The sequence below is a fragment of the Prauserella shujinwangii genome, from assembly GCF_003001955.1.
Classification (GTDB): domain Bacteria; phylum Actinomycetota; class Actinomycetes; order Mycobacteriales; family Pseudonocardiaceae; genus Qaidamihabitans; species Qaidamihabitans shujinwangii.
On record NZ_PVNH01000005.1, the window covers coordinates 54769 to 507946 of the forward strand.

General features: G+C 71.1%; 445 protein-coding genes, 5 tRNA genes and 1 pseudogene (2 of these 451 running past the window's edge). 253 read left to right on the forward strand and 198 right to left on the reverse strand.

The features are described 5' to 3' along the window. Positions 1 to 772 carry the 3' portion of a glycerophosphodiester phosphodiesterase gene (locus B0I33_RS12945; RefSeq protein ID WP_245900644.1) on the forward strand. 377 nt of this gene lie to the left of the window's left edge, so only the last 772 of its 1149 coding nucleotides appear in the window; its start codon lies off the left edge, out of view; its stop codon occupies positions 770 to 772. A 34-nt stretch (positions 773 to 806) separates the two neighbouring features. Here B0I33_RS12945 and B0I33_RS12950 read toward each other — a convergent pair whose 3' ends face one another. Beyond that, positions 807 to 1181 carry a MerR family transcriptional regulator gene (locus B0I33_RS12950; protein WP_106178996.1) on the reverse strand — a complete coding sequence of 125 codons (375 nt, stop codon included), beginning with the start codon at positions 1179 to 1181 and terminating at the stop codon, positions 807 to 809. 33 nt (positions 1182 to 1214) lie between these two features. Continuing rightward, on the reverse strand, positions 1215 to 1418 hold the full coding sequence (locus B0I33_RS12955) for a hypothetical protein (protein WP_106178997.1): 204 nt from the start codon (positions 1416 to 1418) through the stop codon (positions 1215 to 1217). Between the two features lie 73 nt (positions 1419 to 1491). Here B0I33_RS12955 and B0I33_RS12960 point away from each other — a divergent pair, with 73 nt between their 5' ends. Further along, entirely contained in the window at positions 1492 to 2388 is an 897-nt protein-coding gene (locus B0I33_RS12960) for a LysR family transcriptional regulator (RefSeq protein ID WP_106178998.1), read from the forward strand. A gap of 573 nt (positions 2389 to 2961) precedes the next feature. Here B0I33_RS12960 and B0I33_RS12965 read toward each other — a convergent pair. Beyond that, positions 2962 to 4248: an adenylosuccinate synthase gene (locus B0I33_RS12965; protein WP_106178999.1), complete on the reverse strand. Its 1287-nt coding sequence runs from the start codon at positions 4246 to 4248 to the stop codon at positions 2962 to 2964. A gap of 86 nt (positions 4249 to 4334) precedes the next feature. Here B0I33_RS12965 and B0I33_RS12970 point away from each other — a divergent pair, with 86 nt between their 5' ends. Both B0I33_RS12970 and B0I33_RS12975 read left to right on the forward strand, forming a co-directional pair. Next, complete coding sequence (locus B0I33_RS12970) at positions 4335 to 4985, forward strand: hypothetical protein (RefSeq protein WP_106179000.1); 651 nt, start codon at positions 4335 to 4337, stop codon at positions 4983 to 4985. Positions 4986 to 5077: 92 nt separating this feature from the next. Continuing rightward, the gene (locus B0I33_RS12975) at positions 5078 to 5716 is read left to right on the forward strand and encodes an HNH endonuclease family protein (protein WP_425440480.1); all 639 of its coding nucleotides are present in this window, start codon (positions 5078 to 5080) and stop codon (positions 5714 to 5716) included. A 56-nt stretch (positions 5717 to 5772) separates the two neighbouring features. Here the strand turns inward: B0I33_RS12975 and B0I33_RS12980 are convergent, their stop codons facing one another. From B0I33_RS12980 to B0I33_RS12990, 3 genes are all read right to left on the reverse strand, one after another. Beyond that, positions 5773 to 6189, reverse strand: coding sequence for a DUF3151 domain-containing protein (locus B0I33_RS12980; protein WP_106179001.1), 417 nt, complete (start codon positions 6187 to 6189; stop codon positions 5773 to 5775). 205 nt (positions 6190 to 6394) lie between these two features. Beyond that, positions 6395 to 7423, reverse strand: a complete 1029-nt coding sequence (gene fbaA, locus B0I33_RS12985; RefSeq protein WP_106179002.1) for a class II fructose-bisphosphate aldolase — start codon at positions 7421 to 7423, stop codon at positions 6395 to 6397. 38 nt (positions 7424 to 7461) lie between these two features. Next, on the reverse strand, positions 7462 to 8301 hold the full coding sequence (locus tag B0I33_RS12990; protein WP_106179003.1) for an LLM class F420-dependent oxidoreductase: 840 nt from the start codon (positions 8299 to 8301) through the stop codon (positions 7462 to 7464). A 111-nt stretch (positions 8302 to 8412) separates the two neighbouring features. Between B0I33_RS12990 and B0I33_RS12995 the strand changes: the two genes are divergently transcribed. From B0I33_RS12995 to B0I33_RS13010, 4 genes are all read left to right on the forward strand, one after another. After that, positions 8413 to 9309: an SDR family oxidoreductase gene (locus B0I33_RS12995; RefSeq protein ID WP_181193276.1), complete on the forward strand. Its 897-nt coding sequence runs from the start codon at positions 8413 to 8415 to the stop codon at positions 9307 to 9309. Positions 9310 to 9754: 445 nt separating this feature from the next. Next, entirely contained in the window at positions 9755 to 11269 is a 1515-nt protein-coding gene (putP, locus tag B0I33_RS13000; protein ID WP_106179005.1) for a sodium/proline symporter PutP, read from the forward strand. Between the two features lie 139 nt (positions 11270 to 11408). Then, the gene (locus B0I33_RS13005; protein ID WP_106179006.1) at positions 11409 to 13055 is read left to right on the forward strand and encodes a sigma-54-dependent Fis family transcriptional regulator; all 1647 of its coding nucleotides are present in this window, start codon (positions 11409 to 11411) and stop codon (positions 13053 to 13055) included. Between the two features lie 88 nt (positions 13056 to 13143). Beyond that, a complete protein-coding gene (locus B0I33_RS13010; RefSeq protein ID WP_106179007.1) occupies positions 13144 to 14256 on the forward strand; it encodes an NDMA-dependent alcohol dehydrogenase in 1113 nt (370 codons plus the stop codon). A gap of 64 nt (positions 14257 to 14320) precedes the next feature. Here B0I33_RS13010 and B0I33_RS13015 read toward each other — a convergent pair whose 3' ends face one another. Then, complete coding sequence (locus tag B0I33_RS13015; protein WP_106179008.1) at positions 14321 to 14605, reverse strand: YciI family protein; 285 nt, start codon at positions 14603 to 14605, stop codon at positions 14321 to 14323. 178 nt (positions 14606 to 14783) lie between these two features. Here B0I33_RS13015 and B0I33_RS13020 point away from each other — a divergent pair, with 178 nt between their 5' ends. From B0I33_RS13020 to B0I33_RS13040, 5 genes are all read left to right on the forward strand, one after another. Beyond that, positions 14784 to 15407, forward strand: coding sequence for a SigE family RNA polymerase sigma factor (locus tag B0I33_RS13020; protein ID WP_106179009.1), 624 nt, complete (start codon positions 14784 to 14786; stop codon positions 15405 to 15407). A gap of 65 nt (positions 15408 to 15472) precedes the next feature. After that, positions 15473 to 16627: an N-acetylglucosamine-6-phosphate deacetylase gene (gene nagA / locus B0I33_RS13025; RefSeq protein WP_106179010.1), complete on the forward strand. Its 1155-nt coding sequence runs from the start codon at positions 15473 to 15475 to the stop codon at positions 16625 to 16627. A gap of 10 nt (positions 16628 to 16637) precedes the next feature. Continuing rightward, positions 16638 to 17402, forward strand: coding sequence for a MerR family transcriptional regulator (locus B0I33_RS13030; RefSeq protein ID WP_245900646.1), 765 nt, complete (start codon positions 16638 to 16640; stop codon positions 17400 to 17402). Next, positions 17399 to 17752 (forward strand): hypothetical protein, encoded by a 354-nt coding sequence (locus tag B0I33_RS13035; RefSeq protein WP_106179012.1) that lies wholly within the window; start codon positions 17399 to 17401, stop codon positions 17750 to 17752. Before B0I33_RS13030 ends, B0I33_RS13035 begins: the two co-directional genes overlap by 4 nt. Positions 17753 to 17821: 69 nt before the next feature. Then, positions 17822 to 18481: a DedA family protein gene (locus B0I33_RS13040; protein WP_106179417.1), complete on the forward strand. Its 660-nt coding sequence runs from the start codon at positions 17822 to 17824 to the stop codon at positions 18479 to 18481. A 10-nt stretch (positions 18482 to 18491) separates the two neighbouring features. Here the strand turns inward: B0I33_RS13040 and B0I33_RS13045 are convergent, their stop codons facing one another. Continuing rightward, a complete protein-coding gene (locus B0I33_RS13045; RefSeq protein WP_106179013.1) occupies positions 18492 to 19883 on the reverse strand; it encodes an FAD-binding oxidoreductase in 1392 nt (463 codons plus the stop codon). Positions 19884 to 19901: 18 nt separating this feature from the next. Continuing rightward, entirely contained in the window at positions 19902 to 20327 is a 426-nt protein-coding gene (locus B0I33_RS13050) for a PPOX class F420-dependent oxidoreductase (protein ID WP_106179014.1), read from the reverse strand. 155 nt (positions 20328 to 20482) lie between these two features. Here B0I33_RS13050 and B0I33_RS13055 point away from each other — a divergent pair, with 155 nt between their 5' ends. The 4 genes from B0I33_RS13055 (at position 20483) to B0I33_RS13070 (ending at position 25165) form a co-directional block, all read left to right on the forward strand. Continuing rightward, entirely contained in the window at positions 20483 to 20986 is a 504-nt protein-coding gene (locus B0I33_RS13055; RefSeq protein ID WP_106179015.1) for a MarR family winged helix-turn-helix transcriptional regulator, read from the forward strand. Then, the gene (locus B0I33_RS13060; protein ID WP_106179016.1) at positions 20983 to 23595 is read left to right on the forward strand and encodes an MFS transporter; all 2613 of its coding nucleotides are present in this window, start codon (positions 20983 to 20985) and stop codon (positions 23593 to 23595) included. The genes B0I33_RS13055 and B0I33_RS13060 overlap by 4 nt, the downstream gene beginning before the upstream one ends. Continuing rightward, positions 23595 to 24416 carry a YceI family protein gene (locus B0I33_RS13065; protein WP_106179418.1) on the forward strand — a complete coding sequence of 274 codons (822 nt, stop codon included), beginning with the start codon at positions 23595 to 23597 and terminating at the stop codon, positions 24414 to 24416. The genes B0I33_RS13060 and B0I33_RS13065 overlap by 1 nt, the downstream gene beginning before the upstream one ends. A 77-nt stretch (positions 24417 to 24493) precedes the next feature. Continuing rightward, on the forward strand, positions 24494 to 25165 hold the full coding sequence (locus tag B0I33_RS13070) for a DedA family protein (RefSeq protein ID WP_106179017.1): 672 nt from the start codon (positions 24494 to 24496) through the stop codon (positions 25163 to 25165). 5 nt (positions 25166 to 25170) lie between these two features. On the opposite strand, the gene B0I33_RS13075 is transcribed toward B0I33_RS13070, so the two are convergent. From B0I33_RS13075 to B0I33_RS13085, 3 genes are all read right to left on the reverse strand, one after another. Then, positions 25171 to 25581, reverse strand: coding sequence for a VOC family protein (locus B0I33_RS13075; RefSeq protein ID WP_106179018.1), 411 nt, complete (start codon positions 25579 to 25581; stop codon positions 25171 to 25173). Positions 25582 to 25799: 218 nt separating this feature from the next. Continuing rightward, positions 25800 to 26432, reverse strand: coding sequence for a nucleoside/nucleotide kinase family protein (locus B0I33_RS13080; protein WP_106179019.1), 633 nt, complete (start codon positions 26430 to 26432; stop codon positions 25800 to 25802). Between the two features lie 45 nt (positions 26433 to 26477). Beyond that, a complete protein-coding gene (locus B0I33_RS13085; protein ID WP_106179020.1) occupies positions 26478 to 27329 on the reverse strand; it encodes a PfkB family carbohydrate kinase in 852 nt (283 codons plus the stop codon). 164 nt (positions 27330 to 27493) lie between these two features. Here B0I33_RS13085 and B0I33_RS13090 point away from each other — a divergent pair, with 164 nt between their 5' ends. Next, positions 27494 to 28531, forward strand: coding sequence for a LacI family DNA-binding transcriptional regulator (locus tag B0I33_RS13090; RefSeq protein WP_106179021.1), 1038 nt, complete (start codon positions 27494 to 27496; stop codon positions 28529 to 28531). Positions 28532 to 28621: 90 nt separating this feature from the next. After that, positions 28622 to 29491: a LacI family DNA-binding transcriptional regulator gene (locus B0I33_RS13095; protein ID WP_106179022.1), complete on the forward strand. Its 870-nt coding sequence runs from the start codon at positions 28622 to 28624 to the stop codon at positions 29489 to 29491. Between the two features lie 3 nt (positions 29492 to 29494). On the opposite strand, the gene B0I33_RS13100 is transcribed toward B0I33_RS13095, so the two are convergent. The 4 genes from B0I33_RS13100 to B0I33_RS13115 all read right to left on the reverse strand — a co-directional run bounded on the left by B0I33_RS13100 (position 29495) and on the right by B0I33_RS13115 (position 32841). Continuing rightward, a complete protein-coding gene (locus tag B0I33_RS13100; protein ID WP_106179023.1) occupies positions 29495 to 30145 on the reverse strand; it encodes a TrmH family RNA methyltransferase in 651 nt (216 codons plus the stop codon). Positions 30146 to 30159: 14 nt separating this feature from the next. Next, entirely contained in the window at positions 30160 to 30558 is a 399-nt protein-coding gene (locus tag B0I33_RS13105; protein ID WP_106179024.1) for a DUF2784 domain-containing protein, read from the reverse strand. Positions 30559 to 30855: 297 nt separating this feature from the next. Beyond that, entirely contained in the window at positions 30856 to 31419 is a 564-nt protein-coding gene (gene pyrE, locus B0I33_RS13110; protein WP_106179025.1) for an orotate phosphoribosyltransferase, read from the reverse strand. 360 nt (positions 31420 to 31779) lie between these two features. Next, positions 31780 to 32841, reverse strand: coding sequence for a LysR family transcriptional regulator (locus B0I33_RS13115; RefSeq protein ID WP_106179026.1), 1062 nt, complete (start codon positions 32839 to 32841; stop codon positions 31780 to 31782). 233 nt (positions 32842 to 33074) lie between these two features. Between B0I33_RS13115 and B0I33_RS13120 the strand changes: the two genes are divergently transcribed. The 5 genes from B0I33_RS13120 to B0I33_RS13140 all read left to right on the forward strand — a co-directional run bounded on the left by B0I33_RS13120 (position 33075) and on the right by B0I33_RS13140 (position 36812). Continuing rightward, on the forward strand, positions 33075 to 34193 hold the full coding sequence (locus tag B0I33_RS13120; protein WP_106179027.1) for a radical SAM protein: 1119 nt from the start codon (positions 33075 to 33077) through the stop codon (positions 34191 to 34193). Continuing rightward, on the forward strand, positions 34190 to 34846 hold the full coding sequence (gene tmk / locus B0I33_RS13125; protein ID WP_106179028.1) for a dTMP kinase: 657 nt from the start codon (positions 34190 to 34192) through the stop codon (positions 34844 to 34846). The genes B0I33_RS13120 and tmk overlap by 4 nt, the downstream gene beginning before the upstream one ends. Beyond that, positions 34837 to 35676 (forward strand): endonuclease/exonuclease/phosphatase family protein, encoded by an 840-nt coding sequence (locus B0I33_RS13130; protein WP_106179029.1) that lies wholly within the window; start codon positions 34837 to 34839, stop codon positions 35674 to 35676. The genes tmk and B0I33_RS13130 overlap by 10 nt, the downstream gene beginning before the upstream one ends. Before the next feature lie 70 nt (positions 35677 to 35746). Beyond that, positions 35747 to 36244 carry an NUDIX hydrolase gene (locus B0I33_RS13135; RefSeq protein WP_106179030.1) on the forward strand — a complete coding sequence of 166 codons (498 nt, stop codon included), beginning with the start codon at positions 35747 to 35749 and terminating at the stop codon, positions 36242 to 36244. A 241-nt stretch (positions 36245 to 36485) separates the two neighbouring features. Further along, entirely contained in the window at positions 36486 to 36812 is a 327-nt protein-coding gene (locus B0I33_RS13140) for a methyltransferase domain-containing protein (protein WP_181193277.1), read from the forward strand. 60 nt (positions 36813 to 36872) lie between these two features. Here the strand turns inward: B0I33_RS13140 and B0I33_RS13145 are convergent, their stop codons facing one another. Continuing rightward, a complete protein-coding gene (locus B0I33_RS13145; RefSeq protein ID WP_106179031.1) occupies positions 36873 to 37640 on the reverse strand; it encodes an SDR family NAD(P)-dependent oxidoreductase in 768 nt (255 codons plus the stop codon). A gap of 101 nt (positions 37641 to 37741) precedes the next feature. Between B0I33_RS13145 and B0I33_RS13150 the strand changes: the two genes are divergently transcribed. Then, entirely contained in the window at positions 37742 to 38041 is a 300-nt protein-coding gene (locus tag B0I33_RS13150) for a hypothetical protein (RefSeq protein ID WP_106179032.1), read from the forward strand. Positions 38042 to 38083: 42 nt separating this feature from the next. On the opposite strand, the gene B0I33_RS13155 is transcribed toward B0I33_RS13150, so the two are convergent. The 3 genes from B0I33_RS13155 to B0I33_RS13165 form a co-directional block, all read right to left on the reverse strand. Further along, positions 38084 to 38794, reverse strand: a complete 711-nt coding sequence (locus B0I33_RS13155; RefSeq protein ID WP_106179033.1) for a type III secretion system chaperone family protein — start codon at positions 38792 to 38794, stop codon at positions 38084 to 38086. A 137-nt stretch (positions 38795 to 38931) separates the two neighbouring features. Beyond that, on the reverse strand, positions 38932 to 41535 hold the full coding sequence (gene clpB, locus B0I33_RS13160) for an ATP-dependent chaperone ClpB (protein WP_106179034.1): 2604 nt from the start codon (positions 41533 to 41535) through the stop codon (positions 38932 to 38934). Positions 41536 to 41655: 120 nt separating this feature from the next. Beyond that, positions 41656 to 42819 carry an MFS transporter gene (locus B0I33_RS13165; protein ID WP_106179035.1) on the reverse strand — a complete coding sequence of 388 codons (1164 nt, stop codon included), beginning with the start codon at positions 42817 to 42819 and terminating at the stop codon, positions 41656 to 41658. A 116-nt stretch (positions 42820 to 42935) separates the two neighbouring features. Between B0I33_RS13165 and B0I33_RS13170 the strand changes: the two genes are divergently transcribed. The 4 genes from B0I33_RS13170 (at position 42936) to B0I33_RS13185 (ending at position 50252) form a co-directional block, all read left to right on the forward strand. Continuing rightward, positions 42936 to 44516, forward strand: coding sequence for an alanine/glycine:cation symporter family protein (locus B0I33_RS13170; RefSeq protein ID WP_181193278.1), 1581 nt, complete (start codon positions 42936 to 42938; stop codon positions 44514 to 44516). A 386-nt stretch (positions 44517 to 44902) separates the two neighbouring features. Then, on the forward strand, positions 44903 to 46078 hold the full coding sequence (locus B0I33_RS13175; protein WP_181193279.1) for a globin domain-containing protein: 1176 nt from the start codon (positions 44903 to 44905) through the stop codon (positions 46076 to 46078). Positions 46079 to 46106: 28 nt separating this feature from the next. Continuing rightward, entirely contained in the window at positions 46107 to 46814 is a 708-nt protein-coding gene (locus B0I33_RS13180; RefSeq protein WP_106179038.1) for a dienelactone hydrolase family protein, read from the forward strand. A gap of 141 nt (positions 46815 to 46955) precedes the next feature. Next, positions 46956 to 50252 carry a S8 family peptidase gene (locus tag B0I33_RS13185; RefSeq protein ID WP_106179039.1) on the forward strand — a complete coding sequence of 1099 codons (3297 nt, stop codon included), beginning with the start codon at positions 46956 to 46958 and terminating at the stop codon, positions 50250 to 50252. Between the two features lie 43 nt (positions 50253 to 50295). On the opposite strand, the gene B0I33_RS13190 is transcribed toward B0I33_RS13185, so the two are convergent. The 5 genes from B0I33_RS13190 to B0I33_RS13210 form a co-directional block, all read right to left on the reverse strand. Next, complete coding sequence (locus B0I33_RS13190; protein WP_106179040.1) at positions 50296 to 50739, reverse strand: heat shock protein transcriptional repressor HspR; 444 nt, start codon at positions 50737 to 50739, stop codon at positions 50296 to 50298. Then, on the reverse strand, positions 50739 to 51914 hold the full coding sequence (gene dnaJ / locus B0I33_RS13195) for a molecular chaperone DnaJ (protein WP_106179041.1): 1176 nt from the start codon (positions 51912 to 51914) through the stop codon (positions 50739 to 50741). The genes B0I33_RS13190 and dnaJ overlap by 1 nt, the downstream gene beginning before the upstream one ends. A 27-nt stretch (positions 51915 to 51941) precedes the next feature. Beyond that, entirely contained in the window at positions 51942 to 52658 is a 717-nt protein-coding gene (gene grpE / locus B0I33_RS13200; protein ID WP_106179042.1) for a nucleotide exchange factor GrpE, read from the reverse strand. After that, the gene (gene dnaK / locus B0I33_RS13205; protein ID WP_106179043.1) at positions 52655 to 54520 is read right to left on the reverse strand and encodes a molecular chaperone DnaK; all 1866 of its coding nucleotides are present in this window, start codon (positions 54518 to 54520) and stop codon (positions 52655 to 52657) included. Before dnaK ends, grpE begins: the two co-directional genes overlap by 4 nt. 193 nt (positions 54521 to 54713) lie before the next feature. After that, a complete protein-coding gene (locus tag B0I33_RS13210; RefSeq protein WP_106179044.1) occupies positions 54714 to 55430 on the reverse strand; it encodes a DUF4097 family beta strand repeat-containing protein in 717 nt (238 codons plus the stop codon). Positions 55431 to 55603: 173 nt separating this feature from the next. On the opposite strand from B0I33_RS13210, the gene B0I33_RS13215 reads away from it, so the two are divergent. Beyond that, the gene (locus B0I33_RS13215) at positions 55604 to 56143 is read left to right on the forward strand and encodes a YbhB/YbcL family Raf kinase inhibitor-like protein (protein WP_106179045.1); all 540 of its coding nucleotides are present in this window, start codon (positions 55604 to 55606) and stop codon (positions 56141 to 56143) included. Between the two features lie 64 nt (positions 56144 to 56207). Here B0I33_RS13215 and B0I33_RS13220 read toward each other — a convergent pair whose 3' ends face one another. Both B0I33_RS13220 and B0I33_RS13225 read right to left on the reverse strand, forming a co-directional pair. After that, the gene (locus B0I33_RS13220; RefSeq protein WP_106179046.1) at positions 56208 to 56768 is read right to left on the reverse strand and encodes a TetR/AcrR family transcriptional regulator; all 561 of its coding nucleotides are present in this window, start codon (positions 56766 to 56768) and stop codon (positions 56208 to 56210) included. Further along, a complete protein-coding gene (locus B0I33_RS13225; RefSeq protein ID WP_106179047.1) occupies positions 56765 to 57091 on the reverse strand; it encodes a DMT family transporter in 327 nt (108 codons plus the stop codon). The genes B0I33_RS13220 and B0I33_RS13225 overlap by 4 nt, the downstream gene beginning before the upstream one ends. Positions 57092 to 57242: 151 nt before the next feature. Here B0I33_RS13225 and B0I33_RS13230 point away from each other — a divergent pair, with 151 nt between their 5' ends. Further along, complete coding sequence (locus tag B0I33_RS13230; protein WP_106179048.1) at positions 57243 to 59567, forward strand: (Fe-S)-binding protein; 2325 nt, start codon at positions 57243 to 57245, stop codon at positions 59565 to 59567. Between the two features lie 142 nt (positions 59568 to 59709). Beyond that, the gene (locus B0I33_RS13235) at positions 59710 to 60417 is read left to right on the forward strand and encodes a DUF742 domain-containing protein (protein WP_106179049.1); all 708 of its coding nucleotides are present in this window, start codon (positions 59710 to 59712) and stop codon (positions 60415 to 60417) included. On the opposite strand, the gene B0I33_RS13240 is transcribed toward B0I33_RS13235, so the two are convergent. From B0I33_RS13240 to B0I33_RS13270, 7 genes are read right to left on the reverse strand one after another with little or no spacing between them, the layout of a single operon-like run. Then, positions 60379 to 61410, reverse strand: a complete 1032-nt coding sequence (locus B0I33_RS13240) for an ABC transporter ATP-binding protein (protein WP_106179050.1) — start codon at positions 61408 to 61410, stop codon at positions 60379 to 60381. The two genes, B0I33_RS13235 and B0I33_RS13240, sit on opposite strands and share 39 nt — an antisense overlap. Next, entirely contained in the window at positions 61403 to 62380 is a 978-nt protein-coding gene (locus B0I33_RS13245) for an ABC transporter ATP-binding protein (protein ID WP_106179051.1), read from the reverse strand. The genes B0I33_RS13240 and B0I33_RS13245 overlap by 8 nt, the downstream gene beginning before the upstream one ends. Beyond that, a complete protein-coding gene (locus B0I33_RS13250; protein ID WP_106179052.1) occupies positions 62377 to 63267 on the reverse strand; it encodes an ABC transporter permease in 891 nt (296 codons plus the stop codon). Before B0I33_RS13250 ends, B0I33_RS13245 begins: the two co-directional genes overlap by 4 nt. Beyond that, positions 63264 to 64190, reverse strand: coding sequence for an ABC transporter permease (locus B0I33_RS13255; protein WP_106179053.1), 927 nt, complete (start codon positions 64188 to 64190; stop codon positions 63264 to 63266). Before B0I33_RS13255 ends, B0I33_RS13250 begins: the two co-directional genes overlap by 4 nt. Positions 64191 to 64197: 7 nt before the next feature. Next, a complete protein-coding gene (locus tag B0I33_RS13260; RefSeq protein WP_106179054.1) occupies positions 64198 to 65754 on the reverse strand; it encodes an ABC transporter substrate-binding protein in 1557 nt (518 codons plus the stop codon). A 17-nt stretch (positions 65755 to 65771) separates the two neighbouring features. After that, the gene (locus B0I33_RS13265) at positions 65772 to 67292 is read right to left on the reverse strand and encodes an aldehyde dehydrogenase family protein (protein WP_106179055.1); all 1521 of its coding nucleotides are present in this window, start codon (positions 67290 to 67292) and stop codon (positions 65772 to 65774) included. Further along, positions 67289 to 68242 carry a 5-dehydro-4-deoxyglucarate dehydratase gene (locus B0I33_RS13270; RefSeq protein ID WP_106179056.1) on the reverse strand — a complete coding sequence of 318 codons (954 nt, stop codon included), beginning with the start codon at positions 68240 to 68242 and terminating at the stop codon, positions 67289 to 67291. The genes B0I33_RS13265 and B0I33_RS13270 overlap by 4 nt, the downstream gene beginning before the upstream one ends. 145 nt (positions 68243 to 68387) lie before the next feature. Between B0I33_RS13270 and B0I33_RS13275 the strand changes: the two genes are divergently transcribed. The 5 genes from B0I33_RS13275 to B0I33_RS13295 are packed head-to-tail and all read left to right on the forward strand — an operon-like array spanning position 68388 to position 73005. Further along, positions 68388 to 69113 (forward strand): IclR family transcriptional regulator, encoded by a 726-nt coding sequence (locus tag B0I33_RS13275; protein ID WP_181193280.1) that lies wholly within the window; start codon positions 68388 to 68390, stop codon positions 69111 to 69113. A gap of 53 nt (positions 69114 to 69166) precedes the next feature. Continuing rightward, positions 69167 to 69772, forward strand: a complete 606-nt coding sequence (locus tag B0I33_RS13280) for a TetR/AcrR family transcriptional regulator (protein ID WP_106179058.1) — start codon at positions 69167 to 69169, stop codon at positions 69770 to 69772. Further along, on the forward strand, positions 69756 to 71381 hold the full coding sequence (locus B0I33_RS13285) for an acyl-CoA dehydrogenase family protein (protein ID WP_106179059.1): 1626 nt from the start codon (positions 69756 to 69758) through the stop codon (positions 71379 to 71381). Before B0I33_RS13280 ends, B0I33_RS13285 begins: the two co-directional genes overlap by 17 nt. Beyond that, a complete protein-coding gene (locus B0I33_RS13290) occupies positions 71378 to 72241 on the forward strand; it encodes a crotonase/enoyl-CoA hydratase family protein (RefSeq protein ID WP_106179060.1) in 864 nt (287 codons plus the stop codon). Before B0I33_RS13285 ends, B0I33_RS13290 begins: the two co-directional genes overlap by 4 nt. Next, positions 72241 to 73005, forward strand: a complete 765-nt coding sequence (locus B0I33_RS13295) for a crotonase/enoyl-CoA hydratase family protein (protein WP_106179061.1) — start codon at positions 72241 to 72243, stop codon at positions 73003 to 73005. Before B0I33_RS13290 ends, B0I33_RS13295 begins: the two co-directional genes overlap by 1 nt. Before the next feature lie 79 nt (positions 73006 to 73084). Here B0I33_RS13295 and B0I33_RS30700 read toward each other — a convergent pair whose 3' ends face one another. From B0I33_RS30700 to B0I33_RS13310, 3 genes are all read right to left on the reverse strand, one after another. Then, a complete protein-coding gene (locus B0I33_RS30700; protein WP_106179419.1) occupies positions 73085 to 73834 on the reverse strand; it encodes a CAP domain-containing protein in 750 nt (249 codons plus the stop codon). A 129-nt stretch (positions 73835 to 73963) separates the two neighbouring features. Next, a complete protein-coding gene (gene dcd / locus B0I33_RS13305; RefSeq protein WP_106179420.1) occupies positions 73964 to 74545 on the reverse strand; it encodes a dCTP deaminase in 582 nt (193 codons plus the stop codon). Positions 74546 to 74566: 21 nt separating this feature from the next. After that, positions 74567 to 75805 (reverse strand): oxygenase MpaB family protein, encoded by a 1239-nt coding sequence (locus B0I33_RS13310; RefSeq protein ID WP_106179062.1) that lies wholly within the window; start codon positions 75803 to 75805, stop codon positions 74567 to 74569. Between the two features lie 134 nt (positions 75806 to 75939). Between B0I33_RS13310 and B0I33_RS13315 the strand changes: the two genes are divergently transcribed. Next, positions 75940 to 76013, forward strand: a tRNA-Gly gene (locus tag B0I33_RS13315). Positions 76014 to 76106: 93 nt separating this feature from the next. Here the strand turns inward: B0I33_RS13315 and B0I33_RS13320 are convergent. From B0I33_RS13320 to B0I33_RS13355, 9 genes are all read right to left on the reverse strand, one after another. After that, positions 76107 to 77261, reverse strand: a complete 1155-nt coding sequence (locus B0I33_RS13320) for a tyrosine-type recombinase/integrase (protein WP_106179063.1) — start codon at positions 77259 to 77261, stop codon at positions 76107 to 76109. Beyond that, positions 77261 to 77479, reverse strand: coding sequence for an excisionase family DNA-binding protein (locus B0I33_RS13325; protein ID WP_106179064.1), 219 nt, complete (start codon positions 77477 to 77479; stop codon positions 77261 to 77263). Before B0I33_RS13325 ends, B0I33_RS13320 begins: the two co-directional genes overlap by 1 nt. 15 nt (positions 77480 to 77494) lie before the next feature. After that, positions 77495 to 79207 (reverse strand): replication initiator, encoded by a 1713-nt coding sequence (locus tag B0I33_RS13330; RefSeq protein ID WP_245900648.1) that lies wholly within the window; start codon positions 79205 to 79207, stop codon positions 77495 to 77497. Then, positions 79204 to 79434, reverse strand: a complete 231-nt coding sequence (locus B0I33_RS13335; RefSeq protein ID WP_106179065.1) for a hypothetical protein — start codon at positions 79432 to 79434, stop codon at positions 79204 to 79206. Before B0I33_RS13335 ends, B0I33_RS13330 begins: the two co-directional genes overlap by 4 nt. Continuing rightward, on the reverse strand, positions 79434 to 80966 hold the full coding sequence (locus B0I33_RS13340) for an FtsK/SpoIIIE domain-containing protein (protein ID WP_106179066.1): 1533 nt from the start codon (positions 80964 to 80966) through the stop codon (positions 79434 to 79436). Before B0I33_RS13340 ends, B0I33_RS13335 begins: the two co-directional genes overlap by 1 nt. Beyond that, positions 80963 to 81130: a hypothetical protein gene (locus tag B0I33_RS29940; RefSeq protein ID WP_181193281.1), complete on the reverse strand. Its 168-nt coding sequence runs from the start codon at positions 81128 to 81130 to the stop codon at positions 80963 to 80965. Before B0I33_RS29940 ends, B0I33_RS13340 begins: the two co-directional genes overlap by 4 nt. Then, positions 81127 to 81492 carry a hypothetical protein gene (locus B0I33_RS13345; RefSeq protein WP_146147489.1) on the reverse strand — a complete coding sequence of 122 codons (366 nt, stop codon included), beginning with the start codon at positions 81490 to 81492 and terminating at the stop codon, positions 81127 to 81129. Before B0I33_RS13345 ends, B0I33_RS29940 begins: the two co-directional genes overlap by 4 nt. Before the next feature lie 225 nt (positions 81493 to 81717). After that, on the reverse strand, positions 81718 to 82218 hold the full coding sequence (locus B0I33_RS13350; protein ID WP_106179068.1) for a hypothetical protein: 501 nt from the start codon (positions 82216 to 82218) through the stop codon (positions 81718 to 81720). A gap of 126 nt (positions 82219 to 82344) precedes the next feature. Further along, positions 82345 to 83124, reverse strand: a complete 780-nt coding sequence (locus tag B0I33_RS13355) for a GntR family transcriptional regulator (protein ID WP_106179069.1) — start codon at positions 83122 to 83124, stop codon at positions 82345 to 82347. Between the two features lie 97 nt (positions 83125 to 83221). On the opposite strand from B0I33_RS13355, the gene B0I33_RS13360 reads away from it, so the two are divergent. Continuing rightward, a complete protein-coding gene (locus B0I33_RS13360; protein ID WP_106179070.1) occupies positions 83222 to 83653 on the forward strand; it encodes an NUDIX hydrolase in 432 nt (143 codons plus the stop codon). Positions 83654 to 83999: 346 nt separating this feature from the next. Here the strand turns inward: B0I33_RS13360 and B0I33_RS13365 are convergent, their stop codons facing one another. After that, positions 84000 to 84545: a hypothetical protein gene (locus tag B0I33_RS13365; RefSeq protein ID WP_146147490.1), complete on the reverse strand. Its 546-nt coding sequence runs from the start codon at positions 84543 to 84545 to the stop codon at positions 84000 to 84002. Between the two features lie 190 nt (positions 84546 to 84735). After that, a complete protein-coding gene (locus B0I33_RS13370; RefSeq protein WP_245900649.1) occupies positions 84736 to 85284 on the reverse strand; it encodes a P-loop nucleotide/nucleoside kinase family protein in 549 nt (182 codons plus the stop codon). 191 nt (positions 85285 to 85475) lie between these two features. Between B0I33_RS13370 and B0I33_RS13375 the strand changes: the two genes are divergently transcribed. Further along, positions 85476 to 86351 (forward strand): aminoglycoside phosphotransferase family protein, encoded by an 876-nt coding sequence (locus B0I33_RS13375; protein WP_106179073.1) that lies wholly within the window; start codon positions 85476 to 85478, stop codon positions 86349 to 86351. Positions 86352 to 86471: 120 nt separating this feature from the next. On the opposite strand, the gene B0I33_RS13380 is transcribed toward B0I33_RS13375, so the two are convergent. Then, positions 86472 to 87608, reverse strand: a complete 1137-nt coding sequence (locus B0I33_RS13380) for an amidohydrolase family protein (RefSeq protein ID WP_181193282.1) — start codon at positions 87606 to 87608, stop codon at positions 86472 to 86474. Positions 87609 to 87735: 127 nt separating this feature from the next. On the opposite strand from B0I33_RS13380, the gene B0I33_RS13385 reads away from it, so the two are divergent. Further along, positions 87736 to 88209, forward strand: coding sequence for a carboxymuconolactone decarboxylase family protein (locus B0I33_RS13385; RefSeq protein ID WP_106179075.1), 474 nt, complete (start codon positions 87736 to 87738; stop codon positions 88207 to 88209). Between the two features lie 61 nt (positions 88210 to 88270). Here B0I33_RS13385 and B0I33_RS29945 read toward each other — a convergent pair whose 3' ends face one another. Continuing rightward, positions 88271 to 88525 carry an aminoglycoside adenylyltransferase domain-containing protein gene (locus tag B0I33_RS29945; protein ID WP_181193283.1) on the reverse strand — a complete coding sequence of 85 codons (255 nt, stop codon included), beginning with the start codon at positions 88523 to 88525 and terminating at the stop codon, positions 88271 to 88273. Positions 88526 to 88771: 246 nt separating this feature from the next. On the opposite strand from B0I33_RS29945, the gene B0I33_RS13395 reads away from it, so the two are divergent. Beyond that, on the forward strand, positions 88772 to 89566 hold the full coding sequence (locus B0I33_RS13395; RefSeq protein WP_106179076.1) for a hypothetical protein: 795 nt from the start codon (positions 88772 to 88774) through the stop codon (positions 89564 to 89566). Positions 89567 to 89579: 13 nt separating this feature from the next. Here the strand turns inward: B0I33_RS13395 and B0I33_RS13400 are convergent, their stop codons facing one another. The 3 genes from B0I33_RS13400 to B0I33_RS13410 all read right to left on the reverse strand — a co-directional run bounded on the left by B0I33_RS13400 (position 89580) and on the right by B0I33_RS13410 (position 91465). After that, positions 89580 to 90242 carry a class I SAM-dependent methyltransferase gene (locus tag B0I33_RS13400; RefSeq protein ID WP_106179077.1) on the reverse strand — a complete coding sequence of 221 codons (663 nt, stop codon included), beginning with the start codon at positions 90240 to 90242 and terminating at the stop codon, positions 89580 to 89582. Positions 90243 to 90363: 121 nt separating this feature from the next. Continuing rightward, positions 90364 to 90813, reverse strand: coding sequence for a hypothetical protein (locus B0I33_RS13405; RefSeq protein WP_146147491.1), 450 nt, complete (start codon positions 90811 to 90813; stop codon positions 90364 to 90366). A 94-nt stretch (positions 90814 to 90907) separates the two neighbouring features. After that, entirely contained in the window at positions 90908 to 91465 is a 558-nt protein-coding gene (locus tag B0I33_RS13410) for a GrpB family protein (protein WP_106179079.1), read from the reverse strand. An 84-nt stretch (positions 91466 to 91549) separates the two neighbouring features. On the opposite strand from B0I33_RS13410, the gene B0I33_RS13415 reads away from it, so the two are divergent. Continuing rightward, positions 91550 to 91945, forward strand: a complete 396-nt coding sequence (locus B0I33_RS13415) for a DUF6176 family protein (RefSeq protein ID WP_106179080.1) — start codon at positions 91550 to 91552, stop codon at positions 91943 to 91945. A 9-nt stretch (positions 91946 to 91954) separates the two neighbouring features. On the opposite strand, the gene B0I33_RS13420 is transcribed toward B0I33_RS13415, so the two are convergent. Together B0I33_RS13420 and B0I33_RS13425 are read right to left on the reverse strand one after the other, a co-directional pair. Beyond that, positions 91955 to 92317, reverse strand: coding sequence for an ArsR/SmtB family transcription factor (locus B0I33_RS13420; RefSeq protein WP_281259396.1), 363 nt, complete (start codon positions 92315 to 92317; stop codon positions 91955 to 91957). A 65-nt stretch (positions 92318 to 92382) separates the two neighbouring features. Then, positions 92383 to 92730, reverse strand: a complete 348-nt coding sequence (locus tag B0I33_RS13425) for an MmcQ/YjbR family DNA-binding protein (protein ID WP_106179081.1) — start codon at positions 92728 to 92730, stop codon at positions 92383 to 92385. 155 nt (positions 92731 to 92885) lie between these two features. Between B0I33_RS13425 and B0I33_RS13430 the strand changes: the two genes are divergently transcribed. Continuing rightward, the gene (locus B0I33_RS13430; protein WP_106179082.1) at positions 92886 to 93629 is read left to right on the forward strand and encodes a VanZ family protein; all 744 of its coding nucleotides are present in this window, start codon (positions 92886 to 92888) and stop codon (positions 93627 to 93629) included. Between the two features lie 126 nt (positions 93630 to 93755). On the opposite strand, the gene B0I33_RS13435 is transcribed toward B0I33_RS13430, so the two are convergent. After that, positions 93756 to 94109 carry a VOC family protein gene (locus B0I33_RS13435; protein WP_106179083.1) on the reverse strand — a complete coding sequence of 118 codons (354 nt, stop codon included), beginning with the start codon at positions 94107 to 94109 and terminating at the stop codon, positions 93756 to 93758. 43 nt (positions 94110 to 94152) lie between these two features. Between B0I33_RS13435 and mug the strand changes: the two genes are divergently transcribed. From mug to B0I33_RS13460, 5 genes are all read left to right on the forward strand, one after another. Beyond that, a complete protein-coding gene (gene mug / locus B0I33_RS13440) occupies positions 94153 to 94695 on the forward strand; it encodes a G/U mismatch-specific DNA glycosylase (protein WP_106179084.1) in 543 nt (180 codons plus the stop codon). A gap of 225 nt (positions 94696 to 94920) precedes the next feature. Then, the gene (locus B0I33_RS13445; protein ID WP_106179085.1) at positions 94921 to 95697 is read left to right on the forward strand and encodes a LuxR C-terminal-related transcriptional regulator; all 777 of its coding nucleotides are present in this window, start codon (positions 94921 to 94923) and stop codon (positions 95695 to 95697) included. Between the two features lie 120 nt (positions 95698 to 95817). Further along, a complete protein-coding gene (locus B0I33_RS13450) occupies positions 95818 to 97671 on the forward strand; it encodes an acyl-CoA dehydrogenase (protein ID WP_106179086.1) in 1854 nt (617 codons plus the stop codon). A gap of 140 nt (positions 97672 to 97811) precedes the next feature. Then, positions 97812 to 98087 (forward strand): GlsB/YeaQ/YmgE family stress response membrane protein, encoded by a 276-nt coding sequence (locus B0I33_RS13455; RefSeq protein WP_106179087.1) that lies wholly within the window; start codon positions 97812 to 97814, stop codon positions 98085 to 98087. Between the two features lie 66 nt (positions 98088 to 98153). Further along, positions 98154 to 98876 carry a leucine-rich repeat domain-containing protein gene (locus B0I33_RS13460; protein ID WP_106179088.1) on the forward strand — a complete coding sequence of 241 codons (723 nt, stop codon included), beginning with the start codon at positions 98154 to 98156 and terminating at the stop codon, positions 98874 to 98876. On the opposite strand, the gene B0I33_RS13465 is transcribed toward B0I33_RS13460, so the two are convergent. The 12 genes from B0I33_RS13465 to B0I33_RS13520 all read right to left on the reverse strand — a co-directional run bounded on the left by B0I33_RS13465 (position 98868) and on the right by B0I33_RS13520 (position 111080). Beyond that, positions 98868 to 100658: a VanW family protein gene (locus B0I33_RS13465; RefSeq protein ID WP_106179089.1), complete on the reverse strand. Its 1791-nt coding sequence runs from the start codon at positions 100656 to 100658 to the stop codon at positions 98868 to 98870. The genes B0I33_RS13460 and B0I33_RS13465 overlap by 9 nt on opposite strands. 50 nt (positions 100659 to 100708) lie before the next feature. Then, on the reverse strand, positions 100709 to 101062 hold the full coding sequence (locus B0I33_RS13470; RefSeq protein WP_106179090.1) for a GroES family chaperonin: 354 nt from the start codon (positions 101060 to 101062) through the stop codon (positions 100709 to 100711). A 1-nt stretch (position 101063) separates the two neighbouring features. Then, entirely contained in the window at positions 101064 to 102911 is a 1848-nt protein-coding gene (locus B0I33_RS13475) for an NHL domain-containing thioredoxin family protein (protein WP_106179423.1), read from the reverse strand. A gap of 120 nt (positions 102912 to 103031) precedes the next feature. Then, on the reverse strand, positions 103032 to 103421 hold the full coding sequence (locus tag B0I33_RS13480) for a VOC family protein (RefSeq protein WP_106179091.1): 390 nt from the start codon (positions 103419 to 103421) through the stop codon (positions 103032 to 103034). Then, a complete protein-coding gene (locus B0I33_RS13485; protein WP_106179092.1) occupies positions 103418 to 103714 on the reverse strand; it encodes an ArsR/SmtB family transcription factor in 297 nt (98 codons plus the stop codon). Before B0I33_RS13485 ends, B0I33_RS13480 begins: the two co-directional genes overlap by 4 nt. A gap of 90 nt (positions 103715 to 103804) precedes the next feature. Further along, positions 103805 to 103984 (reverse strand): hypothetical protein, encoded by a 180-nt coding sequence (locus B0I33_RS13490; protein ID WP_106179093.1) that lies wholly within the window; start codon positions 103982 to 103984, stop codon positions 103805 to 103807. A 66-nt stretch (positions 103985 to 104050) separates the two neighbouring features. Next, a complete protein-coding gene (locus tag B0I33_RS13495) occupies positions 104051 to 104509 on the reverse strand; it encodes an SRPBCC family protein (protein WP_106179094.1) in 459 nt (152 codons plus the stop codon). Positions 104510 to 104540: 31 nt separating this feature from the next. Continuing rightward, a complete protein-coding gene (locus B0I33_RS13500; protein WP_106179095.1) occupies positions 104541 to 106898 on the reverse strand; it encodes a translocation/assembly module TamB domain-containing protein in 2358 nt (785 codons plus the stop codon). A gap of 82 nt (positions 106899 to 106980) precedes the next feature. Next, positions 106981 to 107736 (reverse strand): amino acid ABC transporter ATP-binding protein, encoded by a 756-nt coding sequence (locus B0I33_RS13505; protein WP_106179096.1) that lies wholly within the window; start codon positions 107734 to 107736, stop codon positions 106981 to 106983. Then, positions 107733 to 108542: an amino acid ABC transporter permease gene (locus tag B0I33_RS13510; protein WP_106179097.1), complete on the reverse strand. Its 810-nt coding sequence runs from the start codon at positions 108540 to 108542 to the stop codon at positions 107733 to 107735. The genes B0I33_RS13505 and B0I33_RS13510 overlap by 4 nt, the downstream gene beginning before the upstream one ends. 89 nt (positions 108543 to 108631) lie before the next feature. Continuing rightward, positions 108632 to 109453, reverse strand: a complete 822-nt coding sequence (locus B0I33_RS13515) for a basic amino acid ABC transporter substrate-binding protein (RefSeq protein WP_106179098.1) — start codon at positions 109451 to 109453, stop codon at positions 108632 to 108634. A 199-nt stretch (positions 109454 to 109652) separates the two neighbouring features. Further along, a complete protein-coding gene (locus B0I33_RS13520) occupies positions 109653 to 111080 on the reverse strand; it encodes a M20/M25/M40 family metallo-hydrolase (RefSeq protein ID WP_106179099.1) in 1428 nt (475 codons plus the stop codon). A gap of 164 nt (positions 111081 to 111244) precedes the next feature. Here B0I33_RS13520 and B0I33_RS13525 point away from each other — a divergent pair, with 164 nt between their 5' ends. The 6 genes from B0I33_RS13525 to B0I33_RS13550 are packed head-to-tail and all read left to right on the forward strand — an operon-like array spanning position 111245 to position 117986. Further along, entirely contained in the window at positions 111245 to 112033 is a 789-nt protein-coding gene (locus B0I33_RS13525; protein ID WP_106179100.1) for an ABC transporter ATP-binding protein, read from the forward strand. Beyond that, the gene (locus tag B0I33_RS13530) at positions 112021 to 112815 is read left to right on the forward strand and encodes an ABC transporter ATP-binding protein (RefSeq protein ID WP_106179101.1); all 795 of its coding nucleotides are present in this window, start codon (positions 112021 to 112023) and stop codon (positions 112813 to 112815) included. Before B0I33_RS13525 ends, B0I33_RS13530 begins: the two co-directional genes overlap by 13 nt. After that, positions 112812 to 114704, forward strand: coding sequence for an AMP-dependent synthetase/ligase (locus B0I33_RS13535; RefSeq protein ID WP_106179102.1), 1893 nt, complete (start codon positions 112812 to 112814; stop codon positions 114702 to 114704). The genes B0I33_RS13530 and B0I33_RS13535 overlap by 4 nt, the downstream gene beginning before the upstream one ends. After that, positions 114701 to 115597 (forward strand): branched-chain amino acid ABC transporter permease, encoded by an 897-nt coding sequence (locus B0I33_RS13540; protein ID WP_106179103.1) that lies wholly within the window; start codon positions 114701 to 114703, stop codon positions 115595 to 115597. The genes B0I33_RS13535 and B0I33_RS13540 overlap by 4 nt, the downstream gene beginning before the upstream one ends. Next, the gene (locus B0I33_RS13545) at positions 115597 to 116694 is read left to right on the forward strand and encodes a branched-chain amino acid ABC transporter permease (protein ID WP_106179104.1); all 1098 of its coding nucleotides are present in this window, start codon (positions 115597 to 115599) and stop codon (positions 116692 to 116694) included. The genes B0I33_RS13540 and B0I33_RS13545 overlap by 1 nt, the downstream gene beginning before the upstream one ends. Positions 116695 to 116705: 11 nt before the next feature. Beyond that, positions 116706 to 117986, forward strand: coding sequence for an ABC transporter substrate-binding protein (locus B0I33_RS13550; protein ID WP_245900651.1), 1281 nt, complete (start codon positions 116706 to 116708; stop codon positions 117984 to 117986). 73 nt (positions 117987 to 118059) lie between these two features. Here the strand turns inward: B0I33_RS13550 and B0I33_RS13555 are convergent, their stop codons facing one another. Beyond that, on the reverse strand, positions 118060 to 119469 hold the full coding sequence (locus tag B0I33_RS13555) for a M20/M25/M40 family metallo-hydrolase (protein WP_181193284.1): 1410 nt from the start codon (positions 119467 to 119469) through the stop codon (positions 118060 to 118062). A gap of 364 nt (positions 119470 to 119833) precedes the next feature. On the opposite strand from B0I33_RS13555, the gene pdhA reads away from it, so the two are divergent. The 4 genes from pdhA to B0I33_RS13575 all read left to right on the forward strand — a co-directional run bounded on the left by pdhA (position 119834) and on the right by B0I33_RS13575 (position 124018). Next, on the forward strand, positions 119834 to 121042 hold the full coding sequence (gene pdhA, locus B0I33_RS13560; RefSeq protein ID WP_106179107.1) for a pyruvate dehydrogenase (acetyl-transferring) E1 component subunit alpha: 1209 nt from the start codon (positions 119834 to 119836) through the stop codon (positions 121040 to 121042). Further along, positions 121042 to 122070 carry an alpha-ketoacid dehydrogenase subunit beta gene (locus B0I33_RS13565; protein ID WP_106179108.1) on the forward strand — a complete coding sequence of 343 codons (1029 nt, stop codon included), beginning with the start codon at positions 121042 to 121044 and terminating at the stop codon, positions 122068 to 122070. Before pdhA ends, B0I33_RS13565 begins: the two co-directional genes overlap by 1 nt. Positions 122071 to 122085: 15 nt before the next feature. Further along, complete coding sequence (locus tag B0I33_RS13570) at positions 122086 to 123459, forward strand: dihydrolipoamide acetyltransferase family protein (protein WP_106179109.1); 1374 nt, start codon at positions 122086 to 122088, stop codon at positions 123457 to 123459. 97 nt (positions 123460 to 123556) lie between these two features. Then, positions 123557 to 124018, forward strand: a complete 462-nt coding sequence (locus B0I33_RS13575) for an FxsA family protein (protein WP_106179110.1) — start codon at positions 123557 to 123559, stop codon at positions 124016 to 124018. Positions 124019 to 124030: 12 nt separating this feature from the next. Here the strand turns inward: B0I33_RS13575 and B0I33_RS13580 are convergent, their stop codons facing one another. Beyond that, a complete protein-coding gene (locus B0I33_RS13580; protein WP_245900701.1) occupies positions 124031 to 124573 on the reverse strand; it encodes an SCP2 sterol-binding domain-containing protein in 543 nt (180 codons plus the stop codon). 181 nt (positions 124574 to 124754) lie between these two features. Here B0I33_RS13580 and B0I33_RS13585 point away from each other — a divergent pair, with 181 nt between their 5' ends. After that, positions 124755 to 125411 (forward strand): TetR/AcrR family transcriptional regulator, encoded by a 657-nt coding sequence (locus B0I33_RS13585; protein ID WP_106179111.1) that lies wholly within the window; start codon positions 124755 to 124757, stop codon positions 125409 to 125411. A 4-nt stretch (positions 125412 to 125415) separates the two neighbouring features. Here the strand turns inward: B0I33_RS13585 and B0I33_RS13590 are convergent, their stop codons facing one another. Beyond that, a complete protein-coding gene (locus B0I33_RS13590) occupies positions 125416 to 126291 on the reverse strand; it encodes a MaoC/PaaZ C-terminal domain-containing protein (RefSeq protein WP_106179112.1) in 876 nt (291 codons plus the stop codon). 1 nt (position 126292) lies between these two features. Next, the gene (locus B0I33_RS13595) at positions 126293 to 127639 is read right to left on the reverse strand and encodes a 3-oxoacyl-ACP reductase (RefSeq protein ID WP_106179113.1); all 1347 of its coding nucleotides are present in this window, start codon (positions 127637 to 127639) and stop codon (positions 126293 to 126295) included. A gap of 97 nt (positions 127640 to 127736) precedes the next feature. Between B0I33_RS13595 and B0I33_RS13600 the strand changes: the two genes are divergently transcribed. The 3 genes from B0I33_RS13600 (at position 127737) to B0I33_RS13610 (ending at position 130934) form a co-directional block, all read left to right on the forward strand. After that, a complete protein-coding gene (locus B0I33_RS13600) occupies positions 127737 to 129083 on the forward strand; it encodes an acetyl-CoA C-acetyltransferase (RefSeq protein ID WP_106179114.1) in 1347 nt (448 codons plus the stop codon). Between the two features lie 64 nt (positions 129084 to 129147). Further along, positions 129148 to 130125 carry an ATP-binding cassette domain-containing protein gene (locus B0I33_RS13605; protein ID WP_106179115.1) on the forward strand — a complete coding sequence of 326 codons (978 nt, stop codon included), beginning with the start codon at positions 129148 to 129150 and terminating at the stop codon, positions 130123 to 130125. Between the two features lie 11 nt (positions 130126 to 130136). Further along, the gene (locus B0I33_RS13610; protein ID WP_106179425.1) at positions 130137 to 130934 is read left to right on the forward strand and encodes an ABC transporter permease; all 798 of its coding nucleotides are present in this window, start codon (positions 130137 to 130139) and stop codon (positions 130932 to 130934) included. 12 nt (positions 130935 to 130946) lie between these two features. Here B0I33_RS13610 and B0I33_RS13615 read toward each other — a convergent pair whose 3' ends face one another. Both B0I33_RS13615 and B0I33_RS13620 read right to left on the reverse strand, forming a co-directional pair. Further along, positions 130947 to 131570, reverse strand: a complete 624-nt coding sequence (locus tag B0I33_RS13615; protein WP_245900656.1) for a DoxX family protein — start codon at positions 131568 to 131570, stop codon at positions 130947 to 130949. Between the two features lie 152 nt (positions 131571 to 131722). Beyond that, entirely contained in the window at positions 131723 to 132778 is a 1056-nt protein-coding gene (locus tag B0I33_RS13620; protein WP_106179117.1) for a glycerophosphodiester phosphodiesterase, read from the reverse strand. 189 nt (positions 132779 to 132967) lie between these two features. Here B0I33_RS13620 and B0I33_RS13625 point away from each other — a divergent pair, with 189 nt between their 5' ends. From B0I33_RS13625 to B0I33_RS13630, 3 genes are all read left to right on the forward strand, one after another. Then, entirely contained in the window at positions 132968 to 134164 is a 1197-nt protein-coding gene (locus B0I33_RS13625; RefSeq protein ID WP_106179118.1) for an ATP-binding protein, read from the forward strand. A 189-nt stretch (positions 134165 to 134353) separates the two neighbouring features. Beyond that, positions 134354 to 134518, forward strand: coding sequence for a hypothetical protein (locus B0I33_RS29950; RefSeq protein ID WP_181193285.1), 165 nt, complete (start codon positions 134354 to 134356; stop codon positions 134516 to 134518). Positions 134519 to 134693: 175 nt separating this feature from the next. Then, positions 134694 to 135635 carry a bifunctional helix-turn-helix transcriptional regulator/GNAT family N-acetyltransferase gene (locus B0I33_RS13630; protein ID WP_106179119.1) on the forward strand — a complete coding sequence of 314 codons (942 nt, stop codon included), beginning with the start codon at positions 134694 to 134696 and terminating at the stop codon, positions 135633 to 135635. A 13-nt stretch (positions 135636 to 135648) separates the two neighbouring features. Here the strand turns inward: B0I33_RS13630 and B0I33_RS13635 are convergent, their stop codons facing one another. Then, positions 135649 to 136221, reverse strand: a complete 573-nt coding sequence (locus B0I33_RS13635) for a peroxidase-related enzyme (protein WP_106179120.1) — start codon at positions 136219 to 136221, stop codon at positions 135649 to 135651. A 77-nt stretch (positions 136222 to 136298) separates the two neighbouring features. Between B0I33_RS13635 and B0I33_RS13640 the strand changes: the two genes are divergently transcribed. Both B0I33_RS13640 and B0I33_RS13645 read left to right on the forward strand, forming a co-directional pair. Next, positions 136299 to 136655, forward strand: a complete 357-nt coding sequence (locus B0I33_RS13640) for a YciI family protein (protein ID WP_106179121.1) — start codon at positions 136299 to 136301, stop codon at positions 136653 to 136655. A 2-nt stretch (positions 136656 to 136657) separates the two neighbouring features. Further along, a complete protein-coding gene (locus B0I33_RS13645) occupies positions 136658 to 137893 on the forward strand; it encodes an RNA polymerase sigma factor (protein ID WP_245900657.1) in 1236 nt (411 codons plus the stop codon). A gap of 9 nt (positions 137894 to 137902) precedes the next feature. Here B0I33_RS13645 and mctP read toward each other — a convergent pair whose 3' ends face one another. Both mctP and B0I33_RS13655 read right to left on the reverse strand, forming a co-directional pair. Further along, a complete protein-coding gene (gene mctP / locus B0I33_RS13650; protein ID WP_106179122.1) occupies positions 137903 to 139546 on the reverse strand; it encodes a monocarboxylate uptake permease MctP in 1644 nt (547 codons plus the stop codon). Next, positions 139543 to 139818 (reverse strand): DUF3311 domain-containing protein, encoded by a 276-nt coding sequence (locus B0I33_RS13655; protein ID WP_106179123.1) that lies wholly within the window; start codon positions 139816 to 139818, stop codon positions 139543 to 139545. Before B0I33_RS13655 ends, mctP begins: the two co-directional genes overlap by 4 nt. Positions 139819 to 139953: 135 nt before the next feature. On the opposite strand from B0I33_RS13655, the gene B0I33_RS13660 reads away from it, so the two are divergent. The 5 genes from B0I33_RS13660 (at position 139954) to B0I33_RS13680 (ending at position 144449) form a co-directional block, all read left to right on the forward strand. Continuing rightward, on the forward strand, positions 139954 to 140796 hold the full coding sequence (locus tag B0I33_RS13660) for a septum formation family protein (protein WP_245900659.1): 843 nt from the start codon (positions 139954 to 139956) through the stop codon (positions 140794 to 140796). Between the two features lie 95 nt (positions 140797 to 140891). Further along, the gene (locus B0I33_RS13665) at positions 140892 to 142511 is read left to right on the forward strand and encodes an alpha/beta hydrolase (protein ID WP_106179125.1); all 1620 of its coding nucleotides are present in this window, start codon (positions 140892 to 140894) and stop codon (positions 142509 to 142511) included. 80 nt (positions 142512 to 142591) lie between these two features. Then, positions 142592 to 142771 carry a hypothetical protein gene (locus tag B0I33_RS30405; RefSeq protein WP_245900661.1) on the forward strand — a complete coding sequence of 60 codons (180 nt, stop codon included), beginning with the start codon at positions 142592 to 142594 and terminating at the stop codon, positions 142769 to 142771. A gap of 9 nt (positions 142772 to 142780) precedes the next feature. After that, positions 142781 to 143053 carry a helix-turn-helix domain-containing protein gene (locus tag B0I33_RS13675; RefSeq protein WP_106179126.1) on the forward strand — a complete coding sequence of 91 codons (273 nt, stop codon included), beginning with the start codon at positions 142781 to 142783 and terminating at the stop codon, positions 143051 to 143053. Between the two features lie 109 nt (positions 143054 to 143162). After that, on the forward strand, positions 143163 to 144449 hold the full coding sequence (locus tag B0I33_RS13680) for an Nramp family divalent metal transporter (RefSeq protein WP_106179127.1): 1287 nt from the start codon (positions 143163 to 143165) through the stop codon (positions 144447 to 144449). Between the two features lie 54 nt (positions 144450 to 144503). Here B0I33_RS13680 and B0I33_RS13685 read toward each other — a convergent pair whose 3' ends face one another. The 7 genes from B0I33_RS13685 to B0I33_RS13715 form a co-directional block, all read right to left on the reverse strand. Next, positions 144504 to 145667, reverse strand: coding sequence for a DUF6297 family protein (locus B0I33_RS13685; protein WP_146147492.1), 1164 nt, complete (start codon positions 145665 to 145667; stop codon positions 144504 to 144506). Next, complete coding sequence (locus tag B0I33_RS13690) at positions 145664 to 146275, reverse strand: ABC transporter ATP-binding protein (RefSeq protein ID WP_106179129.1); 612 nt, start codon at positions 146273 to 146275, stop codon at positions 145664 to 145666. Before B0I33_RS13690 ends, B0I33_RS13685 begins: the two co-directional genes overlap by 4 nt. 89 nt (positions 146276 to 146364) lie before the next feature. Beyond that, positions 146365 to 148188: a phosphoenolpyruvate carboxykinase (GTP) gene (locus B0I33_RS13695; protein ID WP_106179130.1), complete on the reverse strand. Its 1824-nt coding sequence runs from the start codon at positions 148186 to 148188 to the stop codon at positions 146365 to 146367. Positions 148189 to 148507: 319 nt separating this feature from the next. After that, positions 148508 to 149224, reverse strand: a complete 717-nt coding sequence (locus tag B0I33_RS13700; protein ID WP_106179131.1) for a DUF6802 family protein — start codon at positions 149222 to 149224, stop codon at positions 148508 to 148510. Between the two features lie 88 nt (positions 149225 to 149312). Further along, positions 149313 to 151166 (reverse strand): dynamin family protein, encoded by a 1854-nt coding sequence (locus tag B0I33_RS13705; protein ID WP_106179132.1) that lies wholly within the window; start codon positions 151164 to 151166, stop codon positions 149313 to 149315. Between the two features lie 10 nt (positions 151167 to 151176). Continuing rightward, complete coding sequence (locus B0I33_RS13710) at positions 151177 to 151536, reverse strand: nucleotide exchange factor GrpE (RefSeq protein ID WP_425440473.1); 360 nt, start codon at positions 151534 to 151536, stop codon at positions 151177 to 151179. Positions 151537 to 151607: 71 nt separating this feature from the next. Next, positions 151608 to 153224 (reverse strand): dynamin family protein, encoded by a 1617-nt coding sequence (locus tag B0I33_RS13715; RefSeq protein WP_106179134.1) that lies wholly within the window; start codon positions 153222 to 153224, stop codon positions 151608 to 151610. Between the two features lie 100 nt (positions 153225 to 153324). Here B0I33_RS13715 and B0I33_RS13720 point away from each other — a divergent pair, with 100 nt between their 5' ends. Together B0I33_RS13720 and B0I33_RS13725 are read left to right on the forward strand one after the other, a co-directional pair. Continuing rightward, positions 153325 to 154512, forward strand: a complete 1188-nt coding sequence (locus B0I33_RS13720) for a sensor histidine kinase (RefSeq protein WP_425440481.1) — start codon at positions 153325 to 153327, stop codon at positions 154510 to 154512. Next, complete coding sequence (locus B0I33_RS13725; RefSeq protein ID WP_106179136.1) at positions 154509 to 155165, forward strand: response regulator; 657 nt, start codon at positions 154509 to 154511, stop codon at positions 155163 to 155165. The genes B0I33_RS13720 and B0I33_RS13725 overlap by 4 nt, the downstream gene beginning before the upstream one ends. Here B0I33_RS13725 and B0I33_RS13730 read toward each other — a convergent pair. Then, positions 155162 to 156304 carry a helix-turn-helix domain-containing protein gene (locus tag B0I33_RS13730; RefSeq protein ID WP_106179137.1) on the reverse strand — a complete coding sequence of 381 codons (1143 nt, stop codon included), beginning with the start codon at positions 156302 to 156304 and terminating at the stop codon, positions 155162 to 155164. The two genes, B0I33_RS13725 and B0I33_RS13730, sit on opposite strands and share 4 nt — an antisense overlap. Next, complete coding sequence (locus tag B0I33_RS13735) at positions 156301 to 157014, reverse strand: hypothetical protein (RefSeq protein ID WP_146147493.1); 714 nt, start codon at positions 157012 to 157014, stop codon at positions 156301 to 156303. The genes B0I33_RS13730 and B0I33_RS13735 overlap by 4 nt, the downstream gene beginning before the upstream one ends. Positions 157015 to 157287: 273 nt before the next feature. Here B0I33_RS13735 and B0I33_RS13740 point away from each other — a divergent pair, with 273 nt between their 5' ends. The 3 genes from B0I33_RS13740 to B0I33_RS13750 all read left to right on the forward strand — a co-directional run bounded on the left by B0I33_RS13740 (position 157288) and on the right by B0I33_RS13750 (position 160126). Beyond that, a complete protein-coding gene (locus B0I33_RS13740) occupies positions 157288 to 158229 on the forward strand; it encodes an ABC transporter ATP-binding protein (RefSeq protein WP_106179139.1) in 942 nt (313 codons plus the stop codon). Between the two features lie 37 nt (positions 158230 to 158266). Next, on the forward strand, positions 158267 to 159034 hold the full coding sequence (locus B0I33_RS13745) for an ABC transporter permease (RefSeq protein WP_106179140.1): 768 nt from the start codon (positions 158267 to 158269) through the stop codon (positions 159032 to 159034). A 165-nt stretch (positions 159035 to 159199) separates the two neighbouring features. Then, positions 159200 to 160126 (forward strand): ABC transporter ATP-binding protein, encoded by a 927-nt coding sequence (locus B0I33_RS13750; RefSeq protein ID WP_106179141.1) that lies wholly within the window; start codon positions 159200 to 159202, stop codon positions 160124 to 160126. A 21-nt stretch (positions 160127 to 160147) separates the two neighbouring features. On the opposite strand, the gene B0I33_RS13755 is transcribed toward B0I33_RS13750, so the two are convergent. Continuing rightward, entirely contained in the window at positions 160148 to 160390 is a 243-nt protein-coding gene (locus tag B0I33_RS13755; RefSeq protein WP_245900663.1) for a hypothetical protein, read from the reverse strand. A gap of 150 nt (positions 160391 to 160540) precedes the next feature. Here B0I33_RS13755 and B0I33_RS13760 point away from each other — a divergent pair, with 150 nt between their 5' ends. The 4 genes from B0I33_RS13760 (at position 160541) to B0I33_RS13775 (ending at position 163198) form a co-directional block, all read left to right on the forward strand. Then, positions 160541 to 161287, forward strand: a complete 747-nt coding sequence (locus B0I33_RS13760; RefSeq protein WP_106179142.1) for a hypothetical protein — start codon at positions 160541 to 160543, stop codon at positions 161285 to 161287. Between the two features lie 212 nt (positions 161288 to 161499). Next, positions 161500 to 161994, forward strand: a complete 495-nt coding sequence (locus B0I33_RS13765) for a hypothetical protein (RefSeq protein ID WP_219927192.1) — start codon at positions 161500 to 161502, stop codon at positions 161992 to 161994. Between the two features lie 62 nt (positions 161995 to 162056). Further along, complete coding sequence (gene trmB, locus B0I33_RS13770) at positions 162057 to 162752, forward strand: tRNA (guanosine(46)-N7)-methyltransferase TrmB (RefSeq protein WP_106179143.1); 696 nt, start codon at positions 162057 to 162059, stop codon at positions 162750 to 162752. Positions 162753 to 162766: 14 nt separating this feature from the next. After that, entirely contained in the window at positions 162767 to 163198 is a 432-nt protein-coding gene (locus B0I33_RS13775) for a MarR family winged helix-turn-helix transcriptional regulator (protein WP_106179144.1), read from the forward strand. A 14-nt stretch (positions 163199 to 163212) separates the two neighbouring features. Here B0I33_RS13775 and B0I33_RS13780 read toward each other — a convergent pair whose 3' ends face one another. Together B0I33_RS13780 and B0I33_RS13785 are read right to left on the reverse strand one after the other, a co-directional pair. After that, positions 163213 to 165453 carry an FtsX-like permease family protein gene (locus tag B0I33_RS13780; RefSeq protein ID WP_106179145.1) on the reverse strand — a complete coding sequence of 747 codons (2241 nt, stop codon included), beginning with the start codon at positions 165451 to 165453 and terminating at the stop codon, positions 163213 to 163215. After that, positions 165450 to 166169 carry an ABC transporter ATP-binding protein gene (locus tag B0I33_RS13785; RefSeq protein ID WP_245900665.1) on the reverse strand — a complete coding sequence of 240 codons (720 nt, stop codon included), beginning with the start codon at positions 166167 to 166169 and terminating at the stop codon, positions 165450 to 165452. Before B0I33_RS13785 ends, B0I33_RS13780 begins: the two co-directional genes overlap by 4 nt. A gap of 275 nt (positions 166170 to 166444) precedes the next feature. Between B0I33_RS13785 and B0I33_RS13790 the strand changes: the two genes are divergently transcribed. From B0I33_RS13790 to B0I33_RS13800, 3 genes are all read left to right on the forward strand, one after another. Beyond that, the gene (locus B0I33_RS13790; RefSeq protein WP_181193304.1) at positions 166445 to 168079 is read left to right on the forward strand and encodes a sensor histidine kinase; all 1635 of its coding nucleotides are present in this window, start codon (positions 166445 to 166447) and stop codon (positions 168077 to 168079) included. Position 168080: 1 nt separating this feature from the next. Then, entirely contained in the window at positions 168081 to 168746 is a 666-nt protein-coding gene (locus B0I33_RS13795; protein WP_106179147.1) for a response regulator, read from the forward strand. A gap of 178 nt (positions 168747 to 168924) precedes the next feature. Next, positions 168925 to 170235 carry an amidohydrolase family protein gene (locus B0I33_RS13800; protein WP_106179148.1) on the forward strand — a complete coding sequence of 437 codons (1311 nt, stop codon included), beginning with the start codon at positions 168925 to 168927 and terminating at the stop codon, positions 170233 to 170235. A gap of 7 nt (positions 170236 to 170242) precedes the next feature. On the opposite strand, the gene B0I33_RS13805 is transcribed toward B0I33_RS13800, so the two are convergent. The 4 genes from B0I33_RS13805 to B0I33_RS13820 all read right to left on the reverse strand — a co-directional run bounded on the left by B0I33_RS13805 (position 170243) and on the right by B0I33_RS13820 (position 175075). After that, entirely contained in the window at positions 170243 to 170944 is a 702-nt protein-coding gene (locus B0I33_RS13805; RefSeq protein WP_106179149.1) for an SDR family oxidoreductase, read from the reverse strand. A gap of 60 nt (positions 170945 to 171004) precedes the next feature. Then, a complete protein-coding gene (locus B0I33_RS13810; protein ID WP_106179150.1) occupies positions 171005 to 173101 on the reverse strand; it encodes a PhoX family protein in 2097 nt (698 codons plus the stop codon). 253 nt (positions 173102 to 173354) lie between these two features. Further along, positions 173355 to 174482: an inositol-3-phosphate synthase gene (locus tag B0I33_RS13815; RefSeq protein WP_106179151.1), complete on the reverse strand. Its 1128-nt coding sequence runs from the start codon at positions 174480 to 174482 to the stop codon at positions 173355 to 173357. A 50-nt stretch (positions 174483 to 174532) separates the two neighbouring features. Continuing rightward, a complete protein-coding gene (locus B0I33_RS13820; RefSeq protein ID WP_106179152.1) occupies positions 174533 to 175075 on the reverse strand; it encodes a PadR family transcriptional regulator in 543 nt (180 codons plus the stop codon). 251 nt (positions 175076 to 175326) lie between these two features. Here B0I33_RS13820 and B0I33_RS13825 point away from each other — a divergent pair, with 251 nt between their 5' ends. From B0I33_RS13825 to B0I33_RS13835, 3 genes are all read left to right on the forward strand, one after another. Further along, positions 175327 to 175725 carry a DUF5318 domain-containing protein gene (locus B0I33_RS13825; RefSeq protein ID WP_106179153.1) on the forward strand — a complete coding sequence of 133 codons (399 nt, stop codon included), beginning with the start codon at positions 175327 to 175329 and terminating at the stop codon, positions 175723 to 175725. An 88-nt stretch (positions 175726 to 175813) separates the two neighbouring features. Then, positions 175814 to 178729, forward strand: coding sequence for a transglycosylase domain-containing protein (locus B0I33_RS13830; protein WP_106179154.1), 2916 nt, complete (start codon positions 175814 to 175816; stop codon positions 178727 to 178729). Between the two features lie 78 nt (positions 178730 to 178807). Then, positions 178808 to 180355, forward strand: a complete 1548-nt coding sequence (locus B0I33_RS13835; RefSeq protein WP_106179155.1) for a glycosyltransferase family 87 protein — start codon at positions 178808 to 178810, stop codon at positions 180353 to 180355. Between the two features lie 278 nt (positions 180356 to 180633). On the opposite strand, the pseudogene B0I33_RS30410 reads toward B0I33_RS13835, so the two are convergent. Both B0I33_RS30410 and B0I33_RS13845 read right to left on the reverse strand, forming a co-directional pair. Then, positions 180634 to 181620 (reverse strand): annotated as a pseudogene (locus tag B0I33_RS30410) (glycosyltransferase 87 family protein); the annotation flags it as partial. A gap of 3 nt (positions 181621 to 181623) precedes the next feature. Next, positions 181624 to 182394, reverse strand: coding sequence for a deoxyribonuclease IV (locus tag B0I33_RS13845; protein ID WP_106179156.1), 771 nt, complete (start codon positions 182392 to 182394; stop codon positions 181624 to 181626). Between the two features lie 88 nt (positions 182395 to 182482). Here B0I33_RS13845 and B0I33_RS13850 point away from each other — a divergent pair, with 88 nt between their 5' ends. The 14 genes from B0I33_RS13850 to dnaB all read left to right on the forward strand — a co-directional run bounded on the left by B0I33_RS13850 (position 182483) and on the right by dnaB (position 193708). Further along, positions 182483 to 183304: a hypothetical protein gene (locus tag B0I33_RS13850; RefSeq protein ID WP_146147494.1), complete on the forward strand. Its 822-nt coding sequence runs from the start codon at positions 182483 to 182485 to the stop codon at positions 183302 to 183304. Positions 183305 to 183398: 94 nt separating this feature from the next. Then, the gene (locus B0I33_RS13855) at positions 183399 to 184316 is read left to right on the forward strand and encodes a hypothetical protein (protein ID WP_106179158.1); all 918 of its coding nucleotides are present in this window, start codon (positions 183399 to 183401) and stop codon (positions 184314 to 184316) included. An 85-nt stretch (positions 184317 to 184401) separates the two neighbouring features. Next, a complete protein-coding gene (locus B0I33_RS13860) occupies positions 184402 to 185346 on the forward strand; it encodes a hypothetical protein (RefSeq protein WP_106179159.1) in 945 nt (314 codons plus the stop codon). A gap of 80 nt (positions 185347 to 185426) precedes the next feature. Further along, positions 185427 to 185750, forward strand: coding sequence for a 30S ribosomal protein S6 (rpsF, locus tag B0I33_RS13865; protein ID WP_106179160.1), 324 nt, complete (start codon positions 185427 to 185429; stop codon positions 185748 to 185750). Positions 185751 to 185763: 13 nt separating this feature from the next. Beyond that, the gene (locus B0I33_RS13870; RefSeq protein WP_106179161.1) at positions 185764 to 186252 is read left to right on the forward strand and encodes a single-stranded DNA-binding protein; all 489 of its coding nucleotides are present in this window, start codon (positions 185764 to 185766) and stop codon (positions 186250 to 186252) included. Positions 186253 to 186287: 35 nt separating this feature from the next. After that, positions 186288 to 186536 carry a 30S ribosomal protein S18 gene (gene rpsR, locus B0I33_RS13875; protein WP_106179162.1) on the forward strand — a complete coding sequence of 83 codons (249 nt, stop codon included), beginning with the start codon at positions 186288 to 186290 and terminating at the stop codon, positions 186534 to 186536. Between the two features lie 12 nt (positions 186537 to 186548). Continuing rightward, positions 186549 to 187004, forward strand: a complete 456-nt coding sequence (gene rplI, locus B0I33_RS13880; RefSeq protein ID WP_106179163.1) for a 50S ribosomal protein L9 — start codon at positions 186549 to 186551, stop codon at positions 187002 to 187004. Positions 187005 to 187232: 228 nt separating this feature from the next. Then, entirely contained in the window at positions 187233 to 187700 is a 468-nt protein-coding gene (locus B0I33_RS13890) for a hypothetical protein (protein ID WP_245900667.1), read from the forward strand. Further along, a complete protein-coding gene (locus B0I33_RS13895) occupies positions 187697 to 188323 on the forward strand; it encodes a DUF3558 domain-containing protein (protein ID WP_106179164.1) in 627 nt (208 codons plus the stop codon). Before B0I33_RS13890 ends, B0I33_RS13895 begins: the two co-directional genes overlap by 4 nt. A 127-nt stretch (positions 188324 to 188450) precedes the next feature. Next, entirely contained in the window at positions 188451 to 188915 is a 465-nt protein-coding gene (locus tag B0I33_RS13900; protein WP_245900668.1) for a hypothetical protein, read from the forward strand. Next, positions 188912 to 189538: a DUF3558 domain-containing protein gene (locus B0I33_RS13905; protein WP_106179165.1), complete on the forward strand. Its 627-nt coding sequence runs from the start codon at positions 188912 to 188914 to the stop codon at positions 189536 to 189538. The genes B0I33_RS13900 and B0I33_RS13905 overlap by 4 nt, the downstream gene beginning before the upstream one ends. 68 nt (positions 189539 to 189606) lie before the next feature. Continuing rightward, the gene (locus tag B0I33_RS30705; RefSeq protein WP_106179166.1) at positions 189607 to 190986 is read left to right on the forward strand and encodes a PPE domain-containing protein; all 1380 of its coding nucleotides are present in this window, start codon (positions 189607 to 189609) and stop codon (positions 190984 to 190986) included. Between the two features lie 115 nt (positions 190987 to 191101). Continuing rightward, positions 191102 to 191890: an ESX secretion-associated protein EspG gene (locus B0I33_RS13915; RefSeq protein WP_106179167.1), complete on the forward strand. Its 789-nt coding sequence runs from the start codon at positions 191102 to 191104 to the stop codon at positions 191888 to 191890. A gap of 435 nt (positions 191891 to 192325) precedes the next feature. Then, positions 192326 to 193708, forward strand: coding sequence for a replicative DNA helicase (gene dnaB / locus B0I33_RS13920; protein ID WP_106179168.1), 1383 nt, complete (start codon positions 192326 to 192328; stop codon positions 193706 to 193708). Between the two features lie 143 nt (positions 193709 to 193851). On the opposite strand, the gene B0I33_RS13925 is transcribed toward dnaB, so the two are convergent. Then, on the reverse strand, positions 193852 to 194223 hold the full coding sequence (locus B0I33_RS13925) for a hypothetical protein (protein ID WP_106179169.1): 372 nt from the start codon (positions 194221 to 194223) through the stop codon (positions 193852 to 193854). Positions 194224 to 194325: 102 nt separating this feature from the next. Here B0I33_RS13925 and B0I33_RS13930 point away from each other — a divergent pair, with 102 nt between their 5' ends. Then, complete coding sequence (locus B0I33_RS13930) at positions 194326 to 195111, forward strand: dioxygenase family protein (protein WP_106179170.1); 786 nt, start codon at positions 194326 to 194328, stop codon at positions 195109 to 195111. A gap of 83 nt (positions 195112 to 195194) precedes the next feature. Here B0I33_RS13930 and B0I33_RS13935 read toward each other — a convergent pair whose 3' ends face one another. Next, positions 195195 to 198317, reverse strand: coding sequence for a ribosomal eL19 family protein (locus B0I33_RS13935; RefSeq protein WP_106179171.1), 3123 nt, complete (start codon positions 198315 to 198317; stop codon positions 195195 to 195197). Between the two features lie 196 nt (positions 198318 to 198513). After that, on the reverse strand, positions 198514 to 199578 hold the full coding sequence (locus B0I33_RS13940; RefSeq protein ID WP_106179172.1) for a hypothetical protein: 1065 nt from the start codon (positions 199576 to 199578) through the stop codon (positions 198514 to 198516). A gap of 263 nt (positions 199579 to 199841) precedes the next feature. Here B0I33_RS13940 and B0I33_RS13945 point away from each other — a divergent pair, with 263 nt between their 5' ends. The 4 genes from B0I33_RS13945 (at position 199842) to B0I33_RS13960 (ending at position 203547) form a co-directional block, all read left to right on the forward strand. Beyond that, positions 199842 to 201029 carry an AI-2E family transporter gene (locus B0I33_RS13945; RefSeq protein WP_106179173.1) on the forward strand — a complete coding sequence of 396 codons (1188 nt, stop codon included), beginning with the start codon at positions 199842 to 199844 and terminating at the stop codon, positions 201027 to 201029. Next, positions 201026 to 202168: a MacS family sensor histidine kinase gene (gene macS / locus B0I33_RS13950; RefSeq protein ID WP_106179174.1), complete on the forward strand. Its 1143-nt coding sequence runs from the start codon at positions 201026 to 201028 to the stop codon at positions 202166 to 202168. The genes B0I33_RS13945 and macS overlap by 4 nt, the downstream gene beginning before the upstream one ends. Beyond that, positions 202165 to 202827: a response regulator gene (locus tag B0I33_RS13955; protein ID WP_181193286.1), complete on the forward strand. Its 663-nt coding sequence runs from the start codon at positions 202165 to 202167 to the stop codon at positions 202825 to 202827. The genes macS and B0I33_RS13955 overlap by 4 nt, the downstream gene beginning before the upstream one ends. Before the next feature lie 120 nt (positions 202828 to 202947). After that, positions 202948 to 203547, forward strand: coding sequence for a DUF1707 SHOCT-like domain-containing protein (locus B0I33_RS13960; RefSeq protein WP_106179433.1), 600 nt, complete (start codon positions 202948 to 202950; stop codon positions 203545 to 203547). A gap of 3 nt (positions 203548 to 203550) precedes the next feature. Here B0I33_RS13960 and ptsP read toward each other — a convergent pair whose 3' ends face one another. Continuing rightward, the gene (gene ptsP / locus B0I33_RS13965; protein ID WP_106179175.1) at positions 203551 to 205185 is read right to left on the reverse strand and encodes a phosphoenolpyruvate--protein phosphotransferase; all 1635 of its coding nucleotides are present in this window, start codon (positions 205183 to 205185) and stop codon (positions 203551 to 203553) included. Between the two features lie 52 nt (positions 205186 to 205237). Beyond that, complete coding sequence (locus tag B0I33_RS13970; RefSeq protein WP_106179176.1) at positions 205238 to 206125, reverse strand: ribokinase; 888 nt, start codon at positions 206123 to 206125, stop codon at positions 205238 to 205240. A gap of 394 nt (positions 206126 to 206519) precedes the next feature. Here B0I33_RS13970 and B0I33_RS13975 point away from each other — a divergent pair, with 394 nt between their 5' ends. Next, entirely contained in the window at positions 206520 to 207257 is a 738-nt protein-coding gene (locus B0I33_RS13975) for a TetR/AcrR family transcriptional regulator (RefSeq protein ID WP_106179177.1), read from the forward strand. Here B0I33_RS13975 and leuS read toward each other — a convergent pair. Continuing rightward, positions 207241 to 210087, reverse strand: a complete 2847-nt coding sequence (gene leuS, locus B0I33_RS13980) for a leucine--tRNA ligase (protein WP_106179178.1) — start codon at positions 210085 to 210087, stop codon at positions 207241 to 207243. The two genes, B0I33_RS13975 and leuS, sit on opposite strands and share 17 nt — an antisense overlap. 188 nt (positions 210088 to 210275) lie before the next feature. Here leuS and B0I33_RS13985 point away from each other — a divergent pair, with 188 nt between their 5' ends. Next, positions 210276 to 210674, forward strand: coding sequence for an SdpI family protein (locus B0I33_RS13985; RefSeq protein ID WP_106179179.1), 399 nt, complete (start codon positions 210276 to 210278; stop codon positions 210672 to 210674). A gap of 16 nt (positions 210675 to 210690) precedes the next feature. On the opposite strand, the gene B0I33_RS13990 is transcribed toward B0I33_RS13985, so the two are convergent. Next, positions 210691 to 211314, reverse strand: a complete 624-nt coding sequence (locus B0I33_RS13990) for a YqgE/AlgH family protein (protein WP_281259400.1) — start codon at positions 211312 to 211314, stop codon at positions 210691 to 210693. Positions 211315 to 211500: 186 nt separating this feature from the next. On the opposite strand from B0I33_RS13990, the gene B0I33_RS13995 reads away from it, so the two are divergent. From B0I33_RS13995 to B0I33_RS14005, 3 genes are read left to right on the forward strand one after another with little or no spacing between them, the layout of a single operon-like run. Beyond that, complete coding sequence (locus B0I33_RS13995; RefSeq protein ID WP_106179181.1) at positions 211501 to 212784, forward strand: MFS transporter; 1284 nt, start codon at positions 211501 to 211503, stop codon at positions 212782 to 212784. A 17-nt stretch (positions 212785 to 212801) separates the two neighbouring features. Then, positions 212802 to 213062: a YbaB/EbfC family nucleoid-associated protein gene (locus B0I33_RS14000; protein WP_245900703.1), complete on the forward strand. Its 261-nt coding sequence runs from the start codon at positions 212802 to 212804 to the stop codon at positions 213060 to 213062. 45 nt (positions 213063 to 213107) lie between these two features. Then, on the forward strand, positions 213108 to 215051 hold the full coding sequence (locus tag B0I33_RS14005) for a TNT domain-containing protein (protein ID WP_106179183.1): 1944 nt from the start codon (positions 213108 to 213110) through the stop codon (positions 215049 to 215051). Between the two features lie 13 nt (positions 215052 to 215064). Here the strand turns inward: B0I33_RS14005 and B0I33_RS14010 are convergent, their stop codons facing one another. Together B0I33_RS14010 and B0I33_RS14015 are read right to left on the reverse strand one after the other, a co-directional pair. Next, positions 215065 to 216342 carry a sensor histidine kinase gene (locus tag B0I33_RS14010; protein WP_106179184.1) on the reverse strand — a complete coding sequence of 426 codons (1278 nt, stop codon included), beginning with the start codon at positions 216340 to 216342 and terminating at the stop codon, positions 215065 to 215067. Between the two features lie 58 nt (positions 216343 to 216400). Then, entirely contained in the window at positions 216401 to 217846 is a 1446-nt protein-coding gene (locus tag B0I33_RS14015; RefSeq protein WP_281259401.1) for a CCA tRNA nucleotidyltransferase, read from the reverse strand. 101 nt (positions 217847 to 217947) lie between these two features. Here B0I33_RS14015 and B0I33_RS14020 point away from each other — a divergent pair, with 101 nt between their 5' ends. The 5 genes from B0I33_RS14020 (at position 217948) to B0I33_RS14040 (ending at position 225723) form a co-directional block, all read left to right on the forward strand. Beyond that, complete coding sequence (locus tag B0I33_RS14020) at positions 217948 to 218451, forward strand: NUDIX hydrolase (RefSeq protein WP_106179185.1); 504 nt, start codon at positions 217948 to 217950, stop codon at positions 218449 to 218451. Next, positions 218448 to 220622 carry a DUF6049 family protein gene (locus tag B0I33_RS14025; RefSeq protein ID WP_106179186.1) on the forward strand — a complete coding sequence of 725 codons (2175 nt, stop codon included), beginning with the start codon at positions 218448 to 218450 and terminating at the stop codon, positions 220620 to 220622. The genes B0I33_RS14020 and B0I33_RS14025 overlap by 4 nt, the downstream gene beginning before the upstream one ends. A gap of 524 nt (positions 220623 to 221146) precedes the next feature. Further along, on the forward strand, positions 221147 to 222928 hold the full coding sequence (gene murJ, locus B0I33_RS14030; protein WP_106179187.1) for a murein biosynthesis integral membrane protein MurJ: 1782 nt from the start codon (positions 221147 to 221149) through the stop codon (positions 222926 to 222928). 96 nt (positions 222929 to 223024) lie between these two features. Next, positions 223025 to 224572: a protein kinase family protein gene (locus B0I33_RS14035; protein ID WP_106179188.1), complete on the forward strand. Its 1548-nt coding sequence runs from the start codon at positions 223025 to 223027 to the stop codon at positions 224570 to 224572. Next, positions 224569 to 225723, forward strand: a complete 1155-nt coding sequence (locus tag B0I33_RS14040; protein WP_106179189.1) for an epoxide hydrolase family protein — start codon at positions 224569 to 224571, stop codon at positions 225721 to 225723. Before B0I33_RS14035 ends, B0I33_RS14040 begins: the two co-directional genes overlap by 4 nt. Positions 225724 to 225745: 22 nt before the next feature. On the opposite strand, the gene B0I33_RS14045 is transcribed toward B0I33_RS14040, so the two are convergent. After that, on the reverse strand, positions 225746 to 226027 hold the full coding sequence (locus B0I33_RS14045; RefSeq protein ID WP_146147495.1) for a hypothetical protein: 282 nt from the start codon (positions 226025 to 226027) through the stop codon (positions 225746 to 225748). 118 nt (positions 226028 to 226145) lie between these two features. On the opposite strand from B0I33_RS14045, the gene sigM reads away from it, so the two are divergent. From sigM to B0I33_RS14070, 5 genes are all read left to right on the forward strand, one after another. Next, complete coding sequence (sigM, locus tag B0I33_RS14050) at positions 226146 to 226748, forward strand: RNA polymerase sigma factor SigM (protein WP_106179191.1); 603 nt, start codon at positions 226146 to 226148, stop codon at positions 226746 to 226748. Further along, on the forward strand, positions 226745 to 227503 hold the full coding sequence (locus B0I33_RS14055; RefSeq protein ID WP_106179192.1) for a hypothetical protein: 759 nt from the start codon (positions 226745 to 226747) through the stop codon (positions 227501 to 227503). Before sigM ends, B0I33_RS14055 begins: the two co-directional genes overlap by 4 nt. 105 nt (positions 227504 to 227608) lie before the next feature. Beyond that, positions 227609 to 228604, forward strand: a complete 996-nt coding sequence (gene trxB, locus B0I33_RS14060; protein WP_106179193.1) for a thioredoxin-disulfide reductase — start codon at positions 227609 to 227611, stop codon at positions 228602 to 228604. Positions 228605 to 228633: 29 nt separating this feature from the next. Next, positions 228634 to 228957 carry a thioredoxin gene (gene trxA / locus B0I33_RS14065; RefSeq protein WP_106179194.1) on the forward strand — a complete coding sequence of 108 codons (324 nt, stop codon included), beginning with the start codon at positions 228634 to 228636 and terminating at the stop codon, positions 228955 to 228957. Positions 228958 to 229173: 216 nt separating this feature from the next. Further along, the gene (locus B0I33_RS14070) at positions 229174 to 230319 is read left to right on the forward strand and encodes an N-acetylmuramoyl-L-alanine amidase (protein WP_106179195.1); all 1146 of its coding nucleotides are present in this window, start codon (positions 229174 to 229176) and stop codon (positions 230317 to 230319) included. A 76-nt stretch (positions 230320 to 230395) separates the two neighbouring features. On the opposite strand, the gene B0I33_RS14075 is transcribed toward B0I33_RS14070, so the two are convergent. Further along, positions 230396 to 231040, reverse strand: a complete 645-nt coding sequence (locus B0I33_RS14075) for a GNAT family N-acetyltransferase (RefSeq protein ID WP_106179196.1) — start codon at positions 231038 to 231040, stop codon at positions 230396 to 230398. A 206-nt stretch (positions 231041 to 231246) separates the two neighbouring features. Here B0I33_RS14075 and B0I33_RS14080 point away from each other — a divergent pair, with 206 nt between their 5' ends. Then, the gene (locus B0I33_RS14080; protein WP_106179197.1) at positions 231247 to 232578 is read left to right on the forward strand and encodes an aminotransferase-like domain-containing protein; all 1332 of its coding nucleotides are present in this window, start codon (positions 231247 to 231249) and stop codon (positions 232576 to 232578) included. A gap of 50 nt (positions 232579 to 232628) precedes the next feature. Next, positions 232629 to 233579 (forward strand): D-alanine--D-alanine ligase family protein, encoded by a 951-nt coding sequence (locus B0I33_RS14085; RefSeq protein ID WP_106179198.1) that lies wholly within the window; start codon positions 232629 to 232631, stop codon positions 233577 to 233579. A 74-nt stretch (positions 233580 to 233653) separates the two neighbouring features. Here B0I33_RS14085 and B0I33_RS14090 read toward each other — a convergent pair whose 3' ends face one another. From B0I33_RS14090 to rpmH, 8 genes are all read right to left on the reverse strand, one after another. Then, on the reverse strand, positions 233654 to 234655 hold the full coding sequence (locus B0I33_RS14090) for a ParB/RepB/Spo0J family partition protein (protein WP_106179199.1): 1002 nt from the start codon (positions 234653 to 234655) through the stop codon (positions 233654 to 233656). Further along, on the reverse strand, positions 234652 to 235566 hold the full coding sequence (locus B0I33_RS14095; RefSeq protein WP_106179200.1) for a ParA family protein: 915 nt from the start codon (positions 235564 to 235566) through the stop codon (positions 234652 to 234654). Before B0I33_RS14095 ends, B0I33_RS14090 begins: the two co-directional genes overlap by 4 nt. Before the next feature lie 99 nt (positions 235567 to 235665). Beyond that, positions 235666 to 236373 carry a 16S rRNA (guanine(527)-N(7))-methyltransferase RsmG gene (rsmG, locus tag B0I33_RS14100; RefSeq protein WP_245900671.1) on the reverse strand — a complete coding sequence of 236 codons (708 nt, stop codon included), beginning with the start codon at positions 236371 to 236373 and terminating at the stop codon, positions 235666 to 235668. Positions 236374 to 236589: 216 nt separating this feature from the next. Further along, complete coding sequence (locus tag B0I33_RS14105) at positions 236590 to 237147, reverse strand: Jag family protein (protein ID WP_106179202.1); 558 nt, start codon at positions 237145 to 237147, stop codon at positions 236590 to 236592. A gap of 29 nt (positions 237148 to 237176) precedes the next feature. Beyond that, the gene (gene yidC, locus B0I33_RS14110) at positions 237177 to 238322 is read right to left on the reverse strand and encodes a membrane protein insertase YidC (RefSeq protein ID WP_106179203.1); all 1146 of its coding nucleotides are present in this window, start codon (positions 238320 to 238322) and stop codon (positions 237177 to 237179) included. Positions 238323 to 238326: 4 nt separating this feature from the next. Continuing rightward, positions 238327 to 238641 (reverse strand): membrane protein insertion efficiency factor YidD, encoded by a 315-nt coding sequence (gene yidD / locus B0I33_RS14115; protein WP_106179204.1) that lies wholly within the window; start codon positions 238639 to 238641, stop codon positions 238327 to 238329. Between the two features lie 7 nt (positions 238642 to 238648). Further along, entirely contained in the window at positions 238649 to 239068 is a 420-nt protein-coding gene (gene rnpA, locus B0I33_RS14120; RefSeq protein WP_106179205.1) for a ribonuclease P protein component, read from the reverse strand. A gap of 25 nt (positions 239069 to 239093) precedes the next feature. After that, positions 239094 to 239237 (reverse strand): 50S ribosomal protein L34, encoded by a 144-nt coding sequence (gene rpmH, locus B0I33_RS14125; protein ID WP_083841012.1) that lies wholly within the window; start codon positions 239235 to 239237, stop codon positions 239094 to 239096. A 581-nt stretch (positions 239238 to 239818) separates the two neighbouring features. Between rpmH and dnaA the strand changes: the two genes are divergently transcribed. Next, complete coding sequence (gene dnaA / locus B0I33_RS14130; RefSeq protein ID WP_106179206.1) at positions 239819 to 241504, forward strand: chromosomal replication initiator protein DnaA; 1686 nt, start codon at positions 239819 to 239821, stop codon at positions 241502 to 241504. Here dnaA and B0I33_RS14135 read toward each other — a convergent pair. Continuing rightward, complete coding sequence (locus B0I33_RS14135; protein WP_106179207.1) at positions 241482 to 242399, reverse strand: LysR family transcriptional regulator; 918 nt, start codon at positions 242397 to 242399, stop codon at positions 241482 to 241484. The genes dnaA and B0I33_RS14135 overlap by 23 nt on opposite strands. A 74-nt stretch (positions 242400 to 242473) precedes the next feature. Here B0I33_RS14135 and B0I33_RS14140 point away from each other — a divergent pair, with 74 nt between their 5' ends. The 13 genes from B0I33_RS14140 to B0I33_RS14200 all read left to right on the forward strand — a co-directional run bounded on the left by B0I33_RS14140 (position 242474) and on the right by B0I33_RS14200 (position 256153). Beyond that, positions 242474 to 243310: an EamA family transporter gene (locus tag B0I33_RS14140; protein ID WP_106179208.1), complete on the forward strand. Its 837-nt coding sequence runs from the start codon at positions 242474 to 242476 to the stop codon at positions 243308 to 243310. Between the two features lie 580 nt (positions 243311 to 243890). After that, positions 243891 to 245024 (forward strand): DNA polymerase III subunit beta, encoded by a 1134-nt coding sequence (gene dnaN / locus B0I33_RS14145; protein ID WP_106179209.1) that lies wholly within the window; start codon positions 243891 to 243893, stop codon positions 245022 to 245024. Continuing rightward, positions 245021 to 245956 carry a phosphogluconate dehydrogenase (NAD(+)-dependent, decarboxylating) gene (gene gnd, locus B0I33_RS14150; RefSeq protein WP_281259412.1) on the forward strand — a complete coding sequence of 312 codons (936 nt, stop codon included), beginning with the start codon at positions 245021 to 245023 and terminating at the stop codon, positions 245954 to 245956. Before dnaN ends, gnd begins: the two co-directional genes overlap by 4 nt. A 13-nt stretch (positions 245957 to 245969) precedes the next feature. After that, positions 245970 to 247130, forward strand: coding sequence for a DNA replication/repair protein RecF (recF, locus tag B0I33_RS14155; RefSeq protein ID WP_106179211.1), 1161 nt, complete (start codon positions 245970 to 245972; stop codon positions 247128 to 247130). A gap of 169 nt (positions 247131 to 247299) precedes the next feature. Then, a complete protein-coding gene (locus tag B0I33_RS14160) occupies positions 247300 to 247944 on the forward strand; it encodes a DciA family protein (RefSeq protein WP_106179435.1) in 645 nt (214 codons plus the stop codon). 173 nt (positions 247945 to 248117) lie between these two features. Then, a complete protein-coding gene (gyrB, locus tag B0I33_RS14165) occupies positions 248118 to 250088 on the forward strand; it encodes a DNA topoisomerase (ATP-hydrolyzing) subunit B (RefSeq protein ID WP_106179212.1) in 1971 nt (656 codons plus the stop codon). Between the two features lie 61 nt (positions 250089 to 250149). Continuing rightward, positions 250150 to 252693 carry a DNA gyrase subunit A gene (gene gyrA / locus B0I33_RS14170; protein ID WP_106179213.1) on the forward strand — a complete coding sequence of 848 codons (2544 nt, stop codon included), beginning with the start codon at positions 250150 to 250152 and terminating at the stop codon, positions 252691 to 252693. Between the two features lie 6 nt (positions 252694 to 252699). Further along, the gene (locus B0I33_RS14175) at positions 252700 to 253434 is read left to right on the forward strand and encodes a DUF3566 domain-containing protein (protein ID WP_106179214.1); all 735 of its coding nucleotides are present in this window, start codon (positions 252700 to 252702) and stop codon (positions 253432 to 253434) included. Between the two features lie 49 nt (positions 253435 to 253483). Beyond that, a tRNA-Ile gene (locus B0I33_RS14180) sits at positions 253484 to 253557 on the forward strand. Positions 253558 to 253719: 162 nt separating this feature from the next. Next, positions 253720 to 254130, forward strand: coding sequence for a RidA family protein (locus B0I33_RS14185; RefSeq protein WP_106179215.1), 411 nt, complete (start codon positions 253720 to 253722; stop codon positions 254128 to 254130). Positions 254131 to 254233: 103 nt separating this feature from the next. Continuing rightward, positions 254234 to 255394, forward strand: a complete 1161-nt coding sequence (locus B0I33_RS14190; protein ID WP_106179216.1) for an AAA family ATPase — start codon at positions 254234 to 254236, stop codon at positions 255392 to 255394. Between the two features lie 64 nt (positions 255395 to 255458). After that, entirely contained in the window at positions 255459 to 255866 is a 408-nt protein-coding gene (locus B0I33_RS14195) for a hypothetical protein (protein ID WP_106179217.1), read from the forward strand. After that, the gene (locus B0I33_RS14200; RefSeq protein WP_106179218.1) at positions 255863 to 256153 is read left to right on the forward strand and encodes a YrhK family protein; all 291 of its coding nucleotides are present in this window, start codon (positions 255863 to 255865) and stop codon (positions 256151 to 256153) included. Before B0I33_RS14195 ends, B0I33_RS14200 begins: the two co-directional genes overlap by 4 nt. Before the next feature lie 85 nt (positions 256154 to 256238). Here the strand turns inward: B0I33_RS14200 and B0I33_RS14205 are convergent, their stop codons facing one another. Further along, entirely contained in the window at positions 256239 to 256472 is a 234-nt protein-coding gene (locus B0I33_RS14205) for a CsbD family protein (RefSeq protein ID WP_106179219.1), read from the reverse strand. Positions 256473 to 256601: 129 nt separating this feature from the next. Here B0I33_RS14205 and B0I33_RS14210 point away from each other — a divergent pair, with 129 nt between their 5' ends. From B0I33_RS14210 to B0I33_RS29650, 4 genes are all read left to right on the forward strand, one after another. Beyond that, entirely contained in the window at positions 256602 to 256784 is a 183-nt protein-coding gene (locus B0I33_RS14210; protein ID WP_106179220.1) for a DLW-39 family protein, read from the forward strand. A gap of 31 nt (positions 256785 to 256815) precedes the next feature. Continuing rightward, positions 256816 to 256888, forward strand: a tRNA-Ala gene (locus B0I33_RS14215). 87 nt (positions 256889 to 256975) lie between these two features. Continuing rightward, complete coding sequence (locus B0I33_RS14220; protein ID WP_106179221.1) at positions 256976 to 258313, forward strand: site-specific integrase; 1338 nt, start codon at positions 256976 to 256978, stop codon at positions 258311 to 258313. Between the two features lie 110 nt (positions 258314 to 258423). Further along, positions 258424 to 258969: a hypothetical protein gene (locus tag B0I33_RS29650; protein ID WP_146147496.1), complete on the forward strand. Its 546-nt coding sequence runs from the start codon at positions 258424 to 258426 to the stop codon at positions 258967 to 258969. Positions 258970 to 259233: 264 nt separating this feature from the next. Here the strand turns inward: B0I33_RS29650 and B0I33_RS14225 are convergent, their stop codons facing one another. After that, entirely contained in the window at positions 259234 to 259908 is a 675-nt protein-coding gene (locus tag B0I33_RS14225; protein ID WP_106179222.1) for an HAD family hydrolase, read from the reverse strand. After that, positions 259905 to 260744 carry a GntR family transcriptional regulator gene (locus B0I33_RS14230; RefSeq protein ID WP_106179223.1) on the reverse strand — a complete coding sequence of 280 codons (840 nt, stop codon included), beginning with the start codon at positions 260742 to 260744 and terminating at the stop codon, positions 259905 to 259907. Before B0I33_RS14230 ends, B0I33_RS14225 begins: the two co-directional genes overlap by 4 nt. Positions 260745 to 261017: 273 nt before the next feature. Here B0I33_RS14230 and B0I33_RS14235 point away from each other — a divergent pair, with 273 nt between their 5' ends. The 6 genes from B0I33_RS14235 (at position 261018) to mobF (ending at position 269801) form a co-directional block, all read left to right on the forward strand. Next, positions 261018 to 261299: a helix-turn-helix domain-containing protein gene (locus tag B0I33_RS14235; protein ID WP_181193287.1), complete on the forward strand. Its 282-nt coding sequence runs from the start codon at positions 261018 to 261020 to the stop codon at positions 261297 to 261299. 83 nt (positions 261300 to 261382) lie between these two features. Then, a complete protein-coding gene (locus B0I33_RS14240; protein WP_106179225.1) occupies positions 261383 to 263146 on the forward strand; it encodes a type IV secretory system conjugative DNA transfer family protein in 1764 nt (587 codons plus the stop codon). Next, positions 263146 to 263586 carry an SsgA family sporulation/cell division regulator gene (locus tag B0I33_RS14245; RefSeq protein ID WP_106179226.1) on the forward strand — a complete coding sequence of 147 codons (441 nt, stop codon included), beginning with the start codon at positions 263146 to 263148 and terminating at the stop codon, positions 263584 to 263586. Before B0I33_RS14240 ends, B0I33_RS14245 begins: the two co-directional genes overlap by 1 nt. Next, complete coding sequence (locus B0I33_RS14250; RefSeq protein ID WP_106179227.1) at positions 263583 to 264239, forward strand: hypothetical protein; 657 nt, start codon at positions 263583 to 263585, stop codon at positions 264237 to 264239. The genes B0I33_RS14245 and B0I33_RS14250 overlap by 4 nt, the downstream gene beginning before the upstream one ends. Further along, positions 264236 to 265192, forward strand: coding sequence for a hypothetical protein (locus tag B0I33_RS29955; protein ID WP_106179228.1), 957 nt, complete (start codon positions 264236 to 264238; stop codon positions 265190 to 265192). Before B0I33_RS14250 ends, B0I33_RS29955 begins: the two co-directional genes overlap by 4 nt. A 211-nt stretch (positions 265193 to 265403) precedes the next feature. Next, positions 265404 to 269801, forward strand: a complete 4398-nt coding sequence (gene mobF / locus B0I33_RS14260) for a MobF family relaxase (RefSeq protein WP_245900674.1) — start codon at positions 265404 to 265406, stop codon at positions 269799 to 269801. 23 nt (positions 269802 to 269824) lie between these two features. On the opposite strand, the gene B0I33_RS14265 is transcribed toward mobF, so the two are convergent. Continuing rightward, positions 269825 to 270232: a hypothetical protein gene (locus B0I33_RS14265; RefSeq protein ID WP_146147497.1), complete on the reverse strand. Its 408-nt coding sequence runs from the start codon at positions 270230 to 270232 to the stop codon at positions 269825 to 269827. A gap of 379 nt (positions 270233 to 270611) precedes the next feature. Here B0I33_RS14265 and B0I33_RS14270 point away from each other — a divergent pair, with 379 nt between their 5' ends. Together B0I33_RS14270 and B0I33_RS30710 are read left to right on the forward strand one after the other, a co-directional pair. Further along, a complete protein-coding gene (locus tag B0I33_RS14270; RefSeq protein WP_106179231.1) occupies positions 270612 to 271085 on the forward strand; it encodes a hypothetical protein in 474 nt (157 codons plus the stop codon). A gap of 5 nt (positions 271086 to 271090) precedes the next feature. After that, complete coding sequence (locus B0I33_RS30710; protein ID WP_281259405.1) at positions 271091 to 271225, forward strand: hypothetical protein; 135 nt, start codon at positions 271091 to 271093, stop codon at positions 271223 to 271225. Between the two features lie 247 nt (positions 271226 to 271472). On the opposite strand, the gene B0I33_RS14275 is transcribed toward B0I33_RS30710, so the two are convergent. Next, positions 271473 to 272348: a hypothetical protein gene (locus B0I33_RS14275; protein ID WP_106179232.1), complete on the reverse strand. Its 876-nt coding sequence runs from the start codon at positions 272346 to 272348 to the stop codon at positions 271473 to 271475. A gap of 150 nt (positions 272349 to 272498) precedes the next feature. Here B0I33_RS14275 and B0I33_RS14280 point away from each other — a divergent pair, with 150 nt between their 5' ends. Both B0I33_RS14280 and B0I33_RS14285 read left to right on the forward strand, forming a co-directional pair. Then, complete coding sequence (locus B0I33_RS14280) at positions 272499 to 273401, forward strand: SRA domain-containing endonuclease (protein ID WP_483878512.1); 903 nt, start codon at positions 272499 to 272501, stop codon at positions 273399 to 273401. Between the two features lie 456 nt (positions 273402 to 273857). After that, positions 273858 to 274526 carry a hypothetical protein gene (locus tag B0I33_RS14285; protein ID WP_106179234.1) on the forward strand — a complete coding sequence of 223 codons (669 nt, stop codon included), beginning with the start codon at positions 273858 to 273860 and terminating at the stop codon, positions 274524 to 274526. 16 nt (positions 274527 to 274542) lie between these two features. Here B0I33_RS14285 and B0I33_RS14290 read toward each other — a convergent pair whose 3' ends face one another. The 3 genes from B0I33_RS14290 to B0I33_RS14305 all read right to left on the reverse strand — a co-directional run bounded on the left by B0I33_RS14290 (position 274543) and on the right by B0I33_RS14305 (position 277674). Next, positions 274543 to 275631 (reverse strand): epoxide hydrolase family protein, encoded by a 1089-nt coding sequence (locus tag B0I33_RS14290; protein ID WP_106179235.1) that lies wholly within the window; start codon positions 275629 to 275631, stop codon positions 274543 to 274545. Between the two features lie 321 nt (positions 275632 to 275952). Further along, positions 275953 to 277239, reverse strand: coding sequence for an RNA polymerase sigma factor (locus tag B0I33_RS14300; protein ID WP_106179236.1), 1287 nt, complete (start codon positions 277237 to 277239; stop codon positions 275953 to 275955). 15 nt (positions 277240 to 277254) lie between these two features. Beyond that, entirely contained in the window at positions 277255 to 277674 is a 420-nt protein-coding gene (locus tag B0I33_RS14305) for a YciI family protein (protein ID WP_106179237.1), read from the reverse strand. 170 nt (positions 277675 to 277844) lie between these two features. Between B0I33_RS14305 and B0I33_RS14310 the strand changes: the two genes are divergently transcribed. From B0I33_RS14310 to B0I33_RS14345, 8 genes are all read left to right on the forward strand, one after another. Beyond that, entirely contained in the window at positions 277845 to 278156 is a 312-nt protein-coding gene (locus B0I33_RS14310; RefSeq protein WP_106179238.1) for a hypothetical protein, read from the forward strand. Further along, positions 278157 to 279869, forward strand: coding sequence for an alpha/beta hydrolase (locus tag B0I33_RS14315; protein WP_106179239.1), 1713 nt, complete (start codon positions 278157 to 278159; stop codon positions 279867 to 279869). Continuing rightward, the gene (locus B0I33_RS14320; protein ID WP_245900677.1) at positions 279869 to 280438 is read left to right on the forward strand and encodes an LppA family lipoprotein; all 570 of its coding nucleotides are present in this window, start codon (positions 279869 to 279871) and stop codon (positions 280436 to 280438) included. Before B0I33_RS14315 ends, B0I33_RS14320 begins: the two co-directional genes overlap by 1 nt. Positions 280439 to 280713: 275 nt before the next feature. Continuing rightward, on the forward strand, positions 280714 to 281043 hold the full coding sequence (locus B0I33_RS14325) for a YnfA family protein (protein ID WP_106179240.1): 330 nt from the start codon (positions 280714 to 280716) through the stop codon (positions 281041 to 281043). Positions 281044 to 281245: 202 nt separating this feature from the next. Beyond that, positions 281246 to 281590: an STAS domain-containing protein gene (locus B0I33_RS14330; RefSeq protein ID WP_181193288.1), complete on the forward strand. Its 345-nt coding sequence runs from the start codon at positions 281246 to 281248 to the stop codon at positions 281588 to 281590. Between the two features lie 75 nt (positions 281591 to 281665). Further along, a complete protein-coding gene (locus B0I33_RS14335; protein WP_146147499.1) occupies positions 281666 to 282457 on the forward strand; it encodes an STAS domain-containing protein in 792 nt (263 codons plus the stop codon). 57 nt (positions 282458 to 282514) lie between these two features. After that, on the forward strand, positions 282515 to 283804 hold the full coding sequence (locus B0I33_RS14340; protein ID WP_106179243.1) for a nucleotide sugar dehydrogenase: 1290 nt from the start codon (positions 282515 to 282517) through the stop codon (positions 283802 to 283804). A gap of 22 nt (positions 283805 to 283826) precedes the next feature. Further along, a complete protein-coding gene (locus B0I33_RS14345; RefSeq protein WP_106179244.1) occupies positions 283827 to 284420 on the forward strand; it encodes an acyltransferase in 594 nt (197 codons plus the stop codon). Here the strand turns inward: B0I33_RS14345 and B0I33_RS14350 are convergent. Next, entirely contained in the window at positions 284398 to 285552 is a 1155-nt protein-coding gene (locus tag B0I33_RS14350; RefSeq protein WP_106179245.1) for a glycosyltransferase, read from the reverse strand. The genes B0I33_RS14345 and B0I33_RS14350 overlap by 23 nt on opposite strands. Before the next feature lie 89 nt (positions 285553 to 285641). Between B0I33_RS14350 and B0I33_RS14355 the strand changes: the two genes are divergently transcribed. From B0I33_RS14355 to B0I33_RS14375, 5 genes are all read left to right on the forward strand, one after another. Next, positions 285642 to 286658: a glycosyltransferase family protein gene (locus tag B0I33_RS14355; protein WP_106179246.1), complete on the forward strand. Its 1017-nt coding sequence runs from the start codon at positions 285642 to 285644 to the stop codon at positions 286656 to 286658. Next, positions 286655 to 288139: a lipid II flippase MurJ gene (locus tag B0I33_RS14360; RefSeq protein WP_146147500.1), complete on the forward strand. Its 1485-nt coding sequence runs from the start codon at positions 286655 to 286657 to the stop codon at positions 288137 to 288139. Before B0I33_RS14355 ends, B0I33_RS14360 begins: the two co-directional genes overlap by 4 nt. Positions 288140 to 288297: 158 nt before the next feature. Continuing rightward, positions 288298 to 289389, forward strand: coding sequence for a DegT/DnrJ/EryC1/StrS family aminotransferase (locus tag B0I33_RS14365; protein ID WP_106179248.1), 1092 nt, complete (start codon positions 288298 to 288300; stop codon positions 289387 to 289389). Next, on the forward strand, positions 289386 to 290372 hold the full coding sequence (locus B0I33_RS14370) for a Gfo/Idh/MocA family protein (RefSeq protein ID WP_106179249.1): 987 nt from the start codon (positions 289386 to 289388) through the stop codon (positions 290370 to 290372). Before B0I33_RS14365 ends, B0I33_RS14370 begins: the two co-directional genes overlap by 4 nt. Then, entirely contained in the window at positions 290369 to 291511 is a 1143-nt protein-coding gene (locus tag B0I33_RS14375) for a glycosyltransferase family 4 protein (protein WP_106179250.1), read from the forward strand. The genes B0I33_RS14370 and B0I33_RS14375 overlap by 4 nt, the downstream gene beginning before the upstream one ends. Positions 291512 to 291521: 10 nt before the next feature. Here the strand turns inward: B0I33_RS14375 and wecB are convergent, their stop codons facing one another. The 7 genes from wecB to B0I33_RS14410 form a co-directional block, all read right to left on the reverse strand. Then, on the reverse strand, positions 291522 to 292580 hold the full coding sequence (wecB, locus tag B0I33_RS14380; RefSeq protein ID WP_106179251.1) for a non-hydrolyzing UDP-N-acetylglucosamine 2-epimerase: 1059 nt from the start codon (positions 292578 to 292580) through the stop codon (positions 291522 to 291524). Positions 292581 to 292590: 10 nt separating this feature from the next. Further along, on the reverse strand, positions 292591 to 294585 hold the full coding sequence (locus B0I33_RS14385) for a DUF6541 family protein (RefSeq protein ID WP_106179252.1): 1995 nt from the start codon (positions 294583 to 294585) through the stop codon (positions 292591 to 292593). A 181-nt stretch (positions 294586 to 294766) separates the two neighbouring features. Continuing rightward, positions 294767 to 296707: an arabinofuranosyltransferase gene (locus B0I33_RS14390; protein WP_106179253.1), complete on the reverse strand. Its 1941-nt coding sequence runs from the start codon at positions 296705 to 296707 to the stop codon at positions 294767 to 294769. Positions 296708 to 296795: 88 nt separating this feature from the next. Then, positions 296796 to 297032: a helix-turn-helix transcriptional regulator gene (locus tag B0I33_RS14395; RefSeq protein WP_106179254.1), complete on the reverse strand. Its 237-nt coding sequence runs from the start codon at positions 297030 to 297032 to the stop codon at positions 296796 to 296798. Next, the gene (locus B0I33_RS14400; RefSeq protein ID WP_106179255.1) at positions 297032 to 297883 is read right to left on the reverse strand and encodes an ABC transporter permease; all 852 of its coding nucleotides are present in this window, start codon (positions 297881 to 297883) and stop codon (positions 297032 to 297034) included. Before B0I33_RS14400 ends, B0I33_RS14395 begins: the two co-directional genes overlap by 1 nt. After that, positions 297880 to 298764 (reverse strand): ABC transporter ATP-binding protein, encoded by an 885-nt coding sequence (locus tag B0I33_RS14405; RefSeq protein ID WP_219927193.1) that lies wholly within the window; start codon positions 298762 to 298764, stop codon positions 297880 to 297882. The genes B0I33_RS14400 and B0I33_RS14405 overlap by 4 nt, the downstream gene beginning before the upstream one ends. 164 nt (positions 298765 to 298928) lie before the next feature. After that, the gene (locus B0I33_RS14410; RefSeq protein WP_106179257.1) at positions 298929 to 299567 is read right to left on the reverse strand and encodes a pyridoxine/pyridoxamine 5'-phosphate oxidase; all 639 of its coding nucleotides are present in this window, start codon (positions 299565 to 299567) and stop codon (positions 298929 to 298931) included. Between the two features lie 57 nt (positions 299568 to 299624). Here B0I33_RS14410 and B0I33_RS14415 point away from each other — a divergent pair, with 57 nt between their 5' ends. Then, positions 299625 to 300155, forward strand: a complete 531-nt coding sequence (locus B0I33_RS14415; RefSeq protein WP_106179258.1) for a DUF2020 domain-containing protein — start codon at positions 299625 to 299627, stop codon at positions 300153 to 300155. Positions 300156 to 300339: 184 nt separating this feature from the next. Continuing rightward, positions 300340 to 300792, forward strand: coding sequence for a DUF6918 family protein (locus B0I33_RS14420; RefSeq protein WP_106179259.1), 453 nt, complete (start codon positions 300340 to 300342; stop codon positions 300790 to 300792). Positions 300793 to 300879: 87 nt separating this feature from the next. On the opposite strand, the gene B0I33_RS14425 is transcribed toward B0I33_RS14420, so the two are convergent. Beyond that, complete coding sequence (locus B0I33_RS14425; RefSeq protein WP_106179260.1) at positions 300880 to 301635, reverse strand: hypothetical protein; 756 nt, start codon at positions 301633 to 301635, stop codon at positions 300880 to 300882. Positions 301636 to 301734: 99 nt separating this feature from the next. On the opposite strand from B0I33_RS14425, the gene B0I33_RS14430 reads away from it, so the two are divergent. Then, positions 301735 to 302292 carry a peptidylprolyl isomerase gene (locus B0I33_RS14430; RefSeq protein WP_106179261.1) on the forward strand — a complete coding sequence of 186 codons (558 nt, stop codon included), beginning with the start codon at positions 301735 to 301737 and terminating at the stop codon, positions 302290 to 302292. A gap of 34 nt (positions 302293 to 302326) precedes the next feature. Then, the gene (locus B0I33_RS14435; RefSeq protein WP_106179262.1) at positions 302327 to 303274 is read left to right on the forward strand and encodes a rhomboid family intramembrane serine protease; all 948 of its coding nucleotides are present in this window, start codon (positions 302327 to 302329) and stop codon (positions 303272 to 303274) included. Here B0I33_RS14435 and B0I33_RS14440 read toward each other — a convergent pair. Together B0I33_RS14440 and crgA are read right to left on the reverse strand one after the other, a co-directional pair. Next, complete coding sequence (locus tag B0I33_RS14440; RefSeq protein WP_181193289.1) at positions 303271 to 303636, reverse strand: PH domain-containing protein; 366 nt, start codon at positions 303634 to 303636, stop codon at positions 303271 to 303273. The two genes, B0I33_RS14435 and B0I33_RS14440, sit on opposite strands and share 4 nt — an antisense overlap. A gap of 122 nt (positions 303637 to 303758) precedes the next feature. Next, positions 303759 to 304025 (reverse strand): cell division protein CrgA, encoded by a 267-nt coding sequence (gene crgA / locus B0I33_RS14445; RefSeq protein ID WP_106179264.1) that lies wholly within the window; start codon positions 304023 to 304025, stop codon positions 303759 to 303761. 160 nt (positions 304026 to 304185) lie between these two features. Between crgA and B0I33_RS14450 the strand changes: the two genes are divergently transcribed. From B0I33_RS14450 to B0I33_RS14455, 3 genes are read left to right on the forward strand one after another with little or no spacing between them, the layout of a single operon-like run. Further along, positions 304186 to 305262 carry a class E sortase gene (locus B0I33_RS14450; protein ID WP_245900679.1) on the forward strand — a complete coding sequence of 359 codons (1077 nt, stop codon included), beginning with the start codon at positions 304186 to 304188 and terminating at the stop codon, positions 305260 to 305262. Beyond that, positions 305262 to 305423, forward strand: coding sequence for a hypothetical protein (locus B0I33_RS29960; RefSeq protein WP_181193290.1), 162 nt, complete (start codon positions 305262 to 305264; stop codon positions 305421 to 305423). Before B0I33_RS14450 ends, B0I33_RS29960 begins: the two co-directional genes overlap by 1 nt. A 20-nt stretch (positions 305424 to 305443) precedes the next feature. Next, positions 305444 to 306088 (forward strand): aminodeoxychorismate/anthranilate synthase component II, encoded by a 645-nt coding sequence (locus tag B0I33_RS14455; protein WP_106179266.1) that lies wholly within the window; start codon positions 305444 to 305446, stop codon positions 306086 to 306088. A 64-nt stretch (positions 306089 to 306152) separates the two neighbouring features. Here B0I33_RS14455 and pknB read toward each other — a convergent pair whose 3' ends face one another. The 7 genes from pknB to B0I33_RS14490 all read right to left on the reverse strand — a co-directional run bounded on the left by pknB (position 306153) and on the right by B0I33_RS14490 (position 315723). Next, positions 306153 to 308138 carry a Stk1 family PASTA domain-containing Ser/Thr kinase gene (gene pknB / locus B0I33_RS14460; protein WP_106179267.1) on the reverse strand — a complete coding sequence of 662 codons (1986 nt, stop codon included), beginning with the start codon at positions 308136 to 308138 and terminating at the stop codon, positions 306153 to 306155. Then, positions 308135 to 309379, reverse strand: a complete 1245-nt coding sequence (locus tag B0I33_RS14465) for a serine/threonine-protein kinase (RefSeq protein ID WP_106179268.1) — start codon at positions 309377 to 309379, stop codon at positions 308135 to 308137. Before B0I33_RS14465 ends, pknB begins: the two co-directional genes overlap by 4 nt. A 3-nt stretch (positions 309380 to 309382) precedes the next feature. Continuing rightward, positions 309383 to 310852 (reverse strand): peptidoglycan D,D-transpeptidase FtsI family protein, encoded by a 1470-nt coding sequence (locus tag B0I33_RS14470; protein ID WP_106179269.1) that lies wholly within the window; start codon positions 310850 to 310852, stop codon positions 309383 to 309385. Then, on the reverse strand, positions 310849 to 312363 hold the full coding sequence (locus B0I33_RS14475; RefSeq protein WP_106179270.1) for an FtsW/RodA/SpoVE family cell cycle protein: 1515 nt from the start codon (positions 312361 to 312363) through the stop codon (positions 310849 to 310851). The genes B0I33_RS14470 and B0I33_RS14475 overlap by 4 nt, the downstream gene beginning before the upstream one ends. Further along, positions 312363 to 313748, reverse strand: a complete 1386-nt coding sequence (locus B0I33_RS14480) for a PP2C family protein-serine/threonine phosphatase (RefSeq protein ID WP_106179271.1) — start codon at positions 313746 to 313748, stop codon at positions 312363 to 312365. Before B0I33_RS14480 ends, B0I33_RS14475 begins: the two co-directional genes overlap by 1 nt. Continuing rightward, complete coding sequence (locus tag B0I33_RS14485; RefSeq protein WP_106179272.1) at positions 313745 to 314206, reverse strand: FHA domain-containing protein FhaB/FipA; 462 nt, start codon at positions 314204 to 314206, stop codon at positions 313745 to 313747. The genes B0I33_RS14480 and B0I33_RS14485 overlap by 4 nt, the downstream gene beginning before the upstream one ends. Positions 314207 to 314463: 257 nt before the next feature. Continuing rightward, a complete protein-coding gene (locus B0I33_RS14490) occupies positions 314464 to 315723 on the reverse strand; it encodes an FhaA domain-containing protein (RefSeq protein ID WP_106179273.1) in 1260 nt (419 codons plus the stop codon). 129 nt (positions 315724 to 315852) lie between these two features. Between B0I33_RS14490 and B0I33_RS14495 the strand changes: the two genes are divergently transcribed. Continuing rightward, positions 315853 to 315938, forward strand: a tRNA-Leu gene (locus B0I33_RS14495). Between the two features lie 196 nt (positions 315939 to 316134). Here B0I33_RS14495 and B0I33_RS14500 read toward each other — a convergent pair. Beyond that, entirely contained in the window at positions 316135 to 316518 is a 384-nt protein-coding gene (locus B0I33_RS14500) for an FKBP-type peptidyl-prolyl cis-trans isomerase (RefSeq protein ID WP_106179274.1), read from the reverse strand. Positions 316519 to 316647: 129 nt separating this feature from the next. On the opposite strand from B0I33_RS14500, the gene B0I33_RS14505 reads away from it, so the two are divergent. The 3 genes from B0I33_RS14505 to B0I33_RS14515 all read left to right on the forward strand — a co-directional run bounded on the left by B0I33_RS14505 (position 316648) and on the right by B0I33_RS14515 (position 320379). Beyond that, positions 316648 to 319371, forward strand: a complete 2724-nt coding sequence (locus B0I33_RS14505; protein ID WP_245900680.1) for a penicillin acylase family protein — start codon at positions 316648 to 316650, stop codon at positions 319369 to 319371. A 16-nt stretch (positions 319372 to 319387) separates the two neighbouring features. Further along, positions 319388 to 319813, forward strand: a complete 426-nt coding sequence (locus B0I33_RS14510; RefSeq protein ID WP_106179275.1) for a putative immunity protein — start codon at positions 319388 to 319390, stop codon at positions 319811 to 319813. Between the two features lie 134 nt (positions 319814 to 319947). Next, positions 319948 to 320379 (forward strand): pyridoxamine 5'-phosphate oxidase family protein, encoded by a 432-nt coding sequence (locus B0I33_RS14515; RefSeq protein WP_106179276.1) that lies wholly within the window; start codon positions 319948 to 319950, stop codon positions 320377 to 320379. Between the two features lie 2 nt (positions 320380 to 320381). Here the strand turns inward: B0I33_RS14515 and B0I33_RS14520 are convergent, their stop codons facing one another. Further along, complete coding sequence (locus B0I33_RS14520) at positions 320382 to 320942, reverse strand: helix-turn-helix domain-containing protein (RefSeq protein ID WP_106179277.1); 561 nt, start codon at positions 320940 to 320942, stop codon at positions 320382 to 320384. Positions 320943 to 320971: 29 nt separating this feature from the next. On the opposite strand from B0I33_RS14520, the gene B0I33_RS14525 reads away from it, so the two are divergent. The 4 genes from B0I33_RS14525 (at position 320972) to B0I33_RS14540 (ending at position 325572) form a co-directional block, all read left to right on the forward strand. Next, positions 320972 to 321676, forward strand: coding sequence for a B3/B4 domain-containing protein (locus B0I33_RS14525; protein ID WP_106179278.1), 705 nt, complete (start codon positions 320972 to 320974; stop codon positions 321674 to 321676). Positions 321677 to 321741: 65 nt separating this feature from the next. Continuing rightward, positions 321742 to 322725 (forward strand): trans-sulfuration enzyme family protein, encoded by a 984-nt coding sequence (locus B0I33_RS14530; RefSeq protein WP_106179438.1) that lies wholly within the window; start codon positions 321742 to 321744, stop codon positions 322723 to 322725. Between the two features lie 160 nt (positions 322726 to 322885). Then, entirely contained in the window at positions 322886 to 324100 is a 1215-nt protein-coding gene (locus tag B0I33_RS14535; protein ID WP_106179279.1) for a thioester domain-containing protein, read from the forward strand. An 89-nt stretch (positions 324101 to 324189) separates the two neighbouring features. Next, positions 324190 to 325572 carry an amidase gene (locus tag B0I33_RS14540; RefSeq protein ID WP_106179280.1) on the forward strand — a complete coding sequence of 461 codons (1383 nt, stop codon included), beginning with the start codon at positions 324190 to 324192 and terminating at the stop codon, positions 325570 to 325572. Here the strand turns inward: B0I33_RS14540 and B0I33_RS14545 are convergent. From B0I33_RS14545 to B0I33_RS14560, 4 genes are read right to left on the reverse strand one after another with little or no spacing between them, the layout of a single operon-like run. Then, entirely contained in the window at positions 325569 to 326585 is a 1017-nt protein-coding gene (locus B0I33_RS14545) for an LLM class flavin-dependent oxidoreductase (protein ID WP_106179281.1), read from the reverse strand. The two genes, B0I33_RS14540 and B0I33_RS14545, sit on opposite strands and share 4 nt — an antisense overlap. Before the next feature lie 37 nt (positions 326586 to 326622). Beyond that, positions 326623 to 326808 carry a hypothetical protein gene (locus B0I33_RS14550; RefSeq protein ID WP_106179282.1) on the reverse strand — a complete coding sequence of 62 codons (186 nt, stop codon included), beginning with the start codon at positions 326806 to 326808 and terminating at the stop codon, positions 326623 to 326625. Between the two features lie 6 nt (positions 326809 to 326814). Then, positions 326815 to 327672 carry an HpcH/HpaI aldolase/citrate lyase family protein gene (locus B0I33_RS14555; RefSeq protein WP_106179283.1) on the reverse strand — a complete coding sequence of 286 codons (858 nt, stop codon included), beginning with the start codon at positions 327670 to 327672 and terminating at the stop codon, positions 326815 to 326817. Beyond that, a complete protein-coding gene (locus tag B0I33_RS14560) occupies positions 327669 to 328742 on the reverse strand; it encodes an HpcH/HpaI aldolase/citrate lyase family protein (RefSeq protein ID WP_106179284.1) in 1074 nt (357 codons plus the stop codon). Before B0I33_RS14560 ends, B0I33_RS14555 begins: the two co-directional genes overlap by 4 nt. Positions 328743 to 329084: 342 nt before the next feature. Here B0I33_RS14560 and B0I33_RS14565 point away from each other — a divergent pair, with 342 nt between their 5' ends. Continuing rightward, complete coding sequence (locus tag B0I33_RS14565; protein WP_106179285.1) at positions 329085 to 329726, forward strand: hypothetical protein; 642 nt, start codon at positions 329085 to 329087, stop codon at positions 329724 to 329726. Between the two features lie 19 nt (positions 329727 to 329745). After that, positions 329746 to 330399 carry an NAD(P)H-binding protein gene (locus B0I33_RS14570; RefSeq protein WP_106179286.1) on the forward strand — a complete coding sequence of 218 codons (654 nt, stop codon included), beginning with the start codon at positions 329746 to 329748 and terminating at the stop codon, positions 330397 to 330399. 7 nt (positions 330400 to 330406) lie between these two features. On the opposite strand, the gene B0I33_RS14575 is transcribed toward B0I33_RS14570, so the two are convergent. Further along, a complete protein-coding gene (locus B0I33_RS14575) occupies positions 330407 to 330877 on the reverse strand; it encodes a GNAT family N-acetyltransferase (protein WP_106179287.1) in 471 nt (156 codons plus the stop codon). Positions 330878 to 330930: 53 nt separating this feature from the next. On the opposite strand from B0I33_RS14575, the gene B0I33_RS14580 reads away from it, so the two are divergent. Then, entirely contained in the window at positions 330931 to 331518 is a 588-nt protein-coding gene (locus tag B0I33_RS14580) for a TetR/AcrR family transcriptional regulator (protein ID WP_106179288.1), read from the forward strand. A gap of 5 nt (positions 331519 to 331523) precedes the next feature. Here B0I33_RS14580 and B0I33_RS14585 read toward each other — a convergent pair whose 3' ends face one another. After that, positions 331524 to 332837 carry a D-arabinono-1,4-lactone oxidase gene (locus B0I33_RS14585; RefSeq protein WP_106179289.1) on the reverse strand — a complete coding sequence of 438 codons (1314 nt, stop codon included), beginning with the start codon at positions 332835 to 332837 and terminating at the stop codon, positions 331524 to 331526. A 114-nt stretch (positions 332838 to 332951) separates the two neighbouring features. Between B0I33_RS14585 and B0I33_RS14590 the strand changes: the two genes are divergently transcribed. Next, positions 332952 to 334121, forward strand: coding sequence for an amino acid deaminase/aldolase (locus B0I33_RS14590; protein WP_245900706.1), 1170 nt, complete (start codon positions 332952 to 332954; stop codon positions 334119 to 334121). A 15-nt stretch (positions 334122 to 334136) separates the two neighbouring features. Here the strand turns inward: B0I33_RS14590 and B0I33_RS14595 are convergent, their stop codons facing one another. Beyond that, complete coding sequence (locus B0I33_RS14595) at positions 334137 to 334760, reverse strand: TetR/AcrR family transcriptional regulator (RefSeq protein WP_245900684.1); 624 nt, start codon at positions 334758 to 334760, stop codon at positions 334137 to 334139. Between the two features lie 124 nt (positions 334761 to 334884). Here B0I33_RS14595 and B0I33_RS14600 point away from each other — a divergent pair, with 124 nt between their 5' ends. Beyond that, positions 334885 to 336204, forward strand: a complete 1320-nt coding sequence (locus B0I33_RS14600; protein ID WP_106179439.1) for a GH1 family beta-glucosidase — start codon at positions 334885 to 334887, stop codon at positions 336202 to 336204. Continuing rightward, a complete protein-coding gene (locus B0I33_RS14605) occupies positions 336191 to 337456 on the forward strand; it encodes an MFS transporter (protein ID WP_425440474.1) in 1266 nt (421 codons plus the stop codon). Before B0I33_RS14600 ends, B0I33_RS14605 begins: the two co-directional genes overlap by 14 nt. Positions 337457 to 337722: 266 nt before the next feature. Here B0I33_RS14605 and B0I33_RS14610 read toward each other — a convergent pair whose 3' ends face one another. Both B0I33_RS14610 and B0I33_RS14615 read right to left on the reverse strand, forming a co-directional pair. Beyond that, positions 337723 to 338151, reverse strand: coding sequence for a hypothetical protein (locus B0I33_RS14610; RefSeq protein ID WP_106179292.1), 429 nt, complete (start codon positions 338149 to 338151; stop codon positions 337723 to 337725). A 13-nt stretch (positions 338152 to 338164) separates the two neighbouring features. After that, complete coding sequence (locus B0I33_RS14615; protein ID WP_425440475.1) at positions 338165 to 338497, reverse strand: hypothetical protein; 333 nt, start codon at positions 338495 to 338497, stop codon at positions 338165 to 338167. Between the two features lie 318 nt (positions 338498 to 338815). Here B0I33_RS14615 and B0I33_RS14620 point away from each other — a divergent pair, with 318 nt between their 5' ends. Together B0I33_RS14620 and B0I33_RS14625 are read left to right on the forward strand one after the other, a co-directional pair. After that, positions 338816 to 340180 (forward strand): helix-turn-helix transcriptional regulator, encoded by a 1365-nt coding sequence (locus B0I33_RS14620; protein ID WP_106179294.1) that lies wholly within the window; start codon positions 338816 to 338818, stop codon positions 340178 to 340180. A gap of 10 nt (positions 340181 to 340190) precedes the next feature. Next, the gene (locus B0I33_RS14625) at positions 340191 to 341096 is read left to right on the forward strand and encodes a phosphotransferase family protein (RefSeq protein WP_245900686.1); all 906 of its coding nucleotides are present in this window, start codon (positions 340191 to 340193) and stop codon (positions 341094 to 341096) included. A gap of 192 nt (positions 341097 to 341288) precedes the next feature. On the opposite strand, the gene B0I33_RS14630 is transcribed toward B0I33_RS14625, so the two are convergent. The 4 genes from B0I33_RS14630 to B0I33_RS14645 are packed head-to-tail and all read right to left on the reverse strand — an operon-like array spanning position 341289 to position 344185. Beyond that, entirely contained in the window at positions 341289 to 342311 is a 1023-nt protein-coding gene (locus B0I33_RS14630; protein ID WP_106179295.1) for a copper resistance D family protein, read from the reverse strand. After that, positions 342308 to 342892 (reverse strand): copper resistance CopC family protein, encoded by a 585-nt coding sequence (locus B0I33_RS14635; RefSeq protein WP_106179442.1) that lies wholly within the window; start codon positions 342890 to 342892, stop codon positions 342308 to 342310. Before B0I33_RS14635 ends, B0I33_RS14630 begins: the two co-directional genes overlap by 4 nt. A 5-nt stretch (positions 342893 to 342897) precedes the next feature. Continuing rightward, positions 342898 to 343602 (reverse strand): YcnI family copper-binding membrane protein, encoded by a 705-nt coding sequence (locus B0I33_RS14640; protein WP_106179296.1) that lies wholly within the window; start codon positions 343600 to 343602, stop codon positions 342898 to 342900. 49 nt (positions 343603 to 343651) lie between these two features. Continuing rightward, positions 343652 to 344185, reverse strand: coding sequence for a hypothetical protein (locus tag B0I33_RS14645; RefSeq protein ID WP_106179297.1), 534 nt, complete (start codon positions 344183 to 344185; stop codon positions 343652 to 343654). 140 nt (positions 344186 to 344325) lie between these two features. Here B0I33_RS14645 and B0I33_RS14650 point away from each other — a divergent pair, with 140 nt between their 5' ends. From B0I33_RS14650 to B0I33_RS14665, 4 genes are read left to right on the forward strand one after another with little or no spacing between them, the layout of a single operon-like run. Next, on the forward strand, positions 344326 to 344973 hold the full coding sequence (locus tag B0I33_RS14650; protein WP_106179443.1) for an ABC transporter permease: 648 nt from the start codon (positions 344326 to 344328) through the stop codon (positions 344971 to 344973). After that, positions 344966 to 346147 (forward strand): ABC transporter ATP-binding protein, encoded by a 1182-nt coding sequence (locus B0I33_RS14655; protein ID WP_106179298.1) that lies wholly within the window; start codon positions 344966 to 344968, stop codon positions 346145 to 346147. The genes B0I33_RS14650 and B0I33_RS14655 overlap by 8 nt, the downstream gene beginning before the upstream one ends. Then, complete coding sequence (locus tag B0I33_RS14660; RefSeq protein ID WP_106179299.1) at positions 346144 to 346923, forward strand: ABC transporter permease; 780 nt, start codon at positions 346144 to 346146, stop codon at positions 346921 to 346923. Before B0I33_RS14655 ends, B0I33_RS14660 begins: the two co-directional genes overlap by 4 nt. Beyond that, positions 346920 to 347900, forward strand: a complete 981-nt coding sequence (locus B0I33_RS14665) for a glycine betaine ABC transporter substrate-binding protein (RefSeq protein ID WP_106179300.1) — start codon at positions 346920 to 346922, stop codon at positions 347898 to 347900. Before B0I33_RS14660 ends, B0I33_RS14665 begins: the two co-directional genes overlap by 4 nt. Here B0I33_RS14665 and B0I33_RS14670 read toward each other — a convergent pair. Both B0I33_RS14670 and B0I33_RS14675 read right to left on the reverse strand, forming a co-directional pair. Beyond that, positions 347875 to 348534: an MOSC domain-containing protein gene (locus B0I33_RS14670; protein WP_106179301.1), complete on the reverse strand. Its 660-nt coding sequence runs from the start codon at positions 348532 to 348534 to the stop codon at positions 347875 to 347877. The genes B0I33_RS14665 and B0I33_RS14670 overlap by 26 nt on opposite strands. A gap of 20 nt (positions 348535 to 348554) precedes the next feature. After that, the gene (locus B0I33_RS14675) at positions 348555 to 348746 is read right to left on the reverse strand and encodes a hypothetical protein (protein ID WP_106179302.1); all 192 of its coding nucleotides are present in this window, start codon (positions 348744 to 348746) and stop codon (positions 348555 to 348557) included. A 110-nt stretch (positions 348747 to 348856) separates the two neighbouring features. Here B0I33_RS14675 and B0I33_RS14680 point away from each other — a divergent pair, with 110 nt between their 5' ends. Both B0I33_RS14680 and B0I33_RS14685 read left to right on the forward strand, forming a co-directional pair. Continuing rightward, a complete protein-coding gene (locus tag B0I33_RS14680; RefSeq protein WP_106179303.1) occupies positions 348857 to 349441 on the forward strand; it encodes a CGNR zinc finger domain-containing protein in 585 nt (194 codons plus the stop codon). 195 nt (positions 349442 to 349636) lie between these two features. Further along, complete coding sequence (locus tag B0I33_RS14685) at positions 349637 to 350569, forward strand: TauD/TfdA dioxygenase family protein (protein ID WP_106179304.1); 933 nt, start codon at positions 349637 to 349639, stop codon at positions 350567 to 350569. Between the two features lie 10 nt (positions 350570 to 350579). On the opposite strand, the gene B0I33_RS14690 is transcribed toward B0I33_RS14685, so the two are convergent. After that, complete coding sequence (locus tag B0I33_RS14690) at positions 350580 to 351047, reverse strand: DUF6474 family protein (RefSeq protein ID WP_106179305.1); 468 nt, start codon at positions 351045 to 351047, stop codon at positions 350580 to 350582. A 127-nt stretch (positions 351048 to 351174) separates the two neighbouring features. On the opposite strand from B0I33_RS14690, the gene B0I33_RS14695 reads away from it, so the two are divergent. Next, positions 351175 to 352812, forward strand: a complete 1638-nt coding sequence (locus B0I33_RS14695) for a TM0106 family RecB-like putative nuclease (RefSeq protein ID WP_106179306.1) — start codon at positions 351175 to 351177, stop codon at positions 352810 to 352812. 84 nt (positions 352813 to 352896) lie between these two features. On the opposite strand, the gene B0I33_RS14700 is transcribed toward B0I33_RS14695, so the two are convergent. Continuing rightward, a complete protein-coding gene (locus B0I33_RS14700) occupies positions 352897 to 353658 on the reverse strand; it encodes an SDR family NAD(P)-dependent oxidoreductase (RefSeq protein WP_106179307.1) in 762 nt (253 codons plus the stop codon). Positions 353659 to 353793: 135 nt separating this feature from the next. Here B0I33_RS14700 and B0I33_RS14705 point away from each other — a divergent pair, with 135 nt between their 5' ends. Together B0I33_RS14705 and B0I33_RS14710 are read left to right on the forward strand one after the other, a co-directional pair. Beyond that, the gene (locus tag B0I33_RS14705; RefSeq protein ID WP_106179308.1) at positions 353794 to 355101 is read left to right on the forward strand and encodes a UDP-glucose dehydrogenase family protein; all 1308 of its coding nucleotides are present in this window, start codon (positions 353794 to 353796) and stop codon (positions 355099 to 355101) included. Between the two features lie 33 nt (positions 355102 to 355134). Further along, positions 355135 to 356910, forward strand: coding sequence for a gamma-glutamyltransferase family protein (locus tag B0I33_RS14710; RefSeq protein ID WP_106179309.1), 1776 nt, complete (start codon positions 355135 to 355137; stop codon positions 356908 to 356910). A 94-nt stretch (positions 356911 to 357004) separates the two neighbouring features. On the opposite strand, the gene B0I33_RS14715 is transcribed toward B0I33_RS14710, so the two are convergent. The 3 genes from B0I33_RS14715 to B0I33_RS14725 are packed head-to-tail and all read right to left on the reverse strand — an operon-like array spanning position 357005 to position 358801. Further along, a complete protein-coding gene (locus B0I33_RS14715) occupies positions 357005 to 357370 on the reverse strand; it encodes an ester cyclase (protein ID WP_181193291.1) in 366 nt (121 codons plus the stop codon). Positions 357371 to 357375: 5 nt separating this feature from the next. Further along, positions 357376 to 358284 carry a VOC family protein gene (locus tag B0I33_RS14720; RefSeq protein WP_106179444.1) on the reverse strand — a complete coding sequence of 303 codons (909 nt, stop codon included), beginning with the start codon at positions 358282 to 358284 and terminating at the stop codon, positions 357376 to 357378. Further along, positions 358268 to 358801: an RNA polymerase sigma factor gene (locus tag B0I33_RS14725; protein WP_106179311.1), complete on the reverse strand. Its 534-nt coding sequence runs from the start codon at positions 358799 to 358801 to the stop codon at positions 358268 to 358270. Before B0I33_RS14725 ends, B0I33_RS14720 begins: the two co-directional genes overlap by 17 nt. 84 nt (positions 358802 to 358885) lie before the next feature. Between B0I33_RS14725 and B0I33_RS14730 the strand changes: the two genes are divergently transcribed. Genes B0I33_RS14730 through B0I33_RS14745 form a run of 4 tightly spaced genes read left to right on the forward strand, consistent with a single transcriptional unit; the run spans position 358886 to position 363678 of the window. Then, positions 358886 to 360991 carry a molybdopterin oxidoreductase family protein gene (locus tag B0I33_RS14730; protein WP_106179312.1) on the forward strand — a complete coding sequence of 702 codons (2106 nt, stop codon included), beginning with the start codon at positions 358886 to 358888 and terminating at the stop codon, positions 360989 to 360991. 16 nt (positions 360992 to 361007) lie between these two features. Then, positions 361008 to 361877, forward strand: a complete 870-nt coding sequence (locus B0I33_RS14735) for a hypothetical protein (RefSeq protein ID WP_106179313.1) — start codon at positions 361008 to 361010, stop codon at positions 361875 to 361877. A 20-nt stretch (positions 361878 to 361897) separates the two neighbouring features. Further along, positions 361898 to 363007 carry a sensor histidine kinase gene (locus tag B0I33_RS14740; RefSeq protein ID WP_245900687.1) on the forward strand — a complete coding sequence of 370 codons (1110 nt, stop codon included), beginning with the start codon at positions 361898 to 361900 and terminating at the stop codon, positions 363005 to 363007. A 5-nt stretch (positions 363008 to 363012) separates the two neighbouring features. Continuing rightward, positions 363013 to 363678 (forward strand): response regulator, encoded by a 666-nt coding sequence (locus B0I33_RS14745; protein WP_181193292.1) that lies wholly within the window; start codon positions 363013 to 363015, stop codon positions 363676 to 363678. A gap of 206 nt (positions 363679 to 363884) precedes the next feature. Here the strand turns inward: B0I33_RS14745 and B0I33_RS14750 are convergent, their stop codons facing one another. Together B0I33_RS14750 and B0I33_RS14755 are read right to left on the reverse strand one after the other, a co-directional pair. Further along, positions 363885 to 365084 (reverse strand): flagellar basal body-associated protein FliL, encoded by a 1200-nt coding sequence (locus B0I33_RS14750; protein WP_106179314.1) that lies wholly within the window; start codon positions 365082 to 365084, stop codon positions 363885 to 363887. Positions 365085 to 365274: 190 nt separating this feature from the next. Next, complete coding sequence (locus tag B0I33_RS14755; RefSeq protein WP_106179315.1) at positions 365275 to 366522, reverse strand: alginate O-acetyltransferase AlgX-related protein; 1248 nt, start codon at positions 366520 to 366522, stop codon at positions 365275 to 365277. A 151-nt stretch (positions 366523 to 366673) separates the two neighbouring features. On the opposite strand from B0I33_RS14755, the gene B0I33_RS14760 reads away from it, so the two are divergent. The 3 genes from B0I33_RS14760 to B0I33_RS14770 are packed head-to-tail and all read left to right on the forward strand — an operon-like array spanning position 366674 to position 372521. Next, positions 366674 to 368095, forward strand: coding sequence for an SAM-dependent methyltransferase (locus B0I33_RS14760; RefSeq protein ID WP_106179316.1), 1422 nt, complete (start codon positions 366674 to 366676; stop codon positions 368093 to 368095). A gap of 43 nt (positions 368096 to 368138) precedes the next feature. Beyond that, the gene (locus B0I33_RS14765) at positions 368139 to 371333 is read left to right on the forward strand and encodes a glycosyltransferase (protein WP_106179317.1); all 3195 of its coding nucleotides are present in this window, start codon (positions 368139 to 368141) and stop codon (positions 371331 to 371333) included. A gap of 21 nt (positions 371334 to 371354) precedes the next feature. Then, on the forward strand, positions 371355 to 372521 hold the full coding sequence (locus B0I33_RS14770; protein WP_106179318.1) for an acyltransferase family protein: 1167 nt from the start codon (positions 371355 to 371357) through the stop codon (positions 372519 to 372521). On the opposite strand, the gene B0I33_RS14775 is transcribed toward B0I33_RS14770, so the two are convergent. Beyond that, positions 372463 to 373530, reverse strand: a complete 1068-nt coding sequence (locus B0I33_RS14775; protein WP_106179319.1) for a hypothetical protein — start codon at positions 373528 to 373530, stop codon at positions 372463 to 372465. The genes B0I33_RS14770 and B0I33_RS14775 overlap by 59 nt on opposite strands. A gap of 91 nt (positions 373531 to 373621) precedes the next feature. Here B0I33_RS14775 and msrA point away from each other — a divergent pair, with 91 nt between their 5' ends. Beyond that, entirely contained in the window at positions 373622 to 374284 is a 663-nt protein-coding gene (gene msrA / locus B0I33_RS14780; protein ID WP_106179320.1) for a peptide-methionine (S)-S-oxide reductase MsrA, read from the forward strand. A gap of 73 nt (positions 374285 to 374357) precedes the next feature. Then, a complete protein-coding gene (locus tag B0I33_RS14785; RefSeq protein ID WP_106179321.1) occupies positions 374358 to 374651 on the forward strand; it encodes a YiaA/YiaB family inner membrane protein in 294 nt (97 codons plus the stop codon). 52 nt (positions 374652 to 374703) lie between these two features. On the opposite strand, the gene B0I33_RS14790 is transcribed toward B0I33_RS14785, so the two are convergent. Both B0I33_RS14790 and B0I33_RS14795 read right to left on the reverse strand, forming a co-directional pair. Continuing rightward, positions 374704 to 375309, reverse strand: a complete 606-nt coding sequence (locus tag B0I33_RS14790; protein WP_106179322.1) for a lytic polysaccharide monooxygenase auxiliary activity family 9 protein — start codon at positions 375307 to 375309, stop codon at positions 374704 to 374706. Positions 375310 to 375494: 185 nt separating this feature from the next. Further along, positions 375495 to 375567 (reverse strand) — tRNA-Gly (locus B0I33_RS14795). Between the two features lie 196 nt (positions 375568 to 375763). On the opposite strand from B0I33_RS14795, the gene B0I33_RS14800 reads away from it, so the two are divergent. The 10 genes from B0I33_RS14800 to B0I33_RS14845 all read left to right on the forward strand — a co-directional run bounded on the left by B0I33_RS14800 (position 375764) and on the right by B0I33_RS14845 (position 385605). Beyond that, on the forward strand, positions 375764 to 377476 hold the full coding sequence (locus B0I33_RS14800) for a sigma-70 family RNA polymerase sigma factor (RefSeq protein ID WP_106179323.1): 1713 nt from the start codon (positions 375764 to 375766) through the stop codon (positions 377474 to 377476). A gap of 72 nt (positions 377477 to 377548) precedes the next feature. Further along, positions 377549 to 377989 (forward strand): DUF983 domain-containing protein, encoded by a 441-nt coding sequence (locus B0I33_RS14805; RefSeq protein ID WP_106179324.1) that lies wholly within the window; start codon positions 377549 to 377551, stop codon positions 377987 to 377989. A gap of 6 nt (positions 377990 to 377995) precedes the next feature. Then, positions 377996 to 378853: an Fpg/Nei family DNA glycosylase gene (locus B0I33_RS14810; RefSeq protein WP_106179325.1), complete on the forward strand. Its 858-nt coding sequence runs from the start codon at positions 377996 to 377998 to the stop codon at positions 378851 to 378853. Positions 378854 to 378923: 70 nt separating this feature from the next. After that, positions 378924 to 380210, forward strand: a complete 1287-nt coding sequence (locus tag B0I33_RS14815) for a histidine kinase (protein ID WP_106179447.1) — start codon at positions 378924 to 378926, stop codon at positions 380208 to 380210. 29 nt (positions 380211 to 380239) lie between these two features. After that, positions 380240 to 381079, forward strand: coding sequence for a S49 family peptidase (locus B0I33_RS14820; RefSeq protein ID WP_106179326.1), 840 nt, complete (start codon positions 380240 to 380242; stop codon positions 381077 to 381079). Positions 381080 to 381128: 49 nt separating this feature from the next. Further along, the gene (locus tag B0I33_RS14825; protein WP_106179448.1) at positions 381129 to 381959 is read left to right on the forward strand and encodes a LytR/AlgR family response regulator transcription factor; all 831 of its coding nucleotides are present in this window, start codon (positions 381129 to 381131) and stop codon (positions 381957 to 381959) included. A 6-nt stretch (positions 381960 to 381965) separates the two neighbouring features. Continuing rightward, on the forward strand, positions 381966 to 382463 hold the full coding sequence (locus B0I33_RS14830; protein WP_106179327.1) for a hypothetical protein: 498 nt from the start codon (positions 381966 to 381968) through the stop codon (positions 382461 to 382463). 19 nt (positions 382464 to 382482) lie between these two features. Then, a complete protein-coding gene (locus B0I33_RS14835) occupies positions 382483 to 384243 on the forward strand; it encodes a sodium/solute symporter (RefSeq protein WP_106179328.1) in 1761 nt (586 codons plus the stop codon). Positions 384244 to 384319: 76 nt separating this feature from the next. Beyond that, entirely contained in the window at positions 384320 to 384655 is a 336-nt protein-coding gene (locus B0I33_RS14840; protein WP_245900688.1) for a rhodanese-like domain-containing protein, read from the forward strand. Continuing rightward, positions 384655 to 385605: a DUF4328 domain-containing protein gene (locus B0I33_RS14845; protein ID WP_181193293.1), complete on the forward strand. Its 951-nt coding sequence runs from the start codon at positions 384655 to 384657 to the stop codon at positions 385603 to 385605. Before B0I33_RS14840 ends, B0I33_RS14845 begins: the two co-directional genes overlap by 1 nt. A 45-nt stretch (positions 385606 to 385650) precedes the next feature. Here B0I33_RS14845 and B0I33_RS14850 read toward each other — a convergent pair whose 3' ends face one another. Further along, on the reverse strand, positions 385651 to 386817 hold the full coding sequence (locus B0I33_RS14850) for a cytochrome P450 (protein WP_106179330.1): 1167 nt from the start codon (positions 386815 to 386817) through the stop codon (positions 385651 to 385653). Between the two features lie 65 nt (positions 386818 to 386882). Here B0I33_RS14850 and B0I33_RS14855 point away from each other — a divergent pair, with 65 nt between their 5' ends. The 4 genes from B0I33_RS14855 (at position 386883) to B0I33_RS14870 (ending at position 389627) form a co-directional block, all read left to right on the forward strand. Further along, entirely contained in the window at positions 386883 to 387758 is an 876-nt protein-coding gene (locus B0I33_RS14855; RefSeq protein WP_106179450.1) for a DUF5926 family protein, read from the forward strand. Next, positions 387755 to 388111, forward strand: a complete 357-nt coding sequence (locus B0I33_RS14860; protein ID WP_106179331.1) for a DUF952 domain-containing protein — start codon at positions 387755 to 387757, stop codon at positions 388109 to 388111. The genes B0I33_RS14855 and B0I33_RS14860 overlap by 4 nt, the downstream gene beginning before the upstream one ends. Positions 388112 to 388197: 86 nt before the next feature. Beyond that, positions 388198 to 388782, forward strand: coding sequence for a SigE family RNA polymerase sigma factor (locus tag B0I33_RS14865; protein WP_181193294.1), 585 nt, complete (start codon positions 388198 to 388200; stop codon positions 388780 to 388782). Next, the gene (locus B0I33_RS14870; RefSeq protein WP_106179333.1) at positions 388779 to 389627 is read left to right on the forward strand and encodes a hypothetical protein; all 849 of its coding nucleotides are present in this window, start codon (positions 388779 to 388781) and stop codon (positions 389625 to 389627) included. Before B0I33_RS14865 ends, B0I33_RS14870 begins: the two co-directional genes overlap by 4 nt. A gap of 96 nt (positions 389628 to 389723) precedes the next feature. Here B0I33_RS14870 and B0I33_RS14875 read toward each other — a convergent pair whose 3' ends face one another. Next, a complete protein-coding gene (locus B0I33_RS14875) occupies positions 389724 to 390269 on the reverse strand; it encodes a ferritin (RefSeq protein ID WP_106179334.1) in 546 nt (181 codons plus the stop codon). 165 nt (positions 390270 to 390434) lie between these two features. After that, positions 390435 to 391688: an arginine deiminase gene (locus B0I33_RS14880; RefSeq protein ID WP_181193295.1), complete on the reverse strand. Its 1254-nt coding sequence runs from the start codon at positions 391686 to 391688 to the stop codon at positions 390435 to 390437. 112 nt (positions 391689 to 391800) lie between these two features. Here B0I33_RS14880 and B0I33_RS14885 point away from each other — a divergent pair, with 112 nt between their 5' ends. Further along, positions 391801 to 392343: a DM13 domain-containing protein gene (locus B0I33_RS14885; protein WP_106179335.1), complete on the forward strand. Its 543-nt coding sequence runs from the start codon at positions 391801 to 391803 to the stop codon at positions 392341 to 392343. Here the strand turns inward: B0I33_RS14885 and B0I33_RS14890 are convergent. Together B0I33_RS14890 and B0I33_RS14895 are read right to left on the reverse strand one after the other, a co-directional pair. Beyond that, positions 392306 to 392488: a hypothetical protein gene (locus tag B0I33_RS14890; RefSeq protein WP_106179336.1), complete on the reverse strand. Its 183-nt coding sequence runs from the start codon at positions 392486 to 392488 to the stop codon at positions 392306 to 392308. The two genes, B0I33_RS14885 and B0I33_RS14890, sit on opposite strands and share 38 nt — an antisense overlap. A 103-nt stretch (positions 392489 to 392591) precedes the next feature. Further along, positions 392592 to 393404 (reverse strand): CPBP family intramembrane glutamic endopeptidase, encoded by an 813-nt coding sequence (locus B0I33_RS14895; protein ID WP_106179337.1) that lies wholly within the window; start codon positions 393402 to 393404, stop codon positions 392592 to 392594. A gap of 145 nt (positions 393405 to 393549) precedes the next feature. Here B0I33_RS14895 and B0I33_RS14900 point away from each other — a divergent pair, with 145 nt between their 5' ends. After that, complete coding sequence (locus B0I33_RS14900) at positions 393550 to 395262, forward strand: BCCT family transporter (protein WP_106179338.1); 1713 nt, start codon at positions 393550 to 393552, stop codon at positions 395260 to 395262. A gap of 63 nt (positions 395263 to 395325) precedes the next feature. On the opposite strand, the gene B0I33_RS14905 is transcribed toward B0I33_RS14900, so the two are convergent. Then, positions 395326 to 396123, reverse strand: a complete 798-nt coding sequence (locus B0I33_RS14905; RefSeq protein ID WP_425440476.1) for a DUF2470 domain-containing protein — start codon at positions 396121 to 396123, stop codon at positions 395326 to 395328. An 81-nt stretch (positions 396124 to 396204) separates the two neighbouring features. Between B0I33_RS14905 and B0I33_RS14910 the strand changes: the two genes are divergently transcribed. The 3 genes from B0I33_RS14910 (at position 396205) to B0I33_RS14920 (ending at position 398427) form a co-directional block, all read left to right on the forward strand. Then, positions 396205 to 396840: a LysE family translocator gene (locus B0I33_RS14910; RefSeq protein ID WP_106179340.1), complete on the forward strand. Its 636-nt coding sequence runs from the start codon at positions 396205 to 396207 to the stop codon at positions 396838 to 396840. A gap of 103 nt (positions 396841 to 396943) precedes the next feature. Then, the gene (locus B0I33_RS14915; RefSeq protein ID WP_281259414.1) at positions 396944 to 397798 is read left to right on the forward strand and encodes a hypothetical protein; all 855 of its coding nucleotides are present in this window, start codon (positions 396944 to 396946) and stop codon (positions 397796 to 397798) included. Next, on the forward strand, positions 397795 to 398427 hold the full coding sequence (locus tag B0I33_RS14920) for an IclR family transcriptional regulator (RefSeq protein ID WP_106179342.1): 633 nt from the start codon (positions 397795 to 397797) through the stop codon (positions 398425 to 398427). Before B0I33_RS14915 ends, B0I33_RS14920 begins: the two co-directional genes overlap by 4 nt. Positions 398428 to 398434: 7 nt before the next feature. Here the strand turns inward: B0I33_RS14920 and B0I33_RS14925 are convergent, their stop codons facing one another. Beyond that, a complete protein-coding gene (locus tag B0I33_RS14925) occupies positions 398435 to 399037 on the reverse strand; it encodes a TMEM165/GDT1 family protein (RefSeq protein WP_106179343.1) in 603 nt (200 codons plus the stop codon). Positions 399038 to 399295: 258 nt separating this feature from the next. On the opposite strand from B0I33_RS14925, the gene B0I33_RS14930 reads away from it, so the two are divergent. The 4 genes from B0I33_RS14930 (at position 399296) to B0I33_RS14945 (ending at position 406455) form a co-directional block, all read left to right on the forward strand. Next, positions 399296 to 400789 carry a cytochrome ubiquinol oxidase subunit I gene (locus B0I33_RS14930; protein WP_106179452.1) on the forward strand — a complete coding sequence of 498 codons (1494 nt, stop codon included), beginning with the start codon at positions 399296 to 399298 and terminating at the stop codon, positions 400787 to 400789. Between the two features lie 178 nt (positions 400790 to 400967). After that, complete coding sequence (gene cydB / locus B0I33_RS14935; protein ID WP_106179344.1) at positions 400968 to 401978, forward strand: cytochrome d ubiquinol oxidase subunit II; 1011 nt, start codon at positions 400968 to 400970, stop codon at positions 401976 to 401978. Beyond that, on the forward strand, positions 401975 to 405295 hold the full coding sequence (gene cydD, locus B0I33_RS14940; protein WP_106179345.1) for a thiol reductant ABC exporter subunit CydD: 3321 nt from the start codon (positions 401975 to 401977) through the stop codon (positions 405293 to 405295). Before cydB ends, cydD begins: the two co-directional genes overlap by 4 nt. Positions 405296 to 405309: 14 nt before the next feature. Beyond that, positions 405310 to 406455, forward strand: coding sequence for a GAF domain-containing sensor histidine kinase (locus B0I33_RS14945; protein ID WP_106179453.1), 1146 nt, complete (start codon positions 405310 to 405312; stop codon positions 406453 to 406455). Between the two features lies 1 nt (position 406456). On the opposite strand, the gene B0I33_RS14950 is transcribed toward B0I33_RS14945, so the two are convergent. Further along, positions 406457 to 407098 carry a response regulator gene (locus tag B0I33_RS14950; protein ID WP_106179346.1) on the reverse strand — a complete coding sequence of 214 codons (642 nt, stop codon included), beginning with the start codon at positions 407096 to 407098 and terminating at the stop codon, positions 406457 to 406459. Between the two features lie 208 nt (positions 407099 to 407306). Here B0I33_RS14950 and B0I33_RS14955 point away from each other — a divergent pair, with 208 nt between their 5' ends. Genes B0I33_RS14955 through B0I33_RS14965 form a run of 3 tightly spaced genes read left to right on the forward strand, consistent with a single transcriptional unit; the run spans position 407307 to position 409323 of the window. After that, positions 407307 to 407888, forward strand: coding sequence for an excalibur calcium-binding domain-containing protein (locus tag B0I33_RS14955; RefSeq protein ID WP_425440477.1), 582 nt, complete (start codon positions 407307 to 407309; stop codon positions 407886 to 407888). Then, the gene (locus B0I33_RS14960; RefSeq protein WP_245900689.1) at positions 407885 to 408535 is read left to right on the forward strand and encodes a class F sortase; all 651 of its coding nucleotides are present in this window, start codon (positions 407885 to 407887) and stop codon (positions 408533 to 408535) included. The genes B0I33_RS14955 and B0I33_RS14960 overlap by 4 nt, the downstream gene beginning before the upstream one ends. 35 nt (positions 408536 to 408570) lie before the next feature. Then, positions 408571 to 409323 carry a DUF427 domain-containing protein gene (locus B0I33_RS14965; protein WP_106179348.1) on the forward strand — a complete coding sequence of 251 codons (753 nt, stop codon included), beginning with the start codon at positions 408571 to 408573 and terminating at the stop codon, positions 409321 to 409323. Here the strand turns inward: B0I33_RS14965 and B0I33_RS14970 are convergent. The 3 genes from B0I33_RS14970 to B0I33_RS14980 form a co-directional block, all read right to left on the reverse strand. Beyond that, a complete protein-coding gene (locus B0I33_RS14970) occupies positions 409320 to 410786 on the reverse strand; it encodes a carboxylesterase/lipase family protein (protein ID WP_106179349.1) in 1467 nt (488 codons plus the stop codon). The genes B0I33_RS14965 and B0I33_RS14970 overlap by 4 nt on opposite strands. A gap of 84 nt (positions 410787 to 410870) precedes the next feature. Continuing rightward, positions 410871 to 412697, reverse strand: a complete 1827-nt coding sequence (locus tag B0I33_RS14975; RefSeq protein WP_342750065.1) for a DUF2075 domain-containing protein — start codon at positions 412695 to 412697, stop codon at positions 410871 to 410873. 175 nt (positions 412698 to 412872) lie between these two features. Beyond that, the gene (locus B0I33_RS14980; RefSeq protein WP_106179455.1) at positions 412873 to 413193 is read right to left on the reverse strand and encodes a nucleotide pyrophosphohydrolase; all 321 of its coding nucleotides are present in this window, start codon (positions 413191 to 413193) and stop codon (positions 412873 to 412875) included. Positions 413194 to 413294: 101 nt separating this feature from the next. Here B0I33_RS14980 and B0I33_RS14985 point away from each other — a divergent pair, with 101 nt between their 5' ends. The 3 genes from B0I33_RS14985 to B0I33_RS14995 are packed head-to-tail and all read left to right on the forward strand — an operon-like array spanning position 413295 to position 418267. Beyond that, the gene (locus B0I33_RS14985) at positions 413295 to 415553 is read left to right on the forward strand and encodes an AAA domain-containing protein (protein WP_106179351.1); all 2259 of its coding nucleotides are present in this window, start codon (positions 413295 to 413297) and stop codon (positions 415551 to 415553) included. Next, positions 415550 to 416698: a DUF6880 family protein gene (locus tag B0I33_RS14990; protein ID WP_106179352.1), complete on the forward strand. Its 1149-nt coding sequence runs from the start codon at positions 415550 to 415552 to the stop codon at positions 416696 to 416698. The genes B0I33_RS14985 and B0I33_RS14990 overlap by 4 nt, the downstream gene beginning before the upstream one ends. A 12-nt stretch (positions 416699 to 416710) precedes the next feature. Beyond that, positions 416711 to 418267 (forward strand): hypothetical protein, encoded by a 1557-nt coding sequence (locus B0I33_RS14995; protein ID WP_106179353.1) that lies wholly within the window; start codon positions 416711 to 416713, stop codon positions 418265 to 418267. 166 nt (positions 418268 to 418433) lie between these two features. On the opposite strand, the gene B0I33_RS29965 is transcribed toward B0I33_RS14995, so the two are convergent. From B0I33_RS29965 to coaA, 3 genes are all read right to left on the reverse strand, one after another. Next, entirely contained in the window at positions 418434 to 418592 is a 159-nt protein-coding gene (locus tag B0I33_RS29965) for a hypothetical protein (protein WP_181193296.1), read from the reverse strand. Between the two features lie 136 nt (positions 418593 to 418728). After that, positions 418729 to 419634, reverse strand: a complete 906-nt coding sequence (locus B0I33_RS15000) for an alpha/beta hydrolase (protein ID WP_106179354.1) — start codon at positions 419632 to 419634, stop codon at positions 418729 to 418731. 37 nt (positions 419635 to 419671) lie between these two features. Next, complete coding sequence (coaA, locus tag B0I33_RS15005; RefSeq protein WP_106179355.1) at positions 419672 to 420604, reverse strand: type I pantothenate kinase; 933 nt, start codon at positions 420602 to 420604, stop codon at positions 419672 to 419674. Between the two features lie 378 nt (positions 420605 to 420982). Between coaA and B0I33_RS15010 the strand changes: the two genes are divergently transcribed. Then, the gene (locus B0I33_RS15010) at positions 420983 to 421438 is read left to right on the forward strand and encodes a hypothetical protein (RefSeq protein ID WP_106179356.1); all 456 of its coding nucleotides are present in this window, start codon (positions 420983 to 420985) and stop codon (positions 421436 to 421438) included. Positions 421439 to 421479: 41 nt separating this feature from the next. On the opposite strand, the gene B0I33_RS15015 is transcribed toward B0I33_RS15010, so the two are convergent. Beyond that, on the reverse strand, positions 421480 to 422094 hold the full coding sequence (locus B0I33_RS15015) for a macro domain-containing protein (RefSeq protein WP_106179357.1): 615 nt from the start codon (positions 422092 to 422094) through the stop codon (positions 421480 to 421482). A gap of 89 nt (positions 422095 to 422183) precedes the next feature. Here B0I33_RS15015 and pheA point away from each other — a divergent pair, with 89 nt between their 5' ends. The 3 genes from pheA (at position 422184) to B0I33_RS15030 (ending at position 424476) form a co-directional block, all read left to right on the forward strand. After that, the gene (pheA, locus tag B0I33_RS15020; RefSeq protein WP_106179358.1) at positions 422184 to 423092 is read left to right on the forward strand and encodes a prephenate dehydratase; all 909 of its coding nucleotides are present in this window, start codon (positions 422184 to 422186) and stop codon (positions 423090 to 423092) included. After that, positions 423089 to 423703, forward strand: coding sequence for a histidine phosphatase family protein (locus B0I33_RS15025; protein WP_106179359.1), 615 nt, complete (start codon positions 423089 to 423091; stop codon positions 423701 to 423703). Before pheA ends, B0I33_RS15025 begins: the two co-directional genes overlap by 4 nt. A 104-nt stretch (positions 423704 to 423807) precedes the next feature. Continuing rightward, on the forward strand, positions 423808 to 424476 hold the full coding sequence (locus B0I33_RS15030) for a DUF4232 domain-containing protein (RefSeq protein WP_106179360.1): 669 nt from the start codon (positions 423808 to 423810) through the stop codon (positions 424474 to 424476). A 10-nt stretch (positions 424477 to 424486) separates the two neighbouring features. Here the strand turns inward: B0I33_RS15030 and B0I33_RS15035 are convergent, their stop codons facing one another. The 4 genes from B0I33_RS15035 to B0I33_RS15050 all read right to left on the reverse strand — a co-directional run bounded on the left by B0I33_RS15035 (position 424487) and on the right by B0I33_RS15050 (position 428322). Continuing rightward, complete coding sequence (locus B0I33_RS15035; RefSeq protein WP_106179361.1) at positions 424487 to 425734, reverse strand: MFS transporter; 1248 nt, start codon at positions 425732 to 425734, stop codon at positions 424487 to 424489. 116 nt (positions 425735 to 425850) lie between these two features. Beyond that, positions 425851 to 426816 (reverse strand): SDR family NAD(P)-dependent oxidoreductase, encoded by a 966-nt coding sequence (locus B0I33_RS15040; protein ID WP_106179362.1) that lies wholly within the window; start codon positions 426814 to 426816, stop codon positions 425851 to 425853. A 61-nt stretch (positions 426817 to 426877) separates the two neighbouring features. Beyond that, the gene (locus B0I33_RS15045) at positions 426878 to 427228 is read right to left on the reverse strand and encodes a metallopeptidase family protein (RefSeq protein ID WP_106179363.1); all 351 of its coding nucleotides are present in this window, start codon (positions 427226 to 427228) and stop codon (positions 426878 to 426880) included. A 2-nt stretch (positions 427229 to 427230) separates the two neighbouring features. After that, positions 427231 to 428322: a septum formation family protein gene (locus tag B0I33_RS15050; protein ID WP_106179364.1), complete on the reverse strand. Its 1092-nt coding sequence runs from the start codon at positions 428320 to 428322 to the stop codon at positions 427231 to 427233. An 83-nt stretch (positions 428323 to 428405) separates the two neighbouring features. Between B0I33_RS15050 and B0I33_RS15055 the strand changes: the two genes are divergently transcribed. The 4 genes from B0I33_RS15055 to B0I33_RS15070 are packed head-to-tail and all read left to right on the forward strand — an operon-like array spanning position 428406 to position 431626. Then, positions 428406 to 428993, forward strand: coding sequence for a hypothetical protein (locus B0I33_RS15055; protein WP_106179365.1), 588 nt, complete (start codon positions 428406 to 428408; stop codon positions 428991 to 428993). Positions 428994 to 428995: 2 nt separating this feature from the next. Beyond that, on the forward strand, positions 428996 to 430162 hold the full coding sequence (locus B0I33_RS15060) for a glutathionylspermidine synthase family protein (protein ID WP_106179366.1): 1167 nt from the start codon (positions 428996 to 428998) through the stop codon (positions 430160 to 430162). Between the two features lie 49 nt (positions 430163 to 430211). After that, the gene (locus B0I33_RS15065; protein WP_106179367.1) at positions 430212 to 430661 is read left to right on the forward strand and encodes a DUF350 domain-containing protein; all 450 of its coding nucleotides are present in this window, start codon (positions 430212 to 430214) and stop codon (positions 430659 to 430661) included. 53 nt (positions 430662 to 430714) lie between these two features. Then, entirely contained in the window at positions 430715 to 431626 is a 912-nt protein-coding gene (locus tag B0I33_RS15070; protein ID WP_106179456.1) for a haloalkane dehalogenase, read from the forward strand. Between the two features lie 22 nt (positions 431627 to 431648). Here the strand turns inward: B0I33_RS15070 and B0I33_RS15075 are convergent, their stop codons facing one another. Both B0I33_RS15075 and B0I33_RS15080 read right to left on the reverse strand, forming a co-directional pair. Continuing rightward, positions 431649 to 431975: an ArsR/SmtB family transcription factor gene (locus tag B0I33_RS15075; RefSeq protein ID WP_106179368.1), complete on the reverse strand. Its 327-nt coding sequence runs from the start codon at positions 431973 to 431975 to the stop codon at positions 431649 to 431651. Beyond that, positions 431972 to 432406 carry an SRPBCC domain-containing protein gene (locus tag B0I33_RS15080; protein ID WP_106179369.1) on the reverse strand — a complete coding sequence of 145 codons (435 nt, stop codon included), beginning with the start codon at positions 432404 to 432406 and terminating at the stop codon, positions 431972 to 431974. The genes B0I33_RS15075 and B0I33_RS15080 overlap by 4 nt, the downstream gene beginning before the upstream one ends. Positions 432407 to 432507: 101 nt before the next feature. Here B0I33_RS15080 and serS point away from each other — a divergent pair, with 101 nt between their 5' ends. Continuing rightward, on the forward strand, positions 432508 to 433770 hold the full coding sequence (serS, locus tag B0I33_RS15085) for a serine--tRNA ligase (protein WP_106179457.1): 1263 nt from the start codon (positions 432508 to 432510) through the stop codon (positions 433768 to 433770). On the opposite strand, the gene B0I33_RS15090 is transcribed toward serS, so the two are convergent. Continuing rightward, positions 433757 to 434521, reverse strand: coding sequence for a maleate cis-trans isomerase family protein (locus B0I33_RS15090; RefSeq protein ID WP_181193297.1), 765 nt, complete (start codon positions 434519 to 434521; stop codon positions 433757 to 433759). The two genes, serS and B0I33_RS15090, sit on opposite strands and share 14 nt — an antisense overlap. Before the next feature lie 168 nt (positions 434522 to 434689). Between B0I33_RS15090 and B0I33_RS15095 the strand changes: the two genes are divergently transcribed. Further along, on the forward strand, positions 434690 to 435217 hold the full coding sequence (locus tag B0I33_RS15095; protein WP_181193298.1) for a DUF3558 family protein: 528 nt from the start codon (positions 434690 to 434692) through the stop codon (positions 435215 to 435217). Positions 435218 to 435256: 39 nt separating this feature from the next. Here B0I33_RS15095 and lhgO read toward each other — a convergent pair whose 3' ends face one another. Then, complete coding sequence (gene lhgO, locus B0I33_RS15100) at positions 435257 to 436441, reverse strand: L-2-hydroxyglutarate oxidase (RefSeq protein WP_106179370.1); 1185 nt, start codon at positions 436439 to 436441, stop codon at positions 435257 to 435259. Positions 436442 to 436550: 109 nt separating this feature from the next. Between lhgO and B0I33_RS15105 the strand changes: the two genes are divergently transcribed. After that, positions 436551 to 438500: a DUF6541 family protein gene (locus B0I33_RS15105; protein ID WP_106179371.1), complete on the forward strand. Its 1950-nt coding sequence runs from the start codon at positions 436551 to 436553 to the stop codon at positions 438498 to 438500. 7 nt (positions 438501 to 438507) lie between these two features. Here the strand turns inward: B0I33_RS15105 and B0I33_RS15110 are convergent, their stop codons facing one another. The 3 genes from B0I33_RS15110 to B0I33_RS15120 are packed head-to-tail and all read right to left on the reverse strand — an operon-like array spanning position 438508 to position 440502. Then, entirely contained in the window at positions 438508 to 439404 is an 897-nt protein-coding gene (locus tag B0I33_RS15110; RefSeq protein ID WP_219927189.1) for a glycosyltransferase family 2 protein, read from the reverse strand. Further along, positions 439401 to 439817, reverse strand: coding sequence for a DUF2304 domain-containing protein (locus B0I33_RS15115; protein ID WP_106179460.1), 417 nt, complete (start codon positions 439815 to 439817; stop codon positions 439401 to 439403). The genes B0I33_RS15110 and B0I33_RS15115 overlap by 4 nt, the downstream gene beginning before the upstream one ends. 4 nt (positions 439818 to 439821) lie before the next feature. Beyond that, positions 439822 to 440502, reverse strand: a complete 681-nt coding sequence (locus tag B0I33_RS15120) for a glycosyltransferase family 2 protein (protein WP_106179372.1) — start codon at positions 440500 to 440502, stop codon at positions 439822 to 439824. 126 nt (positions 440503 to 440628) lie between these two features. Between B0I33_RS15120 and B0I33_RS15125 the strand changes: the two genes are divergently transcribed. Further along, positions 440629 to 441879, forward strand: coding sequence for a polysaccharide biosynthesis protein (locus B0I33_RS15125; RefSeq protein WP_106179373.1), 1251 nt, complete (start codon positions 440629 to 440631; stop codon positions 441877 to 441879). Here B0I33_RS15125 and B0I33_RS15130 read toward each other — a convergent pair. After that, the gene (locus tag B0I33_RS15130) at positions 441876 to 442814 is read right to left on the reverse strand and encodes an NAD-dependent epimerase/dehydratase family protein (protein ID WP_106179374.1); all 939 of its coding nucleotides are present in this window, start codon (positions 442812 to 442814) and stop codon (positions 441876 to 441878) included. The two genes, B0I33_RS15125 and B0I33_RS15130, sit on opposite strands and share 4 nt — an antisense overlap. Before the next feature lie 2 nt (positions 442815 to 442816). Then, positions 442817 to 444805, reverse strand: coding sequence for a glycosyltransferase (locus tag B0I33_RS15135; protein WP_245900690.1), 1989 nt, complete (start codon positions 444803 to 444805; stop codon positions 442817 to 442819). A gap of 251 nt (positions 444806 to 445056) precedes the next feature. Here B0I33_RS15135 and B0I33_RS15140 point away from each other — a divergent pair, with 251 nt between their 5' ends. Together B0I33_RS15140 and B0I33_RS15145 are read left to right on the forward strand one after the other, a co-directional pair. Beyond that, the gene (locus B0I33_RS15140) at positions 445057 to 446733 is read left to right on the forward strand and encodes a glycosyltransferase family 39 protein (RefSeq protein ID WP_245900692.1); all 1677 of its coding nucleotides are present in this window, start codon (positions 445057 to 445059) and stop codon (positions 446731 to 446733) included. A 34-nt stretch (positions 446734 to 446767) separates the two neighbouring features. Beyond that, entirely contained in the window at positions 446768 to 447493 is a 726-nt protein-coding gene (locus B0I33_RS15145; protein ID WP_106179376.1) for a lysophospholipid acyltransferase family protein, read from the forward strand. Between the two features lie 5 nt (positions 447494 to 447498). Here B0I33_RS15145 and B0I33_RS15150 read toward each other — a convergent pair whose 3' ends face one another. Then, complete coding sequence (locus B0I33_RS15150; RefSeq protein WP_106179377.1) at positions 447499 to 448314, reverse strand: HAD family hydrolase; 816 nt, start codon at positions 448312 to 448314, stop codon at positions 447499 to 447501. Positions 448315 to 448380: 66 nt separating this feature from the next. On the opposite strand from B0I33_RS15150, the gene B0I33_RS15155 reads away from it, so the two are divergent. The 4 genes from B0I33_RS15155 (at position 448381) to B0I33_RS15170 (ending at position 452232) form a co-directional block, all read left to right on the forward strand. Continuing rightward, positions 448381 to 449286 carry an LLM class flavin-dependent oxidoreductase gene (locus tag B0I33_RS15155; RefSeq protein WP_106179378.1) on the forward strand — a complete coding sequence of 302 codons (906 nt, stop codon included), beginning with the start codon at positions 448381 to 448383 and terminating at the stop codon, positions 449284 to 449286. Between the two features lie 219 nt (positions 449287 to 449505). Next, positions 449506 to 450738, forward strand: a complete 1233-nt coding sequence (gene glf / locus B0I33_RS15160; protein ID WP_106179379.1) for a UDP-galactopyranose mutase — start codon at positions 449506 to 449508, stop codon at positions 450736 to 450738. Next, entirely contained in the window at positions 450731 to 451309 is a 579-nt protein-coding gene (locus tag B0I33_RS15165) for a phosphatase PAP2 family protein (protein ID WP_106179462.1), read from the forward strand. The genes glf and B0I33_RS15165 overlap by 8 nt, the downstream gene beginning before the upstream one ends. Beyond that, entirely contained in the window at positions 451306 to 452232 is a 927-nt protein-coding gene (locus tag B0I33_RS15170; RefSeq protein ID WP_106179380.1) for a decaprenyl-phosphate phosphoribosyltransferase, read from the forward strand. Before B0I33_RS15165 ends, B0I33_RS15170 begins: the two co-directional genes overlap by 4 nt. On the opposite strand, the gene B0I33_RS15175 is transcribed toward B0I33_RS15170, so the two are convergent. Continuing rightward, positions 452223 to 453178, reverse strand: the end of a protein-coding gene (locus B0I33_RS15175; RefSeq protein WP_106179381.1) for an arabinosyltransferase domain-containing protein. It continues 1831 nt past the right edge of the window; the window shows 956 of its 2787 coding nt (coding positions 1832-2787); the start codon falls outside the window, past its right edge; the stop codon is at positions 452223 to 452225. The genes B0I33_RS15170 and B0I33_RS15175 overlap by 10 nt on opposite strands.

Here is a 453178-nt window from a genome sequence, read left to right on the forward strand (position 1 = left end):
CGACGGCGAGGAGGTCACCGGCTGGTTCGCCGAGGACTTCACGCTGGCCGAGCTGAAGACGCTGCGGGCGAAGGAGCGCATCCCGCAGTTGCGGCAGGAGAACACGATCCACGACGGCCGCTACGAGATCCCGACGCTGCAGGAGATCATCGACCTGGCTCGCCGGCTGTCGCGCGAGCTGCACCGGACGGTCGGGATCTACCCGGAGACGAAGCACCCGACGTACTTCCAGCGGCAGGGTCTGCCGCTGGAGCCCGCGCTGGTGCGCACGCTGCAGCGGAACGGCCTGAACCGGCCCGGCGCGAAGGTGTACGTCCAGTCGTTCGAGGTCGCCAACCTCAAGCAGCTGGACCGCCGGCTGCGGGTGCCGCTGGTGCAGCTCATCGGCGGGTCCGGTGCGCCGTACGACTTCGTGGCGAACGGCGACCCGCGTACCTACGACGATCTGGTGACACCGGAGGGGCTCGCGGAGATCGCGACGTACGCGGACGGCATCGGCCCGGACAAGAACCGGATCATCCCCCGGGACGCGGACGGCTTCCTCGGCGAGCCGACGTCACTGGTGGCCGACGCGCACGAGCAGCGGCTCGTGGTGCACCCCTACACGTTCCGCGCGGAGAACGCGTTCCTGCCCGCCGAGTTCCGCTCGTCGGCCGACCCGGCCGCGTACGGCGACATCTTCGCTGAGTACGAGGCGTTCCTGGCGACGGGCATCGACGGTGTGTTCGCCGATCATCCGGACCTCGCCGTGGCGGCCTTCGCGGAGCGGTGACCGATCGCCCCGGGCCTCGTGAGTGTCTTGCAGCTCACGAGCCCGGGGCGCACCCGGCTCGCTCGTAGACGTCGATCTTGTGCCGGATGAGCCGCTGGTGCTCGCGCAGCCGCGCGATCTGTTCCGAGACGCGGCGGTCGTGTTCGCGCAGCACGGCGAGCCGTTCCCGGCGCCGCTCCTCGCCCGCCCGCAGGAGCTGCACGAAGCGCAGCATGTCCGCGATCGGCATCCCGGTGTCCCGCAGGCAGCGCAGCAGCCGCAGCAGGTTGAGGTTGTCGTCGCTGAACCGCCGCCTGCCGCCCGCCGTGCGGCCGACGTCGGGCAGCAGGCCGATCTTCTCGTAGTAGCGCAGCGTGTCGATGCTGAAGCCGGTCTCTTCGCTGACCTGCGCGGGCGAGTAGAAGCTCACGAAGCCAGCGTCGCACCTGGAGTACGCTCCAGGTCAAGCTCCGGGTTCGCACCACGCGGGCCCGCGGCCAGGGCGGCCCCGGGTGGTGATCCGCATCCCGGCCACGCCGATCTCGCGCACCTGCAGTGAACCGCAGGCGCAGCGCGTCCAGACCGTCTCACCCACCACGGTGCGATGCCGGGAGAGGACGGCGAACGGATCGGCGTCGGGCCAGCCACAGAACGGGCACTCGGTCATGCCTCCAGCGTGGAACGCCCTACCGTGCAGGTCCAGGTTGGATATCTGCATGGAACAGTGAAGAATTGACTACATGATCGACCTGCGTCGGCTCGGCGTGCTGCGTGCCGTGGCGCACTACGGCACCGTCACCGCGGCCGCCCGCGCGCTGCACCTGACGCCGTCGGCCGCTTCGCAGCAGATCCGGCAGCTCGGCCGCGAACTCGACGTCACCCTCCTCGAACCACACGGCCGCAACGTCCGGCTCACCGCGGCCGCCCGCACCCTGCTCGGGCACGCGGACGAGATCGAGGCACGCTGGCAGCAGGCCGAGGCCGAACTCAGCGCGAGCGGCGACGAACCAGCGGGCGAGCTGCGCATGGTGGGGTTCCCCACCGCGATGTGCCGGTTCCTCGGACCGGTCGCCGCACGCCTCACCACCCGCCACCCCCGGCTCTCCGTCCGCGTGCGCGAGGCCACCACCGCCGAGTCGTTCGACCTGCTCTTCAGCGGCGACGCCGATCTGGCCGTGATCGAGGCCGTACCGGGCAACCCCGCGGCCGGTGATCCGCGGTTCGACCAGCGGCCATTGCTGGACGACCCGTTCGACCTGCTGGTCTCCGCAGGCCACCGGCTCGCCGGGCGGCGGACCATCGAGCTGCCCGAGGTCGCGGGCGACCCGTGGATCATCGGGGTGCCGTCGGACCCGGCCAGGGCGCACGTGCTCGCGGCGTGCTCGGCGGCCGGGTTCAGCCCCAACATCGCGCACGAGGCCGCCGACTCGAGCCTGGTGGCCACACTCGTCGACCTCGGCCTCGGCGTGGCCCTCTTCCCCCGGCTCGCGCAGCTGTTCCCGGATCTCGATGTCCGCCGGATCGCCATCAGCGACACCGCACCGTCGCGCAAGTTCCTCACCTGCACGCGCCGCGGCGCCCGTGCCGCGCCCGCAATCGCCGCCGCCGTGACGGCCCTGGACGCCCTCGTGCGCTAGGTCCGGTGGGATATGTGGTGATCCGGACCAGTGGCACGGCAGCGCGGCGGTCTGACGTGTTGCGCGTACGCGGGGTCGCTGTGGCCCCTGATCACGCATGGCCGCGTGGCGTAATGCGCTGAGCGATGCCTCCGCACCACGTTGGCATCGCAGGCAATTCGTCGAACCCGACGGGGCTGAGACACGGAGACGCTGTGACGTCGCTGGTCCGCGGTTCGCCGCGCGAGCGGGTGCGCTTCCTCGACAGGATCTCTGCCGGTGGCAGATACGAACTGTCCGGCGGCGACGCCGAGACGGCCGAGTTCTTCGCCAAGATCGCGGAGGCATTCGGGTACGCGCCGATGACCCGGACGCAAGGCAACACGTTCACGTTGGTTGACGGGGCCAGAAAGCCTCTCCGCACAGCGCTGGCGACAACGCGGCGTCCCGCCACGAACACGACGAGGGCGGTGCCGAAGTCGATCGGAGCCATTCCCCGAGCACGGCGATGTGGGGCCGAACTCCGGTGGGCGGCCACCAACCTCGGATTCCTCGCGCCCAGCCAGGACAAGCCCGCCGTTTTTGACCGGGACCCTAGAGGAAGTCGTGGCGGACGATCGTCTGCTCGCGGCCGGGACCCACGCCGACGGCGGAGACGCGCGCCCCGGCGAGCTCCTCGATCCGCTCGACGTACGCCTTCGCGTTGGCGGGCAGCTCCGCGAACGAGCGGCACTGGCTGATGTCCTCCCACCAGCCGGGCATCTCCTCGTAGATCGGCACGGCGTGGTGCACGTCGGTCTGGGTCATCGGCATGTCCTCGGTGCGGAAGCCGTCCACCTCGTACGCCACGCACACCGGCACCTTCTCCAGTCCGGACAGGACGTCGAGCTTGGTCAGGAAGTAGTCGGTGATGCCGTTGACGCGCACGGCGTAGCGGGCGATCACCGCGTCGAACCAGCCGGTGCGCCGGGACCGGCCGGTGGTGACCCCGAACTCGCCGCCGGACTTCCGCAGGTTCTCGCCCGCCTCGTCGGTGAGCTCGGTGGGGAACGGCCCCGAGCCCACCCGCGTCGTGTAGGCCTTGAGGATGCCCAGGACCGTCGTGATGCGGCCGGGCCCGATGCCGGACCCGGCGCTCGCGCCGCCGGAGGTGGGGTTCGACGACGTCACGAACGGGTAGGTGCCGTGGTCGACGTCGAGCAGGGTGCCCTGCGAGCCCTCCAGCAGCACGGTCTCGCCGCGCTCCAGGGCCTTGTTCAGCTCCAGCCGCGTGTCGGCGATCCGGTGGGCGAACTTCTCTCCCTGCTCCAGCACGGTGTCGGCGACCTCGCCCGGGTCGAGCGCCTTGCGGTTGTAGACCTTCACCAGCACCTGGTTCTTGAACTCCAGGGCGGCCTCGACCTTCTGCCGCAGGATCTTCTCGTCGAGCAGGTCCTGGACGCGCACCCCGACCCGGGCGATCTTGTCCTGGTAGCAGGGGCCGATCCCGCGTCCGGTGGTGCCGATCTTCTTCGCGCCGAGGTAACGCTCGGTGACCTTATCGATCGCCACGTGATAGGGCATGATCAGGTGCGCGTCGGCGGAGAGGAGCAGCCGGTTGGTGTCGATGCCCCGCGCCTCCAGGCCGGAGAGCTCGTCGAGCAGGACGGCGGGGTCGACGACGACACCGTTGCCGATCACGTTGGTCACACCGGGGGTGAGGATGCCGGACGGGATGAGGTGCAGGGCGAAGTCCTGGCCGTCGGGCAGCACGACGGTGTGTCCCGCGTTGTTGCCGCCCTGGTACCGGACCACCCACTGAACCCGGTCACCGAGCAGGTCGGTGGCCTTGCCCTTGCCTTCGTCCCCCCACTGGGCACCGATGAGCACGATGGCCGGCATGTGACACTCCTGTTGATCGGGTGAGGTGTATGGCGCTGGTGAATGCCGGTGCATGAGCGTACAGCGGCGAACGGGAGGGAACGCGGGTGCGTGGACCGGTGCTGGCCTGCGGGAGGATCGCGGGGGCGTTGCCCTTCGAGGGTGTCGAGGTGGAGCACCTGCCCGAGCGGCCGGGCAGGGCGGAGGTCGATCCGCTGCTCGGCCCCGAGTTGCTGGTGGTCGCGGGCACGGACGCCGACCTGGCGGCCGTCACGCTGCGGTTGCTGCGCAAGGAGCTGCTCGGCGCGACGGAGGTGGGGTTCGTGCCCACGGATCCCGGCTCGGCGGTCGCCCGGCGCTGGGCGCTGCCCACCGATCCGCGGACGGCACTCGACCTGGCGCTGAACGGTGCGGCGCGGCCGGTGCCGCTGGTGCGCGACGACGCGGGCGGGGTGCTGGTCGGCCGCGGCGAGCTGGCCCCGGTGCGGGGGGTCGTCTACTGCGACGAGCACCTCGCGCTGCGCGGAGAGGCCCGCTCGATCGTGGTGGAGCCGGACCGGGGCGACGGTCCGGGACTCGAGGTCACGGTGACGCGCGGTCGCCTGCTCAGGCGCAGGGAGCGGTTCCGGTGCCGCGCGGTGCAGTTCGGCTGCCGGCCGGTGACACCGGAGTCGGACGGCGTGCCCTACCCGAGGGCGATGGAGCGCTGGACGTGGTACCGGCACACCGAAGATGTGCTCCTGATCCGGCCAGCTTGAACACCGTCCGCATGCAGTTAACTCTTTAGTGTTGTCATGGCCACCTGCGTGGGTCAGAGTCGGAAAGTCCCCAACCTGCCCGCAGGGAGGCCATCGTGTCCGTCCTGTCCGTCCCCCGCTGCCTGACCGCACTCGGCGCCGTCGGCGTCCTGACCCTCACCCTGACCGGCACGGCCACCGCGGCGCCGCCCGGCATTCCCAGCGAGTCCACCGCTCGCGCGCAGCTCGCCGCCCTCACCGTGGCCGCCGACGGATCGATGGCCGGTTACGACCGCGACCTCTTCCCGCACTGGAGCAACCAGGGGAACAACTGCAACACCCGCGAGGTGGTGCTGAAGCGGGACGGCTCAGGGGTGACGAGTGGCTCCGACTGCTACCCCGACACCGGCAGCTGGTACAGCCCCTACGACGGCGCGACCTGGTACCAGGCCTCCGATGTGGACATCGATCACGTGGTCCCGCTCGCCGAGGCGTGGCGCACCGGAGCCGCCCGGTGGACCACCAGCAAGCGGCAGGCCTTCGCCAACGATCTCGACTCGCCGCAGCTGATCGCGGTGACGGACAACGTCAACCAGGAGAAGGGCGACGACGGCCCGGAGGAGTGGCAGCCGCCGCGGACGGCCTACCGGTGCACCTACGCGAAGATGTGGATCTCCGTGAAGCACGAGTACCGCCTCACCGCCACGGGTGCCGAGAAGTCGGCGCTGTCGGGCATGCTCGACCGCTGCTGACCGCTGGTGAGTGAAGAACGTGGTTTCGCACCACGTTCTTCACTCATCCGTGCGGCTCAGCCGGCCAGGCCGGTGGCCTCGGCGGCGGCCGGGTCGGAGTCGGCGATGAACTGCCTGCAGCGCTCGTACTCCTCGGTCTCGCCGACGCGCCCCGCGGCCTTGGCCAGCGCGGCTAGTGCCCGGAGGAAGCCCTGGTTCGGCCGGTGCTCCCAGGGCACCGGGCCGAACCCCTTCCAGCCGGCACGGCGGAGTTGGTCGAGTCCCCGGTGGTAGCCGGTGCGGGCGTAGGCGTAGGCCGCGACGACCTCGTCGGCGTCCAGCGCACGCTCGGCCAGCGCCGCCCATGCCTCGCTGAAGTCGGGATGCTCGGCGGCGACCTCCGCCGGGTCGGTGCCCGCGTCCATCGCGGCCTGGGCGTCCGGCCGGTCGGGCAGCCGCGTGGGGTCGGGGCCGAGCAGGTTCGCGTGCGTCATGGCCGCCTTTCTGCGGGTTGGCTCAGAGGAAGATGGTCACCACCATGCCCCCGCCCGCCAGCAACATGGCGACGACGAGGACGGCGGCGACGAGTCGTTTGGACATCATGGACAACCAGCTTGCCCTACTCCGTTCGGCTCACCCGACCGTGGCATCCGGTGCACGGCACCGCACCCGGATGCCACCGTCGGGAGCCGTGTGTCATCAGAGCTTCTGGCCTGCCGACTTCAGCGCCTCGGCCGCCTCGACGACGCGCGTGGCCATCGAGGCCTCGGCGGCCTTCATGTAGCTGCGCGGGTCGTAGACCTTCTTGTTCCCGACCTCGCCGTCGATCTTCAGCACGCCGTCGTAGTTCTTGAACATGTGGTCGGCGATCGGCCTGGTGAACGCGTACTGCGTGTCGGTGTCGACGTTCATCTTCACCACGCCGTACGACACGGCCTCGTGGATCTCCTCCAGCAGCGAGCCCGAGCCGCCGTGGAAGACGAGCTCGAAGGGCTTGGCGCCCTCGGCGAGACCCAGCTTCTCGGCCGCGACCCGCTGGCCCCGCTTGAGCACGTCCGGGCGGAGCTGGACGGCACCCGGCTTGTAGGAGCCGTGCACGTTGCCGAACGTGGCCGCGAGCAGGTAACGGCCCTTCTCGCCGGCACCCAGCGCGTCGACGGTCTTCAGGAAGTCGCCCTCGGCGGTGTACAGCTTCTCGTTGATCTCGTTGGAGACGCCGTCCTCCTCGCCGCCGACCACGCCGATCTCGACCTCGAGAATGATCTTCGCGGCGGCCGCGCGGTCCAGCAGGTCGGCCGCGATCTTGAGGTTCTCGTCGAGGTCGATCGCCGAGCCGTCCCACATGTGGGACTGGAACAGCGGGTTCTCGCCGCGCTGTACCCGCTCCCTGGACACCTCCAGCAGCGGGTTGACGAAGCCGTCGAGCTTGTCCTTCGGGCAGTGGTCGGTGTGCAGCGCGATGTTGACGGGGTACTTCGCCGCGACGACGTGCGCGAACTCGGCGAGCGCCGTGGCGCCCGTGACCATGTCCTTGACCTTCTGCCCCGAGGCGAACTCGGCGCCACCGGTGGAGAACTGGATGATCCCGTCGCTCTCCGCCTCGGCGAAGCCGCGCAGCGCCGCGTTCAGGGTCTCCGACGAGGTCACGTTGATGGCCGGGTACGCGAACTCGTTCGCCTTGGCCCGGTCCAGCATCTCCGCGTAGACCTCGGGTGTGGCGATGGGCATCGTTGTCCTCCTCGGCTGACGGTGCTTCCCACCCGATCCTACGAGGATCGGAAGAACGCGTCGGCCAACGCCCGGTAGACCGGTAGTGGCTCGTCGTCGGACGACAGTGCCTGGATGCAGACGTGGTCCGCTCCGGCCTCCAGGTGCGCGGCGACGCCGCGGGCGACGGTGGCCGCGTCTCCGTGCACGGCGAGCGCGTCGATCAGCCGGTCGCTGCCGCCGCCGTCGATGTCCTCCTCGGTCCAGCCGAGCCGCCGCAGGTTCTTCCGGTAGTTGCTGAGCTGCAGATACGGCGTGTGCACCGCGGGCCTGGCGATCTCGCGGGCCCGCTCGGGGTCGGTCTCCAGCACCACCTTCTGTTCGGGCGCGAGCAGCGGTCCGGTGCCGAGGATGCCCCTGGCCTGCCGGGTGTGCTCGGGCGTGGTCAGGTACGGATGCGCGCCCACCGTGCGGTCCCTGGCCAGCTCCAGCACCTTCGGGCCGAGCGCGGCGAGCATGCGGTCCTCCCGCGCGACGCCCCCGCGGTCGAGCTCGTCGAGGTAGGACACGAGCGTGTCGTACGGCTTGTGGTACTCCTGCGTGGCCTCCGGATGCCCGACGCCGACGCCGAGCAGGAACCGCCCGGGATACGTGGTCGCCAGTCGCTGGTACGAACGGGCGACCGTCTCCGCGTCGGCGGTCCAGACGTTGACGATCCCGGTGGCGACGACGATCCGGCTCGTCGCGTTGAGCAGGGTCTCCGCCAGTTCGAGGTCGGCGGGCGGGGAGCCGCCGATCCAGATCGCGCCGTAGCCGAGTTCCTCCACCTCGGCGGCCAGGTGGGGGTTGAGGCCGTCGGCCCGCCGCCAGATTCCGATCTTGCCCAGATTCACCGTCATGTCTGTGGCAACAGTCCTCGCGCGGCGTGGCATTCCCGTCACTACTTGTCAGTAGCCTACTGAAAGTAAGTTGAGGTACGGTTCCGGGGAGACACAGCGATGGAGGCACCAATGGCGTTCCTGACCGGCTCGGGAGTGAAGGGCAAGGTCGTGCTCATCACGGGCGCGGCCCGGGGCATCGGCGCGGGGCTCGCGGAACGGCTCGCGGCGGACGGCGCGAAGGTGGCGCTCGTCGGCCTCGAACCCGAGGAGCAGCGGAAGGTGGCGGACCGCATCGGCGCGGCCGCGCGGTCCTGGTCGGCCGACGTCACCAGCTGGACGGACCTGGAACGGGCCACCGCCGAGATCGTCGAGCACTTCGGCGGGATCGACATCGTCGTGGCGAACGCCGGGATAGCGACCACGGGCTTCGTCCGGTCGGTGGACCCCGCGGCGTTCGAGAAGGTGATCGAGGTCGACCTGCTCGGCGTGTGGCGCACCTTCCGCGTCACGTTGCCGCACGTCATCGAGCGCAGGGGCTACCTGCTGGCCATCTCCTCGCTGGCGGCCATCACCCACGCTCCTGGCATGGCCAACTACGCGGCCGCCAAGGCGGGTGTCGAGGCGTTCTGCAACAGCCTCCGCGCGGAGGTCGCCCACCTCGGCGTGCGGGTCGGGGTGGCGCACCCGACCTGGATCCGGACCGACCTGGTCTCCAGCGCCGACGCCCATCCCGTGTTCGGCAGGCTGCGCAGCGGGATGCCCGGCCTGATCGGCAAGACCTACCCGCTGGAGACCGCTCTCGACGACCTGGAGGCGGGCATCAGGAAGCGGGCCAGGACGATCCACGTCCCGCGCTGGGTCGGGGCGCTCAAGCTCATCCGTTCGTTCCTGCCACCGATCGTCGAGCTCGGCGCCCGGTCCCGGGTGCCGGCCGCCGACCGCGCGGCGCTGGAGGACATCGCCGCGCGCGGCGCGCGGGAGTCGTCGATCACCGGGCACGGCGGCCGCGCGGCGAACAAGCTCTAGCACCTCTCCGATCGGGCTGGGGCCACCGCCGGTCGGGACGGTGTGCGCACCGTCACATCGGCTCTATCGTCGGGGCCGTGCACCACTTCAGCGTCCGTTTCGCCCCCGCGGGGTCGGCGTACCGTTGCGCCGATCGGCGCGGGCGGGCGGCCGCCTGCCCGCCCCACGTCGCCAGGTGCCACGCGCCGGACATCGTCACCGGCCCCGGTTGCCTGGACGGCGCCGCCCGTATCCGAAGGACCAGCACGAGCGGCGTGCGCAGCCCTTGTCCGCACGGACAACACCGGGGGGCCAACGGTGTCGGATCGGACAAATGCACTGTGCATGACGGCACCTACGATCCTCGGAACCACCGAACCTGCCGGCGGTCGCGCCGCCGACGTCTCGACTGTCTCGACGACCGGTCACGTCGAGCGCAGGTGACCCCGCCCACCGAGGAGTCCCCGTGTTCGAGATCAGCACACCGATCCTGGCGACCTTCGCCCTGTACCTGATCGTCATGATCGTCATCGGGGTGTGGGTGTACCGGCGCACCAGCACCCTCGCCGACTTCGCACTCGGCGGCCGCAGCCTCAACGCCCCCACAGCGGCCCTCTCGGCGCAGGCCAGCGACATGTCCGGGTGGTTGCTGCTCGGCCTGCCCGGAGCCGTGTACGCGCAGGGTGTCGGAGCCACCTGGATCGCGATCGGGCTCGCCGCGGGCACCTACCTCAACTGGCTGTTCGTCGCTCCCCGGCTGCGCACCTACACCGAGCGGGCGAGCGACGCGGTGAGCCTGTCGGCCTATCTCGAAAGCCGGTTCGAGGACCGGACGCGGCTGCTGCGGCTGGTCTCCGCGGTGGTGATCGTCGTCTTCTTCACCACGTATGTCGCGAGTGGACTCGTCGCGGGCGGCGTGCTGTTCGAGGAGGTGTTCGGCGTCGACTCGACGCTGGCGATCACGGTGGCGGTCGCGGTGATCGTGGTGTACGCCTTCCTCGGCGGGTTCCTCGCGGTGAGCTTCACCGACGTGGTGCAGGGCACGATGATGTTCCTCGCCCTGCTCGCGCTCCCGCTGGTGGGAATCGGCCTGCTCGGTGGCTTCGCAGCGCTGCGGAACGCGCTCACCGGGGAGTCGCCCGCGTTGCTGGACATGGGCAGGGAGGCGAGCTTCTCCGGCGGCAGCTGGACCGGTGGTGAGGGGATCGGTTTCGTCGCGGTGGTCTCGCTGCTGGCCTGGGGGCTCGGCTACTTCGGCCAGCCGCACATCCTGGCGCGGTTCATGGGGATCCGCAGCGTGCGGCACATCCCGACCGCGCGCCGGATCAGCACGAGCTGGGTGGTCCTGACCCTGGCCGGTGCGTCGCTGGTCGGGCTGGTCGGCATCGGCCTGCTGGACCAGCCGCTGGACAACCCGGAGACGGTGTTCATCGCGCTGGCGCAGGAGCTGCTGAACCCGTGGGTAGCCGGGGTGCTGCTCGCCGCGGTGCTGGCCGCGATCATGTCCACCGCGGACAGCCAGCTCATCGTGGCTTCCACCGCGCTCACCGAGGACTTCTACCGCGCGTTCGTCAACCGGACCGCATCGGACCGCGTCCTGGTGTGGGTCGGCAGGGCGACCGTGATCGCGGTGGCGGTCGCCGCGTACGTCATCGCGCTCGGCGGCGGCGCGGTGCTGGACATCGTCGCGTACGCGTGGGCGGGCTTCGGCGCCGCGTTCGGTCCCGTCATCCTGCTCTCGCTGTTCTGGCCGGGGATGACGTGGGCGGGTGCGCTCGCCGGCATCGTCGGCGGCGCGGGCACCGTGGTGCTGTGGCAGCAGATCGACGTGTTCAGCGAGACGGGCGTCTACGAGATGATCCCTGGCTGGATCGTCGCCCTGGTCGCGATCGTCGCGTTCAACGGCCTCGGCAAGCGGCCGGAACGGGTCTGGTCGGGCGCGATGGACGGCGCGGGTGAGCAGGAGACCGTGACCGGCTGAGCCCGGGCTCGTGAGTGAGAAACGTTGTTCTAACCACGTTTCTCACTCACGAGGCGATGCGGCAGGGGTCATGCGCGGGGGTGCATGAAACGCCGTTCACCTGCCATGATGGCGGGATCCACTCGACGGGGAGTGCGCCGTGAACCTTCTCGATGAGCAGCGACTACGACCCGAGATCGCCCAGTCGTGGCGGCGGTCGGAGGCCAGCGGCCTCTCGCCTGCCAGCCCCACCGACCGGCTGGAGGTGCGGGACATCGACCGGCGCAGCAGGTTGCTGCGCGCGGCCGCCCCCGTGCTCGACGAGATGGCACTGCACCTGGACGGCACGGGACTGTGCCTCATCCTCGCCGACCGGGACTCACGGATCGTGTCGCGGCGGTTCGGCAGGCACTCCGTGGAGCGGGTGCTCGACGACATCAGCGCGGTCCCCGGCTGTCAGTTCACGGAGGAGACCAGCGGTACCAACTCGATCGCGACCCCCTTCGAGGTGCGGCGCGGCGTGGCGGTGCACGGCGACGAGCACTATCTGGAGGCGTTCAAGCGGTTCACCTGCTACGGGCACCCGATCGTGCACCCCGCGACCAGGCGGCTGGAAGGCGTACTGGACATCACCGGGCTCGTCGCGGACACCAACCCGCTGCTGGCGCCGTTCCTCGTGCGCGCGGTGACCGACATCGAGCAGCGCCTGCTCGACGGGTCGAAGCTGGCCGAGCAGCGGCTGCTCGCGGCGTTCCAGTCGGTGCAGCACCGCGCGTCCGCGGTGCTGGCGCTCGGCGAGGACGTGGTGCTGGCCAACTCCGCCGCCGTCGACCTCGTGGACCCGGCCGACCACGCCCTGCTGCGGGAGGTCGGCCGCACCCGCAGGGGCGTGCGCAGGCTGCGGCTGACGTCGGGCACCGACGTCGAGGTGCGCGTCGAAGCGGTGTCGGTGAACGCGGGCACGCTGTTCGAGCTGGCGCCCGTGCGGCCCGCGTACCGGGCGGCGGGCCGCCGGGGGCACGCGGGCGGGGTGCTGCCCGCCGACGCGGTCGAGCGGCTGCGGCACGCCGCGCGGACCCGCAGGCGGGTGCTGATCACCGGCGAACCGGGGACCGGTCGCTCGTCCGCCGCCGCGCTGCTGGCCGGGCGGGATCCGGTGGCCCGGATCGACGCCGCCGACGTGCCCGCGCTCGGTGAGCGGGCGTGGACCGTCCGGCTGGAGCAGCTGGTCGCCGGACATCGCGGGCTGGTCGTCGTGGAGGGCGTGCACCTGCTGCCGCCGGTGCTGGCGGCGCGGCTGTCGCACCTGCTCGACGAGTCCCGGTCGTGGCTGGCGCTGACCGCCGAACCGCTGGCGGACCTGCGTGGTGAGCACGCGGCGCTGGCCGCGCGGACTCACCGGCGGGTCGAGCTGCCCGCGCTACGGGAGCGCAGGGCCGACATCCCCGCGCTGGCGCGGACGATGCTCGGCGGGCTGGCCCCGGGCAGCTCGCTGCGACTCACCGCGGGCGCGCTGGAGCTGCTGGCGGCCCAGCCATGGCCGGGCAACCTGCGGGAGCTGGAAAGCGTGCTCGCCGAGGCCGTCGAGCGCCGCTCGGCGGGCGACATCACCGCCCGCGACCTGGCGCCGAGCTGCCAGGTCGGCGCGGCGAGCCACACCCTCACCGGCTGGGAACAGGCCGAGCACGACGCCATCACCAAGGCGCTCGCCGCGGAGGGCGGCAACAAGGTGCACGCGGCCAGGCGGCTCGGCATCAGCCGGTCCACGCTCTACAACCGGATGCGGGCCCTGCGCATCACCTCGTGAGGTGTCCGGGATTTGCACAGTTGCGGCTCCCGCCCCGGCAGCAGAATCGCTACCGAAACGCGGCAACGGCGCACGTGAGGAGCAAGCTGTGAAGACGAAGGCGGCAGTACTGTTCGACTCGGGCAAGCCCTTCGAGATCATGGAGCTCGACCTCGACGGACCTGGACCGGGCGAGGTCCTGATCAAGTACACGGCGGCCGGGCTGTGCCACTCCGACCTGCACCTCATCGACAACGACCTGGTGCCGAGGTTCCCGATCGTCGCGGGCCACGAGGGCGCGGGCGTGATCGAGGACGTCGGGCCGGGCGTGTCGAAGGTGAAGCCGGGCGACCACGTGGTGTGCAGCTTTATTCCCAACTGCGGGCACTGCCGCTACTGCGCGACGGGCCGCTCGAACCTGTGCGACATGGGCGCCACCATCCTCGACGGGCACATGCCGGACGGCACCTTCCGGTTCCACTCGGGTGGCACCGACTTCGGCGCGATGTGCATGCTCGGCACGTTCTCCGAGCGGGCCACCATCTCCGAGCACTCGGTGGTCAAGGTCGACGACTGGCTCCCGCTGGAGACGGCGGTGCTCGTCGGCTGCGGTGTGCCGACCGGCTGGGCGACGGCGAACTACTCGGGCGGTGTGCGCGCGGGTGACACCACGGTCGTCTACGGCATCGGCGGGATCGGCATCAACGCCGTGCAGGGCGCGGCACACGCGGGAGCGAAGTACGTGGTCGCGGTCGACCCGGTCGAGTTCAAGCGGGAGACCGCGCTCAAGCTGGGCGCCACCCACGCGTTCGCGACGGCGGCCGAGGCCGCCGAGAAGGTGGCCGAGCTGACCTGGGGTCAGATGGCCGAGCAGGCGCTGATCACGGTGGGCACGGTCGACGAGGACGTCGTGTCGGCCGCGTTCGACGTGGTCGGCAAGGGCGGCACGGTGGTGGTCACCGGCCTGGCGAACCCGGAGAAGCTCACCGTGCACGTCTCGGGCGGCGTGCTGACCCTCTTCGAGAAGACGATCAAGGGCACGCTGTTCGGGTCCGCCAACCCGCAGTACGACATCGTCAAGCTGCTGCGGCTCTACGACGCGGGCCAGCTGAAGCTCGACGAGCTGGTCACCACGAAGTACACGCTGGAGCAGGTCAACGAGGGCTACCAGGACCTGCGGGACGGCAAGAACATCCGCGGCGTGCTCGTGCACGCGGAGTAGCCCCGGAGCATGACCGCACGCCGGGCTCGTGAGTGGAAAACGTGGTTAGAACAACGTTTTCCACTCACGAGGCCGGTGGCACCCAGGCGCCGAGGACCGGCTTGAACTCGCGTACGGTCCGCTCGGCCAGCGCGCCCTCCAGGTGGTACGGGTCGGCGTCCAGGACCTCCTCCAGCGCCTGCCTGCTCTCCGCCCGCAGGACGATCAGCCCGCCGATGTCGTCCTCCAGCGGCCCGGCCACCGCGACCGTGCCCTGCTCGGCGAGCGCGAGCAGGTAGTCCCGGTGCCGCGGTCGCACCTCGGCGACCTTCTCCGGCACGTACCGGGTCTCCACCACGAACCAGGTCACGGCATCCTCCACGGGTCGATTGTGCTGTGTCCGAATGCGCACGGTATCGGTACCTGACGGTCACCTTCGTTTCCTGGGTATCGGGCGGGGGGACCCGATACCCTGTGTACGCGTGAGTCCTGACGCGGGAGGGGGCTCGTAGGGCCAGCAGGCACAGTCGAGGGATGGGCAGGTTTCGATGCAGGGCAGCGCCGAGCCCATGCGCGAGCGCGCGACCAAAGACACCGTGGGCACCGTGGAGAGCAGCGTCGAGCAGACGCTGGGGCATCTCCGGACGATCGACGCCCCGGTGCAGCGGCTGCAGCAGGGCCCGCTGACGCTCGAGGACCTGTACCGCACGCACCGCATGCGGCTCGTCCGGCTGGCGATCCTCCTGGTGGACGAGCCCGCGACGGCCGAGGACGTCGTCCAGGAGGCGTTCACCGGACTGCATCGCAACTGGGGCAGGCTCCGCGACGCCGCGGCCGCCGTCGGCTACCTCCGCACGGCGGTCGTGAACGGTTCCCGCAGTGTGCTCCGCCGCCGTAAGACGGCACGCGAGTACGTGCCGCCGCACGTCGCGAACGCGCGGTCGGCCGAGAGCCTGGCGATGCTGTCCACCGAGCACCAGGCGGTGGTGAACGCGCTGGCCAAGCTGCCGCCTCGGCAGCGGGAGGTGCTGGTGCTGCGGTACTACGGCGGGCTGTCGGAGGCCGAGATCTCCGAGGCCGCCGGCATCTCGAAGGGCACGGTGAAATCCACCGCCAGTCGCGCGCTGGAGGCACTGCAGAAGGCGATGAGCGACGGCACTGGTCGAAAATAGTTCACCGACTGCGCTCATCGAGTGACAGTTGCCAACGTTCTGGTCTGGACCAATATGATGTGCTTGTGACACCTGCCGAGGAATTCGTACTCACGGGCCGGATCGCCTGCCCGGACGGCGTACTGGACCAGGGCTGGCTCTCCGTGTCCGGGGGGCTGATCACCGGTGTCGGCTCCGGACCCCCGCCCTCGGGCCCGCGCGTCGACCTCGGCGAATCGCTCGTGGTTCCCGGGTTCGTCGACATCCACTGCCACGGGGGTGGCGGCGGCTCGTTCTCCGCAGCCGACCCGGCGGAGGCGGCGCGCGCGGTCGCCGCACACCGGGGGCACGGCACGACGACCCTGGTCGCGAGCCTCGTGTCCGACCCCGTTCCCGTGCTCACCGGCCAGCTCGCGGCACTGGCGGAGCTGGTGGAGGACGGCGAGCTGGCCGGGGTGCATCTGGAGGGCCCGTTCATCGCGCGGTCGCGTTGCGGCGCCCACGATCCCGGCGCACTGCGCGAACCGGACACCAGCACCGTGGACACGCTGCTCGACGCGGGCAGGGGACACGTCCGGATGGTGACGCTGGCCCCGGAGCTCGCGGGCGGGATCAAGGCCGTCCGCCAGTTCGCCGAGGCCGGGGTGATCGTGGCGGTCGGGCACACCGACGGCGTCGAGGAGCAGATCCGGCCTGCGGTCGAGGCCGGAGCGACCGTCGCGACCCACCTGTTCAACGGAATGCGCCCGCTGCACCACCGCGAACCGGGTCCGATCGGCGCGCTGCTGGACGACGACCGCGTCACCGTCGAGCTCATCTGCGACCTCGTCCACGTGCACCCGACGGTCCTGCGGCTGGCCGCGCGGCACGCGGGCCCCGGCCGGACCGTGCTGATCACCGACGCGATGTCGGCCACCGACGCCGCCGACGGCACGTACCGGCTCGGCAGGCTGGCGGTGGACGTCCGCGACGGCGTGGCGACCCTGGCGGACAACGGCGCGCTGGCGGGCAGCACACTCACCATGGACACCGCCTTCCGCAACCTCGTGCGGGGTGCCGGGCTGGACATCGGCGAGGCCGTTCGGGCGACGTCCGGCCGCCCTGCCGAGCTGCTCGGGCTCGCGGACGAGGTCGGTGCCCTCCGCACCGGCCTGCGCGCCGACCTGGTCGTTCTCGATGACGATCTTCGCCCGACCGGGGTATTGCGGCGCGGCGAATGGGTGCGCGCACCGGGCTCCTAAGATTCGCCGGGTGGCGGAGTACCGGGTCGACGATCTCGCTCGCGCGGCAGGCACGACGGTCGGCAACGTGCGCGTCTACCAGGACCGTGACCTGCTGCCGCCACCGATGCGGCGGGGCCGGGTCGCCGTCTATTCGGAGGCGCACCTCGCCCGGTTGCGCCTGATCCTCGGCCTGCTCGAACGGGGGTACACGTTCGCCCAGATCAGGGAGATGCTCACCGCCTGGGAGTCCGGCCGGGATCTCGGCGACCTGCTCGGGCTCGAACAGGTGCTCACCCAGCCGTGGACGGACGAGGCGCCGCAGCGCATTCCGCTCGCGGAACTGGCCGCCGAGTTCCGCGGGCACGGCGGGGCGGGCACGCTGGACCGGCTGGAACGGCTCGGCGTGCTGCAGCGGGACGGCGCGAACGTCATCGTGCACAGCCCCCGGCTGCTCAACACCGGCCGCGAACTGCTCGCCGCGGGCGTGCCGATGGCCGCGGTGCTGGAACTGGCCGGTCACGTGCGGCGGCACACCGACGAGCTCGCCGCGACGTTCCTGCACATGGTCGAGGACCACGTGCTGCCGTCCAGGGACAAGGACTGGACGCCCAACGCCGGGGAGGTGCCGGAACTGACCGACCGCGCCGCACGGCTCCGGCCGCTCGCGCAGGCCACGGTGGCGGCGTTCCTCGCGCACTCGATGAGCCGCGCGCTCAACGACTGGATCGCCGGCCGCTTCGGCCCGCTGCTCAGTCAGTCCGAACGGGACCGGAACTACTCTGGACGGCGATGAGCGAGGATCCCGAGCAACTGCTGGCTGAGGCGTTGCGCGCGCAGGCGAGGAACGCCCCGCCGCCGCGGACCGCGGAGCAGGCCGCCGCGGCCGAGCAGCGGGTGGCCGAGCCGCCGGTGGTCGAGCCCCCGCACGGCTACGGGCTGCTGTCCGGAGCGGGCGAGGGATCGCTGGAACGCGAGCGGGCGGCACTGGAGGCGGAGGACACCGGCCGCACGCCCGGATCCGGCGCCGCGGACACCACCGCGACCGCGGCGGAGGGACCGCTCGCGACCCGCTGGGTCCTGCTGCTCGCCGTGCTCCTCGGCCTCGCGTCAGGGGCGCTCATCGGACTGCTCACGCTCCTGTGACCGCGGTTCGGTGGACCTGTACCGTGATGCCCCGTGAATCTCGCGCTGACACCGGCTCCCACGTCGATCATGCCGGACTTCCTGAACCCGGAACACCTGCTGTCCGGCCTCGGACCGGCCGTGATCGCGGTGCTGTGCCTGATCCTCTTCGCCGAGAGCAGCGTCTTCCCCGTGCTGCCCGGCGACTCGCTGCTGTTCACAGCGGGCCTGTTCATCGCGAACGGCACCATCGAGGCTCCGCTGTGGCTGGTGTGCGTGCTCGCCACACTCGCCGCCATCATCGGCAACGTCGTCGGCTACGGGATCGGCTGGAAGGCGGGGCCGAAGCTGTTCAACCGGCCCGATTCGCGCTTCTTCAAGCGGGAGTACGCCGACAAGACGCACGAGTTCCTGGAGCGGCACGGACCCAAGGCCGTCGTGCTCGCCCGGTTCGTTCCGTTCGTCCGGACGTTCATCACCTGGCTCGCCGGCATCGGCCGCATGGACCCGCGCAAGTACTTCACCTACACGGTGCTCGGCGGCATCCTGTGGGCAGCCGGGATCATCGTGCTCGGTTCGATGCTCGGCAACATCTCGTTCATCAAGAACAACGTCGACGCGATCTTCATCCTGATCGTGCTGGTGTCCGTGGTCCCGATCGCGCTGGAGTACCTCAAGGGCCGCCGCGTCAAGAAGGCGGCCGCGGCGGCACAGGCCGAGGTGGACGCCGACCCGGTGCCCAAGGTCTGAGCCACCCGGGTCAGCCGGGCTGCGTGAACATCGACCCGGGGTTGAACAGGTTCCCCGGGTCGAGCGCCCGCTTCAGTTCCCGGTGCACGCGCAGGCCGACCGGGCCGATCTCCCTGGCGAGCCAGTCCTGTTTGAACTTGCCGACGCCGTGCTCGCCGGTCACCGTGCCGCCCAGGGACAGCCCGAGGTCCAGGATCGCGTCGAACGCCCGCCGCGCCCGGTCGAACTCGCCCGCCGCCCCGGCGTCGTAGACCACCGTGGGGTGCATGTTCCCGTCGCCCGCGTGCCCGACGACGGCGATCCGGAGCCCCACCTCGGCGGAGATCCGCTCGCACCCGGCGACGAGCTCGGCGATCCGCGTCCGCGGCACACACACGTCGTCGGTCATGCAGGAGCCGTACGCCTCCAGCGCGCCGTGCACCACCCGCCGGGCCTGCAGCAGCAGCTTGCCCTCCGCCACGTCGTCGGTCGCGTGGGTCAGCTCCGCGCCCGCCTCCCGGCAGACCCGTTCCACCGAGGCCAGCTCGCGCCGGGCCGCGTCCCCGCCCGCGTCCGACTGGCACAGCAGCAGCGCGCCGGAGCCCGATCCGGTGCCGAGGTCCGTGCCCAGATAGGCCTCGACCGCCGCGATCGTCGTGGCATCCATGATCTCCATGAGGGACGGCACGAGCCCTGCCCGCACGATCCGGCTCACCGCATCGCCCGCCTCCCGCGCCGAACCGAACGCCGCGACGAGGGTGCCCGGCGCCTCCGGCAGCGGCCGCAGCGCCAGCGTCGCCTCGGTGATGATCCCGAGCGTGCCCTCGCTGCCGACGAACAGGCTGGTCAGGTCGTACCCGGCGACGCCCTTCACCGTGCGCCGCCCGGTGCGCAACACCTCACCGTCGGCGAGCACCACCTCGAGCCCGAGCACCGAGTCGGCGGTGACCCCGTACTTCACGCAGCACAGGCCGCCCGCGTTCGTGGCGAGGTTGCCGCCGATCGTGCACCAGTCGTAGCTGGAAGGGTCCGGCGGGTAGAACAGCCCGTGCTTCTCCACAGCGGCACGCAGGTCGAGGTTCACCACGCCGGGCTGCACGACGGCGAGCCGGTTCGCGGGGTCCACCTCGACGATGCGGTCGAGCCGCGTGGTCACCAGCACGACCCCGCCCTCGATCGCGTTCGCGGCACCGGACAGCCCGCTGCCCGCGCCCCTCGGCACGATCGGCACACCGTGCGCCGCGCAAGCGGTGACCACGGCCCGCACCCCCGCCACGTCGGCGGGCAGTACGACCGCCAGTGGCGTCCCCGCGGGGGCGAGCGGCATCTGGTCGCGGGAGTACGCGGCGGTGACCTCGGGGTCGGTGAGCACGGCGTCGGCGCCGAGTCCGGCACGCAGCCGGTCGAGCAGGGCGGCGGTCATGCCGTCACGCTATCGGGATCAGCGCGCCATCCCGTAGACCCGCGCGACCCGCAGCCGCACCACCACGCGCCGGTCGGCGACCATCGCGTCGCGGTACTCGGCCCAGTCCGGGTGCTCACCCTGGATGCGGCGGTAGAGGTCGACGAGTTCCTCGACGGTGGCGTCGTGCGGATCGCGGGCCACCGCCGAGAGCTCGGCGGTGCCCTCGGCCACCGCGTACGACCAGCCGTCCTCGCTCGACACGTGGTAGCTGGCCCTCGGGTCCCGGCGCAGGTTCCTGGTCTTCGCCCGGTCGTCGGTCACCGAGACGAGGATCGTGTCGGCGGCGGGGTCGTACAGGTGGGTGACGTTCGACAGCTGCGGCCGCCCGTCCCGCTTGATGGTCGCGAGGACACCGAGGTGCCGACTGCCGAGAAGCTTCCGTAGCGCCTGGTCGTCTGCCATGTGGTCGGCAACGCGGCGGGGAAGCGGACCATTCCTGGGTGGCGTCGGACACACGCCAGTTATTTGGGTTGCGCAACTAACCATCCGGGTACATGCTTGGTGGAGGCAACTAGTTGTAGCAGCCAATCAAGACGTTCCCGACGAAGGCACCTTTCATGGCACACACCGAGGACGACCTCGCGGTCGCCGACGAGCTCGGCAGGCAGACGGTCCGGTTCATGCGGCTCATGGCGCGCGTCAAGTCGCAGGTCGCCAAGCACGGGCCCGACGGGATCGAACGGGCTGCCTACGCCATCCTCTTCACCCTCATCCACGAGGGCCCCCAGCGCACGAGCAAGCTGGCCGAGACGCTGCACTCCGACATCTCCACCATCAGCAGGCAGAGCAGCGCGCTGGTGCAGCACGGCCTGGTGGAGCGGCAGGCCGATCCCGAGGACGGCCGCGCGAACCTGCTCGCGCCGACGGCGGAGGGCCTGCGGGTGTTCGAGGAGAACCGGCGCCAGCGCAACCGGTGGCTGGCGACCGTGCTCGCCGAGTGGCCGGAGGAGGACCGGCGCCGGCTCACCGAGTACCTGGACCGGCTCAACAACAGCATCGAACGACACGACCCGCTCCGCGCCGAACAGGCAGCGAGCGAGACCGAGGGGGCAGGCGCATGACAGCCGCGGTCAACGAGCAGGACGCCGCGAAACCCGCCGACGACAGCGGGCCCGACCTCAGCCACCGGCAGATCGTGGTCATTTTGATCGGGCTGATGACGGGGATGTTCCTCGCCGCACTCGACCAGACCATCGTCGGCACGTCGATCCGCACGATCGCCGACGACCTCGACGGCCTCAGCCTGCAGGCCTGGATCACCACGGCCTACCTCATCACCGCCACGATCGCGACGCCCATCTACGGCAAGCTGTCCGACATCTACGGGCGCAAGCCGTTCTACCTGGCCGCGATCACGATCTTCGTGGCCGGCTCGGTCGCGGCCACGTTCGCGCAGTCGATGTACGAACTCGCCGCGTTCCGCGCGGTGCAGGGACTCGGCGCGGGCGGGTTGATGTCGCTGGCGCTGACGATCCTGGGCGACATCGTCCCGCCCCGGCAGCGGGCGCGCTACCAGGGCTTCTTCCTCGCCGTGTTCGGCACCTCGACCGTGCTCGGCCCCGTGCTCGGTGGCTTCTTCGCCGGGATGGACTCCTTCCTGGACATCGCGGGCTGGCGCTGGGTGTTCCTGGTCAACGTGCCGCTCGGCGTGCTCGCCCTGTTCGTCGTGGCGAAGGTGCTCAACGTCCCCCACCAGCGACAGAACCACCGCATCGACTGGTGGGGCGCCCTCGCGCTGGCCCTCTGCCTCGTGCCGTTGCTGCTCGTCGCCGAACAGGGCAGGGAGTGGGGCTGGGGGTCCACGGCCGCGGTCCTCTGCTACGGCATCGGCGCCGTCGGCCTGGTGCTGTTCCTGTTCATCGAGCACGTGATGGGCGACGCCGCGCTGATCCCGCTGCGGCTGTTCCGCAACGCCACCTTCAGCGTCGCCATCCTCGGCGGCTTCATCGTCGGCATCGCGATGTTCGGCGCGATCACGCTGATCCCGCAGTACCTGCAGATCGTGCAGGGCTACTCGCCCACCGAGTCGGGCCTGCAGATGTTGCCGCTGATGCTGGGCATCATGTCCGGCTCCGTGCTCGCGGGCCAGCTCACGTCCCGCACCGGCCGGTACAAGATCTTCCCGATCATCGGCACCGCGCTGATGTCGACCGGCATGCTGCTGTTCGCGCAGGTCGAGTGGAACACGCCGCTCTGGCAGCTGATGCTGTACATGCTGCTGATCGGCTTCGGCCTGGGCAACTGCATGCAGACCCTGATCATCGCCGTGCAGAACGCGGGGCCGAGGCGGGACATGGGCGTGTCCACGGCGTCGGCGACGTTCTTCCGGCAGATCGGCGGCACGGCGGGGGTCGCGGTGTTCCTCTCGGTGCTGTTCAGCACGCTCACCGACAACATCGCCGAGGCGTTCCGGAACTCCGGGCTGCCCGCGTCGGCGATGGCGTCGGTCGGCGGGAACATCATGGAGGACTCGTCGTTCCTCGCCACGCTGCCGCCCGAGCAGGCGACGCCGTTCTTCATCGGCTTCACCGAGTCGATCAACCTGGTGTTCTACATCGGCGCCGGCGTGGCGGCGATGGCCTTCCTCGTGCTGCTGTTCATGCGCGAGATCCCGCTGTCCGACAGCGCCCCGAAGGCCGCACCGGTGGAGGGCGCCGAGGCGCTGGTGGAGGACGAACGGCCCACCGCGGACGACCCGCGCACGGCGGCGCTCGCCGACGCCGACGAGGCGCTCGACGCCGACCCCGACCTGGTGGCCGCGGGCAGGCACGCGCGGGCCGAGCGGAACGGGCACGGCGAGCTGATGACCGCGGGCAGCCCGATCACGGCGGCCACGACCGGGTTCGGCGACGCCGTCGAGACGTCCGGGCCTCCGGTCACCGGACACGTGCGCAGGCACGACGGCTCGGCCGTGGCCGGGGCCGCGCTGACCCTGATCGACCAGCGGGGCCGTCAGGTCGGCCGCGGCTCGGGGAACGGCGACGGCACCTTCTCGGTGTCCACCCCCGGTAGCGGGACCTACGTGCTGATCGTGTCGGCGAACGGCCACCAGCCGCAGGCGTCCAGCGTCGTGGTCGGCGACCGGGCCGCGGAGGTCGACATCACCCTGGCCGGCTCCGGGGAGGTGACCGGTGTGGTGCGCGCGGCGGGCACCGGCACGCCCCTGCCCGGCGTGACCGTCACGCTGACCGACGGGCGCGGCGAGGTCACCGGTGCCCGCATCACCGGCGACGACGGCACGTACTCCTTCACCGGGGTCGGTGCGGGCGGGTACACGCTGGTCGCCAGCGGCGAGCGGTTGCGCCCCGCCGCCGTGCCGCTCACCGTGCCGGACAGCGGCGTGCTGCGGCAGGACCTGGAGCTGGCCGGGGCCGTGCTGCTCACCGGCGTCGCGCGCACCGAGGACGACCGGGCGGTGCCCGACGCGCGGATCACCGTGCTCGACGCCGAGGGCGACGTCGCCGCCGTCACCCGCACCGACGACGCGGGCCGGTACGTGGTCGGTGACCTGCCCGAGGGCGAGTACACCGTGGTGGCGAGCGGCTACCCGCCCGCGACGAGCCGGGTCGCCGTGGCCGCCGGGGACGTGACGCACGACGTGCGCCTCGGCTACGAGCAGGCCATCGACGAGCTGACCGGGACCAGGTGGACCAGGGAGGCACGGGCCTGATGTCGGGGCTTCGCGGCATCGTCCGCTCGGCGGGCGGCTGGGGTGTCGGGCACGCCGTGCTGACGGTCACCGACCTGGCGGGGCGGCAGCTGGCGCTGACCCACGCGGACGACGCGGGCGGCGTGGCGACCGAGCCGCTGCCACCCGGCGTGTGCACGGCCGTGGTGACGGCGAACGGCTTCCTGCCCGCCGCCCGCACCGTGCACGTGGCGGGCGACGGCTCGGCCTCGCTCGGCGAGGTCGCGCTCGAGGCGGAGGCCGAGTCGGTCGAGCTGCCGCCACCGGGACCGTGGGTGATCGACCCGGTGCACTCGTCGGTCGTCGTGACCGCCCGCCACCTCGGGATCGCGAGCGTCAAGGCACGGTTCCCGGACGTCGGTGGCCGGATCGTGGTCGAACGGCCGGTGGAGCGCTCGACCGTGCACGCGGCGATCGCCGCCGCGTCGGTGGACACCGGTGTCAAGCCCAGGGACGACCACCTGCGCTCGGCCGACTTCCTCGACGTGGAGCGCTACCCGGAGATCGGCTTCGCGGGCACGAGCCTGCGCAGGCGTGGCGCCGACTCGTGGGTGCTCGGCGGCGAGTTGAGCCTGCACGGCAGGTGCCGCGAGATCGAGCTCGACCTGAGCTACGGCGGGTACGGGCCCGATCCCTGGGGCGGGGTGCGCGCCGCGTTCCACGCCGAGACCCAGCTGCGCCGCGACGACTTCGCGATCGACTACAGCGCGGTGGTGCGGGCCGGGGTGGCCGCGATCGGCACGGCGGTCAAGGTGGAGTTGGACATCCAGGCGGTCCAGGGCGAAAAACTGCCGGAATTCTGACGGTCGCCGCCCCGGAATCGAGCGTTTGCACCCGTTCGGGTGGGAGTACTCCGAGCGCGCCACGTACTCTGCCGGACGTGGGTTTCGTACACGCGGGAGCCGAGAGCGTCGCGCCGCACTGGCTGGCGACGGCGGGGCCCCTGCTCGTCTGGATCATCGTGCTCAGCTTCGTGCTGATCGAATGCGCGCTGATCATCGGCCTGTTCCTGCCCGGCGACTCGCTGTTGTTCGGCGCCGGTGTGGTGCTGGCACAGCACGGCGCCGACGGCCACGCGTGGGCGCTCTCCGGCGCCGCGCTGGTCATCGCGATCGTGGGCAACCAGATCGGCTATCACATCGGCAAGCAAACGGGCACGCGCTTCATCGCCCGCCGCGGCGGCAAGGTGCTCAACAGACAGAACCTGGAACGGGCACGCGCCTTCCTCAACCGGAGAGGCTTCCTCGCGATCGTGGCCGCCAGGTGGATTCCGTGGGTGCGCACGCTGGCACCCCTGATCGCGGGCGCCGCCAGGATGGACCAGCGCCGGTTCATGGCCGCCACGGCGGCCGGCGCGGTGCTGTGGGTGCCCACGCTGGTGCTCCTCGGGTACTACGGGGCCGGGCTGCTCGACGTGCTGCCGTGGCTGAAGACCGCCCTCGTGTGGGCGAGCATCGCGTTCTTCGTGGTCGGTACCGGCTACGGCGTCTGGCGGTACCGGCAGGAGATGCGCAAGCCGATCGACGAGGACGCGGCTGCCGCCCGCGCCTGACTGACTCACTCGGGGTCGGCCCAGACCTCCAGCTGGATGCCGTCCGGGTCACGGAAGACGACGACCTCGGATCCGGGCATGGTCCGGGACGGCGCGGCCGGTGTGTAGATGACGCCGTACTCGGCGAGCCGCTCCTCCCACTGCCGCAGGTCGGCTCGCGAGGCGACGCGGAAGGCGACGTGGTCCAGGCCGGTGTGCCGCTCGTCGAACGGCGGCCGCTCGGCGTGCTCGTGCTGGACGAGCACCACCGCGAAGCCGTCGCCGGGGGCACGCAGGATCACCTTGCGCAGCCCGGTCTCGGGGTCCTCCCGACGTGCTATCTCCTCGAAGTCCAGCACCCGGACGTACCAGGGCACGCTGCGGTCGACGTCAGTCACCGTGAGCGCGAGATGGTGTACGCACGCGAGTTTCGACATGTGCGCGGCCGTCCTTCCGCCGGGTGCCGCTGTGAGCGCGACCTTGCTGAATTCTCGGCGGTGCTCCCGCTCGGCCGCAGAGCCGGTGGCTGGAATGGGACGTCGCCGTAACCGTGTCGTACTCCATCCGGCCCAACGCACCCCGCCGTCCCTGCCCCGTACACAGGACTGTGGACAACTCCGGGTTGTCCACACCGTGCCTGTGGACAACCCGGCCGTCACACCGCGAAGTGCGGCAGGGCGATCCCCTCGACCACCACGTCCGCCCTGGCCGCGGTCGGCGCGATCAGGTCGGCGTTGCGCTGGTCGGAACCGAGCGCACGCTGCTTGGCCTCCACCAGCGAGCGACCGAACTTCCGGTGCCGGGTGACCAGCCGCTCCAGCCGCTCGTCCTCGTCGGGGCGGAGGTACCACACCTCGTCGAGCAGCGACCGCAGCTCGTTCCACGGCTCGGTCTCGAGCAGCAGGTAGTTCCCCTCGGTGATGACGAGCCGGACGCTCGGATCGACCGGGACGGCGCACGCGATGGGCTCCTCGATCTCCCGCCGGAACTCCGGCGCGTACACCGGCTCGTCACCCTGCGCCAGCCTGCGGATGAGGTGCACGTAGCCGTAGGCGTCAAACGTGTCGGGCGCGCCTTTGCGGTCGGTGCGGCCGAGGCGGTGCAACTCCGACTGCGCCAGATGGAAGCCGTCCATGCCGACGACCGCTGCCCGGGTGCCGATGGCGTCGGCCACCCGCCACGCCATCGTGGTCTTGCCCGCCGCCGGGGCGCCCGCGATCCCGAGCACCCTCCGCTCTCCGCTGTCGACCAGAGCCTGTGCCCTGGCCAGTAGTTCCTCGAACGTCATGTCTCTCCCATCGTGTCCATCATGCCCGCATGCCCACCGGGTCGTTCAGCCCGACCGGCCCAGCACCGTCCTGACCGGGCCGAGCCACGATCGCGGTCCCACATGCCGCACGCGCTCGGCGGCGACGCGGTTCGCGAACCCGATCAGCTCGGGTAAGGCCAGCTCGCCCACCCGCAGCGTGAGCGCTCCGTGCCACACGTCTCCGGCTCCGAGTGTGTCGCGCGCGGCCACGTCCGGCACCGGCACCGCGCCGGAGACGGCGCCACGTCGCCAGCGGACCGGCTCCGCGCCCGCCGTCGTGATCACCGTCGGCACCCTGCGCAGCAGATCGCCGGGCGCGGAGAACCGCGCCGAACACGCCGCGATGTCCGCCAACGGCAGCAGTTCGGCGAACACCGGGCGCCAGCTCCCCGCGTCCAGCACGACCGGGATCCGGTGCCCGCGCGCCCACCTGGCGACCGTGACCGCGAGGCGCGGGTGGTGCCCGTCGAGCAGGACCGCGGTGAGGTCGCGGGGGTCCGGCAGCGCCGCCGGGTCCGGCGCCACGTCGGGTGCGGCCGCGGCGTTGTGCGAGACCACGGTGCGCTCGCCGTCGCGTTCGCGCACGGCCACCGCGCTCACCGCGGGTGGCGCGTCGTGCGCGGGCAGCGCGTCCAGCAAGGTCACCCCGCAACCGGTCAGGTCAGCTCTGGCCAGCCCGGCGAGCGGGTGGGTGCCGAGCACGGTGAGCAGCGCCGCCTCGCCGCCGAGCGCCGCGGCCGCCACGGCGGCGTTGGTCGCGGGCCCGCCTGCGGCCACGTCCACGGAACCGGACTGCACCTTCTGTCCCGGCTCGGGCAGCTCGCCGACCCGCTGCACCACGTCGACGGTGCACAGGCCGACGCACAGCACGCTCACCCCGGCACCTCGTTCCCGGTACCGCGCACGCTGTCCACCCCGACGTTCCCTCCGCTCGAGACACCGCGGACGCCTGGAACGTAGACAGCCGCTATGCTGACTCGCAAGCGTTTGCGCAAACGCTTGCCGCACCGGGAACCGAGCCGATCGCGAAGGACCGAGCAATGCCCCCGTCGAGGTCGTCCCGGCCGACTCAGCGCGACATCGCCGAACTCGCCGGCGTCTCCATCACCACGGTCTCGCACGTCGTCAACGGCACCAGGGCGGTGGCCCCGGAGACCCGCACCGCCGTGTTGCGGGCGATCGAGCAGACCGGCTACACCGGTGACGCGATCGCACGCTCCCTCGTCACCGGAGGCACCCGGACGATCGGCGTGGCCATCTCCCTGCTCGCCAACCCCTACTTCGCGGCACTCATGCAGGCCATCGAACGGGAGGCGGCGGCCGCAGGCTACACCGTGCTGCTCGCCGACACCCATGACACCGCGGAGACCGAACAGGCGACGGTGCGCGCCCTGCGGGCCCGCCGGGTGGAGGGCGTGCTCCTCACGCCGTCCCCCGGCGACGGACCCGTGATCAACGAGATGGTGTCGCTTGGCATGCCCGCGGTGCTCGTGGACCGCGTGTCGACCCGGACCGACATCGACCAGGTCGGCGCGGAGAACATCCAGGCGACCTCCGCGCTCACCGCGCACCTCGCCGCGCGCGGCCACCGGCGGATCGGGCTGGTGAGCGGCGCCCCGCGGCTGACGACCAGCGAGGAGCGCACGCTCGGTTACCGCCTCGGTCTCGGCAGGGCCGGCCTGCCGTGGAATCCCGATCTCGTGGCGTGCGGGCACTCCGAGGCCGAGCACGGCTCCCGCGCGCTCGGCTCGCTGCTGGACCTGCCCGACCCGCCCACGGCCGTCGTGGTCGGCAACGACGCGATGATGGTCGGCGTGCTGCACGAGGCCCGGCGCCGCGGTTTCCGGGTCGGCAGCGACCTCGCCGTGGCCGGGTACGACGACGTGGAGTGGGCGGACCTGGTGGATCCGCCGCTGACCACCATGGCCCAGCCCATCGCGGAGATCGGCAGGCAGGCCGTCCGGTTGCTGCTGGCCAGGATCAACGATCCCGAGCGGAAGCCCGAGACCATCCGGCTGCCACCGACGTTGTGTCACAGACAGTCCTGCGGTTGCCTCCCGGCCCACCCGTTCAGCTGATTCGAACGCGAAGTTTCACGTACCGCGTGTGTTCATCCAGGCGACGTACTACCGTCTGGCCCGCACGCGTCCCCACGGGAGGGTCTCGCGATGACCACACTGCCCGACGCACTGCCCAGGTGGGCGAAGCCCGCCGCACACCGGCTCGGGGTCGTTCTCGCGGCAGGCCCTGGCTCGGCCGAGCTCGCCGCCGCGATCGAAGCGGCCGCGGGCGAGGCCGACTGCGCGGTCGCGGGCGCGGACGTGTCCGAGGACGTGCGGGCGGAGCTCTCCTCCGTGCGCGCCCTGCGCGCACAGGGCGTCGACGGGGTCCTGCTTTCCCCCTCACCCGGCGCCGACACGGTCGTCACCGAACTCGTGCGGCTCGGCGTCCCCACGGTCCTCGTCGACCGGCTGGCCGTCCGCACCGACGTCGACCAGGTGGGGGCGGAGAACGTCCAGGCCACGTCGGCGCTGGCCGAGCACCTCGCCGCACTCGGGCACCGGCGGATCGGGCTGGTCGGCGGAGCGCCCGGCCTCGCCGCCAGCGAGGAGCGCGCGCTGGGTTACCGGCTCGGCCTCGGTCGCGCCGGGCTCACCTTCGACCAGGCGCTCGTGGCGTGCGGACGCTCCACTCCGGACGGTGCGGCGGTGGCGGCCCGCGGGCTCCTCGACGGCTCCGACCCGCCGAGTGCGCTGGTCGTCGGGGGCGAGAGCATGCTGGCGGGCGTGCTGCGCGAGGCACACCGGCGCGGACTGCGCGTCGGCACCGACCTGGCGCTCGCGTGCTACGGCGACGCCCCATGGGTCCGCGACGCCGACCCGCCGGTCACAGCGGCGGCACAGCCGGTGCGGGAGATCGGCCACACGGCCGTGCGGCTGCTGCTCGCCCGGCTGGCCGAACCCGACCGGCCACAGGAGACGGTGCGGCTGCCACCCGCCCTGCTGCACCGGGCGTCGTGCGGCTGCCGCGGAGCGTGACCCTCACCAGGCGAGGCCGGGGTCGGCGTGCTGGCGGATCCACGTGTGCATCACGATGCCCGCGGCGACCCCCGCGTTGATCGACCGGGTGGTGCCGAACTGCGCGATGGAGACGACCCGCTCCGCGACGTCCTTCGCCTCGCCGGAGAGTCCGGGCCCCTCCTGCCCGAACAGCAGCACGCACTCGCGTGGCAGCTCCGCCGTCTCGACCGGCTCGGCACCGGGCATGTTGTCCACGGCCACGACCGTGAGCCCGCGCTCCCCGGCGAACTCCGCCAGCCCGGCCACCGTCGCGTGGTGGTGCAGGTGCTGGTAGCGATCGGTGACCATCGCACCGCGCCGGTTCCACCTCCGCTTGCCGACGATGTGGACGGCGGCCGCGGCGAAGGCGTTGGCCGTGCGCACGACCGTGCCGATGTTGTGATCGTGCTGGAAGTTCTCAATGGCGACGTGGAACGGATGCCGCCGGGTGTCCATATCGGACACGATGGCCTCGCGGCGCCAGTACCGGTAGGCGTCGACGACGTTGCGCCGGTCCCCGTGTTCGAGCAGTTCCGGATCGTAGCGGTCGTCGTCCGGCCACGGCCCCGGCCAGGGCCCCACCCCGACCTCGCCGCGGGCGACCCACTCGGTGGGCCCGGGAACGTCGATCACCCGGCCATTCTCGCTCAGCCGAGGCGCACGGGCTGCGGCGGGACCTCGCCGCCGGGCGCCTGCTGCCGGTGCCGCCACACCAGATACGCACCGACGTAGGAGGTGAGCACGACCAGCACCGCGACGATCCCGGCCACCGGCAGCAGCTCCCTCGGGAACAGCGTGTCGTAGATGTAGTACTCGTTGAACCCGCCCGGCAGCGGGCCGAGGCCCTGCCGCGCACGCAGCAAGTCCTCGAGCTCGGTGAGCGGGCAGGGCAGCGGCAACACGTTCACCGCCACCCCCCACGCGGCGAACAGCACATGGACCACGAGCGTGCCCGGCCACCGCCAGCCCAGAAAGCCGCCCAGCCCGATGTAGAGCAGCGCGGCGAAGTGCACCCCCGTCGTGACAGCGGTGAAGAACCCCAGCATCGACCCCACCTACCCCTGTGAAATCCCCGTCAAGCGCCACGGTACTCCGAAAAGGAGTTCGCGTCGCCGACAAAACCGCAGGTGGCCGCTATCGGGACGGGGGCGGGGGCGGCTCGTCCTCCGGAAATTCCGACGGAGTCTCGGTGGGGTAACGGCGGGGTTTCTCGTGCGGGTACTGCTCGGCCTCACCGCGGCGCGGCCCTCGGTGCGGGAACGGCGGCCGCCGGTCACGCCGGTCCGGCGGCTCGGGGGGATCCCGTGGCTCGTCCATGCCCCCCACGGTAGTGCCGGGTCCGGTCAGGCCAGGCCGAGGTCGTCGAGGTCGAGCAGGTAGCGGTAGGGCAGGCCTTCCTTCTCGATCGCCTCCCGCGCGCCCGTGTCACGGTCCACGACCGTGGCGACGCCCACGACGGTCGCGCCCGCCTCGGCGAGCGCCTCCACCGCCGTCAGCACGCTGCCGCCGGTGGTGGACGTGTCCTCGACGGCGAGCACGCGCTGCCCGGCGACCTCCATGCCCTCGATCCGCCGCTGCAGTCCGTGCTGCTTGGCCGACTTGCGGACCACGAACGCGTCGAGCACGACACCGTCCGCGGCCGCCGAGTGCAGCATGGCCGTCGCCACCGGGTCGGCGCCAAGGGTGAGGCCGCCGACCGCGACGTAGTCCCAATCGTCCGTCAGCTGCCGCAGCAGCTTCCCGATCAGCGGGGCGGCCGCGTGGTGCAGCGTCGCCCTGCGCAGGTCGATGTAGTAGTCGGCCTCCTGACCGGACGCCAGGGTCACCTTGCCCGGCACGACGGACAACTCGGTGACCAGCCTGGCGAGCTCCAGCTTGGCCGGCTGGTCGAGGGACGGTTTCACCACGTGGCCGAGTCTTGCACACGGGCGTTGGCGGGGCGCTTCCCGTGTCTCTCCTCGCGACGGCTACGGGTGCGGGCGCCACTCCGGGTTGGCTGGTCGGCGAACCGCTCACCGGCCCCAAGCATTTCTTCCGCTCGTTCACCGTCGAGGAACTAGGCCGGCTCATGACCGCCCGCCCCACCGAAACCGTCGTCCACGCCCACGAGATGGGCATCTACAAGCGCTTCACTAGGCAAGTCGAGTGTCGGAACTGGAGTTGTCGGGATCGCAGGCGATCGTCGTTGCCTCGACCGCGAAGGGCGAGTTTTTCCCAGGCTGGCCGTCGGCGTGCATCCCGGCCAGGGCGCGACGCGCGGCGACGCATCAGCCCGGTAGGGCCGAGGGGATGGCTCGTCGGGTCGGCGCAGCTTCGTCAAAGGCATTCCACAGCAGGTTGAGCGGGTGGTCGTCGGCGTAACGGCCGCGTTCGCCCTTGCGAGCAAAGATGCCAGTGACGATCTCCAGGCGCGGCTTGTAGTCGTCGGCGAGGTCGATCTTGCGCAGGCCCTGGCCGGGCAGGCGGCCTTCGAGGGCGGCGTCGGCGACGCGTTCGGTGGTGAGCAGGCAGCCGTGCAGAAGTTGGCTGGTGAGCAGGTTGAGGCCGTAGTTGAGGGAGTCGATGTCGGCGATGACGTCGAGCACCCCGCGGTAGTCGGGGCCGTACCAGCGACTGAGGAACTGGGCGAGCAGGCCGGCGGTCGGGGCGAGCAGGGGCAGGCCGGGCAGCCGGTCGGCGGTGACCGGGGTGTCAGGCAGTTCGCGGGCGGTGAGATTGGTCAGCAGAGCGACGCGTTCGCGGTGCCATTCCAGGAAGTCGTAGTCCAGGGTGGGCGGTCGGCCGGGTTCAGCGGCGAAGCTGCCGCACACCAGGTCGACCTTCTTCGCGTCGAGCTTGCGCCACAGGTCGCGGGTGCGGACGTGCTCGATGTTGAGGTGCACGCCGCGGCGCTCGAAGTCCTCGCGCAGCGCAGGCCACACGGCGCCGAGGAACTGCACGGTGAACTCGGTGGTGCCGAAGGTGACGGTGGACCCGACCCGGCGACGGCTGCGGTGCAGGCTGTCGGTGACCGCTTGCAAGGTCTGCCTGGCCAGGGCGACGACCTCGTCGCCAGAAGGGGTGAACAGGAAGTCCTTGCCACGGCCTTGTTTGACCACGAGCGCCTCACCGACCAGGCGGGTCGCGGCCTTGTTGAGGTTGTCGAGCTGCTTCTGCACGCTGGACTGCTCCCGCCCCAATGCGCGGGCAGCGCGTTGCGCGGTACCGGTGGTGTGCACGACGGCGAGGGTGCGCAGTTGGTCGAGGCTCACGTCGAGCATCTCGGGCGGGCAGACCAGGAGTGTGGCCAGCACGTCCGCCGCGTCGGCGTCGTCGCTTATTTCCGGCACCGCTCCTCCTCGCTTCCGACCCTCGGCAGGACCCACTCTGACACGGGAATTGTTCGCTCGGACAGCTGGGTTGTCGTTAATCGCAGTTCCCGCGGAGATGTCCAAGAAATGTTCGTCCGAACACTTTAAGTCGCGATACTGTTCGTCCGAACATATCTTGGTGTGGCGGGTCCGGCCACACTCACGGCGGCACCCGGACGAACCGGTTGCCCGGAAGGTGTGGAGGTTCGCTGGTGACCGCTCGCAGCATCGCCACCGACGACGTGGCCTCGTCCTGCTACTTCCGCACCACGGTCGAGCAGCCGTTCCGCAAGGCGCTCGTCCAGATCAACGAGGACTGCAATCTCCGTTGTGCCCATTGCTTCGTGTCCGCGACGCGGGTCGGCAAGCAGATGCCGCTGGCCGAGGTCGTCGAGAAGGTGATCCCGCGCCTGGCGGACAGCCGCGTCCGCCGGGTGACCCTCACCGGCGGCGAACCCACGATCCACCCCGACTTCCTGGACATCGTGCGCGCGTTCCGCGCCGCCGGAACGGACGTCGGGATCTGCACCAACGCCACCACCCTGAACGCGGTCCAGATCGCGGCGCTGGTCGAGCTGGGCGTGCACTGCAACGTGTCCCTTGACGGGTTCGCCGCCGCCTCACACGGCAAGTTCCGTGGTGACCGGGCGAGCTTCGCCGTCACCGTGGCCACCGTGGAGAAGCTCGGCCGGGCCGGCATCCTGCAGGGGCTGCTGTGCACACCGAACACGTTGGCGCAGAACGAGGAGTACGCCCGGCTGTGCGCGTTTGCCCGCGCCAACGGGGCGCGCTACGTGCTGCTCAACCCGCTGGGCAGCATGGGCCGCGGCGTCAAGTCGAAGGCCAAACTGGCCAAGACGACGCTGCACATGCGGGACATCTTCGAGCTGACCGCGCCGTTCGACGGCCCGGAGCTGGACATCGCGCACATCCGCTTCCCCAACAGCGAAGGCAAGCCGCTGGCCGGGTGCGAGGCTGGGACGATCATCTACGTGTTCACCGCTGGCGAGGTCACGGTGTGCCCGTACCTGGTGTTCGCCGCCCGCACGCTGGCCTCGCGGCACGCCGACACCGAGTTCATCGTCGGCAACATCTTCACTGACCCCGACATCGCGCAGCGGCTGGACGACTACCGCTTCCACGAGCGTTACCGGGCCGGCGCGAACGCCACCTGCGGGGCGTGTTCGCTGAACTCCGGCTGCGGCAAGGGCTGCCCGGCCGCGGTGGTCGCCGCCGGTGGCCGCATCGGCGAGGTCGACGTCGAGCAGTGCCCGGTCGTCGATACCGACCACGCCGAGGGGCGACGGCTGCTGCCGCTGATGCCCGCATGACCGGCCTGGTGCTGGACGAGCCGCGTCGCCTGCCGGGCACGCTGATCACCGTGGACGGCCCCGGCGGGGTCGGGAAGTCCACCGCCGCCCGCCTGGTCGTCGAGACGCTGGCCGCGGCCGGGGTGCCGGTGCACGCGACCAGCCAGCCGTCCCGCGCGCCGCTGGGCGAGCTTGCCCGGCACGGCACCGACACCTACCAGGGCATGGCCCTGGCCTGCCTGTGCGCGGCCGACCGGCATCACCAGCTCGCCACCGAGATCGTGCCCGCGCTGCGCGAGGGCCAGGTAGTGGTGTGCGACCGGTACGTCGCGTCCTCGCTGGTGCTGCAAGGGCTCGACGGGCTGTCCGCCGAGGTAGTGTGGCAGCTCAATCACGGCGTCTACCGGCCGGATCTGTCGGTCATCCTCACCGGCGACGCGGGCGTGATCGACGCCCGGCTGCGGGCGCGCGGCGGGCACAGTCGCTTCGAGCGCGCCGAAGACAACAGCGAGAGGGAGACCGGCCTGTACGTCCACGCCGTGGTCGGCCTCCAGCGACGGGGCTGGCCGGTCGCCGCCCTGGACGCCACCACCGAACCGCCCGCCACGATCGCCGCGGCGATCGTGTCCCTCATCCAGCACGTCCAGACCGAGAAGAGCGCGGCATGTCTCTGAGCCTGATCACCGTCAACGTCGGCGCCCCGTCGCTGGACCGCGCTCACCGGCAGCTCCGCTGGCTGGCCGAACGCCCGGAGGACGTGCTGGTGCTGACCGAGACCAAGGCCACCGCGGGCAGCCAGTTCCTCGCAGGGGCGTTCACCGCCAGCGGTTACGTGGTCACCTTCCCCGAGCACGCGCCGGGGGAGCTCGGCGTGATGATCGTCAGCAAGCTTGCCACCGCGCCGGACCCGCTCGGCGCGGCCCTGGACTACCTGCCCGCCCGCGCGGCCGGGGTCGTGATCGACACCACCGAGGGTCCACTGCGCGTCATCGGTGCCTACGTGCCCTCCCGTGACGCCACCGTCGAGAAGACCGAGCGCAAGAAGACCTGGATCCAGCGCTTCGGCCGCGCCCTGGACGCCACCGCCGCCGAGGCACCGCTGCTACTGCTCGGCGACCTCAACGTGCTCGAGCCCAGCCACACGCCGGCGCACCGGGGCCAATTCGCACCGTTCGAGTACGCCTTCTACAGCGGCCTGACCGACCGGCACGGCCTGCTCGACCTGTTCCGGCACCTGCACCCCAGCCGGGTCGAACACAGCTGGGCCCGTCGTCCGGACCTGGGCTACCGCTACGACCACGCCCACGGCTCGGCCGCCCTGGCCGAACGGCTCACCGGCTGCGAGTACGTCCACGAGACCAGGGAATTCGCTGCGGACGGCTCCCGGCTCACCGACCATTCCGGACTCGCCGTGCGTCTTGCGCTGACCGCCACCGGTGCGCTGCTAACGTCGGACCCCGCCACGGCGGCCACGCCTGCCGAGCCGGAGCCCACCTTGTTCTGACCGACCGGTTCGCTTCTCGGCTGCCGGAGCGCACGCCCCGTCAGCCGAGACCGCGAGGACCAGTCGCAGGATGACCGCCTCGACCAGCACCGTCACGCCCCGCATCGGCGCCCGTGTCCTTCTGCTGGACCCCGCCGACCGCGTGCTGCTCATCCACGCCCTCGACCCCGCCGAGCCCGATCACCACTGGTGGGAACTGCCCGGCGGCGGCCTGGACGACGGCGAGGACCTCCGCGATGCGGCCCGCCGCGAAGTCGCCGAGGAGACCGGGATCATGCTCACCACCCTCGGCCGTGAACTGTGGGTGCGGGAATCCAGGTTCCGCTACAAGGGCCGCGACCACCACCGCATCGAGCACGTCTTCCTCGGACGCACCCCCAGCACCGCGCCGCAGGTCGCGCTCCAGCCCACCGAGAACGAGAAGGCCGGGCTGATCGAACGCCGCTGGTGGCCAGCGGACGACCTGCGGCAGTGCCGCGACAAGCTCCTGCCCGCCGACCTGCCCACCCTGCTCAACGACCTGCTCTCCGGCCGGTTCAGCCCCGCGCCCCTCACGCTCATCGACTGAGCGTCTCGCGGATCGCCGGGGCGCCATAGCGGTGCGATGCTGTGGATCAGGATGGTCGGGCAGGATGCTGGATGACGTTCGCGGGCGATCGTCGCCTTGGCGAGGTGGTCGCAGGCGCTCGCCCAGTCTTCGTGCCTGTCGATGAGTGTGTAGCCCAGTGGTGGCTGGAACCCGTCGAGCATCGTGATCGGCTCGTCTGCGGTGAAGCCGGGTATTCAGGGATCGTGCGGATCGGCACCGTGTGGGCCAGTTCGACGTCTTCGAGGTAGGCGTAAACCGAAACACCATTGCCGGGATCGGCCTGCTCGGCGATGTCGGCGAGCGATCGTGGGGAGGCGACCACGGCTCCTGGGTCGAGATCGCCCTCGCCACGCACAACGGCCGGCACGAGGTCGCCGAGGGCGGACCCCGCCGCCTCTGGCGACTCGTCGAGCACGCCCATCGCGTCTGGACCGACCTCGACCGGCCCGGCTGGGACCGCTTCGGGCTCACCGTCACACCTCAGGCGCAGACCGTCTGGTTCGACCGGCCTGACAGCGACCGCACCTGGCGACTCGCCGCTCGCTGACCAGGCAGCCGCCCGACCGGGGCACCGCCCCAGGCGGGCACGCCCTTCACACCCGGGCGCTCATGTGCGATCCTGCCCCGCGAAGCGCCCGCCGACCCGCCGCACGAGCCCGCGCGGCAGCAGCCGCCCGACCGCCACCACGACCTTGTACCGCTTGCTGGGCACGGAGATGACCTTGCCCCGGCGCAGGTCGGCCAGCCCCTCGGCCACGACCCGCTCCGGTTTCAGCCACAGTGGCCCGGGAGCGCTCTTCTCCAGCCCGGCGCGCTGGTGGAACTCGGTGTGCGTGAAGCCGGGGCACAGCGCCATCACGCGCACCCCGGTGCCGTGCAGTGCGGAGGCGACGCCGTCGGAGAACGCGGTGACCCAGGCCTTGCTCGCCGTGTAGGTGGAGCCGCGGCCGGAGAAGAAGCCCGCGACGCTCGACACGTTGATCACGTCGCCGCGGCCGCGGTCGAGCATGCCGGACAGCGCGGTGCCGGTCAGCCGCAGCACGGCGGTGACGTTGAGGTCGAGCTGGCGCTGCAGGTCGTCCATCGACGCCGTCCACAGCTCGCCCGAGAGCCCGATGCCCGCGTTGTTCACCAGCATGTCCACCGGCTGCTCGGCGAGGCGCCGCTCCACCACCGCACGCCCCTCGGCGGTGGCGAGGTCGGCGGGCAGGACGTCGGCCCTGCCGCCGTGCGCACTGGTCAGCTCGGCGGCCTGCCGGGCGAGCTTCGACTCGTCGCGGGCGACCAGCACCAGGTCGTACCCCTCGGTGGCGAGCCGCTCGGCGAACGCGGCGCCGATGCCCGCACTGGCTCCGGTGATCATGGCTACTGGCATGGCACGAACGTACCCGGCGCCGTGACCTTAACGACACACAGTAAGGTCCGGAAAGCCATTAGGGGTAATGAGAGCCTCACCCAGACGAGGATGCGCTCCAGATGGAGAACGGTGCCATCGAGTACCTGTCGTTCGTCCGCGGCTTCGTCGCGGCGTCCGACCACGACGAGGATCGCCGCGCGGAGGCCGCGCACCCGGACGCCTACGCGGCCGGCTACGCCGAGGGGGCCCGCCGCAACGGCTACCCCGTGACCTATCGCGAGCTGACCAGGCAGCATCGCGACAGTGACCGGGGGGCGTTCGCGGGCACCCTGGAGCTGCCCGCCGACGACCTGACCCCGCTCTCCGGAACGCTGGATCCGGTACCCGGCTGGTTCACGCCCCGCCCGGCCCTGGAGTGAGGACCGTGGTCGCGACCACGGAGGACGTTCGCGGGCGGACGGTCAGAAGCCCTGCTGGCGCGCGCGTTCCTCGGTGGACTGCTCCGGCTCCTGCCGCCACTGCGCGTCGTGGTCGGCGTCCTCGAACGGATCGACGATGTCGGCGATCTCGCCGAGATCGCGCAGCAACCGCTCCAGCCGGGACGGCCCGACGTTCGGCGCCACGCTCGCCAGCACCCACTCGTTCTCCAGCCACGCCACACCGACGTCCCCACCCAGCGCGTCGGCGGCGTCGACCAGCTCCTGCGTGATGAGGTTGCGGGCGCCGGTGACGTCGTCGGCGAAGGCGTACCGCTGCCCGACCGGGCCGAGCAGCTCCGGCATCTCGGCGCGCTGGAACGGCACGCTCGCCAGCCACAGCTCCAGCAGCACCGGGTGGATCCGGTTGCAGCGGACCGCGACGATCACCGCGGGGATCAGGCCATCGGACTCGACGTCGAACACGAACACCGGGCGGCGGCCGTCGGAGGTGAACGTCGACCCGGCGACCACGTTGACCGCGGCCTCGGCGCCGAAGTAGCCGATCGCACCACCCGACCACTGCTGCGGCAGCCGCTCGTCCTCCTCGACGTACTGCCATCCGCGCAGCTCGGCCCAGCGTGCGCGCTCGCGGTTGCGAGAGCCCTCCCTGGCCCGGTCGACGGCGAGCAGCGCCAGTCCGGCCACCAGGGCGACGGCGGCGATGACGAACCAGATCCACGCTGGAATACCCACGGCGACCAGGGTATCCCCCTCGCCCGGGTGGCCAAGATCAGCGGGCCGTGTCGGCGCCACCCTTTCCGGCGGATGTCAGGAGTGACCCGTTCCGGACGGAACGTGTCCGCAACGGGTCACTCCTGGCGGTCGCGCGCTCAGTCGGCGCGGGTGACCTTCAGCGCGCCGTCGCCCGCGTCCAGGTCGCCGACGTCGACCCGCACGGTGTCGCCGTCGCGGATCTCTCCGGCCAGCACCTTCTTCGCGAGCTGGTCGCCGATCGCGGACTGCACCAGCCTGCGCAGCGGGCGGGCGCCGTAGATCGGGTCGAACCCGTTGAGCGCGAGCCACTCGCGAGCCGCCGGCTCGACGTCCAGCGTGAGCCTGCGCTGCGCCAGCCGCTGCGCCAGCCTGGCCACCTGGATGTCCACAATGGAGGTCAGCTGCTCGGTGTCCAGCGCGTGGAACACCACGATGTCGTCGAGCCGGTTGAGGAATTCCGGCTTGAAGTGCCGCTGCACCACCGACAGCACGGCGTCCCTGCGTTGCCGCTCGTCCAGCGAGGCGTCCGCGATGGCCTGCGAACCGAGGTTCGACGTGAGCACCAGAATCGTGTTCCGGAAGTCGACCGTGCGGCCCTGGCCGTCGGTCAGCCGTCCGTCGTCGAGCACCTGCAGGAGCACGTCGAACACATCCGGGTGCGCCTTCTCCACCTCGTCGAGCAGCACCACCGAGTACGGCCGCCTGCGCACCGACTCGGTCAGCTGGCCACCCTGGTCGTAGCCGACGTAGCCGGGCGGGGCGCCGACGAGCCTGGCGACCGAGTGCTTCTCGGAGTACTCGCTCATGTCGATGCGGGTGATCGCCCGCTCGTCGTCGAACAGGAACTCCGCGAGCGCCTTGGCCAGCTCGGTCTTGCCGACGCCGGTCGGGCCCAGGAACAGGAACGACCCGGTCGGCCGGTCCGGGTCCGCGACACCGGCCCTGGCCCGCCGCACCGCGTCGGATACCGCCCGCACGGCCTCGGACTGGCCGACCACGCGCCTACCGAGTTCCTCCTCCATCCGCAGCAGCTTGCCGGTCTCGCCCTCCAGCAGCCTGCCCGCGGGGATGCCGGTCCACGAGCTCACGACGTCGGCGACGTCGTCCGGACCGACCTCCTCCTTGAGCATGACCTCGCCCTTGGTGGCCTCGCTGGCCGCCGTGGCTTCGGCGAGCTCCTTCTCCAGCGCCGGGATGCGGCCGTAGCGCAGCTCGGCGGCGCGGCCGAGGTCGCCGTCGCGCTCGGCGCGCTCCGACTCGCCACGCAGCTGCTCCAGCTGCTCCTTGAGCTCGCGGACCTTCTCGATCGAGCCCTTCTCGTTCTGCCAGCGCGTGGTGAGGGCCGCCAGCTCCTCCCGCCGCTCGGCGAGCTCGGCGCGCAGTGCGCCGAGCCGCTCGCGGGAGGCCTCGTCCTCCTCCTTCGCGAGCGCCATCTCCTCGATCTCCAGCCGCCGCACGGCGCGCTCCACCTCGTCGATCTCGACGGGCCGGGAGTCGATCTCCATCCGCAGCCGCGATGCCGCCTCGTCGACGAGGTCGATGGCCTTGTCGGGCAGGAAGCGCGCCGTGATGTACCGGTCGGACAGCGTCGCCGCCGACACCAGCGCGGAGTCCGTGATGCGGACACCGTGGTGCACCTCGTAGCGCTCCTTGAGCCCGCGCAGGATGCCGACGGTGTCCTCGACGGACGGCTCGCCCACCAGCACCTGCTGGAAGCGCCGCTCCAGCGCCGCGTCCTTCTCGATGTGCTTGCGGTACTCGTCGAGCGTGGTGGCGCCGACCATGCGCAGCTCGCCGCGGGCGAGCATCGGCTTGATCATGTTGCCCGCGTCCATCGCTCCACCCTCGCCGGTGGCCCCCGCGCCGACGATCGTGTGCAGCTCGTCGATGAAGGTCACGACCTGGCCCTCGGAGTCCTTGATCTCCTTGAGCACGGCCTTGAGCCGCTCCTCGAACTCACCGCGGTACTTCGCACCCGCGACCATCGAGCCGAGGTCGAGCGCCACGACCCGCTTGCCGCGCAGCGACTCGGGCACGTCGCCAGCGACGATCCGCTGGGCGAGCCCCTCCACGATGGCGGTCTTGCCGACGCCGGGCTCGCCGATCAGCACGGGGTTGTTCTTCGTGCGCCGGGACAGCACCTGCACGACGCGGCGGATCTCGGTGTCGCGGCCGATCACCGGATCGAGCTCACCGGCCCTCGCCCGGGCGGTGAGGTCCACGCCGTACTTCTCCAGCGCCTGGTAGGTGCCCTCCGGATCGGGGTTGGTCACGCGGGCGGAGCCGCGCACCTTGGTGAACGCCTCGCGTAGCGCGTCCGGCGTGGCACCGTTCCGCCTGAGCACGTCGGCGACCGGCCCGCCCTCCGCGGCCAGGCCGACGAGCACGTGCTCGGTGGAGACGTACTCGTCGCCGAGTTCGGTGGCCAGCTTCTGCGCGTGGGTCAGCGACTTGACGGCGTGCGTGTCGAACTGCGGCGCGGACACGGTGGCCCCCGTGGCCGACGGCAGGGCCGAGATGATCGGCTCCAGCTCCTTGTGCACCTGCTCCGGATCGGCTCCGACCGCGGTGAGCAGCGGCGCGGCGAGGCCGTCGCCCTGCGCGAGCAGCGCCCCGAGCAGATGCGCCGGGGAGATGTTCGGGTTGCCCGCCATGGTGGCAGCCTGCGCGGCGGACGAGATCGCCTGCTGCGTCTTCGTGGTCGGATTGAAAGCGTCCATCCCCTCACCTCTGGTCTTCCGGGATTCCGGTGCCCCCGGTGCTCCCTGTGCTCCCTCTGGCAAGCCTCTCGCGAGAGGCCGTCGCTCTGCACAACGTCAGAAAAGTTGAGTGTGTTCCACTCAAGTGTCAACGCGCCGGGCCAGCCAGCGCAGCGCCACCATGGACAGCAGCGAGCTGAGCGCGACGAGTGCCCACGGCAACCAGATGGTGACGGAGAACAGTGCCACCACCGCGGGCGCCACGACCTGTGCGGTGGTGAAGGCGTACTGGTAGGCCGCCAGGTAGCGACCGCGGGCGAGCGGCGGAGCCTCCGCGACGGCGAGCGCGCTGGCGCGGGGCCCGAAGACGAGGTTGGCCGCGGCCAGGACGAGCGTGACGAGCAGCAGGTAGGCCGGCCGCCACGGGGCCGGTACGGCGATGGTGGCCAGCCCGGCGAGGGCCCACCCGGTATAGAGCCCCGAACCGATGGTCATGGCGGTGGTGCGGCGCAGCCCCTCCGTGGCGCGGAGAGCGAGGGTGGCCCCGCCGCTGGTGACGGCGGTGAGCAGAGCGAGGACGGCACCGGGCAGCCACATCGGCGCCTCCAGCCGGTTGATGACGAACACCGGCAGCCCCACGAGGAAGAAGTCCAGCGGGAGCCCGAACAGCCCGCTGATGACGATGAGCGCGAGATACGGCCGGTTGCGCAGGACCCCGGCGGGCGGCGGAGGGCCTGGCGAGCGCGCGTGCGGCGCGGGCACGGTCAGCACGAGCACCACCGCGGCCAGGAGGAACGACAGCCCGTCGAGGATCAGCGCCAGCCGCATGCCCGAGGTGCCCGAACCGGCGAGCAGCCCGCCGGCCAGGAGGGCGCCCACCCCGAACGCGGCCGCCCGCACCTGGTTGACGACGGCGAACGCGTGGTCGTTCGGGCGCGCTCCGGACACGTCGGCGATGAGGGCGAACAGCGCGCAGTAGAACAACTGCTGCCCCGCCGCGAACAGCAGTGCGGCCACCGCGACGAGCGGGACCCCGCCCGCGACGAGGTAGGCAAGGACTCCGGCCGCCTGGACGAGCAACGCGGCCAGCACGACCACCCGGGGACCGGCCCGGTCGACGAGGCGCCCGGCCAGCGGCGGCACGAGCAACCCGCCGACGGTACCGGCGGTCACCACGGTGCCCGCGAGGGCGAGCGGCAGCCCGACGACCCTGGTGACGTAGACGAGGACGAGCGGAAGAAAGAGGCCGGTGCCGAGGTTGTCCGCCCCCAGCGCGAGCAGCAGCCCACCCCAGCCTCTGGTCACACACACGAAGGTATAGACCCTTCGATATGTGATGCAGCTCACATTGATGTAACAACGGGCAACAAATTCGGACGGCCTCTTGTCAACCGAATGGAGTTAGGGTCAACTACCGGACCATGTCAGTCATGAGCACCGGCTTGTCGGCCACGAGCGGGCCGCCGAACGTCCTCGCTGCCGAAGGCGGCACCCTCGCCTCCATCGAGGAATGGATCAACAGCATCTTCAACCCGATCTCGGACGCGCTCTCCAGCTTCGTCTTCGCCGAGATCTCGATCGGGAGCGTCTCGTTCCCCTGGATCGTGGGCTGGCTGGTACTCGCCGCCACGATCTTCACGCTCTACTTCGGATTTGTCCAGTTCCGGAAGTTCAAGCTCGCGACCCAGATCGTCCGCGGCAAGTACACGACCGACGACGAACCGGGCGAGATCAACCACTTCCAGGCGCTCAGCTCCGCCGTGTCCGGCACCGTGGGGCTCGGCAACATCGCCGGTGTCGGTGTCGCCGTGACGATCGGCGGCGCGGGCGCCACCTTCTGGATGATCCTCGCCGGCCTGCTGGGCATGTGCACCAAGTTCGTGGAGTGCACGCTCGGCGTGAAGTACCGCGAGACGCATGAGGACGGCACCGTCTCCGGCGGCCCGATGCACTACCTGCGCAAGGGCCTCAACGAGCGGATCGGCGGCGCCTTCGGCAAGGGCCTCGGCAACGTGCTCGCCGTGGGCGCGGCCATCATGCTGCTGTTCTTCGCCCTCGCCGGCGGCAACATGTTCCAGGCCAACCAGACGTTCGCCCAGCTGCAGGACGTCACCGGCGGCGACGACGGCTTCCTCGGCAGCGACGGTGCCGCCCTCGTCTTCGGCATCCTCCTCGCCGTGGTGGTCGGCGCCGTGATCATCGGCGGCATCAAGTCGATCGGCGCGGTCACGAGCCGCCTGGTGCCCTCGATGGCCATCATCTACATCGCGGCGTGCCTCATCGTCATCCTGGTGAACATCACCGACGTCCCCGCCGCGATCGTGGAGATCTTCGAAGGTGCGTTCACGCCGGAAGGCGTCACCGGCGGCGCGATCGGCGCCCTGATCGTCGGCTTCCAGCGGGCCGCGTTCTCCAACGAGGCGGGCCTCGGCTCGGCGCCCATCGCCCACTCGGCGGTGAAGACCAAGAACCCGGTCACCGAGGGCTACGTGGCGCTGCTCGAGCCGTTCATCGACACGGTCGTCGTCTGCACCATGACCGCGCTGACCATCGTCATCGCCAAGACCCAGTTCTGGGAGGACGCGAAGGCCACGGTGTTCGCCGGTGGCGACACGCCGGACGGCGTGACGGTGACCTCGGAATCGTTCGCCACCGTGCTGCCGTGGTTCCCGTACGTGCTGACGGTGGCCGTCGCGCTGTTCGCGCTCTCGACGATGATCACGTGGGCGTACTACGGGCAGAAGGCGTGGACGTTCCTGTTCGGCAAGTCCCGCACCAGCGAGCGCACCTACCAGCTCATCTTCTGCCTGTTCATCGTCGCGGGCTCGGTGCTGACCCTGGGCAGCGTGCTCAGCTTCGCCGACGCCGTGCTGTTCCTGCTGGCACTGTTCAACATCATCGGCCTCTACATCCTGGCGCCGGTGGTCAAGCGCGAGGTGCAGAGCTTCCGCGACAAGATGCGCTCCGGCGAGGTGAGCCGGACGGACAAAGTGAAGAACTGACCCGAGACCGAATCCGAGCGGCCCGTCACCGGCACCAGCCGGTGGCGGGCCGCTTTTTCGCGTGGGCGGTGACGGATAGTTACTTACCTCAGACAACTTCGCGTCCGCCGCGGGGGTCGCTCCCCACGGCGGACGTGACCTTGCGCACGAAATCGGTGCCAGATCCACCCTTACGGAGCAACCAAAGGCGGACAACCTTCGCAGCGCCTACCGTCCCGCCGCGCGGGAATCTAGTGTGGGCGCGAGCGCTTGGCCGGAAAGGTGGAATATTCATGAAGTCTTCGACCTCGGCGTGGGGCACTGACCTGCTGCGTCCGTCCGAGTTAACCCGGTCACCCGTTCGTGAATAATCGCGCACGTGCCCTTGTGACTGTGAGTAGCTGACCATGACAGCCGACGCGATCAGCCCGGTCCCCAAGGTGGCCCCGCCACGGGAGGCTCCTCCCGCGGTGGCCGCGATGGTGCGGCTGATCCGGGACACGTGGCAGCTCGCCGAGCCGTACACGCCGGAGATCTCGCAGTTCTTCTACGGCATGCTCTTCACCCTCGCGCCTGCCACCCGGGACTTCTTCCCGATCAACATGGAGGTGCAGCGCGGGCGGCTGGTCCGCGCGCTGGTGCACATCGTGCAGATGGTCGACCGGCCGGACGACCTCGTGCCGTTCCTGCGCCAACTCGGCCGCGACCACCGCAAGTTCGGCGTCCAGCCGCGGCACTACGAGGCCGTGGGGACCGCGCTGCTCGCCGCGCTCAAGCGGCATCTTGGTGACGCCTGGACACCGCGGGTCGAGCGGGCGTGGGCCGAGGCCTACACGATCATCGCCAGGGCGATGCAGGAGGCCGCCGCGGCCGACGACTGCCCGCCGTACTGGACGGCCACCGTCGCCGAGCACCGCAGGCTCAGCTGGGACCTGGCACTGATCCGTCTCGAACCCGACCAGCCGATCCCCTACCGGCCGGGGCAGTACATGAGCATCGAAGTCCCGCAGCGGCCGCGCCTGTGGCGCTACCTGTCGCCGGCCAACGCGCCGAGGCCCGACGGCTCGCTCGAGTTCCACGTGCGCGCGGTCGACGGCGGCTGGGTGTCGCGGGCGATCGTGAGCCACACGCAGAGTGGCGACAACTGGCGGATCGGGCCGCCGCTGGGCAGGCTCGCGGTCAACCGCGAGTCCGGCCGGGACGTGCTCATGGTGGCGGGCGGCACCGGCGTGGCGCCGCTGCGGGCGATCCTCGACCACCTCGCGCAGTGGGGCACCAACCCCAAGGTCACGCTGTTCTACGGCGGTCCCACCCGGGACGACCTCTACGACCTCGAGCAGCTGCGCGCGCTCGCCTCGGCCAATCCGTGGCTCACGGTCGTACCCGTGGTCGAGCGCGGGGAAGGGCTGCCCGGTTGCGAGCAGGGCACGCTCGCTGACGTCGTCACGCGGCGCGGCGCCTGGCCGGGGCACGACGTGCTGGTGTCCGGCTCGCCCGCGATGATCCGCGCGACGGTGTCCAGAATGCTGGTGGCGGGCACGGCGCTCGACCAGATCCGGTACGACCCCTTCACGATCGACTGACGGGCCGGCGCGCAGTACGGTGCCCGGCATGGAGACCACGATTCCCGTCGCGGACGGCGAGATCGACGGTTACCTGGCGGCGCCGCAACCGGAGATCGCGGGCCCGCCGCCGTGGCCGGGTGTGGTCGTGGTGCACGACGCGCTCGGCCTGAGCCGGGACATCCGGCGCATCGCCGAGCGGTTCGCCACCGCCGGTTTCCTCGCGCTCTGCCCCGACCTCTACTCCCGGGGCGGCAGGGCGAGGTGTGTGAGGACGGTCTTCCGCGAGGTGGGCGAGGGCCGGGGTCGCTCGTTCGACGACCTCGAGGCCGGGCGCCGCGCCCTCGCCGGCCGGGACGACTGCACGGGCAGGATCGGCGTGGCGGGATTCTGCCTTGGCGGCGGGTTCGCCCTCGTCGCGGCGGGCGGCGAGTTCGACGCCTCCGCACCGTACTACGGATTCCTGCCCCGTGACCGGTCCATTCTCGACGGTGCGTGCCCGATCGTGGCCAGCTACGGCAGGCGCGACCCGACCCTCAGGGGCGCTGCCGACAAGCTGGCGGCGGAGCTGTCCCGGCGCGGGATCCCGCATGACGTCAAGGAGTACCCGGACGCGGGGCACAGCTTCGCCAACGAACTACCGCTCGGCCCGCTCAACGTCCTCGCCAAGGTGCTCGGCTTCGGATACCACCACGAGTCGAGCGAGGACGCCTGGCGCCGGGTACTGGCGTTCTTCGCCGAGCACCTCGCGCGGTGACCGGCGCGGTACGGCTGTCGTTCGCACGGCGGATTGTCCGGCACCTCGATCCGAAACTAGGGTCCGGACCCGCACCGTTCCGCGATGTGGATGATTGTTGTGCTTGGCGAAATTCGGTTCTCATGGAGAAAACCCGCGGCGGTGCTCGCCGCGCTGGTCCTGGTCGCCGCCGGTTCCCCGGCCGCGACGGCACAGGGCGGTGACCAGCCACCCGCGCCCGGCACGGAGCGACGAGCCGAGCAGCACAGCGTCACGCTGCTCACCGGAGACCGCGTCGTCACCGGCGCCGAGGGCCGCCGGGTGGTGCGGATCGTGCCCGCGGAGGGCAGGTCGGACCTGACCTTCTCCACGTACCGGAAGGAGGGGCACCAGTACGTCGTCCCCTCGGACGCCGGTACCCGCATCGCGGCGGGCGTGCTGGACGAGAAGCTCTTCGACGTGACCGAACTGGTCCGGTCCGGCTTCGACGACGCGCACCGCGCGACCCTGCCGCTGCTGGTGACGTTCTCCGGGGAGACCGGCCCGGCCGCGCTCGAGAACGCACCGGGCGCCACCGTCGGCCGGAGTCTGGCCAGCATCGACGGCGTCGCGGTGGCCGCCGACAAGTCGTCGGTGAACCGGTTGTGGACCGGTATCACCACCGACGATGCCCGTGCGCTTGCCGGGGGCCTGGAGAAGGTGTGGCTGGACGCGCGGTACCACGCGGCGCTGGACCAGAGCGTGCCGCAGATCGGCGCCCCCGAGGTCTGGGACAGCGGCTACACCGGCGAGGGCACGACGATCGCGGTGCTCGACAGCGGCGTCGACGAGAGTCACCCGGACCTCGCCGGGCGGCAGCTCGCCCAGCGGAACTTCTCCCAGTCCCCGACGATCGACGACCGCCACGGCCACGGCACCCACGTCGCCTCGATCGCACTGGGCAGTGGCGCCGCGTCCGACGGGACGTACACCGGTGTCGCCCACGGGGCCGAGTACCTCGACGGGAAGGTTCTCAACGACGACGGTAACGGCCTCCTCTCCGGGATCATCGCCGGGATGGAGTGGGCCTCGGCCGAACGGGGCGCCGACATCGTGAACATGAGCATCACCAGCTACAACGCGCCGGGGGTGCAGCCCATGGAGGAGGCCGTCAACACGCTCTCCGCCGACCACGGCACCCTGTTCGTGGTCGCGGCCGGCAACGAAGGTCCCGGCCCGGCCTCGATCAGGTCCCCCGGCAGCGCCCGGGCTGCGCTCACCGTCGGCGCGGTGAACGACGACGACGAGCTGGCACGCTTCTCCAGCAGGGGCCCGCTGCCCAGCCGCCGCACGCTGAAACCGGACCTCACCGCCCCCGGCGTGGCCATCATGGCGGCGCTCAGCTCGGATGCCCCGGGTGGTGACCCCGGCGAGGAGAACTACAGCCTGCGCAGCGGCACCTCGATGGCCACGCCCCACGTCGCGGGGACCGCCGCGCTCGCCCTGCAACAGCACCCCGACTTCAGCCACGACCAGCTCAAACGCCTGCTGACCGGCTCCACGGTGCCCTCCGCGGGGCTGACGGTGTTCCAGCAGGGCTCCGGCCGGGTCGACGCGGCCCGCGCGGCCACCCAGCCGCTGCTGCCCGGGTCCGAGGAGATCGACTTCGGAGTCCAGCGCTGGCCGCACGCCGGTGAGGAGCCCGCCCGCCGGACCCTGAGCTACACCAACATGACCGACAGCGACGTCACCGTCGAGTTCCGCGCCGAAGCGAGGGGCCCGGACGGTGAGCCCGCGCCCGGTGGCCTGTTCACCACATCGGCGCCCCGGCTCACGGTGCCCGCGGGAGAGACGGCCGCCGTCACCGTGCTCGGTGACGTCACCGCCGTCGACGCCCCCGGCTACTACACCGGGACGATCGTCGCGGACACCGGGGAGTCCACGGTGCGCACGCCGGTGGCCGTGTACCGGGAGCAGGAGAGCTACGACCTGACGCTCCGCCACCTCGGCGCCGACGGCGAACCCACCACCCACCACCGGACCGAGATCGTCGACGTGGACAGCGGCGAGGTCTACTCGCCCGAGGGCGCGAACGGGACGGCGACCGTACGCCTGCCGGTCGGCGAGTACGTGCTGCACAGCAACATCACCGGCCGGACGGGCGAGCCGCCGAACGAGTACCTGCTCGCCTACCCGCACCTGACGTTCGACGGCGCCCAGACCGTGACGCTCGACGCGCGCCGCGCGGAACCGGTCCGGGTTTCCCCACCGAACCCGGAGGCCACCGCCGTGTTCGGCGAGGTCCAGTACGTACGCACGGACGTGGACATGGACATCCCGTTCGGTGTGGTGACCTATGGCGGGCCGCTCGACCGGATCCACACCGCCCACCTCGGGCCGCGACTGTCCCGCGACCAGCTCAGGTCGCTGGTCAACACCCAGTGGACGGCATCGTCGGGCGACGAGTTCTACGGGCTGGCCTGGTACCGGTACGGCCAGGTGCCCACCGGCTTCACCCGCGACGTCGGCAGGCGGGACGTCGCGAAGGTCCGGGTGCGCTACGGCGCCCCGGAGGAGGGAGTGGCGCACGCCGCGGGCGCCGCCCCGTCCCCGCACGGCACCGCGGGCAGGCAGGGTGGCTCCACCCTGGTCGACATCTCCGTCCCGGCCACGCGCACCGAGTTCTACAACTCCGGCGAGGGCACGGTGGACTGGAACCGGTACCTGCACATGGAAGAGGTGGGTTCACCGCTGCCGTTGCCCCTTGGCCACCTCTACGCGCCCCCGCGGCAGTACCAGCCGCCCCGGCAGTACCGGGAGTCGTTCAACCACGCGGTGTTCAGTCCCGTCCTGCCCCGCACGTCCCAACCGGACCGGTGGGTGGTCCGCGACGGGAACACGATCACGATCGACGCGCCGCTGTTCGGCGACGGGGCGGGCAACTGGGGCCGTTCGGCGACCGTGCCCTCGGCCTACACGCGGCTGTTCCAGGGCCGGGTCCTGATCGGCCAGGAAGACGATCCTGGCCGCGGGACGTTCACGGTTCCGCCCGACGAGGCCGACTACCGGCTGACCACCGAGGCCCGCCGGGTACCCGCCTTCGGGCTGAGCACGCGGGTGGCCGCGACGTGGACCTTCCGGTCGGCGCGGACCGACGAGCCCACCAGGCTGCCGCTGTCGACCGTCCGGTACTTCGCCCCGCTGGACGACCGCGGGACGGCACCGGCGGGTGTGCCGTTCCTCGTGCCCGTCGCCCTGCAGAAACAGGCCAGCCCGCGGCTGTCGCCGGCGCACCGGCTGAGCGCCGAGGTGTCCTACGACAGCGGCGAGTCCTGGTCCTCGGCCCGGGTGATCGGCAACTCGCTGCTGGTGCTGCGCCACCCGGAGGACGCGGACACGGTGTCGCTGCGGGTGTCCGCCGCCGACGCGGACGGCAACACGGTGGAGGAGACGATCATCGACGCCTACCGGTTGCGCTGAGCCCGTCGTGAGTGGGAAACGTGGTGAGAACGACGTTTCCCACTCACGAGGGGCGGCGGGGGCGCCAGACCACCAGGGCGTTGCGCCTGCGGACCGGCACCAGTTCCTTGCGGTAGGAGGCGTGCACGGCGGCGGCCGCCTGCTCGGCCGCCGCGTAGGCTGAGGCCAGCTCCTCGGTCAGCTCGGCCACCCGGTTCTGCAGGGCCTCGACCTGGTTCTCCAGCTCGATGATCCGCTTGATCCCGGCCAGGTTGACGCCCTCCTCCTGCGACAGCCGCTGCACCTCCTTCAGCAGCGCGATGTCGCGGACGGAGTACCGGCGACCGCCGCCGGGGGTCCGGCCGGGGGACACCAGTCCCAGCCGGTCGTAGGACCGCAGTGTCTGCGCGTGCAGCCCGGACAGCTGCGCGGCCACCGAGATCACGAAGACGGGCGTGTCCTCGTCCGCACCGTGCGGCAGTCCACCAGGTACTCCAGAACCGAGCATCATCCACTCCGTTCCCGCAGCAACGCCGTGATCTCCGGCCGCGGATCCTGCTTCGCGACCGCATCGGCGTAGTCCTCGAGGGCCTTCTTGGCCTTGCCGTCCACCTTGGACGGCACGACGACCTGAAGCGTGACCAGCAGGTCACCCTGCGAGCCGTCGCGCTTCGCGATGCCCTTGCCCCTGGCCCGGAGCACACGGCCGTTGGCCGTGCCCGCGGGCACCTTGAGCGACACCTTGCCGTCCAGCGTGGGCACCGTGATGGTGCCACCAAGGGCCAGCTCCGTGAACTCCACCGGAACGGTGATCGTGAGGTCATTGCCGGACCGGCCGAACACCCGGTGCGGGTTGACGTGCACCCGGACGTAGAGGTCGCCAGCGGGCGCACCGCCCCGGCCGGGCTCGCCCTGGCCGGCCAGCCGGATCCGCTGGCCGTCGTCCACGCCGGGCGGGATCCGCACGGTCAGCGTCCGCGTCCGGGTGCTCACCCCTTCGCCGAGGCACTCGGGGCACGGATCGTCGATGATCGAACCGCGGCCCCGGCACTCCCGGCAGGGCTCGGAGAACGCGAACGCGCCCTGGCTCCGGCTGATCAGCCCGGAACCGGCGCAGAGGGGGCAGACCCTCGGCTGGGTTCCCGGCCGCGCGCCGTTGCCCCCGCACGTGCCACAGGTCGCCGGGCTCGACAGCCGCAGCGGCAGCGTCGCACCGCGCACGGCCTCGGCGAAGTCGATCCGCACGTCGGTCTCGACGTCGGAACCACGCTGGGCCCGGCTCGCCGGGCCACCCGCGGCGCCGCGGCGGCCGAACAGGTTGCCCAGCATGTCACCGAGTCCGCCGAAACCGCCCGCGCCCTGCTGGCCGAAGATGTCGCCGAGGTCGAACCCGCCGGGGCCGCCCTGGCCACCGCCGGGGAAGCCGAAGCCACCGGGCCCGCCGGAGCCGAACAGCCTGCGCGCCTCGTCGTACTCCTTGCGCTTCTCCGGATCGGACAGCACCCCGTACGCCTCGGAGACGGCCTTGAACTTCTTCTCGGCCTCGGCGTTGCCCGGGTTCGCGTCGGGGTGGTTCTCCCTGGCCAGCTTGCGGTAGGCCTTCTTGATCTCGTCCTGGCTGGCGTCGGAGGAGACGCCCAACTCGCGGTAGAAGTCCTTACCGATCCATTCCCTCGCACTCATCGGGCGTCCCCTCCCTCCCTCGCTTCGTCAGCGTGCGTTCTCATCGTCGTCGAGCGGCAGCTCGCCACCGACCGGTGCGTCGAGCGGCTCCTCGGCCGGACCGGCCTCCGGCGCCTGCCCCGGCTCGTGGTCGGTGACCCCGACCAGTGCCGCCCGCAGCACGCGGTCGCCGAACCGGTAGCCGCGGCGCAGCACCGTGGTGACGGTCGGCCCCGCCACGTCGGGCGAGGTGGCGTGCTGCACGGCCTCGTGGACGTTCGGGTCGAAGGGCTCGCCCTCCTTGCCGAACGACTCGAGACCCGCCTTCTCCAGCGCGCCCACCAGCTTGTCCGCGACGGCCTTGAAGGCGCCGGTGAGGTCGCCGTGCTGCTCGGCACGCTCCAGGTCGTCAAGCAGCGGCAGCAGGTCGTTCACCACGGAAGCCTTGCCCGCGACGGAAGCGGCCTCGCGGTCGCGCTCCACCCGCCTGCGGTAGTTGGCGTACTCCGCCTGCAACCGCTGCAGGTCCGCGGTGCGCTCCTCGAGCTGCTTCTCCACGTCCGACGCGGGCGCCACGGCCTCGTCCACCGTCTCAGCACCGGCCGCGGGGCCGGGGGTGCCCGCCGCGGCGGGCACCTCCTGCGCCTCCTCGGTCACCGGCTGCCGCAGCTCGCCGGTCTCCGGGTCGATCTTCCGCCGATCACGCACGACCACTGGCTCCTGCGGTTCCGCTCGCTCGTCGTCGTACCGTTCCGGCCCGGTCACTTCTTGTCGTCCTCGTCGACAATCTCGGCGTCCACCACGTCATCGGCCTTCTGCGAGCCGGAGGTGTCGCCGGCCGCGCCACCCGCGGCGCCGGCGGCACCCTCGGCGCCCGCCTGCGCGCCGGTGTTGGCGTACAGGGCGGTGGCGAGCTCCTGGGAAGCCGAGTTCAGCTTCTCCATGGACTCCTTGATCTTTGCGGTGTCGGTGCCCTTGAGCGCCTCGTTGGCCTCGTCGATCGCGGTCTTGACCTTGCCCTTGAGGTCCTCGGGCAGCTTCTCGTCGTTGTCCGTGAGGAACTTCTCGGTCTGGTAGACCAGCGTCTCGGCCTGGTTGCGGGTCTCGGCCTCCTCGCGGCGCTTCCGGTCCTCCTCGGCGTGGGCCTCGGCGTCCTTGACCATCCGGTCGATCTCGTCCTGCGGCAGCGCGGAGCCGCCGGTGATCCGGATGGACTGCTCGTTGCCCGTGCCGAGGTCCTTCGCGGTGACGTGGACGATGCCGTTGGCGTCGATGTCGAAGGTGACCTCGATCTGCGGCACGCCGCGCGGGGCGGGCGGGATGCCGGTCAGCTCGAACATGCCGAGCTTCTTGTTCTGCGCCGCGATCTCGCGCTCACCCTGGAACACCTGGATCTGCACCGACGGCTGGTTGTCGTCCGCGGTGGAGAAGATCTCCGAGCGCTTGGTCGGGATCGTGGTGTTCCGCTCGATGAGCTTGGTGAACACACCGCCCTTGGTCTCGATGCCGAGCGACAGCGGCGTGACGTCCAGCAGCAGGACGTCCTTCACCTCACCCTTGAGCACACCGGCCTGCAGCGCGGCGCCGACGGCGACGACCTCGTCCGGGTTGACGCCCTTGTTCGGCTCCTTGCCGCCGGTCAGCTCCTTGACCAGGTCGGTGACCGCGGGCATCCGGGTGGAGCCGCCGACGAGCACCACGTGGTCGATGTCGCCCACGGCGATGCCCGCGTCCCGGATGACGTTGTGGAACGGGGACTTCGTCCGGTCGAGCAGGTCGGACGTGATCCGCTGGAACTCGGCGCGCGACAGCGTCTCGTCGAGGAACAGCGGGTTCTTGTCCGCGTCCACCGTGATGTACGGCAGGTTGATGTTCGCCGTGGTCGAGCTGGACAGCTCGATCTTCGCCTTCTCCGCGGCCTCCTTGATGCGCTGGAGCGCCATCTTGTCCTTGGTCAGGTCGATGCCGTGGGAGGCCTTGAACTTGTCGACGAGCCAGTTGACGATGCGCTCGTCCCAGTCGTCACCACCGAGGTGGTTGTCACCGCTGGTGGCCCTGACCTCGACCACGCCCTCGCCGATCTCGAGCAGCGAGACGTCGAACGTGCCGCCGCCGAGGTCGAAGACCAGGATGGTCTGCTCCTTCTCGCCCTTGTCCAGACCGTAGGCCAGGGCGGCCGCGGTGGGCTCGTTGACGATCCGCAGCACGTTGAGGCCGGCGATCTGGCCCGCCTCCTTGGTGGCCTGCCGCTGCGCGTCCTCGAAGTACGCGGGCACCGTGATGACGGCGTCCGTGACCTCCTCGCCGAGGTAGGACTCGGCGTCCCGCTTGAGCTTCATCAGCACGCGCGCGCTGATCTCCTGCGGGGTGTAGGCCTTGCCGTCGATCTCGGTCTTCCAGTCGGTGCCCATGTGCCGCTTGACCGACCGGATGGTCCGGTCGACGTTGGTCACGGCCTGGTTCTTCGCCGACTGCCCGGTCAGCACCTCGCCGTTCTTGGCGAAGGCGACGACGGACGGGGTGGTCCGGGAGCCTTCCGAGTTGGCGATGACCGTCGGCTCACCACCCTCGAGGACAGAGACGACCGAGTTGGTCGTGCCGAGGTCGATGCCGACCGCTCGCGCCATGTGTGTTCCCTCCTGCTTACGTGACCTGCGCTGGTCCGGTCTGTCCTGAACAGCGCCATCGCTTCCACATTGAGTGGGGTTCACTCAAGTTCTAGCCGGTGCTCCGGCCGCTCGTCAAACCGGACTTGAGTGGAGGCCACTCAACCTTCCTGCCAGTCCCAACGAGCGGGTCGCCACCGTTGTTCCCGGCGGCTCAGGCGGGCAGGACCGTGACGTCACCGCTGTTGGTGCTCAGCTCCAGCAGGTTCGGAGCCGCCGGGTCCTGCGGGATCTGGACCTCCCGGTCCCCGCTGTTGCTCTCCCCTTCGACCCGGTACTCGCCGTCTGGCACCGCCACCTCGATGTCCCCGCTGTTCGCGTGCGCGCGGACCGTGCCCTCCTCGGCGAGGCGCAGGTCGATCCGCCCGGAGTTCGCCTCCACCTGGACGTCCCCGCGCAGGCCCGCGCCGTGGACGTCACCCGAACTCACGTCGACCCGGACCGGCTCGGAGACGTCGACGACCCGCACGTCCCCGGAGCTGGCGTCGACGTCGACCGCACCGACGCCCTCCAGCGTGACGTCGCCGGAGGACACCTCGCCACGGACCGCCGTGCCGCGCGGGACCGTGACGTCGTAGCTCACCGAGCAGAACCAGTCACAGCCGTTCAGCACGAGCGTCTGGCCGTCGACCGCGAACGCCGCGTCGGGGCGATCCCAGCGGTAGGAGTACGTCTGCCGCACGACGGTGCGCTCGACGTCGCCAGCGCGGATCGTGACGTTCCCGGACTCGTTGTCGATCCGGACGTCGCGGATCGGGTCGTCCACCGTGTCCGTGGCCTCCGCCGTCGACGGCCACAGCCAACCGAACGCGATCGCCGCGCCCACGGCGATCAGCGCGACGCCCCCGATGGCCAGTCCAGCCCGCCCCATGGTGAGTCCTCCTGCCGCAACTTCCCTGCGGTCCTCACGCTAGGACCCGCCGGACGAACAGGGCATCAGGGCCTACCCCCTATTCGACCCTGAGGTCGTCCCCAGCTTCGGGATCGGGTGATCACCACTAGCCTCGGGGACGGACCCGATTTCCAGACCGCTGAGGAGGACTGATGCCCCAGGCACCCGACCCGTACGAGTCGCTCCCGCCCGTTCCCTCCTTCACCCTGCGCAGCAACGACGTGGCGGAGGGAGAGACGCTGCCGACGCCGCACCGCAGCGGGATCTTCGGCGCGGGCGGCGAGGACCGGTCCCCGCACCTGAGCTGGGAAGGCTTCCCCGCCGAGACGAAGAGCTTCGCCGTCACCTGCTTCGACCCCGACGCGCCCACCGGCAGCGGCTTCTGGCACTGGGCCGTGTTCAACATCCCGGCCTCGGTGACCGAACTGCCGTCCGGCGCGGGCGACGCGAGCGGGTCCGGGCTGCCGGACGGCGCGCGCACGCTCAGGACCGACGGCGGGGTCCGGCAGTACCTCGGCGCCGCTCCGCCTCCCGGCCACGGCCCGCACCGCTACATCTTCGCCGTGCACGCGCTCGACGTGGACTCGCTCGACGTCGGCGAGGACGCCACGCCCGCCTTCCTCGGCTTCAACATGTTCGGGCACACGCTGGCCAGGGCCACGCTCACCCCGGTCTACGAGAACAAGGGCTGACCTGCCCGGCTCGCCTCGTGAGTGAAAACCGTTGTTCTTACCACGTTTTTCACTCACGAGGTGCTCAGCGGGGTTTGAGCAGGTAGTCGACCACCGGCCGCAGTTCCTCGGCGGTGGGCGGCTCGTCGTCGATCAGGCCCTGGATGAGCAACCCGTCGATACCGGCCAGGAACACGCGGAACGCGACCTCGTCGTCGTGCCGGACCATCGACGTGAGCACGTCCAGCCAGCGCCGCGCGGCCGGGCGCAGCTCGGGCCTGCGGGCCGCGAGCAGATACAGCTCGTACTCGGCCATCGTGCGGCCCCGGCGCGGCCCGAGCGCCTCGGCCAGCAGATTCGCCACCTCCTCGGCACCGCGGCTCCCGCGCGAGCGGGCACGGTCGATCATCCAGTACACCTCGGTCGCCATGTCCCGTGCGCACGAGATGAGGGTGGCGATCAGCAGGTCGTCGAGGCTGGCGAAGTGGTACGTGGTGGAGGTGGTCGGCACCCCCGCCTCCCTGGCGACCGTCCGGTGCGTCACCCCGGCCACGCCGTCACGCTCGATCACCCGCAGCGTCGCCTCGATGATCTCGGTCCGCCGCCGCTCGCCGCGGACCTTGCGACCGTCGACCCGTTGCCTCAATGCGCACCACCCAGCTCCAACAGGGTCACCCCACCGATGATCAGCACCAGGCCGGCGATCATCGTGAGGTTCAGCTGCTCGTTCAGGAACATCGCCCCGATCAGGGCCACGAGCGCCACGCCCACGGCGGACCAGATGGCGTAGACGACCCCGACCGGCATGCCCATCTTGAGCACGCGCGCCATGAGAAAGAAGGCCAGTCCGTAACCGGCGGCCACGACGACCGACGGAACGGCTTTGGTGAAGCCGTCCGAAAGCTTCAGCGCGACCGTGCCGGTGACCTCGGCCACGATGGCGGCGGCCAGGAGCAAGTAGGCGACCATGGGGCCATGCTACCTGAACGATAGTCCCAAAATATCCGAGTCGTGCACCACATCCGTGGGACTTTGCCGCCGCCGATCGGTTACTCATCAGTAAGAAGAGATAGGCTCCCCGGAACCCACCGCGAAGTACCCCGAACCGAAAGGCCCGATCATGGGTGCACTGCAGATCACGCTCGGCGTGGTCGGCGTTGCCGTCAGCCTCGTCGCCTGGGTCGCCTTCATCATGGGCGTGGTGCGCCAGGTGCGCATCATCCGCCTCGGCCAGCCGGACGCGACCCGCAACGGTCCCTTCTGGCCGCGCATGAAGACGCTGATCAAGGAGTTCGCGGCCCACACCAGGATGAACAAGTTCCGCACCGTCGGCCCGTGGCACTGGCTGGTGATGTGGGGCTTCCTCATCGGGACCGCCGTGTGGTTCGAGGCGTACGGCGAGATGTTCGACGCCGAGTTCGCCTGGCCGATCATCGGGCACTGGGCACCGTGGCTGTTCCTCGTGGAGATCCTCGGCGTCGGGACCGTGCTCGGCGGCGTCGCGCTCGCCGTCATCCGGCAGCGCAACCACCCGCGCCGCGCCGACCGGCAGTCCCGCTTCGCGGGTTCCAACTTCGCCCAGGCCTACTTCGTCGAGGCCGTGGTGATCATCGAGGGCCTCGGCATCGTCGGGGTCAAGGCGTTCAAGATCTCCAGCGGGATCGAGGACCCGGCGCTGTGGACGAGCTTCGTCAGCAAGCCGCTCGGCGCGATCCTGCCCGCGAGCGCCGCCGCGGTGTCGATCACCGCCCTGATCAAGCTGCTCTCCGGCATCGTGTGGCTCTACGTCGTCGGCCGCACGCTGACGATGGGCATCGCCTGGCACCGGTTCAGCGCCTTCTTCAACATCTACTTCAAGCGCGAGGACGACGGCGGCGTCGCACTCGGCAGGCTCAAGCCGATGATGAGCGACGGGAAACCGCTCGACTTCGAGGAAGCCGATCCGGAGAAGGACGTGTTCGGCGCGGGTCAGGTCGAGGACTTCACCTGGAAGGGCTGGCTCGACTTCACGACGTGCACCGAGTGCGGCCGCTGCCAGTCGCAGTGCCCGGCGTGGAACACGGGCAAGCCGCTGTCGCCGAAGCTGGTCATCACCCAGCTCCGCGACCACGCCTACGCCAAGGCGCCGTACCTGCTCGCGGGCGGCAAGCGGGACATGACCGGTGAGGAGATCGGCCTGACCGGCGACAACCCGCACGCGGGCATCGACGTGCTGGCGCTCGCCGAGTCGGAGCGGCCGCTGGTGGGCGGCCCCGAGGAGAACGGCGTCATCGACCCTGAGGTGCTGTGGTCGTGCACCACCTGCGGCGCCTGTGTCGAGCAGTGCCCGGTGGACATCGAGCACGTCGACCACATCGTCGACATGCGCCGGTACCAGGTGATGATCGAGTCGAACTTCCCTACCGAGCTGAACGGGATGTTCAAGAACCTGGAGAACAAGGGCAACCCGTGGGGCCAGAACGCCAAGGACCGGCTGAACTGGGCCGACGACCTCGACTTCGAGGTGCCCGTGTTCGACGGCGAGTGGGGCGACACCGAGTACCTGTTCTGGGTCGGCTGCGCTGGCGCGTTCGAGGACCGCGCGAAGAAGACCACCCGCGCCGTGGCCGAGCTGCTGCACATCGCGGGCGTGCGGTACCAGGTGCTCGGCCCCGAGGAGACCTGCACGGGCGACCCGGCGCGCCGGGCGGGCAACGAGTTCGTGTTCCAGATGCTCGCCCAGCAGAACGTCGAGGTGCTGAACTCGGTGTTCTCCGAGACAGAGCCGTCGAGTCGAAAGATCGTCGTCACCTGTGCCCACTGCTTCAACACGCTCGCGAACGAGTACCCGGAGCTGGGCGGTCAGTACGAGGTCGTGCACCACACCCAGCTGCTCAACCGGCTCGTGCGCGAGAAGCGGCTGACCCCGGTGGCACCCATCGCCGAGGACGTCACCTACCACGACCCGTGCTACCTGGGCAGGCACAACAAGGTGTACGAGGCTCCGCGTGAGCTCGTCGGCGCCTCGGGTGCCGCGCTGCGGGAGATGCCGAGGCACGCCGAGCGCTCGATGTGCTGCGGCGCCGGTGGCGCGCGCATGTGGATGGAGGAGCGCATCGGCAAGCGCATCAACGTCGATCGCGTGGACGAGGCGCTGGGCACCGCGCCGTCGAAGATCGCCACCGGCTGCCCGTTCTGCCGCGTGATGCTCACCGACGGCGTCACGTCCCGGCAGAACGACGGCGACGCGGGGCAGAACGTCGAGGTCGTGGACGTCGCGCAGCTCCTGCTGTCCTCGGTGAAGCGGGGTGAGCAGCAGAAGGCCGCCCCCGCGCCCGCGGCGGTGTCCGCCGGGCCCGCGGCCGGGGCCGCCGAGAGCGGCGGCGAGGCCGAGGCCGACGGCAGGGCCGACGTGCCGACCGACGAGGTGCCCTCCGGCACGGCGCAGACCGAGGAGGACAAGTAACCGAACGCGGTGGCGGGGGTGCCGAGTGTCGCGGCACGGCGTTCGGCACCCCGGCCCCCTTGCCCGCCCGGGTAACATGGACCGACCTCGTCGTCAACGTCGCCAAGCGAGGTCGTGACCCCAGCATGCGAGGCGGACGAGCGTGGGCAAATCCGATCGACCCGAGCAGGCCGGTTCCCCGGCCACCGGGCGTTCGGGTGCCCGTTTCCCCTCGGCACGCCAGCGGCAGCGGTTCGAGAACGCCGAACCGGAACCGGCCCCGGCCGAACACCCGCCGCGCGGTGCGGAGCGCTCCCGCGTCGGTCGCTCCGGCGCCCGCTTCCCCTCGGTGAAGCTGCTCGAACAGTTCGAACAGGTCGAGTCCGCCGAACCGCCGCCGACGCGGGTGCCGGCCACCCCGCCACCGCCACGTCGGCCACCACCGGCTCCGTCCGCCCCGCCGCGGCAGCGCACCACGCTCACGTTCGCCGAGGGCGAGGGGCTGGCGGAGGCAGGTGATGCGGGCGACGAGCACCGCCTGCGGGTGCGGCCGTACGTACTCACCAAGGGCCGTACCCACGCTGCGCACCACCTCGCCGTCGAGACCCTCGTCTCCGTCGATCCGCGCGGGCCGTGGCGCCGCGGTCCGCTCAGCGGCGAGTACCAGGCCGTGCGCAGACTCTGCGTCCAGCCCAGGTCGGTCGCCGAGGTCGCGGCCACCCTGGCCGTGCCGCTCGGCGTCGCCCGCGTCCTGCTCAGCGACATGGCCGACGCGGGCCTGATCGTCGTCCACGGCAACCGGGCCACGGCGGAGGGCAGACCCGACCTCCCGCTACTGGAGCGCGTGCTCCGTGGCCTGCGCGCGGTCTGACAACGGCAGGTGGCACGCCACCCGGTGACCGGGACCGCCCGGCGCGGGTTCGAACGGCGGCACCACGTCGGCACAGCGCGGCTCGGCCTGCCAGCAGCGGGTGCGGAACCGGCAGCCCGAAGGCGGATCGAGCGGTGAGGGCACCTCGCCCTTCAGCACGATCCGCTCGCGGCTGCCCTCCCGCACCGCGTCGAGCGACGGCGCGGCCGACAGCAGCGCCGCCGTGTACGGGTGAGCCGGTGCGGCGAACACCTCGTCGACAGGGCCCGACTCGACCACTCGCCCCAGGTACATCACCGCCACGCGCTCGGCGACGTGCCGCACCACCGACAGGTCGTGGGAGATGAACAGGTAGGACACCCCGAGCTCGGCCTGCAGGTCGGCGAGCAGGTTCAGCACCTGCGCCTGCACCGACAGGTCGAGCGCGGACACCGGCTCGTCGCAGATCAGCACGTCGGGGCCGAGCGCGAGGGCCCGCGCGATCCCGATGCGCTGCCGCTGCCCGCCGGAGAACTCCTGCGGGTAGCGGTCGGCGTCGGACGCACGCAGCCCCACCAGCTCCAGCAGTTCCCTGACCCGGGCGGCCCGGCGTTCGGGCGGGACGATGTCGCGGTGGGTGAGCCACGGTTCGCCGATGAGCTGGGCGGCGGTGAGCCGGGGGTTGAGTGACGCGTACGGGTCCTGGAACACCATCTGGATCCGGCGTCGCCACGCGAGCAGCTCCTTGCCGCGCAGGGCGAACGGATCCACACCCGCCGTCCGCACGGTGCCGCCGTCCGGCCGTTCCAGGAGCATCAGTACCCGCGCGAGCGTGGACTTGCCGCAGCCGGACTCCCCGACGAGGCCGAGCGTCTCCCCCCGGCCGAGGGTCAGGTCGACGCCGTCGAGAGCCCGCAACCCACCCCGGCGGGACCGGCCGGGCACCCGGAAGGTCTTCGTCACGCCCTCCACCCGCAGCAGCGGCTCGGCCGGCGCGGTAACCGGATCAGCCATCGGCGAGCTCCTTCCAGTAGTGGCAGGCCGAGGCGCGGCCCGGCCCGGTCTCGGCCAGCGGCGGCCGCTCGGTGGCACACCGCTCGGTGGCCAGCGGGCAGCGCGCCCGGAACGCGCAGCCGGAGGGCAGGTCGGCCAGCTCGGGCGGGGCGCCGTCGATCGACCGCAGGCGGGTGCCCCGGTCCCCGGCGGCGGGCACCGAGTCCAGCAGCCCGCGCGTGTAGGGATGCCGGGGCGCGCGGAACACCTCGGCCACCGGTCCGGTCTCCACCACCGCGCCCGCGTACATCACGGCCACGTGGTCGGCCTGCTCGGCGGCCACCGCGAGGTCGTGCGTGATGAGCACGAGCGCCATCCGCTGTTCGGTGCGCAGTTCGGCCAGCAGCTCCATGATCTGCGCCTGCACCGTCACGTCGAGCGCCGTGGTCGGCTCGTCGGCGAGCAGCACGGCGGGCCGCAGGGCGACGGCCATCGCGATCAGCAGGCGCTGCCGCATGCCGCCGGAGAACTGGTGCGGGTAGGCGTTCAGCCGCGACCGCGGCTCCGGGATGCCGACCCGGTCCATCAACTCGACCGCCTTCTCCCTGGCGGCCCTGCGGGACAGCTTCTCGTGGATGCGGAACGGCTCCGCGAGCTGGGTGCCGACCGGGTAGACGGGGTTCAGTGCGGTCAGCGCGTCCTGGAACACGATCGCCAGCCCAGGCCCGGCGAGCTTGCGCCTGCTCGCGGGGTCGAGCCCCAGCACGTCGACGCCGTCCAGCCGCACCGCGCCGCCCGCGACCTCCGCGACCGGTCCGAGCAGCCCGGCAATGGCCTGCGCGGTCATGCTCTTGCCGCAGCCCGACTCGCCGAGCAGGGCCATCGCCTGTCCGGAGTGGACGGTGAAGCTGACGTCCCGCACCGCGCGCACCCGCCCCGCCGGGGTCCGGACGTCCACCGAAAGCCGTTCGACCTCCATCGCCACGGTCATGCGGAGATCCTTTCCTTGCGGGGCAACGTCAGCCGCCAGCGCTGTCCCGGGTCGCCCGCGACCCTGGCCCAGGCGGCGAGCATCGCCGCGGACACGGTGGTGAACACGATGGCCAGCCCCGGGAACACCGCGATCCACCAGGCGGTCTGCAGCTCCTGCCTGCCCTGCGCCACCATCAGCCCCCAGGACACGTCCGGCGGCTGGATGCCGATGCCGAGGAAGCTCAGCGACGACTCGGTCAGCATCACGAAGCAGAAGTCCACCGCGGCCACCGTGAGCAGGGTCGGCAGCACGGACGGCGCGATGTGCCTGCGGATGATCGCCCCGCTGCCCGTGCCGAACGTCCGCGCGGCGTCCACGAACAGCCTGCTCCGCAACTCCGCCGCCTCCGCACGGGCCGTACGCAGGTAGACCGGGATGCGCGCCACGGCGAGCACGGCGATGAGGTTCGCGACGCTCGGCGTGAAGACGTAGAGCACCACCACCGCGAGCAGCAGCGAGGGGAAGCTCAGGATCACGTCGCCGACCCGCATCGACACGTTCTCCCGCCAGCCGCCGGAGAACCCGGCCCACATGCCCCACGCCGAGCCGACCGTCAGGGACAGCAGCACGGCGGGGACGGCGACCGACATCGTCGTGCCCGCGGCGACGACGAGCCGGGCGGCGACGCTGCGCCCGAGCGAGTCGCTGCCGAGGACGAACTCCCAGCCGTGCCCGATGCTGAACGGCGGCAGGTTGACCGCCCGCAGGTTCTGCTCCACGGCGAGGTCGCCGAGCAGCACCGGGCCCACCGCGGCGCAGAGGGCGATGAAGCCCAGCACCACGACGGCCGCGCTGGCGAACCGGTCCTTCGCCAGCAGGGACAGCATCGACGCCTTGCCCGTCATGCCATCACTCCTTGCCGCACCCGCGCGTCGAGCAGCGCGTAGCAGATGTCGATGAGGATGTTGAGCGCGAAGATCGTCAGTGCCGTGATCAGCACCGCCGCCTGCAGCACCGCGAAGTCGCGCTGCAGGATCGAGTCGATCATCAGCTTGCCGATGCCCGGCCAGCCGAAGATCGTCTCGACGACGACCGCGCCGTTCAGCATGCCCACCGCGAGGTCGCCGGCCACGGTGAGGGCGGGCGCCCCGGCGTTGCGCAGCGCGTGCCCGAAGACGACCCGCGCCTCGCCCGCACCCTTGCTGCGGGCGACCTTGACGTAGGGCGCCGACAGCGCGGACACCATCGCGCCCCGCACCACCTGGACGAGCACGCCGAACGGGCGGATCAGCAGGGTCGCGACGGGCAGCACCCACGCCGCCGCGCCGACGGTGCCGGACGTCGGCAGCCAGCCGAGCGTCACGGAGAACAGCAGGACGCCCATGATCGCGAACCAGAAGTCCGGGATGCTGGCCGCCGTCGCCGAGAGGAAGCTCGCGCCGCGGTCGGCAGCCGAGTTGGGCCGGTAGGCCGCGAGGCTGCCGACCACGGCCGCTCCCACGACGGCCAGCAGCATCGTCACCCCGGCCAGCTGCAGTGTCGCGGGGAACGCCCGCAGCACGGCCTCCGCCGCGGGCTGCGCGGTGCGCAGCGACTCCCCGAAGTCCAGGTGCACCAGCTGGGCGAGGTAGTCGCCGAACTGGACGAGCACCGGCTGGTCGAACCCGTTGCGGGCGGCGAACTCCGCCCGCATCTCGGGGGTCGCGGACAGCGGCAGGTAGAGGTTCGCCGGGTCCCCGGTGAGGCGTGCCAGGAAGAACACGCCGAGGATCACGACGAGCAGCGGGAGGGCGCTGGAGATGATGCGGCGTCGCAGGAACGTGAGCATGGGCGCCTCAGTTCACCGGGCGCATCTCGGCCAGGCGCATCTCGTCGTTGGTCGCGGAGTTCGGCTCGTACTCCACGTTCGGCGACAACGCGATGATGCCGGTCATGTGCGCCAGCACGGCGTCCCGGACCACCTCGTCGTTCTGGTGGGCCAGCGCCCGCGCGAACTTCTCCTGACGCTCCGGCCCGGAAGCCTGCTCGGCCTGTTCGATCAGCGTGTCCAGCTCGGGAGTGCCGTAGCTGCTCTGCGCGCCCTCGGAGCCGTAGATCTGGCCCATCGTGAACGCCGCGTCACCCGCCTGGTTGCCGTGCTGTGCCTGCAGCAGCGTCGGACCGATGTCGGCGGGGAAGGGCCGCAGCAGGTACTCCAGCCAGGCGTTGACGTCGAGCATCTTGATCTCGACCCGCAGCCCGGCCTCGAGCAGCGAGTTCTGGGCGACCTCCATCGCCTCGGCGGCCTTCGGGTAGATGCCGTTGCGGCCGATGATCGTGATCGGCCGGTCCACCGGCACGCCGTCGGCCTTGGCCTCCTTGATGAGCGACTTGGCCTTCGCCATGTCGTACGGCCACGGCTCGATGTCGGGGTTGTGCCCGGTGACACCGTCCGGCACGACCTGGCCCGCCGGCTCGCCGAGCCCGGCGAACACGGACGCCACCAGGCCTTCCTTGTCGAGCGCGTAGTTGATGGCCCGGCGCACGCGGATGTCGTCCAGCGGGGCCTTCGTCGCGTCGATGCGCAGGTACGACGTCTCGTTGTTGGGATACTCGACCGCCGCGTCGCCCGCACCGTCGGCCGGCGCGAGCCCGACGGCGATGTCCGCCTCGCCGCTGTTGACCATCGCGGCCCGGATGCTGCCCTCGCCGCGCCAGACGTAGCGGGCGCTGGCGTAGGCGGGCGCGGTGCCCCAGTAGCCGTCGTAGCGGGCGAGGGTCAGGCTCACGCCCTGGTTCCACTGCTCGATCCGGTACGGGCCGGTGCCCACCGGCTCGCGCACCTTGCCCTCGGCGTCGGTCTCGGCGGGCACGATCTCCACGAAGGACAGCCGCAGCGGCAGGATCGGGTCCGGTTCCGCCGAGGTGACCTCCAGCGTGGTGTCGTCGACGACCTTCGTGGTCAGCTCGCTGTCGCCGAAGACGTAACCGTCGACGTTGCAGCCGATGTCGGAGGAGACCGTGCGGTCGATGGAGAAGGCGGCGTCCTCCGCGGTGAACGCCGAGCCGTCGTGGAACTTCACGCCGTCGCGCAGGGTGAACGTCCACGACGTCGGCGACGTCTGCTTCCACTCGGTCGCGAGCTTCGGCTGCACCTCCCCGGTGGCCGGTTCGCGCTCGGTGAGCGGTTCGGTGATGTTGGAGCGGGTGACCCGGCCCGTCGCGGTGAGGGAGGCGTCGCAGGGCTCCAGCGTGGGCGGCTCCTCGGGCAGCACGATGCGGACGGTGTCGCCCGCGTCCGAGGCCGAGCCGCCGCCGACCGAGCACGCCCCGGTCAGCGCTACGGCCCCGGTGGCCAGCAGCACGGCCGCTCTGGGCACCCGGGACGGGGTGGCCTGGCGTAACGGAAACATCGTTGTTCCTCCTTCTTCTACGGGCGGGGGGTCCGCAGGACCGGGGGCAGCAGCGGCTCGGGGAAGTCCTGGAAGGTCACCGGCCGCTGGAAGCGGCGGACCGCGGTCCAGCCGACGGACGTGTGCGCGCTGTCCGAGGTCGCGGGGAAGGGCCCGCCGTGGGTCTGCGCGCCGCTGACGCTGACCCCGGTGGGAAAGCCGTTGTGCACCAGCCTGCCCGCGAGCTCCGTCAGCTCGGCGACGAGCGGCCGGAGGGCCTCGGCGTCCTCGGGTTCGGAGTGGACGGTGGCGGTGAGCGAGCCGGGCAGCAGGCGTGCGGCGGTGAGCAGGTCGTCGTCGCCGTCGACGTCCACGACGACCGCGAACGGCCCGAAGTGCTCCTCCAGCAGCGCGGGCTCGCGGCGCAGGTCGTCGAGGGTGGCCAGGAGCAGCACGGGTGCCGCGGTGAAGCCGCTGCCCGACCTCGGCCGGTCCGCGGTGACGACCTCGACCCCCGGCACGTGCCGGCTCGCCTCGAAGGCCGCGAACGTGCCCTCGTTGAGCAGCGGTGCCGGGTCGACGCGGTCGAGCAGGGCGGCGGCCCTGGTGGCGAACTCCCGGCCCGCGCTGGTGAGGACGAGGCCCGGCTTGGTGCAGAGCTGGCCGCAGCCGAACGTCATCGACGCGGCGAATCCCTCGACGATCGCGTCGAGCCGCCTGCCGGAAGCCGCGGCCGTGACGAAGAGCGGGTTGAGGCTGCCCATCTCGGCGAACACGGGGATCGGCCGCGGCCGTGCCGCCGCGAGCGCGGTGAGCGCGCGGCCGCCCGCGAACGAGCCGGTGAACCCGACCGCCCGCACCTCGGGCGCCTGGACCAGCGCCGAACCGGCCTCGGTACCCGCGTCCTGGACGAGCGCGAACGTGCCGGGATGCGCACCACGGGCCTCGACGGCCTCCGCGACGCAGGCGCCTGCCAGCTCGCTGGTCGCCGGGTGCGCGGGGTGGGCCTTGGCCAGCACGGGGCAGCCCGCCGCGAGAGCGGACGCCGTGTCCCCGCCCGCGACGCTGAAGGCGAGCGGGAAGTTGGACGCGCCGAACACGGCCACCGGGCCGACCGGGACGAGCACCCGGCGCAGGTCCGGCCGCGGCGGGGTGCTCTCGGGGTCGGCGGCGTCGTGCAGGGGTTCGCCGAAGTCGGCCCGCTCGACCACGTCGGCGAAGCCGAGCAGCTGGTTGCGGGTCCGCAGCAACTCACCTTCGAGGCGGGCGGTGCCGATGCCGGTTTCCGCGCGGGCGGTCGCCACGATGTCGTCCCGCCGCGCGGCGAGCCGGTCCGCGATGTCCCGGAGGAGACCGGCCTGCCAGCGTTCCGGGAGCCCGCGGTTGGCCTCGAACGCGGCCCGCGCCGACCTGGCCGCCTCGGCGACCTCGGCCGGGGTCCACGAGGAGAACTCCGGCCCGATCCGGTCGCCGGTCGCCGGGTCCACCGCGCGGAACGACGCACCGCCGCCCGCGTGCGGCAGGCCGCCGAGGAATCCGGTGCCCTTCGCCGCGCTCATGCGACCGGCCTCGCGCCGGACGTGGCGGACGCGTCCGGCACGACGGCGTGCCCGCGTTCCAGCAGCCGCGCCAGCTCGGCCCTGTGCTCGGGGGAGGTGTCCACCAGCGGTGGCCGCACCGGCCCCGCCGAGCGGCCCTGGATGTCCAGCCCGGCCTTGACGAGCGAGACCGCGTAGCCGTTGGTGGTGTGCCGCAGCCGCGCGAGCGGCACGTAGAACTCGGTGAGCAAGGCGTCCTGCACGGCGTCGTCCCCCCGCTCGAAGGCGTCGTGGAAGGCACGGGCGATGGCGGGGGCGAACGCGAGCGTCGCCGACGAGTACGCCCGCACCCCGATCCCGGCGAAGGCTCGGGCGAACGTCTCGGCGGTCGGCATCCCGTTGAGCAGCAGCAGCCTGCCGCCGGTCTCCGTCCGGATGCGCTGCAGCAGCTCGACGTCGCCGTGGCCGTCCTTGAGGGCGATCACGCCGTCGATCTCGGCGAGCTCGCACACGGACTCGGGCGTGAAGATGGCCGTCGCCCGCTGGTAGGGGATCACGGCGAGGTCCGTGGCCGCGGCGATCCGGCGGTAGTGCTCGACCAGCCCTCTCGGGGGTCCGACCTGGAGGTACGGCGGGAGCACGAGCACGCCGTCCGCCCCGGCCCGCTCGGCCGAGCGGGTGAACTCGATCGCCACCTGCGTCCCGCCGCCCGCGCCGGCGAACACGGGCACGTCCCCGCCGACGTGGGCGATGGCCACCCGCAGCAGCTCGCGGTGCTCGGCCAGCGTCAGCGAGGCGAACTCACCCGTCCCGCACGCGACGAAGAGCGCGCCGGGCTTGGCTTCCAGCAGTTCCGAGAGGTGGGTCTCGAAGCGCGGAAGGTCCAGCTCACCGCTCGATCGGAACGGCGTGACGGGGAAGGCCAGCAGGCCGTCGAGCGAGTCGATCAGCCGCGAATGGTCGGGCGCCATGAACAACCTCTTGTCTACATATGGAGACGCTATCTATCCTTGTAGACGGCAGTAAAGACGGCGTGGATCGCGCAGTCAAGGGCCGACAGAGAGGCGAGGGGTGACCGACCCGGCGAATCCGCTGGACAGCGGAGGTGTACGAAACGTGAAATCCGCGGAGCGAACCATCGCACTGCTGGAGTACCTGTCGGCGGCGGACCGGCCCCGGACGTTGCGGGAGGTGACCAGCGACCTGCCGATCCCGCGGGCGAGCGCCTACGCGCTGCTCATGACGCTGGTGCGGACGGGGTGGGTCGAGATCGACGGCCCCGACACCGGCTTCCGCCCGGGGATCAGGGCACTGCGGGCGGGCGCGGCGTACGTGGAACACGACGACGTGGTGCGGCGCGCGCAGCCGGTGATGAACGACCTCTCCGAGCGGCTCGGCGAGACCATCCACCTGGCCCGCCTCGACGGGGCCGAGATCGTCTACCTGGCGACGTGCCTGTCCCGACACTCGCTGGCGGTGGTGTCCCGGCCGGGCAGGCGGCTGCCGTGCTGGGCCACCGGGCTCGGCAAGGCGATCCTCGCCGACCGCGACTGGACCGAGGTGGACGCGATCCTGCCCGGGACGATCGTGCCCCGCACCGAGCACACGATCACCGACCGGGCCGCGTTCCGCCGGGAACTGGAGGCGATCGCCGCCCGCGGCTACGCGATCGACGAGCAGGAGTCGACGATCGGCCTGCGCTGCTTCGCGGTGCCGCTCGACTTCGGCGGCACCGTGCACGAGGCGCTGAGCTGCTCCATCCCCACCGTGCGGCTCGATCCGGTCCGGGAGGAGGAGATCCTGGCCGAACTGTTCCGGGCCCGCGCCCGCATCCTCTCCTGAGCGATGAGCCTTGCGCCTTGCGTGAAGCAGTGAATCAGTGATTCACTTCTTAGGTGGTGTACCGACGCACCCCGAAGGTGCAGGCCCGGATGGACACGCAACGGGCCGCGATTCTCGACGCCGCCCTCGAGCTGCTCGCCGAGCACGGCTACGCGGGCTGCTCCATGGCCGCCGTCGCCGCCCGCGCGGGGGTCGCGACCGGCAGCGTCTACCGGCACTTCCCCGGCAAGGCCGAGCTGGTGGCCGAGCTGTTCCGGCTGGTCGTCAGCAGGGAGGTGGCGGCGGTGGAGCGGGCCTCGGACATCCCCGGTGACGTCGCCGCCCGGGTCGTCTCCGTGGTCGAGACGTTCGCGGGCCGGGCCCTGAAGTCGCCCCGGCTGGCGTACGCACTGCTCGCCGAGCCCGTCGACGCGCCGGTCGAGGCGGAGCGGCTGGTGTTCCGGCGCGCCTTCCGCGACATCGTCGCCCGTCACGTGCGCGCCGGCGTCGGCGCGGGCGTGCTGCCGCCACAGGACGCCGACCTCACCGCCGCCGCGCTCGTCGGCGCCATCGCCGAGGTCATGATCGGCCCGCTCACCTCGGGCAACGCCTCCGCGGTCACCGAGCTGTCCACCTTCACCCTTCGCGCGCTAGGAGCCTCCGATGCCAGCCACCCATGACGTGACCAACCAGGTGCCGTTGCTGAAGGGGCACGACGTCGCCGACGACCCCGCCCTCCTCGAAGGCCTGCGCCGGGAGGGCGCGGGCTGGGCCGAGGACGAGCTGCACGAGCTGGGCAGGCTCGCGGGCAGCGAGCGCGTGCAGGAGTGGGGCAGGCTCGTCAACGAGAACCGGCCCCGGCTGCGCACGCACGACGCCGTGGGGCACCGGATCGACGAGGTGGAGTTCCACCCGCACTGGCACGACCTGATGGAGGTCGCCGTCTCGCATGGACTGCATGCCGCTCCGTGGCGGGAGGACAGGCCGGGCACGCACGTGGCCCGCGCGGCCAAGTTCTACGTGTGGAGCCAGGCCGAGGCGGGCCACGGGTGCCCGATCTCGATGACCTACTCCGCCGTGCCCGCACTGCGGCACAACCCGGAGCTCGCCGAGCGCTACGAACCCCTGCTGGCCGCGCGGGAGTACGACTACGGCCTGCGGGAACCGGGCGGCAAGCGCGGGCTCATCGCGGGCATGTCGATGACCGAGAAGCAGGGCGGGTCCGACGTACGGGTCAACACCACCACCGCGCGCCCCGCTGGCGACGGCAGCCACGTGATCGTCGGGCACAAGTGGTTCACCTCGGCCCCGATGTCGGACATGTTCCTCACGCTCGCGCAGGCGCCGGGCGGGCTGTCCTGCTTCCTGCTGCCGCGTGTGCTGCCGGACGGCACCCGCAACCGGATCCTGCTGCAACGGCTCAAGGACAAGCTGGGCAACCACTCCAACGCCTCCGCCGAGATCGAGTACGACGAGGCGATCGGCTGGCTCGTCGGCGAGGAGGGCCGCGGCGTGCGGACCATCATCGAGATGGTCAACAACACCCGGCTCGACTGTGTGCTGGGGACGGCGTCCGGGATGCGCTACGGCACCGTTCGCGCCACGCACCACGCGCGGCACCGGCACGCCTTCGGCCGGGCGCTCGCCGAGCATCCGGCGATGGCCAACGTGCTCGCCGACCTGGCCCTGGAGGCCGAGGCCGCCACGACGGTCGCGCTGCGGCTGGCCGGGGCGGGCGACCGGGCCGCGGCCGGGGACACCGCGGAGGACGCGTTCCGCAGGCTCGGTCTCGCGGTCACCAAGTACTGGGTGTGCAAGCGCGGACCGGCGCACGCGGCGGAGGCGCTGGAGTGTCTCGGCGGCAACGGCTATGTCGAGGAGTCGGGCATGCCGAGGCTGTTCCGCGAGTCGCCGCTGATGTCCATCTGGGAGGGCTCCGGCAACGTCGCCGCGCTCGACACGCTGCGCGCGATGGCCAAGCGGCCCGACTCGGTCGAGGCGTTCTTCACCGAGGTGGACCGCGCGGCGGGGGCCGACGCCCGGCTGGACGAGGCGGTCGCGCACGTGCGCAAGGACCTGGCCGACCTCTCCGACGTCGAGTTCCGGGCGCGCCGCCTGGTCGAGCGGATGGCGCTCGTGCTGCAGGGTTCGCTGCTGGTCCGGCACGCCGAGCCCGCCGTGGCCGACGCGTTCTGCGCGTCCCGGCTCGGCGGCGACTGGGGTGTGGCGTTCGGGACGCTGCCCGCCGGCGTCGACACGGAGGCGATCGTCGCGCGGGTCCTGCCGTGACGGCGCCGCTGCGCACGGAGACCGAGGCCGGGGTCCGGTCGATCGTGCTGACGCGCGCGGAGGAGTACAACACGATCACCCCGCAGCTGCGCGACGCCCTGCGCGGCGCGATCGACGACGCCGACGCCGACCCGGACGTCCGCGTCATCCTGCTGCGCGCGGAGGGACCCGCGTTCTGCGCGGGCTACGGACTCGACTGGTCCACGGAGATGCAGGCGGCGGAGGCGGCCTCGGACCGCGTGTGGGACTCGGTGGCGGACCAGCGGATGCTGTCCACCTTCGTGGACGTGTACCTCAAGCTCTGGTATGCGGCGAAGCCGACGATCGCCGCGGTGCAGGGCTGGTGCATCGCGGGCGGCACGGACATGGTGTTGTGCGCCGACATCGTGGTGGCCGCGGAGAACGCGGTGTTCGGCTACCCGCCCGCCCGCGTGTGGGGCACGCCGACCACCGCCATGTGGGTGTACCGGCTGGGATTCGAACGGGCCAAGCGCTACCTGCTGACCGGCGACGAGATCCCCGCGCGCACGGCGGCGGACATCGGGCTGATCCTCGAGTGCGTCCCGGACGACGAGCTGCTCGGCCACGCCACCGCGCTCGCCAGGCGGATGGCCAGGCTGCCGGGGAACCAGCTGGAGATGCTCAAGCTGCTGTGCAACCAGACGGCGGAGAACATGGGGCTGGCTTCGTCGCGCACGCTGGGTACGTTCTTCGACGGGGTCGCGCGGCACACCCAGGAGGGCCGCGACTTCGTCCGGCGGGCGGGCGAGGTGGGCATCCGGCAGGCCGTACGGGAGCGTGACGACCCGTTCGGCGACTACGGGTCCCGGACCTCACCGACCGCACCGAGGAGGAGCTGATGCCGGTTCGAGTGGAGCGCGCAGGCCCGGTGACCACCGTGATCCTCGCCAACCCCGACAGGCGCAACGCCGTGGACGGGCCGACGGCGGCCGAGCTCGCCGGCGCGTTCCGGGAGTTCGACGCCGATCCCGAGGCCAGCGTGGCCGTGCTGTGGGGTGAGGGGGGCACGTTCTGCGCGGGCGCCGACCTGAAGTCGATCGGCACCGAGCAGGGCAACCGCGTCGCCGAGGACGGCGACGGCCCGATGGGGCCGACGCGGCTGCGCCTGGGCAAACCGGTGATCGCGGCCGTCTCCGGCTACGCCGTGGCCGGTGGTCTGGAGCTGGCGCTGTGGTGCGACCTGCGGGTCGCCGAGAAGAGTGCCGTGTTCGGGGTGTTCTGCCGCCGGTGGGGTGTGCCGCTCATCGACGGCGGCACGGTGCGGCTGCCCCGGCTCATCGGCGCGAGCCGGGCGATGGACCTCGTGCTCACCGGCAGGCCCGTCGACGCGGACGAGGCTCTGTCCATCGGGCTGGCCAACCGCGTGGTGTCCGATGGCACGGCGCGAGCGGAGGCCGAGCGGCTGGCCGCCGACATCGCCCGCTTCCCGCAGACCTGCCTGCGGCACGACCGGCTGTCCCTGCTGGAGCAGGAGGGCCTGCCCGAGCCGGACGCGCTCGCCGGGGAGCTGCGACACGGGGTGGCCTCGCTGGAGACCGACGCGCTGGCCGGTGCGCGGCGCTTCGCCGCAGGCGCCGGGCGGCACGGCGACTTCGGGCAGTGAGCCGTCAGTACAGAGCCTGGTCACCGCTCGTGAGTGCTTTCCGTTGTTCTAACCACGTTTCTCACTCACGAGCGGTGACTCAGTAGCCGAAGTCCTGCGTCCAGTACCAGCCCGAGGTGGTGACGCCGACGCCGATCGCGGACAGGTCGCAGTTGAGGATGTTGCGGCGGTGGCCGTCCGACCGCATCCACGCCTCCATCACGGCCCGGGCGCTGGTCTGGCCCATCGCGATGTTCTCGGCGCCGGGACGGGGGTAACCGGCGTCGCGGATGCGCTGGTCGAACGTCCTGCCCTCCGGGGTGGTGTGCGAGAAGTAGCCGCGGCGGGCCATGTCCTCGCTGTGCCGCTGCGCTGCCTCGGTGAGGTCGTCGTTCTTGCTCACCGGATCGCAGCCCACCTCCGTGCGCACGCGGTTCACCAACCGGACGACCTCGTTCGCCAGCGAGTTGTCGGCTGAGCGCGGGGTGCTCCGCGGCTCGGTGGTCGTCGGGTCGGGCCGCGGTGGCGGCGCGGGCCGCTGGTCGGTGGTGGAGCCGCCGGTCCTGGTGGTCGACCGCTCGCTCGTGGGTGAGGTCGAGGAGGTCCGGTCCGGCTCCCCGGTGCCCCGTTCGGAGGTCCGCGCGGAGCCTGCGGGCGCGGAGGCCGACGTCGACGACGGTGAGCCCTGGGTGGTGGAGGACGGGTCCGAGTCGTCGGCGGAGCCGGTGGAGTCGGCGGTGTGCTCGCGTGCGGGGTTGCCGAGCGGCCCCGGATCCGGCGGGGGAGGCATCGCCACGATCGAGAGGCGGTCGTCCTCCGGAGCCCACCACAGCCGTACTCCCGCTGCCATCGTCACTCCCAGCAGCACACTCACTGTTACTAGGAGTGACCTAATTCTCGAACTCGGGGCTGACACAGGTGGGCAAGTTACCACCGACGCGTGAGTAACTAAACCGTTATCTTCACGTTCCGCACTCGCCTAGCGGCGCGTGTCGATTCGGTCGAAGTTCTTGTACGCCCGGCTGGGTGTCGGCCCGCGCTGGCCCTGGTAACGGGAGCCTGCCTGGTCGGAGCCGTACGGGAACTCGGCGGAGCTGGTGAGCCGGAACAGGCAGAGCTGGCCGATCTTCATTCCTGGCCAGAGCGTGATCGGCAGGTTCGCGACGTTCGACAGTTCGAGCGTGATGTGCCCGGTGAAGCCGGGGTCGATGAACCCGGCGGTGGAGTGGGTGAGCAGACCGAGCCGGCCGAGGGAGGACTTGCCTTCCAGCCTGCCCGCCAGGTCGTCGGGCAGCGTGACCCGTTCGAACGTCGAGCCGAGCACGAACTCGCCCGGGTGAAGCACGAACGGGTCGTCGCCCTCCTTCTCGACCAGCGACGTGAGCTCGTCCTGCTGGAGCGCGGGGTCGATGTGGGTGTACTTCGTGTTGTCGAACACCCGGAAGAAGCGGTCAAGGCGGATGTCCAGGCTCGACGGCTGCAGCATCGCCGGGTTGAACGGATCGACCCCGAGCCGGCCGGATTCGAGCTCTTTGCGGAGGTCGCGGTCACTCAGTAGCACCCGCACACCCTAGCGTCCGGGTCAGGCGGCGGACGGGGCGTCGGTGCGCATGTGCCTGGCGTAGGTGCGGTCGGTGTCGAACACGCGGCCGAGGCGGGAGACGTACTGGCGCCTGCCCGCGCTGCCGAGGAGCTCCTGGACGGTGGTGGCGCCCGGAACGAGCCTGCGCACGGTCTCGGCCGCGTAGTTGGCGGCCGCGGCGGCGAGCACGGCACCCTGCGCGACCGGATCGTTCGGCAGCTCGAGGAAGTCGGCGTTGGACTTGCCCAGCACGAGCCTGCTGATCGACGAGTGCACGCGCACGGAGACGTGCGAGATGACCTTGCCGAGCGGACCCCGGCCGCGGCCGACGTCCTCGTGGGAGCGGAGCAGCGCCGCGGCGAGCCGCTTCGAGTCGGCGTCGGGGATGAACTCGGTGGTGGCCAGCAGCCACAGCAGGCGCCAGGCGTCCTCCTCCGTCGCGGGCAGGAGTTGCTCGTCGACGCCCATCAGCCAGCCGACGTAGCGCCAGAGGTGCAGGATGTCGGCGCGCTCGCGATCGGTGTAGCGGACGCCGAGCAGCTGCATGCCGAGCAGGTAGACGAGTGAGAAGAGGAGCAGCGTGCCCACCGTCTGCACCTGGTTGACCGGGCGGTCCCAGGCCGCGTAGTCCCAGTCGGGGCGGCGGTTCATCGCGGCGCGGACGTGCGCGTGGACCAGGCGGACCCGCAGCGCGGAGACGTAGCCGCGCTCGCCGTGGCGCAGCGCGCCGGGCGTGGTGACGTCGATCCACCAGGTGGCGGTCTCGACGAGCCGCCTGCCCGCGGTCCGCTCGATCGCACCGGTGCCGACCAGCGACTTCGTCGCGCGCGAGGCCAGGTAACCGCCCATGAGCGACATGTCGCCGAGCGGGAAGAGGCCGAGCAGGCCGGTGCGGATGATCGCGCGGGCGCCCCGGTCGAGCCGGTCGTGATCGACCCAGTACGGCGTGGCCTCCACGTCACGGAAGAAGTCGACCAGCTCGGGCGGCGGGTCCCGCAGCGCATCGACGCCGTGTTCCAGGGCCTGCTCGAACAGCGCGCGCCCCTCGCCGGGTGGCCGCTCACGGATCATGGCGACCACCGCGTCGGCGAGCGGATCCTCGGCCTGGGCGAACGCGCGCAGCCAGCGCACCTGCCGGTCCGATGCGCGCAGGTCACCGGGCCCGAAGAGCCTGGCCGCGAACCGGAAGCCACCCTGCCGGAAGAGTTCGGGATCCGGCAGCCGCTCGTCAGCGCTCATCGGTGTCACCTACCCGTGGAAGACTTCAGACAACAAGTGTTGTCACTTCACGCCCGGATCGTCAAGGCAGGTGGAGCGAAGGGAAACCCGGGATGAAGGAGGAGATCGGCACCGTGTATGCTGGGGACCACCTTGCGGATGTAGTTCAATGGTAGAACATCAGCTTCCCAAGCTGAGAACGCGGGTTCGATTCCCGTCATCCGCTCCAAACTTGTCACCGCAGCTCAGAAGGCCCGCCTCCCGATCTTGGGAAGCGGGCCTTCCGCTTGTGTTGATCACTTCCAACAACATGCCAGCAACATCATTCGGTCGTCTCCGACCCCTCGCCCTGCCCGGAACGGTGCTTGTCCACCAGGTCCGACAGCCGATCCGCGATCATGCGGTCCGCCTCGCTCGTGGCCCGCTGGTAGATCAGCGCGGCGCGCATGTCGTCATGACCCATCCGCGCCATGAGGTCCTTTGTGGACATGCCCGCCTTCGACGCCCAGATGTTGCCTGCGTGGCGCAGGTCATGGAAATGGAGACCGGCGAGCCCCATGTCGGCGACGACCTTGGTCCACCGGGACCGCTGGTTGAAGTTCGGCCGCCGCAGCGCACCACCGTTGTGCCCGGTGAACACGAGTGCGTCGTCTGCCGGACCCGTGTACTTGCCCAGGTGTGTGACGATCTCCGGCCGGATGGCGGCCGGAACGATGATCGTGCGCACTCCGGCGCGGGACTTCGGCGGCCCGGCGAGCAGACCCTGGCCAGGCACCTCCACGAACGCACGAGCCACCCGAACGGAACCCGCGTCCTCGCCGATGTCGCAGCGGCGTAGTGCGGTGACCTCGCCGAACCGCAGCGAGGCGAACGCGGTCAGCAGGATCATCGCCTTGAACCGGTCCGGCACCCGGTTGGCGAGGTCGAAGACCTGGGCGACCGTGAGCACCGGCCGCTCCCCCGGTGTCTCCTTGTCGGCACCAGGCACCCGGCACGGGTTGCGCGTGATGATCGCGTCCGGCTCCACGGCCGTGTTCAGCACCGACCGCAGGAACCGGTAGGACTTCGCCATCACCGACGAGGACACCCCGGCCGCGAGCCGGTCGGCACGCCATTGCCGAATCATCGCCGCGCTGAGTCGGCCGACCTCGACCTCGCCGAGGTACGGAGCGACATGCTTGGTCAGCAGCCAGCGGTACAGCGCCTCCGTCCTCGGGCGCAGGTTCGGCCGCTCCTTGATCCATCGTTCCGCGTAGTCGCCAAGAGGCACCTTGGCGCGTTCCGGGTCCGTCCAGTCGCCGGAGATGATCACCGTCTCCATCCCGGCGAGCCAGCGGTCCGCATCCCGTTCCCGCTTGAACCGGTGCGGCGCGAAATGCCGCTTGCCGTCCGGGCCGATGTAGCTGGCCTGGAACTCACCGAGTGGCGTCTTGCGGATGCTGCCGAAACGCCGCTTCCTTCCCTTCTTGTTCGGCATCAGGCAGCACCACCCAGGTCCCGCAGCACCGACGACCGCGTGATCGGTTCGACGCGTCCGGCCTGCATGAACGCGTCGAGGTCGGCCACGGCGAGGCGGACGTGGGAGCCTGCCTTGTGGAAGGCGATCCGACGTTCGGCGACCAGGCGCCGGATGAACCGCACCGAGGTGTTCAGGTACTCGGCGGCCTGCTGCACGTTGAGGTACTTGGCTTCCATCGACGTCACTCCCCCTCAGGCTGCGGTCTGGTCGGTTGCCGGAAGTTCGTCGGCGGCTTGTCTGGCCTGCTCGTACTGCTGTTTCCAGCGGCGTTGCTGGGCGATGGAGTGCAGCAGTAGTTGTGTGCGGTCGGGTTGTTTCGGGTCGTCGCGGGGGATGGGGACCCACTGGTAGCGGGTGCCGTCTGGGTCGTCGGCGGTGTCGAGTTCGGGGCGGGCGCCGACCGCGCCGAGGACGCGCATGACGTGGTCGCGGCGCTGTTGGCGGTGTTCGGTGAGGTTGCGGCCGGACCATTTGCGGGAGACGAGGCAGCGGCGGCCGCGGTAGCCGAGGGTGGCCGGCCGGTGGGCTTTGCCTTTGCAGGCTCCGGGGATGAGGCCTTGGGTGGCTTCGGCGGGTTGGATGCCGTAGAGCAGCCAGTTCGCGCACGACTCGGAGCAGGGTTCGAGGCGCAGGGCCTCGGCGAGCCGGTCGAGGTGCCGCCGCTCCGGGTCGCTGCCGGGCTGGTGGCAGGCGTCGAGGTCCTTGGTCAGGTACTTGACGAGGTAGCCCAGGCAGCGGTTGGCCTTGTCGGTTCCGGCGTTGACGCCCTGGATGTCGATCCCGCCGGTGCCGAACCGCACGACGTGGGCGGGTTCGGCGTCCGGGTCGAGGGTGTCTTCGAGCGCGTCGTCCCAGGTGCGCAGCCCCTCGCCGGTGCCGGGGTCCACGTAGGACTCGGTGTCCGGGTCCCATCGGGGCGGGTGCTCGGGCGAGTACACGGGCACGTCGTGCACCGGCCACCACACCTGGTGGTAGGTGGCGGCAGCGACTTGGCGGAGCAGCTTGCGGGGGATGGTGCCGCGTACGGCGGCGTGCAGGTGCATCGCCAGGCGTTTCTGGGGCTCGACGGTGGCGAAGTACTGCACGTTCCAGCCCACCGTGCGGCGCAGGTTCTGCCAGAACCGGTCCACGAGCTTGCCGAAGTGGATGGCATCCCGCGCCGCGCGCCGGTAGTCGTAGCGCGAGGGGTCGAGCGGGGTACCGACGATGCCGTCGTCTTTGTGATGGACCCGGCCGCAGCGGCACCGCTGCGGATGCTCGGGTTTCTTGCTCGCGGTGTGCACCGGCCCGTAGGAGTCCAGGGTGAGGGTGAGGAACGTCGAGGGCTGGTAGACGGTGCCGTCCGGTGCGGTGAACCGCCGTCCCGTGGTGGTGTCCTGCACGCGTTTCCGGGGCAGGTCAGGGGCGTCCTGACGGCGCCGGGTGGAGCGCACCGTGCGGGGTTTCTTGTCCTCGGTCGGTGTCTTCTCGCCGCGTAGCCCGTCGGCCTGCAGCAGGGCGTGCGCGGCCTCGATCTCCCCGTCGATTTCGGCCACGGCCCGTTCGTCGCCGAGCCCCACGGCGAGGGCGCGGGCCTCGGTGAGGTCGGCGAGCTGGGCGAGCGCGGCTCGCTGCTGCGCTGTGGGCTCCCGGGTCTCGATCGTGGGTTCGGCGGTGAGGTGCCAGCCCTCGCGGGCCTGGTGCACCCGCAGCCGCCGGGCCTTGTCGGCGCAGGCCGGGCACACCGCGCTCTGGGTGGCCCCGCACGGCACCGGCACGTGGATCACCTCGCCGGTGTGCCGGTCGATGCGTTTGAGCACCATCGGCCGCAGGCACGCGCCGAGCTGTTCGGCGGTGTCCTCGGCCATCTGCTCCAGGGTCGCGGGCAGGATCTTGCTGATCGGTTCGGGTTCGGTGCTGGTCATCGCCATCCCCCGTTGGTTTCCAGGTCGAACAGCAGCGCGTGCAGGGGCCGGGTCGCGGTCCCGAGTTCGGGCGCGTCGGCCAGCACCCGCAGCGCGAACACCAGCGCGTACTCGCCGTAGTCGCGGGCGGTCGGCCCGGCCGGGCATTCACGGACGGCGAGGTAGATGCCGTCCTCGGCCGCCCGCAGCGCCCGCACCCGCAGCACCGCTGGCTGGAAGTGGGCCATCAGGCGACACCTCCGTCGATGGCGTGCAGCACCGGTCCCGGCCGGTAGTCACGGGCGAGCTGGCGAATGTCATCGTCGGTGAGGTAGGCGGCCCGGACCCGGGTGACGGCCCGGCTGCCGTCCTCGACCACGTAGCCCACACCCGGGGCGGTCTCGGCGATCGCCTCACAGCGAGCGCCCCGGCTGCGGGCACCGTCGCCGAGCACCATGTCCACCTGGCTGTCTTCGACCAGGCGCAGGGCGATCCGGGTCGGGAACAGGTCGCGCCACTTGACGACCTCCTTGCGCGGGTCCTGCAACGCCCCGACGACGTGCATCCCCGGAGCCCGGCCCTTGGTCAGCAACCGGCCCAGCGCCGCCTCGGCCCGCTGCCGCCGCTTGGAGTCGGCGATGAACGCGGTCACTGAGGCCAGCTCGTCAATGACGATCAGCAGGAACGGCATGTCCACAGTGGGCGTCAGCGTCCGCGCGTGCCCGGCGAGCATCGAGGCGCGACGGTCGGCCTCGTCGGCCAGGTCCTCCAGAAACGCGACCGCTTGGTCTTCGGCGTCCCGGCCGTCCATCGTGACCAGGGCGCGGAACAGCTCCCGGCCGAAGCCGAGCTCCATCCCGCCCTTCGGGTCCAGGCCCACGACGTGCACCAGGCCGGAACGGATCGCCGGTCCCAGCGCGGCGATGAGCGACCACAGCACCGAGCCCTTGCCCGAGCCGGTCGCCCCGGCGAGCAGCGTGTGCGTGCCCAGCAGCGAGACCCGCCACGGTTGGCCGTCGTCGCGGCGCCCCACGGTCACCGCCGACAGGTCGATCTCCTCGGCCGGGGCCGGTTGCGTGACCACGTGCACCAGCGGGTCACCGAAGGCCAGCCGCAGGAACACCGTGCCGGGGCGGGTGTCGGCAGGGGCGAACTCGCGCGGCAACCGTGCCCGCAGCCACGCGGGCAGCCGCCAGCGGCGGGCGGGCAGCACCCGGGCTTCCCGGGCGCGCAGCGCCTCGGTGATCTCCGGTAACCGCTCGGTGAAGCGGGCGGCGGTGATCCCGTCCGGCAGCCGCACCCGCAGCACGTCGGCATAGCGGCCCTGCCGCACCCACACCAGGCGCGGCGCCAGGACCTGGTGACGGCGGGTCTTCACCGCCAATCCCGAGGAGGCCATGAGGTTGGACCACTTGCGCACGTAGCGGCGACGACGCCACCACTTCCGCAGCGGCGAGGTCACCCGCGCGTCGAACGCGTCGGCACGCAGCCAGAACCACGCACCGAACCCGGCGACGGTGACCAGCAACGCGGCCAGCGCCCACCACGGCCGGTCTGCCAGGTACAGCCACGCGGCCGGGAGCGCAGCGGCCGCCACCACGGGGTTCAGCACCACGAACCCGGCCACGAGCATGAGCAGCCACCGCACACCGGCGAGCAGGCGGCCGGTCAACCACAGCGCCCACGCTCCCGCGCCATCGGGTCTCGCCGAGGCGGTGGCCACGTGCACCTCCTGCCATCCAGCGTTGCGATCCAGGGTCAGCCCGTCCCGCCAGCTCATCGCCGACCACCACCCCGACGGCGGCCCCGGCAGGCCGACAGCGGGAACAACGGCGAGACGTCCACATGCGCGCGGCAGCGGCGTTTGCGCGGGTTCGCCCGCGTACCGATCACCCGGGCGCACACCTCGCAACGGTCCTTGTCCTTGGAGTCGGTGGTGTTCATGCCGCCACCCCCGACAGGCCAGTGTCGGAGGCCACGGCGAGCGAGCGCCGCCAGTAGTCGGCCTCCAGCTCCCGATACGTGCGCACCCTCGCCCGCGCGCTGGCCTCAGCGGCGATGGCCGCCCGCCCGTACACCAGCGGCAGCCCGCACGCGGCGGGGCTGTAGCTGTGCTCCACGAGCACGCGCCACCAGCGCGCCTCCCGCTCGTACAGCTCCGCGACCCGCGCCATCTTCCGCGCCCGCGCCGCCAGACTGCCCGCCTGCACGGAGCTGGCCTGCCGCCGCGCCCGCTCGGTACGGCCCAGACCCCGCCGCACCATCTCCGGCACCGACACGGCACCAGCTCCAGTTCCGGTGTCCATCTATGCTCAAGTCCTCTCAACGCCTGCTTGATTGCCTTGCCCGGCAAGAAAGAAAAAGGTCTGTTGGGAGCAGGAGGGGCCGAGTCCGGTACCAGCGGGCTCGGCCCCGCCCCCCGTTCACCGGGTCACTGCTGATGGCCGCACTTGCAGCACACCCAGCGCCCGTTCACGCGCACGAAGTAGTGCCCATCACCACGGGCCGGATCGCACATCACCGACCACCCCTCAGGCCGCCTCAGCCGCCGAGTCCGAAGACCGCCCGGAACGGCCCGCGCCCTTACCGCCCGCAGGCGACCCGCCCGCGCCACCGGAACCAGAACCGGTGCCAGGCATCGCCGCCGCCGGAGCGAAACCGGTGGCGAAGTACTGCCACCCCAGCTTCTTGAACCGGTCCTGCCCGGTCACCGTCGGCGTGACCTGCAACCCCTCCAGCACCACCGGACGCATCCCGCAGCCCGGCACGAACTCCTCCGTCGTCGGCACCGGCTGCACCTCCGACAGGAACGTCACCTTCACCGACGCCTCGGACTCCTTCACATGCGCCGGATCCGAAAACACCGCCTTCCACCGGCGCAAACCCGTCCGCTCATCCACCTTCTGACGCGGCGCCGCGTTCCGGTTCTCCTGAAACTCGTTATCCGGCTCCACCTCACCGTTGAGCACCAGCCCACGCGGAAACGCCGTCTCAAACGCCACCTCGAACCGGTGAAACCTGTCCATACCCATCGCTGTCGCAACTCCTTGTCGTCTCGGCGCCGGACCATCCGGCCAACTCCTCTAGACATCCCTACTGTCCTAGACGTCTAGAGGAGTGTCAAACCAAGCCGCGAGAACCGTTGCTTTCGCGAATGCTCAGCGGGCGGGGAAGTCGTATTCGAGCAGGTAGGCGGGGGCGGCCTTGACGGTGTCGCACACCTCGACGGCGGCGCCCTCGGTGTCGAAGGCGGTGCGCACGACGGTCAGTACGGGAACACCGGGGCCGATCTCCAGGGCGTTGCGCTCGTCCGGGGTGGGCATGCGGGCGCCGACTTCCTCGGTGAACCGCTCCAGGGTGTGCCCGGCGTCCTCCAGGCGGGCGTAGATACCGCCGGGGCCGGGGTCGACGTCTTCGACCGGGGTGCCGCCCGCGACCGGGACCGGGAGGTAGGACGTGGCGATCTCGACCGGACGGCCGTTGGCGAGGTAGCGGCGTTCCCGGACGATGACCTCGGTCTCGGCCTCCACCCGGAGACGTTCGGCGATGCCCTTGGGCGCACCCGCGCGAGCGACCCGGATGCGGTCCACTCCGGGCTGGTACCCGGCCTTGTCGGCTTCGGCGAGGAAGGCCGCCTTCCCCGCCGCGCGATGCGCCCGGGCGAACCGGTCGGAGGCGAGCCGCCGCACCGGGGGCATCGGCCGGACGAACACGCCCCGGCCGTGCTCGGCGATCACCAGGCCCTCGCCGCGCAGCTCCTGGATGGCCTGCCGCGCGGTCATCCGCGCCACGCCGAAGTGCTCCATCAGAGCCGCCTCGGACGGCAGCTTGGCGCCGGGCTCCAGCCCGCCGGACTCGATGGCCTCACGCAGCATGGCCGCGATCTGCCGGTACGGAGGCCGAGGATCGGCCCGGTCGATCTCGCCAAGCTGCAACATGGCGCTGCTCTCCTACAGACGTCTAGGTGTGTTCTAGTCTGGCATACCGGGAAACCAACCACGGACAGCGGCACGTGATGAGAAAGCAGGGCAAGCGATGAGCGGGACGCCGAAGCACTCGGTCAGCGTGGCCGGGATCGTGATCGACAACCAGGACCGGGTGCTCGTGATCCGCCGTCGCGACAACGGCCACTGGGAGATGCCCGGGGGAGTACTCGAACTCGGCGAATCGTTCGAAGACGGCGTGCGGCGGGAGGTCGCCGAGGAGACCGGCATGACCGTCGAGGTCGAGCGGCTGACCGGCGTCTACAAGAACATCACGCGCGGCATCGTCGCCCTGGTGTTCCGCTGCCGCCCGGGCGAGCAGCCCATTCACCCCACCGACGAGGCCCGCGAAGTCCGCTGGATGACCCGCGACGAGATCACCGACGCCATGGACCCCGCGTTCGCCATCCGCGCCCTCGACGCCTTCGACACCCAGCCGCACACCCGCACCCACGACGGCGTACAACTCCTCGCCGCGAAGTAGCGACGCCGAGGAATCCAGCGCAGCACTGCCGAATTCGCCTCTACCAGGTCAAGGGCGGCGCGCAAGCGCGCCGCCGCCGGGCCGCCAGCCTCCTGCTGACGCCCGGCTGGACGGCCCGGCCCACGCTGCGACACGCCGTTTCCTGCCCGAGCCATCCTGACATCTGCGCTCACCTGAAGTCCCCTTCTTGCCGTGATCGTCTAGCCCCGAGCCGCCCGCATCAAGGGCGCCTACGGCGTCGCTACGCGATGGGCAAGCCCACCCTTGACCCGACCAGCACGGGGCTACGGGATGGCAAGGGCGAAGGGGACGGGGGAGAACCGGCCGGTGAGAGCTACGTGTGCAGCTAGCCAACGCGCAATCGAATCTTGGCCAGCCACGGATGCCACAGGCGCAGACTTAACTCACTAACGGCAGCCAGTACAGCCTCTTCTTTGGCATCATCGAGCAGGATGGTTATGGGCTCACCGTCGGGCCCCTCGGGGAAGTGCTGGCTCTCTTGCCGAGCCTCTGTCGCAGCTTCAGCGAACCGTCGTGCAGCCGAACGAGGAACACGGGCGAGGATCGCTGCGGCCTCGAACGAAGCGATAGCGCGGCGGAACTCAAGATAGGGCTGGTCTTCCCAGCGCAGAGCGTCGACCTCATCGATCTTCTCGCGGACAGCCGCGCGGGCAGCCCGCCTGTCTTTTGTTTGCGTCACTTGGGGAGCAATCACACCGCCGATCAACGCGGCGGCAAGGCTTGCACCGATTTGCAACCAGACGGGCATGGATCTCATCTTGACTGACGGCACCACCTGTCGAAGACGCAGGGTAACCACCTCGCGCACCAGGCCCGCGCCGTAGCAACATGCCAACAACATGCCCCGGTCAAGCACGGTCAACAAGGGCATGCACGGCACATACTCGGCCGCAGGTCAGAGCCACTTTCCAGGCTCGTCGCCCTGGTTCCCAAGCTGAGAACGCGGGTTCGATTCCCGTCATCCGCTCCAGCGGGAAACCCCCAGGTCACACACCGTCGAATGTGGACCTGGGGGTTTCTTCGTCCGAGACCAACGCGGGTCGCGTGCAGGCTCACCGGTGTCACCGCCCGACGGCATCGCGGATGCGCCGCGCGGACTCTTCGATACTCAGGGTCGAGGTGTCGATGACAATCCTGTCCCTGTCCCAGGGGTCGTATTCGCGGTTGGTGATCTGCTCCCAGGTCGGCTTGACGAGACCGGCGATGTCGACGACTCGCTCCTCGACGCGGCGCCGGTGTTCCTCGACATCGGTGCAGACGATCTCCACCTCGAGTACCTGTGCGCCTGCCGTGTGCCCCGTTTCGCGCCACGCGTCTCGGCTCGCCCGCACCGGGTTGACCGAGTCCGCGACGACATCCAATCCGACGCGGAGTTGGTCGGCGGCGATGTCGTATCCGACCGCGTAGCCGGGCGGTAGCTCCCAGCCGTTGGTTCGTGCGAATCGACCTTCGGACCGGCCGATAGCGGTCTCAATACTGTCGATCCGGACATACGCTGCAGGTAGCTCAGTAGCCAGCAACCGGGCGACCGCACTCTTGCCGGTCGCGGGGAGACCGCCGACCGAGATCAGCACAGGCTGGCGACGTGGCTTATCCGTTGTTGGAGACACGCCGACGATTGTCGGAGCCGCGACATCCCGGCAACATGCCGCGGTCGACCACGGGCCGGCAGGGGCCACCCGCGCACACCCTGTCCTGCGGGGCAGGGCCGGCTTCCGGTGCCGCCGCGCTGGCCGCATCAGGGCGCTGACCGCGTCGCTACGGGCTGAGCCGCGTACACGTGTCCCGCATACTTCCCGACGTGCCACCACGATCACCCGAACCCGCTGCGCTGCGGGCAGCCGCCGAAAACGCCGGCGCACGCGCGTATGTCGAGGCCGCACGCCTCATTGCCGGAGGTTCGCACGCGCGCACCTGGTTGCTTCGCATCGCGAACCCCGCACGGGAGGTCGTGCTGCGTGAGTTCCCGCCAGGCGACCCCGCCGGCACGAACGAGGCGCGAGTACTCACCATCCTCGACGGCCTCGGGGGTCTCGCGCCGCGATTGATAGCGAACGCCGCTGACGAGAACGGATCGTGGGTGGTCATCACCCGTTTACCGGGGCAGGCAGACATCAGGCCGGCCGATCCGCACCGGTTCGCGACCGAGCTGGGCACGACGCTGGCCCGCCTGCACCGGACTCCCCTGCCCGCGCTCTCCGGTTTGGACAGTCTGCACGACAGGTGGGGCGGCAGCCGTCGCCGACCATCCGGTCCCGCGGCCGGTCTCGTCCTCGAGGCGTGGGATCAGATCCTCACGACACGGCGAGTGCTGACGCACTACGACTTTCAGTCTGGCAACGTTCTGTGGGAAGGCGACACGCTGTCCGGAGTCGTCGACTGGGAGGGAGCGGTGCTCGGCCCGCCCGGTTACGACATCGGGTGGGCCCGGTTCGATCTGTTCCTACTCTACGGCGAGCAGCTCGCCGACGTGTTCCTCAACGCCTACAACACCATCGCCGACATCCCCCTCGAGGATCCGGGCCTATGGGACCTCTGGACGATCGCCCGGTCGCACGTCGGAGTCGAGGACTGGGTACCCAACTACCACGACCTCGGCCGCCCCGATCTGACCGCCACGGAGCTACGGCGCAGGCACACCTGGTGGACCAATCGGACACTGGCCAAGCGACGCTAGCCGCGCGGCCGTACAACAATGGGCGGCCCACCACATGGCTGGACACATCCGTACGAGACCCGACGTAGCGCAGCGAGCCTTCGGCTGGCGGACAACGCACGGACCCGGACCGAGCGGTTCTCAGACCTCGACACGCTGCCCGTTCTGCCACACGGCGCGGATACGGTGGTCCACGTTCGCCAGTTCCGGCGTGGGTCCTTCCAGCAACACGAGATCCGCGCGCAAGCCCGGCTCGACGCGGCCGCGGTCGTGGTCGAGGCGCAGCAACCGGGCGGCTTCCGTGGTCGCGGATCTGATCGCCCCGACGTCACCCAGGCCCGCCTCGGACAGCAATCGCAGTTCGGTCAGCAGGTCGACGTGCGGGCGGTGCGCCAGGTCCGAACCCGCCGCGACCGGAATACCCGCGTCCACAGCCAGTGCGAGCGAACGCCGGTGAGCCGCGGCGGGCTCCTCGCCGCCGAGGTGCGACACCGGGCTCAGTGTCGGCACGTACCAGCAGCCCTGTTCACGCATCGCGGCGACGGCGGCCTCGTCGAGGTAGACCCCGTGCTCGATACTGCGGACACCCGCGTTGGCCGCATCGGCCACCGAACGCGCGGTGTGGGCGTGGGCCATGACGTCCCGGCCACACCGGCCGGCCTCCTCCACCACGGCGGCCAGCTCCGCCTCCGTCGGCGAGACGTCACGTCCCGCGTGTACCGCGTGCAGGGACCCGCTCGCGCCGAGCTTGATCCAGTCGGCACCGGCGCGGACCATTCGCCGCACCGCCGCCCGAGCGGCGTCCGGCCCGTCGAACACCGGATCCGGTAGCGCCGGATCGCCCAGCGAGTCCGTGCACCCGGCATCCGGGCTCCACGTGTCACCGAGCCCGCCCGTCGGAGACAGCTGCCGGAGGCTGGTCAGCAGGTCCGGGCCGCTGATCCAGCCCTCGCGCAGGGCGTGGGAGAAACCCGCGTCCGCGCCCCACGCGTCCCGGACGGTCGTCACGCCCCGGGCGAGCAGCCGGCGAAGCGTCGACACCGCTTCCAGGATCCGGGCGCTGCGCGGCAGGGGAGCCGGACCGGGGGCCGCGACATGAGCGTGGCAGTCGATGAGCCCGGGGATGAGCAGGCTGCCCCGGCAGTCCACCCGGTCACGACATTCCAGATCAGTCCCGACAGCCGCGATCCGCCCATCGCGCACGAGCACGTCGGCACGGTCGATCGAGCCGGTGTCGGGATCGAGGACCATCGCGCCGCTCAGCACTGTCGTCGCCATGCCCCAGATCCTGTCCACGATCCCGGCCCGCCGACCATGCCATCGACCGGATCGGCGCTCTCCGGTCACATTCTGCCGGGCCGCGTCGTCAATGTCGTGTAACGACCGACCTGGCAAGGAGATCTCCATGGACACCCGGTTCAACTACTACGGCAACTCCGTCGCGGCCAAGTTCGTGCGGCACCTCAGCGCGGCGGGCAAGGTCGTATCGGAGTCGGCCCTTCCCGCCGCGACACAGGAACTGGTGAAGATCCGCGCCAGCCAGATCAACGGCTGCGGCTTCTGCACCGACATGCACACCAAAGACGCCATGCACGCCGGGGAAACCCCGGTGCGGCTCAACCTGATCGCGACCTGGCGCGAGGCCACGGTCTTCACCGAAGCCGAGCGGGCCGCTCTCGAACTGACCGAACAGGGCACCCGCATCGCCGACGCCGCCGGTGGCGTCACCGACGAGGCCTGGGCCAATGCCGTCAAGCACTACGACGAGGATCAACTGGCCGCTCTGGTGTCCCTCATCGCCCTCATCAACACCTGGAACCGGATGAACGTCGTCATCCGGCAGCCCGCGGGCGACTACCAGCCCGGCCAGTGGGGGTGAGCCCCCACCGGCACTCCGCACACCCGGTCGGGCTCCCGGCCGGGTGTACGGACCGGGCCGGCTACGAGACTCGGTGACGCGACAACCGGCCGATCTCGGCGACCACCTCGTCGACGCAGGGGCGCACCATCGCCCGTAGCCCCTCGGTCCACGTCTCCTCGGAGTACCGGCTGGTCAGGTACAGCTCCCTGGCGTGTCGCAGCACGGGACGGTGCGGCGGCCGGAGGCGCGGGAGGGCCCAGCTGAGCCGGTGGCGGGCCGACGAGAGGCCGGTCCCGGCGAGCACCATCGTGATCAGCAGGGCCAGATCCGGCATCGGTTCCGGTCGCGGAACCTCACCGGCTCCGAACTCGGTGCGCAGCCACTCCCCGTAGCGGAAGTCGCCGGGCGGCGGGTACCGCCACGGACGAACCGTGCAGGTAGGCGCCGATGACCTGCGGACCGAGGACCTCTCCGAGCAGCCGCACGATCTCCTGTTCCTGGTCCACTGCCCACCCCCGGCATCGAGCACGAAACGGATCCGGACGCGATCGGACCCCCATTCCTTACGTAGGGTGGCGCGATGCGCGTAGCCGTCGCCCAGCTGCCCGCGATGCGGGACAGTACCGACAAGGTGTTCACCACCGACAACGCCGTGATCATGCTGGACGCCACCACTGCCGACGTCCCGGCGGCCGTGCCCGCCGACGCCTACGCCGACCGGCTCGGCCGGGCGCTGCGGGACGCGCTCAACGCCGCGCCCGACGACGACCTCCACGACATTCTCGCCGACGCGATCGGGCGCACCGCCACGGATCTGCGGCTCACCCCCGGCCAGTCGCCGTCGAGCGCGGTCAGCATCGTCCGCGAGACCGACGACCGGCTCGACGTCCTGGTGCTGGGCGGCAACACGGTGGTCCTGCCCGACGAGGTCATCACCGACGACCGCCTGACCGCGCTCGACCTCGCCGCGGACCGGACATACCGGGAACGGCTCGCCGCGGGCGCCGGTTACGACGACGAGCACCGCGCGCTCCTCGCGGAACTCCACACGCAGCAGGCCGAACGCCGCAACCGAGACGACGGTTTCTGGATCGCCGAGGCGGACCCCGGCGCCGCCGAGCACGCGGTCCACAGCAGCCGGTCCCTTGTGGACGCTCGCTGGGCGGTGCTCGCCACCACCGGCGCCTACGAGACCCTGTACCACCTCGGCCTCGACGACTGGCGCAACCTGCTCGAGGCGGACCCCACCGAGCTGAACACCCTGCTCCACGACTGCGAGACCTGGGAGGCACACGCCGATCCCGACGCGGCCGAACTACCCCGCGCCGAACGGCACGCGGACAAGAGCATCGCCGTGGTGTCCTTCGCCCGGTGACCGCGACCCGCGATCACGCCGAGCGTTTGCGGGCGAGCAGGAAGGCCTGCGGGGTCTTCTCCTCGAACTCGCCGTACGTCTCCCGCTCCCGCAGCAGGTGCGCCCGCAGCTCGAACCCGGCCTCGGTCAGCAGCGCGGCGACACGATCCGGCTGCCTGCGGTGGAAGTCGAGCGAGATGTCGAACCCGGCCGCCTCGTCCCGGTGCAGCGGCTCGTCACCGACCTGGAAGGCCAGCTGCAGGTAACCACCCGGGGCGAGCACCCGCTCGAACTCGGCGAAGACCCGCGGCAGCGCGTCGTCGGGCACGTGGATGATCGAGTACCACGCCACGATGCCGCCCAGCGAGCCGTCCGCCAGCTCGAGCGAGGTCATCGAACCCACGTCGAACCGCAGGTCCGGATACGTCCGGCGAGCCACCTCGATCATCGCCGGGGACAGGTCGACGCCGAAGACACGCACCCCGAGCCCGTGCAGGTGCGCCGAGATCCGGCCGGGCCCGCACCCGATGTCCGCGACCGGGCCGAGGTCGTCCCCGCGCACGAGTTCGGCGAACCAGGCGAGCACCGCCCGGTCGCCGGGCCTGCCCGCGAGCTCGCCCTCGATCCATTCCGCGTAGTAGTCGGCGATCGTGTCGTAGGAGGTCCGGGTGCGGGACAGGAAGTCGGTCTCGGTCACGACGGCGAACGTACTCCGGCGGTACGACAGCGGGGAGCGATGAGCCCGGCGGCCGGAGTCCGGCCCGCACTGACGCGACCGCGAATCCGCGGGAGCGCCGCGGGGCTCCCGTCGGCGGTCCTCACGCGCAGTCGCGGGACGCGGAGCCAGGCAGCAGCTGACGGGTCGTCGCGTACCAGAAGTACGAGAACAGGCTGTGGTCGCCGCCGTGGTGCAGCCGCTTGGCCACCTTGTTGTGCGGGTACGCGACGAGACCGTTCGGCAGCAGCACGGTGGCGGCGGAGCTTTCCTGGTCGTACGACCACCGGCCGCCTGCCTGGGCGACCAGCAGTTCGCCGAGATACGAGCCCATCGACATGACCATGTCGTGCTCGGCGGCGGAGTCCGGCTCCGCGCGCACGAACGCCTCGATCACGCCGTCGAGACGGCTCACCTCGGCCGGCTCCCACGTGAACGAGCGCCCGGCCGCTGCCTGCGCCGCCACGAACGACCCTGCCCGGTCGCGCATCGCGGAGGCCATGTCGCCCGCCGACATCCCGCCGCGCCCTCGGCGACGCCACCAGTTACCCATCGAATACCCCTTGCCGGTCAGCCGCCCACGATAGTGGGACGGTCAAGGGCTTCTGCTGACGAGGGGTGACCAAGGGCGCCGCCCTCGGACGCGGTCACTCCCGCCAGCCCGCCCGGGCGAGGATCTCGTCGATCACCGGGCGCTTGGCCTCGGCGTAGTAGTTGATGTCGCGCCACTCCCGCTCCGCCAGCTCCCGCTTGGTCGCCGCGTACAGCTCACGGTCCGTTTCGCTGGTGCGGAGCCGGTCACGAAACGCCAGGTAACGACGCACCTCGACGTGGTCAGGCGGGTAGCAGTGCAGGTTCACCGGCTCGTCAGGGTCGCCCGCGCGCAGTGCCCGGTGCTCCGGCTCGCGGACCCGCAACTCGTAGCCGGCCGCCTCGAGGTCGGGGAGGTAGGCGGGCTCGTCGTCCGGATCGTCGATGCCGACGACGATGTCGACGATCGGCTTCGCCACCAGCCCCGGCACGGACGTCGAGCCGATGTGCTCGACGAGCCGCGCGCGCTCGCCGAGGACGGTCCGCAGTTCGGCGGCGCGCACCTCGAACCGGGCCGCCCAGCCGGGGTCGTGGTCGGCGAGCACCACCCGGGTGCGGCGGAGCCCGCGGACGAGTTTCGCGGAGAGCGTGGCGTCGTCGAGCGCGTCGGCCATGGCCCGACCCTTCCGGCGGACGGCGCGACCGGTCAACCGGATAAATCGCTTCGGCCCGGCGAGTCGTCTCGCTAGCGTGCGGCCATGGACGATCGACCCGCCACGGTCCCGCCCGGCCTCCGCCTCGAACTCACCCGGCACCGGATCAAACCGGGCAGGAGCGCCGAGGTGGACGAGTGGATGCGCATGCTCAACGAACGGGCCGACGAGTGCCGCGCCACCCTGGGGCCCGAGCGCATGGCCGTCGAGGCGATCTTCCGGCTCCGGGACGAGCAGGGCGAGTGGCTCTACTGGTTCGAGCTCTCCGGCGAGGGTGGTTCGGGACTCGACGCCGCGCGTGCCATCGACCGCGACCACATCGCCTACTCGGAGCGGTGCAAGGTACCCGGGCACGTCGCCGCCACTCCGGAGCTGCTGTTGCTCCCGGAGCCGGTCGCCCGGGCCGTCCAGGAGTGGGCCGCATCCGACCGCGAGCAGTGAAGGCCACCTTCACTGCTTTGGCGATGATCTCTCCGCGGTGCCGGAACCGACGTCGCCTGACCGCTCCGCCTCCTCGGCGGCGAGCGCCGCGAAGTTGCCCAGCGTCGTCGACCAGAAGCGGTCGAGATAGTCGCGCAGGACATCCAGTCCGGAGGTGTTCACCCGGTACAGGTGCCGGGTCCCGGCGACCGTCTCCACCAGCAGGTCCGCCTCCTTCAGCACGCGCAGGTGCTGCGAGACGGCGGGACGGGAGATCGGCAGCCGCTCGGCGAGCACTCCGACGGGAAGCGCACCGTCGGCGAGCTCTTCGAGGATCGACCGGCGCATCGGGTGGCCCAGCGCGTCGAGCACGGTGTCAGCGGAAGCAGGCACATTGGTAAGTTTGCACGAACCGTTCGCCAAGAGCAACCGTTCGCCGCAACTTACCTTTGAGCCGCTTAGCCGGGGCCCGCGTCGAACGCCTTCCGCAGGCGAGCCGGCGCCTTGAGCCGCCACGCCTCCTCGACGAGCTCGGCCAGCTGATCGGGGTCCACCAGCTCCAGGTTCACCAGGATCGCGCCGTACCCGTCGTAGTGCGCGGTCGTGGAGAACGCCGGATCTCCGGATCCGAGCAGCGCCTGCTTCTCGTCCAGCTGGCACATCAGCACCAGAGCGCCCTCGGCCTCCGTGCGCAGGCGCGCGAACCCCCTACCCCCGACCTTCAGCGACGGCGTGCGGTACCAGGTCGACTCCTCGACCCCCGGCAGTCGTGCCGCGAGGGCCACGACGTCTTCCCACGTGGGCATGTCCCACCTCCTCGCGGCCATCCTCGCGCCGCCGCCCGCCCGGCGCTTGGCAGAACGGGAACCGACCGGCCATCGGCCGACCGGCCGATCCCGGACCCGGGTGGCGGCCCATCGACCGAGGTCAGCCGAGGTGTCCCGGCCCTAGCGTCGGGATCATGACGACGGCACAGGTCTCGGCACTGCGCGACGGGCTCCTCGCGGCCCTCGCGGTGTGGTCCACCCTGCTCATCCCGCAGCTGATCAGCCACCGCGCCCGGTTCGGCCGCATCCGGCCCGCGCGGCTGGCCCTCTCCGGCGCCGTGGTGGCCTACGCCTGCCTCGCACTGGCCGTGGTGCTCCTGCCGCTGCCCGACCCCGAAGGACCCCGGCTGGAACAGACCGTCCAGCTCGTGCCGTTCCAGTGGGTCGGCGACATCGGCACCGAACTGGCGAAGTACGGCAGGCCCGCCTCGGAGGCACTGCTGACGCAGACGTTCCAGCAGGCCTGCATGAACGTGCTGCTGTTCGTGCCGTTCGGACTGCTCGCCAGGTCGCTGTGGCGGCGTGGCCTCCTCCGCACCACGCTGCTCGGTCTCGGCATCTCACTGCTGATCGAGACCACGCAGCTGACCGCCAACTTCGGCACCGCGCCGTTCGTCTACCGCGTCTTCGACGTCGACGACCTCATGAACAACACGGCCGGAGCGGCGCTCGGCTGGATCGCGGCCAGCCTGTTCGTGGCGCTGCGGAACGCGACCCGCACGGTCAGGTCGGCGGGCGCCGCCCGGCCCGCTCCCGCAGCCGCATCGGGGCCAGCGGGTCGGCCTCACCAAGTCGCGCGAGCCGTGCCTGCCGTTGCTGCGCATGCCGCCGTTCGGCCCGCTGGTCCTCCAGCAGGACAGTGGCCGCCGCGGCGATGAGAACCAGTACGGCGAGGCCGATGACCAATGCGGGTTGCACGCCATCCCCCTTGATGCCGTCTTGTGCGCCAGGTCACACAGCGTACGCATTTCGCGACGGCTTCGCCACCCCCGACGTTGGCCCGGTCAGCGGGGCGGCAGCACGCAGAACTCGTTGCCCTCGGGATCGGCGAGCACGACCCACGGGTGCCGGTCCTCGTCGGCCAGCACCCGCGCCCCGAGCGCGACGAGCCGCTCGACCTCGGTGCGCTGGTCGCCCGCACCGGGTGCGACGTCGAGGTGCAGGCGGTTCTTGCCCGCCTTGCCCTCGGGCACGGGCTGGAACAACAGCGTCGGCTCGCCGTCGAGCTGGACGTACTCCAGCCCGTCGGCGTCACGCCAGCGGCGCGGTTCCGGGTAGCCGAGAGCCGAACGCCAGAACGCGGCGAGCGTCTCGGCGTCGGTGCAGTCCACGGCCACGGCGATCACTCGAGCGGTCATGGCTCCTGCGTACCGCGTTCGCAGCCGGGGCACACTCCGGGGCATGGCCCGACCGACGAAAGCCGAGCTCGCCGCGGCGCACGGACGCGGCATCCAGGACGTGATCGCGCCGGGGTTGCGCGTGCTGTTCTGCGGCATCAACCCCGGTCTCCACTCGGGCGCCACCGGCCACCACTTCGCCCACCCCGGAAACCGGTTCTGGCCCGCGTTGTACCGCAGCGGCTTCACTCCCCGCAGGCTCACGGCCGACGAACAGGAGGAACTCCTCGACTACGGCCTCGGCATCACCAACCTCGTCAACCGGACGACCGCACGCGCCGACGAGCTCAGCACCGAGGAACTGCGCGCGGGTGGCGAAGATCTCGTCCGCAAGGTGCTCGAGTATCGCCCGCGGTGGCTCGCCGTGGTGGGCATCACGGCATACCGGGCCGCGTTCGGCAGGCCCAAGGCCGCCGTGGGACCGCAGGAGGAGCAGGTCGGGGCCACGAACGTGTGGCTGCTGCCCAACCCGAGTGGGCTGAACGCGCACTGGACTCCCGCCACGCTCGCCGAGGAGTTCGCGCGCCTGCGGGCCGCCTCGTCGTAACCCACCGTGTCGCCGCGTACGCGGTGCATCAGCGCAGCTCAGCGCAGGCACACCCCCCGCTCGGGGGAATCTCCGTCACGGATTAAATGAATGGTCGTCCAAAGCGTCACGAGGTGATGGGTGCCGAGTCCCAGCAGGGGGGACTGGCCCGACCTCGCAGGGGGGCCGTGCGATGCGGCGAGCGAACGCGCCCTGTGACCGGGGCGTGAGGGAGACGGAGAGCGAATGGCGCACAACATGGACTCCAGCCGGGCAGCGTCCGGCCTTGGCGCGGCGGGCACGAGGGCGCTGACCGTCGCCGCGCTCGACCCGGTGCCGATCTTCCGGGAGGGCCTGAGTGCGCTCGTGCACCGCACGCCGGGCCTGCGCTGGCTCGGGCACGCGGCCACCCACCATGCCGCGCTGCAGCTGTGCGATCAGCTGCGGCCCAACATCGTGATCGTCGACTCGGGGCTCGACCCCAACTGCCACCTCATCCGGCTGCTGTGCGACGGCGACCCCGCGCTGGTCGTGATCGTGCTGGTCCGCGACTCCCAGCGCACGCCCGGGTTCCTGTCCACCGCCGTCGCCGCGGGCGCGCACGCGACCGTGCCGAGGTCGGCCGACCCGCGCCGGGTCACCGAGGCCATCCGGCGGGCACACACGGACCGGCGCTACGTCGACCCGGCCCTGGCTTCGCTGACCGCCCGGCCGAAGCGGCACACCACCGCCCCGAACGGGCAGCCCGCCGCGCAGGGAAACCGGCCGCAGATGCCGCTGTCCCGGCGGGAGTACCAGGTCCTGCAGCTCGTGGCGGAGGGACTCGAGAACTCCGCGATAGCCAAGGTGCTGTACCTGTCCGTCGAGACGGTGCGCACGCACGTGAAGAGCATCCTGCGCAAGCTCTCCGCCCGTGACCGGACACATGCCGTGACCACCGCCTTCCGCAGCGGCATCCTGATCGCGAGGCCGGACGACGCCGTGGACCCCACGACCGAGATCCGTACATCACAAACCAGGTGAACGCGCTTGCCGCCGGTTACCAGCAGGTAATACCCTCATGTTACCGGCCAGTAGGGCAGCGATGTCCACCGCAAAGGCAGTGCCCAGCCGGAGTGCCGAACAACCGTACGGAGTAACGACATGGGCCACTACAAGAGCAACGTCCGTGACCTCGAGTTCAACCTGTTCGAGGTGCTGGGCGTCCAGGAGCGCCTGGGCAAGGGCGTCCTCGCCGACTCGGACGAGGAGACCGCCCGCGGCGTCCTCGCCGAGCTGAACAACCTCGCCGTCGGCCCACTGGCCGAGTCCTTCGCCGACGCCGACCGCAACCCGCCGGTCTACGACCCCAAGACCTTCTCGGCCACGCTGCCGGAGTCGTTCAAGAAGAGCTACCAGGCGCTCTGGGACGGCGAGTGGTGGCGCATCGGCCTGACCAACGAGCTGGGCGGCTTCGGCCTGCCCCCGACGGTGCAGTGGGCCGCGTCCGAGCTGATCCTCGGCGCCAACCCCGCGCTGTTCATGTACATGGCGGGCCCGAACTTCGCGATGATCCTCGACCGCAACGGCACCGAGGAGCAGAAGCGCTGGGCCCGCCTCATGATCGAGCGCGCATGGGGCGCCACCATGGTGCTGACCGAGCCGGACGCCGGTTCCGACGTCGGCGCGGGCCGCACCAAGGCCGTGCTCCAGGAAGACGGCTCCTGGCACCTGGAGGGCGTCAAGCGCTTCATCACCTCGGGCGACCAGGACATGACCGAGAACATCATGCATCTGGTGCTGGCCCGGCCCGAGGGGCCGGGTATCGAGCCGAAGCCCGGCACCAAGGGCCTGTCGCTGTTCCTCGTGCCGAAGTACCACTTCGACACCGAGACCGGTGAGCCCGGCGAGCGCAACGGCGCCTTCGTCACCGGAGTCGAGCACAAGATGGGCCTCAAGGTCTCCACGACCTGCGAGCTCACGTTCGGCCAGCACGGCGTCCCGGCCAAGGGCTGGCTGCTCGGCGAGGTGCACGACGGCATCGCGCAGATGTTCCAGGTCATCGAGTACGCGCGGATGATGGTGGGCACCAAGGCCATCGCGACGCTGTCCACCGGCTACCTCAACGCGCTGGAGTACGCCAAGGAGCGCGTGCAGGGCGCCGACCTCACGCAGATGCTCGACAAGACCGCACCGCGCGTGACCATCACGCACCACCCGGACGTGCGGCGCTCGCTGATGCTGCAGAAGGCCTACGCCGAGGGCCTGCGGGCGGTGTACCTCTACACCGCGTCGTTCCAGGACCAGGTCTGGGTCGGGGAGGGCGACGGTGCCGACGCCGAGTCGCTCGACCTCGCCGAGCGGGTCAACGACCTGCTGCTGCCGATCGTCAAGGGCGTCGGGTCCGAACGAGCCACCGAGCAGCTCGTGCAGTCGCTGCAGACCCTGGGCGGCTCCGGCTTCCTGCAGGACTACCCGATCGAGCAGTACATCCGCGACGCGAAGATCGACTCGCTGTACGAGGGCACCACGGCCATCCAGTCGATGGACTTTTTCTTCCGCAAGATCGTCCGCGACAAGGGCAAGGCGCTCACCTACATCGCCGGTGAGATCACCAAGTTCATCGAGTCGGAGGCGGGCAACGGCAGGCTCAAGGCCGAGCGCGCGCTGCTGAAGCAGGCCCTGGACGACACGCAGGCCATGCTCGGCACGATGATCGGCTACCTGACCGCCTCGCAGGAGGACGCGAAGAGCGTCTACAAGGTCGGTCAGCACACCGTGCGCCTGCTCATGTCGGCCGGTGACCTGCTCGTCGGCTGGCAGCTGCTCCGTCAGGCCGAGGTGGCGCAGGCGAAGCTCGACGCGGGTGCGTCCACGAAGGACGCTCCGTTCTACCAGGGCAAGCTCGCCGTGGCCTCGTTCTTCGCCAAGACCGTGCTGCCGGAGCTGTCCGCCCGGCGGGCGATCGTGGAGGCCGCCGACAACGACCTGATGGAGATCGACGAAGCCGCCTTCTGATCCGGCGGCGCAATCCGTGACCGGAGGCCGCCCTCACCGCTTCGGCGGAAGAGGGCGGCCTCCACTGGCTCCAGGCGTGTTCCGGAGCGAGAATGGGTAACCCGGACGGGTAAACCGTTCATCGGCATAGGAGAAGCACCATGGCTGTCTCGGGAATCATCTCCGCGATCCTGGTCGGGCTGGTACTGGGTGTGCTGGGCAGGCTGGTCGCCCCGGGCAAGCAGAACATCCCCATCTGGCTGACCATTGTGGTCGGCATCGTCGCCGCCTTCATCGGCACCGCGATCGCCCGCGGTCTCGGCTACGCGGACACCGACGGCTGGGACTGGCTCGAGTTCATCACGCAGGTCGTCCTGGCAGGCGTGGGCGTCTCCCTGGTGGCAGGCATGTACTCCAAACGGCGCATCCGGCGCTGATCCGATACTCCGTTCCGGCGGGCCCGCGCACGGTGGTGCGCGGGCCCGCCGCTAGTTTCGGCCCCTGTGGACGAACGCGTGCTCGACGTCAGCGGCCAGGACCTCACCGAACTTCCCGAACCCGGCGGACGGTTCCCCGGCCTCGAAACGCTCAACGCCTGGCGCAACCGACTGCGCGCGCTGCCGGACTGGCTGTGGGAACAGCACGGGTTGCGCGTGCTCATCGTCGCCGAGAACGAGCTGACGGGGCTGTCGCCGCGCATCGCCGAGCTCACCGCCCTGCACACCCTCGATCTCGGGCACAACCGCCTGACGGCCGTACCGGACGAGCTCGGCACCCTGCCCGGCCTCACCGAGTACCTCTACCTCAGCGACAACCGGCTGACCGAGCTGCCGGACGCGCTCTGCGGGCTGCACCGGCTGCGCTACCTCGGCGTCACCGACAACCTGCTGACCGAGCTGCCCCGCGACCTTTCCGGGCTGGCCGCCCTGCGCGAGTTCCGCCTCTACCGCAACGCGCTCACGGCGTTGCCCGACTCGATCGGGGAGCTCACCGCGCTGCGCGAGCTGCACCTGCGCGGCAACCGGCTGCTCCGCCTTCCCGGATCCGTCGGCAGGCTCACCGATCTGCGCCTGCTCGACCTGCGCGACAACGGGCTGCGGGAGCTGCCGCGCGCGCTGCTCGGCCTGCCCCGGCTCGCGAAGCTGGACCTGCGCTGGAACCCCGACCTGCGATCGCCCACCTGGCTGGCGGAACTGGAGGCGGCCGACTGCGTCGTCCTACGTTGACCGCACGCACAGCACCACCGGTCGCGGCGCGTACCGCACCTGCCTGGTCTGCCTGCCGACCTCCCTGCCGGAGTCCAGCTCGTACCTGATCCGCGTGTCGGACACCCGGAAACCCGGCTCGCCACGTGAGGGCGTGCAGTCGCCGCCCCTTTCGCGGACGATCGGAGGCGGCTCGAAGCCGGACCGTCCACTCGTCACACTGTCGACGCGGTAGTGCCTGGTGCCCCACAACGTCACCGTCACCGACGAGCCGGAGGCTCGCGTCTGGATCGCGATGCCCTTCGGCGTGTCGTTGGTGAACGAGTAGTCCACACTGGATCCGTCAGGACGCAGCGAAATCGCGTCGCGGGCAAACGGGTAGCGGTCGAGGTGGTAGGGGTGTTCGGTGTGCCCGGCGTCCGCCAGGCCGGCGAGGTAGACGGCGTTGTGAAGCGTGCTGGTGAACTGCGAGACCCCGCCGCCGATCACCGGGCGGCCCGTGCCGTCCTCGTACACCGGCGCCCGGACGTAGCCCTGTGACCTCGTGCGCGGGCCGGTGTGCGCATCGAGGCTGAATGTCTCGCCCGGCCGCACGATCACCCCGTTCACCGCCCGCGCGATCGTCGCGACGTTCCGCGCGACGGCTCCCGCCATGCCGTCCGTGGTGAACTCGGCGACGACCTCCACGATGCCGAGCCGCTCGATCTCCGCGGTGGTGACGTCGGGCCGCCGGGTGTCGTAGACGACCCGCAGCTCACGTCCGTCCCGGCTGGTCGCCACGTCGACGAAGGGCGCGAACGTCCGTGCCCAGTCGATGCGCCTGCCCGGTGCGCCTGCCCGCACCTCCGGCCGGGAACCGGTGAACACGAGGTTCGCGTCCCGGGCAGGCTCCTCCGTCCGGCCGAGCTCGGCGCGGACCGCCTGCCGCAACCGGGAGCGGTCGACCTCGACCGCGAGCCCGCCGTCGGCGGGCCGGAAGCTCAGCGCACCGGCGATCTCCCTCGGCGCGAGCACCGCCTCCGCGCCGTCCCCGCGGAACCGCACCGGGCCGGACACCATCGGCTCGACGGTGTCCCGCAGGGTCGCGTGCACCCCCTCCGGGGTCGTCTCGGGCGGTTCCACCTCCACGGGCACCTCCACCGGACCGGCTGCCGGCCAGCCGTTCGCGACCAGCCGTGCGGCCCGGTCGACGTCGGCGAGCCGCTGGCCCGGCCTCGGCTCCACCACGAACGGGTGCACCGTGCCCCCACCCGAGTCGGTCCGGAACCCGATGTCGCCCTCGATCACGTCGCGGTCGATCCGGTCCCGCGCCAGCCCGGTGAGGGTGTCCCGCAGCCGCTGCGCGTCGACGGTGGTCACCAGGCCGACCTCCCGCGAGCCGAAGAACGACCGCAACCGGGTGAGGGGATCGAGCGGCTGCCTGCCCGCGCGTTCCACCGTCCCCGCCCAGTCGAGACCGAGCCCGGACTCGACCGGGTCGAGCCGCACCTCGACGTTCCCCGCGCGCACGGTGAGCGGTTCGGTGCGGAGGTGGTCCAGCTCGTGCCGCAGCGTCGACTCGGCGGCCGACCGGCTCAGCCCGCCGACCGGCACCCCGGACACGGTGACGCCACGGGGCACGTCACCCGCGCTGGCCATCAGGTCCGCGGCATAGAGCACCGCGAACAGCGCGAGCAGGCCCCCGGCGACCATGCACACCCGGCCCACCCAGCCGCGGATCCGCCTGCCCACCGTGGGCGGCGCCATGGCGGCCCGATCGCCGGCGAACAGCTCGTCGACGAGGTCCGGATCGGAGTCCGCCATGGTGCCGCTCCCGCTGCCGAGGGGTGACCTAGCAGGGGCCTACGAGTCGCCTACAAGTAGAGCCCCGTTCCGTGTTCGGTGCGCTCACTCGCCACAGCATGAATGTCCCGCTCGCGCATGACCAGGTACGACTCGCCCTGGATCTCCACCTCAAGCTGGTCCTCGGGGTTGAAGAGCACCCGATCGGCGACCTTCACGTTGCGTACGTTGTTACCTACTCCCAGTACATCACCCCAGGACAGCCTGCGTGCGACCTGGGCGGTCGCGGGGATCACGATGCCGCCGCCGCTGCGCCGCTCGCCGTCGTCGCGGGGGACGCGGACGAGGACACGGTCGTGCAGCATCTGGATCTCGAGCTTCGCGTCCGGTCCGACCGAGCTGTTGGGTTCTGCCACGAGTGTCATGCTACGACCTGGGCGCTCCCGCCATGACCAGGCGAAGGTTGCCGTCTCCCTCCGGATCGAGACGCACCGGAACGCCCCAGTCCTGCCGGGTGACGCGGCAGGCGGGGTGTTCGGCACCGGAAGTGTCGTCGTCGCAGCTGGCGGCCTGCGCGACCACCTGCAGCACACCCTCGCGGGGGCCGTCGGCGGCGGCACTGAGCCGGATGACACGGCTCAGCTCCGTGCCGGTGCCCGCGCCGTCCGCGAGCAGCTCCGGCGGCGAGGCACTCACCTCCAGCCGCGTCGAAGGGCCGAACCGGTCGTCCAGCTTCTCCCCGGGCGGCGGCACGAACTCCACGGAGAACTCCACCTCGCCCGGCGCGAGCACGGTCGGCGGCCTGCGCACCGCGTGCGGGTCTCCGGTCACGTCCTCGGCGGCACCCTCCTCCAGCGCCCGCAGCCGGTGGGCCGCCGACTCCACGACCAGCACCCTGCCCTCGGTCACCACCAGTCCGGACGGCTCCGCGACGCCCCTGGCGAGGGTCGAGACCTCGCCGGTGCCGGGGTCGTAGCGGCGCACCGCGCCGTTGTAGGTGTCGGCCACGCCGATGGCGCCGTCCGGCAGGACCGCGACGCCGAGCGGATGCTGCAGCAGCGCGTCGGCTGCGGGCCCGTCCCGGTGGCCGAAGGAGAACAGGTCCGTGCCGACGGCGGTGTGCACGGTGAACCCGTCCCCGTCCCGCTCGACCCGGCGCACCGCGGAGGTCTCGGCGTCGGCGAACCACAGCCGCTCACCGTCGGCGGCGAGCCCGGAGGGCTGGGCGAGGAACGCCTCCTCCGCCGCGCCGTCGCGCAGACCCTCCACGGTGGTGCCCGCGAGCCTGCGCACCGTGCCCGCGACGGGATCGAACACGCCGAGCGTGTGATTGCCCGCCATGGCGATCACGAGCCCGTCCACGGCGTCCCACCACTCGACGTCCCACGGGCTGGTCAGGTCCGTCCGGAGCGCGGGACCCTCGGCAGGCCCGTCCCGCCACTGCCGCCCGGTGCCCGCGACCGTGCGCACGCCGCCCGTGCGCAGGTCGACACCGCGGAGCAGGTGGTTGGCCGTGTCGGCCACAACGAGGTGGTAGCCCACCTGGTCGGCGACCCCGGCGGGCAGCAGCGCCAGCCCGGCGGGCTCGGCGAAGGTCGCCACGTCGAACGCGCCGTCCCGCGCGCCCCGCTCTCCGCTGCCGAAGCGGCGGATCACGGTCTCGGCGTCGGAGGCGAACTCGGCGACCGAGTGGTGCGCGCTGTCGGCGACGAGGACGCGCCCCTCGGCGGTGACCACCGCCTTGCCCGGGAAACGCAGCTCGGTGCCGTTCGTGGCATCCGGGTCGTCGGCCCCGGCCGCCACGTACGGGCTGTCCCCTCGGCGCAGCGTGCCCTTGCCGTCGTGCTCGCGCACGAGGTCGGCGAGCACCCTGCGCAGCGCCTCGCCGTGCCCCTCACCCGCGGCGACGTGCACGACGTAGCCCTCCGGGTCGACGACGACGAGCGTGGGCCAGGCCTTGACGGCGTACTGCTGCCACGTGGTGAGGTCCGGGTCGTTGAGCACCGGGTGGTGCACGCCGTACCGCTCGACGGCGGCCTCGATCGCGGCCGCCTCGCCCTCGTGCAGGAACTTGGGCGAGTGCACGCCGATCGTGACGAGCACGTCGGCGAACTCCTCCTCGATCGGGCGCAGCTCGTCCAGCACGTGCAGGCAGTTGATGCAGCCGGACGTCCAGAAGTCCAGCAACACGATCTTGCCGCGCAGTTCGGCGAGCCGCAGGGGGCTGCCGCCGGTGTTCAGCCAGACGTCACCGGCGAGTTCGGGGGCCCGCACACGCGCGGCCGGGTTCGTCGCACTCACACCCCCACTCAACGCGATGCCCGGCGGGCACCTTCCCACCGGGGTGGGCAGATGTGACCCGGCCGTCAGCGGCGGCGAGCACCGGGCGGACGGCTACTTCATGGTGGCCAGCTGGATCAGGTTGCCGCAGGTGTCGTCGAGGACGGCGGTGACCACCGGCCCCAGGTCGGTCGCCTCCTGGGTGAACTCGACGCCCAGCCCCTTGAGTCGCTCGACCTCGGCGTAGACGTCGTCCACGGCGAACTGGGTGAACGGGATGCCGTCGGCGACCAGGGCCTGCTTGAACGGGCCGACGGCCGGGTGACCGTCCGGCTCCAGCAGCAACTCGACGCCGTCCGGGTCGGCGGGGGAGACCACGGTGAGCCAGCGGGCGCCGCCCGCGGGCTCGTCGGTCTTCTTGATGAACCCGAGCTTCTCCGTGTAGAAGGCCAGCGCCTTGGCCTGGTCGTCGACGAGCACGCTGGTGATATTGATGCGGATCATGACTTCGGTTCCTCTCGGTCGATCGGCCACCGCTCGACGATCGAACGCAGCGGGCTCGGGTCGATGTGATGGAACTTGTACCGGCCCTGCCGGCGGGTACGCACCAGCCCCGCCTGTTCGAGCACCGCGAGGTGCTGCGAGATCGCCTGCCGGGAGGAGCCGAGGCCGTGCTTCATGGCCAGCCGGCCGCAGATCTCGAACAGCGTCTGACCGTCCCGTTCGGTCAGCTCGTCCAGGATGATGCGCCGCGTCGCGTCGCCGATCGCCTTGAACAGGTCGGGTTCCGCGTCCACGGACCCGTTATAGGCAAGTTACTACTTGCCTGTCAAGCGACGGCTCCGGTGGCGTGAGCGGGACGGTTTCCGGCCGTCGCGGTGCGGCCGTCAGCGGCCGCGCAGGTCCTTCAGCGGGCCGCCGGCGGGTTCGGTGAGGGTGACGGTCGGGGTACGGGTGCCGGTCTGCCACAGCTTCGGCGCGGACGAGGCCGGGTGCCTCTCCTCACCGCACGCGGCGGTGAGACCGGCCAGGGCGACGACGGCGACGATCGTGACGGCGAGTCGCATGTGATTGCCTGTGCTCTGCGTGAGGGAACGGACGACAACCGCACATCGCCGCCGGAGCACCGCGTGTTACGACTCAGCGCGTTCCTTCAGCCGACGGAGCGTGGCGGCGATGTTGGCCCGGTTCCGCTCGTCCCGGTCACGCACGCCGACGACCGGCCCGGACACGGCGCGGAACCAGCCAGGGCGCCGGTCCCACGTGCGTTCGGTCACCCTGCAGCCGCCTTCGGCCTGCTCGATGTCGTACTGCCAGCGCGAGACCCGGATCGGGCCGAACGTCACCTCGAACGCGAACCGCGCGCCCTCGTCCGCCTCGTCGATCGTGCAGAACGTGCTCCAGCGGCGGATGCCGTTGCGGTTGTCCCCCCGGAAACGGGCGCCCGGCCGCGCCCGCGTCGCCCCGCCCAGCCAGCGGTAACCCGTGTACTCGCCGGCCAGCTCCGCCAGCGTCCCCGGGTCGCTGATCAGCGCGTACACCCGCTCGGCAGGCGCGTCGATGTCGATCCGCCCCATCGCGTTCGGCTCCATGGCAAGCAACATACCGCCGGTATGCCGGAGGTCAACCACCGTTGCGCTTGAGCGTGCGCGTCACACCGGCCGCCACCGTCGTCGCCAGCACCCAGCCCATCGCCGTGAACCCGGTCGCGACCCACTTGTCCGCACCGTCCATGTACCAGCGGCCCTTGTTGCCGAAGTCGACAATCGGCACCAGCAGGTCGACCGTGTAGAGCACCGGATTCCAGTCGAGGCCCGTGTCGTCGGCGTTGACCGCGCACCGCTCGCCGAGGTCGGCGAGCCCCAGGCTGGCGCAGTCGTCGGAGCCGGAACCAAACCAGATGCTGCCCGCGACGAGCAGCATCGCGAGCCAGCCCAGCGCGCGGACGGGCCGGTAGCCGTAGCCGACCATCCACCGCTGCAGCCAGCTCCACAGCCGCACCCCGAAGCCGAGCACGCGGTAGCCGCTGGCCAGCGACTCGTACCGGAACTGCTGCTTGCGCATCAGCACCGTGTACGCGTGCTCCTCGTTGCCGCTCGCTCGCAGCATCGCGGCCAGCTGGTCGTAGGGGCCCGGCCGGTACCCACCCATCGCGTCGCGCAGCATCGCGATCCGGCGGTGGACCGCACGGTCGTCGCGCAGCTCGATCGGCGTCTCCAGCGCGCCGTAGCGAAAGTCCTCCAGCTCGACGCCGCCGGTGGCGTGCCACAGCGCCGGGTTGTCGTCGAGCGTGCCGCACTGCGCGCCGGTCAGGACGACCCTGCCCTCCGGCGGGTGCGCCGGCGCCAGCACGAAGTCGTCGGCGGTGGCGTCCCCGGCGTCGAGCGCGATCCCGTGCTTCGGCGTCGACCGCAGCTCGGCTCCGTTCAGGTCGATCCGCCTCGCGATCACGGCGCCGTCCAGTGCCACCCCGCCGTCGGCGTGGAACGGCCTGCCCCGGTTGGCCGACAGCAGCAGGTTCCGGGCCACCTTCACCGAGCGCAGGTCGACCGACCAGCTGCTGGACTCCGCGATCTCCGGCAGCACCAGGTCGGTGCCATAGAGCTCGATGCTCCCGCCGACCTCGACACCCTGCAGCCGCAGCGTGCCGGACACCGAGCTGTCGGTGATCGTGAGGTTGCCCGACACCCGGGTACGGCGGGCGGAGACCGCGTCGCGCTCGGGATGGAAGAACGTCGCGTCGGCCACGATGACGTTGCCCCGCACGCTCACGTCGGCGAACCGGACGTGCCCTGCGGCCCACAGCTTCGAGGCGTCGATGTCGCCGCCGATCTCGCTGCCGTCGAGGTGCAGTGCCCGGTCCCGGTACGGCGGGGTGTCGTCGCGGCTCACGTGCAGCCGGGCGCCCGCCAGCCGCAGCGACCCGCCGATCCGCGCGTTCACCATCCGCAGGGTGCCGGTCACGTCGAGCTGGTCGCTGAGCTCGACGTTGCCCTCCACCTGGAGCCGGTCGGCGATCAGCGCCGGCCGGGGATCGACGTACCAGTCGCCCGTCTTCCAAGCGTCGACGACGATCTCCCCGTTCTGGTCGACCACCAGCTCGGCACCGCGCAGCACGATGTCGCCGTCGACCTTCAGGCTGGGCAGGAACAGCAGCCCCCGCGCGGTGAACCGCGTCCGCTCCGTGGGGAGCCCGAAGTTGTCCACCTCGCACAGCAGGCTGCCGCCGATGTGGGTGCCGTTGCCGTTCAGCGCGAACCCGTCCGGATTGTCGAGCGTGGCGCCGGAGAGGTTGACGTTGCCACCGGTGCGCAGGCCGGGCAGCCGCACCTCGCCGGACGCCTCGAGCCGGTACGCCAGCAGCGCGCCCGTGATGACGAGGCGGTCGCCCTGCAGCGCCTTGCCGCGAGGGTGCCGGATCTTCGTCCGCGTCAGCACCATGGAGCCGTCGATCACCGCGTCGGTGAAGTTCACGGCGGCGTCCGGCACCCCGCGGTCGGCCTCGGTCGCCCTGCGGACCGTCGTCTCGTTGTCCGCACGGCCACCGGTCTCCACCTCGACCACGCAGCGGATGAGCCGGACGTCGTTGTGACTGCGCATGTTGCGGGCCTTCAGCCCCGGCAGCCAGCACCGGCGGAACACCAGCCCGAGCAGGTTCGCCTCGCGCACGTCCGGCGGCTGCTCGAACCGGCACCGCTCGAAGCGGAAGAGGTACCGCAGTTCGGCGGCGCGCAGGTCGAGCTTCCCGGTGATGTAGGCGTCCTCGACCTGCACGATCGGCGCGTTCGTCGCCTGCTTGCGCCAGCGGCGCAGCCCGCCGGAGCCCGGCTCGACGAACGGCCGGAGGAGGTCGGCCGCCTTGAGCTCGTACGCGCTGTCCGGCTCCGGGTCGAACGGGTCGAACGGCGGCCGCTCCGGCTCACCCCCGTCCGGCTCGTCCTCGGCGACCCCGTCCCGCCCGAAGGGCCTGAACCCCGGCATCGGCGGCTCCTCTGCTCGCGTCCACTGCACGTACTCGGACGCTCACCCGCCGCACCCGGTTCCCGATCGGGCGACCGACCGGCTACTCGCCCGCGTGCACCGGGTTGAGCACCCTGGCGAGGAACGACCGCGTGCGCTCGTGCCGCGGCTCGCCGATCACCTGGGCGGCCTGCCCCTCCTCGACCACCACACCGCCGTCCATGAACAGCACCTTGTCGGCGACCTCGCGGGCGAACTGCATCTCGTGCGTGACGACGAGCATGGTCATGCCCTCCTCGGCGAGCTGCCGCATGACCGTCAGCACGTCACCGACCAGTTCCGGGTCCAGCGCCGACGTCGGCTCGTCGAACAGCATCACCGCGGGATCCATCGCGAGCGCCCGCGCGATGGCCGCGCGCTGCTGCTGGCCACCCGAGAGCTGCGCGGGCATCGAGCCCGCCTTCTCGGCGAGGCCGACCTTCTCCAGGTTCCGCATCGCGATCCGCTCGGCCTCGTCCCTGTCGCGCTTGAGCACCTTGCGCTGGGCGACGGTGAGGTTCTCCAGCACCGAGAGGTGCCCGAACAGGTTGAACGCCTGGAACACCATCCCGATGCCCCGGCGCGCGCGGTCGATGTCGACGTCGGGGTCCGTCATCTCGAACCCGTTGACCACGACCGTGCCCGCGTTCGGCTCCTCCAGCAGGTTCACGCACCGCAGCAGGGTGGACTTGCCCGAGCCGGAGGGGCCGATGATGCAGACGACCTCACCGCGCCGCACGCTCATGTCGATGCCCTTGAGCACCTCCAGCGTGCCGAACGCCTTGCGCAGTCCGGAGACCTCGACGATCACGTCGCTCATGCGGTCACCTTCAGTCCTCGTTCCGATTTACGTCCGGTCCGGCCCTCGAGGTACCGCGAGAGGTGACCCAGCGGAACCGTGATGAGCAGGTAGCACAACCCGGCGAGCAGGATCGGCGTCATCGAGTTGGTCGCGTTCAGTCCCTCCCGGCCGAACTTCGCCAGCTCGAAGTCGTCCCGGAAGAGGCCGAGCAGGTAGATGAGCGAGGAATCCTTCGTGAGCAGGATCAGCTCGTTGGTCAGCGGCGGCAGGATGATCCGGAACGCCTGCGGGATGACGACGGTGACGTTGGTCCGCGCCGCGGACATGCCCAGCGAGCGGGCGGCCTCGATCTGTCCCTTCGGGACGGCCTGGATGCCCGCGCGCAGGGTCTCCGCGATGTAGGCCGAACCGACCAGGCCCAGCGCGATCGCGGCCGTCGAGTAGACGTCGAACTTCAGGTTGAATGCCAGCGGCACGCCGAACCCGAGCGCGATGAACACCAGCAGCGCCGGGATGCCCCGGAAGAACTCGATGTAGGCGGTGGCGATCCACCGGTAGGGACCCACCGACGAGAGCTTCATCAACGCGAAGACCAGCCCGAGGCCGAATCCGACCGCGAACCCGAGTGCGGTGTAGACGGCGGTGTTCACCAGTGCCGTGGTGATCACCTCGGGGATCTGCGTGCGGGCCGCTTCGAGGTTGAAGAACTGGCTGCCGATCGTCTGCCAGTCGGCGAGCAGGACCACCAGCAGGATCGCGAGCACGAGCACGGCGTACTGGACGCCGCGGATGACCTGGGCGCGCTTGCGCCGCGACATCGCCATGGAAGTGGACTCCTCGAGAAGGTGCCCGCTCGTGAGTGGGAAACGTGGTGAGAACCACGTTTCCCACTCACGAGGGGGTGGGCGTTCGGCTACTTGCTCTCCGGCTTGGTGCCAAACCACTTCTCGTAGATCTGGTCGTAGGTGCCGTCCTGCTTGGCCTTGTCCAGCACCTCGTTGACCTTGGCGAGCAGCGCGCCGTTGCCGGTGCGCACGGCGAAGCCGTACTCCTCGCCGGTCGGGAACTCCTCGGTGACCTCGGTGTCCGGGTTGGTCTTGGCGAAGTAGTAGAGCACCGAGTTGTCGTTGATGCCCGCGTCGATCTGCTTCGTCTTCACCGCCGTCTGGAGCAGCGCGAGGTCCTCGTACTGACGGATCTCGTAGCCGAACTTCTCCTTGTTCTTCTGGGCGTACTCCTCACCGGTGGTGCCGAGCTGGACGCCGAGCGTCTTGCCGCGCAGGTCCTCCAGCGTCTTGATGCCGGATCCCTTGGGGACGATCAGCGCCTGGTTCGCGTCGAAGTAGCCCTCCGAGAAGTCCATCACCTTCTCGCGATCCTCGGTGATGGTCATCGCGGCGGCGGCGATGTCGCAGCTGCCGTTCTCGAAGGAGGCACCGGACTCGATGCCCTCGAACGAGGTGTCGAAGATCTCCTGCTCCACCCCGAGGTCCTTGGCGACGAGGTCGACCAGGTCGACGTCGAAGCCGACCGTCTTGTCACCCTCGGAGAACTGGAACGGCGGGTAGGGCAGGTGCGTGCACGTGGTCAGCTTGCCCTCGTTGATCAGGGAGATCTCGTCTCCGGCCTGAGTGTCTCCGCCCGTGTTGACCTGTTCCGCACAGCCCGCCGCGGTTGCGGCCAGCGCCAGTGCGGGCAGCAGGATGAGCGCCCTGAGGTTGCTTCGACGCGCCACGTTGTCACTCCTAGTAGTTCATACTGGCTGAGTGCACGCATCCTGCCACTCTTGAAGGCCACTGCACAGCATCGGGGCGTTACGGACGGGTTGCATGAACACCCGGTAACCAAACGCTCACCCAGAACTGCCATGAGTGGCTCGTTACCGGCGTTTTCGTCCGTCACGAGCCACTCATGACGCCTCGGGCGGGGAGCGGTCAGGCGGTCGCGTGCGCGTGCAGCAGGTGGGCGACCGCCTCGGTCACGCGCTGGGCCTGCTCCAGGTGCAGCCACTCGTCCGGCACGTGGGCGTTGGAGTCGGGGCCGAGCGCACCGGTGACCAGGAACTGCGCCTCCGGGTACTTCGCGCCGAGCAGGCCCATGAACGGGATCGAGCCGCCGAGACCGATCGCGCGCCACGGGGCGCCGAACACCTGCTCGCTCACCCGCTCCAGGCCCGTGGCCAGCCACGGCGCCGCGTCCGGCGCGTTCCAGCCGTCCGCCGCCTCCGTGCCGGACACCTCGACGGTCGCCGAGTACGGCACGTCGGTGGTGAGGGCCTTCTCCACCGCGTTCAGCGCGGCCGCGGAGTCGGCGGTCGGCGGGAGCCGGAAGCTCAGCGCCAGCGTGGTGTGGTCGCGCAGCACGTTGCCCGCTTCGGCGGGTTCCGGCAGACCGGAGGCGCCGATCACCGACAGCGTGGGTCGCCAGCTGTTGTTCAGCAGCAGCTCGATCTCGTCCTCGCTGACCGGCCTCGTGGCGCCGTGCCGGGGGTAGGCGTCCCGCACCGCGCCGGGCGCGGCGGACACGGCCGCCCTCGCCTCCGCGAGGCGGTTCTCCGGGATCTCGACGTTGCACTCGGCGAGCCTGATCTCGCCGGTCGCCGAGTCCTCCAGCCGGTCGAGCAGCTGCCGCAGCACCCGGAACGAGCTCGGCACGACCCCGCTGGCCAGACCGGAGTGCTGGGCGGAGTCGAGGACGCGGGCGGTGACCCGCACCTGCGCCATACCGCGCAGGCTCGTGGTCAGCCACAGCCGCTCGTAGTCGTTCCCGCCGGAGTCGAGGCACACGACGAACGAGACCCGGCCGAGCCGGCCGGACAGGTGCTCGAGGTAGGCGGGCAGATCGGGACTGCCGGACTCCTCGCCGGTCTCCAGCAGCACGACGGCGCGGGCGTGGGCGCCTCCGGCCGCGCGGACGGCCTCCAGCGCCGCGGTCGCGGCGTAACCGGCGTAGCCGTCGTCGGCGGAGCCCCGGCCGTAGAGCCTGCCGTCCCGGACCACCGGCTGCCACGGGCCCAGCCCCTCCGACCAGCCGCCGACCGGAGGCTGCTTGTCGAGATGCCCGTACAGCAGGACGGTCCCGGCGTCCTCGGCGCCCTCGGTCGCGGGGACGTCGAGCAGCAGGACGGGGCTGCGGCCCTCCAGCCGCACGACCTCGACCCGGGCACCGGGGACGTCCCGTGCGGTGAGCCAGCCCCGGACGTGCTCCACGGCGGCGTCAAGGTGGCCGGACGCGGCCCACGCGGGGTCGAAGGCGGGCGAAAGGGCGGGGATCTCCACCAGACCGGACAGGCTGGGCAGGATGTCGTCCGCCCACAGCCCCCGGACTGTGTCTCGTACGGTTCGCGGTTCCACGGCCGCCATCCTGCCACCGCGCGAAAGGTCACAGTTCGCTTCACTTCGGCCTCCGGCTTCTTGCCGCTCGTCCAGCAAGCGCACTACCGTCCGTAGCATGTGATCCACATCACTGTGGGTTACTCACTCCGTTCAACGCTGATCGGAAAAGGGGTACCGCGGTGCCGCCACCGATGCTGTCCGTGAGCAACCTCGAAGTCGTCTACGACGATGTGGTGCTCGTCCTCCGCGGCGTCAGCCTGAGCGTGCCCTCCGGCGAGATCGTCGCCCTCCTCGGCGCCAACGGCGCGGGCAAGACGACGCTGCTGCGCGCCGTGACCGGCCTGCTCGTGCCGCACCGCGGGAAGATCACCAAGGGCACGGTGCACCTCGGCGAGGAGGACATCACCTCGGCCGATCCCGCGGAGGTGGTGCGCAAGGGCATCGCACAGGTGATGGAGGGCAGGCGGATCTTCGCCGAGATCACCGTCGACGAGAACCTGCGCGCGGGCGCGTACACCCGCCGGTCCCGCACCGAGATCAACGAGTCCTACGCGCGGGTGCTCGACCTGTTCCCGGTGCTCGCGCGGCGCAGGCGGTCGGTCGCGGGCTATCTCTCCGGCGGCGAGCAGCAGATGCTCGCCATCGGCAGGGCGCTGATGGCCCAGCCCCGCCTGCTGCTGCTCGACGAGCCGTCGCTCGGATTGGCGCCGAAACTCGTCGAGCAGGTCCGCGACATCGTCGTCCAGATCAACCAGCAGGGCACGAGCGTTCTGCTGGTGGAGCAGAACGCGGTGATGGCGCTGGAGATCGCGCATCGCGGCTACGTGCTGGAGACCGGCAAGGTCGTCAAGGACGGCCCCGCCGCGGAGCTGCTCGCCGACGAGGACATCCGCGAGTTCTACCTCGGTTCCGCGGGTGGCGAGCGGCGCTCCTTCGCCGAGGTCAAGAGCTACCGGAGGAAGAAGCGATGGAGCGCGTGACCGAACCGCCCGCGCCGAACCCGCTGCTCGAGGTACGCGACCTCACCCTGCGGTTCGGTGGCGTCACCGCGCTCGACGGAGTCGGCTTCGCGGTCCGGCACGGCGAGCTGTTCGCGGTCATCGGGCCGAACGGCGCGGGCAAGACCTCCATCTTCAACTGCCTCAACGGCGTCTACCGGCCGCAGCAGGGAACCATCACATTGGACGGCCGGTCGCTCGTCGGCAGGGCGCCCGCGGACATCGCGGCGATGGGCGTGGCGCGCACCTTCCAGAACCTCGGCCTGTTCGGCCACCTGACCCTCGTCGAGAACCTCATGCTCGGCAGGCACCACCTGATGCGCACCGGCTTCTTCGCCGGGATGTTCTGGTGGGGCAGGGCCAAGCGCGAGGAGATCACCCACCGCGCGGCGGTCGAGGAGATCATCGAACTGCTCGAGCTGGAGCCGTACCGCCGGATGCCCGCCGGGCTGCTGCCGTATGGCGTGGCCAAACGCGCCGAGCTGGGCCGTGCGCTCGCGATGGAACCGCGCCTGCTCCTGCTCGACGAACCGGTGGCGGGCATGAACCTCGAGGAGACCGAGGACACCGCCCGGTACCTGCTGGAGGTCCGTCGCGAGCTGGGGCTCGCGATGATCCTCGTCGAGCACGACATGAGCCTGGTGATGGACCTCGCCGACCGGGTGCTGGCACTCGACTTCGGCGTCGCGATCGCGACCGGCGAGCCGAGCGAGATCCAGCACGATCCGCAGGTGATCGAGGCCTACCTGGGAGGTGCCGCATGAGCACGCGGCCGGTGGTGAGCGACGATGGCGCAGCGGCGCGGAGCGCCTCCGCCAGGGGTGGCGGCCGGGCGACGGGTGGGCCTCACGACGTTTCTCACTCACGAGCCACGCTGGCGGGCAAGCTGCTCGAGAACGCAGGCACGCGGCCGGACGCCGTCGCCCTGCGCGAGAAGCACCGGGGCATCTGGCGGGAGTGGACGTGGGCCGAGTACGCGCGCCGGGTGGCCCACGTCGCCGCCGGGCTCCGGCAGCTCGGGATCGGGCCGGGCGACCGCGTTGCCGTGCACGCGGAGAACCGGCCCGAGTGGGTCGTCGCCGACCTGGCCGTGCAGGGGCTCGGCGCCCAGTGCGTCGGCGTGTATCCCACGTCGCCCGCGGCCGAGGTCGAGTACCTGCTCGCGCACTCCGGCTGCCGCGTGCTCGTCGCCGAGGACGAGGAACAGCTCGACAAGGCGCTCGCCGTGCGCGAGCGCCTGCCCGCCCTCGAGCACATCGTGCTGATCGACCCGCGCGGCGTCGACCTGGCGGAGGCCGGGCTGCTCACGTTCGCCGAGCTCGAACGGCGCGGCGCGGAGACCGAGGACCCGGCAGGCGCGTTCGCCGACGCGGTGGCCGACCTCGACGACACCGCGGCCGCGATCATCGTGTACACCTCCGGCACCACGGGGCCGCCGAAGGGCGCGATGATCTCCCACGCCAACCTGGTCGCCTCCGCCCGCACGTTCGTCGAGGCCCTCGGCGGCGGACCGGACGACGAGGTGCTCAGCTACCTCCCGCTCTGTCACATCGCGGAACGGCTCACCTCGGTGATCGACTCGGTGTGGGCGGGCTCCGTCGTGAACTTCGGCGAGGGCGGCCCCTCGTTCGCCCACGACCTGCGCGACGTCCAGCCCACGGTGTTCCTCGGGGTGCCCCGCGTGTGGGAGAAGATGCTCGCGGGCGTCGAGATCCGGATGAACGACGCGAGCAGGCTCAAGCGCGCGCTCTACCGGTTCTGCCTGCGCCAGGGCAGGCGGCTGGCCCCGTTCCGCATGCGGGGCGAGCTGCGGGTGCGCGACCGGGCGCTGCTCGCGCTGTGCGAGGTGCTGGTGTTCCGCGCGCTGCGCGAGCGGCTCGGCCTCGTCCGCGTGCGGGTGGCGCTCAGCGGGGCGGCACCGATCGCACCGCAGGTGCTGGAGTACCTGTGGGCGATCGGGGTGCCGGTGCTCGAGGGGTACGGGCAGACCGAGAACACCGCCATCTGCACGCTCACCCCGGCCGACGACGTGCGGCTCGGCCGGGTCGGCGTCGCCCTGCCCGGCGTGGAGCTGCGGATCGCCGAGGACGGCGAGATCCTCACCCGCTCGGCAGGCGTGTTCCTCGGCTACCTCGACAACCCGGAGGCGACCGCGGCCACCGTGGACTCCGAAGGCTGGCTGCACACCGGCGACGTCGGCGAGCTGGACGCCGACGGGTTCCTGCGCATCACCGACCGCAAGAAGGACATCCTCATCACCGCGGGCGGCAAGAACATCTCGCCCTCGGAGATCGAGAACCGGCTGAAGGTGTCGCCGTACGTCCGCGAGGCCGTGGTGATCGGCGACCGGCGCAAGTACCTGACCGCGCTGATCGGCATCGAGCAGGACACCGTCGGCGACTGGGCGCGGCGGCGCGGACTCGCCTACACCACCTACGCCGACCTCTCGGCGCGGCCGGAGGTGCGCGCGCTCGTCGAGAGCGTGGTCGCCGAGATCAACCGCGAGCTGGCCAGCGTGGAGCAGATCAAGCGCTTCACGCTGCTGACCAAGGAGCTCGACCATGAGGACGGGGAGCTGACGGCGACCCAGAAGGTCAAACGCCGGGCCATCGAGCGGGCCTTCACCGACGAGATCGAGGCGATGTACCGGTGACGACGTTCCTGCAGAACTGCTTCGCGGGCCTCTCGCTCGGCTCCACGTACGCCCTCGTGGCGCTGGGCTTCGTGGTGATCTACAAGTCGACCGGAGTGATCAACTTCGCCCAGGGCGGCCTGCTGGCGCTGGGTGCCTACCTCGGCTACACGTTCTCGAACAACCTCGCCGTGGCGTTCGCCGTTGCGGTGCTGCTGTGCTGCCTCTCGGCCGCGCTCGTCGGCGCGACGTTCGAGCGGATCGTGTTGCGCCGCATGGTCGGCCAGCCGCCGTTCGCCGTCATCATGATCACCATCGGACTGCTGTTCGTGCTGGAACCGCTCATCACCGCCGTGTGGGGGTTCGAGCACAAGCAGGTGGACAACCCGTGGAACATCCGCACGGTCGAGGCGTTCGGGCTCGTCTTCGGGGTGCGGGACCTGTGGACGATCGGGCTCACCGCCGCGGTCGTGCTCGCGTTCTTCCTGTTCTTCCGGTTCACCTCGCTCGGGTTGGCCATGCGCGTGACCGCCTTCGACCCCGAAGCGGCGCTCGCGCAGGGCATCAGCGCGCGCAAGGTGTACGCGACGTCGTGGGCCATCGCGGCCGCGCTCGCCGCCCTCGCCGGGATCCTCATGGCCGCGGGGCCGGGTGGGCTGACCCCGTCGATCGGATTCATCGCGCTGGCCGCGTTCCCCGCGATGATCCTCGGCGGCATGGACTCCCCGGCCGGCGCCGTGCTCGGCGGGCTGATCATCGGCCTCGCCGAGGCCATCACCCGCGGATACCAGGACCGGCTGTTCTCGTGGGCGGGCGACAACGTCTCCGTGATCGTGCCCTACCTGCTGATGATCGTGATCCTGCTGATCCGGCCGTACGGACTGCTGGGCACCAAGGAAGTGAGGCGGATCTGATGGCCGGTCCACACCGCAACCTCGTCCGCGGCTACGCCGACGAGCTCCGGCTGTTCGGCACGCCGCTGTCGCGGGCGGGGCTCGTCGCGCTCGTCGCCGTGTTCCTGCTGCTGCCCACGGTGCTGCACGACGACTTCTGGCTCTCGGTGCTCATTTACGTGGGGATCACCGCGATCGGCGCGATCGGGCTGAACCTGCTGACCGGCTACTGTGGACAGATCTCGCTCGGGCACGCGTTCTTCATCGGCGCCGGCGCCTACGTGGCGGCCCGCGTCGGCGGCGACACCGGGCTCCCGCTGCCGCTGTGGCTGCTCGCCGCGGCACTGATCGGCGCCGTGCTCGGCGGGCTGATCGGGCCGTTCGCCCTGCGCCTGCGCGGGCACTACCTCGCGATCGTCACCCTCGGCCTGATCTTCATCGGTGAGCATCTGTGGCGGAACCTGACCCCGGTCACCGGCGGAAACTCGGGCACGTCCGTGCGGGCGGAACCGGCGATCGGGCCGCTCGACTTCGGTGATCTGACCCTGTTCGGGGAGAGCTACTCGCGCAACCAGGGCTGGTTCTGGCTCGTCTGGGGGCTCGTCGCGCTGGTCGCGCTGCTGGCGAAGAACCTCGTGCGGACCCGGCCGGGCCGGGCGCTGCAGGCCGTCCGCGACCGCGACCAGGCCGCCGAGGTGATCGGCGTACGAGCAGGCAGGTACAAGATCGGCGCGTTCATGCTGTCCAGCGCGATCGCATCGGCGGCCGGTGCCCTGTTCGGGTCGTACCAGCAGTTCGTCAGCCCGGACGAGTGGAACCTGCTGCTGTCGATCCAGTACATCGCGATCGTCATCGTCGGCGGGCTGGGCACCGTCTTCGGCTCCGTGCTCGGCGCGATCTTCGTGGGCGCGCTGCCCGCGATCATCGACCGCTACAGCGAGGTCATCCCCGGCGTGCGCACGAGCGTCGGCGGTGAGGGGTTCATCAGCGTCTTCGCGCTCAACCAGGCGCTGTTCGGGGTGCTGATCGTGCTGTTCCTGGTGCTGGAGCCACGAGGGCTGGCCGGCATCTGGCTGCGGACCAAGGCCTACTTCAAGGCCTGGCCGTTTTCGTACTGAGGAGGCTCATGGTGCGTACGAAGAGATGGACGGCCGTATCGGCGCTCGCGGCGACCGCGCTGCTCGTGGCGGCGTGCGGTGGGGCCGGGGACGACGGCGGCTCGGGCGGCGGGCAGGCGGGCGAACCGGCCACCACGGCCGGCTTCGACGGTACGACGATCAAGCTGGGCGTGCTGAGCCCGCTCTCCGGTCCGGTGGCGGTGATCGGGCAGCCGCTGACCTCGGGCAACAAGGTGTGGTTCGACCACATCAACTCCCAGGGCGGCATCGCGGGGAAGTACCGGGTCGAGCTGGTCCAGGAGGACACGCAGTACAAGCCGGACGTGACCGTCCAGCAGTACAACAAGGTCAAGGGCGATGTCGTCGCCTTCACCCAGATCCTCGGCACCGCGCCGACCCTGGCCGTGCTGCCGCTGCTGCAGAGCGACGAGATGATCGCCGCCCCGGCCTCGCTCGACGCGTTCTGGGTGCGTGAGCCGAACCTGTTGCCGATCGGCGCGCCGTACCAGATCCAGTCGATCAACGCGATGGACCACTACCTCAGCGAGGGCGGCGGCACCACCGACTCGACGATCTGCACGATGATCCAGGACGACGTGTACGGCGAGGCCGGGCAGGAGGGCATCGACTTCGCGGCGAAGGAGTACGGGTTCGAGGTCGCCAACACCCAGCGGTTCAAGGTCGGCACGGAGAACTACGCGGGCCAGATCGGCGCGCTCGCCGGCGCGGGTTGCGAGATGGTGTTCCTGACCGCGACACCGACCGACGCGGGCAAGATCTGGGGCACCGCGGCGCAGGCGAAGTTCACGCCGAAGTGGTACGCCCAGTCGCCGAGCTTCGTCAGCGCGCTGGCGAAGTCGGCCGTCGCGCCGTACATGCGGCAGTACGTCACGATCGCGGCCGAGGGCACCGAGTGGGGCGACGAGTCCGTGCCCGGCATGAAGGACATGATCGACCGGGTCGAGCAGTACGCGCCGAACCAGGAGCCGGACTACTACTTCGCGTTCGGCTACAACCAGGCGAGGGCGATGACCGCGCTGCTGGAGAAGGCGGTCGAACTCGGTGACCTCTCGCACGCGGGCCTGCTGCGGGCGAGCGAGGAGCTGGGCACCGTGTCGTTCGACGGGCTGACCGGCGACTACACCTACGGTCCCGCCGACACGCGCAACCCGCCACGCTCGACCACGCTGTTCTCGGTCGACCCGAGCAAGCCGTTCGGCCTGGCCACGCTGAAGTACGACTTCACGTCCGAGGCGGCGAAGAAGTTCGAGTTCCAGAAGGCCGACGCCTGATCCCAGCCGGCAGTGAAGGCCACCTTCAGTGCGTTGAACGCAGTGAAGGTGGCCTTCACTGCTCACCGCCGGTTCAGGCGGTGGCGTGGGCGTGCAGGATGTGGGCGACCGCCTCGGTGACGCGCTCGGTCTGCTCGAGGTGCAGCCACTCGTCCGGCACGTGGGCATTGTTGCCGGGGCCGCGCGGGCCGGTGACGACGAACTGCGCATCGGGGTAGGCGCGGCCGAACAGCCCGAGGAACGGGATCGTCCCACCGAGCCCGAGCGCCCGCCACGGTTTCCCGAACACGTGCTCGCTCACCTGGTCCAGTGTGGACTCCAGCCAGGGCGCCCTCGGGGTCGCGTTCCAGCCGTCCGCGGCCTCCGCCCTGCCGATCTCCACCTGGGCGCCGAACGGCACGTCCGTGGTGAGCGCCTTCTCGATGGCCCGCAGCGCGGCGCCGGAATCGGCGGTCGGGGGCAGCCGGAAGCTCAGCTTCAGGCTCGTGAACGGCCGCAGCACGTTGCCCGCGTCGAGCAACGGGGGCAGCCCCGCCGCGCCGGTCACCGACAGCGTGGTGCGCCAGGTGTTGTTGAGCACCAGCTCGACGGGATCGTCGGAGACCATCCGCACGCCCTCGGCGAGCGGCAGGCTCGGCGAGTGGAACCCCTCCGCGACGGCGAGCCGCACCTCGGCCAGCCGGTCGGCCGGCACCTCGACGTTGCACTCGGCCAGCTTGATCTCGCCGGTCCTCGGGTCCTCAATGCGGTCGAGCAGTTCCCGGAGCACGCGGAACGAGCTGGGCACGATCCCGCTGCCGTGCCCGGAGTGCACGCCGGAGGTCAGCACGCGGACGGTGACGTCGAGGAACGCGATGCCGCGCAGCGAGGTGGCCAGCCACAGCCGCTCGTAGTCGGCACCCGCCGTGTCGAGGCAGACGACGAGGCCGACGTGGCCGAGCCGGCCGGCGAGGTGGTCGAGGTAGGCCGCCAGGTCGGGGCTGCCGGACTCCTCACCGGTCTCCAGCAGCACCACCGTCCGCGCGTGCCTGCCCCCCGCCGCGTGCAGCGCCTCCAGCGCGGCGGCCGCCGCGTACGCCGCGTAGCCGTCGTCGCCCGCGCCGCGGCCGTACAGCTTGCCGTCCTTGACCACCGGCTGCCACGGACCGAGGCCGGGGGACCACTCACCCGCCGCGGGCTGCTTGTCGAGGTGCCCGTAGACGACCGCGGTCGCGGGGTTGGTCGCGTCCCGGGCCGGCACGTCGAGCAGCAGCACGGGGGTTCGGCCGGGCAGCTCGACGACCTCGACGGTGGCCCCCTCGATCGGCCGCCGCGCGAGCCAGGCACGCACGTGCTCGACGGCGGCGCGGAGATGCCCGGTGCGTTCCCACGCGGAGTCGAACGCGGGCGAGAGCGCCGGGATCTCGACGAACCCCGACAGGCTCTCCAGCGCCGGGCGGGCCCACAGGTCCCGGACGGTCTCCCTCACCACTCGTTCATCCATGCCCCCGATCGTGGCACGGAGGCGATGTGTCGCAGGTCACAGGAGCGTGGTGGTCGTGCGTGCGAAGCGTGGCTAGAACCACGGTCGCCACTCACGAGCGCTGGTCGGGGCGGCTCGTACCACCGACCTTCGGCGGACCCACGATCGGTAATCCAAGCGTTTCCGCAGCTCAACTGCCAGTTCCGGGCAACAAATCGGAATCAGGGGGTCACCAGCCCCGGGCTGTTCGTGCCAGGATGTTCGGCGTGAACCGTCACCGCCGACGATCACCCGAGCGCAACGGATCCGATGCGCAGGTGGCCGCCGGCGCAGTCGCGGTGGCCGCCACAAGCGGCTGCGCGGCTCGACACCAAGGAGAAAGCGCATGTCGTCCCCCGAACAGTGGACGCGCCCGGAGCCTGGCGCCGGACCGGCCGCAACAGCGGCGGAACCGACTCCAGAGCAGGTGATAGCGGGTTTGCGGGCAACTACAGAAGGTGGCGCTGAGCTCACTCAGCTGCTCAACCCGGAAGGCGAACGACTCGCCTCCGCCCATTTCGATCCGTACGTCTCCGACATCGACGCCGAGGCCCTGCGTGGCCTGTACCGCGACATGGTGCTGGTGCGCCGCGCCGACCGTGAAGGCAACGCGATGCAGCGGCAGGGCCAGCTCGGCATCTGGGTGCCGCTGCTCGGCCAGGAGGCCGCGCAGATCGGCTCCGGCCGGGCGCTGCGGCCGACCGACATGGCCTTTCCCAGCTACCGCGAGCACGGCGTGGCGTACACCCGCGGCGTCGACTTCAAGGAGCTGCTCGGCATCTTCCGCGGGACCGACCACAGCGGCTGGGACTTCCAGGCCCACGGCTTCCACCCGTACACGATCGTCATCGGCAACCAGGTCCTCAACGCCACCGGCTACGCGATGGGGCAGAAGTTCGAGGGCAAGGTGGGCGACGACGACGGTGAGGCCACCATCGTCTACTTCGGCGACGGCGCCACCAGCCAGGGCGATGTGCACGAGGGCTTCGTGTGGTCGGCCGTCTACGACGCGCCCGTCGTGTTCTTCTGCCAGAACAACCAGTGGGCGATCTCGGAGCCGACCGAGCGCCAGTCCCGCCTTCCGCTCTACCAGCGCGCCCGTGGCTACGGCTTCCCCGGCATCCGCGTGGACGGCAACGACGTCCTCGCCTGCCTCGCCGTGACGCGGTGGGCGCTCGACGAGTGCAGGCACGGCAACGGGCCGGTGCTCATCGAGGCGTTCACCTACCGCATGGACGCGCACACGACCACCGACGACCCGACGCGCTACCGGCTGTCCGACGAGCTGGAAGTGTGGAAGCACAAGGACCCGATCGAGCGGGTGCGCGTCCATCTCGCCCGCACCGGCGGCGCCGACCAGGAGTTCTTCGACCAGGTGCAGGCCGACGCCGACGCCTTCGCCGCCGACCTGCGCGACTTCTGCTTCAACATGCCCGATCCGCCACCCGAGCGGATCTTCGCCAACGTCTACGCGGAGCCCTCCCCGGTGCTGGAGGCGCAGCAGCGGGAGCACCTCGCCTACCTCGCCGGGTTCGCAGAGGGAGGTGAGCGGTGATGGCCGCACCCGTCCGGTCCACGGCGGACCAGCCCACCAGCAGCGTGCAGAACCTGACCATCGGCAAGGCGCTCAACCTCGGCCTGCGCGCGGCCATGGAGGCCGACGACAAGGTGCTCGTCCTGGGCGAGGACGTGGGCAAGCTCGGCGGCGTCTTCCGGATCACCGACGGCCTGCAGAAGGACTTCGGCGAGCAGCGTGTGCTCGACACGCCGCTGGCCGAGTCCGGCATCATCGGCACGGCGGTGGGCCTCGCGGTGCGCGGCTTCCGCCCGGTGTGCGAGATCCAGTTCGAGGGGTTCATCTTCCCCGGCTTCGACCAGATCTCCAGCCAGCTCGCCAAGCTGCACTACCGGACGCAGGGCGGCATCAAGGTGCCGGTCGTGATCCGCGTGCCGTACGGCGGCGGGATCGGCGCGGTGGAGCACCACTCCGAGTCGCCGGAGTCGCTGTTCGCGCACATCGCCGGGCTCAAGGTGGTCTCGTGCGCCAACCCGGTCGACGCGTACTGGATGATCCAGCAGGCGATCCGGTGCGACGATCCGGTGCTCTTCTTCGAGCCGAAGCGGCTCTACCACTCGGGCGCGCTGAAGGCGCCCGTCGACACCGCGGCCGAGCCCGACCCGCTGTTCGCGTCGCGCACGGTACGGCAGGGCAGCACGGCCACGCTCGTCGCGTACGGCCCCTCGGTGAAGGTGTGCCTCGACGCCGCGACGGCCGCGGCCGAGGACGACCTCTCGCTGGAGGTCATCGACCTGCGCACGCTCTCGCCGCTCGACCTCGAGCCGGTGTTCGAGTCGGTGCGCCGCACCGGCAGGCTGATCACCGTCAGCGAGGCACCGTCCGAGTCGTCGATCACCTCGGAGATCGCGGCCAGGGTGCAGCAGGAGTGCTTCTACTCGCTGGAGTCTCCCGTCCTGCGGGTCACGGGGTTCGACACGCCGTACCCACCGTCGAAGCTGGAGGAGCACTACCTTCCCGACCTCGACCGGGTACTGCATGCCGTCGACCGTGCGCTGGCGTGGTGAGGGAGAGCAAGAGAGATGCCTGACTACAAGCAGTTCCCCCTCGCCGACACCGCCGAGGGGCTGACCGAGGCCGAGATCCTGAACTGGCGGGTGCAGCCGGGCGACCGGGTCGAGGTCAACCAGATCGTCGTGGAGGTCGAGACGGCGAAGGCCGCTGTCGAGCTGCCGATCCCGTGGGCCGGTGTGGTCACCGAGCTGCACGTGGAGCCGGGGCAGACGGTGGAGGTCGGCACGCCGATCCTCACCGTCGACACCGATCCGGACGGCGCCGGGGCGCCGCCGCAGGGCAGCAACGGCTCGGCCCCCGCCAAGGAGGCACCGGCCGAGCAGCAGGCCGCCGAGGAGGAGATGAAGCCGCTGGTCGGCTACGGGTCCAAGACCGTGGTCGCCAAGCGCCGCCCGCGCAAGGTGGCCCAGGCCGCCGACACGGCCGCGGTGGAGACTCCGCGAACTGCCGTGAGTGACCCCTTACTGACGGAAAACGTCAGTAACGAGCCACTCACGACACCCGGGAAGGAGTACGTGCCGCTGGCGAAGCCACCGGTACGCAAACTCGCCAAGGACCTCGGCGTCGATCTGCGCACGGTGACCGGCTCCGCCGAGGGCGGCGTCATCACCCGCGAGGACGTCGAGCGGGCGGCCGGCGGGGCGGCGGCCCCGGCACCGGCGGCCGCCCCCGCCGAGCCGGGAGCCCGTGAGCGGCGCGTGCCGATCAAGGGCGTGCGCAAGGCGACCGCGCAGGCGATGGTGAACAGCGCGTTCACCGCACCGCACGTCACCGAGTTCCTCACCATCGACGTGACGCCGATGATGGAGTTGCGGGAACGGCTCAAGCGCGACCGGGCGTTCGCCGGCGTCAAGCTCACCCCGCTGGCGTTCGCGGCGAAGGCGGTGTGCCTTGCCGTCCGGCGGACCCCCGACGTGAACGCGGTGTGGGACGACGAGGCGGGCGAGATCGTCTACAAGGACTACGTGCACCTCGGGATCGCCGCGGCCACGCCGCGCGGGCTCGTCGTGCCGAAGGTCCGGGACGCCGACCGGATGTCGCTGGTGGAACTCGCCGCCGCGCTCGACGAGCTGACAGCCACCGCGCGGGAGGGCAAGACCCCACCCGCCGACATGCTGAACGGCACGTTCACGATCACCAACGTCGGCGTGTTCGGCGTCGACACCGGCACGCCGATCATCAACCCCGGGGAGTCGGCGATCCTGGCCGTCGGCGCGATCCGGGACATGCCGTGGGTCGTGGACGGCGAGCTCGCGGTGCGCAAGGTGATGCAGCTGTCGCTGAGCTTCGACCACCGCGTGGTCGACGGCCAGCAGGGTTCGGAGTTCCTGGCCGACGTCGGTGCCATCCTCGCCGACCCGGCCGTGGCCATCACGTACTAGCCGGCCTGGTCGTGAGTGAGGAACGTTGTTCTAACCACGTTTCTCACTCACGACCGGTCCCGGGAGCAAATCGGGCACGTCACGCGTTGTTCTGGGTATGGCTGTCGTGTTCCTGCTCTATGTGGCCGCCGAGGTGGCCGCCGTCTGGGCGGTCGCGTCCGTCATCGGGTTCCTCCCCACGCTGGGGGTCCTGCTGGCCGGCGCGTTCCTCGGCTCGTGGCTCGCCCGGCGCGAGGGCGGGAAGGCGGCGCGCGCCTTCGCGGCCACGGCCCGGGCGGGGCGGCCCGCCCACGCCGAGATCACCGACGGCATGCTGGTGGGCCTCGGCGGCCTGTTCATCCTGGTGCCCGGCTTCGTCAGCGACGTCGTCGGCCTGCTCCTGCTGCTGCCCCCGACCAGGGGACTCTTCCGCAAGGCGTGGCTGCGCCGGATCGAGCGGCGCGCGCCGAGCGCGTTCCACCAGTCGCACGGCCGCGTGATCGTGGTCGACAGCGAGGTGGTCGACCGGCGGCGCGGTGACGACGACCCGCCGTCGCGCCCGGTGATCGACTCCTGGTGAGCGGCCCGGCGGTCACGCCTGGGGGATGTCGAAGTAGGTGCCGAACCGCACGGCCGGTGCGTACTCGCCCTTCACCTTGACCTTGCCGGTCAGGAACATCGTCGCGACGGCCGCGTTCCCGGTGGCCATCCGGATGAAGTCCTCCGCGGACAGCGTGATCGTGGTGTCCGGTGCGCGGCCGAGGTCCGGACCCGACACGCAGGCGCCGTCCTCGATCACCGTCTGGTACCGGTCGAACCCGCCCTCGCCGTCACCGTCGGTGAATCGCCAGCTGACGACAAGGTCCACGTGCCTCGCCTTTTCCGGCAGGAAATGTTCCGACATCCGCCGGAAAATCTCGTCGAGAAACACCGAGCGCAATTCCTGGTGTTCGGCGACAGCCCTGATCTGCTCCTTCGACGCGTTTTGGACGATGCTGGCGAGCACTTCGGTGGAAAGGGAACTCAACTCCACTCCCGCGCCCGCGGTGCCCAGCATGTGCAGCGTTTCCAGAAGCCGGATGAACTGTCCGGCATCGAGTGCCCGCACGTCGATCTCGCGCGCGAAGTCGTCGATGACGCCGCCGTTCGGCACACCGCTCTCCGGTCGCCGCGCCGACCGCGAAAAACGCAGTCGCCGCCACCAGCTCTCCGCGGACACGCCGTTAGGTTACTTGCGAGTAGGCACCCCGGCAAGCCGACCGAATTTAGGGTGGGAAGGAGCCGTTCGGTAGCGTTTCCCGCACAGGAGGTCAGGCGTGACGGAGGAAGCAAGACGCTCGCCCGAACGGGCTAAAAGGCTACCGAGGGCGGTCAGGGAGAAACAGATCCTGGATGCCGCGGTGCAGGTGTTCTCGCGCCACGGCTATCACTCCGCGTCGATGGACGAGGTGTCGGAGGTCGCCGGCGTCTCGAAGCCGATGATCTACAGCTACCTCGGCGCGAAGGAGGACCTGTTCATCCACTGCATCCGGCGGGAGGCCAACCGGCTGCTCGCCGCGGTGGAGGCGGGGATCAAGCCGGATCTGGCCCCCGACATGCAGCTGTGGCACGGCCTGCGGTCGTTCTACGCCTTCGTCGCCGAGTACCGCGAGTCCTGGACGGTGCTGCACCGGCAGGCGATGTCGGTCGGCGGGCCGTTCGCCGACGAGGTGAACGCCATGCGCGAGCGCGCGATCGAACTCGTCGCGGCGCTCGTCGTCTCGGCAGGTGCCCGGCGCGGCCTCGCCGAGCAGGCGGAGTCCTCCGGCGAGGGCATGGCCGCCGCGCTCGTGGGCGCGGCGGAATCCCTCGCCGACTGGTGGCTCGACCACTCCGACGTGCCCGACGGCGTGCTCGCGTCCTGGCTGATGAACCTGGTCTGGCTCGGCTTCAACGACCTCGTGGAAGGCGCGGTGTGGAAGCCGGCCGAATGACGCGCTAAGCGGCCGAGATGGTGCCCTCCAGGTGCGGCTTCGGCTTGCGCGCGTGCCACAGCTCGAACGCCCACCCGTCACCCTGGTCACCGTCCGGCTGCGCCCACGAGGTGAACGCCACCTTCGCGGGCAGCAGCACCGGCAGCTTGAACCGCACGTCGACCGTGAACGCACCGGGCAGCCTGCCCTCGAACGCCGCGAGGCAACGGGCCTTGGTCCACATGCCGTGCGCGATCGCCGCCGGGAAGCCGAACGCCCGTGCCGTGAGCGGGTGCAGGTGGATCGGGTTGCGGTCGCCGGACACCTCGCCGTAGCGGCGCCCGATGTCGCCGGGGACCCGCCAGATCGCGTTCGGCGACGGCGGCGCCAGCGTCCGGGAACCACCCTTCGCCTCCCTGGAGTCCGCCGAGCCGCCACCGCGGCGCAGGTACGTGCTGACGTCGGTCCACACCGGCGCACCGTCGGTGGCCAGCTCGCTGACCACGTCGAACTGGCGGCCCTTCTCGTGCGGGCGCAGGTTCTCCGCGCGCACGCTCAGGGTGAACTCCTCGCCGACCCGCACCGGCCTGTGCTGCGTGATCCGGTTGGCCACGTGCACCATGCCCAGCAGCGGGAACGGGAACGCGTCCTCGGTCATGAGCGCGACCTGCAGCGGGAAGGCCAGGATGTGCGGGTAGGTGGCCGGCAGCTCGTCGGCGAGGCGGAAGCCGCAGACCCGATCGTACGCGGCGAGATGGGCGGGATCGACCGTGACCCCGGAACGCACGTACCGCAGGTCCGGCAGGGTGTCGCCGCCGGAACCGCCGCGCAGGCCGCCCAGCGCCGCCCTCGGGTAGAGCTTCGCCAGGCTCGGTGTCGCCTCGAGTTCCCTGACCGTCATGTCACGCTCCCAGCAGTGCCTGGCCGCACACGCGGACCACGTTGCCGTTGACCGCGGACGAGGCCGGGTTGGCGTACCAGGCGATGGTCTCGGCGACGTCCACCGGCAGCCCGCCCTGCGCGAGGCTGGACAGCCTGCGCCCGGCCTCCCGGATGACGATCGGCACCGCCGCGGTCATCTTGGTCTCGATGAAACCGGGTGCCACCGCGTTGATCGTGCCGCCGTACTCGGCGAGCCGCTGGGCGCCGTCCTGGACCATCCCGATGACACCCGCCTTGCTCGTGGCGTAGTTGGTCTGGCCGACGTTGCCCGCGATGCCCGCGATCGACGCGACGCCGATGATCCGGCCGTTCGCGCGCAGCACCTTGTCGGCGAGCAGCTTGTCGTTGACGGCGAGCTGCGCGACCAGGTTCACCGAGAGCACGGCGTCCCACGCGGACTCGGCGAGGTTGCCGAGGGTCTTGTCCCGCGTGATGCCCGCGTTGTGCACCACGATGTCGACCCCGCCGTGCCGTTCGGTGAGGTAGGCGGCGAGCTTGGCGGGGGCGTCCTCGGCGGTGATGTCGAGCTGCAGGGCCGACCCGCCGACGCGGTTGGCGACCTCGGACAGGTCCGCGCCCTGCGCCGGGATGTCGAGGGCGACGACGTGGGCGCCGTCCCTGGCGAGCACGTCGGCGATGGACGCGCCGATACCCCGCGACGCGCCGGTGACGAGGGCGACCTTGCCGTCGAGCGGCTGCTCCCAGCTCGCGGGCGGCTGGGCGGCCTTGACGCCTGCGGCGCCGACGCGCACGACCTGCCCGTCGACGAAGGCGGACTTGGCGGAGAGCAGGAACCGCAGGGTGGACTCGGCGGCCTCCTCCGCGCCCTCGGCGACGTAGCAGAGCTGGGCGGTGGCACCGCGCTTGAGCTCCTTGCCGACCGAGCGCACGAAACCCTCCAGCGCGCGCTGGGCGACGCGCTCGCGGCCCTCGGCCAGTTCGGGTGGGGTGCCGAGCACGACGACGCGACCGCAGGCGCCGACCTTCCGGATCACCGGGTGGAAGAACGCGTACATCTCCCGCAGCCGCGCGGGGTCGGTGATGCCGGTGGCGTCGAACACGAGCGCGCCGTACCGGGTGTCGTCGGCCGCGGGTGAGCCGAGCACCTCGATCCCCGCGTCGGCCAGCTGGGCGCGCACGGATTTCTCCAGCCGCCCACCCGGCGCGGAGCCCACGAGTGCGGGACCATCGAGAGCGGGCTGCCCCGGCCGGTACCGCCGGAGCGTGGGCGGGTTCGGCAGGCCGAGCTTCGGCACCAGGAACTTGCCGACCGGTGTCTTGGTGAACTGCTGATACCTGTCCGCCATGGGGAGCCTCCACGTTCGATTGTGCCACTCGCAGTGTAACCTACTCGCCAGTAGGTTACACTTCCAGCGGGTGCGAGAACGCTGACCAGGAGGAGCCATGACCTCAGCGCAGAAGCCGGGAAGCGGCCGGAGCAGGGCGAGCAGGAGCAGGACCGCCAAGCCGGCCGGGCAGGGCATCCGCAGGGTGGCGATCGTCGGAGCCAACCGGATCCCGTTCGCCCGCTCGAACGGTCCCTACGCCGACGCGTCGAACCAGGACATGCTCACCGCGGCGCTCGACGGCCTGGTCAGCCGCTTCTCCCTGCAGGGCGAGCGGATCGGCGAGGTCGCCGCGGGCGCGGTGCTCAAGCACGCGCGGGACTTCAACCTCGCCCGCGAGTGCGTGCTGGGCAGCAGGCTGTCCCCGGCCACCCCTGCCTCCGACGTGCAGATGGCGTGCGGCACCGGCCTGCAGGCGATCATCAACGTCGCCAACAAGATCGCGCTCGGCCAGCTCGACTCGGCCATCGCGGGCGGCGTGGACACCACCAGCGACGCTCCACTCGCCGTCAACGACGACCTGCGCAGGCTGCTGGTGAAGCTCAACGCCGCCAAGTCGATGGGGCAGCGGCTCAAGCTGCTCGCGAAGCTGCGGCCGGGGCACATCGTGCCGGAGATCCCGCAGAACGCGGAGCCGCGCACCGGCCTTTCGATGGGCGAGCACGCGTCGCTCACCGCGAACGCCTGGGACATCTCCAGGCAGGACCAGGACGAGCTGGCCGCCACCAGCCACCAGCGGCTCGCCGCGGCCTACGACCGCGGGTTCTTCGACGACCTGCTCACCCCGTTCCTCACGCTCACCAGGGACCAGAACCTGCGTGCCGACTCCACCGCGGAGAAGCTCGGGAAGCTCAAGCCGGTCTTCGGCGGGCCGGAGGGCACGATGACGGCGGGCAACTCCACCCCGCTTTCCGACGGCGCCTCGACCGTGCTGCTGGCGACGGAGGAGTGGGCCAAGGAGCGCAACCTGCCGGTGCTCGCGTACCTGACGACCTTCTCCCAGACCGCGGCCGTCGACTACGTGCACGGCGACGAAGGCCTGCTCATGGCCCCCGCCTACGCGGTGCCCCGGATGCTGGCCAAGGCCGGGCTCTCGCTGCAGGACTTCGACTTCTACGAGATCCACGAGGCGTTCGCCTCGCAGGTGCTCGCGACGCTCAAGGCGTGGGAGGATCCGGCGTTCGCCAAGGAGAAGCTGGGCATGGACGCGCCGCTCGGCTCGATCGACCGCGCCAAACTGAACGTCAACGGCTCCTCGCTCGCCGCGGGCCACCCGTTCGCGGCGACCGGCGGCCGGATCGTCGGCACGCTCGCGAAGCTGCTGCACGAGAAGGGCTCGGGCCGCGGCCTGGTGTCGATCTGCGCCGCGGGCGGGCAGGGTGTCACGGCGATCCTGGAAAAGTAGACACGAACTCAGCCGAGGGCCAAATCGCGCGACTTTTGTCGGTACCGGCTCCTAGGGTGGCGCCATGTCCGGAATCAACGGACAGGCCGCGGTGAGCGCCCGCGGCCTGGCCAAGTCCTACGGCTCGACGCGCGCGCTCGACGGGGTGGACCTGGACGTCCAGCCCGGACGGGTGCTGGGCCTGCTCGGGCCGAACGGCGCGGGCAAGACCACCACGGTGCGGATCCTCACCACGCTGCTCAAGCCGGACGCGGGTACGGCGGTCGTGGCGGGGCACGACGTGGTGGCCGAGCCCGACGCCGTCCGGCGCTCGATCGGGTTGTCCGGCCAGTACGCGGCCGTCGACGAGAACCTGACCGGCTTCGAGAACCTGTACCTGGTGGGCAGGCTCTACGGGAAGAAGAAGGCGGCTGCCAGGACACGGGCCAGGGAGCTGCTCACCCGGTTCCAGCTGGAGGAGGCCGCCGACCGGCCGTCGAAGGGTTACTCCGGCGGCATGCGGCGGCGGCTCGACCTCGCGGGCGCGCTCGTGGCCGAACCCGCCGTGGTGATCCTCGACGAACCGACCACCGGGCTCGACCCGCGCGGGCGGATCGAGATGTGGGAGGTCATCAAGGAGCTGGTCGCCGACGGCACCACCGTGCTGCTGACCACGCAGTACCTCGAGGAGGCCGACCACCTCGCCGACTCGATCGTGGTGATCGACAAGGGCAAGGTCATCGCCAGGGGCACCGCCGACGAGCTGAAGAGCCAGATCGGCGGGGAGCGGCTCGAGCTGGTCGTCTCCGAGCCCGCCGAACTGGTGGCCGCGGCGGACGTGCTGGGGCAGGTGGGTGTCGGTGAACCGGCGGTCGACGAGCACACGCGGCGCGCCGACGTGCTGGTGGACACCGGCCCCAAGGCGCTGGTCGAGGCGCTCCGGCTGCTCGACGCGCGCGGCGTCGTGGTGCAGGACGTCGCACTGCACCGCCCGACGCTGGACGACGTGTTCCTCTCGCTCACCGGGCACGCGACCACCCAGGCCGAGGAGGTGAGCCGGTGAACGTCACCAAGATGTTCTCCGACGCCGGGGTCGTGACCTGGCGCAACGTGATGAACGTCCGGCGCAACCCCGAGTGGCTGCTCGGCGCGACCGCGTTCCCGATCATGTTCGTGCTGATGTTCGCCTACGTGTTCGGCGGCGCCATCGGCGGTCCGGGGGCGGACGGCGGCGAGTACCGGGAGTTCCTGATCGCCGGCATCTTCGCCCAGACGGTCGCGTTCAACTCGTCCTACACCGTCATCGGGTTCGCCAGTGACCTGCAGAAGGGCATCATCGACCGGTTCCGCGCGCTGCCGATGTCCCGGCTCGCGGTGATCCTCGGCCGCACGACCGCCGACCAGGTGCTCAGCGTCGTGGTGCTCGTCGTGATGAGCATCTGCGGCCTGCTCATCGGCTGGCGGATCCGTGGCAGCGTGGTCGACGCGGTCCTCGGTTACCTGATGATCCTGCTGTTCGCGTTCGCGCTGTCGTGGGTCGGGGCGTACATCGGCCTGATCTCCCGCAGCGTCGAGGTCGCCAACAGCGCGGGCCTGATCTGGATGTTCCCGCTGACGTTCATCTCGTCGGCGTTCGTCCCGCAGGAGAGCCTGCCTGGCGTGCTGGGCTCGATCGCCGACTGGAACCCGTTCACGGCAGCCGTCAACGCCACCCGGGACCTGTTCGGCAACAGCAGTCCGGCGGGCTGGCCGGAGCCGTCCGGGTGGCCCGCGGAGAACGCGGCCCTCTACGCGGTACTGAGCTGCGTGGTGATCATCGCGATCTTCGCTCCGCTCGCCACCGCCCAGTACCGCAAGGTCGCCAGCAAGTGACCCGCGGCGAGGTCATCGGGACAGCGCGAACGTCCGGTTCGCCTTCCCGGTGACCTTGCCTGCCCTGCCGGTGGCCTTCCCGGCCTTCCCGGCGGCCTTGCCTGCCTTGGCCCCTGCCCTGCCTGCCGACTTCTGCAGGTTCTTCTGGGACTTCTGCACGTTCTTCTGCACGGCGTCGGTCGTGCCCTGCACCTGCTTGCCCGCCTCACGCACCGCGTGCTTGGCACGCCAGCCGACCGACGGCTTGCCCTCCGTGTCGGCCGCGGCGAGCAGCAGCCCGCCCGCCAGGCTGGTGTTCTTCAGGAACTGGATGGTCTGCTGCTGGCGGTCGTCGCCGTCCATCTCCCAGAACCGGTGCGCCGCGGCGGTCGTGGGGACGAGGCTCGCGAGGAGCGCGCCCGCGGCCAGGCGGGGGAACTTGCCCAGGGCCAGCAGCGTGCCCGCGGCGAGCTTCACGGCCCCGTCGATGCGGACGAGCGTGACCGGGTCGGTGGGCACCGCCTCCGGAACGGAGTCGCCGGCCTGGTCGACGGTCTTGTCGATCACGGGCTTGACGGCCTGTGCGTGGCCCTCCGCGTCGCGCAGGGCATTGATGCCGCCGGTGATGAACATGGACGCGAGAAGCGGGCGCGCCACTCGACGGAGAATCATCGCGACCTTCCTGTCTGCCGGGTTAGCTTGCGCCCGGAAGCTACCCGCTCTCCGCCCACTTCACTCCTCGGCGCGCTAGCGACCTCTACCCCTGTCTAGCGTGTGGACTAGACAGGGGTAGAGAAGGCTAGGTGCCGCTAGCAGCGACCGCGCTCCGGGTAGGCCTTCGGCAGCTTGAACCCGCGCTCGGCGGCCACCTCACGCAACCGGTCCGGGTAGTCGGTGATGATCCCGTCGACGCCGTCGTCGATCAGCTTGTGCATGGTCGCCTTGTCGTTGACCGTCCACGGCACCACCTTGATCCCGGCCGCGTGCGCCTCCTCGACCAGTTCCCTGGTCGTGAAGGGGACGTAGCCCGGGTCGGTCACCGAGCCACCCTGCGGGTTGCCATGCACGGGGGAGAGGGCGCTGGCACCGAACGTGCGCACCGCCCGCACCGGGCTGCCGCCGAAGTCGTCGATGTCCAGCCCGCCGAGCCACGGCGACTTGCCTGGCTGCCCGACCTGCAGGAAGTTCGGCACGGTGAGCGCGACCAGCGGGAACTCCGGCGCGCGCTCGCGCATCAGCATCAAGGTGCCCCAGTCGAAGCTCTGGATCGTCACGTTGCGCGCGAAGCGGGACTGGCGGACCTCGCGCACGACACGGTCGACGAACTGCTCACGCGGCGCGGTCTCGTGCGGTGCCGCCGCCTCCACCTTGGTCTCGATGTTGAAGCGGAGGTGCCACGCCCGGTGCTCGCGCGCGAGCGCGAACAGCTCGGCGAGCGTCGGCATCTTCGCACCGGGCGAGAGCCGCTGGTCCGGATGGCCGGGCAACCGCTGCGAGCCGCAGTCGAGCGTCCGCACCTGGGCGAACGTGAGGTCCTTGATGTACTTGCCCGCGTAGGGGTACTCCGGGTCACCCGGGGTCACCGGAGCGGTGTCGGCGCACTTCGCCGGGTTGATCCTGCGGTCGTGGGTGATCACGTCGCGACCGTCCTCGGTGATCTGGATGTCCAGCTCCAGCGTGGTCACCCCGAGCTCCATCGCCCGCGCGAACGCGTCGAGGGTCCCCTCCACGGTGAGCCCGAGCCCGCCCCGGTGGGCCTGGATGTCGAGCTCCTTCGGATGCACGCGGGTGCCCGCCTGCGCGGTCGCGCCGCCGAGCAGCGCGGCCACGAGGACCGCCACGAGCGTCCCCGATACACGTCTCATCGCCTGTTACCTCCCAGTCGTCGGGTCGCCCGACCCTGACACGACCGAGTGACGTCCAAGCGAACCGCGAATGTCATGAGTGGCTCGTTGCTGACGTGTTTCGCCCGTAACGAGCCACTCATGACACGCGGGTAGCGGTTTCTGGCGGACTATCGCGCGAGAGCTAGAAAACCCAATAGTGTCCTAGCGATGGACCCCGTGCGGAATCCGTTCGCCCCCGGAGCCGGACAGCGCCCGCCGGAACTGGCCGGGCGCGAACGCGAGCTGAAGGCCTTCGAAGTCGTGCTCGAACGGGTCTCGCGAGGGCGGCCCGAACGGAGCCTGGTGCTCACCGGGCTGCGCGGGGTGGGCAAGACCGTGCTGCTCGGCGAGCTGCGTTCGATGGCGCTGCGCCGCGGCTGGGGTACCGGCAAGATCGAGGCCCGCCCCGACGCCGAGTTGCGCAGGCCGCTGTCGGCCGCGCTGCACCGGGCGGTCCGCGACCTCGCCGTACGCCACCGCGCGCCCGACCGGGTCGACGACGTCCTCGCGGTGCTGAAGGCGTTCGCGCTGAAGGCGAGCATGCCGGACACGAAGCTGCGCGACCGCTGGCAGCCCGGCATCGACGTGCCCGCGGCGCAGGGCAGGGCCGACTCCGGCGACATCGAGATCGACCTGGTGGAGCTGTTCACCGACGTGGCCGAGCTGGCGGCCGACGTGGGCACCGGGGTGGCGCTGCTCATCGACGAGATGCAGGACCTCGCCCCTGGCGACGTGTCGGCGCTGTGCGCGGCCTGCCACGAGCTGTCCCAGTCGGGGGCGCCGCTCGTGGTGGTCGGTGCGGGCCTGCCCCATGTGCCCGCCGTGCTGTCGGCCTCGAAGTCGTACTCCGAGCGGCTGTTCCGGTACGCCAGGATCGACCGGCTGCAGCGCGCGGACGCCGACACCGCGGTGGTGGCACCGATCGAGCGGGAGGACGCCTCGATCACGCCGGAGGCACTCGACGCGCTGTTCACGACCTCGGGCGGCTACCCGTACTTCATCCAGGCCTACGGCAAGGCGGCGTGGGACGCCGCGCCCGCCGACCCGATCACCGCCGAGGACGTGCGCGTCGCCGCTCCGGAGGCGGAGGCCGAGCTGGCGGTGGGCTTCTTCGGCTCACGGTACGAGCGCGCGACGCCGGCCGAGCGCGAGTACCTGCTGGCGATGGCGGAGCTGACCCAGGGCCGGGACGAGAGCGCGGGCACCTCCGACGTGGCGGTCTACCTGGGCCGCAAGCCCTCGTCGCTGTCTCCCGCGCGGGACAGCCTGATGAAGAAGGGGCTCGTGTACTCCGCGGAGCGGGGGCACATCGCGTTCACGGTGCCGCACTTCGGCAACTACCTGCTCGGCCGCTCCCAGGACTAAGGATGCCTAGGGCTATCTAGCGTTGAATCTAGACAGTCCAATAAGGAGAGATAGCGGGCGATACCGCGATTCGGCCGATGATCTTTCGGCGCGTAACGAGCATCACCGGACGATCAATGGCGACTTTGTGAAAAAAGGTGCATACTGGAGGACACAGCCGCCGAAGACCCCAAGGGGATGCAGACACCGATGAACAACATCGCCGCCAAGCTCCGTGCCCGCCGCGCCGAGGCGCGTACCCGCAGGGCGCTGAACCGGGCGATCGACAACGCCGCGACCGCGACCGTCCACCAGGAGCTCATCGCGATCGCGCAGACGCGGCCGCGTCGCGGCCAGGGTTCGCGTGTGATCTAGATTACAATCAGTCGAGGGTGTAACGCCCCGCGAGGTGGCGTCGATACCCCTGATGACCCCGTGATGCTGGCGGACCCCCGACCTGGCAGCATCACGGGGTTTCCAATTTCTGCGGGACTTCGACGCCCGGTTGCCCTATTCTTTGACCAAGTCAACGAATCTGTTGAGGTGGTCAATGAACGACCTGGCCGAGCGGACGGCACACCTCCGCGCGTTCAACCGCTTCTACACGCGCCTGATCGGCGTCCTCGACGAAGGGCTGGTGGGCACGCCGTACTCCCTCGGCGAGAGCCGCGTGCTGTACGAGCTGGCCAGGGGCCGCGTCCGCGAGGTGACCGAGCTGCGGCGCCGCCTCGGTCTGGACGCCGGGTACGCCAGCAGGTTGCTCGCCAGGCTGGAGAACCGGGGATTGCTCGTCCGCGAGCGCTCCGAGACCGACGCCCGCAGGCAGACGGTCGAGCTGACCGAGGCGGGCCGCGCCGCGCAGGCGGAACTCGAACAGCGCACCGACACCCAGATCGGTGACCTCCTGCGCACCCTCGACGACCACGACCAGCAGCGCCTGCTCCGCGCCATGGGCACGATCACCGGACTGCTCGGCGAACGGCCGAGGGACCGCACGCTCATGCTCCGGCCACCACGGCCGGGCGACTACGGCTGGGTCGTCCACCGGCACGGCGAGCTGTACGCACGGGAGTACGGGTTCGACGCCACCTTCGAGGCGCTCGTCGCGGGCATCGTCGCCGACTACGCCGCCGCGGTGGGCGGGGAGGGCACGGGAGGCGCTGCCCGGCAGGCGGCATGGATCGCCGAACTGGGCGGGGAACGCGTCGGCTCGGTGTTCTGCATGCCCGGTGCCGACGAGCACACGGCGAAACTACGGCTGCTGCTCGTCGAACCGGCGGGCCGCGGATCCGGTGTCGGCAGGCGCCTGGTGGCCGAATGCGTCGAGTTCGCCCGCTCCGCCGGCTACTCCGCCCTGGAACTGTGGACCCAGCGGAACCTCACCGCGGCGCGCCGGATCTACACGGCCGCCGGGTTCGTCCTGACCAGCAGCACCCCGCACCACAGCTGGGGCAAGGACCTGGTCGCCGAGACCTGGCGGCTGTCGCTGTGAACCACGCGAGCCGTCACCGGCCCATCGAGTAGAACTCCGGGTTCGGGCGCAGCGCGGTGAGGTGCGCCAGCCGGTTGGACATCGCGAACAGCGCCGTGATGGCGCCGACGTCCCAGATCTCGTCGTCGGTGAGACCCGCCTCCCTGGCCGCCGCGAGGTGCCGCTCACCGAACAGCGCCGAGTCCCGCGCCAGGGCCAGCGCCAGCGCCAGGTCGACGATCGCGCGCTGCCGCTCGTCCAGCTCCACCCGCCACGGGTTCGTCGCGACCCGGTCGGCCAGCTCGGGCTCCTTCGACCGGATCCGCAGGATCGCACCGTGCGCGACCACGCAGTACGTGCAGTGGTTGGCGCCGGACGTCGCCACGACCACCAACTCGCGCTCGGCCTTGCTCAGGCCGCTGGGCCGCTCCATGAGCGCGTCGTGGTAGTCGAGGAACGCCCGCAGCTCCGCGGGCCGGTGCCCCAGCGCACGGAAGATGTTGGGCACGAAGCCGGATTTCTCCGCGACCGCCTCGATCCGCTCCCGCAGGTCCTCCGGCAGCTCCTCCGGTTCGACCGTGCCGAACCTGCTCACATCCGTATCCATGTCTGTCACGCTAACCGTGTCGATTCCCGTTGGTCTCGTTCGTCTGTATCTCGTCCATCGAGAGAACGGAGGCGACCATGCCCAGCTACGTCGGATTCCTGCGCAACACCACCGACGCCCTCGCGCACCTGAGCCCGGACGAGGCCCAGCGGACGCTGGAGCGCTACCTCGCCTGGAGCGCCGACAGGGAACGGGCGGGGCAGCTCGTGGCCAGCGACGGCCTGTCCAGGAGCGGCCGGGTGCTCCGGCTCGCCGACGGCACGCTGTCGTCGACCGACGGCCCGCACACGGAGGCGACCGAGATCGTCGGCGGGTACATCGTGCTCACGGCCGACGACCTCGACCAGGCCGAGAAGATGTTCGGCACGCACCCGCACCTCGCGTTCGGCCCGATCGAGATCCGCAAGGTCGGCGAGAACGGCTGCGAGGACTGACCGTGCGGGCGGCCGGCGTGGTCGAGCACCTGTTCCGGCACAGCTCGGGGCAGATCGTGGCCACGCTGGTCCGCACGCTCGGCCCCGACCGCCTCGACCTCGCCGAGGAGTCGGTGGCCGACGCGCTGGAGCAGGCACTGCGGACGTGGCCGCACGCGGGGGTGCCGGCGAACCCACGGGGCTGGCTGTTCCGGGCCGCCCGCAACCGGGCGATCGACCTGCTCCGGCGCGAGCGGGCGCTGCGGGCCAGGCTGCCCGCGCTGGCGGAGCTGGGCTGCGCGGAGCAGCAGGGCGGCGACGCGGAACTCGCCCTGATGCTGCTCTGCTGCCATCCGGAACTGCCCCCTGCCTCGCAGGTCGCGCTGACCCTGAAAACGGTGGGCGGCCTCGGCGTCGACGAGATCGCCGCCGCATTGCTGACCAGGCCCGCGACCGTCGCGCAGCGGCTGACACGGGCCCGCCGGTGGCTGCGGGAGAGCGGCAACGCCATCGAGCTGCCGCCCTCAGCGGCGCTGGAACCGCGGGTGGACAGCGTGCTGGCGGTGTTGTACCTGCTGTTCAACGAGGGTTACGACGCCACGTCCGGCGAGGCGGCCGTGCGTGGCGAGCTGTGTGGCGAGTCGATCCGGCTGGGGCGGCTGCTGCTCGCCGACCGGCGCACCGACCTGCCCAGGGCCAGGGCGCTGGTGGCGTTGATGCTGCTCCAGGCCAGCCGGTTGCCCGCCCGGGTCGACGCAGGGGGCGACATCGTCCTGCTGGACGAGCAGGATCGCACGCGATGGGACCGGGCGATGATCGCCGAGGGCACCCGGTTGTTCGGTGCCTCCTGCACCGGGCCCGAGCTGTCGGCGTACCACGTGGAGGCGGCGATCGCGCTGTGTCACGCGGCGGCCGACGCCCCCGGCGACACCGACTGGCCCCGGGTGCTCGGTCTCTACGACCAGCTGGTGGCACTGCGCCCCGCACCGGTGACACGGCTCAACCGGGCGATCGCGCTCGGGATGGCGTACGGACCGGCCGAAGGCATCGCGGAGCTCGAGCGGCTGGAGGGCGACAAGCGGCTCGCGGCGTACGGCCCGCTGCCCGCCGCGCTCGGCGCGCTGTGGCTGCGCGCGGGGGAGCGCGAGCGGGCGGCCGCCTACTACCGCAGGGCCCTCGACCTGCCCGGCTCCGAGCCCCGGAAGCGGTTTCTGCGCCGCCGCCTCGCCGACTGCGCGGAGCGCGACCGCACCTCGTGAGCGGGCTCGTCACGACGCCGCCACCGGCCTGAGGTCCTTGTCGTCCTCGTCGACGTGGTAGTCGCCCGGCTCGGTCGAGTCGATGCCGTTGAACACGTGGAACCGCCGCGCGACCACGGTCACCACCGCCGCCACGGCGAGGTTCGCGACCAGCGCCACGATGCCCACGTAGATCTGCGTCTCGGAGCCGGGGAACGGCTGCCAGCCGAACAGGTTCAGCTCCGCCAGCGGCAGCGCGGAGCCACCGAAGTGCTCCTTGCCTGCCGCCGGGTTGGGGATGCCGTACAGCAGGAGCAGGCCCCACGTCATGCCCGCCAGCCAGCCCGCGACCAGTCCCCACACGTGGAACCACCGCGTGTACAGCGCGATCGCGACCGCCGGGAGCGTCTGCAGGATCATCACGCCGCCGATCAGCTGCAGGTCGATCGAGAACTGCGGGTCGATGAAGAGGATGAAGGCGACGGCGCCGAACTTCACCACCAGCGAGGCCAGCTTCGCCTGCCGCGCTTCCTGGGCCGGGGTCGCGTCGCGGTGCAGGAACTCCTTGTAGACGTTGCGGGTCCACAGGTTCGCGGCCGCGATGGACATGATCGCGGCGGGCACCAGCGCACCGATGCCGATCGCCGAGAACGCGATCCCCGCGAACCACGCCGGGAACATGTCGTCGAACAGCTTCGGGACGATCGTGTTGGTGTCGGGCTCGCCGGTGGCCGCGTTGGTCAGCGCCTCGGTGCCCGCGGCGATGGCCGCGAACCCGAGCAGCGCCAGCAGCCCGAGCAGCACCGAGTAGGCCGGCAGCGCCGACATGTTGCGCTTGAGCACGTTCCGCCCGCGCGAGGCCAGCACCCCGGTGGCCGCGTGCGGGTAGAGGAACAGCGCCAGCGCCGAACCCAGCGCGAGCGTGGCGTACTGCAGCTGGTTGTTCCCGCTGAGCAGCACGCCGTCCTTCGCCGACTCGGTCGAGGAGAACTTCTCCTCGGCCGCGGAGAAGATCGTGTCCCAGCCGCCGAGCTTCGCGGGCAGGTACAGCACCGCCACCAGGATCACCACGTAGATCAGCACGTCCTTGACGAACGCGATCAGCGCGGGCGCGCGCAGCCCCGACTGGTAGGTGTAGATCGCCAGGATCACGAACGCGATCAGCAACGGGAGGTGGCCGAGGAAGCCGCCGGCGTTGAACCCCATCGTGCGCAGCACCGACTCCAGCCCCACCAGCTGCAGCGCGATGTACGGCATCGTGGCGACGATGCCGGTGAGCGCGACGAGGGTGGCCAGCAGGCGGGAGCCGTACCGGCCGCGCACGAAGTCGGCGGGGGTGACGTAACCGCGCGAGCGCGACACCGACCACAGCCGCAGCAGCGGCAGGAACACCAGCGGGTAGGCGATCACCGTGTAGGGCATCGCGAAGAAGCCCATCGCACCGGCGCCGAACAGCAGCGCGGGGACCGCCACGAAGGTGTAGGCGGTGTAGAGGTCACCGCCGATCAGGAACCAGGTGATCCACGAGCCGAACCTGCGGCCGCCGAGGCCCCACTCGTCGAGGTGCTCCAGCGTGCGCCCGGCCCGCCACCGGGAGGCGGCGAAGCCAAGCACGGTCACCAGCAGGAACAGCGCTCCGAAGATGATCAGCTCGGGCCACTGCAGCTCGTTCACCTGCCGCTCCCCTCGTCGAGATCGTCGACGTCGAGCTCGCCGCGCGCGGGCGCCGTCGGCCTCTCCCTGGTCATGCGGTAGACGAGCGCGGTGCAGGCGACCCCGACCGCGATGCCCACGAACTGGAACCAGTAGAAGAACGGCATCCCGAACAGCGCGGGCTCCATCCGGTTGTAGAGGGGCGTGATCAGGATCCAGAGCGGAATGATCAGGAGCAGGTTCCACGGGCTGAACCGCAGCCCGGGAGCCTTCCTGCCCGGCCGTGCCGACATGGTGCCTCCCCGTTCCTTCGCGTGTGCGTGTGCTGACGCGGCGTAGACCCTAAGGGCCGGACACCTCGCTCGGTAGGGTCATGCGCGATGTCCAGACACGGGGTAGCGAGTGCGGCTGTCGCGGCGGTCCTCGCCATGGCTCTCTCGGCGTGCACGACGCAGGTTCCCGGCACGGCCGCGTCCGGGACGGGCCGGGCCCCGGCCTCGGTACCGGCCTCGGCCTCGCCTTCGGCCACGGGCGATCCGGGTGGCTCGGAGGAGCCGAGGCGGGAACTGCCCGAACCCGGCCAGTGTGTACTCGGCAACGACCTCACGCCGATCGACTGCGGCCGCGAGCACACCGTCGAGATCACGATGGGCGGCACGTTCGGCGGTGACCTGCCGGATCGCCCGCCCGACCGGGAGTCGGTATTCGCCGCGGTGTTCCCCAGCTGCCGTGAGGAGGCCGCCCGTTACCTCGGCAACGAGGCTTACGACGCCACCACGCTCGGCGCCTGGCTCATGTGGGCGAGCGAGGACGACTGGGCCAACGGTCAACGCTGGTACCGGTGCGGGGTGGCGCAGCTCAGCCCCGAGGGTGAGGCCGTGCCGCGCACGGGCTCGGCCGAGGGGGTGCTCGCCGGCGAGGGCCTCTACGACTACCAGGTGTGCTCGTCGGTGCGTCCCTCGAAGAAGCTGCCGAAGCGCACGTCGTGCGCGGGGCCGCATCTGGGTGAGGCCATCGGGGTGGTCCGGATGGGCCGGTCGACCGACCCGCTGCCGTCGGCCGACGAGTTCGACCGGACGGCCCGGGACCGGTGCCAGAGCGCACTGGTCGACTATCTCGGGGTGGCCAGGAACGACGTGCTGGCCTCCTGGCGCTGGCCGGACGAGTCCAACTGGCGGCGCGGTTTCACCAACCTCACCTGCTACGCGGAGACGGAGCAGCCGGTGCGCGGCACGCTGCGGGACATCCGGTCCGGACCACTGCCGCGCTGACGCGCAGACGAACGACGGTTGTCGGCGCGGGCTCCGCCGGTTTCAATGTCTCCGATCGCGGAGCCGACCGCGGACGACGAACAGGGGCTGACCAGATGAGAAGACTTCGCCTCGCCGTGGTGGTTCCGGCGACGGTGGGCGGGCTGTTGGCCGGGCTGGTGCCGGCACTGGCGCAACCGGCGCAGGCGGCACCACCGGCGGCCGCGGCCGGGTACGACATTCCCGCTCGCTACGCCGACCAGGTGCTGAACTGGCACCGGTGCACCGGCGACGAGCTGCCCGCGACACCGCCGGCGGGGGCGGAGAACATCGAGTGCGCGACGTACACGGCGCCGCGCGACTGGGACCGGCCCGAGGACCGGATCGACATCACGATCGCGGTGAGCAGGCTCGCCGCGACCGGGGGCGAGGCGAGCGCCAGCGTCCTGACCAACCCGGGCGGGCCCGGCGCGCCCGGCCGCATCTTCCCGGCTCGCCTGCGCAACCAGGACCGGCTGCGCGAGCACCAGGAGATCATCGGCTTCGACCCGCGCGGCACCGGCAAGAGCACCAACATCACGTGTGGCGGGGCGATCGGCACCGGCAGCTCGCTGGACCCGAGAGACCGCGACCGCCGCAACCTCAACCTCATCCTCGACGCGACGAAGTACGCGGCCAAGTCGTGCCAGAAGCACTCCGGTGAGCTCGGTCCGCTGATCAACACGTACCAGACGACCAGGGACATCGACCTGCTGCGCGTCCTGCTGGGCCGGGAGAAGATCAACTGGGTCGGCTACTCGGCGGGCACCTGGCTCGGCGCGCACTACGCCCAGCGGTTCCCCGAGCACACCGGCCGGTTCGTGCTCGACTCGGCGACCGAGTTCACGACCACATGGCAGCGCTCGTTCGACTGGCAGCCGCTCGGCTTCGAGCGCCGCTGGCGGGAGGACTTCCTGCCGTGGCTGGCGAAGTACGACTCGGTGTACCACTTCGGCACGAGCGGAGAGCGGGCGCGGCGGACGTACGAGCGGGTGCGGGCGGCGCTGGCGAAGAAGCCGGTGGAGCTCGACGGTGAGCAGGTCGGGCCGAACGAGCTGGACAACGCGATCGCCGGGATGCTCTACAACAAGCGTTCCTTCCCCGGACTCGCCGACTACCTCGTGAGCGTGCGGACGCTGACCGAGGGCCGCGCCGGCGCCGCCGAGCAGGCCTCGGCCGAACGGACCGTGAAGGCGCGCCTGCGCGAGGTGGCCGACTTCGGACCGCAGCCGTTGATGGTGCCGCTCGACTACGACGACGCCTACGACGCGAGCTTCTGGACCATCCCGTGCAACGAGGGACCGTGGTACGGCAACCGGCAGTCGGTCATCCGGCAGTCCGAGGTGCTCGGCAGGCACTACCCGCTGCTCGGCTGGGGCTGGCTGATCCAGCCGTGCATCTTCTGGCACAACCGGCCCATGCCGCTGCAGCCAGTGGACGGCGAGGGGGTGCCGCCGGTGCTGATCGTGCAGTCGGAGCACGACCCGGCGACGCCGATCGAGGGCGCGCGGCGCGCGCACCGGGCGTTCGAGGGCGCGCGCATGCTGACGATCACCGACGAGGGTGATCACGGCATCTACGCGGGCGGCAACGCCTGTGCCGACCGGGTTGTGGAGAACTTCCTCGTGGCTGGGGAGCTTCCTGAGGACGAGACCAGCTGCCCCGGCATGCCGCTGCCCGTCCCGGAAGGCGCGTGAGCCGGGGCGGCGACCGCCGTCCACCGCGATTCGGTCACTGCCCACAGCCTGTGCACAGAGTTGTCCACAGGCTGTGGGCAGTGGCGAACGTCCTCCGCGCACTCGACGCACCGCACCTCGCGTCGGCACTGCTGCTCGACGTGGACGTCCTGTTGACCGACGACGACCGGCTCGGCGCCGCGGCCGAGCTGAACGGCGTGCCCACCGGCGCCCCCGGCCGTTCGGGCGGAACGGGGGACGCGGGCGCGCGGCGGTATTAGTATCGGCTCGTGGTGCGAGTGCCTTTGACCGAAGCCGAGCGGGAACGCGGCGAGCGGCTCGGCGCCGTGCTCCGCAGGGCGAGGGGCGCGCGGAGCATGGTGGAGGTCGCCGCGGCGGCGGACATCTCCGTGGAGACCCTGCGCAAGATCGAGACCGGGCGGATCCCGACACCGGCGTTCTTCACGGTCGCGGCCGTGGCCGACGCCGTCGGGCTGCCCCTGGACGACCTGCGCCGGGAGATCGGCGACGTGTCGCACACCCGGCTGCCGAAGGTCGGCTGAGGGCTGTCCCACCGGCTCGGCGTGGTACGCGAGCGCCCGTCCTAAGACGAGGTAAAGGTCCGGTTCGCGACGTTCCGCCCGGGCTGTGACCGGCGCTACCTTGCCCGGCATGTCCAACGAAGTCGGTCACGAAGAGGTGACACGCGTCCCGACCGGAACCAGGCAGCGGCTGCGTCAGATCGGTCCGGGGATCATGGCCGCGGCCACGGGTGTCGGCGCGGGCGACCTGGTCGCCACGATGGTCGCCGGGTCCCGGTTCGGCTACGTCCTGCTGTGGGCGGTGATCGTGGGCACGATCTTCAAGATCGCGCTCGCGGAAGCCGTCGGCCGCTGGCATCTGACGTCCGGGCAGACGATGCTGTCCGGCTGGCGGACCCTCGGCAGGTGGGTGCTCGTCTACTTCGGCGCGTACGCCGTCGTGTGGGGTTTCGTGTACGGGGCCACCGCGATGTCCGCGTCGGGGCTGCCGCTCAACGCGCTCTTCCCCGGCCTTTCGGTGCGGTACTGGGCGATCATCTGCGGTGTTCTCGGGTTCCTGCTCGTGTGGTTCAGCCGCTACGCGCTGATCGAGAAGGTGATGACGGCGCTCGTCGGCGTCATGTTCGTGACGGTCGTGGGCACGGCGGTCATGGTGGCCCCGAACCTGCTCGAGGCGGGCAAGGGGCTGGTGCCGCGGCTGCCGGACGGCTCGCTGGTGTACGTGCTCGGTCTCATCGGCGGTGTCGGTGGCACGATCACGATGGCCGCCTACGGTTACTGGACGATGGCGAAGGGCTGGCGCTCGTCACGCTGGCTGTCGATGATGCGGCTGGACAACACGGTCGGCTACGTCACCACCGGGATCTTCGTCGTCGCGATGCTCATCGTCGGCTCCGAGCTGCTGTTCGGCCAGCCGGTCGTCGACGGCGACACGGGGCTGCTCATGCTGGGCGACACGCTCGCCGCCGACTACGGCCAGTGGGCGCGGATCCCGTTCCTGATCGGGTTCTTCGCGGTGTCGTTCAGCTCGCTGGTGGGCGTGTGGAACGGCGTGAGCCTGCTGTTCGCCGACTGGTGGCGGACCTGGCGGCTGCCCGCGGGGGCCGAGGAGTCCCTCGCGGACTACGACCGGTCCGCGGGCGTGCGCAGCACCCCGTACCGCGCGTACGTGCTGTGGCTGACGTTTCCGCCGATGGCGCTGCTGTTCCTGGACAAACCGTTCCAGCTGACCGTCACCTACGGCGTGCTGGGCGCCCTGTTCATGCCGTTCCTCGCCGGCACGCTGCTGATCCTGCTCAACTCGCGGCGCGTGTCTCCGGAGGGCCGTTCGCGGTGGCTGTCCAACGGGCTGCTGACGATCTGCCTGGTGCTGTTCGGCTACCTCGCCGTGGACCAGCTGATCGGCCTGTTCAGCTGAACCCTTCGGCAGTGAAGGCCACCTTCACTGCGTTCAACGCACTGAAGGTGGCCTTCACTGCCCGCTCACCGCCGCCGCGAGCAGCCATACGCCGGCGACGAGGAGGTCCGGCCCCCGCAAGGCTTGTACCAGCAACCCGACGGGCGCCCGGCCGAACGGGGTGTCAGCGGCACCGGTGGCGCCGTAGTCGACCGGTGGCCGGGTCATCGTGCGGACGACCGCCGCGGCGGAGAGCACGAGTGCGGGCCACGCCGCTCCGGCGAGTGGCAGGCCGAGCAGCAGGGTGCTCGCCAGCACGAAGAGCCCCCAGAGCAGTGCGAGGCCGACGAGCACGATGCCGTGGCACAGCCGCACCAGCCAGTCCGGCGCGTCCAGCCAGCGCCGCAGCCCCGGTGAACGCCACACCAGGCCGAGCCCACCACCGAACGGGAGCAGCGCCACGTACGCACCCGCGCCGACGAGCGCGGCGTCCGGTATCCCCGGCAACGCCGCGTGTGACCCCGTCACGGCCAGGCAGAGCAGGACGGCCGCGGTCGCGTACCGCCCTCGCGCCGCCACGCCCAGCACCGCCAGCCGCAGCAACGTCCGCCCGCGCAGGGAGAAGCCCGGCAGCGCCCGCCCGCCGGGCACGAGCAGCAACGCGTCGAGGAAGGTCAGCGACATCGCCCTGACCACGCGCTCGGACCAGCCATCGACCAACCGTCGCCGCCCGGCGCGGGCGGCGACGGGCAGGCGGAGCGGCGACCACCGGCGGACCCCGCCCACGTACATGAGGGCGGCGACCGCCCCGGCGGCCAGCAGGAGCCCACCGCTCACCCACACCCATCCCGGCACGGTGTGCAGCGAACCCAGGACGGCGCCGACGTATCCGAGGAGGAGCACGCGCCAGGCCCACGCGGCCCACAACCGGGCGCTGACGGTACGCACCCGGTCGGCGGTCCCGTAGTCGAGCCACGTCAGCGTCGCGGGCTCGGCCCACAGGAACCTGCCGCGCGCCAGCGAGTGCCATGCCGCCACGCAACAGACCGCGAACAGCGCGAGAACGACCGCATCTGGTGCGGGCCCTCCTGCGAGGAGCACCTCCCGCAACCACGCGAGCTCGCGGAAGAGGCCGCTCAGCAGTCCGATGGCGAACAGGGCGACGAAGGTCGCCGTGTCGCCGGACAGCACTCCGGCGAACCGGCGGCGCCCTGGTATCCGCCGACGTGTCCCGGTCATCCCCACCGCACCACGTGGTCCGCCACCGAGAGCAACGGCGGGTGATGCGTCGCGACGACCACGGCCGCGCCCGCCGCGGCCACGCGCCCGACCAGCTCGGTGAGCCATTCCTTGCCCGCCACGTCGAGCGCTCGCTCCGGCTCGTCGAGCAGGAGCACGTCGAACGGCCGCGCCGTCGCGCCGAGCAGCAGAAGTCTGCGCTGCTGCCCGGCGGACAGCAGCCCGGCCGGCACGGCCGCACGGTCCGCGAGCCCCACGTCAGCGAGTGCCTTCCCGATGTCCGCGTCCGCGCCGAAGGACCCGGCGAGCAGCTCCACGTGCTGTGCCGGCGTCAGCTCACCGAAGAACTCGGAGTCGTCCAGCAGAACCGACACCCTGCGCCGGAAATCCCGTTCGCGTTCGTCCGGGACCTGGCCGCAGACGCGCAGCTCGCCCTCGGCCGGTGCTTCCATGCCGTAGAGGCAACGGAGCAGCGTCGACTTCCCACTGCCGTTCGGCCCGGCCACCACGGCGGACTCACCCGCGGCCACGGTGAGATCGAGCCCGCGAAAGAGCCAGTGGTCACCCGCCCGGACACCGAGCCCCCGCGCGGCGACCGGCCCTTCCATGTCGCCAGGCTAGCTGAACCCTTCGGCAGTGAAGGCCACCTTCACTGCGTTGAACGCACTGAAGGTGGCCTTCACTGCGCCTCGGCTGGTCAGCCGAGGCGCTGCTGCAGGGCCGAGAGCTCGTCCCGCAGGCCGGAGGGCACCTTGTCGCCGATCTTGTCGAACCACTCCTCGATCATCGGGATCTCCTGGCGCCACTCCTCGGGGTTCACGTCGAGCGCGGCCTGGATGTCCGCCAGCGGCTCGGTGAGCCCCTCGGTGTCGAGGTCCTCAGCCGAGGGGACGTAGCCGATCGGGGTCTCCCTGGCCGGGGCCTTGCCCTCGATCCGCTCGACGATCCACTTCAGCACGCGCGAGTTCTCGCCGAAGCCCGGCCACAGGAACCGCTTGTCGTCACCCCGGCGGAACCAGTTGACGTAGTAGATCCTTGGCAGCTTGCTCGCCTCGGCGTTCTTGCCCACCTCGAGCCAGTGCGCGAAGTAGTCACCGGCGTGGTAGCCGAGGAACGGCAGCATCGCCATCGGGTCGCGCCGCACCTCGCCGACCTTGCCCGCGGCGGCCGCGGTCTTCTCCGACGACATCGTCGCGCCCATGAAGACGCCGTGCTGCCAGTCGCGGGCCTCGTTCACCAGCGGCACCGTGTTGGCGCGGCGGCCGCCGAACAGGATCGCCGAGATCGGCACCCCCTTCGGGTCGTCCCACTCCGGCGCCAGGATCGGGCACTGCGACATCGGCGTGCAGTACCGGGAGTTCGGGTGGGCGGCGGGCTCGTCCGAGTCGGGCGTCCAGTCCTGCTTCTTCCAGGACGTCGCGTGCCGCGGCTGGTTCTCCATGCCTTCCCACCACACGTCGCCGTCGTCGGTCAGCGCGACGTTGGTGAACACCGAGTTGCCCTGCTCGATGGTCCGCATGGCGGTGGGGTTGGTCTTCCAGTTGGTGCCCGGCGCCACGCCGAAGAACCCGGCCTCCGGGTTCACCGCGTAGAGCCTGCCGTCCTCGCCGAAGCGCATCCACGCGATGTCGTCACCGAGCGTCTCGACCCGCCAACCGGGGATGGTCGGCTGCAGCATCGCCAGGTTGGTCTTGCCACAGGCGCTCGGGAACGCGGCGGCGACGTAGTACGCCTTGTTCTCCGGCGAGATCAGCTTGAGCACCAGCATGTGCTCGGCGAGCCAGCCCTCGTCGCGCGCCATCACCGACGCGATGCGCAGCGAGTAGCACTTCTTGCCGAGCAGCGAGTTGCCGCCGTACCCGGAGCCGTAGCTCCAGATGGTGCGGGACTCGGGGAAGTGGCTGATGTACTTGGTGTCGTTGCACGGCCAGGGCACGTCCTCCTGGCCCGGCTCCAGCGGCGCGCCGACCGAGTGCAACGCGGGCACGAACTCCCGCTCGGTGCCGTCGGGCTTGACGAACTTGTCCAGCGCCGCCTTGCCCATCCTGGTCATCACCCGCATCGACGCGACCACGTACGCGAAGTCGGTGATCTCGATGCCGAGCTTGGGGTTGTCGTCGCCGAGGGGGCCCATGCAGAACGGGATGACGTACATCGTGCGACCACGCATGCAGCCCCGGTAGAGCTCGGTCATCGTGGCCTTCATCTCGTCGGGGTGCACCCAGTTGTTGGTGGGCCCCGCGTCCTCCTCGCGCTCGGAGCAGATGAAGGTGCGTTCCTCGACCCGGGCCACGTCACTGGGGTCCGAGGCGGCCCAGTAGGAGTTCGGCTTGGCCTTCAGGGGCACGAAGGTGCCTGCCTCGACGAGCTCCGCGTTGATGCGCTCGGCCTCCTCGTCGGAACCGTCCACCCAAACCACTCGGTCCGGGGTGGTGAGCTCGGCGACCTCCCGTACCCAGGACAGCACGCCGCTGTGGGTCGTAGGCGCCTTGTCCAGACCGGGGATGGCTACTGCAGTCATCTCTACTCCTGTCTTCGACGACAAAAGCCCACACCGGACCGAAGTCCGGATGCGGGCCTCGTTGCCGGCGACCGAATGGCTTGAACACACCGCCTCGCGGCGTGGACGTTTTGGGGATTCCCTGAGAGTAGCGGTCCGACACCACGCCAACCGAGTCCTGACCTGTCGGTTCTCTCACAAGAACGATAAGGGAATCGATTCAGTTCTTGCTGAATCGCGCCAGCGAGAAAGACTTTCCTGCGTTAGCACAAAGGCCCGGCACTCGTTCGTGCCGGGCCTTCGCTCAATTGTCCGATTTGCGATTGTGCCGTGGTGACTCTCAGTTCTGGCTGATCCACTGGCCCGTCGCGGAGTCGATCTTGGCGACCCCCTCGACGGGCTCGCGGCCGCCGCCCCACGCGCTGTCGTTGCCGCCTTCGGGCTGGTCGGCGGCGCCCGCCCCCTCGACCTCGGTCCACTCGCCGTCGCCCGCGTGCTCGTACACGACCGAGTCACCGTGCTCGTCGATGACCACGGCCACGTCCGCCGAGCCGTCCCCGTCGACGTCGGTGAACGCGATCGTGCTGCCGTCCCCGGCGTCCACCACCGCGGTGTCGTTGACGCCGTCGGAGTCGGTGTCGACGGTGGCGGGACCGACCTCCCGCTCACCGTTCGGCATGTCGGCGGTGATGGCGCCACCCGCACCCGTCTGCGTCCCGATGTCCCCCGAACCACCGGAGCCGCCCGGCTCGACCGAGATCCAGTCGCCGCTCGCCTCGTCGTACTCGGCGTGCGCCACCACGTTGCCCTCGGCGTCGAGCTGGATGTACTCGTCCGCCGAGCCGTCGCCGTCGTTGTCGACGAACGCCTGGCCGCTGCCGTCGGAGTGCTCGATGACCGCCGTGTCCTGGACCCCGTCGTCGTCGATGTCGAAGTTGACGTCGGCCGTGTAGTCCTCGCCCTCGACGGTGACGGTCATCTCCGGCAGGTTCGCGGCGTCGTCAGTGGCAGCGGTGGCGTCGGTGGGACCCGCTCCACCACTCTCGTCGACCCACACGGGAACTCCCCCTCTGGTCGGGCTCGGCATGTCTCGTCTCGCTGGTTAGGACTCACGTTATTCCTGTTCGGTTCCCCGATCCAGCGCGTCAGCCCTCCCGGGGACGATCTCGCAGGGTGCGGATGCGGCCGAGCAGCGACTCGGCCCGCTCCCGGCCCTCGGCGACGTCCTTGAGCCGCTTCGTCACCTGCGTGAGCTGCCTGGACCGTTCCTGCGCGTCCAGCTTGATCGACTTGTCGACATCCTTGAGTTCGGCCTCGATCGCCTCGATGCGCCTGCTCAGCGCGTCGTCGAGGGCGAGCGAAAGCTGCTGTTCGGCCTCGATCAGCTGTTCGGCGACGAGCTGGTCCAGCATCGAGCGGGCGTCGGCGATCGACTCCACGAGCCACTGCTTCGTGTGCTGCTTGTCCGCGGCGTGCCTGCGGGTACGCGCCAGCCACCAGCCCGCGCCGAGGCCGATGACGATCGTCGCGGGCAGCACCACCGGGTTGAACAGGACGAACCCGGCGAGCGGGGCCGCGGCCAGCTTCGCCGCACCGGCGCCCCCGGACACCCCCATGAACACGAGCAACTTGTCCTCGGCGGTGGGGGGCCGCTTGTCCGGCGGGCGCAGCACCACCGGTGGCCCGCCCGCCCGCGCGAACTGGGCGCGGATGATCGCCAGCTCCTCGGCGGAGAACAGCTCGGCCAGCGCGGCGTCCGTGACGTGGTTGAGCCGGTGCGCGAGCAGCGCCGAGACGCGCTGGGAGATCGACTGCAGTGCCACGTCCACCTGCTGCGGCAGCGCCGCCAGCTCGTCCCGGGACGCCGAGTCGATCCGCTGCCGGAAGTACGACTGGGCGTCGCGCATCTGGCGGCTGGCCTCGTGCCCGATCTCGACCCGGGTGCGCTGGATCTCGCCGCGCAACTTGAGCTGCCATCCCCTCGTCGACGACCGGCGCTCGGCGGCCAGCTCGTCGCGGCGCTCGCGCAGCCGCTCGGCCTCGGACTCGCCCGAGGTCAACGCCCTGCGCTCGGCGGTCAGCCTGGCGTGTTGCTCGCCGAGCGCGCTGGACAGCGCCCGCAGCGTGTTCGCCTCGCCGAGCATCACCGAGCGGCCGAGCAGCAGCTCCTGCAGCGCCTCCTGAAGCTCGGTCACTCCCGACTTCTCCCGCAGCATGGCCGCGGCCTGCTCGTTGGGCGCCCGGCCGGCCAGCTCGAACATGCGCGCCGACACCGGATGGAACGTGGCGTCGGCGAACCGGGGCGCGTGCTCGGCCAGCAGCTCACGGTCGGCGTCGAGGATCTCGCGCCACCCCCGGAACTGGTCGGTCTTCGCCAGTGCGAACACCACGGTCTCGACCCGGTCGGCCAGCCTGCTCAAGAACCCCAGCTCGCTGGCCGTGAACGGGGCGGACGCGTCGACCACGAACAACAGGGCGGTCGCGTTGGCCGCGGCCTCCATCGCCAGCTCGCCGTGCGCCGCGTCGAGCCCGCCGACACCCGGCGTGTCCACCACCGAGACGCGCTCCAGCAGCGGGACGGGACCGGAAACCTCGACGTGCCGGGGCGGCAGCTGACCCTCCGGCAGCTCGTGCGACGCCGAAACCCAGCGGGTGAGCTCCTCCAGCGGGAACCCCACCGGAGCCAGCTGTCCGGGGTAGCAGGCCTGCGCGAGCCACTCCGGCGAGTGGTCGAAGACCAGGTAGGTGGCGGTGGCCACCTCCGCGTCGACGGGAGACAGCCCCGGGGTGGCGAGCAGGGCGTTGACCAGTGAGCTCTTGCCGCGGTTGGTCTCGCCGACCACCACCACCGACGGCTTCTTGGTGCGGGTGCGGCGCTGCTCCTCGACCCACTTCGCGGCCTGCGGGTCGAGCTCGCGCAGCAACGTCAGCAGCGCCTCCCTCGCCTGCCGGACCTGCGCGGGCAGCGCGGGCTTGCCGAGCGAGGGCGCCGTTGTCATGGGCCGGACACTAGCGCCTGGTGTAGACCGTCACCACGGGGGCGCGCAGCAGCCGTTCGTGGTCGGCGAAACCCACCACCTCGGTCTCGGCGACCGTGCCCTCCAGCGCGGGGTCCTCCGTCGGAACGGCTCCGCCCGCCTCGTGCCGGGCCGGGTCGAACCGTTCGCCGTCCGGACGCAGGGCCCGCACGCCGATCGCGGCGAGACCCTGCTCGATGCGTTCGGCCACACCCCCGCTGCGCGCCCGGTCCAGCGCGTACAGGCAGAGCTGGATGAGCGCCTGCCGGTCGGCGAGCGCCTGCTCGTGGTCGATCCGGTCGCCTGCGGCAAGTCCTACGGGCTCCACATCCGGCTTCGACGCCGTACCCACCGGTTCGGTTCCGGGGCTTTCCGAACCGCCGCCATGGCCGCCGCCCTCGCGATCCCGGCGAAACCACGAGCTCACCGTCGTCCTCCCGCCGGGTCCCTGAGCTGCTGCCAGATGAGGAAGTACGCCCGGTGCACGACGTGCGCCACCCTGCTCTGCGCCGGCGTGGCGCCGAACGAGGCGAACGAACGCCACCAGCCCGCTCGCTCCAGCGCGTACACCGCCAGGTCGGCCCTCGAACTGCCCGGCTTGCCGAGCTGCGCGGCGACGTCGGCGTTACTGCCGACCCGCAGCACCTCCTCGGCGAGGTCGTCCGGCATCTGCACCGCGCCGGACGCCACCAGGGTGAGCGCCTCCAGCACCCGCAGCTGGTGGGCCTCCGGCTTGGCGAGCAGCACCTCGATCGCGTCGTGCACCCGCTGCCGCTCGGCCTGGTTGCCCGAGGCGTGGGCCAGTGCGGTGATCGACGCGAGCGCGGCGGCCGCCTTGATGCCGTCGGCGCGCGCGGCGAACACGGTCCCGAGCCGGGACCGCACGCCGGCGAGGCCGGAGGCGTCGAGCAACGTCCTGCGCAGCGCGCCCGCGGTGATCCCCGGCTCGGCGCGGACGGCCTCGGTCGCCCTGCGGATGCCGTAGAGGTCGAGCTTCTCCAGCAGGCGTACCCGCAGGCCGGCGGGCACGTCGCACTCCCAGCTCGTGAACATGTCCGCCGAGACCAGCATCAGCTCCAGCGTCTCGTCGTCCAGCTCGGCGAGCTGCCGCAGCGCGTCGGCGTCGGCCGAGGTGAACCGGCCCGTCTCCGCCGACTCGGCGAGCAGGCCGATCACCGGCAGCACGTCGGCGACGCGGGGCTTGAGCAGGTCGGCCTGCTTGTGCGCGAGCAACGTCGCGGCCCGCCACACGTCACCGTCCGCACCGTCCACCGACTCGGGAGCGATCGTGTCCGCCTTGTTGAGCACGGCGATGGCGTTGACCGGCCCCGCCTCCCTGCTCGCCGTGGCCGCCGTGAACGCGGCGAGCGCCTGCCGGTCGTCGGCCCGGACGCCCTGCGTGACGACGTAGAGCACGGCCTCCGCCCCGGCGACGGCGTTGCGGGACGTCTCGTCCAGTTCGTCCGGTTCCTCGGCGTCCTCGGCCGGGTCCGGGTCGGCGGACCCGGCTCCGAGCAGCCGCTCGGTGCGGGACACCGAGGCCGCGTCGAGTGAACCCAGCCCCGGCGTGTCGATCACCGTCATGCCCTGCAGCAGCGCGCTCGTGAGGTACGCCTCGAGGTGGGACACCGTGGCGACGTCGACGCCCAGCTCGGCCGGGATCATGCCGTCCGCGGCGAACGGGAGCACCTGCCTGCGGCCGTCCCGGAACACCACCTCGATCCGGTCGACGGTGCCGTACTGGAACCGGGTGACCAGGCGGGTGCACTCGCCGATGTCGGTCGGCGCTACCCGGCGTCCGATCAGGGCGTTGACCAGCGTGGATTTGCCCGACTTGATCCGGCCCGCCACCGCGACCTGCAGCGGGCCGCCCAGCCTGCGCAGCACCTCGCCGAACCCGGCGGCCGTGCGGGCGGAGACCTGCGGCCGCAGGCGGTGGCACAGGTCCGCCACCGAGGCCGAGAGCGGCCCAGCCGACCGCCCCTGCTCCACCGCTGTCGTCACCGTGCCCCCTCTGTGTTCCCGCCCGCATCGTGCCATGCACGTCCTCCCTCGATCGCACCCAACGTGCTACTCCAGGCGGACGCGCGGGGACCGGGCGCGGCCTACTGTGGGTTCCGTGCGGCGGCTGAGTCTGTGGATGCGGGCGCACCCCATGGTGGGCGACAGCGTCATCGCGGTGATGCTCCTGCTGATCGACGTCGCCTTCTTCCTGACGGTCGGAGCCGTGCCGGAGGAGGCGAACGCGGAACCGGCGCCGTCGGTGGGCTGGTACGTGGCGCTGCCGGTCGACCTGGCGATGGTGCTGCCGCTGGTGTTCCGCCGGAAGCACCCGCTCGCCGTCGCGTACGCCCTGCTCGTGCTCGGTGCCGTGCACGCGAACCTCCAACTCGGCCTGTCCAGCCTGGTCGCCAGCTGCATCGGCGTCTACAGCGTGGTCGTGTACGTGGGCCGCAAGCACGGCGCGGTCTACCTCGCCCTGATGATCGTCGGGTCGGTGGCGCAGCTGGTGGTCCAGGGGCGGCAGGACTGGCTGGTCAACTCGATCGTCGCCGTGCTGCTGGTGGCGTTCTCCTGGCTGCTCGGCGAGTTCGTCGGCGCCCGGCGCGCCTACCAGGCCGAGGTCGAGGCACGCCTGCACCTGCTGGAGACCGAGCGTGACCAGGCGACCCGGATCGCGGTCGGCGAGGAACGCAGCCGGATCGCCCGCGAGCTGCACGACGTGGTGGCCCACGCGGTGAGCGTGATCGTCGTGCAGGCGGACGGCGCGTCGTACGCGATCCGCTCGCAGCCCGACGTGGCCGAACGGGCGGTGCGGACCATCTCCGAGACCGGGCGGAGCGCGCTGGCCGAGCTGCGCAGGCTGCTCGACGTGCTCCGCGACGAGGACGGCGGCGGCGAGCCCAGGCTGCCGCAGCCCAACGCGGCCGAGCTCGCGGAGCTGACCGAACGGGTACGGGCCGCGGGCCTGCCGGTGCGGCTGGAGCTGGACGGGGACCTCGCCGACCTCCCGGCAGGGGTGTCGCTCGGGGTGTACCGCATCGTGCAGGAGTCGCTGACGAACACGCTCAAACACGCGGGCAAGGGAGCGCGGGCGGAGGTACGGATCCGGCGGTCGGACGACTCCGTGCACGTCGAGGTGAGCGACGACGGCGCGGGCAGGGCACGGGCACTCGTGTCCACGCCCGGTGCGGAGAGCCGCGGCGGCAACGGCCTGATCGGCATGCGCGAGCGGGCGAACGTCTTCGGCGGCACCATGGCCGCCGGTCCGAGCCCCGGCGGTGGCTGGGTGGTGCGGGCCACGTTGCCCGTTAGGTTGGCGACATGATCACAGTCGTGGTGGTCGACGACCAGGAGCTCATGCGCGTCGGCTTTCGCATGGTGCTCGGCGCGCAGGACGACATCGAAGTCGTCGGCGAGGCCGGGGACGGTGCGGCCGCGGTGCGGCTGGCGGAGGAGCTGCGCCCGGACGTCGTGCTGATGGACGTGCGGATGCCCGTGCTCGACGGGGTGGAGGCCACCAAGCGGATCGTCGAGGCAGGCACCTCCCGCGTACTGGTGATGACCACGTTCGACCTGGACGAGTACGTGTACTCGGCACTGCAGGGCGGGGCGAGCGGCTTCCTGCTCAAGGACACTCCGCCCGACCACCTGGTCTCCGCACTGCGCTCCGTGGCCGAGGGCGACGCGGTGGTCTCGCCGACCGTGACGCGCAGGCTCCTCGACCGGTTCCTCGGCGGTGGTGCCGCGCCCGCCCGCGACGCCTCGGTGCTCGACGCGCTGACCGAACGCGAGCGGGAGGTCCTCGAGCTCGTCGCGAAGGGACTGTCGAACACGGAGATCGCGAGCCGGCTCTTCCTCTCCGAGGCGACCGTGAAGACGCACGTCGGGCGCATCCTCGCCAAGCTCGACCTGCGGGACCGCGTGCAGGCGGTGGTGCTCGCGTACGAGACCGGGCTGGCCCGTCCGGGCGTCACCTAGAGCGTCGAACGCTCAGAAGGGGTAACAGCATGACTTCGCCGCCGCTGGGACAGGTACACCACGTTGTCCGCGTCCGTGGGTGCGGCGGACCGGCCTTGCCTTGCTTTGCGCGGCAATTGATCTGGTTGCGCGTAACCGTCGAGCACGTCGAATGCAAGCTCCTGTGACCAGCCCGCGTCGTGAGCCATTAGTTCGACATTCGGCCCGGCACCGTAGTTGATCTCAGCGAGCTTACGGAATGCGCGAGGCTTCTCCTCGGGAACGAAACCCGGCTCCCTCCGATTCCAACCACGTTTACTGATCTGCTTGTACAAGCTCAAGGCACGATCAGAATCAATAAGGCCCAACTCCTTGGCGCGCCTCACCAACGCCTTGATGGAGACACCCCATTGCGTCTTGACCATAGTCAGACTGTTCAAAGTCGGACTGCGCGGAATCGAACCGGAGATACTGTGTCGTGGCATCAAGAGCTCACTGGCGAATTCATCCGCTTCGGCTTCGACATCTCGTCCCACCTGCCCCGTTCGATGGAGGACAAGATGGCCAAGCTCGTGCGCGACCGTGAACCTGACGCGATCCGCTGGCACGCCGCGCATCAGGGCGATAACTGGGGTGCCCTGACACCAAGCACTAAATCCATCGAGAGCCGGAACCGCAATAGGAAGGCAAAGCACCCGAGCACCGAGTCGCTCCACAGCCAGGACAAGGTATGGCAAAGGTTCGTCTTGGTTGAACCCAAGAGATTCCCTTACCCGATGCGCGGCCTCAACCGGGCGCTCGTTTTCGACGCCGGTCAGCCGTGCGGGAATAGCTGTCGTCCCGACACTGAGGCGCTGATACTCTTCGTTGACAAAGTTTGCCCACTCCATGGCCGAGTATCGGACCCTCTGCGGGACGCGGCTGCGCGCACGAAATTGCGGTGATAATGCAATGAGAGACTGAGCCGGTCGACGTTTCAAATACTCACTTGTGACGCCTAGCTCAACCGCCAACATCTCCGCAAGCTCTGCCCCGCAGACAATCTCGTCATTCTCTATGCGCGAGATGCGGTCCTGAGTCGACAAGACACGTTCAGCGAGTTCACTCTGCGTCAGCTGGTGCATGACACGGAGTTGCCGAACCCGCTGCCCGTAGATCATCGTTCGTCCGCTTCTCCAAGCCTCAGGTGCTCTTCTGCTGGCCGCAGCTCATCCAGGTCAGCAGCACTGAATGTGGCCATCTCCCGCTGGAGCGGGCCCGCCCAGTCGATACGCAGACTATCCACTCTGTGATCACCGGCGAGCGGACGCACCAGCGTCATCGTGGGGTAAAGCACACCACGATCCTCCGACCACAGCAACAGGATGTTGTCTGCCGGAAGACCATCGAGTGGCAGCACTGGTTCCTGCCGCCAGTACTTCTGTTTGCGCACTGATCTACCCGGCAGTGGGATCTCGTGCGCGGCGCCACCTGCTTCCCGCCGACTCGCCTTGAACATCCACAGCGAGAGCCGGTCGTACGCCAGCAGTAGCGCTGACATGGGTAGCAGCGGTCGGTCACCATCCTCATGGAGGACCATCAACCCGGCCTTGTTCAGGCGTTCCATCACCTCCCGGCGCGCCGTCGCCGCGTAGTAGTGCGGGTCGTGTTGCCGTTTGTACCCCCGCTCGCCATGTTCCCGTGCTGCCAGAGCGACCCCTTCGGTCACGCTGTCGAACAGCACGGGGACAACGGGCTGGAGCACCCGGAGAACCTGACTGTAAGAAATCACGCTCCATATTATGGCAACGCTTTTCACCACTGCCGGGCTCTCGATCGGCGTGTCGTCCGGTCTACCCAGCTCAGCGATACGCTCGCCGTTTGGCCCCATCGGGTGAGTCTCTGGCCACGGCACCGGCCGACGTGAGGGCGTGTCGCTCCCCGTTCCGGACGGCGTTCCCCGACCCGCCCGCGCCGAATGTCAGGGTCCGCTCAGGGTCATCACGGATCGTGTGGCACCCCTGTCGTCAGCCAGGCTACGACCAGAGATTGGCGCGAAGTTCGGACCACAGGATGACGCGCGAGCGCGCCGGGGTCCGAAACCATGTCAACACCGAGGCAACCGGGGGACAGCAGCGGCGAGAGCCGCACCGAGGAGGGAACGATGATCGAGGCGCACGGCCTCACCAAGCGTTACGGCAAGACGCTTGCCGTCGACGACCTGACGTTCAGCGTCGAGCCGGGCAGAGTCACGGGCTTCCTCGGCCCGAACGGCGCGGGCAAGTCGACGACCATGCGGATGATGCTCGGTCTGGACAACCCAACGGCGGGCCGGGTCACGATCAAGGGCAAGCCGTACCACGAGCTGCACCATCCACTCCGGACCGTCGGCGCCCTGCTCGACGCCAAGTGGGTGCACCCGAACCGCTCGGCGCGCGCGCACCTGACCTGGATGGCGAAGTCCAACCGCATCCCGCAGCGCCGCGTCGACGAGGTGCTGGACATCGTCGGGCTGACCAGCGTCGCGGGCAAGCGAGCGGGTGGCTTCTCGCTCGGTATGTCGCAGCGGCTCGGGATCGCCGGCGCCCTGCTCGGTGACCCGGAGGTGTTGCTGTTCGACGAGCCGGTCAACGGCCTGGACCCCGAGGGCATCCTCTGGATCCGCAAGTTCATGCACCGGCTGGCGGACGAGGGCCGCACCGTGTTCGTCTCCAGCCACCTGCTCTCGGAGATGGCGCTCACGGCGAGCGACCTGGTGGTGATCGGCAAGGGCAAGCTGATCTCGCAGAGCACCACCGACGAGTTCATCGCCCGCGCCACCGAGAACACGGTGAAGGTGCGCAGCCCGCAACTCGACGTGCTGCGCGGCGCGCTGACGGACGCCAGCGCCGAGATCGCCAGTGTGGACGACGGCCTGCTGGTCTCCGGAATGGACAGCGCGAAGATCGGGGAGATCGCCGCGGCCAACCGCGTCGTGCTGCACGAGCTGAGCCCGCAGCAGGGTTCGCTGGAGCAGGCGTTCATGCAGATCACCGGCGACTCCGTCGAGTACCACACCGGGCTGGAGACCGAGGCCGAACAGGTCCTCTCCGCCACCGCCCGCTGACCGCAGACCTCATCCACAGCCGAACCAGAGGAAAGACATGACTCTGCTCGCAGTCGAACGCATCAAGCTGTTCAGCACGCGCTCGCCGTGGTGGTGCGCGGTCGCCGCGCTCGTCCTCACCACCGGCTTCACCGCGCTCGTCGTCGGCAACGCCGACGAGGAGTTCCCGGCCACCGTCGCCAGCACCCAGTTCGGGTACTCCTTCGGCCTCGCCGTGATCATGGTGCTCGCCGCGCTGGCGGTGACCACCGAGTACCGCTTCGGCACGATCCGCACCACGTTCCAGGCCATCCCCAACCGCACGGCGGCGCTGCTGGCCAAGACCACCGTGGTGGCGCTGCTCAGCCTCGTGATCGGCGAGATCGTGGCGTTCGCCAGCTGGGGCCTCTCCCTGCTGCTGCAGCCCCAGGCCGACCTCGCCCTCAACAGCACCGCCGACTGGATCAACGTGGCCGGGGTGGGCCCGGTGTACGCCTTCGCCGCGGTGATGGCCGTCGCGGTGGGCATCCTCGTCCGGCACAGTGCGGGCGCGATCTCCCTGCTGCTGATCTACAACCTGGCCGTCGAGAGCCTCGTGTCGCTGATCCCGAACATCGGGGACGACATCTACGAGTGGATGCCGTTCAACGTCGCCAACAAGTTCCTCACCGGTGCCGGCGCGTCGAACGCGGGCCGCGCGGCCGAGGCGGGCGCCCCGATGTCGACCTCGCCGCTGAGCCCCGGCTGGGCACTGGCGTACTTCGCCGGCGTCGCGCTGGTGCTGCTGGGGATCGCGATCGCGTCGGCCAGGCGCAGGGACGCGTAGCCGGATCCACGGTCCCACCACAGGAGCACCCGGCCGACTTTCTCGGGGATCGGCACCGGCCGGGTATCGGGGAAACGGAGGCCCGGGCCGCATTCGGGGGCGGCCCGGGCCTCCTCCGTGCCGTATCTGTGGCCACCTCCGGTGATCACTGGCACGATCGGGGGTGTGATCGAGGCGGCGGGACTGACCAAGCGCTACGGCAGCACGCTCGCGGTGGACGACCTGTCGTTCCACGTCGAGCCGGGCCGCGTGACCGGCTTCCTCGGCCCCAACGGCGCGGGCAAGTCCACGACGATGCGGATGATCCTGGGGCTGGACAACCCCACGGCGGGAGACGTCCGGATCAAGGGACAGCACTACCGCGACCTCAACCGTCCACTGCGCACGGTCGGTGCGCTGCTGGAGGCGGCGTGGCGGCATCCGGGCCGCTCGGCCCGCAACCACCTGCGCTGGATCGCCCGGTCGAACGAGATCCCCCAACGGCGCGTGGACGAGGTGCTCGAACTCGTCGGCCTCACCAGCGTGGCGAAGAAGAAGGCAGGCGGGTTCTCCCTCGGCATGCTGCAGCGGCTCGGCATCGCCTCGGCGCTGCTCGGCGACCCCGAGGTGCTGCTGTTCGACGAGCCGGTCAACGGGCTCGACCCCGAGGGCATCCACTGGATCCGGCAGCTCATGCAGGCACTCGCCGCGGAGGGCCGCACGGTGTTCGTGTCGAGCCACCTGCTCTCGGAGATGTCCCAGACGGCCCAGGACCTGGTGGTGATCGGCCGGGGGAAGCTGATCTACCAGGGCACCACCGAGGACTTCATCGACCGCGCCACCCACCAGTCGGTGCGCGTGCGCAGCCCGCAGCTGGCCGAGCTCCGGGAGGCGCTGACGCGGCAGGGGGCTCAGGTCGACGAGGACGACGGCACGCTGACCGTGTCCGGAATGGACAGTGACGCGATCGGCGAGCTGGCGTTCGCCACGGGGGCCACCCTGCACGAGCTGAGCCCGAGGCGCGGGTCGCTCGAGGAGGCGTTCATGCAGCTCACCGGCGAAGCCGTGGAGTACCACGCGGGCGACCACGGTGCCGCGCCTGAGACGACCTGACGCCCGGACCGGCGCGAGCCACTACTCCTCCATCGACCGCCGGATCTCGTCCAGGCGTTCGCGGGCGGCCCGGTTCCGCTCGGCCATCCGCTGGTCGAGCTGCTCGGCTTCCGGCGTGCCCTCGGCCAGCTCGGTCGCTCCGGTCGCGGTCGCGAACCGGTTCTCGATGCGGTCGCGCACGTAGTCGAAGTTCGGCACCCCGTCGCCGGTGTAGTCGCCCTCGGGCGCGTCCGGCACCGGGTCGCCGTTCGGATCGGTGTCCACTCCACCATTGTGGGGGATGGTGGCCGCGGTGCCGGTTCCGCGCTCGGCACGTTCGCCCAGAAACGATACGGTGGCCGGGCACAGCTCGTTCGAGGAGGCGTTGATGTGGCGCACCGGTACAGCCGTCGACCACCGCGCCGGGTGCCGCGCATGATCACGATGCTCGCCGTCGAGCGGATCAAACTGCTCACCACGCAGGCGGCCTGGTGGACCGTGGCGATCGCGGTGGTGGCCTCCCTCGGCTTCGCCGCGCTGTTCGTCGGCTTCGCCGGGGAGGAGATCGGCCTGACCGTCGGCTCGGTGCAGACCGGGGCCGCGTTCGGGCGCACCGTCATGCTCGTGCTCGGCGTGCTGGCCGTGACCACCGAGTACCACTGGGGGACCATCCGCACCACGTTCCAGGCGGTGCCGGCGCGGGTCCCCGCGCTGGTCGCGAAGGCGGTGGTGGTCGGCACGCTGTCCGCCGTCGTCGGGCTGGTGGTCGGTTTCGGCTCGTGGGGGCTCGCGCTGGTGCTCGCTCCGGGAGCGGAACTGGCGCTGGACGGCGGGGCGGACTGGCGCGCGGTGGCCGGGCAGGGAGCGGTGTACCTGTTCACGGCCGTGCTCGGCGTCGGCGTCGGGTTGCTGCTGCGGAGTACCGCGCTGGGCCTCGCGATCGCGCTCGTGTGGACCCAGCTCGTCGAGGGCCTGGTGGTGCTCATTCCCGGGGTCGGCGACGACATCTACGTGTGGCTGCCGTTCCACGCGGCGGGCCAGTTCCTCGGCAGCAATCTCGGCGGGCCGGAGTTCGGACTGCGGGAGCCGCTCGGGCCGCTCGGCTACGGCGCCTACTTCGCCGCGATCTGCCTCGCCGTGCTGGTGGCGGGGGTGTGGTCCGCGCGGCGGCGCGACGCATGAGCCGGATGGCCCTCCACCTGCGTAAATACTGCGTAAAACGGTTGTGAGGTCTCCCACGAGTAGCACCGGTGAGCCTCGGGGACCGGGACGATGGAGTGATCCCGTCACGGAAACCTTGGAGGTGACCCTTGACGGTGGCAGAAATCGACTTCGACGGTGCCGCGCAGGGCAGCCCGCACCGGCGATTCAACCAGGCGCCCCGGCTCGAACCCATGGTCGAGCTCGAATGGTCCCGCGCGATCGAGCTCCCCAGGTCCGCCATCTCCGCCACGGAACCCGCGGGGCTGCGGTACGCGTGGGTGCACCGCGCGCCGGAGCAGCGTGTGCTCGACCTCTACCACGCGGCGCTGGCGAGCGACGACCCCGTGCCCTCGCCCTGGTGGTTGCGGGCGCTGGCCAGGGGTGAGCTCGAGTCGCGGACCGACGCCTTCCGCGTCGAGGACCGCGTCCACCGGCTGCTCTCGTCCCGCCCCGGCTGGGAGTTCGTGCCGTGGGCCGCGGACGGCGAGTCCGGCTACTGGGAGTTCATGCCCTCGGAGGGCGGCCGCGCCGGCTACCGCATCCCCACCACGGTCCTGCACACCGACCGGCACCAGGGCTGGATCGACGTGCTGCCCGCACACCACAGCAGCGCCCCCCAGCCGATCGCGGTCGCCGGCCTCGCCGGGCTGCGCGCCAGGCTGGGCGAGTTCGAAGCCGTGCGCTGAGCGGCTGCCGTCGCGCGGGCCTCGGGGCGGACGGCGGCGCACCGCTGGTTAGGGTGCCGCTCGTGGAGAGCGAGCAGCAGCCGCGGATGCGCAGCGTGGTCAGCTACGTCAAGCGGGGCGGGCGAATGACCGCAGGCCAGCAGCGGGCGTGGGAACAGCTGTGGCCGTCGACGGGCCGAGCCGTGTCCGAGCTGGAGCCGGGACCGGTCGACTTCGACGCCTGGTTCGGCCGGGCCGCGCCGGTCATCCTCGAGATCGGTTCGGGGATGGGGGAGACCACCGCACAGCTCGCCGCGGCCGCGCCGGAAGTCAACTACGTCGCCGCCGAGGTCTACGAGGCCGGGATCGGCCAGCTCCTGCTGCGGGCCGAGAAGCTCGGGGTGGGCAACCTGCGGGTGCTGCACGGGGACGCCGTCGTGCTGCTCTCCCGGCACGTCGCACCCGCTGCACTCGCGGCCGTGCGGATCTTCTTCCCCGATCCGTGGCCGAAGAAGCGGCACCACAAGCGGCGGCTGATCCAACCGGGTTTCGTCTCGCTCGTCGCCTCGCGCCTGGCCGGGGGCGGCACCCTGCACCTGGCGACGGACTGGGCGGACTACGCCGAGCAGATGCTCGAGGTGTGCTCGGCCGAGCCGAAGCTGCGCAACCGGTTCGACCGCTGGGCGCCGCGGCCGGAATGGCGACCGGTGACGAAGTTCGAGCGGCGCGCCGAGGAGGAGGGCCGCACCAGCCACGACCTCATCTTCGTCCGCGAGTAGCCGGGAGCCGACCGATGACCACCCCCGGACACGTGCGCACCGCCTACCTCGTCAAACGGCTGGAGCTCGCCGTCCGCGCCCGGCTCGACGCGGCCGTGCGGCCACACGGGCTGACCACCGCCCAGTACACGGCGCTCACCGCGCTGCGCGGCGGGCCCGGCATGTCGTCGGCCCAGCTGGCCCGCCGCTCGTTCGTCAGCCCGCAGACGATGCAGGAGCTGGTCGTCAACCTCGAACGCCGCGGGCTGGTGACGCGGTCGCCCTCGCCGGACAACCGGCGGGTGCTCGGCATCAGCCTGACCGATGCGGGTGAGGCCGAACTGCGCAGGCTCGACGAGGACGTGGACGAGATCGAGCGGCAGATGCTCGCCGATCTGGACGACGAGCAGGTGGCGGCCCTGCGGGAGGCGCTGCGCCGGTGCACGCAGCGCCTCACCGGCAGGTAGGCCGTCCACGCGTCCTACTCGTCGGCCAGCGGCTCCGAGCGGACCCGGTTCAGCGCGGGTCTGCACACCGACGCGGCCAGCAGCGCCACGAGCGCGCCGAGGGCGACCGGTGCCAGGATCCACGGCGTCAGCACGACCGCGCCGGGCTGGATCAGGCTGTAGAGACCCATCGCGACGATCACCCCGACGGCCCCCGCCCCGACGGTGGCCACCAGCGCGGGCATCGCCGCCTCCGTCCGGATCGCCCTCGCCAGTACCCGCACCGGCGTGCCCGCGGCCAGCAGCGCCCCGAAGGTGCGGCGCCGGTCCATCACCGAGCCCGCCGTCGCGATCGCCGCACTGCACCCGGCCAGCAGGGACGCGGCCACCAGGCCGATCACCGTCACCCGGCGCAGGTCGGCCAGCTGGCCCTGCTGCCGGTCCAGCCGTGTCTCCCTGCTCTGGATCTCGATGCCGTGCGCGGACCCGGCGAGCGCGGTGCGGACCACCTCGCGGTTCTCCTCGGTCGTGGGCACGGCCACCAGCGCGTGCTGGAACTCGACGCCCTCGGGCAGCACCGCCGGGTCCACGATCGGCGTGGACGAGATCTCCGCGCCGTTCGACAGGATCGGCCGCATCGGCGTCCCCGGTGCGAACGGTTCCCCCGCCGTGCCCGCCTCCCAGCTGCCGGTGACGGTCAGCTGCTCGGGGTCGAGCGGGTAGTCGCTGTAGATCCCCGGCGTCGCGCTGCACGCGCCGTTCATGTCGAACCGCAGCAGCACGCTCGCCGTGGCACAGTCGGCCACGATCGCGGGCTGGATCGCGTCACTGCCGTTGCGCAGCGTCACCTGGCCCAGGGCCAGCGCGCGCTCGTCCTGCCCGTACCTGGCCAGCTCGTCGTTGGTCTGCCGGACCACGTCCGTGGCCGTGGCCCGGTCCGCTTCCAGGTACAGCACCGAATCGCGGAACGGCGACGAAGAACCGGCCATCGACTCCAGGCTCGGCATCAGCGTCAGCGCCATCGAGCCGGTGAAGACCGCCAGCACGACACCGGCGGAGGCACGGTAGGCGCCCTTCGGGTCGTCGCGCAGCCGCCGACCGGCCAGCAGCATCGCGGGCCGCCGCCAGATCCGCAGGAACACGCCGCCGATCGCGGAGGTCACCCACGGGCCCACGACCATCGCCGACGCGATCACCAGACCGAGGCCGGCCAGCACGGGCAGGACCCCGCCACCGCTGTCAGCCGAGGCCGAGACCATCGCGAAGAAGAACCCGCCGGCCGCGGGCAGGGCCAGCAGGCGCGCCCAGTGCGGCGGCTTGCGGCGGTGCGCCGCCGTCGCGCCGAGCGGCGTCCACATCACCCGGCGCAGCCCGAGCACGGCGGCGAGCAGCACCAGCGCGGGCACCGCCACCACGATCGGCAGCGAAACGGCGAGCGGCAGCTGGAAGTCCGTCGGCTGCCAGGTACCGCCACCCCACGGCACGTGGGACGCTGCCGCGTGCAGCAGCGGGCTCGCGGCGAACCCGAGCAGTGCGCCGCCCGCGGCGGCGATCGCGGTCTCGGCCGCGACCATCGAGATCACCTGCCGGGGAGTGGCACCGGCCAGGCGCAGTGCGGCGAGCCTGCGTTCCCGCCGGGCGGCGGTCAGCCGGGCCGCCGAGGCGACGAGCACGAGGCTCGGCACGAGCAGCACCACCACGCCCACACCGGCGAGGAACCGCAGCTGCAGGTCGTGCTCCGTACCGAGACCGGAGGTGAACCCGTGTTGCGGGTAACCGATCGGCAGCTGGTCGGCCCGTTGCCCGACGAGCGCGACAAGCTGCTCGGGGTACTCGAGCGCATCCTCGCCCAGTGTCCCGACGATCCGGTCGCCGAACCGGTCGGCCAGCTGCGAACCGGGCAGCCGGTCCACCAGCCGGGCGAGCTCCGGCGACACCAGCGCCTCCCCGGGGGCCGGGAACGCGGGTACCCCCTCGGGCAGCCGCACCGAGCCGGGATCGCCGAGGGCGGCGACGTCGACCCGGGTGATCTGCTCGCCGTCGGTGTAGTCCCGGCTCCAGGAAACCGAGATCGTGGCAGGGCCGTCCTCCCCCGAACCGTAGGACGGCTCCTGCCACGAGGCCCGATCGCCGCGCTCCTGCGTGGCGAACGGAAGTCCGATGAGCAACAGCACCAGCGCGGTCGCCACCGCGACGCCGGCCCCGGTGAGCACGGCGGACGTCCGCGTTCTCGAGTCGGCACGGAGCACACGCAGAGCGAGCCGGAAGCTGTTCACGCCGCGCTCACCCCGGTGTCGATCCGGCCGTCGCGGATGGCGACCCGGCGGGGCACCGAGTCCGCCAGCTCCCGGTCGTGGGTCACGATCACCACGGCCGCTCCGGTTTCGGCCGCGGCCCCCAGCAGCGCGTCCATCGTGTCCCGGCCGGTCCGCGTGTCCAGCGCGCCGGTCGGCTCGTCGGCGAAGATCACCTTCGGCTGGTGCGCGAGCGAGCGCGCGATCGCGGCCCGCTGCGCCTCACCCCCGGAGAGCTCACCGGGCCTGCGGCTCTCCTTGCCCGCGAGGCCGAGCTTGCCCAGCCATTCCCGCGCGGTCGCCAGCGCCGACCGCCGCGCCTGACCGCCGAGCAGCAACGGCAGCGCCACGTTCTCCTCGGCGGACAGCTCGGCGACGAGCATCCCCGACTGGAAGACGAAACCGAACTCGGTCCGCCGCAGCTCCGCCCGCCGCGTCTCGTTCAGCCGGTCGATCCGCTGCCCCGCCAGCTCGATCTCACCGGAGTCGGCGCGCAGGATTCCCGCGAGGACGTGCAGCAACGTCGTCTTCCCCGAACCGGAGGGGCCCACGATCGCCAGCGCCTCGCCCGCCTCGATCTCGATGTCCACGCCGGCGAGCGCGTATTGCTCTCCGTAGCGTTTCGTCAGGCCGCGCCCGCAGAGTGCCGGACGCGCCCCGGCCGTCCGCAGTGGATCTTCGGTGGTCTGTGGTCTCACCGCGTACTCCCTGTTTCTCGCCTGTGGTTCGCCGATCAGCCTGGCGTGCCGGGCGATCCCGCCACTTCGGACGGACGGCCACGTTCGGGGACCGCGGCATCGGCCGATCGGCCGATGTGGTGACGGCCTGTCGGCCAAGGTGCGTGCGGGGCGCGATCGTCTACGGTCACGTTGTGTCAGCAACGCCAACCCCCGCGGTACGTCAGGCCCGCGCGTTCCTGCAGTGGCTCGGCCTGCCGGGTGTCGTGCTGGCCGCCGCGCTGCTGTGCGACCTGATGATCATCGGTTCGGCCAGCCTCGACGACATCGGTCCGCGCGGCACGGACCTGCTCCTGCTGCCGGGAATCCTCGCGCTTTCCGCGTGCGCCCTGTGGGGCCGTTCGCAGCCGGTGGCCGCGGCGTGGGCGGGATCCGGCGTGCTCGTGGCGAGCACCGTGGTGATCAGGGCCTACTCGGCCACGCCGTACTCCACGTTGCTGCCGAACATCTCCTTCGCCGAGTTCGTCGCCGGGCTGGAGCTGGTGTTCTTCTGCGTGCAGGCGGCGCGCGGCGGCATCGTGTTCGTCACGACGCTCGCGCTCACCACCGCCGGCTTCCTCGCCGTGGCAGGCCGGGAACCGGTCCGGTCGACGTCGTCGCTGGTGCAGGCCCTCGTCACCGGGTTCGTCCTGCTGGCGATCACCGTGGCCGTCGCGACGCAGCTGCGGCAACCGGTGCCGGAACGGGCCAGGAGCGAGCTCGTCACCCTGGTGCGCCAGCAGTGGCTGCTCGTCGGAGCGCTGGCGCTCGTGCTGTTCCTCGACACCTACCTGGCCGCGGTGAGCGGAGTCATGGGCCTGTTCGTGCTGGCCACCGCCATCGGAGCCGCCACGGCCACCGTCTTCGCCACCCGGTACCCGGTCCAGTCCGGGGTGGCGCTGGCCGGAATCCTGTTCTTGGGCGCGCTGGCCGTGAACGCCGCCGACCGCACCTCCTACAGCCAGTTCGGCGGCTTCCCCGTCACGCAGGTGATCGCGGGCATGGCGGTGACCGTGTTGTTGGTGCGCTCCGCGTCCTCCCGGCGAGCGGCGCAAGTGATCGCATTGCTCACCGTCGTGGTGGCGTCGGGAGCCATCGCGAACACACCGGTGGGCGACATGAGTTCGCTGCGCGGTCTGTTCGTCGCCGCCCTGCTCCTGCTCGGCATCGCGGTGGCCACCGGGCTCTTCCTGCGGGCACGGGACTCCGAACGGACTCGCGTGGTGGAGTCCGCCGTCAGCGAGGCGCAGACCGCGGAGCGGATGGCGCTGGCGCGCGAGCTGCACGACGTGGTGGCCCACCACGTCACCGGCATCGTGGTGCAGGCGCAGGCGGCGCGGATGCTCGCCGAGCAGAACCCGAGAATCGTGGCGGACGCGCTCGACCAGATCGAGCGCGCGGGCACCGACGCGCTCTCGGCCATGCGCCGGCTGGTCCGTAGCATGCGCGGCGACCTGCCCTCGGGCGCGACCGAGTTCAGCGAGCAGGCCACCACCGACCTCGCCGCGGACCTGCGCAGGCTGATCGAGGCAGGCAACCACGGCGTTCCCACCGAGACAGACCTCGACCTGCCGGACTGGCTGCCCCAGGAGGTGGCGCGCTCGGCGCTGCGGCTGGTGCAGGAGGCGCTGACCAACGTCGGCAAGCACGCGGCCGGGGCCACCCGGGCGACCGTCTCCGCCCGGGTGGCCGGCGACGAACTGCACATCAGGGTGAGCGACGACGGCCGCCAGCAACGCGACAGGGCACCCGGTGGGTCGGCGGGCTACGGTCTGATCGGCATGCGTGAACGGGTCGAGCTGCTGCGCGGGCGGCTGTCGGCGGGGCAGGGCCCCGGCGGCGGCTGGGTGGTCGAGGCGTGGCTGCCGGTGGGCGAGGCGGAGAAGGAGTGACGTGATCAGGGTGCTGATCGCCGACGACCAGGACATGGTCCGGATCGGCTTCCGCATGATCCTCGACGCTCAGGACGACATCGAGGTGGTCGCCGACGTCGCGGACGGTGTCGAGGCGGTGCGCAAGGCCAGGGAGCTGCGCCCCGACGTGTGCCTGCTCGACATCCGCATGCCCGGCATGGACGGCCTCGCCGTCACCAAACAGCTCGCCGGTCCCGACGTCACCGACCCGCTGAAGGTGGTCGTGGTGACGACCTTCGACCTGGACGAGTACGTGCACACGGCACTGCGCAACGGCGCGTCGGGATTCCTGCTCAAGGACGCGGGCGCCGGCCTGCTGATCGAGGCGGTGCGGGCGGCCGTCCGCGGCGACGCGCTCGTCTCGCCGCAGATCACCGTGCGGCTGCTGCGGCACTTCGCGGGGGAGGCTCCCCGGCGGACGGCCGAGCCGCCCGCGGAGCCGCTGACCTCGCGCGAGCTGGACGTGGTGCGGGCCGCGGCCCGCGGGCTGACCAACACGGAGATCGGAACCGAGCTGTACCTCTCGCTTTCCACGGTGAAGACGCACCTGGCCTCGGTGCAGTCCAAGATCGGCGCCCGCAACCGGGTGGAAATCGCCGCGTGGGCCTGGCGCAACGGGGTCATGGACGAGCGGCCGGATCACTAGTGTTCCGTGTCCGAGGTTGTTTCACGCTTGCCGGGTGATCCGGATCGTTCCTGGCAAGGCGGAGCGGGGCCCTCGTACCGGGTGCCGTACTCGGGCCTTGCGACAACGCAGCCAGGGGCGGTCTGGGCCCCGGCAAGCGCAAACGTTCTTCGGACACGGAACACTAGGATCGAGTGGCATGAGCCAGCGCCTCCGAGCCCCCGTCGTGCTGCCCGCCGATCCCGCCTGCTCCGTCGTGCGCGACGGCGTGGTGGACGTCGACGACACCGGTCGCGTCTCCTACTGCGGTCCGGCCGCCACGGCGCCGCCCGCGGCCGGCGCCCGCGTCGCGGAGCTGCCAGGCATCCTGCTGCCCGGGCTGGTCAACGCGCACGCGCACAGCCCGATGGTGCTGCTCCGCGGGATGGGCGGGGACCTGCCGCTGCTGCGCTGGCTGCGCGAGGTCATCTGGCCCGCCGAGGCGCGGCTGCGGCCGGACGACGTGCACGCGGGCATGCTGCTCGGCGCCGTCGAGATGCTGCGGAACGGGGTCACCACCAGCGCCGAGATGTACTTCCACGCCGAACGGATGGCCGAGGCGGTGCTCGCGGCGGGCTCCCGGGTCGTGCTCGGCGGCCCGATCATCGACCTGCCCGGGCTGGACTGGCGCTCGATGATCGCCGAGACCGAGCGGTGGATCGACGTGGACGGGCTCGTGTTCGGGGCAGGCGACCGCGTCGAGCTGTCCTACGCCGCGCACTCGGCGTACATGCTGCCGGTGGACGCGCTGCGCGAGATCGCGAAGTCGGCGTCGGCGCGCGGGGCCCTCGTCCAGATCCACGTGGCGGAGGCACCGGACGAGGACGAGCGGCAGCGGGCGGAACACGGTTCGGTGCCGCGCCTGCTCGACCACGTCGGCCTGCTGGACGGCAGGCTGATCGCCGCCCACGCGGTGCACCTGTCCGATGAGGACATCGCGCTGCTCGCCGCGCGCGGGGCAGGGGTCGCGCACTGCCCCGGTTCCAACGCCAAACTCGCCTCCGGGATCGCCCGCCTCACCGATCTCAGGAACGCTTCCGTGCCGGTCGGCCTTGGCACCGACGGCCCGGCCAGCAACGACGATCTCGACCTCTGGGAGGAGGTCCAGCTGGCGCCCATGCTCGCCCGGTTGTCCACTCAGGACTCCACCGCGGTGACCGCTGCCGACGCGCTGCTGCTCGCGACCCGCGGCGGCGCGGAGGCGCTCGGCCGCTCCGACATCGGCTCGCTGGAGCCGGGGCGCTGGGCGGATCTGGTGCACGTCGACCTCGACGACCCCGCGTTCGCCACGGGCCTGGACGTGCCGGACGACCAGCTGGTCGCGAACCTGGTGTGGGCGGCGGGCTCGCGCCGGGTGCGGGACGTGTGGGTCGCGGGCGAACAGGTGGTGGCCGAAGGGGAGGCGACGCGCGTGGACCGCGCCGCCGCGCAGGCGGACGTGCGTACCGCCGCCGCCCGGCTCCGCGCCTGACGGGGCCTCAGCGGGTGGGGCGCGGGCGGACGGTCACCTCGGTGAGGTGCGCGTCCGGGGTCGCGGACACCGCCGCGAGCACGGCCCCCGCCACCGACTCCGGGCGCAGGTACCTCTCCGGCGTGTACTCGCCGCCCTCGCTCGCCACCACGTCCTGCTGCATCTCGGTGTCCGTGCGGCCGGGGTACACCGACGTCACGCGCACGCCGTGCGGTTCCTCCTCCTGACGGAGCACGTCGGCGAACGCACGCAGGGCGAACTTGCTCGCCGCGTAGGCGCCCCAGCCCGCCCGCGCGGACAGCCCCTGACCGGAGTTGAGCAGCACCACGTGCCCGTGGGCGGCACGCAGCGCGGGCAGCAGCAGCCGGGTCAGCTCGGCGACCGCCACCACGTTGACCTCGAGGTTGTGCCGCCACACCTCGGCGGGCGACTCCTCGACCGTGCCCAGCTCCGCGACGCCGGCCGAGTGCACGAGCACGTCGAGCCGCTCGATCCGGCCGGTCGCCTCCCGCAGCGCGGCCGGATCGGTGAGATCGGCGGGCCACGGCCGGGCCCCGGGCAGCTCGCGTGCCACCTCGGCCAGCGCCGCCTCGTCCCGGCCGCCGAGCAGCAGCCGGTGTGTCGGCGCGAGCGCCTTGGCGACCGCGGATCCGATTCCCCGGGAGGCTCCGGTCACCAGGGCGAGGGGCAGCGAAGATCGATCAGCCATGCCGACCACGGTAGCCGCGCCCCGGCACGGGCGCGGCTACCGGCCGTTCGCGCTGGTCGGCTAGTCGACGCCGATCCGGCCGCTGCGGCCCCAGCGGCCCTCCTTCCACACCGCGACGACCGAAGGCCGCGGCTGGGTGTCGCCACCGTCGGGCCAGTGCGACTCGGGGTCGGCGGGCGTGCCGCCCTCACCCGGGTGCTGCACGGCCACGAGCACCAGGTCGTCGGTGACGACCGGGCCGCAGGCCTCCGCGCCCACCGGCACGGTGAGGAACTGCTTCACGTGTCCCCGCTCCGGGCCCTGGACCGGCACCGAGAACAGGCCGTCGTTGGAGCCGAGGTTGTTGCCGTCGGTGGAGATCCACAGGTTCCCGTACCGGTCGAACGCGACGTTGTCCGGGCAGGAGATCGGGCTGACCTGGTCCTTCGGGAACCCGCCGAAGTAGGTGTCGGCCGTGGCGGGATCACCGCAGACCAGCAGGATCCGCCAGGAGAACCGCGTCGCCGCCGCGTCCCCGCGCTCCTCCTCCCACTCGATGACGTGACCGTTGCGGTTGCCGACCCTGGGGTTCGCCTCGTCGACGCCGGCCTTGCCCGCCGCCCCGCGGTCGCTGTTGTTGGTCAGCGCGGCGTAGATGCGGCCGTTGACGGGGTTCGCCTCGATGTCCTCGGGGCGGTCCATCTTCGTGGCGCCGACCTTGTCCGCGGCCAGACGCGTGAAGACGTAGACCTCCTCGGCGGTGAAGCCGGGGACGAACGACCTGTCGCCACTGGCGAGCGGGATCCACTCGCCCCTGCCGTCGAACTCGCCGTCGGCGGGCAGCGTGCCACTGCCGTCGATCTCGCCCGCCGGGCTGTCGCCGGTGAACCGGGCGACGTAGAGGGTGCCGTCGTCCAGCAGGCTCATGTTGTGCCTGCGGGCGTGCGCGCTGCGGCCCTTCTTGTACCTGCCCTTGGAGACGAACTTGTAGATGTAGTCGAACCGCTCGTCGTCGCCGGAGTAGACGACCACCCGGCCGTCCTTGGCGATCTTGACGTTGGCCGCCTCGTGCTTGAACCGGCCCAGCGCGGTGTGCTTGACCGGCTTCGAGTTCGGGTCGTTCGGGTCGATCTCGACGACCCAGCCGAACCGGTTCGGCTCGTTCGGCTCCTGCGCGACGTCCCAGCGCTTGTCGTACCGCTCCCACCTGCGCCTGCTGGCGGCGCCGGAGAGGCCGTACCGGCGCAGCCGCTCGGCCGCGACCGGGTCGGTCACCGTGCCCGCGTTGGCGAAGTACTGGTTGAAGTTCTCCTCACCGGAGAGCACCGTGCCCCACGGGGTGACGCCGCCCGCGCAGTTGTTCTGCGTGCCGAGGACGGTGCGGCCCGTCGGGTCGGCGGAGGTCTTCAGCAGGTCCGAACCAGCGGCAGGGCCACGCAGCTCGAACTCGGTCTCTAGGGTGATGCGGCGGTTGTACCGGCTCGGCACGACGCGCAGGCCGCCCCTCGGGTCCCGGATGGCCTGGACCACGGAGAGGCCGTGCGCCGCCCAGCCGATGCGGACCTGCTCCTCGGTCGGGTTGTCCGGGTCGTACGTTCCGGCCGGGAACATCATGGTCTCGCTGGTGTACTCGTGGTTGACGACCATGAGGTTGCGCCAGCCCAGCGGGTCCTGCGGGATCAGCCCGACGAAGTCGCAGTTGTAGCCGAACTGCTTGGCCTGCGCCGCGGCGCTCTGGTTGGCGAAGTCGAACCGCGGCGCGCCCCACTCCACCGGGTCGCCCCAGCGGATCACGACGTCCTGCTCGTAGCCGTCCGGGATCACGACGGCGTCGGCGGTGTTCGGCGCGACGGGCTCGTAGTCGGTGCCGGGAACGGTCCGCCTGCCCTTGTCCCGTCCCTTGCCCCGCCCGGCCAGCGCGGGCGGGACGGTGCCCGCGGACGCGGTGCCGGACAGGGCGGCGAAACCACCGGCCGTGGCGGCCATCACCGCGCTGGCCTTCAGCGCGCCCCGGCGCGAGAGCACGCCCTTGACGACGTCGCCGAAGTAGGCGTTGTCCGACTCGTTGGGCGCGGGGTGCGCGCACGCGTTGCCGCAGCGGTACTCGCAGGTGACCGCGGACCGGCCGGCACGGTGGGAGTTCAGCAACGGCAGGAACCGTCTCGGTGCGACGGACACGGGGCCTCCAAGTCACTCAGTCAGGGGAACGAGAGTGACCGTATGTGCCGAAAGCAAGCCCACAACGTACGTCAAGTTAACGCCGGACGAACCCCGGCCATCCGGCCACGTGAGCGACAAGTGTGGCAGTGGTCGCACCGTTCGGCCAGCGACGGAAGTCGCGAACCGGCCGAGTGGCCCGTTACGGACGAGACATGTCCGTAACGGGCCACTCAGGGCAGTGGAGTCAGTGGCCTCGGTGGCCTCGGTGGCCTCAGCGCTCGACCTCACCGCTGATGAACCGCTCGACGGAGTCGCGCGCGGTGGAGTCGTCGTACTGCACCGGCGGCGACTTCATGAAGTAGGAGGACGCCGAGAGCAGCGGGCCGCCGACACCGCGGTCCTTGCCGATCTTGGCGGCGCGGACGGCGTCGATGATGATGCCCGCCGAGTTCGGGGAGTCCCAGACCTCGAGCTTGTACTCCAGGTTGAGCGGCACATCACCGAAGGCCCGCCCCTCGAGCCGGACGTAGGCCCACTTGCGGTCGTCCAGCCACTGGACGTAGTCGGAGGGACCGACGTGCACGTTCGCCGTGCCGAGATCGCGGTCCACCTGCGACGTCACGGCCTGCGTCTTGGAGATCTTCTTCGACTCCAGCCGGTCGAGCTCCTTCATGTTCTTGAAGTCCATGTTGCCGCCGACGTTCAGCTGCATGGTGCGGTCGAGCTGGACCCCGCGGTCCTCGAACAGCCTCGCCAGCACCCGGTGCGTTATCGTCGCTCCGACCTGCGACTTGATGTCGTCACCGACGATCGGCACGCCCGCCTGCTCGAACTTCGCGGCCCATTCGGGGTCGGACGCGATGAACACGGGCATGGCGTTGACGAACGCGACACCGGCGTCGAGCGCGGCCTGCGCGTAGAAGCGGGCCGCCTCGGTGGAGCCGACCGGAAGGTAGGACACCAGCACGTCCACCTCGGCCGCCCGCAGCGCGGCGGCCACGTCCACCGGCTGCTCGTCCGACTCCTCGATGGTCTCCCGGTAGAACTTGCCGAGCCCGTCCAGCGTGTGCCCCCGCTGCACCGGCACGCCGAGCGGCGGCACGTCCGTGATCTTTATGGTGTTGTTCTCGCTCGCGACGATGGCCTCCGACAGGTCGCGACCCACCTTCTTGGCGTCCACGTCGAACGCGGCGGCGAACTCGATGTCGCTGATGTGGTAGTCGCCGAACTGAACGTGCATCAATCCGGGAACGCGCGTGGTGGGATCCGCGTCGCGGTAGTAGTGGACACCCTGAACAAGCGAAGCCGCACAGTTTCCGACGCCGACGATGGCCACCTTCACCGTGCTGTTGCCGGCCCCCTGACGGGGACCAGCCCCCGCCGCGCGGTTCTCGCCCATGCCGGTTTCTCCTTACTCGTGATCCTGTCGTAGGTCGTGCCGAGGCGCGGTCAGGTCTCCTGTCCGCGCTGCTCGGCCTGTTCGTGCGCGATCAACTCGTTGAGCCAGCGCACCTCCCGCTCGCTCGTCTCCAGGCCAAGCCGGTGCAGCTCACGGGTGTAGCGGTCGATCTTTTCCTCGGCCCTGGCCAACGCTGCCCGGAGCCCCTCCCTACGTTCCTCGACGCGGCGGCGCCTTCCCTCGAGAATTCGCATCCTGACGTCGGCAGGCGTCCTGGAGAAGAACGCCAGGTGCACACCGAAGCCTTCGTCGTCCCACGTCTGCGGACCGGCGTCGGCCAGCAGTTCGGCGAACCGCTCCTTGCCCTCCGCGGTCAGCTTGTAGACGCGCTTGCCCCGGCGTCCCCAGCCCGCTCCCGCCTCGGTGGACTCCTCGACGATGAGGCCCGCGCGCAGCAGCCTGCGCAGTGTCGGGTACAGCGAGCCGTACGAGAACGTGCGGAATGTGCCCAGCGTCTCGTGCAGCCGCTTGCGCAGCACATAGCCGTGCATCGGCGCCTCGTGCAGCAGTCCCAGCACCGCGAACTCCAGCACGACACACCCCCTCACGGGAACAAACGGCAACACCGGACGTTGGTCGGGTTACCCGCCCGATGTTGCACTCAACCTACCGACGAATTATATCGCACCGATACATCGAAGTGGCGGAGATAACCTCCGGTCCATCGACACGGGTGGGAGAGTTCATCGAATCGTTATCCAGTCTGCGCGTGTCAGGATCGTCACGCGAAACGATCTCGCGTATGGCCCGTCGCCGGTGGCGGCACAACACGTACTCTGTTGACGTGCGAAACCAGCGGCAGGTCGTCGACTACGCGCTGCAGCGCCGTGCGCTGCTCGCGGAGGTCCACTCGGGTCGCGTCAGCACCCTCGACGTGTGCGACGCCAACCCGTACCTGCTCAGGGCCGCCAAGTTCCACGGCCAGCCGAGCAAGACATCCTGCCCGGTCTGCCGCAAGGAGGCGCTCACGCTGGTGTCCTGGGTGTTCGGGGACGAGCTGCGCCACGTCGCCGGCTCCGCCAAAGCGCCGGAAGAACTCGAGCGGATGGCCAACCTGTTCACCGAGTTCACCGTCTACGTGGTGGAGGTCTGCCGTTCGTGCGCCTGGAACCACCTGGTCCAGTCGTACGTCCTGGGCACGGGGAAGCCACACCCGGGTTCGCGGAGGACCGCGGGTCAGTGACGGCAGGCACCCGCAGGGGAAGAGTTCCCCAGGGCTTAGGCTCCGATTGCGGAACGGCGGCGTGCGCGCCGATCTGGGAGGCTCTGAATTGAACGACCACGAGAATCGTCGCTGGCCGGAACAGGATCCGGGGGGTGGCCGCCACAGCCAGTGGCCTGGCGGCGACGACGCGGCACCGCAGTGGCCGACCGGTGACGAACCCCCCGCTCGGCCTCCGCTGCGCGGCCGTCCCCAGCAACAGCCGCAACCGCCGCAGCCACAGTGGCCCTCGGGTGAGGAGCCACCGGCTCCCCGCTGGCCGGGGCAGCCCGAAGCGGACCGACCCGCCCGCCACGCACAGGGCGGCCGTCCGCTGCCCCCGCCCGCACACCGGCAGGGCCCGCCGCCCCCCGGCGGGCGGCCGCCCGGCGGGCCGCAGCAGCCCGGTTACCGGCAGCCGCCCCCGCCCCGGCAGCCGCAGGGGGCGCAGCCACCCCAGCACCCCCACCATCCACAGCACCCGCAGCGGCCCCACCAGCAGCAACCGCAGCAACCGCAGCAGCAGCGGCAACCGCAGCGCCGGCCGCAGGCCGACCAGCCGACCGGCCTGGTGGCGCCACCACCACCGCAGGCCGAGCAGCGCGAGCCCGAGCTGCTGACCCACCACGTGCACAACGGCACCACGGGCGGTCCCGCGTACGGCGGTGCCGGTGGCGTGGATGGCCACGGCGGCTATGACGGCCACGGCGACCACGACGGGTACGACGAGTACGACGACCGCTGGTCCGACGAGCAGGAGCACCGCTTCCACGAGAGCGGCCTCGACGACGAGGACGGCGACGGCAAGCCCGTCCTGACGCCGGAGGAACGCAAGCGCAGGCGCTGGAAGCGGATCCGGCGCGCCGCCTACGCGTTCGTGGCGATCTTCTTCGTCCTGCCCGCGCTGGCGTTCACGATCACGTACTTCCTGGTCGACGTGCCGTCGCCGAAGGAGGTGGCCGCCGAGCAGAGCAAGGTGGTCACGTTCTTCTTCGCCAACGGCAAGGAGATGGGCAAGGAGATCCCGCCCGGCGGCGGCAACCGCATCCTGCTGGAGCAGGACGAGATCCCGGACGTCGTGAAGCACGCGGTGTACGCGGCCGAGGACGCCACGTTCGAGACCAACGCGGGCTTCGACGTCACCGGCATCATGCGCGCGGTCTGGAACCAGCTCACCGGCGGCGTCGGTGGCGGCTCCACGATCAGCCAGCAGTACATCAAGATCGCCACGCAGAACGACGAGTACAGCTACACCCGCAAGTTCACGGAGCTGGTCAAGTCGTTCAAGATGAACAACGAGCAGTCCAAGGCCCAGATCATCACCGCGTACCTGAACACGATCTACTTCGGGCGCGGGGCGTACGGGATCGAGACCGCCGCGAACGCGTACTTCGGCAAGTCGGCGAAGGACCTCACCGCGTCCGAGGCGGCGCTGCTCGCCGGCATGATCCAGCAGCCGGGCCGCTCGGAGAACGAGCAGGTCCGCCAGCAGCGCTGGTCCTACGTGATGGACCAGATGGTGCAGAACAAGTGGCTCCCGGCCGCGGAACGGGACGCCGCGCAGGTGCCGAAGCTGATCCCGCTCGAGAAGGCCAAGCCGCAGACCATCACCGGCCCGAACGCGTACATCCAGCGGCGCGTGATGGCCGAGCTCGCGGCCAAGGGCTACCCGGAGGAGAAGGTCCAGTCCGGCGGCTACCGCATCCACACCACGATCGACCCGAAGGCCCAGCGCGCGGCCGTCCAAGCGGTGAACGAGGTGATGAAGGACCAGCCGAAGAACCTCCGGAAGGCGCTCGTGGCGGTGGACCCGAACACCGGCGCGGTCCGCGCCTACTACGGCGGGCCGAACAAGCCCGGCGTCGACGAGGTCGACTGGGGCGCGATCCAGCGCAACCCCGGCTCGTCCTACAAGCCGTTCGACCTCGTCGCGTTCCTGCAGCGCGGCAAGGGCATCGGCGAGGTGTACAACGGCAGCTCGCCGCGGGAGTTCGGGGGCGCGGTCGTCCGCAACTCCGAGGGCGTGGACTGCGGCGAGTGCACCGTGGCCGAGGCCATGGAGAAGTCGATCAACACCGTGTTCTACGACATGGTGTTCAACGACCTGGGGGTGCAGGCCGTGGTCGACGCCGCACTCGACGCGGGCATCCCCGAGCAGGGCCCGCAGGGCGCGACCATGGCCAACGCCGACCCCAACATCTCCATCGGCGGTGGCACGGTCGAGGTGAGCCCCACCAGCATGGCCAACGCCTACGCGACCTTCGCGGCCGACGGCATCCGGCACGAGACCCACTTCGTCGCCAAGCTGGAGACCGCGGACGGCGAGGTCATCTTCGACGAGACCGGTGCCGCGGCCAACAAGGGCGAACCCGCCTTCTCGGACGACCCGGAGAAGAGCAAGCAGATCGCGGGCAACGTCACGGAGTCGCTCGAGCCGGTGCTCAGCTACTCCGACCTCGAGTGCACGGACGGCAGGGACTGCGCGGGCAAGACCGGCACCCACCAGTACGTGGATCCGGACGGCAAGGACGTCAACGAGAACGCGCAGGCCTGGATGGTCGGCTACTCGAAGCAGATCTCGGCCGCCGCCTGGGTGGGGACGGGGAAGAACGAACCCATCCGGGACGCGAGCGGCCGCCGCATCTACGGCAGCGGGCTGCCCGGAGCGATCTGGCAGAACTTCATGAACCGCTACCACGAGGGGCTGCCGAAGCTGGAGTTCCCCGAGGTCGAGCTCATCGGCAAGTCGCCGGTCACGCAGGATCCGACCCCGACGTACTCGCCGCCGCCGACCAGCTCGTCGGAACCGACCACCGAGTCGAAGCCGACCAAGACGAAGGAGAACAAGCCCACGCACACCCCGACGTGGACCCCGTCCGTGCCGACCGGGAGCGAGACGTCGACCGAGCCGACGGAGACCACCGACCGGCCCATCGTGCCCGGGTGGGGCAGAGACCCCGGCGAACCGACGGAAGAGGACCAGTAGCTCGTGAGTGTGCCCCGGACCGGGTCGGGTCCGGGGCACACTCACCAACAGGTCCGGCCCGCCCGTAACATTCGGCCCGTGTCCAGCGATATCCGTGCTTCGGCCAGCGAGACACCCGACACCCACGCGCTGGACGTGTCGCAGCGGGTGGTGCCGAGCTGGACCGAGCCGGTCGTGGCCGCCGCCAGCAAACCGGCGGGCGGTCCGCTCGGCGAGCACGCGGCCGTCGGCAGGCACTGGTTCTGGACACCGCTGCGGGTCTGCCTCCTGCTGGCGGTACTCACACTGACCCTCGGCTGGTTCGGCAAGGCGGCCTGCATCCAGCAGTACGTCAACGACCAGGGCCAGGCGGAGCTGGACTGGCGGTCCGGCAGGCCCTACGTCGCGATGTGCTACTCGGACATCGTCCCCCTCTACGGCGCCGAACGGCTCGACCGCGAGGACACCTTCCCGTACGCCACCAGCTGGGTCGAGAACGAGGGCACCCCCCGCGAACAGGTCCGGTACATGGAGTACCCGGTGCTCACCGGGCTCTTCCAGTGGGCCAACGCCAAGCTCGCGCACGCCTGGAGCGACGGCGCGGCCGCGGGCTGGCTGCCCGGTGCGCTCCCCGTGGCGATCTACTTCAACATCACCGCGTTCTTTCTCGCGCTGGCCTGGCTCGTCACCGTGTGGGCGGTCGCGCGGACGGCACGCAGACGGATCTGGGACGCCGCGCTGGTCGCGATCTCCCCGATCGTCGTAGTGCACGCCTTCACCAACTTCGACACGCTGTCCACGGCGTTCGCCGCCACCGGGCTGCTCGCGTGGGCCCGACGCAAACCCGCGCTGGCCGGACTGCTGTTCGGGCTCGGCGCCGCGGTGAAGCTGTACCCGCTGTTCCTGCTCGGCCCGCTGCTGGTGTTGTGCCTGCGCGCGGGCCGGATGCGGACGTGGGCCACCACCGCCCTCGTCGCGGCGGGCACGTGGACGGCGGTGAACCTGCCGTTCGCGCTGTTCCTGCGGCAGGGCTGGGCCGAGTTCTTCCGGCTCAACACCGAACGCGGGATGGACCCGGACTCGCTCTACAACGTGGTCTCCTACTTCACCGGCTGGGCGGGCTTCGACGGCAGGCTCATGCACGGCGAGACGCCGACCGTGCTGAACACCGTGAGCGGAGCGCTGTTCCTCGCCTGCTGTGCGGGCATCGCGTACCTCGCGCTGCGCGCACCCGTCCGGCCCCGGGTGGCCCAGCTGTGCTTCCTCGTCGTGGCCGCCTTCCTGCTCACCAACAAGGTGTGGAGCCCGCAGTACTCGCTGTGGCTGGTGCCGCTCGCCGTCCTCGCCATCCCGCGCTGGCGGCTGCTGCTCGGCTGGATGCTCGTCGACGCCCTGGTGTGGGCGCCGCGGATGTTCTACTACCTCGGCACCGACAACAAGGGGCTGCCCGAGGGCTGGTTCCTCGGGACGGTGGTCGTCAGGGACATCGCGGTGATCGTCATCTGCGCACTGGTGATCAGGGAGATCTACCGGCCTTCGACCGACCTGGTCCGGATGGCGGGCGACGACGACCCGGCCGGCGGGGTCCTGTCCGGGGCGGCCGACACCGTCGTGGTGCGGCGCCGCCCCGCGCCCGCCCGCGCCTGACCGACGGCGGGCTCCGCCGACAGGGCCGCCACGAACAGCCCGGCCAGCAGGGCCGCCCGTCCCCACACCCCGATCATGACGGCCTGCGCCGCGAACCCGTTGTAGATCGTGCCGCCGTCGCCGAGCGCGCCGTACCAGCGGAAGATGCCGATCCCGATCGCCACGTCCGCCACCAGGTACGCGAGGATCCAGCCCCACCGCAGCCGCACGAGCACGAACATCGGCAGCAGCCACAGCGCGTACTGCGGCGAGTGCACCTTGTGCAGCAGCAGGAAGGCGCACAGCATCGCGGTGGCCACCTGCGGCAGCGGGTAGCTGCCCTCCGTCAGGTACCGGCGCCAGCCCAGCCAGCACGCCACCGCGAAGGCCAGCAGGACCAGCAGGGGAGAGGCGACCCCGACGAACGCGTGGTACGCCTCGTCGTCGCCCTCGAACAGCGGCCGGACGCCCCAGTACCAGATCGAGTTGGTGGTCGCGTCGGCCTCACGCTGCGCCTGGAAGCGGAACGAGGCCAACCACCCCTCGAAACCGGCCAGCGCGAACGGCACGTTCACCGCGACCGCGGTGCCCGCGGCGACGCCCACCACCTGCAGTGCCCCGCGCGGGTCCCGGCCGTGCTCGCCGCGCGGGCCACCGGTCAGCACGTACAGCGCGAGCGGCAGCACGAACATCGCCGGGTACACCTTGAGCGCGAAACCGAGCCCGAACAGCAAGGCCGCCCAGCGCGCCCGCGACCGCAGCGGGCCGCGGCCGAGGTAGAGGACCGCGAAGCCGGCCACCGCGCACGCGACCACCGGCAGGTCCCAGTTGTGGAAGGCGTAGAGCACCAGGGGCGGGCCGATCGCCCACAGCAACGCCCGCCATCCGGCGAGCCTGCCGAGCAACCACGCGGTGAGCAGGCCGAACGGTGCCAGCAGCAGGGCCGACCCCAGCAGGAACCCGGCATCGGTGTCCGCGCCGAGCGCGCCGGCCCAGATCAGCACGCCGGTGAGGACCGGGTACTCGAGCGCACCGCCGACGAGGTGCCCGTCCTCCATCCCGCCGTGGACGTACGGAAAGGTGTGCCGGTCGATGTCCCGGCCGAGCCACAGGAACTGGATGTCGGAGTAACAGGCGTCGACGTAGTTGCGCTCGGCGTAGTTCGGCGTGCTCCGGCCCGACTCGTCGAACTCGGGACCGGTGCAGCGGTTCTTGTTCGCGAAGCCGAGCGCCAGCGTCACCCCGCACAGCAGCACCAGTACGGCGAGCCCGGCCCTGTGCATCATCCGTTACAGGACACCACGCAGGTAGTCGATGTCCGCGGCCTGCCCCTCGGCCGGCGTCTCGACCACCACCGGAGCCCCCGCCGCCCTGGCGACCTCGGCCAGCAGTTCCGGCTCGATCGTGCCCGCGCCACCGACGACGTTGGCGTGCCGGTCGCGGCCCGAGCCGAACTCGTCCCGCGAGTTGTTGAGGTGGACCAGGTCGATGCGGCCCGTGATGGCCCGCACCTTGTCGACGGCCTCGGCCAGGTCCCAGCCCGCGGCGTAGGCGTGGCAGGTGTCCAGGCAGAACCCGGCGCCGAACCCGGCGACCTCGTCCCACAGCCGGGCCAGCATGTCGAGGTCCTTGGCCATGGCGCCGTCCCCGCCCGCGGTGTTCTCGATCAGCAGCGGCACCGCGAAACCGCCCTGCTCGGCCTGCCGCTGGAAGAGCTTGCGCCAGTTGGCGAGGCCCTCGCCCACGTCCTCGCCCTTGCGGACGTGCCCGCCGTGCACGATCAGCCCTTTCGCGCCGACCTCCGCCGCCCCGGCCGCGTGCTGCTGCACGATCTTGCGTGAGGGAATGCGGATCCGGTTGTTCAGCGAGGCCACGTTGACGACGTACGGGGAGTGGATGAACACCGTGACCCCCGCGGGGGCGAACTCGTCGGCCTGCGGGTGCCGCTCGGGCTTCTTCCAGCCCTGCGGATCGGAGAGGAAGAACTGCACGGCGTCGGCGCCGCGTTCCCTGGCGGCACTCAGCGGGTCGTCGTCGCGGACGTGGGCACCGATCTGCATTGGCCGAGGGTAACGATTCGCACCGACAGTCATCGAGTACGGTGACGGCTGTTCTCAACCGTGGCCTGACGGCAAGAGGGTGGAACTCATGGGGATCGGGTTTCGGCGAAGCGTGGCGCGGGCCGGTGTGGCCGGAGCCTTCCTCGCTGCCGCCCTCGCCTGCGCGGGCACGGCCCACGCGAGCGATCCGGTGGTGGACGGCTCGTGCGAGGCCACCGTCGGCGGTGGGCAGGGTGACCCGCTGCGCGTCGACGCGGGCGCCGCCGTGAACGCGCCCCGCACGCTCTCCGTCGGACTCGGTGCGGACTCCGGCTCGACCGTGTCGCTGCCCGCGAAGGAAACGGTCGACACGCTCGGCCTCAGCGGGATCGACGCCGTGTCGGGGCCCGCGACGGGCGTGTGCGACACCGGGCAGAGTGCGGTGAACACGCTGGTCGGCCCCCTGCAGGCACTGCTCGCCGACGCCACGGACCCGGGCGAACCGACGGATCCCACCGACCCCACGGATCCCACCGACCCGGCCGAGCCCGGTACGCCGGCGGATCCAGACCGGCCGGTGCCGGGCGACGACGCGCCGGGACCGGGTGGTCCCACGCTGCCGGTTCCCGGCGACGGCTTCCCCGGCACGGTGCCCACCGGCACCGGCGGTTTCCTGCCGATCGGGGCCGGAGCGTTCTCGGCGCTCGACCCCGCCGTCGTGCCGCCCCAGCTGGGACCCCCGCCCCCGCACGCGCCCGACCTCGCGCAGCCGGAGGCAGGCACGCCGTCGAGGGACAACGAGTCCGGCACCGTGCGGGCGATCCCGGTGACGAACGCGCCCGACCGGCTGCCGTTGTTCCTCGCCGTGGTGGCCCTGGCACTGGTCACCGCGGGCCTCGCCCGCACGTGGCTGCGCCGAAGGCCCGCCTGACCACCGGGATCGCCCGACTGGCCGACGTCACGAATCGCTCGTACGGTCGTTGCACCGGTAAGAGCAGCCGGAGCGACGCGGTGGAGGACGAGCGATGCAAGGGCGCAAGCGCAGGACCGTGGCAGCGGGTGCGGCCGCGTTCGTCCTCGCCGGATCGGCGGCGTTCGCGACACCCGGCACCGCCGCCGCGGAGACCATCGAAGCGGGCTGCGGCGACACGGTCACGGCGCGGCCCGGCGACCGGATCCAGACGCCGTTCGGTCTCAAAACCGTCACCGACGGACTGACCTCCCTGGTCGGCGGCCTGCTCGGGGGCCTGTGCAAGATCACGGTCAACGTCGTCGACACCGTCGTCGAACCCGTCCCCGTCGTCGGTGAGCCACTCGCCAGCGCGGTGAACGGCGCCGTGCGGGACACCACGAAGTCGGTCACCGACACCGCCGAAGGGGTCACCGGCGCGATCACGGGGTCCGGCTCCGGCGCGCAGCCCGCTCCGGAGAGCGGCGGCGGCCGGCCCGCGCCGGAAAAGCCCGGGGCAGGCACCGGACCACGGCCCTCGGCCGGCGGCGACAAGAGCGACCAGCGGCCCCGGCGCGGTCCCGAGCCGAACAGTCCGCTGCTCCTCGGCGGCTCCGGTATGTCCGGGCTGCCCGGGCTGGCCTACCTGCCCACCGACTTCAGCACCGGCTACGCACCGATGCGCGACTACAGCGGCATCCCCATGGCCACGGCCGGGCTGTTCTCGCCGTCCCCCGGCATCCGCTACGGCGGGCAGATCCCCGGGTACTCGCCCGAGTTCGGCATCCTCGGCGGGGACTACGGGACCACCGGCGACGGCGGTGCGGACGACTCCGTGCGGAACGCGGGCCGGGCGGAGGCGCTGCCCGCGGGCCAGAGTGGCGACGGCGCCGCGGGGGCGACGCTGCCGATGCTGCTCGCCGTGCTCTCGTTGTCCGGGGTGGCGGCGGCGCTCGTGCGGACCTGGGTGCTGCGCAGGGCAACCGCGCAGTAGGTACGCGCGTATCCTCTACGTGCCTGGCTCGTTGCCCCCGTCGAGGCACTTCTTGACATGCTGTCAATCCCGGAGGACTGCCCCCGTGCGGATCACCCCCACCGCCCTGGCCGCGACCACGCGCAAGGTACTCGTGAGCACCGCGGCGGCCGCCGTGCTCACCGGCGTCTCGTTCTTCGGCGGGGGCACCGCGGCGGCGACCACCCTGCAGGACGAGTCCTGCACCTCGGCGATCAGCGGCCCTGTCGGTGACGACGTCGTGCTGGCGGGCGCGACCGTCAAGGGCGTGGTGAAGACCGCGGCCGAGGAGGCCCGCGGCTTCTGGACGCTGCTCACCGTGTGGCCCGACCATCTCGCCAACGAGATCGCCAAGGAGCAGCTCCCGGTCGGCACGGTGCCCAACGCACCGAGCGGCAAGATCGACGGCGCGACCGTCGGCGCCGCCGTGCGCGAAGCGCTGAAGGACGAGCACGGGCTGGGCGCCACCGCCGACACCAAGCGGCGGACCCTCGACCACATCACGAAGAAGGTGGCCGGCACCTGCGGCTTCGTCGTCCGGGCGGCGAACTACGTGGCCCCGACCACCAGCTCGCCGAAGCAGCAGCCGCGCTCGGGGTCGGGCGGCGGCCAGGCCGACACGCCGAGCTCGCCCGGCTCGACGAGCGCACCCGGATCCGCCTCCCTGCTGCCCCAGGGCTCCGGCACCGGCTACGCCGCGCCGCGCGACTACGGCGACATCCCCGCGGCGCAGGCACCGAGCGCCGGGATCGCCGTGCCCCCCGACCTGCGGTACGCGCCGTCGAGCGGCACGCCGGGGGAGACGCCGGAGTTCGGGATCCTCGGCGCCGACGGCAGGGACGGCTCGGACGGCGGCCGGAATGCCGACGTGCGCAACGCGGGCAACGCGGACGCGCTCGCGGCGGACCACTCGCCCGGCGACGTGCAGCTGCCGATGTTGCTGGCAGTGGTGGCACTCGCCGGAGTGACCGCCGCACTGGTCCGCACCTGGGTGCTGCGCAAGGTGTCGTAGCCGGTCTCTACACTGGTCAGCTGACAACCCTCCTGTCACGGACCGTCCGTGACCGCCAAGCCCACAGGAGGTGAGTGGTTGTGTCACGCCATTACGAGGTAATGGTCATCCTCGATCCCACGCTCGACGAGCGTCAGGTCGCCCCGACGCTGGAGAACTACCTCAAGGTCATCCGCAACTCCGGCGGCAGCGTCGAGAAGGTCGACGTCTGGGGCCGCCGCAGGCTGGCCTACGAGATCAAGAAGCACGCCGAGGGCATCTACGCCGTGCTGGACCTGAACTCCGACCCCGACGCGGTCAAGGAGCTCGACCGCCAGCTCTCGCTGCAGGAGACCGTGCTCCGCACCAAGGTCGTGCGGCGTCAGCTGCCGCGTGGTGCCAAGAAGACTGCCGCCAAGGTCTGAAAGGTAGGCAGCCATGGCTGGAGAGACCGTCATCACGGTCGTCGGCAACCTGACCGCGGACCCCGAGCTGCGGTTCACGCCGTCCGGCGCGGCGGTCGCGAACTTCACCGTCGCGTCCACGCCGCGCACCTTCGACCGCCAGACGGGCGAGTGGAAGGACGGCGAGGCGCTGTTCCTGCGCTGCAACATCTGGCGGCAGGCGGCCGAGAACGTCGCCGAGACGCTGACCCGGGGTGCCCGGGTGATCGTCCAGGGCAGGCTCAGGCAGCGCTCGTTCGAGACCAAGGAAGGCGAGAAGCGCACGGTCGTCGAGCTCGAGGTCGACGAGATCGGGCCGTCCCTGCGCTACGCCACCGCCAAGGTGAACAAGGTCAGCCGCGGTAGCGGTAGTGGCGGCGGTGGCGGCTTCGGAGGCGGCGGCGCGCCCGCCGACGACCCGTGGGGCTCCGCGCCGCCCGCAGGCGGCGGTGGCGGTGGCTTCTCCGACGAACCGCCCTTCTAGAGACAACCACCCGAAGATTTCCCCAGGAGTACATCGTGGCCAAGCCACCAATCCGTAAGCCGAAGAAGAAGGTCTGCGTGTTCTGCAAGGCGGAGAAGAAGGGCCGCCCGGAACTCATCGACTACAAGGACACCGCCCTGCTGCGGAAGTACATCTCCGACCGCGGCAAGATCCGTGCCCGCCGGGTCACCGGCAACTGCAGCCAGCACCAGCGCGACATCGCCATCGCGGTCAAGAACTCCCGCGAGATGGCGCTGCTGCCCTACACGTCGACGGCTCGGTAAGGAGGTCTCACCATGGCGAAGATCATCCTGACGACCGACGTGGCGAACCTGGGCGGACCGGGCGACATCGTGGAGGTCCGCGACGGCTACGCGCGGAACTACCTGCTGCCGCGGGGCTACGCGATCGCCGCGACCAAGGGCGCCGAGAAGAACGTCCGGACCATCCGCCGCGCCCAGGAGGCCCGCCGGATCCGTGACCTCGACCACGCCAAGGAGATCAAGGCGACCCTCGAGGGGCTCGGCACCATCGAGCTGTCGGCGAAGGCCGCGCAGGGCTCGAAGAAGCTGTTCGGCTCGGTCACCACGACCGACGTCGTCAACGCCATCAAGGGCGCGGGCGGCCCGCTGCTCGACAAGCGGACCATCCAGCTCAGCGAGCACATCAAGACGCTGGGTACGCACAAGGTGACCGCGCGGCTGCACCCCGAGGTCGCCGCCGACGTGCAGCTGGAAGTCACGCCGAAGTAGGAACCGTCCCGGGCCGGCGGCCCACTCGCGTCACGGCGGGGTCTCTCTTTCCGGGAGACCCCGCCGTTTCGCGTTCACGGGGAACCAGCACCACGTATGGTTCCGTCTGAGTGTCGAGTGTCGGGAACGTCCGCTTGACGCTCACTTGACGTGACCGGAAGACTCTGAGTCCGAGCAAGCGCCGTGGCCAGGGGTGGCCGCGACGGGGGTTACCAAAGGGGTTGGATTATGCTGCCTCCAGTCGACCGTCTGCCGACCGCGCCGCCGATCCCACCGATCGGCATCGCCGGCGCAGCCGCCGGTGCGGCCGCCCTGGGCGTCGCCGCCGCCAAACAAGTCAGCACCCTGTCCGGAGGCGGCGCAGGAGGAGCCGGAGGCGGGGGCTACACCTTCACCCCCGAAGAAATCGACGAAGTCATCCGCCAATGGGAAGACCTCTACGATGATCTGTTGAAGGACGAGACCGATGCGCGCGATGTTGCCAACGTGAAGGCCCCAGGCACCGAGTTCGCCAGCGGAGATTTCCAGCAGGCCGCTCAACCCTCCGGAAATGCGCTACTTGAGCAGACCAAACGGATGCGTGAGTACGTCTACCGCTACATCGAGGCCTTGAAACAAGCCAAGGGCGCCACCCAGGCACAGGACGAAAACGCGGCGGCCGACGCCAACTCCGCCGGTGGGATGCTGGGCTCATGATCCCCCGCTGTACATCCGCCCGACTCATAACCGCGTTCGCGATCGCCATCGCGCTTTCCGCCTGCTCTGGGACTGAGGGAGGTAGCGCCAGCGCTGGTGACCCAACGACCTCTACCCAGCAATCGGCCAGCGCCTCCAGCAGCGGGGATGGCGCGAACAGAGCACCCGGTGTCTCCAATCCCCTGGACGTCTCCGGCCTGGAGAACGATCCGTGCGCCGCGCTCTCCGATGCCGACCTGAGCACCCTGAGTCTGCAGCCAGGCACGCGCGACACCAGTAACTCGCGGCCGATGTGCGCGTACAAGTACGCGAGCGACGCAAGCAGTCAGATCCACGTGATCCTGGATACGAACCTTTCCAACGGCCTCAGCGACATCTACGCCCGCGAGAGCGGTCTCGCCTATTTCGAGCCGACGACAGTCAGCGATTACCCAGCTGTCTACGCCGGTTCCACAGATGACCGGGCGAACGGAGTCTGTGAATTGCACATCGGTGTCACCGACTCGGTCGCCGTAACGCTGATCGCCTATCTGAGCCCTGGCACCTCCGACTATCCGCGTGGGTGTGAGGTGGCGGAGCTGACGGCGAAGACCATGATCGAGAATCTCAAGGGCGGGTCCTGATGGTGACGGGAACCACATCGAGAGGCGGGACGTCGCAGGGACAGCGAGCCTCGATAAGCCAGGTAGCGATGTTCGTCATGGAGTGCGACCCAGAACGCCACGGCAACCTCGTCGAAGGGGGTAAGTGATGCTGCCTCCAGTCGACCGTCTGCCGACCGCGCCGCCGATCCCACCGATCGGCATCGCCGGCGCAGCCGCCGGTGCGGCCGCCCTGGGCGTCGCCGCCGCCAAACAAGTCAGCACCCTGTCCGGAGGCGGCGCAGGAGGAGCCGGAGGCGGGGGCTACACCTTCACCCCCGAAGAAATCGACGAAGTCATCCGCCAATGGGAAGACCTCCTCCGTGATCTCGACGACGATCTACGTGACGCCGATTTGGTGGCGGCAGTGCAGGGACCCGGCACCGAGTTCGCCAGCGGAGATTTCGAACGGGCTGCAGGTCCTTCAGGACGCGCCTTGTTGGAACAGACGATCAGGATGCGGGACTACGTCAGCCAGTACCTCGATGCACTGAAAAACGCGCGGAACGCCACACAGGCCCAGGATGAGAACGCTGCAGCAGACGCCGACAAGGCGGGGGGCATGCTGACATGAAGCTACCCCGTGTCTTCGTCGGACTGGTTGGCGCCCTTGCCATCACGGCGGTCAGTGCCTGCTCTGATGCAGAAGGAGGCAGCGCAGTTCCGAATGGTCCGACGACACCCACCGGTCAAGCCCCGAGCGCACCAGGTAGTACGCCGAGCGGCGGAAGCGACGCACCCACTGTTCCCAATCCCGTCGACGTTTCCGCACTTGAGTCCGACCCGTGCTCCGCACTCTCGTCAGCCCAGGTCGAACGACTCAACCTGCAATCCGGTAAGAAGGACTCGGTCGGCACGGGACCGTTGTGCGAGTACGAGTACGACGACGATTCTGCCAGCCGCGTCAGTATCATCCAAACACCGGATTTCACCAACGGACTTACGGATGTCTACGCCCGCAAGGATTCCCTGGCTTACTTCGAGCCGACTGAGATATCCGGATATCCGGCCGTCTACGCAAGCCGTTCCGATGGCCGTGCGAACGGAATTTGCCAGCTTCATGTTGGGCTTACCGACAGCTTCGTCGCCACGTTGTATGTGCAGCTGACCCACAGCACCCCCGACTATCCGCGGGGGTGTGAGGTGGCGGAGCTGACCGCACAGACCATGATCGAGAATCTCAAGGGGGGCTCCTGATGTCCACGGGAACCACATCGAGAGGCGGAACGTCGCAGAGACGGCGAGAACTGGGGAGCTGAGGAGCGATGGTTGTCTTTGTGCTTGGTGCGCTCGCCGGGGCGGGGGCCGTAGCGGCCTGGGCGTCGCAGGACGAGGCGCAGAACCAGACGGCGGCGCACGGGAACCGCTCGATCCAGGCGGATCAGATCTATCAGCAGATCATGAGCGGCCCGGGGAGCGGGCCGCTGCAGGAAGGTAAGTCGGCCAGCGACATGCTGCAGAGCCGCTACCAGATGCGGATCGCTCAGATCGAGCAGCTCAACCAGAAGATGGACGCCGCGTGGACCGGCGAGGGCGGTTCGTCGGCGCGTGCGGGGGCTCATCCGCTGAAGATCTGGATGGAGGACTCCCACACCAACCTTGGCCGGACCAGCACCGCGCTCGACAACCAGAGCTCCGCCTTCGACACGGTGTCCCGCAAGGTCGAGCCGATGCCGTCGAAGCCTCCGGAAAGCGGCTTCCTCAACGACATCAACCCGTTCGAGACCGACACCGACCGCGCGATCCAGGACTACAACCGCAAGGCGCAGGTCAACGTCGACGCGTTCAACGAGTACTACAACGCCAGCGCGAGCAACGCGAGCGTGATGCCCACGTACGGCTCCATGGAGGGGCAGTACGGCGACATCAAGATCGATCCGAACGCCGGTGACGGCGGCGGTCGCGACGGCTCCATCCGGGTCCCGGAAGTGGGAGGCGGCGGCGACCGATCCGGCGGCAGCGTGCCGGGTGTCGGCGGCGGTCCCGGTGGCTCCGGTGGCGGTTCCGGAGGCGGCTCTGGTGGCGGTTACGGCGGGAGCTACCAGCCGCCCGGTGGCGGCAACTACCAACCACCCGGCTACCAGCCGCCGCCGGGGGAGTACGGCACCGACGACCCCCGCGTGAATCCGCCAGGCTTCCGCGACCCGGGCAACCTGCGGCCCCCGATCGGGTACGACGTGCCCGGCGGTGAGGACGACGGCACCGACATCTCCGGCTACACCCCACCCTCGTCGAACCCGCCGGGTAGCGGCCCCTACACCCCGGGCGCTCCCGGCACGTTCGGTCCCGGTGGCCCCGGCGGTGGCGGTTCCGGTGGTGGCAGCGTCAGTGGAGTCGGCGGTGTGGGCGGTATCGGCGGTGGTGGCGCCGCGGCAGGTCCGCTCGGCGCGGGTGCCACCAGCGGCGTCGGCTCCGGCGCGGGCTCAGGTACCGGCGCCGGTGCGGCGGGTGCGGCCGGAGCCGCGGGCCGTGGTGCGGCGGGCATGGGCCGCGGCGGCATGATGCCGATGGGCGCGGCCGGTGGCGCAGGCCGTGGCCAGGGCGGCGAGGACGAGGAGCACGAGCGCAAGTACCTCCTCGCCGAGGACGGGGACTCCCTCTTCGGCACCGACGAGCTCACGGCCCCGCCGGTGATCGGCGAATAGCACCTTCGCCGAGGCACGACCACCACATCCAGCGACCCCGCACCGGCCCGCTCGGGAGTACGTTCTCCCGGGCGGGCCCGGCGCGGGTCCCGCCCGACACCGACGAGGAGCACCGGTGCTCGACCAGCAGGTGACCATGACGACCGCCACACTGGTCAACCTCATCCGCAGGCGTCAGGCCGAGCCGCACACCGTCCTCGGCGAGACGCCCGCGTGGTACAGCGAAGAGGCGCGGCGCGCCCACGACCAGCGTGCCCACGCGGAGCTCGCCGCGTTCGGCCTCGCCGACGGCAACGGCATCCATCCCGGGCTCCTCGCCACCGTGGACGCGATCGCCCGGCCCGCACTGGAGTACTACGGCTGGGTCAACGGCGGCCACGAGGGCAGGCCGATCAACTTCACCCTGCTCGCGGGCAGTGCCGCGGGCGAGGCGTTCGTCGTCGCCCGCGACGTGGACAAGGGTGTCGTCGTCATCGTCACCGTGCGCCCCGAGGAACTCCTCGACAACTTCCTCGCCCAGATCCCGCAGCTCCCACCGGGCAGGGGACAGCAGCTCTCCGTGCCGAAGAGCGCGGTCGTCGGGCGGCGTGACGCGGACCGCGAGGAGTTCGAGCTCATGCGCACCAACCGGCCCAGCAAGGAGGGCCGCGACGCCGCCGAGCTGAAGCGGATCCTGGGCCTGCACCGCATCGGCGGTGGCAGTCTCTACGTCGCCGCCCGCAACCGGACCGGCACCCGCCACCGGATCGACAAGCCCGTCACCTACATCGACACCGGCGAGGGCCGCTGGCTGACCGAGGAGGTCCCCGGCGCGGGCGAACCCCAGTACCTGTGCACCCCGGCGACCCCCCAACTACTCCAGGGGCGGCTACGCAACGCACAGAGCCGCCTTCCGGTGAACTGACCCGGCGCCACCCGTTCAGCCCAACGGGTACCCCGTCCACGCTGCGTAGTTTTCATCCACAGGACCCCGGCGACCTGGTGACAGCCGGCCCGCGCGACACGCCGAGGACGGCATCTACCCCGACACGCCGAAAGAGTTCCAACAAGTTTGTCCACAGCTTACCCACATGCCTTGACCTGCGGATTCACCGAGGATGCCAATACTTGCCCCCAGGTTGTACACAGGCTGACGAGCGCTTGTGACTCGTTGGGCCGCTCCATCCACAGGTAGTGCACAGGCCGGTCCCCAAGCGGAATTGCGCTGCTACTTCCGGGCGATCTAGCGTGCCCGCGGCGGCCGAAACGCCGGACCCCCGATGTGCCGGAACAAGGCCCCTGATCCGCTATAATTCGAACGGGTGTTCGAACACTCGACTCCGAGGAGGTGCCTGCACCGGTGGCGATCACCGACGACCGTGGTGCCGCGTTCGCGCCCGGCGACCAGGGCGGGTTCGACCGGCAGCCGCCACAGGACGTCGCCGCCGAACAGTCGGTGCTGGGTGGCATGCTCCTCTCGAAGGACGCCATCGCCGACGTGGTCGAAGTGCTCCGCCCCGGCGACTTCTACCGGCCCGCGCACCAGGCCGTCTACGACTGCGTTCTCGACCTCTACGGCCGGGGCGAACCGGCCGACCCGATCACGGTCTCGGCCGAGCTGGAGCGGCGCGGCGAGCTGAACCGGGTCGGCGGCGCACCGTACCTGCACACGCTGATCGCCACCGTGCCCACGGCCGCGAACGCCGGCTACTACGCGCAGATCGTCGCCGAGAAGGCGGTGCTGCGCAGGCTGGTCGAGGCGGGCACCCGGATCGTCCAGTACGGCTACGGCGCCGCGAGCGGCGAGAACAGCGACATCAACGAGGTCGTCGACCGGGCACAGGCGGCGATCTACGACGTCACCGAGCGGCGCACCAGCGAGGACTACATCGCGCTGGAAGAGCTGCTGCAGCCCACGATGGACGAGATCGACGCGATCGCGTCCCGCGGCGGCACGGCCCAGGGCGTGCCCACCGGTTTCGTCGACCTCGACGAGGTGACCAACGGACTGCACCCCGGCCAGATGGTCATCGTGGCCGCGCGGCCCGGTGTCGGCAAGTCGACACTGGGGCTCGACTTCGCCAGGTCCTGCTCGATCCGCCACGGCATGACCAGCGTCATCTTCTCGCTGGAGATGAGCCGTACCGAGATCGTCATGCGCATGCTCTCCGCCGAGGCGCGGATCCGGCTCGCCGACATGCGCGGTGGCCGGATGTCCGACGACGACTGGACCCGGCTCGCCCGCAGGATGAGCGAGATCAGCGAGGCTCCGCTGTTCATCGACGACTCGCCCAACCTCACGATGATGGAGATCCGCGCGAAGGCGCGCCGGCTCAAGCAGCGCAACGACCTCCGACTCGTCGTCGTCGACTACATGCAGCTCATGACGTCGGGCAAGCGCGTCGAATCCCGGCAGCAGGAGGTCTCGGAGTTCTCGCGTGCGCTGAAGCTGCTGGCCAAGGAGATCGAGGTGCCGGTGGTCGCGATCAGCCAGCTGAACCGCGGCCCCGAACAGCGGACCGACAAGCGCCCGATGCTGTCCGACCTGCGTGAGTCGGGTTCGCTGGAGCAGGACGCCGACATGGTGCTGCTGATCAACCGGCCGGACGCGTGGGAGCGCGACGATCCGCGAGCGGGCGAGGCCGACCTGATACTGGCCAAGCACCGCGCGGGGCCGACCAGCACCATCACCGTCGCCCACCAGCTGCACTACAGCCGGTTCGCCGACCTCGCCCAGGAGTAGCGGCTCCGCGGGTGGCACCCCGGCGGATCAGACGCCGACGCCCCCGGGCAGGAACGCGTCGCCGAGCATGCGCCAGTACGGGAGCGCGGAGCGTCCCGGTTCGATCCCGAGCACCTGGATCCCGACGTCGATCGGAGCGGCCGTCACGGGATCGCCAGGCCTGCGCCGCGCAGGGCCTCCTCGACCCGCAGCCGCTCCAGTTCACGGTCGATGCCCTCGGGTACGGCGTCGAGGCGGTGTGCGACGCCGACGGCGCGGCACGCCTGCGCCAGCAGGGCGTCGTAGGCCTCGCCGGTGGCGCGACGGCGCACCATCGGCGCGTTCGGCGGCAGGGTCGCCAGCGAGTGCCGCACCCGCCGGAGATCGGCGGCCAGGCGCTCGACCGGTGGACCCTGCGGTTCGGGCGCACGCCGCCGCCGCGCCGCGGCCACCAGCCGGGGCAGCATGAGGATCACCCAGCACGTCGCCGTCGGGGCGATGACCACAGCGAGGTAGATCAGGACGTTCCCGACCATGCCTCATGGTACGGCCGTGGACGGCCACGGCGGAGAAGCGGGAATAGCCAGAAGGGGCCAGGTGCCACTATCATGTAGTTGAACATTCAATATGGAGTGCACATGACCGCAGCCACCGAACGGGCGCCCGTGCTGTACCTGAGCCACGGCGCTCCGCCCCTCGCGGACGACCCCACGTGGACCCGCCAGCTCGCCGACTGGTCGGCCGGACTCGGCAGGCCGACCGCGATCCTCGTCGTGTCGGCGCACTGGGAGGAAGCGCCGCTCACCGTGGGCGCGACCACCACGGTGCCACTCGTCTACGACTTCTGGGGCTTCCCCGAGCGCTACTACCAGGTGCGCTATCCCGCACCGGGCGCTCCCGGACTGGCGGCCCGGGTGCGCCTGCTGCTGAACGGCGCGGGCACACCGGTGCACGACGCCCCCGAACGCGGCCTGGACCACGGCGCCTACGTGCCGCTGGTGGAGATGTTCCCGGGCGCCGACGTCCCGGTGCTGCAGATCTCGATGCCCAGCCTCGACCCGGAGGAGCTCTACGAACTCGGCCGCAGGCTGGCGCCGTTGCGCGACGAGGGGGTACTGATCATCGGCAGCGGCTTCTTCACGCACAACCTGAGCGCGATGAACGCGGTCAACGGCGTCGACGGCACCCCGCCCACGTGGTCCGCCGAGTTCGACCACTGGGGCGAGCAGGTGCTCGGCGAGGGCGACATCGACGCGCTGCTCGACTTCGAGCACAAGGCACCGGCCGCCCGGCTCGCGCATCCGCGCATCGAGCACTTCGCACCGCTGTTCGTCTCCCTCGGCGCGGCAGAGGGCGGCCTGCCGCGCACCGTCATCGACGGCTACTGGTACGGGCTGGCGAAGCGCTCCGTGCAACTCGACTGACCACAGAAAGGGGCCGGGCCCGGAAGCTGGCTGCTTCCGGGCCCGGCCCTCGTCCTGTTCGACGACCTCGAACGGTCAGGGCATCAGCCCAGGTTGAAGTCGTTCACGCTGACGCCGTCCAGCACACCCTGGAACGAGCCGAGCGGGCTCGAGTCCAGCTGGGGCAGCGCCGGAAGCTCACCGGCCGGGGCCAGCGAGCCGGCGTCCACCGCGGGGAGGACCTGGGTGTCACCGATCGGCAGCGCCGACGGCAGGTCGGTCGGCAGCAGCTCCACCGGCAGCGTGTTGACCTGCGGCAGGTCGGCACGCTCCGCGGCACGCGAGCCGAGCGGCAGGCCACCCGTGGTGGGCAGGCTCACCGGCAGGCTCGACACGTCGGGCAGGCCACCACCCAGACCGCTCAGGCCCTCGAGGGCGCCGAGGTGGCTCACCTCGAGCGGGGAGGCCGTCAGGGCGGTCAGCGGGAGGCCGCTCACCGGAAGGCTACCCAGCCCGGGCAGCCCGGTGGTGGGCAGCTGCGAGGCCTTCGCCATGCCGACCGGAAGGCCGGACGTGCTGGGCAGGCTCGGCAGCCCGGTCGCGGGCAGCTCGGCCCCGGTGATCGGCAGGTTGATCTGCGGCTCCTCGCCGGCCACCGAGATGTCGGTCATGTTCGACACCGTGGTCGACACCTCGGCCAGCAGCTCCAGCGGCAGGTCGTAGACCTGGACGAGCACACCGAGCGGGTGCTGCTCGTTCAGCCCGGACAGGGCGTCCGTCGACCCGGCCGTGGTGGTCTGCCCACCGACCGTGCCGACCGTGTCGTTGTCCGCGACGGCGTGCGCGACACCGCCGACCGACGCGGCGACACCGAAGACCTGGGCCACCGCGGCCACCGGCACGTCGAAGATGTCACCGGAGATCGCACCGCCCTCGCCGGAGGTGGTGATGTCGCCACCCGAGGCCACGTCGGTGGTGTTGTACCCGGTGCCGGTCGCCACCGCGGTCAGGCTGGCGGCGTCGCCGAAGACCTGTGCGATCGGCAGCGCCTGGGCGCTGAGCACGTTGCCCGCGATCGAACCGCCGTCGCCGTTGGTCTTGCTGTCGCCACCGGCGGCCGAGACCACGTCGTTGGTGGCGTCGCCGTGACCGGTGCCGATCCAGCTCGCCCCGACGCCGAACACGGTCGCCGCCGCGCCTGCCGGGACCTGGATGATGTTGCCCGCGACGGAGCCGCCCTTACCGGTGGTGCTGGCGTCGCCGACGGCGAGCGAGTCGGTCAGGTTCTCGCTGGTGCCGCTGCCGTTGCCGATCCAGGAGGCGCCGACGCCGTGCACCTGGGCGGGCAGCGAGACCGGGACGAACCCGATGTTGCCCGAGCCAGTGCCCTTCTTGCCGTTGGCCTTCACGTCGCCGCCGGCCTCGGAGATGGTGTCGGCGGTCGCCGCACCGTGGCCGTTGCCGATCCAGGTGCCACCCACGCCGAACACCTGCGCGGGCACGGAGAGCGGGGCCGAGACGAGGTTCGCGGCGAGGAAGCCGTTGTCGTCGTCGGTGCTGCCGCCGCCACCGGCCTTGACGCGCTTGGTCTCCTCGGCGGTGCCGTAGCCCTGGCCGATCCAGGAGCCGCCGACGCCGAAGATCTCGACCGGGCCCGCCACCGGCACCTGCACCAGGTTGCCGGAGCCCGCGGCGTCGTTGCCGCGCGTGCCGTTGTACTGGCCGGACTGGACGTTCTTCTCCTCGGTCGCGTTGCCCGAGGCGTTGCCGATCCAGGAACCGCCGATGCCGAAGGCCTCGACCGTCGACGCGACCTGGCCGGTCACGGTGTTGGCGGACAGCATCGAGCCGTCGCCGTTGGAGTAGGTGCCCTCACCGGCGGTCGCGCTGGTGGCGTTCTCGTGCCCCTTGGCGTGGGCGTTGCCGATCCAGGTGCCACCGACACCGAACACCTCGACGGGCAGTGCGACCGGCAGGTCGGCGATGTTGCCGGAGCCCGCGGCGTTCTGGCCGCTCGTGCTGGCGAACCCACCGGCCTGCATCTCGGCCTCGGAGCTGGTGTCCTCGGTGACCGAGTTGCCGATCCACGCGGCGGCGGTGCCGGTCACGGAGGCGAGCAGCGCACCCTGCGGGTCGACGATGTTCCCGGACAGGAACGACTCGTCCCCGTCGGTCTGGATGAACGCCGGGATGTTCTTCATGCCCGGCGTGGTGCCGCCGGCGATGGCCTCGGTCTCCGAGCCACCGGAGGCGTCGGCGTCACCGCCCCACGACACGGCGTCGTTCGCGACGCGGACCGGCAGCGCGATCGGCGCGCCGACCACGTTGCCCGCACCGGCGCCCTGGTCGCCGTGCGTGATGATGTAGCCGCCGGACTCGGCCTCGCTCTCCGAGTCGAAGTCCGTCTCGGCGTGCCCGAGGAACCAGCCGAGGGCGTTGCCCGAGACCTGCACCGGCGTGGCGAACTGCGGGCTCACGACGTTGCCCGCGAGGCCGCCGTTGGTGCCGTCGGTCTCGATGGTGCCGGTGGTCGCGGTGCTCTGCTCCGCGCTGCCCGACGTCTTGCCGCTACCGAAGAGGCCGCCGGCGTTGCCGGAGATCTGCACGGGCAGCGCCCAGTCGAGAGCCACCACGTTGCCCGCGAGCCCGCCACCGGCACCGCTGGTGGAGACGTCGGTGTTGTGCGCGTAGGACTGCGAGTGGTCGGAGTCGACCTCCGCGTGGCCCAGCACACCGATCGCGTTGCCGGTGATCTGGATCGGCACGGCGACGTTGCCGACGACCTTGTTCCCCTGGAACGGCTCGGAGCTCTGCTGCGTGGCGGGCGCCACGCGCTCCTGCGCGGGTGCCTTGCTCGCGGACTTCCCGAGGGTCGAGCCAGCCTGGCTCGCCATGCTCGCGGCCTTGTTCAGCGGAGCGGTGGCCGGCGCGGTCGCCTTCGACAGCGGGGCCGTGGCCTTGCCCAGGGGAGCGGCGGCCTTGTTGATCGGGTCGGTGACCGGCTTGGTGCTGATCTCACCCTGGTGGCCGGGCAGGTCGACCTGCTGGCCCGCCACCGCGACGGCGTTGTCGCCGATGTCGACGGGAATGCTGGCGGTCAGGTCGAGGGGACCGGCGGGGGTGTCCGGGTCCACCTTCTCGTTGGCAGAAGCGATGCCGGTGCCCAGCATCAGCAAACCACCGGTGACCAGCGCGGTCTGAATTCCGCGCTTCGCCCAGGTCTGCATGTGAGTGGTTCTCCTTTTCCTTGGTTCCCTTGCGGGGTCTTGGGGGGTGTGCGCGTCACGAGCGCACGGGTGCCCGACGGGCGGCCGGTACGCGAGCGCGTACCAGCGGGAGGAAAAGCGGGGAGAATTCAGCGGACGCGCGCCGACAGCGAGGACGCGGCGGCGGAGTGGCGCGTCGGCCTACCCCGCGGCGAAATCAGTCGGGCGTCACGCCGGGCTGCGAACCCGGCTGGATCGGCAGGTGCCGAACACCGCCGCGAACACAGTTGGTCACGGCGTCGTAGTCGGTCGAAAGGCTGCCGGCGGGAACGCCGAACAGCGGACCGTCGATGTGCAGGCCGCCGACCGAGCCGCCCGAGTGGGACGGCATGGTGATCGGAGCCAGCGGCGACCGCACCGGCGAGGCCGGTGCGGAGCCGTCACGGGGTGCACCGGAACGCTGCGCGTCGGCAGCGGCTTCGGTGTCCGCACCGAGGGACGAGGAAGCGGGGGCGACCGCGTCGCTCACCTTCACCGTGGCGATGGCGGGCTCGGGCGCGTCAGGCCGTTCGGCCGGACCGGCCGCCTTCTCCCGCGGGGCTGCCGGGATGGGCGCGGACTGCGCGGAATCGCCGCCGGCCAGCTCCGGCATCGTGGGCAGGCCGTTCACCAGGTCGGTGGTGCGCGGAGACAGCACGTCCCACACGGCCTCGCCGAACTCGCCGACCTGCCGCGGCGGGGTGAGACCCCGCTCGATGACCTGCCGTGCCTCGTGCGGGCTGCGGGCAACCTGCTCGGCCGCACCGAGCACGTCGTGCACCGGACGCAGCACCGCGGTGTCGCAGAACTGGTTGACCGAGGTGCTCACCTCGTCGGCGACGGCCTGGTCCACGAATCGCGGCGCGCGCCGCTCGGCCGAGCCCTCGGCCCGCTCCTCGCGCTCCACACCGGGCCGGGCCGCCTCGGCGGCGGCACCGCCAACACCGCCCGCGAGTTCGGCGGCACCGGAGACGACGCGTCCCGCGCCCTCGACGGCGGCGTCGGCGACGGGCGTGACATCGACCCCGGTCGACTCCTCGACCACATCGGCCTGGTCCGAGACGGACGCGACCGGCCCGAAGAACGACTCGCCCTCGGCGTGTGCGGCGGAGGCCGTCGCCGTGGACAGCGCCCACGCCGCCGCGGTGCCCGCGAGCGCACCGCCGACCACCAGCAGGGCGCGCATCAGCCAGCGGAGCGCGCGTCCCGCGCTGTCCCGCTGCGTCGCTGCCGTGGTGGCCACAGTTCTCCTGCCGGTACGTGAGTGTTCGATAGGTGAGGGTCGCGCTCGCGACTGCGGATCGTGCTCGGAGAAGCACGCACCGCTCCGGTGCCACAGAGATTGGCAAACCGAGCGGCCCCCGCGCATCTTGGACACGACTTGACTGCACGATCGTGTGAAGAACACTGTGTGTGGGCGAACATGACCCGTCGTGATCGCGGCAGTGCGCCCGTGGTTACCCGTGAGTCCGCGAGATCGTCGCCCCGGCCCGATACTGTGGGCAAGTGAGTCGGAACGAGCCGAAGCTACCGGCGATCTCCCAGGACGCGGACGTCACCAGGTCGGTACCCCTCGGACTGCGCGTCAGCGCCGCGCTGGCGTGGCGCTTCCTCGTGGTGGTCGCGGCCCTGTACGTCATCGGCAGGATGCTCGGCTACCTGTCGATGGTCGCGATCCCGCTGGCCATCGCGCTGCTGCTCGCGGCCCTGCTCGCGCCGGCCGTGCACCGGCTCACCGGCCGTCGGGTGCCGCGCGGCCTCGCCACGAGCCTCGTTCTCGTCGGCGGCCTCGGGGTGGTCGGCGGGCTCCTGACGTTCGTGATCATCCAGTTCACGAACGGCCTGCCCGCGTTGCAGCAGCAGCTGAACGAAAGCCTCAGCCAGATCGAGGACTGGCTGATCTACGGGCCGCTGCACCTCCGGCAGACGCAGATCCAGGACTTCATCAACCAGGCCATCGGCCTGATCCAGGAGAACCAGGCGTCGATCACCTCCAGCGCGCTGACCACCGCGGGCACGGTCGGCGAGATCCTCACCGGCTTCCTGCTGACGCTGTTCATCCTCATCTTCTTCCTGGTCGGCGGCGAGCAGATCTGGACGTTCCTGATGCGCGGTGTCCCCGGCGCCGTGCGCAGCCGGGTCGACACGGCGGGCAGGCGGGGTTTCGCCTCGCTGGTCAGCTACGTCCGCGCGACGGCGGCCGTGGCCGTGGTCGACGCCGTGGGCATCGGCGTGGGGCTGTGGATCGTCGGCGTGCCGCTGGTGATCCCGCTCGCGACGCTGGTGTTCCTCGGCGCCTTCGTGCCGATCATCGGTGCCGTGGTGGCCGGTGCGGTGGCGGTGCTGGTCGCGCTCGTCACCAACGGCTTCGTCACGGCCCTCGTGGTGCTGGCGATCGTGGTGGGCGTGATGCAACTGGAGAGCCACGTGCTGCAGCCGCTGCTGCTGGGCCGCGCGGTGAAGCTGCACCCGCTCGCCGTCATCCTCGCCATCACGGTGGGCCTGGTGGCGGCCGGGATCCCGGGTGCGCTGCTCGCCGTGCCACTGCTGGCCGTCCTCAACGCGGGGATCAAGTCGCTGGTCCACGAGCGTGATCCGGACCCGAAGGCGGTGGACGTCCTCGCCGAGGAGTCCGCCGATCCGACGGTCCCCGAGGAGCCGGAGTCCGAGGATCCGGCGCCAGACAAGGCATGACCGAGCGCGACCCGGCGACCCCGCTGTGGTGGGGGACGATCGTGCTGCGGGTGATCACGCTGCTGTTCGCGGCAGGCGCGGTCCTGGTGCACCGGGACGGCTACGAGCGGGAGTGGCTGGCGTGGACCGCGCTCGGCGTGATGGCGGCCTGGACCGTGGGCACGAGCGTCTGCTACTCGCGGCCCGCGCTGCGCCTCGCGGCGCTGGTGGCGGTGGACGTGCTCCTCACCTGCGGACTGATGCTCACCTCGCCGTTCGTGCTCTCGGCCGGGCAGTACGCCGAGGCCGCTCCGCTGGTCACCACCGTGTGGGCCGCGGTCCCGCCGCTGGCCGCCGGGGCGCGGTTCGGGGCGGTGGGCGGCGTGGTCGCCGGGCTCGTCGTGGCCGTGTCCACCGGCGTGGCCAGGCTCGAGGTCAACCTCGACGTGGCGCGCGACGGGGTGCTGCTCACCGCGAGCGGGCTGCTCATCGGCATCACGGCGACCACAGCGCGACGGTCTCAGGCCACGCTCGCGCGGGCCATGCGCGCGGAGGCGGCCAACGCCGAGCGGGAACGGCTCGCCCGCTCCATCCACGACAGCGTGCTGCAGGTCCTCGCCCGGGTGCGCCGCCGCGGTCACGACCTGGGCGGGGAAGCCGCTGAGCTGGCCCGGCTCGCCGGGGAGCAGGAGATCGCGCTGCGCTCGCTGGTGTCCACGAAGCCGTCGGTGCCGGTCGGCGGCCCGACCGGCACCGCCGACCTGCGTTCCGCGCTGCAGCTGCTCGCGACGTCCCGGGTCCAGGTCTCCGCACCGGCGGGCGATGTCGCGTTGCCGGAGGGAACCGTCGACGAGCTCGTCGCCGTCGCACGGGAGGCGTTGTCCAACGTGGAGCGCCACGCGGGCCCCTCGGCGAAGGCCTGGGTGCTGCTGGAGGATCTCGGGGAGGAGGTCGTGGTGACGATCAGGGACGACGGTCCGGGCATCCCGGCGGGCAGGCTGGCCGCCGCGGAACGGGAGGGGCACCTCGGGGTGGCCCAGTCGATCCGGGGCAGGGTCGCCGAGCTGGGCGGCACCGCGACGCTGGAGACCGCGCCGGGGGCGGGCACCGAGTGGGAGATCAGGGTGCCCCGCGAGAGCCGCTCGGGGAGGCGCCCGTGACGATTTCCGTGATGGTCGTCGACGACCACCCCATCTGGCGCGACGGCGTGGCCCGCGACCTGGGCGAGCACGGCTTCGACGTGCGGGCCACCGCCGCCGACGCGGACGCGGCGATCCGCATCGCCAGGGCCGTCCGCCCCGACGTCGTGCTCATGGACCTCAACCTGGACGGCAGCTCGGGAGTACGCGCCACCCAGTCGATCACCGGCGAGCTGCCGGAGACCCGGGTACTGGTGCTGTCGGCCAGCGGGGAGCACGACGACGTGCTGGAGGCCGTCAAGGCGGGCGCGTCGGGCTACCTGGTGAAGTCCGCCTCGGTCACCGAGCTGGTCGACGCCGTGCGCCGCACGGCAGCGGGCGACCCGGTGTTCACGGCCGGGCTCGCCGGGCTGGTGCTCGGCGAGTACCGGCGCATGGCGTCCGCGCCGGCCGACGACCAGGCTCCCCGGCTCACCGAACGCGAGACCGACGTGCTGCGGCTGGTCGCCAAGGGGCTCACGGCGAGGCAGATCGCCGACCGCCTCGTGATCTCGCACCGCACGGTGGAGAACCACGTGCAGTCCACGTTGCGCAAGCTCCAGCTGCACAACCGCGTGGAGCTGGCGCGCTACGCCATCGAGCATGGACTCGACGACGGGGAGGACCCGGACGGTGGGTGAGACCCGGGGATCGTTCGGGGTTTTTCCCGGATCCGCCGCGGTTCCACCGGCCCTAGCATCGTCGCCGTGGACGAGAAGGGCGAGCCGGACGGTCAGCCGGTAGCGGACGAGCGGCAGCGCATGCGCAACCTCCGGGTGTCGGACCAGGAGCGGGAGCACGTCGTCGAGTTGCTGCAGAAGGCCATCGGCCGGGGGATGATCGACCTCGACGAGTTCACCGAGCGAACGGACATCGCGCTCGCGGCCCGCACCAGAGGTGAGCTCAACGAGGTGTTGGTCGACCTGCCCGGCCTCGTACACCGCGACGCCGTGTACCCGGCCGCACCGGGCCCGCCCGGGCCGGGTGATCCCGTGCCGACCGGCAACCGGCTCGAGCTGAAGGCCCACGGCTCGCAGCTGGTGCGCAAGGGCCGCTGGTACGCGCCGCCGGAGATCGTCGTCCGCAACAAGTACGGCGAGACCCGGCTGGACTTCACCGAGGCCGAGCTCGCCGCTCCGGTCGTGCACGTCGAGCTCGACACCAAGTGGGGGTCGGTCACCGTGAAGATCCCGGAACACGCCGTGATCGACACGAACGGGATCACCGAGGTCAAGTGGGGCACCCTTGACGACAAGACGAACTCGAACGGCAGGCCGGGCACACCGAGGTTCGTGCTGACCGGCCGGGTGCACGGCGGTTCCCTGACGATCAAGTACCCGCGCCGGGGCCTGTTCGCCTGAGGCTCAGGCTTCCCGCGCGGCCACCCTGGCTTGCGCGGCGGTGGGTGCGGCCAGCGCCGCCCGCGCGGCACGCTCGCAGTCGGCCAGCGTCGCCGTCGCGAGGCTCGCCCCGACCGCGCGCACGGAGGCGGCGTTCATCGAGAGACTCGTGATGCCCAGACCGGCGAGCACCTTGGCCAGCAGGGGATCGGCCGCGGCCTCGCCGCACACGCCCGCGGGCTTGCCCGTCTCTCTCGCCGCGTCGCCGACCAGACCGATCAGCCGGAGCAACCCGGGTTGCCACGGGTCGTTGAGGGTGGCCACCGCGCCGAGCTGGCGGTCGGCGGCGAAGGTGTACTGGGCGAGGTCGTTGGTGCCGATGGAGACGAAGTCGACCGCATCGAGCACCTCCCGCGCCGTCAGTGCCGCCGCGGGCACCTCGATCATCACTCCGGCTCTGGCGATCCCGGCCGCGCGCACCCGCTCGGCGAACCAGCCGGCCTCCTCCGCGGTCGCGACCATGGGTGCCATCACCGAGACGTCCGCACCGGAGTCCGCCGCGGCTCCCGCGATGGCCTCCAGCTGGCGGTCCAGCAGGTCGGGCCGGTCGAAGGCCACCCGGACACCGCGGACGCCGAGCGCGGGGTTCGGTTCGGTCTCCTGCGCGAGGAAGGCGAGCGGCTTGTCGGCGCCCGCGTCGAGCGTGCGCACGATGACCGGCTTGCCGCGGAACGGCTCCAGCACCGCCGTGTACGCCTTGCGCTGCTCGGCGATGGTGGGCTCGTCGGCCGCGTCGAGATAGCAGAACTCCGTGCGGAACAGCCCGACGCCCTCGGCCCCGGTGTCCGCGGCGGCGTGTGCGTCGGCGGGCGCGCCGACGTTGCCGAGCACCTTCACGCGGTGCCCGTCGGATGTGCGCCCGGTGCCGTCCCACTCGATCGGCCCGCCACTGGCGGCGACCACGGGCGGAGCGCTCGGGTCGACAGCCTCGATGACCCCGGTGTCCCCGTCCACCGCGAGCGCCCGCGCGTCGTTGGCGAGCAGCCCGCGCACGGCCACGACCGCCGGGATGCCGAGCGAGCGGGCGAGGATGGCCGTGTGGCTGGTGGGCCCGCCCTCCTCGGTGGCGAGTGCGAGCACGAGCGCCGGATCGAGGCCCGCGGTGTCGGCGGGTGCGAGATCCCTGGCGACGAGCACGCTCGGCTGGTCCAGCTCGGGCACGCCGGGCGGTTCGATACCCAGTAGCTGGGCGATGATCCGGTCGCGGACGTCCTCGATGTCCCGGACCCGCTCGGCCATGTACCCGCCCGCGCTGGCGAGCGCGTGGGTGAAGTTGGCCGCGGCCTCGTAGACGGCCCGCGCGGCGGGGATGTTCTGCGCGGTCACGAGCTGCTCGGCCTGGCTGACCAGCGCCGGGTCACCGGCCATGGCGGCGGTGGTGGACAGGATCGTCGCCGCGTCCCCACTGGCCGCCGCGGCCTTCGCCTCCAGCCGGGCCACCACGGCCTGCGCGGCGGGCGCGATACGGGCGGCCTCCTCGTGCAGGTCGTCGGGCGGCGGGGTGCTGGCGGGCTCGCCGAGCGGTTCGGTGACGCGGACGACCGGGCCGCTCGCCCGGCCCGGGCTCACGGGCACTCCGGACAGCTGGACGTCAGACATGGTCTAGACCATAGCGGTTCATGATCCTCCAAGGGCAGCTCGCGCTGCCACCCTAACCAAGTTCGTCGGCGGTGGGGTAGGACGGCTGCGCCCCGGTCCGCGTCACCGAGACGGCGGCGACCTGGGCGGCCGTGCGGGCCGCCGCCGCGAGACCGGCTCCCCCGGCCAGGGCGTGGGCGAGCGCCCCGGCGAACGCGTCCCCGGCGCCCGTCGTGTCGACCACCTTGACCCGTGGCGACGGAACCTCGGTCGTCCCGTCCCGGGTCACCACGACGGCTCCGTGCGCGCCCCGCGTGACGACGGCCGAGCGGGGGCCGAGCTCGAGCAGCCGCGCGGGGTCGGCGGCGTCCTCGCCGAGCAGCCAGGCCGCCTCGTGCTCGTTGACCAGCAGCACGTCGAGCACGGCGAGGGCCTCGGCGGCGAGCTCCGCGACGGGGGACAGGTTCAGCACCGTCCGCACCCCTGCGGCGGCGGCCGAGACGAGCACGTGCTCCACGGTCGGCAGCGGGATCTCCATCGACGCGACGAGCACCCGGACGCCCGCGAACCCACCCGTGACACCAGCGACGTCGTCGATGTCGGCGGGTGCCAGCGCGTGGTTGGCTCCCGGCGAGACCAGGATCGAGTTCTCCCCGTCCGGCGTGACGGTGATGTAGGCGGCTCCGGTCGGCCGGTCGACCGTCCGCACCAGGTCCGTCCGCACGCCGGACTCGCGCAGCGATTCCAGCAGCAGCTTGCCGTGCCCGTCGGCACCGACCGCGCCCACCAACGCGACGTCCGCGCCGAGCCGCGCCGCCGCGACGGCGGTGTTGGCGCCCTTGCCGCCGGGCAGGATGCGGGTGTCGCCACCGAGGACGGTCTCCCCGCCACCGGGGCGCCGGTCCGCCGGGACGACGAGGTCGGCATTGGCCGAGCCGACCACGAGCACCTGTGCGGTCATGTGGCCGAGACTGCCAGAAACCACCCGGTCAGCGGTGCGCCGGGAACAGACATGAAGGATTTTGTAACTTTCCGCCCGCGCGATGCGACAATCAGGTGAGGTCCACCGAGACTCACCCTTTCGGGTGAGTTCCACATCGGGGCGTCATCGCCGCGATCTCGGCGGGCTCTCCTCAGCACCGCCGCGTTCGCGCGGGGGTGTTGTTCGGCCCCGGTCCCCAGGGCTGCTGGCCGGACATCGGGTCGCCGGCACCGGTCACGTAGCCCCCCGAGTGATCGGTGCCGGCGGCGCCCGGACGTTTCCCCGGCCGGGCTGCCGCGCGCCACCCCGGTCCGCGGAAGGGCTCATACACTTCCGGGATCGGAGATCATCGGCAGCTCGGGCGGGGTACGTCATGAACAAGGCCATACGGCGGGGCCGCGAGGCCACGGGACAGGACATCCGGCAGACGGCCCGCGCGCTTCTCGTGCGGCACGGCCCCGAGGCCGTCACCCTCCGCGCCATCGCCCGCGAGCTCGGGATCACCGCGCCCGCGCTGTACCGCTACTACGGCTCTCGCGACGACCTGATCGAGCAGCTGCGCCGCGACGTGGTGGCCGACCTCGGCACCGAACTGGCCGCCGAGCCCGCCGCGGAGGGCGCGCTGCGGCTGTTCGAGATCTGCAAGGGCTTCCGGCGCTGGGCGCTCACCCACACCCAGGAGTTCACGCTCGTGTTCGCCTCGCCCACCGGCGAGGTCGGCTCCGCCGAGGGCAGTGTGACCACGCTGAAGCAGGCCTCCGAACCGTTCGGCAGGCTGTTCCTCACCGCGGCCGGGCAGGTGCTCGCCACGCACGAGGTGGCCACGCCGCCGGACGAGGTCGTGCCGCCCGAGCTGCAGGACGACCTCGCGGCGTACCGCGACGCCCTCGTCGCCGCCGTCGCCGAATCCGGGCTCGACATGCCCACCGATCGGCTCACGCTCGGCACGACGTACCTCATGATCCAGTTCTGGGCCCGCATCTACGGGCACGTCACGCTCGAGGTGTTCGGCAACTACCCGATCACCGTGCAGAAGCCGGACGCGCTGTTCGACGCGCTGCTGGCCGACCTCGCCAGGGAGATCGGGCTCAGCCTCAGCGCACCACGTTGACCAGGCGGCCCGGCACGACGATGACCTTCCGCGGCTCCGCGCCGTCCAGCAGCGCGGCGATCTTGGCATCCGCCAGCGCCGCGGCCCGCACGTCGTCCTGCCCGGCGTCGGCCGCCACCGTCACCCGCGACCGGACCTTGCCGTTGACCTGGATCGGGTACTCGACCGTCTCGTCGACCAGCCACTTCTCGTCCGGCACCGGGAACGGACCGTGCACCAGGGAGTCCGGGTGGCCCAGCCGCTGCCACAGCTCCTCGGCGATGTGCGGGCACATCGGGGCGAGCATCAGCACCAGCGGCTCGGCCAGCTCCCTCGGTGTGGCCTCCGCCGAGCCGTAGGTTTTGGTGACGTAGTTGTTCAGCTCGATCAGCTTCGCGCCGGCGGTGTTGAACCGCAGCTCCGCGTAGTCCTCCCGCACCCCGGCGACGGTCTTGTGCAGCTGCCTGCGGTCGTCGTCGGTCAGCTCGATGTCGGCGACCCTTACCGCGCCGGTGGCCTCGTCCACGACGAGCCGCCACAGCCGCTGCAGGAACCGCTGCGACCCGACGACGTCCTTCGTGGCCCACGGGCGGGAGTCGTCCAGCGGGCCCATGGACATCTCGTAGAACCGGAAGGTGTCGGCACCGTAGTTCTCGGACATCTCGTCCGGGGTGACGACGTTCTTCAGGCTCTTGCCCATCTTCCCGTACTCCTGGGTGACCTCTTCGCCCTGGTAGAAGTACTTGCCGTCGCGCTCCTCCACGTCCTCGGCCGGCACGTAGACGCCGCGCGAGTCGGTGTAGGCGAACGCCTGGATGTAGCCCTGGTTGTAGAGCCTGCGGTACGGCTCCGCCGAGGAGACGTGCCCCAGGTCGTACAGGACCTTGTGCCAGAACCGCGAGTACAGCAGGTGCAGCACGGCGTGCTCGACGCCGCCGACATAGAGGTCCAGCCCACCGGGGTCGTTGACGCCGTGCTCGGCGGGGCGCGGCCCCATCCAGTACCGCTCGTTCTCCGGGTCGACGAAGCGCTCGGCGTTGTCCGGGTCGATGTAGCGCAGCTGGTACCAGCACGAACCGGCCCACTGCGGCATGACATTGGTGTCGCGCCGGTACTTCTTCGGCCCGTCGCCCAGGTCCAGTGTGACCTCGACCCAGTCGGTGGCCTTGGCCAGCGGCGGCTGCGGCTCCGAGTCGGCGTCGTCCGGGTCGAACGTCGTGGGCGCGTACTCGGGAACGTCGGGCAGCTCGACCGGCAGGTGCTCCTCGGGCAGCGCGATCGGCAGGTCGTTCTCGTCGTAGACGATCGGGAACGGCTCACCCCAGTAGCGCTGCCGGGCGAACAGCCAGTCGCGCAGCTTGTACTGCACGGTGCCCTCGCCGTGGCCCTTCTCCTCCAGCCACGCGATGATCGCCTTCTTGGCGTCCTCGACGCCCATGCCGTTCAGGCTGAGGTCCTCGTTGGACGAGTTGATCGCCGGCCCCTCGCCGGTGAACGCCGCACCCTCGAAGTCCTCACCCGGGTCGACGGTGCGGACGATGCGCAGGCCGAACTTGGTCGCGAAGTCCCAGTCCCGCTGGTCCTGCGCGGGCACCGCCATGATCGCGCCGGTGCCGTAGCCCATCAGCACGTAGTCGGCGATGAACACGGGAATCTGTTCGCCGTTGACCGGGTTGGTGGCGAACGCACCGGTGAAGACGCCGCTCTTGTCCCTGCTCTCCTGGCGGTCGAGCTCGGACTTGCGGGCCGCCTCCGCCCGGTAGCTCTTCACCGCCTCCGCGGGCGTCGCCGCGCCCCCGGTCCAACGCTCGTCGGTGCCCTCCGGCCACTCCGCCGCGGTGAGCCGGTCGACCAGCGGGTGCTCGGGCGCCAGCACCATGTAGGTGGCTCCGAACAGCGTGTCCGGCCGGGTGGTGAAGACCTCGATCGTCTCCCCGTCCGCACGGAAGCGCACGTTCGCGCCGCGCGAGCGACCGATCCAGTTGCGCTGCATCGTCTTGACCTTCTCGGGCCAGTCCAGCAGGTCCAGATCGTCCAGCAGGCGGTCGGCGTAGGCGGTGATCCGCATCATCCACTGGCGCAGGTTCTTGCGAAACACCGGGAAGTTGCCACGCTCGGTCAGTCCCTCGGCGGTGACCTCCTCGTTGGCGACCACGGTGCCGAGGCCGGGCGCCCAGTTCACCGGCGCCTCGGAGATGTAGACCAGCCGGTGGGAGTCGATGACGCGGCGCTGCTCGACCCCGGACAGCTCGGCCCACGGGCGGCCGTCCGGCGTCTCCCGCTCGCCTTCGGCGAACTCGCGCTCCAGTTCCGCGATGGGCCTCGCCCTGTCCTGCTTCTCGTCATAGAACGAGTTGAAGATCTGCAGGAAGATCCACTGCGTCCAGCGGTAGTACTCGACGTCCGTGGTGGCGATCCGCCGCCGCTCGTCGTGGCCGAGGCCCAGCCTGCGGATCTGGCTCAGGTACCGCTCGATGTTGGCCTCGGTCGTGGTGCGCGGGTGCGTTCCGGTCTGCGCGGCGTACTGCTCGGCGGGCAGGCCGAAGGCGTCGAAGCCCATCGTGTGCAGCACGTTGCGGCCGGTCATCCGGTGGTACCTGGCGAAGACGTCGGTGCCGATGAAGCCCAGTGGGTGCCCGACGTGCAGGCCCGATCCGGACGGGTACGGGAACATGTCCTGGACGAACAGCTTGTCCGAGGGAATCGGCGTGTCCTCGGCGAGCGGGCCCTTCGGGTTGGGCGCGTGGTAGGTCCCGTGGTCGGCCCAGTAGTCCTGCCACCGCCGCTCGATCCGGCCGGCCAGCTCCGCCGTGTAGCGGTGCGCCGGAGCCTGCTCGGTGCCGTCTGTCATCGCCGATCCTCCCGTGTACCTGCCTGCCCCAGAAAGAACGCAACCCCCCAGCCCGAAGGCGTGAGGGGTTCGCCGCGCTGCCGGACCTGGTCAGCGCGGCCGGATAAGGAGCAGGCTGGTCGTTCTCATCGCCCTCATGGTAGCCGCCCCGACCACGGCGTTTTCGGACAGCCCGTATTCTGGCTCTCGTGTTCGTGGTCGCGTTGCTTCCGATGGTGCTCGGTGTCCTGGTCGGCTGGGGTGGTTACCTCGGCCTGCGCGAGAAGCTCCCGCGCGACCGCGGCACGGGCCTGCGCACCCCGTCCACTCTCCGCAGCGACGAGGCGTTCCGCGTGGCCAACCGGGTCGCCGGACTGCCGACGGTCGTCGCGGGCACGATCGGCGTTCTCAGCGGCGCCGCGGCGCTGGCGATGCCGTCCACCCCGGGCATGGTCACCGCCGTGGTGATCGGCGTGGTCGCGATGTTCGGCCTCGTCGCGGGTGGCGGCGCACTCGGACACCGGGCCGCGAACGCGGTGCCCGCGCCGGCGCCCGCCGAACCCGCGGGCTGCTCCGGATGCGCGTGCGGTGGCTGCGGCGCGTCGTGAGCGCCGGTCAGTACCGCTAGTTCCGCTGCAGGTCGCCCGGGTGCGTGGCGAGCAGCGCGGTCGGCAGGCCCTGCCTGCGCAGTACCTGACCCCACAGATCCCGCGCCGGGGTGGCGAGCACGTCGCTCGGCAGCGCGGGCACGATCAGCCAGTCCCCCCGGTCGATCTCCCCGGCCAGCTGCCCGGAGTCCCAGCCCGCGTACCCGGCGAACACCCGAAGGCCACGCACCTTCGGCACCAGCGCGTCCGGATCGGCGTCCAGATCGACCAGCGCGACCGGACCGCGGACGGCGATCACCCCCGGCACGCTCGCCGCGGTCTCGCCGGTCCGCAGTGCCGCGAGGCACAGCGCCGTCTTCTTCTCCACCGGGCCACCGACGAACACGGCCTGCGGCTCGACGACGTGGTCGCCCCAGCTGGGCAGCACCTCGTCGACGGGCACCTCACTGGGCCGGTTGAGCACCACACCGAGCGTGCCCTCCTCGCGATGGTCGATCACGAAGACGACGGTCCGGCGAAAGTTCGGGTCGAACATCGTGGGGGCAGCGACCAGGAGTGTTCCCGGTTCAACCTCGGCGTCCGCTCGCACCCGTCCATGATCCCACTCGCGTTGACGCGGTAAGTCACCGTCCGGGAACAACTGGTCGCCCCCGGCCGTTGGACCGGGTGCCGGCGCACTCCGTGTCCCCCGGGCCCACTTGAGAAGAGCCCTTGTGGAATACCGTTCGGCAGGAGCCACACTGCGCCGTATCGCCGAGAGGCGACCGAGTGCGCCGGCCCTTTCACTTCTCGTGTTCGCCACCGAATCCCCGTAGGCTGACAGACCGTGGCAGCAGGCACGGAGACATCCTTCCGCCGGCGCGCCGCTCCCCGGGCCCTGCTGGCCCTTCCCGCCTACCGCAGGTTGCTCTACCAGCGGTTCTCGACCCAGTGGGGTGACGGTGCGTTCCAGGCCGGGCTCGCCGGTGCGGTCCTGTTCAATCCCGAGCGGGCCGCCGACGCGCTGACGATCGCCGCCGGGTTCGCCGCACTGCTGCTGCCGTACTCCCTCGTCGGGCCGTTCGCGGGCGCGCTGCTCGACCGCTGGGACCGCAGGCGGGTCCTCGTCGTCGCGAACCTGCTGAAGGCCGGTTGCGTCGGCGCCGCGGCGGTGGCCGTCGGGCTCGGTGTGGCAGGCCCGCCGCTGTTCGTGCTCGCGCTGCTGGTCATGGGTCTCGCCCGGTTCGCGGGCGCCGGTGTCTCGGCGGCGCTGCCGCACGTGGTGCCCCGGGAGCGGATCGTGACCGCCAACGCGCTGGCCACCACGGTCGGCGCCATGATCGCCGTGCTCGGCGGGGCCTGCGCCATCGGCCTGCGGGCGGTGTTCGGCAGGGGCGACACCGGATCCGCATGGACGACCTCGGTCGCGATGGTGGGGGCGCTGCTCGGCGCACTGTTCGCCGCCCGGTTCGCCAGGGGCGTCCTCGGCCCGGACCGGGTCGAGGAACCCACCCGTGCGGTGGTCGCCGTCGCGGCCGGTCTGGTCGCGGGTGCCCGCGCGGCCGCGCGGACGCCGAGCGTCCGTTCCGGGCTCGTCGCGCTGCTGGCCCACCGCGCCGCGTTCGGGATCTCCCTGCTGCTGTCCGTGCTGCTCATGCGGTACTCCTTCACGAACATGGGTCCGCTGCGGGCCGGGTTGCCCGGACTCGGCCAGCTCGCGCTCATGGGCGGCGCGGGCATCCTCCTCGCCGGCCTGCTCACGCCGCGCCTGGTCGCCCGGTTCGGGCGCAGGCGCGCGATGGCCGGCAGCCTGCTCGCCGCCGCCGTCGCGCAGGCGGGACTCGGGCTGCCCATGACGCTGCCGACGGTGCTGCTGGCCGCCTTCGCCGTCACCTCGGCGGGGCAGGTGCTGAAGCTGTCGGTGGACGCCTCGATCCAGCGGGATGTCGGCGACGAGTCGAGGGGCCGGGTGTTCGCGCTCTACGACACCCTGTTCAACGTCGTGCAGGTGGCGGCGGTGTCGTTCGCGGCGATCCTGGCCCCGCTCGACGGGCGCTCACCGACGCTGTTGCTGGTGGCGATCGCGCTCTACCTCGCCGGTATCGCCGGATATCTCGCCGCCACCCGTTAGGGTGAAACACCGTGACCATGGCAGGTAGCACGGCGACGGCGACCGTCACCTCCCCGGACGGGCTCGTCCACGCCACCGTCGACTCCACCGGAACCCTGACCGGGCTCGAGTTCGCGCCGACCGCCTTCGAGCGCACCGACCCGGCGACCCTCGCCAGGACCGTCCTCGACACCGTCCGCGAAGGTGGCAAGCAGGCCGCGCGCAGGCTCGAGGCCGCCGCTCCGCCGGTTCCGCCGAGGCCGACACCGAAGCGCGCCCGGCACGCCCGCCAGGTTTAATTGGCGTGAAATGACTGGGGAACACCGGACCGAGGGGGGAACGGCGTGCGCTACCGGGTCGAGGTGGCCGATCGCCCAGACGCGCTGTACGCGCTGTGGAACGGCCGGATCTTCCGTGCCCAGCGCTCGACAGCGGACGGAACCGTGCTGCTCAGCGCGTTGCCGGGGGAGGAGCCGCCGGAGGGTGCGGACACCGAGTGGAACGGGGCGCCCGCGCGGGTCGTGCCCGCGGCGGAGGCGGGGGCCACGTTCGCCGTCCACACGTACTGCGTCTACGACGACGAGATCTACCGCGTCGAACCGAGGACAGGCGCCCAAGGGCTGACCCTGCGCTGGGCGGGAACCGACGAGGGCGTCGCCGCGGAGCTGGGACTCTCCGGGCTCAGCACGACGACCGACGACCCGGAGACGCTGACGGCCCTGTGGCAGGAGCGGCACGACTTCGCCGAACCGGGGACCCCGCGCGGAGAGCCGGGCACGGGGGACACCCAGGCGCTGCTGCGAGCGATCGGGCGGACGCTGCTGCAGTTCCTGCCCTCCGGCTGGCAGCGCGTCGGCGCACAGTTCCGGCAGGTCGGCGACTACTCCGAGCTGGAGGTGCGGGCCGTCGCCGAGGACGTGGCGGTGTCGCTGTCCTCGCCGCCGCAGCTGGGCCAGCTGTTCGCCCAACTCCGTTCGGCGATGTACGACGCGGGCAGCGGCACCTGGTTCCAGGGCACCTACACCCTGGACTCCACGGGCGACTTCGACTTCGACTACGACCACGACGCCGAGCCGGACTGGCGGCTGCCCCCGGACGGGCGCACGACGGCGCGCAGCTATTCCGCCGAGCTGGAGTACCACCCCAGGAAGAAGGCGCCCGCGTGGCTCGCGGCGAAGGCCGGGCTGCCGCTCGACGTCGACTTCCGGCACGCGCGGGTCGTCGACAGCCATGCCGAGGGCGAGCCGCCGGTGGTCAACCGGCCCCCGCTGCCGCAGGAGGAGATCCGCGCGGTCCTCGGCTACCTGTACCGCGCACCGGTCGTGCTGGCCAGGCCGGGAACGTTGCCGGACATCTTCGCCGCCGGTGGGCAGGCGGACACGCCGGACGCCTTCCACACCGACGGCACCTGGATCTGGCCCGCCGCCGTACCGCACTACCTGCGCAAGTACGGCGTTCCACCGGAGGCGGGCCTGCTCGACCACATCCGCGAACGCGACTACCGGCCGCCCTACGTCGGCGCGCTGCTGCGGGCCACGGCGGAGGCCGACCTGCTCGGCAGGCCGTACCCGCCGCGGACCCCGGACGAGCTCGGCGAGCCGGACCAGGTGACGCGCGTGGACCGGGGCGGCGAGCCGACGCGGTCGCTGCGGGCCTCCGAGGTGCTCGCGGTGCTGCGGAAACGGCTCGCCGAGCACGGCGTCGCGCCGAGCGCCTACCGGATCGGCGAGGCCGGGGACGACCAGCACGGCGGCGATGCCGCGTGGAGCCTGCGCCGCACCGGCCGGGGCTGGGAGGTCGCCGGGCACGAGGGCGGCAGGCCCACCGAGCCGAGGTACTTCGACCGGGTCGCCGACGCCGCGCACGCGCTGCTCGGCGCGCTGCTGCTGTTCCCCGGCCGGGCCCGCGAAGGGGTGCCTGGGGACGCGGAGGCACCCGAGCCGGTGCAGCACGCGACCGACTGGCCGATCCTGCCGCTGCGCGGGGAGCCACCGCTCGGCTTCTACCGGGGCAAGCGGATGGTCGAGCTGCCTGCCGGGACGACCGTGCTCCGGTTCGGCACCGACGCGGGCAACCTGGTGCACCCGGAGGGCACCCGGTTCCCGGAGACATCGCTGACCTTCGACCGCGAGCACGACCGGCACACGTACGTGCTGCGGCGCCCGCTGCACGTGCTGACCGGCGTCACGATACCGTGGCGCGACCTGCCCGGCGGCGCGGTGGCGTACCTGTTGCCGAGGGCCGTGGGGCAGCACGTCGAGAGCGGGGCGCTCGAACGCGTCGGCTGACGCGCCGGCCCGGTCAGTCCTTGGGCACCCACAGCGTGACCCGGGTGCCGCCGCCGGGGGAGGAGTCCACCGTCGCGGTGCCGCCGACCTCGGTGAGGCGGGCCACGATGGACTCGCTGATGCCGAATCCCGGCGGCCGGTCCTCCGGGCTGAACCCGGCGCCGTGGTCGCGGATGGTGGTGGCGATGCCACCGTCGCGTTCCTCGGTGCGCACCAGCACCCTGTCGGTGCCCGCGTGCTTGAGGGTGTTCCGCATCGCCTCGCGCACGGCGTCGCGGACCGCGAGCTGCCGCACCTCCGGCAGGGTCTCGTCGTCGAGCTCGCCGAGCACCAGCTGGGCCCGCAGCCCGTCGCGGGCCATCTCGGCGGCGAGCGAACCCAGCTTCTCCGCCAGCGGCCCGCTCTCCCCGCCGGAGTCCGACTCGAGGTACCGGCGCAGCGCGGTGGCCTCCGCCCGTGCCATCCGCCGCAGCCGCTCGGCGTCGCCGCTGCCGGGCAGCGCCATCGCCTCCAGCGTCTGCAGGACGGTGTCGTGCAGCCGCCGGTGCTGCACAGCACGCTCGGCGAGCCTGCCGGTACGAATGCCGTAGGCCAGCGCGAGCCGCGTGCCCAGGCCGACCAGTACGAGCGCGCCGACGGCGGTGAGCAGGACACCGAGCAGCCTGCCGAGCCCGGCGAACGCCGCCTGCACGTCCACCCGGCCCGTGCCCAGCCAGTCCATGGCCAGGTGCAGCGGCACGGTGGCGAGGGCGAGGGCGGCGCCGTAGCCCACGCCGAGCGCGAGCGTCAGCAACGCGACCGTGCCGAGCAGGTACCTCACGGCCACCTCGCCGGCGGGGGCGAGGCCGCTCTCCGGCACACTCGCCGCGACCACGAGGTTCGCTCCGATCGCGAACGTGACGTCGAGCGTCAGCAGGCGGGTGGCGACGGTCGGGGAGAAGGGGGCGCCGCGCACCAGCCAGCCCAGCTCGAACAGGCTCAGCGCGACCGCGCAGGCCACCACCAGGCTCACCGGCAGCAGCCCGGGAGCACCGCTGCCCGCGAACACGGCGAACGCGGCGGGCACGGCGAGCAGCCGGTACACGATCGGGATCAGGGCGACGAACCGGGCGGCCCGCAGCAGCAACCCGTCCCTGGCCGCGGCGTCGACCGGGCCCGCGACCCGGCGCAGCGCGGGCAGCGCGGGCGCCCTCGGGTCGGCGACCTCGTCGGACAGCTCGCTTGTCGCGCTCGCCAGCACCGGTGCCCCGCCGCGCAGCAGCGCGGACAGGAAGCTCCGCCGCCGAGCCATCGCGCCTCCCGCGCCCGCCACGCCTGACACTGTCACCGTTCGCCGGTGCCAGTATGAGTCACGAGGGCGGCTCGATCCCCTGTTCGGCGGCCCATTTCCGGAGCTCGGCCACCGCCTCGTCGTACTCCAGCGGCCCGCGGTCGAGCCGCAGGTCCTTCAGGTGCTTCCACGCCTTGCCCACGAGCGGGCCCGGCGGGATGCCGAGCAGCCGCATGATCTCGTTGCCGTCGAGGTCGGGCCGCACCTTCGCCAGGTCCTCCTCGGCGGCGATGCGAGCGATCCGCTCCTCGAGGTCGTCGTAGCTGCGCTGCAGCGCGGCCGCCTTGCGCTTGTTCCGCGTCGTGCAGTCCGCCCGCACGAGCTTGTGCAGCCTCGGCAGCAGGTCGCCCGCGTCGGTGACATAGCGGCGCACGGCCGAGTCGGTCCACTCGCCTTTTCCGTAGCCGTGGAACCGCAGGTGCAGGAACACCAGTTGCGACACGTCCTGCACCACGTCCTTCGAGTACCGCAGCGCGCGCAAACGCTTGCGCGCCATCTTGGCCCCGACGACCTCGTGGTGGTGGAAGCTCACCCCGCCGCCCGGCTCGAACTTCCGCGTCGCGGGCTTGCCGATGTCGTGCAGCAACGCGGCCAGCCGGAGCACCAGATCGGGTCCGGACGTGGGCTCGTGCCGCGTCTCCAGCTCGATCGCCTGCTCCAGCACCTTCAGCGAGTGCTGGTAGACGTCCTTGTGCTGGTGGTGTTCGTCGATCGCCAGCCGCATGCCGGGCACCTCGGGCAGCACGTGATCGGCGAGCCCGGAGTCGACCATCAGCTCGATCCCGTGCCGCGGCTGCGCACCGGTGATGAGCTTCGACAGCTCGGCCTGCACGCGCTCGGCGGTGATCCTGGTGATCTCACCCGCCATCTCGGTCATCGCGGAGACCACGCGGGGCGCGGGCTCGAACCCGAGCTGGGAGACGAACCGAGCGGCGCGGAGCATGCGCAGCGGATCGTCGGCGAACGACTCCTGTGGCGGCGCGGGCGTGTCCAGCTCCCGGCGCGCCAGCGCTCCCATCCCATCGTGCGGGTCGACGAACGTCTTCGTCGACAACTCGATCGCCATCGCGTTGACCGTGAAGTCGCGGCGGTGCAGATCTCCCTCGATCGTGTCCCCGAACGAGACCTCGGGATTGCGGGTGACCCGGTCGTAGGTGTCCGCGCGGAACGTGGTGATCTCCAGCGTCATGCCGTTCTTGGCGGCGCCGACCGTGCCGAACGCGATCCCCGTGTCCCACACCGCGTCGGCCCAGCCGGTCAGGATGCGCTGCACCCGGTCCGGCCGGGCGTCGGTGGTGAAGTCGAGGTCGCCGGACAACCTGCCGAGCAGCGCGTCGCGCACGCTGCCGCCCACCAGGTAGAGCCGGTGCCCGGCCTGCTCGAACCGCTTGGCCAGCTCGTCGGCGACCGGCGAGACGCGCATGAGCTCGGCCACGGCGTTGCGCTTGGCGGTGAGTGGATTCACCGGAATCCCACCCCCGGAGCGGTGCACTTACTACACAGGTGGATCAACACGGACACGAGAAGCCAGCGTACCGGTCACGCCGTTTGCTCTAGCATCGCAGCATGCCTGGATCGGCCGGTCGCTCCGGTGGTGCCAAACCGGGACGGCGGTCCCGGCGCCGCCGCGGCAGGAGGCTGACCACGGTGGACGAGACGTCCGCCGGCGGCTTGGTCGTCGATGCCGCGCGTGCGCACGCGGTACTCATCGGCAGGCTCGACCGGCAGGGCAGACTGCTCTGGTCGCTGCCCAAGGGCCACATCGAGGACGGCGAGACGACGGAGCAGACCGCGGTGCGCGAGGTGAAGGAGGAGACCGGTATTTCCGCGCACGTGCTGCAGCCGCTCGGCACGATCGACTACTGGTTCGTCGCCGAGCGCCGACGGGTGCACAAGACCGTGCACCACTTCCTCCTCGAGGCCAACGGGGGCGAGCTGTCCGACGAGGACGTCGAGGTGACCGAGGTGGCCTGGGTGCCGCTCACCGAGCTGGAGAGCAGGCTGGCCTACGCCGACGAGCGCAAGCTCGTGCGCAAGGCGCGCGACCTGTTCGAGGGAGCCGAAGGGTGAAGACGCTCGGCGCGTTCGCGCTGGCACTGGTGTTCCTCGTGGCGCATGCCCTGTTCGGCGCGCCGGCGCGGGCCGGTGCGCAGCCGCTGGACGAGCAGATGCTCCGGCTGGACATCGACCGCATGACGCCGAGAGTGGTGACCGAGCACGACCAGACCCTGCGGGTCACCGGGTCGGTCAGCAACGTGAGCGACCGCCGGATCTCCGACGTCATCGTGCAGCTGCAGCTCGGCCAGCGGCAGAGCAGTGAGCGGGAACTGCGCGGCGCGATGGCCGAGGCGCCGCCCACCGACACCCCGATCACGGACTGGATCGACCTCGCCGCCGAGCTCGAACCAGGGCAGAGCGCGCGCATCGACATCGCGGTCCCGCTCGCGGACGGGACCTTCCCCGTCGGCGAGCCGGGTGTCCATCCGATGCTCGTCAACGTCAACGGCACGCCCGCCTACGGTGGTCCGGCCCGGCTCGCCGCACTGCACCTGCTCCTGCCGGTGGTCGGCGTACCGGGACAGGGCACCAGGGCGACCCCGCCCGCGCCGACACCGGTCTCGGTGCTGTGGCCGATCACGTCGTCGTCCCCCAAGGTCGTCGCGGCGCCGTACGACGAGCAGATCGTGCTGTCCGACGACCGGCTCGCCGCCGAGCTGCGCCCCGGTGGCCGCCTCGACGCGCTCGTCTCCTCGGCCCTGGCGCGGCGCGACGACCTGGTGTTCGGCTCGCTGTGCTTCGCGATCGACCCGGAGCTGGTCGACACGGTCGAGGCGATGACCTCCGGCTACCAGGTCCACACGCCGTCGGGGACCATCCCCGGCAAGGGCCGCAACGACGCCAAGCGCTGGCTGGCGTCGCTGCGGGACCTGGTCGCGGGACACTGCGTCGTCCAGATTCCCTACGCCGACGCCAGCCTCAGCACGCTGACCAGGCTCCCCGGCAGCGAGGAGCTGACCGACGACGCGCTGACCGGGGCCTCGGTGCTCAGCGTGCTCAAGGTCCAGCCGAGGCAGGGTGTGGTGTGGCCGAGCGGCTCGCTCACCCAGGACGCACTCGGCGCCGCGGCCCGGTCCGGTGCGACCACGATGATCACCGGCCCGCTCCAGGTGCGGACCTCCGCGAACGACGGGGCGAACACCGGCCTCGGTTCCGCTCCGTTCGACATCTCCGGCACCGGGCTGCGCGCGCTGCCGTACGACTCGCTCGTCGCCGCCGGCCTCGCCGGCGAGGGCAACGCCGCGTCGGCCAACCTCACCCCTGCCGACGAGCCCGACGTGGCCGCGCAGAACGGCATCGCCGCCGTGGCCTTCCGGGCCGGTCTCGACGACCAGGACACGGCGGCCCCGGTGCTGGTGGCGCCGCCCCGGCGGTGGGAGATCTCGGCGACGGAGCTCGACACGCTGCTGGACTCACTGACGGCCCTGCGGCTGTCCGGGCTGGTCCAGCCCACCTCGCTGGACGACCTGCTGGCCGGAGAAGCTGCCGGAACCGCCGCGCCGCGGGACATGACGGCGTCCTCGGCGTCCTCGGCGTCCCTGCGGGAACCGGACCAGTCGGTCCTGGACGAACTGGCCGACGTCCAGCGGACGGCCGCCGACCTGGAACAGGCGATGGCGGTCGATCCCACCCGTCAGGTCCAGCCCGCGGCCGTCGTGCAGCCCTTGCACAACGCGGTGCTGCGGGCCACGTCCGCGGCGTGGCGCACCGACGTCGGCACCGCGGCCGCGGTCGCCGCCCCCGCCAGGGAGCAGACCGACGCGCTGACCCACCGCGTCACCGTCGCCACCCCGGAGCAGGCGGTGTCGCTGGCCTCCGACTCGAGCCCGCTGCCGGTCACCCTCAGCAACTCACTTCCGGTGGCCATCACCGTGAAGATCAACCTGGAGAACATCGCCGGGTTGCGTCCAGCCGACATCCCGGACACCCCGCTCGCCGCGGGCAGCCGGGTGACCCGGTACATCCCCGCGGACGCGCTGCGGACGGGCCGGTTCAACATCAACGTGGCGTTGACCACGCCGGGTGGCACGCGGCTGGGGACACCCGCTCAGCTGGAGCTGACGTCGACCGAGTTCGGCCTGTTCACGGTCGTGCTCACGGCCACCGCGGGAGGGGCACTCGTGCTGCTGTCCGGCAGGCGCATCTACCGCAGGGTGCGCGGCGACAGAACCGACAGGTCCTGAGTTTCCGCCGGTCACGGATTACCCTGAATCGACCAAGCTGACCGTCGAGGATTGGGCGCGTGTTGGACAGAGAGCCGGGCCAGCCGCCCGAGCGTGCCGAGAGGCCGCGCCGCTCTGACCGTGTCCCACCGCGCCGTTCCGACCGGCAGCCGCCCCCGGAACGGGCGCCACGCCGGGACGGCCAGCCCAACCAGTACCGCGGCCAGGTCCCGCCCGCGGGCAGGCCGCAGCCGAGGCAGTACCCGCCGCGGCAGGCCGCACCGGGACCGCCCCGGCACCAGCAGCCACCACCACACCAGCCGCCACCACCCGCACAGCCGCCACCAGCATCGCCACCACCTCCGGCACCGCAGGCACAGCAGCAGCCACCTCCGCAGCAGCCGCCCCGGCCACCCGGGCCGGCACCACACCGGGGCAGGCAGCACGACCGCGGTCAGCGGCAGCAGCCCGTCCGCCCGTGGAGCCAGGAGGCGCGGGACGGCGGGAGGCGCAGGCCACCGGAACAGCAGCGGCCCGACGCGACGATGTACATCCCGAGGGAGCGCGGGGTGCCGCCCGGCGTGCGCTGGCCTGCCGCCGACCCGGATGTGCTGCGGCCCTACGACGAGCTCGCCACGCGGATGCTGCCGAGGATCCTCGATGGTCCCCGGCCCGCCGAACCGATCGGCGACCGCCTGCCCGCGGTCCAGCTCGAACCTGCTCCCAAGGAGCGGCCGAAGGCTCCTTCGGTGGCCAAGGCCAGCGGCCGCATGGCCATCGCCACGCTGACGAGCCGGATCACCGGGTTCGCCTGGAAGGTCATGCTGGCGTGGGTGGCGACGCTCGGCGTGCTGTACGACTCGTTCACGGTCGCGAACACGCTGCCGCTCATCATCAACGAGCTGCTGCTCGGCGGCGTGCTGACCAGTGTCGTCGTACCGCTGCTCGTGCGCTCACAGGACGACGAGGACGGTGGCGAGGCGTACACCCAGCGGCTGCTCACCATGGCCGCGACGATCCTCGGCGTGGGCACCGTGGTGTCGACCGCGCTCGCACCGTGGCTGATCGAGCTGCTGATGGAGGAGGGCGGCGGCGGCAACCCGCAGCTGGCGACCTGGTTCGCCTACCTGCTGCTGCCCGGCCTGCTGTTCTACGGCATGTTCGCCGTCCTGTCCGCGGTGCTCAACGCCAAGCAGATCTTCGGTCCCGCGCAGTGGGCGCCCGTGGTGAACAACCTCGTCATCTTCGCCACGATCGCCGCCTTCGCGGTGGCCCCCGGTGACCCGACGGTCATCCCGACGGAGATGAGCGAGCCGAAGGTCCTGGTGCTCGGCATCGGCGTGCTCACCGCGATGGTCGCGCAGGCGCTGTTCCTCATCCCCCCGCTGCGCCGCTCCGGTTTCCGGTTCAAGTGGCGGTGGGGCATCGACGACCGGCTCAAGGAGTTCGGCGGCCTCGCGCTGTGGATCCTCGGCTACGTCGCCGTCAGCCAGGTCGGCATGATCGTGAACACGCGCGTGCTCACCGGCGGCGCCGCGGGTGGTCCCTCGATCTACTCGAACGCGTGGCTGCTGTTTCAGCTGCCCTACGGCGTCATCGGCGTCTCCCTGCTCACCGCCCTCATGCCGAAGATGAGCCGGTCGGCCGCCGACGGCGACTACAAGCGGCTGATCGGTGACCTGTCCTACGGGTCGAGGCTCACCACGCTGATGCTGCTGCCGGTCTCCGCGGTCATGGCCGTGGCGGGCACGTCGATCGGCGTCGCGCTGTTCGCACTGGGCAAGGGCTCCGTCGCCGACGCCGAGCGGCTCGGCCAGTCGCTCGCGATCTCGGCGTTCGGCCTGCTCCCGTACGCGCTGGTGATGCTCCAGATGCGCGTGTTCTACGCGATGAAGGACTCCCGGACCCCCACGCTGATCATGGTCGTGATGACCGCGGTCAAGATCCCGCTGCTGTACCTCGCCGCCGCGGTGCTGCACCCCGTCAACGTCGTGCTCGGCGTGATGATGGTGAACTCGATGGTCTTCGTCGTCGGCGCGGTCCTCGGCCAGGTCTGGCTGTGGGTGAAGCTCGGCAACCTCCGCAGCAAGCGGGTGCTCGGGGTCATCCTGTTCACGGTCGTCGCGAGCGGCCTCGGCGCGCTGGCCGCCACCCTGGTCGGCATGCTCGTGCCCGACTCCATCGGCCCGATCACGCAGGCTTGGATCAAGCTCTTCCTCCAGGGCATCGTCGGCATCGGCGTATCCTTCGGCGTGCTCATCGCCCTCAAGGTCGATGAGCTGGCCCCCGTGACGCGGCGGATCACCCGGTTGCTGCGCAGAGGGTGAGTGGGCGCCGACCGCTTCCGCTCGCCAGGGGCCCGCGTTCACGTACCCTCGACGGGTAGGTGGGACAGGAGCGAGCAGGCAGGGGGTCCGACCCGAGTGGGCATTCGTACACGGGGTGGATCGCTGGCGCCCGGAAGCGTCGTCGGCGACGGCCGGTATCGGCTGCTCGCCCAGTTCGGCATCGACGAGCGCGCCGGGGCGCACCTGTGGCGTGCCCGCGACGGCCAGCTGCGCCGCGACGTGGCGCTGACGATGCTCGTCGGTGACCCCGCCGACGCCGAGGCGGCCCGGCTCGCCCGGCGCACCCTCGAACGCGCGGCGCACGCCGCCAAGTTCGGCCACCCCGGCATCGCCAGGGTGCTCGACGTACTCAGCCTCGGCAGCGGCATCAGCTCCAGCGAGGGACTGCTCGGCATCATCGTCGCCGAGTGGACGAAGGGCACCGACCTGGTCGACCTGGTCGCCGAGCGGCCGGTGGAGCCGGGTGCGGCGGCCCGGATGGTGCAGGCGCTGGCCGAGTCGGTGGAACGTGCGCACCAGTCCGGGCTCGTGCTCGGCCTGGACCACCCGCAGCGGATCCGGTTGACGCCGGACGGCAGGCTGCGGCTCGCGTTCCCCGGTCCGCTGCCGGACGCCACCCTGCGCGACGACGTGAAGGCGCTCGGTGCCGTGCTGTACCTGCTGCTCACCGGCCGCTGGGCGTTGCCGGGCGGGCCACCTGGCATCCGCACGGCGCCGAGGTCGCCGAACGGGAGAGTACTGCCCGCCAGCTCGCTGGAGCCGAACGTCCCCGAGGAGCTGTCCGCACTGGCCGTGCGCACCGTCGAGGATGGGGGCCACGGCGGGATCCGGACGAGTGCGGCGATCCTCAAGGTGCTGGAGGACATCGCCGAGGCCGCCGAGCGCACCCAGCTCATCAACCCGGTCGAGCCCGACCCCGACGGCGGGGTGTGGACCACGAAGAAGCCGGTGAAGGACGCCGCCCGCAGGCGCAAGCTCGCCCTGGGCGTGACCGTGCTGGTCGTCGCGGCGGTCGGCATCCTCGCCTGGCTCGGCATGATGGCGATCAGCTTCTTCCAGGACGACCCCTCGGCCAGCGGGCCCGCCGTCAACCTGGCCGACCCCACGCCCACGCAGCAGCAGCCTCCACCGGGGCAGAACCAGGATCAGCCGAGGTCCCCGGCCCCCGACCCCGCGGCCACCGGCGACCCGGTGCCACCCGCGGAGGTCACCGTCTACAACCCGGAAGGCGAGGGCGACGGGGTCGCGAACGCGGGCCGGGCCGTCGACGGCGACCCCGCCACGATCTGGCGCACGGACCAGTACCGCCAGCAGTTCCCCGCCTTCAAGTCGGGTGTCGGGCTCGTCGCCACGTTCGATCAGCCGATCGACCTGTCGAAGGTGAAGGTGACCGCCGACAGCCCCGGCACCACCGTCGAGATCCGCACCGCCGACTCGCCCGATCCGCAGCTGGACGACACGCGGGTGGTCGCCTCCGGCACGCTCGAGGACATCGAGACCGAGCTCTCCCTCCAGCAACCCGCCTCCACGCAGTACGTGATCGTCTGGATCACGCAGCTCTCCAGCGACGGCGACCAGTACGTGTCCGAGTTCGGCGAGCTGCAGTTCCTGCCGGCCGGATGAGCGGCGCACTGACGCCGTTCTGCGTCGACGTTCCCGAGCACGATCTCGCCGACCTGCGGTCCCGGCTCGCCCGCACCCGCTGGCCCGAACCGGAGACCGTGCCGGACTGGTCGCAGGGCGTGCCCAGGGAGTACCTGCGTGAGCTCTGCCGCTATTGGGCCGAGGAGTACGACTGGCGGGCCACCGAGCGCAGGCTCAACGCGTTTCCGCAGTTCCGCACCGAGATCGACGGGCTTGGTATCCACTTCCTGCACGTGCGCTCCCCGCACGTGGGTGCGATTCCGCTCGTGCTCACCAACGGCTGGCCCGGTTCGGTGGTGGAGTACCTGAAGGTGCTGGGCCCCCTCACCGATCCGCCCGCGTACGGGGGCGACGCCGCCGACGCGTTCGACGTCGTCGTGCCGTCGCTGCCGGGCTACGGGTTCAGCGACAAGCCCGACCGTGCCGGCTGGGGCGTCGAGCGCATCGCCGCCGCCTGGGTCCGGTTGATGAATCGGCTCGGCTACGACCGGTTCGGCGCGGCGGGCAGCGACTGGGGCACGACGATCACCACGTGCATCGGCAAACAGGCTCCGGACCGCGTGGTGGGAATCCACCTCGTGCCGCCACTGGCCGCTCCGGACCCGGCGACGTTCGACGACCTCACCGGCATCGAGCGGGCAGCGCTCGCGGATCTCGACCGGGCCGGCGCCGAGGAGTCGGGCTATGCCGAGCAGCAGCGAACCCGGCCCCAGACGGTCGGCTACGCGCTGACCGACTCCCCGGCCGGCCTCTGCGCGTGGATCGTGGAGAAGTTCCGGGCCTGGACCGACTGCGCAGGCCATCCGGAAAACGCGCTGACCCGCGACGAGATGCTCGACGACGTGACGCTGTACTGGCTCACCGGCACGGCCACGTCCTCGGCGCGGCTGTACTGGGAGAGCTTCCGCTCGGTGTCGGAGACGTTCCAGGGCACGAGCACGGACACGGTCGCCGTGCCCACCGGCTGCTCGATCTACCCGAAGGAGATCCCGCGGATCTCCCGCCGCTGGGCCGCCCGCCGGTTTCCCGACATCCGGAACGAACTGGACCGGGGCGGGCACTTCGCGGCAGCCGAGCAACCCGAGCAGTTCGTCGCGGAGCTCCGAGCGTTCTTCCGGCTGGTGCGCTGACCGACGCTCACCCGGCGTGCGGTCAGGGGTCCCTGCCGGAGGTGCCGCGGTGCTCAGCGCCCAGCGGTGCCCTGTCCCGCGCCTCGGCGACCACGCGCCGCGCCTGGCGCCGGTCGAGCAGCAGCAGGTCCATGACCAGTTCCACGGTGCCCGGGTAGCCCGCCTGCCTGGCGACGCCCTCCCGGTCGATCTCGGCTATCAGCGCGAGCCGCAGGTCCTCGAGGCGGCGAATCGCCAGGTGGTGCTCCAGGATCGAGGTGAGCAGCTCCGCATCACCCGATCCCTCGGTCATTCTCGGATTCATCCCGCCACGGTAGCACCATACTCGAACATGTGTTCGATTCGGCGCGAACGGGTGACTCGCCACAGCGGCTGCCGACACCGGGCGAAACGGAACGTGGCGACTTAGTAATGTCTGCCGGGTGACCGCCGCAGCGCCCACGGATGCCGATCTCATAGCAGCGCATGCAGCGGGCGACCCCCACGCGTTCAACGAGCTGGTCCGGCGCCACCGGGACCGCATGTGGGCCGTCGCCCTGCGCACGCTCCGCGACCCGGAAGAAGCCGCCGACGCCCTGCAGGACGCCTTCATCTCGGCGTTCCGCGCGGCCGCCAACTTCCGCGCGGAATCCCAGGTGACCACGTGGCTGCACCGGATCGTGGTGAACGCCTGCCTCGACCGGGTGCGCAGGCGGCAGGCGCGACCGACCGTGCCGCTGCCCGAGGCCGGGCACAACGAACCGGCCGTGCCACGCGACTCGATGGCCGAACGGGAGACGCGGCTGGTGGTCCAGGAGGCGCTCGACCAGCTGCCCGAGGACCAGCGGATGCCGATCGTGCTGGTGGACGTGGAGGGCTACTCGGTCGCCGAGACCGCCACCATGCTGGGCATCGCGGAGGGGACCGTGAAGAGCAGATGCGCGAGAGGCCGGGCGAAACTCGCCAAAGTTCTCGGACATCTGCGGAACCCGGGCAGCGACGCGGGCGTCCCAACTCACGAAAGCAAACACGGGGAGGGACGATGACGGACGAGAGCAGGGGGCACGGCGGGGTCGTCGGCCCCCCGTGGTCTGTCGACGTGCTCGCCGACCTCCACGCCGGTGTGCTGGACGAACACGAGGCCGCCCGGCTGTGGCCCCAGGTGAACGCCGACCCCGAGGCACGCGCGATCATCGAGGCGCTGGAGGCCACCACCGCGGACCTGTCCGCGTTGCCCAGCGAGCCGGTGCCGCCCATGCCCGCCGAGGTCGCGGCGCGCATCGACCAGGCGCTGGAGCAGGAACGGCAGGCGGGTGCGGGCGCTCCCGTCGTGAGCCTCGACGCCGCCCGCAGGCGGCGCACCCGGCGCCTTGGCTGGGGCGCGGGACTCCTCACCGCCGCCGCGGCCGTGGTGGCCGGTATCGTGCTCGCCCTGCCGGCCGGTGAGGAGGCGGGCACACCCAACGTCGCCGAGCCGACGTCGGCCCCGACCGACGCACCCGCCCTCGCACTGAGCGGGGACAACCTGGGCGCCGCGGTGGGCGAGGTCAGCGGGGTCCGTGACTTCGGCCCGCTGGGCACCCAGGAACGTCTGGACGCGTGCCTGTCCGCGAGCGGTGTCCAGGTGAGCGGGAGGCCCGTCGGAGTCCGCCCGGCCACGATCGACGGCAAGCGGGCCGTGCTGGCGCTCTACCCCACCGGACAGCTCGCGCAGTTCCGGCTCGTCGCCGTGGAACCCGGCTGCGGGCCAGGCGATCCCGGTGTCCTCCGGGACGAGGTGATCGGCCGCAAGAGCGGCTGACGTCTCACGACCTGGGACCGCGGCGGCGTCCGTCACGTCGGGAACACCCGCCCCTACGATCGTGTTGAGCCTGGTACGCAGGCGTTGACGAAGCGGAGGTCACGGGTGGCTGCAGAGGACGTTCGGAACCTGATCATCGTCGGATCGGGTCCCGCCGGGTACACCGCTGCCGTGTACGCGGCCCGCGCCCAGCTCGAACCGCTGGTGTTCGAGGGTTCACAGTTCGGTGGTGCGCTCATGACCACCACCGAGGTCGAGAACTACCCCGGGTTCCGGTCGGGGATCCAGGGACCGGACCTGATGGAGGAGATGCGCGAGCAGGCCAAAGTCTTCGGCGCCGACCTGCGCACCGAGGACGTGGAGCAGGTCGAGCTCGCCGGCCCCGTCAAGTACGTGACCGCCAACGGCAAGCGCTACGCCGCCCGGGCGGTCGTCCTCGCCATGGGCGCCGCGGCGAGGTACCTCAACGTGCCGGGTGAGCAGGAGCTCCTCGGCCGTGGTGTGTCCTCCTGCGCCACCTGCGACGGCTTCTTCTTCCGCGACCAGGACATCGCCGTGGTCGGCGGCGGCGACTCGGCGATGGAGGAGGCGACCTTCCTCACGAAGTTCGCCCGCACGGTGACGATCGTGCACCGCCGCGACGAGTTCCGCGCCTCGAAGATCATGCTGGAGCGCGCGCGAGCCAACGAGAAGATCCGCTGGAAGCTGAACTCCCAGGTCACCGAGGTGCTCGGGGAGGGGAAGGTGTCCGGGCTGAAGCTGCGGGACACCGTGACCGGTGAGGAGTCGACGCTGGACGTCACCGGCTTCTTCGTCGCCATCGGGCACGACCCGCGCAGCGAACTGGTTCGCGGGCAGGTCGAGCTCGACGACGAGGGTTACGTGGTGGCGAGGGGCCGCTCGTCGTACACGAACCTCGACGGTGTCTTCGCCGCGGGCGACCTGGTCGACCGCACCTACCGGCAGGCGATCACGGCCGCGGGCTCCGGCTGCGCCGCCGCGATCGACGCGGAGCGCTGGCTCGCGGAGCACGCCGAGGTCGCCGAGGCCCACGAGGCACCCGAACTGGTGGGCGGCGGCTACGCCCCCCGCGCCAACTGATCCCGTCCCGGAAACCGACAGGAGTAGAAATGTCCGACACCGTCAAGGTGACCGACGCGAGCTTCGCCGACGACGTGCTGACCAGCGACAAGCCGGTGCTCGTCGACTTCTGGGCGACCTGGTGCGGCCCGTGCAAGATGGTCGCCCCCGTGCTGGAGGAGATCGCCTCCGAGCACAAGGACAAGCTGAAGGTCGCGAAGCTCGACATCGACGAGAACCCGAACACGTCGCGTGACTACCAGGTCATGTCCGTGCCCACCCTCATCCTGTTCCAGGGCGGCAAGCCGGTGAAGCAGATCGTGGGCGCGAAGCCGAAGGCGGCCCTGCTGTCCGATCTGGCGGACGTGCTCTGACTCCAGCCGGGCGACCGGCAGGCCCGGAGGTGTGTGGGCGACCGCACCCTCCGGGCCTTTTCGTCGTAGCCCGTCTACCAGGCCGGTAACGCACCGTCCGGCCCTGCGCACCGACGGAAGGGCCACAGGGCACAATAGGGACCGCGGGCCCGGAAGGCCCGAGTTGTTCGGACAGCATCGAGCGCACTTCGGTGCCCGAGGAAGAGCGAGGAGTGCATGCGGGTACTCCGCCGCGGCGACGCCGGACCGGAGGTCGCCGAGATCAGGTCCATGCTGGCGGCGCTGGACCTGCTTCCGAACGGAGACGCCTCCGACGGTAACGGGTTTTTCGACGCGGCGGTGGAACACGCCGTACGCGCCTTCCAGCAACGTCGCGGCCTCATCACCGACGGCATCGTCGGTCCGGCGACCTACCGCGCGCTCCGCGGGTCGAGCTACCACCTCGGCAGCAGACCACTCGCCTACCTCGTGTCCTCGCCGGTGCACGGCGACGACGTCTTCGCCCTCCAGGAGCGGCTCACCGAACTCGGCTACGACGCGGGCCGCCCCGACGGCGGCTTCGGGCCGCAGACCGAAGGCGCGCTGCGCAACTTCCAGCGGGACTACGGACTGGTGGTCGACGGCATCTGCGGGCCGAGCACCGTCCGCGCGCTGCGCCAGCTGTCCCCGAGGGCCCGCGGTGGCCGGCCCGTCTTCCTCCGTGAGCAGGAGCAGGTCCGGCGGGCGGGGCCGAGGTTGCGCGGCAAGCGCATCGTCATCGACCCGGGCCACGGGGGCGCCGACAGCGGCGTGGTGGTCGCCGGCCTGCGGGAGGCCGACATCGCCTGGGACCTCGCCCGGCGGCTCGAAGGCCGGATGAAGGCCACCGGGATGGAGGCCCTGATCTCCCGCGGGCCCACGCACAGCCCCTCGGAGACCGACCGCGCCCGGTTCGCCAACGACGCGGGTGCCGACCTGTTCCTCTCCCTGCACAACGACGGCAACCGCTCGCCGTACGCGCAGGGTGTCGCGAGCTTCCACTTCGGAACCGGCAACGGCACCACCTCCACCGTGGGTGAGCTGCTGGCCGGCTACATCCAGCGGGAGCTGGCGGCCCGGACGGGGATGCTCGACTGCCGCACCCATCCGAAGACGTGGGAGATCTTCACCCGCACGCGCTGCCCCGCGGTCCGGGTCGAGATCGGCTACCTGACCAACCCCGACGACCGGCGCAGGCTGTCCGACCCCGCCTTCCGCGACGTTGTCGCCGAGGGCATCCTCGTCGCGGTCAAACGCCTGTACCTGCTGGGGGAGAACGACCAGCCGACCGGCACCTTCACCTTCGCCGACGTGCTCGCGCACGAGCTCGCCAAGGCCGAGTGACCTCCACAGGCCTGTGGACAACCACTGAGGTTGTGCACAGTTCTGTGGACAACTCATCCACGTCGGTGACGGAAGGCTACGCCCTGGTCACGCTCGGTTCGGCCGTGGTGACGCTGACCTCGCCGAGAAGCTTCTCCAGCGCGGCCTCCACGTCTTCCTTCCACGAGATACCCGACCGCAGCTCCAGTCGCAGGCGCGGCCACCGGGGATGCGGCCGTACGGTCTTGAAACCGACGCTCTGCAGGAAGGCCGCGGGCACCACACAGTGATGCTCCTCGTCGTTCTGCCGCTCCTCGGGCTGGGCGTCGCCGAACGCCTCCACCGCACGCACCCCGCGGCGGGTGAGGTCCTTCGCCACCGCCTGCACGAGGAGCCGTCCCAGACCGCCGCCACGGAACTCCGGCAGCAGGTGGAACGCGGTCAGCAGCACGGCGTCCGCGCTCGGCGGGGACGTGGGGAACGCGTTGGCCCTCGGTACCGCGTTCGGCGGCGCGTACAGCACGAACCCGACCGGCAGGTCGCCGCTGTGGATGATGCGGCCGCACGAGCCCCATTCGAGCAGCACGGCCGAGACCCACGCCTCCTTCTCGACCTCGGTCTCGCCGAAGCGCTCGGCCTCCTCCCGCAGATGCGGGGCGAGCTCCCAGTAGACACAACGTCGGCAGCGCAGTGGCAGCTGCTCCAGGTTGTCCAGCGTCACGCCCACGACGCGTCGCGACACGAAGCCCTCCCCGGAACGTGCGTGAAGTGAAATGCGATGGCTGACGCGCGCCACGCGGGCCAACGAGTCCGGTTAGAGCATAGGCCGATGTGACGAGCGCCGGAAACCCGGGAGGCCGCCTCCGGGCGCCCGTTACACTCGACGGGGTCTACCCGCAGGTAGCGCCCTTGCCCGCCGACGCGCCACGACGCAGACAGAAGTATGCGATGACTGCCTCCCAGCCGCCCGAGCACCGCCCGGGTTCCGAGCCCGGCCGCCACAACCTCGACCCGCATCTCGCCCGTTACGCCGCCCGTACGGAGGGCATGACGGCCTCGGAGATCCGAGCGTTGTTCGCGGTGGCGAGCAGGCCGGAGGTCGTCTCGCTGGCCGGCGGCATGCCGAACCTCGCCGCGCTGCCGCTGGACTCGCTGTCCTCGCAGATGGCGGAGCTGATCGCCGAGGACGGCCTGGTCGCGCTGCAGTACGGCTCCGCGCACGGCGTGCCCACGCTCCGCGAGCAGATCTGCGAGATCATGGCGATGGAGGGCATCTCCGCCCACCCGGACGACGTGGTGGTGACCGTCGGCTCGCAGATGGGCCTCGACATGGTCACGCGGCTGTTCTGCGACCCGGGCGATGTCGTGCTCGCCGAGGGGCCGTCCTACGTCGGCGCGCTCGGTTCCTTCGCCGCGTACCAGGCGAAGGTCGTGCACGTCGCCATGGACGACGACGGCCTGCAGCCCGAGGCGCTGCGGGAGGCGCTGACGCAGGCCGAGCGGCAGGGCAGGCGGGTGAAGTTCCTCTACACGATTCCGAACTTCCACAACCCCGCCGGGGTGACGCTCGCGGTCGAACGCCGCGCGGAGGTGCTGGAGATCTGCAGGCAGCACGGCGTGCTCGTGGTGGAGGACAACCCGTACGGCCTGCTCGGCTTCGACGGCCAGACCTACCCGGCGCTGCGGTCCACGGACCCGGACAACGTGGTGTACCTGGGCTCGTTCTCCAAGACGTTCGCCTCCGGCCTGCGCGTCGGCTGGGTGCTCGCACCGCATGCGGTGCGCGAGAAGCTGGTGCTCGCCGCCGAGTCCGCCACGCTGTGCCCGCCGACGTTGAACCAGCTGATGGTGTCGCGCTACCTCTCGACCCACGACTGGAAGGGCCAGATCAAGACCTTCCGGGAGAACTACCGGGAACGTCGCGACGCGATCATCTCGGCGCTGGAACAGCACATGCCGCCGGGCTGCAGCTGGACCCATCCCGACGGCGGCTTCTACGTGTGGGTGACCGTGCCCGAAGGCGTCGACACGAAGGCCATGCTGCCGCGTGCGGTCACCGCACGGGTCGCCTACGCGTCGGGCACCGGCTTCTACTCGGACGGCTTCGGCAGCAGGCAGATGCGGCTGTCGTACTGCTACCCGACCCCCGAGCGGATCCGCGAGGGCGTGCGCAGGCTCGCCGGCGTGCTGGAGTCCGAAATGGACCTCGTGCGCACGTTCGGTAGCGTCACCACGCGTGCCGTCTCGGGGCCGCAGTTCCCCGGCCCGGACACGGCCTAGGGATTCAGCCTGTCCTCATCGGACAAACATGGACATTGAGGAGTTCTCGCGTGGCCGATCGTACTGTCGCCGTGCTCGCCGGTGGCCTCTCGCACGAGCGTGACGTGTCGCTGCGGTCCGGCAGGCGACTGTCGGCCGCGCTCCGCGGCGAGGGGCTGACCGTGGCCGAGTGGGACACCGACGCCGGCCTGCTCACCCGGCTGCGCGACGAACGGCCCGACGCCGCCGTCGTGGCCCTGCACGGGGGAGAGGGCGAGAACGGCTCGGTGCAGACCGTTCTCGAGATGCTGGGCGTACCGTTCGTCGGCACCAGCTCGCAGGGCTGCCGCCGGGCCTGGGACAAGCCCACCGCCAAGGCACTCGTCGCCAAGGCCGACTTCGCGACCCCGGACTGGGTGGTGCTGCCGCACAGCACGTTCCGCGAGCTCGGCGCGCAGGCGGTGCTCGACGCGATGGTCGAACGCCTGGGGCTGCCGCTGATCCTCAAGCCCGATCAGGGTGGCTCGGCACTCGGCACCCAGGTGGTGCGGGATGCCGCCGAGCTGCCCACCGCGATGGTCGGTTGCTTCGCGTACGGCGACACCGTCCTCGCCGAGCAGTACGTCGACGGCGTGGAGGTGGCCGTGACGGTCGTGGAGCGGGACGGCGGGCCCCACGCCCTGCCCGCGGTGGAGATCGTGCCGGAGAACGGCGTCTACGACTACACGGCCCGGTACACGGCAGGCCTCACCGACTTCTTCGCACCGGCGCGGCTGAACGACACCACCGCCAAGGCGGTCGGCGAGCTGGCTGTCGGCGCGCACCGGCTGTTGGGCCTGCGCGACATCTCGCGTACCGACGCGGTCGTCGCGCGGGACGGCACCGTGCACTTCCTCGAGGTCAATCTCTCGCCCGGACTCACCGAGACCTCGACCGTCCCGATGGCGATGGAGGCGGCGGGCACGTCGCTCGGCGAGGTGTTCGCCGACCTGGTCGCCCGCGCGATCCGGCGCGGCAACTGATCCTCGCTTCCGGTGACCCAGCGTGACTTCGGGTCACCGGAAGGCAATCATCACCGTGACGAAACGTCCCGGTGTCATTCCTCATCGATCTGACGTGTCCGATTTGCCTGCTTCGGGTCCATGAGAGCGACGATCCGCTCAAGGTCGTCGACGGAACCGAACTCGACCACGATCCGGCCCTTGCGCCGGCCGAGATCGACCTTCACCCGAGTGTCGAAGGTGTCGGAGAGCCGGTTGGCGAGGTCCTGCAGCCCCGGCGCCTGCATCGGCTTGCGTGCCGGTGCCTTCTGCTTCGGCTTGCTCTCGCTCTTCGAGAGCGTCACTGCCTCCTCGGTCGCCCGTACGGAGAGTCCTTCGGCGACGATGCGCGCGGCCAGTTCCTCCTGCCGCTCCGCATCCTCAATGGAGAGCAGCGCCCGCGCGTGACCGGCGGACAGCACCCCGGCCGCCACCCGTCGCTGCACGGCGAGGGGGAGCCGGAGCAGGCGGATCGTGTTGGTGATCACCGGACGGCTGCGCCCGATACGGGACGCCAGTTCCTCGTGGGTGACGCCGAACTCGTCCAGCAGCTGCTGGTACGCCGCCGCCTCCTCCAGCGGGTTCAGCTGGACCCGGTGGATGTTCTCCAGCAGGGCGTCGCGGAGCATCGCCTCATCGGCGGTCTGCCGCACGATCGCCGGAATGAACTCGAGCTCCGCCTGCTGCGCGGCCCGGAGACGCCGCTCGCCCATGACGAGCTCGTACTCGTCCCCGGGTAGCACTCGGACGACGATGGGCTGCATGAGCCCGAACTCGCGGATCGAGTGTTCCAGCTCGGCGAGCGCCTCCTCGTCGAAGACCTGCCGAGGCTGTTTGGGGTTCGGCTTGACCGAGCTGACCGGTACCTCGCGGTAGACGGCACCGGCCACCTCGCCTGCGTGTTGCGGCATGGAGCTGTTCGCCGCGAACCAGCCCTTGTCGTCACCGTTGACGTGCTCCGTGCTCACCTGGGCGGTGGCGGTCCCTTCCTCGCTCACCGGCCCGGTGGGGATCAGGGCCGCAAGACCGCGGCCGAGGCCGCCCCTCCGCTCGCTCATTGTCGCTCCCTGCTCGCAGCTCCCCGCTCGGCCATCTCCCGCGCGGCGTCCAGATAACTCATCGCTCCCCGTGAACCGGGGTCGTAGGCGAGCACGGTCTGCCCGTAGCCCGGTGCCTCGGACACCTTCACGCTCCGGGGGATGACCGTCTTCAGCACGACGTCGCCGAAGTGGTTGCGGACCTCCTGCGTGACCTGATCGGCAAGCTTGGTGCGCCCGTCGTACATGGTGAGCAGGATGGTCGACACCGCCAGCGTGCGGTTCAGGTGCTTCTGCACGAGATCGATGTTGTTGAGCAGCTGGCCGAGGCCCTCCAGCGCGTAGTACTCGCACTGGATCGGGATCAGCACCTCGTGGGCGGCCACCATCGCGTTCACCGTGAGCAGACCCAGCGACGGCGGGCAGTCGATGAAGATGTAGTCGACGTCCAGCTCCTCGAGCGCCTCCCGCGACAACGCCTCCTTGAGCCTCGACTCACGCGACGCCATCGAGACGAGTTCGATCTCCGCGCCGGCGAGATCGATGGTCGCCGGTACGCAGAGCAGGTTGGGGGACTGCTCGCTCACCTGTGCCGCGTCGACGAGCGACACCTCACCGAGCAGGATCTCGTAGACGGAGGGCGTGCCCGAGCGGTGGTCCACGTTGAGCGCGGTGCTGGCATTGCCCTGCGGGTCGAGGTCGATGACGAGCGTGCGGAGCCCGTGAAGGGCCAGCCCCGCGGCGAGGTTGACCGCAGTCGTCGTCTTGCCGACGCCGCCCTTCTGGTTGGCGACCGTCATGATCCGGCGGTGCGAAGGCCGGGGCAGTTGATGGTCCTCGGGATGCAGCACCCGAGCCGCACGTTCGGCCTCCTCGGCGATCGGCGTCCAGCCGATGTCGTGGTGGGTGCCTGTGTCCTGGGGCGGGTTCACCGGTCGTCACACCTCCGGACCGCGGCACGCTCGCGGCTGCTCGGTTTCACGTGGAACATGGGCCACTCCGTACTGGTCGTCATTCACTCGCCAATCCTTTCACCTCGACCGCGTACGAGTACTCCGCGATCTCCGCGGCCGCGCACGCTCCGGCCTCCGCGGCTGCACACGCTCGATCACCACCACCGTGCTGGGCGTCTCCAGCACCCCGGCACCGCAGCTCTCGACCGACGGCTCACCACCGCCTGCCCGCAGTACCGCGTTCCGGTCCCGGTCCACCTCCTCCGCGGCGGTCGCCCCCTTCAGCGCCAGCACCACACCGGACGGACGGACGAGCGGAAGGCACCAGGAGGCGAGCCGGGCGAGGGGAGCGACGGCCCGGGCCGTGACCACATCCGCGGTACCAAGCTGTTCCCGGATCCGCTTCTCCTCGGCGCGGCCGCGCACGATGGTCAGAGACAACTCCAGCGTGTCGGCCACCTCGGTCAGCCAGTCCACCCGGCGCGCCATCGGCTCCAGGAGCACGATATCGAGGTCCGGTCGGGCGATCGCGAGGGGCACGCCGGGGAAGCCGGCGCCAGACCCCACATCGATGACCCGTGTTTCACGTGGAACACGCTCACCCAGCACCGCGGAGTTCAGCACGTGCCGCTCCCACAACCGGTCCAGCTCCCGCGGGCCGATCAGCCCGCGCTCGACCCCGTGCCTGCGGAGCAGATCGACGAACCGCTCGGCGCGGTCCACCCGCTCACCGAACACTCGCGCCGCCGCCTCCGGCGTGGTCGGCCTGAGCCCGTCAACACCCACTGCACACTCCTCGAGGGTCGCCGTTTCACGTGAAACCGGCTGCCTTCCCATTGTCTCCGACCGGCACGAGAAGCCGGTGCGACAGTCCGGAAGTGTGGACAAGTCCACTGCGTTCGGGCTCCACCCATCCCGCGTTTCACGTGAAACCGGGGCGCAGACAAGAAAGCGGCCCACCGGACGAGCCGGTGGGCCGCTGTCGACTTGTCGTCGCGTAGCTCAGGCCGGAAGCACCACCACGCGGCGCTTGGGCTCCTCGCCCTCGCTCTCACTGGTGGCACCCTGCACGGAGGCCACCGCATCGTGCACGACCTTGCGCTCGAACGGGCTCATCGGCTGCAGCCGTACTGGCTCACCCGACGACACCACGGACTCGGCCGTGCTCCGCCCCAGCTCGCTCAGCTCCTCACGACGCGCCGCACGCCATCCCGCGATGTCGAGCATCAGGCGGCTGCGTGTACCCGTCTCCTGCTGCACGGCCAGCCGGGTCAGCTCCTGCAGCGCCTCCAGGACATTTCCCCTCGGGCCGACGAGCTTCTCGAGGTCGTCGCCGCCGTCGATGCTCACCACCGCTCGCCCGGCCTCGACGTCCAGGTCGATGTCCCCGTCGTAGTCCAGGATGTCCAGCAGGCGCTCGAGGTAGTCACCCGCGATGTCGCCCTCCTGCACCAGCAGGTCGTCATCGGCCTCCGGCGCCTCCCGCTCGCTCTCGGACGTGGTGCCGTCCTGAGCCTTCTCGTCCTCGTCGGCGCCGATCACCTCGACCGTCTCCGCCATGTCGATTCTCCTCTCCAGCCCCGATCGCGTCAGCGTCGCTTGCGCCCTTGCGCCTTCTTGCCCTGGCTCGCGGGTCGCTGCTGGTTCCCGCCGTTCTTCGCCCAGGCACCGCCCCTGACGCTGCTACCGCCCTTCGGGGACTTGCCGTTCTTGGTGGACTGGCCGTTGCCGGTGGCAGCCTTGTCGGCGCTCGTGTCAGCACCCTTGTCGGCGCTCTTGTCGGCGCCCTGCTCGGTGCCACTCTTGCCGCTCTTGCCGCCGCCCTTCTGCCCGGAGGACTTCGGCTGCTGGGCCGGCTTCTGCCCCGGCTTCGGCTTCTGCCCGACCTGGGGCTTCTGCCCCGGCTTGGGAGCGAGGTTGCTGCGCTTCTCGACGACCTCGGCCTTCTTGGCCTCTTCTTCCTTGTCGATCTTCGTGTAGACGAGGCGCTGCTGCATGAGCGTCCACGCGTTGTTCGCGAGCCAGTAGAGCAGCAGACCGATCGGGAAGAAGGCACCGAACACGAGCACACCGGCGGGGAAGATCCAGAGGGTCAGCCGGTTCATGATCGCGGTCTGCTGCGTCGCCGAGGCCGGGTTCTGCCTCGCGACCGAGTGACGCGCGGTGAAGTGGGTCGCGACGCTCGCGACGACCATCAGCGGCAGGGCCACCGGGACGACGCTCCACTGCCAGCCCGTCTCCGCGATGTCCGGGCCGCCCATCATCGACACGTGGTTGATCGCGTCACCGAGGTTGACGCCGAAGATCTTCGCGTCGACGTACGAGCGGACGCCCTCGGCGTCGAAGAAGTAGTTGCTCTCCTTGCCCGGGTAGAAGTTCCGGAGCACCCAGTTCAGACCGATGAAGACGGGGATCTGCAGGAGCAGCGGCAGGCAGCTGCCGAGGGGATTGACGCCGTGCTCGCGCTGGAGCTTCTGCATCTCCTGCGCCTGGCGCTGCCGGTCGTTCGCGTACTTCTTCTGGATCTTCTTGATCTCCGGCGCGAAGTCCTGCATCTTCTTCATCGACCGGACCTGGTTCACGAACGGCTTGAACATGATGCCGCGGACCGTGAAGGTCAGGAAGACGATCGCGAGGATCCAGGAAATCGCGTTGTCGTCGCCGAAGACGAACCCGAATACCTTGTGCCAGCACCACAGGATGAACGACACAGGGTAGTAGATGAAGTCGAGCACTGAGCTACTCCTCGGTAGACATACCAGGACTGTGGTGCCGGAAGCTGAACTTCTCCGGCACGGGGTCGCGCCCCGGCGGGGTCCACGGACCGCACCGCAGCAGGCGGCGCACGGCCAGGTACGAGCCGCGGGCGGCGCCGTGGCGCGTCAGCGCCTCGGCCGCGTACGCGCTGCAGCTCGGATAGAACCGGCACATCGGGGGCAGGTACTGGGAGATACTGCGATAGAGGCGGATGGGGAGCAGCAGAACCCACGCCACCGGCGTAGGCCGGGTACGGCCCTCCGCCCGTCGGGTCTCGGCGGCCTCGTCGCCGGCCATTCGCGCTTCACTCACACCGCTGGTCCATCGTCGTGGCCGCGTCCCGGCGATGCCGGGGTCCGGCCGGTTCGCCCGCCCGGTCGGCGGGCAACAGGTTCAACCGCCGCAGCGCGGCATCGAGATCCGAGCCGAGCTCAGCACTCGTCGCGGTGGCGGCGGGGGGCAGGGCCCGTACGACCAACGCACTACCCTCCGGCAAGGTTCCGAGACGGTCCGCGACAAGGTGCCGCAGCCGTCTGGTGACCCGGTGGCGGACGACGGAGTTGCCGACCGCCTTGCTCACCACGAACCCCGCCCGGGTGCGCTCGCCCGGCCGGGGGCCAGGTAGTGCGTGCAGCACAAGGCGGCGGCGCCCGGCTCGGACGCCGCCGCGCAGGACGGCACGGAACTCCTCACTCCGCCGCAGGCGAGCGTTGGCCGGAAGCACGCAACGCCTCGCAGGTCGGCGGAGCTCAGGCGGACAGCCGCTGCCGGCCCTTGCGTCGACGGGCCGCCAGGATGGCGCGGCCTGCCCTCGTGCGCATCCGCAGCCGGAACCCGTGGGTCCGCGCGCGTCGGCGGTTGTTCGGCTGGAAGGTGCGCTTGCCCTTGCTCACGGCTCAGTTCTCCCGGTCTCGATCCCATGCACGACTTGCGCCTGCCTGGGCGTGTCGCGCTCACAACACGTCTGCATCTGGTGTCTCCTACCGACCTGGGCGCTCCGCCTCGGCACGCCGGGCGAGTGAACATGGGCACGCGAAACGGGCCCGCTGTCAGCGGCAGACCTTACGAGGGTACGCACCCGCCCCGGTGACACCGAAACCGGCCCCTTGCGTAGCGCTGCGCGATCAGCCGGGACGCCGCCGTGAGCAGCGCGCCGAGCATCGGATGGCACACGCTCCGCGACCGTGAAATGCTTGCCCCGAACGATGCCTTGTGACAACTCGCGGGGCTTGTTAGCGTGCCCCTTCTCGGCGTACCGGGTAGAGGGGCTCGGTACCGCCGCTGGAGATGTGGGAGGCTCCGGCCGGACGTACCTTTGAACCCGCGGGTGGAGTGCCGTGGGTCCGCCGTACATTAGTGCACAGTTGTGGACAACTATGTGGATACCTGCTGCGCGGGGCCACGGAACCTGCTATGACGGCTTCCCGGAGCCGCCGGACAGGTGCGGTCGACGAGGGGAGGGGAGCGGAGCAGGGTGTCTGAGCACCAGCTGAACCTGACAGTGGTCTGGGAGCAGGTCGTTCGAGAGCTCGCCGACGGAACCCTCTCCCCGCAGCAGCGCGCCTGGATGCGCGTCACGAGGCCGATCGGGCTGCTGGACGGCACCGCACTGCTCGCCGCGCCGAGCGACTTCGCGAAGGAGGCGATCGAGCGCGCGCTGCGCGAGCCGATAACAGAGGCTCTCTCCCGCAGGCTCGGCCGCGACGTCTCGCTCGCGGTCAAGGTGGACACCGCGGACAGCGCCCCCGCCCCCACACCACCCACCCGGTACCAGAGCTCACCCGGGCGTGCCGAGGGCGGCAACGGAGCGCGCACGGACGCGCCGCCCCTGCCGTCGGCCGAGGACACCATCGTCATTCCCGCCATCCGGCAGCCGAGAGCGGACTCCGCCGAGCTGCCGCCGCCCCAGCACGCGCAGCACCCGCCGCCCGCACAGCGTCCGCACCACGCGCAGCACCCCCAGCACCAGGCTCCGCCGAAGCCGCTCGAGCAGTCCGACGACGGGGAGGAGGAGGTCGACGAGGAGGGTGACGCCCTCGCGGCGGTCCACGAGATCTGGCCCACCTTCTCCGGCCAGCCGATCGCGGGCCAGCCGTACACCGCGCCGGCCCAGCCGCAGACCTCCAAGACGCGGCTGAACGAGAAGTACACGTTCGACACGTTCGTCATCGGCGCGTCCAACCGGTTCGCCCACGCGGCCGCCGTCGCGGTGGCCGAGGCACCGTCGCGCGCGTACAACCCGTTGTTCATCTGGGGTGAGTCCGGGCTGGGCAAGACCCACCTGCTGCACGCCGTCGGTCACTACGCCCAGCGGCTGTTCCCCGGCATGCGCGTGCGGTACGTGTCGACCGAGGAGTTCACCAACGACTTCATCAACTCGCTGCGCGACGACCGCAAGGTCGCGTTCCAGCGGCGGTACCGGGACATCGACATCCTGCTCGTCGACGACATCCAGTTCCTCGAAGGCAAGGAAGGAACCCAGGAGGAGTTCTTCCACACCTTCAACACGCTGCACAACGCCAACAAGCAGATCGTCGTGTCGTCCGACCGGCCACCGAAGCGGCTGGAGACGCTGGAGGACCGGCTGCGCACACGGTTCGAGTGGGGTCTGATCACCGACATCCAGCCGCCGGAGCTGGAGACCCGCATCGCGATCCTGCGGAAGAAGGCGGCCCAGGACCGGCTCGCCGTGCCCGGCGACGTACTGGAGTTCATCGCCGCGCGCATCGAGGCCAACATCCGGGAGCTGGAAGGCGCGCTGATCCGCGTCACCGCGTTCGCGTCGCTGAACCAGCAGCCGGTGGACGTCGGACTCGCCGAGATCGTGTTGCGGGACCTCATTCCCGACTCGCAGGCACCGGAGATCAGCGCCTCCACGATCATGGGCGTCACGGCGGAGTTCTTCGACGTCACGATGGACGATCTGTGCGGGCCGGGGAAGACGAAGGCGCTCGCCACCGCCCGGCAGATCGCGATGTACCTCTGCCGCGAGCTCACGGACATGTCGCTGCCGAGGATCGGGCAGACGTTCGGCGGCCGCGACCACACCACGGTGATGCACGCGGACAAGAAGATCCGCAAGGAGATGGCCGAGCGGCGCCGTATCTACGACCAGGTGCAGGAACTGACGTCGCGGATCAAGCAGCGCGCACGGCAGTAGCGGCCGCGTCCCGCAGCGCGGCCAGTCCCGCGGCGATCGCGGGAGCGGTGGCGCTTCCCGTGCGCACGCACGTGACGAACCGTCGCGACGGCCGTGGCTGCCCGTGCAACGGCACCCGAACGACCGCGTGCCGTTCCGGGAGCGGCACGAGTCTCGGCAGCAGGCACACCCCCGCTCCCTCCGCCACGAGCGCGGAGACGGCGAACCATTCCTTGACGTGGTGGGAGATTCGTGGCGTGAATCCCGCCGCCGCGCACGCGGTGAGCAGCAGCGGGTAGGTGTCGTTGTGCGGTGGTTTCACGATCCACCACTCACCCGCGGCGTCGGCAAGCCGGACCTCGGCGGCGCCGGCGAGCGGATGCCCTTCGGGGACAAGGAGATCCTGCGGATCGTCGAGCAGCGGGGCCCGATCGAACCGAGGGTCCCCCTCCGGAGGGGCCTCGGAAGTCGGGAGCACGACGGCGATGTCGCAGTCCTCGGACTGCAGCAGCCCGTAGCAGTCGCCGCTCTCCTCCTCCCTGATGTGCGCGTCCAGCCGCGGGTACGTCCGCCGCAACCGGGTCACGGCGGGGGCGATCAGGGCGGCGATCGCCGACGAGACCCCGCATATCCCGAGCCTGCCCGCGGGGGAGCCGCCGTGCTCGGCCAGCTCCGCCCGTGCGCGTTCCCATTGCTCGTACAGGTTTTCGGTGTGTTCCAGCAGGGCGAGTGCGGCCGGCGTGAGGCGGACCCGCCTGCCGTCCCGGCGCAGGAGCTCGACTCCGAGGTCCCGGCTCAGTGTCTTCAGCTGCTGGGAGACCGCGGACGGGGTCAGGTGCAGCACCTCGGCCGTCGCCGTGATCGTTTCCCGCTCGGCGAGCACCCGAAGCACCTGGAGCCTGCGTAGGTCGATCATTAAGCCGAGCCTAAAGGGATCCGTGCGAAAACGTGAGCTGGAACGCGAAGGTTTGTCTACCGAGACTCGAAAACGTGGCTCCCTGGGCACTCGTACTCGGCAGCGTCGTCAGCGTTCAGGTCGGACAGGCCGCCGGAAAGCAGCTCGCCGGACAGGCGGGCGCGTTCGGTGTCGCCGCGCTCCGGCTGGCCCTGGCCGCGATCGTGCTCACCGCCGTGCACCGGCCCCGGCTGCCCCGCCACCGGGCCGAGTGGCTGACGGTTGCCGGGCTGGGCGGTGCGATCGCGGGCATGAACCTGATCTATCCCGCACTGAGCCGGCTTCCGCTGGGAGTCGCGGCGACGTTGCAGTTGCTCGGTCCCGTCACGCTGTCTCTGCTCTCCGCACGCCGGATCCTCGACGTCGTGCCCGCCCTGCTCGCCGGAGTCGGGATCTGGTCCTTCCACGGCACCGCGGGAGCGGAGCCGCTCGGCACCGTGCTCGCACTGACGTCCGGTGCGGCGATGGCGATGTACCTCGTGCTGAGCAGGCGCGCGGGCAGCACCGATACCACCCCCGCGCCGCTCGCCCTCGCGGTCGCCGTCGCGGCCTCTGTCCACATGCCACTGGGGATCGCCACCGCGGGCACCGCGTTGTTACGTCCTGAAGTGCTCGCCCTCGCGGCGTTCGTCGCGGTGCTTTCCGCGATCGTTCCGTACTCATTGGACTTTGCCGCGCTGCGCCGGCTTCCCCCACGTGTCGTCGGCGTGCTGGAAAGTCTCGAACCGGCCGTCGCCGGGCTCGCGGGAGCGGCTCTGCTCGCCGAGTTCCTCCCGCCGCGGCAGTGGTTCGCGATCGGCTGTGTCTGTGCCGCGAGCGCGATCGCGGTCCGTTCAGGGGGCCAGGGAGGCCCGGAACCAGGCCGCCACTGAGGTGTCCCCATCACTCACCCGGGGCGATCCGGATCACTTTTTCGGCGGGTTTCGGCGGTGCAGAACCTGGGCACAGATCAGCCCACAACTGGGGACAGCGGTGTGGACAGCTGTGGACGTTTGTGGATGGGTTGCGGACGGCTCGAAACGGTCCACCGACGGCGTCAGCTGTCCACCGGAACACCACCACGGCTGTCCACACCGCGCCGCGCCGTCGGACCAGCATCGACGACGGCTGTCCACACAACCCACAGCCCTTACTACTGTTCCTGAACTACTTCTTCTTCTTAGGAGAACAAGAGAAAAACAACCGGGCCGCGAAGTTGGGGACACCTGGCCGCCTGTGGTCGATATATCGACAAATCAGGGTCCGGGCCGAGGTGACGGCGTGGCCGGTCACGCTCTAACGTGGGTGTCCACACCCGGTTCGTGCGGCCGAGGTGCGCATCCTCCGGAAGCGCCCCGAGGTCGGGCGGGCCCACACAGCCACGACTCCGATCGCCCCTGGTCACGGCCATGGGCCGGGGTGGTTTGTCGATCTTTCGAGCCGAATCGGCTCGGCTGTCGAAAGGATGGGCGCATGAAAATCCGCGTCGAGCGCGACGGGCTTGCGGACGCCGTCGCCTGGGTGGCTCGCAGCCTGCCGTCCCGACCGCCGGTCCCGGTGCTCGGCGGCGTCCTGCTCGACGCCGGCGGCGACGGGGGGTCCGATGCGCTGACCGTGTCCGGGTTCGACTACGAGGTCTCCGCGACCGTCGGCGTCCCCGCCACGATCGCCGACGGCGGCCGCACGCTCGTGTCCGGCAGGCTGCTCGCCGACATCACCAAGGCGCTGCCCGCACAGCCGGTGGAGATCGCCGTCGACGGCGCCCGCGCGTCCATCACGTGCGGAAACGCCCGGTTCAGCCTGCCGACCATGCCGGTCGAGGACTACCCGCAGCTCCCCGCCCAGCCGGAGCTCGCCGGTGAGGTGGCAGGCGACGCGTTCGCCCAGGCGGTTTCGCAGGTGGCGGTGGCCGCGGGCAAGGACGACACGCTGCCGATGCTCACCGGCATGCGACTCGAGATCACGGGCAGCACCCTGACCCTCGTCGCGACCGACCGGTTCCGTCTCGCCATGCGCGAGTTCAGCTGGCAGCCCGCCGAGGGGCTGACCGACGCCGCCGTGCTGGTGCCCGCACGGACGCTCGCCGACGCGGCCAAGTCGCTCGGCTCCGCGGGCACGACCGTGCAGGTCGGGCTGGCAGGCGGGGACGGCCTGCTCGGGCTCGCCGGGGCGGGCAAGTACACGACCACCCGGCTGCTGGACGCCGAGTTCCCGCCGTACCGCCAGTTGCTGCCCGCCCAGCACACCTCCCGTGCGGTGCTCGACGTGTCCGCGCTGGCCGACGCGATCAAGCGCGTGTCGCTGGTCGCCGAGCGGGGTACCCAGGTACGGCTCGAGTTCACCGAAGGCTCGCTGCGGCTCTCCGCCGGCGGCGACGACGAGGGCAGCGCCGAAGAGGAGCTGCCGGTGGACTACGAGGGTGAGCCGGTGACCATCGCCTTCAACCCGGGATACCTCGTCGACGGTCTCGGCGCGCTGCACGCCGACCGCGCCGAGCTGACGTTCACCACGCCCAACCGGCCCGCGCTGATCAAGCCCGCGGACGAGAACGGCGAGGTTGTGCCCGGCTATCTCTACCTGCTCATGCCGGTCCGGTTGCCCGGCTGACCGGACCGGCGCGGCGACACAAGCACTGGAGGGGACTTTCCATGGTTCAGCTCGGACTCGTCGGCCTCGGCCGGATGGGGTTCAACATGCGGGAGCGGCTGCGCGCGGCCGGGCACGAGGTGGTCGGATACGACCAGAACCCCGAGGTGAGCGACGTCGGGTCGGTTCGGGAGCTGGTGTCCGCGCTCGCCGCCCCGCGGATGATCTGGGTGATGGTGCCCGCGGGCGAGCCGACCAGGCAGACCATCGCCGAGCTCGCGGACCTGCTCACCGACGGTGACCTGGTCATCGACGGCGGTAACTCGAAGTTCACCGACGACAAGCGGCACGCGGAACTGCTGGCCGCCAAGGGCATCGGGTTCCTCGACGCCGGGGTCTCCGGCGGGGTGTGGGGCAAGGAGAACGGCTACGGGCTGATGGTCGGCGGCGCTCAGACCGACGTCGAGCGCGCGATGCCGATCTTCGACGCGCTGCGCCCCGAGGGTCCGCGCGCGGAGGGCTTCGCCCACGCGGGCTCGGTGGGCGCCGGTCACTACGCGAAGATGGTGCACAACGGCATCGAGTACGGCCTGATGCAGGCCTACGCCGAGGGCTTCGAGCTGCTGGAGGCGGCCAAGGTCGTCGAGGACGTGCCCGCCGTGATCAAGGCGTGGCAGCGGGGCACGGTCGTCCGTTCCTGGCTGCTCGAACTGCTGGTGCGTGCCCTGGACGAGGACCCTGAGCTGGACGACCTGGAGGGGTACGTCGAGGACTCCGGCGAGGGCAGGTGGACCCTGGAGGAGGCCATCAACAACGCGGTGCCCGCACCCGTGATCTCGGCGGCCCTGTTCGCGCGGTTCGCCTCGCGTCAGCAGGACTCGGCCGCCATGCGCGCGGTGGCGGCGCTGCGCAACCAGTTCGGCGGGCACGCCGTCAAGAAGGTAGCCGAGTAACCACGGGGGCCGCGTGTACGTGCGTCACCTCCAGGTGACCGACTTCCGTTCGTGGGAGCACGTCGACCTGCCCCTGGAGCCGGGCCCCACCGTGCTGGTCGGGCCGAACGGCCGCGGCAAGACGAACCTGCTGGAGGCCATCGGGTACGTCGCCACCCTCGGTTCGCATCGCGTGTCCACCGACGCGCCGCTGGTCCGGCACGGTCGCGGGCGGGCGCTGGTCCGCCTCGCCGTGGTCAACGAGGGGCGCGAGCTGACGGTCGAGCTGGAGATCACTCCGGGCAAGGCCAACCGCGCCCGAGTCAACCGGGGTGCCGTCGGCAGGCCGAGGGACGTGCTCGGGATCCTGCGCACCGTGCTGTTCTCGCCCGAGGACCTGGCGCTGGTGCGGGGTGATCCCGGCGAGCGCAGGCGGTTCCTGGACGACCTGCTGGTCCAGCGGGCGCCGAGGTTCGCGGGGGTGCGCGGCGACTACGAGAAGGTGTTGCGCCAGCGCAACGCGCTGCTCAAGACCGCGGGCAAGAAGCGGTCGGGCAGCCGGGACGACCCGTACGCGCTGTCCACGCTCGACGTGTGGGACAACCACCTGGCCACCGCCGGTGCGCAGCTGCTCGCGGCGCGGCTCAACCTGGTGGCGGACCTCGCCCCGCACGCCTCCGCCGCGTACGCGGGGGTCGCCCCGGACTCGCGGCCGACACGGGTCGAGTACCGGTCGAGCCTGGGCGGGGCCCTGCCCGAGGGATACGGGCGGCCCGGCGGGGAACGGGCCGAGCCGGAGAAACTCGCGCAGATCCTGCTCGACGCGCTCGGCGAGTCGCGCGCGACAGAGCTGGAGCGCGGGGTGAGCATGGTGGGACCACACCGCGACGATCTCGACCTGGTGCTCGGGGAGGCTCCGGCGAAGGGCTACGCCAGCCACGGTGAGTCGTGGTCGTTCGCGCTCGCGCTGCGGCTCGGATCGTATGAGCTGCTGCGGGCGGAGTCCGGTGGCGAACCGGTGCTGCTGCTCGACGACGTGTTCGCGGAGCTGGACCGGCGGCGCCGGGCGCGGCTGGCGGAGGTGGCGGCGAGTGCCGAACAGGTGCTCGTCACCGCTGCCGTGGACGAGGACGTCCCCGGTGAGCTGAAGGGGACCCGTTTCGCGGTCTCGGAGGGTGAGGTCCGACGTGCCTGATCAGAGCGGTGCCGACCGGACTCAGCAACGCCGGGTGACCGGCGCCACACCAGTTGCCCACCGATCTGGGGATAAGTCTGTGGATAGTGTGGATAACACCGTGAGCGCGTTATCGCCGCGGGTAACTGACCGGCCGAATGTGTCGGTCAATAGCCCTCAGGTGGGCGGTATTACGAGTAAGTCCCCCGAACGGGACACCGAGCGTAGCACCGCCGATGGGCCGAACGAGCAGGGGGGTACGGACGGCGATCACACCGATGCGGGCCGCGATCCACAGTCTCCACAGTCTGGGCAGCCCGCACAGGGGCGCGACCTCGCCAGGGCCGCCCTGCAGGCCGCGCGGGAGCGGGCGAACGCGCGGGGCACCGAACCCGGTGTCGTGCGCAGGAAGCGTGGCGGCCTCGGCATTCCCGGGCAGAACCCGCGCAGGCGGCAGTGGTCCGGTCCGGGCTTCGACGAGCGCGACCCGCAGCCGCTCGGCAGGCTCGCCTCCCGGCTGGCCGGGCAGCTCGGCTGGGCGGAGCGGCTGGCGACCGGCCAGGTGTTCGGCCAGTGGGCACGGCTGGTCGGGGACGAGGTGGCCGAACACGCTCAGCCGGTCACGCTGAAGGACGGCGAGCTGACGGTCCGGGCCAGCTCGACGGCCTGGGCCACCCAGCTGCGGTTGCTGCAGCGGCAGCTCCTGGCGAAGATCGCCAAGGGTGTGGGCCACGGTGTGGTGACCCGCATGCGGATCCAGGGACCGACCGCGCCCAGTTGGCGGAAGGGACCCCGCCATGTGTCGGGCCGGGGCCCGCGTGACACTTACGGGTAGAAATGGCGCGACATGCCCGTTCGTGACGCCGGATACGACAGGACCCGTCCGGCTTCGAGTTCGGCGCTCTGTGACCAAATCAGGGGTGTCCTTGGTGCATGTGAGCGCGACTGGCCAAGTAGACTTGTCAGCGGATAGCGTCCCCTTGGACGAGACGAGGAGAAACCAGGCCGGTGGCAGCGAACAAGAACGAATACGGCGCGTCGTCGATCACCGTGCTCGAGGGTCTCGAGGCGGTCCGCAAGCGCCCCGGCATGTACATCGGCTCCACCGGTGAGCGAGGTCTGCACCACCTCATCTGGGAGGTCGTGGACAACTCGGTCGACGAGGCGATGGCCGGCTACGCGAGCAAGGTCGAGGTGACCCTGCTCGCCGACGGTGGCGTCCGGGTCGTCGACGACGGCCGGGGCATCCCGGTCGAGATGCACCCGGTGCACAAGAAGCCGACGCTCGAGATCGTGCTGACCCAGCTGCACGCGGGCGGCAAGTTCGACAGCGAGTCCTACGCCGTCTCCGGCGGCCTGCACGGCGTCGGTGTGTCCGTCGTCAACGCGCTGTCCACCGCGCTCGAGGTCGAGATCCACGTCAACGGGAGGATCTGGACGCAGCGTTACGAGCACTCGGTGCCGCAGGAGCTGATCGATCGGGGCCCCACCGACCGCACGGGCACGTCGGTCACGTTCTGGGCCGACCCGGACATCTTCGAGACCACCCACTACAGCACCGAGACCGTGGCCAGGCGGCTGCAGGAGATGGCGTTCCTCAACAAGGGACTGACCATAGTGCTGCGCGACGAGCGGGTGGCCGACGAGAACGGCGAGAGCGAGGACGCCGCGGGCGAGCGGGCCCAGCTCACCGAGCGCACCTACCACTACCCCGGTGGGCTCGAGGACTTCGTCAAGCACATCAACGGCAGCAAGGACCCGATCCACCCAAGTGTGGTCTCGTTCGAGGCCAAGGGCGAAGGCCTCCAGATCGAGGTGGCGATGCAGTGGAACAACGGCTTCACGCCGTCGGTCTACACGTTCGCCAACACCATCAACACGCACGAGGGGGGTACCCACGAAGAAGGTTTCCGCGCCGCGCTGACCCGCGTGGTCAACAGCTACGCGCGCGACAAGAAACTGTTGAGGGAGAAGGACGCCAACCTCACCGGTGACGACGTGCGCGAGGGCCTTGCCGCCATCGTGTCGATCAAGCTGGCCGAGCCGCAGTTCGAGGGCCAGACCAAGACCAAGCTGGGCAACAGCGAGGCCAAGTCCTTCGTGCAGAGCACCTGCAACGAATGGCTCGCCGACTGGTTCGAGCGCAACCCCGGTGAGGCCAAGACGATCATCAACAAGGCCGTGTCCAGCGCGCAGGCGCGGCTGGCCGCACGCAAGGCGCGCGACCTGGTGCGCCGCAAGGGCGCGCTGGACATCGGCGGGCTGCCGGGCAAGCTGAAGGACTGCCGCTCCACCAATCCGGAGGAGTCGGAGCTCTACATCGTCGAGGGTGACTCGGCAGGTGGGTCGGCCAAGGAGGGAAGGGACTCGCTTTTCCAGGCGATCCTGCCGATCCGCGGCAAGATCATCAACGTCGAGAAGGCGCGGATCGACAGGGTCCTCAAGAACAACGAGGTGCAGTCGCTGATCACCGCGCTCGGTACCGGCATCCACGACGACTTCGACCTGAGCAAGCTGCGGTACCACAAGATCGTTCTCATGGCCGACGCCGATGTGGACGGTCAGCACATCCGGACGCTGCTGCTGACGCTGCTGTTCCGCTTCATGCGGCCGCTGATCGAGAACGGGCACGTCTACCTCGCGCAGCCGCCGCTCTACAAGATCAAGTGGCCGCGCTCGGAGCCCGAGTACGCCTACAACGAACGTGAGCGGGAGGGTCTGCTCAAGGCGGGGGCCGCGGCGGGCAAGAAGCTGCCGAAGGACGAGGGCATCCAGCGGTACAAGGGGCTCGGCGAGATGAACCCGCAGGAGCTGTGGGAGACCACGATGGACCCGGCAAACCGCGTGCTGCTGCAGGTGACCCTCGACGACGCCGCGACCGCGGACGAGCTGTTCACGGTACTGATGGGCGAGGATGTCGAAGCTCGGCGTTCGTTCATCACCCGCAACGCCAAGGGCGTCCGCTTCCTGGACGTGTGATGAGCCCTCTGGCTCAGGGCAAGGGCGCTGACGCCTGGCCGCCGGAAAGGAATTCTCAGACGTGACCGAAACCCTGCCGCCGGACAGCCACGGGCGGGTGCAGCCCGTCGACATCCAGCAGGAGATGCAGAACTCCTACATCGATTACGCGATGAGCGTCATCGTGTCGCGGGCGCTGCCGGATGTCCGCGACGGCCTCAAACCGGTACACCGCCGGGTTCTGTACTCGATGTTCGACTCGGGTTTCCGGCCCGACCGCGGCTACAACAAGTGCTCGCGCGTCGTCGGCGACGTGATGGGCAACTACCACCCGCACGGTGACTCCGCGATCTACGATGCGCTCGTGCGGCTGGCTCAGCCGTGGTCGATGCGGTACCCGCTGATCGACGGGCAGGGCAACTTCGGCTCGCCGGGCAACGACCCGGCCGCCGCGATGCGGTACACCGAGTCCCGCCTGGCTCCGCTGGCCATGGAGATGTTGCGGGACATCGAAGAGGAGACCGTCGACTTCTCCGACAACTACGACGGCCGGACGCAGGAGCCGGACGTCCTGCCGAGCCGCATCCCGAACCTGCTGGTCAACGGCGGCTCCGGCATCGCGGTGGGCATGGCGACCAACATCCCGCCGCACAACCTGCGCGAGGTCGCCGACGGTGTCGTGTGGGCGCTGGACAACCCGGAGGCGGACGACGACGAGCTGCTCGCCGCCCTGCTGCAGCGGATCAAGGGGCCGGACTTCCCGACGAAGGGCCTCATCCTCGGTACCCAGGGGATCGAGGAGGCCTACCGCACCGGCCGCGGTTCGGTGCGGATGCGTGCCGTCGTCGAGGTCGAGGAGGACGCGAAGGGCCGCACCATCCTCGTCGTCACGGAACTGCCCTACCAGGTCAACCCGGACAACCTGGTGGAGAACATCGCGACGCTGGTGCGCGACGGCAAGCTGACCGGCATCGCCGACATCGCGGACGAGTCGAACAGCCGCAGCGGCATGCGGATCGTCGTCACACTGAAGCGCGACGCCGTCGCCAAGGTGGTGCTGAACAACCTCTACAAGCACACCCAGCTGCAGTACAACTTCGGCGTCAACCTGCTCGCGCTGGTCGACGGCGTGCCCAGGACCCTGCGACTCGACCAGATGGTGCGGCACTACGTCAAGCACCAGGTCGAGGTCATCGTCCGGCGCACGCGGTACCGCCTGCGCAAGAAGGAGGAACGCGCCCACATCCTGCGCGGCCTGGTCAAGGCCCTCGACATGCTGGACGACGTGATCGCCCTGATCCGGCGGTCGCCGACGGTCGACGAGGCACGCACGGGCCTGATCGAGCTGCTCGACGTGGACGAGATCCAGGCCACCGCGATCCTCGACATGCAGCTGCGCAGGTTGGCCGCACTGGAGCGGCAGAAGATCGTCGACGAGCTGGCCGAGATCGAGCGGGAGATCGCCGACCTCAAGGACATCCTCGAACGGCCGGAGCGCCAGCGGGCGATCATCCGTGAGGAGCTCACCGAGATCGTCGACAAGCACGGCGACGACCGGCGCACCAGGATCATCCCGTTCGACGGAGACGTCTCCGTCGAGGATCTGATCGCGGTGGAGGACGTCGTCGTCACCATCACGCGCACGGGTTACGCCAAGCGGACGAAGACGGACCTGTACCGGACCCAGAAGCGGGGCGGCAAGGGGGTGCAGGGCGCGACGCTGAAGCAGGACGACATCGTCCAGCACTTCTTCGTGTGCTCGACGCATGACTGGATCCTGTTCTTCACGAACAAGGGCCGCGTGTACCGGGCGAAGGCGTACGACCTGCCCGAGGCCAACCGCAACGCGCGGGGCCAGCACGTGGCCAACCTGCTCGCGTTCCAGCCGGACGAGCAGATCGCGAGCGTCATCCAGATCCGGAACTACGAGGTGGCGCCGTACCTGGTGCTCGCCACCAAGAAGGGGCTGGTCAAGAAGTCCCGGCTGACCGACTTCGACTCGGCGCGCTCCGGTGGGCTGATCGGCATCAACCTGCGCGAGGGCGACGAGCTGGTCGGGGCCGTGCTCGCGGCCGCGGAGGACGACCTGCTGCTGGTGTCGTCCGACGGCCAGTCCATCCGGTTCCACGCCACCGACGAGACGCTGCGGCCGATGGGCCGGGCGACGTCCGGTGTGCTGGGCATGCGGTTCAACGAGGGTGACGAGCTGCTCGGCATCAGCGTGGTCAAGCCGGGCAAGTTCCTGCTGGTCGCGACCGGCGGCGGCTACGCGAAGCGGACGCCGATCGAGGACTACCCGGTGCAGGGTCGCGGCGGCAAGGGCGTGCTCACCATTCAGCACGACCAGAAACGTGGCAGGCTGGTGGGAGCGCTCATCGTCGACGCCGACGACGAGCTGTACGCGATCACCTCGAGCGGTGGGGTCATCCGTACCCCTGCCGACCAGGTCCGCAAGGCGGGCAGGCAGACCAAGGGCGTACGTTTGATGAACCTGGACGAGGGAACCACACTGCTCGCGGTGGCACGCAACGCAGACCGGCCGTCGGACGTCCCAGAAGGGAGCGCCGAGGCGAACGAGACGACAGCGCCCGGCAACGGGAGTGCGGAAGACGTGGATAAGGACTGACCGTTTGTGACTCCACCCGAAAACTCCGAACGGCGAGGCTCCGGCACCACCGAGCAGGGTGACGCCGCGCCGCCGCCCTGGCAGCGCGTGGCCAGGGATGCCGGCACCGACGACGGCAACACCCAGACCGAGGGCTTCGGCGACCGGTGGTCGGCCGGCCAGCTTCCGCACAGCGATGTGGAGCAGCAGCCCGCGAACGGGACCGCCGACACCCACGTGGTGTCCGGTTCGGCGGCCAACCGGCTGTTCGGGCAGGACGCGGAGACCGCGCAGGTCCGGCCGGTTTACGAGGCCGCCCAGCCCGCGCAGCCCGGCCAGCGGCAGGGTGGTGGCAAGAGTCGTCCGGTGAGCGCGCTGCGCCGCCCCGGCCGTGGCCCGCGGCGGGCGAGCCTGCAGGTCAAGCGGTTCGACCCGTGGTCGGTGCTGAAGCTGTCGCTCGTGCTCGGGGTGGCGCTGTTCTTCGTGTGGCTGGTCGCCGTCGGCGTGCTCTACACGGTGCTCGACGGCATGGGTGTGTGGGACAAGCTGAACGGCACCTACACGTCGCTGGTGCAGGGCGACAGCGCCGAGACAGCCTCGGAACCGCTGATCAGTGCGGGCCGGGTGTTCGGCGTCGCGGCCATCGTCGGCGCGATCAACATCGTGCTGATCTCGGCGCTGACCACGGTCGGAGCCTTCATCTACAACGTGTCGGCCGACCTGGCGGGCGGCCTGGAGGTGACCCTGTCGGAGCGGGAGTGACCCGGTTCGTCACGGCCGCGAGGCGTCCTGTAGTCTTTTGTGCGTTCCCGGGCCCATAGCTCAGGCGGTTAGAGCGCTTCGCTGATAACGAAGAGGTCGGAGGTTCAAGTCCTCCTGGGCCCACACCACATCAGGCCCCGTTTCCCTGGTCGGAAACGGGGCCTGACTGATGAGTGGCCTGACTAGGCCTCGCTACGCGGCCCAAACCCAGGGGACTCAGGGGTGTGCCGAGCGAATCTTTGTCAGGATGGCCGTGCTCCACGCCTGATTCGTGAAGGGACGACCATGGCCCGTGGCATCACGTTGATCCGCTCCTCCGCCCTGTCCGACGTCGCCGAGTACGCCTACGCGGCCACGGCACCTGCCCAATCACGACTGATCTTCCTCGCCGGTTCGTGTCCGTTGAACGCGGACGGATCCACGGCAGCGATCGGGGACTACGCGGGCCAGGCGGCGAAAGCCGTCGAGAACATGCGGGTCGTTCTGGCGGAGGCCGGTGCGTCACTCCACGACGTCATCAGCACGAGGGTTCTCGTCGCGTCCACCCGCCAGGAGGACCTGGTGACCGCGTGGGAGGTGGTCCGGGACTCGTTCGGTGACCACGACGTGCCCAGCACCTTGATGGGCGTCACTGTGCTCGGCTATGACGATCAGCTTGTGGAGATCGAAGCCGTCGCCGCCGTGCTCGATTCCTGAGGTGCTGGGCAACGGCACGTATCCCCGGCCCGATTCCGTCGACGGGGAGCCGGGGCCAGTTCCGTTTACGGGCGACTGTCGGTGCCGTCCGTAGCCTGGAGGCGTGATCTCCACGCTCGCTGTCGAGAACTACCGCTCCCTGCGCACGCTCGTCGTCGCTCTGGGCCGGTTGAACGTCGTGACGGGTGCCAACGGGGTGGGCAAGTCGAACCTCTATCGCGCGCTGCGCCTGCTCGCCGACGCGGCACGGGGCGGTGCGGTCGCCGCGCTGGCAAGGGAGGGCGGGCTGCCCTCCGCGCTGTGGGCAGGGCCCGAGAAGGCGGGCCGGGCGCAGCCCACGGTGCGGTCCGGCCCGGTCAGCCTGCGACTCGGTTTCGGCGGTGACGACTTCGGCTACGCGGTGGACTTCGGGTACCCGGTGGCCGACCAGAGCTCGATGTTCATGCTCGATCCCGAGATCAAGTGCGAGGCCGTGTGGAGCGGCCCCGTGCTGCGCCCGGCGGCCGTGCTGTCCGAGCGCACCGGGCCGGTCGTCCGCGTGCGGGACGCCGACGGCGGGTGGCACCAGGCGGCTCACGGCGAGCTGCGGCCCTACGACAGCATGCTGAGTGAACTGGCGGATCCGCAACGCGCACCCGATATTCTGGCGGTGCGTGAGCACATCCGATCGTGGCGGTTCTACGACCACGTGCGGACCGACGCCCAGGCGCCCGCCCGCTGGCCGCAGGTCGGCACCCGCACGCCGGTGCTGTCGTCGGACGGCTCCGACCTCGCCGCCGCGGTGCAGACGATCCGCGAGATCGGTGACCACGAGGCACTCGACCGGGCCGTGGAGTCCGCCTTCCCCGGAAGCAGGCTGGAGGTCGCGAACTACGAGGGCCGGTTCGAGGTGCGGCTGAGGCAGCACGGGTTGCTGCGGCCGCTCGGCGCCGCGGAGCTGTCGGACGGCACCCTGCGCTACCTGCTGTGGGCCGCCGCGCTACTCACCCCCCGGCCGCCGCGCCTGCTCGTGCTCAACGAACCGGAGACGAGCCTGCATCCCGACCTGCTGCCCGCGCTCGCCGAACTGGTCGTCACCGCGAGCACCAGGACCCAGGTCCTCGTGGTGACCCACGCCCGCCCGCTGGCCGACGCGATCACGAAGCAGGCCGAACACACCGGCACCGACCTGCGCACGATCGAGCTGGTCAAGGACGTCGGCGCGACCGAGGTGGAGGACCAGGGCATCCTCGACCGGCCGTCCTGGCACTGGCCGAAGCGCTAGTCCCCGGCGCGGGAGTGGTCGCTGTCGACAAGCCGACCGCACCTGATTGAACTACCGTTGGTTCATGGCTTCGGGTGAGATCGACTTCCTGCTCCAGTCGTTCGTGGAAGCGGTCAACCTGGCGGACGATTTCTCGATCGAGATGACGCTCAGCGTGCCCGGAGGGGTGGTCAGCGGGGAGCTCGTCACGGCACAACGGTGGATGCGCGAGGTCGCGGCCACGCTCGAAACGGGCACCTCGTCGCCGTCCGACCTGATCGCCGACGTCTACCGGGAGCAGGCGGCGATGTACGAGGCGCGGCGTGCCCAGCACAAGGGCTATCTCGAGGGCAAGAAGCCACGGTTCCTCCACCTGCGGGACGCGAGCTGGATGATCGCGCCCGCGCCGCGTGGCCAGGGCGTGTTCTGGCGCGGCCTGCTCGGCGACGTGGGTGGGTGGTCGCTCGGCCGGTTCGCGGCGGTCGCGGCATGAGCCAGGACAGTGAGTCGAAGCCCGTCCAGCTCAAGTTCGGGCACGAGGAACTGGTGATCCGCCAGCGCTACGAGGTCGCCAGCATCGTCAACGATCTGCTGATCGCGGTGTGGTTCGTGATCGGCAGCGTGTTGTTCTTCTCCGAGTCGACGGCCACCGCGGGCACGTGGCTGTTCCTGCTCGGCAGCGTGCAGCTGCTGATCCGCCCGGTCATCCGGCTGCGGCGGAGGGTTCACCTGCGCAGACTCGCCTCCGGTACCCCCACGGAGACGGCTCGCGACTTCTGAGTGATCGAACTTGGTTCCACGTGGAACCGCGAGGACACCGACGGGGACGGACCGAGGCCGCCGGCGTCCTCGCGGCGAAACGCGCCTATTGCTGGCCGCGCTCGCGGATCTCCGCGTTCGTGGCTTCTTGCTCGGCGCGCTTGGCTTCCTCTTCCTTCTCGGCGACACGCTGCTGGGCCTCGGCCTTCTCCTGCTGCGCCTCGCCTTCACGCTGTGTGGAGTCCTGGCCGAAGACGGTGCCCGCGGTCTCCTTGACCCGGCCCTTGATGTCCTCGACCGCTCCCTTGATGCCTTCCTGCTGTTCGTCCCGGTTGCCCACGGACACCCCTCCTTCAGTAGTCCGCTGTCTTCTTGCACTACCCCTGATCGCCACCGTGTAAACGCGGCCCCTGGACAGTGCAGTAGCATCGCGAGTGCAGGGCTCAGTTGTCGTCGAGGAGGGCTTCCCGTGAAGAAGCTGTTGGCGCTCGCGGTCATCGCGGGCGGCGTGTTCTTCGTGATCAAGCGGAACAAGGACGCCAAGGCGGAGGCGGACCTGTGGCGCGAAGCCACGGCTCCGGCCGAGCGTGTGACCTCCCCGAACGGCAGCACGCCTGCCAGGGCGGGCTCGGACGCGGCCCGCAACAACTGAGACCCCCGTGGGCGCCCGGCGCCCATGGCCCGGGGCTGTAGCTCAATTGGTAGAGCGCCGCTTTTGCAAGGCGGAGGTCAGGGGTTCGATTCCCCTCAGCTCCACCCAGCCTGACCAGGCTTTTTAGCCTGAATCTTCTCTTGTGTCTCGGTGTGATGGGACCCACGATGGGTGCGGGTACTCTGTAAGTCGTGGCCAGGCGTCCCCAGCGGCAGGGCCGCGCCAAGGGCACCATCGAGCGGCGCGGCAACTCGCTGCGCGTCAAGGTTTACGCAGGGCTTGACCCGCTGACCGGCAAGCGCATGTACCTGCGCGAGTCGACAACCGACGAGAAGGAAGCCGAGCGCATCCTTACCAAGCTCGTCGCGCAGGTCGACGCCGAGCGCCACGCCAAGACCAACGCGACGCTCAGCGTGGCCATCGACGAGTGGCTGAAGACGCTCGAGGTCGAGGACAGCACGCGCGAGACCTACGAGATGTACGCGCGTCGCTACATCAAACCAGTGCTCGGCGACAAGCCGATCGGAAAGATCACGGCACGAGTCCTTGAGCAGCTCTACGCGGAGCTCCGACGGTGCCGGGCGCGGTGCGACGGTACGCCGTTCGTCGAGCACCGGGTCGAAGGCGAGCACGAGTGTCGGCAGGTGCAGCACCGTCGGCCGCCCGGTAGGCCGCCAGCCGGTGGATACCCGCCGCACGACTGCGAGCAGACCGGCTGCAAGGTCGTCGAGTGCCAGCAGCATGAGTGCAGGCCGTTGGGAAACGCGACGATCTCGAAGCTGCACTTCATGCTCAGCGGCACCTTCTCGGCAGCCAAGCGCTGGGACTGGGTCGAGAGCAACCCCGCCGAGGTGGCACGGAAGCCGCGGCAGCCAGCCCCGCAGCCGACGCCGCCGACGGTCGAAGAAGCCACGAGGATCATCGACGAGGCGTGGAAGCAGGACGAGAGCTGGGGCACGCTCGTGTGGCTGGTCATGGTCACGGGCATGCGCCGCGCTGAGGTACTGGCTCTGCGCTGGACAGACGTCGACCTCGCGAGTGGCTATATCTCCATCCGCCGCAACTACGTTCGCGCCGCTGGTCGCTCTGTCGAGAAGGAGACGAAGACGCACCGGATGCGCCGAGTCTCACTCGACCCGGCAACAGTCGAGGTGCTGCAAGAGCACCGCGCCCGCTACGAGGCCGCGATGCGGCAGCTCGACGTCGAGCCGGTGAAGGACGCGTTCTTGTTCTCGTACGAGCCGATGTGCGACCGCCCGTACGACCCGAGCGGGGTCACGCACCGCTACGCGCGCATGTGCGCCAGCCTGGGTATCGATAGCCATCTGCACGCGCTACGGCACTACTCAGCGACGGAGCTGCTCACCGCCGGCGTCGACCTCCGTACGGTCGCCGGCCGCCTCGGCCATGCTGGCGGCGGCGCGACGACGCTGCGGGTTTATGCGGCGTGGGTCGGCGAGGCCGACCGCCGGGCTGCCGACATTCTCGGTCGCCGCATGCGGCGACCGCCGAGGGGCGGAGGTCAATGATCCAGAGTGGTATAGCTGCTTCTCGCCCGGCCTCGGACACGAATGCACGCTCGTTCAGCGGCGTTTCCCGAACGTGTAATGCACCCGGGGGCACGCGCGAAAGAAGTGGTGTGGAACTGGGCGATATGGCGAGTTGGTCGGCAGCAGGAGTGGCCACCATTGCCGCAGCCGCAGCCGGACTGCAGGCTCGAAGCGCTCGTCGGCAGGTGTCTGCGGCGGAAAGGCAGGCCGATGCCGCCGCCGAGCAGGTAGCGATCATGCGGGACGAGCTGAACGAGCGCGCCGGACCATCCTTCGTTGTTGATGAGGCCATGGACGCTCACCCCCGCGAGCTTGGCTTCTTCGGGTGCAGGGTCACGGTACGGATGACCACGGGGCCACGGCTGCGCTCGATCGTGGTCACTGCACACGGCAGCGAGATTGCCGGTCTCGCCAATCACCATGGCATGTCGGCCCCAAACCCGTACGTCGTGCCTGACGTCCGGCCTGGCGGCACGTTCACCTGCTATTTGGCCTGCGAAGACGGTTACGTGGGCACCGTCGGCAGCCTCGACCTCACGTGCACCGAAGAAGGTGGCGCCCAAGCTCGGACATGGGACCGTGCTGTCGGATTCACGATTGCTCGCGACGCATCACCCAGTCGAAAAGTGTGGTGAACATTGCCGCGGTTCAGTCGTCCAGGCACTGGGTCTCCCTCTGGCTCGAACTGCGCTACGTAGAGGCCCCAGTGCCTTCCAGTCATTAGCTGTGGCCGTCCGTCGGCGAGTAAGTCGAGGCACTCGTCAACGGTCCAGTCCTGACAGGACATCAGACGATGACTCTCGTACACGAGGTGAGGCTACGGGCCGGTAGGTGAAGCAGGAATCACGAGCCGCCGGTGCGCCTGTGTCAAGCTAGGTGCGGGGCCGTGCAGACCCGTGTTACTGCGGAGCGGGCCAGGCCAAAGCAAGTTCGCTCAGCTGATCAGTGACTGCGTCAGCTCCTCGACGCTGCAGGCGCTCACGTTTACCCGGTTTGTTCGCGTATCCAACGACGGAGGTACCGGCAGCGCGAGCGGCGTCGACGTCTGCCTCTGAGTCGCCGATCATCACGCACGTTGCCGACGGCGCGCACAGTGTCTCCATGGCCTGACGCAACAGGAACGGTGCGGGTTTGAGTAGCTCTACGTCGGCAGCTTCACGAGCGTTGACGTAATCGATAAGGCCCGAGAGACCGTGGATGTCGACGTAACGGCGTACAGCCGCCGCTGAGTTGTTGCTGACAATAGCGATGACGTGGCCAGCCGCAACGAGCGATTTGATGGCAGCTTTTGCACCTGCTGTTTCAGGTGCCGTGGTGACTGCATCGAGTTCAAGTTCGCGAAACCGAGACTCGACAGTTTGCGCGGTGGCGGTGTCGATCTTGTTCGCGTAGCGCAGCACGTCGAAGGGATCGTGTGCTGCGGCGACGTCGTCGGGCATGTCCGGGCCGACCAGTTTCTTCAGCTCATCGGCCGCGGCGCGGTCGCTGAGCTCGCCGCCGAACACCGCGCACACCGGGCCGTCGAAGTCGAGCAAGATGTGCTTGTGGCGCGCGACAAGCTCGGCTGGCGTCACGGTTTAAGCTCCCGTGCGACCGTCGTCCACAGGCTCTCGAACCACATGGCCGACTGGTCGACGAACTGTGCACTCATCGACTCGGGTTCGTCGTTGGCGTGGTGGAACAGCACCGCGTCCTTGCCCATGAGGTCCCACATGGGGACCCGCTCACCGTCGAGTTGGACGGCGTGATGCGTCACCGGGTAGTAGCCGAAGAAGGCCTCGGCACCGTTGATGACGTAGAGCTTGAACAGCGGCACGGCCGGGAAGGCGCGGACCTCGGCATGAGCGTCTTCGACGATTCGGAGCTCGCCGAGCTCGTTGATCGCATCAACTATCGCGAAGGTGTGGCGCTTGGAGATGCCGGCCGCACGTTCTCGAAAGGCCGGGCTGTCCCCTAGGTCGTCAACGCGTGCGGGGAGCGTCCACGGAGTCGAGGTGTCAGGAACGAGAAGGCGAACGCGGATCGAGGCTGGACGTAGTCGACCAGCACGGACCTTGTCGATCGGCTCTGTGATGGCGCCGTGCAGAGTCTCACCGGAGAAGCCCGCAAAGTCGACCGACACGTGCGGTTCCTCGAAGGCGCGCTCAAGGTGTGGGCGGAGCCCAACCGGACGCTCGGTGCGCTCCCGCACATAGACGCCGCTGCCCTGCCGGGAAACGACCAGCCCCTCATCACGCAGCAGGCGTATCGCCTGCTGGACAGTCATGCGGGCGACGCCGAACCGCTTTGCGAGGTCAGGCCCCGAAGGAAGCTTCTCACCCGGCTGAAACGACCTGGTCAGGATCGCGGCGCGTAGTGCGTTCGCGACCTGCTGATAGGGCGGCCGAGGGTCGTCGGGGTCGAGCTCCATGCACTCACCTTATATGTCAACCCACTCGCCACGCTAGGCAGCCTAGACAAGCTATTGACATGTCTAGCCATGCTGGGTAACTTCAAACATGGCTAGGCAACCTAGCAAGGCAGTGCAAGGTGGCTCAGCCGGTGGAACTGGCCAAGTGACGGCCCAGGTGGGGAGGCAGCCCCACCTGGGCCCCGCATCGGGAGATTCGGAGACCCAATGCAGTCCCAAAGTACGACAGCGACGAGCCCGACGGCTGTTGGCGGCAAGCAGACGCGTGAACTCATGCGCAGCGCCGCCCTCCGTAGCGCCATCGAGAAGCGCGCGTCAGGCGTGCCGACGTACACCGTGCCGGAGGCGGCAGCGCTTCTGAGCATTTCCCAGGAGTACCTGTACCGGCTGATCCAAGCCGACATGTTCCCAGCTGTTCACATGCGCATCGGACGCAACCAGGGCCGGTACATCGTGCCCGCCAAGGTAGTCGAGGACTTGCTCAACGATGCCGCACAGCGCGTCGACAGTCTTGACCTCGCCGCATGGAACGAGCGTCCTGGGGGTGCGGCGTGACTGTGGGTTCGAGGCGGAAGCGGTCGCGGTTGTTGCGGCGGGTGACGCTGACTGGTCTGGGCTTGTTCGGTCTGGGTTGGTTGATGGCCCGCATGCCCGTGGAGACGCCGGGGCGGGTGTATTGGCCGTGGTTGATGGTGGCCGGTGGCCTGTTGCTGGGTGGCGTGGTGTTGGCGGTGTCGCGTCGGCGGACGGGCACGGTGGGCACGGTCAACCGGTGGTCGCGGCGGTCGAAGCGGAATGACGGGGTGGCCTCGGCGTGGACGATTCTGCGGGTCGCGTCGGGGTGGGCGATTCGCACCAAGGCCGGGGTGTTGCGGCCCAGCCTGCGGAGTGTGTCGTGGTGGCGCCGGTGGACGGTGCCGCTGCGGGAGCTGGCCACGCCGCTGGCGCGGGTGGGGCTGTTTCGGGTGTGGTCGCCGGTCGAGGACGTGACGTTGCGCATCGGTGGCCCGCGCACCGGCAAAACCGGGGAGCTCGCCGGCCGGATCCTGGACGCTCCGGGTGCGGTGATCGCCACGTCGACCCGCACGGATCTGGTGGAGCTGACCGGCCCGTGCCGCGGGCGGCTGGGCCCGGTGGGGGTGTTCAACCCGTCCGGTTTGGGCGGGCTGGAGTCGTCGGTGACGTTCGACCCGCTGGCCGGGTGTGAGCAGCCCGCCACGGCCGCGGCCCGCGCTGCGGATCTGCTGGCCGGTGCGAGCGCGCCGGGCCGGGGTGGAGACATGGAGTTCTGGGCCAGCCAGGCCCGCCGGGTGCTGGCGTCGCTGCTGCACGCCGCCGCGCTGGGTGGCGGGGACATGCGGGACGTGCTGGCCTGGGTGGCTGACCCGGACCAGGCTGGTAGCGAGGTGCAGCGGTTTCTGCGGCGTTCGCCGGAACCGGCGTATGAGCAGGACGCGCTGCAGTTTCTGGGCACCAACGATCGCACCCGCTCCTCGATCTGCGCCACGATCATGCCCGCGCTGGGTTGGTTGACCGATTCCACCGCCGCGGCTGCGGCGGCCCCGGGGCAGGGCGCATTCGACGTGGCCGAGCTGCTCAGGCAGCGGGGGACGGTGTATCTGCTCGGCGCGGAGGACGCCCAGGTCGCGCCGCTGGTGACCGCGCTGACCGGGCACATCGCCCGGGAGGCGCGCCGGTTGGCGGCGTTCGAGCCGGGTGGGCGGTTGGACCCGCCGCTGACGCTGGCGCTGGACGAGGCGGCGCTGATCTGCCCGGTGCCGCTGGACAACTGGACCGCGGACATGGGCGGCCGCGGCGTCACGATTCACATTGCTGCGCAGTCGCGGGCGCAGCTCAAGCAGCGCTGGGGTGACCAGGGTGCGGCGGCGATCCTGAACAACGCCGCCACCCTGATGGTCTACGGCGCGACACGCGACCCGGACGATCTCGCCGCCTACTCGTCGCTGACGGGCGAGCGGTACGAGGAGGTCCCCACCTGGGACGAGACGGGTGAGCTGCACTCGATGTCCACCCACCGTGTCCCGGTGCTGACCCCGGCGCAGATCGCGCAGTTGCCCCCGCGGCGGGTGTTGATCATCCGGCGGAACATGCCCGCCGCCGTGGGGCGGGTGCAGATGGCGTGGAAACGCGGTGACGTGCGCGCCGTGGCCCGCGCCGAGCGGTGGGCGCTGCGGTTGCAGCGGTGGCAGACGCTGCGGCATCGGTGGACCGAGCGGGCCGCGGACCGGCTGGCCACGGTGCACCCGCGGTTCGATTCCCTGCCGCATCAGGTGCGCGCGGCGCACCGGCTCACGACGCAGGCCCAGGCCGTGCGGGCCCGCCGCGTGCGGGAGGCGACCACCTTCACCACCAGCACCAGCGCGGCCGGGGGTGAGCAGTGATGCTGACCCCCGAGCGGTTCTCGATGCAATACCTGGCGTGGGCCCGCCGGCACGTGTTGGGCGAGCCGGTGGAGGAGCTCGGCTCCCGCCGCATCCGGCTGTCCTACGACTCGGCCGACCCGTTCGCGGTGGTGCTGGAGATCGCGAACCGGGATGCGTGGGCGCGGTGGCAGTTCGCCCGCGACCTGCTCGCCGCCGGGCTGCACCACGGCACCGGCCTGGGCGAGGTGCACGTGTGCCCCGCACCCCACGAGGCCGGCGATCGGGTGGCGATCATCCTGCGCACCGAACCCGGCGTCGGATTCGAACTGCTGCTACGCCGCGCCGAAATCGAACACGCCCTCGCCGGCATGCACGCCCTCGTCCCATCCGGGCAGGAGTCCGCCCGGATCGACTGGGAACGCGAGCTGGCCGCCCTCGGCGGGGGTGAGCAGCCATGACCGCTCGCGATTCCGAACAGACCTACGCCACCACCGGCGCGCTGGCCGGGCTGGCCAGTGAGGTGGAGGGGTTGCGGCGGCGGGTGGAGCCGCTGCACCGGTTGCCGGGTCAGGTGGCGGAGGTGTCCGAGCAGGTGGCTCGGTTGGCGGAGCAGGTGGCCGAGATGGCCGCCGACCCCGGTCCCGGTGTGGTCCGGTCGTGGCTGGCGCTGGACGAGGACGACCCGGACCTGGCAGGGCGGCTGCTGGCCGAGCTGTCCGGGTGGTTGGAGACGGTGTTTCTGCGGTTCCCGGATGGGGCGGCGGTGCTGCCGGACTGCTGGGCCTGGCACCCCGACGTGGTCGAGGAACTGCTGTGGCTGATGCAGGCCTGGTCCGCCGCGTATTTCGACGACAAGGGCGGCGTGCTGCGGGTCGCTGACTGGCATGACCGCTACCGCCCCGGCGTGGTGCGTCGGCTGAAGGCGACCGCCGCGGCGTGCTCGCTGGAAAACCACAGCCCGCCCCCGGCGCGGCCCACGGTGCCGCTGCCCGAGGCGGTGGGGCCGATCGCCACCTGGTGGGGCCGCGACCGCGATGAGCCCGCGCCGGAACCGACCGAGGCCCAGTTCGCGGCCGTGTCGCCGCGCCGACGGGGAGGGACCCGCCGATGACCACCCACCACACCACCAACACCACCAGCAGCGCGACGGGGCGGCCGCGGCGGGCGGCGCGGGTGGCGCTGTGGCTGCCCGGCCTGCTCGTGGCGGTCGGTGCCGCGGTGGCCACCGCCCACGGTCTCTACGAGGTCGCCCGCGCGGCGGAGACTCCGCCGTTGATCGCGGGGCTGTACCCGTTGATCACCGACGGGCTCGCTCTGGTCGCCTACGCCGCCACCGCCCGCCTGACCGGGTCGGGCCGCCGCTACGCCTGGGCCGTGGTCGTGCTCGCCGCCGGGCTGTCGGGGCTGGCGCAGGCCAGCTACCTGGCCGAGGGCGTGCACACCGCTCCGGCGGCGCTGCGGTTCGGCATCGGGGCCTGGCCCGCCATCGCCGCCGCCATCGTGGCCCACCTGCTCTACCTCATCGCCCACGCCGAACGCACCACCCCGTCCGCCGCACCGTCCGCCGAGTCCGGGGTAGTGCCGGAGGGCAACCGGTCCCGTACGGCGGGGGAGCCCGAGGGGGACGCCGAGGGCGACCGTCCGACCGTCCACCTGCCCGCCGTCCACTCCGAGCCTGCCTCGGCACCATCCGTTCGGGCGTCCGGTGTTCAGCCGACGGCTGTTCAGACCACCGGACACACCCAGCGTGTTCAGCCGTCCGGTGTTCGCCGGTCGGAGTCGCGTCCGGCGGGTGCCGGGTCGGCGGGTGATGTTCAGTCCCCGGCTCCGGTGCCAGTGCGGTCGGTGCCGGTGCGGCAGGTGGCGTCTCCGGCGCGGGACCGCGCCGACCAGGCGGCCCAGCGCTACGCCGCCGCCCACGGCGAGCTGCCCACCGTCACGCACTTGATGGAGCTGGCCGAGGTCTCCCGCGGCACCGCAGGCGAGGCCCTGAAAGCCCTCCGCGCCCACACCAGCCCCCTGCACCTCGTCAGCGAGCACGACCAGCACCAGGCCCACTCATGACCCCACACCTCAGCCTCAGCACGACCATGACCAGCACGCACCACAGCACCGATCGCACCGTCCCAAGCACTCCAGCAACGAGCCCCGAGAGAAGGACACACCTAGGCATCACGATCTGTGGGGCTCGCGGCCTGGCGGCCGCGGGGCGTGCCTGCCCTCCCATTGTTGATCTTGAAAAGGGTCGTGGACTGGTTGTGGCGGGGTGGTCGCGGTGCTGACGATCTCCACCGGGCACGGGGCGGACTACCTGTTGGGCGCGGTCGCGACGGGGCGGGAGAACTACTACACCGGCGCGGTGGCCGAGGGCGAGCCGCCGGGGCGCTGGTACGGCCGCGGCGCCGAGGCGCTGGGCCTGCACGGGTTGGTGGATCACCAGGACATGACCGCGCTGTACGAGCGGTTTCTGGATCCGCGGGATCCGGCGTTCCGGACGCCCGAACAGTGGCATGAGGCGTCCACCCTCGGGCACACCGGACGGAACTACCGTACGGAGCAGCAGTGGTACGACGAGATGCTGGCGGCCGAACCGGACGCCAGCCCTGAACGCCGCGCGGAACTCTGGCTGGACGCGGGCAAGCGCGCGCAGCGAAATGTGGCCTTTTTGGACGCCACGTTCAGCGTTCAGAAGTCGGTGACGGTGCTGCATACGGCGTTCGAGGCGCAGGAGGTCCGGGCCCGGACGGCGGGGGACGAGACCACAGCCGCGGCGTGGGCCGAGCACCGCCGGGCGGTCGAGGACGCCATCTGGGCCGGGAACCGGGCGGCGCTGGACTACCTCGCGCAGCACGCGGGCTACTCGCGTGTCGGGCACCACGGCGGGGCCGCCGGGCGCTACATCGACGCCCACGACTGGACCATCGCCTCGTTTTTTCAGCACGACAACCGGGATCACGACCCGCAATTGCACATCCACAACGCGATCCTCAACCGCGTCCAGGGCGCCGACGGGAAGTGGCGCACGCTGGACTCGAAGGCGATGCACAAGTTCCGCGGTGCGGCCGCCGCGGTGGGTGAGCGCACGATGGAGGAACACCTCACCCGCGCCCTCGGCGTGGCGTTCGCGGCCCGCCCGGATGGCAAGGCCCGCGAGATCGTGGGCATTCCCGCGCCGGTGATGGAGCTGTTCTCCTCCCGGCGCCGCGCGATCACCGCCAAGACGCGGGAGTTGGTGGAGGCGTTCGAGGCCAAGTTCGGCCGCGCCCCCAACAGCTTGGAGCGGGACCGGCTGTCGCGGCAGGCGACCTTCGCCACCCGCCGCGCCAAGTCCCACGACGGCGAGACCGTCGAGCAGCGCCTCGAGCGGTGGGACCGGCAGTTGCGCGCCGAGATCGCCGGTGGGCTGGAGTCCGTCGCCCGCGACGTGCTCGCGCTCGGCGGGAAGCAGCCCGAGCCGCAGGAGTGGTCGCCGCGGGCGGTGCTGGAGACCGCGCTGGCCGACGTGCAGGCGCGCAAGGCCGCCTGGACGCGCGGCGACCTCACGCGGGCGATCAGCGACGCCCTGCCCGACCATCTCGGCACCACCGCCGGGGCCGACGTGGCCCGGTTGCTGGACACGCTGACCGAGGCGGGCCTGGAGCTGGCGGTGCCGTTGGATGCGGATCGGCCCGGTGATGCCGCCCTGCCCGCCGGGCTGCGCCTGGCCGATGGCCGCTCCGCGTATCAGGCACCCGGTGGGCAGCGCTACGCCACGCCGGAGCACGTGCACACCGAACGTGCGCTGACCGCGGCCACGGTCGAGGGCGGCGCGGCCGCGGTGACCACCACCGCCGCGCAGCGGTTCGTGGAGCAGCTCCGCGAGACCGGTATCGAGCTGGGCGCAGACCAGGCCGCCGCCGTCCGTGGCGTGCTCACCTCCGGTGCCCGGGTCGAATCGCTCATCGGCCCCGCGGGCACCGGCAAGTCCTTTGTGGTCGGCGCCCTGGCCCGGGCCTGGCAGGACCCCGCCAGCTGGGGTGATGAGCAGCCCCGCACGGTGGTCGGGTTGGCGTCCAGCCAGATCGCCACCGAGGTCCTGGCCGGTGAGGGGGTGGCCGCCCGCAACGTGGCCCGCTGGTTGGCCACCCAGGACCGGCTGAACTCCGGTCGCGCCGCCGCCGACGACGAGGCGTGGCGCCTGCACGCCGGGGACCTGGTCGTCGTGGACGAGTCGGCGATGACCGACACCCCCGACCTGGCCGCCATCCACCGCCACGCCGACGCGGCCGGGGCGAAGCTGCTGCTGGTCGGTGACCACCGGCAGCTCGCCGCGGTCGGCGCCGGCGGCGGCATGGACCTGCTCGCCCAGCACGGCGCGTCCTACGAACTGGCCGATGCCCGCCGTTTCACCGCCGAGTGGGAACGCGCCGCCTCCCTGCGACTGCGAGCCGGGGACGAGTCGGTGTTGGGCGAGTACCACCGGCACGGCCGGTTGCGCGACGGCGGCGCGCTGGAGCAGACCGAGCAGGCCGCGGTGCGGGCGTGGCTGGGTGACACCCTCGCCGGGCGCCGGTCCCTGCTGCTGGTCGACACCAACGAGCAAGCCGCCCGCCTCTCGGCCGACATCCGCGCCGAACTGGTCCGCCTCGGCCAGGTCGCCGAGCGGGGTGTGCCGCTGGGGTTGCAGGGCACCTACGCCGGGGTCGGCGACCTAATCCAGGCCCGCCGCAACGCCTGGGACCTGGCTGGCTACCAGGGCAACCGGCGGGGCCCGATCAACCGCGAGCACTACCGGGTGCTCGCCACCCGCGACGACGGCGGCCTCACCGTCGCCCCGATCCTCGGCCGCGGCCCCGACGGCGAACAACTGGGGGAGCGGATGGAGCTGCCCGCCGCGTACGTGGCCGAGCACGTCGCGCTGGGCTACGCCTCCACCGTGCACGCCGCCCAAGGGCTCACGGTGGACACCAGCCACACCATCGCCACCAGCCAGACCGGTGCCGAAGCCCTCTACGTCGGCCTGTCCCGCGGGCGGGAGAACAACACCGCCCACGTCGTCACCCTCGCCGTGCCCGCCGACGCCGAGCCCGGCACCGTCACCGAAGCCGTGCACCGCAACCCCGCCGCCGTGCTCGCCACCACCCTGGAGACCGCCGACCCCACCCGCTCCGCGCTCGCGACCGCCACCGAGTCGGCCGCCGACATGGGCTCGGTGCGCACCCCGGCCGAGCTGTTCGCCGACGCCGTCGAGCTGGCCACCGCCGGCCGCACCGCCACCTGGCTCGACCAGCTCACCACCGACGGCCTGCTCACCTCGGAACAACGCGCCCGGCTGGCCGCCGAGGACGGCGCCACCACCCTCACCCGCGTGCTGCGCCGCGCCGAACTCGCCGGCCACGACCCGCAGCAGGTGCTGCGGGCGGCCGTGACCGAGCAACCCCTCGAGGGCGCCCGGCAGCTCACCAGCGTGCTGCGGCACCGCATCACCAGCCTGCGCCGCCTGGATCCCACCACCGACAGCTACACCGACCGCGTGCCCCAGGTCGACGACCCCGAATGGCGCACCTACCTCCAATCCCTGGCCGATGCCGCCGACCAGCGCCAGCGCGAGCTCGGCCAGCAGCAGGCCGCGGCCCCCGAGCCGTGGGCGCTCGAAGCGTTCGGCCCGTGCCCGGACGATCCGGAACAGGCCGCCCAGTGGATCAGTAAGGTCGGGGCGGTCGCCGCGCACCGCGAGCTGACCGGCTACGACGACCCCACCGAAGCCCTCGGCAACCCGCCCAAGGCCGGACAGGTCGAGACCTACGCCTCCTGGCGCACCGCCTGGCGCGCCTTGGGCCGACCGGAGGCCGACCGCGACGAGCTGGAGATGAGTGACGGCCAGCTCCGCATGCGCGTCCGCGCGGCCGAACGCGAAAACACCTGGGCCCCGCGCTACGTCGCCAACGAGCTCGCCGGCACCCGCCAGACCGCCGAACAACACCGCCACACCGCCGCGTTGCGTGCCGCCGAGGCCGACGCCGCCACCGACCCGGAGCAGCGGGCCGAGCTGCGGCAGCAGGCCGACCACGCCGCCGCCCTGGCCGACACGCTCGAAGCCCGCGTCGCCGAGCTCGAACTCGCCGAGCAGGCCCGCGGCCAGTGGCTGGCGCACACCGCCGCCACCCGCGCGGCGGCCGACCGGGCCGCCACCGAGCTGGCCGCCCGGCACGCCGACGACCAGACCACCGAGGAAACCGTCACCGCCGAGGAATGGCTCGCCGCGCACCGCGAGGCCACCGCAGCCGAAGATCCCCACCGCGAGATCACCGCCGAGCACGAGCTCGCCGACATCGAGCAGCAACGCGAGGCCGACACCACCGCCGCCACCGAAACCGAAGCCGAAGCCGAGTACGGGCCGCAGGTGGAAACGGCCGTGCCCGACGTGCGGGACGTGGCAGTCGACGAGCCCGACCAGGTCGAGGAAGACGTCGTGCGTGTGCCCTCGGCCGACGAGACCGCGGACACGGTCGAGCGCGCACAGCGGGCGCTCGCCGAGGTCGCCGCGCGCCAGGCCGCCGAGCACGCCCGCGAAGCAGACGAAGCCCACGCCGCCCAACTCGCCCGCTGGCACGCCGAGGATCAGGCCGCCGAAGCCGCCACCGACATCGAGGCCGCGACCGAGCAGGACGCCCTGGGCATCGGGGGACTGTGATGGGCGCCCGCGGGATCAATGAGTCAGTGCGTCGCGGTGTCGGGCAGCGGCACGGGAGGCGGCCCGCTGCGACGCCACGCCCACCGCAGCGTCGCGCACACCGCCTCACACCAACCCGGCCGTGCCGCCAGCCACGCCGGCACCGGCCGCCGCAAGGCCAACTTCTCCGCCGCCAGCAGCTCCGCCTCGATCAGTTCCTCATACGCACGGGCGGAACGGTTGGTGACCGGGGCCCACACCGGCGTATGCCGACCGTTGAGCTCCACGGTGCCCCGCGCCATCCAGCGGCAGGTCATCGCCACACCCGCGGCATACCAGTCACCGCCTGCGCTGCGGCGGCCGGCCTCGACCCACACCTGGGCGAACTCCTCCACCGGAACCCGCAGATTGGTACGCGGGATCCGGGCGATATCCGCCGCGGTCACCTCCACGCCATCCAGGGTCACACGCACCACCGACAGTTCCCAGCCACCAATCACGCGGCCGCCGGCCCGCGGGTGGCGGAGTTCGCGCTCAAGGCCGCGCAGGCCAAGACCACAGGTGGAGCCGCCTGCGGCGGCCGGTTCTGCTGGCCCCTGAGCTTGGCACGGCCCTGCTCCCCGTCAAGGGGACGGCCGAGAACTTTTGGATCGTCCCTTCGGGCCGCTGCGCTCGATCCAAAACTTCCCGGCCTCAAAGCCCCTTGACGGCGAGCCTCGCGGGCCGCGCGGCGGCGCTCAAGCGGTGGCGGGGGAGCCCGCCACCCACAGACGGGGCCAGCAGAACCACCGACCCCTTCCCTTGTCCACTTCCGCAGGAAAGGACCCGGTCATGAACCAGCAGTTCCCGGACTTCACCCAGCCGCCGCAGGCGTTCCGGGCCAGCTTCGACGGCGACAGCAGCCACCCCGACGAGCTGGCCAACACGGTCACCGTCGAAGCGGTCACCAGCCACGACCCCGCTGGCGAGCGCGAGAGCGAGCACGTCGACAGCGACATCCACGCCGACACCTACGGCGACCGCGAACTGGTCGAGATCGACACCAACTACGAGTCGACCCGGCCCGGGCCGCACCCAGTGCGGCTCAGCCGCACCCATGCGGTCGCACTCGCCGCCGCGGTACTGGAAGCCACCGAAGACACCTTCCACTACACCCGCTGCGGACGCCTCCGCCCCGACGCCGCCGCCGAACTCCTCCGCGCCCTGGACCACGTCGAGCACGCCCTAAACCAGCTGCGGGACCACGCCCTCCACGACCTGCTCCTCGGCACCGGCCTGCGACCCCACAACACCGACAGGAGGTGACACCGATGGCCAACACCAGACCGTGCGAAAGCTGCGGCGGCAGCCTCGCCGACCTGCCCGACAGCGCGACCACCTGCTCGGCGCAATGCGCCGAAGCCGCCTACCAACAGCACCGCGCCACCGAACTCGACCAGCGCTGAGCACCCCAGCTCGCCCACCACCGCAGCGAGACGGGAGGTGAACCGCCATGTGCCCCGAAGGCTGCTACATGCACTACCGCAACGGCCACTGGATCTGCTGCAAGTGCGGAACCACCAAGTGACCACCACCGCCAAGGGGACGGGCCAGGGACTAGCTGGCCCGTCCCCGAGACGACAGGTCTGGTGCCGGCCCACTTGCGGAGCGGGCGCGCGTTACACGAGAGGCGGCTACCATGCGCCGCAACTCTCAGCTCTGCGTGTATCGCCCCAGTAGCCCAGCGGTCGCTGCCAAGATTGCTTCGGCGTCGATGCGGCGCCACGTGAAGCCGTCTGTGGTGGTGTCGTCGTGGTGGGCGGCGTTGGTCATGCCTTTGACACTGTGGTAGATCGCTGCCCAGCGCTGGTCCTGGGTGCGCTTGTCGACCGGAAGAGCGGAAATGCTCTTGGCAGAGGGCAGCGACACCAGCCGGGAAACGTTCTCCAGCACCCTCCGGCAGGTGGCCACGCAATGTTCCCACTGCTGGTCGTGGAACTCGGCCCGCGCCTGGCGCAGCCGAGCAGCAGCTTGCGCCAGCGAGGCTGCGTCTTCGTCGGAGGCGGCTGGTGGCGGCGTGAGCGCTGAGTCAGTCAGCGGGCCAGGTACCCGGATAAGCAGGCTGACTTCCGTGCCCGCCTGGTCCAGCAGTTCAAGCCAGCGGCCGCGGGAGATGCGGATCGACACCTCCTCGTTCGCCACGGGGTAGGCGTCGGCCAGTGGCGTCAGCAGCGTGCTTTGAAGCTTGAGGCGCAAGGCAACGTCGTCCAAGCCTCGGGCACGCTCCAGGGTGGTTAGCTGATCGTCGGTGAGCGAAAGGACCAGTTCCTCGCGCGTCGCGTAGCCGTGGAGGGTTATGACCTGAGGTTCTAGGCCTGTCAGCCAGCGGAAGGACGGCCGATCGGTCCAGACGCCCCCGGTGACAAGTGTCTGAGCGTTCCTCTCGGGATCTTGGGCGTCCAGCCAGGTACTGGTGACGTTGACCGGCAGGACCAGGCGGTGATTGGCCGTGCCGGGCGACAGGCGGGCCTCCTCGAAGGAGACATGGACCTGCCCCACGGGGCGGTAGTTGAAGGATGCCACGGTCACAGGAACAAGTGGTAGCACGGGCCCACGGCGGTCCGCACCGAAGCCCGATTGAACCCGAGTCGGGGATCGTCCGTCGCGGACACAACTCCGCGACGACCAGCTACGCCGCCCATTTTAGGGTAAATTGGACACCTAAACATGGGGGTACGAATGCTGGCTGGACTACAGGCGGGTGACCGGCTTCGGCGGCGTGAGGTGCACGAGCGCTTCGGAGGGCGGCAGCAGGGCGGTATCGGGCCCTCGACGAAGGCGCCGGTGGTGTTGTTCTTCACCGATCCGGCCAAGGGGCATCAGCACGGCTACTACGACGGCTGGGACAGTGAGGGCTACTTCCACTACGTCGGGGAAGGCCAGCGCGGCGACCAGCAGCTCACCCAAGGCAACAAGGCCATCCTCAACCACCAGGACGATGGTCGGTCACTGGAAGGCTTCGTTGCCGACGGGACGACCGTGACCTATCTCGGCGAGTTCGCCCTGGTTGAGCACTATTTCACCGATGCCCACGAGACCGGCGATCCAGACACGCTGCGTCAGGTCGTGGTGTTTAAGCTCCGTCCGGCTGCGGATGTGCCGGTGGAGCTGCCCAGTCTGCCGATCAGCCCGCAGTCGCAGCCCCGTGTGGACCGCGTGCCTGTCGAAGAACAGCACACCGAACGGTCCTTTGTCAGCCCTGACCGCGAGCCGTATGAACTCGAGCGACGGGAAGCCAGCCTGGTCCGCCGCTACCGCCTCTACCTTCACCGCCGCGGACACGACGTTGACCGGCTCCGTCTCGTACCGCCAGGGGAGTCCCGCCCGCTCTACACCGACCTCTGGGACGAGACTGACAAGGAGTTGATCGAAGCCAAAGGCACCGTCACCCGCGACAGCCTCCGGTTCGCGGTCGGACAACTGCTGGACTACCGCCGCTTCGCCGACGCCAACACCCTCGCAGTCCTCCTGCCGTCACGGCCCCGCCCCGACCTCCTCCGCTACCTGCACGAGCTCGGTATCAGCGTCATCTACCCGAACGGCGACGACTGGAGCCGCGCTGACCCGGCGACAAGTGGCTAGCCAACTACCGGAAATTGCCGGCGCGCGTGGAGCCGCGTCAAGGTCGCCGATCTAGGCAACAGCCGTGATGGACGCATGTCCCAGCCACACGGGATGGGACCCAACATGGGTGCGAAACACAGTCAGTCGAGTGCAAATCCGCCGGAGTAGACAACGGCACCACCGCTCCGGCCAGCACTATTCGGGCAGTTCGGGTGGCAGCGGCGCATTTGCAAGGCGGAGGTCAGGGGTTCGATTCCCCTCAGCTCCACCCAGGCTGAACTGGTGATCTCGCGGCAAGTCGCTTCGCCTTCGTGGAGTGACGGAAGCCAGTGGCGGTAGCCAGATCTTTCTCGACGGCAGAGCGGCTCTCGCTCGAATCGTCGACGCGTGCGGGCAGTTTCATGGAGTCGATCGGCCGAGCCGAGAGACGTCGACATCGCGTGTAGTGGCTGACCAGGCGGGTACCAGTGGGAGGTGGAGGTTTCCGCCGCCGCGGGCGCGGCACTGGGCGGCGTTTTCGGGACGGTCGCCCGGTTGAGGCATGGCAAGCCGCTGCACCCACGGGGCAGGGTGTACGACGCGGTGCTTCGCCGGACCGGCTCTTCCGAGCCGTGGGGTGCGGAGTGGCTGGACGCTCCGGGCGAGCACCATGCTCTCGTCCGCTTCTCGCGGGCTGCCGGCCTGCCCCGGCCGTTGCCTGACGTGCTCGGCCTCGCTCTCACGTTCAACGGGCCCGCCGGCGACCGCCACGATCTCCTGCTCGCCACCACGGGCCTGCGGCCGGGAGCTCGGTTCGTACTGCTGCCTCGCCGCCACCTGTTCGCGGTGCCGTACGGCTCCCTCCTGCCCTACCGGGCGCCGCGAGGGCTGGTGCTGCTCGCCGCCGTGCCGATGGCCGCGGTGGCTGGCGACACCACGTTCCGGTTACTCGCCGCCTCGCCGGTCGGCCGGTGGAGGGAGTTCGCGACGGTGGACATAGCCGGACACAGGTTCCCCGCGCCGGACCAGGCGATCCGCTTCGACCCGGTGCGTCATCCTCTCCCGGGGCTCACCTGGCCACCGGCGTTGTCGAGAGTTCGCGAGCCCGCGTACGCGGTCGCGCGCGCGGCGGCGCCGCGTCTCGGCCAGTCGCGCGGGCACTGATACGCCGTACTCCGGGTCAGTCGCTCGCCACGCGGGTGAGGAAGAAGTCGCGCACGTGCTCGGCGAGCAGGTCCGGCACCTCCATCGCGGCGAAGTGGCCGCCGCGTTCGAACTCCGACCAGTGCCTGACGTCGTACAGCCGCTCGGCCAGTGGTCTCACCGACTGCGTGATGTCGTGCGGGAGTACCGCCACGCCGATCGGTACCGGGCACGGTTCGATCCGCCGCGGAGCGTCGTGGTGCAGCCGTGCCGAGGAGGCCGCCGTGGCGGTCAGCCAGTACAGCGAGATGTCGGTGAGCATCCGCTCGTCGTCGATCGGCGTGCGGGGATCCGTCCACTGCGCGAAGCGCTCGGCGATCCACGCCAGCTGGCCGACCGGTGAGTCGGTCAGCGCGTAGCCGATGGTCTGCGGGGTGGCGGCCTGCAGAGCCTGGTACGGTGGGCGGTTCGCCATCAGCTGCCTGACCTTGTCCAGCCGCGCTTCGTCCGCTTCGGACAGTGCGATGTCGGCGTCCGGGACCGGCCGGGTCGGCAGGTAGTTGACGTGCACTCCGACGACCTGCTCGGGTGCCACCGCGCCGAGCGCCATCGAGATGCCCGAGCCGAAGTCGCCGCCCTGCGCGCCGTAGCGTTCGTACCCGAGGCGGCGCATCAGCTCGGCCCAGGCCCGTGCGATCCGGACGATGTCCCAGCCGCGCTCGTGGGTCGGCCCGGAGAAGCCGTAGCCCGGGATGGACGGGATGACCAGGTGGAAGTCGCGCGAAAGCGGCTCGATCACGTCGAGGAACTCCAGGAACGAACCGGGCCAGCCGTGGGTGAGGACCAGCGCGAGCGCGTCCGGTTTCGCGGACCGGACGTGGACGAAGTGGATGTTCTGGCCGTCGATCTCGGTGGTGAAGTGCGGCAGCTCGTTGAGCTCGGCCTCGTGCGCGCGCCAGTCGTAGCCGGTGCGCCAGTACTCGGCCAGCTCCTTGAGCCGCGCCAGTGGGAAGCCGTAGTCCCATCCGGCGTCGGCGACCTCGTTGGGCCAGCGGGTGCGGGTGAGCCGGTCGTTCAGGTCGTCGAGGTCGGCCTGGGGGATGTCGATGCGGAACGGCTTGATCATGGTCTCAACTCCACGGCGAAAAACGTTGGTGACACCAACATTACCACGCTCGTTGGTAAGTCCAACGATCCGTTTCCGCACGACCTGACGGCACGGCCCTGTTAACGTCCGCCGCCGTGCCCTGGTACGAGCGGTTCTTCGGCCGTCCGGCCTCGTTCCAGGCCACCGAGACGGAGCGGTGTGGGAACTGGCGGAGGGTCGGTGGGTGTACAACCGCACGAGCGGGAGGCCTACGACAACGGCGCGCGAAAGGCGATCTACCGCGATCCGGACGGCAACGCGACCGGGGCAAGCCTGGGCACCGCGGTCCGGTTGACCCGCTCAGCCGAGATCGGCGAGCTTGCGCTCCAGCACCGATCGCTCGCGCTCGTTGCGGCACAGCTCCGCGGCGCGTTCCAGCTCGCCGCGGGCCTCGTCGGTGCGGCCCAGCCGGACGAGCAGTTCCCCGCGAACGCTCGGCAGCAGATGCGACTGCGCCAGCGCGTCGCTCGTCACCAGCTCGTCCACGATCGGCAGCGCGGCAGCAGGTCCCTGGGCCATGGAGACCGCCACCGCGCGGTTGAGGTCGACCACCGGTGACGGCGCGAGCCTGCCGAGCGCCTCGTAGAGCAACACGATCCGGTCCCAGTTCGTCGCCTCGACGGACGGGGCGACGGCGTGACATTCGGCGATCGCCGCCTGCAGGCCGTACGCGCCGAGGCCCCGGCCCATCCGCTCGGCGTGGGCGAGGGCGGCCCGGCCCCGGCGGATCGCGGACCGGTCCCAGCGGCGGCGGTCCTGGTGCTCCAGCAGCACCGGCTCCCCGTCCGGCCCGATGCGGGCGGGGAAGCGCGCCGCGGTCAGCTCGAGCAGCGCGAGCAGGCCGTGGACCTCGGGCTCGTCCGGCACCAGCCGGGCCAGCACCCGCGCGAGCCGTTGCGCCTCGCCCGCGAGGTCGAACCGCAGCAGATCCTCACCCGAGCTGGCCGAGGACCCTTCGGTGAAGATCAGGTAGACCACGTTGAGCACCGAGCCGAGCCGGGCCTTCCGCTCCTCGGCCGTGGGTACCGCGAACGGCACCTTGGCCGCCCCGAGGGTCTTCTTCGCCCTGGTGATCCGGGCCTGCACGGTCGCGGTCGGGACGAGGAACGCCTTGGCGATCTCGTCGCTCGTCAGACCGCCGACCACGCGAAGGGTGAGTGCCACCCGTGCCTCCCGCGACAGCACCGGATGGCAGGAGACGAACATCAACGCGAGCACGTCGTCGTCGATCTGATCCGGGTCCCACAGCACGTCCTCGGTGTCCCCGGCCGGAGCGGCCGGCGCGCTCCCCGAGAGGACGCCGCCCTCGCCCAGGTCGCGGGCAAGGGCGGCGTACCTCTCGTCGAGGGCGGAGCGCCTGCGGAACGCGTCGATCGCGCGGCGCCTGCCGACCGTGAGCAACCACCCGGCCGGGTTGCGCGGCACACCTTCCCTCGGCCAGGTCACGAGGGCCTCCGCCAGTGCCTCCTGGGCCAGGTCCTCGGCCAGCGCGAAGTCACTGGTGTACCGCGCGAGCGCACCGACGATCCGCGCGGACTCGATCCGCCAGACCGCGGCGACGGCCTCCCGGCCGGTGGGGTCGGTCATCTCCGCATCACCCGATCAGAGCTGGCCGGTGGCTTCCCGCCACGCCCGCTCCTTCTGGATCCACTCGTTGTCCTGGGGAAACTCGTCGATCGTGGTGACCCGGCGGATCTCCGTCTTGAAGCCGGGGCCGGTGATCGGCGAACGCTTCGCCCACTCGACGGCCTCCTCCTTCGAGGAGACGTTGAGGATGTAGAAGCCGCCGAACAGCTCCTTGGTCTCGCCGTAGGGGCCGTCGGTGACCACCGGCGTCTCCGACGAGTGGTCGACGACCACGCCCTCGGACGCGTCGGCGAGCCCTTCCGCGGCGACCAGCACGCCGGCCCGGATCAGCTCCTGGTTGTACTTGCCGACGGTCTCGATCATCTCGTTGAAGTCGACGTTCCCCATGTTCGCGAAGGCCTCGTCGGTGGCGCGCATGATCAGCATGTACTTCATGGTGTGAGTCTCCCTCAGTGTTTCCGGGTCCTTCTCCGACCCTCTCGCCCCAAGGTCGAACGAGTGGAGGCGGGGATCGACACGGCGTCGGAATTTTTTTCCGAAGACGTGTGCGGCGGACGAACTGCCTGGTGGGGAACGGATGCGGCGCCCGGTGCGTCGACAGGGGCATGAACGGCTACACGGCACGGCTCGGTGAGTTGCGCTCCGCCGCGTCCGCTTCGCGATCCGCGGCCGAGCAGGTGACGGGCGTCGACCTCGCCGCCGCCCTGGCCGGTGCGGGTGAGGCGATGCCGGGAGCACGGAGCGTCCGCTCGTTCGAGACGCTGGGCGACGCCTGGCGAGCGGACCTGGACGACTGGGTTCGCCGAGCCCAGCGGTTCGCCGACGGGCTCGACGTGGCCGCCGACAGCTACCGCCGGGACGACGACCAGGTCGCCGAGGACCTGGGTGCGGGCACCGGGCGCGGGAGGGCGGAGTGAATGGTCGCGTTCGGTGACGTGCGCCGCTGGCGGCCGGAGCCGCTCGACGAGGCGGAGCAGCAGCTGAAGTCGCGGTGTGAGCGGCTCCTCGCCCTGGCGGACGAGTTCGCCGACATGGCGATCCCGGAGAGCTGGACCGGCCCCGCCGCGGACGCCGCAGGGGCCCGGCGCACGCGGCTCACCGACCGGATGGAACGACTTGTCGCGGGCACGTCGGCCGCACGCACCGCGTTGATGAACGCGGCCGATGCGGTGATCGGGCTGCGGCACGCCGTCACGGAGGCGGTCGAGCTGGCGAGCGCCAACGGCTTCGCCCTGGCCGAGGACGGCACCGTCCGCGACGCCGCGCCACCTCGTGCCGTTCCGGCCGGGCAGGTCGACGAGGTCCAGCGGGAACGGCAACGGCTGCGGGCCGAGCTCGTCGACCGGGTCGAGCAGATCATCCGCAGGGCCGACGACATCGACAGCGATCTGGCGACCGTGCTCGACAGGGTGGCGAACGGCGATGTCGGTGACGGCGGCGCCACGACCCTCTCAGCGGCGGCCGAAGCCGGTGCGACCCAGGTTTCGCTCTCGATTACCGAGCCACCCGCGGGAAAGGGCACACCCGGCGACAACGCCGGCTGGTGGGACAGCCTGTCCAAGACCGAGCAACGGTGGGTCATCCGGCAGCACCCAGAGTGGATCGGCAACCGCGACGGCGTCCCGTTCGCGGCGCGGGACGAAGCCAACCGGGCACGGCTGGTCACCGAGAAGGCGCGGCTGCAGGAGGAGGCCAGGCGGCTGCGGGCGGACCTGGACGACAACGTGTTCGGCGGGCTCTTCACGAACGCCGACGCCCGCCTCGACCAGGTCGAGGAGAAGCTGGAGGCGATCCGCGCCATCGAGCGGACACTGACCAGGCCGGGGGAGCGTCAGCTCGTGCTGTTCGACACCACGCCGGAACGGGCGGAGGCCGCCATCGCCACAGGCAACGTGGACACCGCGGACCACGTCGCCGTGTTCACCCCGGGCCTGACGTCGAACGTGCCCGACAGCATGGCGAAGTACGACTCCGCCATGGACCAGTTGCAGCACCGGGCGACCGACGAGCTCAAGCGATACGGCGACGGCGGTTCGGTCGCCACCGTCACCTGGATCGGGTACCAGGCGCCGCAGAACACCCTGGGCAGCTACCTCGGCGACGACTCCGTCCTCTTCGACGACGCCGCGCGGGCCGGTGCGGAGAAGCTCACCCCGTTCCTCCAGGGAATCGACACGGCACGGGACGCGGACGCGCACCTCACCGCGCTCGGCCATTCCTACGGGTCCACCACGACGGGATTCGCGTTGCAGCAGAACACCGGGGTGGACGACGCGGTGTTCTTCGGTTCGCCGGGAATCGGCACGGGGCGGATCGAGGACCTCGCCGTTCCGGACGGCCACGCGACCTATATCGAGGCCAAGAACGACGTCGTGGGCGACCTCGGAGCGTTCGGCATTGACCCCAGTCACCTCGACGGCATGCGGCACGCCGAGTCCGGCGAAGCCCGGCACCCCGAGGACGGGCGGGTGCTGGCCGGTGTGACCGGCCACTCGGCCTACCTGGACGATGGCAGCACCAGCCAGTACAACATGAGCGTGATCGTCGGCGGGATGCCGGACCGCGTGGTCCAGGGAGAAAACCGTGGCATCGGCGACATCGGCTCGTGGCCGATCCCGGGGACCTACTGATGACCATTCGCGCGGCCGTGACCGCCGTGACCTGCGCCGCGGCACTGCTGGTGTCCGGTTGTGGTCCTGACCAGTCGAAGGACGGAGACGTGAACGCTCACTTCGCCGAGTTGCTGCGGCGCCCCGACATCGAACGGGTACAGGCGGACTACCTCGCGATGGTCGAGCGGATCCAGTCCGGACTCGTCCGGGAGATCGGGATCGAGCCTTTCCCCGACGACGGCGACGAACCGGTCAGCGGCTCGGCCTGCCCTGGAGAGTTCTCGGCGGTACCGGAGGCGGAGGTCCGCCGCTACCGGTTCGGCGCCTCACCGACGCCGATCGACGACGACACCTGGCCCCGCGCGCTGCGACTGGTCGGCGACCTCGCCGCCGAGCGGGGTTTCGACCGGCAGGACGTCGTGGTCGACCGGCCCGGTGACCACGAGGTCGCCTTCCGCGATCGGTACGGAGCGGAGCTGATCTTCGGAACGGCCGAGAACACCGTCGTCAGCCTCAGCACCGGCTGCCACCTCACCCGGGAGGCGCACGAGCGCGGCACGCCGGCGCCCGAGGAACCGCTCTACTGATCCGGTGCCTCTCGCGTGTCCGGCGGCGGTGTGCGTGCGATGAGGCGAGCCCGTTCCGGCTTGCTCGGACGTTTCGGGATCGGTGCGGCCTGTCGACCACTGTGGACAGCGGTCGCCGGCCGGTCCCGTCGTCGGTCCCGGAGGCGGTAGCTCACGCGGTGTGCCCGGTTGACGACCGACGGGTTCGTCGCGTGACCGTCCACACGAGATCCGCCTGGCTCCGCGCGGGAGGTGGCGGCAGCGTGGCATCGGGTCGCCACTTACAGTGCGCGGTCATGACGGTCCTGCGTTCCGTGTCGTTGTTCGTGCTGGCCGCGCTCGCCGAGATCGGTGGGGCCTGGCTGGTCTGGCAGGGCGTGCGGGAGCACCGCGGCGTGCTGTGGATCGGCGCGGGCGTCCTCGCGCTCGGCGCGTACGGGTTCGTGGCGACCCTGCAGCCCGATCCGCACTTCGGGCGGATCCTCGCGGCGTACGGCGGGGTGTTCGTCGCGGGGTCACTGGCCTGGGGAATGGTCGTCGACGGGTTCCGGCCCGACCGATGGGACTACCTCGGAGCGGCGGTCTGCCTGGTCGGCGTCGCCATCATCATGTACGCGCCGCGCTGAGGCCCCGGCGGCACTGAGACACGATGGAGTGTCTTCGTTACGATGAGTGCGCGGTTCAGTCAGGCAGCCGCGACCTCGCGCCAGGGGCGGGGTGCACGGGTTGCCGTTCGCTGCCTCGTCTCCCTCGCCCAGTACAGGGAGGAGGCAGATCGTGTATCCGGCGAACGAGAACTCCGATCTTCTGAGCCCGGCCGTTCGTCGCGTGGATTCCGGCACCGCCGTACTCGAGGCGGCAGGCGAGATCGATCTGGGCTCGGCGCCGCTGCTGGCCGCCCGGCTCGACGAGGTGCTGGTCCGGCGGCCCGCGGTGCTGGTCGTCGACCTGGCCGGAGTCGAGTTCATGGGCGCCGCGGGACTGAACGTCCTGGTGCGTGGTCACCAGTCCGCCGCCCGCGGTGGCACGGCCTTGCACCTGATCGCCGGCAGGCACGTGCGCAGGGTGGTCACGCTGTGCGGACTCGCCGGCGTGCTGCGAGTCCACGATGCACTCCACGCTCGTTCGCCTGATCCGAACATGCGGTTGATTGGCTGGAACAGGACCGGGTAGCCGCAACCCGTGGCCGCGAAAGCAGGCCGGCGCGGCATGGGAACCGTCGACTTGGAGGCGCGCGCAGACAATGTCATGGCCCGATCTCCCATGACTGGGCAGGGCAAGGTGACGATCACCGTCGATACGGACCGCGACTGCCTCGTGGTGCGCCCGAGCGGGGTGCTCGACGAGCGTGGCTATCCTCTCCTGCGCGACACGCTGCGCAGGTGTGCGGCCGAGACACCCGTCGCCGTGATCGTCGACCTGCGGCACCTTGTCATCCCCTCGACCGCGTTCCTCACCGTCTTCACCAGCGTCTACGTCAGCACGGCGTGCTGGCCCGCGGTGCCGATCCTGCTCGTCGCCTGCGACGTCCGCACCCGGGAGTGGCTCAGGTCGTCCAGGATCACCCGGATCGTGCCCGTCCACCGCGCACTCGACGAGGCCGTGGCGGCGGCGGGCACCCAGCCGGAACGGCGCCGGTCCGCCAGGTGTTTCCCACGCGAGCACCCCGGCGGCGCCGTTCGCCGGTTCGTGACGGCCACGCTCGCGGAATGGGGAGTCGACCAGCTCGCCGAGGACGCGAGACTGATCGTCACCGAACTCGTCGAGAACGTCGGCCTGCACACCGGGTCCGAGCCGCGGGTGCGCCTCGAACTGCGCGGTGACGTGCTCACGGTCGCGGTGTCGGACGACGATCCCCGTCCGGCCGAGCTGCGCGAGGAGAGCCTCGGTGTGCGCTCCTTCTCCGGGCTGCGGCTGGTGTCCAAGCTGGCCTGTGCCTGGGGGAACTCGCCGACGAACGCGGGCGGCAAGATCGTCTGGGCGACGCTGCGCGTGCGGCGGGACCGGAGCGGTGACACCCGCGTTCGGCCGTCACGTTAGGCTGCCGAACCGTACCTCTCGCTCGCCTCACCACGCCAGGAGAACAGGACTGCCCCGGTGAAGATCGCTGTCATTGCCCTGGGGAAGATCGGCCTCCCGCTCGCCACGCAGTTCGCGTCGAAGGGCCACCAGGTGGTCGGCGTCGACGTCAACGCCGAGGTCGTCGACCAGGTCAACCGCGCCGTCGAGCCGTTCCCCGGTGAGGCGCATCTGCAGGAGAAGCTGAGCGAGCTGGTGCCCGCCGGCGCACTGCGGGCCACCACCGACTACGCGGAGGCGGTGCCGGGCGCGGACGCCGTGGTGCTCGTGGTGCCGCTGTTCGTCGACGACGACGCGCGGCCGGACTTCGCGTGGATGGACGCCGCGACCGAGGAGCTCGCGCGCCATCTCACGCCGGGAACGCTGGTGTCGTACGAGACGACGCTCCCGGTGGGCACCACGCGGAACCGGTGGAAGCCGATGCTCGAGAAGGGCTCCGGTCTCGCCGAGGGCACCGACTTCCACGTGGTGTTCTCCCCGGAACGAGTGCTCACCGGCCGGGTGTTCGAGGACCTGCGCAAGTATCCCAAGCTCGTCGGGGGCCTCTCCGAGGCCGGTGCGGCGCGCGCCGTGGAGTTCTACCGGGCCGTGCTCGACTTCGACGAGCGGCCCGACCTGGCGCGGCCGAACGGCGTGTGGGACCTCGGCTCCGCCGAGGCCAGCGAGCTGGCGAAGCTGGCGGAGACCACGTACCGGGACGTGAACATCGGGCTGGCCAACCAGTTCGCGCGCTTCGCCGCGACCGCCAACATCGACATCTACCAGGTCATCGAAGCGTCGAACTCGCAGCCGTACAGCCACATCCACCAGCCGGGCATCGCGGTCGGCGGGCACTGCATCCCGGTGTATCCGCGGCTGTACCTGTGGAACGACCCCGAGGCCACGGTGGTGCGGGCGGCCAGAGAGGCCAACGCCAGCATGCCCGACTACACCATCGGCCTGCTGGAGGGAGCACACGGCGACCTGACCGGCGCCCGCGTCGTGGTGCTCGGCGCCGCCTACCGGGGCGGGGTCAAGGAGACCGCCTTCTCGGGGGTGTTCGCGACGGTCGAGGCGCTGCGCGCCCGCGGCGCCACCCCGCTGGTGCACGACCCGCTGTACGCCGACGAGGAACTGCGTGCGCTCGGCTTCGAGCCGTACCACCTCGGGGAGAAGGCCGACGCGGCCGTCGTCCAGGCCGACCACCGGGAGTACGCCGACCTGCGGCCCGACGACCTGCCGGGCGTGAGCACCTTCGTCGACGGGCGGCGGGTCAGCTCGGCGGAGCTCTGGCCGGGCGTCACCTACCGGGTCATCGGCCGGGCCTGAGCCGGACCACGACGGGAGAGACATGTCGTTCGTCGCTGACAGCGCCGACGTGGCGCCGACCGCGAAGCTGGGCGAGGGCAGCAAGATCTGGCATCTCGCCCAGGTGCGGGAGGACGCCCGGCTCGGGGAGAACTGCATCGTCGGCCGGGGCGCCTACGTGGGCACCGGAGTGCGCATCGGGGACAACTGCAAGATCCAGAACAACGCGCTCGTCTACGAGCCGGCCGAGCTCGCCGACGGCGTGTTCATCGGGCCGGCCGTGGTGCTGACCAACGACACCTACCCGCGTGCGGTCAACCCGGACGGAACGCTCAAGAGCGCCTCCGACTGGGAGGCCGTCGGCGTGACCATCGCGGAGGGCGCCTCGATCGGCGCGCGTGCGGTCTGCGTCGCTCCCGTCCGCGTCGGCGCCTGGGCCACCGTGGCCGCGGGCGCCGTGGTGACCAGGGACGTTCCGGACTTCGGGCTCGTCGCGGGTGTACCGGCGCGGCGGGTCGGCTGGGTCGGCAAGGCGGGCGCCCCGCTGCGCCAGGAGGGCGAGCTCTGGGTCTGCCCGCTGACCGGTGAGACCTACACCGAGGCGGACGGCCTGCTCAGCCCCGCAGCAGGTCGCTGACGACCGAGCGGATCACCGCACAGTCCTCCGCCGAGTTCAGCACCGCCGCCGCCTCGTGGGTGTTCTGCTTGAACTTGCGCACCTGCTCCTCGTCCAGCCCGGCGAGCGTGTCGCGCATGGCCTGCGCCGAGGCGTCCGGGGCGATCGCGCCCAGCCCGTGCTCGGTGATCAGCCGGTCGGTCTCGGGAGCCGACCCGAACACCACCGCCAGCCTCGCCTGCACGAAGTCGAAGATCTTGTTCGGCAGCATGAACCGGTGGTTGGGGGTGAGCGGCGGCAGGCTGAAGACGCCGACGTCGTACTGGTTCAGCGTGGCCGCCAGCTCGTCCGGCCGCACGGGCGGATGCAGGGTGATCCGCGGTTCGTCGGCGATCAGCGCGCGGAGGCTGTCCAGGTAGCGGCCACCGTCCCGGCCCGGCACCAGGTAGAGGTCGAGGGTGAACTTCTCGTCGAGTCCGCGCACCGACTCGATGAGTGCTTCCAGGTTACGCCCGGGAATCGCGCCTCCACTGTGTACCAACCGGATACGACCGTCTCGTACCTCGCTCGGCTCCAGTTTCTGGTAGGCACTGGCGTTGCGTACCGTGCGAGGTCCTACGCCGAACCGTTCGCGGTACAACTCGCCGATCGAGTCGTTCACGACGGTGACGGCGGACATCTTCGGCAGGTACTTGGCGCACTGGTGCACCATGAACGGCTTCACCAGCAGCCGCCACGACAGCACGTGGGTCCGCTCCTCGGGAGCCCACTCGTGCATGTCGGCGACCACCGGGGCGCCCTTGGCGACGTGGTACCCGAGCGCCATGGCCCTGGCTTCGTTGGCCACGACGACATCGAACTCGCGGCCCTCGAGCAGCCGCCTCGCCGCCCGGACGGCGGGAGCCATGAACTCGGCCCGGTCGAACGTGTGCAGCGCCAGCGCGGCCACACCGGCGGGTGTCTGCGGGAGGGAGTAGAGGGCGTCGTCGAGTTCCAGGTGCTCGGCCGCGGCGGACGGCTTCGCGCCGTATCCGATGGTGGTCACGTCGCCGAGCTCGGCGAGGATGTCGAGCTGACGAAGCACCCGCGCGTCGCGGTTGATCTCCGAGAAGGAGATGCAGAGAATGCGCGCCGCGCGCTCACCATCGGCCATGGCGCGGGAGTCTAGCGATGGTGGCAGGTCAGTAGGATTGCGCCCGTGCTGCTCGCCGACCCACCCCAGGTGCGACCCGTAAGGACGCCGTGACCGAACCGCCCACCGCAGCGGCCGGTCCGGCGGAACCGACCGCGCTGCACGTCAATGATGCCGCGTTCACCGCGCAGCGGATGATCGCCGAAGCGCGTCGCCGCGGGCACGTCTGGCGTTTCTTTCCGAAGGCCGCGCCCGACCAGGAGTGGCGTGGGCCGGCCGGGCGCGCTCGCCGGGCCGCCATCGGCGCTGCCTGGGTCGCCCGGCTCGCCGTGCGGGCACGCCGGCACGACATCGTCCACGTGCACTCGGCGTCGACCCTGGCCCATTCCCGCCTCGGTGCTCCCCGGTTCGTCCTGCACTGCCACGGCAGCGATGTCCGCACCGCGCAGTACGACCCCGCCCGGCAGGACAGCATCCGGGCCGGGCTCAGGGAGGCGGAAGCCGTCTTCTACTCCACTCCCGATATCGCCGAGCACGTGCTGCCGCACCGCGCCGACGCCCTGTACCTCCCGGTGCCCATCGACGTCGACGAGGTGCCGAAGTGGACACCGGCGACGGGACGGCCGCGGGTTCTGTTCGCGTCCCGCTGGACTCCGGACAAGGGCATCGACACCCAGCTCGCGATGGCGCGCGAGCTGGTCGCCGCCGTCGGCGACCGGGCCGAGGTCGCCGGGCTGGACTGGGGGCCGCATGCGGTCGACGCGGCGGAGCTGGGGGTCCGGCTCCTGCCACGCGGCGACCACGCGGCGTACCTGGAACTGCTCGCCGGCGCCCACGTCGTGGTGGGTCAGTCGGCGGGAATTCTCGCGGCGAGCGAGCTGGAGGCCCTCGCCGCGGGTGCCCCGGTCGTCACCCCCGTCGCGCTGCCGCTCTACGCGGACGCCCGGCCGCCGGTACTCGGTGGCAGTGTCGAGGACGCGGTGGCCGCGGTGCGGGCGCTTCTCGACGGCGAGGAGCCGCACGACCCGGATTCCGGCCGCGGTTGGGTGCGTGCGGTCCACGGCGTGGAACGAGCCGTGGACACCGTGTGCTCGGTGTACCGGGACGTCGTGGCGGCACGCGCGTGAGCACGGAGCAGACGCGCGGCGCGTTCGCGCGGATGTTCGGCCCGGTCCGGCTCGACCAGCCGACCGGCACCTCGCTCGCCAGGGGCGGGGCCCTGAGCACCGTGGGTCTGCTGGCCCAGGGCGTGCTCCGCTTCCTCACCGCCTTTCTCGTCGGCCACCTCGCGGGCCAGTCGCAGCTCGGCATCGTCGCCTCGGCGATCGCCACGGCCACGACCCTCTCCCTGCTGTGGCCGACGACCACGGGCAGCGCGGCGTCGAAGTTCCTGGCCAGGGCCAGGGGCGCCGGGAATGCCGACGACATCAGGGCCACGGCGGCGCACCTCCGCTCGCGCATGCTGCAGAGCGGACTCGTTCTCGGCCTGGTCAGCGTGCCGGTCTGGATCCTCATCGACGAGGGCTCCTGGCAGGGCGCGCTGAGCGTGGCGGCGCTGACCCTCGCCTACTCCGGCTACTCGTTCACGCGGGGTGTCCAGTTCGGCGCGGGGCAGGTGCCCAGGGCCATCGCCTGGGACCTCGTCACGGTGGCGCTCGGGTTGGCCGGGCTCGCCGCGGCCCTGGTGGTGGGCGTGCGTGGTCCGGCGCTGGTGCTGCCGCTGGTGGTCACGTACGGCCTCTACGCGGTCGCCGGGTGGCCGTACGGCGGGTCCGGCAAGCCGGATCGTGAGCGACGGCGCGAGCTCGACGGGTTCGTCGCGCTCGGCGCGGCGGGCACCCTCGCGAGCACCGGCTTCCTGCAGCTGTCCCAGATCTCCGCCAAGCTGACCGCGGGCAACGCGGCCGCCGGGCAGTACGCGGCGGCGCTGAACCTGGCCACCCCCGCCTCGATGCTCGCGGCCTCGTTGAGCCTGGTGCTCCTGCCTTCGCTGAGCGAGGCGTGGGGCCGATCGGACCACGAGGGCTTCCGCGCGCAGACCGACCGGGCCACCCGGGCGCTCGCCGTGGTGATGGTCGCCATCTTCGGGTCGATCATCGTGTGCAGCAGGTTGCTCGTGGACATCGTCTGGGGTGACGGCTACCCGACGACCCGCGACGTGCTGCCCGTCCTGGTGCTCGCGGTGCTCGCGACGAACCTCGGGATCGGCAGTGTCAACGCCCTGACCACGAGGTCGCAGCGGGGCATGCTGGTGACGACGGGAGCCAGCCTGCTCGGGATGGCCGTCGGTGGTGCGTTCTGGCTCACCGTCGCGCCCGGCCTCGGCATCACGGGCGTCGCGGTCGGCTACCTGTGCGGCACGGTGGTGATCGCCGCCATACCCGTCACCGTGGTGTGGCGGGTGGACGGCCATCGCTGGGCGGCGCTGTTCGCGAAGGTCGCCGTGGGACTCGCCGTGGTCGGCGGGATCGTCGTCGCCCAGCGTCTGGCGGAGCTGCCGGTCCTGCTGGATCCCGCGCTCGCGCTGGCGTTCCTCGTCGGGTGGTGGCTGCTGAACCGGGCGGAGTTCGCGCGACTGCCGATTCCGCGTCCGCGGCGGCGGCGCTGAGTCGAGCAACCCGCGCAGAGGCGACCCGGACAGGGGAATAGGGTTGAGCCGACATTTCCCCGAACACATCGAGGACATCTCGTGAGCGAGCTTGCGAGCGGACCATCGGACACCGCGGCGTCGCGAACGTGTCCGGCGAGCGCCAGCGAGGAGGGCGCGTGAGCAAGGAGTTCATCCCGGCCGCCAGACCGATCGTCGGTGAGGCCGAACGTGCCGCGGTCGACGCGGTCCTCCGCTCCGGAATGCTGGCCCAGGGCGCCGAGGTGGCCGCCTTCGAGCAGGAGTTCAGCCGGGAGCTGCTCGACGGCAGGGCGACCGTGGCCGTCAACTCCGGCACGGCCGGCCTGCACCTCGGCCTTCTCGCCGCAGGCGTGGGACCTGGCGACGAGGTGATCGTGCCGTCGTTCACCTTCGCCGCCACGGCCAACGCGGTGGCGCTCACGGGAGCCACCCCGGTCTTCGCCGACATCGAGCTCACGCACTTCTGCCTCGACCCCGCGCACGTCGCCGAGCTGGTCACCGAGCGGACCAAGGGCATCATGCCGGTGCACCTCTACGGGCACCCGGCGAACATGCCCGCCTTCACCGAACTCGCCGAGCAGCGCGGGCTGGCACTGTACGAGGACGCCGCCCAGGCGCACGGTGCGAGCCTGCACGGCAGGCGGGTGGGCACGTTCGGCACGTTCGCGATGTTCAGCCTGTATCCCACCAAGAACATGACATCCGGCGAGGGCGGGATGGTCTCGACCTCCGACGCCGGGGTGGAGAGAACCCTGCGGCTGCTCCGCAACCAGGGCATGGAGCGCCAGTACGAGAACGAGCTCGTCGGCTTCAACGCGCGGATGACCAACCTGCACGCCGCCATCGGCCGGGTCCAGCTGACCAAGCTCGCCGAGTGGACCAGGACGCGGCAGGCGAACGCCCGGTTCTTCGACGAGCACCTGGCGGGGGTCGGGGTCCCCGCGGTGGCCGAGGGCGCCGAGCACGTCTACCACCAGTACACGATCACGGTGCCCGAGGATCGGGACGGCTTCGTCACCGCGCTGAAGGAGGAGCACCAGGTCGGCTGCGGGGTGTACTACCCGATCCCGAACCACCGGCTGCCGTCCTTCGCCCGGGACGTGGACCTGCCGAACACCGAGGCCGCCGCCCGCTCGGTGGTGTCGCTGCCGGTGCATCCGTCGCTGGACGACGAGGACAGGGACCGGATCGTGACCGCGGTGAACACAGTGGCGAAGGCGGGTGCGTGAACGTGGGGGATCTGCGGGTCGGCCTGATCGGGCTGGGGATGATGGGGCGCCACCACGCGCGCGTGGTCCGCGAGGTCGACGGACTGGAGCTGGTGGCGGTGGCCGACGCGACGGGTGACCCGCACGGCGTCGCCGGTGACCTGCCGTTGTTCGGCAGCGTGGCCGAGCTGATCGACGCGGGCATCGACGCGGCCGTGTGCGCGGTGCCCACCGGCATGCACGAGGAAGTGGGGCTCGCGCTCGCCGAAGCCGGCGTGCACACCCTGATCGAGAAGCCCATCGCGCACAGCGTCGAGGCGGGCAACCGGCTGGTGGAGGCCTTCGCCGCGGGTGGGGTGATCGGCGCCGTCGGCCACATCGAGCGGTACAACCCGGCGCTGCAGTCGCTGCGCGACCGGATGGCCGCGGGTGAGCTCGGCGAGATCTACCAGATCGCCACCCGCAGGCAGGGTCCGTTCCCGGCACGCATCGCGGACGTCGGCGTGGTCAAGGATCTGGCCACCCACGACATCGACCTCACCGCCTGGCTGGCGCAGTCCGAGTACGTCAGCGTGACCGCGCAGGTCACCACCCGGTCCGGTAGGCCGCACGAGGACATGGTGGCGGCCACCGGCAGGCTTGCGAACGGGATCATCACGAACCATCTCGTGAACTGGCTGTCCCCGATGAAGGAGCGGGTCACCGTGGTGACCGGCGAGCGGGGCGCCTTCGTCGCCGACACCCTGACCGCCGACCTCACCTTCTACGCCAACGGCGTGGTGAACACGGAGTGGGAGTCGGTCGCGAACTTCCGCGGGGTCGCCGAAGGGGACGTCACGCGGTTCGCGATCACGAAGCGGGAACCTCTGCGGGTGGAGCACGAGAAGTTCCGCGACGCGGTGCTGGGCGTCGACAAGGACATCGTGACGCTGGAGGAGGGTTTGCGCACGCTCCGCACCGCGGAGCACTTCCTCTCCTCGGCGGCTCCGGGGGAGAACGGATGAGGATCCTGATCGCGACCAGGCTGTTCGCGCCCGAAGTGGCGGCCGCGGCCTTTCGGCTGAAGGCGCTCGCCGATGGCCTCGTCGCGGAGGGACACCAGGTCACGGTGCTGACCACGAAGCCGCCCGCGACCGCGGGTAGCCAGGAGTTCCCCGACTACCGCGTCTCCCGGTGGCCCGTGCTGCGGGACGCGGGCGGCAATGTCCGTGGCTACGTGCAGTACGCCAGTTTCGACGGGCCGCTGCTGTTCCGGATGTTGGCGCGTTCCGCCGACGTGGTCATCTGTGAGCCTCCGCCGACCACCGGGGTGGTGACCGCCGTGGTGTGCGCACTGCGGCGCACGCCGTTCTACTACTACGCCGCGGACATCTGGTCCGACGCGCTCGCCGCCATCGACGCACCCGGGTTCGTCACCCGGCTGATGCGCGGACTGGAGCGGTTCGCGTTGCGGCGGGCGCGAGGTGTCGTCGCCGTCTCCGACGGTGTCGCCGGGCGCGTCCGTGAGCTCGGGGTACCCGACCACAAGGTCGTTGTCGTGCCGAACGGCGTGGACACCACGGTCTTCCACACCGCGCTGGATGTCCCGGAGCCCGAGGCGCCCTACTTCGTCTACACCGGCACGATGTCCGAGTGGCAGGGCGCCGATGTCTTCGTACGCGCCTTGCCCGCGGTACTGGAGCGGAATCCGAAGGTACGGCTGAAGTTCTTCGGCCAGGGTTCGGCGGAGCCACGGTTGCGCGAGCTCGCCGCCGAGCTCGCACCGGACAATGTGGACTTCGGTGGGGTGGTGCCGCCCGGAGAGGCGGCGCGCTGGATCAGGGGGGCCACCGGCGCGCTGGTGAGTATCGTGCCAGGACAGGGTTACGACTTCGCCAAGCCGACGAAGATCTACGCGGCCGCCGCGTGCGGCACACCCGTTCTCTTCGCCGGGACGGGAGCCAGCGAGGAACTGGTCCGGGACAACGAACTCGGTGTCGTGGCGGACTACACCCCGCAGGCCGTGGCGGACCGCATGATCGCGCTGCTCGACGACCACCGGCGCGACCCTGAGCACCTCGCGGGCTGGGTGCGGGACAACGCGTCGCTCACGAACACGGGACGGCTGGCCGCGCGGTGGATCACCGAGGACCTGCGGGGCTGACCGCCGCCGGTCAGCCCCGGTCCAGCAGGGCTCGCACGGCGGTCTCCGCGGCACGTCCGGTTCCGTAAGGCGCGGCGTCGGTTTCGGCGGGACGCGGCCGCTCCACCGTGGCGGGCAGTGTGGAGAAGTCCTTGTTCACCAGCACGTTCCAGCCGAGGTCGACGGTCTCGACCCACTCGGTCTCCGGCCGCAGCGTGGTGCACGGGACGCGTAGCAGGAACGCTTCCTTCTGCAGCCCGCCGGAGTCGGTGATGACGCCCGCGCTGTGCACCACCGCGTTGACGAGCTGCGGATACCCGACCGGCTCCGAGACGCTGATCGAGCCGGTGTTCAGCTCGATGCCGTGCCGCTCGGCGAGCGCGCGCAGGCGGGGGTGGGCCAGCAGCACGACCGGCTTGCCGACCTTCGCGATGCCGTCGACGATCGCCCGCAGCCGTTCCGGGTCGTCGGTGTTGTCCGGGCGGTGCAGCGTCGCCACGTAGTACCCGCCCGGTTCCACCGCGGCGTCCAGCCGCAGTGGAGAACCGGCGACCTGGTCGCGCACCTGGTAGAGCACGTCGGTCATCACGTCGCCCACGAGCACGCTGCGCTCGGCGAGCCCTTCGGCGGCGAGGTGGTCCATCGCCACCCGCGTCGGGGCGAGCAGCAGGTCGGCGGCATGGTCGGTGAGCACCCGGTTGTGTTCCTCGGGCATGCGCCGGTTGAACGAGCGCAGCCCGGCCTCCAGATGCGCGATCGGCACGTGCAGCTTCACCGCGGCGACCGCGGCCGCGAGCGTGGAGTTGGTGTCGCCGTACACGAGCACCCAGTCGGGCGCGGTGTCCTCGATGATCTTCTCCAGCCCGGCCAGCATCGCGCCGGTCTGCTCACCGTGCTTGCCCGAGCCGACGCCGAGGTTGAAGTCCGGATGCGGAATCCCGAGGTCGGTGAAGAACGCGTCGCTCATGTTGTGGTCGTAGTGCTGACCGGTGTGCGCGATCAGGTGCTCGGTGTCCGCCGGCATCGCCCGTGCGATGGGGGCGAGCTTGACGAACTGTGGCCGTGCGCCCACGACGCTCAGGATTCGCATGGCGGGGAGTCTATCGACGCGGTCCGCAGCCGGTGACCCGGTAGAGGGTGGCCGAACCCTCGTGGTCGATCTCGGTGAGCCCCGAGTTGTCCGAAAGCCACATGAGCCCGGGGTAGTGCCTGTTCTTGTCATGCACCTGCGGGCCGTCGAAGTCGAGCACGTAGTACGCGCGCATGTCGCGGACGAGCGCGCAGATCTCCGGGTTGTCGTCGATCCGGTGCAGCTTGTTCATCAGTTTCAGCACGTCCGGTGGGATCGTGCCGCCGACGTGCGGCGTCAGCGTTCGCCTGCCGCTGTAGGCGTAGGCGAGCGACGTGCCGGTCCACGGGTTGCCGATGATCCTCGCGTTGCGGGGCACCGAGTCGTCCAGGCGCCGTAGCAGCGCGCGTTCGTCGGGGGAGAGCACCTGCGACTCGGGCGTCATCGCGTACTTGAGGCTGCCCTGCCCGATGGCGGAGTTGACCGAGCTGAACTGCCCGGCGACCCCGAGCGCGATGGCCGCCACGAAGGCGACGGCGGCGACGGCGGGTGTCGCGACCGGTCCTGGCCGCAACCAGCCCAGTGCGCGGTACCGGGTGCTGAGGCCGCTCTGCACCCGCCCGAACCACCAGACCGCGGCGATGGTGCAGACCACGACGATGATCACGGGCAGCTGCCCGGCCAGCCGGAACGAGTCGTTGTACCAGACGCCGGTGATGAAGTCGCGGATCGGACCGTCCGGTGCCGAGGAGGAGATCACGAACAGCGCCGCGGCGATGAGGTAGACGCCCACGACCCACACGTTGAGCCTGCGCTGCACCACCAGTGCGACGGCGACCAGCGTCAGCACCAGCACCACCCACGACGGTCCTTCCCGCATCAGCCCCGCGGAGAGCACCTGCCCGATCGCCTGCGACATGCTCTGGATCGGCAGCCAGGTGGACGCCTCCTCGCTCGGGCGCACGCGGATCCACAGCACCGCGACGAGGGCGAGGTACCCGGCGAACAGCAGCGCGAGCACGCTGAACCGGGCGACCCCGGCCCAGCCACGGGTGAGCGCGCGGCGGTACCGCACGAGCGCCGTCGCGAGGATCGGCAGCACGAAGACCAGCAGCACCTGGAACGTGCTCGGATGCGCCAGCGCGATCCCGCCGACGGTGGCCACGAGGAGCAGCGCGGAGACCCACCGCGGTGTGTGCTCCCTCCCGCCGACGCCGATCGTCATCGCCAGCAGCGCCAGTGCGGCGGGCAGCAGCGCCAGCGAGAGGAACATCGGGTAGAGGACCCCGAAGTCGACCATCAGGTACGGGAACGAGCCGAACACGGCCGACAGCGCACCGGCGAACAGCACCGGCACCGGCCGGTTTCCGGTCACGCGGGTGGTCAGGAAGATGGCGGAGACCGGCCACACGAGCGCGCCGACGACGAGCGTCACCGCGTTGACGGCGGCCGGGATCGACACCCCGGACAGGGACACGACCAGGCTCACCAGGTCGTGCCAGGCCGCGGGGTAGGGCGAGGGGTCGGCGCCGTTCGAGTACATCCCGCCGAGCTGGAGCGACGAGGCCGTGCCGGTGTCGAGGATGTAGCGGATGGCGTTGAGGTGGAAGATGTTGTCCCACGTCTGCGAGATGTCCAGCGGGCGGCCGATCATGGCGATCAGCCCTCGCATGAGCAGGACGGCGGGGATGACGAGTGCGCCGAGGTGGACCAGCAGCGTCCATCTGGATCTCAGCCGTCTCCGCGGGCGGTCACGCAGGCCGAGGATGCCCGGCGCGACCACGCGCAGCACCAGCCCGAGCGCCGCCAGCACCGCGGCGGCGCCGAGTACGGGCCACACACCCCACGGCAGTCCCACGAGGGGCGCCAGCACGGCCACCGAGCCGATCAGTGCCACCGACACCGGAGCGGCCGTACCCGCGGCGACCAGCCCGGCGACTCCCCAGCTCCGCACGACCACGTATCCGGGTAGGAACGTGATGGCGGCGGTCCACAGGAGGGCAGGCGTCAGCTGCCACCAAGTCATATGTGCTCCTCGGCCCTACGCGGCATTCTTCGGCGCGTCCCCGTCCGCACCGGCGACAGGCGGCTCCGGTGCTGGTCAACGCACTGCAGAGGAGCCGACCGCAGAGTAGCAAACGGGTGACAGCGGGCAGCCGGTAGCACGGAACATCGACGCTCGGTGAGCCTCCGGAGCACCGCCGACCCTACGCGGTTTGCCTGCGGACGATCACCGTGAACGGCCCGATATCCCGCCGGATGAACTCGGGCGAGTCGAACAGGCGCTCAGGAAACGTGACGGTGTAGCGCTCGACGTTGTGTGCCCGGGGAAAGGCGTCGCGGTGCAGGCGGAGCTGGAGGTCGTCGTCGCCGCGGCGGAGGACGAAGACGGACGGTGCCCGCCACGGGCTCGTGTCGAGCTGCCGGAGCAGGTCGGCGGGCCGTGTCGCCCGCGTCCACCGTTCGATCTCCGCGCGCCGGGCGTCGAAGTCCGCGAGCGGGTTCGCGTAGTGCGGGGTCACCTGCTGGAAACCGTGGAACGGGGCGAAGCTGAGCAGGTTGTGATTCGTCGTGAGCACCACCAGGTCACTCGGCCTCTTCCCGCTCAGCTCCTGGATACCGCTGATGATCGCGCCATTCCAGGCGGCATCCTGCCCGGGGTCGCGCGTCCCGGTGGCCGTGTGGCCGTCCGGGTAGTACGACTCGTAGGCCACGTCGACGGACCGCTCCCAGGTCGTGGGCGTGTTCTGGACGACGTGCGCGGCGGCGAGGACGCCGACCGTGACCAGGACCGGGACACCGGCGCGCAGGCGGGTGGACACTCCGGCGCGGGCCAGGCGGCCCGCACCCTCGGCGACCGCCAGCACGCCCGCGCAGACGAGCACGACGCGCAGCGCGGGCTCGAACCGGAACGCCAGCAATGTCGTCCCGAACGCCAGTGCGGCGGTCGACAGCCCGTACCAGACGTACACCGCGATGGTGGCGATCGCGAGTGCCTGCGCGATCCGGCTGTGCCGGGCCCGCAGGACCAGCCAGCACGTGCCGATCAGCGACAGGACGCCGAGGACCGAGAACTCCACCATCGGGTACGGCAGCTTCGCCTGTGCGAAGTGGAGGTAGCGCGGCGCGGCCTGCGCGGGGAAGCCCTCCGCGGCCGCGGAGACGAGATAGGGCGCCCAGACCAGGAGCGCCGGCGGCAGCATCGCGAGGTTGACGATGGCCAGCCTGCCGACGGTCCGGCTGACGGCCGCCGCGATCGGCTCCCCCGTGTGCCTAGCGAGGAACACGGTCAGCAGTCCCATGCCGACCAGGACGAAGGCGACGAAGCCGAAGTACAGGGTGTACACGGCACCGCTGAGACCGAGGAACAACCCGACGCCGATCAGCCTGCCGTGGGGAACCCGTCCCCGTGCCCGCAGTGCCTGCCAGCCGTGGACCAGCACGGGCGGCATCATCGCGGCGAGCAGCCAGCAGTACGGTTCTCCCGCGCCGACGTCCGTGTCCGGCATGCGCAGCCCGGTCAGCGCCACGGCGAGCGCGATCAGGACGGCCAGCCGCGGCCGCACGATCGTGCCCCACAGGACCGCCACCACCGTCGCCGTGACCGCCATGGTGACGATGGAGTAGGGCTTGTAGGCCTGCCAAGCCGGGATGCCGAACAGGTCCGCGGCGCGGGCGCCGAACCAGAACCAGCCCGCCGGGTAGTACGGCGGCAGGTCGGCGTAGTTCATGTCCTCGGGCACCGGTGACGCCGCGAGCCGCGTCAGGTACTGCAGGCGGAACTGCTGGTCGACCTCGGCGCCGCCGAGGAAGAAGTGGGTCCCGTGCAGTGGCAGGGCGATCATGGCCGTGGTCAGCCCCGAGACGCCGGCCCAGGTCGCCGGATCCGCCCAGCGCGGCCACGGCCGGTGCGCGGTCCCGTACCGCAGCGCCACGGTGATCGTGCCGATCACGAGTACCGCGCCGCCGATGTTGACGAGCGCGGCCGGGACCGCGGTGGCGTGGGGGATCGGCAGTCGGGAGACGACCCACTGGGTGACCGCGCTGGTCAGCGCGGCGACGGTGACGGCAGCGGCGAGCCGCCCGACGAACCGCCAGGGGCGGTCGGCGCGGGTGTGGGGTTGCGCGGCAGCACTCGGCTGCGGCACGAGTTCGGTCGTGGCGGCGATACGTCCGGCACCTCCTCGCGGCCGTGCGGCGAGAGAGTCTACGTGACGGACCTCGTCAGCCCGGCTCTCACGCCGTGCGTTCGGCTCCGATCCGGGGGAACGGCCGGATCGAGAACAGCACCTCCACCGGCACCTCGAAGTACTCCGCCATGCGCAGCGCGAGGTGCAGGCTGGGGCTGTACTCGCCGCGCTCGAGGTACCCCACCGTCTGGTAGTGCACCCCGAGCGCCTCCGCGAGTTCCCGGCGGGAGATCCCCCGCTCCGCGCGCAGCACGGCGATCCGGTTGAAGATCGTTTCGCTCATCAGGCGACCCTCTGCAGTGCCTTCTCGCGGCGCGCGGCCACGCTGGATCCGGACTCCCTCCGCGCCATGCGACGCAGCACGATCGGGGCGACGGCCAGTCCTACCACGGCCCAGGCGCCCAGCGCGGCGAGCGTCTCGAGGTGCCGCCACGACTCGCCGATCTCGGCGGCGACGAGCGCCTCCGGCAGCAGTGCCGAGCGCATGCCGAGGCCGAGCCAGTAGATCGGGAACGCCTGCGCGATCCACTGGATCCACTCGGGATAGCTCGTGACCGGGTAGAAGATGCCCGAGATCGCGATCAGGCCGATGATCGGCAGAAACAGCAGCCCGATGCTGCGCGCGTTCGGGAAGAGCGAGCCGAGCGCCGCTCCGATCGGCATCGTGGCCACCAGCCCGAGAGCGACGACGCCGAGCAGGCCGAGCCACGTCCCCACTCCCGTGAGGGCAAGCCCGTCGAACAGGAACATGCCCGGAACGAGCACGAGCACGAGGCTCACGAGCACCGCTCCGGCGATCCCGACGATCTTGCCGACGAGGTAGCCCAGCATGCCGCCGGGCACCGCCTTCGCCCGCAGCAGCGTGCCGTCCTCGCGTTCCACCGCGAGGTGCTGCGCGATGTTGACGAGCCCGCCGTAGGCCACGTTCATGCCCAGCACACTCGGCAGCGCCATCGCGCCGAGCGAGAAGCCCGTGCCCGGCACCTCGCTGTCCCGCATGACCGTCATCACCACCAGCAGCACGACGGCGGGGAACAGGTAACCCCACAGGTCCTGTGCGGTGGTGAACGTCTGCCGCAGCTCGATCACCCCGCGCTCCAGGCCGGAGCGGATCGCGTTCCACGTCGGGTTCATCGGGCGGCCTCCTCGAAGGAACGGATCACGGCGTCGCCGTGGCCGGACTCGAACTCGTGCACCAGTGCGAGGTAGGTGTCCTCCAGCGACGCCCGCCGCACCTCCAGGTCGGCGACGGTGTCACCGTGCTCGGCGAACAGCCCGCGCACGAACGCGGTCGCGTCGGTGGTGGAGTGGACGAACCGCTCGCCGTCCCGGGTCCACCGCACCTCGGCGCCCGTCGACATGCGCCGTGCCAGCGCGTCGGGGGAGTCGTCGGCGATGATCGAGCCGCCCGCGAGGACCAGGATGCGGTCGGCCAGCTTGTCGGCCTCGTCCAGGTCGTGCGTGGTCAGCAGGATCGTGGTGTCGTCGAGGTCGGCCAGCCGGTGCACGAGGTCGTGGAAGTCCCTGCGCGAGTGCGGGTCGAAGCCCGCGGTGGGTTCGTCGAGGAACAGCACCTCCGGTTTGCCGACGATCCCGACCGCCACGTCCAGCCGCCGCCGCTGGCCCCCGGACAGCCTGCTGACCCGCTTGTCCGCGTGCTCGGTGAGCCCGACGGCCGCGATGAGCTCGTCGGTGTCCCACGGCCGCCCGCGCTCCGCCGTGGAGTACGGCGCGTAGAAGCTGCCGAGGTGACGCAGCAGTTCCCGCACCTGCCACTTGCCGTGGTCCCGCCAGGACTGCAGTACCACGCCGAGCCGGGCGCGCCAGGACTCGCCGCCGCGCGCCGGGTCCACCCCGAGCACCCGCACTTCGCCCGCCGACCGGATGCGGAAACCTTCGAGGATCTCGATGGTGGTCGTCTTGCCCGCCCCGTTCGGCCCGAGCAGCGCGACCACCTCACCGCGGTACGCCCGGAACTCGACCCCGTTCAGCACGTCCACCGGCCCGTACCGCATCCGGAGCCCGCGGACTTCGATCGTGACGTCCTGGTGCGGGCGCGAGCCCGTGCGGGGCGTCCCCAACTCACTCACGGACATGTACCACCCTCCGCTATCCGACGTCCCCAGCAGTTGATAGCAGAGATACTACATGTTACCGAAGATGTGTTGTGTTCGCCGGGTCAGGGGCGGAGTCGTTCCCGGTGCCAGCCGCCGTCCCGCGCGGTGTAGCGCAGGCGGACGTGCCTGCGGTCGTGCCTGCCCTGCCAGAACTCCACGGCCTCCGGGGTCAGCCGGTACCGCGTCCAGTCCCCGGGCACCAGGCCGGGGTCGGCGGCGAGTGCCCGCTCCGCGCGGTCGACGTCCTCGGCCAGCTCGTTGTCGCTCGCCAGTACCTCCGACTGGCCCCCGACGAAGGCCTCCACCCTGGACGCGAACGGCCGCTCGCGGAAGTCGGCCGCCGAGGCCGCGGCGTCGAGCGGGCCGACCGCACCCCGTACGCGGACCTGGCGGGCCCGGTGCGGCCAGAAGAACGTCAGCGCCGCCCGGGGCCGCCCGGCGAGCTGCCGCGCCTTCGGGCTCAGCGCGCTGGTCGCGAAGTACCAGCCCGCGGAGTCGACGTCCTTGAGGATCAGCACCCGCGCGTCCGGGTCCCCGTTCTCGTCCACTGTGGACAACGTCATCGCGTGCGGGGCGAAGCCTCCGGCGCCGGCGTCGTGCAGCCATTCCGCGAACAGCTCGTGCGGCAGCGCGGGTGCGTGGTCCGGGTCGAAATCCGGCAGTTCGGCGGGAAAGGACGGCCAGCCGCGAAGTGCGCTCATGCCAGCCGACCGTACCGGCGGCGAGCCGTCCGGCGGGTCTGGTTCACTCTGCGACTTATGCGACGACTCGTTCTCCTCGGTGCGGCCGCCTCCGTCCTGTTCGCGGGCTGCTCCGGAACCGAAGACCCCGCACCGGCCACGTCCTCCGCTCCGGCGGCCACCTCCGACGCGGCACCGAGCCTGCCGCCCGCACCGGAACCCGCGGCGGCGGAGCCGTGCCCGTACCTCGGCACCGACTTCGTCGCCGACGCCAACGGGCAGCGGGTCGGCGAAGTGCGGGTCTCGGCCGACCAGCCGCACCCGACGTGCTTCTTCTACCGGCCAGACGGCGACATCCAGCTCACCGTGCGTGTCTACACGGGGGAGCCGGAGGTGGCCACCGCGCTCGTCGACCAGGCGGCGCCGGTCGACACGTCCAACCCGACATCGCAGCCTCCTGGCTGGGAGGGCGGCTACGAGTCGACCGACAAGGGTGCCGTGTACGCGGTCGCCAAGGACGGCAACGCCGTCATCGTGACGACCAACCAGCAACAGAGCGTGAAGGCGCGGACGGTCGCCGAAGAGGCGATTTCGGCGCTCGGGATCTGAGCGTGACGGCAGGATGCCACTGCGTGCAGGCCAAGTTGATCTTGTATTACGCTGGCCCGCACGCGCAGGCACCGAGGAACCGGCGCGCTTCCGGTGTAACCCGATCAGTGGTGTGCCGGAGTAGCGAACGACCCCCTGCGAACCAGCACCGTTGATCTCGAAGTGACACGAAGGATTGGAACCCGTGGCTGACACCCTCAAGGAAATCCTGCTCGACTCCAGCCGGCGCCCGGCCGTCGTGACCGACCTGCAGACCCTGATCGACGAGGAAGTCGACGGGAAGAGCGGCGTCTCCGGCACCGTCATCAAGACCGGTTACTCCGCGGTCAAGAAGATCAAGCCGGGCATCATCGGCTCCGCCGTCGACAGCCTGCTCGACGACTTCGCCGCCGCGCTCGAGCCGATCTACGCCGACTTCAAGGCCAGCGGCTCGGCCGACTTCGGTTCCTACCTGCCCACCCGTGCCGACGAGGCCTCGGACGCGCTGCTGTCGGTGACCGACGCCCGCGCGGAGAAGAGCAGCCGCGACAGCATCAAGAAGGTCTACAGCAAGCTCCGCCCGAAGGGTAAGGAGAACGTCGAGGAGGCGCTGCCCCGGCTCGGCAAGCTGATCGACAAGCACGCCGCCTCCGCCTGATCGCGCACTCCCCTCAGCAGTGAAGGCCACCTTCAGTGCGTTGAACGCACTGAAGGTGGCCTTCACTGCCTCTGCGGCCGGCGGCTGTCAGCTCTTCTTCTGCTGCTGCTTGGCCGCCGACTGCTGTCCGTTCGTCTGTGCCGAGGAGCCCTGCTTGGCGGAACCCGGCTTGTCGGCCTTCTCCTCCGTCTGCTTCGCCGACGCCGAGCCCGAAGAGCCCGAAGAACCGGCGGAAGCCGTGGCGGCAGGCCTGCTCTGTGCCGAGCCCGTCGACTGGCCGTCGGTGCTCCGCGGCGGCGCGGGCGCGATCGGCGGCTCGGCCTTGGGCCTGCTCGCGTAGGCGATGCCCGCGAGCACCGCGCCGAGCCCGAGCAGCCACGGCCACTTGCGCCGCTTGGCCTTGTGCTCGCCCTTGGCGGCGATCCTCGCCTCCGCCATCGCGGCGCGGAACTCCTTCTTGGCGGCCTTGAACTCCTTCTTGGCCCGCCGCTTCGACTGCCCGGCCGACTTCGCGGCCTTGATGGCCGCCTTGCGCGCCTTCCGGGTCGGCTCCCGCAGCTCCTCGCGGCGCTCGTCGGCGACCTTGCGCGCCTGCTTGGCGTTCTTCGCGAGCTCCTTGCGGGCCACCTTCGCGCGCTGGGCCAGCTCCTTGCGCGCCTTGCGGGAGTTCTTCGCGAACTCCTTCCGCGCCTCCTCCGTGCCCTCGGCGAACCGGTGCTCGGCGACCTGCGCGGCGTGTGCGGCCGCCTCGGCTCCCGCCTTGCTCATCTCCAGAGCCCGTTGGCGCAGGGTGAGCGAGCCGGCGCGGTTCGACTCACCCGCCTTGTCCGCGGCCCGAGTCATGGCCTTCACCTCGTCAATCATGATCGATAACGGTCGGCTGCAACTTGTACGCCACCCCTATCCTGCCCCTTTCCGGGCGATCTCGCTGCGGATGGCACGATGAGCTGCGTGACTGAGAGCAGCGGATCCCCCATCAGTGGCACTGTGAAGGCCACCCTGCACACCAACCGTGGGGACATTCACCTCAATCTTTTCGCGGACCACGCACCGAAGACGGTCGCGAACTTCGTGGGCCTCGCCGAGGGCACCAAGGAGTACACGCAGCCGAACGCCAGGGGCGAGAAGTCGGGTCCGTTCTTCGACGGGTCGATCTTCCACCGCGTGATCGACGGCTTCATGATCCAGGGCGGCGACCCGACCGGCACCGGCCGCGGCGGGCCGGGTTACCGGTTCGGCGACGAGTTCCACCCGGAGCTGCAGTTCAACCGCCCCTACCTGCTGGCGATGGCGAACGCGGGGCCCGGCACCAACGGCTCGCAGTTCTTCATCACCGTCGCGCCGACCACGCACCTCAACTTCAAGCACACGATCTTCGGTGAGGTCGCCGACCAGGAGTCGCGCGAGGTCGTCGACACGATCGCGCGCACCGCGACCGGTCCGGCGGACAAGCCGCTCGAGGACGTCGTCATCGAGCGGGTCGAGATCGAGCGTTCCTGACCCGGTTCACGCGGGCGGGTACGTTGGAAGCATCGTGAACCAACCGCCTTATCCGCCGCAGTACGGGCAGCAGCCGCAGCAGGAGGCACTGCCCGGGTGCTGGTGGCACCCCGACCGGCAGACCGGCCTGCGCTGCACGCGTTGCGAGCGGCCGGCCTGCCCGGATTGCCTGCGCGAGGCTTCCGTCGGCCACCAGTGCATCGACTGCGTGCAGTCGGCGCGGCAGCAGCAGCGGGCACACGCCGCCCGGTACCGCAAGGCCGGGTACGGCTCGCGCACGGTGGCCGGCGCGCGGGTGTCGCAACGGCTCACCGTCGTACCCGCCCTCATCGCGCTGAACGTGCTCGTCTACGTGGTCACGGCCGTGCAGGCGATGGACCCGATGCAGAACCAGACCTCGGGTCTGTTCAACGACTGGGTGCTGTGGCCGGCGGGCATCGTGCTGCAGGACGAGTGGTGGCGGCTGTTCACCTCGGGGTTCCTGCACTACGGCCTGATCCATCTCGGTATGAACATGCTGGCGCTGTGGATCCTCGGCCGGGACCTCGAACTGTTGCTGGGCAAGGCGCGCTTCCTGGCGCTGTACCTCGTCTCGCTGTTCGGCGGGGCGGCGCTGGTGTTCGCGTTCGGCGACGTGCGGACGGGTACCGCGGGCGCGTCCGGTGCGATCTACGGGTTGCTCGCGGCGATCCTCATCGCGGTGCTGCGGCTGCGGCTCAACCCGACCGGCGCCATCGGCATCATCGTGCTGAACATCATCATCACGGTGACCATCCCCGGCATCTCGCTGCTGGGGCACCTCGGCGGGTTCGTCGCGGGTGTCCTCGTGATGGTCGCCATGGTGTACGCCCCGGAGAAGCGCCGCACCACCTACCAGGTGGGTGCCGCGGTGCTGGTCACGGTGGCGCTGGCCGGGCTCGTGCTCTACCGGGACGCCCAGTTGACCGCCGCGATCTGCGGTGCGGCCGGCATCAGCTGCTAGCCGGTGCGCAACCGCATCAGGTGGTCGTAGACGTCCCTGGGATCCGCGCCGAGCTCGAGCCTGCCGAGCACCACCAGGTCCGCTCCCTCCACCTCGAGCACGGTGACGTCCCGGCCGAAGCGCCGTGTGGTCGCCAGCTCCAGCCGGACCTCGGCCCAGCCGAGCCGGTGCGAGCGACCGAGCGTGCGGACGTGCAGGCCCTCCGCGTCGGCGGTGAGCCGGGGCCGGACCAGCGTGCCGTGGGCGGCCGCCGCGAGGGCGGCGACCGCACCGACCCCGAAGAGCAACGCGCCGGGCCGGTCGCCCACGAGGCCGGTGAACAACGCCCCGGCGAGGGCGGCGAGACCCAGCAGCCATGCCACCCCTACCACACCGGGGTGCGGAGCCCAGCGGGGGTTATCCACAGACGTTGTCCACAGTGGGGATTAGTGACACTGTTGTAATTCGGTACGCCATTCGGGTCAATCCGCAGTGCCGGCCATGGTCATCGCCAGCGCATGGTCATGAGCAGACCGGCGATCATCAACGCGAATCCGATCGCGAAGTTCCAGTTGCCGAGCTCCAGCATGAAGGGGATCTTGTCGCCGGCGAGGTAGTTCACCACGAGCCATACCAGGCCGAGCAGCATCAGCCCGAACATCACACCCTTGTAGATCGGGTGCGACGGGCCCGCCGCGCGTACCTTGACCGGAGTGCGGCGATCGGCCGGCGGGGTGTACGCCGTCTTCTTACGGACCTTGGACTTGGGCATCGGAGTCCTCGTGTGCTGTCGGGCAGATCCGCGGCGGTGCGCAACCGCCGCCTAGTGAACACGTTAACGTAACCGAGCGGGTGCTAGAACCGGGGAGCAGGCGCCGCACAGGCTTTGGATGGTGAGGGCGGGCACGCCACCGTGCCCGAGAGGAGCTCGCGTGTCGAGGTACGAGGAGCCGGAGACCCGGGAGATCCCTGTCCCCGGCTTGGCGCGCAGACCGGACGGCAGGCAGGGCAGACCCACGGGTCAGCCTCCCCGGAGGACAGAACGGCGGGAGGCCGCACCGCCGAGGCGTCCGGCCGGGCCGCCCCGGCACCACCCGCGGCAGGAGCCACGCCAGTCGCGCGAGGAGGAGACCCGTCCGATCCGGGTGCCGCCGCCCGAGCCTCCCGAGGACCCGCCCGCGGCGCCGCCGGAGAACCCGGAGAGCCCGCGTTCCGGCGGCGGCCGGGGCAGGATCGTGGTGCGCACGGTGGGTGAACTGCTGATCACCATGGGTCTGGTGGTGCTGCTCTTCGTGGTCTACGAGCTGTACGTGACCAACCTGATGTCCGCCCAGCTGCAGCGGGAGGCCAGCGCCGACCTGGACGAGCGCTGGTCGCAGGAGCGGGAGCTGCGTGCGGAGCCGCTCGAGGGCGAGGCCTTCGCCCGGATCTACATCCCGTCGTTCGGCGCCGACTGGGGCTTCACGATCCAGGAGGGCACCGACGGCCCGACCCTGGAGATCGGCCCGGGGCACTATGTCGACACGGCGATGCCCGGCGAGCCCGGCAACTTCGGCGTCGCGGGCCACCGGGTCGGCAAGGGTGCCCCGTTCAACGACCTGGACCTGCTGAACTCGTGCGACGCGATCGTCGTCGAGACGGCGCGGAGCTTCTTCGTCTACCGGGTGCTGCCGATGAAGGACGAGGTCGCGAACTGGGCCCAGCGGAAGGCGAGCGACCCGGCGTGTGCCAACGTCGCTCCGCTGCAGGACGAGCAGGGGGCCTACGACCAGACGTTCGGGCGGGTCATCGTGCTGCCGCAGCGTGGTGACGCCGTGGCGCCCGTGCCGTACCAGCCGTCGAACGTCCTGCCACCCGCCTCGCAGGCGTCGCTGATGACGCTCACGACGTGTCACCCGCAGTTCTCGGACCGGCAGCGGCTCATCATCCACTCCGTGCTGACGAACGAGTACCAGAAGCAGCCGGGTACCGGGTACGACGATCTGCTGCGCGAGATCGGGGAGGCGTGATGTACGGCTGGATCTGGCGGCACCTGCCCGGTCCGCTCGCGGTCCGGGTGGCCCTGGCCGCGCTGCTCGTCGCCGGGGCGGTCGCGCTGCTGATGTTCGTGGTCTTCCCCTGGGCGGAACCGCTGCTGCCGTTCAACGACGTGGCGGTCAACCCCAGCTGACCGCCGCTAGGCTGTCCGGTATGCGCGTACTCGTCGTCGACAACTACGACAGCTTCGTCTACAACCTGGTGCAGTACCTGGCGCAGCTGGGCGCCGACTGCACGGTGTGGCGCAACGACGTCGTGGCGCTCGACGACATCGCCTCGTTCGACGGCGTCCTCGTCTCGCCCGGCCCCGGCACGCCCGAGCGCGCCGGGCAGAGCATCGACGTCGTGCGCCGCTGTGCCGCCGACTCCGTGCCGATGCTCGGCGTCTGCCTCGGGCACCAGGCCATCGGCGTCGCGTGGGGCGCGACCGTGGACCGGGCACACGAGCTGCTGCACGGCAAGACCAGCCAGGTGCACCACGAGGGCGCCGGCGTGCTGGCGGGGCTGCCGAACCCGTTCACCGCCACGCGCTACCACTCGCTGACGGTGCTCGCGGACACGATCCCCGCGGAGTTCCAGGTGACCGCCCGCACCGAGTCCGGTGTGGTGATGGGCATGCGGCACCGGGAGCTGCCGATCGAGGGCGTCCAGTTCCACCCGGAGTCCGTGCTCACCGAGAGCGGCCACCGGATGCTGGCCAACTGGATGGCCTCGGCCGGCCACCCGGTGCCCGAGCGGACCGTGCGGGACCTGGAGCAGGCGACCCGGTCGCTCCAGCAGGCAGCCGCCGCCGTGTGACCAGCCGCGCGGGCTCGTGAGTGAAGAACGTCGTTCTCACCACGTTCTTCACTCACGAGCCTGGTTAGCCGTTGCCGATGCCCGGCAGGCCCGGCTCACTCGACGACGTCTCCGTCGAGCCCTCGTCGTCCGCCCCGATGAACAGCGTGATCTGCTGGGTCTTCGTGATCGTGCTGCCCGGAGCCGGGTCGGTGTTGGTCACCCGGCCGACGAGCTCCTCGTCGTTGACCTCCTCCGTTTGCCGGTTCACGGAGCCCTCCCAGCCCGCGTTCCGCAGTTCGGCGAGCGCCTGGTCCTCCGTCATGTTGCGCAGGTCGGGCAGCTGGATCTGCTGCTGCGAGCCGTTGGAGACGTCGAGGCGCACCTCCGTGCCCACCTCGACCTGGCCGCCGTTGGGTTCCTGGCCCACGACCTGACCCTCGGGCGCGTCGGAGTCGACGTCGTTGCGCACCACGGTCAGCCCGGCGTCCTCCAGGGCGGCCTTCGCCTCCTCGAACGACTTGCCGGTGAAGTTCTGCACCTCGACCAGGTCGGGCTGCGTGCCGATGGTGATCCGGACCGAGCTGCCCTCCTCGACCTCGGTCCTGGCCTTCGGATCCTGCTCGATGACCTTGCCGTACAGGTTCTCGTCGTTGACCTCGGCCTCCTCGACCGTCTGGTCGAGCACGAGATTCGCCTGCTGGAGCGCCGCCTCCGCGTCCTCGCGGGACATGCCCGACAGGTCAGGCACCTTGACCTTGGCCGGCGCCGTGCCCACCTGGAGCACGATCTGGCTGGTGGGTTCGATCCGCTGCCCCGCGCCGGGGTCGGTGCTGATCACCCTGCCGATCTGCTCGCTGGTGCAGGACGCGTCCTCGCCGCCGCCCTGCGGGCTGCACACGATGTCCTCCCGCCGGAAGTTGCTGAAGCCCTCCTGCCGCAGTGTTTGCTCGGCCTGCTGGTAGGTGACGTCGGTGACGTCGGGCACCGCGATGAGCTCCGGATCGCTGCGAAAGGCACCCGAGATCCACAGGACGAACAGCACCGCGCCAGCCAGCAGTGCCAGCAGCAGCGCCAGCAGGAGGGCACGCTTGCGCCGTCGCCGCCTGGCGTCCTCCTCGTCGTCGTAGCCGTACTCGTCGGGATCGGCCGCGTAGGCGGTGGTGGGCTGGCCGGCGCCGAGCACCTGCGTGCGTTCCTCGTCCGACATCACCATCGGCGCCGACGGCCGCTGGCCGGACAGCGTGCGCACGAGGTCCGACCGCATCTCGGCGGCGGACTGGTACCGGTTCGGCGCGCCCTTGGCGAGCGCCTTGAGCACCACCGCGTCCAGCTCGGGCGACACGGCCGGGTTCACCGCCGACGGCGGCCGCGGGTCCTCCCGGACGTGCTGGTAGGCCACCGCGACGGGTGAGTCACCCGTGAACGGCGGCTCCCCGGTGACCAGCTCGTAGAGCACGCAGCCGGCCGCGTAGACGTCACTGCGCGCGTCCACCTGCTCACCGCGCGCCTGCTCCGGCGACAGGTACTGCGCGGTGCCGATGACGGCGGCGGTCTGCGTCATGGCCGCCTGGCCGTCGTGCACGGCGCGGGCGATGCCGAAGTCCATCACCTTCACCGCGCCGTTGCGGGTGATCATGATGTTGGCCGGCTTCACGTCCCGGTGCACGATCCCGTGCCGGTGGGAGAAGTCGAGCGCGGCGCACACATCGGCCATGACCTCCATGGCGCGCTTCTGCGACATCGGACCCTCGGTCTTGACGATGTCCCGCAGCGTCCGGCCCTCGACGAACTCCATCACGATGTAGGGCAGCGGCCCGTACTCGGTGTTCGCCTCGCCCGTGTCGTACACCGCGACGATGGCCGGGTGGTTGAGCGCGGCCGCGTTCTGTGCCTCCCGCCGGAAGCGCTCCTGGAACTGGGGGTCGCGCGCGAGGTCGGCACGCAGGATCTTCACGGCGACCTCGCGGCCGAGCCGGACGTCGTGACCGTGGTGGACCTCGGACATACCGCCGTAGCCGAGCGTGTCGCCCAGCTCGTAGCGGTTCGAGAGCAGTCGGGGTGCGCTCATTGCCTGGTGCCGTTCCATTCCGTCTGTGTCATCTCCAACGCGCTGTCTCCCTCGGATGGACGTTCGGGGGTCGTCCACCAGTTGTCCGGAACCCCGCCGGATTCGTTCTCGTAACCATCCGACGGGCGCACGTCGATCGGGCCGGGCGCTCGCTCACCGGTCGCCCGCAGCAGCACCGGGACCAGCACCGCGGCCGCGACCAGCGCAACGAAGACCAGCGTGAGAAGTATCCACAACGCGGTGTTGCGCCGTCGTTGTACCGGCACCTGAGGTGCCATGGCCCCCGTGTGTGGACCCGGTACGGGAGCCATGGTGGGGTGGGAGGTGGGTCCGACCGGTGCCATGGGACCTGCCGGAACCCCGGGATTCGGCAGGTAACCCGCGCTGACCAGGCCCGCCGGTGCGGGCAGCGGGCGGCCTGCGCGCACCGCGGCCACGGCGGCCGCGAACTCCCCTCCGCCCGCGTAGCGCTGCCGGGGGTCCTTGACCAGGGTGGCCTCGATCACCGCCCGCGCACCCGGCGGCACGTCCGGCGGCAGCGGCGGTGGCACGTCCCTGATGTGCATCATCGCGACCGTGACGGCGTTCTCGGAGAGGAACGGCCTACGCCCCGCGAGGCACTCGTAACCGCACACGGCCAGCGAGTAGACGTCGCTCGCCGGCTCGGCGTCGTGGCCGAGAGCCTGCTCGGGGGCGATGTAGTGGGCGGTGCCCATCACCATCCCCGAGCGGGTCACCGGCGCGGCGTCGGCGGCCTTCGCGATCCCGAAGTCGGTGAGCTTCACCATGCCGGTGCCGCTCACCAGGATGTTGCCGGGTTTGACGTCCCGGTGCACCAGGCCGCGCTCGTGCGCGGCCTGCAGCGCCCGGCCCGCCTGCTCCAGGATGTCCAGCGTCCGCTCGGCGGAGATGCGGCCCTCCCGCGCGAGGATGGCGGCGAGTGGCTCGCCCTCGACCAGCTCCATGACCAGGAAGGCGATCGAGTCCTCGCCCGCGTCGGTCTCGCCGTAGTCGTGCACCGCCGCGATTCCCGGATGGTTGAGTGACGCGGTGGTCCGCGCCTCGGTGCGGAAGCGGTGCAGGAACTCGGCGGCACCGGACAGCTCGGCCTTGAGGATCTTCACGGCGACAGTCCGGTCGAGACGGGTGTCGTTCGCTTCCCACACCTCGCCCATCCCGCCGACCGCGATGCGGCGAGTCAGCCGGTATCGCTCGGCGACGAGTTGTCCGGACGCGGGCATCCGCTATCCACCCCCGAGGGCGGCGGCGATCGTGGCCCTGCCGATCTCCGCGGCGACGGTGCCGCCCGTGGCGGCGAGCCCGCGGTCACCACCGGACTCCACGATGACGGCGACGGCGACCTTGGGGTCGTCGTGCGGGGCGAACGCCGTGTACCACGCGTGCGGTGGCGTGGCCTTCGGGTCGACACCGTGCTCGGCGGTACCGGTCTTGGACGCGATCCGCAGCGCGGGGTCCTTCCCGCCACCGCTGGTGTTCGCCTCCGAGGCGATCATCATGTCGGTGAGCACGTCGGCGTTGGCCGCCGACAGCGCGGGCTCACCGGTCAGCTCCTCGGGGGAGAAGTCCTCGATCGTCGACAGGTCGGGCGCGAGCAGGGAGTCGATGAGCCGCGGCTTCATCGCGACGCCGTCGTTGGCGACGGTCGCCGACAGCAGGGCGTCCTGCATCGGCGTGAGCCGGACGTCGCGCTGGCCGATGCCGCTCTGGTACAGCTCCGCCTGGCTCGCCAGGTCGCCGAGCTCGGAGGGGACCACCCGCATGGGCACGAACAGGTCGGTCATGCCGATGCCGAAGTTCGCCGCCGTCTCCCGCAGCTTCTCCGCGCCCAGCTGCCCGGCCAGCTCCGCGAACGCGGTGTTGCACGAGTAGGCCAGCGCGTCCTTCAGCGTGTTGCCCGGACACGGCTGCCCCGCGAAGTTCTCCAGGTCGGCTGTGGTACCGGGCAGCGTGATGTTGGCCTGGCTGGTGACCCGCGTGTCGGCGTTCGCGCCGTTCTCCAGCGCGGCGGCCGTCGTGACGATCTTGAACGTGGAGCCCGGCGGGTAGGTCTCCTTGATCGCCCGGTTGAGCATCGGGTTCTGCGGGGCGTTGGTGAACTGCTCCCACGCCTGCTGCTGCTTGTCGCTGTTGTGCGAGGCGAGCCGGTTGGGGTCGTAGGACGGCGTGGAGACCATCGCGAGGATCTCCCCGGTCTTCGGGTCCAGCGCCACGACCGAGCCCGTGAACCCGCGCTCGGTCATCGCCCGGTACGCGGCCTGCTGCACCGAGGGCCGCACGGTCAGCCGGACGTTGCCGCCACGCGGGTCGCGGCCGGTGATCATGTCCGAGAGCCTGCGGACGAACAGCCGGGGATCGGAGCCGTTGAGGAACTCGTCCATCTCGCGTTCCAGCCCGCCCGCGCCGTAGCGGATCGAGTAGTACCCGGTCACGGGCGCGTACATCGGGCCGTTGGCGTACGTGCGGCGGAACGAGAACCGGTCGTCGGTGGGCTTGACGCCCGCCAGTACCTGACCCGCGGCCTCGGACACGATCTTGCCGCGTTCCCGGGAGTACTCGTCGAGCAGCACGCGGGTGTTGCGGCCGTCGGACCGGTAGTCGTCGGCCTTCACGAACTGGACGTAGGTGGCGTTCACCAGCAGCAGGGTCACCATGACGAGCATGGCGACGCCGACCTTGCGCAGCGGTGTGTTCACGGGTACCTCCCCCCTCCCGCGGCCTGGTCACCGGGACCGCCTGTCTGTTGTTGCGGAGGCCGCTGCACCATCACGGTGTGCGCCTCGGCCAGCGGCGCCTGCTGCACCGGCTGCCGCGGTTTCGCGGAGGCCTGCGGCCTGCGGGCCGCGTCGGAGATGCGCAGCAGGAGCGCGACCAGGATGTAGTTGGCGAGCAGCGACGACCCACCGTAGGACAGGAACGGCGTGGTGATGCCCGTCATCGGGATGAGCTTGGTGACCCCGCCCACGATGACGAACACCTGCATGATGATCGCGAACGAAAGGCCGCCGCCGAGCAGCTTGCCGAACGTGTCGCGCACGGCGAGCGCACCACGCATCCCCCGCATGGCCAGCAGCAGGTAGAGCATCAGCACCGCGCTGAGCCCGACGAAGCCGAGTTCCTCGCCGATCGCGGCGGTGATGAAGTCGGTGTTGGCCTCGGGCACCGTGTCCGGCCTGCCCGAGCCGAGCCCGGTGCCGAACATGCCGCCCGTGCCGAGGCCGAACAGGCCCTGGGCGATCTGGTAGCCGCCACCCGGCTCGTTGTACGTCGCCAGCGGGTCGATCCAGTTCGCCACCCGCTGCTGCACGTGCGTGAACAGCTGATAGGCGATCAACGCGCCGCCGAGGAACATCGTGAGGCCCACGACCACCCAGATGATCCGCTCGGTGGCCACGTAGAGCATCACGAGGACGATGCCGAAGAACAGCAGCGCGGTGCCGAGGTCCTTCTCGAACACCAGGATCCCGAGGCAGGCGACGGCCGCGATGAGGATCGGCCCGAGGTCGCGGGCTCGCGGCAGCTCGACGCCGAGCACGCGCTTGCCCGCGGCCATGAACAGGTCCCGCTTCGCGACGAGGAACGACGCGAAGAAGATCATCAGCAGGATCTTGGCGAACTCGCCGGGCTGGATGGAGAAGCCGGGCAGCTTCAGCCACACCTTCGCGCCGTTGACCTCGGACAGCGACCTCGGCAGCAGCGCGGGCAGCGCCAGCGCGACGATCCCCACCAGGCCGAACGTGTACGCGTAGCGGGTCAGCGTGCGGTGGTCCTTCACCACCGCGAGCACCCCGAGGAACAGCGCCAGCGCGACCACCGTGAACAGCACCTGACGCGGCGCCTCCGACGAGACCTCCTGCGACAGCGAGATGGCCCGCTCGGCTTCCGCCAGATCGATGCGGTAGATCATCACCAGCCCGAGGCCGTTGAGCAGGGCCACGCAGGGCAGGATGAGCGGATCCGCGTACGGCGCCCAGCGCCGCACGGCCAGGTGTGCCACGGCGAAGATGGCCAGGTAGGCCAGCCCGTACCAGACGACGGCCCAGGACAGCTCCTGCTCCTGGTTCGCCTGGACGAGGACGAACGCCGAGGTGACGATGAACGCGGCGAACGCGAGCAGCGCCAGCTCGGTGCCGCTGCGTTTCGGCAGCTCGCGGGGCGGGTTGGTCGCGTACTGGGCCGCCCGCGAGGCGGATCCCGGCTGACTCATCAGCCACCGCCCGGGTCGGGCGCCGGGCGGCAGTCCACCCCCGGCTGCCCACCCTGCTCTCGCCCTGTGGTCGGCGTCTCGGTCGGCTGTGCGGTGGCGGACTCGCCCTGTCCGATCCCGCCGACGACCCCGCCGCCCTGCGGCTGCTCCTCGTCGCAGATCTCCAGGACGTTGTTGCGCCGCAGGGTGTCGATGTAGTCGCGCGACTCGGCGAGGCTGTCCCGCTTCACGCCGCCCAGCACCGCGTCCCGCGCGTCCTGCTGCAGGTCGGAAAGGCGCAGCGGCTCGCACAGCGTCGCCTCGGGGGCACACGAGCCCTCCGCCTGCTGGTGCAGGTCGAAACCGAGGATGCTGCCCGGAACGCCCTGGTAGATCACCACCTCCTGGTCGGTGCCCACCCCGACGTAGTACTGGCGCAGGACGAAGTACCGCGTGGCGATCACCGCGGCCGCGAGCAGGATCACGGCGAGGCCGAACGCCATGAGCAGCCGCAAGCGTTTGCGGCGCTTGGCCTTCGGGTCCGGCGGGGGCTCCGCGGGCTCGACCCGCTGCGGCTGCGGGGTGGGCGCGGTGAGCGCCCTCGCCCTGGCCGCGGGGGAGTCGCCCTGGTGGCCCTCGTCGCTGCCGTCGCCCGCGGCGCCGCCCACGATGGGTGCGTCGTCGCCGAAGTCGACGTCGACGACGTCCGCCACGATCACGGTGACGTTGTCGGTGCCGCCGCCCTTCAGCGCGAGCTCGATCATTCGGTCCGCGCACTCCTGCGGGTCCGGGATCTGCATCGCCTCGGCGAGCGTCTCGTTGCTGACCATCCCGGACAGGCCGTCCGAGCAGAGCAGGTACCGGTCGCCGGCGCGGGCCTCGCGCACCGTGAAGCTCGGCTCCACCTCGTGCCCGGTGAGGGCCTTCAGCAGCAGCGAACGCTGCGGGTGGGTGGCGGCCTCGTCCTCGGTGATCCGGCCCTGCTCGAGAAGTTCGTTGACGAAGCTGTCGTCGCGGGTGATCTGGCTGAACTGTCCTCCGCGCAGGAGGTAGGCGCGCGAGTCGCCGACGTGCACCAGGCCGAGCCGCGAGCCCGAGAACAGCACCGCGGTCAGCGTGGTGCCCATGCCGTCGAGGTCGGGGTCGTTCGCCACCAGCTCGGAGATCGCGGCGTTGCCCTGCGCCACGGCTTCCCTGAGCTGGCTGAGCAGGTCGTCGCCGGGCTCGTCGTCGTCGAGCGGTGCCAGCGACGCGATGACGACCTTGCTGGCCACCTCGCCGGCGGCGTGGCCGCCCATGCCGTCGGCCAGGGCAAGCAGGCGCGGGCCGGCGTAGACCGAGTCCTGGTTGCTGGAACGGACCAGACCCCGGTCACTGCGGGCCGCGTAGCGAAGGACGAGTGTCATGGGCGAAGCTCGATCACCGTCTTGCCTATCCGGATGGGGACGCCGAGCGGGACTCGGAGGGGTGCAGTGACCTTAGCCCGGTCGAGGTACGTGCCGTTCGTCGAGCCCAGATCTTCGACATACCACTCGTCCCCCCGCAGCGAAAGGCGGGCGTGCCGCGTGGACGCGTAGTCGTCGTCGAGCACCAGGGTGGAGTCGTCCGCCCGCCCGATCAGGATCGGCTTGCCATCCAGCGCGATCCGGGTGCCGGCGAGCGCTCCATGAGTCACCACGAGCTGCCGTGGGGCCTTCCCGCCCCTCGGCTTCTTCTCCTTGCCGCGCCGGAAGCTCGGCACGTTGACGCGCAGACCCGACGCGGCGTACAGGTCCGAGCGCACGACCCGCAGCGCGGCGAGCACGAACAACCAGAGCAGGAGGAGAAACCCTGCTCTGGTGAGTTGAACGACCAGCTCTGGCACCTGTTGTGTCAGCTCCCGCCTCGTCGCGCCCTGCCCGTGGCGCCGTGTCCTTCCGATCCGCGATGCCCACCCGGCAGGGCCCCCGAACCCCGCCCTGGGCACACCACGGCTCCCCGCTCGGCCGCCATTATGCGCGACAGCCGCGTCAAGGCAGTGCGGGACGGCGGTTTTCGACACACGGCAGGGGCCGGCGCACCGCCATGCGGGTGCCGGTGCGCACGGATCATCCCGGCGTCCTGCCCGGTCGCCGGGTGCGGTCAGCCCTGCGTGCGGAACACCAGCGAGGAGTGACCCACCCTGATGACGTCACCGTCGGCGAGCTGCCAGGTCTGCACCGGCGTCCCGTTGACGGTCGTGCCGTTGGTCGAGCCGATGTCCGCGAGCGTCGCGCTCTGGCCGTCCCACGTGATCTCCAGGTGCCTGCGGGAGACCCCGGTGTCGGGCAGCCGGAAGTCGGCGTCCTGGCCGCGGCCGACCACGTTGCCACCCTGCTTCAACGTGTAGGACCGGTTCGAGCCGTCGTCGAGCTGGAGGGTCGCCTGCAGCTGCCTGCCCGCGCCGGGCGGCATCGGCGGGGCGCCGTACCCCTGCTGGGCGTACGGGTCCGGCGGCGGAGCCTGCGCCGGGTAGCCACCGGGAGGGCTCGGCGGAGCCGCGTAGCCCTGGTCGTAGCCGGGGGCCGGGGGCTGCCCGTAGGCGGGGTCGTAGCCGGGGGCGGGCGGCTGGCCGTAGCCCTGGTCGTAGCCCGGTGCCGGGGGCTGGCCATAGCCCTGGTCGTAGCCCGGTGCTGGGGGCTGCCCGTAGGCGGGGTCGTAGCCGGGGGCGGGCGGCTGGCCGTAGCCCTGGTCGTAGCCCGGTGCCGGGGGCTGGCCATAGCCCTGGTCGTAGCCGGGGGCAGGAGGCTGCCCGTAGGCGGGGTCGTAACCCGGGGCGGGCGGCTGCCCGTAACCCTGGTCGTAGCCGCCGGGCTGGCCATAGCCCTGGTCGTAACCGGGTTGGCCCTGTCCGTAGCCGTACTGGCCCTGCTGGCCGTACGGGTCACCCTGGTCGTATTGGCCGTAGCCGCCGGGCTGGCTCATTGGTCGGTCTCCTGCGTCGCTGGTTCTTGCTGACCGTGCCGCGCCCCGGGCGTCGCTTGCCCTGACATCCGGGTCGACGGTCGAGCGGGTCCTGAACTGTCCAGTATGCAGCGCCTCGTTGCGCTCGAGCGAGACTACGACGTCACCATAGGTGTCCCAACCGTGCTCGGCGAGATGTTCGGCCACCGCATTTGCGAGCAGCCGGGTGACGCGTTGCTCGTCGCCCGCCATCCGGTCGTGGTCCCCGGCCCCCAGCGACACGATGTAGTGATTGGGGGCGAGCAGCCGGCCACCGGCGAGCTCCCGAACGTTGTCCTCACTCTCCCGCTCCAGTGCCTGCGCCACTTCCTCCGTGACGACGTTGCCACCGAACATCCGCGCGAAGGTGTTGCCCACCAGGTTCTCGAGACGTCTGTCGAAGCGCTGGACACGGCCCACCTGGCAACCCCCTCCCTTCCACGCGTTGCTCCCGGATCCGATCGTATCTGGGTTCGGGGGTCAGAACACCGGGGCCGGTGAAAGCCGCTGGAGGCGCCTGCTACGCTGATCTCACTGTCGCGGTTACTCGGGCGAGTGGCGGAATGGCAGACGCGCACGGTTCAGGTCCGTGTGTCCGGAAGGACGTGAGGGTTCAACTCCCTCCTCGCCCACCAGCCTCAGCCGACGTGTGCTCGCGCGATGCGCTCGCCGCGTCGGCTGTTTGCATTTCCCGGGGGCGACCCCCCGGACCCCCACGGTGCGGGCTCCTCGTCTTGGCGGCGTGGTTGCGCTGGGCTTGGACCAGCGCGGGGCTCGTGAGTGGAAAACGTCGTTCTAACCACGTTCCTCACTCACGAGGGCGCTGGGTGGTCAGCTGAGGTCTACCAGGTCCACCACGAAGACCAGGGTCTCGTTCGGCTCGATGACGCCGCCCACGCCCTGTTCGCCATAAGCGAGATCCGGCGGAATCACCAGCCGCCGCCTGCCGCCGACCCGCATCCCCAGGACACCGCGGTCCCAGCCCGGGATCACGTGGCCCGCGCCCAGCGGGAAGCTCAGCGGCGCACCGCGGTTCCACGACGCGTCGAACTCCGCCCCCGTCGAGTACGCGACCCCGACGTAGTGGACGTGCACCGTCCGGCCCGGCTGGGCCTCCTGTCCCTCGCCGACCGTGATGTCGGACACCTGTAGTTCGACGGGCGGCGCACCCTCGGGCACGTCGACCCTCGGCCTCTGCGGTGGCTGTGCGGTCATGGTCGGTCACCGTACCGGGGCGTCACCCTCCGTCTTCAGTCGTGCTCCTACCGGGCGAGAAAACGCGAAAAGTCTTCAGAATGTGAAGTTCTGGTGAGTAGCGTGCTCTTCGTCACGTCGGAAGGGGTCATGACCATGCGCACACGGCAGGGCACGCTCGGCATCCTCACCGGGGTCACCGCCGTCACAGCAGCCTTCACGCTCGCCGCGAGCCTGCTCACGGTTCCGCAGGCGCGGGCGGAGGAACCCGTGATCGAGGACCACTGCGTCGGCCAGTGTTCCGACATCCTGCCGCCGGGGCAGAACGGCAACGCCACACTCGCCGACATCCTCGCCCACCGCGCGCTCGGCACCCGGCCCGCGCACTCGGCCGACCAGCTCGGCGAGTACGCCGCACTGGAGACCGGCTACCGCGGGCTGACCACCGACACGATCAACGAGTTCTTCAACGACGCCTCGTTCGGCGTGCCCGAGGACGAGGTGACCAGCCGCACCCGGCCCCGCGAAGACGTGACGATCCTCCGCGACCGGCTCGGCGTGCCGCACATCTACGGGACCACCCGCGAGGGCACCGAGTTCGGCGCCGGGTACGCCGCCGCGCAGGACCGGCTGTGGCTGATGGACGTGCTGCGGCACGTCGGGCGGGGGCAGCTCACCCCGTTCGCGGGCGGCGCGGAGGGCAACCGCTCGCTCGAACAGCAGTTCTTCAGCGCGGCGCCCTACACCGAGGAGGAGCTGCGGCAGCAGATCGACCGTGTCGCGAATTCGGGCCCGCGCGGTGCGCGGGGGTTCGCCGACGCGCAGGCCTACCTCGAGGGCATCAACGCCTACATCCGCGACGCGCACCGCGGCCGCTACTTCCCCGGCGAGTACGTCCTCACCGGGCACGTCGACGCGATCACCAACCGGGGCGAGATCGAGCCGTTCCGGCTGACCGACCTCGTGGTCATCGCCTCGGTGATCGGCGCCCAGTTCGGCGCGGGCGGCGGTGGCGAGGTCGAGGCCGCCATCGCGAAGCTGGCCATCCAGGAACGCTATGGCCTCGAGCGCGGTGAGGAGATCTGGCGCAGCATGCGGGAGGAGGACGACCCGGAAACCGTGCGCACCCTGCACGACGGGCAGAGCTTCCCGTACGGCAAGGCGCCTGCCGACCCGCAGGGGGTCGCGATGCCGGATCCCGGCTCGGTCACGCGGCAGCGGCTCGTCTTCGATCCGGAGGGGTCGGCGGAGAGCGCCGACGTTCCCGCGGCCACCGTGCGACACGGCATGTCCAACGCGCTCGTCGTGTCGGGCAGGCACACCGAGAGCGGCAACCCGGTCGCCGTGTTCGGCCCGCAGACCGGGTACTTCGCCCCGCAGCTGCTCATGCTGCAGGAGCTGCAGGGGCCCGGCATCAGCGCGCGCGGCGCCTCGTTCGCGGGCCTCAGCATGTACGTCCTGCTCGGCAGGGGCCAGGACTACGCGTGGAGCGCCACCACGTCGGCGCAGGACGTGATCGACACCTACGCCGTGGAACTCTGCGAGCCGAGCGGGGCGCCCGCGACGAAGGAGTCGAACGCGTACCGGTTCCGCGGCGAGTGCGTCCCGATGGAGGTCGTCGAGCGCCGCAACTCGTGGCGCCCGACGGTCGCGGACGGCACGCCTGCCGGCTCGTACACGCTCCGCAGCTACCGCACCGCGTACGGGCCGGTGACCCACCGGGCGACGATCGAAGGGAAGCCGGTGGCCTATGCCGCGCTGCGCTCCAGCTTCCTGCACGAGGTGGACTCGCTGATCGGCTTCCAGCTGTTCAACGACCCCGGAGCCATCCGCTCGGCGCGGGACTTCCAGCACGCGGCCCACGAGGTCAACTTCACCTTCAACTGGTTCTACGTGGACGCCGACGACGCCGCGTACTTCAACTCGGGGGACAACCCGGTGCGGCCGTCCACGATGGACCCGAGCCTGCCCGTACACGCGGGCCTCGACTGGCAGGGCTGGAACCCGGACGGCAACACGGCCGACTACACACCGTTCGAGCAGCACCCGAACTCGGTCAACCAGGACTACTACATCAGCTGGAACAACGCGCTGGCGGAGGACTACGCGGCGGCGGGCTACGAGAAGTCCGCGGTACACCGCGGTGACCTGCTCGACCGCAGAGTCCGCGAGTTCGTCGCCGACGGCACTCCGGTGACCAGGGGCAACCTGACCAGGGCGATGGCCGAGGCCGGCCTGGCCGACCTGCGGGCCGAGCGCGTGCTCCCGGTGCTGCTGCGGGTGCTGGACACCGCACCCGTCACCGACCCGGCCGCCGCGGCGGCGATCGAGAAGCTGCGGGCGTGGCTGGCCGACGGCGGCCTGCGCACCCAGACCCGGGCGGGGAGCCGGACGTACCGGCACGCCGACGCGATCCGGATCATGGACGCGTGGTGGCCGCTGCTCGTGCGCGCGCAGTTCGAGCCGGGCCTCGGCGGCGCGGCGTTCACCGCGATGACCCGCGTGCTGAAGGTGGACGAGGCACCGTCCGGAGTGGACCATCGCGGGTCGGCGTACCAGGCGGGCTGGTGGGGCTACGTGCACAAGGACCTGCGTGCCGTGCTCGGAGAGCCGGTGGCGGGCCCGCTCGGCGACACGTTCTGCGGTGGCGGCGACCTCGCGGCGTGCCGGCAGGTGCTCGTGGACACCGTGCGGCAGGCGGCCGCGCAACCGGCGAGCGAGGTCTACCCTGGCGACGAGCACTGCTCGGCCGGGGACCAGTGGTGCGCCGACTCGATCGTGCACCAGCCGCTCGGCGGCATCACGCACCGCAAGATCGGCACCCAGAACCGGCCGACGTATCAGCAGGTCGTGGAGTTCGCCTCGCGGCGATGACGGCGGAGGACGCTCGATGGAGCTCAGCGAGGAAGACCACCGGGCGGTGGCCTGCTGGGCGGCCGACTGCGCCGAGCACGTCCTGCCGTACTTCGTGGAGGAGCGGCCCGCCGATGACCGGCCGCGCCGGGCGGTCGAGGCCGGCCGGGCGTGGGCACGCGGGGAGCTGGCGATCACCGAGGCGCGGGCGGCGTCGTTCGCCGCGCACGCGGCCGCGCGGGACTGCGAGGTGGCCGCCGCCCGCGCCGCCGCCAGGTCGGCGGGTCACGCGGTGGCCACGGCACACGTGCCCACACATGCACCGCATGCGGCGGTCTACGCCGTCGCCGCGGCCACGCACGCCGCGGGGCCCACCGACACCGACGCGGCGGCCGAGGCCGAACGCGAGTGGCAGTACGCCCGCCTGCCCGAGCACCTGCGCCCGGTGGCCTTCCCGGGCTAGCGGCGGACAGCTGGCTCGGCCCAGCTCGGAGGTGGTGGCGCACCGTCCACGAAGCGCGGACCAGCCCACCACGGCGGGAGCGGACGGTTTCCCAGCCTGTGGACCGTCCTCCTCGGCCGTGTTCAATCGGCCTCATGAACACCGGCACGAACCCGCTGACCACCCAGGACCTCGAGTTCCTCCGCCGCCCCCCCCTGCACGGGTTCCTCTCGGTGGCCGCGGGGCCACTCCCGCCACAGCCGCGCCCGGTGTGGTTCGAGGTCACTGCCGAGGGCACGATCCAGCTGTTCACGGACCCGGACTCGCGCAAGGTGCGGCGCCTGCGCCGCGACCCCCGCGCCTCGCTGGTCGTCGCCGCGCCAGTGGGTGAACGCGAGCGCTGGCTGTCGGTCGCCGGTCACACCACGGTGGAACGTGACGGTGCGCAGGACCTGTGCGCCCGCCTCGCCGCTCGCTACTGGGACCTGGACGACCCGGCCCGCGCCGACGAGTTCGCCGCGATGCTGGCCGCGGACCTGGTCCGGCTCGTCATCCACCCGGAGACGGTCGGTCGCTACTCGAACTGACCTCAGCTCGACGGCGGTACCACGACGCCGACGAACTCGGCGGCCACCCGGCCGGCGTTGGCGTAGGCATGCGGCTCGTCCGCGGTCATCCGGGCCGACGCCCCCGAGGGCACGACCACTTCCTGGCCGCCGACGGTCAGCGTGAGTTCCCCGGTGTAGACGTGCAGGAGCTCGCGGGTGCCCGCGGCGTGCGGTTCGCTGTCGTGCCGCTCGCCCGGTTCGAGCCGCCAGTGCCACAGCTCGACGGGCGTGGGGGAGTCGGTGCCGTCGAGCAGCCGTCCGGTACCGCCCGAGGGGCCCTCCCACAACAGCGACGTCCGGTCCGTCACCCGGACCGCGGGCTCCTCGCCGCCTTCGAGCAGTGCGGTGAGGGACACCCCGAGTGCGTCGCTGATCCGGATGAGCGTCGCCAGATTGGGATTGCCACGGCCCTGCTCGACGGCGACCACGACGCCCTTGCTCAGCCCGGCGCGGGCGGCGAGCGCGTCCAGGGTCCACTGCCGCCGGGTCCGCTGGGCACGGATGTTGCGTGCGAGGCGGGCCAGGGTCTCCGTGTCCGACAACGGACCTCCTAGTCGTTACAATGAACCATATGGTGCATCCAAATGACTACGGCGCTACTCTCGACGGTATCCGGCTGGATCCGGCAGTGGCCGCCCTCAGGCCGGACTTCGCCGTTCTCGTGATCGTGGCGGACGGACTGCGTGGAGGGCCGAGCGACGCGCGGACGGAGCGGCTGCTCGCCGAAGCCGGGCGGACCGTCGAACACCAGGCGCCGGAGCCACACGTCGAGGCGTGGCGGGAGGCCTACCGCGCCTTCGGTGCCAAACCGAGCCGCACCAGGAACTCGCTGGAGGCGCTGTTGCGGCGGGGCGCCGGGCTGCCTTCGGTCAACCGGCTGGTCGACATCTACAACGCCGTGTCGGTCCGGTACCGGTTGCCCGTCGGAGGAGAGGACCTCGACTCCTACGTAGGCTCGCCGAGGCTGGTGCGTGCCGCCGGGGGCGAGCCGTTCGACACCGTCTCCGGCGGCACCCCGGTCACCGAGCACGCCGATCCGGGCGAGGTCGTGTGGCGGGACGACGCCGGAGTGACGTGCCGCCGGTGGAACCACCGGCAGTGCGTGCGGACGCGGCTGCACGAGGACAGCCGCCGAGGGCTGTTCCTGCTCGAACGGCTCGATCCGATGCCGCTCGCCGACCTGCGCGCGGCCGGTGACGAGCTGATCCGGCTGCTCGACCCGGCGACCGTGGCCACGCGGCTCATCGCCGCCGAGAAGACTGTGGAGGTGTCGTGAACGGCAACTGGTCCCCGCGCACGCTCGCGATCGTCGCGGGCAGGCCCACCGGCGAGGGTGAGCCGATGAACCCGCCGATCGTGCCGGCGAGCACCCTCGGACTCGACTACTCCCGGGAGGAGGGCACGCCCACCTGGGCGGCGCTGGAGACCGCCATCGGTGAGCTGGAGGGAGGCACCGCGACGGCGTTCGCCTCGGGAATCGGCGCGGTGTCCGCGGTGCTCGACCTGGTGCCGGTCGGCGGTGTGGTCGTCGTGCCGAGCGACAGCTACGCGGGCACGCGCGCGCTGTTCGACCACGCCGAGCGGGCGGGCCGGATCGGGTTGCGGCGGCTCGCGCCGGGTGACACCGCGGCGTGGCAGGCCGCAGCCGGTGCGGCGCGGCTGCTCTGGCTGGAGTCGCCGACCAACCCGAGCCTGGAGCCGATGGATGTCGCCGCCGTGACGCGGGCCGCCGCCGCGGCGCCGGAGCGACCGCTGGTGGCCGTGGACAACACGTTCGCGACACCGCTGGGAGCCCAGCCGCTCGCCCACGGCGCCGACATCGTCGTGCACAGCGCCACCAAGATGATCGGCGGGCACAGCGACCTCCTGCTCGGGCTCACGGTGACCGCCGACGAGCGGCTCGCGGGCTCGTTGCGCGACGCGCGGGCCCGGGGTGGCGCCACGCCGGGCGCGCTGGAGGCCTGGCTCGCCCTGCGGGGCCTGCGCACGCTGCCCGTCCGTTATGCCGAAGCCTCCCGCACGGCGGCCCTGCTCGCCGAGCGGCTCGCGGCGCACCCGGCGGTGACCCGGGTGCGGTATCCGGGCGCGGGGGCGATGGTCGCGTTCGAGCTCGCCGACGCGGCGGCCGCGGACCGGATGTGCGGGCTGCTGCGGCTGATCCGGCACGCCACGAGCCTCGGCGGGGTGGAGAGCTCGATCGAGCGGAGGGCGGCCCGGCCGGGGGACGCGCACGTCGCCGCTGGTCTGCTTCGGTTCAGTGTCGGGCTGGAAGATCCGGACGACCTGTGGGCCGACCTGGAGCGGGCGCTCGGTTCCGTTGTCTGATGTCACCAACAATTTGTGAAACCGTTGGCTCGAAGGGTGTAACAAATACCTGATTGGGTGGCTGGTGTAAGCCAATTATCTGCCGTGTGTATGCTCCGCCCTCACTGGAAAGTGTGATCTTCACTCGAATTGGGTCCGAAGAGCTGGGGTTAGGAGACTCATGCGTAAGAGATCGGTTCTCACCCGCGCCGGTGCTGCCGTGGTCGGTGCCTCGCTCGCCGTGCTGGGGGCCGCCCTACCGGCGTCCGCCGACGAGCCGAACGACGCCAAGGGCACGGTCCTGAAGTCGAAGCAGGACATCAAGGGCTACGCCGCGAACGTCAACGGCATGTCGGACACGCCGACCTCGCTGATCGGCCTGAAGCTGGACCAGGGCAACACGCTGCGCATGTACTGCGTGCAGATCGAGGTCAACATCCGCCGCGGCGGCACGATGATCGAGACGCCCTGGGACCAGTACCCGGACCAGGGTTCCCCGTTCCACAAGAACCGCGACAAGATCAACTGGGTGCTGCAGCACGGATATCCGGCCGTCGACACCGCGGCGCTCGCGGAGACGCTCGGCGCCGACTCTCTCCACGACGGACTGTCCAAGAAGGAAGCCATCACCGGCACGCAGGCCGCCATCTGGCACTTCAGTGACGGTAAGGACCTGAACCGGCCCAATGCGTCGTCCGGGAACGACGAAGCCGACAAGGACGTGCTCGCCCTCTACGACTACCTGACGGGCGAGGAGAACAAGGGTGTCGGCGAGCCCGCGCCGACGCTCGAACTGGCGCCGGAGAGCCTGACCGGTGAGGCCGGATCGCGGATCGGCCCGTTCACCGTCTCGACGACCGGCAAGGTCTCCGAGCTGAAGAAAAACCTGCCGGAGGGCACCACGCTCACCGACGCCGACGGCAACGAGCTGTCCACCGAGGACATCGCCGACGGCAGCGAGATCTACGTCGACGTTCCCGCCGAGGCGGCGAAGGGCGACGGCACCTTCGAGATCACCGCGACCGGTCACGTCAACACGGGCCGGCTGTTCGTTGGCGAGAACTACGCCGAAAAGGAGGCGCAGTCGCTGATCGTGGCGCAGTCCGAGAAGGTCACCCTGACCGCGCAGGCCGGTGCCGAGTGGGAGGCCGCCCCGGTCACCACGGCCCCGCCGGAGGAGACCACCAGCACGACGCCGCCCACGTCGTCCACGACGTCCTCGCAGCCCGCGCCCGCGCCCTCGACCACCGAGACGCCGGTCGCGCCGCAGTCCAATGAGGACGACCTCGCCCAGACGGGTTTCTCGGCCCTGACGCCGCTGCTCATCGGCGCCGGGCTCGTGGTGGCCGGTGCCGGGGCACTGCTGCTCCAGCGCCGCCGCAAGAACACCGCCTGATGACCGCCTGACCGCCGACGGCCCGGGTCGTGAGTGGCAACCGTTGTTCTCACCTCGGTTTTCACTCACGACCCGGGTACAACGGTTCCATGAGCGATCTGGCCGAACTCTCCGCCCTCGAACTGATCGACGAGTACCGGGCGGGCACGGTGTCCCCGGTCGAGGTGACCGAGGCCGTACTCGCCAGGATCGACGCCCGCGAACCGGTGTTGCGGGCGCTCTACGCTGCGGATCCGGACGCCGCCCGCGCGGCGGCACGCGCCGCGGAGCAGCGGTGGCGCGCGGGTGAACCGCTGGGCCCCGTCGACGGCGTGCCGCTGACGTTGAAGGAGAACATCGCGACACAGGGCACGCCCGTCCCGCTCGGCACGGCCGCGACGGAACTGGTGCCCGCCGCCGAGGACGCGCCCGCCGCCGCCCGGCTGCGGGAATCCGGCGGCGTGCTGCTCGCCAAGACGACCATGCCGGACTACGGCATGCTCACCTCGGGCCTGTCCAGCTTCCACCCGGCCACCCGCAACCCGTGGGACACCGCGCGCACGCCGGGCGGCTCCAGCGCGGGCGCCGCCGCGGCCGCGGCCGCCGGGTACGGGCCACTGCACGTGGGCACGGACATCGGCGGCTCGGTCCGGCTGCCCGCGGCGTGGTGCGGGCTCGTCGGACTGAAGCCGAGCTTCGGCCGGGTGCCGGTCTTCCCGCCGTACCCGGGCCGCGTCGCGGGTCCGCTCACGCGGACCGTCGCCGATGCCGCGCTGCTCATGGAGGTCATCTGCCGGGCGGACCCGCGGGACCACCTCTGCCTGCCGCCCGCCGAGTTGCCGTGGCGGGACCTCGACCGCGACCCCGCTGGCCTGCGGGTCGGTCTGCACCTCGACGCGGGTGTCGGCCTGCCGGTCGAGCCGGAGATCCGGGCCGCCGTCGAGGACGCCGCCCGCCGGTTCGAGTCGGCCGGGGCCACGGTGGAACCGGTCGAACCGTTCCTCACCCGGGAGATGCTCGACGGTCTCGACCGCTTCTGGCGGACCCGGTTCGTCGTCGAGGCCGGGAAGCTGCCCGCGCAGCGGCGGGACCGGATCCTGCCGTACATCGCCCGGTGGGTCGAGGGCGGCGCGGGACTGTCCGGGGAGGACGTCTACCGGGGATACGCGCAGATCGACGCCATGACCGTGGCCGCGCTCGCCGCCACCGGCGACCTCGACGTCGTGCTCTCGCCGGTGTGCCCGGTTTCCGCGTCGCCGTTTGACTGGGCCTCCCCGCTGAACGACCCGGAACGGCCGTTCGAGCACATCGCGTTCACCGTGCCGTACAACATGTCCGGCCAGCCCTCGGTGTCGGTCAACTGCGGCTACACCAGCGAGGGCCAGCCGATCGGGCTGCAGCTCACCGGCCGCCGGTTCGACGACGTCGGCGTGCTGCGGGCGGCGGCCGCCTTCGAGCGGATGCGGCCCGCCCAGCGGCCCTGGCCCGCCTAGAGCCGCGCCCCGCGCTCGCCGAGCGCCAGCCGGGCGAGCCGCGTGTACGAGTCGAGCATCTCCGCGCGGTCGTAGGTGCTCATCGTGATCAGCAGCTCGTCGGCGCCGGTGCTCGCCACGAGCCGGTCCAGCGCGGGCGCCACCTCGTCGGGTGTGCCGTACAGCTGGCCGCGCAGTGCCTGTTCGAGCAGCTCAGCCTCGCGGCCGGACGGTTCGGGCACCGCCGAGGGCGGGCGCAACGGCGGGAAGACGCCGCGCGTCCGGGACTCGACCATCGACCACGCCTCGGGCAGCAACAGCGCCCTGGCGCGTTCGGTGGTCTCGGCGACCGCGACGGCACTGGAGACGACTACGTACGGGCACGGCCACAACGGAGAGGGCCGGAACTCGCGCCGGTACCGCTCGACGCGTTCGGCTGTCGCCGCCGTCCCGCCGACCGGGGCCAGGACGAGCGCCAGCCCCAGCTCGGCGGCGAGCCGCGCGCCCGCACCGGTGGCCAGCACGAACGCGGGCACGCGCAGGCCCTCGGCGGGGAAGCCGTGTACGCCGGGATGGGCAGGTTGCTCCCCGGTGAAGTACCCGAGCAGCTCCCGCACCTGCTCGCCGAACCGCTCGGCGTCCGCCTTGCCGTGGCCCAGCGCCGCCCGCACGCCCCCGGTGAAACCCACCGAGCGCCCCAGCCCCATGTCGATCCGCCCGGGAAACAGCGCCTCCAGGGTGCCGAACTGCTCGGCGACCACCAGCGGTTGATGGTTGGGCAGCATCACCCCACCGGTGCCGACCCGGATCCGGTCCGTCGCCCCGGCGATCGCGGCGGCGAGCACGGTCGGCGCCGAACCCGCGACCCCGGGCACGCTGTGGTGTTCCGACACCCAGAAGCGGTGGTAACCGAGTTCCTCCGCCTGCCGCGCGAAGCGGACGGTGTCGCGGACGGCCTCGGCCGTGTCCTGCCCCCGCCGCGTGCTCGACCGGTCGAGGATCGACAGCGGCACACCGGGCCCGCCTGTGCTCATGCCCGGTACAACGCGAGCGCGGACCCGGCATTCCGGATCAGTCACCGGGATGAGCCAGCAGCCGCCTGCCGAAGGTGCGCCAGGCGAGTGCGGTCACGGCCGCCATCACCGCCCCGGCGGCCCAGAACGGGGCGGTGATGCCGAACGCGTCGGCGATCGGCCCGCTCACGAGGCTGCCGACCGCCGCACCGCCGATGCCGAACAACCCGTACGCGCTGTTCACCCGCCGCTAGCCCTTCCCGACGGCCTCCGCGAGCGACAGGATGCGCCGCGCGTTGTCCACGTGCAGGTTCTCGATCATCCGACCGTCCACGGTGACCACGCCACGGCCCTCGCTCCGTGCCTGCTCGAACGCCTCGATCACCGTGCGCGCCTGCGCGATCTCCTCGTCCGACGGCGCGAAAACGCGGTTGCACGGCTCGATCTGTCCCGGGTGGATGAGCGTCTTGCCGTCGAAGCCGTACTCGCGGCCCTGCCTGCACTCGGCCTCGAAGCCCTCGAGGTCCCGCACGTCGTTGTAGACGCCGTCCAGGATCACCTTGCCGGTCGCCCTGGCGGCGAGCAGGCACAGCGAGAGACCGCCGAGCAGCGGCCCCCTGCCGGGCACGAACTCGGCGTGCAGTTCCTTCGCGAGATCGTTGGTGCCCATGACGAGCACGGTGAGCCGGTCGCTCGCCGCGGCGATCTCCTCCGCGTGCAGCATCGCCACCGGCGTCTCGACCATCGCCCAGATCTTCGTGTGCTCCGGTGCGCCGCCGAGTTCCAGCGCGCGCTCGATGTTGTGCACCTGGCGCGCGGAGTTCACCTTCGGCACCACGACGGCGGCGGGACCGGCCTGTGCGGCGGCCCGCAGGTCAGCGTCGTGCCACTCGGTGTCGAGGCCGTTGACGCGGATCGTCACCTCACGCGACCCGTAGTCGCCCGCCGCCGCGGCGGCGCAGACCCGTTCGCGCGCGGCCGCCTTGGCGTCCGGGGCCACGGCGTCCTCGAGGTCGAGGATCAACGCGTCGGCGGGCAGCGTCTTGGCCTTCTCCAGGGCCCGCTCGCTCGAGCCGGGCAGGTACAGGACCGATCTGCGCGGCCTCATGAGCCCAGCGCCTCCTTCGTCGCCGCGTCGTACGCCTCGGCCAGCTCGGGATCGCGCGCGGCGAGCGCGTCCGCGAGCTCGGCCACCACGCGGCACTGCTTCACCGACGCGTCGTCCTGCATCTTCCCGTCGATCATCACCGCGCCCGTGCCGTCGCCCATCGCGTCGATCACCCTGCGCGCCCAGGCCACGTCGGCCGGGTCGGGCGAGAAGACCTTCTTCGCGATGTCGATCTGCACCGGGTGCAGGCTCCACGCCCCGACGCAGCCGAGCAGGAAGGCGTTGCGGAACTGGTCCTCGCAGCCCACGACGTCGCGGATGTCCCCAAACGGGCCGTAGTAGGGGAGGATGCCGTGCATCGCGCACGCGTCCACCATGCGCGCGACGGTGTAGTGCCAGAGGTCCTGCTGGTAGGTGGTGCGGCCCTCGGTGAGCTCCTCGCCGACCGGATCGGTCCGCACCAGGTAGCCGGGGTGGCCGCCGCCGACGCGGGTGGTCTTCATCCGGCGGCTCGCGGCGAGGTCCGCGGGGCCGAGCGAGATGCCCTGCATGCGCGGGCTCGCTCCGGCGATCTCCTCGACGTTGGCGACCCCGCTCGCCGTCTCCAGGATCGCGTGCACCAGCAGCGGCCTGGTGAGGCCGGCCCGCGCCTCCAGCTGGGCGAGCAGCCGGTCGACGTAGTGGATGTCCCGCGCGCCCTCGACCTTCGGAATCATGATCACGTCGAGCTTGTCGCCGATCTCGGTCACCAGCGTGATCAGGTCGTCGAGGACCCACGGCGAATCCAGGCTGTTGACCCGGGTCCACAGCTGGGTCCGGCCGAAGTCGGTGGCCTTGGCGATGCGCACCAGCCCCCCACGGGCGGCTTCCTTGCGGTCCGCCCTGACGGCGTCCTCCAGGTTGCCGAGGAGCACGTCGACCTTCTTCGCGAGCTCCGGTGCCTTCGCGACCATCTTCTCGTTGCTCGGATCGAAGAAATGGATCATCCTCGACGGCAACGTGGGGATCTGCCTGACCGGCTCCGGTGCCCCCACGGCGAGGGGCGCGAAGAAGTCCTTCGGCGAGCGCATCGGTCCTCCAACACTGGCGGTTACTCGGCCGTGACCTTAACGTGCGGGGGTACGGCACCGCTGCGGTGAACGTCACCCGGCGGATGCCCTGTTCGGCGGGGGTGCACGGACCGTTCGCCCCGACATCACCCGTCCGGCGGCACGGTCGGACCGAAGTCCGTTGACCGCCTACCGACCGGTCACCGACCGTTCGGCGCCGCCGATCGCAGCCGAGGTCACTACCCGCAGACCAGCGGTGTTCCGAGCTGGTACCCAGTTCATGTGCCGTTTTTCGCAAGCGGCGCCGCACAAGGACTGTGACTCGCATTCGATTCGCAGACACAGCAGAAGGAGGCGGACTTCGTGGCGGTAACACCTGGGCAGACCGCGGTGACGAGCGGTTCCAACGACACCCGGTCGCTCCCCAGTCGCGTCGTCCCGCCGATCGAGCTGCCGGCGAGCGAGGAACAGCTGGCGAGGGAGGCCGCGGCGCAGCTCGGCTGGGACGGCGTCGTGCTGCCGAGGATGACGTTGTTCGGCCGCCGGGTCTTCGTCGTCGCCCGCCTGCGTACCGAGGCGCACGCGGAGCGGATCGCGATGGGCGTGGCCCCGGTCACCGACCGGGCGACCGTGTCCACCTGGACGTGGCCCGAGCTGGCGGCCACCGCACCGGCCGCCGCCGCCGAGATCGTGGGGGTGCTGGCCGTGGCCCGCCACTGGCGCACCGGGATGGCGTCCACCGTCCCGTTCGCCCGCTACGGCGACGCGGCCATGGTCCTGCCCGCCTCCGCGACGATGAGCCACGACTACGTCGACAACTGCCTGCCGCGGGCCCGGATCTACGGGCTGGCCGTCGTGTCGGCCGACGAGGACGCCGTGGTGAACCTCGACCTGGCCGGACGGGGCGAGCGAATGACGGTCGGCGAGGACGCCGTGTCCCGCTGGGTCAACGAGATGGTCTACGAGCAGCTGCTGGCGGCGGAGGTGCCAGCCGGGGCCGAGTGACCTCGGTAGGGTTGGCCACATGCGTGTGGTGATTGCCGGTGGCCACGGAAAGATCGCGTCGCACCTGCAGCGGATGCTCGCCGCGAACGGCGATCAGGCGGTGGGCATCATCCGTGACGCCGGTCAGTCGGCGGGCCTGCGCGACCTGAGCGCCGAGCCGGTGGTCCTCGACCTCGAGCTGGCGGAGACCGACGAGGTGGCCGAGGTGCTCGCCGGCGCCGATGCCGCGGTCTTCGCCGCCGGGGCTGGCCCCGGCAGTGGCGTGGCCCGCAAGGACACAGTGGACCGAGGGGCGGCCGTGCTGTTCGCCGAGGCCGCCGAGCAGGCAGGTGTCCGGCGGTTCGTGCAGATCAGCTCGATGGGGGCCGGGCACGAGATCGACGAGGCGCGGGTCGGCGAGGTGTTCGCCGCCTACCTCCGGGCGAAGGCCGCCGCCGAGCAGGACCTGCGTGAACGGGACCTCGACTGGACGATCCTGCGTCCCGGGCGGCTGACCGACGAGCCCGGCACCGGACTGGTGCACCTCGCCGACAGCGTGCCGCGAGCCGACGTGCCCCGGGAGGACGTCGCCGCCGTGCTGGTGGAGCTGCTGGCCGACGCCGTGACGGCGGGGCGCACGCTGGAGCTGACCTCCGGCAACACGCCCATCGAGGAAGCCGTCTCCCGCCTGTAGTGTCCACTCACGACGGTTGCGGGGTGAGGTCACGGGCGAAACAGCGGGAGAGTGGCTCGCCCCGGTACGGGCCGAAGTTGTCGATCGCCCGGTAGCCCTCCCGCTCGTAGAACCGGATCGCGTCCGGCTGCGCGGGGCCGGTCTCCAGCTTCACCGTGCGGACACCGAGCCGCCACGCGTGCCGTTCCAGTTCGCGCAGCACCGCCACCGCCACCCCGGAGCCGCGCGCGTCCGGCACCACGTACATCCGCTTGATCTCGGCCGTCTCCGGTCCCAGCAGCCGGAGCGCGCCGCATCCGACGGCCCGGCCGGTGCCGTCCCTGGCGACGAGGAACACGGCGATGTCCCCCGCCGACGGCCGGGCGCCGGGCTCATGGTCGTCGCTGCCGTAGCGCGCGTCGAGTTCGGCCCGTTGCGCCGCGCGCAGCCGCTCGCCGTCGGCGGAGTCCCACTCCTCGGTTCGCACGTCGATGTCCATGCGCCTCCTTCGTAACAAATGTTACCGTAACAGATGTTACGAAAGGTGGTCGCATGGCACGCACAGCGGACCGGGTCGCCCAGGCCGAGCGGATCTCGCAGGCGGTGTGGCGGATCATGGCCTCCTCCGGACCGCAGGGCCTCACGCTGCGCGCGGTCGCCGCGGAGGCGGGGTGCACGACCGGGCTGGTGCTGCACCGCTTCCCGGACAAGCGGGCACTGCTCGTCCATGCCCGCGACCTGCTGCACGAGCGGACGGGCCGGACGATGGACCGGCTCGAAGCCGGGGCCGAGCCACCCGGCCGGGTGCTGCGGTCGGTGCTGGTGCTTGCCGCGTCGCTCGATCCGGACAAGCGGCAGGAGGCCCGCGTGTGGCTCGGCTACCTCGCCGCGGCCCTCGCCGACGAGGAGCTGGCGGCCAGGCACACCACGGCGAACCGGTCGTTCCTCGCGCGCGTCGCGCGGCTGGTGGCGCGAACGCGCCCGGACTGGTCCGCGGACGCGGTGTCCACCGTCGCGACGGCGCTGGTCGCGCTGGTGGAGGGCGTCAACACCCTCGCCGTCGCCGATCCCGAGACCTACTCCGCCGAGGTCCAGGAAGCCGTACTCGACCGCACGCTCGCGTCCTACGGACTGTCCTGAGCCACTCATGACATCCCGGCCGCGCCGAGTACGCGGTCGAGGTAGGCGTTGCGGAAGACGCTGTTCGGGTCCACCTCGGCGCGGACCCGGAGGAAGTCGTCGAACCTCGGGTACCGCTCGCGCAGCGCGGCGGCGTCGAGCGGGTGCAGTTTGCCCCAGTGCGGCCGCCCGCCGACCGACCCGGCGATGTCGGCGAACGCCGCGAAGTACTGCCGGTACGGCATGCCGACGTACTGGTGCACGGCGATGTAGGCCGAGTCGCGCCCGTACGCGGTCGACAGCCACACGTCATCGGCGGCGGCCACCCTGACCTCGACCGGGAACGCCACGGGGCACTCCAGCTTCGGCACCAGCGCCCGCAGCTCGGCCAGCACGCCGGGCAGTGCCTCCCTCGGCACGGCGAACTCCGACTCGACGAACCGCACGGACCTCCGCGTCGCGAACACCCGGTGCGAGGTGTCGGAGTACCGGCGCTCGGACAGCGCGCCGGAAGCGACCCGGCCGAGGGTGGGGACCAGTCGCGGCACGGTCCGGCCGAGGCGGCACAGCGCGCCGAACGCGACGTTCTCGGCGAGCGTGTAGTCGACGAACTCGCGCACGGCGGACAGCGGCCGCGCGGTCGTGCCCGCCGGCTGCCGGTTGTTCCGCTTGACGAGTGCGTTGCGGCCATAGGGGAACCAGTAGAACTCGAAGTGGTCGTTGGCCGCGGCCAGCTCGTCGAACCCGTCGAGCACCTCGGCCAGCGGGCGCGGGCCCTCCTCGGCCGCCAGCACGAACGCCGGTTCGCAGCGCAGCGTCACCGTGCTCAGCACGCCCAGCGCGCCCAGCCCGACCCTGGCCGCCGCGAACAGCTCCGGCCGCAGCTCCTCCGAGCAGGTGACCACGGTGCCGTCGGCGAGCACGATCTCCAGTGCGGCGACCTGCGTGGCCAGGCCGCCGAGGCGCGCGCCCGTGCCGTGCGTTCCGGTGGAGATCGCCCCCGCGATCGTCTGCGCGTCGATGTCTCCGAGGTTCGTCATGGCCAGCCCGAGCACGTCGAGTTCGGCGTTGAGGGCCCGCAGGGTGGTGCCCGACCGCACGGTGACGAGCCCGGTCACGGTGTCCGCGGCGACGATCCCGGTCCACTGCGAGAGGTCGATCGCGTCCGACTCCGCCACGCCGATCCCGGTGAACGAGTGCCCGCTGCCGAGTGCGCGGACCGTTCGCTCCTCGACCGCGGCGCCGGCCACCACCTGAGCGATCTCCGCGGTGCTGCGCGGCCGGTGCACGCGCAGCGGTGTCGCGGTCTCGGTACCGGACCAGTTGGTCCACGTTCCCACGGCTGCTCCCCCGCTCGTCCCTCGTGCGACCGAAAGTGAGCACACGATAAGTGAATGCTATTCGCGTTTCAATCGTCGTTGCCGTACCGTACTGCTGTGACCTCCCTGAACGCGATGACGTACGACGTGGCGACGAAGGATCTCGACCCGCCGCTCGCCATCGTCGACCTCGCTGCGTTCGACGCGAACGCCGCTGATCTCGTGCGCAGGGCGGGCGGCGTCCCGCTGCGCGTCGTGAGCAAGTCGGTGCGGTGCCGGGCCCTGCTGGAACGCGTGCTCGCGCGGCCCGGCTTCTCCGGAGTGCTCGCGTACTCGCTCGCCGAGGCGCTGTGGCTGTTCCACCACGGCACGAGCGACGACATCGTCATCGCCTACCCGACCGTCGACCATGAGGCCCTGCGCGCGCTCGCCGCCGACCCTGGCGCTCGTGCCGCGATCACGCTGATGGTGGACTCCACCGAGCACCTCGACGTGGTCGACGACGCGCTCGGTCCCGGCCACCCGGACGTCCGGGTGTGCCTGGAGCTCGACGCGAGCTGGCGGCCGCTGCCTGGCGTCCACATCGGGACCCGCAGGTCCCCGGTGTTCACCCCGCGCCAGGCCGGTGCGCTGGCCAGGACCATCGTCGCGCGACCGGGGTTCCGCCTGGTGGGAATGATGGCCTACGAGGGGCAGATCGCCGGTGTTCCCGACGCCGAGGGGGGCGTGCGGGACCGGCTCGTGCGGCTGGTGCAGCGTCGCTCCGCCGCCGAGCTGGCCCGGCGCAGGGCGGCGGCGGTCGCCGAGGTCAGGGCGGTGACCGAGCTGGAGTTCGTCAACGGGGGCGGCACCGGAAGCATCGAGTCCACCCGGGCGGACGGTGCCGTGACCGAGATCGCCGCCGGGTCCGGCCTGCTCGGACCGCGGCTGTTCGCCGGGTACTCGCGGTTCTCCCCGCGGCCTGCGGCGCTGTTCGCGTTGCCCGTGGTGCACCGGCCCGCCCGCGGCATCGTGACCCTGTTCTCGGGCGGGTTCGTCGCGTCGGGCCAGCCGGGACCGTCCCGGTTGCCGTGCCCGCACCTGCCCTCGGGCCTGCGGCTGCTGCGGGTCGAGGGCGCGGGCGAGGTGCAGACGCCGGTCGCGGGGCGGGCCGCCCGTTCCCTGCGTCTCGGCGACCGGGTGTGGTTCCGGCACGCCAAGGCGGGCGAGCTGGCGGAGCGGTTCACCGAGTACCACCTGGTCAGCGGTGATCGCATCGAGCGCACGGTGCCGACCTACCGCGGTGAGGGCCGGTCGTTCGGCTGATCCGCCGGAGCGGGGCTACTCGCCGAGCCTGCTGGCCAGGTAGCCCTTGATGAGGAACTTCGTCTCGGCGACGACCTCGGGGTCGCCCTGCGGGTCGCGGCGGAACGCGAGGTTCAGCAGCCCGTCGGCGGCCTGGACCGCGATCGAGATCGGCAGGGCGACCTGCTCGGCCGAGAGGTCGAGCCTGCTGGTGATGAGCTGGGTGAGCGAGTCGGCGATGACCCGGTTGTTGTCCCGCCGGTCGTCGAGCAGCCGCACGTCCACGACATCGCCGAAGTGCACCTTCGAGAACCCGGGCACCTCGCGGTGCATCCGCAGGTAGATGTCGAGCAGCGAGTCGACCACGTCCCACCAGTGCTGGTGGTCGACGCCGCCGAGCCGTTCGCCGACGGCGGCCATGAACCGTTCGAGGTTGCGCTGCGTCAGTGCCTGCACGACCGCCCGCTTGTCCGGGAAGAACTGGTACAGCGAGCCCACGGCGACGCCTGCGCGCTTGGCGATGAGGGTGGTGGTGACCGCCTCGTAGCCCATCTCCTGGATGAGCTCGGCGGTGGCGTCGAGCATCCGCTCGACCCGCTTCGCGCTGCGCTGCTGGACGGGCTGGCGCCGCAGCGGGGTCGCGGTCCGGTTCTCTGACAACGTCGTGCTCCTTGCTGTGCAGGTCAGCGACTTTATCGTGTCGATGACCTTCTCCTCGGTCGAGTGACCGCCTAACATGTGAGAACTATTCACATTAACTGCCCGGCGAGGGGAGAAAGTGCTGGTGGACAGCCTGCAGTTCCCGCCCGGCTTCCGCTGGGGAGTCGCGACATCCGCGTTTCAGATCGAGGGCGCCACCCGAGCGGGTGGTCGCGGGCCGTCCATCTGGGACACCTTCACCGCCACCCCGGGCCGGGTCGCGGGCGGCGCGCACGCCGATGTCGCCACCGACCACTTCCACCGCTACGCCGAGGACGTCCGGCTGATGGCCGACCTCGGCGTCGACGAGTACCGGTTCTCCTTCGCCTGGCCACGGATCCAGCCCACCGGCAAGGGCATCCCGAACGGCGACGGCCTCGCCTTCTACGACCGGTTGCTCGACGAGCTCCATGCCGCGGGGATCGAACCCGTGGGCACGCTGTACCACTGGGACCTGCCGCAACCGCTCGAGGACGCGGGCGGCTGGCTGGCCAGGGACACCGCGGCACGCTTCGCCGAGTACGCGGCGATCCTCGCCGAGCGCTTCGCCGACCGCGTCGCCAGGTGGATCCCGCTCAACGAACCCATGGTCACCACCGTCTACGGCTACGCGATCGGCGAGTACGCGCCGGGCAAGGCGCTCCTGCTCGGTGCGTTGCCCACCGCCCACTTCCAGCACCTCGCCCACGGGCTCGCGGTACGGGCCCTGCGCGCGGCGGGCGCGCGGTGCGTCGGCACGGCCAACCACCACAGCCCCGTCTGGCCCGCGACCGAGGCCGACCGGCCCGCCGCCGACCGGCTCGACGCGCTGGTCAACCGCCTCTATGCCGATCCCGTGCTGCTCGGCAGCTACCCCGACGAGTTCACCGAGCACCTGCCCGCGGGTTTCGCCGACGACCTGCCCACCATCGCCGAGCCGCTCGACTTCTACGGCGTCAACTACTACGAGCCGCAGGTGGCCGCCAGCCCAGGAGCGGGCAACCCGCTACCGTTCGAGCTCCGGCCGGTCGAGGGCCACCCGATGACCGGGAACGGTTCGCCGATCGTCCCGGACGGGCTGCGTGAACTGCTCGTCTCGCTCCGCGAGCGGTACGGCGCGGCGCTGCCACCCGTGTACATCACCGAGAACGGCTGCGGCTTCGCCGACGAGGTCGCGCCGGACGGCGGGGTGCACGACCACGCACGCATCGACTTCCTCGCCACCCACCTGCGCGCGCTGCGGGAGGCGCTGGACGCCGGGGCCGACGTGCGGGGCTACTACGTGTGGTCGCTGCTGGACAACTTCGAGTGGTCGAAGGGGTACGCGCCCCGCTTCGGTCTCGTGCACGTGGACTACGCGACGCTGCGCCGCACGCCCAAGGATTCCTACCACTGGTTCCGGGACGTGCTCCGTGCTCAGGCCTGAGGTGCTCGACGTGCCGGAGCTGCCCGCCGCGCTGGCCGAACCGGTGGTTCCCGTCCGTGCGGGCTGGACCGGCCTGCTCTTCGCCGCCAACCTCGGGCTCTGGCTGGCGATCTACGCCCCGATCCAGGTGCTGCTGCCGCGTCAGGCGGCCCTGCTCGACGCGGCGGACAAGGAGGCGGTGTTCGGCATCGTGACCGGGTTCGGCGCCCTCGCCGCCCTCGTCGCCAACCCGGTGATCGGGCTCCTCTCCGACCGCACGTGTTCCCGTTTCGGCCGCCGTCACCCGTGGACGGTCGCCGGCGCGCTCGCCGGTGCGAGCGGGCTCGCCGTGCTGGCGCGCGCGGAGAACGTCGTGGTCATGGGCGTGGGCTGGTGCCTGGTGCAGGCCGGGCTCGGCGGCATGCTGGCGGCGCTGACGGCCGCGTTGCCCGACCGCGTTCCCGTGCGACAGCGGGCGCGGGTGGGCGGGTTCGTCGGTATCAGTCAGATGCTGGGCACGGTGCTCGGGGCGGTCGTGGTGACCTTGCTGGTCACCAGCCTGCCCGGCGGTTACCTCGCCTGCGCGGTCGCCGTGCTGCTCGGGGCGGCGCTGTTCGTGGTCCGTACGCCGGACGAGCCGCTGCCGGTCGCGTTCCGCCCCTCGGCTCCGCTGCGGCGACTGGCCGCCGGCCTGTGGGTGTCACCCCGGCGGCATCCGGACTTCGCCTGGGCATGGGGCTGCCACTTCCTTGTCGGGCTGGGCAACGCCCTGGGCACGTTGTACCTGTTGTTCTTCCTCACCGACGCCGTGCGGCATCCGGATCCGGAGACCGCGCTGCTCGTGCTGATGGCGCTCTACGGCGTCGCGCTCACGGCAGGCGCGCTCGGCGCGGGCAGGCTGTCCGACTCCTCGGGCGTGCGCAGGCCGTACGTGCTCGTCTCCTGCGGGCTGATGGCCGCCGCCGCGCTGCTGCTGGTGGGCTGGCAGACCTGGCCCGCCGCGCTCGCGGCGGCGCCACTGCTCGGGCTGGGCTTCGGCATGTACTGGGCGGTCGCGCTGGCGATCCTCACGCAGGTGCTGCCCGCCGCGTCGAGCCGGGGCAAGGACCTCGGGCTGGTGAACATCGCGAACACGCTGCCGCAGGTGGTGGCTCCGTTGGTGGCCGCCGTGCTGCTGGCGAGCCTGGGCGGTTACCCCGGGCTGTTCGCGGCGTCGGCCGTGGCGACGCTGTCTGCCGGGCTGCTGATGAGCCGCGTGCGCGGGGTGCGGTGATGGGGACCGCGGACCGGTGCCGGTCGGGGGAGGGGGAGTGCAACGGCACCGGCCCGCGGGGTATCGGGGCCGCATCGTGGGCGGGGGTGTCCACGCTCGCTTCTGTAGTTGTGCGGCGCGCTAGCGGTGATCAACATAACGGCGGATTACTCCGCTCGCTAGGGGTTGAGTCACATTTTTTCGATTAATCGGGGTCGGGGTGGGGCCGACGACCGGCTCATCACGCTCGGGGGTACGCATGAGCCGGCCGCCGGCGATCGTGGCCACTACCGGACGGGGGCTCCGGCAATGGCACCCCGCGCAGCAGGCGGGGGGACCAGGGCATGCTTGCCTGCCTGCTGCTGGGGGACCGGTTGGGCCGGGGCCGCCTGGGCAGGGGCCGCACGGCGACGTCCCAGCCGCCTGGTGCTCTGCTGGGGCGCCAGACCTCCGGCGACCAGGTGCTCGTGCGCGACCTGCCACACCGAGCACGGGGCCTTGCACTTGTGCCACCGGGTGGAGCAGGTGGGGCAGTCACCACGTTCGTCGGGCTCGTGGGCCTTGAGCATGGCCCGCCAGCCCTCGGTCAGGCGGGGCAGCTCGGAGCGCGCCACGGAGACCACCGATGTGTCGTCCGCACGTTCCGCGAGGTCGGAAAGCATGTCGAGGCGTTCCCACACCGCGTTGCGGAGCACCTGTCCGAGGATCTGATCCACCTGGAACTCACCGTCACCTTTCCGCCATCTTGGCGGCTTCGTTCAGCGCGGCCCTGAGCTGGCCGAGCTGGCCGGCCGTCAGCCGTGCCGTTTCACCGGGTGGCCCGACGAGCACCACCTGGCCGTCGTCCACGAACACCGTCACGCAGCGCTCGCGGCTGATGAGGTCGCCGCACTGCACGCGCCACACGAGCTGACCACCCTCGGTCCGGCGGATTCCCGCCGCGCGGGTGTCGAGCGCCGAGGACGGCAGTGCGGAGCGAACCGCTCCGGAGACGGGGGACCGGCGGACGGGCTTCGCGGCGGTCGTGACGGTGGCCGAGGCCACCGAGCTCACCGAGGGCACAGCTCGCTCCGCTGTGCTCGAGGGCACGAACTCCACGTCCTTGCTCCGCTCTACTCGCCGGTCTTCCTTCGCTCTGGTCGCTCTCCGTGATCGCGGCTCGTGTTCGCCGGGTCACGGAGATCTGGAACTACATTGCGACGAAAAGAACGGGGAAAGAACCCTCGATGGCCGTCATAGCGGCGACCGGCAAGGGTTCCACGTTAAACGGTCGCGGGAGTTCGGTTGGGCCGATCAGGCGGCACAATCAGGGTTTCGCGCGGTTCAATAGTTCTTGCCTACGCTGCTGACCGACGCCCGATGGACTGTGGAGGGGCGCACATGGACACAGGCGATGCCAAGCAGGCTCGCATCCCGGCGAAGACCTGGGAAGACCGCGAGATGCGCGACGCGCTGGCCGCTCGCAACATCAGCGAGGTCTACCGCCAGCTGCGCAAGCACGGCGTCTCCCAGCGCCAGATCGCCGCGATGACCGGCCAGTCCCAGTCCGAGGTGTCGGAGATCCTCAAGGGTCGTCAGGTCATGGCCTACGACGTGCTCTCGCGGATCTCCGATGGCCTGGGGATTCCCCGCGGGTACATGGGCCTCGCCTACGACGAGGCGACGGAGATTCAGGTCGTCGGCGCCGCCGACGAGCAGCAGGCTGAGGAGGACGAGTCCGTGAAACGGCGGAAGTTCCTCGCACACGCCGCGCAGGTCACGATGGGGGCGGCGGTCTTCGGGCCGACGTCCGAGGCCTGGGCGGCGAGCCCCGCGAGGACCCCCGCACCTGGGCGGATCGGCATGACGGATGTCCGGCAGGTGGAAGCGGCGACGAGAGCCCTCCGGGCGCTCGACTACCAGTACGGCGGTGGCTTCTGCCGCGACGCCGTGGTCGCCCAGCTGTCCTGGGGGCAGCAGATGCTGCAGGCGAGCGGCACCGAGCCGGTCCGCACGCGGCTGTACGTGGCGCTGGCCGACCTGCACAGCCTCGCCGGCTGGACGTCCTTCGACATCGGGCTGATCGACTCGGCGCGCGGCCACTTCGCGCACGCGCTGGACCTGGCCAAACAGGGCGAGAACCACCCGCTCGTCGCCAACATCCTGTACCGCATGGGCCGTGTCTACCTGCACCAGGAGGCGCCGAACGACGCCCTCAAGCTGTTCCAGCTCGGGCAGATCGCCGCCCAGGAGTCCGGTTCGGAGCTCGCCGTCGCGGTGCTCTGCGCCAACGAGGCCTGGGCCTACGCGATGATGGGCAACGCCGAGCAGGCGGTGAAGCTGCTGGGCCGGACGCGGGACGAGTTCCAGCGCGCCGACCTGGCGAACGCCGAGTCCTGGGTGCGGTTCTTCACCGAGACCGACGTCTACGCGATGGTCGGCACCGTGCACACGGCGCTCGCCCAGCACGACGCGACGCACACCAAGTACGCGATCCCGGCGCTGAACAAGGCCGTGGACTCCTACGGCGACGACATGGCCCGCAGCAAGACGTTCAACCTCAGCGCGCTGGCGACGAACCACCTGCTCGAGGGCGACATCGACTACGGGGCCAAGATCGGCGGCAAGGCGCTCGACTGCGCCGAGGGGCTGAAGTCGGGCCGGATCAAGGACCGCATGCGCCCGCTCCGCGAGGAGGCCGAGCGCCGTGCCAACAACGCCGACGCGCGGGAGCTCGTCGAGCGGATGAATGCCTTCTTCACGTAGGAGCGGGCACATGGGGGGCACCATCTCGCTGGACGGCCGGTTCACCAGGGACAAGCTCGACCGGGTGCTCCACCAGACGTGTGCCCTGCTCGGCCTGCGGGCGGAGGGGGCCGAGCTGCTGCGCTTCACCAACAACGCGGTGTACTCGCTGGCCACCGACCCGGTGGTGGTGCGCATCGTCGGCTCGCGGAAGCTGCGGCACCGGGCTCACCGGGTTGTCCGGATCGCGCGGTACTTCGCCCGTGCCGGAGTGCCCGCGATCCGCCTGCTCGACGGGGTGCACCAGCCGATCGAGATCGGCGAGCACGTCGTCACGGTGTGGCAGCGGGTGCCGAAGCCGGGACGGCGGGCCACCCCGGCGGAGCTCGCGAGCCTGTTGCGGCAGGTCCACGCGCTGCCACCGCTGGCCGACATCGGCGAGTGGGCGCCGCTGGACGACGTCCGTGCCAGGGTGGCCGATGCCGAGGAGCTCTCCGCCGACGACCGCCGTTTCCTGCTGCGCCGCTGCGCCGAGGTCGAGGCCGCGCTCGACGAGCTCGACTTCCCGCTGGCCAGGGGCCTCGTGCACGGTGACGCCCACCCCGGCAACGTCATCGTGGGCCCGGACGGCCCGGTGCTGTGCGACTTCGACTCGTCGTGCGCGGGCCCGCCGGAGTGGGACCTGACGCCGCTCGCGGTGGGCCGGGAGCGCTTCGGCGACCCCCGGACCTGGTACGACTCGCTGGCCAGGGCCTATGGGTTCGACGTGACGACGTGGTCCGGTTTCGCGGTGCTCAGGGCGGCGAGGGAGCTCAAGCTGACGACGAGCGTCCTGCCGATCCTGCGCAGCCACCCCTCGGTGCGGCACGAACTGCACCGCAGGCTCGCCGACCTGCGCGCGGGCCGGACCGGTTCCCGGTGGGTCCGGTACCGCTGAAGGGCTGCATTTCGCCGGATCCACTGACATTTGGCGACGAGAAGTGACCGCTCGCCGTTTGCCCGAAATGCAGTGGCTGCCGGTAATGAATTCGGTCCGACTAATCACCCCAGACGAACCATTACTTAGCCCAAATGTGCAATTTGCAGCCACACAGAGTAATACGTTAGCCCGTCCGGCTGGCCCAGGACGTCAGTTCACCGGGGCCCGGGCGAGGACCGCGGCGAGGCCGAACGCGAGTCCCATCACGAGTAGTTCGGCGCTCACCCACGTGGCCAGCGCGGTGTGCTCGCGTCGCTCGATGCGCGGCAGCAGCCGCCACCGCACGTGCGCCCCGAGGGCGGCGATGGCACCGAGGCAGAGCACCTTGAGCAGCACCAGCCTGCCGTACGCGGTGGTGAACAGGCCGGGCAGCGGCTCGACGGCCGGGTTGAGCACGATCTCGGCGAGCCCGTTGAACAGCCCCGTCGCCGCCGAGACGAGCAGGCAGACGGTCGCCAGCCGGGAGAAGCGGGGCAGCGCGCCGGCCAGCAGCACGCGGTTGCCCAGCAGGAGCATGGCCATGGCGCCGAGCCCGCCGGTCCACGCGACGGCGCTGAGCACGTGCAGCTCCATCGAGATCATCGTCAGGTCGCCGAGCGCGGTGCCCGCGGCGTGCCCGGTCACCGGCAGCGGGAGCAGGGCGAGCAGGCCGAGCCCGATGGGGAACTCCGGGGGTACCCGCTCGCCGAGCCGGATCCTCAGCAGCCCCAGCCCGGCGAGGCCCAGGGTCAGCCCCGTGACGACCAGCAGGGCCTTCCCCGCGGCGAGCGAACCGGCGTAGTCGCGGATGTCGCCGAGGCCGATCGTGGCGGCGCCCGGCCGGAACTCGGCGGTCTGCAGCACGAGCAGGACGAGTGCGGTCGTGGTCCACACGAGCGCACCGGCGACCGTGCCGATCCGTGCGCGGGCGAGCACCGGTTCGGCGGTGCGGTGCTGGTCGGCGCCGACCAGCACCGGGAGCACCGCCAGCCCGACCGTCACCACGGCGGCCAGGTCGAACAGCGCTCGGGTGAGCGGGATGCCGACCGAGACCGCCCCGCTGACGTCCGCCACCCCCGTGACCGGACCGGTGGCGCTCAGTGCGACACCGGTGAGGACGCCCGCGATCGCCGCGGCGACCGTGCAGGCGAGGGCGGTGTACCGGACGCGCGGGGCGGTCCCGGCCGGGCTCATGACCGCTTGCCCGGCGAGGATCCCATCCGCAACGCGACGGTCAGTCCGATGGCGAGCAGGACGACGGCGCCGAGGATCCACACCCAGACGGGCACGCCGGTGGACGACTCCGCCGCTTCCTGGTCGGTGCCCTGGTTCGCCTGGTCGCCCTGGCCTGCCTGGTCACCTCCCTGGCCGCCCGCCGCCGGGCTGGTGCTCGCGGGAGTCCCCTGGCCCGCCTCGGTCAGCGTGAACCGGATCTCGTCGGACACCGAGTGCCCGTCGGCGGACAGAATGCGGAACCCGATGACGTACTCGCCCGCGGGTCCCAGCGGACGCAGCGGCGCGGTGACCACGTTGCGGTCCACCCGTACCGGTCCCTCGGCCCACCGGCCGCCTTCCGGCCCGGTCACGGCGACCTCGTTCGTCCCCGCGTCCTGCACCTCCTGGTCGAAGGTGAGGGTGACCTGCCTCGGGGCGGTGGCGAGCCGGTCGCCCTCGGCCGGGTCGGACGAGATCAGCACGTTGTGCGCCGACGCGGGCGCGGCCACGCCGAGCAGGGTCAGCGCGGCCAGCCCGGCGATGAGCGCCGCCCGCCGCAGCCGGGTCACGAGACTCCCTTCTTCCTGGACTTGAGCAGGGAACCGGCGCCGACGCCGAGGCCGAGCGCACCCACGACCAGTCCGGCTCCGCCGAGCCAGCGTGCGGTGTCGTCGCTCGCGCCGGCCTCCTCGGTACCACCGGCCGCGGTGTTCTCGGTGTCGGCCGTGGTCGAGTGCGCACCGTGGCCGCCGGACGCGGCGGCGAGCTCGACGACCGGGGCGGGGTGTTCCGGCTCCTCGCCGCCGTCCGTGGGTGGCTGGTCCCAGCGCACGACCTTCCCGCTGGAGTAGGTCTGCGCCGCGGGCAGCACCAGCGTGTCCACGTTCTCGGGGAGCTTGCCGAGGGTGAACGGGAACTCCTCGTACGAGGTGGAGCCCGCGGCGATCTCGTTGCCCGGCCGCGCGGTCCACGTGATCTTGGTGACCACGTCCTGTTTGGTCACCTCCGCGGTCCAGCCGGGGACCGGCTTGGTGCGGGCCGAGCTGATCTCGTACTGCGCGGGGATGGTCACCTCGAGCTTCGTGGTGCCCGCGTCCTGTTCCTCGTTCGGCACGCGCAGCACGATGGCGCCGTAGCCGCCCTGCTCCGGCGTCTCGCCGTACACGTTCGCTGTCACGTGCGCCGAGGCGGTGCCCGCGGCGAGCAGGCCGGTGAGCCCCGCGGCTCCCGTCAGGACGGCAGCGCGCAGCAAGTATCGATTTGTCGACATGAAAATGAGTCTCCTGAACTCTGGTTTCGGGGAAGGGGGTGTGCCGGGTTCAGGAGAGGAGCGGCGGCCCCCTGCGGCCGTTGACCCGCCGCAGCAGGACCTCGACGAAGTACGGGCCGCCCGTCGGGCGCACCACGGCGCGGACCGGTGTGCCCGCCGGGATCGGCGCCGGTTTCCACGACACCGGCAGCAGGAGGTACAGCGACGCGACCGCGGCGGCGAGCATCGACTCCGCGTGCACGAGCACCAGCGCGGTGAGCATCGTGGCCACCCCGTGGGTGACCGGCATCGCGAGGCCGTGGCCGACGCCACCGTCGTGTGCGGTGAGGCCCGCGAGGACCCAGTGCGTGGTGAGCTGCGCGCCGCCGAGGACGAGCAGCCTGCCCTGCACCCCGCGGGCGATGTCGGCCAGGGCGGCCGCGACCCACCCGATGACGATCGCGAGCGTCAGCGTGAGCGCCAGGTGCGGCATCGTGCCGTCGGCGAGCGCGTGGGCGGCGACCGCCAGTGTGGCCGAGCTGACAGCGAGCAGCGTGCCGCGTGCCGGGCGGGATGCCCCGCGCTGGTGCGAACGCCTGCTCACGCGCCCCACAGTAGGGGAAACCCGGAAGGCCGTTCGAGCGCCGGGGTGGGGACTCGGCGCGGACGTGAGGTTGCCGTTTGGCCGAAGATCGGCAACTGTATGTGCACCTTTGACGGGTGAACGACACCGAACGGGTGATCATGAGCTTGTTCGACTACGTGGTGGACCGGTGGGAGCGGCTGTCGCTCTCCGCCTGGTTGCACGTGAGCGAGGTGGTGCAGGCCACACTGCTCGCGGCGGTCGTCGGCGTCCTGATCGGAGTCGCCGTCTACCGCAGTCCCGCGGGTTCCGCGGTGGCGACCGCGCTGGCGAGCACGATCCTCACGATTCCCTCGTTCGCCCTGCTCGGCCTGCTGATCCCGGTGTTCGGGCTGGGCGCCACCCCGAGTGTCATCGCGCTCGTGTTGTACGCGCTGTTGCCGATCACCCGGAACACGATCGTCGGGCTGTCCGGGGTGGACCCGGCCGTCCGCGACGCGGCCCGCGGCATCGGGATGAGCAGGCTGTCGGTGCTGACCAGGGTGGAACTGCGGCTGGCCTGGCCCGCGATCCTCGCCGGGATGCGGGTGGCGACGCAGATGCTCATGGGCATCGCCGTCATCGCCGCGTACGCCAAGGGGCCCGGCCTCGGCGGGGAGGTCTTCTCCGGCCTGACCAGGGCGGGCAGCGCGAACGCGACCAACCAGGCGCTGGCGGGCACGCTCGGCGTCGTGATCCTGGCCCTGCTGCTGGAGGCGGGCTACTTCGTCCTCGCTCGGCTCACCGTCTCGAGGGGTATCCGTGGCTGATTCCGACAACGTCAGCGGTGTCGAGATCCAACTCGACCAGGTCACCAAGCGCTACCCGGGCAGCCGCGAACCGGCCGTGCGCGACGTCAGCATGACGATCCCCGCCGGCAAGATCGTGATCCTGGTCGGACCCTCCGGGTGCGGCAAGACCACGACGATGCGGATGATCAACCGGCTGATCGAGCCGACGTCCGGCACGATCACGATCGGCGGTGAGGACGCGCTCCGGCTCGACCCGGACACGCTGCGCCGCAAGATCGGCTACGCGATCCAGCAGGCCGGGCTCTTCCCGCACTTCACGGTGGCGCAGAACATCGCCGTGGTCCCCGGGCTGCTCGGCTGGAACCGGAGCCGGATCCGCGAGCGGGTGGACGAGATGATGGATCTCGTCGGCCTGGAGCCCGCCGACTACCGCGACCGTTACCCGCGCCAGCTCTCCGGCGGCCAGCAGCAGCGCGTCGGCGTGGCCCGCGCGCTCGCGGCCGACCCTCCGGTGCTGCTGATGGACGAGCCGTTCGGCGCCGTGGACCCGATCACGCGCGGCAACCTGCAGGACGAGCTGCTGCGGCTGCAGACGGAGCTGCGCAAGACGATCGTGTTCGTCACCCACGACTTCGACGAGGCCGTCAAGCTCGGCGACAAGATCGCGGTGCTCGGCGACCAGTCGGCGATCCTGCAGTACGACACCCCCGAGGCGATCCTGGCCAACCCGGCCGACGACACCGTGGCGGGCTTCGTCGGCGCGGGGGCGTCGCTGAAGCAGCTCACGTTGCTGCGCGTGCGCGACGTCGAGTACCCGGACATCGCGCTCACCGCCGTGGAGACCCGGGACTCGCCCGGCGCGCTGCGGCAGCGGATGACCGAGCAGGGCCGCACCTACGCGCTGCTGCTCGACGAGCGGGGGCGGCCGAAGCGCTGGGTGCACGTGCGGGACCTGTCCTCCGCGACCTCCCTGACGTCCGTGGGCAGGCCGGTCGGCGACGTGGTCAGCACGCAGTCGACCCTGCAGGACGCGCTGGAGGCGATCATCGCCGAGGGCGGCAACGCCGTTGTCACCGGCTCGCGCGGCGAGTACGTCGGCATGGTCGACATCCGTACGGTGACCGACGCCGTCCAGCAACTCCGCGAGGAGCACGGTGACGCCCCCGAGCCGACGGGGAGCGCCGCATCGTGAGCGCCGCGACGGACGTCCGGGCCTTCTCCACCGAGTCGGGTTCGCGCCGCGCCGAGCGCGTCCGGCTGCTGGCCCAGCCCGCCGCGGTGGTCGTGCTCGTCGGTTCGGTGCTGACCTGGGCCTTCGCCAGGGACAACGACGAGATCGAGGCGCAGTCGATCAACGCGGCGACGCTGCTGACGAAGACGTGGGAGCACGTGGTGATCACGTTCGTCGTCGCGGCCGTCGTCGCCGGGGTCGCGGTGCCGCTGGGCATCGTGCTGACCCGGCCGTGGGCCCGACCGGCCGCACCGCTGTTCATCGCCGTCGCCAACATCGGGCAGGCGGCGCCCGCGCTCGGCGTGCTCGTGCTGTTCTTCCTGTGGACGGAGTGGGAGGGGCTGTGGGCGGCGGCGCTGCCGATCGCGTTCTACTCCCTGCTGCCCGTGCTGCGGAACACGATCACCGGCATCCGGTCGGTCGATCCGGCGCTCGTCGACGCGGGCCGCGGCATCGGGATGTCGGCGTTCGGTGTGCTGCTCCGCGTCGAGCTGCCGCTCGCGGTCCCGATGGTGCTGGCCGGGCTGCGCACGTCGCTCGTGCTCGCCGTGGGCACCGCGACGCTGGCGTTCTTCGTCAACGGCGGCGGCCTCGGCGAGCTGGTGGACACGGGCTACAAGCTCAACCGCGTGCCGGTGCTGGTGGTCGGTGCCGTGCTGGCGGTGGGGCTGGCGCTGCTCGTCGACTGGATCGGTGCGGTGCTGGAGGAGTACCTCGGACCGAGGGGGCTGTCATGAGGCGCCGGATCGGCGCGGTGCTCGGGGTAGCGCTGGTGGCGATGTCCACCGCGGCGTGCGGGCTGAACGTCAACGCCGCACTCCCGTTCGACGTCCGGCCGGGGTCGATCCGGCACGTGCCCGAGCTGGAGGGCGTCGACGTGACGGTCGGCTCGAAGGACTTCACCGAGCAGATCATCCTCGGCTACATCGCGGAGCTGGCGCTGGAGGCGGCCGGGGCGAACGCGATCGACCTGACCAACATCAACGGGTCGAACAGTTCCCGGTACGCGCTGCTCGACGGGCAGATCGACCTGCAGTGGGAGTACACCGGGACCGGCTGGCTGTCCTACCTCGGCTACGACGAGCCGATCGCGAGCGAGCGGGCACAGTACGAGGCCGTGCGCGAGGCCGACCTGCGGCGCAACGGCGTGGTGTGGCTGCCGTACTCCGAGCTGAACAACACCTACGCCTTCGCCACCACCGAGGAGTACGCGGACGAACACGGCCTGGAGACCACGACGGACATGACGAACTTCCTGAAGAAGAACCCGCGGGAAGCCGTGTTCTGCGTGGAGACCGAGTTCGCGAGCCGCCCGGACGGCATGCCCGGCGTGCGCGCGACCTACGGCTTCCCGGTGACCACGACGAAGACGTTCGGCACGGGCGCGATCTACACCGCGATCGACACGGGCACCTGCAACTTCGGCGAGGTGTTCACCACCGACGGCCGGATCGCCGGGCTGGGCCTGCGGGTGCTGGAGGACGACAAGCGGTTCTTCCCGCAGTACAACGCCTGCGTCACGCTGCGCCAGGAGTTCCTGGAAGCTCACCCGGCCATCCGGGAGGTTCTGGCGCCGGTCTCCGCCGCGCTGGACAACGAGCAGATGATCGAGCTGAACAAGCAGGTCGACGTCGACGGGAGGGACCCGGCCAAGGTGGCCCGGGACTGGATGGTGGAGCGGGGGTTCATCACCGTGCCCGACGCCGCGAGCTGACCGGCCGCAGCTGGACCTCGTCGCCGAGCCGCACGACGCCGGGCCGGACGACCCAGCAGTTGAGCGCCAGTTCGTTGCCGAACCGGCGCCGGAGCCTGCGGAACACGTCGAGGTCCTGCTCACCGGTGTCCGGGTCGATCGTGGTGACGACGCAGCGCTGCCGGGGCGAGTCGACCCCGATCACCGCCTCGCCAATGACGAGCTCGTGCCCCGGCCACGACGCCTCCGCGTCGGCGGGCACGCCACCGATCAGCAGGTTGGGCCGCAGCCTGCGGATGTCGGACCCGAACTCGGCCACCGCGCCGTCGGTGGCGACGAGCAGGTTCAGCACGTCGAAGCGTTCCGGGCCCCGGTAGCCGACCAGCCGGGCGTCCGGGCCCGCGGCGGCGCGCACGATCTCGGTCGCTTCCGGGCTGTCCCACGGCTTGCCCGCGACCAGCGGCGTGCCGTCCGGGCCGGTGGCCGCGGGCACCGTGAGCAGGCCGTGCCTGGTGCGGCCGGTGAGCAGGCCGGTCGCACCGGCGACGTGGACGATCCGGTCGCCCTCGATGCCGTCGCCGGTCAGCCGAGCCGTGTCGAGCGGCTCACCGGCGAGTGATTTCACGGGGTAACGCCAGAGACCGGCGATGTGCATGGGTTCGCTCCCGAGTCGGTTCAGGCGGTGACGGCCGGGAAGTCGATGTCGACGTCCACCGCCTTGTTGACGTAGTTGGAGCACGTTGAACGCGACGTGGATCGCCGCCGTCTTCGGGTCGCCCGCGTCGGCCCTGCGCGCGGCGGCGATGTCGGCCTCGTCGAGGTGGGCGACGTGCCGGTGGCGGGGTCGACGAGCGGCAGGTGCGCCACGACGGCTTCCTCCAGCGTTGTCTAACGGAAGTCGGGACTTGTTTCCGTTAGGACACTAGCCGTCTTCTCTAACGGAAGCAACAAAGTGTTAGCGTTAGAAGGTGAGCACGATGCTGGTGCTGCCCGGCGAGCCGTTGCCGGTCCGGCTGATGAACACCCGCTGGGCCGACCGGCACGGTGTGCACGACGTGCTGGCCACCGAGGACGGCCTGCGGGACTGGCTCGTCGCCACGGGCCAGGCGGAGGGCGGCCCCACGCCCGGCGGCGAGGACCTCGACCGGTTCCGCGCGTTGCGGGACGCGCTGCGGAGCCTCGCCGCGCTGAGCACGGGAGACACCCGCCCCGCCGCCACCATGGCCGCTGCCGACATCGACGGGGCGGTCGCGGAGGTCAACGCCGCCGTGGCACGGGCGGTCACCTGGCCGCGGCTGATCCACCGCGCAGGCGCCCTCGACCGGTCGACCGGATGCAGCGGGGGTCCGGCGGAGCGGGCGCTGTCCGGCATCGCGCGGGAGGCCGTCGACCTCCTCACCGACCCGGAGCGACGGCTGCGCGCCTGCTATGCGCCCGGCTGCGTGCTGTACTTCGTCAAGGACCACCCACGCCGGGAGTGGTGCTCGACCGCGTGCGGCAACCGCGCCAGGGTCGCGCGTCACTACGAGCGGCACCGCAAGCGCTCCGCCGACGAGCAGTGAATGGCACATCGCCTGCGCTCGACGCCGGGAACGTGCCATTCCCTGCCGGCCCGGATGCTGCGATGATGAGTCCATGCCTGCTGTCTGGGACCGCTTCGGTGTCGTCGCCCTGCTGCTGCGTCGCGGCCGCCTCGGCTCCCCGCCGGGGCAGGGCGATTCGACGCCCTGAGTCCACGACAGCGAGGAAGTATTCACATGACCGTCGAAACGTCCGAGCGGTTCACCCTGCGCGCGGCACGAGTGCCCGCCGACGGGATCCTGGAGGGCACCCGCGTGCTGCGGAGGCTCCCCGAAGGCGTCGAACCCCGGCCCTACGAGCTGTTCGACCTGCGCCCGCTCGGCCGGGTGATCGGTGCCGAGATCCGCGGCGTCGACCTCGCCGAACCGCTGCGGCCGGAACTGCGGGCCGAGCTGAACCGCGCGCTGCTGGAGTGGAAGGTCCTCTTCTTCCGCGACCAGGACATCACGTCGGAGCAGCAGCGCGCGTTCGCCCGCAACTGGGGCGAGCTGGAGACCAACCCGTTCATCCCCGCCGGGGACACGGCGGAGGTCACCAGGTTCACGCGGGACGCCACCATGCCCGCCTTCGAGAACATCTGGCACACCGACGTGACCTTCCGGCCGAACCCGGCGCTCGGGTCGGTGCTGCGGCTGGTGTGCGTGCCGCCGGTCGGCGGCGACACGATGTGGGCCGACATGGCCGCCGCGTACGACAACCTGCCGGAGGAGATCAAGCGCCGCATCGAAGGGCTCCGTGCCGTGCACGACTTCGTGCCCGGCTTCGCGCGGTTCTCCGATCACGGCGAGCTCGCGCGCAGGCAGGCCGAGTTCCCGCCGGTGGAGCATCCGGTGGTGCGCACGCATCCGGAGACGGGCAGGCGCACGCTGTTCGTCAACCAGGCGTTCACGACGCACATCGTCGGGCTGGACCGGGCGGAGAGCGACCGGCTGCTGCACCTGCTGTTCACGCAGGCGCACGTGCCGGAGTACCAGGTGCGGTTCACGTGGACGGAGAACGCCGTGGCGTTCTGGGACAACCGCGCGACCCAGCACTACGCGGTGAACGACTACGCGCCGGAGATCAGGATCGCCGAACGCGTGGCGATCGCGGGCGACCGCCCGTACTGATCCACACAGGTCAGATGCCGAGGCGGTGCAGCAGCTGACCCTCGATGTGCTCGAGTTCGGCTGCCACCGCCCGGTGTGCTGCCTTGCGCCGAGCGGCGGGCATCCGCTCCGCGGCGCGCACCGAGGCGGCCAGCTGTTCCAGGGTGCCCTGACCGCGCTCCGCGAACCGCTGGTCGTCCTCGGTGGACTTCGGCGACGACCGCAGCTCACGCAATCCGCTCGCGGCACCCGCGATCCGGGCGAGGAGCGCACCGCCCCGGCCGGTGTACTCGCTGAGCTGCTCGACCGGGACTCCCATGCGGCGCGCCTGGTAGTGGTCGTAGGCCTCCCGCGCGGCACCCGCTGCCCGCAGGGCGAGTGGGGCCAGCGCCGGGACGGCCGCGGGCACGATGACCTTCGCCACCTTGACCGCGTTGCGGGCCTTCTTCGGGGTCAGCCCCTCGCTCGGCTCGTCGGCCTGCCTTTTCCTGCGCGCCATCGCCCCTCACCTCCGTGCCGTGTCGGTCGGCGTCGAACATACTTCCCGCCTTCCGGCCGGGCACGTCGGCGGTGTCACCGGGCGAGGTCGGGCCGTTTCGGTCGGTGGTCTCTCCTACAGTGAACGTATGACCAACGAGGTGTTGCTGGACGCGGCGGTGGTGACCCGCTGCCGCCGAAGGGTGCACCTCGAGCACGACCCCGCGATGCGAGACGCTCCGCTGCTCCCGCCGGACCCGGCCGCCGAGCAGCGGATCGCGGACGCCAGGGCCCACCGGGCCGAGATCGCGCGGCGGCTCGAGGCCGCGACCGCGCGACGGTGGGTGTCGGTGCCCGCGGATCTGCCCGTGCCGGAGCGGGTGCGGCGGACACTCGAGGCCCTCGCCGAGGGTGCCGCCTACATCTGGGGTGGCCTGCTGCCCGCCGACCGCGAGGCGGGCAGGCGGGGCGGTGCCGAACTGCTGGTGCGGACCTCAGCCGGGTATCTGCCGGTCATCGTGGTCCGGCACCGGATCACCGATCCGGGGGAAGGCGCGCGGACCACGCCGATGACCGACCTCGACCCGGGCAACGCGGTCGCCGACCCCGCCCGGAAGCTGCGTTCCCAGCCGAGGGACCAGCTCCGGCTCGCGCACGTGCGGCGGCTGCTGGAACGCGCGGGGCACGCCGAGCCGCGGCACGCGCTGGGCGGGGTGATCGGGCTCGACGCGGATGTGGTGGTGTGGCACGACCTGGCCGCGGAGACCTGGCCGGGCGGCCGCACGGCGCTCGCCGAGTACGACACCCGGTTCGCCGACCGGATCGCCGTCGCCCGCGCGGCCGCGGCGGGCTATCCGGCGCTCGCCGAGCCGTCCCGGGTGCTGGAGTGCAGGCGCTGCCCGTGGTGGTCGGTGTGCGAGGAGGAACTGTCCCGCGGCCGGGACGTGAGCCTCGTCGTGCGCGGCGAGGACGCGATGGAGCTGCGCCGGGCCGGCGTTTCCACGGTGGACGAGCTGGCCGCGCTCGATCCCGCCGACGAACCGCCGATCCAGTGGACCGGCACCACCTTCCCCGACGCGGTCGCGCTGGCGCGGGCCTGGCTCGCCGACCTCACCGTGGTGCGGCGGGTCGGCGAGGTGTCGGTGCCGCGCGCGGACGTCGAGGTGGACATCGACATGGAGAGCTTCGGCGACTCGGGCGCGTACCTGTGGGGTTGCCTGCTCAGCGGCGCGGACATCGGTGTCGAGCGCGGCTACCACGCGTTCGCCACGTGGGAGCCGCTGCCGACGGTGGACGAGGCCCGCTCGTTCGCCGAGTTCTGGACCTGGCTGTCGGACGTCCGGGCGCGCGCCGCTTCGGCCGGGCTGACCTTCCGCGCCTACTGCTACAACGCGCTGGCGGAGAACCGCTGGCTGTTCGGCTCCGCCGAGCGGTTCGCCGGCCTGCCCGGCATTCCCTCCCGGGGTGAGGTGCAGTCCTTCGTGGACTCCGCCGAGTGGATCGACCTCTTCCGCAGCGTTTCCGAGCAGTTCCTCTGCTCGCACGGCAAGGGGCTGAAGGTGGTGGCCCCGGTCGCCGGGTTCACGTGGCGCGACCCGGAGGCAGGCGGGGAGGCGTCGATGCGCTGGTACCGCGACGCCGTCGGGATGGACGGTGCGGCGCCCGACCCGGTCCAGCGGGCCCGCCTGCTGCGGTACAACGAGGACGACGTACTCGCCACGAGGGCCCTGCGGGAGTGGATGGCGGGCCCCGCCATCCACGACGTCCCCTACATGGGCGACCTCTGACCTGTCACGACCGGCAGTGAAGGCCACCTTCACTGCGTTCAACGCACTGAAGGTGGCCTTCACTGCTCGTTGGCTTGCGGGTGCTCAGCGCGGGCCCATGCGCAGGGAGCCGTCGAGGCGGATCACCTCACCGTTGAGGTAGTCGTGCTCCACGATGTCCAGCGCGAGCTGGGCGTACTCGCCCGGCCGCCCGAGCCGCTTCGGGAACGGCACGCCCGCGGCCAGGTTGGCGCGGAACTCCTCGCTGACGGTGGCCAGCATCGGGGTGTCCAGGATGCCCGGCGCGATCGTCATCACCCGGATGCCGTGTGAGGCGAGGTCGCGGGCGGCGGGCAGCGTCATGCCCACGACGCCGCCCTTCGACGACGAGTAGGCGACCTGCCCGATCTGCCCGTCGAAGGCGGCGACCGACGCCGTGTTGATCACCACGCCGCGCTGGCCCTCGTCGTCCACCGGCTCGGTCTTGGCCATGGCCTCGGTGGCGATCGTGAGCACGTTGAACGTGCCGATCAGGTTCACCTCGATGACCTTGCGGTACAGGTTGAGGTCGTGCGGGCCCTTCTTGGACAGGATGCGCGCCGAGGGACCGATGCCCGCGCAGTTCACGACGATGCGCAGCGGGGAGCCGGCCGCGGCCGCGTTGTCGACGGCGGCCTGGACCTGTTCGGGGTCGGTCACGTCGGTCTCGACGTAGGTCACACCGTCGACCCGAGGGGCCTTCTCGATCGAGCCGGCCAGGTCGAGGGCGAACACTCGCGCTCCCTTCGCGGCGAGCGCCTGCGCGGTGGCGCCGCCCAGCCCGGAAGCGCCTCCGGTCACGATGGCCGCGGTGTTGCTGATCTGCATGATCGTCCTTTCTCGGTCGGCGAAACCCCCGCACAGGTTAACGCTCGTTCGCGCGGCTGATTCGTCGACCAATGGCTGCCCGCTGGTTCCCCCGGCGTTCGCTCGCCGGTCAACTTCGGCTGCGACTTTTCGCACATGAGCGCAGCTCGGATCGTCGTAGTGGGGACCGGGTACGTGGGGCTCACCACCGGGGCCTGCCTGGCCAGCCTCGGTCACCGGGTCACGTGTGCCGACGTCGACGAGGGAAAGGTCGCCCGGCTTTCCGCGGGGCGGGTGGACATCCTGGAACCAGGGCTCGCCGAGCTCGTCGCCAAGGGGCTGACCAGCGGAGTCCTCTCGTTCGTGGGCCAGGCACGGGACGCGGTGGCCGACGCGGAGGCCGTGTTCCTGTGCGTGCCGACGCCGATGGGCGCGGGCGGTGCCGCCGACCTGAGCGCGGTCGAGGCGGTCGTCGCGGAGATCGGGGACGCGCTGCCTCCTGGCTGCGCGGTGGTGACGAAGTCGACGGTTCCGGTCGGCACCGCGCGCCGCATCCGCGAGCTGCTCGGCCGCTCCGACGTCGCCGTGGTGTCCAATCCGGAGTTCCTGCGCGAGGGCACGGCGGTGGCCGACTTCCTCGGCCCCGACCGCATCGTCGTCGGCTCCGACGACCGGGCCGCGGCCCGCCGGGTGGCCGGGCTGTACCGCGCGCTCGGCGCGCCGAGCGTGGTCACCGACGCCGCCAGCGCCGAGCTGGTGAAGTACGCGGCCAACTGCTTCCTCGCGATGAAGCTGTCCTACGTCAACTCCATCGCCGAGCTCTGCGAGCGGCTCGGGGCCGACATCGAGGCCGTGACCGAGGGCATGGGCCACGACCGCCGGATCGGCCGGTCGTTCCTCAAGCCGGGTCCCGGCTGGGGCGGTTCGTGCCTGCCGAAGGACACCAGCGCGCTGCTGCGGACGGCGGAGGCGGCGCGGTTCGACTTCGGTCTGCTCGCCGCGGCGATCGAGGAGAACATCGCACAGCGCGACCGGGTGCTCGCCAAGATCGCCGGCGCCGTCGGCGGCACGCTCGCCGGGGCGCGGATCGGCCTGCTCGGGCTCGCGTTCAAGGCCGGGACCGACGACCTGCGGGACTCGCCCGCGCTGTCGGTGGCTTCGATGCTCGCGGCACACGGAGCCGAGATCACCGCATACGACCCCGCGGTGACCCGGGAGCTTTCCGGCCTCACCGTGGTGGACAGCGCCTACCGGGCGGCGGACGGCGCCGACGCCGTGGTCGTGCTCACGGAATGGCCCGAGTTCCGGCAACTGGACTGGACGTTCCTGGCCGGGTTGATGCGGGGTGACTCGGTGGTCGACACGCGTAACCTGCTGGAACCCCGGGTGGTCCTCGACGCGGGGCTGAGCTGGCAGGGAATCGGCCGGTCGAGCGCGGGTGTGCTGGCGACTTCAGTTAGTTGAGCGAACGAACCGTTCACCCGTAGGGTCGGCATCGTGTTCACGACCCGACCCGAGCTCGCAGGCACGCACGGCATGGTGGCGTCCACCCACTGGCTCGCCTCGGCCACCGGCATGGCCGTCCTCGAGGACGGAGGCAACGCCTTCGACGCCGCCGTCGCGGCCGGTTTCGTCCTCCAGGTGGCCGAACCACACCTGAACGGTCCCGCCGGGCAGGTGCCCGGCATCTTCGTCACGGCGAGCGACCCGACCCCGCGCGTGCTGTGCGGGCAGGGCGTGTCTCCCGCGGCCGCGACCCCGGAACACTTCGCCGACCTCGGGTTGGACCTCATCCCCGGCAGCGGGCTGCTCGCCGCCACCGTGCCCGGTGCCTGGGACGCCTGGTTGCTGCTGCTCCGCGACCACGGCACGAAGAGCCTGCGGGACGTCCTCGGCTACGCCATCTCCTACGCGTGGAAGGGCGTCCCGGTCGTCTGCCGGATCACCGAGACGATCGACGCGGTGGCCGGGCTCTTCGCGAACCACTGGCCCACGTCCGCGCAGCTGTGGCTGCCCAACGGCGAGGCACCCACGCCCGGCTCGCTGCACCGCAACCCCACGCTCGCGCGCACCTGGCAGCGGCTGCTCGCCGAGGCCGAGACGGTGTCCGGCAGGGAGGAGCAGATCGAGGCCGCGCGCAGGGCGTGGTCGCAGGGGTTCGTCGCCGAGGCGATCGACACGTTCAGCCGCGGCGCGTTCCGCGACGACTCCGGGCGGGACCACGCCGGGCTGCTCACCGGAGACGATCTCGCCGGCTGGTCGGCGTCGTACGAGAACGCGCTGGTCACCGACTTCGGCGAGTGGGGACTGGCGAAGTGCGGGCCGTGGACCCAGGGTCCCGTGCTCGCGCAGCAGCTGCGGCTGCTGGAGGGTTTCGCCGACGAGCTGGAGTATGTCGACGGCAGGCCGACCGCCCGCACCGTCCACCTCGCCACCGAGTGCGCGAAGCTGGCCTTCGCCGACCGGGAGGCCTGGTACGGCGACACCGACGACGTGCCGGTCGAGTGGCTGCTGTCGAGGGCCTACGCCGAGCAGCGCCGAGCGCTGGTCGGCGCCGAGGCCAGCGGCGAGCTGCGACCGGGCGGCGAGGGGGCGCGGCTGCCGAAGGTGCTGGAGCGGACCCGTGGGGAGCGGGCCGGGGCCGGTGCGATCGGCGAGCCGACCGTCGGTCCCTCCGGCCAGACGCGCGGCGACACCGTGCACATCGACGTGGTCGACGCCGACGGCAACATGATCTCGGCGACGCCGTCCGGTGGCTGGCTGCAGTCGTCCCCGACGATCCCGGAGCTGGGCTTCTGCCTCGACTCGCGCGCCCAGATGTTCTGGCTGGAGCAGGGCCTGCCCAACTCGCTGGCGCCGGGCAAGCGGCCCAGGATCACGCTGTCGCCCTCGCTCGCGCTGCGGGGCGGCAGGCCGGTGCTCGCGTTCGGCACACCGGGCGGCGACCAGCAGGACCAGTGGCAGCTGTGCTTCTGGCTCGCCCACACCCGCGGCGGGCTGAACCTGCAGGAGTCGATCGACGCCCCCGCCTGGCACACCACGGCGTTCCCCAGCTCCTTCTACCCGCGCTGGTGGATGCCCCGCGAGCTGGTGGTGGAGTCGCGGATCGGCGAGGCCGCCATCGCGGAGCTGGCCGAGCGCGGGCACGACGTGGTCGACGCGGGCCGGTGGGCGCTCGGCAGGCTGTCCGCCGTGTCCCGGGACCCCGGTACCGGCCTGCTGCACGCCGCCGCCAACCCGCGCGGCATGCAGGGCTACGCCGTGGGCCGCTGACCGGCTCCCGACTGGGAAACGGGGCGAGAACCGCCCGCCCGTCGTCCGACCACCGCCCCTGGTGGCGGCGCTCCGCGCCGCTGCGCCTGTTCACTCACGACGGTGCGCCCGCGGTCGGGTCCTCGGCGATCACCCAGTACTCGGTGAACCGGTCGCCGTCGTGCCGCAGCAGGTCGTGCCCGCGGAACCGCGCCGGCTCGCCCTGGTACACGCCGTGCGCCACCCAGCGCGCCGCCACCAGGTCCCCCTGGACGACCGGGCCCACCTCGACGTCGAAGGTGAGCTCGTCGAACATCTCCCGGCCCTGGCGGACGACGGCGGCCAGCTGGTCCGGTCCGCGCACGAGCGCGGGCCTGCCCGGCCAGTTGCCGACGAAGTCCGCCGTCACCACGCCTGCCGCGATGGCCTCCAGCTTCGCGAGATCGCCGTTCCACAGCTCGTGCAGCCAACGGTCGTACATGTCGGTCACTCCTCCCACAACCAGAACTCGACACCCTGGTCGTCGACGCAGTCGGCGGTGCGGCCGTACGGCTCGTCCTTCAGCTCCCTGACCACGCCGCCGCTCGCCCGCACCCGGTCGGCGGCGGCCGCCAGGTCGTCCACGGCGTACATCAGCTTCCAGCCGGCGTAGGCCTGCCCGCCCCACAGCCCGGACTCCGGCAGCCCGCTGCCCTCGACCCGCCACGCCCTGGGCACGTTGCCCGGCGCGAACCGCCAGCCGAGCACCGAGCCGTAGAACGCCTTGGCCTTCTCGTCGTCGGGCACGGTGAACGTGAAGTAGCCGACCTCGCCGTGCCGGTACGTGGGCTCGGGGGTGGGCTCCCGCTCCGTCATGGCGACGAGCCAGCGCTGGCCGAACGGGTCGCGGATCCGGCCGGAACGGCCGTGGCCACGGTCCTCGACGGGCCCGATCCGCTCCGCCCCGAGCTCGACGGCGCGCTCCACCGCCGCGTCGGCGTCCGGCACCTCGACCCGCAGTGTCGCCCCGCCCGAGGGCGCCACCACGTGACCGATCTCGGGGAACTCCTCGGCGAGCATCAGCACGGAGTCGCCGATCGCGACCTCGGCGTGCCCGATCGTGCCATCCGCCATGACGAACGGCTCGCCGAGCGGCGTCGCGCCGAACACCGCCACGTAGAACTCGATCGCGCGCCGGGCGTCCGGCACCGGCAGGTACGGGGTCAGCGAGCCCATCCGGGCCGCCGAACCCACTGTCCGGCTATCGGTGGTGGTCATCTGGGTTCCTCCTGCGGCGAGTACCGCGGCGCGCAACGCGGCACGCAGCTCCGCGGCGAACTCGGGGTCGGGTTCGATCGGCTGGTGCGGGCGGCGCAGGGTGTCGAAGGCGTCCCGCGGTTCACTCGGCCCGGTCACGACCACCCTCCTCTCCCTCGTACTCCCGCCGGAACGCGGCGCGTGCCCGCACGATCAGTGCCTCGGTGGCGTGCACGGTCCGGCCGAGGTGCCCCGCCACCTCCGGCACGCCGAGCCCGTCGACGTACCGCAGGGTCAGCGCCGCACGGTGCGCGGGGCCGAGCCGTGCGAGCACCTGCCTGGCACGCAGCGCGTCGAGCCTGCCCTCCCACGGGTCCACGGTCTCCGGCTCACCGTGGTGCACGAGCCGCAGGCCACGGTCCTCCCTGGCCTGCCGCCGCCAGTGGTCGGCGAGCTTGTGCCGGGCGATGCCGATCAGCCAGCCGACGCTGACCGGCGGCGTGCCCTGCTTGCGGCACGCCCCGACCGCGCCGAGGAAGGTCTCCGAGGTCAGTTCCTCGGCCAGCGTGCGGTTGCCGCAGCGCGACAGCAGGTAGCCGTACACCTCCGGCAACGCCCGCTCGTACAGCTCGAGCAGGGCGAACGCCGGATCCGGGCGTATCCGAGGCTCCCTCACACCCCCATCGTCGTTCGGCGGGGCCGTTCTCCGACACCTCGCGCTGCCTTTCCGCCGACTTTTCACCCGCGTAGCTTGTGCGGCATGGCCACCAGGCATCACCACAGCTGCACCCTGTGTGAGGCGACCTGCGGGATCACGGTGACCGTGGAGGGCGATCGGGTCACCGACATCAGGGGCGATCGCGACGACCCGTTCTCCCGGGGCTACATCTGCCCGAAGGCGACGGCGCTCGCCGACGTGCACCACGACCCGGACCGGCTGCGTACCCCGCTCGTGCGGCACGGTGACGAGTGGCTGGAGGTGAGCTGGCCCGCCGCCTTCGAGTTGGTGGCCGGCGGCCTCCGGCAGGTCAGGGAGCGGCACGGCAAGCACGCGCTGGCCGTTTATCAGGGGAACCCGACCGCCCACAACCCGGGGCTCATCCTCTACGGCCAGCCGTTCTTCCGCGCCCTCGGCACCCGCAACCTGTTCTCGGCCACGTCGGTGGACCAGCTGCCGCACATGCTGGCCGCGTTGCAGCTGTTCGGCCACCAGCTGCTGATGCCGGTGCCCGACCTGGACCGCACCGACCTGTTCGTCTGCCTCGGTGGCAACCCGGCGGTGTCCAACGGCAGCATCATGACGGCGCCGAACGTGCGCGCGCGGTTGCGCCGGGTCCGCCGCGTGGTGGTCGTCGACCCGCGCCGGACGGAGACCGCCGACCTCGCGGACGAGCACCTGTTCATCCGGCCCGGCACCGACGCGCTGCTGCTGTGGTCGCTGGTCAGTGTGCTGTTCGAGGAGCACCTGGTGTGCACGGGCAGGCTCACGCCGCACCTGGTGGGCGTCGATCTGCTCGCGGAGGTGGCCAGGGGGTTCCCACCCGAGCGCACCGCGCCGGTCACCGGAGTCGCGGCCGAGCGGGTGCGCGCGCTGGCCAGGGAGCTGGCGCAGACCGAGCGGGCGGTCGTGTACGGCCGGGTCGGGGCCTGCACCCAGGAGTTCGGCGGGCTGACCGCGTGGCTCATCGTCGTGGTCAACGCGCTGACCGGGCACCTCGACGAGCCCGGTGGGTCCATGTTCACCACGCCCGCGATCGACGCCGTCCCACTGGCCACCGTGTCCGGCAACCGGGGCAGCTTCGGCAGCTACCGCAGCCGGGTGCGCGGCCTGCCCGAGTTCGGCGGCGAGCTGCCGGTCGCGGCGCTGGCGGAGGAGATCGAGACCCCCGGCACGGGGCAGATCCGCGCCCTGATCACGTCGGCGGGCAACCCGGTGCTGTCCACCCCGAACGGCGCGCGGCTGGAACGGGCCCTCGACGGCCTCGACTTCATGGTGTCGATCGACCCGTATCTCAACGAGACCACCCGGCACGCCGACGTGATCCTGCCGCCGACGACCCATCTGGAACGCGCCCACTACGAGCTGGCGCTGGCGAACTACTCCGTGCGCAACGTCGCGAAGTACACGCCGCCGGTGTTCGAGCGCGGACCCGGTCAGCGGCACGACTGGGAGATCATCCTGGAGCTGGCCACCCGCGTCCTGGGTGGTGGTGCGGCGGCCCGGCTGCTCGGCGGGTTCGGCCCCGAGCCGTTGCTGGAGCTGGGGCTGCGGGCGGGGCCGTTCGGGCTGCGGAAGCTGCACCGGGGACTCTCGCTCGGCAGGCTCAGGCGGGAGCCGCACGGCATCGATCTCGGGCCGCTCCGGCGGCGGCTGCCGGGCAGGCTCGCCACGCGCCGGAAGAAGATCAACCTGGCACCGCGGGTCTACCTCGACGACGTGCCCCGGCTGCGCCGCCTGCTCGACCGGCCGCCGCGCGAGGACCTCGTGCTGATCGGCAGGCGGCAGCTGCGCGGCAACAACTCGTGGATGCACAACTACGAGCGGCTGGTGAAGGGCCGGGACCGGTGTACGTTGCTGGTCAATCCCGCCGACGCACGGGAGCGCGGTCTCGCCGACGGTGACCTGGCCACGGTGTCGTCCGCCGCGGGCACGATCGAGGTCCCGGTCGAGGTGACCGACGCGATCATGCCCGGCGTGGTGAGCCTGCCGCACGGCTGGGGACACCGGCGGCCGGGCGTGCTGCTGCGGGTGGCCACCCGGCACGCGGGGGTCAGCGCGAACGACGTGACCGACGAGCACCACCTCGACGCGCTGACCGGCACGGCCGCCCTCTCCGGGGTGCCGGTGCGGGTGGCGAGCCGCTAGCCCCGGAGGGGACGACATGACCGACCGTTACCGGAAACCGCGCCGGATCGCCGCCTACGCGGCGGTCGCGGGTACCGTGCCGTATCTCGCGCTCAAGCTCAGCTGGCTCTCGGGTGGCAGCCTCGGCCTGCGCGACCCCGAGCTCGTGGACACCACGGCGATGTACGTCGCCAACGCCGTCACCGGCGGCATGGACCTCGTGGCGCTCCTGCTCGCGTTCGCGTTCGCCCAGGACTGGGGGCGGCGGCTGCCCGGGTGGCTGGTGCTGTTCCCGATGTGGGTGGGCACCGGCTTCCTGCTGCCGATCGCGCTCGGCATCCCGGTGATCGGCGTGGAGCTGGGCGGGGGTGCGGCTGAGGCGGCGCTGGCCGGGTGGGTGCGCCCGCTCGTGTACGGCGGGTTCGCCTGGCAGGGCTGCACGTTGCTCACCGCGTTCGTGCTGTACGCGCTGGACAGGTGGGAGCCGCTTTTCGCCCGGCGGACCGCGCCGGGTCCGGTCGGCGTCTCCGGCATCGCCGGGGCGGCCATGGCGGTGGGCACCGGCGGCACGCAGCTGGTGTGGGCGGTGACCGGGACCGGGAACCTCGCCACCCGCGTGCTGCCCGGGATCGACGCCGCGCTGGCCTTCGGTGCCGTCGTGGGGGTAGTGCTGCTGGCCGGCGGCCGGTTGCGGTTCGCGACACCGCTGGTGTGGGCCGGATCGGCGGACATGTTCGCGTGGGGGTTCTGGGCCGTGTTCTCCGGCGTGCTGATGGGCGAACCGGACGGGCAGGCCGCCGTCGGAGCCCTGCGGATGCTCGGCGGGGTCCTGCTGGCGGTCGCGCTCGCCGGTAAGGCAGCGGACGTAATGCGAAAGCCGCTTTTCACCCGACGCGCGCACGCATGATCCAGGGGTAGCTTCGGTGGGTGCTCACGACCAGGCAGTGGTGGGGCGACGTGGTGCTCACCGTCGTCCTGCTGGCGTTCGTCCTGGTCATCACCACGGTGGCCGCGGGGCAGCAGCCGGAGGCGCGTCCGCTGGACGCCCTCGGCTACGGCTGGCTCGTCGTCGCCGCGCTGCCGCTGGCGCTCCGCAGGCGGTGGCCGCTGCCGGTGTTCGTGGCCACGACGGCGCTGGCGTTGTCCTACTACGCGTCCGGGTACCCGGGCGGGCCCGCGATCGTGGTGCCCGCGGTCGCGCTGTTCACGCTCACCGTGGCGAGAGGGCTGCTGGTCGCGGGCGTGACGTCCGGGGCGGGACTGGTGGCCGCCTACTTCGCGCACGTCGCCGCGGGTTCCGGGTGGCTGCCGGGAGTGGGTGCGGCGGGGTTCGCGACCGGGGTGGTCGCCGTCCTGGGGATCGGCACGGCCGTGCGCAACCGGGGCGACGCCGTCCGGGCGGCGCGGGAACAGGAGGCGGAACACCAGTACCGGCTCGCCGAGCAGGAACGGCTGCGGATCGCCCGTGAGGTGCACGACGTGGTGGCCCACAGCCTCGCGATGATCAACGTGCAGGCGGGCGTGGCCGCGCACGTCGCCGACCGCAGGCCGGAGGAGGCCGTCCGGGCGCTGCGGGAGATCAAGGAGGCGAGCGCGACGGCGCTGGCCGACCTGCGGGCGACGCTGGCCGTGTTGCGGACCGGGCAGAGCCGGGCTCCCGCGCCGAGCCTGCGGCAGCTCGACGAACTGGTCGAGCACGCGCGGGCGGCGGGGCTCGAGGTGCGGCTGCGCGGGCGGCCCGGCGAACTGCCCGCGCCGGTCGACGCGGCGGCCTACCGGATCCTGCAGGAGGCGCTCACCAACGTCGTCCGGCACGCGACCAGGGCGGGCCAGGTCGAGGTGCGGTTCTGGCGAAGGGACGGCCGGCTGGAGATCGTCGTGCACGACGACGGCATGGGGGCCGTCGAACCGAAGGTGGGCAACGGGTTGCGGGGCATGCGCGAACGCGCCGAGGCACTCGGCGGTGAGCTGGACGCTGGGCCCGCGGAGCGGGGTTTCCGGGTGCGGGCGGTGCTCCCGGTGGCCGAGGCGGGGTGAGTGACATGGTGGTTCGCGTGGTGCTCGCCGACGACCAGGCGCTGGTGCGGGCAGGCTTCCGGGTGCTGCTGGAGACCGAGGACGGGTTCGATGTCGTGGCCGAGGCAGGCGACGGCGAGGAGGCGGTGGCGCTCGCGCGGCGGCACCGGCCGGACATCGTGGTGATGGACGTGCGGATGCCGGGTGTGGACGGGCTGGCGGCGACCCGGCGGATCACGGACGACCCGGAACTGACCGAGGTTCGCGTGCTCGTGCTCACCACGTTCGACCTGGACGAGTACGTCTACGAGGCGCTGCGGGCGGGCGCGAGCGGGTTCCTGCTGAAGGACACCGATCCGGTCGAGCTGCTGCGGGCGCTGCGGGTGGTGGCGGACGGCGAGGCGTTGCTGGCGCCATCGGTGACCCGCAGGCTCATCGCGGAGTTCGTGGCGCGGCCGGAGAACCGGCGCATCGACGCGAGCAGGCTCGGCGAGCTCACCGGCCGGGAACGCGAGGTGCTCGCGCTGGTGGCAGGCGGCCTGTCCAACGACGAGATCGCGGACGAGCTGGTGATCTCGACCGCGACGGCGCGCACGCACGTCAGCCGGATCATGACCAAGCTGGCCGCCCGCGACCGGGCGCAGCTCGTGGTGCTGGCCTACGAGTCGGGGCTGGTCAGGCCGGCCGGGTGACGCGGGTCAGCGCAGCCCGCGCCGGGCCCGCGTCAGGCTGCGGGTCACGCGCACGACGAACACGAGCGCGACCACCGCGACGAAGGCGATCTGGAGCCACATGCCGTCCTCCCTTCGGGAGCCGATGCTCCATTCGAGGGGCGCGGCAGTGGGGGACGAGGTTGCCCGACACGCCCGATTCACTCGTGCGTGTCGGGTGAGCGACCTCAGGACTCGCGGTACGTCGGTGGCGCGTGCTCGATCTGGTCACCCAGCAGCGACTCGAACGTCTGCTGCACGTCGTTCTTGTCCGGACCGTAGACCTCGACGATCACCACGCGCTTGTAGAGCACGTAGACGGCCCGGAAGACACTGTCCGACTCGTCACTGGCGGCACCGAAGACTTGCACCCCCTGCAGCGAGAGCTCCGGGGCCGCCGGAATACCACCCTCCTGCTGGACGACCGCGTACTGCTGCGCCACCTCGATGGCCGCGTTCTCGTCGGAGACCTCGAGCGAGTACAGGCCGATGGTGGAATCGCCATCCTTCGACGCCTTGAGCAGGCCCTCGTTCAGATCACCGTCTTCGAGCGCCGCGATCACCGGTTCGGCGAGGAGCTTGTTCTCCCGCAGGGTGGCGAGGTCGAAGGCGCCACCACCGTCCCGGGTCTGGCCAGGAGGGTCGATGAGTGCCGCGTCGTTGTCGCTGGGCACCGCCTTGGTGGGAGGAGGCTCCGGCAGAGCGCTGCTGGACGGGCTGGGTGCGGCCTGTGATTGCTGGCTGGGTTGCGGTCCGGGGCCTGCCTGGTTCTCACCGTCGCCCTTGATGAACAGGAACCAGACCAGCACGCTCAACCCGGCCACGATTACCACGCCGAGGACGGAGAAGAGCACTTTCCGGCCGCTGCCTGAGGTCGACGTGGTCTCGAAGGTCTCGGGACCCTGGCTCACCCAGTCGGTGTGCGTCTGCGGGGCGATCGGAGGAAAGTCGGTACCGCCCCAGGGGGGACTTGGGTCGTCCTGCGGTGCGTTCCACGGCTGTTGACCCGGCTGCGCGAATCCGGCAGGAGGGGAGCCTGCGTAGGACGAATGCGGCTGGGGGAAGCCGCCCGCGGGCGACGAATGCGGCGCTTGGGTCTGCCAGTTGGGCACGACCTGGGTGCGCTCACCGCCCGCGTCACCCGGAGGCACGGCCTGCGTGGCCTCGTTCTGCTGGTACTGACCTTGCTGCTGGGATGCGCCGGGCTGCCCGGATACCGGCTCGATCACCTGTGTCGACTCCGCGTTGCCGGTGCCTTGCGGTTGCTGCTCCGCTGGTGCCACGGCAGAAGACAGGACCTGGTCTCGGCGAGTCCGGTACTCGTCGGCAGACAGGCGGCCGGACGCGAGTTCCTCGTCCAGCTTGCGCAATTCTTCCTGCCAGGTCACCCCCGGCCCCCCTTCGGGACAGTTTCATGCATTCTCGAGCGGCCTCCCGCACCCCGGCCACTGCGAAACCCAGCACATTGTGCACCGCGTCGACCGGGGTGCCGTCGTCGACCACCCGATGGGAACTTACTGGGTCTCCATCGGGTGCCGAGCGCTCTGTGTCCTTCGAGCGACTGTTGACACCCTGTTGTTACCTTGGGTTGCGCGCCAGGACGTCCGCGATCCGACCGATGACGTCGTCTCGCAGCAGTGCGCTCCCGCCGCCGGCCACGATCCGTTCCACGAACTCGACCACGACGACGTCCCGATCCACGAGCATGTCGGCGAGCCGGTCCGGCGACGCTTCGGCGACCGTGTCGACGTGCGCGATCATGAGATCGGGCACGGCCGCCGCCAGGAAGGGCGTCGCGAACTGCGTGAACGAGTCCGCGATCACCCCGACGCTGTCCTCCGTGGTTCCGGTCGTCCCCTGCAGGCTGGGCTGGCGCACGCGGAGGGGTGTGCGGAAGTCGCTCGCGATGTAGCGGGTGCGGTCGGCACTGCCGTCAGGGGCAAGTGCATAGGTGTGCAGCCGTCGCTCGCCGGACTGGCCGAGCAGGACGAGCAGGTCGGCTGGCCATGGGCGGAATCCGCTGGCCGACACTTTCCAGCTGGACGTACTGCCGGGCTCGATTCGTTCCAGGACGGCCTTGGTCATCGTCAACCCGCCCGCGAACGTCCAGTGGGAGTCGCGAGGGTCGTAGAGCGGTCGGCCCAGCCTGGCGGCGCTTTCGGCCAGCGCGGGCCGGAGGTCGATGGCACCGGCTTCCGTGGGGATCCGCTGCCAGAACGCGCGTGCCCGCCGTTGGGAGCAGTCCTTGCCGACGTAGTCGTCGGGCAGGTGCTCGGGTACGACCGTCGACTTGTCCGGGGCCACCACCAGCTCGAACCGGCGCCCCGAGGACTCGACCGCGCGCCTCAGTTCGTTGAGGGCGGCGACGACCTGATCGACATCCATGGCCGCCAGGCACTTGCCGGTGATGTCTTCGCCCAGGTAGAGCCAGCCGTTCTTGCCGGTGATCACCTTGGGGAACAACTCGGCGGGCGGTATGTCACTCGGTTGGTCCTGGTGTGGACTCACGCCGACAGTGCCGCCGCGGCTTTGGGTTCCCGCAGCCGGCGGATCGCCGAAGACACCTGTGCTGATGCCGCTCGCCGCGCGGATGCCTGCCTCCCGCAGCGGCAGGTGGTCGGTCGCCCACTTCGAGAGCCCGGTGAAGAATGACCAGCCGGACCCCGGGTCGGGGAACTCGTGCAGGGCCCGGTTCTCGAAAGGTTCGGGCCGGGCGCCGAGAACGAACGCGATCGCGGGGGCAAGGAAGAAAGCGAGAGCGCAGGTCAACGCGGTCCGCTGGCGTGGACTGTGCCGCGGCCGGTAGAGATTGTGCTCGTTCGGCAACCACGACTCGGGAGTCGGCGGAAGCGCGTTCTCGGCCGGTGGCCGAGGGCCGACAGGGGGAGGCACGTGCGTATCGTAGCGGCCGCGATACGGGCCTATGGCCAGTTCGGGCAATCGTCCGGCCGAAGCGTGTTCCCGGGAGGCGCGAGGAATGGAACTGGGGTGGCGTGTGGACTACGCGGAGCGGATCGCCGCGGAGCATGCGACGTTCGGCGACCAGGAGGACCTGCACGGGGACCTGCCCGAGTCGGCGCATTTCTGGTCCGAGCGGTTCATGTTGCCGAAGTTGAACGCGCTCGGAGTGACGAGCGTCGAGCAGCTCATCGTCGACGAGATCGGGCGTCGTGCGGTCGGGTCGCCCGGTGACGTCGTCGTGCTGTCCCTGGGAAGCGGGAACGGCGACCTCGAACTCGGCTGGTTGCGCTCGCTGGCCGACCGTGGTGTGACCAATGTGCGGATGCGTCTTCTCGAGTTCAATCCCCGGATGCAGGAGCGCGCCGCGCAGGCCGCCGACCGGCTGGGTCTTTCGGACCGAGTGGAACTCGTGGTGGCCGACTTCAACACCTGGCGGGCGGATGCCCGGCACGATGTCGTCGTCGCGTTCGAGGCGCTGCACCACGTCGTCGACCTGGAACACCTGTACGGCCAGATCCGCGACAGCCTGACGGTCGACGGCGTTGTCGTGGTCCACGACATGATTGGACGAAACGGGCATCGGCGTTGGCCGGAGGCGCTCGAAGTCATCGAACGGATCTGGGCGACCCTGCCTCCGGAACTCCGGCGGAACTCGATCACCGGGGAGGTCGACGACCACTACGACGATCTCGACTGCGCTGTCGACGGTTTCGAGGGGATCAGGGCGCAGGATGTCCTGCCCGTCCTGCTCGACCACCTGCACCCGAGCCTTTTCCTGGCGTGCGGCAACGTGATTGATCCGTTCGTCGAGCGGATCTACGGCCACAACTTCGACATGGAGAGCGCGGCGCACCGGGATCTGATCGAGCGGATCGGAACGCTCGACGACGCGCTGATCGACCTCGGTGTCGTGACCCCGACCCGGCTGACGGCGCTCTTCCACCGGGAGCCACATCGGTTGCGCGTACACGGCATGAGGACGCCCGAGCGCTGCATTCGGCGCACCTCAGTGATCGACCCCGCCGGTCGCGTGTCGTTCGACCCGCACGTGGCCGACAGGTCGCGGATCGTTCAGGGCGCCGGTGTCGCAGTGGGGAGGACCAACGGCATCTTCGACGATCAGTGGGTGGGCCGCAGCGCGGAGATCGTCGTGTTCCCGACCGCGGATGTCGGCCGCCTCGAGCTGACGACCTACCTTCCGGACTGGATGCCGAGGACGGGAAACCTCACCATTGAGGTCGATGGCGAGTCCGTCGGCACGGTCGAGCCGAAGTACGGCCTGTGCACGAACAACGTTCCGGTCGATCTGCCCGCCCGCCGTGTCCGGCGGCTCGCTCTCCTCGCCGACTGGAGCGTCAACCAGGACTCGGCCGGCCTCGGGCAGGACCGGCGGACGCTGTCCTATGTTCTGACCTGCGTCGCGTTCCGGGAAAAATGAACCGCGGCAGCCCATGCCGCGGTGAGCCGCTACTGTGCCCGGCATGAGTACGGGTGCCTCGCACGAGCGGCTGATCGAGTGGACGGGCGAGCGGTGTGTGCCGTGGGCGGACGACCTGCAAGTGATCTACGAGCACTACCATCGGTACGCGTTCGCACTGCGCTATACCGCCGGTAAGCGGGTACTCGACCTGGCGAGTGGTGAGGGTTTCGGTGCTGCTCTCCTCGCCACCGGAGCCGCCGAGGTGGTCGGTATCGACATCGATCCGGTGACGGTGGAGCACGCCCGCCGTCGCTATCCGCTTCCGAACCTCCGGTTCGACGCCGGTTCGATCGTGGATCCGGACGCACTCGGTGCGGACGAGCCGTTCGACGTCATCACCTGTTTCGAGGCGATCGAACATGTCGAGGAACACGACAGCTTCATGCGGCTCGTGCGGAACCGGCTCGCACCCGGTGGGGTGCTGCTGTGCAGCACGCCGGACACCGACGTCTACACCCATGACCACGGCAACGAGAACCCGTACCATGTCCGCGAGTTGTCGGAGGAGGCGTTCCGGCAGCTCCTCGCCAGCGACTTCGCGCACGTCGCGATACTCCGGCAGAACGTCGCGGTCGGCTCCGTGATCCACGATGGTTCAGCCGGCACGGAGACGCATACGCTGCGACGAGCTGACGAGGACACCTGGGCGGTCGAGCCGGGGGCCCCGCACACCTACCTGCTGGGAATCGCGTCTGCGGAGCCGTTCGAGGTCCCGGCGATGTCCGCACTGCTCGACCCGCAGCTCTCCCTTGTCGCGCGGGCGGTGGAAGCCGGTCGCCGCGCCGAGGCCGCCGACCAGTGGGAAGCCGCCGCCGAGCTGGCGGAACGCCTCCGCCGTGCTTCGGAAGGCGAGCACCGCGCGACAACAGAGCTCCGGGAGGTGCGGGACCGGGAGCGGCAAGCTGTCGAGGAGCGGGATTCGGCCGTCGATGCCGTGCGCGGGATGCGCGCGGAGCTGGACAACGCGGTCAGCGAGGTCGACCGGCTGCGAACGAGGGCCGACCACGACACCGCCCGGTTGAACTGGCTTTCGGAGAAGAACACCGCGCTGCGGCAAGCTGTACACGAGTTCGCGACCGAGAATTCACGACTGCGTGCCGAGCATTCGGCACTGGCGCAGCGCCTCGTCGGTCGTTACCGCACCACGGTGGAACGGCTGGCGCCCAGAGGCACCAGACGACGTGACCTCTATGAGACGGCGATGGGCCGGTCCGAGGTGCAGCCGGCCCCGGAAATTCCGGGCCCGGTCGCGGTCACGACGAGCGAACACCCGCTCGTCACGGTCGTGATACCCACCTACGGCAACTGGCCGTTCACCCGGCGGTGCCTCGAGTCGATCGAGATCCACCAGCCCGTGACGCCGTTCGAGGTAATCGTGGTCGACGACTCGTCGGCCGACGGCTCCGCCGAAATCGTCGCGCAGTGTGCTGGGGTGCGGTTGGTGCGCACCCCGAGAAACCTGGGATTCGTCGGTGCCTGCAACCACGGTGCCTCGTACGCGCGCGGCGACCTGCTCTTCTTTCTGAACAACGACACCGAGGTCCAGCCAGGCTGGCTGGACACTCTGGTCCGGGTCAGCGAGGACAGGCCCGATGTCGGCCTCGTCGGTTCGAAACTGGTCTATCCGGACGGCCGTCTGCAGGAATGCGGTGGGATCGTGTGGTCCGACGGTACCGGCTGGAACTACGGCCGTGGCCAGTCACCGGACGACCCGCGCTACAGGTCCCTGCGCGATGTGGACTACTGCTCGGGGGCGGCGTTGCTGGTCCGGCGCAGCCTCTTCGAACAGATCGGCGGATTCGACGAACGTTACGCGCCCGCGTACTACGAGGACACCGATCTCGCCTTCGCGGTACGAGCACGCGGATATCGCACGGTCGTGCAACCCGAGTCGGTGGTCGTGCATCACGAGGGTGTATCCAACGGCACCGACGTCGCGTCTGGGATCAAACGGCACCAAGAGCTCAACCGCGGTGTCTTCGCCGACAAGTGGGCTGATGCCCTGTCGGAACACCTTCCGGAAGCGAGCCCGCTCAACGTCTGGCTGACAGGCACCGGCACGGCGAACGGCCACCGCGGTGGCTTTGTGCTCGTCGCGGATCACCAGGTGCCCCGGCCAGACCACGACTCCGGTTCGGTGCGCATGACGCGGATTCTCCGCCTGCTCGCCGAAGGAAAGCAGCGGGTGGTGTTCTTCCCCATGAACGGGGCGGTACCGGAACCGTACTCGTCGGAGCTGTACCGTGCGGGGATCACGGTGGTGCCGGGGCAGGAGCAGCAAGCCGAGTTCCTCCGCGACGCCGGTGAGGAAGTCCGTCTTGCCTTGCTCTCCCGCCCCCAGGTGGCCTGGCAGTTGCTCGAGCAGATCCGCGAGTTTGCGCCACGGTGCCTCGTCGCGTACGACACCGTCGATCTGCACTTCCTGCGACTGGAACGGCAGGCCGGCGTGGCGGCGGAGCTGGGAGTGGAAGACGAACAGCAGCGGCTGCTCAAGCGTGCCCACGCCCTGCGCCAGTTGGAGCTCGGACTGGTCAGGACTGCCGACGTCACGTTGACCGTCTCGGATGTCGAGCAGCGGCTGTTGAACGAGCTGGTCCCGGCCGCGGACGTCCGGGTGCTGTCGAACATCCACGACACCGAGTTGTCCTCATCTGACGTCGGGGGGCGGTCCGGGATCCTGTTCGTCGGCGGGTTCGACCACATTCCCAATCGGGACGCGGCCGACTGGCTCGCCGGGGAGATCATGCCGCTGATCAGGGAGGTGTTTCCGGAGGAAACCGCGCACATCGTCGGCAGCAATCCGCCGCCGGAGACGCTCGCGCTGGCCGAAGAGAACGTCGTCGTGCACGGCTGGGTGGAGGATCTGACAGCTCTGTACCGCGACGTCCGCGTCGTGGTGGCGCCGTTGCGGTTCGGTGCCGGTGTCAAGGGCAAGGTCGGCGAAGCCCTCGCCCGCGGCGTTCCGGTGGTCGCCACGTCCGTCGCCGTCGAGGGCATGTGCCTGACCGACGGCAAGGACGTGCTGGTGGCCGACACGAATGCCGACTTCGCCAAGCAAGTCGTCACGCTACTCCAGGATGACGACCTCTGGCGAAAGCTGTCCGAAGCCGGCAAAGCCGCGGTCAGCAGGCGGTTTGGTCCCGAAGTCGCCGGCAGGACTCTTGCCGAGCTACTGGAACGGACGCACCGGCACTAGGCGGAACAGTCGGGGGGAAAGGTGGGAGGAGCCCACAGCAAGCGATCGACAACGCTCAAGAGTCATGCCGATCCGAACACCGGATTCGCATGGCTGCGGCTCGTTGGCGCCACGATCGTCGTCATCGACCACAGCGCTCCTCTGGTGCACCCGGAACGACTGACCGTGTTTCCGGAGAGCTGGCGGATGTCGCCCGGCTATCTCGCCCTCATGGCCTTCTTCGCCATGAGCGGTTACCAGATCAGCGACAGCTGGGAGCGGGACCCCTCATGGTGGCGGTTCTCCGCCCGGAGGCTGCTGCGGATCCTTCCGCCACTGTTGGTTGTCGTTCTCTGCACGGTGTTCGTCATCGGACCGCTGTGTACCATGCTGACGGTTCCCGGGTACTTCTCCCATCCGCAGACCTGGGACTACCTCGTCGGCACGTCGTCGCTGTTCTTCCTGCAGCATGCCCTGCCCGGGGTCTTCGCGGGCAATCCCTACCCGTGGTCGGTCAACGGGTCTCTGTGGACGTTGCCGATGGAGTTCGTGGGCTATGTGGTGGTCCTGCTGGTGGGTGTGCTCGTCGCGGCCGGTTCGAGCCGGCTGATCCTGTTCGTCCTGCTGGCGGGCCTCGTGCTGCTGGACAGCCACTCGCGGGCCACGTTCGGGTATCACGGCGACGCCGGGTCCCTGTTCGAGATTCCGGTGGGATCGCTCGTCGCGTTTCTCGTTCCCTTCGTGCTGGGAATGGTGATGCACACTTTCCGCCGGAACATCCCGCTGCGGCCCTGGCTGGCCTGCACGCTGCTCGGTGTATGGCTTGCGGCGCATTGGACGCCACTCGACCGCTATCTGCTCGCCGTGATGGCAAGCTATGGAGCGATTGTGCTGGCGCACCACTGGCCACGGCGGTGGGAAGTGGACGGTCGGCTCGTCTACGGCAGCTACGGGATGTACATCTGGGCCTTCCCGGTGCAGCAATTGATCATCCTGGCCGGTGTGGACAACCAATGGTGGCTCATGGCTATGGCGGTGCCTGCGGCATACCTTTGCGGTGTCGTCTCGTGGTGCCTCGTGGAGGAGCCCACGCAGCGGCTACGCCGCCACCTGAAGGGGCGTTCGGTCTTCGACCAGCCCACGGTCCGGTTCACGCCGGTGGCAGCGCCACGTGCAGAGCGGCGATCGTTTCGGCCGACAGCCGGTTGAGCACGGCGATGTCGCCGCCGGGCGGTTGGGACACCCAGACGTTGACGACGGCGTTGTCCGCGGCGTACCAGGTGCCGCTGAGCCTGCGACCCGCCAGTTCGCCGGTCAGTGTCTGACTCTGCCTGTGCAGGGTGAAGCCCGACTGCCGGGACACCGTTCTCATGCGTTCGGCCAGCCGTTTCGCCTCGCTACCGTCTTCCATCGGGAGGACCAGGACGAAGTAGGCGTCCTCGCCGTCGGTCGACGCCCGGTGCACGACCTCGTGGACATCGAAGTCGTGGAAGATCTTCGCGAACTCGCGCGGGTACAGCCCCAGGTCGACCCCGGTGTCGACGGACATCGTGGAGTCGTCCGGGCTCGGCGTGCCGGGGAGCGCGGGCAGGCGGTCCTCGAGGGCGGTCTCGGACGCGGCCGACGGGGTGGCCGCCGTGGTGGTGGCCGGGCCGGAAGGGGTCCCTCCGCTCTGGCCGAGCCACCAGGCGCCGCCGACGATCATGCCGAGCACCAGCAGGACGCCGAGCGCGAGGAACAGCCACGTCGGCCTGCGGCCGCGGTCGGACGACGGTGGCCGCGGTGGGGTGGGTGGCGGGGGAGGTCCGCCACCGGGCGGCGGGACCGGGCGCATCGGCATGGTGAGCTCCGCCCGCGGCGTCCGGGTCACGTCCGGGTACGGCAGGGACTCGGTGGGCCGCTCGTCCGCGGGGCTCGGGGCGGTGGTCGGCTTGCCGTTGGCGAGCAGCCTGGCGGAGATCGACTGCTGGGGCTGAACGGGTGGTTCCGGCTGCCGGGGCTGGGCGGGCGGCTGCTCGCTGGTGCCGGTCGCGGGGTTCTCGGACTGCCACGACGACCCGCGGGGCCGTTCGTCCTGCCGGGTGGCGCGGCGGCTGGGCACGGGAAAGCCGGACTCGATGGCGAGGATCTCCTCACGCTGCCGCCGGTGCTGGTCGTGAGTGATGCGCCCCGCGGCCAGTTCGGCGTCCAGGCGGCGCAACTCGTCCTGCCACGTCATGACGACCCCCTGACCACATGGTGCCCCGGTAGGGCTCGTACACAGTATTGCGTCACCCGGCGGAGTGGTTCCGAGTCGGTAGAGTTGGAGTATGTCGTTGTTCGGTCGAGACAAGACGCGCCTGGTGTCCGCCGATGAGGCCCTGCCGGGACGTGCCGAACCGCTCGTGGTCCCCGAGCGGCACGCCGTCCACCCGGACCGGCGGATCAAGCCGCCGTTCCCGGAGGGGACGCGCACGGCCGTGTTCGGGCTCGGCTGCTTCTGGGGCGCGGAGCGGCTGTTCTGGCAGACGCCCGGCGTCCACTCGACGGCCGTCGGCTACGCGGGCGGGCACACCCCGAACCCGACGTACGAGGAGGTGTGCACCGGGCGCACCGGGCACACCGAGGCGGTGCTGGTCGTGTACGACCCCGCCCAGGTGTCCTACGAGACGCTGCTGAAGGTGTTCTGGGAGGGCCACGACCCCACGCAGGGCATGCGGCAGGGCAACGACGTCGGCACCCAGTACCGCTCCGCGGTCTACTACGCCGACGACGAGCAGCGTGCCCAGGCCGAGGCGTCGCGCGAGGCCTTCCAGCGGGCGCTGCGCGCGGCCGGGCACGGTGCGATCACCACGGAGCTCGCACCGCTCGGCGAGTTCTACTACGCCGAGGACTACCACCAGCAGTACCTGTACAAGGTGCCGAACGGCTACTGCGGCCTCGGCGGGACCGGTGTCTCCTGCCCGGTCGGGCTGAACGTGCGCGAGTCCTGAGACTTCGAACCGTTATCCAGGATTGAGTAGCGGTACTCACGACAGTGCCGCCGCCGTGCGGAACCGTGGGGACATGACCACGAAACCCACGTCCCCCGCCACGACCTCGGCGTTCTTCGTGCAGGCCGCCATCTCGTTCGGGATCGCGCTGGTGACCGTCACCGTCGGCATCGTCTACCTGCCGGTGGACGGCTGGGTGCGCGGTTTCCTCGCCCTCGGCCTGCTGTACACGGTGACGTCGGCGTTCACGCTCGCCAAGTGCGTCCGCGACCGGCAGGAGAACACCTACCTGCTGAGCCGTGTCGACCAGGCCAGACTCGACAAGCTGCTCGCCGAGCACGACCCGTTCCGCTCCGCGGCGACGTGAGCGGCCGGTGGCCCGCCCTCGCGGGGCCACCGGCCGTCGACTCCCCGCCGGGTCAGCGGAAGTTCACGTCGGCGCACGAGTAGAAGGCGTTGCCGGTGTCGGCGATGTCCCACACGGCGAAGATCAGGTGCCGCCCGCTCTTGCCGGACGGGAGCCTGCCGGAGTGGCTGACGGTGAACGGTGGGCGCTGACCACCCATGTTGACGGTCAGGAACGGGGTGAGCTCCAGCTGCGACCGGGTCAGCGGCTGGTTCGGGTTCCACCCGTTCTTGGTGACGAAGTAGCGGAACGACGTGGTCGCGTGCGCGGCCGTGAGCTTCCAGGTGAACGTGAAGTTCTGCCCGCTGTTCATCGGCGTCAGCGGCCACGGCTTGGTCGGGTCATCCAGCTGCGCGAACCGGCTGTTGCCACCCGCGCACAGCGTCCCGTCCGCGGGGCCGGCCGACGGGAAGCCCTTCGGTCCCTCGACGCTCTGCGGCTCCCACTGGATCCCGCCGCAGTCGCTGACGTTGCCCTGGGCGCAGTGCGACGAGCGGCTGGGCGGGTTCTGGGTGTACCCGTGCGCGGACGCCGAACCCTGGAGTACCAGGGGTGCCGCCAGCGGCAGCAGACCCACGGCGGCGACACCGAGTGCGCGGCGGATGCGTTGACGAAGCATCGTTACTCCTCTCGCAGACAGTGTCACCGAGTGTGAGCGATCCCTCGCAGTGGTGTAGACCACTGACCGGACCAATGAGAAGCACCCGATCTTCGTCGCATTGGTCCATACCAGTGGCAAATGGAGTAATACGTTGCGCCATTCGCAACAAAAACGGCGCCCCCGATGAGGGCGCCGTGCGGAAGAGCGGACGACGGGACTCGAACCCGCGACCCTCACCTTGGCAAGGTGATGCGCTACCAACTGCGCTACGTCCGCATGCGCTGCCCTTCCGGGCCGCGCATGGCACAGTCTATACACACGGCTCCCGGACTCCGCGAGCCACCCGGAAGATGGGCTTTTGGTTACGTCGGCCTCGCAAGGGGTGACGCCACCTGGCCTACCTCCGTATGGTGTTCAACGTTCAACCGAAAGGGCTGCAGCTGACCTCGGCCCGGAGGGGGTGCCTGGCTGGATGGACCAAGGGGTCTCGGGATCCGACGAGCCGGCACTGCTGGAACGCCTGCGTGTCGGCGAGGACGCCGCCTTCGGCGAGCTGTTCGAACTCCACGCGGGAGCGGTGCGGCGGCTCGCTCGTGGGCTCGCGTCCGACAGTTCGGAAGCGGACGACATCACCGCGGAGACGTTCTTCCGGGTCTTGCAGGCGCTGCGGCGGGGCAACGGTCCCCGCGACAACGTCCGCGCCTACCTGCTGACCGTCGCGCGCCGGGTGTCGTGGGAGTGGCACGGCTCGCGGCGCGACGTGCCCGTCACCGACGACGAGCTGACCACACGGGCCGGCGCGGGCGGTGACTCCCAGGCGAGCACGGCCGAGGCGACGCTGATCACCCGCGCGTTCTCCAGCCTGCCCGAACGCTGGCGCACCGTGCTCTGGCAGACGGAGGTCGAGGGCGAGCAGCCCGCCGTCGTCGCGCCCCACTTCGGGCTCAGCGCCAACGCCACGGCCGCACTCGCCAGGCGGGCCCGGCTCGGCCTGCGCGCCGCCTACCTGCAGGCCCACCTGGCGGTGAACCGCAGCTCCGACGGCTGCCGCACGGTGATGGAGAAGCTGGGCGGCTACACGGCGGGCAGCGTCACCGGCGCGGAGGCCCGCAAGATCCAGGCCCACCTCGGCACGTGCTCCACCTGCCAGTCCACCCACGACGAGCTGCGCCAGGTCTGCTCCTCGCTGCGCGCCCACGCGGACGTCGTGGTGCTGTTCGTGCCCGCCGCGGCGCTCGCGATCGGCGCCACCACCTCAGGCACCCTCGGTGGCGTCGGCGCGGGTACGGCCGGCTCGTCCACGCTGGTGACCGCGGGCACCGGCGGTGCGGGCGGGCTCGCCGTGTCGAGCGGCGCGAGCGGCGTCGCTCTGGCCGTCGGGACCAAGATCAAGGTCGGCTTCGCGATCGCCTCGACGGCTGCCGTGGGTGCGGTCGGCGTCGCCGGACCGGCCTACCAGGGCACCGACCGGACGATCGGGCTGCCCTCGGACGGCAGCGCTGAGCTGCGCATCGCCGCGCCCGCATCCGAGACCGGCACGACCACCGTGCGGTCGCGGGTGGCGGAGATCGTGCACGGCAGCGCGGCTCCCGGCGAGCCAGGGCCGGGGAACGCGAGCGCGCCGCCCGAGCTGCCTCCGCAGGTTGACACGCAGCAGCCCGCGCACCGGTACACCACCCCGCCCGGGATCGAGATCGCGGGCGAGGCCAAGCCCGCGAGGTCGCCGGACGGCACGCAGCTCCCCGGCGTGCACCAGCCACCCGGCCAGAACCGCGACGACAGCGGCAACGGCAACGGCAATGGCAACGGGAACGGCAACGGGAACGGTGGCGGCAACGGGAACGGTGGCGGCAACGGGAACGGCAACGGCGGTGGCAAGCCCCGCATGGACCCGACCACGACCACCGGCAACCCGATGAGCTCCAGCGGCTCGCCGGGCTCGTCCGGGTCCGCCCCGCCCTCGGACACGCCGGGCCGGGGACACGGCAAGCCCACCGGCAAACCGGGGGGCACGGGCAAGCCCACCCCCGAGTCCTCCCCGAAGGTGACGTCGTCGGGCACCGGCCCCGAGCACTCAACCCGCCGGTCCGCGGACGACACCAGCACGTCGCAGGGCGACTGCGGGCACGGCCCGCCGAGCTGGTCACCAGGATGGCGCGGGGACACCGCGGTGTGCGGTGGCTGACCCGTATCGCGGCGGAGGGCCGCACGGTACCGTGGTCGCAGGACGTGCTCGGGTGGTGTGCGGAGGGAAGCGATGAACCGGCTGGTCCGGGCTTCTGACGGCCGGGAATGGGTCGTTCGCGCTCAGATGGAGTGGCGCAGGCCCGCCACGGCGGACGACTTCGAGCACGATGTCGCCGCCAGTTACGGGCCGGGCATCGCCATGGGGATCGTGGCCGCCGTGCTGGCGATCGTCCTGATCGTCTGGATGCCGGACGACGTCCTGATCCCCGCATGGGTACCGTTGGCGGTGCTGCTGGTCGCCCTGTTCTTCCCGCTGCGCTGGGTCCTGCGCAGGCCGTGGACCGTCGTCGCCGAGACCGAGGGCGACGTCACCGGCGAGCGCCCCTCCGAGCGCTGGGTCGGGACCGTGCGGGGTGTCTTCTCCGTCCGCGGCGAGGTCAACAAGATCGCCAAGTCGATCCAGAAGTACGACCTGCCGGACTTCGAGGGTCCGCTGCACCCGGTCGAGTAGCGCGTCATGCCCGAGTTGCCGGAAGTCGAAGCCCTCGCCCACCACCTGCGCGAGCACGCGGTCGGCCGGACGGTGACGAGGGTCGACGTGGCGTCGCTGAGCGTGCTCAAGACCGTGCGCCCGCAGTGGACCGAACTGCACGGCCGCGAGGTGACCGGTGCGGGCAGGCACGGCAAGCATCTCGACCTCGAGTGCGGCGACCTGCACCTGATCGTGCACCTGGCCAGGGCGGGCTGGCTGCGCTGGTCGGACAACCTCTCCGCCGCGCCGCCGAAGCCGGGCCGGGGGCCGCTGGCCCTGCGCGTGCACCTCGGGCAGGGCGGGCCCGGGTTCGACCTCACCGAGGCGGGCACCAAGAAGGGCCTCGCCGTGTGGATCGTGCGAGACCCCGCCGAGGTGTCCAGCATCGCGCGGCTCGGCCCCGACGCGCTGTCCCTGGATCGCACCGCGCTGGGGGAGTTGCTCGCCGGGCGCACGGCACGGCTCAAGACCGTGCTCACGGACCAGTCGGTGCTCGCCGGGATCGGCAACGCGTACTCCGACGAGATCCTGCACACTGCCCGCCTCTCGCCCTACGCCACGCCGGCGAAGCTGCCCGACGAGGCGGTCGACCGGCTCGCCGAGGCGATGCGCGACGTGCTCACCTCCGCCGTGGAGCGGTCGGTCGGGCAGGACGCCGCCCGGCTGAAGGGCGAGAAGCGCTCGGGTCTCCGGGTGCACGGGCGGACCGGCCTGCCCTGCCCCGTGTGCGGCGACACCGTGCGGGAGATCTCGTTCGCCGACAAGTCCTTCCAGTACTGCCCGACCTGCCAGACCGGCGGCAAGCCGCTCGCCGACCGCCGGATGTCCCGCCTGCTCAAATGACGCGTACCGTCGTGGACCGGGTACAGAAAGTGCGGGGCAGACCTTGCGTGGGAGCCCCCGAGCGCCGAGCATTGACGCCGTGTCCGGGCTCCTGACCATGCCAGTCGTCCCGTGGAGCGTCGCGGGAGCGCTGCTGGTCGTGCTGATCGCGGTGCTGCTCCGCGGGCGCAAGCCGAGCGGCGCGGTGGACGACGCCGTGCTCGAAGCGGTCTACGTGATGGCCAAGGCCCCACTCGAACTGCGGGAAGGTCTCGACCAGGCGGCCGCCGACAAGGTGGCCGCGCGGCTGCTGCAGCTGCTCAAGTGCCTCGCCATCGGCATCACCGACGGTGCGGGCACGCTGCTGTCGTGGGACGGTGAGGCCAACGAGCACTATGCCGACCTGGTCGACCCGATCGGCACGTCGATCCGCAAGCACCGGCGCGAGGTCGTCTCCCACGACAAGATGCCGTGCAACCACCGCGGCACCTGCCGCATGCGCACGGCGGTCATCGTCCCGCTGATCGTCGAGGGGCAGACCGAGGCCACGCTGATCGTGGTCGGGCGCACCCGCGGCAAGCGGATCGTGCACATGGCCGACGCGGTCGCCCGGTTCGTCGGCACCCAGCTCGAGGCCGCCCGGCTGGAGGAGACCAAGCACCAGCTGAACCAGGCCGAGATCAAGGCGCTGCGTGCGCAGATCTCCCCGCACTTCGTCTACAACGCGCTGAACACGATCTCCTCGCTCATCCGGACCGACCCGGAGGAGGCGCGGGAGCTGCTGCAGGACTTCGCCGACTTCACGCGCTACTGCTTCCGCACGGAGGGCACGTTCACGACGCTGTCCGACGAGATGCGCAACGTCGACCGCTACCTGACGATCGAGAGCGCGCGCTACGGCTCCCGGCTCAACGTCCGCCTGCGAATCGCGCCCGAGGTGCAGTCGGTGGTGCTGCCGTTCCTGCTCATCCAGCCGCTCGTGGAGAACGCGGTCAAGCACGGCATCGCCAACAAGCCCGGCGGCGGCACCATCACCGTGACCGCGCAGGACTTCGGCACGGAGGCGGAGATCAGCGTCGAGGACGACGGGGTCGGCATGGACCCGGCGCTGCTGGACGGCATGCGCGACTCCCGCAGCAGTGCGCACATCGGTCTTACCGGCATCAACCGGCGGATGAGCCAGGTCTACAAGAACCGCTACTCGCTCATGGTGGAGACCGCGCCGGGCGCGGGCATGAAGGTCACCATGCGGGTGCCGAAGTTCGTCCGCGGTGTCCGCCCGGACATGCTGAACTTCGCCGCCGAGGTACCCGCGCAGAGCCCTCGGCGCGGGACCGCGAGGGCGGGCCTGCCGGACGTCACCCCGAACGCCAGCTGAGCACCGCCGCGCGTCAGTAGGCTGGTCGCATGAACGTGACCGACAAGCTGACCTCCCGGATTCCGAAGATCGGCGACCGTGGCGACCGGAGCGACGTCGTCGCGGTGGTGAAGCTGCACGGCGTGATCAGCCCGCAGCCGTCGCCGCTGGCCAGGAACACCATCAACATCGCCACGATGGAGTCCGCGCTGACCAGGGCCTTCGGTCACGACCGGCTCAGGGCGGTCGCCCTGCTCGTCAACTCGCCCGGCGGCGCCCCGACCCAGTCCGGTCTGGTCGCCGAGCGCATCCGGCAGCTCGCCGACGCCAAGAACGTGCCGGTGCTCGCCTTCGCCGAGGACGTCGCCGCGTCCGGCGGTTACTGGCTCGCCTGCGCGGCCGACGAGATCTACGCGCACCGCACGTCCGTCGTCGGCTCGATCGGCGTGATCAGCGGCGGCTTCGGCTTCCCCGGTCTGCTCGAACGCTTCGGCATCGAGCGCAGGCTGCACACCGCGGGGGAGAACAAGGCACGGCTCGACCCGTTCAGCCCCGAGAAGCCCGAGGACGTCGAGTGGCTGCGCACGCTGCACTCCCAGCTGCACGAGCAGTTCTGCGAGTGGGTTCGGGAGCGCAGGGGTGACCGGCTCGCCGACGGCGAGGAGCTGTTCAACGGTGACGTGTGGCTGGGCAGCAGGGCTGCCGAACTCGGGCTCGTCGACGGCCTCGGCAACCTGCGCGAGGTGATCGGCCGGCGCTACCCGGACGCCGAGATCGTGTTCGCGGAGCCGAAGAAGCCGTTGCTGGCCAGGCTCGGCATCGGGGCACCCGCGGCCGCGTTGCTGGACGCCGTCGAACAACGTGCGCGCTGGGCTCGTTTCGGCGTGTGAGGGCGATTTCCCCGCGGTGGTGTGGACAGACACGCGCGTGGACGGCAAGATGCAGGTCACTGTGAGTGCTCACGAAGACACCAGAAGGCTCCTCGTCCTGGCGGTTGACGATGAGTTACCCGGGCTTGACCAGCTCAAGCACTGCCTGGAGGCGAACCCGGTCGTCGGCAGGGTGGTGCCCGCCGTTGACGCCTCGGAGGCACTGCGCCTGCTCGGGTCCGAGGACGACGAGATCCGGATCCGCAAGGAGCGCGGACTGCCGCCCGTCGACGCGGTGTTCGCCGACATCAACATGCCCGGGCTGTCCGGCATGGAGATGTCGCGGGTGTTCGCCTCGCTGAACCCGGCACCGGTCCTGGTCTTCGTGACCGGGCACGCCACGGAGGCGGTCAACGCGTTCGACCTCGGTGCGGTCGACTACGTCCTCAAGCCGGCCAGGCAGGAACGCATCGACAAGGCCATCGCCAGGGTCATGGAGAAGCTCCAGTCCGCGCCGTTCCGGGAGGTCGCGCCCGTCGAGGACGGCGCCAAGGCCGACGACGAGGTCATCCCCGTCGAGCTCGCGGGCACCACCAAGCTGATCCCGCGCTCGTCGGTGCGCTGGGTGGAGGCGCAGGGCGACTACGCCCGGCTCTACACCAACGAGGGCAGCCACCTCGTCCGCATCCCGCTGGCGCAGCTGGAGGAACGCTGGGAGAAGGCGGGCTTCGTCCGCATCCACCGCTCCTTCCTCGTCTCGCTGCACCTGATCACCGAGCTGCGGATGGGGCAGGGTGGCTACCAGGTCGTCATCGGCAACGAGGAGAAGGTCCTCCCCGTCAGCAGGCGGCACACCCGAGAGCTGAAGGACAGGCTGGTCGGCTCGTCCCGCGCCGGGTAGCCCACGATGACCGACGACTACTACCGCCGTGTCGGTGGCATTCGCCAGCCGGACCCGACGCTCGGTAAGCGAGTCCCGGTCACCCCGAGGCCCGAACCAGCCCCCGAGCCGCCCGCGCCGCAGCCGAGCCAGCCGGAACCGCAGCCGAAGGTCCGCCGCCAGAAGGTCGTGCTCGCCGAGCCGACCCGCTCGTCGCACTCCCTGCGCGCCCGCGTCGAGCTGGAGGAACAGACCAGCTGGGGCGAGATGCTGATCAAGGACCTGATGAAGGCGCAGCTGCGCTCCGGCCTGCTGCTCGCCGCGTTCGTCCTCGTCCTGCTCGGTGCGCTGCCCATCGCCTTCTACCTGTCCCCGACGTTCGCCACGATGCGGTTCGTCGGGGTGCCCCTGCCCTGGTTGTTGCTGGGTGTGGCCCCCTTCCCGCTGCTGTTCGGAGTGGGCCTGTGGTACAACCGGCTGGCTGAAAGCCACGAACGTGACTTCGTGAACATGATCGAGAACTGACCGCGGGAGGGCGCGGCCGATGAACCCGTGGGCCCTTTCCGGCGTCGTGCTGGTCGCGGCGGTGACCTTCTATCTGGGAAAACGGTCGTCCCGGTACGCGAACACCACGCACGACTTCCTGGTGGCCCGGCGTACCGTGCGCTCGCGGCGCAACGCGGCCGCGATCTCGGGGGAGTACCTCTCCGCCGCGTCGTTCCTCGGCGTGGCCGGTGTCGTGCTCAAGGAGGGTGCCGACGCGCTCTGGTACCCCATCGGCTTCACCGCGGGCTACCTCGCGCTCATGCTGTTCGTCGCGGCCCCGCTGCGCCGCTCCGGCGCGTACACGTTGCCCGACTTCATGGAGGCGCGGCTGGCGTCCGAACCGCTGCGCAAGCTCTGCACGGTGGCCGTCGTCGCCATCGGGGTGCTCTACATGCTCCCGCAGCTGCAGGGGGCCGGGCTGGCGCTGGAGGCGGTCATGCCCGCGCCCGCGTGGCTCGGCGCCGTCGGCGTCACGGTGCTGGTCACCGTCAACGTGATGGCGGGCGGCATGCGGGCGATCACCGTCGTGCAGGCGTTCCAGTACTGGCTCAAGCTGTTCGCGCTGGCCGCCCCCACCTTCGTGTTGTGCGTGGTGTTCTTCGGCACGGGCGGTGCGGGCTCCGCGGGCTCGCTCGGGGACCCGGCTCCGCCCGTGTTCCGCGAGGACACCACCGTCACGGTGGAGACCGGCGCCTCGTTCGAGGTCAGCGAGGAGACACCGGTGTGGCTGCCCGCCGAGGAAGGCGGGCAGCGCGTGTGGCTGCCGGGCGTGCGCTACGAGGTCGACGAGGGCACCACGCTGCGCTTCCCCGAGGGGGCGCCGGTGCCCGCGGTCAGCGGCGGGGAGATGGACAACGCGAGCTGGCTGCGGCCCGCCGAGGACGCGGGCGCCCTGCTCGGCACGTACTCGCTGATCTTCGCGACGTTCCTCGGGACGATGGGACTGCCGCACGTGCTCGTGCGTTTCTACACCAACCCCGACGGCAAGGCCGCGCGCCGCACCACCGTCCAGGTGCTCGTGCTGCTCGGCCTGTTCTACATGTTCCCCGTGCTGATCGGCGCGCTGTCCCGGATGTACGTCCCGGAGCTGCTGGTCACCGGACGGACCGACGCCGCCGTGCTGCTCGTGCCCTCGGCGATGCTGCCGGGCGTGCCCGGCCAGATCCTGGGCGCGGTGACGGCGGCGGGCGCGTTCGCGGCGTTCCTGTCCACGTCGTCGGGCCTGCTGGTGAGCGTCGCGGGGGTGGTGGCCACCGACGTGCTCGCCGGGAAGGTCCGCGACTTCCGGATCGCCACGGTCACCATGGCCGCGCTCCCCGCCGCACTCGCCGTGTCCCTGCCGGTGGAGGACCTTTCGTTGAGCGTCGGCCTGTCGTTCGCGCTCGCGGCCTCCACGTTCTGCCCGCTGCTCGTGCTCGGCATCTGGTGGCGCAGGCTGACCTGGCCCGGCGCGATGGTCGGTATGTGCGTCGGCGGCGGCCTGGTCCTGCTCGCTCTGGTGCTCAACGTGCTCAGCGAGTACAGCGGTGGGTGGGCCCCGTGGTTCATCGAGCAGCCCGCGCTGCTGACCGTGACCGCGGCGTTCCTCGCCACGATCGTCGTCAGCCTCGGCACGGCGCGCCGCATCCCGGACGACGTCAACGCGGTCATGCTCCGCCTGCACGCCCCGGACCCGCTCGGCTTCATGCGCGATCGCGCGGAGGCCCGGTTCGGCCGGATCGAGGACCGCTCGCGCAAGCGGGGCAAACACCGCAAGTAGGCCCGGCATCCGCGGGCACTCACCGGCGCCGAACAGGCCGACATGCGACGATGGGGCCGTGGTACACCCTGTCGAAGTGCCCACGGCCTCGGTCTCCGACCTGCCGTCGGACGGTCTCGTGCTGCTCGATGTGCGGGAGCCCGACGAATGGGCCGCCGGGCACGCACCGGAAGCACTGCACATCCCGCTCGGGGACCTCCCCGCCCGGATCGACGAGCTCTCCGAGCTGCCCGACGACCGGCCGGTCTACGTCGTGTGCCGCACCGGCGGCCGCTCGGCCAGGGCCGCGGCCTGGCTCAACCAGGCCGGTGTCGTGGAGGCGATCAACGTCGCGGGCGGGATGAAGTCCTGGCACACGGAAGGACGCGCGCTGGTCAGCGAGCACGAGGGCGCCGAGCCCGAGGTCCTCTGATGCAACCCGGCCGGCCGTACCCGCTGCCCCAGCCCGCTCCGCAGCGGCCGGGGCAGCCGCGTGCCCGGCCGAGGGTGCGCTGGGTGGCGACCGTCCCGCCCGGTGCCGGGCAGCGCCGCAGGGTCGCCCCCGAGCGCTACACGGGACCGCCGTCGTACCCGGTGATGCCGCGCTGGGGCTTCCCGCACGTGGTGTGGCGGTGGCCGACGGCCGTTCCGGGTACCCCGTCCGACGGCCCCGTGCCGTTGTTGCGGCTGCGCATGATCGCGCGCAACACCGTGACCCTGCTGTGGACGCTGGCCGCGCTGACGGCCGTCGCCGCGGGCGGCGAGGTCTGGCGGTACGTCCTGCTGCTGCGGAGCCGGGACACCGCACTCAGCCCCGGTGTCGTCGGCGCTTCCGACGCGGTGGTGCTCGCGTTCTCCCTGCTGGCGTTCGTGCTCGCGTTGTTCGCCGGGGCGGCCGCCGTCTGGTGGCTGTTCGTGGCCCGCGCGGCCGCCGCCGAGGAGGCGGGGCAGGAGCCGCCGCGGCCCGGATGGCAGGTGGCCGTCGGCACGCTGGTGCCCGTGGCGAACCTGGTGCTCGCCGGGCCGATCGTCGCCGAACTGGAGCACGCGGTGCTGCGCCGTCCCGCCGGCGAGCGGCCCCGGCCCTCCCGGCTCGTCCTGGCGTGGTGGTCGGCCTGGGTGGCCAACGGCGTGCTGCTCGCGCTGACCGTCGCCTGGCGGACGCGTGCGGGCGTGCAGGCCGACGCCGACGGCGTGGTGCTGAGCGCGCTGACCGACCTCGCCGCCACGGCGCTGGCGGCGCTCACCGCGGTGGTCGTCCAGCGCTTCACCCGCCTGCTCGCGCCGATCGACCACGAGCTGCGGCGCCCACCGCGCGTGGTGCGGGTCGACGGCGCTCCCGCGCCCGCGCGCCGCCCCCGCCCGGCCCACTCCGCCCGCTGACCGCGAGTCCCCCGCTCAGGCTCGCGAGTGCCGCGTTCGCGTGCGTCAGGCGGTGACCGGCAGCGTGCGCAGCCCCCGGATCACGAACTCCGGCCGCCGCTCGGGTGGGCCCGCGAGCCGCAGCCGGGGCAGCAGCCGGGTGAGCGCGCCGAGCGCGGCCGCGATCTCGATCCGCGCGAGCGGGGCGCCGACGCAGTAGTGGATGCCGCCACCGAAGCCGAGATGCGGGTTGGGCGTCCGGCCGACATCGAGCACGTCGGGCTCCGCGAACACCTCGGGGTCCCGTGCGGCGGCGCCGAGCAGCGCCGCGATCTTCTCGCCCTCCCGCACGGTGTGCCCGGCGATCTCGACGTCCCGGGTGGCCGTGCGCTCGAACAGCTGCAGCGGTGAGTCGAACCGGATCAGCTCCTCGGCCGCCGGTTCCCGCAACGCCGGGTCCGCCACCAGCCGCTCCCACTGCTCCCGGTGGGTGAGCAGGGCGAGCACCCCGTTGCCGATCACGTTGACCGTCGCCTCGTGCCCGGCCATCAACAGCAGCACCGCCGTCGCCACCACCTCGTCACCGGTCAGCTCGCTGGCCACCAGGTGGCTCACCAGGTCGTCACCGGGCCGGGCCGCCCGCTCCTCGGCCACCTCGCGCAGGTAGCCGGCGAACGCGGCGGCAGCGTCCTCCGCCTCCCGCCGCCGCTCCTCGGGCAGGCCGTACTCGTACATCTTCACGATCGCGTTGCTCCATGCCACCAGCCGCGGCCCGGCCTCCTCCGGCACGCCGAGCAGTTCGGCGATCACCGCGACCGGCAGCGGCTGCGCGAGGTGTTCGAGCAGGTCGGCCGCGCCGTCGGTGGCGATCCGTTCCGCCAGCGTCGTGGTCATCCGGGTGGCGAGCGCGTCGACCGCGGGCCGGAGCCGCTCGACGTGTCCCCTGGCGAACGCCGCCGACACCAGCCTGCGCAGCCGGGTGTGCGCGGGTGGCTCGTTCTCCAGCAGCGAGTTGCGGTGCAGCATGTTGAACGAGGCGAACCGTTCGGCGGGGGTGGCGTCGATCCAGATCCGGCCGAGTGAGCGGTGCCGCAGCACAGCGGAGGCCGCGCCGTGCGACACCGCGATCGCGAGCCCCAGGCCGTCGTGCCGGTGCACCGGCGCCTCGGCGCGCAACGCGGCGAACGTGGGGTACGGATCGGCGAGGAACGCGGGGTCGTGCGGATCGAACACCCACCGACCGTAGCCTGGAACGGAGCCGGGTAGCGTCGGCCGTGACGAAAACGGGAGGCGAGAACGTGGGCAAGGCCGCACGGAAGAAGGGACCGAAGAAGGACCGGAAGCCGAAGGTTCGCGACGTCTTCGTGGCGCGGCCGTTCGAAGGGCTCGCCGCGGAGCCGGAGCTCATCGCGCTGCGCGAGTTCGTGCCCTCCGCCACGGCGAAGCTGACCCTCGCGGCCGACGCCGACCGCGCGGTCACACTCGGCACGGTGCTGCCGATGGCCGCCGCCGCGTTCGTGCGCACCGACGGCGAGGTGTTCCTCGGCATGCAGGTGCAGACGCGGTCCTCCGACATCAGCCGCGACCTCGGCCGTTCGCTGCGCTGGGCGCTGGAGGCCGGGCCGGGCGACGTGCTCTCGGTGCCCGACACCACCAGCGAGCCCGCCGAGGGTGAGCGGTTGCAGGATCTGCTGGAGCCCGGCGCCGAGCTGGACGTCCAGCTGCACGAGGACTTCTCCTGGTGGCTGCCGGAGGACACGGAGGCCAGCGGTGAGGTGGCGATGTCGCTGGAGCGCGCGAACGCCGCGATCATGCCCACCGAGCGGCTCGGTCCCGGCGCCTACTGGGTGCTCGCCGGGGAGAAGGCGCACCTGCGCTGGGTGTGGCCCGCGGATGAGAACCGGTTGCTGATGGCGCTCGCCAGGCTGTCCGCGGCCGGGGAGATCGGCCTCGGCGAAGGCTCCCGGTACGCGGGCTCGTTCCGCGCGCACGGCCTGCTCGTGCCGGTGTGGGACCTCGACCCGGAGGCGCACGCCCGGGAGTGGCTCGAGCCGTCCCAGCAGCTCGGTTCCCGGCTGGAGGCCGCGCTGAAGTCGCTGGACGACGAACCGCTGAACGCGGCCGAGCGCAGGGCCCGCGACGGCCTCGTCGGCAGGCAGCTCACCCTGCGTTGATCCTGCACATCTGCCCGGAGGCGGACTGGGCCGCGCTGGCCGAAGGCGAGCCGTACCGCGCGGCGTCCCTCGCCGACGTGGGCTTCGTCCACTGTTCCGACCCCGGCACCGTGCACCTGCCCGCGGGCAGGCTCTTCGCGGGCCGCACGGACCTGCTCCTGCTGCGCATCGATCCCGCCCGGCTGGACGTGCCGCTGCGCTGGGAGCCCGCGGTGCCGCCCGAGCCGGGCGCGCCGTGGTTCCCGCACGTCTACGGCCCGATCCCGCGGGACGCGATCGTCTCCGTGCACCCGTTCCCCCCGGAGCCGGACGGCTCCTTCCGCCTGCCCGCCGAGCTCGCCACGCCCCGCTGACCGGGCCGGGCCGGGAGGCAACCTCGGCGCCCGCGGGAGCGTGGACTTCTCGGCCAGGTACGACGAGGCAGGCGGGAGGCGTTACGGTGACCGCATTCGTGCCTGCCGTCCGGTGCGGGGATGGCGGGACGGCCGTCGTGCGCCACGAGAGGGGATCGGCCGTGCCTGGCGACCTCACGGACTTCGCCGAGTTCGTCGAGGCCAGCCTGCCCGGACTGCTCCGCTACGGGCACGCGCTCACTGGCAACCCGCACGACGCGGCCGACCTCGTGCAGACGGTACTGGAGAAGATCGGTTCCCGCTGGTCGCACGTCCAGCGCAAGACCGGTGACCCGCTCGCCTACGTCCGCCGGTCGATGGCCAACGCGCACATCAGCCGGTGGCGCCGCCTGCGCAGGGAGAACCTGGTCGCCGACATCCCCGAGTCGAACCCCCTCGTCCACGCCGACCCGTTCGAGCACGAGCCGCTGTGGCAGGCGCTGCGGGCGCTGCCGCCGAGGCAACGAGCGGTCATCGTGCTGCGTTACTACGAGGGACTGTCCGAAGCGGAGATCGCCGAGTCGCTGGGCGTCAGCCCGGGCACGGTGAAGAGCCAGGCCAGCAAGGCGATGGCGAACCTGCGCGCGAGGCTGGGCAGGCCGGAGGGCACCGGAGGGAGGGAAGCGGTATGAATCCCGACGACGAGCTCGACGCCGAGCTGCGCAGGCTGTTCGCCGACGAGCGGCTCGACGTGCCGCCCCGGCCGGGTGCCGCCGAGACCGTCGTGGCCGGTGCCCGGCGCGTCCGGCGCAGCCGCACGGCGCTCGTCAGCGGCGCCGGAGCGCTCACCGTGGCCGCGGTCGTGGCGGGCGGGGTGCTGCTCACCGGCGTCGCCCGCGATCCCGGCCCTGGCCAGGAGCACATCGTGGCCGCACCGGCGGGCAGCACGACCGCGACCACGACGCTCGACGCGCCCAGCACGGAGTCGCCGGAGCAGCCGACGATACGGTCGCGGCCCGAACCGGAGCAGCCGGCCTCGCCGGACAGGTCGGTGGATACCGCCACCACCTCGTCGTCGGCGGAGCGGACGTCGAGCACCGAGCCGAGCACGGCGAACGCGGAGATCATGGCGCTGCCCGTGCTCGGGCCCGACGGCTATCAGGCGCTGACGCTGAACATGTCGTACGACGAGGCGGCGGCCACGGGCATGCTGGCCGGTGCGAACGGTCAGGCGGCCGCCCGGCCCGCCGAGGGGTCGTGCACCGACTACCGGCTGGCCGAGGGCGGGGAGGCGATCGAGTCGGTGACGATCTCGGACGCCAGGGGCATCGTGCGGTTCACGGCCGCTCGGGTGCGCACCACCCAGGGCGTCGGTGTCGGGTCGCCGGTGAGCGAACTCCGCTCCGCCTACCCGGATCTCGTCACTGAACCGGGTGGGTACTCGGCGCCGGCCGGTGCGGGTGCGCGGTATTTCTTCGGCGTGACGGACGGAGTCGTGACGATGTTGCGGTTGAGCGTCACCGATTCGGGTTGCTGAATCGCCCCACAAGCGAAAACCCGGGCTGCTCCACAGGGGGAGAGCCCGGGTTTTCTTCTGTGTCTTCTGCGCCTTTCGCGGCCGGTGAGGTCGCGCTCAGAGCTTTCCGCCGGCGACCGGCGGCATGCCCGAATCGTCCCCGCCGTCCGTCGAGTCCCGGTACAGGAACTGCTCGATCTCGAACAGGTTGCCTTCGGCGCGGTCGACGATGTTGAGCAGCGTCGACATCTTCGAGATCTCCTCGACCTGCTCCTTGAGGAACCACTGGATGAACTGCTCGCTGGTGTAGTCGTCCTCGTCGCGGGCGGCCTTGGCGAGCGCCTTGATGTCCGCCGCGACCTCCTTCTCCTGCTCCAGCGCCAGCTCGACGAGCTCCCGCACGTCGGAGAAGTCGTTGCGCACCGAACCCGTGCCCGGGATCTCGACGTGGTGGTCGGTGTCCATCATGTACTGGACCATCGCGAGGGCGTGGTTGCGCTCCTCGAGCGACTGCTCGTAGAAGTACTTCGCGAGCTGCGGCAGGTCGGAGTTGTCGAACCACACGGCCAGCGCGACGTACTGCTGGGACGCGGTGAACTCGTTGTGAATCTGCGCCTGCAGCAGCTCGTAGAACTTGGATCGCGGGTGCTTCTTCGTGGCCATGTTTTCAGAATACGCGGTACCGCGGTTCCTTTTCCAGTCGGGACTGGTGATATGAACCGCATTCGACTACAATTATTAGCCAAGGTTCAGCTAATTTTGTTTAGGCTTTCCTAAGGCCACGTGACCCTATTAGGTTAGCCTTTCTTTCCTATTGTCGATCGTGCATCAGCGGTGCGTGGGGATGGGCTCGCGGACGATCGGGCACGACATGCAGCGGGGGCCGCCCCGCCCGGAGCCCAGCTCGGACCCCGCGATGCGGAGCACCTCGATGCCCGCCTCCTCCAACCTGGCGTTGGTCTCGACGTTGCGCTCGTAGCCGACCACGACCCCGGGTGCGAGCGCGAGCGTGTTGTTCCCGTCGTCCCACTGCTCGCGCTCGGCGGTGACCGGATCGAGTCCGGTGTCGATCACCCGGAGCCGGTCGATGTCCATGGCCTCGGCGGCGGCCGCGAGGAACGGCGCGGGTCCTTCGACCCGCAGGCCACCGTCGTCACCCGGCCGCAGCGTGTACGCGACGAGCGAGTCACGAGCCAGCGGGTACATCACGACGGCGTCCCTGCCCACCATCGTGCACACGGTGTCGAGGTGCATGGTCGCCCGGTTCTGCTCGATCGGCACGGCCAGCACGGTGTGGGCGATGTGGTCGGCGAACGCCGAGCGGGCGAGCGACTCCACACCCGCGGCGGTGGTGCGCTCGCCCACACCGACCGCGAGCACGCCGGGTGCCAGCAGGAGGACGTCGCCGCCCTCGATGGGCGCGGAGTGTGCCCCGTACGCGCGGACGGCGCCGTGGAAGCGCGGGTGGTAGGCGTACACGATGTCGAGCAGGGCGGTCTCCCTGCGCCGGGCGGGCATGGCGAGCGAGGAGATCGCCACCCGGTCCCCGATCCACACCGACGAGTCCCGGGTGAACAGCAGGTTCGGCAGCGGGTCGACGGCGAAGTCGTGCGGGTGGTGCATCTTCCGCACCAGCGACGCTCCCTCCGCCGCGGGAAGCTCCTCGAAGGTCATGCCGGACATCAGCACCTCGGCCAGCGTCGCCGGATCGGTGCCGGACAGGTGCGACCGCAGCGAGTCGGCCAGGTCGCCGCCGAGCCTGCGGTCGTCGACGGCCGCGTGCACCCCGGCCGTGTGCGCCCTGGGGTCGGTGAGGGTCTCGGCGAGGACCTCGGCGAGCAGCAGCACCTCGACCCCGCGGCCCCGCAGCACCTCGGCGAAGGCGTCGTGCTCGTCCTGGGCCCGGTCGACCCACGGGATCGAGTCGAACAGCAGCTGGTCGTTGTTGCGCGGGGTGAGCCGCTTCAGCTCGTTGCCGGGCCGGTGCAGCAGCACGGAGCGGAGCGGCCCCACCTCGGTGTCGACGTGGGCGGCGAGCTGGTCGGCCTTGGCGATCCGGAGGGCGTTCGGCGAGGTGTTCACGCCCGCGAGCGTAATGAGTCGGTAAGGCCGCCGCGGGCCACGAAACGACGCGGCGCGGCGTCGTAACGGATGAGCCGCCAGGGCCCCTCCCGGCGGAGGAACGGAGTGTGCGATGAACGGTTCGTTGCGGACCGCTCGGCGGTCCTGGCGGCGTGGACGGGTGCTCTGGCCGGTCGCGGCGTTCGCGATCGTGCTCGCGGTGGCGGCGCTGTGGGCGTTCGAACCGTGGCGGGCCTTCACCCGCAGCACGGTGGACGAGCCGGTGCCCGCCGCACCGGTGGCGGGAGAGACCGGCGCCGGGTCCCGGGCCGACCCGGTCGAGCTCGCGGCGGGCCGGTTCGTGAGCGAGGAGCACGAGACCACGGGCACCGCCCGGGTGCTGGAGCTCCCGGACGGCTCCCGCATCCTGCGACTCGCCGGCTTCTCCACCTCGGACGGGCCCGACGTGCACGTCTGGCTGAGTTCCGCGGAGGCGGGAGCCGACCAGGGCGGCTACGACGACGGCCGGTACGTGGCCCTCGGCGAGCTGAAGGCCACGGACGGCAACCAGAACTACGCGATCCCGCGCGGAGTGCGGCTCACCGGGCTGCGCAGCGCCGTGATCTGGTGTGACCGGTTCAACGTGTCGTTCGGCTCGGCTCCGCTCGCCTGGTGACATGGGCGGGCTCGGCACTGGGCACCATGTCGAACACCCAGTTGTCCACGCCGCCACCCATGATCTCCGCGTAGCGCTCGGCGGCCTCGCGGTTGGCGAAGCGAAGCTGCTGGTCGTTGACCCGGTGCGTGATCTTGCACGCCATGGTTCCCCTCCTCGTCTGGCGAAGACCGGCCTCTGCGATCCCCTCCGGTGGTCCCCTGCCGACCGGTCTCCCTATTAGAACACATGTTCGATCGCGCTGCCATTCAGGGCAGCCACGAAACATGATCACGGAGGAGCGCGTAGCCGACAAACGCGACCACGTCGAGCAGTGTGTGCGCGACCACCAGCGGCCACAGCCGGTTGGTGCGCTGCCACACCCGGCCGAACACCAGACCCATGACCAGGTTGCCGACGAAACCCCCGACCCCCTGGTACAGGTGGTAGGAGCCGCGCAGCACCGCGGCCAGCAGCAGCGAGCGGTTCTCGCCCCAGCCGAGCTGGCGGAGCCGGGTGAGCACGTAGGCGACGACCAGCACCTCCTCGGCGAAGGAGTTGCCGAACGCGGCGAGCGTCAGCGTGAGCGGCCGCCACCACGTCTCGCCGAGCGTGGACGGCTGGACGGTGAGGTTGAATCCCAGCTGCCATCCGACGAAGTACAGGGCGAGCCCCGGGATGCCGATCAGTGCCGCGAGCCCCGCTCCCCAGGCGAGGTCGCGCCGTGGCCGGGAGCGGTCGAGGCCGACCTCGGCGAGCCGCATCCCGGCCCGCCACAGCAGGTAGACGCCGAGCGCGCCCCATCCGGCCAGCTGCAGCACGCTGAGCAGCTGCTTGAACAGGTCGATGGTCTCGGACGTGGCCTGCGGGACGTTGATCGCGACCCGTTGCTCGTTGAGCGGCTCCGGTCGCAGCAGGGCATCGACCAGCGACAGCAGGCTGCGTGCGCCCGCGAGACCCAGCGTGATCGAGAAGACGATGACGAGTTCGAGCGTCAGCGCCCGCCGTTCGGCCGGGTCGGTTACTGTCCGTGGCTCAGCCGGCTTCGCTGGGTTGAGCCATTCGTGTGCGGCTGGGGACACTGTGGCACGTTACATGAACCGCGAACGGTCCTGGTCAGATGCTGTTCCTGGGCTCGATTGGGGTCCGGGTCGGTAACTTTCCGACATGATCGTCCCACTTCGGCACTAGGGTGCTATGGACGCAATCGAAAGGGAGGAGAGCCTCGTGACGGAAACGTCAGGTACTGAGGCCGCGACACCGACGGGTTCGCGACAACCCTGGATGAAGTCGGTGGCGCCGAAGGTGTTCTGGCCCTCGGCCGTCGTCATCGTGGGCTTCGTGCTCATCACGATGGTCTTCCCCGGTGCCGTGGGTGATGTGATCAGCGCCATCCAGGAAGCGGTGATCGGTACCTTCAGCTGGTACTACATGCTCATCGTCTCCGTGTTCGTGGTGTTCGCGATCTGGGTCGGCCTCAGCCACTTCGGTGACATCAAGCTGGGCCCGGACGAGGAGGAGCCGGAGTTCGGCCTCCGCTCCTGGTTCGCGATGCTGTTCGCGGCCGGGATGGGTATCGGGCTCGTCTTCTGGGGTGTCGCCGAGCCGCTCAACCACTTCGCCGGCATCCCGAACCGGGCCTCCGGCATCGCGGCCGCCGACGAGGCGGGCGCCCAGGACTCGATGGTGCAGACGTTCCTGCACTGGGGCCTGCACCCGTGGGCGATCTACGTGGTGGTCGGTCTCGCGATCGCCTACGCGATCCACCGCAAGAAGCGGCCCGTGTCGATCCGCTACGCACTCGAGCCGCTGCTGGGCAGGCGGGTCAACGGCTGGATCGGCGACACGATCGACATCGTCGCGATCGTCGGCACCCTGTTCGGTGTTGCGACGTCGCTCGGTCTCGGCGTGATGCAGGTCGGTGCCGGTCTCGACTTCCTCGGCATCGTCAGCGACCCGGGCAACCTGACCTACGTCGTGCTGATCGGCGCGATCACGCTGATGGCGGTCGTCTCGGTGGTGACGGGCCTGAAGCGGGGCATCAAGTACCTGTCCAACATCAACATGGGCCTGGCCGGGCTCCTGCTGTTGTTCGTGCTCATCGCGGGCCCGACGCTGTTCATCTTCCGCGAGCTGGTGCAGTCCATCGGCGACTACTTCCAGAACCTGCTGCGGATGAGCTTCAACACCACGGCCTACCAGGGTGAGGAAGGCACGGCCTGGCAGGGCTGGTGGACCACGTTCTACTGGGCCTGGTGGATCTCCTGGGCGCCCTTCGTCGGTGTGTTCATCGCCCGCATCTCGCGGGGCCGCACGGTGCGCCAGTTCGTCGCCGGTGTGCTGCTGGTGCCGACCGCGGTCACCTTCCTGTGGTTCAGCGTGTTCGGCGGCAGCGCCCTCTACCGGCAGCTGTTCGGCCAGGGCGGGCTGATCGGCACCGACGACACCGGGGCGCCGACCGTGGACACCAACGGGTCGCTGTTCGGCCTGCTCGACGGACTGCCCGGCGGCACCATCGCGGTGGTCGGCGCGGTCATCCTGATCGTGCTGTTCTTCGTGACCTCGTCCGACTCCGGCTCGCTCGTGGTGGACATGCTCTCCTCGGGTGGTGACCCGGATCCGCCGACCTGGAGCCGCGTGTTCTGGGGTGTCATGGAGGGCGGCGTCGCGGCCGCGCTGCTGCTCGCGGGCGGGCTCAGCGCGTTGCAGACGATGGCGATCCTCATCGCGCTGCCGTTCAGTGTGGTGATGATCTTCATGTGCGTCGCGATCTGGAAGGACTTCCATTCCGAGCGGAAGACGATGCTCCGCATCCAGCGGCGCATGCAGCGGGACGAGCTCACCGAGCACGTCTCGCAGAGCCTGATCGAGGAAGGGCTCGTCGAGCCGAACGGCTCCACCGACGGTCAGGCGAAGGAGGGCACCGGCGCCCGGCGCTGAGCGACTCCGGACCGACCACGGCACGGTGCCCCCGGGGGAGCGTCCCCGGGGGCACCGTCGTGTTCAGGTCCGGTCGCGGAACGGGCAGCCGACGAGCCTGCGCATCTCCAGCGCGAGCTGGTGCGGGTGGTCGACCGGGCGGGAGAACGCGAGCCGGACGTCGTGATCGCCCCTTCCCTCCGCGCCGTCGCACTCGACGCGCAGCCGCAGGCCGTACCGGTCGAGGCCGAGCGGGCGGATCCGGCCGCTCCGCAGGTCGTCGGGAAGGTGGCGGGCGAGGTCGGTGATCACGTCGCCGTGGGTCCGTTCGAGGTGGCGCAGCCACTGGGCCTCGTGCTCGCAGAACGGGTCGGCCGAGGCGGCGCCGAACATGTGCGGCCGCAGTGAGTGGGTGCCCTCGGCGTCGGCGAGCACGAGCGAGGCCGGCGTCAGCCGCAGCACGCTGAGCCCGTGCCCGACATCGAGGAGCCGGGGGTCCGGGCGGGCGTCCGCGATCGACACGGCGCGGGCGCGGCCGGACTTGTCGTCCAGCAGGCGCAGCCAGCCGGTGATCCAGAGCAGGCCCCGGATCGGCTCGCGCAGATCGACCGGCGCCCGGTCGGTGAGCTCGAACATCACGGCGACCTGCCCGCCGTCGGCGGTCGCCGTGGCTCTCGTCAGCGGCGCGTCGTCGGGCAGGAGCACGCTGACGCTGGCGCTGCCGTGGACGTGGTGGAGCACGGGTTCGATCCGGGCCTCGGCGGGTGTGGTCCGCTCGGCGGACGGCAGGAGCACCGCCTGGCCACCCCGGGTCGCGATCGTCTTGGCGCGCTCGGCCGGGCTGGGCACCGGCGGGCGGCGGGTCTCGAGATCCTTCACCACTCACCTCCAACTTAGGTGAGGCTAACCTAGTTTGAGAAAAGGTGGAAGCCCTCGCGGTGCTGGTCGGCCTAGGCTTTCGGCATGGCGTCGTGGTCGCAGCTGCTGACATTCGCCGGTGTGGTCCTGGTCGGGGCCATGTCGCCGGGGCCGGACTTCGCCGTGGTGCTGCGGCACGCCGCGACCTCCGGCAGGCGGGCGGGCACGGCGACCGCGCTCGGTATCACCGCCGGTGTGGCCGTGTGGTCCCTCGGCACGGCCATCGGGGTGGCCGCGCTGCTGGCGGCGTCCGCGGTGGCGTTCACCGTGGTGAAGCTGGTCGGCGCGGCCTACCTCGGCTTTCTCGGGGTGAAGGCGCTGCTCGCCGCCTGCCGCGCGGGGCCACCCGTGGAGGTGGCCGCGGGCGCAGGGACGAGCGTGCCGCGTGCCTTCCGGGAGGGCCTGCTGTGCAACGTCCTCAACCCGAAGTGCGCGGTGTTCTTCGTGGCCCTGCTGCCGCAGTTCCTGCCCGCCGATCCGACGCCTGCCGACACCGCCCTGGTCTCGGCCGTGCCCGTCGTGCTCACCGCACTGTGGTTCGTCGTCGTGGCCAACGTCGTGGGTGCCCTGCGGCGGTTGCTGGCGGCGCGGCGCGTCCGGCAGGCGCTCGACGCGGCCACCGGGACGTTGCTGATCGCGGTCGGCCTCCGGTTGGCCGTGCAGGGCCGGTCGGCGGCCTGAAGAGGAGGTCGCGGATGATATGCGCACCCACGGATGCGTTCGTTAGGTGGGCAGTTTCGTCCTGATTTCGGACGCTACTAGCGTGTGAGGCGTGTCAAGCGCTGTGGAACTCACGCCCCCCGGCCCTCGCGGAATTCCTCCCCTGCTCGCGCGGCTCGTCGACGACTCGGCGCTCTTCCCGCCCACCGAAGTGCCCATGGCCGAGGCGCTGCAGGCGCACCTCACGCACCGCGCGGGCGAGCACGCCGGGATGCTCGGCGTCTTCCTGTGCCAGGCCTCCCGGCTCCCGGAGCTGATCACCGAGCTGATCAAGATCAGGCCGAAGTCGCCGCTGCCCCTTTCACTGATCATCGACACCGGGCTGGGCGGTGTGCCCAAGGCGATCTCGATCGTCGAGTCGCGCAACGAGCTGCTCGCGCTGCGCATGGTCGAGATGCCCGCGCCGTCGGACGTCGACGAGGTGTGGCTCGAGCGCGTGTCCGAGTTCGTTCCCGAGGACGTGGTCCGGGTCGTCGAGCCGCGGCGGGGCGTCGGCTGGCTCGACGGCGTCCGCAAGGTGATCGAGCACGGCAGCTGGCCGAAGATCCGGTGCGGGGGCGTGTCCAGCGAGAACTTCCCGAGCGTCGACGAGGTGGCGGACTTCCTCGCGGTGGTGAGCGGGTCCTCCGGCGCTCAGTTCAAGGCGACGAACAGCCTGCACCGCGCCGTGCGGCACACCGACGCCGAGACCGGCTTCGTCCACCACGGCTTCTTGAACCTGCTCGTCGCGTCGGCCCGCTGCCTCTCCGGCGGGAACGTGCGCGAGGCGCTGACGTCGACCGACGGCGAGGCGCTCGCGGCGGAGGCGAGCGCGTTGTCCGAACCGGCCGCGAAGGCCGTGCGTTCGCTGTTCGCGTCGTACGCCTCGGGCAGCTTCGCCGAGCCGGTCACCGACCTCAAGGGCCTGGGTCTGCTGTGAGCCGGGAGAGCTCGCTGACCTTGGATCGCGGGCTCGCCCTCCTGCAGGCGGTGGCCGATGCGGGCGGTGACGCCGCCACCGTCTCCGAACTCGCCGCCACGGTCGGTGTCAGCAGGGCCGCCGTGTACCGGTTGCTCGTGCCGCTCGCCGAGCGGGGGCTGGTGTGGCGGGACGGCAGCCGCGTGCGGCTCGGGGCCGGTGTGCTGCGGCTGGCCGAGCAGATGTTGCCGCAGCTGCGGGAGGCGGCACGCCCGGTGCTGCGGGAGCTCGCCGACTCGCTCGGGGTGACCGCGCACCTGTCCGTCGCCGACGGCGACCAGCTGCACGCCATCGCCGTGGTGGAGCCGTCGTGGACGGCCTATCACGTCGCCTACCGGGTGGGCAGCAGGCATCCCGCCGGGCGCGGGGCGGCGGGCAGAGCGCTGACGCTGCGGCCGCGCGGCCGCGGCTGGGCCGCGGCGTCGGGTGAGCCGCAGCCCGGCACGTACGGCGTGGCCGCGCCGGTGCGCGGGGTGGCGGGGCTGCGGGCGAGTGTCGGGGTCCTGTCGCTGGAGCCGCTGGACACCGGGATGGTCGGGCCCCGCACGGTGGAGTCGGCCACGGCGCTGACCGAGGTGCTGCGCGGCTGAGCGGCGGTCAGGCGAGCAGCGCGTGGCCCAGGGCGAAGACGGCGAACCCGGCGAACACGAAGCCCGCCACACGCTGCAGCAACCGGGGCCGGATCCGGCCGCGGATCTTGCGCCCGATGAGGGTCGCGAGCCCGGCCACGCAGACCAGTGCGGCGAACGAGCCGAGGCCCACCGCGAACGGCTGGGCGTAGCGGGCGGCGAGTCCCGCGGTGGCCAGCTGCGAGGCGTCGCCCCACTCGGCCGCGAAGAGCACGCCGAACGAGGTCATCGCGGACCGGGCGTAGGTGGCGGGCGCCGCGCCCATGCGTACGGCGTCGTGGGAGCCGTCCTCACCCCGCCGGAAGCCCTCCCGGAGCAGCAGCACCGCGCCGGTACCGAACAACGCGGCCACGACGAGCGAAACGATCGGGTCCGGCAGGAATGTCAGTGCACTGCCGAATGCGACCGCCACCACAGATTGCACCGCGAATGCCGCGGTGACTCCGGCGAATACCGCGGCAGCGCGGAACCGCGTGGTCAGCACGAGCGTCGCCACGAACGTCTTGTCCGGCAGTTCGACGGCTATGACCAGCGCGAACGTGGTGACGAGAGCCAGCAGTGCGGCGGACATCGATGCGGTACACCCCCTTACCTCTTCAACGGTAAAGGTGAAATCGGAGAATGCCCAGCACATAGGAATTGCGAATCGCCGGTTGAGGCGTGGTGGCGCCCATTTCAGGGGTGGACCGGAATGCTTTTTTCGCCGCGCCGAATCCTGATTTTCGGGCGGGGGACCGGATTGCGGTTCCGGTCACCGGGACCTAGGTCCCGGGCACTTCGGGACCACGGGACCTGACGATCGGCCCTGGTGGCGAGCAGGGTGGAGGTCGTGGACATCCTGGAGCTCGCGCGGTGGCAGTTCGGAATCACGACCGTCTACCACTTCCTGATGGTTCCGCTGACGATCGGGCTCTCCGTCCTCGTCGCGGGAATGCAGTCCGCGTGGGTGCGCACGGGTGATGTGCGCTACCTGAAGATGACGAAGTTCTGGGGGAAGCTGCTGCTGGTCAACTTCGCGATGGGCGTGGTGACCGGCATCGTCCAGGAGTTCCAGTTCGGCATGACGTGGAACGCCTACTCCCGGTTCGTCGGCGACGTGTTCGGTGCGCCGCTGGCGATGGAGGGCCTGGTCGCGTTCTTCGTCGAGTCGACGTTCCTCGGTCTGTGGATCTTCGGCTGGGACCGGCTGCCGAAACGCGTGCACCTCGCCTGCGCGTGGGCGTTCTCGCTGGCCACGATCGCGTCGGCGTACTTCATCCTGGCCGCGAACTCGTGGATGCAGCACCCGGTCGGTGTGGAGTTCACCGACGGCAGGCCGACGATGAACTCGATCTGGGCGGTGCTGACCAACAACACCGTGCTGGCCGCGTTCCCGCACACGATCGCGGGCGCGTTCTCGGTGGCGGCCGCGTTCCTCGTCGGGATCGCCGCGTGGCACCTGTGGCGCCGCCGCGCCGCGGCCGACGAGCACCGCGCGGTGTGGCGCTCCTCGCTCCGGCTCGGTGCGTGGGTGGGCGTGGTCGCGTTCGGCGCGCTCGTGGTCTCTGGTGACGTGCAGGGCAAGCTGATGTTCGAGCAGCAGCCGATGAAGATGGCGTCGGCGGAGGCGCTGTGCCACACGGAGGAACCGGCGAGCTTCTCGATCCTGGCGGTCGGGGACGTGACGGACGAGAACTGCGAGAGCGTCAAGACGTTCACGGTGCCCGCGCTGCTGTCGTTCCTCGCCCACGGTGATCTGACCACCGAGGTGAAGGGCGTGCAGGACCTGGTGGGCGAGTACCAGGAGCGGTACGGCACGCACTACCCGGACGACCCGGTGCTCGGCGAGCTGGCCGGCAAGCCGATCGACTACGTGCCAAACCTCCCGGTCACGTACTGGGGTTTCCGCGCCATGATCGGTTTCGGCGCCCTGTCCGCGGGCATCGGCGTGCTCGCCCTGTGGCTCACGCGGCGCGGGCGGATCCCGGAGTCCCGGTGGTTCCCCCGGCTGTCGCTGCTCGGCATCGCGCTGCCGTTCGCCGCGAACAGTGCGGGCTGGATCTTCACGGAGATGGGCAGGCAGCCGTTCGTCGTGGTGCCCAACCCGACGGGGCTGGACGGCGTGTGGATGTTCACCGCGCAGGCGGTGTCCCGGCTGTCGACCGGCGAGGTGTGGGCGTCGCTGCTCTCCCTGACCACCGTGTACCTCGCGCTCGGGGTCGTGGAGGTCTTCCTGCTGCGCAAGTACGTCCGCGGCGGCGTGGACGGCGTGCTGCCACCGAAGCGCTCCGCCACCGACGACGACTCCGACTCCACCGACGACGCGCTCGCGTTCGCCTACTGAGGAGGCCTGCGATGCCGAGCCGAATCCGCCCCAACCCAGCCCCCACCCTCACCGGGGGGCGACCCCGCTGCCAGGCTACCGGGGGCGCGGGGTTCGTGGCGTTCTTACCAGCCAGTTGTGGACAACTCGTGGACTTGTGCACAATATGGGGACAACCCGGCGCGGCGGGGGTGCGGTGATGGATCTCGCCACCGTCTGGTTCTGCGTCATCGCGGCCTTCTGGCTTGGCTACCTCTTCCTCGAGGGCTTCGACTTCGGTGTCGGCATGCTGCTGCCGGTGCTCGGCCGGGACGACACCGAACGCCGCGTCATGATCAACACGATCGGGCCGGTCTGGGACGGCAACGAGGTCTGGCTCATCGTCGCGGGCGGCGCCATGTTCGCCGCCTTCCCCGCCTGGTACGCGGGCCTGTTCTCGGGCGCCTACCTGCCGTTGCTCCTCGTGCTCCTCGCCCTCATCGGCCGCGGGGTCGCGTTCGAGTACCGAGGGAAGGTCGACTCCGAACGCTGGCGCCGCAACTGGGACCGCGTCATCGTGCTCGGCTCGTGGATCCCGTCGCTCGGCGTGGGGCTCCTCCTCGCCACCACCGTGCTCGGCCTGCCCCTCGACGCCGAGGGCAACCGCGCCGGTCCCGCGCTCGCGGCCGTCCGCTGGGACACGCTGCTCGGCGCGCTCGCCGTCGCCGGGTTCTCGCTCGTGCACGGCGCCGCGTTCCTCGCCCTGAAGACCGACGGCGACCTCCGCACGCGGGCCAGGGCGTTCGCGCTCCGCGGCCTGCCGCTCGCCCTGCTGCCCCTGCTGGTGCTGCTGCTCGTCGTCCAGTGGCGCGATGGTTCACTGTGGACGGTCGTGCCGCTGCTGCTGACCCCGGTCGCGGCGCTCGTCGCGTGGTGGCGGCTCGCCGAGGGCAGGGAGGGGCAGGCGTTCGCCGCGCTCGGTGTGGTCATCGGCGCCGCCGCACTGACCCTCTTCGGCGCCCTCTACCCCGACGTACTCCCGTCCACGGGGGACCCGGCGAACTCGCTGACCGTCGCGGAGGCCGCCTCCGGTCCGTACACCCTGACCGTCATCACCTGGGTGGCCGCGTTCGGCGCTCCGGCCGTGCTCGTGTACCAGGGCTGGACCTACTGGGTCTTCCGCAAGCGCATCAGCGTGCGCCACATCCCGGCGGTGCACGTTCCACGATGAGATTTCCCGCCCGCCTTCCCCTTTCCGCCAAGACGTCCACAGTGGACGTCGAGCGGGCGGGAAAGGGTCCGCTCGGCGCGCTGCCCGTACTCTCGCCGGTGGCGCGCCGGGCGCTGACCCACACCGGTGTGCTCGCGCTGCTCGGCGCCGCGGCCCTGGTCGCGCAGGCGTTCCTGCTCGGGTCCGTGCTCGCCGACATCGTCGCGGGGCGCACCGGCGACCTCGGCGGCCGCCTCGCCGCCCTCGCCGCGGTCGTGCTCGCCCGCGCGCTGCTCGGCTGGGCGACCCGCGTGGTGTCCGCCCGTGCCGCCGCCGGTGCCAAGGAGGAGCTGCGCGCCCGGGTCGTCGACCACGCCCTGCGGCTCGGCCCCGAGTGGATCGCCCGGCGCGGCCCCGGCCCGCTGACCGCGCTCACCACCAGGGGACTCGACGCGCTCGACGGCTACTTCACCGTCTACCTGCCCGCCCTCGTCACGGCGGCGGTCGTGCCGGTCGGTGCGGGTGCGGCCGTGCTGCTCGCGGACTGGCCGTCGGCGGTGATCGTCGCGCTCACCGTGCCGCTGCTGCCCCTGTTCGCGATCCTCGTCGGCAAGTACACGGCCGACCGCGTCGCCGGGGCCACCGACGCGGTGCACCGGCTGTCCGGCCACCTGCTCGAGCTCGTCCGTGCGCTGCCCGTGCTCACCGCCTTCCGCAGGGCCGGGGCGCAGGCCGAAGCCGTGCGTCGCGTGTCCGACCGGCACCGCCGTGCCACGCTGTCCACCCTGCGCGTCGCCTTCTCCTCGGCCTTCGTGCTCGAACTCGCCGCGACGCTGTCGGTCGCCCTGGTCGCGGTGGTGATCGGCGTCCGCCTCGTCTCCGGCGACCTCGGCCTCGCCGTCGGGCTCGGTGTGCTGATCCTCGCCCCCGAGTGCTACCAGCCGCTGCGCGCCGCGGGAGCCGCGTTCCACGCGAGTGAGGACGGGCTCGAAGCGGTACGGCGGGTGACGGACGTGCTGGCCGAGCCCGCGCCGGGCACCGGCACCACACCGCCCCGGGGGCGGGTCCTGCGCGTGGCAGGGTTGCGGGTGCGCAGGCGCGACCGGTTCGCCCCGGACGGCGAGTCCTTCACCGCCCGGCCCGGCACCACGGTCCGGCTCGACTCCCCCAGCGGGGCGGGGAAGTCGACGACGCTGGCGGTGCTCCTGGGCTTCGTCCGCCCGCACTCCGGCACCGTCACCGTCGGCGGCACCCCGCTCGGGGACCTCGACCTGGCGGCCTGGCGCCGGCAGATCGCCTGGGTCCCGCAGTCTCCCGCGTTCGCGGGCGGCACCGTCCGCGCCGAACTCGAACTGGCCGCCCCCGGCAACCCGGACCTCGCCGACGTCCTCGCCGAGGTCGGGCTCGCCGGGCTGGCCGACGAGGACGTCGCTCGCCTCTCCACCGGGCAGCGGCAGCGGCTCGCCGTCGCGCGCGCACTGCTGCGGGTCCGGGCCGGGGCCTGGCTGCTGCTCCTCGACGAACCGACCGCGCATCTCGACGCGGATGGTGCCGAGCGCGTCCTCGCCGCCGTCCGCCGCGCCGAACGAGCGGGCGCCGCCGTGGTCCTCGCCGCCCATGAACGATCCCAGGCCGCGAGTCACGAACCCGCCGCCCCGCGGACGAAGGCCGACGGTGCCGACGGCGACCACGAACCGGAGCGGGCCCGCACTGCCCTGCCGCTGCGGGAACTGCTCGGCCGCAGGTTCCTCGCGGGAGCCGCGCTCGGTGCGGCCGCCCTGCTCGCGGGTGTCGCGCTCACGGCGACCTCCGGCTGGCTCATCGCGAAGGCCGCACAGCAGCCGCCGATCCTCACCCTGACCGTGGCCGTCGTCGGGGTGCGGGCGTTCGGGCTCGCCCGCGCCGGGCTCCGCTACGCCGAGCGGCTCGTCACCCACGACGCCGCCTTCCGGATCGCCGGAGAGCTGCGGGTCCGGCTGTGGCGGGCACTCGTCCGGCTCGGTCCCGCGCACACGCTCGGCCTGCGCCGGGGCGAAGGACAGCGCCGCCTCGTCGAGGACGTCGACACCGTGCGCGACCTGCTGCCCAGGGTGCTCACCCCGCCCCTCGTGGTCGCCGCCGTCGGCGCCGGGGCCGTCGCCGTGCAGGCGATGGTCCTGCCCTCCGCCGGTCTCGCCCTCGCCGCCGCGCTCGTCCTCGGACTGTTCCTGGCGCCCTGGCTCGGCCTGCGGACCGAACGGCGGGCCACCGCCGCGCTCGCCGAGGGGAGGCGAGCGGTCTCGGCACGGGTGCTCGCGCTGTTCGACGCCGCGGCCGAACTCGTCGCGTTCGGGGCGCACGACCGCAGCCGGGCCGAGCTCGCCCAGGCCGACACCCGGCTCGCCGCGACCGCCCGCAGGCAGGCGTTCGGCGAGGGCGCCGGCGACGGGATCGCCACGCTCGTGACCGGGCTCGCGGCCGTCGGCGGCGCATGGCTCGCCGCGCGGGCGGTCGCCGACGGGACGCTCGACCCGGTGTTCGCCCCGGTGCTGGCCCTGGTGCCGCTCGCCCTCGGCGAGGTGCTCGCCCTGCTGCCCCCCGCCGTGCGGCACTGGGACACCCTCCGGCAGGCGCGCGCCCGCCTCGCCACCCCGCTGACTTCCGGGGAGCGTGCCCACCGCGCCGGTCCGTCCCCGACCGCGCACCGGCCCGGGCACCTCCGGCTGCGCGGGGTGGACGTGCGCTGGCCCGGTGCCGCCGCCCCCGTGCTCACGGGCGTCGATCTGGACGTGCCCGCCGGCAGCCACGTCGCCGTCGTCGGTGCCTCGGGAGCGGGCAAGTCGACCCTGCTGGCCCTGCTCCTCGGATTCCTGGAACCGGAACGCGGGCACGCGGACCTGCCCGGCACCGTCGCCTGGGCCCCGCAGGAGCCGCAGCTCGTCTCCACCACCGTCGCCGAGAACCTCCGCCTCGCCGACCCGCACGCCACCGACCGCCAGCTCGCCGACGCCCTCGCGCTCGCCGGGCTGCCCGACCTCGACCCGCACACACGCCTCGGCAGCGCGGGAGCGGGGCTCTCCGGCGGGCAGGCACAACGCGTCGCCCTGGCAAGAGCACTGCTCGCAGCAGAGAGCACTGCTCTCGTCCTGCTGGACGAGCCCACCGCGCACCTCGACGAGAGCACTGCTCACGCCGTGCTGGGGAACCTCCGGCGGGAGCTGGCGGGCCGGACGGTGGTCCACGTGACCCACCGTCCGGAGGAGGCCGCCGACGCCGACCTCGTCGTCCGCGTCGACGAGGGGCGGCTCATCGCGCAGGTCACAGCCGGATCGGCGGTGCGGACGGGCGGAGCGGCCTAGCCTTGGTGTTGCTCATGGAACCCACGCTCGCGGCCAGGGCCCTCTCCGCCGCCACCGAGATCACGACCATCGCGCTGTCCGGCGACGACCCGGACGCGGTGCTGGGTCTCGTCGTGCGGCACGCCGCCGAACTGGCCGCCGCCGAGCTGGGCCTGATCATGGTCCGTGCCGAGGACGGCAGGGTGTCGGTCGAGGCGGCGCACGGCGACTCCACGGCCGGGCTGCTCGGCCTGACCCTGCCCGCCGAGTCCGCCGCGGGCCAGGTCGCCGCGGGCGGGGAGCCCGTCGTCACCGCCGACGTCACCAGCGATCCGCGCACCTCCCGCTTCGTCCCGGCGGAACTGCGGAGCTTCGGCCCGTTCGCCGCGGCGCCGTTCGGCACCGGCGGGCGGCCGCTCGGCGTGCTGACCGTGTACCGGCCACGGGATGCCGAGCCGTTCTCCCAGGTCACCGTCGACCTGCTGACCGCCTTCGCCGGCCAGGCCGGGGTGGTCCTCGCCCTCGCCGAGGGCGCGAACGCCCGCCACCGGGTCACGCTGTACCAGGAGCGTGAACGCATCGCCCGCGAGCTGCACGACGTGATCGTGCAGCGCCTGTACGCGGCCGGGATGCAGCTGGACCGCGTGCGGCGCCGGATGCGCAAGCGGTTCGCGCAGGCCGACGCCGAGCGCCTCGGCGAGGCCGTCGACCAGCTCGACCAGACCATCGAGGAGATCCGGGGCACCGTCCGCGCCCTGCGGTCCCCCGACCCGGAGCCGGACACACGCGACGACGTGGCGACCGATCTCGCCGAGTCCGCCCGCTCCGAGGTGCGCATCGCCGGGGAGCTGCTCGGCTACCCGCCGACCCTCGAGCTCTCCGGCGAGCTGGCCGACATCCCCGCCGAACGAGCCGACCACGTGCGCGCCGCACTCCGCGAAGCACTATCCAATGTAGTCAGACACTCCGGGGCGAGCGAGACCAGGGTGACGCTGCAGCGGGACGCCGGTGAAGTCCGGCTCCGCGTGCGCGACAACGGCTGCGGAGTACCCCGGGACGTGGCCAAACGCGGCCTGCGGCACCTTTCCGAACGGGCCGAGGCCGCCGGTGGCACGTTCGTCGTCAACTCCTCGCCGAGCCTCGGCACCCTGGTCGCGTTCGACCTTCCGCTGGACCGCTGAGTCAGCCGGACCCGCCGCGCCGGGCCACCCATGCGGCGGCCTGCGTGCGCCGCTGCATGCCCAGCTTGCCCAGTAGCGAGGTGACGTGGTTCTTCACCGTCTTCTCGGCGAGGAAGAGCCGCTCGGCGATCTCCCGGTTGGACATGCCCTGCCCGATCAGGTCGAGGACATCACGCTCGCGTTCGCTGAGCTGTGCGAGCGCGTCGGGTTCCGCCGGGTGACGCATCTTGTTCAGCAGGCGGGCCGTCGTGACCGGATCCAGCAGCGAATGTCCCGCGGCGACCTCGCGGACGGCATGCACGACGTCCTGGCCGCGCACCTGTTTCAGCAGGTAACCCGACGCACCGGCCATGATCGCGCCCACCATGGCCTCCTCGTCGTCGAAGGCCGTCAGCACCAGGCACCGCGGCGGGTTGGGCCGCGACCGCAGTTCCCGGCACAGCGCCACGCCGTCGGCCTCGCTGTCGCCCAGCCGGACGTCCACCACGGCCACATCCGGCTCGACGTGCATCGCCACCGCGAGTGCCTCGGCGGCGCTGCTCGCCTCCGCGACCACCTCGATGTCGCTCTCGTCGCCGAGAAGTTCCCGCAGGCCCCGCCGAACCACCTCGTGGTCGTCGACGAGCAGCACCTGGATCGCCATACCCCGAGGTTACGCGCTCGCCGACGGGAAGGCGGAAACGCACCAACCCGTATCCGGCATTTCCCGTGCATTAATTTCTCGTGGTGTGAAATGCAAATTGCGTAACACCCGGCGGAGGGGTCAACGATATGGGAGGACATCCGCCGCGTGCCGACGGCGCGCGGTGCAGTTTTCCCCTGTCCTCGAAAGGTAATTCATCGTGTCTTTGTTGCGCCGCACGCTCGTGCTCGCGGCTACCTTCGCCATCGCCGGATTCACTTACGTCGGCACGGCCAGTGCCCAGGATGACTATGACTGCGGTGATTTCACGTATCAGGAAGAAGCGCAGCAGGTGTTCGACTCGGTGCCTGGCGACCCCTACCGACTGGACGCCAACGGCGATGGAGTCGCCTGCGAGGACCTGCCGTCCAAGCCGAAGCCGAAGCCGGAGCCGAAACCGCAGCCCGAGCCCGCACCGTCCACTCAGGACAACCCTGCTCCCGCGGCCACGGACACCGACAAGGACTGCCGTGACTTCGCGAGCCAGGACGAGGCTCAGGCGGTGCTCGACGCGGACCCGAGCGATCCCCACCGCATCGACGGCGACAACGACGGTATCGCGTGCGAGGCACTGCTCGATGGCGGCGAATCCGACCAGCAGGTGACCGTCTACCCGTCCGGCGGGGTGGACACGGGTGGTCGCGGGGACGGCGGCCAGGACGGCGCCGCGCTCGTCACGGTCGGCGGGATCGCGCTGGCCGGTGCCGCGCTGGTGGTCCGGCGGCGCGTGCGGGCCGGGGGCCGCGCGTGACCGGAGTTTCTGGACGGCGGCTCCGGCGGTCCCGTGCCGCCGGAGCCGCCGTCGCCGTTCTCGCCCTGCTCGCGGGCGGCTGCGCCGACCAGGTGACGCCGCCCGGCGCGGGACCGGAGCAGCCGGCGGGCACGTCCGCTCCCGCGGCCCCGGCCACGACGGAGGCCGGACCGGGGCCCGCGGCACTGCCCCGGTCGAGACCGGTCACGCTCGAGATCCCCGCGATCGGCGTGCGCACCGGCGAGATCATCGAACTGGGACTGGAACCCGACGGCGCGCTGGAAGTGCCGGAGGACGCGGTGACCACGGGCTGGTACGACCAGAGCCCCACCCCCGGCGAGGTGGGACCGTCGATCATCGCGGGGCATGTCGACTACGACCACGTGCCCGGCGTGTTCCACCGGCTGCACGAACTCCCGGTGGGCGCGGAGGTCGTCGTCCACCGCGCCGACGGCACGACCGTCCACTTCGAAGTCGACCGGGTGGAGCGGTTCCCGAAGGCGGAGTTCCCGACCGAACTCGTCTACGGCAACACCGAGGCCCCGGAACTGCGGCTGATCACCTGTGGTGGCGCGTTCGACGACTCGTCCGGCAACTACGTGGACAACGTCATCGCGTTCGCCACGATGACGGAAGCCGGGCGGTAGGGAATACCGCCCTCGGTTCCGGTGTTCGGGCGGGCATGAGCAGCGATGGCCGAGGCCGGGTCCGGGTCGAGCGGGGTGCCAAGCGGGTGCGGGTGGTGTTCGCCGGGAAGGTCGTCGCCGACACCACACGGCCGTTGCTGGTGTGGGAGGTGCCGTACTACCCGGCGTACTACGTTCCACGCGCCGACGTGGACACGAGCCTGCTCGTGCCGACCGGCGAGACGAAGCGGTCGCCGAGCCGAGGTGACGGGGTGCTGTCGACGCTGAAGGTCGGCGATCGCGAAGCCCCCGCGGCGGCGACCGAGTACCCCGACTCGCCGCTGGCCGAGCTGCGGGACCACGTCCGGTTCGACTGGGCGGCGATGGACGCCTGGTTCGAGGAGGACGAGGAGGTCTACACGCATCCGCGCAGCCCGTACACCCGGGTCGACATCCTGCCCAGCTCGCGACACGTGCGGATCGAGGTCGGCGGCGTCACCGTCGCCGAGTCGGCGCGGCCGTGGCTGCTGTTCGAGACCGGGCTGCCCACGCGCTACTACCTGCCCAAGACCGACGTGCGACTCGACCTGCTCGAACCCAGCGACACGGTGACCCACTGCCCCTACAAGGGCCGGGCCGAGTACTGGTCCGTGCGTGTCGGCGACGAGGTCCTGCCGGACCTGGTGTGGTCCTACCGCACGCCGCTGCCGGAGAGCGCCCGGATCGCCGGGCTCGTCGCGTTCGCCGACGAACGGGTGGACACCTACGTGGACGGTGTGCGGCAGGAGCGGCCGAACACCCGCTTCTAGCGCGACGGGTGTGCCTGCCAGATCCGCTGGGAGGCCGCCTCCGGATCGGCCGCCACGTCGAGCGGCACGTCCCAGATCCGGGCCAGCGCCGTGTCGGTGCGGTAGGCGGGCCAGCCGGGGTCGCCGGTGGTGGCGAACGACGTCCACGCCGTGCGCATCTCCGCCGAGAGGTACTCCGCGCCGGAAGGCGGGCTCTCGCCAAGCAACAGCAGCCCCAACGGGCTGTCGAAGATCCCGAACGTCAGCGGTAGGTCCAGCCCGTGGCAGGCGCCGAGCATCCCGCCGTACACGGGGGTCGGCCAGGTCAGCTCGGACAGGTAGGTCGTGCCGCCGGCCTCCGCGTGCGCCCGCGCGCACCACGTCGTCGGCATGCGGAAGATCGAGTCGCTGAACACCGTCGTGTAGAGCTCGGTGTCGGACGCGCCGGGGTAGGCCGCGCGGTACTCCGCCACGGCGGAGTCGGGCAGTCCCACCATGCGGACCGCCTCGGCCGGGCCGCGCCCGGACAGGTCCACGCCCATCGTGAACAGCCGGTACTCGTCGCGGTTGAACCCGCAGGCGAACTCGATGTCGCGCCCCGCTCCCTGGCGCATGGCGTGCCACGGCAGTTCCGGCAGCAGGTCGCCGTCGAGCACGGGTGAGTACGGGGTGATGCCCTCCGGGATCGACGACCCCGGTTCGGTGGCCGCCTTGCCGAGCGGCGCGTTCTGCACGCGGTGGATGGCCTCCGGCGGGATCCGGGCCAGCGCTTCGGCGGTCGCGGGCACACCGAGTTCGCCGGTGATCCGCTCGCCGATCCGGCGGGCCTCGTCCTCGGCGAAGAACCGCCCGGGAACGCTGTGCGCGATCGCGCGCCGGAACAGGCCCCGGGCCGCTCGTGCGGTGGTCAGCGTCAGCACGCCGCCCGCGCCGGCCGACTCGCCGAAGACCGTGACGTTGCCCGGATCACCGCCGAACCGCGCGATGTTCTCGTGCACCCAGCGCAGGGCGGCGAGCTGGTCGAGGAACCCCCGGTTCGCCGGGGCGTCCGAAAGCCAGCCGAAGCCCTCGTAGCCAACGCGGTAGTTGAAGGTGACCACGACGACCCCGGCCGCGGCGAGCGTGGCGCCGTCGTACATCGGTTCGGCGGCGCTGCCGAGCACGTAGGCGCCGCCGTAGATCCACACCACCACCGGCAGGCCGGAGCCACCCGGGTCGGGAGTCCACACGTTGACGCTCAGGCAGTCGGTGCTGTCACCCGGCTTCCACGCCGAGGGCATCCCCGGCATCAGCGTCGACTGCGGCGGCGGGGCGGTGAACGAGGTGGCGTCGCGCACCCCGTCCCAGCGCTCCGGCGGCGCGGGCTCCCGGAACCGGCGCTCACCGTCCAGCGGTGCGGCGTAGGGGATGCCCTTGAACACGCTGACGTCGTCGCCCGGCGTTCCGCGCACCGCGCCGTACCGGGTCTGTGCGATCAACTCCACGCGTCCATCTCATATCAGGAAAGCTGTCATCGGAGAAGGCCCGTGCTGTCACGTGAACAGGATCAGCGCACGGCAGCGGATCGCTCAGCTGACCATCCGTTCGAGAAAGTCCTGGGTCTCAGGGTCGGTGGAATACACACAGGCTCCACGCATTCCCCTTGTCAGCAGCACCTTGTATGTGTTGCGCGTCAACGCCTGGAACTCGGGTTCACTAGCGCGCCGGAGATTCGGGTCCTTGCTGAACTCCCTACGGGCAACCCATTGCTCGCCGCGGCGAACGAAGTCGGGACCGAGTATCACGCCCGCCCAGTCGTACTCGAAGCCCTGCGCGGTGTAGATGCAGCCGACCTGACCGAAGCCTCGATCGTCGGATGCCCAGTAATAGGACTCGGGAGCGTCCGGCACTCTCTTTCCCGGCTTCGCGTTCCAGGGGCGTCGCCAATCACCGATCTCCACGTCGGGGACCAGTGTCTTGCCGGTCGACGTGGCCACCGGGTCGCTCCATGGCCAGCAGTACCCGGCTGCCATCCGTGCCGTGCCACCAAGCTCTTCGGACTTGTGGAGAAGCCAGGACTCCAGCGCGGCTGGGGAACCAGCACTCGTTAGAACGAACTCGTCGTCGAGCGGGGTGGCGACATTGCTCCATCGAACAGGCGGAAGCTGGGTGAGGCCGAGCAATCGGGTCACCCACGTGTCAAAGGCGATCGATCCGCCGCAGCGGTACTGCCCTTCCAGGTGAACGACATCGACTCGGCAACCGAGCGCGCGTGCTGCTCCGGTGATCTCCGCCACGGATCCCATCTCGCCCGGCCGCACGGTCTGATTCTCATCGAGCAAGAAGACCGGAACCCAGGCCACGTCGATGAGTTCGTCGATCTGACGCCCGGCGCGTGCCCGTGCCTCTCTCGACGTGTAGCGATTCACGCTTTGCTCGCGAATACGGTGCGCTTCGTCGCAGATCAGTACCTCGATCTCCCGCTTGCCGGAGTCCATGTAGCTGTTGAAGAACTTGAAGAGGGACTTCACGCGGTTGTCTCGGTGACCGGCGATCCTGCGCATGGTGTTGGTGAACGCGCTCGAGCCAGTCGCATGGTGGACGGTTCGACCTTGCCGAGCGAGTTCTCCGAGCAGACTGAGTGCGATGACGCTCTTCCCGGAACCGGGGCCGCCGATGACGACTACGGCCGTCTGCGTTCTGGCCGCCCGTGCGCGCTCTACGGCCTGCTGCACCAGTTCGTATGCGACTTTCTGCTCATCGAGCAGAACGAACTGTTCGCGATCACGTATCTCGTTCGCCGCCAAGTTGAGCAGCGGTTTCGTTGGAGCGTGTGTGAAGTTCAGGAACTCGTCCGCTGCCCGCTGAGCGTCCGGACGGCCGGAGTCCACGTCGAGCAGGGACCGCAGGTATGTGGTCAGCTCTGCCTTGGTGTCGAGGGTGTAAAGGCGGCCGAACTGGCTCGGCCGGTATTGACGCAATGACGACACCGCATTCGACAGGGCGTTGTGCAGATAAGCGACGCCGTGCACGGTGTCCGGTCGCTCCGCGAGCGCGGGCGTCGAGTCGACAAGGTACTCACAGTACGAACGCACCTGCTCGACCGGATGAAGTACGGGCTCGGCATAGGTCGAGATGGTGACCAGTTCGGCGGCCAGTAACTCTGCTCGCGACCACTGTTTGAGTTCCACGAGGACATAGCTGGCACGCCCAGTGCGGGGGTGGATGCCGCAGAGCACGACGTCCACCCGTTTCGGGCTGTGTGGCAACTTGTGCTCGAGGAGCACTTCGACATGCCCGAGGCCGCTGTCCACCAGGTCGGCGAGCAAAACGGGGATGCTTCGGCGCCACGATTCGACCTCACTACTGCCCGTTCGGGATTCCCATTGGAACTTCGCCTGCTTCGCCAGAAGCACGTGTAGCCGGTCCGCTCTCGCCTCGGTGAGCAATTCGGCCGCACTTTGCCGGACAAGAGCCACTTGGTTCCCCCACTGGGCACACGTGTTCCACGTGCGGGTGGGGGCAGCGACGAAGTGGCTACTTCGGTGCCCGTCGGGCCGCGACCAACAAGGCTAGTGGATCAAGCCACGATCAAGGTCGCGGTACCGGAAACCGGTGTTCGTTGCGGTCGATCTTCGCGTCGGCGGCCGCCAGCAGGTCCACGCCGAGCACGTCCGCGAGCCGTAGCAGGTACAGCGTGACGTCGGCGATCTCGTCGAGCACCTCGGCCCGCAGCCCTGGCTCGTCCATCGCGGCCGCCGCCTCCTCCGGCGTGAGCCACTGGAACAGCGCGGTCAGCTCGCCCACCTCCCCGGACAACGCCATGACCAGGTTCTTCGGGGTGTGGTACGGGTTCCAGTCGCGGGCGTCGGCGAAGTCGCGCAGACGCTGGATCAGCTCGTCGAGGGTCACGGCCACTCCCTACCACGTCCCGCCGCCACTACCCGTTCGGATTACTTTCTGTACCCGCGCCGCCACGCTTGGTTTACTCGATCGCGACTGGAAGGGGTGGTATGGCCGAGTGGCGGCAGCAGGCTGCCCGGGCGGTCGAGTCCGAGCTCGGACACGTCCGGCAGACCGGGGAATGGTGTGATCTCGGCACGCTGGGGGATGCGGGCGACGGCATTCCCGCCGTCGACCTCCGCGGGCAGCGGATCGATCCGATCGATGACGTCTTCCTCGCCGGACCGGACGGTCCGCGAGCGGGGGCCTCGGTGCCCGTGCGGGCGGAGCTGGCCGACGGGGTACTGCACATCCGCGCCACCGGTCCGTGGCCGCCTGGTTGCGAGCACGTCTGGGTCCGCCGGGTGCCCGCCCGCGAGCGGCTCGACCGGTTCGCGCGCGAGCTGCGGGCGCTCGGCCCCGCCCCGCTGGCCGACCGGCTCGCCGAGGGAGCGCTCGATCCCGCGCCGGCGTGCGACGATCCCCACGAGGCCGCCTACCGTGCCTGCTTCGAGCCCGGCGTCCGCCTGGTGTGGGGGCCGCCCGGCACCGGCAAGTCCCGGCTGGTCGCCGAGGCCGCAGCCGAGCTCACCCGCGCGGGGAAGCGGGTGCTCGTCGTCCGCGCCGACCAGCGCGAGGTCGGCTGGACCGACGAGGACCCGGAGCGCGCGGCCATCCAGCGCAACCTCGTCGAGCTGGCCGAGGCGGAAGCCGAGCTCGCCGACCTGACCGAGAAGCTCAGAGGTTACGACCACACGGCCTTTCTCGCCGCGGGCCGCCGCATCGAGGGCACCGACCGGGCCGAGGAACTGGCGACCGAGTTCACCGAGGTGCGAAGACGGCACGAGGTGGCTGCCGCACTGCTCACCGAGGCACAGGGTCGCCTGCGTGCGGCGCGGGACGCCTGGGACGACTCCGAATCCGCGCGGCGCGACCTCGCCGAGGCGACGGTCCTCTCCGAACGGCTCGCCGTCCTGGAGACCCGCGTCGCCGAACTCGTCGACCGGCTCGACGGCAGGCGTCGTTACCGCGGCAGGCGGGCCGACCGCAAGGCCCTCCGCTCGGCGCAGACCGAGCGCGCCGACCTGCTGTCGGCCGTCACGGAACTCCGGGAACGCGCCCACCCGTGCACCGACGAGGACCTCCAGCGCCTCGCCACCGATCTCTCGGCCGCCCACGAGGCGCTGGACGCCGCCGCGAGCCAGGAGGCCGATGCCCACCTCGAGCTCGAACGCCTGCGCGGCACGATCGCCCGCCTCCGCTCCGCCGGCGTCGCCACCGACCAGGACCGGCGGTTCCACGCCGAATGCGTGCGGCGCGATCTGCCCGGTCTGCACGCCCTCCGCGAGCGGCTGCGCAACGAGGGGCCCGACCGGGCCGCGCTGCGGGGCAGGCTCACCGAACGCCTGTGGTGGCTCAGTGAGCGGGCATGCCGGAGCAGGAACGAGGCCGAGGCCGCCGCGTGGGACACCGCGGACCTCGTCACCACCACCCTCGCCAGGCCCATCCCGGCGACCCGCTCGTTCGACGTGGTGCTCGTCGACGACGCTGGTTCGGCCCGCCTCGCCGATGTCCTGCTCGCCGTCGCGCGGGCCCGCGAGACGGCCGTCGTCTTCGGCGACTTCCGCAGGCCAGGACCCCGAGTGCGGCCCGCCGCGCTGAAGACCGTCCCCGAGGTGCGCGACTGGCTGCTCACCACCCCGTTCGGTCGCTGCGGCATCCGCGGACCCGCCGAAGCCGAACAGCACCCCGGCTGCGTGGTGCTGACCCGCCAGTACCGGTTCGGCCCGACGGTCACCGCGCTCGCCAACAGCACCGGCTACCACGTGCTCGAGGACGGGGAGGCCCGCGACACCGAGGTCGTGCTGCTGGACACGGCGGGCGCCACGCCCGACCGGGCCTGCCTCGCCCGTTTCGCCGAGCGGGAGGCCCACCTCGCCGTCGTTGCCCCGCACCAGGCGGGCGCGAGAGCGTGGCTCGGCGTTCTGCGCGACCGGCTCACCGTCGCCGTCGGCACCGCGCGCACCCTGCCCGGCCACGAGTACGACACCGTCCTGCTCGACCTCACCGAGGACGACTGGCGGGACCGGGTGCGGTCGTTCGCCTCCGCGGTCACGCGGGCCCGGCGCAGGCTGTTCCTGCTCGCCGACCTGGAGTCGGTGCGCACCGCGCCGATCGGCACCCCGCTCGGCGCCGTCAACGCCCTCCGGTTGCAGGGCTCGATCGCCGTGCGCCGGCTCGACAGCCTGCCCATTCCGGCTCCCCGTCGGCCACAGTCCGCTACCGATCGGCCCGTTCCGGTGACCCCCAATGGCACTATGAGCGGGTGACCCGCCAATCGGACCTGCGCGCGTTCCTCCGTTCGCTCGACGTGGACACGCTGGCCGACCTGCTGTGCGAGCAGGCCGAGCGTGACCCGGAGCTGCGTAAACGCCTCCTGGCGCAGGCGGACGGCGCCGAAGGCGGTGAGCTGGCGCAGGTCAGCGACCTGCTCGACTCCGCCGTGCGGACGGCGGAGTCCGTGCAGATCGCGTCGGTGCTCGACACCCTGCAGCGGCTCCTCGACGCCGGGACCCGGGCCGACGTGGCACCGCTGGCGCGGCGCGCGGTCGACAAGATCACCAAGGCGCTGGAGGACCTGGACGACCCGTCGGGCGTGGTCGGCGACCAGCTCGACCGCGCGGTGTCGCTGTACGCGCGCGCCTGTGCCGCGCATCCACCGGATCCGGAGGAGCTGGCGGGCTGGATCCTCCGCGTCGAGTTCGAGGGCAGCGGCCGTCCGCAGCTCTCCCTCGCCGAGTTCGCCACCCCGCTCGGGGAGCGCGGGCTCGCCAAAATCAAGTCCACTGTGGAACGTGTACTGGCCGAGCGCGGGGCCGGGGCGGAGCCGCGCAGGCAGCTCGCCCGGCGGCTGAACCAGGAACTGGCCGAGGTCACCGGAGATGTCGACGCCGTCGTGCGGATGCTCTCCGAGCAGCTGCCCCGGCTCGACGTGAGCCTCAAGATCGTGCGCGTGCTGCGTGCGGCGGGCAGGCACGCGGAGGCGATCGCGCACGCGGCGAAGGCCCTCGGCAACGACAACGGTGCGCGGCGGGGACCGGTGGTCGACGCCCTCGAACGGGCGCGCTCGCCGGAACCCGCCGAGGCCGTCCGCCTGCTGCTGGAGCAGGACCGCCCCGGCGAGGCCTGGGAGGCCGCCGCCGGACATCCGCCCTCGGCCGTCATCGGCATCTACCGGCAGCACATCGAGCGGCTGATCGAGACGAGGGACGCCGAGCGCTACGCCCAGGCCGCGAAACAGCTGCGCCGCCTGCGCACGCTGCACCGGAAGGCGGGCACCCCCGACGAGTTCACCGCCTACGTCGCGGAGCTCGTGGAGACCCACAAACGCAAGACCAGGCTGCTCGCGGAGCTTCGCAACGCGCGCATCGCGCTGCCGAGGACCGCCCGTTCGGCGGCGGCGACCCGGCGATGAAAACATGAGCGCATGAGCCCGCAGAGCCGTTCCCGCAAGAAGAAGACCGCGACCGGTGCCGCCGAACCCCAGGGCCCGAGCGGATTCTGCAAGGAGATCCTGCGGGACATCGCCGCGCTCGGTTCCGAACCCGACCCGCTGGAGGTCGAGGTGCTCGTCTCCGGCGTGCTCGGCGAACTGTGGGATCTGTCCGAAGGGGACGAGATCACCGAGGACCTGCTGGCCTACGCCGGGAAGAAGGTGGGCCCCGCATCCGGACTGTTCCTCGCCGCGGTCGCCGAGCTGGCCTCGTCGTTCGCGCTGCGCGACAAGGCCGCGGCCGCACTGCGCGGGCTCGTCGCGCGTGGCCTTCCCGACCCGGGACAGGCGACCGCTCTTGGCGCCGTGACGCCGGGCGAGTGCTGGTCGGCGGGCGACGTCTACGGGGACCGCAGCACGGTCCTGTGCACGTTCGGGTACGGCGACCAGCAGCATGGTGTGCTGGCGATGGTCGACCACACGCTGCCCGGTGGTGTGGTGCCGGACGTCTCCGTCGTGCTGAACCCCGGTGAGCTCGCCGACGAGATGCGCCGCCAGGCGGCCGAGTATCCCGGCTCGGTGGTCTTCGAGCCGGTCGAACCGGCGACCGCCCGCGGGCTCGTGGAGAACGGCATCCTGACCCAGGACTCGCTCACCGAGCCCGAGGTCACCGACGACTTCGTGCGGTTCCGCGCCGTCGCGCTGGCCCGTTGCCGCACGCTCCCCGAACCGGCGGCGGAACCCGAGCGGGCCGAGGTCCTGCCCGACGGGGAGGCCGTGGCGGACGAGTTCCTACGGGCGGCCGACGACGTGCCGGACACCCCGGAGACCCGGCAGTACGTGCGGCAGCTCGTCGACTTCGGCGTGCGGTGCGAGCCGCACCGGCCGTTGCGGGTCAGCCCGGAGAAGCTGGCCACCTTCGTCGAGGACTGGCTGGTCGGCGAGGGCGAACCGGAGGAGACCACACCCGAGGGCGATCGGGAGCTGTGCTCGGTGCTGCTCGCCTGGGCGCGCTGGCGCGGCGCGGCGCAGGGTCTGCCGGACGTGGCCGTCACCGAACTCGTGGAGACGGTCGAGGACTGTTTCGACGGCTCGCCCGCGCTCTACAGCTACCTCGAGGACGTTCCGGAGGACCTCGGCGAGGAGGAGGTCCAGGAGATCCTGGACCGGCGCATGTTCGCCGTGCCCACGACGTTCACCGAGGTCGGCGACGAGGACGTGGCGCTCGACCCGCACGATCCAGAGCAGCTGCGGCTCCTCGTCGTCGGGGAACATCCCGAGTATCACGATGTGCTCGACGACGAGGGGCCGGACGGCGCCGAGATCCGGGAGTTCCTCGGGCTGAAGGCCACGGTCGTCGAGCAGCTGTGGCAGGGCGAACCCGCGAGTGTGTGGGATGCGGCCCGGAGGCTGCGCGACCGCGGCGTCGACCGCGACGAGGTGCTCGCCGAACTGACGAGGACGCTCGCCGCCCAGCTGCGGCCCACGCCGGACGACGAGCTGAGCTACGATCCGGGCGACTACGAGAAGGCCCTCGCCGCGCTGCGCTGAACCCGTTTGAAGCCGGGTTCCGCCGCCGATGGACCCGCCAGGTGTCCGATACGTTCCGGCCGGGTAGTCGCTCCTCAGGTCGCCGCTGTGCCCGGGCGGCGCGGTGGTGGCTCAGGTCCCCAGGTTTGAGCACACGAGACCTGGGGGCCGCCGCTGTTCGGGGCGGTCACGCGAGAGGTGTGGGCCGCTCCGGGACGTCGGCGGTCTTCTTCGACCGGCGGCCACGGGTGTCGTCGAAGTCGAGGACGAAAGCGCCGAACGCCATCGCGAGCAGTACCGCGATACCGAGCATGGCCCCGATCCACGTCAGGATTGCCGAGAGCATCGGTGGGCCTCCCCCCAGGTCAGGGCGTGATTCCTACTGACAAGGGTCACGGTGCGGGGCCACTTCTGGTATCGGCCATCCGGTTACTGCTGCGGGCGCTGGATCGGCCGTTCGGCTGAGGACCGGCCTCGAAGGGTCAACGCCAGTCGTCCGTGTGGGCCACCACAGCGTTCACCACGGCGGGACCGTCGAGCAACACCGGGTCGTTGTGCCCGGCACCCGGTACCTCGACGATTCGTGCCCCCGCCGCCCGCGCGACCGCCCGGCTCTGCTCCGGCGGGACGATCGAGTCGGCCGCACCGTAGACGACCGTGACCGGTGCGCGGACCTCGGACACCCGCTCCCGCACTGGGAACGTGTCGAGCAGAAGCAGCCGCACCGGCAGGAACGGGTAGTGCTCACGGCCGACGGCGGCCAGGTCGGTGAACGGCGACCGCAGCACCAGCGCCGCGGGCGGATGCTCGACCGCGAGCTCCGTCACCACCGCGGCGCCCAGGCTCTCGCCGAAGTACAGCAGCCGCTCCGCGGGCACCCCGGCCTGCCGCACCAGGTAGTCACGGGCCGCCCGGACGTCCAGCGCGAGCCCTTCCTCGGTCGGCTTGCCCGGGTTGCCGCCGTAGCCGCGGTAGTCGAGCAGCAGCACCGCCAGGCCGCGAGCGGTGATCTCCTTCGCGAGCGGCGCTCGCATCGAGCGGTCGCCACCATTGCCGGGCGCGACGAGCACCGCGCCCCTGGCGGGACCGGTGCCGCCGGTGCCGCCTGCGGAGGCGGCGGGGAAGTACCAGGCGCCGAGCCGCAGCCCGTCGGTGGTGGTCAGGGTGACGTCCCGGCCTCCGGGCAGCACCTCGGCCGCGCTCGGGAGCGGGTCGTTGGTCGGCAGGTAGATGAGCTTGCGCTGGAAGGCGAAGGCGGCCGCGAACACCACGGCCACGATCGTGACCGCCACCGCGGCCCACAGCAACAGTCGCCGCCACCGCCGCTCCGGCCGCGAGTCCCTCGCTGAGGCTCGCGAGTCCCCCGCTCCGAACCGCGAGGTCTGCATCCGGGCACGATAGCGCCCGCGTGCGGGAGTCCAGTACCTACAGCTTGCGCAGGCGGACCCGGTTGATGGCGTGGTCGGCGTCCTTGCGCAGCACCAGGGTCGCCCTGGGGCGCGTGGGCCGGATGTTCTGGATGAGGTTCGGCTCGTTGATCGTCCGCCACAGGTGGCGGGCCTCCTCGCGAGCCTCGTCGTCGGGCAGGCCCGCGAAGTGGTGGAAGTGCGAGGCCGGGTCCGCGAACGCGGTGTGCCGGAGTTTGAGGAACCGCTCGATGTACCAGTCCTCGATGTCGGCGGTGTGGGCGTCGACGTAGATCGAGAAGTCGAACAGGTCGGACACCGTCAGCCGGGGGCCGGGCTGCAGGACGTTGAGGCCCTCGACGATCAGGATGTCCGGCCGCCGCACCACCTGCTCCTCGCCGGGGAGGATGTCGTAGGCGAGGTGCGAGTAGACCGGCGCGCTGACCTCTTCGGCGCCGGACTTCACCTCGGTGACGAACCGCAACAGAGCCCTCCGGTCGTAGCTCTCCGGGAAGCCCTTGCGGTGCATGATGCCCCGGCGGATGAGCTCCGCGCGCGGGTACAGGAAGCCATCCGTGGTCACCAGGTCCACCCGTGGGTGGTCAGGCCAGCGGGCGAGCAGGGTGCGCAGGATGCGGGCCGTGGTCGACTTGCCGACCGCGACGCTGCCCGCGATCCCGATCACGAACGGGACCTTCGTGCCGCGGGTGTCCTCGCCGAGGAACGTGGTGGTCGCCTCGTACAGCCGCTGCCTGGCCGCCACCTGCAGGTTGATCAGCCGGGACAGCGGCAGGTAGACCTCGGCGACCTCGGTCAGGTCGATCTGCTCGCCGAGCCCTCTCAGCCGGGACAGCTCCTCGGCCGTCAATGGCAGCGGTGTCGAGCGACGCAGCTCACGCCACTGGTCGCGCTGCAACTCGACGTAGGGGCTCAGCTCACGGACCCGTGGCATTCGCTCACTCCTCGCCCGTCGATGGGCCGGTGCCGGACACCTGCGCAACGCCCGTACTCCCGCGTAACGCGGACTCAACGGTAGGCCTTACCCACGGCGAACGCGCTGTGACGTTCTACACCCCTGACGTCGCCGTGCTGGCTTTCCCCGAATCCGACATCGCTTCGCTGAGGACCCGACGACATGGGCTCAGGGTCTGGAACGCAAGGCCGCGCGTTACGGAGAGCTGCAGGACAAGCTGGCCCGCACCTCGGCGACCGCCCAGTCACCTGATGGTGCGGTGCGGGTCACGGTCGACTCGACCGGTGTACCCACCGAGTAGCGGGTGGCCGAGGAGCTGAACCGGGCGGCGACGATCCCGGCGATCGGAGGCCGGTGATGTCGCTGATCGGGGACGACCCCTCGACGGACAATGTGCTGGTCGACGACAAGACCGACGCCACAAGCCTGTATGACTCGCTCAGCAGTGGCACCAGCGCCGCCGCCGGGCTCGCGCTCGTGGCGAGCGGTCTCAATCCGGCGATGCTCGCGGTGACCGTGCCGCTCGGCGCCGCAACCGGGCAGTTCGACAACATGGGCGGCGCAACCGAGCTCGCCCAAGGCACAACCGTCTCCACGGTGATCGATGCGACCAACCAGATCAAGGACGGTGACTGGGCGTCGGCGGTGACCAGCGGGAGCGCCGTCGCGGCGGACGTGGTCGGCGCGGTCGCCGATCCCATCGCGGCCGTCGCGGGGCCACCCCCTGCGCCAGCACGAACGCGCCGGACAGCAGCGGCCGGGCGTGCGCCCACCGGCGCTGGAACTCCGCCCGCCACGACGGATGGGTGGTGAAGGGAAGAAGGCGAGAACGCACGGTGCGGCACGTTATCGCCTCACCGGCCGGCGAAGACCTCGTCCCACGCGGCCGCGACCTGGCGGGCGCAGGTCTCGGGGGCGACCCCGCCCACCCCGGTGCCGAGGCCGGGCATCGCGATCGTGTCGACCGCCGCCCGCACGTCGCCGCCGCTTTCCAGCCTGCCGTCGCGCCACAGCAGGAACACCGCTCGCGCGGCGAGGTAAGGGTGCACGGTGTCGGCGGGCAGCTGCTCCCCGGGCTCGCGCACGGTCGGCGCGCTGATCAGCCACTCCGGCTTGGGCTCCCCGGTCGGCACGACGACCGCCTCTCCGATGGGCACCTCGCCCCCGTGGTAGGCGAGCACCGCGCTGCGGACCTGCTGCTCGACCCCGGGAAACGCCCTGGCGTACACGGCGTCGATCCCGCCGCGCATCCAGCCGAACGAGTTCGCGGGGCTCACCACGGCGTCCGCGGCGATGTCGAGCACGGAACCGCGGTGCACACGGACCCGTCCCGAAACGGCTTCCGGCACGGCCAGCCAGGCTTCGGCGAGCGGCTCGTCGAGGGCGCACAACACCAGTTCGGGCGTTTCCGCCCAGCCCGGTTCCGTCGAGTCATGGCGCCTGAGGTGTGTGCCTGATTCGGCCGTCACGTCTACAGCATCGCAAAAAATGCGGGCGGGGGTAACCGGGCCGCCTACCGGCTATGCGGGTGACACTGCTCTCACCGTAGCCTGGCACCGTGCCACGGATCGCGTATTTCGGGCCGCAGGGAACCTTCACCGAGCAGGCGGCCCGCCGCCTGGCTCCCGGCCACGAGCTGACGCCGGCGGAGACGATCTCCGCGGCGCTCGCGGCCGTCCGCAAGGGGGAGGCCGACGCCGCCTGCGTGCCGGTCGAGAACTCGGTGGAAGGCGCCGTCGCCGCCACCCTCGACGGGCTCGCCGAGGAGGACCCGCTGGTGGCGGTCGCCGAGGAGCTGCTTCCGGTGCACTTCACCGTGCTCGTCCGGGAGGAGAACGCGCCGGTGCGGACCGTCGCGAGTCACCCGCACGCGCTCGCGCAGGTGCGGCACTGGATCGAGCGGAACCTACCGGGGGCGCAGACCGTGGCCGCGTCGTCGACGGCCGCGGCGGCGGTGGCCGTCCAGCGCGGCGAGTACGACGCCGCCGTCACCGCGCCGGTCGCCGTCGAGCACTACCCGCTGCCCGTGCTGGCCACCGGCGTGGCCGACGTACCCGACGCGCGCACGCGCTTCCTCCTGGTCCAGCCCCCCGGACCGCTGCCGGCACCCACCGGCGCCGACCGCACGTCGATCGTGGCCGCCGCCGAGAACCGCACCGGCGCGCTCGCCGAACTGCTCACCGAGCTGGCCTTCCGCGGCATCAACCTGACGCGGCTCGACGCGCGGCCCATCAAGGGCAACTTCGGGCTGTACCGCTTCTTCATCGACTTCGAGGGGCATCTCACCGAACCCCGGATCGGGGACGCCGTCGCCGCGCTGCGCCGCCGCTGCAACAACGTGCGCTTCCTCGGTTCCCACCCGCGGGCGGACGGCGTCGCCCCGACAATCGCGCCTTCCGCGGCCAACGAGGACTTCACGGGGGCCGCCGACTGGGTGGCCGCCGTGCGGCGCGGGGAGACGGCATGAGGCTCTACCTGGTGCGGCACGCGCAGAGCACCGCGAACGTGCGGAAGATCCTCAACACCGCGCTGCCCGGCCCGCCGCTCACGGACCTCGGGCACGAGCAGGCGCGAGCGCTGGCCGACCAGCTCTCCGCGGAGCCGGTCGCCGCCGTCTACGCGTCCCGTGCCGTCCGCGCGCAGCAGACCGCCGCGCCGCTGGCCGAGGCCTTCGCCCACGAGGTCCAGGTGATCGACGGCATCCACGAGGTGCACGTCGGCGACCTCGAGGACCGTGGCGACCGCGAGGCCATCGACACCTACCTGGAGACCGTCCGGCCGTGGACGCGCGGCGAGCTGCACGTGTCGATGCCGGGCGGGGAGAGCGGTCACCAGGTCCGTGACCGGTACCTCACCGCGATCAACGACCTGCGCGCCAAGCACGCCGACGTCGATCCCGACGGTGTGGTCGTGGTGGTCAGCCACGGCGGCGTCATCCGGCTCGGCGCCGAATGGCTCTCCGTCAACATCCGCCCCGAGGTCGCCGACAAGGGACTGCTGCCCAACACCGGCGTCGTGCGGCTCGAGACGCACGGCGAGGCGTGGCGGTGCGTCGACTGGGCCGGGCTCGCGATGTGAGGTCGGCGTTCGCTCTCTGGTGATTCACTCACGGGTGAAGGGGGCAACCGGGTGTGTGTTTGACCCGTCCTTCTGGGTAGTCACCAGGACAGGGAGGGCGAGTGATGACCGTGACGACCACCGTGCGCGGAAGAACCCCCTACGCGGCGCTGGCCGCGGCCGGGGCGGTGCTGACCCTGGCGCTCGCCGGCTGCGGCCAGGGCACGCAGAACCAGCAGGCGGACGAGGCAGCGGCGACCTCGGCACCCACCACGACATCCACCTCGGCGGCCGCGCCGGCCACGACCACGGCCGACAGGGCCACCGGCAGCACGCCCGTGGGCGGCGGGCAGCCGGCGCTGTGCCAGACCACGCAACTGGACATCACGCTCGGTCAGGGCGACGGCGGTGGCGCCGCGGGTACCTACTACAAGCCGCTGCGCTTCACCAATTCGGGCGAAGGGCCGTGCCGGATCCAGGGCTACCCCGGCGTGTCCTACGTCGCGGGCGATGACGGTCACCAGGTCGGCCCCGCCGCGCGCCGCGTGGGGGAGGACGGGCCGACGCTGACCCTGCGGCCCGGCCAGACCGCGCACGCGGTGGTCGGGTTCGTGCAGGTCCGCAACTACGATCCGGCCGAGTGCCGGCCGACCCAGGTCCGTGGCCTGCGGGTGTACCCGCCGCAGGAGACCGAGGCCGCGTTCGTCGAGGCGCCGGGGACCGGGTGCGCCAGTGCGGACATCCCCGGTGACCAGCTGACGGTCCGGACGGTCCGGTCGGGCGCGGGAGGCTGACCCGCTCCGGTCACCGGCCGGGTTCGGCCGGTGAGTCCTCCGTGCCCGCGGTCTCCAGCTCCGTGCGGAAGCCCCACAGCAGCACCAGCGCCACGACGGCCAGCAGCACCTGCGCCGCACCGGACACCACGAACGTCGCGCTCGGGCTGCCGAGCACATCGGTGAGCACACCGCCGAGCAGCGCGCCGACCGGGATCGCCCCCCACACCACCGTGCGCCACACCCCCAGCACCCGGCCGAGCAGCTCGCCGGGGACGAGGGTGTGGCGCGCGGTGGCGAGGATGACATTGATGGTCACCACGGCCGCCGCGAACACGCCGAACGCCACGGCGGCCAGCACCGGCTGCCGGACGAGGCCCATCACGGCGAACGCCAGCCCGGCGACGGCGAGCCCGCCGGTGAGCACCGCGTACTTGCGGAGCCGCCGCAGCAGGCGCGACGCCGTGGCCGCCCCGGCGAGCCCGCCGATCCCGCCGACGAACGCGAACACGCCGAACGCGGCGGGGTCGAGCCCGAGGTCCTCGAGCGCGTAGAGCACCAGCTGGGCCTGGGCGAGCTCGCTGGTGAGGCCGACGAGACCGGCGATGACGACCAGGCGCGGCAGCAGCGAGCTGCGCCGCAGGAAGCGCAGGCCGTCGGCCAGTTCCGTGCGCAGCGTCGTCTGCCGCTGCTCGTCCCGGCGCGGGCGGTAGCTGCCCGCGAGCCCCACGAGCAGCGCCGCCGACAGCGCGAACGCCGCCGAGTTCAGCAGGAAGGGGAACGCGGCGAACACCGCGAACGTCAGGCTGCCGACCGGGCCGCCGAGGAACGTCTGCCCGACGATCTCCGTGGCCTGGAGCTTGCTGTTGGCCCCCGCGAGGCCCTCCCGGGGCACGACCGAGGGGATCAGCACGTTGGCGGCGCTGTCCGCCATCGTCTCAGCGGCGCCGATCAGCAGCGCGGCCGCGTAGATCAGCCAGATGTTCGGGGTGCCGAACAGCACCAGCACGCCCAGCCCCCCGACGACGGCCGCCCGGACCAGGTTGGCCACGAGGATGGCGGTCCTGCGGTCGATCCGGTCCAGCAGCGCGCCCGCCACCAGCGCGAACAGCAGCCACGGCAGGAACTGCGCGGCGGACAGGCCCGCGATCAGCACGGGGTCGCGCGTGACCTGCGCGGCCAGCAGCGGGAACGCGACCTTGCCGATGCCGTCGCCGAGGTTCGACAGGGTGCTCGAGGAGAGCAGCCAGTTCAGACGGTGGTCGGCGGTGCGATGCATCTCGTTCAACGTACGGTGCCGGAGATCGCCGGGCTCGCACTACCGGGAAAGGCGCTACCTTCGTCGTCACCGTGGTGGCGCAGTCGCGGTACCCGAGGTACTCCGCGGCGGCCCGATCAGGGCCGGAAACCCGTCGCCGTCTCGCAGAAGGTCCACAGCCGGTCGCGTTGCGCGGGCGTCTCCCGGGTCGTGGGCAGGTAGTGTTCCGGCCGCGGCGTCCGGTCGTGCCAGAACTGGCCACCCGTCCGGCCGCCCTGCCGGGACGCGGCGAGCCACACCGCGGTGTCCGCGCCCTGCTCCGGCGTCCGCAGCAGCGGCCCCATGGCCCGGTCGAACCCCGGCAGCGACGAGGCCAGCCCCGGCGTCGCCGCCCAGCCGGGGTGCGTGCTGTGCACGACGATGCCCTCGTCGCGGAGCCTGCGCGCCCACATCCGGGCCAGCACCACCTGCATCCGCTTGGTCCGCGCGTAGGCGGCCGGTCCGCGGTACTCGCCCGAGCGGTACTCCGGGTCGTCGTCGTACAGCCGCTGGGCGTACATCCCGCCGGACGACAGGAAGATCACCCGGCCGGTGTCCTTGGCCTCCCGCAGCGCGGGGACGAGCAGCCCGGTCAGCAGGAACGGCCCCAGCACGTGCGTGGCGAGGGTGATCTCGTGCCCCTCGGGGCTCTCCGTGCGCCGCTCCGGCAGCACACCCGCGTTGTGGACGAGGACGTCGAGCGTGCCGTGCCGGTCGAGGAACTCGTCGCTGAACCGCCGCACGTCGGCGAGCGAGGCCACGTCGAGCTCGTTGACCTGGAAGTCGGCGCCGGGCACCCGCGCCTCCAGCTCCTCCCTGGCCGTGTTGCCGCGCGCGAGGTCGCGGACCGCGAGGTGCACCGTGGCGCCGAGGTCGGCGAGGCCGTGCGAGATCGCCTTGCCGATGCCGGAGTTCGCGCCCGTGACGATCGCGCGCCGCCCGGTCAGCGAGCCGGGCGGGAGGGGTTGCCACCGCCGTTCCCTGAGCCGGAAACCCAGCTTGCTGTACCCGGGGAGGACGGTCCGATCGGCCACGGTGTCCAGTGCCTGCCACAAGCGGTTCACGCCTCAACCGTGCCATGTGACCGGCGACTTCGCAGGTCACGACCGTGCCGCCGGAGCCGCGTCAGGCCCAGCCGAGCTCGTGCAGGCGGGCGTCGTCGATGCCGAAGTGGTGGGCGATCTCGTGCACCACGGTGATCAGCACCTCCTCCACCACGTCGTCCTCCGTGTCGCAGATCGCCAGGATCGGCTCGCGGTAGATGGAGATCCGGTCGGGCAGCACCCCGCCGTAGTCGTGGCTGCGTTCGGTGAGCGCGATGCCGTGGTAGAGCCCGAGGATGTCCGGCTCCTCCTCGTTGCGGTCCTCCACCAGGACCACGACGTTGTCCATCGCCTCGGCGAACTCGGGTGGGACCTGGTCGAGGGCGTCGGACACCAGTTCCTCGAAGCGTTGCCGCGTCATCTCCACCGGCATGATCAGCCGTCGTCTCCCTGGTCGCTCTCGCCCGCCGTTTCCGGGCCGGCGGGTTGCCCGCTCCGGGCGGGCTGCTCACCGTCCGCGGGCTGCCCGCCCTCGGCTGGTCTGTCCCCCTCCGGGGGCTTCGCGGTCGTCGTGGATTCCGTCGTGGGTTTCGGCTTGGGCTTGGGCTTGGCGACGCTGCCGGTGACCGGCGCCAGCCCGCTGTTGTCCTTCAGCTTGGCCGCCACCTTGCAGTTGACCAGCGTCGAACCCGCGTTCCAGCTCGGTTTCTCGCGAACGTCCCAGCTCAGGATCAGCCCCTGCTTCGCGAGGTTCTTGCCGCCGGTGTACTTGTCCGCCACGGCGGAGCACTGCTTGTCGAGCCAGGCGTGCTGGTCGTCCGGGGAGGGGAACTTCGGGAACTTCTTCTTGAGGTCGAGCAGCCCGATGATCTCGTAGGAGTGTTCCTGCGCACAGTCCACCGGGTCGCCCACCGTCTTGCCGTCGAGGCCGAGGCAGGTGCCGACCTCCCACACGTTGGACTGGTTGATCTCCGCCGCGGGCGCGGTCAGCGGCTGCAGCGCACCACCGGGCGCGGCCCACTGCAGGCCGCAGCGCATCTTCCGGTCGCCGTCGGCCCACTGCTCGTCGTCCGGGTGCAGCACGCCGACCGTCAGCTTGCCGAGCGGGTCGAGCGGCTTGTCCAGGTATGACTCGGCGACCTCGACGCAGCGTTCCTCCGTCAGCTCGCGCCACTGGTCGACGGTCGGCCTCGGCGCGCCGGGCGGGAACCGGTCCGAGAGATCGACGATGCCGGTCACCTCGAAAAAGTGTTCCTTCTCGCACGAGACCTTGCGAGCGTCCTCGGCGCCGGCCTGCGTCCAGGTGACGCAGCTGCCCGGAGGCGACTGGAAGGCCTCCTCCCTGGCCGCGAGCCGCTCCTGCTGCTCGGGCGGGATACCGCCGCCGAAGACCGTGCCGCGGACGTCGGCCGAGAACACCCAGTTGACCGAGAGGGCGATCAGGGCGCCAACGAACACACCGACCATCAGCACGCGCGTACGCAGCGTCTGTCTGGCCGGTGGGAACCGGGAGGCGCGATCGGGCATCGATTCCATGATGCCTGCCCTCTTCCACTGCTGCCGCAGCTAGTGTGGTGCGCAGCGCAGGCCTGGCATACGGAGTTGCTCGAATGACCGAAGAGAACCCCCCGGCGGGGGACCAGCCACGCACGCCGGGGTCCATGCGGTACCAGGATCCGGCGAACACGACTCCCCGGGAGCCGAGTCTGGCCGAACAGCGGGCCAGGCGCCAGGCCATCGCCGACGAGCAGCGCCGCCGCGCCGAAGAGGAGGAGGCCGCCCGGGTCGCCGAGCGCAAGGCCGAGACCCGGCGCAAGGTGCTGATCGGCAGCGGGGTGACCGTCGGTCTCGTCGGGCTCGTCGCGGGCTGGTACGTCGTCGCGCAGCCGGAGGACGTGACGGCGGTCTGCACCGACGACGACGGCGTCGTGCGGGAGGACCAGTACTGCGACGAGGACTACGTGACCACCCACGGCGGCTACGTCGGTGGCGGTTTCCTGTTCATGCCGTTGCCGGGTGGCGGCTACCAGCAGTACCGGTACAACTACGGCGGCACCGGCACCGTCGGCCAGCCCGTGTCCGGTGGCAGCTACACCAAGCCGGCGAACGCGAAGATCACCACCAGGTCCGGGTCGGTCGTGCAGCGCGGCGGCCTCGGCATCAGCGGCGGCAGCTTCGGCAAGGGCGGCGGTTCCTGACGGTGCACCGGGAGACCAGGACCCCGCGGCCGGACTGGCGGCGGATCGTCGAGGAACAGGGCCTCGTGTTCGGCACCCCCGCCCGCTACGGCTCCGGTGCGCACCGCCCGTACTGGGACGAGTCGGTGCACTACGTGCTGTCGATGGACGAGGTGCTCTCGCTGGAGGCCGACGTCGAACTGCTGCACTCGATGTGCCTGGAGGCGGTCGACCACGTCGTCGTCGCCGACCGGTACGCCGAGTTCGGGCTGCCCGAGTGGGTGTGGCCGCACGTCGCGGAGTCGTGGAAGCGCAGGGACCCGCACGTCTACGGGCGGTTCGACCTGCGCTACGACGGCCGGGGTCCGGCGAAGCTGCTGGAGTACAACGCCGACACCCCGACCTCGCTGCTGGAGGCGGCGATCATCCAGTGGTACTGGAAGACCGACGTCTTCCCCGGCGACGACCAGTGGAACTCGCTGCACGAGCGGCTGGTGGAGCGCTGGCGCGAGGTCGCGGGGGCGCTCCCGTCCGGTGAGGTGCACTTCACGTGGTCCAGCGCCGACCCGACCGGCGAGGACCACCTGACCACCACCTACCTGCAGGAGACCGCGGCGGAGGCCGGGCTGGACACGGTGGCGCTCGCGATCGAGGAGATCGGCTGGGACCCGCTGCTCAAGCGGTTCGTCGACCTCGAAGAGGCCCCGATGAACACGGTGCTCAAGCTCTACCCGTGGGAGTGGGTGGTCGACGAGGAGTTCGGCCGGAACGTCGCCGAGTCGCTCCCCGCCACCCTGTGGGTCGAGCCGCTGTGGAAGATGCTGCTGTCCAACAAGGCGATCCTGGGCCTGCTCTGGGAGAACTACCCCGGCCACCCGAACCTGCTGCCCGCGTTCAACGACCAGCCCGGCATCCTCACCGAGTACGTGCGCAAGCCGAAGCTCGGCCGGGAGGGTGCCAACGTGCGGATCGTCGCACCCGGCTACGAGACGGAGACCGGCGGCGTCTACGGGGCGGAGGGCTTCGTCTACCAGGCGTTCGACCCGCTGCCCGAGTTCGACGGGTACCGGCCCGCGCTCGGCGCGTGGATCGTCGGCGACAGCGCGGCCGGGCTGGGCATCCGGGAGACGCCGGGCCTGGTCACGGACGACGGTGCGGCATTCGTCCCCCACCGCATCCCCGAGTCGTGATAGACCTCGCGCGTCCGTTTTCCACCTTTCACACTTTCCGGGAGACCCTGTGACGACCCTTGCGTTGTCCGAGACGTTCGGCACCGACCTCGCCAGGGGCATCGGCGCCATCGCGCTCTACGCGATCGTCGGCCTGCTCCTCATGCTGGTCGGTTTCTACGCCATCGACCTCACCACGCCGGGCAGGCTGTCCGAGCTGGTGCGCCGGGGCCTGCCGAACGCGGTGCTCGTCACGTCGTCCGGGATGGTGTCGATGGCGTTCATCGTGGTCGTGGCCATCTGGGCCTCGGCGAGTGATCTCACCGAAGGGCTCATCACCGCGCTGGTCTACGGCCTGGTCGGGATCATCGCGCAGGTGCTGGCGGTCCGGCTGCTGGAGTGGACCACGCGGATCGACGTGCGCTCCACCATCCAGCGTGAGCAGTTCGCCCCGGCGAGCATGGTGGTGGCGGCCGCACACGTCGCGCTCGGCCTCGTGGTGGCGGTCGCCATCTCGTAACCAGTCCATCTCACGGTGGCTTTGTCCGTTGACTAGCCACTAGCGTGACGGGCGTGCGGTTACTGAGAACGCCTGACGACCGGTTCGAGAACCTGCCCGACTTCGACTATCCGCCGTTGTACGCGGACATCGACGACTCGGAGGGCGGTGTCATCCGCATCGGCTACGTCGAGGCGGGACCGCCCGACGGGCCGCCGGTGCTGCTGCTGCACGGCGAGCCGAGCTGGTCCTTCCTGTACCGGAAGATGCTGCCCGTGCTCGCCGACGCGGGGCTGCGCGCGATCGCGCCGGACCTCGTCGGGTTCGGCCGTTCGGACAAGCCCGCCGACATCGCCGACCACACCTACGCGCGGCACGTCGAGTGGATGCGCGTGTTCGCGTTCGACACGCTCGACCTGCGCGGGGTCACGCTGGTCGGCCAGGACTGGGGCGGCCTGATCGGCCTGCGACTGGTCGCGGAGAACCCGGACCGGTTCGCGGCCGCGGTCGCGGCCAACACCGGCCTGCCGACCGGTGACCAGGGCATGCCCGCCGTGTGGTGGGCGTTCCACGACGCGGTGCAGAAGGCCCAGGTGCTCGACATCGGCCGGTTCGTCCAGTCCGGCTGCAAGACCACACTCCCCGACGAGGTCAGGGCGGCCTACGACGCGCCGTTCCCGAACGAGATGTACAAGGCGGGGCCGAGGGCGATGCCCGGGCTCGTGCCCGCCACTCCCGACAACCCGGCGTCCGACGCGAACCGGGCGGCGTGGGACACGCTGACGAAGCTGGACCTGCCTTTCCTGTGCGCCTTCTCCGACAGCGACCCGATCACCGGGCCGATGGCCCCGATCCTGCAGCGCCGGATGCCCGGCGCCGCGGGCCGGGAACACCCCACGCTGGAGGGCGGTGGGCACTTCCTGCAGGAGGACGTCGGTGAACGGCTCGCCGAGGAGGTGGCCCGCTTCGTCCGCGGTCTTTCCTGACCGCCATCGCCACTGATGACCGTCACGGGTCCTCGGACTCGGCGGCGCGTTTGATCGCGTCGAGGCGGCGGTCCCAGCTGGTGGCCAGGTCCGCCAGCCAGCGGGCGGTGGCGTCGAGCGGCGCCGACCGGGGGGTGTAGCGCATCTCCCGGCCGGTCCGCGCCGACGACACCAGCCCCGCCTGTTCGAGCACGGTCAGGTGCTTGACGATCGCCTGCCGCGACACCGGCAGGTCCGCGGCGAGTGCCGACGCGCTGGCCGCGCCCCTGCGGGCGAGCGCGTCCAGCAGCGCGCGCCGTGTCGGGTCGGCGAGCGCGCCGAGCACCTCGTCGACGGGTTCCGCGGTCATCCGGCCTGCTGCTCCACACGCTGCCGCAGCCGCTCCAGCTGGTCCGTCCAGCCGTGCGTGTTGTCGTCGAACGCCGGGCGCCGGTGCTCCTCCGGCAGCGCGGCGAACCCGGCCTCCACCACGCGCAGCCTGGTGCGGCCGTCCTCCTCGGTCAGCGTCAGCTCGACCCGCGTCGAGTTGCCCGCCACCGGCTCCTGGCCCGGGAACGCGCTCGCCCAGCGGTAGGCCAGGAAGCGGCCCGGTTCCACCCGCTCCATCAGCATCGGGAACTTGCCGTACTCGCTGTGCTCGGCGACGACCACCTCTCCCTCCCGCAGGTCGAACGCGCCCGGCGTGGTGTCGTTGACCCACGGGAACGCCGTGACCTTTGCCCACACGCGCTCGGCCGGCGCGTCGATCAGTACTTCCCGCTCGATGTGGTCGATGTCCATGTCTCCGACTCCTCTCCTGAACTGCAACCCTATGGTTGCACGAGAGTGGGCAGTACTGCAACCCGTTGGTTGCACTTGTTCGGCGACTACCCTCAATGACCGTGATCGACCCCAGGACACTGCGCGAGGAACCGGACGTCGTGCGCGCCTCGCAGCGCGCGCGTGGCGAGGACGAGGGAGTGGTCGACAAGCTGCTTGCCCTCGACACCAGGCGCAGGTCCGCCATCGCCGGCGCCGACAACCTGCGTGCGGAGCAGAAACAGCTCGGCAAGCAGATCGGCAAGGCCGCCGGCGCCGAACGCGACGAGCTGCTCGCGAAGGGCAAGGAGCTCGCCGCGCGCGTCAAGGCGGCCGAGGCCGAGCAGGCGCAGGCCAGCCAGGAGTTCGACGAGCTCTACCAGCGCCTGCCGAACATCGTGCACCCCGCGGCGCCGGAAGGCGGCGAGGAGGACTACGCCGTCCTCCGGCACGTCGGCACCCCGCGCGAGTTCGGCTTCACCCCGCTCGACCACCTCGAGCTCGGCGAGCGCATCGGCGCCATCGACATGGAGCGCGGCGCCAAGGTGTCCGGCGCGCGGTTCTACTTCCTCACCGGCGTCGGTGCCCAGCTGCAGCTCGCGCTGCTGAACATGGCCGCCGCACAGGCCACCGCCAACGGCTTCCAGCTGATGATCCCGCCCGTGCTCGTGCGCCCCGAGGTGATGGCGGGCACCGGCTTCCTCGGCGCGCACGCGTCGGAGGTGTACCACCTCGAAGAGGACGACCTGTACCTCGTCGGGACGTCAGAGGTACCCCTCGCCGGGTACCACTCCGACGAGATCCTCGACCTGAGCGCCGGGCCCCGCCGCTACGCGGGCTGGTCGTCGTGCTTCCGCCGCGAGGCGGGCTCCTACGGCAAGGACACCCGCGGCATCATCCGCGTGCACCAGTTCGACAAGGTCGAGATGTTCGTGTTCTGCCGCCCCGAGGAAGCCGAGGCCGAGCACGAGCGCCTGCTCGCGTGGGAGGAGGAGATGCTCGCCAAGATCGAGGTGCCCTACCGCGTCATCGACACCGCGGCGGGCGACCTCGGCACGAGCGCCGCCCGCAAGTTCGACTGCGAGGCCTGGGTGCCGAGCCAGCAGGCGTACCGGGAGCTGACGTCCACGTCGAACTGCACCACGTTCCAGGCGCGGCGGCTCGGCGTGCGCTACCGCGACGAGGACGGCCGCCCGCAGCCCGCGGCGACCCTCAACGGCACGCTGGCCACAACCCGCTGGATCGTCGCGATCCTGGAGAACCACCAGCAGGAGGACGGTTCCGTGCGGGTTCCCGAGGCCCTGCGGCCGTTCCTCGGCGGCCTCGACGTGCTCACGCCGCGGTAGGCGCCTCGCTGCTGCCGAGACCGTCGAACAGGCGCTGCCCAACACCCTGCGGCTCCAGCCCGGCGGCCCGCAGCGCGGCCCACATCGTCACCTGGTTGGCGGTGAGCACCGGGATGCCGAGCCTGCGCTCCAGCGGGGCGATCAGGTCGAACGTCGGGACGTTCGTGCAGCTGACGAACAGCGCCTCGGCGCCGGTGGTGTCGAGCGCGGTCACCGCGCCCAGCACGTCGGCGTAGGACATCTTCCAGATGTCGCCGAGCAGCCCGAGCCCCACGCTCGCGGTCGTCGTCACGCCGAACTCAGCGAGGTAGGCGTGCAGCCGGTCGGTCACCTCGTCGACGTACGGGGTGATCACGGCGAGGTTCCGGACGTGCAGCCGCCCCAGCGCGGCGACCAGCGCTCCGGACGTGGTGACCGCCGCGGGCGCACCCGCGTCGAGCATCCCGGCGACCAGCTCCGCCTCCCCGGCGGCGCCGTCCACGAAGCTGCCCGACGTGCAGGCGAACGCCACCACACTCGGCTCGGGCGCCAGCACGTCCCGGGTGGCCCTGCGCACGCCGTGCGGGTCGCCGAGCGCCGCCGCCTGGCGCACCGTGACCGGCACCGGCAGGTACGGCAGGCGCGTGGTGTACAGGCTGACGTGCTCGGGCAGCCAGCGCCACAGCTCGCGGTCCAGCGCGAAGTCGTACGGAGCGACCAGGCCGATGCCGACCTGCTCGGCCATCCCCACCACGGAAGGGTCGTCGAACATCGGGGCCGCCTCCTCGGACTCGTGACCTCGATCAAGCTAGGTGTCGCCGGAGGGCCGGGGAATGTTTCACCCCGGACCTTCACCGCCGGGAAACGCGATGTAACCCACTCGACCAGCCACCGCCCGCTACGCTGTCCGGCGTTCACCGGCCGGAAACGAGGGGGCGGCGTGCGCGCGAGGACGTGGGGCTTGCTGGCGGTGGGTGTCTTGCTCACCGGGTGCGCGACCACGGTGGACGGTGCCGCCCAGCCCGTCGCGGTACCGACGTCGACCGGCGGGGTCGCGGCCGGGGAGCCGTGCGCCCTGCTCACCGCCGAAGAGGTGGCGGACCTCGGCCTGGTCGGCGAGGGCGAGTTCACGCCCGGCGAGCCGGGGAGGTTGCTGCCGCCCGTCTGCACCTGGAGCCCCGAGGACACCGCGGAGCAGAGCTCCCTCACCGTCTCCCTCGCCACGGACCTCTCGGTCTCCGAGTACGTCGGCGGCGTGGAGCCCGCCGAGACCGCCGAGCTCGGCGGCCGCAGCTGGCGGCGCTACCTCGACCCGGTCGGCGGGGAGTCGGTCTGCCAGCTGGTCACGGAGCTGTCCGCGACGTCCTTCGTGGCGGTGACGAGCCTCGACGTCACCGAGGAGAAGAAGTCCTGCGAGCTGGCGAAGCGCGCCGCACCGTACGTCGCGGGCCACCTGCCGCGGTCCTGACTCGTGAGTGTTTTCCGTGGTTAGAACCACGGAAAACACTCACGAGCCCACCTGGTCGGCGACGTGCTTCGCGATCTCCAGCGCGCTGGTCGCGGCGGGAGAGGGGGCGTTGAGCACGTGCACCTGGTCCGGCGCGGTCTCGATGAGGAAGTCGTCCACCAGGGAGCCGTCCGGCAGCAGCGCCTGCGCCCGCACGCCCGAACCGTGCCGCACGATGTCGTCCGGGCCCACCGCGGGCACGAGCCGGGCGAGGCTCGCGGCGAACCGGCGCCGCGACAGCGAGCGGCGCACCTCGTCCAGGCCCACCGGGAACGCGTAACGCCGGGCCAGCCGCCACGTGCCGGGGAACCGCGCCACCTCGGCGAGGTCCCCCAGCGAGACGTCCGACCACCGGTAGCCCTCCCTGCGCAGCGCCAGCACCGCGTTCGGTCCGGCGTGGACACTGCCGTCGAGCATCCGCGTCAGGTGCACGCCGAGGAACGGCAGCGCCGGGTCCGGCACCGGGTAGATCAGTCCGCGCACGAGGTGCCTGCGTTCCGGGCGCAGCTCGTAGTACTCGCCCCGGAACGGCACGATCCGCGCCCTCGGCCGCAGTCCGGCCAGCCGGGCGATGCGGTCGGACTGCAGCCCGGCGCAGTTCACGAGCGCGTCCGCGCGCACGACGCCGTCGCCGGTCGCCACCTCCACGCCACCGCCCGCGCGTGGGCGGATGCCGAGCGCAGGGGCGTTCAGGCGCAGGTCGGCCCCCGCGGACTCCAGCGAGCGCGCGAGCGCGGCGCAGACCGCGGGGAAGTCGATGATCGCCGTGGACTCCACCCGCAGCGCACGCACACACGCCACCTCGGGCTCGTACTCCCGCGCCTCGGCGGGTGAGACCAGCCGGGCCGGGACGCCGTTGGCCGCCGCGCGTTCGGCGAGCACCCCGAGCGCGGGCAGCTCCCGTTCCCCGGTCGCCACCACGAGCTTGCCGCACACCTCGACGGGCACGCCGTGCTCGCGCGCGAAGTCCACGATCGAGTGATTTCCGGCTACCGACATCCGCGCCTTGAACGAGCCCGGCCGGTAGTACAGCCCCGCGTGCACGACGTTGGAGTTGTGTCCCGTCTGGTGCGCGCCCCAGCGGTCCTCCTTCTCCAGCACGGTGACCTCGGCACCCCGCAGGACCAGTTCCCTGGCCACGGCGAGGCCGATGATCCCGCCACCGATCACCACGACACGACGCACGGGAGCAGAGCCTAGAACCTCTCGTGAGTGTTGTCCGTGGTTCTAACCACGGTTTTCACTCACGAGGCCCGGGCGGCTCGGCTGGAGGGGGCGGCTAGCCTACCCGTCCGTGAACTTCGCTGTCGTCCTCGCGGCCTGCTGGCTGCCCGGACTGGCCGCAGGGGCCGCGGTGCGGCTGCGCGGCTGGACGCTCGCCGCCGTCGCTCCCGCGCTCACGTTCGGCCTCGTCGGTCTCGGCGTGTCCGTGCTCGGCACGCTCGGGATCCCGTGGCACCTCGGCACGTTCACGCTGTGGACGCTGGGCGCGGTGGTGCCGCTCGCCGGGTTCGCCCTGCTCGCCGCCCGGTTCCGGAGGCCCGCGCCTGCCGGGGCGCCCGCCGACGAGCCGCGGTCGCCGCGCGACCACCTGCTCATCGGCGGCGGCGTCGCCGTCGGCATGGCGGTGGGCGCGGTCGCGTTCCTTCGGGGCATCGGTGGCCTGGGGAGGATCAACCAGGACTGGGACGCCCCGTTCCACGGCAACCTGGTGCGCTGGATCGCCGAGCACGACGTCGCCCTGTCCCCGGCGTTCAACGAGATCGCCGCCCGCCCCGACGACGAGTCGTTCTTCTACCCGGACGCCTACCACGCCCTGCTCGCGCTGGTCTTCGACCCGGCGGCGCTGCCCGTGCCGGAGCTGCTCAACCTCGCCGCGCTCGCCGTCGTGCTGTGCTTCCCGCTCGGCATCGCCGCGATGGCGGCCGCGTGGCGGATGCCGACCCTCGCCGTCGCCTCGGCGGCGGCCGTGTCGACGTGGTTCACCGCGTTCCCGTTCGACCCGCTGTGGCGCGGCCCGCTGTACCCGTACGTGGCCGGGGTCGCCCTGGTGCCCGCACTGCTGGCCGTGGCCCGCCTGCTCGTGGTGCCGCGTGGCGTCTCCGGCGTGGCCGGGGTGGCGCTCGGGCTCGCCGGACTCGTCGCGCTGCACACCAGCCTCGCCGTGGTCGCCGGCGTCTTCCTGCTGCTCCTGCTCGGCGCGGTCGCGTTCCGGCTGGAGCCGATCGACTGGCGGGTGTCGGGGCCGCACCTCGTGGCGGCGGTGCTCGCCTGCGCCGTGCTGGCCGCCCCGCTCGTGCTGCCCGCGCTGGCCATGGGGGAGGAGGTCGCCGACTTCACCTGGCCCGCCACCGAGACGCTGGCGAGCGGGTTCGGGCAGACGCTCGCGTTCACCCCGGGTTCCCCGCTGCCGCAGTGGTGGGTGGGGCTGCCCGCGCTCGTCGGCATCGTGCTGCTCGTCCGGCACCGCCGCATGCTGTGGCTGGTCGCCGCGTACGCCGTCTTCGGCGGGCTCTACACGGCCAGTGCCGCGCTCGACGGCAACACCCTCGTCGACACCCTCACCAGTCCCTTCTACAACGACCACTGGCGGCTGGGCGCACTGCTGCCGCTGGTGGGCGCCGTCGCGCTCGGCCAGTTCGTCGCCAGTGCGGGCGGGTGGCTCGGCGGGTGGGCGCGGCGCCTGCGGCCCACCTGGCCACCGGCCGCCACGGCCACCGCGGGCGTGCTGGTGACCGGCCTCGTGCTCGCGGTGCTCGGCAACGGCGCCTACCTCGGCCGCAACGCCACCCAGCTGGCCGAGTACTACGGCGAGGGGCCGACGGTGACACCCGGTGAGCGGGCCGCCTTCGCGTGGCTCGGCGAGCGCGTGCGGCCGGGCGAGCACGTGATGAACGACCGGATGGACGGCGGCAACTGGATGTACGCGCTGGAGGGCATCCGGCCGGTCGAGTGGAAGTACAACGGGCCGCTGCCGGACACCCCGCAGCGGTTGCTGACCCGGCGGCTCGACCAGCTCGGCGAGGGCCCGTGGGACGCGGAGCTGCGCGCGGCGCTCGATCAGCTGAACGTTCGCTACGTGCTCGTCGGGCGGGGCTTCGTCCGGGACGTCGAGCGCAGGCTCGGGCTGCGCCAGCTGCGCGGCAACCCGCACTTCACGGAGGTGTTCCGCAACCGGGACGCGGTGATCTACGAGATCGAGCGGCGGGACGTCGCGCCGGTTGCCACCGCGGGCGGCAACTGACGCCGCTTCAGTCCCCGACGCCGAGGACGTGCTTGGTGAGGTTGCTGACGCCCGTGCGGTGGTGGGCCCTGATCGCCGACGGCAGCAGCGTCAGCGCGTTCAGCCGCGACGACAGGTGCGTGCGCGCCACCCGGGCGGCCCGGCTCCAGCCCAGCTCCGCCGCCCGCTTCGCGGTGTCCAGGAAGAACCGCCGCTCCTCGACGAACCGCGTTCCCGCCAGCGCCCGCCACGACGAGTCGCTCGCGCTGTGCCGCCGGTAGTGGAAGCACACGGTCGAGTCGACCAGCAGCTTCTCGCCCCGGTAGATCAGGTCCAGCACGAGCCCGAGGTCCTGGACCACGTCGAGCCCCTCGCGGAACCCGATCTCCTTGATCGCGGCCGAGCGCCAGCACAGCGAGGGGAAGTAGAGCCAGTTGCCGCGCAGCAGGCTCACGGCCGCCTCCTCGCCGGACATCGTCCGCGTGCCCAACACCTTCGGCGCGTACAGCCGCCGCTTCGCGTTGTCGACGAGGCCGCACGTGTGCCTGCCCCGCTCGTCGATGATCCGGACACCGGGCTGCAGCATCGCGACGTCCGGGTGCGCCCGGTAGGCCTCGCGCACGGTGCCGACGTAGTTGGGCAGCATGACGTCGTCCGCGCCCATGATCACGGCCAGCTCGTGCTCGATCAGCCCGAGGCACTTCTGGTAGTTCCGGTTGGCGCCGAGGTTGCGCTCGTTGCGCACGTACCGCACGCGGGGCTCGCCGAGCGCGGCGAACCAGCCGGGTATGGAGGCGTCGGGGTACCCGTCGTCGACCACCGTCAGCCGCCAGTGCGGGTCGTCCTGCGCGAGTACGCTGCGGACGGTTTCCCGCATCAGGTCGACCGGCCCGTAGTAGGGCAGCATGATGTCGACGATCGTCACGTGGACCGGTGCTCCTGGTCGGTGATGTTGGTGCTGGCGACCGTGGTGTGCACGTCCGCCGAGGCGAGGACGCCGCGCTGGTGGTTCACCAGCTCCGCCTCCCGGATGGCCAGGGTTCTGGCCAGCTCCGTGATCTGCGCGTTCGTGCCGCGGAAACGCAGGTAGGTGTTGAGCATCCCGAACACGAACGCCACCACGGTCAGGTAGAGCAGCAGGTCCGCCCCCCGGCCGATGCCGAGGAAGTGGGCCAGCCAGGTGAGGTGCTGCGGGAACAGCACCGCGTCGACGTTCAGCGCGAGGAACAGGAACAGCGCGATGCGCTTGCCCGCCTGCATCCGCACGTTGTGCCTGCGGCTGACGAAGTACAGCAGGATCCCCGCCACCGCGATCAGGAGCACGATCTGTGCGAGCATCTCGTCACCCCCGATCACGCAGGGACAGGTCGAACAGGATGTTGACCCCGTTCACGAGCGACTGCCCCTTGGTCTTCGAGTAGTCGGTGTAGAGGATCGTCACCGGGACTTCCTCGACCCGGAAGTCGCTCTTGGCGAGGAACGACACGATCTCCGAGGCGTGCGCCATGCCGTTCATGCTGATGTGCAGCCGCTCGGCGACGCGCCGGGAGAACACGCGCAGGCCGTTGTGCGCGTCGGTCAGCTGCATCTTCCGCGCGGTCGGGCTCATCGCGACGACCAGCCGCAGCACCGCGCGCTTGAGCCACGGCACGCTCTGTGCCTGTTCCAGGAAGCGGGAGCCGAGCACGGCGTCGGCCTCGCCGGAACGCGCCACCTCGACCATCCGCTCGGCGTCCTCCGGCCGGTGCTGGCCGTCGGCGTCGAACGTGACGAAGTACTTGGCGCCGGGCCTGGCGAGCGCGTAGGACAGTCCGGTCTGGAGTGCCGCGCCCTGGCCCAGGTTGATCGGATGCCGCACGAGGTGGGCCCGGGTGCCCGCGATCCGGGCCGCGGACTGGTCGGCGGAGCCGTCGTCGACACAGACCACGTTCGGGAAGGTCTCCCGCACGTGCTCGACGACGTCGGCGATGACCCGTTCCTCGTTGTAGACCGGGATCACCACCCAGACGTCTTCATTGGCCACTGTCAGCTCCCCTGATGACCTGAAAAAGTCGGCCCATCCTACCCAGGCCGGTCGGATACCCCTTCGGGTGAAGGGTAGGACAGCGGGTTTCCCGGCCGCGCGCGGCGGCCCGGCTACGATTCGCCGGTGTCCCAGTCCGGCGGCCGGTTCACCTCCGGCCTCACCATGGCCCTCGGGCTGGGGCTCGTGGGCGTCGCCGGGTACGTCCTGCTCGCGGTCGCCGGCCACACGCTCCCGGCCACCGAGGTGGCCACCGTCGCGTCCGCGTACCTGCTGCTGAACATCCTCGGCCCCGGCCTCTACGTCGCGCTGGAGCAGGAGACGAGCCGCGCGGTCGCGGCGCGGCCCGCCGCGGAGGCACCGGCCACCGCGCGCAACGCCGCCCTCGTCGGCGCCGCCATCGCGGGCGCGACGGCGCTCGTCCTGCTTGCGGTCGCACCGGTGCTCGTGCCGCGCGTGCTCGGTGGCGACTGGGGACTGCTCGGCGTGCTCGTCCTCAGCACGGTCGTCGCGGCCGGGCTGTTCCTCGTGCGCGGGCTGCTCGGCGGGCGGCGCCGGTTCGGCGGCTACGCGGGCACGCTGTGCGCCGAGGGCGCGGGCAGGCTCGTGGTGGTGCTCGCGGTCGCCGGGCTCGGTGCCGCTTCGGCGACCGGCTACGGTCTCGCGTTCGTCGCCGGGTACGCCCTCGCGCTGGCCGCGGTGTTCCGGTGGCGGTGGGTGCGCGGGGCCGGGCAGGGCACGGGGGAACCGGCGCGCAGGCTCGCCAGGGGAGTCCTGCTGCTCGGCGTGGCGACCCTGCTGTCGTTCGCCGTGGCCAACATCGTGCCGGTCGTCGTCACCGCGCGGCTGCCTGGCGACCCCGAGGTGGCTGCCGCCTTCGCCCAGGCCTTCGTGCTGGCGAGGGCGCCCATGCTGGTGTTCGCCCCCGTCCAGGCGGTGCTGCTGCCCGGGCTGACCGCCGCGGCCGAGGCCGGCGCGACCGAGGTGGTCCGCGCCAGGGCGAGGAGGATCCTGCTGGCCGTGCTGGCCGTCGGCGTGCCCGGCGCGGTGGCCGCCGCGGTGTTCGGCGGGTGGGCGCTGACGGTGCTCTTCGGGGCCGAACGGCCGCCGGAACCCCTGGTGCTGGGCCTGCTCGGGGTGAGCACCGTGCTGCTGATGGGCGCGCAGGCCCTGCAACCCGTGCTCGTCGCGGTGCGCGGGCATCACGCCGTCACCGTCGCGTGGACGGCGGGCACGGCCGTGCTGGTGGCCTCGCTGGCGTTGCCGGTGCCCGCCGTCGCGGCCGCGCTGGCGGCCCAGCTGGCGGGGTCGGCCGTGGTGCTCTCCGGCTGCCTGCTGGGACTGCGGTCCGCGCTGCGCCGGAGGGTCGCCGCCTAGTGCAGGGTGCGGAAGTACTCCACCGTGCGCCGCACGCCCTCGGCGATGTCCACTTCGGGCTTCCAGCCCAGTTCCTGCCGGGCGGCGCTCGCGTCCAGGGCGGACGCCCGCAGGTCGCCGAGCCGGGCCGGGGCGGACTCGGGCTCGTCCGGAGCCCCCGCGGCCTCGGCCACGAGCCGGTGCAGCTCGCGGTCGGACGTCTGCACGCCGGTGCCGATGTTGAACCGCCTGCCGCTGCCCCGGTCGCCCGCGGCGGCGACGAAGGCCGACACGACGTCGCCGACGTAGACGTAGTCCCGCGTGTTGCCGCCGTCGCCGAAGACGCGGGTGGGCTGCCCGGTCAGCAGCGCGGAAGCGAAGATCGCCACGACGCCCGCCTCGCCGTGCGGGTCCTGCCGGGGACCGTACACATTGGCCATCGCCAGCGTGGTGAAGTCGAGCCCGCGCAGCCGCCGGTACGTGCCGAGATAGACCTCTCCCGACACCTTGCCTGCCGCGTACGGCGACTCCGGCAGCAGCGGAGCCGACTCGTCGACGGGCAGCTCGGCCGGCGCGCCGTAGATCGAGCCGCCGGAGGAGGAGAACACCACCTTGCGCACGCCCGCCGCCAGCGCCGCCTCGGCGACGTTGATGGTGCCGAGCACGTTCTTCGTGGCGTCGCCGACCGGGTCGGCGACGCTCTGCCGCACGTCGATCTGCGCGGCGAGGTGGAAGACCACCTCCGGGGCCGCCGCGGCGACCACCCCGGTCAGTGCCGGGTCGGTGATGTCGAGCCGGTGCAGCGTGAGCCCGCCGCTGTCGCTCGCCGCGGCCAGGTTCGCCACCTTGCCCCTGGACAGGTCGTCCACGACGTGGACCTCGTGTCCGTCGGCGAGCAGCCGGTCGACCAGGGTGGAGCCGATGAACCCGGCCCCACCCGTGACGAGCGTCCGCACGGTCAGGACGCGCTCTCGTAGAGCTTGCGCCAGGCCTCCACGGAGCTCATCCGGGGCAGCGCGGCCCGGTACTCCTCCTTCATCCGCGGGAACTCCTTGATGAGCCTGCGGTAGTTGGCCACGACCTCGCGGGCGAGCTTGCGGAACGCCTCCGGGTCGCGCTTGCGGAAGGCGACCGAAGCGCCGTCCGGGCTGGACACCGTCGCGGAGTCGAAGTTGCCGAGCACGAACCACAGCGCCCGGTCGGCCGGGACGTTGAGCTGGGGCCGTTCGTGCGTGTCCGGGTTCGGCGGCTTCACGTTGTGCACGAGCGCCTGCGCCGCGCGGACGGCGATCTTCGCCGGGTGCACCGGCGGCCGCAGCAGCGGCTCGGCGGCGCCCATGTCGAGCATCGGCCTCGGGTAGTCCTGGAGCGACGGCTTGAACTTCGCGTCGTCGTACTCCCTGCGGATCGCCTGCACCTCGCTCAGCGCGCTGGGCAGCAGGTTGAAGAAGTGGTCAGGGCCGGCCAGGAAGTCGTTGATGGCCTTCTGCTCGATCGCGATGGCCGAGTACTGCATCGAGAACAGGCGGCGGGCGGCGTCCTTCGCGGCCTGCTTCAGCACCGTCGTGGTGATGTTCTGCGGGCTGTGCAGCGCCATCGCGACGAGTTTGTTGCGGAGGTGGAAGTAGACGGTCCAGTCCGCGGTGTCGTCCTTGTCCGTCCACGGCATGTGCCACACGCCCGCGCCGGGCAGGGTCGCCGTGGGAAAGCCCATCTCCCCGGCACGCAGTCCGTACTCGGCGTCGTCCCACTTGATGAACATGGGCAGCGGCATGCCCACCTTCTCCACGGCCTCGCGCGGGAACAGGCACATCCACCAGCCGTTGTAGGCGACGTCGATGCGGCGGTGCAGCCACGGCTCCTCGCGCAGCGACTTCACCGCGAAGTCGTGCCCGCCCTTCGCGCCGGGCGCGGGACCCCAGCGGAAGGCGGTCATGTCCACCGCCTCACCCATCGAGTGCAGCCGGGCGCGGGCCTGCAGGTTCAGCATCTGGCCGCCCACGATCACCGGCTGTGCGGCGGCCGCGCCGAACCGGCTCAACCGGAGCACGGTGTCGGGTTCCAGGACGATGTCGTCGTCCATGAGCAGGATCTGGTCGCTGTCGGTGCGCTCCAGCGACTCGAGCATCGCGCGAGTGAACCCGCCGGAGCCGCCGAGGTTGCCCTGCTCGATGACCTGCAACCGGTCACCGAGCGCGGCGACGGCCTCGGCGTAGCGCGGGTGCTCGCTGATCTTCTTGTTGCCCTGGTCGGCGACGAACACCGTGCCGATCGAGTCGAGGACGGCCGGGTCCTCACCGAGGGCGATGAGGGCGGAGACACAGTCGGCGGGCCGGTTGAACGTCGTGATGCCGACCGACATCTTCTTCTGCGGCAGCGTGTGGTCGGTCATCCACGCGGCCTCGGAGATCTCCAGCTCGCCGCTGTCGGTGAACGCGTCGAACCAGATCCAGCCGCCGTCGCCGAACGGCGCGAGGCTCACCCGCAGCTCGACGGTCGCCCACTCGTCCGGCGAGTGCACCGGCTGGCCCTGCAGGTGGATGATGTCGCCGTTGACGCGCGAGCGATACAGGTCGACCCGGCCCTCACCGCGGACGTACATCCGGAGCACGACCTCGTCCAGCACCGACCAGCGCTTCCAGTAGCTGGCGGGGAAGGCGTTGAAGTAGCTCGCGAACGAGACGCGCGTCGACTTGGGGATCACGACGCTGCGGCGCGAGGCGACGTGGGTGTGGACGTTCTTCGGTTCATCGATGTACAGGGGCCGGACATCGAGCGGGTCGCTGTCGCGTGGCAGGATCACCCGCTGCAGCACCTGCGTGCCCACCGTCTCCGTGCGGCCACCCGCGATGTCCGCCTGCGTGGAGTCCTGCACCTTGCTGTCCTCGACCGCGCCGGCCGCCGCGTTCGCCGCGCGCGCCTTCGCCTCGACCGCCTGCTCTGCCACGTCACTCCTCGCATCAGGTCGACCCGGCGTGCACCGCTCACGCCACCTTCGTCCCGGTTCAGCGTAGAGCGTCGTCCGCGGCCGGTACCTCCGGGTGGGGGACGTTCCGGGCGGTCGGGACAACACGCTGTCGACGGACACTCCCTCTGCGCCGAACGGGTGCGGTGACCGTGTCGGAATTGATCCCTCGGGCATTGCCCGGAAGGCTGCGTGCGAAACCGCGAGGAGGTGGGGGAACCCAGGTGGAGTACGTGACGACGGTGGTGTGGCTGGCGCTGGCCGCGTTCGTGGTCGTGGCCTGGCGCCAGGTCAACACGCGCGCGGGCTGGCGCGCGGTCGCCGTGTTGCTCGCGCTCGGCTTCTCGGCCGCGCACCAGTTCCTCTTCGCCACCGTGCCCGGCGAGGCGTACGTGACGTTCCGGTATGCCGAGCAGCTCGCCGGCGGCGCCGGGCCCGTGTTCAACCACGGCGAGCGGGTGGAGGGCTACGCCGACTTCCTGTGGATGGCCGTGCTGGCGGTGCCCAGGGCGCTGTTCGGCACCGAGGTGGCGGCCACCGCCGTGACGCTGGGGGTGCTCTGCACGCTCGGCACCGTTCTCCTGGCGTACTTCGTGACCAACCGGATCGTGCGGATCGCCGAGCCCGCCGGGCCGGGGCTGCCCGCTCTCGGCGTGCTCGCCGCGGTCCTCACCGCGGGGGCGGGCTCGCTCGCGGCCTACGGTGCCTCGGGGCTCGGGACGCCGCTGTTCCTGCTGCTCGTGCTGGCCGTGTGTGGTCTGCTCGCCGCGCGCAGACCGGTCGTCGCCGGGGTCTTCGCCGCGTTCGCCATGATGACCAGGCCCGAGGGCGCCGTGCTGGCGATCGTCGTCGGCGGCTGGCTGCTGCTCGCCGCGCTGCGCAGGCGGGAGAACGGGTGGGCGCCCGCAGGCTACGCGCTCGGTGCCCTCGTTCTGGTGGTGCCGTGGACGGCGTGGCGGGTCACCTACTACGGCTACCTGCTGCCGAACGCGGTGGCGGCTCGTACCGAGCAGGGCTTCGGCGGGCAACTCGCGGACGGCTGGCACTACCTCTCCTCGTTCGCGGTGGCCTACCAGGCGTTTCTGCTGCTCGGGGCCGCGGCGCCGGCCGCCCTGCGGTACCGGCGCGGCGCCCCGGCCGAACCGGTGACGCGGGCGCGTTCGCTCGTGTGGCTGCTCCTGGTGCTCGCCGCGGGCTTCGCCGGGCTGACCCTGCTCGCGGGCGGGGGCGAGCTGCCCGCCTGGCGCCTGCTGGCGGTGGTGCCGCCGCTGCTGGCCGTGGCCGCGGCGGCGGCCTACGGGGTGTTCGTCCTGGCGGCCGCGAGCGGGCCCTCGCCGGTGCCGAGGGAGCTCCGGCTGGCGGGGCGGCGCGTGCTGCCCGTCGTCGCCGTGGGGGTGTGCGCGCTGTCGCTGCTGGTGAGCATCACCCACCCGCGGATGCTGTCGGCACTGCACGCGCTGCGGGACGACACGCGCGAGCTCGCCGAGATCGGGGCGTGGCTCGGGGAGCGGCTGCCGGCGGCGACCGTGGTCAGCGCGTACGCCAGCGGCGCGCTCGCGTACGAGGCGGGCACGCAGCTGATCGTGGTGGACGTGCGCGGCCGGACCGACGAGCACATCGCCCGCGACGGCGAGTCCGACGGCGAGACGCGGACGGACTACGACTACGTGGTCAACGTCCGCAGGCCCGCCGTCGCCGTCCCGGCCGCGGGCTACACGCAGCGGCAGCGGTGCGGTGCCGACCCGGCGTACGCGGGCCTGTACGAGGTGGCGAACTTCCAGCGGGCCGGGACGGACGAGTGGGTGCTGCTGTACCTGCGCCGGAACCGGGCGGCCTCGCTGATCGAGGCGCTCGGCGCCGATCCGGCGTTCGCGTACCGGCCGTGTGCACCGCAACATACGCGACCGTAGGTTCGAACGGTTACCCTCGGGTAGCGTCGAGTGCGTGGCCGAACTCGTGTACCCGCCCGTCGTGCTGGCGGCGAAGCTCATGTTCAAGGTGCTCGACAACCGTCTGCGCGTCGACGGCACGGAGCACATCCCGCGCACCGGCGGCGCGGTGATCGCCTGCAACCACGTCAGCTACCTGGACTTCATCTTCTGCGGGCTGGGTGCGCAGCCGGCGAAGCGGCTGGTGCGGTTCATGGCGAAGCGGGAGATCTTCGCCAACCGGATCGCGGGACCGCTGATGCGCGGCATGCGCCACATCTCGGTGGACCGGTCGGCGGGCAAGGCGTCGTACGACGAGGCGGTCGAACGGCTGCGGGGTGGCGAGGTCGTCGGCGTCTTCCCGGAGGCGACGATCAGCCGGTCGTTCACGGTGAAGCCGGTCAAGTCGGGCGCCGTCCGGATGGCCGCGGACGCCGGTGTCCCCGTGGTGCCGATGGCGGTGTGGGGCACCCAGCGGCTGTGGACGAAGGGCCGCCCCCGGACCCTCACCAAGCGGCACGTGCCGATCCTGATCCGCGCGGGCGAGCCGTTCCGGCCCGGGGCCGGCGACGACCCGGAGGAGCGCTCCGCCGACCTGCGGCGGCGGATGCAGGCACTGCTCGACGGACTGCAGGCCGAGTACCCGGAGCGGCCGGCCTCCGCCGACGACCGGTGGTGGCTGCCCGCCCACCTGGGCGGCACCGCGCCGACCCCCGAGGAAGCCGCCGCCCTCGACTCCTGACCGCCTCAGAACCAGCGTTCGAGCACCTGGGCGACGCCGTCCTCGGAGTTGGGCGCGGTCACCTCGTCGGCCACGGCCAGCACCTCCGGGTGCGCGTTGGCGACCGCGACGCCGTGGCCGGACCAGCGCAGCATCTCCAGGTCGTTCGGCATGTCCCCGAACGAGATCGTCCGCTCCCGGTCGATGCCGAGCCGCTGTGCGACGGCGGCGAGCCCGGTGGCCTTCGTGACGCCGTGCGCGGCCAGCTCGATGAGCCCGCCGCCGGAGGAGAACGTGATGTCCACGGTGCCGTCGAGCACGGTGCGCGCCGCGCGGGCCATCTCGTCCGACGTCATGTGCCGGTGGCTGACCAGCAGCTTCACCGCCGCGTGCCCGAGCACCTCGGCCCGCGTGGCCGTCGAACCCTCCCCGTCACCCCACGGGTTGTGGTAGTCGGGCTCGATCACGAAGTTCGGCACGCCGGGGTCGACGGCGCTGGTGCCGACGCGCTCGGCGGCCAGCCGGCAGCCCGGCAGGGCGTGCTCCAGTGCCTCGGCCACGTCGTGCAGCAGCACCGGGTCGAGCAGCCCGTGCACGTCGAGCACGCGGTCGTCGCCGATGTCGTACAGCACGGCGCCGTTCGCGCACACCGCGTACCCGGTCAGCCCGGCCTGCTCGGCGACGTGCGGGATCCACCGCGGCGGGCGCCCGCTCACGAGGATCACCGGCACGCCGTCGTCGGCGGCCCTGCTGACCACGTCGACGGTGCGGTCGGTCAGGTGTTCGAGCGGCGTGAGCAGCGTGCCGTCGACGTCCGAGGCGATCAGCCGGGGTTTCTCCACGTGTCCAGTTTCCCAGAACAAGCCCGTGCTCCCGCGTGTCGTGCAGCACCGATACGGTGTGGCGCCGTGCGTGTTGGCATCGTGATCCTTCCGGAAGACCGGTGGTGGGCGGCCGAGCCCAAGTGGCGGGCGGCCGAGGAGTACGGGTTCGACCACGCCTGGACGTACGACCACCTCGGCTGGCGCTCGCTCGTCGACGGGCCGTGGTTCAGCGCGATGCCGACCCTCAGCGCGGCGGCCATGGTCACGTCGCGCATCCGCCTCGGCACGTTCGTCGCCTCGCCCAACTTCCGGCACCCGCTGCCGTTCATGCGCGAGCTCATCACCGTCGACGACCTCGCCGACGGCAGGCTCGTGCTGGGCGTTGGCGCGGGCGGGCTCGGCTACGACACCAGCGTCTTCGGCGAGTCGGAACTCGGCAACCGGGCACGCGCGGACCGGTTCGCCGAGTTCGTGGCGGCGCTCGATGGGCTGCTGATGACGGACAGGTACGACTACTCGGGCGAGTACTACACGATCCGCGGCGCGCGGAACCTGCCCGGTCCGGTGCAGCGGCCCCGCCTGCCGTTCCTCATCGCCGCCAACGGCCCGCGCACGATGCGGGTGGCCGCCCGGTTCGGCGCGGGCTGGGTGACCACCGGCAGGTACACCGACGACCAGGACGCGTGGTGGGCTTCCGTCGCGGAGCTCGCCCGGCGCTTCGACGAGGCGCTGGAGCGGGAGGGCCGCGGTCGGGCGGAGGTGCACCGGTACGTGTCGCTCGACGCGGCGCCGGTGTTCTCGCTGTCGAGCGCTGAGGCCTTCGCCGACGCGGCCGGGCGGGCGGCCGAGCTCGGGTTCACCGACCTCGTCGTGCACTGGCCGCGCAGCGGCACCCCGTACCAGGGCCGGGAGAGCGTGCTCGAACAGGTGGTCGACGAGCAGCTGCCCGCGTTGCAGGGTCGTGCCGCCCCAGGCGACCCGGAAGAGTGACTTCGGGGCGGCCGGGAACCGCCCGGCCGCGCGGTGCGTCGGTCCCCGTACAGGCGCGGAGAGCGACCCCCGGGGGTGCGGGGATGGGTGGTTCCCGTGCGGCGGGCAGGGGCAGCCGCGCCGCACGGGAGCCGTCCCCGGAGCCCCGCGACGGGGGCGGACGGCGTTAGCGGACGGGCGGTGAAATGGCGCCACGGCACGCCGGTAGCCTTTTCGCCCGTGAGCGCGCACACGAACTCCGCAGAGATCACCAGAGACGAATTCGCCGGATTCGACCTGATTGTCGTCGGTTCCGGATTTTTCGGACTGACCATCGCCGAACGCGTGGCCAGCCAGCTGGACAAGCGTGTCCTCGTGCTCGAGCGGCGGGACCACATCGGCGGCAACGCCTACTCGGAACCGGAACCCGAAACCGGTATCGAGGTCCACCGGTACGGCGCGCACCTGTTCCACACGTCCAACAAGCGGGTGTGGGACTACGTGAACCAGTTCACCGACTTCACGAATTACCAACATCGGGTGTTCGCGAAGTATCAGGGGCAGGTCTACACATTCCCGATGAACCTGCACCTGATCAATCAGTTCTTCGGCAAGTCGCACAGCCCCGACGAGGCGCGTGCGCTCATCGCCGAGCAGTCCAGCGAGATCGACACCAAGGACGCGCAGAACCTCGAGGAGAAGGCGATCTCGCTGATCGGCCGCCCCCTCTACGAGGCCTTCGTGCGTGGCTACACCGCCAAGCAGTGGCAGACCGACCCGAAGGAGCTCTCGGCGTCGATCATCACGCGGCTGCCGGTGCGCTACAACTTCAACAACCGGTACTTCAACGACACCTACGAGGGCCTTCCCGTCGACGGCTACACGGCGTGGCTGGAGCGCATGGCCGACCACCCGAACATCGAGGTGCGGCTGGGTGTCGACTTCTTCGAGGTGCGCGAGGCGATCCCCGAGGGGACCCCGATCGTCTACACCGGACCGCTGGATCGCTACTTCGGCTACTCCGAGGGCAGGCTGGGCTGGCGCACGCTCGACTTCGAGCAGGAGGTCGTGCCGACCGGCGACTACCAGGGCACCTCGGTGATGAACTACAACGACATCGAGGTCCCGTACACCCGCATTCACGAGTTCCGGCACTTCCACCCCGAGCGGGAGTACCCGGCGGACAAGACCGTGATCGTCCGGGAGTACTCGCGCTTCGCCTCCGACGACGACGAGCCGTACTACCCGATCAACACGGCCGAGGACCGCGACAAGCTCGAGCGCTACCGCGAGCTGGCGAAGGCCGAGGCGCGGGAGCGCAACGTCGTCTTCGGGGGCAGGCTCGGCACGTACAAGTACCTCGACATGCACATGGCGATCGGGTCGGCGCTGTCGATGTTCGACAACAAGGTCGCCCCGCACCTGTCCGACGGCGCCCCGCTCGACGGCGGTGACGGCGGGGCCGATGTTTAGGAAGAAGCCGGGTGCCCGGGTGGCCGTGCGTGACGAACGTCGTTCTCACCACGTTCCGCACTCACGAGAGGTCCAGGTGCTGGTGGGGATCCAGCGGGCCATCGCCACCCCGTCGTCCGTGCGGGCCGCCCGCGTGCTGTCCCACTTCGGGGAGCACAGCGCGGGCTGGTTCGCGCTCGGCCTGCTCGGCGCCGCCGTGGACCGGCGGCGCCGGGCCGACTGGCTGACGGCCGCGGCGGGAGTCGTGGGCTCGCACGCCGCTTCGATCGCCGTGAAACGCGTCGTCCGCAGACCCCGCCCCGACGATCCGAGCGTCACCGTGGGCGTGGGGACGCCCAGCAAGCTGAGCTTCCCCTCGTCGCACGCGACCTCCACGACGGCGGCCGCCGTGCTGTACTCCGAGCTGACCGGGCGTAACCTCGTTCCGGCGCTTGTTCCGCCGATGCTGGCCTCACGGCTGGTACTCGGCGTGCACTACCCGACCGACGTACTCGCCGGTGCCGTCCTCGGCGGCGTGACCGGCGGGCTGCTCCGCCGCAAGCTGAAATCACGGAAGCCGAAACCACGATGAGTGAGACGACCGAGCGGGCCGAGATCCGGGAGACCCCCGCCAGCAGGGGTCCCTTCGCCACGGTGGCCGGCGTCGCGAGAACGGCCCGGCCGCGCCAGTGGGTGAAGAACGTCCTGGTCCTCGCGGCGCCGTTCACGGCAGGCCAGATCGGCAACGGCCAGGTGCTGCTCGACGCCGCGGTGGCGTTCGTCGCCTTCTCGTTCGTCGCCTCCTCGGTGTACCTCATCAACGACGCCGTCGACGTCGAGGCCGACCGGGCGCACCCGACGAAGCGCAACCGGCCGATCGCGGCGGGAATCGTCCCGGTGCCGCTCGCGTACGCCGCCGCGGTCGTGTTCTTCGCGGGCGGAGTCGCGATCAGCCTGCTTGCCGACTGGCGGCTGCTGATCGTGCTCCTCGTCTACGAGGCCATCCAGCTCGGCTATTGCTTCGGTCTCAAGCACCAGCCGGTGGTCGACCTCGCGATCGTCGGCTCCGGATTCCTGATGCGGCTGATCGCGGGCGGTGTCGCGACCGGCATCGCGCTGTCGCAGTGGTTCCTGCTGGTCACCGCGTTCGGTTCGCTGTTCATGGTCGCGGGCAAGCGCTACGCGGAGATCATGCTCTTCGAACGGACGGGCGCGAAGATCCGCTCGTCGCTGAAGAAGTACTCGGCGAGCTACCTGCGGTTCGTGTGGGCCACGTCCGCGGCGATCCTGATCATGTCCTACTGCCTGTGGGCGTTCGAGCAGCAGCACAGGCTGCCGGAGTCGGTGTGGGCGGTCATCTCCATCGTCCCGTTCGTCGTCGCGGTGCTGCGGTACGCGGTCGACGTGGACGGCGGCAACGCGGGGGAGCCGGAGGAGATCGCCCTCCGCGACCGCGTCCTGCAGGTGCTCGGCGCGTCCTGGGTGGTCACCCTCGTCCTGTCGATCTACCTCTGACCGGAGCGGGTCCCGGACACCGCGACATCCCGCAGCGGCACCGGATAGGTCAACCGGTACATCAGCACCGGCTTGCGCAGCTTGTCGCCGCGCAGGTAGGTCGGCACCCGCTGGTGTTCGGCCACCTGCACCAGCGGCGCGTACGGGCCCCCCGCGCCATGGTCGTCGGACATCAGGCCGATGTCGTGCGGGTCGAGGCTCGACGTGAACCGGTAGCGCACCGGCTGGGTCAGCCCGTCCTGGACCGAGGCGGGTTCCCGGCACGGCAGGATGAACGGCGAGATCCAGTCGAGGGTGACCGGCTCGGCGGCGGGCACGAGTTCGAGCGAGGGCACCACGCGGGGCAGCCGCGGAGTGCCGATGCCGAGCCAGCCCCGCTCGGCGCTCGCCACGAGGCGGACCCGCTCCGCGGCGCCGGGATCCAGCCTGGCGTCTTCCCACTCGCCCTGGGCGGAGGACAGCTCGATCCGCTCGCTCCAGCGGACGGAGCCGTCCGCGCCACCGAACTCCACCCGGAGCCGGGCGCGCCCGTCTACGGCGACGGGTACCACCAGCGGCGGCGAGCTCGCGTCGCTCGCGCGCTCCGGCAGCCGGTACCACCCGGTGCGCAGCGATCCCGTACCGGTCCACACCGGGTACCGGGCGGTGCCGTACGGCTCGGGCGGCGCCAGTCCCTCCGGCTGCTCGCCGTTGACGGTGAAGCCGCCGCGCGCGGCAGCCTGTCCCGCGACCCGGGTGAGCAGGCCCTCGGCCGGGTCCGGCTCCGCCTGCATCCAGTCCTCGATACCGCAGCTGCCGCCTGCCAGCGAGGCGATGTTGGCCCTGCCGACGGTGAACGTGTCCCAGCGGTCGGCGACGGCGTACGCCATCGTGCCGAGCTCCAGCAGCAGCGTGCCGACCAATCCGGCCACGATCCACGGCCCCGGCGAGACGCGGCGCACGAACA

Excerpts from the sequence above, each read along its gene's own strand:
- B0I33_RS12955 (WP_106178997.1), bottom strand. The coding sequence starts at position 1,418 with ATGACCGAGTGCCCGTTCTGTGGCTGGCCCGACGCCGATCCGTTCGCC.
- B0I33_RS12960 (WP_106178998.1), top strand. The coding sequence starts at position 1,492 with ATGATCGACCTGCGTCGGCTCGGCGTGCTGCGTGCCGTGGCGCACTAC.
- B0I33_RS12965 (WP_106178999.1), bottom strand. The coding sequence starts at position 4,248 with ATGCCGGCCATCGTGCTCATCGGTGCCCAGTGGGGGGACGAAGGCAAG.
- B0I33_RS12980 (WP_106179001.1), bottom strand. The coding sequence starts at position 6,189 with ATGACGCACGCGAACCTGCTCGGCCCCGACCCCACGCGGCTGCCCGAC.
- fbaA (WP_106179002.1), bottom strand. The coding sequence starts at position 7,423 with ATGCCCATCGCCACACCCGAGGTCTACGCGGAGATGCTGGACCGGGCC.
- B0I33_RS12990 (WP_106179003.1), bottom strand. The coding sequence starts at position 8,301 with ATGACGGTGAATCTGGGCAAGATCGGAATCTGGCGGCGGGCCGACGGC.
- B0I33_RS12995 (WP_181193276.1), top strand. The coding sequence starts at position 8,413 with ATGGCGTTCCTGACCGGCTCGGGAGTGAAGGGCAAGGTCGTGCTCATC.
- B0I33_RS13020 (WP_106179009.1), top strand. The coding sequence starts at position 14,784 with ATGCAGGGCAGCGCCGAGCCCATGCGCGAGCGCGCGACCAAAGACACC.
- B0I33_RS13035 (WP_106179012.1), top strand. The coding sequence starts at position 17,399 with ATGAGCGAGGATCCCGAGCAACTGCTGGCTGAGGCGTTGCGCGCGCAG.
- B0I33_RS13040 (WP_106179417.1), top strand. The coding sequence starts at position 17,822 with ATGCCGGACTTCCTGAACCCGGAACACCTGCTGTCCGGCCTCGGACCG.
- B0I33_RS13045 (WP_106179013.1), bottom strand. The coding sequence starts at position 19,883 with ATGACCGCCGCCCTGCTCGACCGGCTGCGTGCCGGACTCGGCGCCGAC.
- B0I33_RS13050 (WP_106179014.1), bottom strand. The coding sequence starts at position 20,327 with ATGGCAGACGACCAGGCGCTACGGAAGCTTCTCGGCAGTCGGCACCTC.
- B0I33_RS13055 (WP_106179015.1), top strand. The coding sequence starts at position 20,483 with ATGGCACACACCGAGGACGACCTCGCGGTCGCCGACGAGCTCGGCAGG.
- B0I33_RS13060 (WP_106179016.1), top strand. The coding sequence starts at position 20,983 with ATGACAGCCGCGGTCAACGAGCAGGACGCCGCGAAACCCGCCGACGAC.
- B0I33_RS13065 (WP_106179418.1), top strand. The coding sequence starts at position 23,595 with ATGTCGGGGCTTCGCGGCATCGTCCGCTCGGCGGGCGGCTGGGGTGTC.
- B0I33_RS13075 (WP_106179018.1), bottom strand. The coding sequence starts at position 25,581 with ATGTCGAAACTCGCGTGCGTACACCATCTCGCGCTCACGGTGACTGAC.
- B0I33_RS13080 (WP_106179019.1), bottom strand. The coding sequence starts at position 26,432 with ATGACGTTCGAGGAACTACTGGCCAGGGCACAGGCTCTGGTCGACAGC.
- B0I33_RS13090 (WP_106179021.1), top strand. The coding sequence starts at position 27,494 with ATGCCCCCGTCGAGGTCGTCCCGGCCGACTCAGCGCGACATCGCCGAA.
- B0I33_RS13095 (WP_106179022.1), top strand. The coding sequence starts at position 28,622 with ATGACCACACTGCCCGACGCACTGCCCAGGTGGGCGAAGCCCGCCGCA.
- B0I33_RS13105 (WP_106179024.1), bottom strand. The coding sequence starts at position 30,558 with ATGCTGGGGTTCTTCACCGCTGTCACGACGGGGGTGCACTTCGCCGCG.
- tmk (WP_106179028.1), top strand. The coding sequence starts at position 34,190 with ATGACCGGCCTGGTGCTGGACGAGCCGCGTCGCCTGCCGGGCACGCTG.
- B0I33_RS13130 (WP_106179029.1), top strand. The coding sequence starts at position 34,837 with ATGTCTCTGAGCCTGATCACCGTCAACGTCGGCGCCCCGTCGCTGGAC.
- B0I33_RS13135 (WP_106179030.1), top strand. The coding sequence starts at position 35,747 with ATGACCGCCTCGACCAGCACCGTCACGCCCCGCATCGGCGCCCGTGTC.
- B0I33_RS13145 (WP_106179031.1), bottom strand. The coding sequence starts at position 37,640 with ATGCCAGTAGCCATGATCACCGGAGCCAGTGCGGGCATCGGCGCCGCG.
- B0I33_RS13150 (WP_106179032.1), top strand. The coding sequence starts at position 37,742 with ATGGAGAACGGTGCCATCGAGTACCTGTCGTTCGTCCGCGGCTTCGTC.
- clpB (WP_106179034.1), bottom strand. The coding sequence starts at position 41,535 with ATGGACGCTTTCAATCCGACCACGAAGACGCAGCAGGCGATCTCGTCC.
- B0I33_RS13170 (WP_181193278.1), top strand. The coding sequence starts at position 42,936 with ATGTCAGTCATGAGCACCGGCTTGTCGGCCACGAGCGGGCCGCCGAAC.
- B0I33_RS13175 (WP_181193279.1), top strand. The coding sequence starts at position 44,903 with ATGACAGCCGACGCGATCAGCCCGGTCCCCAAGGTGGCCCCGCCACGG.
- B0I33_RS13180 (WP_106179038.1), top strand. The coding sequence starts at position 46,107 with ATGGAGACCACGATTCCCGTCGCGGACGGCGAGATCGACGGTTACCTG.
- B0I33_RS13190 (WP_106179040.1), bottom strand. The coding sequence starts at position 50,739 with ATGCTCGGTTCTGGAGTACCTGGTGGACTGCCGCACGGTGCGGACGAG.
- dnaJ (WP_106179041.1), bottom strand. The coding sequence starts at position 51,914 with ATGAGTGCGAGGGAATGGATCGGTAAGGACTTCTACCGCGAGTTGGGC.
- dnaK (WP_106179043.1), bottom strand. The coding sequence starts at position 54,520 with ATGGCGCGAGCGGTCGGCATCGACCTCGGCACGACCAACTCGGTCGTC.
- B0I33_RS13210 (WP_106179044.1), bottom strand. The coding sequence starts at position 55,430 with ATGGGGCGGGCTGGACTGGCCATCGGGGGCGTCGCGCTGATCGCCGTG.
- B0I33_RS13215 (WP_106179045.1), top strand. The coding sequence starts at position 55,604 with ATGCCCCAGGCACCCGACCCGTACGAGTCGCTCCCGCCCGTTCCCTCC.
- B0I33_RS13225 (WP_106179047.1), bottom strand. The coding sequence starts at position 57,091 with ATGGTCGCCTACTTGCTCCTGGCCGCCGCCATCGTGGCCGAGGTCACC.
- B0I33_RS13230 (WP_106179048.1), top strand. The coding sequence starts at position 57,243 with ATGGGTGCACTGCAGATCACGCTCGGCGTGGTCGGCGTTGCCGTCAGC.
- B0I33_RS13240 (WP_106179050.1), bottom strand. The coding sequence starts at position 61,410 with ATGGCTGATCCGGTTACCGCGCCGGCCGAGCCGCTGCTGCGGGTGGAG.
- B0I33_RS13245 (WP_106179051.1), bottom strand. The coding sequence starts at position 62,380 with ATGACCGTGGCGATGGAGGTCGAACGGCTTTCGGTGGACGTCCGGACC.
- B0I33_RS13250 (WP_106179052.1), bottom strand. The coding sequence starts at position 63,267 with ATGACGGGCAAGGCGTCGATGCTGTCCCTGCTGGCGAAGGACCGGTTC.
- B0I33_RS13255 (WP_106179053.1), bottom strand. The coding sequence starts at position 64,190 with ATGCTCACGTTCCTGCGACGCCGCATCATCTCCAGCGCCCTCCCGCTG.
- B0I33_RS13260 (WP_106179054.1), bottom strand. The coding sequence starts at position 65,754 with ATGTTTCCGTTACGCCAGGCCACCCCGTCCCGGGTGCCCAGAGCGGCC.
- B0I33_RS13265 (WP_106179055.1), bottom strand. The coding sequence starts at position 67,292 with ATGAGCGCGGCGAAGGGCACCGGATTCCTCGGCGGCCTGCCGCACGCG.
- B0I33_RS13270 (WP_106179056.1), bottom strand. The coding sequence starts at position 68,242 with ATGGCGCCCGACCATTCGCGGCTGATCGACTCGCTCGACGGCCTGCTG.
- B0I33_RS13285 (WP_106179059.1), top strand. The coding sequence starts at position 69,756 with ATGCCAGCCACCCATGACGTGACCAACCAGGTGCCGTTGCTGAAGGGG.
- B0I33_RS13295 (WP_106179061.1), top strand. The coding sequence starts at position 72,241 with ATGCCGGTTCGAGTGGAGCGCGCAGGCCCGGTGACCACCGTGATCCTC.
- B0I33_RS30700 (WP_106179419.1), bottom strand. The coding sequence starts at position 73,834 with ATGGCAGCGGGAGTACGGCTGTGGTGGGCTCCGGAGGACGACCGCCTC.
- B0I33_RS13310 (WP_106179062.1), bottom strand. The coding sequence starts at position 75,805 with ATGAGCGCTGACGAGCGGCTGCCGGATCCCGAACTCTTCCGGCAGGGT.
- B0I33_RS13320 (WP_106179063.1), bottom strand. The coding sequence starts at position 77,261 with ATGCCGAACAAGAAGGGAAGGAAGCGGCGTTTCGGCAGCATCCGCAAG.
- B0I33_RS13325 (WP_106179064.1), bottom strand. The coding sequence starts at position 77,479 with ATGGAAGCCAAGTACCTCAACGTGCAGCAGGCCGCCGAGTACCTGAAC.
- B0I33_RS13330 (WP_245900648.1), bottom strand. The coding sequence starts at position 79,207 with ATGACCAGCACCGAACCCGAACCGATCAGCAAGATCCTGCCCGCGACC.
- B0I33_RS13335 (WP_106179065.1), bottom strand. The coding sequence starts at position 79,434 with ATGGCCCACTTCCAGCCAGCGGTGCTGCGGGTGCGGGCGCTGCGGGCG.
- B0I33_RS13340 (WP_106179066.1), bottom strand. The coding sequence starts at position 80,966 with ATGAGCTGGCGGGACGGGCTGACCCTGGATCGCAACGCTGGATGGCAG.
- B0I33_RS29940 (WP_181193281.1), bottom strand. The coding sequence starts at position 81,130 with ATGAACACCACCGACTCCAAGGACAAGGACCGTTGCGAGGTGTGCGCC.
- B0I33_RS13345 (WP_146147489.1), bottom strand. The coding sequence starts at position 81,492 with ATGGACACCGGAACTGGAGCTGGTGCCGTGTCGGTGCCGGAGATGGTG.
- B0I33_RS13350 (WP_106179068.1), bottom strand. The coding sequence starts at position 82,218 with ATGGGTATGGACAGGTTTCACCGGTTCGAGGTGGCGTTTGAGACGGCG.
- B0I33_RS13355 (WP_106179069.1), bottom strand. The coding sequence starts at position 83,124 with ATGTTGCAGCTTGGCGAGATCGACCGGGCCGATCCTCGGCCTCCGTAC.
- B0I33_RS13360 (WP_106179070.1), top strand. The coding sequence starts at position 83,222 with ATGAGCGGGACGCCGAAGCACTCGGTCAGCGTGGCCGGGATCGTGATC.
- B0I33_RS13365 (WP_146147490.1), bottom strand. The coding sequence starts at position 84,545 with ATGCCCTTGTTGACCGTGCTTGACCGGGGCATGTTGTTGGCATGTTGC.
- B0I33_RS13380 (WP_181193282.1), bottom strand. The coding sequence starts at position 87,608 with ATGGCGACGACAGTGCTGAGCGGCGCGATGGTCCTCGATCCCGACACC.
- B0I33_RS13385 (WP_106179075.1), top strand. The coding sequence starts at position 87,736 with ATGGACACCCGGTTCAACTACTACGGCAACTCCGTCGCGGCCAAGTTC.
- B0I33_RS29945 (WP_181193283.1), bottom strand. The coding sequence starts at position 88,525 with ATGCCGGATCTGGCCCTGCTGATCACGATGGTGCTCGCCGGGACCGGC.
- B0I33_RS13395 (WP_106179076.1), top strand. The coding sequence starts at position 88,772 with ATGCGCGTAGCCGTCGCCCAGCTGCCCGCGATGCGGGACAGTACCGAC.
- B0I33_RS13405 (WP_146147491.1), bottom strand. The coding sequence starts at position 90,813 with ATGGGTAACTGGTGGCGTCGCCGAGGGCGCGGCGGGATGTCGGCGGGC.
- B0I33_RS13410 (WP_106179079.1), bottom strand. The coding sequence starts at position 91,465 with ATGGCCGACGCGCTCGACGACGCCACGCTCTCCGCGAAACTCGTCCGC.
- B0I33_RS13415 (WP_106179080.1), top strand. The coding sequence starts at position 91,550 with ATGGACGATCGACCCGCCACGGTCCCGCCCGGCCTCCGCCTCGAACTC.
- B0I33_RS13425 (WP_106179081.1), bottom strand. The coding sequence starts at position 92,730 with ATGCCCACGTGGGAAGACGTCGTGGCCCTCGCGGCACGACTGCCGGGG.
- B0I33_RS13430 (WP_106179082.1), top strand. The coding sequence starts at position 92,886 with ATGACGACGGCACAGGTCTCGGCACTGCGCGACGGGCTCCTCGCGGCC.
- B0I33_RS13435 (WP_106179083.1), bottom strand. The coding sequence starts at position 94,109 with ATGACCGCTCGAGTGATCGCCGTGGCCGTGGACTGCACCGACGCCGAG.
- mug (WP_106179084.1), top strand. The coding sequence starts at position 94,153 with ATGGCCCGACCGACGAAAGCCGAGCTCGCCGCGGCGCACGGACGCGGC.
- B0I33_RS13445 (WP_106179085.1), top strand. The coding sequence starts at position 94,921 with ATGGCGCACAACATGGACTCCAGCCGGGCAGCGTCCGGCCTTGGCGCG.
- B0I33_RS13450 (WP_106179086.1), top strand. The coding sequence starts at position 95,818 with ATGGGCCACTACAAGAGCAACGTCCGTGACCTCGAGTTCAACCTGTTC.
- B0I33_RS13455 (WP_106179087.1), top strand. The coding sequence starts at position 97,812 with ATGGCTGTCTCGGGAATCATCTCCGCGATCCTGGTCGGGCTGGTACTG.
- B0I33_RS13465 (WP_106179089.1), bottom strand. The coding sequence starts at position 100,658 with ATGGCGGACTCCGATCCGGACCTCGTCGACGAGCTGTTCGCCGGCGAT.
- B0I33_RS13470 (WP_106179090.1), bottom strand. The coding sequence starts at position 101,062 with ATGACACTCGTGGCAGAACCCAACAGCTCGGTCGGACCGGACGCGAAG.
- B0I33_RS13480 (WP_106179091.1), bottom strand. The coding sequence starts at position 103,421 with ATGATCCGCATCAATATCACCAGCGTGCTCGTCGACGACCAGGCCAAG.
- B0I33_RS13490 (WP_106179093.1), bottom strand. The coding sequence starts at position 103,984 with ATGCGACTCGCCGTCACGATCGTCGCCGTCGTCGCCCTGGCCGGTCTC.
- B0I33_RS13495 (WP_106179094.1), bottom strand. The coding sequence starts at position 104,509 with ATGGAGCCGAACGCGATGGGGCGGATCGACATCGACGCGCCTGCCGAG.
- B0I33_RS13500 (WP_106179095.1), bottom strand. The coding sequence starts at position 106,898 with ATGCCGGGGTTCAGGCCCTTCGGGCGGGACGGGGTCGCCGAGGACGAG.
- B0I33_RS13505 (WP_106179096.1), bottom strand. The coding sequence starts at position 107,736 with ATGAGCGACGTGATCGTCGAGGTCTCCGGACTGCGCAAGGCGTTCGGC.
- B0I33_RS13510 (WP_106179097.1), bottom strand. The coding sequence starts at position 108,542 with ATGGCGATGTCGCGGCGCAAGCGCGCCCAGGTCATCCGCGGCGTCCAG.
- B0I33_RS13520 (WP_106179099.1), bottom strand. The coding sequence starts at position 111,080 with ATGGCGGCCGTGGAACCGCGAACCGTACGAGACACAGTCCGGGGGCTG.
- B0I33_RS13525 (WP_106179100.1), top strand. The coding sequence starts at position 111,245 with ATGCTGTCCGTGAGCAACCTCGAAGTCGTCTACGACGATGTGGTGCTC.
- B0I33_RS13530 (WP_106179101.1), top strand. The coding sequence starts at position 112,021 with ATGGAGCGCGTGACCGAACCGCCCGCGCCGAACCCGCTGCTCGAGGTA.
- B0I33_RS13535 (WP_106179102.1), top strand. The coding sequence starts at position 112,812 with ATGAGCACGCGGCCGGTGGTGAGCGACGATGGCGCAGCGGCGCGGAGC.
- B0I33_RS13545 (WP_106179104.1), top strand. The coding sequence starts at position 115,597 with ATGGCCGGTCCACACCGCAACCTCGTCCGCGGCTACGCCGACGAGCTC.
- B0I33_RS13555 (WP_181193284.1), bottom strand. The coding sequence starts at position 119,469 with ATGGATGAACGAGTGGTGAGGGAGACCGTCCGGGACCTGTGGGCCCGC.
- pdhA (WP_106179107.1), top strand. The coding sequence starts at position 119,834 with ATGTCGTCCCCCGAACAGTGGACGCGCCCGGAGCCTGGCGCCGGACCG.
- B0I33_RS13565 (WP_106179108.1), top strand. The coding sequence starts at position 121,042 with ATGGCCGCACCCGTCCGGTCCACGGCGGACCAGCCCACCAGCAGCGTG.
- B0I33_RS13570 (WP_106179109.1), top strand. The coding sequence starts at position 122,086 with ATGCCTGACTACAAGCAGTTCCCCCTCGCCGACACCGCCGAGGGGCTG.
- B0I33_RS13575 (WP_106179110.1), top strand. The coding sequence starts at position 123,557 with ATGGCTGTCGTGTTCCTGCTCTATGTGGCCGCCGAGGTGGCCGCCGTC.
- B0I33_RS13590 (WP_106179112.1), bottom strand. The coding sequence starts at position 126,291 with ATGACGGTCAGGGAACTCGAGGCGACACCGAGCCTGGCGAAGCTCTAC.
- B0I33_RS13595 (WP_106179113.1), bottom strand. The coding sequence starts at position 127,639 with ATGGCGGACAGGTATCAGCAGTTCACCAAGACACCGGTCGGCAAGTTC.
- B0I33_RS13600 (WP_106179114.1), top strand. The coding sequence starts at position 127,737 with ATGACCTCAGCGCAGAAGCCGGGAAGCGGCCGGAGCAGGGCGAGCAGG.
- B0I33_RS13605 (WP_106179115.1), top strand. The coding sequence starts at position 129,148 with ATGTCCGGAATCAACGGACAGGCCGCGGTGAGCGCCCGCGGCCTGGCC.
- B0I33_RS13610 (WP_106179425.1), top strand. The coding sequence starts at position 130,137 with ATGTTCTCCGACGCCGGGGTCGTGACCTGGCGCAACGTGATGAACGTC.
- B0I33_RS13620 (WP_106179117.1), bottom strand. The coding sequence starts at position 132,778 with ATGAGACGTGTATCGGGGACGCTCGTGGCGGTCCTCGTGGCCGCGCTG.
- B0I33_RS13625 (WP_106179118.1), top strand. The coding sequence starts at position 132,968 with ATGGACCCCGTGCGGAATCCGTTCGCCCCCGGAGCCGGACAGCGCCCG.
- B0I33_RS29950 (WP_181193285.1), top strand. The coding sequence starts at position 134,354 with ATGAACAACATCGCCGCCAAGCTCCGTGCCCGCCGCGCCGAGGCGCGT.
- B0I33_RS13630 (WP_106179119.1), top strand. The coding sequence starts at position 134,694 with ATGAACGACCTGGCCGAGCGGACGGCACACCTCCGCGCGTTCAACCGC.
- B0I33_RS13635 (WP_106179120.1), bottom strand. The coding sequence starts at position 136,221 with ATGGATACGGATGTGAGCAGGTTCGGCACGGTCGAACCGGAGGAGCTG.
- B0I33_RS13640 (WP_106179121.1), top strand. The coding sequence starts at position 136,299 with ATGCCCAGCTACGTCGGATTCCTGCGCAACACCACCGACGCCCTCGCG.
- B0I33_RS13655 (WP_106179123.1), bottom strand. The coding sequence starts at position 139,818 with ATGTCGGCACGGCCGGGCAGGAAGGCTCCCGGGCTGCGGTTCAGCCCG.
- B0I33_RS13660 (WP_245900659.1), top strand. The coding sequence starts at position 139,954 with ATGGCTCTCTCGGCGTGCACGACGCAGGTTCCCGGCACGGCCGCGTCC.
- B0I33_RS13665 (WP_106179125.1), top strand. The coding sequence starts at position 140,892 with ATGAGAAGACTTCGCCTCGCCGTGGTGGTTCCGGCGACGGTGGGCGGG.
- B0I33_RS13680 (WP_106179127.1), top strand. The coding sequence starts at position 143,163 with ATGTCCAACGAAGTCGGTCACGAAGAGGTGACACGCGTCCCGACCGGA.
- B0I33_RS13685 (WP_146147492.1), bottom strand. The coding sequence starts at position 145,667 with ATGACCGGGACACGTCGGCGGATACCAGGGCGCCGCCGGTTCGCCGGA.
- B0I33_RS13690 (WP_106179129.1), bottom strand. The coding sequence starts at position 146,275 with ATGGAAGGGCCGGTCGCCGCGCGGGGGCTCGGTGTCCGGGCGGGTGAC.
- B0I33_RS13695 (WP_106179130.1), bottom strand. The coding sequence starts at position 148,188 with ATGACTGCAGTAGCCATCCCCGGTCTGGACAAGGCGCCTACGACCCAC.
- B0I33_RS13705 (WP_106179132.1), bottom strand. The coding sequence starts at position 151,166 with ATGACAACGGCGCCCTCGCTCGGCAAGCCCGCGCTGCCCGCGCAGGTC.
- B0I33_RS13715 (WP_106179134.1), bottom strand. The coding sequence starts at position 153,224 with ATGGCACGATGCGGGCGGGAACACAGAGGGGGCACGGTGACGACAGCG.
- B0I33_RS13720 (WP_425440481.1), top strand. The coding sequence starts at position 153,325 with ATGCGGGCGCACCCCATGGTGGGCGACAGCGTCATCGCGGTGATGCTC.
- B0I33_RS13725 (WP_106179136.1), top strand. The coding sequence starts at position 154,509 with ATGATCACAGTCGTGGTGGTCGACGACCAGGAGCTCATGCGCGTCGGC.
- B0I33_RS13730 (WP_106179137.1), bottom strand. The coding sequence starts at position 156,304 with ATGATCTACGGGCAGCGGGTTCGGCAACTCCGTGTCATGCACCAGCTG.
- B0I33_RS13735 (WP_146147493.1), bottom strand. The coding sequence starts at position 157,014 with ATGGGGCCAAACGGCGAGCGTATCGCTGAGCTGGGTAGACCGGACGAC.
- B0I33_RS13740 (WP_106179139.1), top strand. The coding sequence starts at position 157,288 with ATGATCGAGGCGCACGGCCTCACCAAGCGTTACGGCAAGACGCTTGCC.
- B0I33_RS13745 (WP_106179140.1), top strand. The coding sequence starts at position 158,267 with ATGACTCTGCTCGCAGTCGAACGCATCAAGCTGTTCAGCACGCGCTCG.
- B0I33_RS13760 (WP_106179142.1), top strand. The coding sequence starts at position 160,541 with ATGATCACGATGCTCGCCGTCGAGCGGATCAAACTGCTCACCACGCAG.
- B0I33_RS13765 (WP_219927192.1), top strand. The coding sequence starts at position 161,500 with ATGGTCGAGCTCGAATGGTCCCGCGCGATCGAGCTCCCCAGGTCCGCC.
- B0I33_RS13775 (WP_106179144.1), top strand. The coding sequence starts at position 162,767 with ATGACCACCCCCGGACACGTGCGCACCGCCTACCTCGTCAAACGGCTG.
- B0I33_RS13790 (WP_181193304.1), top strand. The coding sequence starts at position 166,445 with ATGATCATCGGTTCGGCCAGCCTCGACGACATCGGTCCGCGCGGCACG.
- B0I33_RS13800 (WP_106179148.1), top strand. The coding sequence starts at position 168,925 with ATGAGCCAGCGCCTCCGAGCCCCCGTCGTGCTGCCCGCCGATCCCGCC.
- B0I33_RS13805 (WP_106179149.1), bottom strand. The coding sequence starts at position 170,944 with ATGGCTGATCGATCTTCGCTGCCCCTCGCCCTGGTGACCGGAGCCTCC.
- B0I33_RS13815 (WP_106179151.1), bottom strand. The coding sequence starts at position 174,482 with ATGGGCGAGAACCGCGCGGCGGGGGCTGGTCCCCGTCAGGGGGCCGGC.
- B0I33_RS13845 (WP_106179156.1), bottom strand. The coding sequence starts at position 182,394 with ATGCAGATCGGTGCCCACGTCCGCGACGACGACCCGCTGAGTGCCGCC.
- B0I33_RS13850 (WP_146147494.1), top strand. The coding sequence starts at position 182,483 with ATGGGGATCGGGTTTCGGCGAAGCGTGGCGCGGGCCGGTGTGGCCGGA.
- B0I33_RS13855 (WP_106179158.1), top strand. The coding sequence starts at position 183,399 with ATGCAAGGGCGCAAGCGCAGGACCGTGGCAGCGGGTGCGGCCGCGTTC.
- B0I33_RS13870 (WP_106179161.1), top strand. The coding sequence starts at position 185,764 with ATGGCTGGAGAGACCGTCATCACGGTCGTCGGCAACCTGACCGCGGAC.
- rplI (WP_106179163.1), top strand. The coding sequence starts at position 186,549 with ATGGCGAAGATCATCCTGACGACCGACGTGGCGAACCTGGGCGGACCG.
- B0I33_RS13890 (WP_245900667.1), top strand. The coding sequence starts at position 187,233 with ATGCTGCCTCCAGTCGACCGTCTGCCGACCGCGCCGCCGATCCCACCG.
- B0I33_RS13895 (WP_106179164.1), top strand. The coding sequence starts at position 187,697 with ATGATCCCCCGCTGTACATCCGCCCGACTCATAACCGCGTTCGCGATC.
- B0I33_RS13900 (WP_245900668.1), top strand. The coding sequence starts at position 188,451 with ATGCTGCCTCCAGTCGACCGTCTGCCGACCGCGCCGCCGATCCCACCG.
- B0I33_RS13905 (WP_106179165.1), top strand. The coding sequence starts at position 188,912 with ATGAAGCTACCCCGTGTCTTCGTCGGACTGGTTGGCGCCCTTGCCATC.
- B0I33_RS30705 (WP_106179166.1), top strand. The coding sequence starts at position 189,607 with ATGGTTGTCTTTGTGCTTGGTGCGCTCGCCGGGGCGGGGGCCGTAGCG.
- B0I33_RS13925 (WP_106179169.1), bottom strand. The coding sequence starts at position 194,223 with ATGGTCGGGAACGTCCTGATCTACCTCGCTGTGGTCATCGCCCCGACG.
- B0I33_RS13930 (WP_106179170.1), top strand. The coding sequence starts at position 194,326 with ATGACCGCAGCCACCGAACGGGCGCCCGTGCTGTACCTGAGCCACGGC.
- B0I33_RS13935 (WP_106179171.1), bottom strand. The coding sequence starts at position 198,317 with ATGCAGACCTGGGCGAAGCGCGGAATTCAGACCGCGCTGGTCACCGGT.
- macS (WP_106179174.1), top strand. The coding sequence starts at position 201,026 with ATGACCGAGCGCGACCCGGCGACCCCGCTGTGGTGGGGGACGATCGTG.
- B0I33_RS13960 (WP_106179433.1), top strand. The coding sequence starts at position 202,948 with ATGCGCAACCTCCGGGTGTCGGACCAGGAGCGGGAGCACGTCGTCGAG.
- ptsP (WP_106179175.1), bottom strand. The coding sequence starts at position 205,185 with ATGTCTGACGTCCAGCTGTCCGGAGTGCCCGTGAGCCCGGGCCGGGCG.
- B0I33_RS13970 (WP_106179176.1), bottom strand. The coding sequence starts at position 206,125 with ATGACCGCACAGGTGCTCGTGGTCGGCTCGGCCAATGCCGACCTCGTC.
- B0I33_RS13975 (WP_106179177.1), top strand. The coding sequence starts at position 206,520 with ATGAACAAGGCCATACGGCGGGGCCGCGAGGCCACGGGACAGGACATC.
- leuS (WP_106179178.1), bottom strand. The coding sequence starts at position 210,087 with ATGACAGACGGCACCGAGCAGGCTCCGGCGCACCGCTACACGGCGGAG.
- B0I33_RS14000 (WP_245900703.1), top strand. The coding sequence starts at position 212,802 with ATGGCAGGTAGCACGGCGACGGCGACCGTCACCTCCCCGGACGGGCTC.
- B0I33_RS14010 (WP_106179184.1), bottom strand. The coding sequence starts at position 216,342 with ATGGCTCGGCGGCGGAGCTTCCTGTCCGCGCTGCTGCGCGGCGGGGCA.
- B0I33_RS14020 (WP_106179185.1), top strand. The coding sequence starts at position 217,948 with ATGCCTGGATCGGCCGGTCGCTCCGGTGGTGCCAAACCGGGACGGCGG.
- murJ (WP_106179187.1), top strand. The coding sequence starts at position 221,147 with ATGTACATCCCGAGGGAGCGCGGGGTGCCGCCCGGCGTGCGCTGGCCT.
- B0I33_RS14040 (WP_106179189.1), top strand. The coding sequence starts at position 224,569 with ATGAGCGGCGCACTGACGCCGTTCTGCGTCGACGTTCCCGAGCACGAT.
- B0I33_RS14045 (WP_146147495.1), bottom strand. The coding sequence starts at position 226,027 with ATGAATCCGAGAATGACCGAGGGATCGGGTGATGCGGAGCTGCTCACC.
- B0I33_RS14055 (WP_106179192.1), top strand. The coding sequence starts at position 226,745 with ATGACGGACGAGAGCAGGGGGCACGGCGGGGTCGTCGGCCCCCCGTGG.
- trxA (WP_106179194.1), top strand. The coding sequence starts at position 228,634 with ATGTCCGACACCGTCAAGGTGACCGACGCGAGCTTCGCCGACGACGTG.
- B0I33_RS14070 (WP_106179195.1), top strand. The coding sequence starts at position 229,174 with ATGCGGGTACTCCGCCGCGGCGACGCCGGACCGGAGGTCGCCGAGATC.
- B0I33_RS14080 (WP_106179197.1), top strand. The coding sequence starts at position 231,247 with ATGACTGCCTCCCAGCCGCCCGAGCACCGCCCGGGTTCCGAGCCCGGC.
- B0I33_RS14090 (WP_106179199.1), bottom strand. The coding sequence starts at position 234,655 with ATGAGCGAGCGGAGGGGCGGCCTCGGCCGCGGTCTTGCGGCCCTGATC.
- B0I33_RS14105 (WP_106179202.1), bottom strand. The coding sequence starts at position 237,147 with ATGGCGGAGACGGTCGAGGTGATCGGCGCCGACGAGGACGAGAAGGCT.
- yidD (WP_106179204.1), bottom strand. The coding sequence starts at position 238,641 with ATGGCCGGCGACGAGGCCGCCGAGACCCGACGGGCGGAGGGCCGTACC.
- B0I33_RS14135 (WP_106179207.1), bottom strand. The coding sequence starts at position 242,399 with ATGATCGACCTACGCAGGCTCCAGGTGCTTCGGGTGCTCGCCGAGCGG.
- dnaN (WP_106179209.1), top strand. The coding sequence starts at position 243,891 with ATGAAAATCCGCGTCGAGCGCGACGGGCTTGCGGACGCCGTCGCCTGG.
- B0I33_RS14185 (WP_106179215.1), top strand. The coding sequence starts at position 253,720 with ATGGCCCGTGGCATCACGTTGATCCGCTCCTCCGCCCTGTCCGACGTC.
- B0I33_RS14195 (WP_106179217.1), top strand. The coding sequence starts at position 255,459 with ATGGCTTCGGGTGAGATCGACTTCCTGCTCCAGTCGTTCGTGGAAGCG.
- B0I33_RS14200 (WP_106179218.1), top strand. The coding sequence starts at position 255,863 with ATGAGCCAGGACAGTGAGTCGAAGCCCGTCCAGCTCAAGTTCGGGCAC.
- B0I33_RS14230 (WP_106179223.1), bottom strand. The coding sequence starts at position 260,744 with ATGGAGCTCGACCCCGACGACCCTCGGCCGCCCTATCAGCAGGTCGCG.
- B0I33_RS14235 (WP_181193287.1), top strand. The coding sequence starts at position 261,018 with ATGCGCAGCGCCGCCCTCCGTAGCGCCATCGAGAAGCGCGCGTCAGGC.
- B0I33_RS14240 (WP_106179225.1), top strand. The coding sequence starts at position 261,383 with ATGGCCCGCATGCCCGTGGAGACGCCGGGGCGGGTGTATTGGCCGTGG.
- B0I33_RS14245 (WP_106179226.1), top strand. The coding sequence starts at position 263,146 with ATGCTGACCCCCGAGCGGTTCTCGATGCAATACCTGGCGTGGGCCCGC.
- B0I33_RS14250 (WP_106179227.1), top strand. The coding sequence starts at position 263,583 with ATGACCGCTCGCGATTCCGAACAGACCTACGCCACCACCGGCGCGCTG.
- B0I33_RS29955 (WP_106179228.1), top strand. The coding sequence starts at position 264,236 with ATGACCACCCACCACACCACCAACACCACCAGCAGCGCGACGGGGCGG.
- B0I33_RS14270 (WP_106179231.1), top strand. The coding sequence starts at position 270,612 with ATGAACCAGCAGTTCCCGGACTTCACCCAGCCGCCGCAGGCGTTCCGG.
- B0I33_RS30710 (WP_281259405.1), top strand. The coding sequence starts at position 271,091 with ATGGCCAACACCAGACCGTGCGAAAGCTGCGGCGGCAGCCTCGCCGAC.
- B0I33_RS14280 (WP_483878512.1), top strand. The coding sequence starts at position 272,499 with ATGCTGGCTGGACTACAGGCGGGTGACCGGCTTCGGCGGCGTGAGGTG.
- B0I33_RS14290 (WP_106179235.1), bottom strand. The coding sequence starts at position 275,631 with ATGATCAAGCCGTTCCGCATCGACATCCCCCAGGCCGACCTCGACGAC.
- B0I33_RS14300 (WP_106179236.1), bottom strand. The coding sequence starts at position 277,239 with ATGACCGACCCCACCGGCCGGGAGGCCGTCGCCGCGGTCTGGCGGATC.
- B0I33_RS14305 (WP_106179237.1), bottom strand. The coding sequence starts at position 277,674 with ATGAAGTACATGCTGATCATGCGCGCCACCGACGAGGCCTTCGCGAAC.
- B0I33_RS14310 (WP_106179238.1), top strand. The coding sequence starts at position 277,845 with ATGAACGGCTACACGGCACGGCTCGGTGAGTTGCGCTCCGCCGCGTCC.
- B0I33_RS14315 (WP_106179239.1), top strand. The coding sequence starts at position 278,157 with ATGGTCGCGTTCGGTGACGTGCGCCGCTGGCGGCCGGAGCCGCTCGAC.
- B0I33_RS14320 (WP_245900677.1), top strand. The coding sequence starts at position 279,869 with ATGACCATTCGCGCGGCCGTGACCGCCGTGACCTGCGCCGCGGCACTG.
- B0I33_RS14325 (WP_106179240.1), top strand. The coding sequence starts at position 280,714 with ATGACGGTCCTGCGTTCCGTGTCGTTGTTCGTGCTGGCCGCGCTCGCC.
- B0I33_RS14335 (WP_146147499.1), top strand. The coding sequence starts at position 281,666 with ATGGCCCGATCTCCCATGACTGGGCAGGGCAAGGTGACGATCACCGTC.
- B0I33_RS14345 (WP_106179244.1), top strand. The coding sequence starts at position 283,827 with ATGTCGTTCGTCGCTGACAGCGCCGACGTGGCGCCGACCGCGAAGCTG.
- B0I33_RS14350 (WP_106179245.1), bottom strand. The coding sequence starts at position 285,552 with ATGGCCGATGGTGAGCGCGCGGCGCGCATTCTCTGCATCTCCTTCTCG.
- B0I33_RS14375 (WP_106179250.1), top strand. The coding sequence starts at position 290,369 with ATGAGGATCCTGATCGCGACCAGGCTGTTCGCGCCCGAAGTGGCGGCC.
- wecB (WP_106179251.1), bottom strand. The coding sequence starts at position 292,580 with ATGCGAATCCTGAGCGTCGTGGGCGCACGGCCACAGTTCGTCAAGCTC.
- B0I33_RS14385 (WP_106179252.1), bottom strand. The coding sequence starts at position 294,585 with ATGACTTGGTGGCAGCTGACGCCTGCCCTCCTGTGGACCGCCGCCATC.
- B0I33_RS14395 (WP_106179254.1), bottom strand. The coding sequence starts at position 297,032 with ATGAGCGAAACGATCTTCAACCGGATCGCCGTGCTGCGCGCGGAGCGG.
- B0I33_RS14400 (WP_106179255.1), bottom strand. The coding sequence starts at position 297,883 with ATGAACCCGACGTGGAACGCGATCCGCTCCGGCCTGGAGCGCGGGGTG.
- B0I33_RS14405 (WP_219927193.1), bottom strand. The coding sequence starts at position 298,764 with ATGCGGTACGGGCCGGTGGACGTGCTGAACGGGGTCGAGTTCCGGGCG.
- B0I33_RS14410 (WP_106179257.1), bottom strand. The coding sequence starts at position 299,567 with ATGAGCGCACTTCGCGGCTGGCCGTCCTTTCCCGCCGAACTGCCGGAT.
- B0I33_RS14415 (WP_106179258.1), top strand. The coding sequence starts at position 299,625 with ATGCGACGACTCGTTCTCCTCGGTGCGGCCGCCTCCGTCCTGTTCGCG.
- B0I33_RS14425 (WP_106179260.1), bottom strand. The coding sequence starts at position 301,635 with ATGACTCGGGCCGCGGACAAGGCGGGTGAGTCGAACCGCGCCGGCTCG.
- B0I33_RS14430 (WP_106179261.1), top strand. The coding sequence starts at position 301,735 with ATGAGCTGCGTGACTGAGAGCAGCGGATCCCCCATCAGTGGCACTGTG.
- crgA (WP_106179264.1), bottom strand. The coding sequence starts at position 304,025 with ATGCCCAAGTCCAAGGTCCGTAAGAAGACGGCGTACACCCCGCCGGCC.
- B0I33_RS29960 (WP_181193290.1), top strand. The coding sequence starts at position 305,262 with ATGTACGGCTGGATCTGGCGGCACCTGCCCGGTCCGCTCGCGGTCCGG.
- B0I33_RS14455 (WP_106179266.1), top strand. The coding sequence starts at position 305,444 with ATGCGCGTACTCGTCGTCGACAACTACGACAGCTTCGTCTACAACCTG.
- pknB (WP_106179267.1), bottom strand. The coding sequence starts at position 308,138 with ATGAGCGCACCCCGACTGCTCTCGAACCGCTACGAGCTGGGCGACACG.
- B0I33_RS14465 (WP_106179268.1), bottom strand. The coding sequence starts at position 309,379 with ATGCCCGCGTCCGGACAACTCGTCGCCGAGCGATACCGGCTGACTCGC.
- B0I33_RS14475 (WP_106179270.1), bottom strand. The coding sequence starts at position 312,363 with ATGAGTCAGCCGGGATCCGCCTCGCGGGCGGCCCAGTACGCGACCAAC.
- B0I33_RS14480 (WP_106179271.1), bottom strand. The coding sequence starts at position 313,748 with ATGACACTCGTCCTTCGCTACGCGGCCCGCAGTGACCGGGGTCTGGTC.
- B0I33_RS14500 (WP_106179274.1), bottom strand. The coding sequence starts at position 316,518 with ATGACCGCACAGCCACCGCAGAGGCCGAGGGTCGACGTGCCCGAGGGT.
- B0I33_RS14505 (WP_245900680.1), top strand. The coding sequence starts at position 316,648 with ATGACCATGCGCACACGGCAGGGCACGCTCGGCATCCTCACCGGGGTC.
- B0I33_RS14510 (WP_106179275.1), top strand. The coding sequence starts at position 319,388 with ATGGAGCTCAGCGAGGAAGACCACCGGGCGGTGGCCTGCTGGGCGGCC.
- B0I33_RS14515 (WP_106179276.1), top strand. The coding sequence starts at position 319,948 with ATGAACACCGGCACGAACCCGCTGACCACCCAGGACCTCGAGTTCCTC.
- B0I33_RS14525 (WP_106179278.1), top strand. The coding sequence starts at position 320,972 with ATGGTGCATCCAAATGACTACGGCGCTACTCTCGACGGTATCCGGCTG.
- B0I33_RS14530 (WP_106179438.1), top strand. The coding sequence starts at position 321,742 with ATGAACCCGCCGATCGTGCCGGCGAGCACCCTCGGACTCGACTACTCC.
- B0I33_RS14535 (WP_106179279.1), top strand. The coding sequence starts at position 322,886 with ATGCGTAAGAGATCGGTTCTCACCCGCGCCGGTGCTGCCGTGGTCGGT.
- B0I33_RS14540 (WP_106179280.1), top strand. The coding sequence starts at position 324,190 with ATGAGCGATCTGGCCGAACTCTCCGCCCTCGAACTGATCGACGAGTAC.
- B0I33_RS14545 (WP_106179281.1), bottom strand. The coding sequence starts at position 326,585 with ATGAGCACAGGCGGGCCCGGTGTGCCGCTGTCGATCCTCGACCGGTCG.
- B0I33_RS14555 (WP_106179283.1), bottom strand. The coding sequence starts at position 327,672 with ATGAGGCCGCGCAGATCGGTCCTGTACCTGCCCGGCTCGAGCGAGCGG.
- B0I33_RS14560 (WP_106179284.1), bottom strand. The coding sequence starts at position 328,742 with ATGCGCTCGCCGAAGGACTTCTTCGCGCCCCTCGCCGTGGGGGCACCG.
- B0I33_RS14570 (WP_106179286.1), top strand. The coding sequence starts at position 329,746 with ATGCGTGTGGTGATTGCCGGTGGCCACGGAAAGATCGCGTCGCACCTG.
- B0I33_RS14575 (WP_106179287.1), bottom strand. The coding sequence starts at position 330,877 with ATGGACATCGACGTGCGAACCGAGGAGTGGGACTCCGCCGACGGCGAG.
- B0I33_RS14580 (WP_106179288.1), top strand. The coding sequence starts at position 330,931 with ATGGCACGCACAGCGGACCGGGTCGCCCAGGCCGAGCGGATCTCGCAG.
- B0I33_RS14590 (WP_245900706.1), top strand. The coding sequence starts at position 332,952 with ATGACGTACGACGTGGCGACGAAGGATCTCGACCCGCCGCTCGCCATC.
- B0I33_RS14620 (WP_106179294.1), top strand. The coding sequence starts at position 338,816 with ATGGACACAGGCGATGCCAAGCAGGCTCGCATCCCGGCGAAGACCTGG.
- B0I33_RS14625 (WP_245900686.1), top strand. The coding sequence starts at position 340,191 with ATGGGGGGCACCATCTCGCTGGACGGCCGGTTCACCAGGGACAAGCTC.
- B0I33_RS14630 (WP_106179295.1), bottom strand. The coding sequence starts at position 342,311 with ATGAGCCCGGCCGGGACCGCCCCGCGCGTCCGGTACACCGCCCTCGCC.
- B0I33_RS14640 (WP_106179296.1), bottom strand. The coding sequence starts at position 343,602 with ATGTCGACAAATCGATACTTGCTGCGCGCTGCCGTCCTGACGGGAGCC.
- B0I33_RS14650 (WP_106179443.1), top strand. The coding sequence starts at position 344,326 with ATGAGCTTGTTCGACTACGTGGTGGACCGGTGGGAGCGGCTGTCGCTC.
- B0I33_RS14665 (WP_106179300.1), top strand. The coding sequence starts at position 346,920 with ATGAGGCGCCGGATCGGCGCGGTGCTCGGGGTAGCGCTGGTGGCGATG.
- B0I33_RS14670 (WP_106179301.1), bottom strand. The coding sequence starts at position 348,534 with ATGCACATCGCCGGTCTCTGGCGTTACCCCGTGAAATCACTCGCCGGT.
- B0I33_RS14680 (WP_106179303.1), top strand. The coding sequence starts at position 348,857 with ATGCTGGTGCTGCCCGGCGAGCCGTTGCCGGTCCGGCTGATGAACACC.
- B0I33_RS14685 (WP_106179304.1), top strand. The coding sequence starts at position 349,637 with ATGACCGTCGAAACGTCCGAGCGGTTCACCCTGCGCGCGGCACGAGTG.
- B0I33_RS14690 (WP_106179305.1), bottom strand. The coding sequence starts at position 351,047 with ATGGCGCGCAGGAAAAGGCAGGCCGACGAGCCGAGCGAGGGGCTGACC.
- B0I33_RS14695 (WP_106179306.1), top strand. The coding sequence starts at position 351,175 with ATGACCAACGAGGTGTTGCTGGACGCGGCGGTGGTGACCCGCTGCCGC.
- B0I33_RS14700 (WP_106179307.1), bottom strand. The coding sequence starts at position 353,658 with ATGCAGATCAGCAACACCGCGGCCATCGTGACCGGAGGCGCTTCCGGG.
- B0I33_RS14705 (WP_106179308.1), top strand. The coding sequence starts at position 353,794 with ATGAGCGCAGCTCGGATCGTCGTAGTGGGGACCGGGTACGTGGGGCTC.
- B0I33_RS14715 (WP_181193291.1), bottom strand. The coding sequence starts at position 357,370 with ATGTACGACCGTTGGCTGCACGAGCTGTGGAACGGCGATCTCGCGAAG.
- B0I33_RS14730 (WP_106179312.1), top strand. The coding sequence starts at position 358,886 with ATGGCCACCAGGCATCACCACAGCTGCACCCTGTGTGAGGCGACCTGC.
- B0I33_RS14735 (WP_106179313.1), top strand. The coding sequence starts at position 361,008 with ATGACCGACCGTTACCGGAAACCGCGCCGGATCGCCGCCTACGCGGCG.
- B0I33_RS14745 (WP_181193292.1), top strand. The coding sequence starts at position 363,013 with ATGGTGGTTCGCGTGGTGCTCGCCGACGACCAGGCGCTGGTGCGGGCA.
- B0I33_RS14760 (WP_106179316.1), top strand. The coding sequence starts at position 366,674 with ATGGAACTGGGGTGGCGTGTGGACTACGCGGAGCGGATCGCCGCGGAG.
- B0I33_RS14765 (WP_106179317.1), top strand. The coding sequence starts at position 368,139 with ATGAGTACGGGTGCCTCGCACGAGCGGCTGATCGAGTGGACGGGCGAG.
- B0I33_RS14775 (WP_106179319.1), bottom strand. The coding sequence starts at position 373,530 with ATGACGTGGCAGGACGAGTTGCGCCGCCTGGACGCCGAACTGGCCGCG.
- msrA (WP_106179320.1), top strand. The coding sequence starts at position 373,622 with ATGTCGTTGTTCGGTCGAGACAAGACGCGCCTGGTGTCCGCCGATGAG.
- B0I33_RS14785 (WP_106179321.1), top strand. The coding sequence starts at position 374,358 with ATGACCACGAAACCCACGTCCCCCGCCACGACCTCGGCGTTCTTCGTG.
- B0I33_RS14790 (WP_106179322.1), bottom strand. The coding sequence starts at position 375,309 with ATGCTTCGTCAACGCATCCGCCGCGCACTCGGTGTCGCCGCCGTGGGT.
- B0I33_RS14800 (WP_106179323.1), top strand. The coding sequence starts at position 375,764 with ATGGACCAAGGGGTCTCGGGATCCGACGAGCCGGCACTGCTGGAACGC.
- B0I33_RS14805 (WP_106179324.1), top strand. The coding sequence starts at position 377,549 with ATGAACCGGCTGGTCCGGGCTTCTGACGGCCGGGAATGGGTCGTTCGC.
- B0I33_RS14810 (WP_106179325.1), top strand. The coding sequence starts at position 377,996 with ATGCCCGAGTTGCCGGAAGTCGAAGCCCTCGCCCACCACCTGCGCGAG.
- B0I33_RS14820 (WP_106179326.1), top strand. The coding sequence starts at position 380,240 with ATGAACGTGACCGACAAGCTGACCTCCCGGATTCCGAAGATCGGCGAC.
- B0I33_RS14825 (WP_106179448.1), top strand. The coding sequence starts at position 381,129 with ATGCAGGTCACTGTGAGTGCTCACGAAGACACCAGAAGGCTCCTCGTC.
- B0I33_RS14830 (WP_106179327.1), top strand. The coding sequence starts at position 381,966 with ATGACCGACGACTACTACCGCCGTGTCGGTGGCATTCGCCAGCCGGAC.
- B0I33_RS14835 (WP_106179328.1), top strand. The coding sequence starts at position 382,483 with ATGAACCCGTGGGCCCTTTCCGGCGTCGTGCTGGTCGCGGCGGTGACC.
- B0I33_RS14845 (WP_181193293.1), top strand. The coding sequence starts at position 384,655 with ATGCAACCCGGCCGGCCGTACCCGCTGCCCCAGCCCGCTCCGCAGCGG.
- B0I33_RS14870 (WP_106179333.1), top strand. The coding sequence starts at position 388,779 with ATGAATCCCGACGACGAGCTCGACGCCGAGCTGCGCAGGCTGTTCGCC.
- B0I33_RS14875 (WP_106179334.1), bottom strand. The coding sequence starts at position 390,269 with ATGGCCACGAAGAAGCACCCGCGATCCAAGTTCTACGAGCTGCTGCAG.
- B0I33_RS14885 (WP_106179335.1), top strand. The coding sequence starts at position 391,801 with ATGAACGGTTCGTTGCGGACCGCTCGGCGGTCCTGGCGGCGTGGACGG.
- B0I33_RS14890 (WP_106179336.1), bottom strand. The coding sequence starts at position 392,488 with ATGGCGTGCAAGATCACGCACCGGGTCAACGACCAGCAGCTTCGCTTC.
- B0I33_RS14910 (WP_106179340.1), top strand. The coding sequence starts at position 396,205 with ATGGCGTCGTGGTCGCAGCTGCTGACATTCGCCGGTGTGGTCCTGGTC.
- B0I33_RS14925 (WP_106179343.1), bottom strand. The coding sequence starts at position 399,037 with ATGTCCGCCGCACTGCTGGCTCTCGTCACCACGTTCGCGCTGGTCATA.
- cydB (WP_106179344.1), top strand. The coding sequence starts at position 400,968 with ATGGATCTCGCCACCGTCTGGTTCTGCGTCATCGCGGCCTTCTGGCTT.
- cydD (WP_106179345.1), top strand. The coding sequence starts at position 401,975 with ATGAGATTTCCCGCCCGCCTTCCCCTTTCCGCCAAGACGTCCACAGTG.
- B0I33_RS14945 (WP_106179453.1), top strand. The coding sequence starts at position 405,310 with ATGGAACCCACGCTCGCGGCCAGGGCCCTCTCCGCCGCCACCGAGATC.
- B0I33_RS14950 (WP_106179346.1), bottom strand. The coding sequence starts at position 407,098 with ATGGCGATCCAGGTGCTGCTCGTCGACGACCACGAGGTGGTTCGGCGG.
- B0I33_RS14965 (WP_106179348.1), top strand. The coding sequence starts at position 408,571 with ATGAGCAGCGATGGCCGAGGCCGGGTCCGGGTCGAGCGGGGTGCCAAG.
- B0I33_RS14985 (WP_106179351.1), top strand. The coding sequence starts at position 413,295 with ATGGCCGAGTGGCGGCAGCAGGCTGCCCGGGCGGTCGAGTCCGAGCTC.
- B0I33_RS14995 (WP_106179353.1), top strand. The coding sequence starts at position 416,711 with ATGAGCCCGCAGAGCCGTTCCCGCAAGAAGAAGACCGCGACCGGTGCC.
- B0I33_RS29965 (WP_181193296.1), bottom strand. The coding sequence starts at position 418,592 with ATGCTCTCGGCAATCCTGACGTGGATCGGGGCCATGCTCGGTATCGCG.
- B0I33_RS15000 (WP_106179354.1), bottom strand. The coding sequence starts at position 419,634 with ATGCAGACCTCGCGGTTCGGAGCGGGGGACTCGCGAGCCTCAGCGAGG.
- coaA (WP_106179355.1), bottom strand. The coding sequence starts at position 420,604 with ATGCCACGGGTCCGTGAGCTGAGCCCCTACGTCGAGTTGCAGCGCGAC.
- B0I33_RS15010 (WP_106179356.1), top strand. The coding sequence starts at position 420,983 with ATGTCGCTGATCGGGGACGACCCCTCGACGGACAATGTGCTGGTCGAC.
- B0I33_RS15025 (WP_106179359.1), top strand. The coding sequence starts at position 423,089 with ATGAGGCTCTACCTGGTGCGGCACGCGCAGAGCACCGCGAACGTGCGG.
- B0I33_RS15030 (WP_106179360.1), top strand. The coding sequence starts at position 423,808 with ATGACCGTGACGACCACCGTGCGCGGAAGAACCCCCTACGCGGCGCTG.
- B0I33_RS15035 (WP_106179361.1), bottom strand. The coding sequence starts at position 425,734 with ATGCATCGCACCGCCGACCACCGTCTGAACTGGCTGCTCTCCTCGAGC.
- B0I33_RS15045 (WP_106179363.1), bottom strand. The coding sequence starts at position 427,228 with ATGCCGGTGGAGATGACGCGGCAACGCTTCGAGGAACTGGTGTCCGAC.
- B0I33_RS15050 (WP_106179364.1), bottom strand. The coding sequence starts at position 428,322 with ATGCCCGATCGCGCCTCCCGGTTCCCACCGGCCAGACAGACGCTGCGT.
- B0I33_RS15055 (WP_106179365.1), top strand. The coding sequence starts at position 428,406 with ATGACCGAAGAGAACCCCCCGGCGGGGGACCAGCCACGCACGCCGGGG.
- B0I33_RS15075 (WP_106179368.1), bottom strand. The coding sequence starts at position 431,975 with ATGACCGCGGAACCCGTCGACGAGGTGCTCGGCGCGCTCGCCGACCCG.
- B0I33_RS15080 (WP_106179369.1), bottom strand. The coding sequence starts at position 432,406 with ATGGACATCGACCACATCGAGCGGGAAGTACTGATCGACGCGCCGGCC.
- B0I33_RS15090 (WP_181193297.1), bottom strand. The coding sequence starts at position 434,521 with ATGTTCGACGACCCTTCCGTGGTGGGGATGGCCGAGCAGGTCGGCATC.
- B0I33_RS15115 (WP_106179460.1), bottom strand. The coding sequence starts at position 439,817 with ATGCTCGCACAGATCGTGCTCCTGATCGCGGTGGCGGGGATCCTGCTG.
- B0I33_RS15165 (WP_106179462.1), top strand. The coding sequence starts at position 450,731 with ATGTTTAGGAAGAAGCCGGGTGCCCGGGTGGCCGTGCGTGACGAACGT.
- B0I33_RS15170 (WP_106179380.1), top strand. The coding sequence starts at position 451,306 with ATGAGTGAGACGACCGAGCGGGCCGAGATCCGGGAGACCCCCGCCAGC.